The following is a 419,965-nucleotide window of genomic DNA, read 5'->3' on the forward strand; positions in this document are numbered from 1 at the left end:
TAAGAAGAAATATGGTGGAGGGAGACGGATTCGAACCATCGAAGGCAGTGCCGGCAGATTTACAGTCTGCTCCCTTTGGCCACTCGGGAACCCCTCCAGGGTGTTTTTCCTAACTCATAATGGATAGGCTAAAGAGATGTTTTTCCCAACGCATCTCTCAAGTGCGGAGCGCATCATAGCAAACACGTTAAACCTGTAAAGGGTTTTTCTTATGGTTTTGTGTTAAATGCTGCCTTTTTGGGCAAAGATGGCGAAAAGTATGCATATTGCTCGTGAAGTGAACATCTGTACTAAGGTTTACGTAGTGATAGGTAACACCTTGAGGTAATTGGCTTTCTGTATTGTGTTCAATGTGTCTAAAGCGTGATGAAACGTAAATGGAATTTAATCTAGATTTACACTTCTTGACGTTACAGCATTCATCAGTTGATAGAATACGGTTAATTTCATTTATAGAGAATAATACCAATCGTAGTAAGTAACTTGTCGTTCTAGCTTATTAAAATGCTCGACAGCAGCGTTAGGATTTTTGATTGTAGGATAACTACTTATCGAAGCTATCCTGTTGAAAAGAGCTGCCTGATTCTCAAGCCATTTTCCTACGCTATTTCTGACCACTTACTCACTGTGATTGATATAAAACTTACTTGCAGACCATAATTATGAAAAATAAATCTGTTTTAACCCTGCTGAGCTTGTCTATTCTTATGGCGTCTCCAGCCGTACTTGCTAAGCGTATGGGCCCTAGCTCTGTCACTGTTGTTACTGAGCAGGTTGATATTCACCAAGTTAGCCAATCTCTTTCTCTCGTTGGGAAGCTAGAAGCTGAGCAATCGGTGATGATCACTTCTGAGGTGGCTGGACGCGTTGACTCTATCAACATTAAAGCTAATCAAGATGTGACTAAAGGCCAGATGTTGGTTCAGTTGGATGACGATAAGGCAAAAGCTGCAGTTGCAGAAGCTCAAGCTTATCTAAAAGACGAGCAACGTAAGCTAGCGGAATTTCAACGCCTAGTTAAACGTAACGCGATCACGCAAACTGAAATTGACGCTCAGAAAACCAATGTAGAGATCGCCAATGCTCGTTTAGCAGCAGCAAATGCCAACCTAAAAGATCTTCACATTAGTGCGCCATTCTCAGGCACAGTCGGCTTTATCGATTTTAGCCGCGGCAAAATGGTGACAGCGGGTACTGAGCTGATGACTCTAGATGACCTTTCAGTCATGCAATTAGACCTTCAGATCCCTGAACGTTATCTTTCTATGCTATCAAAAGGCATGAAAGTGACGGCTCGTACCAGTGCATGGGGAGATACCGAATTTACAGGTTCAGTGGTTGGCATTGATTCTCGTATCAACGCAGAGACATTAAACCTTCGAGTTCGAATTAATTTCGATAACAACAATGATTACCTAAAGCCGGGCATGCTGGTGTCGGCAGCGATGGACTTCCCACCAATTGAAGCACCAATTATTCCTGTTCAAGCTCTAGAGTACTCAGGTACTAAACGTTTTGTTTATGTGGTTGGTGAAGATAACAAAGCGACGCGAACTGAAGTCTTCCTTGGTGCTCGTATCGACAACGAAGTTGTGATTGAAAAGGGTATCGAAATTGGTCAGAAAATAGTGGTGCAGGGCATCGTGAACATGCGTGATGGTGTTCAAGTTCAAGAACTGACCGTGAACCGCCCTGCTGAGTCAGCAACCGAGAAAGCAATACAAGAAGGCGCTAACTAATGTTGTTATCTGACGTTTCAGTAAAGAGACCAGTAGCCGCTGTCGTATTGAGTTTGCTGTTGGTTGTGTTTGGTATCGTTTCGTTCAGTAAGCTTGCTGTTCGTGAGATGCCAGATATTGAAAGCCCGGTAGTATCGATCAGTACTCGTTATGAGGGTGCTTCGGCTACCATCATAGAGAGCCAAATAACCTCCAATCTTGAAGACCAATTATCCGGTATCAGTGGTATTGATGAGATCGAATCCACCACTCGTAACGGTATGTCGCGTATTACGATTACCTTTGAATTGGGTTATGACCTGAATACTGGTGTGAGTGACGTTCGTGACGCCGTTGCTCGTGCGCAGCGCTCGTTGCCTGACGAAGCTGACGACCCAATTGTTTATAAGAACAATGGTAGTGGTGAGGCTTCGGTTTACATTAACCTAAGTTCTACTGAGATGGACCGAACGCAGCTAACCGATTACACCGAACGTGTGTTGATCGACCGCTTTAGTTTGATTTCTGGTGTGAGCTCGGTGGATATCTCAGGTGGCTTGTACAAAGTAATGTACGTCAAGCTGAAACCTGCGCAAATGGCAGGTCGTGGTGTTACCACATCTGACATCACTTCTGCGTTAAACAATGAGAATATCGAAAGCCCAGGTGGTGAAGTACGTAACGATGCGATTGTGATGTCGGTTCGTACCGCTCGTTCTTACACTGAAGCGGAAGATTTTGAATACCTAGTCGTTAAACGCGCTTCTGACAACACGCCTATTTACCTTAAAGATGTCGCTGATGTTTACATTGGCGCAGAGAACGAAAACTCGACCTTTAAGAGTGACGGTGTTGTTAACGTCAGTATGGGTATTGTGCCTCAATCAGATGCAAACCCGCTTGAAGTAGCTGACCTAGTACATAAAGAAGTCGAAGCAATTCAAAAGTTCTTGCCAGATGGCACTCGTTTGGCTGTCGACTATGACTCAACAGTCTTCATCGATCGTTCTATCTCAGAGGTTTACAGCACGCTCTTTATCACGGGCGGCTTGGTTATCCTTGTGCTTTACATCTTTATTGGTCAAGCACGTGCAACACTTATTCCAGCGGTAACCGTACCTGTATCTCTGATCTCGTCGTTTATTGCCGCGTACTACTTCGGTTTCTCTATCAACCTGATTACCTTGATGGCGCTTATCTTGTCGATTGGTTTGGTGGTCGATGATGCGATCGTGGTGGTTGAGAACATTTTCCACCATATTGAACGTGGTGAGTCACCGCTGCTTGCTGCCTATAAAGGTACTCGTGAAGTAGGCTTCGCGGTAATCGCAACAACGCTTGTATTGGTAATGGTATTCCTACCAATCTCGTTCATGGACGGCATGGTAGGTCTGCTGTTTACCGAGTTCTCGGTATTGCTTGCTATGTCGGTGATCTTCTCGTCGCTAGTTGCATTGACGCTAACGCCAGTGCTAGGCAGTAAGATCCTAAAAGCGAACGTGAAACCAAACCGCTTTAATCTGTTTGTTGAACGTGTATTTGGTAAATTAGAGTCTGGATACCGCTCGGTATTACGCCGCGCGTTAAATTGGCGTTGGGCTGCTCCAATCATCATTATCGCATGTTTGGGTGGTAGCTATGGTTTGATGCAACAAGTGCCAGCGCAGCTTACTCCGCAAGAAGACCGTGGTGTTATCTTTGCGTTTGTTCGTGGCGCTGATGCAACCAGTTACAACCGCATGTCTGCCAACATGGACATTGTTGAAGAACGTCTAATGCCATTGCTTGGTCAAGGCTTCTTGAAGTCATTCAGTATTCAATCACCAGCATTCGGCGGTAATGCCGGCGACCAAACAGGTTTCGTCATCATGATCCTAGAAGATTGGAATGAACGTGACGTTACAGCGCAAGAGGCGTTGAACGAAGTTCGTAAATCTTTGAATGGTATTCCCGATGTTCGTGTATTCCCGTTTATGCCTGGCTTTAAAGGCGGATCGAGCGAGCCTGTACAATTCGTTCTAGGTGGTTCGGATTACTCAGAACTGCAGAAGTGGGGTGAAATTCTTAAGCAAGCGGCTGAAGACTCACCAATGATGGAAGGTGCGGATATCGATTACTCTGAGAAAACGCCAGAGCTATTGGTTACTGTAGACAAGCAGCGTGCTGCAGAGCTAGGTGTGAGTGTTTCTGATATCTCAGATACCTTGGAAATCATGCTGGGCGGTCGCAGTGAAACGACCTTTGTTGAACGCGGTGAGGAGTACGACGTTTACCTGCGTGGTGACGAGAACAGCTTTAACAACGCGAACGACCTAAGCCAAATCTACATGCGAACTCAATCTGGTGAGTTGGTGACATTAGATACGCTAACGCATATTGAAGAAGTGGCATCGTCGATCCGCTTATCACACTACAACAAGCAGAAATCGGTAACGATTAAAGCCAACCTTATGGAAGGTTACACACTGGGTGATGCGTTAGATTTCCTTGATCAGCAAGCGATTGAACAATTACCGGGTGATATCTCAGTGAGCTACTCTGGTGAGTCTAAAGACTTCAAAGAGAACCAATCGAGCATCTTAGTGGTGTTTGCATTAGCGATGTTGGTGGCGTACTTGGTACTGGCGGCGCAGTTCGAGAGCTTCATTAACCCGCTAGTGGTAATGTTCACTGTACCTATGGGTATCTTTGGTGGCTTCTTGGGCTTGGTGCTGATGAGTCAAGGGCTCAACGTGTACAGCCAGATTGGTATGATCATGTTGATCGGTATGGTAACCAAAAACGGTATCTTGATCGTTGAGTTTGCTAACCAACTGCGTGACCGCGGTATTGAGTTTGAAAAGGCGATCATTGATGCTTCAGCTCGACGTTTACGTCCAATCATGATGACGGCATTTACCACACTAGCAGGTGCTATTCCATTGATTACTTCAACGGGCGCAGGCTATGAAAGCCGAGTGGCTGTGGGTACGGTTATCTTTTTCGGTATGGGCTTTGCGACTCTGGTAACTCTGTTCGTAATCCCTGCGATGTACCGACTGATTTCTGGCTCAACACGCTCTCCGGGTCACGTCGAAGCGGTGCTCAACAAAGAGCTAAGCCATGACAACATAGGTAGAACTAGCCACGGTTAATTTAGTGGTATAGATAAGTAATTGATGAAAGCCCGACAACTTACTTGTTGTCGGGCTTTTTTATTTGGTTTTCCGAATGGTGCCAGAAAAGAGTGAGACTCTATTGCTCGCTCAGGTATTGAATGGTTTCCAGCAGTTCTTCCATAGAGCGGTGGCCTCTTAGTTTCACCATATAGCGCCCATTAATAATAAAGCTCGGAATGCTGCTAATCGATGCTTGCTCGGTCTTAGTAATAGCATCTTCCATGAACTTAGCCCATTGCTGTTGTTGATCTTGAGTCATGTCTTTTTGCTTCAAAAGGTTGTGTTCTTTGAAAAAGGCATCGATATCCGTTTCTTGCAGCGGGTTTTTAGTTTGAACCAGCGAGAATAACTCACTCAAAAGTTCATGAGACAGATCAGGCTTTTGAGCCAACACGGTGTAGTAAATACCTGCAGCTTGTAAGGTCGAGTCGTTAAAAATCACGTGAGTACGATGCATTTTCAGTTCGTCAGAGCCTTCTTTACCTTTGAGTAACTCTGTCATCTGCCAACAAGGCATGCAGGTCAATGAAAAGAATTTGTCTACTTGATACTCGGTTGAATAAGGCTTTTCCAAAAGCGTGTATTGTTTTCCCTCTGATGGAGATGCAAAAGCTGTAGCGCTTATAATAAGCGAAACTAAAAGGATAAATACGTTTTGTAATCGTTTCATGGGAATTCCGGTTTATCTATGAATGTTTTGAAAAGCCTGCGTTTGCTCCTAGCGCAGTGCGGGCTTTTTTTGTATAACAATATCTGCTCAATACATTAAAAAATGAAAATTATTAAGGGACACTAAAGTGGCTGAATTTAAATACAAAGATCTTTCTCAAGAAGAACAAGACAAGCTGGATGCAGCAACCTTTCGTCGCCTATTAGCACACTTAGACAACAACAAAGATGTTCAGAATATTGATCTGATGATCTTGGCTGGCTTCTGTCGTAACTGCTTCAGTAAGTGGTACAAAGCCGAAGCTGAACAACAAGGTTTAGACCTTGATATTGATGATGCTCGTGAGCGTGTTTATGGCATGACTTACAATGAGTGGAAACAAAACCACCAACCAAAAGCAACACCAGAGCAACTGGCTGCTTTTGAAGCGAAGCAAAAACCAGAATAGTCTTAGTTTGTCCTTAACCAAAGACATATAAAAAGAGCCCATCAAGGGCTCTTTTTATTTTGGACGCTTGTGTTTTGCTTGGTGCTTAAGCTAATTCACCCGTTTGAGAGAAAGCTTCTAATTTTGCAGCGTAAGGCTGAAGGTCACCAATGTTGTTGTTTACCCACTCGTCATTGAAGTAAGTGTCTAGGTAACGCTCGCCGCTATCACAAAGTAGAGTAACGATAGAGCCTTTCTCTCCACGCGCTTTCATCTCGCTAGCCAGTTGAAGCACACCGTACATGTTGGTACCCGTAGATGCGCCAACCTTACGGCCTAGAATGTCAGACAACCAATGTGTCGTTGCGATGCTTGCTGCGTCTGGGATCTTACGCATTTCGTCAACCACACCTGGAATGAAGCTTGGTTCTGCACGAGGGCGACCAATACCTTCAATTTTGCTGAATGTGCTGCCTTTTACTTCTGTATTGCCTGTCTTGTAATACTCGTGGAAAACTGAGTTTTCAGGGTCAACGACACAAAGCTTAGTTTCATGCTGTTGGTAACGAATGAAACGGCCAATCGTTGCTGAAGTACCACCAGTACCAGGGCTCATTACAACCCAAGTTGGAACCGGATGATCTTCCATCTGCATTTGATTGAAAATCGAGTTTGCGATGTTGTTGTTACCACGCCAGTCGGTTGCGCGCTCAGCGTAAGTAAATTGGTCCATGTAATGGCCATTGAGTTCCGCTGCTAAACGACGAGACTCATCATAGATTTGGTCAGAGCGGTCAACTAGGTGTGCTTGGCCGCCGTAGAATTCAATCTGTTCGATCTTTTTCTTCGCCGTGCATTTTGGCATTACCGCGATAAACGGAAGACCAAGTAGGCGAGCGAAGTAAGCTTCAGATACTGCCGTGCTGCCAGACGACGATTCAATGATCGTGGTTTCTGGGCCAACCCAACCATTACAGATAGCGTATAAGAACAGAGAACGCGCCAAACGGTGCTTCAAAGAGCCTGTTGGGTGTGTACTTTCATCTTTAAGGTAGATATCAATGCCTTCAATGCTTGGAAGGTCTAGTTTGATAAGGTGCGTATCCGCAGAGCGTTGGTAGTCCGCTTCAATTTTACGAATCGCGTTGTTAATCCATTGATGGTCAGTGCACATAAGCGTTCTCCTGATCGAGTGTAGGAATTTTTTGTAATTGGTATGGTTTTAATTTAGCTAGATCTGGAGAGAAAAACTTTGCCATATTTGCTTTATTTTGACTAAAATGTAGAAAATTATTCTATTTAAAAGCGATTTGGTGAAAGTGTGATAGATGCCGTAGATAAAAAAATATTAGCGTTATTACAAGAAGACAGCACCCTGTCATTGAACGATATTTCTGAAGCCGTCAACCTCACCACAACGCCTTGCTGGAAACGCTTAAAGCGTCTGGAAGAGAATGGCATCATTGAAAAAAGAGTGGCGCTGCTGAACCCAGAAAAGTTAGATCTTTCTTTTACCGCATTCGTATTGGTGAAGACCAGCGATCACTCTCATGAGTGGTATGGTCGTTTTGTGAATACTGTGTCGGAATTCCCAGAAGTCATGGAATTCTATCGTATGGCTGGCGAGTACGATTATATGATGAAGGTGCAGGTTAAAGACATGAAGTGCTTTGATGAGTTCTATAAGCGCTTGGTTAACAGTGTCGATGGTATATCAAACGTTACTTCTACGTTTGCGATGGAACCATTAAAGTACACCACCGCGCTACCGCTATAACCTTGTTCAAAATTGTGTTTCGAGTTTAGATATCGCCTCTGCGATGAAGAAAAGGATTATTCATGCTTGCAAAAGTTTCTACTGCTATTCAGCTCGTGTTAGCTATCGCTATTTTTTACCTTGGCTACACCATCTATTCATTCACCAATAAAGTCGGTGAAATTGTCGATACCTATCCTCAGGTTATTGAGGACCTTTCTGTGCTCACTAAAGAGCTAAAAGTTGAAGAGTTTCTGATACTGGCGGAGCACGTCGACGAGTTGGCGCCACAGATGCTAAATACCGTTGAAGATGTAAGAAAGACGGTAGAGAAGGTGAACAAAACGGTCGCATCAGTCGACAGTAAAATTCCAGCTATATTAGACGAAGTGAAAAATGTTCGCGTTGAAGTCGAGCAGGTGAGAACCGATGTGATTCCGCCAACGCTGACCGAACTCAAGCGCTACCGTGTTGATGTGATGCCACCAATGCTGGCTGAAAGTAAGTCTTACCGCGAACAAACGATACCTGTGGTGATTGCCGAATCTGAAATGCTCAGAGCTGAAGTTCCTGGCATTTTAGCGCAGGCTAATTTGTTAGCCGATAAGAGTAAGGAGTTGGCTCAGGGCGCAGCTGAAGGTGCAGTAAAAGGAGTGGTGTTATCGCCATTTAATCTGCTGAGAGATGCGGGAGACGGCATTAAAACACGAGTACAAGGTGAGTTTGAGCCAGTAGAGCAGGGAAACTAGCGTTTAGTTCCTTTGGTTACTGAGTTGATATGGTGATTAGAAAGAGAAGAGGCTAGGTATGACACCTAGCCTCTTTTTGTTTGGATCTAGCTTGTTTACGCAACTTAGAAATAATTCTTCGCTACTTAGTAAAGCGCATCACACCTTCTTGAACTGCTGTCGCGACTAGGTCACCTTTCTGGTTATAAATCTCACCGCGCACTAGGCCGCGAGTGTTCGCCGCCGTTGGGCTTTCAATCGCGTAAAGTAACCATTCATCCATTTTGAATGGGCGGTGGAACCAGATCGAGTGGTCAATCGTCGCCACTTGGAAGTTTGGCGTCATGATAGAAACTTCATGAGGATGAAGTGCCGTGACTAAGAACCCCCAATCTGATGCGTAAGCAAGCAGGTATTGGTGAATTAAGTGGTTGTCTGGCATCGCGCCATTTGCTCTTACCCAAAGGTACTGTTTCGCATCCGCTTTCTTTGGTTTTAGTGGGTTAACCACCGTTACGGGGCGCATCTCAATGGGCTTTTCGCCGCAGAAGGTCTTGCGCAGCTTTTCTGGGAGGAACTCCGCAATATGGCTCGCAAGCTCCGTTTCAGAGGCAAAGTTTTCCGGGCCTGGAATATCAGGCATCGGGTTTTGGTGTTCAAAGCCCGGTGCGTCACCATGATAAGAAGCCGTCAGGTAGAAAATAGGGCGGCCATTTTGAATCGCTTTCACACGGCGGGTACTGAAGCTGCGTCCATCTCTGAGATTTTCCACATCGTAAATAATCGGCTTTTCAGGGTCGCCAGGGAATAGAAAATAACTGTGGAACGAGTGAACACTACGGTCCTCTTCAACGGTATAACGAGCAGCTGAAAGTGCTTGCCCTAAGACCTGACCGCCATAAACTTGTGGAAGGCCGAGGTTTTCACTTTGCCCACGGAATAAACCTTCTTCCAGCTTCTCTAGCTGAAGTAAACTTAGTAATTCTTTTAAAGGTTGACTCATCGCCAGCATTCCTCTTCGTAAAATGAGTGTCAGATTATGGTGTTAATCATTTAGCTTAGTCAGATATCTGTCAATAAATCATAGGGTTTCAAGACAGAATATGAAAGCTCTCTTATAATTAGTCCGTAGATTTGCCGAGTCCGGCAAACATGTTGAGAGAAATTGAATATGAAAAAGGCTCTAATTCTTCTAACGTCTTTAGTATCGTTTGGCCTGTTAGTCGGTTGCCAAACAACATCAGAAACGAACGCTTCTCAGGAAGTGGTTGCAGAGAATACTCAAGTGATTTCAGGAACAGTTAGCTACCGCGAAAGAATTGCATTACCAGAGAGTGCATTGGTTACTGTAACGCTAGAAGATATTTCACTAGCAGATGCTCCATCAACGGTTATCGCGACTCAAGAGTTCACAACCGATGGTAAGCAAGTGCCGTTTGCGTTCGAGTTAAGCTACGACGACAACAAGATTCAGCCTAACCACCGTTACAACATGCGTGCAACTATCCATGTTGACGGCAAACTACGTTTCACAACAGATACCATCAAGTCTGTGATTACAGATGTAGAAAACACACAGCACGCTGACCTGCGCTTGGTCGGTGTTCGCTAATTAGAAATGGATGCTACTGTTAAGGCATCTTGATTGGCTTAATCTAGCCAGTTGAATCGGCGATGATGGCAGCTTTAGGGCTGCCATTTGTATATTCTGAGTTTGACCTTTCCTGTGTCACTCACTTCAATCCCTTCTTCCACCAAATGCTTCTTTTGGCGATCAAACGAATCACCTTTCAAAGAGATTTCGCCTTTGCTGTTGATCACTCGATACCAAGGGAGTTTGCTGCCTTCAGGTAGATTACCCAATGCCTTTCCCACATGGCGCGCATAGCCCGGAAAACCTGAGAAACGTGCTATGTCTCCATAAGTTGTTACTTTTCCATATGGAATTTGGTGAATCACAGCAAAGATTTGGGCTAAAAATTGGTCCATACTAAATGTTCCTAGTTCATGAATACCACGGATCGGTAGAAGGAGAGAGCTATGGTCTTTTCAACGTTTCAATTTCTAATTACAACATTATTAGCCGTTGTTTGTGCGAGAGCAATCAGTTTAAGTGAGGGAGATATCCCAGTACTGGCGATGGTGATTCCTGCGTTATGGATCTTACCGCAGGGTGGTATCGCAGGTTTAGCTTTACTTGCTGCCATGACGACTTATGGTTTAACCCTTCCTCTACAGCCAATCACGCTCTCTGTTAGCGCGTGGGTGTTGTTCCCACTGTTAATGGTGGTTTTCTCAAGACGCAGTAGTTTGTCGGTAGTGATTATTTCGGGTTTGATCGTGACTACTTTGCAAGTCGGGATTATGGTCACGCAATCAGCAGGTAAACTTGATGGCACGCCATGGATTACGGTCTTGCAGACCTTGTCTATTATGGTTATTTGGTGGGCTGCTAATCATCTTAAGCCCGCGAGTCGACACAGCTGGTGGTCATTAGGGTTAATCTTGCCCCTTTGGATTGCCGATTTACCTTATGCAGCGCTTGTGGCCTTGTGTGTGACGGGCATTATGGCGTCAATGGAAGCGATGACCAAGCTGAAAACCTTCCGCTGGAACAAGTTATTGTGTTGGACGCTACCAACTGCAGGCTTCGCAGCACTGGTTATTACACCGAGCATTGAAGTACCAAGTCCTGTATTTGTCGTTTGGCTATGCTTGTTAGGAACGGCATGGATGACGGACTACATCATTCGCACGGAAGATAACGAAGACATCGATATCTAGTGTCTGCTCAATCTAGATGATGTTGTACGAGAACTTCAAATCGCAGGTAAATGGTGAATTTACCTGCGATTTACTGGTGGTTTGAATAAAGGATAAGCACTTAGACCACAATTGCTCAAAAAGAAAGGGTAAGGGCTTGCAATGGCTGCCGGGATGCTTAATAATCCAATCACTCTTTGAGGCAAGCCTCTTAGAAAACGAATCTATGGGGGCCTGGTCCTCCCGCAACAATAGCTCGTGAACTCGGTCAGGTCCGGAAGGAAGCAGCCGCAGCGAGTGACTTGTGTGCCGGGATGTGGCTGGGTTCCCACCCTTTTAAAAAGCCGCTCTTAACGAGCGGCTTTTTGCTATCTGAAGCTTAATTTTATCTTGTTTATGACTAGAGGTGCGAAAATATCAGTTTTTGAGGAAACGGTTATAAACAAATAGCAACACAAATGCTCCAAGCGTTGCGGTTATAATACTACCGATGTTAATGCCGTCAGCACTGCCGAGGCCGATGAAGCTCCCTAAGAAACCACCAACAAAGGCACCAGCAATACCTAGAACCATGGTGGCGATCCATCCACCACCATCGTTGCCCGGCATTAGCCACTTAGCTAGCGCTCCTGCAATTAACCCAAGAATAATCCAAGATATAAACCCCATAACTTCTCCTTACTCATTATTGTGTTAGGTAAATGTCGTCACACATCCATGGTTAAGTTTAAATCATAGACCATGCATCAAAACTCAATTTAACTAACTGATCACCATTGCGATGTAACCTAATATCAGGACTAAAACTGAAGTTAATGCGTATGGCACGGGGTAGCCAATAGCTGGCATATCACTGTGGCTTGCATCTTGGGCTCCTTTCATTGCTGGGGTACTGTTTCTCCCTCCGGCACAGGCTCCCGCTAAAATAGCAGGGTTCATTTTGCGGAAGTATAATCCGTATAACCAAGCTAGTAGAGGTGGTACGAGTGCTGCAGTCACACCCAGTAACGCTATCTTGATGACAATGATGCCTTGGAAAGACGCCAATATTTTGGGGCCGACCGTTGCGGCTAATACCGCGACAAATAGGTTTAGACCAATGTCTTGTAGAAAGCTTCTTGCCCCTTCACTCATGGGGCCGCCAAAGCTCGGGTTACGAGTTCGTAAGAATGAGAAAACAATCCCGGTTAACATGCAACCAGCTGATGTGCCTAGGGCAAAAGGGATACCTGCAACGGTGACACTTAAATGTCCAAAGACATAACCAATCAACAAAGAAAGGGAGAGGTAGAAGGTTTCGGTGACCGTACTCTCTACAATTGGAACGCTATTGAGTTTGGATGCGGTTTGCTCTACGCACCATTGGGAGCCTGCAATACGCACAACATCGCCCACTTCGACCTTAGTTTGTGGGAGTAAAGGTTGCTGGTGACCTTGTCTGAAAACTGCTTTGAAGTAGACACCAAAGCCGATCTCCGCATGCAATTGCGCCATGGTTTTCCCCGCATACTCAGATTTACCAACGTGAATATCAGCCACTTCAATGTCGACATTTCTAGCTCGTGGATCATCGACTTCATTTCCGATATCAGCTTCACCTTCCGCAATCAAGATGCGATATTCTCCGCGAATGCCAATAACATCATTTAACTCAAGCGTTGGGTTATCGGAAGCATCAATGACTTGCTCACCTCGAACCACTTTAAGCACGGCCGCATCAGGGAATTTCTGATACAACTCTTGCACTGAACGGCCAACTAACTCTTGGTGTGTGACTTTATAGGCACGAACATCAATCGGTAGGACGCCCACGTCTGAAAAACCAAAGGTGCTTGGGAGTTTCTCGTTGTCATCGCCAGTTGAGAATTCCGCCTCTGCCTCTTTACCTGCTTTGACGGGGTCAATACCAAAGAGAGAAGGGAGGTACTTAATGAACAAGATGATGAGGACGGTCGAAAGGACATAACTTATCGCGTAGCCCGCGGCAATATTCGCACTGACGTGATCAATACTCATGCCCTCTGGTGGTGTAAATGCACCAGAGCTAATTGCTGACTGCGCTACGCCCATTACGGCGGTCACTGTGTAACTGCCAGAAATGATGCCAGCGGCGTAGCCGGGCTCAAGGCCCATTAGCTTGGCGCCGATGACAACAATCGCAAAATTGCTGAACACGACAATTAAACCAATGACGACGAAGTCGATCCCTCCTCTGGCAAGACCGGAGAAAAATTGTGGCCCCACTTTCATCCCAATCGCGTACATGAACATCATTAAGAAGATATCTGAGACCAGACCCGGCTCTTCAATTTTTAGCCCATAAACCGAAAAGGAGGTCAGTGCTAGAGCAACCCCAACAACTAAAGTACCAGCGGTTGTTCCTAGGCTCACTCCCTTGAATGTGAGTCGACCAAGCGGGTAACCAATTGCGAGTGATAGAAAGAGAAATACAAACGGATTTTCTGACAAGTAACTAAATAGAAAGGACATAATGTCACCTGCTAACTTGTTGATATAAGGGCAAGGAACCATGAAGGCTCCTTGCTTTCAGTGAGATGGGACAATTAACCGTGATTAAAGTTACTCGACTCGTCAGCGTCGCTACCATTGACGACAGGGTGTTTGTCAAAGAAGTCTACGCAGTGTTGTAAATCGGAAATCAAAAGATCCGCCATGTCTCGGCTAAATCCATGTCGAACCAAAATACGCATGATCACTAGATCTTCGCGTTCGGCAGGCATCGCATAAGCCGCAATTTGCCAGCCACGAGATCGAATGCGATCAGAAAGATCGTAGAGATTGAAGCCTGGTTTTGCGCCATCTTTTATTGACCAACTCAGTGCAGGGATACCACCATGTCCATCATAGATGATGTGGAACATACCCATTTTTTCGACTTCTTTGGCAAGGTAACGAGCGGTGTCATAACAAGCGTCATGGATCTTACGATAGCCCTCTTTACCAAGACGCAAGAAGTTATAATATTGAGCAACGATTTGACCACCAGGGCGAGAAAAATTGAGTGCAAAGGTGGGCATGTTTCCACCGAGGTAGTTGACGTTAAAGATTAAGTCTTCATGTAGAGCATCGGCATCTCGCCAAACAACCCAACCAACGCCAAGTGGGGAAAGGCCAAACTTATGTCCAGAGGCATTGATGGACTTTACTCGTGGTAAACGGAAATCCCACACTAAATCTGGATCGCAGAATGGGGCAAGAAAGGCACCACTCGCACCATCAACGTGAATCGGAATATCTAGCCCGGTTTCTTCTTGTAGTTTATCTAACGCTTCATGTACTGCTTGTACTGGCTCATATTGGCAAGTAAAGGTCACGCCTAAAGTTGGGACAACACCAATCGTATTTTCGTCACAACGTTTGATTACTTCCTCTGGGGTCATGATCAGGCGGTCGCCTTGCATTGGGATTTCGCGAAGTTCAATGTCCCAGTAACGGGCAAATTTATGCCAACAAACCTGAACCGGGCCGCAGATAAGGTTAGGGCGGTCAGTTGGCTTGCCTTGCTTCTTCATTTTTTCACGCCATGCCCATTTAAGCGCCATACCGCCAAGCATTGCTGCTTCACTTGAGCCTGTTGTTGAGCACCCCATTGGATTCTCAGCGTTAGGTGCATGCCAAAGATCTGCAAGCATGTGTACACATCGAGATTCGATTTCTGCCGTTTGTGGGTATTCATCTTTATCGATCATGTTTTTGTCGATGCATTCATCCATTAATTTATGGACTTCGTCTTCGACCCATGTTTGACAGAATGTCGCAAGATTCTGACGCGAATTACCATCTAGCATTAATTCATCATGCACGACTTGGTAAGCATGATCGGGTGCATGCTCTTGCTCTGGAATTCGATACTTGGGCATAACAACAGAAAGATCTTTGGAAGAATAAACATCATCTAAGAGTGAACCACGGACAGTCGATTTTTTATGAAGAGGCATGGTAAATCCTTTATCTTATTGAATTTATGTTACTTATTACCATTGGTATATCAGTAAATAACAATGTGGGCAGCTAAGTGAACATAGCAGGATTTTATAAAAATTCCGCCTAAATAAGCGTGTTGTTGCTTATTTCACGTTGTTTTATCTTTTTTTGTGCACGGTAAAACAAATATTTCAAAAGTACACTGTGTGGTGAAAAAACGGAGTTGCCATGATGAGTTTTATATGCCGTTGATGCTTATTTTTTCGTATTTTAAGTTTGGATATATAATTTCGTTCACTGATTATAATTTGGTCATTTTACGATGTTGAATTTTTAATCCTCTTAATTCGCAGGCAACACCACTGCCGACGCTTCTTCCTCTGAATCTTCTTTGTCGTCTACTTGTTCAGCAACCCAATCAATTGTCTTGGTTAAATAAAGCTTATTGGTTTCGGTATCACACCAACGCTTTGATAGACCTCTGCGGTTAAATTCGCTGCCAATAGCGGCTAGTGTTTGATTACTCGACCTTCCGTAATACAAGGTGTCGCACAGTTGTAGGTTCGACATCGATTGTGGGTATGTATTAACCGACGATGAGTTCATGCTTAGTGCTTTGGACTGATTATGCGTGCAACCCGTAAGGCTCAAGAAAAAGATCAATGCTAAGGCTTTCTTCATCATATCTCTGAACAGTTACTAATAATTGGCGGGGATTATGAGCATGATTAAGTCGTTGATTTGTCAATTCTTCGCTAACTGCTTAAAGAGCAAGATCTTGCTCGCAATTAGAGCACGTTATTGATCCGTTTAATTCCTAGGTCAAAAAATGTATTAACCGCCAAAAGCGCAATTTTGTACAAAAGCTAAAAGAGCCTATAGAGTAGACTGATAAGTCGCTCGATAATTAACAGGCTTGGGAATTGTTATGGAGAACAAGAAACGTTCTAAAGAAAAGGCCGAATATAAAGTCGCTGAGGAGCTCGGAGGCATTGAAATCCTTAATGCTGAGTACGAAAAGCAGAACTTCTCACGTCATAGTCATGAGGGTTACACGCTTGGGGTTATAGAGCAGGGCGCTCAACGTTTCTATCGCACAGGTGGTCATCATATCGCTCCCCAAGACGCTATTATTCTAGTCAATGCCGATGAGGTACATAGCGGTCATTCGGCAACGGAAGGCGGTTGGGCTTACCGCGCCATGTATCCGCTCCCAGAGCAACTGGCCAAAATTACTCAAGAACTTAACCTTCCTAATTATGGCGCCCCTTATTTCCCTAGGGCAGTCGTTGAAGACCCTGAACTCGCCAATCAATTGAGGCTGGTGTTTAATGCGATTGATGAATCGGATAATCGACTGCTCCGCGAAACCTTGATGTACGGGATGTTGGTTAAGCTGATTAGTCGACATGGCAAGTCGAGCCTTAAACCTCAGTTGGATAGTAAAACTCAGCGCCAACTTGTTCTGGTAAAAGAGTTTTTAGATGATTTTCCGCAGGCCGATGTCTCTTTGGAAGAGTTATCTAAATTGGCGGCCTTAAGTCCATTTCATTTAGTTCGATCATTTCAGAAAGAGTTTGGCCTTCCTCCTCATGCTTATCAGATCCAGTCTCGTTTGAGGCTGTCTCGCAAACTGTTGAAGCAAGGGCATACCATTTCAGATACTGCCCAAGAGTGTGGTTTTCACGACCAAAGCCATTTTCATCGACACTTTAAAAAGGCCAATGGCTACACACCGGGGCAATACATTAAGATGCTTTGAGCGTAGGCGAAAAATACGTTCGCTTAATCGAGCAAGTTTGTACAATCGAATCCACTCACGTGTTTTTACATTGAATAGCCAATGTGAAGAGAGAAAAGAACAATATGGATAATCAAAAGATGGATAGACGCACGCAGTTGTGGAAGGGCGTTTTAGCGGGAATGCCTCTGAGTATTGCCGTGATACCGTGGGGAATTTTAGCCGGCTCATACGCGATTGATGCTGGATTGAATCAACTGCAAGCACAAGCAATGTCAGCGATTCTATTTGCAGGCTCGGCGCAACTGGTCGCCGCAGGTATGTTCAAAGCGGGCATTGGCCTTGGCACCATGTTGCTGACCACACTGTTCATCACCTCAAGGCACTTCTTATACAGTGTGTCGATGCGCGACAAAATCAGTCACCTTCCAGCACGTTGGCGTCTATTACTTGGTTTTTGGCTCACCGACGAGCTGTTTGCGATTTGTAGTGGGCAGTCTCAGCAAGAGTTTAATCGTTGGTACGCAGCGGGTGTGGGCGGCGGTTTTTATCTGGTTTGGAACATCGCGAGTTTCGTCGGCATTGTCGCAGGAAGCCAAATCCCGTCACTCAATGAAATCGGTCTCGATTTCGCGGTAGCCGCGACGTTTATCGCGTTGGTTTTTCCCTTAATACGAACATTGCCTGTTGTCGTGTGTGTGGTGGTTTCACTGGTCACTTCGGTTACCATGTCGGTTAACAATATTGAGGGTGGGCTAATGATTGCAGCAATTGCTGGTATGTTGGCCGGCTTTTTTAGTGAGTCGTTTCAAGAGCGTAATAACGGCAAAAAGCCAGTCATGGAAGGGAAATAGAGATGATCTGGTTAACGATATTACTGATGACAGCGATTGTTTTCTTTAGTCGGTATCTGTTTCTTGAACCTGCTATTCCGCTTCGACTCAACCAAACGGCGCGACGTTTATTACGCTATTCAAGTCCAGCGGTGCTTACTGCGATCTGGGGGCCGATTGTGTTTGCTCCAGAGCAGACATTTTGGCCAAGTTTTGAAAACCCGTATTTAATCGGGGCGCTTGTGACAGGTTTGCTGATATGGAAAACAGGCAACGTGCTGCTAACCATTGGTGTCAGTATGGCTGTGTTTTTGTTCTACAACCTTGTGGCGATTGATTTCTTATTCTCTTGATGGCTAATCTAAATTTGGTGTGTTATTCAGTATTTGAGGGTGGTATATGATTACTTGTTATGTTCGATATGTAATTGATCCTAAAAAGATTAAGGAGTTTGAGACCTACGCAAAAATGTGGATTCCTTTGGTGGCTAAATTTGGCGGTCAGCACAATGGCTATTTTCTACCATCTGAAGGCGCGAACAATATTGCGATGGCACTGTTTTCATTTGATAGTTTAGCGGCTTATGAAGAGTATCGAACCTTATCTTTGAAAGACCCGGAGTGTATTCGAGCCTTTGAATATGCGGATGAAGTTGATTGTATTGTCAGTTATGAGCGCAGCTTCTTTCGCCCCGTTTTTGAGTGATTGACCTTGCAACACGTGGCTCGGTGACTTCTAATGTATTGATTCACAGTTTGTGTCGTTAGGTTTGGTAAGGAGTTAATTTGGCTAAGAAATATTATGTGGTTTGGAAAGGTCGCAAACCAGGTATCTTTACCACTTGGAATGAGTGTAAAGCGCAAGTCGATGGTTTTGCGGGCGCGAGATATAAATCGTTTCCAACACTGGGAGAAGCTGAATCAGCCTTTGGTGGTAGCTCGTCTTTTGCGACTAAGTCTACCTCAGGTTCTAAGTCTGCATTTCCGAAGTCCAGTGGTGCAAACAAGTCAAAGACTCCACCTCTTTCTCAGCAGCAAATTACTGACATGCCATTTGATATTAAAATCTTTACTGATGGTGCATGCGAGCCTAACCCAGGCGAAGCGGGAACGGGTTTAGCGGTTTATTTGAATAATGATCTCACTGAGCTATGGTATGGCTTGTACCAACCGATGGGGACTAATAATACTGCTGAGCTACAAGGTTTAGAACAGGCCTTTATTCTCGCGAAAGAGAAGCTGAAAGCTGGGCTGTCGGTGGCGATTTATAGCGACTCAAAATATTCGATAGACTGCATTACTAAGTGGGCATCAGGCTGGGAGAAAAAGGGTTGGACTAAATCTGGTGGTGAGATAAAAAACCTCGATATCATTAAATCCGCTTACGCACTTTATCAAGAGCTCGCTTCTCAAATCACTATCTACCATGTGAACGGTCACGTCGGTATTGAGGGCAATGAGCTTGCTGACCGAATGTCTATTGTGGCGATCTCTTCGAAAGAGCAAGGTTTGAGCCGTTATATCGAAACGGACGATCTTGCAGAGATTTTAGCATTGCGCGCGGGTTAACAAGCACTGCTCGTGAGAGTTCGAATTATCTAGAGCGTTACCGCTTTGAGCAATGTAACGCTTTGTTTTATTTTCTATTCTACTCGACAGCCTTAGCTGGCACTAAGCGGGGTTCTCTATCCAGTTAGACAACTGCTGGGCTTGCTTGAGAGAGTTAAACATAGTTTCAACTCGTGCTCTGGCTCTCATCCCCATTTCTGCTCTCTCGTCACTGCTTAGCTGAGCCAGTCGCTCGATGGTTTCTCTTAATTCTTCTACGCTTTTCTCATTGACTAAAAAGCCAGTCTCTGGAGTGACAATCTCTTTGCAGCCCATGATGTTTGTAGTGATCACGGGTACGCCAACCGCCATGGCCTCTTTCAGAACTAAGGGGCCGGTATCGACGCAGCCTGTTTCTGAAAAACAGAACGGCGCTACTAAAGTGTCGTACTTGGGCAAATTCTTTTTCACCCATTCGTGTGTTTGAGCCCCGTGGAAAGTAACGTTGCGAGTCAGATTTTGATGATTGACCTGCATTCTCAATTGCGCCTCTAAATCCCCCGTGCCGACGATATCTAAATGGATGTTGAGTGGCCCAGCAATAGGCTCGAGTGCGTCGATTAAGTGATGCACGCCTTTTTGTTCGACAAGTCGTCCGAGGAACACTAAACGCAAGAGCCTAGTCTCACTTTTGACCTGCTGTTTGAACTGCTTGGTGTTCACACCACAGTGCAACAATTTAACGTTGCCTTTCGCCATGTTGTTGAAGTCGTTAAGCATGTCTTTGCACACAGCGACCACGAAATCACTTGAAGATATTTTGTGTTCGATGTCATAAGCAAACTCGTAAACATCATGCCCATGAGCGACAAATGAGCAGGTAATGTTAAGCAGCTTGGCAGCGACAATAGCATGTGCAGTAGTGTGTTGGCAGAAGTGCGCATGTACGTGGTCAATGTCTTTTTCTGCCAGTTGTAAAGCTAGCTTAAACCCATACCCGAAAAGAGACTTCTTGGGCATGCTGTTTTGTCTTGAGACAAATGACAGTGCTTTGACAAATCCGAGCCAATTAATGTGGGTTATTTTGCCCATACGAACATCTTGGCCGATTTTAACAATGTCGTAGTCGAACGATTTTTCGCTGCTTTCAATTTTGAATGTCATTACGCAGACGTCATGTCCACAAGCTTTCACGGATTCCACTTCCGTTTGGATAAAAGTTTCGCTAAGTACCGGGTATGTCGGCGCAACGAACGCTACTTTCTTCATTTTTCTCTCCCTTGACGAAGGTCACTACAGCTAACTAAGCAAGATGCGAACCAAGATTAAAGCCCTTTTGGGAGAGGCTTTTTGATGCTTTTCTTGATCTTATGCGACGGTTAACCCTGTTTTTCTCAAAATGGAAATCAATTTCGAATTGAGCATGCTTCAATGCTATTTGTCATTTTGCAAAAGGGCACATAGGTGGCTGATATGAAAGCGATCCAGTAGGTCATGGAATACGGCACAGAACATGCAGTACAAGCTGTACAACGTACAAATGTGAGAGCGTCATTATGGCTAAAGTAAGTGTTGTTATCCCTACCTACAACTGTTTGGACTATCTACCAAAGGCCATTGGTAGCGTGCTTAAGCAGACCCATCAAGATATCGAATTGATCATTATCGATGATAATAGCAATGATGGAACCTCGACTTATCTCGCATCGATTCAAGATCACCGGATCGTTAAGTTATCAACCTTGGGAGTAGGGGCACCACAAGCAAGAAACCTGGGTATAGAGAAAGCAATAGGGGAGTTTATCGCCTTTTTAGACGCAGATGATTTTTGGTTCCCTGAAAAAATTGAGCGCCAACTCGAGTTCCACCAACGATACCCTGAAATGGCAATGAGTTTCACTAACTACGAGCACCTAACAGAAGACTATGAAGTCATCGTTGATTGCTTTAGCTATTGGTCGCAATTTCAAAATCGAGAAGAGCAGTTCATCAACATCGATAACCCACTAGAGTTCATCATTGAAAACAATGTGATTGGTACGTCAACCGTCATGGTGAAAGCCGATGTGTTTTCGCAAACCGATAGCTTTAATGCAGACATCAAGTATGGTGAAGATTGGGAGTTGTGGCTTCGAATGAGCGAAAACCATCAGATTGGTGTTTTGAACTCTGTTGAGGTGGGTTACTTAATGAGAGCAACATCTGTGACTCAAACTGAAGACCTCAAGCTCAGAAACCTAGCTTCTATAGAGACCATTCTTCAGCGTTATCAAAACAACAGCCAGCGATGGAATTTACCTCAGTCTAGTTTTAAAGTTGCAAAGGCTAGAATATTAGAGGGCTATGCAGACTATTATCGAGGCTTACAACAGAATAGACAGGCTATTGCCTACAGTTTCCGCTCTTTGGTGATGGCTCCTCAAAAACGTACATTGCGACATTTGATAGGTGACTGTAAGAGTTTCCTAAAGCCTGCATGGTAAGGGATCGGTGACTCGTATGGGTTCGTTAAAACAGTCAGCCTATTACGCTATTGGCATATTGATGATGAAAGGGATTTCTTTGGTGATGATCCCTTACATTACTCACAAAATGACGTTGGCAGAATATGGATCATTAGAAGCGATCGTCTTACTGGCGGACATCGGTACGATCCTGTTTAGTTTCGGTATTGTTGAATCGATGTATCGTTACGTTGGCGTCGCGGAAGGCGATGAAAAGCGAAAGCTGATATCTAACTGCTTCACGCTTAGCCTAGTGGTGTGTTTACTTGGTGGCGTGCTTATTGCGCTCAGCATGCCTCTGTTGCTGCTGACGTTGCCTGTTGAATTCAAACCTTATCAGATCGTTCTTCTACTCATTCCTACGATGCTCGACGGGGCAATATCCATTCCGCTTACTTTGATGCGCATGAACGCAATGGCAAAGCGTTTTTGCCAACTCAACGTATTGAAAGCCAGTGTTCAGGCGATTATGACGTTTGTACTGCTTGAAGCGGGTTATGGCATTGATGGCGTGCTGATTTCTGCTGCTGCTTCCAGTGTACTATTGATGCTGTGTCTCGTTAGCTATCAATGGCAACAGATGGGCAGCTTAGGTTGTTTTCAATATTCAGCAAAGATCTTGAAATTTGGGTTACCAACCTTGGTTGGCGGCGCCTCTATTTATATGATCACCGGGCTAGATCGCTGGGTGATGGCAAGTTTTGTTGGGGTTGAGGAGTTAGCCGTTTATGCGGTTAGTGGTAAGTTTGCGCTAATTCTAGGCTTGCTGCTGCAACCTTATGCGCTTTGGTGGTTTCCAAATCGAGTCGCCATGCTTCAGCAACCCGGCGGCAGCAAAATGTGTGCAGACAGAGCCTTAGCCGGAGTTAACCTAGCCATAGTGTTAGGGGGCTTGATGATCTTAACTGTTCCGGGCTTCATTTCTCTTATTTTACCAAGCAGCTATCATCAGGCTGGGGTTATTGTGGTCGCACTGCTAGCGATTGCGGTTATTAAAAGTGCGGGAGACTACCTCAACTTAGGCTGTTTCAGTGGAGACTCAAGTCAATCACAGATGTGGATACAAGGCGGCTGTGCGGTATTGGCAGCAATTGGTTATTTTGCGGTAGCGCCTATTTATGGAGTGTGGGGTGTTATCACTGTTCTTTGCGTCACTTATATTGTGCGACTCATGCTTTTGTATATTGTAAGCCAAATGATGGAACCGTTGCCTTACGAGCATAGCAAGTGGGTCATGGCAGTCAGTATCGCATCAGTGGCGATAGTTAGTGATCAACTTTTGGGGTTGGTTTTGGTTGATGTTCATGACTTTATTCTGGGTACTGCTGTCGGTTTAATCACGCTGGTGGTCTTTGTGAAATACTCGGTGATCGTTATCCCCCAGGCTCTACTTGATAAGCTCACACCGGGAAAGCATTCGCACGCAAATTAAATAAAACACTGTTCATTATTGGCTGAGTTAGATAGTATTTATAAATTCAATGAATGCTAACTATGGAAAGATATATGAATAAGTGGATTGTACTTTCAGCGTTTTGCTCAACTCTATCGTATGCTTCTGCTGAGCTTGTCAGCCAAGATTTATTGTCTCACCATTTTGATGCCCCAGAGCTCACATCTCTGGAAACACAACACAGCGTTTGTAGCAGCCTTGTCTGTAGTTCAATATCCGAACCACAATTAGTTTCTTCTGCGGGGGATTTTCCTGAACGCGAATCGAACCCAACGATAGATACGATAACCAGCGCAATCTACTTCTTGGGTGAAATGGGCGTTGCTGAAAACCTATCGACTCCAGAATATGAAAAATTCTTTGAGAACTAGCTGAGAGGTTATATATACCGAGAGGCGCTTTTTTGTCCTATTACAAAGTACATAAAATACTGTTATAAAAGCTTCTATCACATTTTATGATTCAATTACGTAATACATGACGACTAGGACACCCCGATGGAAATATGGAAGTTGCTGCTGTTTATTCCAGCGTGCTTTGCGCTGAACATGACGCCTGGCCCAAACAATCTTTTGTCGATGAATAATGCCCGTTGCTATGGCTTTAAAGCCGCATTTATAGCAGGGTTAGGTAGAATCGTTGCTTTCTCAGGAATGATTGCGTTGGCGGCGTCTGGCTTGGCCGTGGTGCTTTATACTTCTGAGACCTTGTTCTTTCTTATCAAGTTGTTTGGTGCCATGTATTTGCTTTGGATTGCGTTCAACTTATGGCGTTCACAAGCCAGCCCTGTCGCGGACATCGAGCGCAATAAAAACTGGTTTGGTCTAGTTCAACAAGAGTTCGCCCTTGCAGCTGGTAATCCCAAAGCGATACTTATCTTTACCGCATTTCTGCCTCAATTCGTTGATGTTTCAGCCAATGTAAACACACAGTTCTTCATTCTAGGTGGCACATTCCTAGTGTTAGAGCTACTCGCGATATCTATCTACGCTGCCTTTGGTTTATACCTCAGAAACTGGTTCTCCAAGCCGCAAATGGCTAAGCGTTTCAACAAAGCGTGCTCGGTTTTTCTTGCTCTATCCGGTGCTAATCTGTTGGTGAGTCGTCAGTAACGAATTAGGGCTGAAAGCAATATGGTAAGCACAGATATCCTTTCTCATTGGCTAGATACTAAACCCCACATGTCGCTAGCTGAAGTTACTCTTGGGGCAAACAATTCAGTGTATAAGGTTGAATCCACACCAGCTTTCTTTTTGAGGAAGTACAGGACTCATGATGTCAGCCGTATAATTAATGAGCATAAACTGCTGTTCTTTATATCTCAAAAAGTACCCACTGTTGTTTCGCCCTGCCTCACTTCACATGGCCAAAGTTTTGTTGAGGTCAATGGTGAATACTATGCGTTGTTTCCAGAGGCTCATGGTTCCTTGATTGAGAAGCATGCTTTGACAGACAAGCATGCATTCGAAGCCGGTATTACCCTTGCAAAGCTTCATCGTCAGTTGAGTCTCTACCCTAGAAATGGAATGCAAAACGAGATATTTCCAGTTATCCAACTGTCATGGGATAGAGAGCAATGGCTACAGCGTCTTGATAAGATCATTGCTGCTATCGAAGCAAAAGGGGAGCAAAACGTGGAGGATGCCTGGGCGCGACGAAGGTCTATGCAGCAACGTTGTTTTTTAGCAAGTGATCAAAGTGTTCACTCTTATAAGACCAAAACTGATCGAGTACTGATTCACGGCGACTTTCATCACTATAATCTCTTCTTTGATAATCATTCTAAGGTGAGTGGTATTATCGATTGGGACTTAGTTCAATACATGCCACCTGCCTACGAAATAGCCCGGGCTTGCATGTACATGTTTGACATGGATGTGAAGAAGTCGGTCGAATTTGTGAGCGGTTACTTGTCCACTAATGAACTTTCAGAAGAGAGTATTATTGATGGAGCCTGTGCTTGGGGCATTTTTGCTGACCACCATATTTGGGCGTTGGAAGAGGTATATTTAAAGCAGAACTTAGCCGCACGTAAATTCATACCTCATAAGAACTTTTTGCCTTTTGCTCAGCAATGGTTATTGATAGAGTCGCGCTTGGTAAATAAGCGATAACGGTAAGGTGTTTCATTGTATTCTCAGGGATCTCTAATGAGTAACAAAGATCTATCTAAAATGGGTTCGGCTAAGGTAACTCTTGTAAATCGTAATGGCGTACCTTGTATTCGAAAGCAAGGGGCAGGTGAGGTTGAAATTTCTTTTTACCAACATGCTGCGCAACATTTATCTGGTGTACATAGCCCTACGTTGTTGGTAGTGGAAGGAGATACTCTGTTCATCGAGCACATTCCTCACTCTTTAACACTAAATGAGCTTCAAACGACTTCAGAGGTGTATCAGCAACTATCTCGTATTCATCAGTCTCAATATTCGCCGAGTTTTGCAGTGAAAGAGCATAGATGGAGTACCTGTGCCACTGAAGCTGCACTAATATCTCTGAACTTACCTCAAGTGACTCAAGACAGTTTACTGCGTATCCAGCAATTGAGTGGTGCTTTGTTCGACCAGAAAACCTTGATCTCTGGCGATGCGAACGAGGGAAATTGGGGAAGAAGAGATAACGGTCAGCTGGTGTTATTTGATTGGGAGCGTTTTGGTTATGGCAGCCCAGCTATCGATTTGGCACCGCTCGTTTCTCGTATGGGGACTTTGTCCGACTATGAGTTTATTGTTGACCAGTACTTACCTCATAACAATCTGATTTACCGAGAAGATTTAATAAAACAATTGATCATAGCGAAAAGCTGGATCGTAATCGAAGTCACGAATATATTAGTCACGCGCAACAACCCCCAAGCTTCGAAATACATCCACTGGTTTAGGGAGCAATTACCAACTTGGCTAGCTACTGTGGAAGGTCTGCTGTAACAAGGTTGGAGTCAAATCTATAAAGGTCTATCTATGAATATTGTCTGTGCGGAAAAACAGGAACTGGCTGAAATTTACCAGCTTGAACATGCTTTGTTTGGTGACCATGCCTATCCGCAATTTTTCATTCGTCAGGCATTTGATTGCTGGGGAAAAGGTTTATTAGTTGCTAAGCAAGACTCAAAGATTGCGGGCTATGCCTTAACGACATCTACGAACACGCAGAATGAGTTTTGGGTCCTATCATTAGCGGTAGACCCAAATTATCGTGGTATGGGAATTGGCCGGAAACTGATGCAACAGTCGGTTGAGCAGCTGCCCCGAGACGCTAAGCTTTTGCTCACTGTAGATCCAAATAACACATCCGCTTGCGCGCTCTACGCGTCAATGGGATTTTCTACGATCAAACAAGAAGAAAACTACTTTGGTGATGATGAGCCGAGGTTAGTGATGCAGCTCATCATCTAGATTGTTGCTAACGGTTTTTAATCGAAGGCTCACAGTTCAAAGACAGTCTCGTAGCTCTAGGTCAGCATCACGATACCGTGCATTAATACTACGCTAGAGGTGAGCCGAGTTCTCATATCAAAGTAGCCATCGGGACCTTGGCTCTGGTTCTCTTCTCTTATCGTCCTTTCAGCTCGCCAAACCGCAATATAACCAAGGATAAGAATCAGAGTTGTCGCCAGTTCTTTTTGTTCACCAAGCAATACTGCCAGCCATGCGACGAGCACAATCGCGTTACTTAGCAGTAGCGCTTTGTTACTTGATTGGCTTTCAAAGTTCTCGATGCCGTTTTCCCACAAGATCCCTGAAAGAAAGCTCAAAATAGCCACGCTGTAGGTGATGAACAGCGTTTCACCGCTTATCCCCACAAATTGGCTGTCGGTGAGCGAGAGGAGTAGACCAAATAGAAACGGGATTAACCCCAGGTACCCCAGTTTGGCCATGGTGTTACGGGTTTGAGTTGTTGCCATGTAATCTGCCTTCATAGCTGTTGCTCGATCGCGTTTTTGAGCGTAGCGCTCACTGGTGATGTGGAGCTAGGGAAGGTGGCGACGACTTTGCCTTCTTTACTGATCAAGAATTTGTAAAAGTTCCATTTAGGCGTTACGCCCGCTTGCTGTTGTATCTCCGCAAATACGGGATTGGCGTTACTACCCGACAGTGAAGCTCGTGCCATCATAGGGAAGGTCACGCCGTAGTCGAGGTAACAGACCTTTGCCGTCTTCTCTTCACTTCCTTTGTCTTGGCGAAAATCATTACTTGGGAAACCGATAACGGTGAAGTCTTGATCTTTGTAGGTTTGATGAAGTTGTTCGAGCTGCTCAAACTGCGGAGTGAAGCCACATTGGCTAGCGGTGTTTACCACCAATAGAGTTTTGCCTTTAAACTCATCGCACAAGGCGATTTCTTCGGTTGAATTTAATAAGCGCTGTTTGCCATTGAGTATCTCTGGGCAGCTCGCTGCAAAGGCGATGGAACTCGTGAGGCTTGTAATCAGTACGGTTGAGCAAAGTAGTGAACATTTCATGAGGGTTGGCTCATTTTAGTTGGCGTAATGGTTATTACTCTTGAGCACGATGAAATGATCACTTTGCGTATTATTTATTGTCTCTTTAACTCGCGTTTTTAGTTGTACATTTGTTCTATAAGATTAGATATGGAGTGACCAAACGACTGATATTCACTTTTGCACCAAGGCGAGCTGCTAATAGATACATACCCCCAATTTTTCGATGTAGGAACAGCGCATCGGCGGGTGGGGTGTGCCAATACTCTTGTTCCATGCTCAGAATGGTGCCAGCTTCACGAAGACGTTGTGCCAAACCACTTGCTTTGAAGTCGTAGTCTTCGTCTACCAACATCGGCTCGCAAGCCATCTTCACTAGGTTTAGAATCGCTTGGCGTTGATCAGGGAGAATTGTCTCGCTAAAGAATCCAATCTGCTCTAACGCTTGATTGAGCTCTTGCTCATCTTTGTTAATGACAGAGGAAAAAGCCAAGCGATAACCCTCGCTAAAGCGGTCACTGTATTCACGGGTTGCTCCAAAATCTAACAAGCCGATTTGTCGGGTGTTTTCAACATAAAGGTAGTTGGCGAAATTAGGGTCGGTTTGCACCATCTTAAAGTCGAACAACTCTCTGAATAGGAGCTCAAGCAGGCTGTGCATCACAAAGTCACGGGTGCTTTGGTCGTAGCTTTCTATCTGTTCTATTGAGACGCCCTCAATGAAGTCCATGGCGAGCACGGATTCTGAAGAGACTTGCGGATGAATCTTAGGTACGACGAAGTGCGAATGCTCTTTTAATGCGTCATGGTAACGAGTCGCGTAGTCAGCCTCGCGAGCATAGTCTGCTTCATCATGGAGCTGTTTTTTTGCTTCCTCTAACAAACCTTTGTAGTCGACCGATTTGGGTATCAAGCCAACGATGTTGAGTAGTGTGCCGACGTTATCTACATCACTGTCGATGCTTTTTCGAATGCCTGGATATTGGACTTTGACGGCGAGCTTGTCTCCAGCATCGCTGTATGCTTGATGAACTTGTCCAATGGACGCACTGGCAATCGGTTTAAAGTTGAAGGAAAGGAATTCGGTTTTCCAATGGTTTCCGAGTGAGCTTTCTAAGACTTGATTGAGCTGCTTTGTTGGCAATGGGGCAGCGTCTGAGCGCAGGCGAGAAAGAATGTCGGCTAACTCTGGCTCTAAGACATCTCCCGCATCCATTGAAAGCATTTGCCCCAATTTCATCGCAGCTCCACGCAGGTGCGCGAGCTGGTCGGTCAGGCGAGCTATGTTCTGTGGCGTTAACAGTAAATCTTTTGCCTTGGGCCTGTTGCCTTGTGCAATTTGCTTGGTGCCTTCTGTTAGCACGTTACCTGCGACTCTTGTCGCCAGCGAGGCGAACTTGCTGAATCTAGAAAGTCTATGAGTGGGAAGTTTTCTCTCTTTTGCCGACATAAAGTCTCTCTCTGGGAATCAGGGTTCACTACAAAGTTCTATCAATCGCTACACAACCTTGTGTCTTGTTGTGATAACTTGTCGCCTGAATCAGTAACTTGATTGAAAAGGACAAAGCATGAAGTTTATTTGGTTGAAAGTCGCTCTTACCGTACTAGTGTTTGCTGCACTGTTTGGCATCGTTTACTACAAAGTCTCCAGTGGTATGTCTTAACTCAATACTATTTCGTACAGCTGTTTCCGTTGCAACGTGATTTTCCGGTTAGCCAGAATGAGATTTTATATCGATTCTTGGCGAACCTCAGGTAGCACCAGTCTGCAAACGGCTTAAATGTGGTCCAACGTAATGGCGCATAAAGCCAACCTTTTCCTACTAGGTTCCATGCTTGGTAGGTCACATCTAGCCCAAGTAGTAGCTTTCCGTTCTCATCAAGAGCATGCAGCACTGTGTTGGCCGCATCCGCATCAATCTGCGGATAGTTTGCAAACGCTTCGCTGTAGATATCGATAGTCTGGATCTTCCCCTCAGTGTCGTACTTGGCGAGTGCAGCCATCTCTTTGGCACACAGTGGACACGTTCCGTCATAAAATATCGTTAATTCAGTCATTGATTTCTTTACTATTTTTGCCATTTTCAAACTATACGCGAATGTTGATTAGGTGGATCATTCTGCCTACATATCCGACACTGTCAGTGTGACGACTGTTTTACGATATCATCTCGAGGTAACATCCGTTCCATGCAATTAGAAATTAAGAGTCGAATTTACATGACAACCAAGCTAATTAATCGCTTCATCATCACCTGTATCGCGCTCATCTTGAGTGGTTGTGTGAGCTACAGCGTTACTGAACAAGAAATGACGAACTACCTGCAAGATTCGGTGATGTTAGAACAAGAAGTCGGTGTGCAAAACGTTATGTATGCGCAAGTGGCGGTTGATGACTTAGCGGTGCAAATTGGTCGAACTGATGCCGAGCGTGTGTCTGTTCTGGCGAATACCAATGCAAAGGTTCAAGTGTTTAATTTGCCAAACATGGGGCTAGATCTGGATATCGAATTCAGCGCGATTCCTGAATATGACAAGGAAAGTGGTGAAGTGTACCTAAAGTCTCTGCGTCTAGAACGCTTTGAGGAAAAGGGAAAGCAGCTTTCTCCTGAGATAGAGAAGTTACTTAAGCCTGCCGTTTCTATGATTGGTTTTGCTTTGTCCCAGTCACCGGTTTACAAATTGGACAGCAACAAGGTTCAAGAGTCATTGATCAAGTCATCGGAACCTAATCTAGTGATTAAAGACAACAAGCTGGTCATCGAGTTATTTGATTAACCCTTCCCGTTTAACTTGGACTCAGATTTAAAACACAATGGCTGCCAATTTGGTGGCCATTTTTGTTTGTGTTGAACAAGCAATACTTCTGTTTTTAGGCTGTCTACTATGCTTGTTTTCACTGGCTCATTTATTGAATTCGCCGCGTATCTCACCTTTACTTTACTCTTGTGAGCAAGTCATCGCTTCAGTCATCAAATCATAAGAAAGAAAAGGTGAACGAACTATGAAGAATCCAGTAATAGCGGATAACAAACCCGTTAAGGTCGAGCTAACCGAGGGCGAGGAGTATTACTTCTGTACCTGTGGCAAATCGAAAAACCAACCGTTTTGTGATGGTTCTCATGCAGGAACGGGTTTCAAACCAAAGAGTTTCGTGGCCGAGGAAAGCGGCGACGCTTATCTGTGTCGCTGTAAGTATTCGAACAACCTCCCTTTTTGCGATGGCACCCATAAACAGTTTACGACTGAGCAAGTGGGTCAAGAAGGCCCCGATGTTCATATCCAAGCGGCAACGCCCGATCTCTCACCTGCGGCTTCTGCAACCAAAGAAGAGCCTACCGTCGAGTTTATTCATCAACTGGCGCGTGATGGCTTGTCCAAAGTGGGTCACCATGGGCCAATGACTTCAATGGGCGTCCCAAGATATCTATTACCTCACTGGGATGATATTCAAGTGATGGTTGCACAAATGGCGACCAAGCCGTTATTGGAAAATGTGCCCGTCGGTACTGAGCTTATTATTGGGCCAAAAGCGAAAAAACCGCTCAAATTGAACATCTCCTTGTTTGTTTCTGATATGAGTTTTGGGTCGTTATCTGAAGAAGCGAAAATCTCTTTAGCGACAGGCGCGGAGCTTGCGGGAACAGGCATCTGCTCGGGTGAGGGCGGTATGTTACCCGAAGAGCAAGCGGCGAACTCTCGCTACTTTTATGAATTAGCGAGTGCACAATTTGGTTACGATGAATCTAAGCTCAAAAATGTCCAAGCCTTCCATTTTAAAGGTGGGCAGGGTGCCAAAACCGGAACAGGCGGTCACCTACCGGGTGCGAAGAACATTGGCAAGATAGCAGAGGTGCGTGGCATTGAAGCGGGTACCGCCGCGATTTCGCCACCCACCTTTGTTGATCTAAAAACCGTCGAGGATTTCAAGAATTTCGCCGACCGGGTTCGAGAAGTGACAGGCGGGATCCCAATTGGCTTCAAGTTGAGTGCCAATCATATTGAAGAGGATATTCAGTTCGCATTGGATGCCAGTGCCGATTACATCATTTTGGATGGTCGAGGCGGTGGTACTGGGGCGGCGCCAGAAATGTTCCGTGACCATATTAGTGTGCCGACCATTCCAGCGCTTGCTCGTGCCAGAGCCTATCTAGACAAGCAAGGCGTAAGTGACAGAGTCACCTTAATCATTACTGGTGGGCTTCGTGTTCCGATGGACTTCGTAAAAGCGATGGCGCTTGGCGCTGATGGAGTCGCTATCTCGAACAGTGCCATGCAGTCGATAGGTTGTGTTGCCGCACGAATGTGTAACACCAATAATTGCCCAGCGGGTATCGCGACTCAAAAAGCCGATTTACGCCAACGGTTAAATGTTGAGAAGGCATCGAATCAATTGAAGAACTTTTTCGAAGCTTCGACTGAATTGATGCAAGTGATGGCGAGAGCTTGTGGTCATGATCATCTGAATCAGTTTAACCCTCACGATTTGGCCACATGGAATCGCGAAATGGCCGAGCTATCCGGGGTCGATTACTCTGGGGTCAGTCCATTAAACCAACTTAAGTAAATAATATTTCGATAAAGCACACTCACTGTATTTTGAGTGTGCTTATTATTGCCTGTGCAATGCCAATCGATGTTTAACCCTTCGTAATTAACAGCTTTATAAGTGTTTTTAAATTATTTCCTATTTTTTGAAAATATCGCTTTACCTCAAGTTAACTTGAGGTTTTATCATCATCCCCAATCTAAAAACATAAACAATCACCTTGTCATTTTTGAGCGTTGTCAGCTTGGAAGACGTCAGTCATTAGGTGATGAAAACAAATCAGGGGTTAGGTATGGAACAGCGTAAAGTCACCGAATATTTTTCAAGAATTGGTTTATCTCAACCAAGCGAGACCACAATCGAAAGCCTAAAGGCGATCCATCAACATCAACACCGAACCATTCCGTTCGAGAATTTTGATGTGGTTCAGGGGGTGCCTATTCAACTGTCTCAAGAGGCATTGCATGAAAAGCTGGTGGTTAATCAGCGAGGGGGGTATTGCCAAGAACTTAATGGGTTGTTGCTGAATGTGTTAACCCATATGGGCTTTGAAGCGAGAGCCTTACTGGGTCGAGTACACCTAGCGGGAGAGCCTACCGGGCGTAGCCATCGAGTAACATTGGTGACGATTGAAGGCAAACAGTGGTTAGTGGATGCGGGCTTTGGCACCTTTACCCCTCGTGCTCCATTGCTGATTGAAACCAATATTGAGCAGTCTAATGACTTACAAACTTTTCGTTTTATCGAAGATGAACGATATGGCTTCTTACTGCAGATAAAGCAGGGTGAAGAGTGGATGAGCGTGTACAGCCTAGACATGACGTATGTGGGTGCCAACGACTTAGAGTCGAGCAACTTCTTCACTTCAAACAGCCCGAAATCCATTTTTACATCAAACTGTATTGCGGCACTGCCGATTGAAGGTGGGATTGTCACGCTGCTTAACCAGAAAATTAAAATTAGCAAAAATGGCTCAACAGAAGAGTGGTTACTTGAAGACGAGCCTACGTACCTTGCTGCATTACAAACGTACTTTGGTTTAGCGCCAAATGTGCCTTTTCAAGCTTTAGAGAAATGTTTCTAACCAAATTCGAGGATCAACAATGAAAGTATTAGCAATTGGCGCAACCAACAGTAAAGCATCGATTAACCAACAATTGGCAGCGTACACCGCAAGCTTAGCCGAGGGCGCGCAAGTAGAGGTGCTCGATCTTAATGATTTCGAGATGCCCATTTACAGTGAAGACAGAGAAAAAGAGTCTGGCGTTCATCAACACGCGCTGCGTTTTTTTAGCAAGATTGGCGAAGCTGATGCTGTGGTCATCTCTTTTGCAGAGTACAACGGTTCATACACCGCAGCCTTTAAGAATGTGTTTGATTGGACATCACGAATCGACATGAAAGTGTACCAAGGCAAACCTGTTGTTATGCTCTCCACGTCACCAGGCCCTGGCGGCGCAAGCTCTGTGTTGTCGTCTGCGGTAAATTCCGCACCTTATTTTGATGCTGATGTGAAGGGGTCGATGTCGGTGCCAAGTTTCTACGACAACTTTAATGTAGAAACGGGTGAGATCATCAATGCCGAAATGGCCGAGAGCCTGAAATCGATCATGAGTCAGATCTAACTGCTTTAGTGAGTGAGAGAATTATTACATCGGTGCGCAGATAGATAAATACATAGATAAATAGATACATAAATGGCCATCAAGCGATGGCCATTTAATTGCGTCATTGTCTATTGTGATAACTCTGCTGCGGTGTCAACGAAGATACCTTGAATGTCTTTCGCTTCACGCTCGGTTTGTCCGCCATGTTTTAGAAACGCACCGATAATTGCTGCGGTTTTTTGCTCTTTTGCGCGCTCTAAGAAGTAACGCAGTTCTAGCTCAGCGCCCGCTTGCTCATCTTTGATTGAGGCTGCGATGATCTCTTTGTACATCACGATATCACGTACTTCTAATTGACTGATCACACCGAGTGTCGCTGCTAAGAAATCCTCTAGCTCAGCCTTCGGTACGAACTGCGTAATGATGTTACGGTCTTCTGCCTGCTGAGCCGTAAAGTCGTTACCAAGCAGTAAAGCTTGTAGTGCTTTGTTTTTACCCATGCGTCTTGCAAACTGCACCGCGCCTTGGCCACCGGTTGGGATGTTTACATGAATTTCAGGTTGTGCGAACGCTGAGTTTTCAGTGCCGTAAGCAAGGTCACACGCCATCACAAATTCATTACCGCCCCCACGAGCTACGCCATCAACTACCGCGACAGAGACTTGTTTCATCGCTTTAATGTTCTCAATCATATGGTTGAATTCAATCGAACCGGCTTGTCCGCCTTGTGTACCGTTGATCACATTGAGATCTAGGTGAGCCAGAAAGAAGCTCTCATGTAATGATTTAAATACAACAACCTTAGTATCACGATCATCTTTCAATGAAAGTACAAAGGCATTGATCTCGTTGATCAAGTCGAAAGTCAGCACGTTCACTGGTGGGTTGTTGATTGATACCGTTGCGATGCCATTTTGGTTAGTCACAGATAGTAGTGTCATGGGATGTTCCTCTATTAGGTCGGGACTGAATGTTGTCTCCGTTATGTGCAGCTACTATAGATTTGTAATAAGATGAGAAAAATAGTCATATTGGCACTTAATTGGTGCTCTAAATGCAACAAAGGACGTTATGGATATATCGAGTCGTTTATTATTGTTACTTGAAGTGGTTGAGCTGGGTTCGTTTGTCAAAGTGGCGGAGCAAAGAAACGTCGACCGTTCCGTTATCTCTAAACAGATCAGCCGTCTTGAAGAAGATCTGGATGTTCGGTTATTAAATCGCACCACTCGTTCGTTATCTCTGACAGCTGCAGGCAATGAGATGATCAATCAAGCGCATCAGCTTCGTGCACTATTGAACGATACTCGACGCTTGGCGCAAAATTATCATGCAGAGCCTCGAGGATTATTAAGAATCACCAGCTCGACCATGTTCGGTCGACAATATGTTCAGCAGGCGATTGCGGTTTTCCAGAAGCAGTATCCAGATGTTGATTTTGAATTGAGACTCGAAGATCGAATCGTCGATATGATTAAAGAGGGGTTTGATATTGGTTTCCGTATTGGTAAGCCCAAAAACTCTAGCCTAATCAGCCGTAAGATAGCCAGAAGTCGATTATTGATTGTTGCTTCACCTGAGTTCATTGCTCAGCATGGTGAGATAAACACCATCGAAAAACTCGAGTCATTACCTGCGACTATCTATGCCGCTCCGGGTTTGTTGATTGATAAGTTTTCTTACGTTGATGAAGAAGGGCAAGCGCAGAATTTCCAGCTTAATGCCGCTTATAAAGTGAATGATGTTGAGATGATTTCCAAGAGTGCTTTAACCGGCAGTACTCTCGCGGTCGTCACGGCGCAGATGATTGAAGATGAAGTGCTCAGTGGGGAGTTGGTGCCTATAATGACTCACTTAAACTTGGATGACTTTGGCACTTTCTATGCGGTGTACCCACATCGAGATGCACCCATAAAAACCAAGCTCTTCATTGATACATTGAAAACCATTGTCGGTGAAGATAAACCCGTGTGGGAGCAAGGCATTCCCGGGTTTGACGACATGTATGGTAATCAGCGAACAAAATCATAGCCCTGAGAATCAATATGTTAGGTTGCTTTGTCGTTCGTATTTTGTAACCTAACCCAAACCTTAATTTGAGCACAAACTTCAAGTTAAAGTGAACTCTATTATACTGTTCATTATCAGGACGAAACGACTATTCAAACAGGAAGTGAAAGATCATGAGAAACATCGTATACCTCAGCATAGGCCAGTTGGCTGAGCGCAGTGGCGTGGCTCCTTCGGCCTTACGCTTTTACGAAACCAAGGGGTTGATTGCTTCGATTCGTACTAACGGAAATCAGCGCCGTTATCAGTCGGCGATGTTGAGACGAATTGCGTTGATCCAAGTCGCGCAGTCGATAGGCTTCACGCTAGAAGAGATCACTGAAGAGCTGTCTAGCTTACCGATGAACCATACCGCGACTAAGCGAGACTGGGAGCGCGTAGCTAAGAAGTGGCAGGGGCAACTCGACAGTAAAATGGCGCAGATTAAATCGCTACAAGAGAACTTAACAGGCTGTATCGGTTGTGGATGCTTGAGTATGCAAAAGTGCAACTTGTTAAATCCTGATGATATCTTGCATGACCAAGGGCAGGGCGCACAACGGATCGTTGATTAGCCCTGACTTAAGGTTCCCTATCTGAGAGCGTCGAATCCAATGCACTCAATCTGATGGTCAGCCAACCACTGTTTTAGCGCAGGGCTAGTGAGCAGTTGATGCTCTTCGACTCGTTTATCACTGTAACTTGAGAGGGACTTAAGCTGTTCACTTGCCACTGATGAAGGGTGACACATTAACTCAAGTACACCGTTAGGCATCATAGCTTGGTAACTCAGTAATAAATCTTTCAGGCCATTCAGCGATACGCCTTGGTCAAAGAAACGCATGTCGAAAGCATCCGGCGTTGGCACTCGCAGTGTATCTTGGCCACTCAAGATGTTATCGATTCGTCTAACTGGAAGACCAATGCGATTCACTGTGCGGGTAAACGCTGCTTTTAGAGGTTTAAACACACCACCAAAGTGATGACTGTCGATATGGTTGATCTCTAAACCTGCATCGAGGGCGGCTTGATATTGCGCGTTGAGTTCAAGCACCACCTCATCTTCATTCACATCTGATTTATCGAACAGAGTAACATTGCTAAAGAAGTGGCCGTATTCGTCGACTAAGCTCGGAACTAACTCTGGTGACGTCAATGGTTTGCCTGCGGTGACCGTAAAGTGCAAGCCAACTTCAGGGACTAAACCTTGATGATAGAGCTCAATCGCGTTTTGTGTACCCGGTTGATTCATCATGATGGTGGTCGACTTAACCAAACCCGCCTTAAAGCAGTCGACGATGCCGTGGTTCACGCTTTCAGTGAGGCCGAAATCATCGGCGTTGAGTATTAATTTCATCATGACCTCTGTAAAAAGATTTGGATTCAATATGTTGAATGAGCTCTCTGTCATTGAGCTCACTTGCTGTTATCACTGAGCTTATTAGCTGTTATAACCGAGCTTATTAGTTGCTAACAAAATGCCACATTAAGCGAGTCGATGAGCGAACGCAGGCATGAAGTCTAAGTTCTCGCGAATGGTTTCTTGCAAAGCCTCGTCGATATGCGAACCACTATCAACGATAGGGTTTAAGATCAGAGCGCGCTTTGCTATCGCGATGTCTCCTGTCATGGCTGCTTGAACGGTCAGGGTTTCAAACTCTTTCATCTGTTGAATTAAGCGCAGCGTGTCGCTATCAAAAGGTTCAACGTTGAGTGGCAGGATCGCACTGCTAGTGATTACCGAACTTACTTCTACAGCACAGTCATCGGGTAATCCTTGAATCGCACCATTGTTACGAGTGTTGACGTGCATGATAGAACGTTTGTTATTGTGAATACTGTTCATGAGCTCACAGGCCGCTTCAGAGTAGTAAGCACCGCCTCGTTCTTCTAACAATTTAGGCTTGGTATCGAGCATGGGATCTTTGTAGATCTCAAGCAGTTGTTTCTCAACTTGAGCCACTAAGTCGGCGCGATTCGCGTTTTTCTTAGATGCTTCAAACTCTTTATCTAAGATATCTCGAGACTGATAGTAGTAACGCAGGTATGCACATGGAATGATGTTGAGTGAGCGAATTAACTCGCCGTCCCATTCAAAGGGAGGGATATTTTTCGGCATCATTTGATCGTTGCCACCAAGAAGTTGATTGATGACCTCACCCAGTTTGTCTTGCCCTTCATGTAGCACCTTGCGAGCCCAAACTAGGTGGTTTAATCCGGCGATTTGCATCGTCATATCTTTACGTTCTGCACCAAGCATTTTCGCCGCGCCTAGCTCCATGTTGACGGGAACGTTACATAGACCAACGGTTTTAATGGTTGAGTGCTTAATCAGTGCTTCCGTTACCATGCCTGATGGGTTGGTGAAGTTGAGTAACCACGCATTTGGACACAACACTTCCATCTCTTTCGCTATCTCGAGTGCAATCGGAATGGTTCGGCAAGCATTAGAGAAACCACCTAAACCATTGGTCTCTTGGCCGATCATGCGATATTTCAGAGCAATCCTCTCGTCGCGTAGTCTGGCTTCCATTCTTCCGGCGCGAAATTGAGAGCAGACAAAATCCGCGTCTTTCAGGGCTGCTTTTCGATCTGTGGTGAGGTGAACATTAATCACACAGCCCGATTTGTTTATCATTCGCTTGGTGAGCGCCGCGATTATTTCTGCTTTTTCCATGCCTTGTTCGATATCGACTAACCACAGATCAGAGATAGGTAATTCGTGATGGCGCTTGAGCAGTCCTTCAACGAGCTCTGGGGTGTAACTTGAGCCACCACCAATCACGGTTACTTTGAGTATTTGATTCTGTTGCATGCTGTTCACCATTTAATGTTGTAGATTACTTGGTTTAATTTATATGATGGTTACATACACCGACAAACCAGTTGTGATGACTTATGAATTAGTGAGGTTAATGCATGGGGCTATTCGAAAATCGCCAACAAACGCTGTCACTGTTGCACACCTTTAGTGTTGCGGCTAAACATCTAAGTTTTACACTTGCCGCCGATGAGCTCTTCTTAACTCAGGGAGGGGTCAGCCATCGCATCAAAAAACTCGAACAACAACTGAAGTTCAATCTGTTTGTGCGCAAGACAAGAAAGCTCGAACTGACGCCAGAAGGTCAGCGCGTGTTATCCATGTTGAACGTGTCGTTTGAGTCTATCTTTTCCGAACTCATGGATATTCAAACGGGTGAGCTTAGTGGGGAGTTGTACATCGCGACATCGCCTTATTTTGCTTCCTCGTGGTTAATGCCGCGCTTGCCAGAATTCAGACGCTTGTATCCGAATTTAAGCATCAAACTGCAAACCAAACAGAGCCAGTCAGACTTCCAGTTTGAACCTTATGACGTGGCAATTTTCTATAGCGAAGGTCATTACCCAAACCATTACAGTGAGCGATTATTCAGTGGAGTAAGAACCCCAGTGTGCAGCCCTGAATACGCGAAACGCTTCAAACTAGACCAAGGCATTCAACACTTAGACGATGTTCGTTTCATTCACAGTGGCGATATCACTGCGTGGCAGCGTTGGTTGTATGAAGCTCAAAGTGATACCAATTGCGCACTTCAGTGTGACTATTACAGCGATAACCGCTTGGCGATGGATGCAGCGATATTATCGATGGGGCTAGCACTAGGGCGGTTAGAGTTCATGGCACCGCAGATTGAACAAGGCTTGTTGGTCGCACCTCTTATGAGCATTGAATCGGGCAAAGGGTATGATTTAGTGTGTCCGAAAGGCATGGAGCAACGAACTAAGTTTCAGGTGTTTGCTCAATGGGTTAAGCAACAGTTGTGACCGAATTGCGTGCCTAGACAAACACAAATTATAGGTCTAGTGTAGGTGGTTCTTTCAATAAAAGAAGAGGTTAGTTATGTTCAGCCATGTTTTTCTCGGTACCGAAGATATTGAACGCGCGAAGGCTTTTTATGACCCAATCATGAGAGTGCTTGGTTACAGTGAAGGTTCCGTTGACCCTAAAGGGCGCTGTGTTTACGTTAGCCAAACTGGTGTATTAGGTTTAACCAAACCGATTGATGGTCAGCCTGCAACGCACGGCAATGGTATGACGATCGGCTTCCTAGCGTCTTCTCCTGAACTGGTGGACGAATGGCATCGAGTTGGCGTCGAAAATGGCGGCACCAGTATTGAAAACGGCCCCGGAGCGAGAGGTTCTGACGAGCGTCGTTTGTACATGGCTTATTTGCGAGATCCTGATGGAAACAAGATCTGTGCAACTCACTTTATGCCGTAGTATATGTTATGCCATAGTGGCGTATGCTTAGATCATATTGATGGTTCGGAGTTGGCGAAGTCGCGGCTCTAAACTTGTTAGCTTCCCGAAGACTCAATATTTTGCAAAGGACTGGCTAGATGAAACCGAATGAACTGTTTTATGAAAGCTTTGAGCGCTGCCGGATTGACCAAGAATTTTTGGAGAGCTTTCTGGCGGATTTTTGCGAGCATAATCCAAGATTTTCAGAACGTTTTGAAAAGATAGGGTTAGAGCAGCAAACCAAGATGCTTAAAGCTTCGATCATCCTTATCTATAACTCTGCTGGTCTACCGAGCGTACGAAACTCGGTGAAAAAGCTTGGGAAGCGACATAAAGATTTAGGAATGGATATCTCTGAGCAAGAACTCAACGAGTGGTTCGATTCGTTGCTCAATACGGTTAAAAAATACGATCCTCACTACGATGAAAGCGTCGAACAAGCATGGACAGAAACGCTCGAGGCCGGCTTAACTATCATGAAGAAAGAGTGTGTTGTGCCAGGTCCTGTGAATCAATAGGTAAGTCACCAGCAGCTTTTCTTGAAAGGTAGACTTCGTTTGAGAGGTAAGCCATGAATCAGGCTTACCTCAATTCTCAACCTTTTGACTCCTCATTAAAAATGAGCAGCCCAACCAATCAGGAACCCTTGCGATGCGGTATCGTATTCAAAGGTGCCCTTGTTTTCGTAATCAACCCAGGTCGATTTGTAGGCAACATTTAAGTCAGACCAACTGTTTATTTGGTATCGCACGCCAGTTAGCAGAGATGAAGTAAAGTTGGTGTCACTGCCAAGCCCTGCATCAATAGTTGCGTGATACTTCCAATCCTTATTGATCTGCGTTATCCATCTCACACCTATTTGGTAGTCAACCCAATCTTCATCGAGTGATCGGTCTGTACTTAGCTTACCACCTGAACCGTAAAGCTTGGCATCAATGTCGTTATCCCACCAACGAAGCCCAAACAGATAATCAATCGAGCCAAAATCGTATTGGTAGCGCTTAAACCCCTTCACATCTAAAACACCTTGTCGGATATCAAGATTGCCTTTCAATACCTCTAGGTTGCTACCTAAAACTGAGTTCGTTTTTCCGCTTAACTTCATGAAGCTGTAGTCAATGTAATAGCCCCACTGATTGTCATAGATACCCTCTAAACGCACCATTGCGGTCATATCAAGATGATCCATGATGAATGCAGGATCCACATCGACATCAGCAGACAAATCACCAATGGTACTGTCTCCGCGGATATTGAGTGCGAGCGCGTAAATTTCGAAGCTATGTTGCCACTTTTTTGTATCCGCTTGTTCGTTTGCTTCCTGAGCATTTACGGTTGAACTGGCAGCCAATGCTGATGCGAGTAGGTAACGCCATTTAGCCATATTGATATCCCTATATTCGATGTGAAACTGCGCCTTAATGAATGAGTGGGTCTTTGATTTACTTTGCTTATATGCAACTTGTATATCCCTGATTGTAGACTATGTTTTTTTTAAAGAGCCAAATTTTGAGAGTAAGGGTATGAAGCCACAAAGTATTTTCTTGTTAGTTGCTGTTGTGGGACTAACACCTATTGCGCTGTCTTATGGCTATGCGCCAGTTGTCTCTCTTGATTACCTTTTTGAGATCGATGCTAGCCCCATTAATGTGACTCATATCTTTCGTGCAGTGATGGGGCTTTATTTGGCTCTGGCGTTGTTTTGGGTGTTTGGCGCACTGTTCAAAAAGTATCGACTGCCAGCGCTCTATAGTTTGGTGGTATTCATGTTGGGTTTGGCTGCCGGACGAGTCATCAGTTTGGTGGTGGATGGCATGCCGCATTGGCTACTTTTCGTCTATCTGATCTTGGAACTGGGCTTTGGCTTAGTCGGTTTAAAAATGATTCATAACGAGCAATCTGAAACAGTATAAGGACATTCTATGAAAAGGATTTTCCATCTTCTTATGCTGAGTGTGTTGAGTAGCGTTTCGCTATCAGCATGGTCAGCTCAAGAGCAGCCTAACATTTTTGTAATTTTTACTGATGACATTGGTATTTCAAACCTCAGTGCTTACCACAACGGAGTGATGAGTAGTGAAACACCGAACATCGACAGCATTGCCGAGAAGGGAATGCTATTGACAGATTATTATGCGCAGCCATCGTGTACGGCTGGGCGCTCTGCATTCTTAACGGGGCAGTTACCAGTGCGAACGGGTATGCACACGGTGGGCTTACCGGGTGGGCCTGTTGGGCTGCATGCGGATACGCCAACACTACCAGAAATCCTCAAAACCATGGGTTACGTGACAGGTCAGTTTGGTAAAAACCACTTAGGTGACCGTGATGAGTTCTTGCCAACAATGCACGGTTTCGATGAGTATTGGGGCTGGTTGTATCACCTGAATGCGATGGAATACACCGAAGATCCAGATTGGCCAAAAGACGGTTCGTTGGATGCTTTTGCGCCTCGCAATGTGATTTACGCGAAATCCGATGGCAAAGGCGGACAAACCATTGAAGATGATGGCGCGCTAACTATCGAGCGTATGCGCACACTAGATGATGAAGTAAATAAACACGCGATCAACTTCATCGAAAGGGCGGTTGAAGCGGATAAGCCATTCTTCACTTGGTACTGTCCATCACGTGGTCACGTTTGGACACACCTTTCACCTGAATACGAAGCCATGCTTGGTCAGAATGGGTGGGGACTTCAAGAAGTGGTGATGAAAGATCTCGATGATCATGTCGGCGAGATGATGGCGAAAATGGAGGAGCTCGGCATTGCTGACAACACCATCATAATTTTCACGGCTGATAATGGCCCTGAAATCATGACTTGGCCTGATGGTGGTATGACACCATACCACGGTGAGAAAGGCACTACGTGGGAAGGTGGCGTTCGTGCTCCAGCTCTAGTTAGTTGGCCAGGTAAGATTCCAGCGGGTAGTGTGGGTAACGGCATCTTTGATGGTATGGACTGGCTACCGACACTTGTTGCAGCTGCGGGGGGCCCTGCCGATCTGAAAGAGAAAATGCTAAAAGGTCACGATGGCTTTAAAGCACACCTCGATGGTTATAACCAGGTCGATATGTTGACGGAAAAAGGTGAGTCGAATCGTAAAGAAATTTACTACTACGAACGAGACAAGCTACAAGCCGTTCGAGTTGGAGATTGGAAAGCGCACTTCGTGGTTCAGAATCATGGTTGGAGTGGTCCGAAAGAAGAGCTTAATGCACCATTACTGTTTAACTTGCGCCGTGACCCATATGAGCGAGCGGCAGAAGAATCGGGCATGTACTTGAAGTGGATGGGACAAAAAATGTGGGCATTTGGCCCGGCTCAAGCGGCGGTACAGCAACACCTAGCGACCTTCAAAGAGTGGCCACCTAAGACGCCAGAAACTCAGCCAGACAATACCGGTGGTGTGGGCAATTAATTAAATATCCAAATAAAAATCCCGCTCTAGATGAGCGGGATTTTTTATTCGAGAGTGTCTTAGTTTTGGTTCTATTTGAGCGTCGTTTTTCTCTCAATAAACTTAACCGGAACCATGAGTTTTACTAGACTGGTGTCTTGATCTTGAATTTGATTGACTACAATCTTGACTGATTCACGAGCAAGGCGTCTGAAGTCTTGCTTGAAGGTGGTGAGCTGGTAGTTCAGCCACTGCGTTTGTGGAATGTCATCGAAGCCAATCACTTGCAGATCTTCTGGAATACGCAGGTTGAACTCTAAGCGCGCCACATCCATTACCGCCATCGCCAGGTTATCTGTCGCACAGAAAATCGCTTGAGGATGTGTGGGTTCTGAAAACAGAGTCCGAATGGTATCTAGAGCATCAAGGTAGTCATAATCAGCTTCAATAACACGAGCTTGCTTGCCCGTGAGATCTTCGAATTCTGAGCAAAAGCCCGATTCACGCTCGCCGTTGGTGTAGGTTGGTACGTTACCTGTCAGGTAAACCGCTGACTTTGTTCCTACGCTATGTAAATGCTGAGCGGCGACTTGGCCTGCGGCGTAGTTGTCACTCACCACATGGCTACTCTTAGTCCCTTCAACAACACGTGCAAACTGGACGATAGGGATGTCGAACTCTTCACACTCTTCATAAAGTGACTTATTAAAGGTCGCAGAAGCAGCAATTACGCCATCAACTCGGTATTGGAAGATATTAGGGATCGAGTGGTTGTCGTTTCCATCAACTTGCCAAGGAATCAATACCGCAGAGTAACCCTGCTTTTGTAGCTCAGTAGAGATAAGCTGCAGAGTTTTCATGTGGATAGGGTAGTCGGCATCTGGGAAAACTAAGCCAATCAATTTGGACTCATTTGTCGTCAGACTGCGGGCAAAGGCATTGGGACGATAATTCAACGATTTTGCTGCATCGAACACTTTCTGCTTGGTCTTTTCAGAAACCGAACTGCCCGGGACAAATACACGAGATACAGTTGATTGAGAAACGCCAGCAAGTTTAGCGACATCTTTAGAGGTGACGGTTGGCTTTGACGCCGTGGAGTGTTTTGGAGAGCTCATAGACCATACTTTTGAACCAAATTGATTGTGCATAGAGTAACATAATTAGGTACGTACTCAAAAATACAATATGCCATTATTATATGAAAAATAAGGGTTGATAGAGAGTGTTGAATATTATTCTGGGTATGACCCAAAAAAGCTCTGCGTTAAGAGCAGAGCTTTGTTTAAAGAATTTATTAATCGACTAACTGGGTGTTAGAAGTAGTAACGAATACCTGCAGCGAATTGGTCGTCACGGTTTTCGAATTTGTTACCAACAAGCTGATCTTTACCTAGATCGAATTGGTACTCAGTCCAAACTAGGAATTTGTTCTTCTGGAAGTGGTATTCAACACCTGGGATAAGCAGGTTACGTTCATAGCCATCTGTCTCGTCATCACGATCTTCCATGTAGTTGTAGTTCAACGTAGGGCGTAGGCCATTGTCGAAGTGGTAGTACGTGTAGATTTCACCACCTAGGGTATCGAACATTACATCCGTACCGCCTTGGCTTACTGCTTCCCAGTTTTCGCCAACATGGAAAGTGGCACCTGCGTAGAAGCCACCGTTGCTGTAGTTCGCACCCAACAACATAATACGCATGTTGTCGCCGTCTTCTACGCCGATTACGCCTGCACCTAAGTCGGTAACTTCATTTTGATGATAAGCCGCCCCAAGTGTTACACCGTCAGCAGGTTTGTAAGTGATCGACGCACCCATACCGTTTTTCAATGAAACTGTCGCATTACTCGCTAGTGCAACATCTTCACGTGTGGTTTGGTAAGTGAAGCCATAGCTTACTTGGTCGTTGATTGAGTTACGGTAAGTAATTGAGTTTTCAGCACGGCCTGTACCTGATGCAATACCCCAGTCAGAAAGGTTGTAAACACCTGAGCCGCGAGTACCGAAGACACGACCTAAGTCGGTGTACCATGCTACGTCATAAAAAGTAGACCACTGCTTAGTACCCGCAGCAATCTTGCCGTACTTGTCGTGCTCTACGCCAGCGTATAGAAGTCGGTCGTAAATATTGTCGCCGTTCGCACCAGAGTTGTAACCCCATTCGGCATGGCCAAAGCCAGTCCAACCGTTGTCTAGACCCATTTGACCTTTAAGGCCGAAACGAGAACTACCGCTGTTCCATTCACCGTTGTGGTCGCCGCCCTTATCTTGGTAACGAACGTCAAAACGACCGTCTAAAGTAAGGCTATCGCCCGCGTCATTGGTAAAAGTGTGTGCAGCAAAGGCAGAACCCGATGTAAGTGCTGTCAGAATCACTGCAGAAAGAATCGACTTGTTCATTGTTATTCTCTTTATTCAGGCCGCAGAAAGCCACCGTGCTTTCAAGCCCGTTATATTAGTAATGGTTTGGCAGGGTGTACCCCATCCGTGAGGCACGAGTTGATTCAATTATTAGTGGAGCAATAATGAATGGTGTGGAGCACTTACTAGGAGCGAGAAGGGTCTCCTAGTAAGCGTAGCAACTTAAACTAGATGTCCATTTAGGTTGCCACTATTTCGTTTCAATCTTTGGGATTAAAGCGTTTCGTTTACAGCGTTGGGTTCATGATGGTTGAAGTGCGTTCGAACACATCTAGACCTTGCTGTTGTAGCCAGTAAGGAAGGTCGATAAGAACCCAGTTTTCAGACAGTTTGTCACCGTCACGGTAGTAAACGTCAACCACTTGCATGTTTGCGCGTACTTCACCGCCAGTCATACCTAGGAAGCCGCCTGTTGGTGTGTTTGATAGGTTTGGCCAACCGAAGAAACAAGAGAAGTTACCTTCAGCGAAACGACAAACGTGGCCGTTGAACTTCTTGTCTTTCAGGTTGTTACGGAAAGGAAGTTGGTGCTGCTGTTGGTAGCGAGGAATTGTGTAAGACGCGCCGATACCACATGGGCCGTACCAAATCATGTCTTTTGACCAGCTTTTCTCTAGTACTTCTGGTGGGCAGCCCATCGCGCCGCTGTCGTTAAGAGCAGATAGGTCATCAACCATTTTGTTTACTAGAGCAAGAGTCGCAACGCCTTCTTCTGGAGCTGCATCTTCAAACAACAGACCGTCGTGGTTGCGTGGGCCAGGGTATACGAAGTGCTTACCTGTTGATGGTGGTAGTGGGTAGCAACCCGCTTGGTCCATCATGCCTAGTAGGTCTAGGAACAAGCCTGTTTTCGTGATTTTGCCGTCAGAAACACAGTTAAATTCTGCGTAACGAACGTTCATGATCTTGCCAGTAGGGCGCATGCCTAGGTACTCAGCGTCGAACAGACCCATGAAGTGACCCATGCTCATTACCCAAATCTCATCTGGGTTAACTTCGTTGTTACCGCCGATGAAGATGTCTTGACGACGCTGCATGCGAGTCATCGACTTCATCATTGGCGCCCAGAAAACGTCAGCTGCTGATTGTGCGCCTTCTTGCTCACGGAATGGGTAAACACCGCGCCACAAGTAATCTTCAGAAGTGTGTGCTTTTAAAACGTCAGCAACGTTTTCGTGAGTTGCGTTTTCCATTGCATCAAAGTATTCGCGAACAATGCGTTTAGCTTCTTGATATTTAGACATAATAATTTCTCTTTGTGTTGTCGAGTCAACATTCGGAACAGGACTCGATTCGGATTTTGATGCCGGCTGACTGATCAGCCGGCTTTAAATTTTTCGTATTTGAAATTCAGTTTACGAGTTTCGAATTAAGCTTTTGCAGCTTCCGCTTTTTTGCTTTTATCGAAGATGCCGCCTTTCAGTGTTTCTGGCAGTGTTAGCCATAGAAGACCAGCAAGGATCCATACGATTGGAGAACCCCACATCGCAGTTTGTAGGTCGGTACGCTCTTGAATGAAGATAAGTACCATTGGCGCCCACATACCCAGGATACGACCACCGTGGAACAGCGCTGCGCCGTAGCTACGTAGGTGTGCTGGGAACAGTTCAGAGAAGTAACCACCCCATACTGCTGAAGAAGACAGGCCGAAGTTGTAAACCAGACCAAGTAGAGCCAGCATGTTTAGGCCGCCAATCACCATGTCACCAGGCGCAACAAAGAAGATTGAAACCATGATGCCCGCTAGGATGAAACCAAATGCGTTCACCTTACGACCGAATTTGTCAGCCGCCCAACCCCAGAACCATGCACCAAACAATGAACCAAACGCTGAAATAGAGAAGATAAGACCGATGGTTGCACCGTCGAACATACGTACATCACGTAGGTAAGTGGTAACGAAGCCACCGAAGAATTGGAAACCGTAGAAGTTAAGGCCAGCCAGTAATAGACACGTTAATGTGATCTTACGGTAAGACTTGCTTAGCATTTCGCCCCAAGAACCTTTCTTCGCTGGTGCATTTGATGCTTCTGCTTTTGCTTGCTCTTCTTCACCGTAAGCGATCACTTTCTTGTCGCTAGGTAAAACAAAGATCATGACTGCCGCTGCTGCCAACGGTGGGATACCACCAACAAGCATTAGGCTTTCCCAAGGAGCTTCAATGCTTGAAATGAATGCTGCATACGCACCCATGACCATCAACGCAACAGAGAACATGGAAGATGCGAATGCAGTTAACTTACCGCGAACAGTCGGTGTGAATAGGCCGATCATCAGGCTCACTGCTACAGTGAAGTAACCACCTAGCGACAAACCAATGATGAAACGCATTGCAGCCCAAGTTGCGTAGTCGGTAAACATCATATTGATGATGGTAGCGCCGCCGTTTAGAGCTGTGATGGCAATAAGAGTGGGTTTTTTACCAAATTTTGTTGCTACCCAAGCACAGCTCAATGCGCCAATAAGTGCACCAACCGACTGCCAGGTATAGAACTGGGCAGTGTCTGACAGGTTAATACCATCATACGCTTCAACGATGTATGGGCGTACGTAGTCAATAATTACAAAGTTATAACAATAGAAAAAGTAACCCACTAGAATTGCTAGATATGCGGCTACCCTTTGAATCATAGGAACTTCGCTCATGTGTTTTTTAGTAGTCATGACCGATAAACCTTTATTTTATATAGGGTGGTTTTGGTTTTAATTACTGTGTGTTGATTATTTATTTTCATCACACCGTCTTCATTTCGGGAGAGATAATAGAATTTTTGTGGTTATTAGATCCGTGATCAAAGTCAATTTTAAAATGAGTGCGTACCCATATTGTGTGTTTTGGTGATCTGGATCTCATTTGATCGCGTTTTTGTGCTTTGTGGGGCGATTTGAGCGTTTAATCGTCTATCTTAGTGATAATAGTCACACTTACTGTGGGTTTTTGAGGGAAAATATCCATTTTTGAGTACTATTGGCGGCGAATGATTTGCGACATACAATAAACGGAATCTAAAAATGGTTACGTACTCAAGTTTTGTGGTTATTGCTCTTTATGTGCTAACTACTTTGTTTATCAGCTACTTAGTTAATAGGCGTTATAACGCTGGTGGCGACTTTTCGACTGGTGGAAAACAGTTTGGTTGGTTTACGGCAGGTGTGTCGATTCTTGCAACCTACATCAGCGCAATGACGTTCGTTGGTATGCCGGGCTGGGTTTATAGCTCAGGTATGGAAGCGATGAGTGTTCATCTTAATTACCCAATAGTGATCTTTTTCGCTGTGGTTTTCTTTGTTCCTGTGTTTTACAAGCTCGGCTTGACCTCTATCTATGAATACCTAGAGCACCGCTTTGGCGTTGTTGCTCGCACGATCAATTCGATTGTGTTTATTGTGGTTCAGTGCATTTCGGCTGGAGTGATTCTGTATGCGGTTGCCCTGATCTTGGTGCAAGTGCTACCGATAGGCATCTCAGAGGCGATTATCTACATCAGTTTGTTCACCGCGTTATACACCTATGCCGGTGGTATCTCGACAGTAATATGGACTGACATGCTTCAGTCAGCAGTGCTGATTATTGGCAGCATTGCGATTTTTGGTTTATTGCTGATGAAGATTGATGCGGGTGAGGCGCTGTCTCCAGAGCATCTAGAGATCATCAACCTTGATTTCGACTTGGGTGTTGATACCACATTGTGGGCAGGTTTAGTTGCTGTGAGCTTCTTACACCTGAGTGTATATGGTACTAACCAATTGATTATTCAAAGAACACTCGCGACTAAGTGTGTTAAAACCGCACAAAAATCCATGCTGCTTTGCGGCTATGGCGCGTTCTTTGTTTATCTGTTCTTTGCTGTGATGGGCGTGTTACTGAGCGTTTTTTATCAAGACAGCAGTTTTGAGAACAGCAACGAAGTGATCCTCGATTTTGTTTTCAACCACACCAACCCAATCATTGTTGGTTTGGTGATTTCGGCTCTTTCTGCTGCGGCAATGTCGACACTGGATTCGACGTATAACTCAATGGCAACCGTGGCAACGTTCGATTTTTATAAGCGCTTTTTCCGTAAATCAGCTTCCGATACACATTACGAATCGGTAGCAAGAAAAATGAGCCTGGTCGCTGCGGCTTCGGTTGTTGTGCCTGCATTACTGGCGGTCTCGAATGAATCTGTACTCAAAACGATTGCTAGCTTAACTTCGATTTTTGTCGGTATTCGCCTTGGCTCTTTCATCCTAGGTTTGTTCTTCAAGCGAGCGAATGAAAAAGGGGTGATTGCAGGCAGTATCGGTAGTGTCGTAGTGGTATTTATTGCCAAATACAGTGGCATCTCTTGGCCTTGGTTTGCCTTGATTGGCACGGTGGTTTTCTTAGTGTTAGGTGTTGTTGTGAGCCATTTCTGGGGAGAGGTGACACAACAGCAAAACGAATTTATCGCCAAGCAAAAGCACTTGTTCGCTAAGCCTACCGCGAGTCATTACGGCTTGTTGGTCTTTGCTGTTGTGACGATCGCTGCTTGTATTGTTATCCCTGATTGGCTTTATGCCGCTCTTTCTTAATTGACCGATTCTTTACTGGTATAACTATGTTATCGATCTTTGATATCTACAAAATTGGTGTGGGGCCATCGAGCTCACACACTAACGGCCCAATGATTGCGGGTTTCCATTTCACTCAATTAATCGCAGACAGAATCACAGAGGTGGTTCGTGTTCAGGTCGATCTTTATGGTTCGTTATCGTTAACCGGAATAGGTCACCATACCGATAGAGCGACCATTTTGGGTTTGCTTGGTAATAAGCCAGACACGATTAAGATCACTAGCGCTAATGAAGCGATGCGACGCGCTATCGACAGTGGTGAAATGCAATTGAGTGGCAGCCACGCGATTGGCTTTAACTACCAAACCGACATGCTCTTTCACGAAGACAATCTGCCCCTGCATGAAAACGGCATGATGATTACCGCGTTTGATCAAGCTAGAAAGGTAATTGTCGATGAAACCTACTACTCGATTGGTGGTGGTTTTATCGCAACTGCAGATGAGCTGCAAAACGGCACCAAAACTCAATCAGTCGAGGTGGCTTACCCTTTCAAGAATGCCGATGAAATGCTTAAACAAGCTGAAGACAACGGCATGAGCCTAGGTGGAATGATTCTGAAAAATGAGTCGGCCTTCCAAGATTCTGATGCGATTGCAGAAAAGGCAGACCAGATCTGGCGCGTGATGTCGCGTTGTATGGAACGTGGTTTTGAGACTGAAGGTATTCTAGATGGCGGTTTGAACGTCACTCGCCGTGCGCCAAACCTATTGAAAAAGCTAGAAGCGAATGCAGCCGTTGAAAACGACCCGATGGAAATCATGGATTGGATTAACTTGTTTGCCTTTGCCGTGAGTGAAGAAAACGCGGCTGGTGGTCAAGTAGTTACATCTCCAACCAATGGCGCGGCGGGCGTGATTCCTGCGGTATTGATGTATTACCATCGCTTTATTAAAGAGTTGGATACCAAGCAGCTCAAAGACTTCTTAGCTGTATCGGGTGCGATTGGTATTTTGTACAAAACCAACGCTTCGATTTCGGGGGCCGAAGTAGGGTGCCAAGGAGAGGTGGGCGTTTCATCTTCTATGGCGGCTGCAGGTTTAACTGCCCTGCGCGGTGGTAGTAATGAGCAGATTTGTATTGCTGCAGAGATTGCGATGGAACATTCACTCGGTATGACATGTGACCCAATTGGTGGCTTAGTACAAGTACCGTGTATTGAACGAAATGCTATGGGTGCGATGAAGGCGATTAATGCGTCTCGCATGGCATTGAAACGCAATAGCAAATCTTTGATATCGTTGGATAAGGTCATCGCGACCATGTATCAAACGGGTAAAGACATGAACAAGAAATATCGTGAAACGTCACTCGGTGGTTTAGCCTTGATCCATCTAGCTCACCCTTGTGAATAGAAAGCGTAATTAAACGATATTCGTTTCAAACAAAGCCCAGCCCCTAAGTTTCAGAAACCTAGGGAGCTGGGCTTGTGTTTTGCTGAAAGAAAAGGGCTACCAGGAGAAGTGAACTAGTCCTCAAGAGGAAGTTGATAGCTGTTTTTTAATTCTTTCACTGAGATGTTGGATTGAATGGCACTCACGCCTTTCACTCGTCTGATCGAGCTAATACGCTCAAAGTACTCTTCTAAATCTTTTGCTAATACTTGCACCATGTAGTCTGCACCGCCTGCGATACAGTGACACATAGGAATCCAATCGGTAACGGCAACAAACTCTTCGAATGGTTCTGTGTTTTCAACTTCGTGGTTACCCAGCGTGACTAAGGTAAAACCTGCCACATGAAAGCCTAATTTCTTACGATTCAGCTTGGCGGCATAACCGTCGATATAGCCTGTCTCTTCCATACGTTTCCATCGGCGCCAGCAAGGGGTTTCGCTGAGGTTTACCTTCTCGGCGAGCTTACTGTTACTCATGCGCCCGTCTTGTTGAATATGTCCTAAGATAGCGATATCTGTGTCATCTAACACTTCTTTAGTGGATTCTTTCTGTTTCATGGTTATTTTGGAAAAGTCTCGCTCAAATTTGGATTAATATTAGCCTATATAGCAATTTAATTCCTAGTCGAATCTGTAAACTCTCTCCCTATAAATACTTTACTTATTAGGAGTGAGAGGAAATGAGCTCTCAATTAATGCTGGCGTTCTTGCTATTTTCAACATCAATTGCAATTACACCTGGGGCAGGCAATATCGCATTACTTGGGATTTCAAGTCGTTATGGATTTGCTGCGACTTTACCTTTTATCTCTGGGAACGCTGTTGGCATCATCATCGTACTGGCGGGTTCCAGTGTCGGTTTGGTGAGCCTGTTCACTCTTTACCCAGAGCTATACAACATTTTGAAGTACGCAGGTGCGGCTTATTTGTTGTTCATGGCGTGGTCGATTGCCAATATGCAAATCGAAGAGAGTACTACCGATAACCGTTCGGGCTTTGTGTCAGGTGTGTTGGTTCAGGTGTTGAACCCCAAAGGTTGGATTGCTTCGTTAACTGTGTTTTCTCAGTTCATCACTCCGAACGCAGACTATCTGATTCAAGTGGTGACCATTATTGCAGGCATGGTGATCACGGGCGTACCGTGCATGTTGGTGTGGGCGTATTGCGGTACGATGCTTAAAAAGCTGCTTCAATCACCAAAACAGATGATGGTGGTAAACCGTTGTTTGGGCGGAAGCCTCGCACTAGTGGTTGCCTTTATGCTTTATCAACCAGCATAAAAATTACAACGAAAAAAACCACTCCTAAATCCATAGGAGTGGTGTCTAAATATCGACAAAGTCGTTAACAATAATGGGTAAGTTAATAATAACTAATAAGTTAACAAGAACACTTAAGGAATTTTGTTTACAAGATTAAGCGGTTTCAGCCTCTTTAACAGGAGCTGAGTTACGAATTAGGTGGTCAAATGCGCCTAGACTTGCTTTCGCACCTTCACCCATCGCAATGATGATCTGCTTGTAAGGTACTGTTGTTACATCGCCTGCTGCGAACACACCTTTCATCGATGTTGCGCCATGAGCGTTAATCTCAATCTCACCGCGTGGTGAAAGCTCAACCTTCGAACCTTTCAACCATTCGCTGTTCGGCATTAGACCGATTTGAACGAAGATACCCGCAAGCTCAATCTGTTTAAGCTCTTCAGTGTTGCGGTCTTTGTATTCCAGACCTGTTACGCGGTTTCCATCACCCAACACTTGTGTGGTTTGAGCCATTTTGATGATTTCGATGTTTGGTGTTGCGTTCGCTTTATCAATAAGTACTTGGTCAGCGCGTAGCGTGTCTGCAAATTCAAGTACGGTTACGTGTTCCACAATGCCTGCTAGGTCAATAGCGGCTTCAATACCTGAGTTACCACCGCCGATAACGGCTGTTTTCTTGCCTTTGAACAGTGGGCCGTCACAGTGTGGGCAGTAAGCCACGCCTTTGTTACGGTATTCTTGTTCACCCGGAACGTTCATTTCACGCCAGCGTGCACCTGTACTTGTGATAACAGAGCGAGCTCGTAGTGTTGCGCCACTCTCTAATTCAACGTGGATGTAGCCGTCTTTTGTGTCTTCTGCAGCAATGATGTTTGCAGCGCGCTGCTCAGTCATTACTTCAACACCGTACTCTTTTACGTGCTCTTCTAAGCTAGCCACTAGCTTAGGACCTGTTGTCGCTTTCACTGAGATAAAGTTCTCAATTGCCATGGTATCCATTACCTGACCACCAAATCGGTCAGCAACCACACCTGTACGAATGCCTTTACGTGCTGCATAAATTGCTGCTGAAGAACCTGCTGGGCCACCACCCACAACTAACACGTCAAATGGTGCTTGTTGATTTAGGTTTGCTGCTTTCTTTTCCGCTGCACCTGAGTCTACTTTATTAAGGATCTCAGCCAGTGACATACGGCCTTGACCGAATAGTTCACCATTAATGAACACGCTTGGTACTGCCATGATATCGCGAGATTTCACTTCCTCTTGGAATGCTGCGCCATCAATCATGGTGGTCTTAATCAACGGGTTAATCGCTGACATCATGTTGAATGCCTGAACCACTTCTGGACAGTTCTGGCACGATAGTGAGATGAAAATTTCTACATTCAGCTCTTGATCTAATTCTTTAATTTGCTCGATTACGTCAGCTTCAAGCTTGATTGGGTGACCGCCACTGTGAAGCAGTGCCAGTACAAGAGACGTGAACTCGTGACCCATTGGTAAACCGGCGAAACCGATCGCTGTGCCTTTTTCTTGGTTCACTACCTGCATGATAGGGCTGCGCGTGCTTGCGCTATCATCGCGTGTTACTTCAATTTTGTCCGTTAAAGACGCGATGTCGTTTGCTAGGTTTTGGAGTTTGTTTGCGGTATCGCTGTCATCTAGGCTCAGCACTAACTGAACATTGGTTTTTAGGTTTTCTAGGTATGCTTTTAGCTGCTGCTTCATTGCTTGATCTAACATAATCGTGCCTGCTCTTAAATTCTGTGTCTTGGTATTGACCAATACCTTCTTGCTGAAAAAGGAAAATAAAAAGGGGGCGCAAGTCGGCAAATATTGTGGTTTTGATGGTTTGAAAGGGTGGCGCGCAACTGCCCTTTAGGAGGGAGGCCGAAGCGCGCCTGTAGAACCGTTTTATTTGTTCTTTTTAGCTATTCTTGTTAGCTAGGCTTAGATTAAATCTTACCTACTAGGTCTAGAGATGGTGCTAGTGTCTCTTCGCCTTCTTTCCATTTAGCTGGGCAAACTTCACCTGGGTTAGCCGCTACGTATTGTGCTGCTTTAACCTTGCGTAGTAGGTCTTCAGCGTCACGACCGATACCTTCAGCAGTGATTTCCATTGCTTGGATAACGCCTTCTGGGTCGATTAGGAACGTAGCACGGTCTGCTAGGCCTTGACCTTCACGCATTACGTTGAAGTTGTTTGTGATAGTGCCTGTTTGGTCACCTACCATGAAGTATTCGATAGTGCCGATTTTGTCAGAAGTATCGTGCCATGCTTTGTGAGAGAAGTGAGTGTCAGTTGATACTGAGTAAACTTCTACACCGCGAGATTGAAGCTCTGCGTATTTTTCTTGTAGGTCAACTAGCTCAGTTGGACATACGAAAGTGAAGTCTGCTGGGTAGAAGAAGAATACTGCCCACTTGCCTTTAACGTCTTGCTCAGTGATTTCTACGAATTCGCCGTTTTTGAATGCTGTTGCGTTGAATGGTTTGATTTCTGTGTTGATCATGTTTTGACTCTCTTTCTAATTTGTAGTGTTTAACGCTATCCCGCGTCGATGGAGATATATTGCATTGGCACCGAAAATTAGTGAAATCGGACATTTCTATAGATTCAATAGGTGATTCCTATCTTCGAAAGGAGAAAGCTATCAACAAAAACGATTAACAAAAGCCATCAAACATCAGCAATACTCGATTTGAGTGGCTATGCTCTTTAGGTTGTTCTCTATATTGGGCTGACCTCCTGCTAATGTGGGCGTCTATTTATAGTGTGAGCATGTATGTAGATAGCGTTTCTTTAAGTGAGCCGAGATCCTATTTTAATCTGGGAATAACAAAAAATTATCATTAATATAAATTATGATAATTTCAGTTAATCGCAATCTCTCCCTATACTCTTTTCATCGAAACGAGATACTGAAGTTAGACTTCGAAAAGCACAGAATAAAAAACGAATTGGAGAAAGTTATGAAAATGAATCACGTAGGCATCATGGTTGGCGATATGGACCAGGCAGTAGAGTTTTACACTAAGGCTCTAGGTCTAAGAGTTGTAATGAACAACACCAAAGTGATGGAAGAACGCGAATCAGCAATTGGCCGTATGTGTATCGCTGTATTTGGTGAAGGCTTCAAAGGTTTCAACATTGCTCACCTAGTCACATCTGATGGCATCGGTGTTGAGATGTTCGAAATGGTTGACCGTGAAGAGCGTCATAAGGTTGATTTCTCTCGTCTAGGTATCTTCCATTTCTGTCTGCAGCTTCCAAAAGAGCAATTTCATTCAGCTATTAAACGCGTTGAAGAGTTTGGCGGTAAAGTACGTATGGATATTCACCGTTACCACCCAGAAGACGAGCTAAAACAAGCACAAATGGTTTACCTAGAAGACCCGTTTGGCAACCTGTTCGAATTCTACTCTCACTCATACGAAGATACGTACGCGACAGATTACGAGTAATAGACGTCATCTACCTGTCGTAAGGTAGAAAAACCGAAACACCCCCCTAAAGAGGATTGGTAGAGATACCAATCCTTTTTTTGTGCCTGCGATATTCGGGTAGAGGTTACAGATAAACCAGGTCAAAGGATTGCTTTGTGTTCTCTGTTTGCACTAAAACGAGCCGACAATGTTGCTTTACAGTGCAGCATTGGCTTAAGAATAAACTTAACTGATTGATAAACATGATGTTAAACCATTGGCATATATGTTGCTGTATTGCCCTTATGTAAATTGTATACAATAAAAAATACATAAAGGAAGTCACATGGAACAGAACAGTGAATTGATCTACGGATTAGACGATCGACCATCAGTCAGAGCAGCCAGCTACGCGGCGCTGCAGCATGTATTAGCCAGCTTTGTTGGCATTATCACACCCACGCTCATTATTGGTGGTGTCCTTGGATTGGGTGAGCACATTCCCTACCTGATCAGCATGGCACTCATGGTGTCTGGCGTCGGTACCTTCATCCAAGCCAGAAAAATAGGCCCAGTTGGTGCAGGCATGATCTGTGTTCAAGGAACCAGCTTTGCGTTTTTAGGTTCAGTATTAGGCGCGGGTTTTCTGGTTAAAGCGAATGGAGGCGGGCCGGATGAAATGCTCGCCACCATTTTCGGCGTCTGCTTCTTTGGTGCATTTGTTGAAATCGTCCTATCGCGCTTTATCGAAAAACTCAAGGTCGTTATCACGCCCGTTGTCACCGGAATCGTTATCACGACGATAGGTATCTCTTTGATTAAAGTAGGTGTTACTGATATTGCGGGTGGTGTTGGCGCGGAAGACTTTGGCTCTGGAAGTAACCTGCTTCTGGGTGCGATTGTGCTCGGAACCATAGTGGCACTTAACCTAAGCAACAACACCATGGTTAGGCTGTCGTCTATTTTGGTCGGTTTGGTTGTAGGATGGGGCGTTGCTATTTTGATGGGCAAAGCGCCCATGGTTTCTTTTGCATCTCAACCGTTATTGAGTATTCCTATCCCATTTAAATATGGTTTTGCTTTTGATTGGCAAGCCTTTTTACCTATTGCTTTTATCTACTTGATTACCGTGATTGAAACGACGGGTGACCTTACCGCTAACAGCATGTTCTCAGGGCAACCAGTTAAGGGGCCAAAATACATCAATCGACTCAAGGCTGGCGTGCTAGGTGATGGTGTGAACTCGCTTATCGCAGCAGTATTTAATACCTTTCCAAACACGACTTTCAGCCAGAACAATGGTGTGATTCATTTTACCGGAATCGCAAGTCGCTACATTGGCTACTTCATTGCGGCGATTCTTTTTCTATTGGGTCTATTTCCCATCTTAGGCGCGGTATTAATGACGATTCCAAAACCAGTATTAGGCGGGGCAACCTTGGTGATGTTCGGTACGGTTGCCGCTGCGGGTATCAAAATTATTGCCAATGAAAAGTTGGATCGCCGAAGAATCATGACGATCGCTATCTCATTAGGCTTGGGGCTTGGAGTAATGCTAGTGCCTGACTTGTTGAAAGAAGCCCCCAAGCTAGCGCAAAGTATATTTGGCTCACCAGTAACGATGTCGGGCATCGCTGCCCTTGTGATTACTGGGCTGATGTCTCTGGTACCTGAAAACAAAACTAAGCCGATGACGAATTCGGTACAAACCAGTAAAGCGTAGTGGTTTGACTAGAGTTTAAATTGGCACGTTTAAACAGAGCCACATTACTTGATATGTGGCTCTTTCTATTTACCTGTTAGTGTGGCTCGCATAGTTACATAAGCTGTTTTAAGGTTGTCATCAGTCACGTTTATTTGAAATATCAAGAGCTTGTATCACTGAAAATATGACACTAGTCACTCATAAGGTAGACGCAATTCTATATGGTGGCGTCATACTATATCCACCATGTGAACATGCAGATGAAAAGACAACTATTATCCAGTGCAATCCTACTTTCTCTTACTTTTCCTACCTTTGCCGCTGACGGTGACATACACGACGTCACGATACTTGGCACTTCAGATATCCATGGTCATTTTATGGCGTGGGACTACGCGTCAGATAAACTCAACACTCGTGGCAGCTTAAGCCAAATAGCAACGAAAGTGGGTGATATCCGCGAAGAGCAGTCGAACATTATCCTCGTTGATGCTGGTGATACCATTCAAGGTAACTTCGTAGAAACATTTAAAGATGATCCCGTTGACCCAATGATGCTTGGCTTCAACCACATGAAATATGATGTGTGGGTTTTAGGCAATCATGAATTCGACTTCGGCCTTAAAACGCTCAACAGAGCTGTTACTCAATTTAAGGGTCAGTCTTTAGGCGGCAACATCAAGAACAAAAACGGAAACCCATTCCTACCGGGTTACACCATTCTAGAACGCGGTGGAGTTAAGATCGGTGTGATTGGGATGGACACCCCAATGACAGAGGTCTTTGCACAAGGTACCAACCGTTTAGAAGGCGTCACTTTCACTAACCCGACACTGGAAGTGAAGAAAATAATCAAAGAGATCGATGACCAAGTCGATGCGATCGTATTGGTTGCACACATGGGTATTGAAAACGAAAATGACATCGCGAATACAGGTGTCACCGACATTGCGAATGCTAACCCAGAGCTTGATGCCATTGTTGCGGGTCACATGCATACTCGTATTGATAAGGCGGTTGTGAATGGGGTGATTATTACCGAACCAGACAAGTATGGCCGAGCTCTGTCTCGTATCGACCTCCAATTTGAAGAGCGCGATGGCAAATTCACACTAGTGAACAAAGACAGCTTCACCTACAAGATTAATGGCGTTGATTCCGATGAAGATATGGACGCGCTATACCAGCCGTATCACAAACAACTTCGAGAAATGGCGAACCGACCTGTGGCTCAGCTAACTGGCGTTGACTTAGTTCCTGAAAATGAAATCCGCGGTATCCCTCAAGTTCATATTCAAGACACCGGTATTAGTGCGTTATACCAAGAAGCGAGCTTCTTCTATGCACCAAAAGCTAATGTCATCGCACTCCAAATTGATAATGACAATGCAGAGCTGGATGTTGGTCCGATTAAAGCCAAAGACATCGCTTATAACTATCAATATGCTGGTGGAGAAATCACGGTTTACCAGATGACAGGTAAAGAACTTAAAACCTACATGGAATGGTCTGCTGGCTATTTCAACTCGGTACAGCCTGGTGATGTCACTTATAGTTTTAATCCAGAACGCAGAGCATCTAAATATTCGACTAATGATTTCTTTGCGGGCGTGACTTATACCATTGATCTAACTCAGCCTGCAGGTAAACGTATTACTAACCTTGAGTTCGCTGATGGCACACCTGTTACCGATGAAACTGAAATCCGAATTGGTATGAATAGCTATCGAATGGGTCACCTCACTAAAAAAGGTGGTGTTCTAGAAGGTGAATCATTCCCTGTATTGTTTGATACAGAGGCAGAGTATGGTGAGGAAGCGGGCACAATTCGTAATATGACCATCAAGTATCTAACAGAAGAAAAGAATGGTCAGTATGAAGGGAAGCCTCAACAACGTTGGACACTCTCTGGTTTGGATAGCCGTTACAGCGAACAACGTGAGATCGTGAAATCATTGATAAATGATGAAGTTATCTCAATCCCAACAAGCAACGATGGCCGCTATACGAATATCGCTTCAATCAATGTACAAGGTCTGATGTTCGACACCGATGAGGCTAAACAAGCAGCCATAACAGCACGTAAAAACAAACTGACGCAAGCGACCGAGCAAGAAGGAATGCAGATCAAACGTGAGATCACACTCATTGAAGCACTAAATTAACGTCTTATAGATACCATTAACAATCGTTCATATGATTTATGTGCCCCAAGAGCAAAAGCTCTTGGGGCACATGTTCGTTAATATAGACCTCAAGAAATAAATGATAACAATAAATTATTATTAACATAAATTATGATAATTTTAATTAATCTATTTATCTCCATATACTCTCTCCATCGAAACGAAATACAGAAGCTAAGCTTCGAAAGTACAGAATTAAAAAGAATTGGAGAAAGTTATGAAAATGAATCACGTAGGCATCATGGTTGGCGATATGGACCAAGCAGTAGAGTTTTACACGAAAGCGCTAGGTCTAAGAATCGTAATGAACAACACTAAAGTGATGGAAGAGCGTGAATCAGCAATCGGCCGTATGTGTATTGCTGTGTTTGGCGAAGGCTTCAAAGGCTTCAACATTGCTCACCTAGTAACTTCAGACGGTATCGGTGTTGAGCTATTCGAAATGGTTGACCGTGAAGAGCGCCATAACGTTGATTTCTCTCGTCTAGGTATCTTCCACTTCTGTCTACAGCTTCCAAAAGAGCAATTTGATTCAGCTATCAAACGTGTAGAAGAGTTTGGCGGTAAAGTTCGTATGGACATTCACCGTTACCACCCAGAAGACGAGCTAAAACAAGCACAAATGGTTTACCTAGAAGACCCGTTTGGCAACCTATTCGAATTCTACTCTCACTCATATGAAGATACGTACGCGACAGATTACGAGTAATCGCGTTACTGCCTTCCATAAGGTAGAAAAACCGAAACACTCCCTAAAGAGGATTGGTAGAGATACCAATCCTCTTTTGTGTTTGGATGATTGGCTGGGTGACTTATCTACATCAAGTGTTCAAGAAAGATACAGATTTAAGGTGTTGTTAAATTTGACGTTTCTAAGATAAAACCTTTCATGGATATGACGGAAGAAAGCGTACTTCATGAAAACATTGTGCATTCATACCGGATGGTAGCCTTTGCTGAGCAGTGACTATACTCAGCATTGTATGGTGAACCAAAACACAACGAAAACAGAGAAAATGCACAGATTAGCGCACCCAAGTTACATGAAAAAACTACATATCATCTTTACTGCTCTCATTCTTATGATATTAGCCGGATGTACCTCAACGTCGGCGGTCGGCAGTTCTAAAACAAAGGAATATGCCAAGTCACATGCTTTGACTGGTCAAGCCTCTTGGTATGGTGATAAGTTCCATGGCAAGCTCACAGCAAGTGGTGAGACGTATAATATGAATGCTTACACGGCAGCGCATAAAACCTTACCCTTCGGCACTATCGTGAGAGTGACTAATACAGACAATAACAAGTCTGTTGATGTGAAAATTAACGATAGAGGCCCCTACGTAAAAGGCCGAGTGATTGACCTGTCTCACAAAGCATTTGCAAAAATTGGCAACGTTAAGCAAGGCACAGTTCCTGTCAGAATCGAGATTGTTGATGACAGCAATACCTTTAGGTACAAACATTAACCCCCTCCGAATCTCCCTTTAGTCCATATCTTTGCTTCTTTATCGATTGCAGAAAGGAGTGAAAAAAATCAAAGATTAAAGGCGTAGAGACACATTGCTACTTTTTAATTAAAGGCTGCTTTTGCAGCCTTTTTTTGACGTCTCCTACTATCGTTATTGAATACTAATAGGTATGCAAAATTAGCGGTGGAGAGCTAGTATCGAGGGGGAAAATCGCGTTAGTCAAAAGCTTTAGGCTAATGTGTACTAAGTGTTGCTATGGTCATAACCCCTTTTTGCATTGTCGAATGTTATGTCGGAGTTATGCTAGTCATTGGCAATGTCAAGAATACTTTTTTTGGTTTTCTCCAATACATCTTTGTTATACGTAGTGCTTCCTTGTGAATTAGCCTCATAAGCATAGGAAAACGCATAAACCACTTTTGAACCACCGCGATATGGGAATACTGATAACGCCAAATTAGTATTCTCGTTATCAGTCATAGGTAGTTTAAAAATTTCAGCTTTTTCAATATCAAAGCCTTTAACGTCTTCTTTATGGCTAACTTTTGTCAATATTCTTGAGTAGTTAGCAAAAACATCTTCACTCTTAAATTTTGCGTTAAACTCATCTTTAACCCAATCAGACTTTTTGATTATTGGGTTAATGTTTTTGCAGATATGGTTGAGGTTTTTAACAACAGTATCTCCAGAGAGGTATTCCTTACTTATACTCACTCTAAAAGTTGCTATGTCGTGGTACATTGAAGGGCACTTAAGCGTAACCTTATAATTATCTCTTTCCTCATCTATCATAACGTTGTAGTTAGCTACTTTTTCATCAACAAGACCCTCGTAGTTGTCATAATGAATAACTGTAATTAGTTCCTCTGAAATACTAGCTCCCATCCCTCGCGATCTTGAATTACGATGATAAACATCGTGAACTATGGACTCATTTTTGATTGCTGAATGTAAAGCTGAGTAAATGTCAGCTTTACTAATGTTTCCACCGTTCTTACTAAAAACGAAATGCCTCTCTTGCTCACCATTAAACGAGACATTTTGATTTACAGACTCACCGACAACAGAAGAACACCCGCTTGCGGCTACGATTAAGGGTAAAGCAACAAAAACATTTTTCTTGTACATAAGATCTCTTAAATGGATATAAAATAAAAAAGTCTTTATACATTGATGCTCTTGGTGTTACACTAGTTTCATATTGATGAGTGTCATTATTGCTAAGCTCAGCACACATTAAAAATTCAGTTGCATACTATTCTTACAATGTGTGGAGAGAATCAGTGATAAAAGCAACTTTCAAGGAAACTTAAGCGCAATAAAGAGCATTTAATCAATATGAGCCATAACTAAATTAGATACTCTTATCACCGCAGACACTAAGAACGAAGAAGCAAATCTACTGTGGGTAGATGAAAGCGACTATAAAGCCATTAAATCAGCTTTCAATGCTGAACCAACTAGCTACATGCTGACTTTGGAAGGTGTTACTTCTCGTAAACTCCGGATTGGTCCTGCGGTGCAAAAGGCAATTGATATCTTTTAGAGAGTAAGGTTCGTTCTTTTATTAAATCACTGCTTAGTGGGGTTGGTTGATGTAGCAACCCTTCGTTTTAGGGCTCCAACTTAGGTGCGACAAGAGCGTATTCTAAATAGATTGATAGAAAGGCATCGAGTGCCTCTGTGATAACGCAATCTCTACTCCTCTTAGCCTCAGATAGCGATAGAATCCCTGCATCAGAATTACTGAGAAACTCTATGTTTATCCATCAAGTTAATGACATCGACTGGCTAGTTATTACCGCTTTTGAAGAACTGAAAACTATGTTTATCGAAGATGCAGGCAGGCTCCCTCGTTGCTTCTCTGTCGCTAGCGAATTGAGCCTGATTGATCAAGCCAAGCGCGCTTATGGATATTTACCTCCACTCCGCGGTGTAATCACCGATACCGGCACTTTTCAAAGCCCGGATAATGAAGAAGATTTGAATCCTCAGCTTGCCTGCTTAGTTGAAGGGCGTGGTCGAGTGCTTATCTATCACGGAGGCTTTGTCGCTTTTGTGGATGATGAGCAAACCTTCATTACCCGGATGGATTGAAGCTATCAAATCGGCTTTCAATGCTGAACCAACAAGCGACATGTTAACTCTGGAGAGCGTCATTTCTCGTGTAAGCGTCAGATTGATACTATGGTTCAAAAGGTAATTGAGAGCTTGTAAGTAGTAAGAGAATTTGGGGGAGGGATTGGTAGAGATACCAATCCCTTTTTGTTTTTGGGGAGAGCTAAAGCCAAACATTATTATAGTGTGAGCAATCACGTTAATTTGATAATGGAACCGTGTTGTTTAGTGCGCCTGAATATCAAACTTGATGTGTATTAAAGATTAAATGTCAGTTTGTGTTAATGTTCGGTCATCAGCATCTATATGGTATACGGTGAAGTTTTGGCTAGACGTGGTAGCGGCTTAAGAACAGCGATTAGAGTTGTTAAAGCTATAGATAAAGCAAATAAGCGTTCTATACGGGAATCTGAAAAGCGGCGTAAGGCAGCTGAACGTGAAGAATTACGAGTTGAGCGTGAAAGGATACGCCGGTTAAAAGACGTCGAGCGAACCGAGAAAAAGAGAGCCTCAGAAGTAAAAAGAGCGTTTAAAGAGTCCTTGGTTGAAGCGAAAGATGAATACAACGATCGCTGTCTTGAACGATCTTCATTAAGAAAACAATTTATCAAAGAGGTTTTAAAGTAAATGGATAAAAATTTACTAATAGTTGTCGTTTCAGCCGCGGTGTTAATTATTTTGACCTATATCCTAACTAAAAGTAGTGCCAACAAAAAAGTAGCGGAATATAAGTCAATCGATGAGGCGCTTAAGCTCATAAAAGACGAACTACACGTGGTGAAGACTGAATCTGAACAAGCCTCGAGAGAACTAGGTTCTATATTCAATGAGACTGAATCGTTGAGGGCTCTTCAGAAAAATGAGAATACAATTGCTGAGAGTTTAGCCCAAAAAACAAAAGAACTTGAAGCTGTGGAACTAGGTATCGAGGATGGTAAATCTTCATTTGAGATGAATACTAAGGCTCTTGATGAACTCATGGGCAAGCTTGACTTATATTCTCGAATTGATGAGTACACTTCATGTGGTCATTTTGAAAAGCCACAATATTTGTACGAGACGTCAGTTCGCTATGCTGAAGAAATTAAGGAAGTTAGGCTATCTCAAAAAGAGATGATCAAAGATAAAGCTGCGATTATTTATCCAAGCTACACGGTTATCTCTAATGATGCTGCTTACAATAGAAAAATCTTAGATGCACAAGTTAAGTTAATGCTGACGGCGTTTAATACAGAATGTGACTTCTTAATAGGAAAAGTGTCGCCAAGTAGCTTTGCTCGAACGTTAGAACGCATAGAGAAGCTAGCTAATAATATTGAAAAACTTTGTGCTACTTTTGAATGCGGCTTTAATTTGGACTACATCGAATTAAAATTTGAGGAGTGCAAACTCCAATATCAATATATGCTCAAGAAAGAAGAAGAGCAGATTGAACAGAAATTAATCAAAGAGCAGATTCGTGAAGAACAGCGAGCTATAAAGGAGTTCCAAAAAGCAATTGCTGATGCTGAAAAAGAAGAGAAGATGTATCGCAAGATGCTTGAAAAGGCACGTGAAGAATTAAATGATGCTTCAGATGAAGAGAAAGAGCTCATGGAGCGTCGAATAGCAGAGCTGCAAACTCGACTCGAAGAAGCTGAATCTAAAGAACAACGAGCTAAGAGTATGGCTGAACAAACTAGAAAAGGGCATGTTTACGTGATTAGTAACATCGGCTCATTTGGTGAGGATGTCTATAAAATTGGTTTGACGAGAAGACTTGAGCCAATGGATCGCGTTAAAGAACTAGGGGATGCAAGCGTACCATTCTCTTTTGATGTCCACGCTATGATTTATTCCGATGATGCTCCGGCTTTAGAGGCGGCTTTACATAGAGAGTTTCATACTCAACGTGTAAACGCGGTTAATACCCGCAAAGAGTTTTTCCAGGTTGATTTGGAATCTATACAAGAAGCTGTAGAAAAAATTGCTGGCTTTGAAGCTGAGTTTAAAATGACAGCTCTTGCTGAGGATTATTATGAAAGTTTAAGGCTCCAAGACGCGGCATAAAAAAATAGAGATTACTGTTAACGCATCACTCTTGAAGATGATCAAATAGAGCTAGGTTGAACTAGCTCTAAAACTAATCAAATCCAGTCACTTAAACCATCAAGAGTTGGTATCTCCCCCTCACAACGTATAAGCGTTATTCGATTCCAACCACTCTTTTACCGCTCGGTTAAAAGTGACCAACTTCTGCGGTGTTACTCTTCTTTGAGCATAAATAAGGCTTAGCTTTTGGGCTTTTATCGACCATTCTGGGAACACGTGAATAAGCTCACCTTGTTTGAGCTGCTCTTCAACTTGATAGAACGGCAAGCTGGCGACCCCTATTCCTTGCATCGCTAACTCTAAAATTGAACTGTAAGTATTTGAACTAACGCTTCCGGTTACTTCAACATGGTAGGTTTGCTCATCATTGATTAACTCCAGCTGATTCCAACGTTCATTTTGACTGTTAAGAATGAAGCTGCATTTATGGATGTCTTTAGTGGTGGCAAGTGGGTTAGTCGATGCGTAACCCGCACTGCAAACCAGAACATTGCGGATATGCCCAAGATCGTTGGCAATCACATCATTAGGCAGTTCATCGTAGGCTCTAAAAGCAATGTCAAAGTCGCCAGACTCTATCTTCTTTTTCATCGGCCCAAAGTCGAGAATCAAATCCACTTTTGGGTACTCTTGCTTGAAAGTAGGGATGATATGACGACAAAGCGCACGCCCAAACTCTATCGGCGCGGTAATTTTCAAATCGCCTGCCACTTCCTGAGTCATGTCTAAGACACGCATTTCCGCTTCGGTTGCTAATAGTTGAATTTGCTTCGCTTTTGAATACAACTCTTCGCCCACTTCCGTGAGGCTGATAGAACGAGTCGTTCTGTGAAACAGTTTAGAATTCAATGTTTCTTCGAGTCGTTGTACATGCCGAGACACCAAACCTTTTGACACATCCAATACTTCAGCGGCCTTGGTGAAGCTTTGCTCTTCGGCGACAGTCAAGAAAGTCTGCATATAAATCAAATTCATCATTAACACCATTTAGTAAACAGTGAAGTCATTTTGTACTGTTTTTCTCACTCCTTCAAGAAACTAAGATTCAAAACGTAAACAGAAAGGAGAAGAACAATGAACAAACTACTACTTATTACCGCTGCAATGGCTGCCTCTATGAATGTTTCAGCTGCCTCTGTTGTAGAAAGCAACCCAACATTGGTTGGTGACTCATTCGGCTTTGTTGAAGGCCCAACATGGGATGTGGAACATCAACGTTTCTTGTTTAGCGATATCCCAAATAACACAACCTATTCTTACGATCTTAACGGCAAGTTGAGCGTTTTTGATGACAATTCTGGCTATGCCAATGGTCTCGATATTGATGCGAAAGGCAACCTTTGGGCTGCTCGCCATGATAGAAAGTTGTCGTACCGTCAGGGCAACGGAGAGAAAGTGATTGTCGCTGCAACGTATAACGGCAAACTGCTTAATAGCCCGAACGATTTAACCGTTAACAGCGATGGCAGCGTGTGGTTTACCGATCCTCCGTTTGGTATCCAAGGTTACGGCCCAGCAAAGGCAGAATCAGAGCAACCGGTTAATGGCGTTTATCGTTATTTAGATGGTGATCTAAAGTTGATCACTGGAGAGTTCAAGCTACCAAACGGCATCGCATTTTCTTCTGATGAATCTTCGTTATACGTTGCCGACACATCTGATGGCTGGGTATACCGATTTGATGTTGATGGACAGTCACTCAGCAATAAGACGCAATTTGCTCAAGTGAAGGCGGAGTCTGGCTCTGAACCTATGGTTGATGGTGTCGCTGTTGATGCCGATGACAACCTATTTGTTGCAGCGCACGGTGGCGTGGGTGTGTTCGATAAAGACGGTAAGCAGATTGACTTCATTGCTATTGATGCGGGCCATATCAGCAACCTAGAAATTGGCGGGAAACAGCAAGACTTACTGATGGTAACGGCATACAACAAAGTGTTGGTATTCAAGCTTAAGTAACGCTTAACACAAGCGAAAACAAAAAGGGACGGGTAGAAATACCGGTCCCTTTTCTAGTTTGAATAAGCCGAAAGTGGGTTAGCTCTATGCGCTGTAATGATGCTGTCGACGATTAAGGCTTAGGCTGATTGGCTTCTATATCAAGGGCCGTTTGATTTGGCCAACTGAAGTACTTCTTCCATTTTATTGGCATCATAGGAATGACGATGAGGCTGATACCGACAAGAGTCAGCATATCTGGAATCTCGTCAAACCACATCACGCCAAATAATGTCACAAACACCAACCCCGAATATTCTGCGAGAGCTATTTGGTTTGCTGGCGCTTTTTTATAAGCCACCACCACAAGGGCATGGTATCCAAAAACGAATAGGTTGATAGCCATAATCCACCCAACATGACGCCATTCAATCGCCGCCCATGCAGGCAGAGCAAGAGCCAACGCCAGAGGCAGGGTCATTACACTGGTCCAAAATAGCGTCGAGATAATGTGTTGTTCTGCGTGAAGACGTTTAATCAAAATATTGCCGACACCCATAGCGAGCGCACTGCCTAAGCCTGCAATAGCGGCCCAGTGAAATTGCTCTGGACGCAAAACGATTAGCACACCCACGAAACCAATCAATGTCGCGACCACTTTTGATGATGTCGGCTTCTCTTTCAGTAAAACAATAGAAAGCGGGAGCATAAGAATGGGCCCAACATAGAACATCGCGTTTGCGGTCGCCAAGGTGAGGTGTGTGATGGCAATCATTGCGCAGCCGCTGCCCACTAGGATTAATTGAGCCCGCAAGAAGTTGATGCGACAACCACCTTGCATTCGCGTCTCTTTGGGTAGCTTTAGCCAAAAAGGAAGCAGCAACATCACGCTCAATAGTTGGCGGATAAACACATATTGAAACGTAGGCACTTCACCGTTCAGCACTTTGAGTGAAACGTCTGAAAAGGAGGCGAGCAGGTTGGCGAATACTAAGAGCAAAATCGCGTGGTTGGTGGCTTTGGTCATACAGAAACAGCGCTACATATTTGTCATACAATTATGGACAAGCATAATACATGAGAATCGAAAATATGTAAGAGCAAAAACCAAGTAAGAACAATGTCGTTCGATGCTTAGTGATATGGGGGCGAGATCTGTTGTTACGACCTGAGTTCAGTAGGAGAGTGACCAGTCCAATTCTTGAATGCTCGGCTGAATGCGCTTGAGTCTGAGAAGCCAAGCTCGTGAGCCACATAGGTAATATTACTGTTGTTTTGATTTAGCAACGTCATGCTCAGCTCAAGTCGATATTTATCGAACAAACGACGAAAACTCACCCCTTGTTGTTTAAGTTTACGATTCAGAGTTCGAGGGCTGATGTGAAGGTTACTCGCCACGCTATCTAGGTTGGTGTCTTTTACCGCAAGCACTTTGAACGTTTCATTCACTTTGTAGATCAGGTTGGTTTTTAATGTTTTTTCCATCTGCTGGTCGGCTATTCGTACTAACTCTGCATGAAAGTCAGCTTGGAATTGGCGAGGTTTCGCCTGAACAAGATCGTTAGGGAACAGTATATATCGGGCGGGGAAGCCTTCCTTCATTTCTACATTAAATACGCGCTCATATATGCTTAAAAACTCATCACCGATGGTGTTCTTATGGATATGGATGGCGACTTTTTGTTTTGGTGTATTCAGGTATTTTCGAACGAGCTTGAGGATAATACTGAAATAGAGCCCTAAGCTGATGTGTGTCATTAGGGTGGTTTCGTCAATGTACTCGGGTGTGACGCCCCAAAGCTCGACTTCACCACTCTCTGTTTCACGACTGAAAATTTTCAGTAGCGGATGTATATGAATGGAGTATCGACTCAACAGTTGGCAAAAGCTGGCGAGATCTGGCGCGGTGAGCATGGCCATTACCGGCGCGCCCATTTCAAGCTCATCGAAGTAGCAAGCGGATTCATCAAATAGGTCGATCAGTTCATGATCAAAGCGTTGGTAGATGTTGGTGATGGCGGTTTGAAGCTGATAAGCCGAGATCGATTCGGCGGAGCAAAGTTGTTGATAGACCTCTGCTCCCGACCAGATATCGCTGCTGTCTCCAATTCTAGCCTGAATGGCAGAATCTAAAGTTTTAAACCAAAATATGGGTAATTGAGTACTAAAACTTTCCACCGTAACTCCCTGTTATTACTGATGATTGAAGAGTGTTCTTCTCGGTAATATGTCCAAATTAAAGGATTTTTTTGCGGGTTACAAGCAATGAAAATCTCAGTTCAACCTTAGAATTTGTAATCAACACCGACTGAAACCACATATTGCGATGATTGGTAATACTCAATGTTTGAATTCGTTGTCTTGGCGCCGAGTAGTGACACCAAAGACCAGTTTTTAGCATCAAAGATATTGGCATATTCATAGGCAACGAAGGCGCCAAAGTCTTTGTCTTCACGTGTCTTATTAAAGATCGGGTTCTCTTTATCATAGCTGCGTTTTGCTGCATTGAGTGTTAAAGCAAGACCATGTTTTCCGTATCTTTTCGCTAGGTTGATTTCCGCACCAAGGCTCAAGAACGACAGTGCATCACCCTCAGAGTCTGAAGAGAAAATATTCATTGAAGGTGTGAGAATGCCTGACCCATCTTTCAAGAAGTACTGATAACCAGACTTGAGATAAAAGTACTTTCGTTCTCGAATCATCAGTGCGCGTTCTTCTTCGGTTAACCCAAGCCCCTTTAGACCGGTGTTTTCTTTTTTAACGTCTGACTCACCAGAAGCGACATCGAGATTAAAGTTCGAGCCCATTATTCTTGAAAGCTGCATTCGAACGACAGTACCAGTGACATCGGTCTCTTCTCTTTTCGAGTCTACAGCATAAGGGTCATCCCACACTTCGCCAGATATCAGAGTCGGCAAGATAGAAAAATCGACCACCATGCCGCTTTCCACTTGCTGTCTATATCCAATTTCAAATGCCAGCGTACCAGTGATGATGTCGTCTCTTGAGGTGCCTAAGAAAAACTGTTTGTGATTCAAAGCGCCAAAGGTGTATTGCACCGAACCCAAAACAGCGACCATTCCCTCGGCTTCCGTGTTACCCGACGACATTAAATCGGCTTGAGATTGATGGTTGCTTTGACCAACATCGAGGTTACTTGAGTTTGCGGTGAAGCCAGTTAGGAAGGTCATGTTGCCACTGAAGCCTTCGCTTGGTGCTAGAGCTGCGAATGAGTGTGGCGGAAGCGTCAGGCTTGCCAAGAATAGGAAAATAATATGTTTCATCAAAAGACTCGTACTTAAATGGTTTTCTAAATTGAACTGTTTTGAAAGTGAATTGCTTTTTAAAGCGCAATCGGGGCTTTTCTGTTTGCCCAAGGCTTGGCGTGTTCTAGTTGATAGGCCAATTCAAATAGCAGGCGGTCGTTGCCTCTTGCTGCGGAAAAGTGGCTACCAACAGGAAGGTTCTGCTTGTTCCAATACAAGGGAACCGACATCGCCGGATTGCCAGCCACGTTTTCGATTGGCGTGTAGGACATTAATTTCTCTGAACGTGCCCATATCTCTTTGCCGGAGTGTGCTTTCTGGTCGAAATATGCGATGTCCAAAGGAACATGGTTTGCACAAGGGGTGAGCCATATATCGATGTTTTTAAAGAACTCTCGGTTATGACTGGTTGCGAAGTTTCGGCATCGCTGTTGAGAGTCGATATACAAGCTAGGAGTGGCTTTTAAGCGTGCTTGCATCGTACGAGCTAAATAGGCGACGTTATCGCTGACTTTGTCTGGCATCGATTCTAGCGGCATCCCTAAGCGGTCGAATTGCTCAGCAAAGCTTGCCATCTTGTTACCAAATACGCCCATGTAGTTACGCATGAACACATCGCCATCTTGGATTGGCTGTTCAACTTCGATAACAATATGCCCAAGGCTTTCGAGCAAAGAGACCGTAGAACGAATGGCTGCGAGCGTGTCTTCATCGGGAAGCCTGCCGTGGATATCTTTGAGGGTGACACCAATCTTTATCTGACGGTTAAGAGAAGCATTAACCATTCCTATTGGAGTTCGAGGAAAAGGCGTCTCAAAGTTATTTTTTGTATGATGCTCTGTGACTGAAACTGCCAAAGCAGCGTCACGAACGGTTCTCGACATAAACGATTGATGAGTAAAACCTTCGTCTGTTGAGCCATCAGTTAGCCCTGAGATCAAAGATTCTCGACTGGGTTTAAAGCCAAAAATACCAGTTGCTGAAGCAGGCATACGAGAAGAACCGCCGCCATCTGTTGAATGCACTAAGGGTACATAACCAGCTGCAATCGCTGCTGCGCCACCGCCAGTCGATGAGTGAACACCTCGGCTTAGATCCCATGGGTTACGTGTAGCGCCGTAAAGGGAATTCTGTGTGCAGCCTAGTGTCATCATTTCAGGGATGTTCGTCATGCCAATGGTGTTCAGCCCTGCATTTTGAGTCGCACGAATAAACCAAGAGGTCGTGTTGGGTTTTCTGCCTTGGTTTAGCTTCGAACCCAGGGTGCATTCAAGCCCAGCAACATCAACGCAGTCTTTTACCAAGAAAGGGACGCCGGCAAAGGGTGAGTTCGGGTTAAATGAGTTTGCACGCTCTAGCGCTAAGTCAAAGCACTCAGAAACAACGGCATTAACCTGATCATTGGTCTGGCGTATTTTATAGATGGCTTCTTTTACGAATTCTTTTGGCGAGGCTTTTTTGTCTCTTATCAGGTTCGCCATCTCGGTTGCATCGAGTGGCGAGTCAACGCTTTGGTGATCTGAAGGCAAATTGGTTGGCGAAGTTGGCGTTGCACTGGCTAAGGTAGGCAGAGAAATAGCCGCAGCAGAAACTGCACCTTTCCCCATAACTTTGAAAAAATCTCTGCGTTTTAATTCATTGATAGTCATCGTTTCTATCCCAAGTTAGAAAGTCACTATCCTTGTTTCGAAACCTAGCTCGCTAGGCTTAGCGTCACTCCGTGTGCTGGTTTATGGGATTAGAATAAAGATTGGCGTGTTGGCTCGCAGTGCAAATACCGCCAATCTTCATACCATTTACGCCAACGGGTTTGTCGGGTGATGTATAGGGAGGGGTTATTGCTCTGCTGTTAGCCAAAACTCGGACAGATCTTCAAACAGATGATCATTATCTAAAATACTCAGATGGTTTTCGTTGTAACCACGAATTTGGTCCGCCTTCAATTGGGCAGGTCGTGATAACTGGCTTGATAAATTGATCACACCATCGTTGCTGTTGGTATTAAATAGCTCGCCCGAGTTATAACCAAAGGCTAAAAAGTGGGGAATGTGAATCTTACTGCTGTCAATGAATAAGTCAGCGATAAATTTCCCGTCTGGATTTAAATCAACCCATGCAGGCATTACTACGGGAAAGTACTCGACCCCTTGTTTAGCAGACTCGACACCACCAAACGGCGAAGAGATGGTGGTTACGCTGCTTACAAAGTCGCATAACTGTCCAATTCGGCACTGACGAATGCTGTTGGTGACGATAAGCCCGCCCATGCTGTGGGCAACAACATGTAGTTGCTGGTTCTTATATTCACTTACAACTGTATGTAATAGATTGTTCAAGCCTTTCGAATTTAAAGATAAAGATAAGCCAGAAGGGTAGTTAAACACCCATATCTGGTATTTAGATTGGTCGATTTTTTGAATGAGAGGGGCGAAATCTAAAGCGGTTGCATTGATCCCGTGCACAAATAAGATTGGGATTTTATTTGGGTCATATTCAGATAGAAAATAGAGCCCGGCGTTGTCCTCAAGTAAGAATGTGAGTGGCTGCCACATACCGAGTTTTGCATTCCCTTTCTCAAAAGGGGGATTCGATAAATCTACCACGGTGCCTATGTCGACGAGGTCTAATTCAATTTTCAATAGTGAGGATAGCGAACGATCAACAAACGCTCTTGGGGCTTCGCTCTCATTAACGGTTAATGATACTTCTATTGTCGACCTGTCTTCGTGATCACGTAGGTTGATTACACTGAAAGCTTCATCGGCTTGTAGGGTAAGATCTTGATTCTTATCTTCAAAGATAAGTAGATAGTGGATGTTATTTGATACATGTAAGTGAATACTGTCACTGTCGATGATGCCATCGTAGCCATCAACCTCGCTTTTGTTGATGTCTTTGATTTGTTCAATCACCACGGCAGAACCGGAGGCTGGTTGATTCAAGGTAATCATGTATTGATTGGTAATGGAGTCGATAGCTTCTATCTCATTAGATAGGTTTCTAAAGTTACCGCACCCTGACAGCAGCGAACTGAGTAATAGCACTGTGCTGATTAGGCGTGCAGTAAGTAATAGCTTCATTCTAATTTCATCCTTAAATAAACTCGTTCCATCATTGAATCAATAGTCTGTGCTTAATAGTAGCAATAAAACAACGCTTAACAAAAAGGCAGGCAAGCGACGAAAAAGTTCGCTTGCCTGCCTTTGAGTTTTAGGTACTCAGTGAGTGAGTATTGAACGCTAAAGCGTGTTTTTATACACTTTGCCGTCTTTCATGATCAGTTTCTGTGTATCGGTGTTAGCAACACATGCCACGCCTTCTAGTGGGTTACCGTCGATGATCAGTAGGTCGGCATACGCGCCTTCAACGATTTGGCCTAGCTTGCCTTGCTGGTAAGGGTGTTGGTAAGTCGACATCTCGAATAAACGCCCACAGTTTGATGTCGCCATGCGAAGTGCCGTGATGGTATCGAATACTTGCTCAATCGCACCCAGTTCATTCAATTGTGTCGCATGCACGTTGGTTTCACCCACACAGTCAGTACCAAAAGCAATGTTCTGAATATCGTATTTCTTAATCAGTTCTGCTGATTTGAACATGGCTTTGCCTACGCGTTCTGTCTTGCGGTATGTCTCTTCGTTTGGTAACGGGATCTTACGCTCTGCAATCAATGAAGAGGTAAAGTAAGAAGGAATCACCCAAATGCCTTTCTCTTTAATGATCTCTGCAATATCGTCGTCCATGATGGTCGCATGTTCGAAAGACATCACGCCCGCTTCTGCCGCTCGGCGCATTGCATCGGAAGTGTGAATGTGCGCAGCAACATAAGTACCGTAATCTGAAGCGGCTTGTACCGCAGCTTTCATCTCGTCAGACGTAAATTGCAATGTGTCTAGCGGGTCAAAAGTTGATGATGCACCGCCACCAGCCATGATCTTGATTTGTGACGCGCCCATAAACAGTTGTTCACGTACCGCTTTCAATACTTCTGAACGGCCATCTGCCACTTTCATTGCGCCAAGCTTCATCATTGGCGAGTCTTCGTGCCCATTAGCCAAACGTTCTTGAGCTTGGTTTTGGCGGTAATCTGAGTGACCGCTGGTTTGTGAAATTGCCGCCATTGAAGGGAGAATTCGTGGGCCAGTTGCGTAGCCGTTATCGATACTTTTCTTAAGACCAAGCGTGTTACCTGCTACGTCACGAATGGTGGTAAAGCCGCGCATCAGCATCTCTTCTGAAATCTTTGCTGAGCGAATCGCTACTTCTTCACGTGTCATAGTATCAATCACATTGAAAGGCGCAGATAGCGTGATATGAACGTGGGCATCAATCAAGCCAGGCATTACTGTGCCACCTTGAGCATCAATAATTTCATCGGCTAACGTAGCGTCAACCTCACCAATTTGAGTGATCAAGTTGTCTTCAATAAGAATAGATACGTTCTCGATTAGGTTGTTATCAACACCGTTAAATACGTTCGCGTTAGTGATTAGCTTTTTCATAGTCTGCACCTTTTGGAAATGAGTGTGTGTCGCTGATGGAGCCATCATAGGCGGTGCAGTATTTTTAAAATTGCCATTTGGTGACAAGCAGTGACGAGACTTATCTTTTCGCACTTTTCTATATTTTTGAGTTTTGCTGTATAGAGGAAAGAGAATTATTGGTACAGAAAATGATCAACCAATAAAGATTAACAATTTTGAATGGAAAGGGGATGATGTCACCAAATGGTAAGTTTTGTTCTGATTCGAACGCTAAGATGTATTTCAAATCGAGGCTACTTATCAAATTAAAGAGAGACAACATGACTAATTCAGACAAAGTTTACGGATTCAATACACCACAACGTCTATTCGTAGGTTACACGTTAGCTGTGCTGGTGGACCTAGTGGTTCTTAACTTCTTTGATGAGTACTGGGACTTTGTGAATATCGAGTCTTTCACTATCTCTTTGATAGCGGCATTGTTGCTTCAGCTACTATTGAAGCTTTCTATTGGCTTAGAACATAAGATTGCTGAGCACTTTAAAAGCAAGCCGGGTACTGCACCTAAGGTTTACCGAGCGATTACCACTTACATTATCTTGGTGGGCTCGAAGTTTGTCATGCTAGAAGCGATTAACTTATTGTTCGGTGACAAGGTGAGCTTTACAGGTCCTTGGAACGGTGTTGTTGCTTTCTTTGCTGTGGTATTTACGATTCTAATTGCTGAAGTGATTGTGTCGAAAATCTACTTTGCTCTTGATGACAAGCAAGACGCAAACTTGGATGAAAAAACAGCATAATCGAAAGTTGAATACGTATAGGGAGTTTGAAACGAACTCTCAACTTAGAAGGGTTAGCAGTTTTGCTAGCCCTTTTTAGTTTCTGTTTACCTGCATTCCATTTAACGACTTCTTACTTATTTAATCCACGAAGTTTTAAGTGTGGCAGTTCAAGGCTTTCTATATTGACTATATGAAGAGTATAGCTCTGCCGAAATTATCTTCAGAATAGCAAAATACGCTGCTTACCCATGATTCTTTTTGTGTTCAAGTCGCACACCAATTTGTACAGCGAGAGAGGTACGAATAAGTCCAGTTGAGAGCTATGTTATTGAATGTAAGCAATTGTCGTTGGTGTGAATATTTCTTTACTGAAAATATCATATGAGTTTTATGTCATATTGTTTATTAGCGCATATGTTTGTGGAGGGAACACTACAAATCGATATAGGAAATCCAATGAAAGTAATCTTATCTAACCTTGGGTTAGCGACAACATGTCTATTTTCTTCGTTCGTAAATGCGCAGCCACAATCCCTAGTTCAGCTCAATCTTACTGTTCAGCCACACTTACCCGTTATTGCCAATGAAGTTGAGTACCCATTGTCGCACCAAGCGTTGATTGAGACATCGGGAAACGTGCGCAAACAGCAAATTGAGCATGTGGGGGCATCGTTCATTAAGCTTCACTTCAAGTCGCTTGTTGTGCCGAAAGGCAGTCTATTGCGCTTGAGTTCGAGCACCAATGATGAGGTAGTTGAGTATCGTGACAGCCAGACAGATTGGTTTGCTCAGTCTATCTCAAGCGAGCGCATGCTGCTTGAGGTTATTCCAAACTCAAAGGGCCAATACGCTGAGTTCGAGATAGATTACTACATGGCGGGCAAGAGTGCTGACGAAGAGGCATTGGAAACGTTATCGACATGTGGTGTTAATGAGCGCAGAGACGTAGCCTGTTGGGAAGAGTCTCATCCAGATAAGGTGGCTTGGACAACCCCCGTTGCAAGGCTACTCATTAATGGGCGTAGTCTATGTACCGCTTGGCGGGTGGGGCCAGATAACCATATGTTCACCAACAACCACTGTGTCGCATCAGAATCAGAACTGAGAAATACAGAGGTATGGTTTAACTATCAGCGTCGTACTTGTGACGGTTCTATGGCCACCACGGTAAAAGTCATGGGGAGTAAGATACTTAGCACCGATTATGATTTGGATTACACACTTTTCACTGTTGATGATTTTTCAAAAATTGAGTCGTTTGGCTATCTAGGTTTAGATGATCAGGAGCCAATCTTTGGCGATGGTATTTATATTCCTCAACATGGAGCTGGTAAGCCGAAAGAACTAGCAATTGAAAGTGACCAAAATGGTTCTGGAATGTGTCAGATTGATGTAGCTTCAACTGGTGGGCGAGGTGCTAATACCGACACTGGTTATTTCTGTGACACCATTGGCGGCTCATCTGGTTCACCTGTTTTGCGTACTGACAACAACAAAGCGATTGCGCTGCATCATTTTGGAGGTTGTGAAAACCAAGGCGTGAAAATCAGTAAGATTTGGCCACTCGTGTCTTCATACTTTGGTGATACGTTGCCAGATGGCTCAGTCGGTGAGCCGAACAATGATATTCCTGAGGTCACTTTAGGAAGCGTGACTAGCGATCTTGCCGCGACGTCCGGACAACAGAAACTGTTTGTGCTCAAAGCTGCAAATCGCACCACGGACGTGAATATCGTTATCAAGTCTGGAGTAGGGGATGCTGATCTCTACATTCGTTCTGGCGCGCAACCAACGAAAAGTACTTACGATTGCCGACCTTATCGCTCTGGCAACTTTGAAACTTGCGAGGTGCCTAGGGCTGATGAAGATCTCTACATTATGATCAATGCGTTCCGAAGTTTCTCTGGTGTGTCGCTTTCTTTATCGAAATCTCTATCGGAAAATTGAGCTAAGCGGGTTGATAACCAAAAGGCGAGTCATGTAGGCTTTGACTCCTAGTTGATACAAAAAAGGTCAGACAATTATTTCTGACCTTTTTCTTTTTAGCAGGATCGAAAGATTACTTTGCTAGTTGAATCGTGTTTACATCAATAGCAGTGTGTTTCCACTCTTTATCCACTTCACCTTGAATTACAAGTTTTGTTTCAGGTGTTGCTTCAATACCATTCCAATCACGGTGATCAATCTCAACAACAATCTCACCGGTTGAGTCTTTAAATTGGTACTCTTCATCACCTAATGAAGAGACAATATGACCCGTTAATATTACTGGTGTATCGTCTTTTGCTTCTAAAGCCATTTCAACAGTCTTTACTTTCACTGCACTTGGACCGGTAAAGCCACCTTTATCGTTCTGAGTCTTTTGATCTGCGAACGCACTTGTTGATGACAATATCAAGGCACTTACTAATACGATTTTTTTCATTGTATTTTCCCAGCTCATTTTGTCTTTTAGATACCGATAACACTGTGTTATCGGTGATATATTAAATTAGTATAAAGGAGGTATATTATCAATTCTATTTACTGAACACTTATAGGTAAATACCACCCACGTACACGATATTCCTCATTAGAGTAATCCAGGATTGTAAAATTGATCTATTAATTAATCCATACATACCTCTTTGTAAGTGGGTACCCTTCTCGTTAATTGGTTCTACATGTCCATTTAAAAAGAATACTCAATAGTTTAGTATTTGTTAACTATAAGGCCTTTATATTAGTATGGCTAATTTATGGGATTCTTGTTCTTCCATATAAAAACCACAAATTGAAATATTCACAAAACCAATCATTGCTTCCACCAAGATCACAAATATTGATATGTATTGTGTTGCATATTGGGTTTCTGAGTTATTTTCCTGCCGCCAATCACAAAGGACAAATAACAATGAAAAAAACAATAGCTTTAGTGTCTGTAATCTCTTCCTTTAGTTCGTTTGCTTATGCTGATAATACTAACGTTATCACTGGCGAGTCACCGGAAGGGGTTTACGTTCAATATCAGTCGATTAACCAAGTTACCGAGTCGATGAAGAATGAGGGTTTCACGATGCATCGCTGTGGAATCAAGGCTCTTCGTAATAACATCCAAGCGACTCAGAGCCTAGAAGTTCCTCATAGTCAGATCCAGTGTGTCTACTCTAAGCCTGGCGCATCAACCAGTGAGAAGTCTAAGTTGATCTACTGGCATCTGAATGTGCTTTACAGCATGGCAAATGAACACTTTATTGCGGAGAGTGAGTTTACCGAGCGCTACACTAGCGAGATTTATACACATAGTCCTGAGTATCTTCTTGATATCGGTCCACATTACTACCGTCAGCGTTCTGAAGTTGAAGCGTTGGGAATGAAGGTGGGTGAATGTAACCTACAAAAGATTTATTACTTCAGCGCTCCAACAGAAGAGTCATACTTATCCGATATTGCATCATGTCCAGTGTATAAAACAGATGGAAAACTGTCTGGTAGTATTACAGTGGAAGTTAATCACACACCGGCCAACTTTGGTTATAGTGAACGACTTGTTAAATTTAATGCTATTTAATCATGTAAAGATTTGAGTGGATTTTTATATTAACAATCTTACTCCATATTTATTTGATTACTCTAAATTAGTATTAAATAAAAAAGGGTTGGTAATAAACACCAACCCTTTTGGATAATTCCCATTAAATTTTTAGCCTTTTACATTGCTTTTTTAGTGGGATGCATCGTAAACCACATCGCCACGCAGTACCGTCATCAGCACTTGAGTCTTGGCGATGCCTCTTGCTGATAAGGTGGTGATATCTTTGTCAAGAATGGCGAAGTCTGCAGACTTCCCAACTTCAATCGTCCCCGTAATATCATCAATTCCTAGGCTTTTAGCTGCGTTGAGGGTGTAAGCGTCGATGGCGGTATAGATATCGGTTAGACCGGTCTTTCCCATGATTAAGCTATTCGCGATGCCAACCAGTGGGTTGATGTCGTGAACGTTCCAGTCACTACTTAAGGTGATATTGGCGTCGGTTTTGAGGATTGCGTCGAGGTTCATCATGGCTTTCGCGCGTCTTGCACCTAAGAAGGCATTAGCCCATTCGTGATCATGTTGCGCGACGTAGTCTGATCCAACTTGGAAATCCGCGGTTACGCCGAGTTGTTTAAATCGTGGAACATCCACATCATTGATCAATTCAACGTGGGTTAGTGTGTATGGCTTTTGCGAACCTTGCTTACGTACGCTCTCGATGGCATCTAAAGATTCTCGAACTGCGCCGTCACCAATAGCATGTATGTGGGCACTAAAGCCGATTTTTTCTAGGGCCGTTAACCACTGTTTCATCTGTGCTGGTGGAATGTAGTTCAAGCCATTAGGAGAATTTGGTAAGTAAGTATCTAAGTAAGGAGCGAGCGTTTTTGCCGTGCCATTGATAAAAATACCATCGCTGTACATTTTCACCTGATCGACCAGCAATAGACGACTTTTGTCATCAGAGTACATCTTCTCAAACACTTCCAACTGAGAAGGCATCGCCATAGAAGGGTAAACCCAGGGGCGCAATGAGACGCGTGCTGTGAGGTCTTGGTTTTGCTCGGCTTCTAGCCAAACGTCATACCAACCGCGCTTCCAATACATGCGACCGTCACCTATGGTGGTGATACCGTGAGCAGCCGCTTCTTCAAGACCGTACATTAAGCCTTGGTAGCTTTGTTCGAAGAGCTCGCTTTGACTGTTCCAGGCCATTTCCATGACTTGGTCACCAGCGTTGTCCAGTAAGATGCCATTGAGCTTACCGCTTGCAGGATCTTTTAAATAGGCTCCGCCTTGTGGGTCTGGTGATTGCGGACTAATTCTGGCGATTTTTAGCGCTTTGGAGTTAACCCACATTGAATGTGAAGTCTGCTCCATGATCACGACTGGTCGATCGGGGAAGACACTGTCGATGATCTCAAGTGGCGTGTATTCGGAATCGCTATTGAGTGTCGATTCTAATGAAAATCCATACCCCATTAACCATCCTCTGCCGTTTGAATCAGCATTGATTTTGCAGGCTTCTAAGTAGGGGATTTGTTCTTCGAGTGTTGCTTCTGAATCCAGCTCGCAAGCGCCACCCAGCTCAGAGGCGGCTTCAAAAACATGGTTGTGGTTATCTATGAAACCCGGCAGAACAAAAGCATTCCCTAAGTCGATAACGTCGGTATTCTGCCCTTGAAACGTTTTTGTTTGTTCGAGGTCGCCAATAAAAATGATCTTGCCGTCATGGGTAACGATAGAATCGGACTCTCGATGCCCGTATATATCGGCATTAGTGAAAATTTGGTCAGCCGCTTGGCTTTGCACTGCTGATTCAGCTTGTGCGAGAGCTGGTGATACAGCACCTAACATTGTGACTAAAGCGGCTAATGCAGTGCGTGGCAGAGTAAGCTTGTTGTTCATTATTGTGTCTTCCATGTTCCACTGTTTAATAAGTATAGAAAGCGAGTGGTCAGTGTGAAACTTTACATGAATGACGAACAAAAGCCGGGATTACCCCGCGTATTGTGGCTTTGGTATGCCTTTCATGATGGTTATTGTTTCAAACTTTTAAGCAAATCATTCTTGTACTCGGCGTACGAGTGATAGCCATAAAGTTTCCACGTGTGATCACCTTTAATATTGTGGCTGTAGGTGATTTCTCCGATCCACTGCTGACGTGTGGCATGAATCATATCGCGTATTTTTAATAATAAAGTGTCCATAGTTGCTCTCCTGATTAAGTTCACCTGCAGTATATTTAGCGGAGAAAGTTGGATGAGTACCGTTAGCGCAATATCCAATACTTTTCAGTCAAAGTGCTCACTTAAATGGTTTGACGGGTATACTTTCAGTATTAGAGGGTCACAGAGTATCGTAATGAAAGGTTACTTAGAAAAGGTGCCGCAAAGGATTGGTGCGTCATGGCGCTACAAGAAAATCGTTGAAGGCAGCAAGAGTTATGGTTGGCATCGACATGAAGAATATGAGATTGCTATTCATCGTCACTTCTCGGGGCATAGCTTTGTCGGCCACCACCAAAGCGATGTGTTCCATAACCATATGATTTTGGTTGGCCCAGATTTGCCTCATGCCATTTATTCGGAAGAGAGCAGTGATGACTCACGTGTTTGCGAAACTCATGTGATTTGGTTTCGTAAAGATTGGATTGAGCCGTTGATGGCGTGCTGTCGTGAACTTGAACCGTTACGTGTGCTGTTAGAAGACTCAAAGAAAGGGTTGCAATTTTCTCCTAATACCGCTGAGAGGGCAACACAACTGCTAGATAAGGTGATGGAACAGCCTCCTCATCAACAGCTACTGACTCTATTCTCTCTGTTTGCTCTGCTGATTGATGACCAAGAAGTCGTGCAGTTAATTAACCCAACCTTTAACTCGGTTGAAGAAGACGAAGTCAGCGACAAACTAGATAAGGTCGAAGCCTTTCTGATGAATCATTTTATCCACGATATTTCAATAAATGACTTAGCTAGTCATTTGTATGTTAGTGAAAGCAGCGTCAGGCGTCTGTTTCAAAAGCACTACAACGAGAGCTTCAGTCAGCGGTTGAAGAAAATTAGATTAAATGTGGCGTGTGACTTACTGCTCAATACATCTCTGCCTGTGAATTTGATTATGGAAAAAGTCGGTTATGACAACCAAGCTAACTTCAATCGCCAGTTCAAATCTTATAAGCAGGTGACGCCGACTCAATATCGAGAGTCAATGAAGCGACTTTGATTGATTCACCAACGAAACGATTTCCATAAACGTCTGAATAATTTAATGTTATATGAACCATGCTAATGGGGTTCACGTATTAACAAGGACGTAAGTTAAGACTCAAATGACTTACTCGTATTACGATTAAAACAAGTCGAGGTTAGGATGAAGAAAATACTTTTGCTGCTGAGCGTGATTTTATTGGGTGGATGCGTTGGCATGCCAGAAACCGTCAAGCCAGTTCAGCAGTTTGAATTGGATAGATATTTAGGGAAATGGTACGAAGTTGCTCGTTTAGACCACTCGTTTGAGCGCGGCTTAAGTAATGTGAGCGCTGAATACAGCCTACGCGATGATGGCGGCGTGAAAGTGATTAACCGCGGCTATTCGGCTGAAGAGGGCGAATGGAATGAGGCAGAAGGCAAAGCGTATTTTGTTGAAGGTAGCGACCAAGGTTACTTAAAGGTGTCGTTCTTCGGTCCGTTTTATGGCGCCTACGTGGTGTTTGAATTGGAAGAGGAAGGATACCAATACGCGTTCGTTTCTGGGCCCGACACTGATTACTTATGGCTACTCGCAAGAACTCCTGAAGTCGCACCAGAAGTGATGGAGAAGTTTAAAGCCATGTCGAAAGAGCGTGGTTTTAATACCGATGAATTGATTTACGTCGAACACTCAAAATAACGGTATGTAGCGGTTTCTTGGTCTTTACGTAACTTTACGCAAAGACCATGTTAAGTGTAATGATAATGAGTCAAAATAACACCTAGGTCAGAGACATAGAGTGGTCATTATGAATAAATCATTATCTAAACAGACGGTTATTTTCCATTGGCTTACAGGCATTTTGTTTATCGCTGTGTTTGTTATTGGACTTCAATTCGAAGGCATGCCTAGAGGTCCCGAAAAAGGCGAGTTAATGGGGCTGCACAAATCATTGGGTTTGATTGTTTTAGCTGCAGCACTGTTGCGCTTTTTATGGCGCCTTAAAGAGGGCGCAATTAGCAGCGTGGCGGTACTATCTAGAGCACAAGAGATAGCGGCGAAAGGCGTTCATCATTTATTACTGCTTGTGACGTTGGCGATGCCAATTTCTGGCGCTGTGATGAGTGTGGCGGGGGGCCGAGGATTAGATTTATTCGGGATAGAGCTAATTGCCGCCGGTGAGAAAACGGAATGGTTACAATCTGCAGCTTCTTTCGTTCACGTTAACTCAGTTAACTTGATCATGGTGATACTTGCTCTGCATGTCTTAGGCGCATTGAAACACCAGTTTGTCGATAAAGATGGCACACTAAGCCGCATGCTTGGTCGTTCGTCGTCTGCTAGCAGATAACAAAATCAGACATCAAGATTATGTCTTATTTAGCGAGTCTAGCGTTGGTCTTGATAGGAAAAATTAATATAAAAACACTCGGCATGTACCGAGTGTTTTTTTGTTTATGTTACCTGAGAATCATACTCACTAAGCTTGCTTACGCACCTGCAACACGCTCAGTACTGATAGCGAAAGGAAGAACGCTGGGTCGCTCCAACCAAAGCCAACAAAGATGCCCGTGAAAGCGGCATACAGTGTGATGATTGCACCCAGCATATTGGTGACAACCAAGCCTTCGATGAGTTTCTTGGCACTGACTCCCGCTTCAATATCTCGCAGTAACCACGTTATCGCTGCAATACCACCAAGGAAGATACAGGTGTGTTGAGAGAGAAAATAAGCGTACTTATCATTAATTTCCACGCCGTACATAGGCCACATGACCGTTGGTAGAAAAAACAACGCGAAGGCAAAACCTGCGTAAATGATGCCGTGTAGGCTTAAAAACGTTTTATTGTTCATTTGTTATCTCTCTATCTCGTGCCTTTCACTCATTCTCTATTCATTTTATTAGCCGTTGATTGGGCCTTTGTTAATGGTAGTTAATGGTTGATTGACGTCAAAAATCACGCCGCGAACTTCATCAACGCCCATCTCTTTTAAGCGAGCGGCATGCATTGTTAGGTAATTTTCTGCGCTGAGTTGGTCTTCAAAAAGGTAGACACCACCGCCTAGCTTTTCGGCTTGGTTTTCTGTCCAGATTTTCCAGATCATACCCGGCTCGTTGTTGATGGACTTAGCTAGGTCTACGAGTGCGTTCGACATCTCTTCACCGAAAGGGCCTGAAAATTCAAAATCAACTTGTAGTAGTTTCATGGTGTTTCTCCGTTTAGCAAATTCCGTTTAACAAAATCCGCTTAAAAATAGGGGTTTAAGACAAACAAGCCATTCTCGTTTGTTGTTGAGATTTATATTACCTGTAAAAAACAGACAGAAAAGTTCATAATGTTGCCACTAACTGTCAGGATTTTAGACCGATGAGATTAAAGACTACCCTCGACCAATGGCAAACACTCTATGAGATAGACCGCGCTGGCAGCATTCAGGCGGCGGCATTGCAGCTCAACAAGAGTCATACCACGCTGATCTATGCATTGAGAAAATTGGAAGACCAGTTGGGTGTATCTTTGGTTCAGGTTGAAGGTCGAAGGGCAGTGTTATCGGAAGACGGCAAAGCGTTATTGCGCAGGGCGAGCAGTATGCTGGAACAAGCTCGGGAATTGGAGTTGATCAGTGAACAGTTAGGAAAGGGTGTGGAGTCTGAAATTGTGGTCGCCGTTGACCATTTGTGCTGCCTTGAGCGCCTTTATAAGCCGATGGCTGCGTTTATGGCCGAGAACAACACCACCTCAATCCAAGTGGTTGAAACGTCATTGTCGAAGACTACTGAAATGGTCACTCAAGAACGAGCCGATGTTGCTATCATTAACCTTCCAATTACCAACTATTCGGCCGAAGCCTTTGGGTTCACTATGATGGAGCCCGTTGTCGCAAGTTCGCACTCTTTGGCTAACGTGTCATCTATATCGCTCAACCAACTGTCGTCGCTGCCACAAATTGTGGTGAGAGATTTAGGTGCTCAAGGTAGTCAAGGCAATAAAAAGCTAGGCGAGAAAAAAGATGTCGGCTGGTTGAAGTCGAGCCAGCGTATTACGGTCGATAATTTCGATCATGCCTTTGGTGCAGTAGAGCAGGGCGTAGGTTATTGCAGGCTACCAAAACATATTGTTGATAGCCGAGGCAGTGACAAGCTTACCGTGTTGAATGTAGAAAAGGGCAGTGGTTATCAGGTTCCATTGCATCTGACTCTGCCGAAAGGTGCGAAGACGGGCCCCGCCGCGAAACATTTCTATGAACTGCTTCTTGAATCAGCCCGGAATGCGGACTAAGTGATATGAGAAACTGAGCTATGAGCTATGAGCTATGAGCGATTAACGAGGCTGGTTTCCATTCAAAAAAAGTGCAACGCATTCGCGCGTGTAGTTGAGCCTTTCCTCATCAGATTCGCCGCTATCATGGCCGAAGAACGACCAATACGCTGACTTGCCATGAAACATCAGCAGCAGTTGACGAGCTGCAATGATCGGTGAGCTAGACGTCGACAGAGTAAGGTCTCCAGAATCTATTTTCGATTGCAGGTAATCGGCGAGTAACTTGGTGGTTTTTTGAGGGCCGGTCTCTAAATAGATAGAGGCGATCTCTGGGTGCGTGTTGGATTGACTGACCGCGTTCTGAAAGGTTTGTCGTGACTGTTCATCTAGCAATAAGTCCTGAAACTTGACACCAAACTTCACCAATTCTTCTTCCAAAGTGGCGCCCATGTCAAAGGCTGAATGGCTCAGCTCACGCTCGGCACATTTGGTTTGCATGCAGGTTTCAAAAAGAACGTCTTTGCTTTTAAAGTGAGAGTAGACCGTTTGCTTGGAAACGTTCGCTGCTTTGGCTATCTGATCCATATTGATCTTGAAGCCATGTTCAGAGAAAAGTTTACTTGCTGCGGTTAAGATCTGCGATCTCTTCTGTTCACTCTTGATGATTTTCGTCACGTGCTTGCTTCTCGTTACTTGGTGTTGGGTCGCTACCTAGCTTGTCTCTTTGCTTAATGTCTATTGATATTCAGTAATAGGTATCTCATTTGGCGCTAAGCATTATGCTTTTTGTGATGGTTTTATCAATCACTAACGATGAAATTTATTTTTAACATAATCAAACTAGACAGTCTAGTTTGGTTTGGTTAGTCTAAAAAAAGAACATAATTGAGTACCGCATAGGAACAGTGAGTATGTATGAATTGATGAAGGGAAGCGCAGTAGCCGTGGCGTTGTCGACTCTTCTTGTTGGGTGTGGTGAAAACACACAAGCCGAGACACCTTCCGATGCAGCGGTCACTGCTGAATCGAACAGTACCGAATCGACAGTGTTAACGGTAGAAACTGTTGCCCTAGAACGCTCTTCATCATACGAAGTACAACGTGAATATGTCGGTGTGGTCAAAGCGGGTCAACAGGCGAATCTCGGCTTTGAATTGGCGGGGAAAGTTAACGAAATTCTGGTGGATGTCGGTGACACAGTCACAGAAGGTCAGCCGTTAATCAAGTTAGATACTCAGCTGTTGAAGACCGAATCGAGCCAACTAAAAGCACAAGCTGAAGAAGTGAAAGCCCAGTTGAGCCTTGTTGCTGCGAACTTAAAACGTCAACGTTCACTGAAAGCAAAAGGCTTTAGTGCCGAAGCAGAAATCGATTCGTTAACCAGTGAGCAGCGTGTATTACAAGCGAACTTACTGCGCATTGACGCCTCGGTAAAAGGTAACGACCTCAAATTGGTTAAATCGACGATTCTTGCTCCTTATTCAGGCACTATCGCAACGCGTTTTGTTTCGTTAGGTGATGTGGTCAATGTTGGCAATCCAACTCTTACATTACTGGCATCGGAAGGCAAAGAAGCGTTTATCGGTATTCCTGCCCATCAGATGACAAAGGTAACCTCACTCTCTTCGCCAAGCATTCGTGTTGGGCGAGATGATTATGATGTAACGTTGTTGAATCCGGGTGCCATGGTCGACACGCAATCCCGCAGTGTTGGTTTACGCTATCTTTTCCCTGAGCAAGCCACTGTTTTAGAAGGTCAACTGGCCTACCTTAAGTTTGACGAGCAAATCGACGACCAAGGTTATTGGGTGCCTTTAACTGGTTTGATTGATGGTTTGCGCGGTGTTTGGAACATCTTTGTGATTGGTGATGGCAGCAAGGTTGAACGTAGAAGTGTTCAGGTGTTGTTTGCGAACAATCAACAAGCGTATGTGAGTGGTGCGATTGAAGATGGCGAGCAGGTTATCGCGAGTGGTTTGCATCGCTTGGTTCCGGGCCAAACCGTGAAGCCAGTAACCACTGCTGCGGAATAGGGAATAGTATGAAAATCATAGAGACTATTTCCAATACCCGATTACTGATCTTAATGACCGCGCTGCTGATGGTGAGTGGCATTTCAGCCTTCATGACGCTGCCGCGCGCAGAAGATCCGGTGATCATCAACCGTTATGCAAACATCACAACCAGCTTTCCCGGTGCAAGTGCCGAACGTGTAGAAACCTTGGTTACTGAGGTGATTGAGAACAAGCTACGTGAGCTGAGTGAAGTTAAACTGGTGAGCTCAACCTCAAGGCCGAGCGTGTCTATTGTAACGCTTGAGCTTGATGACACTATCACCGAGCCCGAACCCGTTTGGTCGCAAGCACGTGACAAACTGTCTGACATCGAATCCATCTTACCTACGGGTGCCCATTCTCCCGATCTCGACAGTGACCATACCTACGCTTTTACCACCATCGCCTCTTTGACTTGGTCTGGTGCGGGCGAGCCTGACCGATTAACTCTAGGGCGATATGCCAAAGAGTTAGCCAAGCGATTACGAACCTTGTCGGGTACTGAGTTTGTTGATGAATATGGGATGCCACAAGAAGAGATTCAAATAAGTCTAAGAACTGCTGATGCCGCAGCGCTTGGGCGTTCGAGTGCTAACATCGCTGAATCTCTGGAAGGGGCAGATGCGAAGAACTCGGCGGGTGAATTGGTCAGTGCTTATTCTCGTTTTGGTTTAGAGATTGAATCGGAACTTGATTCGATTGAACGCATTAAACAAGTCCCAATTGCGACCGACAGTAATGGTCACATCATCCGTATGGAAGATATTGCATCGGTGAGACGTGGCGAGAAAACCCCACAAGATCAGATTGCCATTATTGATGGTGAACCGGGTGTGATTGTTGCAGCAAGGATGCATCCTGATCTGCGGGTTGATAACTGGACTTCACGTGCGAACGCTTTGATCGACAAGTTTCAACAAGAGCTGCCAAGTAATATCGATGTCACCGTACTGTTCAATCAGCAGGGCTATACCGAAACTCGCCTAAATGATTTAGGCAAAAGCTTGATGATCGGTTTCGGTTTGATCTTGATTGTATTGTTCGTGACCTTAGGCGTCCGCGCCGCAATATTAGTGGCTATTTCGCTGCCACTCACTTCGCTGCTTACGCTATCGATCATGAAAATGACCGGCGTGCCAATCAACCAGATGTCGGTAACAGGCTTGATTGTTGCGCTCGGGATCATGGTCGATAACGCGGTGGTGATGGTTGATACCATTCAGGCGTATCGATTGAAAGGGCAGCACAGAGCAGAAGCAACCATGAATGCGCTAAAGCACTTGTGGGTGCCGTTGTTGGGCTCAACCTTGACCACGGTATTGGCGTTTGCGCCGATCATTTTGATGCCAGGTGCATCCGGTGAATTTGTCGGTGGTATTGCGATAACCGTTTCTTTCTCATTGATCGGTTCTTACATTATCTCGCACACTTTAATTGCTGGCTTAGCGACAAGGTTACTGCCGAAACAATTGAGTGATGTGGACAAGAAGGGGCAACATCACTGGTACATGACGGGCTTAAGAATTCCTGCTCTAACACGTTGGTTCTCATCTTCTGTCCGTTTTGGTGTCACGCATCCAATCATCACGATTGCTTTGGTATTATTGGTGCCGTTTACTGGCTACTGGAGTATGTCTCAGCTGACTGAGCAGTTCTTCCCGCCATCAGACAGAGACATGTTTGAGATTCAGGTGTACATGCCGCCTCAAGCGAGCATTTATGCGACCAAGAATACCTCGGAAAAAATAGACGACATCATCCATCGCTATCCAGAAGTTGAGCGCATTGATTGGTTGGTGGGCGCAAACTTCCCGTCTTTCTATTACAACTTACAAGCAAGACAAAATAACGCGCCATACTTCTCGCAAGCCATGGTGAAAACGGAAAACTTTGCTCAAGCCAACGCGCTGATTCCTGAGTTGCAGAAGGTGTTGGATGAAGAGGTACCGGAAGCACAAATCTTGGTACGTAAGCTTAACCAAGGCCCTCCATTTACTGCGCCAGTTGAGCTACGTGTTTATGGTGAAAACCTCGATACCTTGAAAGCGATTGGTGAAGATGTTCGCTTGATCTTAGCGAGTGTTCCTCATGTGACTCACACGCGAGAAACCTTGCAGTCGGGTACACCTAAGGTGTGGCTGAAGGTCGATGAAGACACGGCAAAACTCAACGGTATTTCACTGAATCAGTTTGCTGGCATGTTGCAAACTACACTGACTGGTCGCGAAAGTGGCTCTGTGATTGAGGGCAGTGAGTCAGTACCAATCCGTGTTCGTGTTGCGGATGAAGCCCGTGAAAACCTGGCGCATTTAAGTAATATTCGTTTGCCAATCAGCTCTGAGGTGTACTCAACGGGGATTAATGTTTCGACTCTGGCTGAGCTCGAACTGACCACCAGTCGCGGTGCGATTACTCGTCGCAACGGACAGCGTGTCAACACCATAGAGGGCTACATTGAAGCGGGCGTCTTGCCGCAAACCGTGCTCAATGAGTTCCAAAAACGATTGGAAAGTTACGAAATTCCATCGGGCTACAGCATCGATTTTGGCGGCGAATCCGCAGAGCGCGATCACTCGGTAAACAGTCTTATCTCGAATGTCGCCGTTGTGGTTGTGTTGATGGTGTTAGTCGTCGTGATGTCGTTTAACTCGTTTAGGTTAAGTAGCATCATCTTTATGGTGGCGGCATTGGCTGGTGGGCTAGGGTTGTTATCGGTGTGGATCTTCGGCTATCCATTTGGCTTTACGGTGATCATAGCGATGCTCGGAATTGCGGGGCTAGCGATTAATGCAGCCATCGTTATTTTGACGGAGTTGAAACTGGATGAACAAGCCTCGTCTGGTAATGTGGATGCGGTCGTAGAGGCGGTGATGTCGTGTACTCGTCATATCAGCTCGACCACGATTACAACCGTTGGCGGTTTTATGCCATTGATCATCGCTGGTGGTGGCTTTTGGCCTCCGTTCGCGGTCGCGATTGTTGGCGGTACGGTATTAACCACACTTATCTCATTCTATTTCGTGCCTGTGGTTTATCATCTGATGACTAAAAAACAGCGCAAAACCGTGGCACCACAAGCGGCATAATTGACAAATCAGCGCCCTTATTTTCCTCGAAGTGGGAGAGTAAGGGCGTGCTTGTCTCTGTATTTTGACGGCAAAACGACTCCTTTTACTCGGCTTTGGCTTCATTGGCCTTCTATTTCGATACCCATCATCGTGATGAAATAAAGCTTATTATTCATGTTGATAATGAATACTTCGTGCTAACAATTTTATTTATGAATACCATTAAACTTGTATGTGAATTCATAAATTTGAACTGGATCACGCTTTATTTAATTCGCGATTTCTAATTTAGTTCATCGCTGTGGTCGTCGTTGGCTACCTCTCTCTCCGTCAATTGTTTCATTACCATTCCTTTCCACAATTAGCTTCGCTGGTGTAGCACGTTTATCTTGTGCATCCAGTTCTCGACTTATTTCAGCTATTCAACTTTCATAACTGGAAGGTTAGTTTCCAAGTTTGCTGGGTGAGCTTTCAATCCCAACTCCCCATAATGCGCCAAATGTAACAATGTATTTCAAAGTGTAACAATTAAGTCATAATTTTTGTGTGGTTTTAACCGTGCTGTAATGTTTTCACCAAGCAAAATCAGGCTCAATTCGGCTTCCCTTTGAGATGCAGCGTTTCACATGCTCAACACATAAATATTCTAATGACCATGATAACCAGTACTCGGACGTTCGATTTGAGACTGGATAACCATCGAGAAAGTTAATGGAAGCTTCAAGATATAAACGCATTTTATCGAGAGCAAACCTGTCGAGGATTGGTTTGGTGGCAACTGCCCTGATGCTCGAAGGATGCAACTCCGCATTGCTCGACCCTAAAGGTAGTGTTGGCGTTCAGGAAAAAGAGCTGATTATTACTGCTTTGCTTCTGATGCTGATTGTCGTTATCCCTGTGATCCTAATGACGGTCTACTTTGCTTATAGATACCGCGAAACCAATACCACGGAAGAGTATGCACCTGACTGGGCGCACTCGACCAAGATTGAAATCGTAGTATGGACGATTCCAATCATCATTATTGCGATTCTTGCGACCATCACTTGGCGTTCAACACACGAACTAGAGCCATCTAAGCCTCTAGAGAGTGATGTACAGCCAATGGTGATTGAAGTGGTATCGCTGGACTGGAAATGGCTGTTCATCTACCCGGAACAACACATTGCAACGGTTAACTACGTGGCGTTCCCGAAAGATGTACCTGTTACGTTTAGGCTGACTTCAGACAACATCATGAACGCGTTCTTTATCCCGCGTCTTGGTTCGCAGATCTACGCGATGCCGGGAATGGTGACCAAGTTGAACTTGATTGCAAACCACGAAGGTGACTTCAAAGGTTTTGCGTCGAACTACAGTGGCGAAGGTTTCTCTCAGATGAAATTCACCGCATCAGCACTGCCTGATCAAGTGGCATTTTTAAACTGGGTGGAGACGGTGAAGGCAAGCCCTGATCGCATTGAAGATTGGGAGCAGTTCCGTTCACTGGCAGCGCCAAGTGTCGCTGAACCTGTGACGCTGTTTTCTAGTGTCCCACCATTTTTGTTCACTGATGTTGTGACCCAGCACCCTGGTTCAATGAACTGTTTGCCGGAAAACCAAGGATAATCGTAATGTTTGGAAGATTAACTCTAGAGTCCATTCCCTACCACGAACCTATTATCGTCGTGACACTTGCGGTGATTGCGCTGGTTGGTTTGGCTGTTGTTGCTGCGGTAACGAAAGCTGGGAAATGGCAATACTTATGGAATGAATGGTTTACTTCAGTAGACCACAAAAAACTGGGCTTCATGTACATTGCCGTTGCAATGATCATGTTGATTCGTGGTTTTGCCGATGCGGTAATGATGCGTAGTCAGCAGTTGCTATCCGCTGCTGGCGAGAGCGGTTACTTACCACCGCATCACTATGATCAGATCTTCACCGCTCACGGTGTGATCATGATTTTCTTTGTAGCGATGCCGCTGGTTATTGGTTTGATGAACATCATCGTACCGCTGCAAATCGGTGCTCGTGATGTCGCGTTCCCTTATCTAAACAACCTGAGTTTCTGGTTGTTTGTAGTGGGCGTGATCCTAACCAATATGTCACTAGGCCTTGGTGAATTTGGCCGTACAGGTTGGCTGGCTTATCCGCCACTATCAGGTATTGAGGCAAGCCCTGGAGTCGGGGTCGATTATTGGATATGGGCGCTGCAAATATCTGGTGTCGGTACAACGCTAACGGGCGTGAACTTCTTCGCGACCATTCTGCGCATGCGTACTCCGTCTATGCCAATGATGAAGATGCCTGTGTTCACGTGGGCGTCTCTGTGTGCCAACATTCTGATCATCATCTCTTTCCCGATCCTAACGGTAACCATCGCGCTACTGACGCTGGATAGATACATCGGCACGCACTTCTTCACCAATGATCTTGGTGGCAACGTGATGATGTATGTGAACCTGATTTGGGCATGGGGACACCCAGAGGTGTACATCCTAATCTTGCCTATCTTCGGTGTGTTCTCTGAAGTGACAGCAACGTTCGCACGTAAAAAGCTATTTGGTTACACCTCACTGGTTTGGGCAACGGTTGCAATCACTATCCTTGCGTTTGTCGTTTGGCTGCACCACTTCTTCACTATGGGTTCTGGCGCGAATGTGAATGCTTTCTTTGGTATCGCAACCATGATTATCTCTATCCCGACCGGGGTTAAGATTTTCAACTGGCTGTTCACCATGTACAAAGGCCGCATCCGTTTCACAACACCTATGCTGTGGACTGTTGGTTTCCTTATCACTTTCACCGTTGGTGGTATGACGGGCGTACTAATGGCAGTACCGGGTGCAGACTTCATTCTGCATAACTCAGTATTCCTGATTGCTCACTTCCACAACGTGATCATCGGTGGCGTAGTATTCGGTTGTTTTGCGGCGATTGGCTACTGGTTCCCGAAAGCGACAGGTTTCACTCTGAACGAAGTTTGGGGTAAACGTGCGTTCTACTGCTGGATCATCGGCTTCTTGATGGCGTTCTTACCACTTTACGCTCTTGGTTTCATGGGCATGACGCGTCGTTTGAGCCAAGATATTAACCCTGAATTCTTACCTCTACTGGCTGTTGCGGCTGCAGGAACTGGTGTGATTGCTATGGGTGTTGTGTGTCAGTTTGTTCAGTTCTTCGTGAGTGTTCGTGACCGTGACCAAAACCGCGACCTTACTGGTGACCCGTGGGGCGGACGTACTTTTGAATGGGCAACGTCTTCACCACCGCCGTTCTACAACTTTGCAAAACTGCCTAAGGGCGATGAGCTAGATGCGTTCTGGTATCAAAAGCAAAGCGGCGAGTTCGATCCAACTAAGGAAGAAGAATACGAACGTATTCATATGCCGAAGAACACACCGACAGGTATTTATGTATCTGCATGGGCGTTGGTATTTGGTTTCGCAATGATCTGGTACATCTGGTGGCTAGCGGCGGCAAGCCTGGTTGGTATTGTTGTGACGTGTATTCAACACAGCTACAACGACGATGTTGACTACTACGTGGAAGTTGAAGAGATCAAAGCGATTGAAGCGGCTCGACGTGCACAGTTAGCAGAAGCGAAAAAACAGTCGGTGGGTGAAAACAGCGCTGACGGTGATAACAACACAAATAAAGATGATTTGGAGACGACGTATGCAAGCTAATACTCCGTCGCACACTTACGATCTTGCACACTCGCATGATCATCACCATGACTCAGCGGGCAACAAGCTGTTTGGCTTCTGGGTTTACTTGATGAGTGACTGTGTGCTGTTTGCCACGCTTTTCGCGACTTATGCCGTTTTAGAAAGTGGCTCTATTGCAGGACCAACGGGTAAAGACATCTTCGAACTTCCGTTCGTGTTTGTGGAAACCATGATGCTGCTGTTCAGTAGTATCACTTTCGGTTTTGGCATGATCGCAATGAAACGCCAAGATGTTGCTGGTCTGAAAAAGTGGCTAAAAGTAACGTTTCTGCTGGGTTTAGCCTTTATCTGTATGGAAGTGTATGAATTCCATCACTTGATTGCTGAAGGTTATGGCCCTCAAGAGAGTGCGTTCCTATCTGCGTTCTTTACCTTAGTTGGCACACACGGCTTGCACGTAACGTTTGGTCTTATTTGGATGGCAGTGGCGTATCACCAGCTTTCCACTAAAGGCTTGAACGACAATATGTCTATGCGCTTTCAGTGCTTGAGCTTGTTCTGGCACTTCCTAGATATCGTTTGGATTTGTGTATTTACCATCGTGTACTTAATGGGGGTGATGTAATGGAACAGCATCTAGACAGTGGCGCAAAAGATTACGTGATTGGCTTTGTTGCATCACTGATTCTGACCATTATTCCGTTCTATGTTGTGTGGGCGCATGCGCTTCCAAGTACTGAGACTTACGTAGTTCTGTTTGGCTGTGCGCTAGTGCAGATCTTCGTACACTTTAAGTACTTCCTACATATGGAAGTGAAAACAACCGATGGTCAGTGGAACTTAGTATCACTGATGTTTACAGCCATTGTTGTATTGATCCTGATCGCTGGCTCGGTGTGGATCATCTACAACATGAACGTCAACATGAAGTTGTAGGCTAGGGTATGCTGAAAAGTTATTTGTCTATTACCAAACCGGGCATCATTTTCGGCAACCTGATTTCTGTTGCGGCGGGGTTCTTCCTTGCCGCAAAGACAGAACCAGCCAGTGCGATGTTGTTACTGACAACATTGGCGGGTGTGGGGCTTGTGATTGCATCAGGTTGTGTGGTGAATAACATTTTTGATCGCGATATTGATCAAAAAATGAAACGCACTCAGAACCGAGAGTTGGTTCAGGGCAACATCAATACTGATGTCGCATTCATCTATGCGTTGGTCATGTTGCTAGCTGGTACGGCGCTACTGTTCCAATACGTTAATCCGATGTCTGCGGTAGTGGTGTTGCTAGGCTACGTGTTTTACGTCTTTTTCTACACCATGTGGTACAAGCGTAATTCGGTGTATGGCACGCTCGTAGGCAGCATCTCTGGCGCGGTTCCTCCATTGGTTGGCTACCTTGGCGTGACTAACTACCTGAGCTTAGAAGCCGTTCTATTGTTCATCATGTTCTGTTTATGGCAGATGCCGCACTCGTATGCGATTGCGATGTTCCGCATTCAAGACTACCGAGATGCAGGTATCCCTGTACTGCCGGTAAAAGAGGGTGTCGATAAGGCTCACAAACATATGAAAGCGTACGTGGTTGCTTTTGGCGCGGTTGCTCTCGGGCTGTTCTTGCTCGGAGAAGCGGGCTACGAATACCTAGCGGTGTCGGCGGCAGTATGCTTTATGTGGACCAAGGTGACATTCCGTAAGGTGGATTGCGCCAACTACATCCAATGGTCAAAGACGGTCTTTAAAGTCTCTCTGCTGGTGGTGATGAGCATCAGTGGTGTGTTGGGGCTGGAGTTGATTCCGTTACCTTTTTCGTAAGATAAATCGCGAGTATGACAAAAGCCGAGCTATATTGAATAGCTCGGTTTTTCTTTTTTTAGCTTATTGCTTATTGATCAGCGCTAATCGTTTGGCGAGCACTTAATATCTGTAATTTCTAACATGTTCTATGGAAAGGTGAGTAGCTATCGACCATGGTTAAGGAGCAATTGAACTTGCGATTTCCATTGGCAACATTGAGTAGAACTTTGTTATAGACACCATTAACGCTATTTATATCGACATAACCAAAGCTCTCATAGGTTGAGTCGTATGAGTAGTCTCGATTGTCGCCAAGAACAAATAGCTTTCCTTCTGGTACATGCCAAGTAATATTGTTTTCAAGTATGTTTGAATCTTCTTTGAGATACCTAACATTATATTGGCTATTACCTATTTGTTCTTTTATATAAACAAACCCATTTTCTTTTTTAGTTATACCATGGGATAATTTATTATCATTGATATAAAGATCACCATTGTCTAATGTGACAGTATCTCCAGGTATTCCAATCACTCTCTTTCTGAAGGTTATATTTTCACTTCGATGTTTAGGAGGGTGTCGAAAACGAATGACATCGCCATACTCTGGTGTATATCGCCCCGGTCGAACGCCACTTACCGTTGTCCAGTATTTACCTTCAAAGGTTGGCGCCATACTTAATCCTGTATTAGTATTGATTGAGCTAGAGAAAAAGTAAAATAGCACGAATATCCATAACGCAAGTGAAGTTGATATTGATAGAAGTAACTTAAAGCTCTTCATAACGGTTTCTCCTGCTGCAGTACTTCTCGGCAAGCATGGTAATACTGTAGTTTGCGGCAACAAATGAGCAGTAAAATAGCCCTAAAACGACAATGATTTCAATGATGTCATTGAAGCCACCATTGAATAGGTTTTTACAGAGTGAGTAATAGAGGAATAAGCTTAAGCTTAGAAAAATCGCAGCTATTGCCAGCAGAATCCATTCTACCTTTGATAAATTACGGTTCATTAATTTTACACCATAAAGAATAAAATAACAGGTAACGCAAGCAGTCGGCTAAATATTTTTAAAGGTCGATACCAATAAAAAGGAAGACGATGTACTAAGCTGTTTGATTTATAATTAAGGTGATAAAGCTCATCAATAAATGATCTTTTTATAGTGTCTATCACGGTTAAGCCTAATTGTATTTTTATTTGGAATAGTATTGTGGCAACAAAATCTGACATTTTCTGTCTAAAACAACAAAAATTACTAAATTTAATGTTATCGAGTAGTATTTAGAACGCTATTGTTCGTTGTTATGTATTTGTGTTTCTTATAACTTGCTGATGTTGTATTTATAATGGTGTTTTAATATTGGAGGATCCAATCTTGAACTTCATATGTGGTGGTGTTTGAACTTAATGTGCATAAACGTTCATTGCGTGTTTAATATCTTGTATTACATCAGTACGTAGCTGCTTTGGCTTTAGAATTTCAACGCAATCGGCATTGTTAATAAGCCATCTTTTGAAATCGACGCTATCCTGAGCTTGGGCTTTTACGATGTAGTGGTTTTGAGCTGTCTCTTCTATATTTTGACATTCACTGAGTTTGTACTCGTCGACAAATCGGTTTTTGCCATAAGTATCTCTTGTCATTTTTAAAAGCACTTCACAGGTTTCACCACCGTTGACCTTTTTACCATTGTTTGTTGAGAGGTAAGTTGTGAGGCAAAAATTCTCTTGATTACCCATAGAGAAGTTCTGACCTGAGTGAAGCTCAACATGGCTAATGTTATGCACAGTGTAGGTGCGATATTTACCGGGCATCGAACTGCTCTCAGCATTTTTTTTATAACGCTCTAATCCAACGAGGTAAAAGGCTTTTTGGTAAACGAAAGAGGCATAAGGGTCGACTTCGCAACGGCTTCCTTCATATTCAAATGAGACCACTTTACGATTTTCTAGCGCACTCTCGAGCTTACTTAGCACTGTGTAATCGGCCTTGGGAGCAACAACATCGTAACTGCTGACCTGTATTTTAAAAGGTGCCGAGTTTGATACGTTATTTGCTCTGGAAAGCAGTGTTAACGCTTCACTTAGTTTCGTTCCTGCGGACGGCAGTATACGTTCAAGTACTTGGCTACCTATGATACCTAGGATTGAGATAGATTCATTCAACCCTGGGTTCACATTGAACTCTGCGCCCTCTTTTACTTTATAGCGAGCCTTTGATGCGATTCCTTCTCGAACCAGAAGATCATTGTGTCCGTTTGGTCCGTCACCCTGAGCCCCATGATACTTGTATATCGAATCTAAGATGCGTTCTGCCCACTTTTGTTGGGCTTCTTTAGAGGTACCTCCACGGTAGTAAAAAGGCTCTTTTCGCACATCATCTAGGTACTCTTTTGACGTTATTCCTTGCTCTTTGGTTGAAAGTAAATTGAGGCAATGTAAGTAACAATAAAAATCACCGAACGCTTTTGCTGACACGTTATTCCTCCATCTCTAATTGATATTTATCGTATTTAATCACAAATTTATTTCACAGAATGGCAGAAAATCACACTTTTCATGTGGGATTAGATGAAACAGTTCATTTTTACGTCAGTTTTATCGCGTATTTTGTAACTGTTTGTAATGAGTGTGTTTTTTGAACGGAAATTACAAGGTTATCGGTAAAATTGAATCATTGCTCCCATAAATAAATGGTTGGTTGGATTGCCACTTTTTAATAATTGTGATTTGTTTTTTGTGGCTATTGAAGTCGGGTGCGAGAACAACTTGATTAAGAGTGCATTTTTAGAGGAAGGAGTCGATTAACTGTGTATTTTTAAAGGAGAGATATGCTGTTTCTTAGTTTGTTGAATTTTGAGAGTCATGCGCTGCTGCAATAAAAATACCCCGACGAGCGGGGTATTTTTGTTTGTCTTCTATTCAACTCTTACGCATAGCTTGTTTACCAAGCACCTAGGTAAGACTTGTAAGATTGTAGGCGAACTGTTGCTGCGCCAATCACGTCAATGAAGCCCCAGAAAGGATGCGGCTTCTCCGCTGAAATCCAAGCCGCGCCAGCGGCACCGATAGGAATGTTGTAGCCTTCTGGTTCAAAGATTTCTAGCACTACCGTACGACCTAAACCATTGCTGTTTTGAGCGACGTGCTGACCAACACTTTGTGGGCCTTGCAGTGGTGAAATACTTGATTCACCAGTACCTGCCGTAAAGCTGTGTACTTTGGCACGGAACACGTGACCCGGATATGCATCGACAAAGAATTCCGCAAAATCGCCCACTTGCACGTAACCGTAAGTCTGGTCTGAGATACGCATCTCTAAGAACTTTTTGCTGGTGTTGTACAGGTGCATGTTGCCCATGACAGAGCCTTCAGCAATGTTCACAATCGATACTTGCCCATCAAACTCTGCTCGCACTGTTTTCTTCTCTTGCGCCCAATTCACTTTCTGTAAATCGGCTTTCAGTGAAGCCAGTTCTGCGTGCATCACGCGAAGATCTGAGTGGTACTTTTCAACATCACGAGCATTGAAGATCTCAGGCGACGTTTCTGCACGCTCTAAATCACGCGTCATCTGTTTGATCTGCTCTTCTTTCTGAACGATTGAAGATTCGATCTTCGCTTTGTCTGCTGCTGAGTCGATATCGACAAGTGTGTAGATCACGTCGCCTTTCTTTACCAATTGGTTGTGGTCAACGAACACTTCATCAATTTGCTGGCCGAAGATCGGTGACATTACTGCATGCGGCGCTTTTACCGTTGATGAGTTGGTCATATCTACCGGAGCCCAGAGACGAGAAACAATCGCCAATAGGCCTAGAATCACCACGCCACCAATCGCGGCCCAAGTGTAGTTCTTAATTGTTTTCTTTAGTGCGCCAGTCGCAAACAGGGACCATACAATCAGAATGTATGGGATCATCATCTCTTTCATTATGCGGCCTCTTTTCCAGTTGCTGTCTGCTCAGACTTAGTTTCTTCTGCTTGTTCACTATCGGACTTTTGAAGCTTCGGTTGAATACCACGGCGAATGACATCACTGATCGATTGACCGATGTGTTTCCAGTTAGCGAGAGCAATGACTAGAGCGATAACCCAGAACGTCTTGTTAATGAATAAGCCACAAAGCGAGAGTGCAAATACAATCTGTACATGGGCACTTTTGTGCTCTTTCGCCTTGTGCACACCGAGCTCATGGATTTGCCACATACCGTAGATAGCAGCGAATACAACCGCGAGAGTTACGGAGAACAAGTAACCGGAGAAGTACTCGCTTTGGAAGAAGTTCATCATCATTTCGTTCGGGTGGTTATTGAACTGAGAAAGGTCGATGTCTTTGGAGTGAATTGTACCCATAGGAGCAAGCGCCCAAGCACCAGCAAACATCAGGGCCATAAATAGGCAGAATTTGACGAGAACCATCACGACGGCCCCAACTTTCTGCAGAACAATTTTAAGAATTTTCATATCTCAACCTAAATAATAAGGAGAGAGAAAGTGCAGTCTTGGTACAAGACTTTTAGATGACATCTGCAAGAGGTGTTGAATACCAGTGAGCGATACCGCCGACTGAAATCAAAAGTATTGGATGACAATTAAAAATCGCTTTGCCCAAAGAGACAACGCATTCTCGCGAAAACAGTGCTAAAAACACCGAGCGAAATCATTCTTAAACTAGAGTCAACCATTGCGAAGTTCGGTTGTTACAGTAGCTTTTTGCGCCGTCGTCCATGGTGCTTGCAACACTGTTATCTACACATTTTTAGGTTTTCTATGTCGGTCAAGAATTGATTTGTAGGGGAAATAATAGGAAGTGTGAAGGGCGCTATCTACCCAGTATGGCGATATTGAACTATCGTAATTACGATAGGTTTAAAGGGTATTAGAACGGTAAGTGGATTTATTTGAACGGGCTCAAACTCGGCTTATAAAATATGTCTACTAAATTAGCCTGGATCATAGAATCGGTTATAAAAGTATCAATAAGTCTGAAAAAAAATATTGGATACTCCGAATAGTCTAGGGTGGGGTTTGAGTAGATTAAGCTATTCTGGCACTACGAATAGCGTTGGATTCCCAATCTGACGAATGTGGCAGCTATTCGTCACAGTGAGTTGTTCTTATATTTCTGCTCTTTACCACATGCTGCTCCATTCTCAGTTTGGACTAACGAGCGATAATTGACCGTTCCATTCTATCGGTTTTACGATAAGATAATTCAATCTATCGCCTATTGAGTAAAGAATCATGAGTAATGACATTCCGAACTTTAACTTGTTAGCTGTATTTTCTGCGGTGATGGAGCAGGGCAGTTTGAGCAAAGCAGCCGATCACTTGAATACCAACCAATCGACAATAAGTACCTCCTTGGCGCGGTTGAAGAAGGAAGTTGATCAAGAGTTGTTTGTGCGCAAGGGACGGGGAGTGGTCCCAACTGCTTATTCGCAAAGCCTGTACGAGAAGATCAAAGCACCGATACAAGAACTCAACGGCGTTTTCCAAGGCATGGCATCGTTTGACGAAATGACGGCGGAGCGCAAGTTCGCGGTGTCGATTCCAGAGCACTTACAATGGTTACTGTTGAATCGGTTCTTGGAATTACCAAACCAAGGCCTTTCGTTAGAGGTGTATGATCAAGCGGATTCGGACGATCAAGTACATGAAGATCTGCTGACGCAAAAGTTTGATGCGATGATCGATATCGTATTGCCAGAACACCCGAGCACGGTGAGTGAGAAGCTATACGAGAGTGAGGTAGTGATCATCTGCCGAAACGGTCACCCTAGAATCAAAGGTGAGCTCACGCTTGATCAATACTTGAGTGAGAAGCATGCCGTGCTTGATCGAACGCGCCGACAAGTGAGAAGCCTCAATCACTACACATCACTGGATTTGTCTCAGCGGAAGATCATGATCCATGGCAGTTCTCTGTTCAGCAATTTATTACTGTGCAGTCAATCCGATTGCATTACAGTAGCCCCCCTTTCTATGGCGATTCAGTTCAAAGAGCGCCTCGATTTACAAATTTTCAAGCCTCCTTTTGATTGTGAGCCTATTCCTCATCACCTGATCTGGCTAAAAAAACAGAATAATGATCCCGCGCATAAGTGGCTCCGAGAACAGGTTATTAATACGGTAGATGAGATGTCAAAGGAGTTGAACAGCTGGAAGGCTTCATACTAGCGTTACTTGCAACTTTGATATTTTCTTCAGATTAATCCTTTATAACAAAAAATTATCATATTGAGAATTTATGATAATTTCCTTTATTTGTAGCCAACTCGTATATTGACCCCATCAGGTAAGTGGATGGTCTCCACTTCAATTATATCGGCCTGCGTCACTGGGCTAAAAAGGGCGAAATATGAAATTCCTACACACAATGATCCGAGTTACTGATTTAGACAAGTCTATCGAGTTCTACACCAAGGTATTGGGAATGAAGGAACTTGAACGTCATGAAAACAAAGACTACCGCTACACATTGGTTTTTGTTGGCTACGAGCAAGGCGGCACGACTATCGAGTTAACGCATAACTGGGATACCAATGAGTATGAAATGGGCAACGCATTTGGCCATTTAGCATTGGGTGTGGAAGATATTTACGCAGCATGTGACCAGATTAAGTCGCTAGGTGGCAACGTGACTCGTGAAGCGGGCCCAGTAAAAGGTGGTTCAACGCACATCGCATTTATTACTGACCCAGATGGCTACCAAATCGAACTGATTCAACTAGGTTAATCGAGGAAATGACAATGACAAATGCACTATTTCAACCAATTCAACTTGGTAATATCGAGCTTAAAAACCGTATTGTTATGCCTCCGATGACACGCTCTCGTGCAACGCAACCTGGTAACTCAGCAAACGATATGATGGCGACTTACTACGCTCAACGCGCGACTGCAGGTCTGATTATTGCTGAAGGTACACAAATCTCACCAATGGGTCAGGGCTATGCTTGGACACCTGGTATTTATTCTGATGAGCAGATCGCTGGCTGGAAAAAGGTAACGGACGCGGTACATGAAAAAGACGGTGTAATCTTCGCTCAGCTTTGGCACGTAGGCCGTGTTACACACCCAGACAATATTGGCGGTGAGCAGCCTATTTCATCTTCTGCATTGAAAGCAGAAAATGTAAAAGTATTCATCGATAACGGTACTGATGAACCGGGTTTTGTAGACGTTGTTGAACCTCGAGAGATGACCAAAGAAGACATCAAACAAGTGGTTGAACAGTACCGTCAAGCGGCACTTAATGCGATCGAAGCTGGCTTTGATGGTATTGAACTTCACGCGGCAAATGGCTACCTGATTAACCAGTTCATCGACTCAGAAGCAAACAACCGTACTGACGAATACGGTGGCTCTATCGAGAACCGCCTACGCTTCTTAGGTGAAGTGGTTGAAGCTATGGTTGAAGCGATTGGTGCTGAGCGTGTTGGTGTTCGTCTTGCACCGTTTACCTCATTGAACGGTACGGTTGATGCAACGCCAGTTGAAACGTACACAGCGGCAGCAGCGCTACTTAACCTATACAAGATTGTTTACTTACACATCGCAGAAGTTGACTGGGACGATGCACCAGAAACGCCAAAAGCGTTTAAAGCAGCTGTTCGTGAAGCTTATGATGGTGTACTGATTTACGCAGGTAAATATGACAGCGAGCGTGGTGAAAAAGCTGTGGCTGAAGGTGTAACGGACATGGTTGGTTTTGGTCGTCCATTCGTTGCTAACCCTGATTTACCAGCTCGTATTCAAAATGGTTACCCGCTAGCGGCGCACGATCCAAATACACTGTTTGGTGGTGCTGAAAAAGGCTTAACAGACTACCCAGCATACGCAGGCTAAAAACAGCTGCTTGAAGCAGAGTATTGAGATAGTATCTTGATCCTGTTGAATGTTTATAAAAAGCAACCTGGCAGAGTCGGGTTGCTTTTTTCGTTATTGGACCGAATAAAATGATGAACGTGAAAGCGATGCGTGGGGAATTGTATCTCCTATTTGCCACCCTGTTAGCCGGGGTCGGATGGATTGCATCTAAGCTGGTGGTATTAGAAATGCCAGGACCAGTGTTCATTGGTGTGCGGTTTGTTGTGGCAAGCCTGATTCTACTTCCGTTTTGTATTCACCATATTCGCAAGCTCTCTTTTAAGCAGATTCTATCTCTTTGCGGAGTGGGTTTACTGCTATCGGCTTCATTACAGGTGTGGGTATTTGCGGTTTCGGTGACAGAGACTTTATCTGAAGGGGCATTCATCATGAGCCTCGCGATGATCATTGCGCCATTTGTCTCTTGGGTGCTGTTTCGAGTCAAACCTAATCGCGCCTTTTGGATGTCATTTCCGATTGCGATAATTGGTATGTTGTTGCTCACTTTGACCAACGGTTGGCATGTCGAACAAAGTCAGCTCTATTTCTTATTGGCTTCTATGTTGCTGTCCATTCACTTTGTAATGAATAAGCGTGTGATCACCAACATTAAGCCCATCGCGTCAATCTGTGTGCAGCTATTTATTGTGGGTGTGAGCGGTTTAGCGTTCGCTTCAATGACGGTTCAACCTGAGTTCGAGATTACTAAAACCTTGGTTTTCTGGTTTATTGTTTCAGCGGTTGTGGCGACTTCTATTCGTTACTTATTGCAAACGGTAGGGCAGCACTCTGTGAATATGGAAGTGGCGGCGCTGATCATGATTCTAGAGCCGGTTTGGACACTATTACTCAGCGTGAGTATGTTGGGTGAAACCGTTGAGATGCAAAAGCTATTGGGTGGAGCGGTGATCATTGCGTCCCTGTTTTGCTACATTAAGTGGTCACGAAAATAAGAAAACCCTCGCCTGTGGCGAGGGTCTATTGAACTAGGGTACTGAGTGGTCGTTGCTGAGTTAGCTCCAAGCTAAATAGCCGCGACCATTTTCTTAAGCAAGCCGATCATCTGTTGCTGCTCATCAGCATCTAATGCGCTCATCAACTCTTTGTTTACGCGAGCGGGTACTGGAATGATATCTTTTTCTAGCTCCTTGCCCTTTTCTGTAAGATAAATTCGGAAAGAGCGACGGCTGTTTGGATCCGCTCTTCGTTCGACAAGATCAAGCTTTTCCAATTTATCTAATGTGCGTGTTGTTGTTGAATTTTCTACTTTTGACTTCGCGGCGATATCACGTTGTGTCAGTCCTTCTTCTTCCCAAAGGCACATCAAGGTCGGCCATAATGCGATGGTCAGTCCATACTTTTTCAATTCTACATCGAAATCTTTGCTCGCCTTATTAGCGACGACATTTACTAACCAACCAAAGCTATTTGGTCTGTCAAATTCTTCTGGCATTGCTTGTTACCTAACTCTTTATGACATAACAACTATTGTCATCGTAACTAATACCGATGCAATTAGCACCAACAATGCTTTGCTATTTGATGAAAAAGCTAATTGAGTGCCACTTTCGAAACTTTCCACTGACGGGCTGTGGTTCTGTTTGCCTGTGATCATGGCTAACACCAGTGGTTTTGAACGTAGCTTGTAAGTCATGATTGCCAATAGGTGCAGAACGACGCAGACCACTAACATACGCGCTGCAATACTGTGCACCACACCTGAAACCTCAAATACGCCATCGGTAAGAACGAGTTCCGAGCCCGGGATCGCATCAAAGAAACCTGCAATAACAAGGCCTGTAATACATTGGATGAACAAGGTGGTGATCATACCGATGACCATCCAAGCACCTAATGGATTATGCCCTGGCTTTGGCTGGATTTTCCCTCGTAAATATTGGAAAGCAGAGCGAGGAGAGCTAACAAATTGTGAGAATCGGCTCGTGTCACTTCCAATGAACCCCCAAATCAATCGCCATAAAATTAGGCTAAACAGTGCGAGCCCAAGATAAACATGTGGGCCATTGCCACTAAAACCTGATGCCGCTAAGCCAATGAATAGTAGTGCTTGTAACCAGTGATACAGTCGAGTTGGTAGATCCCAAATTTTCATAGTTCATTTCCCAGTTGTCATTTACGAAGTGAGATTAATTTACACAACAATAGTTGCGCACGCAACTATTGTTGTGTAAATTAAATGCATCCCATCGATTCGAATTGAAAGATCAGCAAATAAATCAACCAATAAACAGGAGTGACACTATGAAAAAACTGACTATCGCTTTACTTATCGCAGTGCCAATGAGCACTATTGCCGCAACTGAAGCGGTCGACAATCGCCAACAAGCTTTTAGCTCAATAGAAAAGCTCAACAAGCAAGTATCTTCAGAATTAGGGAATCGAAATACAGATTGGCAAAAGGTTGAGGGATTAAGTGATAACTTGGTAGAGCACGGACTCATTCTCACCAACAGTTTTGCTGTGAGTGATAAAGGCGGTAAAGCGAAAGACGCGGTATGGAGTAAGCCTGAGAAATTCAATCAACTGATGTTACAGATGAATCAAGGTTTTATTGAGTTACAGCAAGCCAGTCTTGAGCAGGACAAAAGCAACGCTGAGCGGGGTTTAGACTCGGCCAATAATACATGCCGAGCTTGTCACCGTACTTATCGCTCTCGTTGGTAGGTTTTATTTGAGGTTTTACAAACAGAAAGCCTGTACGGATCGAGTCGTGACAGGCTTGGGGAAATAATTGGTTAGATATAATGGCTTTAAAAAGGCCACAGCTTGGGCTAGATATTTTCACCTAAGCTAAAGTAGGCCAGTACTTCATTTTCGTTGTTATAGGTGAAATCCATTCGCACATTGATACGCTCTTGGCGCATTAAACGATAGCGTAACCCGAGACCAACCATAGTCAGAAGGTCACCATCGTCAAAGCTATGATAAGGGTCGGTTGGATTCAGCCTTTCACCAAATACCTTGCCTACACCCGTTAAACCTACCACCGCAACGTTGTTCAAAAAGTTAATGGACGAGCCGGAAATCGAGTAGCGATATTCCATCTCAAGATTGGTCATGTGCGAAGCAATGTGATCACCCGCGACGAAACCACGTTGAACATTTCGCCCTTGTCGGCCATAGGTGCTGTACGCACTGCTTGGAGCATTTTCAGCATCCAGTAGATAGCGAGTCACCCAGCGACTTGCGATGATGTGATTGTCATCGTGCGTTAAGCTGTAGAACAGTCGGTAATCAGAAAAGAGCGAAGAGTAGGCCGCATCTTTGTCATTACCAAGCCACTCGCCATGGTCTTCATAGGTCAGCTCGAATAGAAAGCCATGATAAGGGTAGTAGTAGTGCTCTCGCTCATCCCACAAGAAAGAGAACTTTGCTCCTGTGTCGGCTTGGTACTCTTCACTAAACCCGGTGAGTTTGAGTAAAAGTTTGTCACGCGGTGTATCGGCAAGATAACGGGCGGTGGAGTAGTCTAAACCCATCCCAAGATAGATGCTGTCGTAGACTTTGAAATAGAAATCACCATCGAACGTGTACTCTTGGTGGTTAGTATCGACCAAATCGACCAAGGTAATGTTGGTACTAGAGAAGCCCATTTCACCGCTAAATCGAATTGAATCCCCTTGCAATAAGAGTTCAGCATTGCCTTTGATGTAATAGCTATCATTCTGCGTATAAGTCAGCGTCGCAGATAACGTTGATGCGTTCTTTGATTCGCCGTCAGCGTAGAAGTTATAGATAGGAACGACGGAAATGCCTGTATCTACACTTGGATCGTAAAAGGGAATAGCAATGACACGAAATTGGTCATCCAGTTCAGGTTCTTGTGATTCTCGATTATCAACCTCGAAAGCTGAACTTGAGAAACTGGCAACAGAAGAAAAGAGCGCTGTTGTCCACAAAGAGAGTCGAGTCATGGTTAGAGTTACGTCCAATGTAAGTTGATCGCAATGCTGGAGAAGCTTGCAGATCAGGAGCATAACACGTCATTGAGACTGATGAATAGCGAGGATATGGTTGATTATATAAATATACCGTACACCAATAAGTACAGTTGATAGTTATAAATGGCGAGACTGAGTCTCACCATTTGTTGCAGTTTTCGGTGCGACTTATTCGTTGATCGTGACTTTTGTAATCACAATATCTTCACAAGGTACATCTTCGTGACCCCAGCGAATTGTCGTTGGCTCAGCTGCAATCTTATTTACTACATCCATACCTGCCGATACTTTACCGAATACTGCGTAACCCCAACCTGCGTTCGTAGTCGAGGTGTGATCCAGGAAGTCGTTGTCATCAAGGTTGATAAAGAACTGTGCCGTAGCAGAATGTGGTGCATCAGTACGTGCCATCGCCACAGAACCAATCACGTTCTTTAGGCCACGGTTTGCTTCATTTACGATAGGCGCACGTGTTGGTTTTTCTGTCATGTCGATAGTGTGACCACCACCTTGAATCATGAAACCTTCAATAACACGATGAAATGTCGTGCCTTCGTAGAAACCGTCTTGGCAGTATTTAAGGAAGTTATTCGACGTTACTGGTGCTTTTTCAAGGTTCAGTTCAATTTCAATGTCGCCAAAGTTGGTAGTCAGAGTGATCATAAAGGTCCCAATATTTGAGTGCTAAGGGTTTGGAGTACGAGTATTTTCAGTACAACAACATAGTCGATGACTTAATAAAGTGCAGTATATGAAAAATTGCTGCGGATGCCAGAGAACAATAGCGCGAGTCTTTAATTTACATGCGCTCTGAGCGCCGATAGAGATAAAAAAGCCAGTGATGAGTTCACTGGCTTGGAGATGAAACGTGACTTAGAGCGTTAGCAGATAGTTAACGAGCTGGTTGTACTCTTCGTAGCTTTTGATTTGGTCCGGCTTTACGATGTACTTGTTATTGACCAGTACACCAGGAACGCCGGTTAGCGTGCTCGCATCAAATTGCTGATCAAAGCGTTTCTGCATCGAGTTAACCGCAAAGCTGTTGTATGCCGCGTCAAACTTCTTAGCATCGACACCGTTATCAATGAAGACTTGGCGTAGTTCAGCCTCGTCGCGTGGTGTCTTTTGTTTCTCATGGATCTGAGCGAACATAGCAGGAACCATGCTCTCTTCAGCATCCAGCGCAATCATTGTTGCGTAAGCTTTGGCCATCGGCACAGCCATATTGTTACCCATAAAAGCGACGTGAACTTTTTGGAAGTTTGCTGTTTCCGGTAGGTCTTCTTTTAGGTACTTAATTACCCCTTCGAATTTGTAACAGTGTGGGCAGTAGAAAGAGAAAAATTCAGTCACAACTGGCTTTTCTGCTTTTGCTACATCAAGGATCTTGTAGTGAGTGCCTTCTTCAAACTGAGCGGCGTTGATTGAAGCGCTCATAATTAGAGCAGCAAAAAGGCTAAATAGTTTTTTCATGTGTTTATTTCCTAAATTTGGATGTCGTTAAGCACAGCAAAACTGCTGTTTTTGGGTGGCATGGATTGCCAATTTGGGACAAACGATTAAGAAATAGGGGGGCGATAAGGTGCTTGAGGCGCAATAATCGCTTTGTGTGAAGGCTCTTTTTCAATGAGAGCCAAAGAGGCAATTTGAGTATCGAAGGACTCAGACACAATCAATGGTGGCATTTTCAACAAGCAGACTGAGCCACAACAATGATGTTCAATGTTAGCTTGGCCGATTGGCTGTGAATGCGAGATACTGTTTGACGGCGTTGATAGATGTTGAGATGCCACGATATTGTTACCCGCAATGCTATCCACACTGATGGTGGCCATTAACATCGCAAGCAGCATAAAAACGTGTACCCAAATTTTGCTTATCAACTTTGGCATGAAATAGTGGTCTTTGTATCTGAACAACGGCTGAAATAAATCAGATTCTGCAACTGGCAAACCGCTCAGCCACGAAACGAGCAAATCATACCTCACTCGTTTGTCTATCTCTAATTAAAACCCGGCAAAACTTAGCAGGGCTCAACTTTTATTTGGCCTGATACTGTTTGAGAAACATCTCAACCGTTGAGTTCACGATGATGTGCTTGTGCTGTGTGTCGGGAGAAGGGGCATGACCAATGATCTGCGGCCAAAAAGCGAACGACTTAATGAGTGCAATGAATTGAGTTGAAGCAAACAGAGGGTCGAGCTCGACTAAGCGACCGTCGGCCTGCGCAGCTTTTATCCAAGTCGTCAGTCCACTCTCTGCTTGAGAGTATTTCTCCATTGCTTGGCTCGCAAGTTCCGCATTATGGAAGTACTCAGAGAAGAGCACGCGAGATAAGTCGATAAAGCCTTCAGACTCTAACAGCTCTAGTTCTTGATTCGCGATTGATGCGAGTTGTTGTTCAAGAGGCAGCTCAGCTTGATAAGGGAAATGGGTGGCGGCGAGCGTTTTACTCCAAATACTGTCTAGTATTTCCTCGAGAAGCAGCTCTTTACTGGCAAAGTGGTTGTAGACGGTGCGTTTAGATACTTCTGCTCGGCTCGATATTTTATCCATACTGGTGGCCTTATAACCGTGCTCAGTAAATTCTGCGATAGCAGCGGCAACGATCGATTCTCGTTTTCTTTGGCTCAGTGTTTTCTTTACAGTCATTTGGGTACTACTCAATATGTCGCGGTTAGCATTGCATACGTTAATTTTACACCACGAAGTTTACTTTTAGAACTCCCACTATGGTTTTGGTAATTGGAGTGTTAGCAACTGAATCGCTATGCAATGTAACGTGGGTGTCATAGAATCAAAGACGTATTCGAATTTTATTGATATCAACGGAAGAGAATAAACAATCAATGAGTAGTATTTTAGAGTGTATTCGTACAGTTGGACGAGGCGAAAGAGGGCGTAAGCCTTTATCGTTCGAACAAGCCTACCGCATCATGGATGAGTATTTAAGCGGACAGGTCGGTGACGACCAGATGGCTATGCTACTGATGCTAATTCGTGTGCAGAACGAAACCAATGAAGAAATTGCTGGCTTTGTTAAAGCGTTTCAATCTCGAGTGCCAGATTTAGGGGCAGATATTGATTGGCCGTGTTATGCCGGTAAGCGCAATGAAAGCGCTAGTGGTAAGCCTTGGAACTTGCTGGCGGCTAAGATCTTGGCGGATAACGGCTACAAGGTATTAATGCACGGTTACATGGATAAGCCGAGCGGTAGAACGCACGTAGAAAGCCATTTGCAAGATGTCGGTGTGCAATGTGCTGATAACCCTGAACATGCTAAGTCGATCCTTGAGCAAGATGGCATTGCTTATTTGCCGTTGGCTAATTTTGCTCCTGAAGCGCAAACCATGATTGGTTGGAAGCATCGTTATGGGTTGAGGACGCCGATCAATACGGTGGTTCGAGCACTGAACCCTGGTGGTGGCCGTTTAGGTTTACGTGGTAGCTTCCACCCTGGCTTCCCACAGCTTCATGCTGAAGTTGAGCATGTGATTGGCAACAAATCTCATTCGGTTGTCTCTTTCAAAGGAATGAACGGTGAGTCGGAATACAATCCTAAAGTGAGTCAAACGGTATGGATGAGCTCTCCTGATAAAGTTGAGTCTTTTTATTGGGAAGAGATGATGAACTCAGATCTGCCACTGCCGAGTGAATGTGTACTCGGGACGCCGGCTGAAGAGATGACGTTGATGGCAAACACAGTGGTCGATAGTATGACAGCAATTTTGTTTGCGGAGACGCATGACAAAACTGAGGCCTACCAAAAAGCCGTACGCCTATGGCATGAGTACTGTGCACGTTAGTTGAAAGACTATAGAGCTTGTAAGAGAAGGTCAGCGATTGCTGGCCTTTTTTTGTATCGGGTGTTTCGGTTAAATGCTCAGGACAGAACGACTACTTAACTCGCATCAGCCGGTGCATTTTGTCTTCGAATTGAATCTCGATAACTTGCGATATCTTCATTTTATCAACACGATCGAGCATCTTGGTTTGATAGTCGCGTTTTTTCATCCACTCTAGTGGCTCTTTAAAGCCATCCTCATTGATGACAAATGATTGGTCAGTAATCGAATTTTCAAAGATATGAACCACCCAAATGCGGGACTGAAAATCCAGCAATGCACTGAAGTAAGTTTTGATCTTGGAGGTGGCGGTGGATAAAGACATACGAGACCGAATAAAGAGGAGAACGTGTTGTTTATCAAGTATACCGTTTGTTGCTAAAGCTTGTCAGTCTGAATTCGGCAACCACTCGAACATGGCTGCCGTATAGCGAAGGGGTAGTGTGTGAGTTGTTACTTGAGGAACATGCCGAAATCGATTTCTTGCTCTTTTTGGTATTTGACGAGCTTCACTCTCAAGTTGTGTTGCGCCGCCATATCAATCGCTAAGCTCGACATGCTTTTTATCTCTTGTACACAGCGAGAAATGAGTGGCTTCTGTTGGTTATCAACCGTTGCAATCAGTGTGGTTTCTGTACCGTCGTGATGAGTATAAACATACGCGTACATGGTGTTGTCGTGTTGCATAAACGTCCTAAATCGGGCTTTTCTAATTATTAGTGTGATGAAGGTTACAGGGTTTATCTATTCAAGCCACTATGGCTGAGTAAGGTTAAGCAAGAGAAAGTAAGACTTTGTAAGGGCTCTTTTTTTACTTTTTTTGGATGTTTGAAAGTGCGCTCAACCCTTTATCTGCCTTGCTTTTTTGTCTTGTTAGGTTTTGCCTATCAATAAAATTGCTGAAATCCATTTAGTAAAATCAAGATTTTAGACAACAATTAAATGAAAGAAGCAGATAAAAACATGACGCAAAGTATTTAGGGAGAACGCTATGCATTCAATTAAAGTGAAAGATTACATGACGCAGCAGGTTGTGACATTCACTCCTGATATGCCGTTAAGTCTAGCGTTAGACAAAGTGATGAGCAGTCATCACATGGGGGGACCAGTTATTGATGACAATGAACAAGTGATTGGTTTCCTTTCTGAGCAAGATTTATTAGAGAAGCTAGTTAAGGTTAGCTATTTCTGCCAAGACACACATATTGTTGGTGATTGTATGTACCAAGAGGTGCTATCAGTCGCACCAGACTTATCCATTATCGAATTGGCAGATATGATGCAAGTAGGCAAACCGAAAGCTTACCCTGTCATCGACAATCAGAAACTGGTCGGCATTATCACTCGAACCGATGTTTTAAGAGCAATCGGCAAGAACTTAGATGAATGTTTCCAACATCCTGTATAGTAGCGTGTTAAGAACGATTATTTTTCTCAACACCCTGAAATAAAAAAGGCGCACTAGCGCCTTTTTCTTCGTGGAGTTTTTCTAATTAGACCTGTTTGTCGGTCTATAGGTTTAGCCTGTGGTGTTTCAGCTTTTGGAGGTTTCATGTCAAACCAAACTGCAAAGTTTGTAGAAGGCTCAACGATGCGCCACATCTTGGTGATGTCGGGAGCAGGCTCAGTCGGCTTGATGGCATTGTTTGTGGTCGACCTGCTCGATATGCTGTTTATCAGTATGCTAGGTCAGGTTGAACTGGCTGCTGCGGTTGGTTTTGCTGGCACACTCACTTTCTTTTCTACTTCTGTGTCGATTGGTACTTCCATTGCTATGGGGGCGTTGGTTTCAAAAGCGATAGGCTCAAAAAATAGAGACCAAGCTAGAAACCTCAGCACTAGCATTATGCTAACCGCGTTTGTCATTAGCTCAACCGTCACTGCTGTTATGTACGCTTATATCCCAGAGTTATTGGCAGCCATTGGTGCGAAAGGCTTAGCCGCTGAGCGCGCACAAGCGTATTTGCAGATTTTGTTACCGAGTGGCCCGTTTTTAGCGCTTGCGATGGCGGCCGGTGCTGGCCTAAGAGCTGCGGGTGATGCCAAACGCTCTATGTGGGCGACATTATCGGGAGGGATCGTAAATGCGATCTTAGATCCTCTGTTTATTTTTGGCTTTGGTTGGAACATTGAAGGGGCGGCTATCGCCTCTGTGGTGGCGCGTTTTTCGGTTCTGTTCTTCTCACTTTATCCTTTGATTCGCAGTCACGAGCTGGTGGCTCCACCATCATTTGTGCAGTGGCGCATCAATATCCGTCCAATCTTAGCAATCGCAATCCCTGCGATCATTACTAACACCGCGACACCTATCGGCAATGCCATTGTCACGACAGGTATTGCACAATATGGTGAAGACTTCGTTGCGGGTTTTGCGGTGATTGGTCGTTTAACGCCGGTGTGTTTTGCGGTAATTTTTGCCTTGTCTGGCGCGGTAGGGCCAATTATTGGTCAGAACTTTGGTGCCGAGAGAATGGACAGAGTAAAAGAGACGCTCAATAACTCTCTATTTGTAACCACTGTGTACACCATTGTGGTTTGTGTCCTGTTGTACTTCCTACAAGATCTCGTGATTCATGGCTTTAGTCTGCAAGGGGACGCGGCGATCATTGTTGCTGCTTTCTGTACCTATGTGGCCATTACTTTCATCTTTAACGGCGCACTGTTTGTCGCGAACACCTCGTTTAATAACCTAGGTAAGCCGCTGTATTCGACCGCTCTGAATTTAGGTAAGGCGACACTTGGTACCTTGCCTTTCGTATATTTAGGTTCTCAATGGTATGGCGCGTTAGGCGTTCTTTACGGACAAGCGCTGGGTAATATTCTGTTTGGCTTGTTGGGTGTTTTAGTACTTCGTTACCACATCTCTGAATTGATGCAGGGATCTAATGTCGAGCCAGTTGAAGATGACGTGTCTATCGTAAGTTTGAATACACAGCCTTTCTGTTCTCATGATGCAGTGCTGATTGATGATGTTTCAGCGAACAGAGAAGAGTGTGCCGAACTGAAGCCTCAATAATAGTGACTTACTTGGTCGAGACTGTTAAATAAATTGTATTAACCGAAAACTTCTTCTTGACCTTGGAGCTACCTCCAAGGTTTATACTTTCGATGAACTTGGGGTTGGTTACTTTAATGACTGAGTAGCCACTCCAAGGGTATTGGAATATTAAGGAGATACATTATGTGCGCAAAACACGCAGCGTGCCGCTCAGTAAAAGTGGACGTTCAACCACAAGCAGCCGCAACAAGCTGCTCTAGCCCTAAAATTTCAAGCATTACTGCAGCTGGTACATCATCAGCATGTTGCAGCTCTTCTTCAACGACAGTCGCGTCATCGGGTGATGGCTGTTGTAGTTCAGACAGTGGAGAAGAAGACAGTCAGTCCTCAACGATAACGAACGATGCCCAATTTTCTAAAAGTTGGTTGGTTTCCGGAATGGACTGTCCAGCTTGTGCCAGAAAAATAGAAAAAGCGATCAGTAATATCGACGGTGTAATTCAAGCGAAGGTGCTCTTTGCTACCGAAAAACTGGTTGTGAAATATAACAATGAAAGTCTTGCTGACACCATCGAACAAGTCTCTATCAACACTGGCTTCCCGTTAACGGAAGTGGGTTCTAAGAAAGAAAAGCAACAACCAGAGACATTTTGGCAAGCGCATATCCAACCTAATTTACAGATCATAGCGATAGCCGCTGCGATGCTGTTCGCGGCGTTACTGAAAAGCTCAGCGCCTCAATTAAGTGAAGGTTTATTCATCGCGACCTGTCTACTTGGACTGTATCCGGTCGCTAAGAAAGCCGTTCAGCTCGCTCGCTCGGGAACTCCTTTCGCGATAGAAACCTTAATGAGTGTGGCTGCACTGGGGGCGCTATACCTTGGCGAGACCGCAGAAGCGGCAATGGTATTACTTCTTTTCTTAATTGGTGAACGCTTAGAGGCTTTTGCTTCTTCAAGAGCAAGAAGCGGCGTTCAAGCGCTAATGGCGTTAGTGCCTGAGAATGCGACCAAGATTATTAACGGTGAACGTGTTGAAGTAGCAGTAAGCGAATTGGTACCTGGCGATGTGATTGAAGTAGCTGCGGGTTCTCGCTTACCAGCAGATGGTCAGTTGATTACCGATGCTGCGAGTTTTGACGAAAGTGCGTTGACTGGCGAGTCTGTGCCTGTCGAGCACACTCAAGGTAATAGCATCATGGCTGGTGCTGTGGTAGTCGATAAAGTGGTACGCATTACGATTACCTCGAAACAAGGTGAGAACGCTATTGACCGTATTCTTCACCTGATTGAAGAGGCGGAATCGCGTAAAGCGCCATTGGAACGTTTCCTTGATAAGTTCAGTCGTTGGTACACACCATTGATGATGGTGGTCGCTTTGCTTGTCATCATCACGCCACCATTATTATTTGCTCAACCGTGGGAAACATGGGTGTACCGTGGTCTAGCACTACTGTTAATCGCGTGCCCTTGTGCCCTTGTTATTTCAACACCTGCGGCGATCACTTCTGGTTTGGCTGCGGCAGCAAAACGCGGCGCGCTAATTAAAGGCGGTGCAGCACTTGAGCAGCTTGGTAAGATCGAAACCATTGCTTTCGATAAAACAGGCACACTGACTGAAGGTAAGCCTCAGGTGACTGATATTGAGCCACTAGCAGGTTGGCAGAAAGATGCGATGCTTCGTGTGGTTGGCGCTATTGAGGTTGGCTCTACTCACCCATTAGCAAAATCGCTGGTGGCAAAAGTTGAAGAATTAGGCATTGATATTCCAGAGTCTCACAACAAGAAAGCGCTGATTGGTAGTGGCGTGGAAGGTGACGTCGATGGTGTGAAATATCGAGTGCTTGCGCCATCTAAGCTTAATTTCGCTTTGGATGCACAGGTATCTAAGCAAATCGAATCGCTAGAAGATGAAGGTAAAACCGTCGTTGTTGCATTAGAGGTTAAAGATTCTGAGCAAGCTGCCAATGCGATTGGCTTGATTGCATGGCAAGACACATTACGCAGTGATGCGAAGTTAGCGATTGAGCGCCTTAATGGTCTCGGCATTCAATCCATTATGCTGACAGGGGACAACCCGCGCAGTGCTGCAGCGATCAGTGGCAAAGTTGGCATGCAGTACAAAGCGAGCCTGCTTCCAAGTGATAAGGTGTCTTATGTACAAGAGTTGTCTCAACAATCGCATGTAGCCATGGTTGGAGATGGCATCAACGATGCGCCCGCGATGAAAACCGCGCATGTCGGTATCGCAATGGGCGGGGGCACAGACGTTGCTCTGGAAACTGCTGATTCAGCACTGACTCATAACCGTCTAACTGAATTACCAGCAATGATTGAGCTGTCGCAAGCGACCATCAATAATATCCGTCAAAACGTCGCTCTGGCTCTTGGCTTGAAAGGTGTGTTCTTAGTGACGAGTTTGTTTGGTATTACGGGGTTATGGGTAGCGGTTCTGGCGGACAGCGGTGCAACAGCACTGGTGACATTGAACGCATTACGCTTACTACGATTCAAGTCTAAATCTGATTAAATCTAACGCTCTTATATAAAGTTGCCTACTGTATAAACGCCTTTAGCGGTAATACGTTAAAGGCGTTTTTTGTCTCATTAGTATGCAACACAGGTGCTTACATTGCTTATTTTTGTGATGCCAATCGGTTTTTCGTGAAACTTGAAATCTTGTTGCGATCATTCATGTGACGGGTGTCACTTCATTTTGTGGTGAGCTTGGTTAGAGTGTGTTCGTACCCCACGAATTTACTATGAGCTTAAATAAGGGTAAAAAGCCCAATAAGCCAAAAGGAGCGAACTATGTCTCAAGCTGTTTTCCATTTAGGTGTTACTGAAGCAGATCTTAACGGTGCTACTCTTGCGATCATTCCAGGTGATCCTGCTCGTGTACAAAAAATTGCAGAAGAGATGGAGAACCCAGTATTTCTTGCTAGCCATCGTGAATACACACTTTACCGCGCAGAACTAGACGGTAAGCCAGTGGTTGTATGTTCAACAGGTATCGGTGGTCCATCTACCTCTATCGCTGTAGAAGAGCTAGCTCAATTGGGTGTTCGCACTTTCCTACGTGTTGGTACTACTGGTGCTATCCAACCTCACGTAAATGTGGGTGACATGATTGTTTCTACTGGTTCTGTTCGTCTAGACGGCGCTAGCCTACACTTTGCTCCAATGGAGTTCCCAGCAGTTGCTGACTTCGAAGTGGCAACAGCAATGAAAGCGGCAGTTGAAGAATCAGGTGCAGCCGTTCACATGGGCGTAACTGCTTCAAGTGATACGTTCTACCCAGGTCAAGAGCGTTACGACACGTTCTCAGGTCGCGTAGTTAAGCGTTTCCAAGGTTCTATGCAAGAGTGGCAAGACATGGGCGTTCTAAACTTCGAAATGGAATCTGCAACGCTGCTAACTATGTGTGCAAGTTCTGGTCTGAAAGCGGGTTGTGTTGCTGGTGTAATCATCAACCGTACTCAAAAAGAGACGCCTGATCACGATACACTAAAAGTAACAGAAGCACGCTCAATCAAAGTGGTTGTAGAAGCTGCTCGTAAAATGCTTTAAGTAGCAAAAGTGCTTTAAGTCTTAATCTGACAGCAAATTTTGAAAATGGCCGCATCGATTGATGCGGCCATTTTTTATTTACTCGTTAAGTGACAGAGAGAAAACAGATAAGAAAAAGGCGAGTCACTAAATAGCGATTCGCCTTTGTTATATCTATTTAAGAGAAGCTTGCTCTTAAATGTTTCTTTTTAGCACTCTTGGTCTTCGTTACCGCCAGCAGCCGTAAACCAAGCAGTTAGGTGCGTTTTAAGATCTTTCAATTCATCTGGGCCGATCAGAGCAAGGCCAAGATCTTCTGCGCGTGTTATGTCGTTATGACGAAGAGGGCGGAAGCTCACTAGCATTGCACGAGCTTGTAGGCCACCCAGAAGGTCTCTTAGTGACTCCAGTTTGTATAACGTGTCATCACCGTCATCACGCATGCCTTTCGTCTTACATTCGATGATGTGCAGTTTATTGTTCACCACAGATGCCACATCTAGCTCATTTCGAACTTCACGCTCGCCGAGTTGGCGGTATACCTGAACATTCAAAGAGCGGTCTTGAATGGTTGGCATGTCATCTTGGATCTGTTTGACGGTGCTGTGAACCAGAGTTTCAAGCCATTCACCATTTGAGAAGCGTCGTGCGTCTTCATTAGCGAAAGTTAAAATACCATTGTCGTAAGTGGCAATCTTAGCTTCAACTAAATCACTCAATAGCATGTTTAGTTCACGATAGCCTTGCTGTTTTTCGGATAACTCAACATCCAGCTTCTGCTCTTTACGACAAGTGGTTGCAAGGTAGTTCAGTGTCGCTAGGCCAGGACCTAATTCAAGTGCGTTACTTGCCCAACGTTCACCTAGCTCATAAAGCTTTTGGTCTAGTTGCGGAGGCAATTGCACGTCGCTGAACTCACCACGAGCGCCAAATACCGTGAGGTAATCGTCGATAGTGATGCGGTCTTGAACTTGCGCGTCTTCTTTGCCGTTCGGGTAAAGCCAGCATAGTTTGTCACTATTTGGTTCTACAACGAAGATAGGCCAGTGGTAAGTTCGGAACACTTCGTAGACTGAAAGTAGACGGTGACGTAGACCACAACTTGCGTTGAGTTTCACTTCTTGCCCACGTGCTTTTAAATCTTCAGCGAGGTTTTGAATGGATTCTTTAATCACGGACGTGTTTACGATCGTAGGAATTTCAAAAAACTCACTGGTAATGTCGCGCTTTTGTAAAACGCTGTCTAAGCGTTGATACATATCGACTTGATTTTTGTCGCCGATGAACACGATGTGTGTGCTGACCGTACGGTTATCAAGCAGTGGGGTAAGCAAGCGAATGGGGTCTTGATCGATAATGCCAACATGAACAGCCATATAAATTCCTTAATAGCGGCTCGCTCATAAAGGTGAAAGAAAAACGGGAAGCAGCAAGCCTTAATAACCATATAATGACAAAGCTCATAAAAAACAAGGGCAACTCTTGATAAAAGTTGCCCTTGTTCAAATAGTTACCACTATTGGGTAAGAAGTCCCAACAATCTCACCAAATATCTATGGTTTCATCATTTATCTATAGCTTAAATTGATGAACCAAATCCCCTTGTTGATTTGCGAGAATCGTTAGGTTTTGGCTCGCTTCAGCTATTGATGACATCGCTTGGTAACTGGCGTCGGCGATGTGGTTAATGTCTTCAATATTACGCGCAATATCACCCGAGGTTTCACTCTGTTCAGCAGCTGCTTGAGAGATATGAGTACTCATATGGCTGATTTCTAGAATCAAGGCTTGAATCTCTTCCATTGCACTATTGGCATTCGATGCTTGTTGTACCGACATGTCCATATCACTCATACAGCTTTCGATAACGTTACTTGCGGTTTTCGAGCTGGACTGTAGGTTGCTGATCATGGTTTCGATTTCAGCTGTAGATTGCGTTGTTTTCTGCGCTAACACACGAACCTCATCGGCAACGACCGCAAAACCACGACCTTGCTCACCGGCACGCGCTGCTTCAATTGCTGCATTCAGTGCGAGTAGGTTCGTCTGTTCTGCAATGCCACGAATTACGTCTAGGATTGAGCCAATTTGGCTACTCATCTGCTGCAGTTCACCCACCGCACTTACCGACTCAGTAAGGCGAGTTTCCAGTTGGTTGATGGTGCTGATGTTGGTGTTCATGATCTGACGACCCGATTCAGAAGCCGTCTCGACTTGTTGAACCATAGTCAAAGAGCTTTGTGCGCTATTCGCCACTTCTTGTACAGAGTGAGACATCTCTGTCATCGCAGTCGCTACTGTCGCAGTTTGTTCACGCTGGCTGTTCAGTTGAGCCTGAGTTTCTGAAGAGGTCTTCTGGTTGACGCTTGCTGTTTTGGTTAGGTCATCTGACGCATCGTTAAGCTTTACAAGAATATTGTGTAGGTTATCGGCTAAGGTGTTGATGTGACCACTCACGCGGCTGAATTCGTTGTTGTAACGAATGTCGATGCGCTGTGTCATGTCACCTTCTGTTAGGCCTTCTAGTGTTTTAAGGATGCGCGTTAGTGGCTCTCTTACACTGTGAGCAATGTGGTAGCCAATCGCTGCCGCAAATAGTGTTACAACCACACCGATGGCAATCGCATTGAATAGGCCTTTGTCGTAAATGCTGCTCGCGTCTGCCAATGAAGAGTTGAGTTGTTCTTCGGCTGTCACGTTGAATGAGTCTAACACGGCCATCGCTTGGTCTACTTCAACCGCTAGATTGGCGATGTTTACATACAGGGCTTGCTTCGCTTGTAGGTAGTTGTTGTGCTTATCAAGAACACCGCCTTTTTGGCCTACGTCTTTGGTGAATTTCTGAACCGATTCATCGAATACATTCTTAAGAGCAGGTAGCTGTGTTGCCAAACCACGGTAGGCGTAGTTTAGGTGAGTAACGGCTTTCTTGTTTTGGTTTACGGCTTTTTGTACGAATGCCACATCTGAGCTCGCGAGTGCGTCTGATGTGATCACTTCTGCATCTTGCAGTTTGATGAAGTAGCTTTTCGCCATGACTTTCACAGAGATGCTCTTCTGATCGGCAACGTACTCTTTCATGCCAACGGTCAATTCTGAGTGTAGGCGTTGGAAATCACGTGATGCTTTTTGTACTTGCTCTTGCGCTTCAAACATCGCGACGTAGTTGTTCATCGCTTCATCTGCTTCAGCAAAGTAGCGTTCTTCCATGGCTCTTAGCTGAGTAATGCGTTCGATGAGTGAGGTGTTGTTTTGGCTTGCCGCTTCTAGATTACCAAGGACTTCTGAAAAAGCGTTTTGTGATGCAGCAAACTCTGTGCGCATTGCAGACATGCGTTCAGTGTTTTGTGTGGTTAAGAAATCTTTGAATGACTTATCTGCCGAAAGCAATTGGACACTTGTTTGATTGGAAAGCGCAACAAGCGGTAAAGAGGTTTCTGAGACACTCTCAAAATTGCTGTGTATCTGATTCATGCTGTTCATCATGATGGTTATCGTGACTGCGAACATGATGATGATCAGTGCGAAACCAGCGTACATACGCTTGATCACAGATCCCTTCATGGCTTTCTCCCTAAATAAAATGCAGACCTAATGTCAGGTCAAAGTAAAACTAACAAAATTGTCAGCATTCTATTGAGCTCCGCTTACGCATTTTATGACGCACACAGCAAAAATAACCCTCAGTTATAATCAACATGCCATTCTTGAGAGCTTAGGCTAGTTTTCTTTGATTTGAACGGTGTTTTTTATTAAGCTTTAAAGCAGGTTTATTGTGGTTTGTAGCGGCATAGCGCATACTCAAAGCATTAAAAAGTAAATGTTTTATCGGAGAAAAACATGGCTGAAGAAACCATCTTTAGTAAGATTATTAACAAAGAAATTCCAGCAGATCTGCTATACCAAGACGATTTAGTGACAGCGTTTCGTGACATCAACCCACGTGCGCCTAGCCACATCCTAATTATCCCTAATAAGCTTATTCCAACGACCAACGATGTTGAAGTGGAAGACGAAGCAATGATGGGGCGCATGTTTACAGTTGCTCGTAAGCTAGCAAAAGAAGAGGGTATCGCAGAGGATGGTTACCGTCTTATCGTGAACTGTAACTCTCATGGTGGCCAAGAGGTTTACCACATCCACATGCACTTAGTTGGTGGCCGTCCGCTTGGCCCTTTACTGATGAGCTAATCAAAATAAGTTAACGAATTAACAAAATAGCCAATGAACGAACTGGAAAGTTAATGAGTTAATTAACACAAACAACAAGTTGGAAAATTTGTTGTTTGTATGCCAACTTTAATTGTTATCTGTTGTCTGAATATCGGCTTTGCTTAGCCAGAGCCCGATGAAGCAAGCATTTACTTGCTTGAGATCCTTTTTACAGCACGTTTCGTTTTGATAAATGAGACTAGAGCCTGTTGAGCTTTCGAGCTGATTTAACCACGAAAGGTTAGCAGACCATAATAAAGTTGGCATTTTAAACATGCACGGAGACGATAAGTGAAGCAACAGTTTAGATTCGCTTCCATTGCCCTACTATCGGCGCTGACCGCGGGATGCGCGAGTATGTCTGCAGGTAACCTGTTCAGTCATTACAGCGCACAAAATAAAAGTATCTACCAAGCTGTTAAATCTGGAGATTATTCAGAGGCTCAACAAGAGTTACCAGATTACGCAGCAGGCGATATTCTCGATAATTTTGAGAGAGGCAGAATCAATCTGTTGGATCAAAAGTACCCAGAGAGTAAGTCTTCGTTTGAAGCGGCGGATCAGGCTGTTACCGAGCAGCAGAGAAAAGCCGTCATCTCTATCTCAGACAGTGCAACCAGTGTGGGTGCATTGGCTGTCAATGACAACATTACCGAGTATGTGCCGCCTGATTACGAGTTAGGCTTTCTTCACCTTTATCTCGGCTTAAACTATTTAAAGAAAAACGATTTAGAAGGTGCGGTGATCGAAATGCGTCGCGCCAATCAAGTTCAAGAGCAAGCGAAAAAGCAGCGTGAGGCCGAGCTAGAAAGAGCCGCCAACGATGCGAAGAAGCAGGGGCTGTCCGCCAATGTCGGCAGTATTCTCGCGAATTACCCAGATGCGGGTAAAAAGCTGCAGTCAGTGCAAAACGCTTATCTGATGTTTTTATCGGGTCTGCTTTATGAAGCTTCAAACGACCTTAACAGTGCTTATGTCGATTATCGACGCGCATTGGCGGTGATGCCTGATAACCAAGAGATTATCGACAGAACCATGGCAACGGCCGCACGCTTAGGTATGCGACAGGATTTGGCCACACTTGAGAAGCGTTACAAGCAGTCGTCTAAGCTAAGTAGCGGTCAAGGGCGCGTGATTGTTCTTCAAGAGCAGAGTGCTGTTCAAGCAATGGACAGTTGGCGATTAGATTTACCTGTTTATGACAGTCGAGATCAGGGAGCAATATACTCTCTTGCGCTGCCATATTACCCAAGTCAGAACGTAGAGCGTTTTTCTCCGTTGCGAATCAGTGGGCAACCGCTACAAGAGCATTTGATCACTGACGTCAACGCCATGGCTCAGAACGATCTGTCTGAGCGTATGACAAGCATTGTTATTCGCCAAGCGCTACGTGTGGTCGCAAAAGACCGCATTCGTAAAGAGGCAACAAAGGGTGATGATGTTGGAAACATTTTGTTCAATGTGTGGAACACACTGACAGAGCAACCAGACACTCGCAGTTGGCAATCATTACCAGCTGAGATTAAGAGCAGTACGTTTGTAGCAAACAGCGGTCAATATACTTTGGAAGCGGGTGCTAAAACCTACGATTTTGATATTCGAGAAGGGCAGACCACTCTGGTATGGATTTCTCGACAAGGAAACAACGCAACAATGTGGCATAAACAGCTAGGGAGGCTGTAATGAAAAAGTGGCTAGTGAGCTTAGCAGCGGTTATGGCTCTGGCTGGTTGTGCTGATAATACAGCTGGCGTAAGGGTTGATAGTCTGACTCAGAACGTATTCTTTGGCGACAATGTATTGGGCAGCCGTTTACAAGTTGAAGATATCCGTACCGATCAGATTGATGGTCACACTCGAGGTATTGTCCGCTTAAACAGTAACTATAAAGGTGACCAACACATCCTTTATCGTTTCTATTGGTACGACGATGCTGGACTTGAGGTCAACTTGAAACAAGGACCTTGGAAGCAAGCGATTGTACGTGGCTTTGAAAGCATTTCGTTGTCGGAAGTATCGGTAAACCCGAAAGCAACTCAGTTCCGAGTTCAGTTCCGAGAGCAGTAGTAACAGATTCCGTTAGAACTGGCGCGGTTAATATCGACTAGCGCTGAAAAGCGAATTGATTCGCACAGATAAAATTTAAGAGTGTGGGTAACCCCACTCAATGATAAGTTGAGGAAACATCATGAAAAAGAGTGTCATTGCGCTACTAGGCTTAGCGGTTATTTTAGGCGGTTGTTCGAACAAGGTAAGCTACGGTGATGCACAAGCAGTAGAAACCACGACAATCGATTTCGGTTCAACTGACCTTCAAACTATTGCTGGTGAGATGGTTGATAGCATGATGGCTTCTGGTTCAGTGTCTTACATTACTCGTGATCAGCGTCCAATCGTGTTCGTAGAGCGAATCAAGAACAAAACAAGTGAGCACATCGATACTGAGTCAATCACTGACACAATCAGTACTAAAATGCTGAACTCTGGTAAGTTCCGTTTCGTTGATATGGACCGTGTAGAGTCTGTTCGTGACCAACTAAACTTCCAAAACAACGATGAGCTAGTGAACCAAAGCTCTGCGATTCAGTTCGGTAAGATGGTTGGTGCTCAGTACATGCTGTACGGCAACCTATCAAGCATCGTTAAGCAAGCGGGTAGCGACGAAGACGTGTACTACAAAATGACCATGCGTCTGATGGACCTTGAGTCTGGCTTGATCGAGTGGGCTGACGAGACTGAAATCCGTAAGCAGCAATCTAAGAGCCTACTAGGTCTTTAATTTCGCTTAACTGCCAACTATGACACTTACTATTGAAAGTGAATAGCTTGGTCACACGCCAATTCAGTACATGATGTGCTGATATTTGAAGACACTGGCTTTTGGTCAGTGTCTTTTTTGTAGGGAAACGAAGACGTTTATAGGGAATGAGCAATGGCAATTTTTTCTTGGTCTGAGGCGAAGCTTCTTGATACCAGTTTGATTTCGCTTGATGGCTATTTTTCGCAGCCGCCAGTGAAGGCGCAGACACTTACCGGTGGTCTAACTAACCGATGTTGGAAGCTGGTTTCTGCTGATGGCGCTGAATACGTGTGGCGTCCGATTACACCGATTACTAACGCCTTCTTTATTTCCCGTCATGAAGAGTACCAAGTGTTGTCTGCCATCGAGCGTCTTGGTATTGGACCAAGCCCTATTGTCGTCAATGAACAAGGCTTATTGGTTGAATGGGTTGCCGGGGATACGCTCTATGAAGGTTTAGATATTGATGACCTATTGAAAACGCTTATCTCTGTGCATTTGGTTAACACCGCACGGTTACCACTTAAGCCGTTCAGCTTTACAGCGCGAGTAGACCATTATTGGCTTCAGCTTGATGCGGTTCATAAGACCGAAGCCTACAGCTCCATTTATAAAGAGTGGCGGACAACACCGAGTATTCCGAGTGTTGAGCTTTCCTTATGTCACTTTGATCTGGGCGGTTACAACCTAGTGAAGAACAGCGGTGGGATTAAAATCATTGATTGGGAATACGCGGCAATTGCTGACCCTAGATTAGATCTAACCTTAACCATTTCAGTCGCAGATGCCCCGGTGCAAGAAACGGTTGAAAAGTATTGTCAGCTGCGCTGCATTCACGATGTTCAGCCTTGGCTGGATGGTGTAGAAGCGTGGTTACCACGAAGTCGAATGATGGCAATGTTGTGGTATTTGCTCGCTCATCAACTGTGGGGAGATGAAAGTTATCTGCGTGAAGCAGAGGCTCTGAGTCACACTTTCTGTAGCTAGGATCACGTTTAGGAAGTGAAAAATATAATTTCGATGGTCTTCCCTTTAAAACCTTGTTTTTCGTGTTAGATTGATCCAAACGTACCAATATTCAATGGGGGAGGTACAATGATTATCTATCTTCACGGCTTCGACTCAACAAGCCCGGGCAATCACGAAAAGATACTGCAGTTGCAATTCATTGATGATGACGTTCGTTTCATCAACTACAGTACTTTGCATCCAAAACACGATATGCAGCACCTGCTAAAAGAGGTGCACAAAGTGATAGAGCAATCAGATGATCCACATCCAATTATTTGTGGTGTTGGCTTAGGTGGTTTTTGGTCTGAGCGTATTGGTTTCTTGTGTGGTATTAAGCAGGTAATTTTCAACCCGAACCTGCAACCTGAGAACAACATGGTAGGCCGAATTGATCGTCCTGAAGAGTACGAAGATATTGCGACTAAGTGTGTTGAACAGTACCGCATGAAAAACAAAGGTCGTTGTCTTGTGGTGCTTTCTCGTGAAGATGAAATTCACGACAATAGCAAAACAGCCGCAGCACTTGAAGATTACTACGATGTAATCTGGGATGAGAAAGAGAGTCACAAGTTCAAAAAAATCTCTCAACATCTCCAAGCGATGAAAGCCTTTAAAAACGCTTAATCATCCCACTATTTTTATAAAAGCAGTACTCATTGAGTGCTGCTTTTTTGTATCTGGATAGCAAAGGTTACTATTGATGATGCTGTCGTAGCGGCTATGTTGACAAGTTTACGCAAACGTTAACTATTTAGCTTCGAATCCTCATTGTGGGTAAGGATTTTAGTTGCGGTCATCTTTTTGCTATATATAATGTTCCAAAGCAAAATATTTTGATAAATATCAAAAAAAATTGAGAGCGAGTGATAAAACTTGCCCATTATTTGTGTACTACCTCTAAGGTTGTCACCTTTTTTATCCATGTGAGTAAGGCGATAAACGGATGTTTGTTGCTTGTAGCCCCTCTAACTACTCGGTGAGCTGTCGTTTTTCTTTTTCGCGGTTATCCAATATGTCACAGCCTTATTTAAAGGCCGAGTAGATACATAGAATTTATCGGTTGGAGTAATCGAGCCGAACCCTATTTATTCATTTTGTAGAGGATTGTCATTGTGACAAAAATTATCGTAGTAGGCGGCGGTGCTGGTGGTTTAGAACTAGCAACTAAGCTAGGCCGCACTTTAGGTCGTAAAAAGCGTGCCCAGATCACTCTGGTAGACCGTAAAGCAAGCCACCTATGGAAGCCATTGCTTCATGAAGTAGCAACTGGTTCTCTAGATGAAGGCGTTGATGCATTAAGCTACCGCGCACACGCAAAAAACCATTACTTCGATTTCCAAATGGGCAGCCTGAACGACATCGATCGTGAGCGTAAAGTGATTGCACTTAGCGAACTGAAAGATGAGCACGGTGAGCTGTTAATGCCAAGCCGCGAGCTTGAATACGATATTCTGGTTATGGCACTAGGTTCAACGTCTAATGATTTCAACACTCCAGGCGTTCGTGATAACTGTATTTTCCTTGATAGCCCAGAACAAGCTCACCGTTTCCGTACTGAAATGAACAACCAGTTCTTAAAGCTGCACGCTAAGAATGGTCAAGGTACGGTAGACATCGCGATTGTTGGTGCGGGTGCTACTGGTGTTGAGCTGTCGGCTGAGCTTCACAACGCTGTGAAAGAGCTTCGTACATACGGTTTTGGTGACCTAGATTCAAGCAAGCTAAACGTAAACCTAGTGGAAGCGGGCGAGCGTATTCTTCCTGCTCTTCCTCCTCGTATTTCAAGCGCTGCGCACTCTGAGCTAACTAAGCTTGGTGTGAACGTTCGTACCAATACTATGGTAACGCAAGCCGATGCTGATGGCCTAACAACGAAAGATGGCGACAAAATCCCTGCTCAAATCATGGTATGGGCAGCAGGTATTAAAGCGCCTGACTTCATGAAAGATATTGGTGGTCTTGAAACTAACCGTATCAACCAACTAGTTGTGAAAAACACGCTGCAAACGACGCTTGATGACAACATCTTTGCTATCGGTGACTTGGCGCAATGTACACAAGCGGATGGTTCTTTTGTTCCACCTCGTGCTCAAGCGGCTCACCAAATGGCAAGCTGCGCATTCAGCAACATCATTGCTAAGCTGAACGGTCGTGACCTGAAAGATTACATCTACAAAGATAAAGGCTCACTAGTATCACTAAGCCGTTTCTCTACGGTAGGTAGCTTGATGGGTAACCTGACTAAAGGTTCGATGATGGTCGAAGGTCGTATTGCTCGCGTGGTTTACATCTCTTTGTACCGCATGCACCAGATGGCGCTTCACGGAATCATCAAGACGTCACTAATGATGTTGGTTGGCCGTATCAACCGTGTTCTACGTCCAAATCTAAAGCTTCACTAATTAGCTAGCTTTTCGAAGAAGAGTTAAGCTTTCAAAATGCTTAACGCTGATAGTAAAAAAGAGCTCTTCGGAGCTCTTTTTTGATCGTGTCAGTTAAGTGGCTGCCTTGTTGATGATGGTTAAGCCACCGGTGGCAGTACTGAGTAAACGACCCCATCTTTTGGTTTACCGTTGAAGATGAATCGATTTTTGGCAATGGTTTCTCGCTCTGCGTCGCACTTCTCTATGAGCTTTTGGCTCGGTAGGTTTTCGGTATCACAGACTATCTCTAAACGCGTTAGTTTGAGCTGCGCAAAGCAAAATTCAAACAGAGCCAACATCGCTTCTTTTGCAATGCCTTTTCTCTGAAATTGGTCGCCAACCCAATACCCTAAACTCGCCATGTTAAAGGTGTGGTAAAGCTCATTGATGGCTACCATGCCGACCAGCTTATCGCTTTTTCGCTCAAAAATACCAAAGCCAAACGCATCGGCTTTCACCCAGTTTAGGCGAGTTGCCAGAATGAATTTCTCTGCCTCTACGATAGAGAACTGATCGTGACACCAATCGACCCAAGGCAGTAAGCTAGGGGAAGACTTGATCAGTTGAGAAAACTCTTGTGCGTCAGAAGGCTCAATAATTCTTAGGCTAAGGTTTTGAGTATTGATCTGGAAGTCGGGGCTCATAGGGCGTACCAATTAAATTTGTAAGTACCTGCTGAAAGTAGCCAGCACTTAATAAAACGCCCTCACAATGGAGGGCGTTTTGAGTGATTAATATGAGTATAGCGAGATCGCGAGTAGAGTAACCAGCTTAGTCGCTATATCACTAGAACCGCTTATTGAGCAACACGACGGACTTGAATCACCATGCCAAGAAGCGGGTGGTCAAGGTAGTGAGTTTCTGTACTACGCATACGACGTTTTTGGTCCATACGGTAGCTCTTAAGGAACTCTTCTACTTGAACGGTCGGTGAAATCTCGGTTAGGTTGCCGACCTGAACATTGCTCTCTGCACCGCTTACTGGAGAATCGAGTTCAATTTGCTGTTCTTGCAGCGTGACTTCACGAACGCTTGGTGCTTTCAAATCTAGAGTGGTTTCAGCGTATAGGTAGTGCTGAACATAGATTTGTAGCTTACCGTCTAGTTCATAAAGCGGTTTGTCGATGGTCTCTTCTTGGAAGCCATCAGCACTTGCGGTAACCGCGCCTTTTTCAGAGCCGTCAGCATTGAACTGTTTAGAGAAGTCTTTACCTGCTTGAATGTGGAAAACAGGTGCTGAGCTCTTGCCTTGATCGCCTTGACGCCAAGCCGTGTGCATCAGAACTTCAAAGCCTGCATGTTTACGTAGCTTATCTTTCTGAGGTGTTAATTTGTATTCCGAGTAAGGAAGCATTTTCACACCTTTGCTTGCTCGGTATTGGGTGTCCTGAAATGAGCCAACGCGCTCAAGTGAAATCTTTGGCTGGGTGTTAGGCCAAGACTCGTTCACCTTCTCTGCATCAACTGCGCGTTTGAAAATGATCACTTCTATATCAAATTGTCTCTGCGCCAAACTTGGCAGTGAGACGAACAATAGTAGCAGTGGGATCAGTCTTTTCATTTTTACTCCGTTTTCCAGCCGCACTACCGGCGGGATAAATTATATGTGCAAGTGGGTTGGGCTTTAAGCTGAAGGCAGCAAGTTCTGTCTGAATTCGCCCAATAAATCACTAACAAATTGAATTCGTTTCCGTCTGTCGACCAATGGTATCGTAAACTTGAACTTAGTTGGTCCTTCCATTGAAAACTTTTGCGGTTGAGATTGCAACAGTTTAACAAGGTAGTTCGGGTTTATGTCAGCATCCGGGTAGAATTCGATAAATCCGCCTTTATCGTGCGCTTCAATTTTCTTCGCTTTGATAGATGCAGCTGCTAACTTAAGATCGGAAACCGATAATAAGTTCTTGGTTGCATCAGGAAGAATACCGAAGCGGTCGATAAGCTCTACTTTCAGCTCCGCAAGTTCCTCGGTGTCACTCACACTCGCAATACGTTTGTATGTTGATAAGCGCGTGTTGATGTCTGGAATGTAGTCATCTGGTAATAGTGCTGGGATGCGCATCTCAATCTCAGTTTGCTCACGTAGCAGATCATCAAGTGACGGCTCTCGACCTTCTTTCAAGGCCTCAACCGCTTGCTCTAGCATCTCCATGTATAGCGTGAAGCCGACAGATTGGATTTGACCACTCTGTTCATCACCCAATAGCTCACCGGCACCACGAATCTCTAAATCATGTGTTGCGAGAGTGAAGCCTGCGCCCAAATCTTCCAAAGAGGCAATCGCGTCTAATCGCTTAATTGCGTCTTTGGTCATCGCCTTCGGATGTGGTGTCAGCAGGTACGCATAAGCTTGGTGGTGAGAACGACCCACACGACCACGCAGTTGGTGAAGCTGCGCTAGACCAAGGTTGTCGGCTCGGTCCATCAAGATGGTATTGGCTGTCGGAACATCGATACCGGTTTCGATGATGGTTGTACACACCAATAAGTTAAAGCGTTGGTGGTAGAAGTCGTTCATGATGCGTTCTAGTTCGCGCTCTCGCATTTGACCGTGAGCGACGGTTACACGCGCTTCTGGAATCAGCTTTTGCAATGATTCTGCGGTTTTCTCAATCGTATCGACTTGATTGTGCAGGAAGTAAACCTGACCACCACGCATGATTTCACGAAGTACTGCTTCTCTCACTACGGCATCGTCACTTTGACGAACAAAGGTTTTGATAGCCAAGCGTCGTGCTGGTGGCGTTGCAATGATCGATAGATCACGCATCCCACTCATCGCCATGTTGAGCGTTCTTGGGATTGGCGTTGCAGTCAGCGTTAGGATGTCGACATCGGCACGCATCGCTTTTACTTTCTCTTTCTGGCGGACACCAAAGCGATGTTCTTCATCGACGATCAGTAAGCCAAGGTCTTTGAATTTGATATCACTAGAGAGCAGTTTGTGAGTACCGACTAGGATATCCACCTTACCGTCCGCGACATCTTGCATGATCGCTTTTTGCTCTTTCGCGGACTTGAATCGAGACAGTACTTCAACACGAATCGGTAAATTCGCGAAACGGTCTCGAAAGTTTTCGAAGTGTTGCTGAGCAAGTAGGGTAGTAGGAACTAACACCGCCACTTGTTTGCTGTTATCCGTACACACGAATGCCGCGCGCATTGCGACTTCTGTTTTACCAAAACCAACATCACCACACACTAAGCGGTCCATGGCTTTTGCTTGGCACATGTCAGACATCACCGCATTGATTGCCATCGCTTGGTCATCAGTTTCTTCAAATGGGAAGCCAGATTTGAAGGTTGCGTATTGCCCGCGATCTAAAACAAATTTATAGCCAGGTTTAAGTTCGCGCTTGGCGTAAACATCCAGCAGCTCTGCAGCAACGTCACGTACTTTTTCAGCGGCACGCTTACGCGCTTTTTGCCACGCCTCACCACCTAGTTTGTGTAGCGGTGCAGACTCCTCAGCACCGCCAGAGTAACGTCCAATAAGGTTCAAAGACGCAACGGGTACGTACAGCTTGGCGTCGTTTTGGTACTCAAGCGTCACGTATTCGGTTTTCATTCCACCGGCTTCGAGGGTTTGCAAGCCGATGTAGCGACCAATACCGTGGTCAATGTGCACAACAGGTTGACCTGGTTTTAGCTCCGCAAGGTGGCGGATAACGGTGTCGCTATTAACGCTTTTCTTATCTTTCTTACGACGTTGAACAACGCGGTCGCCAAGCAAGTCGCTTTCACAGATAAGCGCGATGTTCTTCTCTTCGTGAACAAAACCGTGCTCAGCTGAACCTAGGATCAGGCTGAACTTGTCTTTGGCCTTAACGGCTGCATTGAGGTTTTCAACTTCGTTTGGTCGTACTTTTATACCGCGAAGTAGTTCGCTCAATGCTTCACGGCGACCCTCTGACTCAACCGAAAAAACAACTTTGCCATCGAAGGCTTCAGTGAATTTTCTCAGGTTAGCCAAAGGCTCTTTGTTTTGGTGCTGAACGCTGAGATCAGGCAGTGACGTAACCGGAAGGTTGATGCGTCCAGCTTTCTCTTCAATAGGTTCTAAGCTCAGGTTGACTTGTGACTTTTGCTTGAAGTGTGCGAACAGTTCGTCTTTTTTCAGCCAAAGCTGTTCTGGCGCTAATAGAGGACGTAATGGATCGACCCCACGTTGGTCGTATCGATGAGCGACATCAGCAAGGAAAGAATCAACAGCGGTTTCTACATCACCAAGAACCAAGAGTTGCGTTTCATCGGCAACATAGTCAAACAGTGTTTCTGTATGATCGAAGAATAGAGGTTGCCAGTACTCAATACCAGCGGGCCATGTCCCTTTAGATACCTGCATGTAAACCGATTCTGGTTCACGGCGGGCATCAAACTGTTGGCGCCAACGAATACGGAAATCTTCGATCGCTGTTTCCGAGGTTGGAAACTCGTGAGCTGGTAAGAGTCGAATTTCAGAGATGTCTTCAATAGAACGTTGGTTCTCTGGATCGAAGGTTCGGATGGTGTCGATCTCATCATCGAAGAAGTCGATACGGTAAGGGTCTTTGCTGCCCATCGGGAACAGGTCAAGAATAGAGCCACGGCTCGCGTACTCACCTGGGCCAAATACTTGATCAACGTAACGATAGCCAGACTTTTCAAGCTGCAAACGCAGTTTCTCTAGTGAGTAAAGATCACCAGTTTTCACCATTAGAGTGTGCTGTAGCAAGAAGTCACGCGGTGATTGGCGCTGAAGTAGGGTGCTAATCGGTACGATCGTGATGCCGTCTTTTAATGTCGGCAAGGCATAAAGACGCGCGATACGATCTGATATGATCTCTTGGTGTGGTGAGAAACTGTCGTAAGGCAGGGTTTCCCAGTCTGGGAATAGCGCTACTTCGCTCGCCGTAAACTGTTCAATTTCAGATTGCAGCTTGAGTGCGATTTGTGGATCTGGCACAGCAAGTACAGTATGACTGCTGTGTTGCTCTGCGAGTTTAGCAATGGCCAGAGCGAGAGACGAACCCACTAGGTTACCAATGTGCTTTTTGTCACCAGCTCCTTTGAGGGTAGGTAGGGTAAAAATAGATTGTTTGGTCATGTTAATTTACTTGTTATCTCGGTCTAGAGAGCGTTGACGCAAAAGTTTCTGTTGTTGATGAAGTGCCGCTTTGATCAGCAGGTCTTGGTCAGTATCGCGAAGATGAGCGTATTTGAAGTTAATTTCGAAACCTGAATCTTTAGGTTGGCTTGCAAACACTTCCGCGTAGCAGTAAATCGCTGCGGCAGGGTGTTCCAAGAATAGCTTAGCTTTTACTAAGCGACCCGGTTCGATGTCTGTCTTCGAAAAGCAGGAAAATTGGCTCGCACCGAAGGAGTAAGTGTGAGTTCGAAACTTCTCATCATCTTGCTGCGATAACATAAAGCTCAACAGCAGGTTTAATTTAGAGTTCTGTGCATCCAATAAACTGGTGACATTCTTCAAGTCGCTGTTTTTCAGTTCAGCGCGAGCACTGTCGGCTAAAAGGTCCAACTGACTAAATTCACTCGCCACAACAAAAGGGGCAGGGATCTCGGATTCGAACTGAATTTGAGAGGGTAAAGTGAAGTTACTTTCCATCGGTTCTATATTAGCGGTAAGACTGTGGTGAACAGTGAAAAACTCTTGTTCTGTCATGCGTTAGTTCCTTGAAGTGATCTATTGATTATCGCTATGTGGCGTCAGTAATCAAGGTCAGTTAATTGAAAGTATCAAATAGTTGTTTGAAATTTGGTGTTTTGACAGGGTTCTGTTTTTCAGGCCTAACTAATTGAGTTAATTCACTCTATATTTTCAATTAACCCCTACAAAGTAACAGCAATACCCGTTACATTAACCCGCATCCCTTTTTGATGGTTCAAAGTATGTTTCATCCTATTTCAATGTTTGTTGGCCTGCGTTATTTGAAAGGCCGTTCAGGTGATCGCTTTAGCCGTTTTGTTTCTTATATGTCGACAGCGGGTATCACCATTGGTGTGCTGTCTTTGATTACTGTTTTGTCGGTAATGAATGGATTCGAAGCGCAATTAAAAGACCGAATTCTCGGCGTTCTTCCTCAGGCAGTGGTTTATGAGCAAGGTGGTAAGACGCTACTCTCTGAACAGGCTCCGGATTTTGCTAAGCAAATTTCGCTTAATGGTCATGTTGAACCGATTGTTCGCAGTGAGGCGGTGATTCAGAGCCCAGCTCAGCTGTCTGCTGGCCTTTTAATTGGCATCCAACCCAATTCTGATGATCCACTTCAAGACCACCTCATTGCGGGTAGACTGTCTTCACTAAAAGCTGGGCAATATCAGCTGTTCCTTGGTCATACACTGGCGAGAAACCTAAAGGTATCGATGGGCGACAAGGTTCGTCTAATGGTGACTAGCGCAAGCCAATACACACCACTTGGCCGTATTCCTAGCCAACGTAATTTCACCGTAGCCGGTATCTTTAATACGGGCTCGGACATTGATGCTCAACTTATGGTGACGGATATCCAAGATGCAGGGCGTTTGATGCGCTACAAGTCGGACACTATTTCAGGTTGGCGACTGTTTTTTGAAGACCCATTTGAAGTCGCAGAGCTATCGAGTCAACCCTTACCAGATGGATGGTTATGGAGCGATTGGCGTGACCAACGTGGCGAGCTGTTCCAAGCAGTTCGTATGGAGAAAAACATGATGGGCCTAATGCTTGGGCTGATCATCGGGGTTGCCGCATTTAATATTATCTCTGCGCTGATTATGGTGGTGATGGAGAAGCAATCTGAGGTCGCGATACTTAAAACCCAAGGCATGACCGATGGTCAAGTGATGGGCATCTTTATGGTTCAAGGTGCAAGTAGTGGCGTTATTGGCGCACTATCCGGCGGCGCATTAGGCGTTGTTCTGGCAATGAACCTTAACCCGATTTTAGAAGCGATGGGTGTTGCTCTATTCTCGTTTGGTGGTCAGTTACCTATTTTGATTAACCCAATTCAAATCGCCGTTGTGGTGGTGCTTGCTATTGCACTTAGCTTGATTGCTACTATTTTCCCTTCTTACCGTGCATCTTCTGTGAAACCTGCTGAGGCCCTTCGTTATGAGTAATTTTCTTCAATGTAATGATATCCGTAAAACGTACCGTGAAGGCTCGTTGGATACTGAGGTCCTTAAAGGGGTGAGCTTTGAGATCGAAAAAGGTGAATTGGTTTCTATCATAGGTACTTCTGGTTCAGGTAAGAGTACGTTACTGCATATTTTAGGAGCGCTTGATGATGCTTCTGCGGGGAGCGTGAGCTTTCTTGGTCAAGACTTAGCTAAACTGAGCTCGAACAAGCAGGCTAAGCTTCGCAACCAGCACCTTGGTTTTGTTTATCAATTCCACCATCTACTGTCTGACTTTTCAGCATTAGAAAACGTCGCTATGCCGCTGCTGATAGGTGGTGAAAAGCCTGCGAAAGCCAAACAAGAAGCACAGTTGTTACTTGATAAAGTGGGACTAAGTCATCGAGTTGATCACCGTCCTTCTGAGCTTTCTGGTGGTGAAAGGCAACGTGTGGCGATCGCTCGTGCATTAGTAAACAAGCCTGCTCTTGTGCTAGCGGATGAGCCGACGGGTAACCTAGACCATAATACTGCAGTTTCCATTTATGACTTAATGCGAGAGTTGAATCGCGAATACGATACCGCTTTTTTAGTGGTGACCCATGATGGCGAACTCGCTGGCAAAATGGATCGTCAACTGCACATGCAAGATGGCTTGCTGGTTAACGTAGAAAAAGAGGAGAGCTAAGTGTTTTCTTCTTTATCCCTATTGATAGGCGGTCGCTTTAGCCGTGCTAAGCAGCGAGACAAGATGGTGTCTTTTATCTCCTTGTCTTCGACGATCGGTATTGCGGTTGGTGTGGCGGTGATCATTATCGGTCTGTCAGCCATGAATGGTTTTGAGCGTGAGCTAGAATCTCGCGTGCTGTCTGTGATTCCACATGGTGAGTTTGAAGGGGTCAATGAACCTGTAACTCGATGGGAGCATGTGGTAGAGCAGTCCGAAAAAAATGACAAAGTCGTTGCCGCTGCGCCTTATGTGAAAATCACAGCGCTCGCTGAAAAGGGCAAAGAACTTAAAGCGATTGAAGTGCGTGGTGTTGACCCACAGCTTGAGCAACAGGTATCGAGTTTATCAAGCTTTATTGATAAGCAAGTGTGGAGCGATTTCAAAGCAGGGCAGCAGCAGATCATCTTAGGCTCTGGTGTCGCCAATGTGCTTGGCGCGCAAGTGGGTGATTACTTGACTTTGATGATCCCAACAGTGAACGGCTCGGTTAAGGTTCAGGCGCCAAAGCGGGTACGAGTAAAAGTTGCCGGCTTACTGACGCTTAATGGACAAATTGACCATAGCTTAGCGCTCATTCCGATTGGTGATGCTCAGGTTTATGCGAACTTGGGGGAGGCTGTGACAGGTGTCTCTTTGAAAGTGACCGATGTACTGAACGCGAACGAGATTGTACGTGAGGTTGGCAATCAGCTTGATGTGTATGTGTACCTGCGCAGTTGGCAACAGAAGTTCGGCTTCCTATATCGAGATATTCAATTGGTTCGCACCATTATGTATTTAGTCATGGTGCTGGTGATTGGTGTTGCGTGTTTCAATATTGTTTCGACATTGATGATGGCGGTAAAAGACAGAGCTTCGGAGATCGCAATCCTAAGAACCATGGGTGCTTCAGATGGCTTAGTGAAGCGTATCTTTGTTTGGCAGGGCGTGTTCTCTGGCGTATTAGGTAGCTTAGTCGGTAGTGCGATAGGTGTTTTGGTTGCACTCAATCTGACCACTCTTATTAAAGGGCTTGAGAAGCTGATCGATCACCAATTTCTGTCAGGTGATATCTACTTTGTCGACTTCTTGCCATCACAGCTGAATATGATGGATGTCGTTGTGGTATCAGGTACTGCAATCGCTTTAAGTTTGCTGGCGACATGGTACCCAGCATCTCGAGCTGCGAAGTTAAATCCAGCTTCTGTGTTGAGCTCCAAATAACAAATCTCCTGTTTCGACAGATACAAAAAAGGATCCCATGTGGGATCCTTTTTTATTGAATTCAAACTGTATTATCTAAGACTTTCATTACATGCCTATCATCTAATGGCTTATAACTCGTCTGATTTTGATCGCTATCTCTTAAAAGTGGAGAGCGCGTCAGTATAGATTCACTATCTTGCTTGTCGTTTTTTCCAGCTTCTTACTACTGAGTAGCGCCATAAGCCACGAATACCGAAATAACCAATCATTGCTGAAATCACACCACAAATCATACAGCCCAGCAGGAATGGAGGCCCGATGGTGCTCATTTGCGCCAAGATAAAGTCCCAAGACAGTTCGAAGTGAAAGGCTTGCGGCGGAACATGCATAACGAATGCACCTACTTTATAGGCAAAGTAGAACAAGACTGGCATGGTTACGGGGTTACTGATCCAAACGAGAGCGACAGCCAGCGGTAAGTTAACACCACATACAACGGCTAGGCCTGCAGACATAATCATTTGGCTTGGTAGAGGGACAAACGCCATGAATAACCCAACAGCGAACGCGCCGGCCGCGGAGCGACGATTAAGGCACCATAAGTTGGGGTTGTACAAAACATTGCCAAAAACTTTTAATGCTTTCTGACGCTTGATGAGCTCATGGTCAGGCATAAATCGTTTGATAAACTTTCTTGGCATAGGAGGAAGCTACTCTCTTGTTTAACACTTGGTTCTTGATTTCATTTGCTGCGACAGTTGTGTCTGCCAGCTTCTGGCCTGTGATGCCACATTGGGTCTTGGCACCATTGATGCTGTTATTACTAATCGCATCAATAAAGTATAGCGTTTTCCGACGTACAAGAGGTCTAGCTACTGCGTTGACACTCGTTGCATGCCTAGGGAATACGATTGAAATCCAAACAAGTCGCTTATTTCAATCAGGGCAGAATACTACCATAAATGCCTCAGTAGTTAGTCTTTTTAGTGAAAATAGCCATGGTTTTGAAAGCGTAGTAGTAGTTAGATCAATTGACGGTGAAAAATTAGTCTTTCCTCAATTGATAAAATTGCGATTGTTTACGCCTTTCAAGCTCACTTTGGGTGATGAAGTTCATTTGTCGGTCAGTATCAAGCCTGTTTTTGGGAAGCTTAATGAAGCAGGCTTTGATTTGGAAAAGCATCTGTTTAGCACTGGGGTTACGGCAAATGCGAATTACCGAACGAATACTAAATATAGAATCCATTCTAGCAACCGTCTACGTGCTCGGTGGTTCGAGCGCAGTCTTGATAATCTTAGCCAGCTAAAAAATAACGATTTAATAGTCGCTTTGAGTTTCGGTTATCGAGATCTCATTCCTTCTTTGCGTTGGGATTTACTAAAGAGCAGTGGCTTGATTCATTTGATGGCTATTTCTGGGCTTCACATTGGTATTGCCTTTGGTATCGGTTATCAGCTGGGGAAGTTGGCGCGTTTGTTGTCTCCTCAGTTGTTATGGCTTCCGACACTATTTGGTTTAGGTTTCGCTTATTTCTATAGCTGGTTTGCTGGGTTCACCCTACCGACCCTAAGAGCGCTAGTGATGTGTGTTGTGGCGAGTTACTTTCTGTGGCGTGGACAAAGTATCGGTGTGGTTCGCTATGTTCTAGTCAGCTTGTGTATCGTTCTCGTTATTTGGCCTTTTTCTGCGTTATCCAGTAGCTTCTGGTTATCTTTTGGTACATTGGGTGCGGTTCTCTACATTGCGTTCAATAGTGATGCTTCTTCTTCAAATTCTACCTTTATTGAACGAGTACTAAAGCTCATCAAAATACAGGTCATGCTGACCTTGTTAATTGCTCCCTTTTCGATGTTGTTTTTCAAAGGCGTTAGCTTGATCTCGGTCGTCTACAATTTGTTGCTATTGCCTTGGGTGGCAATGGTGACGATACCTTTGCTGTTTTTGTCGATGTTTCTAAGTTTGGTCACTGAGTCTTTATTTTGGGGAAGTGACTCAATGGCTCGTTTTTCTGCTGAGTTATGGAAATTGGTTGATTTGTCACTTGAACCGTTGGTGTTTAGCTTGCCTTTCTCTGAACAGTTTTGGATTCAGGTAGATAATCACGTGACCGTGTTACTCGTTTTTCTTATCTTATTCTTCGGTTTTATTGGTCGATACCTTAAACATGGAGTAGCCGCTGTCATCATTTCTGTATTCCTGTTGTGGTGGGAATTTGGCAAAGTGAAACAGGACAGGTTAACTATTGATGTCTTGGACGTAGGGCATGGCTTGTCTCTCATCTTTGAAAAGAACAATCACGTGGTGGTGTACGATTTAGGTAACGCGTGGCCGGGAGGGTCGATGGTCGAGTCACTATTGATTCCTACTTTATCTCAAAGAGGTATAGATGAAATTCAAGGAGTGATCATTAGCCATTTCGATTCTGATCACGCTGGTGGTTACCCTGCATTGCTTGAGAACTATCAGCCTGAATGGATAAGAGCTAGCCAAAGTTTGAATCATCAAATGAGCTCAGTTGTTCAAGCATGTACGTTAGGTGAGGCGTGGGAATGGCAGAATGTGCAGTTCGAGGTGTTGTGGCCGCCACAACTAGTGAATAGGGCGTATAACCCACATTCTTGTGTCATACGGATAATTGAACCAGAATCGGGCTTTTCGATGTTGCTCACGGGTGATATTGAACTCGTAAGTGAGTGGTTACTTGCTCGGGAAGTTGAACAGCTTCAAAGCGACGCCATGCTAGTACCTCATCATGGTAGTGACAGCTCATCTATCGCCCCTTTCATAGAAGCGGTTTCACCAAAGTTAGCGATTGCTTCGTTGGCAAAGGGAAATCAATGGGGGATGCCAAGTGAATCAGTCGTTCAACGTTACTTACAAAGTGGAAGTGCCTGGCTTGATACAGGTGAAAGTGGACAAATAACCATCACCACCAACCAAGAAGGTTGGCATTATCATACGATTAGAGAGGAACAAGGTCGGCAGTGGTATAGGCAGATGCTTCGTAAGGGAGTAGAATAGATAGATTATTGTGAGAAAATTAAGCGATTTTATGTCAACACAAACAGATGAAACTACCTGGGTCACATTTAAACGACTTTGGACTTATATTCGACTATATAAGGCTGGCCTTGGTGTTGCGGTTATTGCGCTTATTATTAATGCCGTCTCTGATACTTACATGATTTCTTTGCTAAAGCCGTTGCTAGATGAAGGCTTTGGTAGTGCGGAATCAGATTTCCTACGCACACTTCCTCTTATTATCTTTGCCATGATGTTCATTCGTGGCGTCAGTGGTTTCGTATCCACCTATTGTTTGAGCTGGGTTTCTGGCAATGTGGTGATGGAAATCCGCCGTAAAATATTCAGTCACTTTATGCACATGCCAGTCTCTTTCTTTGATAAAGAGCAGACGGGTGCGCTGCTGTCTCGTATTACCTACGATTCGGAGCAAGTTTCTGCGGCAACCAGTAAAGCGTTGGTGAGTATTGTTCGTGAAGGCGCAAGCATCATTGGCTTGTTAACCTTGATGTTCTGGAACAGCTGGCAGTTGTCTTTGGTTCTATTCGCGGTTGCTCCACTGGTAGCTTGGGCAATCAGCATAGTATCGAAGCGATTCAGAAAGATTTCTAAAAACATGCAAACCAGCATGGGTCACGTTGCTTCGTCAGCAGAACAAATGCTGAAAGGGCACAAAGTGGTGCTTACTTATGGCGGTCAGGATTTAGAAAAACATCGCTTTGATAAAGTAAGTAACCAGATGCGTCAACAGAGCATGAAGCTAGTAACAGCACAAGCGGCCGCTAACCCAATCATTCAGATGATTGCATCGGTTGCTATTGTGGTTGTACTGGTATTGGCGAGCGTTGATTCAATTAAGGCTGAGCTAACTCCGGGTACGTTTACGGTAGTGTTCTCAGCAATGTTTGGCCTAATGCGTCCACTAAAAGCATTAACTAACGTAACCTCTGAATTCCAGCGTGGTATGGCTGCAAGTACGACACTGTTCGGCTTGATGGACTTAGACACAGAGCAGAACACAGGTACCTTGAAACCTGAAACGGTAAGTGGTGATGTTGCGGTAAAAGATGTGACCTTTACTTACGAAGGTGCCGAGAAGCCAGCATTGGATAATGTGAGTTTTAATATACCGAAAGGTAAGACGGTTGCGCTTGTTGGGCGATCGGGCTCAGGTAAGAGTACCATTGCCAACCTATTTACTCGTTTCTATGACGTAGACTCTGGCTCTATTGAACTGGATGGTCACGATATTCGTGATTACGAATTGAGAAATCTGCGTGAGCACTTTGCTCTGGTTTCTCAAAATGTGCATCTGTTTAACGATACGGTGGCTAACAACATCGCTTACGCAGCAGAAGAACAGTATTCACGCGAACAGATCGAACATGCCGCTAAACTTGCTCATGCGACTGAGTTTATTGAGGGTATGGAAAATGGTATTGATACTGTCGTGGGTGAAAACGGTGCGAGCTTGTCTGGCGGTCAAAGACAACGTATTGCGATCGCACGAGCACTATTGAGAGACGCGCCAGTTCTGATTCTTGATGAGGCGACGTCTGCACTAGATACAGAGTCAGAAAGAGCGATTCAATCAGCACTAGAAGAGTTACAAAAAGATAAAACTGTGTTGGTGATTGCTCACAGGCTATCGACGATTGAACAAGCTGATGAAATTTTGGTTGTTGATGATGGTCAGATTGTAGAGCGAGGCCCACACGCAGAGCTGATTGCTCATGATGGTGCCTATGCTCAACTGCATCGAATTCAGTTCAGCGGATAAGATTAGGTCTTTGTTGTGATCGAAAAGATTTGGTTTAACAATCACCCGTTAAAATATCTTCTTTGGCCACTATTGTGGCCATTGAGCCTGCTGTTCAAAGTGATCAGTGGGCAACGTCGTAATGCTTATCTCTCTGGAAAGAAAGAAACCTATCGACCACCTCTGCCTGTAATCGTTGTTGGTAACATTACCGCTGGTGGCAACGGTAAAACCCCTGTTGTGATTTGGTTGGTTGAAATGCTTCAAGCCAACGGCTTTAAACCAGGTGTGGTTTCTCGTGGTTACGGTGCGAAAGCGCCGAGTTATCCACTGGTTTTAGAAGAGAGCACGCCCGCTGAGCACTCGGGTGATGAACCCCGCTTGATTCGAAAGCGAACGGGCGCGCCGGTAGCGGTTGACCCAGTAAGAGCGAATGCGGTAAAGGCTTTATTGAATCAAGGCGTGGATGTCATTATCACTGATGACGGCCTGCAGCATTATGCACTTGAACGCGACATTGAGTTTTCAGTTATCGACGGTGTAAGGCGTTTTGGTAACGAGAGTCTGATTCCACTAGGCCCATTGCGAGAGCCTGTATCGCGTTTAGCTGACGTAGATTTCTTGATTAACAATGGTGGAGAGGCACAAGGGCGAGAGTTCTCAATGTCTTTGGCACCAAGTGAAGCGGTTAACCTAAAGACAGGTCAGAAAAAGCCAGTTGCAGAATTACCAAAGCTGGTGGCTTTTGCTGGAATAGGGCACCCGCCACGCTTTTTTAAAACATTAGATGATCTTGATGGTGATGTGGTTTACACACAAGGCTTCGCCGATCATCAGGATTTTGATAAAGATGAACTTCATGCCTTAGCAAAGAAAGGTATGAATATGATTATGACAGAAAAAGACGCTGTAAAATGCGAAGAATATGCTCAAGATAACTGGTGGTATCTTCCAGTTTCTGCGCAGTTCGAAGAAGAAGCGCAACAGCAAATTTTAAAAAGAATAAAAGAGGTTATGGAATACTATGGATCACCGTCTGCTTGAGATCGTTGCTTGCCCTGTATGTAAAGGTAAACTAACTTTTGACAAGGATAAGCAAGAGCTTGTTTGTAAAATCGATCGCCTAGCTTACCCAATTAAAGAGGGTATTCCTGTTCTTCTTGAACCTGAAGCTCGTACTCTTTCAATGGACGAGGGCAAGTAATGTCTTACACGGTAGTTATACCAGCAAGATACCAATCGAGCCGTTTGCCAGGTAAGCCTCTGGCTGACATTGGCGGCAAGCCGATGATTCAATGGGTATACGAACAGTCAATGAAAGCAGGGGCTGATAACGTAATTATTGCTACCGATGATGCTCGCGTTGAGAAGGCTGCGAAAGCATTTGGTGCGACTGTGTGTATGACGTCACCGAATCACGAGTCAGGTACTGAACGCCTAGCAGAAGTGATTGATGTCATGAACATCCCTGACGACCACATTATTGTCAACGTACAAGGGGATGAGCCACTTATTCCACCGGCGATTATTAATCAGGTGGCGAACAACTTAGCAAACAGCACTGCGCCAATGGCAACACTTGGTGTTGAAATCTCTCACGTTGATGAAGTTTTTAACCCTAATGCTGTAAAAGTAGTGACGGATAAAGACGGCTATGCGCTGTATTTTAGCCGTGCGACGATTCCTTGGGATCGTGATGCTTATGCTAATAACGGTACTGCTGCAGAATCTCCGTTGCTTCGTCATATTGGTATTTACGCTTACCGAGCTGGTTTCATCAATACCTACATCAACTGGGAACCAAGTACCCTAGAGCGCATCGAGTGCTTAGAGCAACTTCGCGTACTTTGGTATGGTGAAAAGATTCATGTAGATGTTGCTGTTGAAGCGCCGGCTGCGGGTGTTGATACTCCAGAAGACTTGGAAGCGGTACGCGCCATCATCGGTTAGACTTGCTTGAAGCAACAAATATATTTAGCCTCGCTCATGCGGGGCTTTTTCATGCCGATTTACTGCCAATAGAAAGCCTTATTAGCATCAGGTGATTGATATTAGGCCTGTTGCATTATCGAATGCATCATCAAGATTGAATTATCTGAGATTTACCTCGCTCGACTTCCAATTTTTCTCTATAATATGCCGCCTATAAAGTAGTGGCGACTCGCTAGTACAGAATAAAACTTACGACTAAACGTGGAGTAAAAGATGCCTTCTCAAAGCCCAGTGATTACGGTTGATGGACCAAGTGGTGCAGGTAAAGGTACCCTGTGTATGTTACTAGCAGATAAGCTAGGCTTTCATCTTCTAGACTCAGGTGCGATCTATCGCGTACTGGCTTTAGCAGCAATTCATCACGGTGTAGATACTGAATCGGAAGACGCTTTAGTTCCTCTTGCAACTCACTTAGACGTTCAGTTTATTGCTGAGGGCGATCTAGTTAAGGTTATCCTAGAAGGTGAAGATGTGTCGGGTGAGCTTCGTAAAGAAGAGACCGGCATGGCGGCTTCAAAAGTTGCTGCATTACCTCGCGTACGTGAAGCATTACTTCGTCGTCAGCGCGCATTCAGCGCCGCGCCAGGTTTGGTGGCTGATGGCCGCGATATGGGAACCGTTGTCTTCCCTGAAGCAGAAGCAAAAATATTTTTAGATGCAAGTGCAGAAGAGCGTGCGACTCGCCGCCTTAAACAGTTGCAACAGAAGGGGTTAGATGTTAAATTTGACGACCTTTTGAGCGAGATCCAAGAGCGAGACGACCGAGATCGTAATCGCCCAGTGGCGCCACTTCGCCCTGCAGAGGATGCTCTAGTGCTTGATTCCACCTCAATGAATATTGAGCAGGTAGTAGAAAAAGCACTACACTATATTGAATCGAAACTAGCTGGGTAATTCTGCCCGGCTGGCAAGAACGTTGGTCGCAAGGATGATGACCGGCGAATTTATCAACCCCATGCGGTAGGATACCCATGGACGTTTAATTATTGAAGATTAAATAATGACTGAATCTTTTGCTCAACTCTTTGAAGAGTTTCTAAACGAAACAGAATTCCAACAAGGCAGCATCGTTAAAGGTACTGTAGTAGCTATCGAGAACGGTTTCGTTCTTGTTGACGCTGGTCTTAAGTCTGAATCTGCTATCCCTGCTGAACAGTTCAAGAACGCTGCTGGCGAACTTGAAGTTGAAGTTGGCGCTGAAGTAGACGTAGCTCTAGACGCTGTTGAAGATGGTTTCGGTGAGACTCAACTTTCTCGTGAGAAAGCTAAGCGTCACGAAGCTTGGATCGTTCTTGAGAAAGCTTGCGAAGAAGCTGAAACTGTTGTTGGTATCATCAACGGTAAAGTTAAAGGCGGTTTCACTGTTGAACTAAACGGTATCCGTGCTTTCCTTCCAGGTTCTCTAGTAGACGTACGTCCTATCCGTGACACTGCTCACCTAGAAAACAAAGAGCTAGAGTTCAAAGTAATCAAGCTAGACCAGAAGCGTAACAACGTTGTTGTTTCTCGTCGTGCTGTTATCGAATCTGAAAACAGTGTTGAGCGTGACGAACTTCTTGAAACTCTACAAGAAGGTACTGAAGTTAAAGGTATCGTTAAGAACCTTACTGACTACGGTGCATTCGTTGACCTTGGCGGTGTTGACGGTCTTCTACATATCACAGATATGGCTTGGAAGCGCGTTAAGCACCCATCAGAGATCGTTAACGTTGGTGACGAAATCCTAGTTAAAGTTCTTAAGTTCGACCGTGAGCGCACTCGTGTTTCACTAGGTCTTAAGCAACTAGGCGAAGATCCATGGGTAGCAATCGCTAAGCGTTACCCAGAAGGTCACAAGCTTTCTGGTCGTGTTACTAACCTAACTGACTACGGCTGCTTCGTTGAAATCGAAGAAGGCGTTGAAGGTCTAGTACACGTTTCTGAAATGGATTGGACTAACAAGAACATCCACCCTTCTAAAGTTGTTAATGTTGGCGACGAAGTTGAGGTTATGGTTCTTGATATCGACGAAGAACGTCGTCGTATCTCTCTAGGTCTGAAACAGTGTAAAGCTAACCCATGGCAGTCATTTGCAGAAATGCAAGCTAAGGGCGACAAAGTTACTGGTAAGATCAAGTCTATCACTGACTTTGGTATCTTCATCGGTCTAGAAGGCGGTATCGACGGTCTAGTACACCTATCTGACATTTCTTGGAATGTTGCTGGCGAAGACGCTGTACGTGAGTACAAGAAAGGCGACGAAATCTCAGCAGTTGTTCTAGCAGTAGATGCAGAGCGTGAGCGTATTTCTCTTGGCGTTAAGCAAATGGAAAACGACCCGTTCAACGCATACGTTGCTGACAACAAGAAAGGTGTTCTTGTAAACGGTACTGTTACTGCAGTTGACGCGAAAGGCGCTACTATCGAGCTAATCGAAGGCGTTGAAGGTTACATCCGCGCTTCTGAAGTATCTCGCGATCGTATCGAAGATGCATCTCTAATCCTAAGCGTTGGTGACAGCGTTGAAGCTAAGTTCACAGGTGTAGACCGTAAGAACCGCGTAATCAACCTATCTATCAAAGCTAAAGATGAAGCTGATGAGCAAGAAGCAATGGCTTCACTGAACAAGTCTGAAGAAGGCGCGTTCGGTAACGCAATGGCAGACGCATTCAAAGCTGCTAAAGGCGAATAATAGCTTCTCATTAAGAGAAATATAGCTATATAGCCAAGAAAGGAGCCGTAAGGCTCCTTTTTTTTTGCTTATTTTTCCGATAGGTCTATAATTTCTAAAAAGAAAACCAACGAGGGTAACTATGACTAAGTCTGAATTGATTGAAAGACTGTGCGCTGAGCAAACGCATCTTTCTGCAAAAGAAATTGAAGACGCTGTAAAAGACATTTTAGAGCATATGGCTTCAACACTAGAAAGTGGTGATCGAATCGAAATTCGCGGTTTTGGCAGCTTTTCTCTGCATTATCGTGAGCCTCGTGTTGGACGTAACCCAAAGACTGGTGACAAGGTAGAGTTAGAAGGTAAATACGTTCCTCACTTCAAACCAGGTAAAGAGCTACGTGAACGAGTAAATACAGGAATGTAGTCTACTTATCGGAATTATGAAAAGCGGCATACTATAATGTATGCCGCTTTTTTATGACCATAATATGGTGGTCTGATTAGTAATTTTCCTGCATAATCGTACAGCTAACCAACCAATGAGTGATGAACTATGAAAATTATAAAAATAGTCGCCGTTATCGCACTTTTCCTAATTGCACTGGCTTTAGGCTCTCAAAACCAAACTATCGTGAATTTTAATTACCTGCTAGCACAAGGTGATTTCCACCTTTCAAGCCTATTAGGTATTGTCTTCATTTCAGGCTTTGCTCTTGCTTGGTTAGTCTTTGGTAACATGCATATGCGATCTCAGCTGAAAATTCATCGCTTGAAGAAGCAACTCAATAAGCAATCAAAGCAGGTAGCTGCTGATACTAAAGCTTAAAGGCTATATTTGATGTTAGAGTTACTGTTCTTACTTTTGCCGATTGCAGCCGCTTATGGTTGGTATATGGGTAATCGTAATGCTCAGCAAGAAAAACAAAAGCAATCACACCAGATCTCCCGTCAATACGTGACGGGTTTGAACCTATTACTGTCAGACCAATCTGACAAAGCGGTTGATCACTTCATTGAGCTGCTTCAAGTAGACAATGAAACCATCGATACTCACTTGGCCTTGGGTAACCTATTCCGCTCAAGAGGCGAAGTCGACCGCGCTATTCGCATTCACCAAAATCTTATCTCCCGTTCTGGGCTGACTCTCGATCAGAAAAACCTCGCACTGCAACAACTAGCGAAAGACTATATGGTCTCTGGCTTTCTTGATCGCGCTGAAAAAATCTTTGAACAGCTGGTTGATGAACCTGACCACAAAGAGGGTGCTCTGCAGCAGTTAGTTGCAATTTATCAGCAGACTCGAGAATGGAACAAGGCGATTCATTACGGCAATATTCTAGTAAAGCTTGGCAAGAAGAAGATGAAGATGCGTGCTACGGTCGCGCATTTTTGGTGTGAGCTCGCTATGCAAGAACAAGCTGATGGTAATCGTTCAAAAGCATTAGCGCATTTTAAGAAAGCGTTATCTGAAGACCCTAAATGTGTGCGTGCCAGTATCGCTTTGGGTAAATTCCACTTAGCGAACGAAGATTACCAGAAGACGATCGACTGCCTTGAGGGTGTTCTTGAGCAAGATATCGATTTTATCAGTGAAGTGTTACCAACTCTTGCTGAGTGTTATCACAAGCTCGGGCACGAAGCACAGTTGGTTGAGTTCCTTAAAGCATGTATCCAGAAGAAGGCTGGTGTGTCTGCAGAATTGATGCTGGCTCAGCTGGTTGCTCACCATGAAGATGTTGGCTCTGCGCAAGAGCTCCTGACCAAGCAACTTGTTAAAAACCCAACCATGAAAGGTTTTTATCGACTGATCGATTATCACCTAGCAGAAGCTGAAGAAGGCCGAGCAAAAGAAAGCTTAACCACGCTTCAATCTATGGTTGGTGAACAGCTTAAGGTTAAGCCTCATTACCGTTGCCGTCAGTGTGGATTCTCAACACATTCAATGTATTGGCACTGCCCTTCATGTAAGGGGTGGGGAACGATCAAGCCTATTCGTGGGTTGGATGGTGAATAGATTTGTGGTCATTACAAGACCAAATTATTAATTGCAGCTTTCGGGCTGCATTTTTATGACTGTTATATATCGCCTGCAAGGGTAGATAGATATTTTTTAAGAAAGTTAACTGCGTTAGGAGATGAAATGAACGACCAAAAAATCATTGTAGCTTTGGATTATGACAACCAAGCGGATGCGTTAGCCTTTGTTGACCGTATTGACCCAGCATCTTGCCGCCTTAAGGTGGGTAAAGAGATGTTCACCCTATTTGGTCCTGAGTTTGTTCGTGAATTACACAAGCGTGGTTTTTCAGTATTCTTGGACCTTAAGTTCCACGATATCCCGAACACATGTTCAAAAGCCGTTCGTGCAGCCGCTGAACTAGGCGTATGGATGGTAAACGTACACGCAAGTGGCGGTGAGCGCATGATGACGGCTTCTCGCGAAATATTGGAGCCTTATGGTAAAGATCGTCCATTGCTGATTGGCGTAACAGTACTGACGAGCATGGAGCAATCGGATCTAGCGGGTATCGGGTTGGATCTAGAACCACAGCAACAAGTGATGCGTTTAGCTTCTCTTACAAAAAACTCTGGTCTTGATGGTGTGGTGTGTTCAGCGCAAGAAGCTTCTTTATTGAAAGGTGCGCTTGGCCAAGAGTTCAAACTGGTGACTCCGGGTATTCGTCCTGTAGGTGCCGATGTTGGTGACCAAAAGCGTATCATGACGCCTTCTAAAGCGATTGAATCTGGTTCTGACTACTTGGTTATTGGTCGTCCAATTACTCAGGCTGTAGACCCTGCAGCTGTGCTTGCTGAAATCAACGGCACACTAGCTTAACTTTCTCTTATAGCTAGCGTGAAACAAATAAGAAGGCCAGCAGTTAGCTGGCCTTCTTTGTTTGGATTGGAGCGTGCTTTCTTAGCGGGATTATACTGGTGCGCCACTATGGAATTTAAAGTCGCTGTCGTCTGAGGTGATCAGATCTGCTTCTACTTGAGCGAAGTGGGCGATACGTTCCGAGATATCTTTACCTGCGATTTGCTCTGCTAATTCGAGGTAATCTTGGTAGTGACGAGCTTCTGAACGAAGTAGGGATACGTAAAACTTCTCCATGTCTTCTTCTAAGAAAGGGGCCAGTTTCGCAAAACGTTCACAAGAGCGTGCTTCAATAAAGGCGCCGATGATCAGTTTGTCGACCAGAGCATCAGGCTCGTATGTCTTTACTTGTTTGATCAATCCTTTCGCGTAACGACCGGCTTCGATCGGTTGGTAAGTCACGCCTTTCTTCTCCATTAATTCCATTACTTGATAGAAGTGGTGGAGTTCCTCTTTAATCAACAGCACCATCTTATCGATAAGGTCAGCGCCGTAATTACAGCCTTCTTTTGCTGTGATCTGTTTTGAAACGTTGCTCTTGCCACGAAGTGACTCTAAATCACCAATGCGACGGTAAGCAAATTGCTCGTATGGCAAGATCCATTCGTTTAATTGCTTGGCACTTTCTTTATCTACCGCGTATTTACGGATAAGGAATAAAGCACTTTGAGCAGCCTTGAGTTCACACAACATGTGGTCGCGCAAAATGATGTGGAGGTTTTCTGGCTTTTTGGCTTCATCGATCCATGAATCTGGCGTTTCAGCTTTAAGAAAAGAGTGGATTGGAGCGAGTAATTCTTGATACATGGTCGGAGCAGGTTTGTTGATAATGCGGGATTTTATCACAGCTAATGAGATCTCCCTATACGGAGGAAGGAAATTCATTAGTGACAAAAAAGGCCACTTTAGCGAACTGAGGTGGCCTTCTCGATGACTTGATTAAGTGGTTACCACTTCTTTTTCTGACCGAATAGGGCATCCATATCGTCATCGCGTTCTTTAGATTCCATTTGCTGTAAATCTTGCGCGTTTTTGTCTTGGCGTTTTTGGTCAAGCTCGTTCAGCATCTGTTGAAGCTTTTCTTTTGCTCTCATTGAGTATGCGTCATTCTTGGTTGCCAGTGCATCAATACCTTTACGAAGCAATTGAATAGCGGTACCTGGTTGGCCGCGTGAAATTGAATCGTTAGCACGTTTAATCACGTTCTCAATGTTGATTCGAATCTGAATAGTCTCTAAACGTGCGTTTTCTACCACATAAGCTTGGGTTTCAAAACGGCCTTTATTGTGTTCGTTACGTACCGTATCGCGTAGGCGCTTAACCAGTTTGAGCATCATGATTGCTTGTTTATCGCTGCTTGGAACTCTAAAGGCCGTGCTTTCGCCACCTTGGTAGTTCTCTTTAAGCTGGGTGATTTGCTGTTTTACGCTTTCAATGCGCTGGGCAAGTTGCTTATTTTTGGGGTCGAGCTGATACATGTTTTCTAATGCATCAAGAATTCGATTATTTAAGCATACAAGAAGATCTTGGCTAAACGGCATGTGGTGCGCGTTGCCAATAAGCTCTTCGGTTCCATCAATAATGGTCAAATAACGAGAAGCTTCCTGTTTCTTCGCTGTTTCTACCTTAACTTTGTACTGAAGCATGATGTTGTAACCTAATACCAACACCAAAAGAATCGCAACTAAGGCAATAATTAAACCAGGGTTATTCATATATTTATGTCTGCTTATGTTTTCTTGAGCTAACTAGAGAGGATACACGATTCCATTGTGTATCGGCACTCGTAAAATGCAATTTCTGATTATCTCTTGTTGAGCGTAATCAGCAATCAAAACTATCAACTAATTTATGGGAATGAGGGCTAGCTTGCAAAGCCATCGTGGCATTTTTATTTGTTCATCGAGAAAAACTCAATTTTTCTGTCTTTTTAGCGCTTGAAGCGTTATAACTAATAATTATATTACACGAGACTAGAATGCTCTCTTTGCAAATAAGTTAGCACAGAAATGAGTAAAGGATTACGAGGTTAGATATGAAGTTACAGCAACTGAAGTACATTGTTGAGGTTGTAAACCATAACCTAAATGTTTCTGCAACAGCAGAGAGTTTATACACATCTCAGCCAGGCATCAGTAAACAGGTTAGACTGCTTGAAGATGAATTGGGTATTCAGATCTTTGAGCGAAGCGGCAAGCATTTGACTCAAGTTACTCAAGCTGGTGAAGACATTATTCGTATCTCTCAAGAGATCCTTGCTCGTGTTGAAAGCATTAAAGCGGTCGCTGGCGAACATACTCACCCTGAGATGGGTACATTGAATATTTCAACGACTCACACGCAAGCTCGTTACGCATTGCCAGATGTCATCAAAGGCTTTACCGCGCGTTACCCTAAAGTGTCGCTTCACATGCACCAAGGTACACCGAGCCAAATGTCTGAGGCAGTAGCTAAGGGCACAGCAAACTTCGCGATTGCGACAGAAGCACTTCACCTTTACCAAGATGCGATAATGCTGCCTTGTTACCACTGGAACCGTTCTATCGTGGTAACAAAAGATCACCCGCTGGCTCAAAAGCAAAATATCACCATCGAAGATCTGGCTGCTTATTCTCTGGTGACTTACGTCTTTGGCTTTACTGGTCGATCTGAGCTGGATACCGCATTTAACAAAGTGGGCCTAACACCACGTGTTGTGTTTACTGCTACGGATGCCGATGTAATCAAAACTTACGTTCGTATGGGCATCGGTGTTGGTGTGATTGCGAGTATGGCGATTGACCATGAACAAGATACCGACTTGGTTGCTATTGATGCGAGCCATCTATTTGGTGCGAGCACAACCAGCATTGGCTTTAGAAAAGGTACGTTCCTGCGTTCTTACATGTTTGATTTCATGGAACGTTTTGCACCTCACTTAACTCGCCCAGTGGTAGAGCAAGCTATCTCTTTGAAATCGAATGAAGAGATTGAAGAGATGTTTAAAGATATCGAACTGCCTGTTCGTTAATCATAACATACAAAGCTAGATTCTTACTTCGGCCTGTATCTACAGGCCGGTTTCCTTTTTGGCGTTTAGCGTTCACCTTTGTTCCCTTTACCTCGAACCTTTTCATTTAAGCCGGTTACCCCTACAATCCACGCACCATAGGGGGAAGCATGCATTCACGATTTAAAACACTCGACTCATTTTTGCTTGAGCACCAAGTTTATTGGCGCTCTGAGCCTTTTCACCTATGCCAAACACAACAGCAGCCATGGAAAGAAGTTAACCCACCCCTTGTGGACTGGTTAAATAGCTTAACGATTGAAAATATTCAGACGCTGAAAGAACTGCCTGATCTGCTGCTTACTGAACTCAGCTATTTTATGCCTCAGCTTGCGGACGCTCACCAAAGCACTCAATTTACGAATACAAATCTCAAAGGCTTGCAGCTTCCTAGAGGAACTGAAGACGGTATCCCAGGAAGAAAGCTACAGCAAATCGTATCTATGGGGGAGGCCGCGCTTGAACATCATCACGGTGAAGAGTGGTTGGAGTGGTGTTCTGGTAAAGGATTCCTAGGACGAATTTTGTCTCAGCAATCGAGCCAAAAGGTGACCAGTTTTGAATGGCAACAATCATTGTGTGAAAGTGGCCAAAAAATTGCGGATGCACAACGTCTAGAAATGACCTTTGTGCAAGGTGATGCGTTTTCTGAAAGGGCAGATGAGGTATTTAATCCAAATCAACATGCGGTAGCACTGCATGCTTGTGGCGATCTACATGTTGAGTTAGTTAAAAAGTCCGTATCGCATGGGCTTCCTGCGGTGACTATATCCCCTTGTTGTTACCACCTTATTCGAGACGACAACTACCAGACAATGTCATCAGTGGCAAAAGCCTCTGCTTTAACATTGAGCAAGAGTGATTTACGAATCCCACTGCAAGAAACCGTCACCGGTGGCGAGAGGGTTAAACGTCATCGTCAATTGGAGATGAGTTATCGCCTAGGCTTCAGCCGGTTACTTAAGACTGAAATGGGGATTGATGAATACATCCCAGTACCGAGCATCAAAAAGTCAGAATTATCTGAAGGGTTTGAATCGTTTTGTCAGTGGGCTTCTGAAGTGAAAGAGATAACACTTGGTTCGGATATCGATTTTGAATCCTATTTTGCTCAAGGCGAGAAACTTTTCTGGGAAATGGAGAAGCTGAGTTTGGTTCAACAAGTTTTCAGACGACCATTGGAGATATGGCTAGCTTTAGATAAAGCGATTTACCTACAAGAGCAAGGCTATGAGGCGAGCATCGAAGAGTTTTGTGGACGTAGTATCACACCCAGAAACCTGTTGATTCATGGTGTTAAGAACGACCGATAGACGATGAGTCTAGTAGAAAGCATGCTCCTTACAGCTTTCGAACGTTAGTGTTACAGAGACAAAAAAGCCAGTTCGACATAATCGGACTGGCTTTTTTCATGCGTATGATTCAACTGAGCACCTCAACGAGAAAATTTGACGCTCAGTGACTCATTACATCATTAGTTGAACATCGCGATAGCTTCAGCTGGATCTACGTATTCTAGGTCAAAGCTCTCTGCAACTTCTTTACAAGTTACTTTACCGTGAATCACGTTAAGACCTTCTAGGAAGCCTTTGTCTGATAGAAGTGCTTCGCGGTAACCTTTGTTCGCTAGCTTAACAATGTAAGGAAGTGTTGCATTGTTTAGTGCGTAAGTTGAAGTGCGAGCAACAGCACCAGGCATGTTTGCAACACAGTAGTGAACTACGTCGTCAACGATGTAAGTTGGATCTGCGTGTGTCGTCGCGTGCGAAGTTTCGAAACAACCGCCTTGGTCGATAGCAACGTCAACAACCGCTGAACCTGGTTTCATCTTAGCGATGTGCTCTTTTGTAACCAGTTTAGGTGCTGCTGCACCAGGGATCAGTACTGCACCAATCACTAGGTCTGCTTCTAGAACATGCTTCTCGATAGCGTCTTCAGTAGAATAAACCACTTTTGCGCGACCTTGGAACTCTTCATCAAGGCGACGAAGCGTGTCCACGTTACGGTCAAGAATCGTTACATCAGCGCGAAGGCCAACAGCCATACGTGCTGCGTTAGCACCTACAACACCGCCGCCAACAACAACAACTTTCGCTGGTTCAACACCAGGAACGCCGCCTAGAAGAAGACCACAACCACCGTTAGATTTCTCTAATGTTTGTGCACCTGCTTGAATAGACATGCGACCAGCTACTTCAGACATTGGTGCTAATAGTGGCAAGCGACCCATATTATCTGTTACAGTCTCATAGGCTACGCAGACAGCTTTGCTCTTGATAAGCTCTTCAGTTTGTGGAAAATCTGGTGCAAGGTGTAAATAAGTAAATAATATTTGCCCTTCGCGAAGCATAGCTCGCTCGACAGCTTGAGGTTCTTTAACCTTTACAATCATCTCTGCTTTCGCGAAAACGTCAGCAGCAGTAGGAAGAATGGATGCGCCTACAGCGATGTAATCATCGTCTGAAAAACCGATACCAGTACCGGCATTGGTTTCAACAAAAACTTGGTGGCCGTGTGAGATTAGTTCTCTCACGCTAGCTGGGGTCATACCAACGCGGTATTCGTGGTTTTTGATTTCCTTAGGTACGCCAATGATCATCCTGACTCCTCATTTTATTTTGGTTGTTTTATCTATGTGTAGGGTAATTCTGTCGAATTAATATCTAGTATAGATATGTTCAGATAAAATTTGATACTGAATATTAAAAAGTTGTAGTATATTTTTTTGCAAGGAAGTAATAAGGTGGAATAAAAAATGGCAGACAATTATAAGAAGCCGTCCAAGGAACTAGATCGTATTGACCGCAACATTCTTAATGAGTTGCAAAAAGACGGTCGTATCTCGAACGTTGAACTCTCAAAACGAGTAGGACTTTCTCCGACTCCGTGTCTTGAGCGTGTTCGTCGTTTAGAACGTCAAGGTTACATTACTGGGTACACAGCGCTGCTGAACCCACAGTACCTTGATGCTTCACTTTTGGTGTTTGTTGAAATTACGTTGAACCGTGGTGCGCCAGATGTGTTCGAACAATTCAACACCGCTGTGCAGAAACTGGATGACATCCAAGAGTGTCATTTAGTGTCGGGTGACTTTGACTATCTTCTAAAAACACGTGTATCTGATATGGGTGCTTACCGTAAGCTACTGGGTGATACGTTACTGCGTCTACCGGGCGTAAACGACACTCGAACTTACGTGGTAATGGAAGAAGTGAAACAAACCAACCAACTTGTGATTAAAACTCGTTAGTCATAATTGGTGAAATGAAAGAAAGCGGACATTTGTTCCGCTTTCTTGCTTTCTGGAATTGGGTTTTTTGGTTTGATATGGTTAAATCAACAGTAGTTTCATTGAAACGGGCGGCCTGTGCCGCTCGCTATGTTTTTATCTCGTTTAATTATTAAGTTGGTTTATGTTCAAGCAGAGCAGTAATAAAGTAGAAACAATCATTAAAACGAGTGAAGAGCCCCAGTCTTCTCGTTTAAATGGTTCTCAACGCCTTAAAGAGTGCAGCCTGATACTGGGTGTTCTTTTCTCTATTCTACTTGCCGTTGCGTTATTAACCTTTAGCCCAGCCGATCCATCATGGTCGCAAACGGCGTGGGGTGGTGACATTCAAAACGCGGGTGGCTATCTAGGAGCATGGCTAGCAGATACGCTTTTCTTTGTGTTTGGCTCTCTGGCTTATCCACTGCCGATCTTAGTGACCGTTGCCGCATGGGTCTTATTCCGCAAGCGTAATGAAGATGAGCAGATCGACTTTATGTTGTGGGGTACCCGTTTACTTGGTTTGACGGTGCTCATTCTGACCAGCTGTGGTTTGGCAGACATTAACTTTGATGATATTTGGTACTTCTCGTCAGGTGGTGTGGTTGGTGACGTGTTAACGAGCCTTGCACTTCCAACGTTGAATATTTTGGGCAGTACGCTTGTGCTTCTTTTCCTTTGGGGGGCAGGTTTTACGCTTCTCACTGGTATTTCTTGGTTAAGAATTGTTGAATGGTTGGGTGAAGGCGCAATCAAACTCTTTACTTCAACGGTTAACAAAGCTCGTGGTCAAGACCAAGAATTGCTTGAGCCAGAACTGAAAGAGTCAGCAGACCGAGATCCACAGCAAGAGCTACGTCAACAGCCAACATACCGCGATGACGAAGTGAAAGAGCAATATGCTGAGCAAGAAGAAGCTCTCGATCCTGCAATGAGCTTCTCAGCGACCAATGAGCCTTCTGGTATTGCAACAAACACATCTAAGGGTGTTGCAGAGAAGCGTCATTACAATATTCATATGCCAACAGAAGCGCCGGTTAAGCAGCAAGCGCCTGCTTCTCAAGATCCAGTTTCTCGAGTGACTCAACCGCCTGTTGCTCCTCAACCAGAGCAGCCAATTGCTGTCGCTCCGGTTTATCAAGCGCCACAAGAGCCATTGGAAGAGGGCATTGAGCGTTCTAAGCAGTTGAATGCGACGATAGAGCAGCTAGAAAGTGCTGCAATGTATGAAGATGATCTTGCTGAGCAAGATCAGACAGATGCACATGAATCTCAAGCTGCTTATCAGCAATACATGCAGCAAGAACAGGAGCCAGTTCGTCCTACTGAACCTATTGTGGATGCGACTACAGAAACAGCTCTTGATGCTCAATATGCACAACCAGAGGTTGATAGTGAAGCTCACGAGTCTACAGAGTTTGATGCTGATGACGTTCAGCCTGAATCTTTGTATGCCTCACCTATGGGCGAGCTAGATGCAGATACTCAAGATGATTTCTCAGCGCACAGTGCACCATTTGATGCGCCTGAAGAGCAAGGCTACGAGCAGCCTTCTGAGTTTGATTCTGAAACAGTAGAGAGTGATATCGAAGAACAACCCGAACCATTCTCATATCAGCAAGAGCAAGCTGCACAACCTGCCGTTGTGGATGAAGAGCCTGCGATTGATCTGCCTTGGGAAGAGGTTTCGGAAGATGAAGACCTGAATCAGGATAAAGACGTTGCGGCCTTCCAGAATATTGTTTCTGAAGCTCAAGCGAATATGGCAGCTGCACAAAACCCATTCTTGGTTCAGCAGGAAGTTAATTTGCCGAAACCGGCGGAGCCACTACCGACACTTGAGCTTTTGTTCCACCCTGAGAAACGTGAAACATTTATCGACCGTGATGCACTAGAAGCGATCGCTCGTCTGGTTGAATCCAAGCTAGCGGACTACAAGATTAAAGCGGACGTTGTTGATATTTTCCCTGGTCCAGTTATCACTCGATTTGAGTTGGATTTGGCACCTGGTGTGAAAGTAAGCCGTATTTCTGGCCTATCTATGGACTTGGCTCGCTCATTGTCTGCGTTGGCGGTACGTGTTGTTGAAGTAATTCCGGGCAAACCTTATGTTGGTTTGGAGTTGCCAAACATGAGCCGTCAAACCGTATTCTTCTCAGACGTAGTGGGCAGCGAGCAGTTCCAAGAAGCGAAATCACCAACAACGGTGGTGTTAGGACAAGATATTGCAGGTGAAGCTGTGATTGCTGACCTAGCTAAGATGCCACACGTTCTCGTTGCGGGTACTACGGGTTCTGGTAAGTCGGTTGGTGTGAACGTAATGATCTTGAGTATGCTGTATAAAGCATCGCCTGAGGACGTTCGTTTCATTATGATCGACCCGAAAATGCTAGAGCTTTCAGTATATGAGGGCATTCCTCATCTACTATCTGAAGTCGTTACCGACATGAAAGATGCGTCGAATGCACTTCGTTGGTGTGTTGGCGAAATGGAACGTCGTTACAAGCTGATGTCAGCACTCGGTGTTCGTAATATCAAAGGCTACAACGACAAGCTTAAGATGGCTGCCGATGCAGGTCACCCAATCCACGATCCATTGTGGAAACCGGGCGATAGCATGGACCAAGAAGCGCCATTGCTAGAGAAGCTGCCATACATTGTGGTTATCGTCGATGAATTTGCCGACTTAATCATGGTGGTAGGTAAGAAGGTTGAAGAACTGATTGCACGCTTGGCACAAAAAGCGCGTGCAGCTGGTGTTCACTTGATTCTTGCAACTCAGCGTCCATCAGTTGACGTTATTACAGGCCTGATTAAAGCCAACATTCCGACACGTGTTGCCTTTACGGTATCAACTAAGACCGACTCTCGAACCATTCTTGACCAAGGTGGCGCAGAATCGCTGCTTGGTATGGGTGATATGCTTTATTTACCGCCAGGTTCTAGCCATACGATCCGTGTTCACGGTGCGTTTGCGTCAGATGATGATGTACACGCGGTGGTAAACAACTGGAAAGCACGCGGCAAGCCAAATTACATTGATGAAATCACTAATGGCGAGCAAACACCAGAAACCTTGCTTCCGGGTGAGAAAATGGAAGGTGATGAAGAGGTTGATCCTCTGTTTGATCAAGTAGTCGAGCATGTTGTTCATTCACGCCGTGGTTCAGTTTCTGGCGTACAGCGCCGATTCAAGATCGGTTACAACCGAGCGGCACGAATTGTGGAACAGCTTGAGGCGCAAGGCATTGTAAGTGCTCCAGGCCATAACGGTAACCGAGAAGTCTTAGCACCAGCGCCACCGAAAGAGTAATCGCTTAATTGTGTAGATAGGAACTCAACCCTTAATAATCGGTCATAGCTTTATGACCGATTTACCTTGGAACAGGATTATTAATGAAAAAAGTATTCGCACTTTTATTTATGAGCTTCTCAGTGTTTGCTTCTCCGAAAGAAGAGTTGAGTAGCCGCTTGGCATTGAACGCAGGGTTTAGCGCTGACTTTAAACAAGTGGTAACAAGCCCTGACGGCGATGTTGTAATGGAAGGTGAAGGCACGGTTGAAATTGCGCGCCCAAGCTTATTCCGCTGGGAAACCACGTTCCCGGATGAGAACCTATTAGTCTCTGATGGTCAGAGTTTGTGGTATTACAGCCCGTTCATTGAGCAAGTCAGTATTTACTGGCAAGAACAAGCGACATCGCAAACGCCTTTTGTACTGCTGACACGCAACCAAGAGAGCGATTGGGATAACTACAATGTAGCGCAATCGGGTAACCAATTTACACTAACACCAACGGCAGTTGACTCTAATCAGGGTGACTTCCAGATTAATATCAATGAAAAAGGCATTGTTCAGGGCTTTAATGTGATTGAACAAGACGGTCAAAAAGGCGAGTTTACTTTCAGTAATGTGAATTTGGGTAAACCAGCGGCAGACCGCTTTACTTTTGTGGCACCGGAAGGTGTCGAGGTCGACGACCAAAGAAACTGATCGAATCAAGTCGATCGTTTGGTAGTACGTCGATAGGCATTAATGCCATCAACGAATCAAGAGATTGCAATTGAGTAATTACAGCTTAGATTTTGCAGGGGACGAAGATTTTCGTCCCCTTGCTGCTCGTATGAGACCAGAAACTGTAGAGCAGTATATTGGTCAGCAGCACATATTAGGTCCAGGTAAACCTCTTCGTAGAGCTCTGGAAGCGGGGCATATCCACTCGATGATTTTGTGGGGGCCTCCTGGTACTGGTAAAACCACGCTCGCAGAAGTGGCCGCCAATTATGCCAATGCAGAAGTGGAGCGTGTGTCCGCCGTGACATCGGGTGTGAAAGACATTCGCATCGCTATTGAAAAAGCGCGTGAAAACAAGCAAGCAGGGCGCAGAACCATCTTGTTTGTGGATGAGGTCCATCGCTTTAATAAAAGCCAGCAAGATGCTTTTCTGCCTCATATAGAGGACGGCACGGTTACCTTCATTGGTGCAACCACAGAAAACCCTTCCTTTGAGTTAAACAACGCTCTGTTATCTCGTGCGCGAGTGTACAAGCTGACATCTCTCAATACCGATGATATTGCGACGGTAATACGTCAAGCGATTGAAGATAAGCAGCGTGGCCTTGGTGATGTACCTGCACACTTTGCTGATAATGTTTTGGATCGCTTAGCTGAGTTAGTGAACGGTGATGCACGTATGTCGCTCAACTACCTTGAGCTGCTGTACGACATGGCAGAAGACAACGACAAAGGCGAGAAAGCGATCACCTTACAACTGCTTGCTGAAGTGGCGGGTGAGAAAGTGGCTCGCTTTGATAACAAGGGTGATATTTGGTACGACCTAATATCAGCTGTTCATAAATCGATTCGTGGTTCAAAACCTGATGCCGCTTTGTACTGGTCGGCTCGAATGATTGCAGCAGGCTGTGACCCGCTTTATATCGTTAGGCGCTTATTGGCGATAGCTTCTGAAGATATTGGTAACGCGGACCCTCGTGCTATGCAGGTTGCTATGTCTGCTTGGGATTGCTTTACACGCATTGGCCCTGCAGAAGGTGAACGCGCGATCGCACAGGCGGTTGTCTATTTAGCGTGTGCACCAAAGAGTAATGCGGTTTATACAGCTTGGAAGCAAGCCTTAACCGATGCTCATAATCTTCCTGAGTATGAAGTGCCTCATCATTTACGAAATGCACCGACAACTTTGATGAAGGACATGGGCTATGGACAAGAATACCGTTATGCTCACGACGAACCAGGTGCCTACGCGGCGGGTGAAAAGTATCTGCCTCCTGAAATGGGCGAGAAACAATACTATTTCCCAACAAAACGAGGCTTAGAGACCAAAATTGGCGAGAAGCTAGATTATCTGGCGGATTTGGACGCAAAAAGCCCACAAAAACGCTATGAAAAGTAGTCTTTTTTGGATATCTTTACCTAGTCATAAAATTCAGATTAAATCGTTACAAATTGGTTGAAATAGCACCAGTTTTAGGGGTTTAGTGGTGATTCAGTAGCCAAGCTACTGAATATTCAAATAACTAAAGCATAGGATTAGCAATGCTGGATTCTAAATTACTTCGAGCTGAGCTGGATGAAACAGCGGCAAAATTAGCACGTCGAGGCTTCGCCCTTGATGTAGAGACAATTCGTGAACTTGAAGAAAAGCGTAAGTCCCTTCAGATGAAAACTGAAGAGCTACAAGCGTTACGTAACTCTCGATCGAAGTCCATTGGTCAAGCGAAAGCAAAAGGCGACCATGAAGAAGCTGAGCGTATCCTTGCTGAAGTAGGCAACTTAGGCGCAGAATTAGACCAAGCTAAAGCAGCATTGGCTGAGCTTCAATCTGATCTAGAAACGATCACTATGTCTATTCCAAACCTGCCAGACGAGTCTGTGCCAGAAGGTAAAGACGAAGATGATAACGTTGAAGTTTCTCGTTGGGGTCAACCTAAGACTTACGACTTCGAAGTGAAAGATCACGTTGATCTTGGCGAAATGTCTGGCGGTCTTGATTTTGCTAGCGCAGTAAAAATCTCAGGTTCTCGTTTCATCGTGATGAAAGGCAAATTTGCACGTCTACACCGTGCGATTGCTCAGTTCATGTTGGACCTTCACACTGATGAGCACGGCTACACAGAAATGTACGTACCGTACCTAGTAAACCACGATAGCCTATACGGCACGGGTCAACTTCCTAAGTTTGGCGAAGACTTGTTCCACACAAGCCCGCTAACTGAGCAAGTAAGTGACGTACCTCTTAAGACGCTATCACTTATCCCTACTGCGGAAGTACCGGTAACGAACATGGTTCGCGATACCATTACAGACGAAGCTGAACTGCCACTTAAGATGACAGCTCACACACCATGCTTCCGTTCTGAAGCAGGTTCTTACGGTCGTGACACTCGTGGTCTTATCCGTATGCACCAATTCGACAAAGTTGAACTAGTACAAATCACTAAGCCAGAAGACTCAATGGCAGCTCTTGAAGAGCTAACAGGTCACGCTGAGAAAGTACTTCAACTTCTAGAGCTTCCTTACCGTAAAGTGGTTCTATGTACTGGTGACATGGGCTTCGGCGCTGCGAAAACTTACGACTTAGAAGTATGGGTTCCAGCACAAGAGACTTACCGTGAAATCTCTTCTTGTTCAAACATGTGGGATTTCCAAGCTCGTCGTATGCAGGCTCGTTTCCGTCGTAAAGGCGAGAAGAAACCTGAACTTGTGCACACACTAAACGGTTCTGGTCTTGCTGTTGGTCGTACTATGGTTGCGATTCTTGAGAACAACCAAGAAGCAGATGGCCGTATTGCTATCCCAGCAGTACTTCAGCCATACATGGGCGGCGTAACGCACATCGGCTAATCGTTTTACGATTTAATGAGTCCATAAAATATTGAAAACCCAGCCTATTGGCTGGGTTTTTTATTGCCTCAATAATAGGTTGGTGCATTCCTTAGCTACTTTTATTTTAGTACTATTACCATAGTGTAATAGTGTTTTGTTATTTTTGGTCATTATTACTTAATTGATATGTAGCTATAATGTCCTCTTACCGCGGTAGGTAAAGATTTTCTCGTTTATGTATTGAGGAGGGCTTATGGCCGTAGGATGGGCTGGAGACGACAGTGTCAGCCAGCAAATACAAAACACCATCGATGATGAGATCTCTCGTGTAAGAGGGAACCTTCGAGGTGGTGAGAGTTTGCGTTATTGTGATGAGTGTGGCGACGAGATACCAGAACAAAGACGACTCGCGATAAAAGGCGTTCGTTTGTGTATCGAATGTCAGTCATTATTAGAGCATGACGCACATCGACATTCATTGTTTAACCGTCGAGCAAGTAAAGATAGTCAATTGCGTTAAACTGACGGATATCTTCAAAATAGATAAGGCCTTACTTTTATGTAAGGCCTTTTAGTTTTATTAAATGATTTATTACTGAAGATATACGGAAATAATCATCGCTCTTGTTTAGAACAATAAACGCATTATTTAATTACGATTTAAAGCAATGAGCATTTTTTAATGCAGTATCGATAGCAGCGACCAATTTCTCGATATGTTGTGGTTCGCTAATAAACGGAGGCATCATATAAATTAACCTTCCAAATGGACGAATCCAAACACCTTGCTCGACAAAGTGAGCTTGTATAGCTTCCATCTCGACAGGTGAATGGGTTTCAACTACACCAATAGCGCCCAACCAGCGAACGTCTTTAACCAGTGCATGCTCTCGCAAAGGTGGCAGCAATTCAGAGAAAAGCTGTTCAATTTGTAGGGTTTGATTTTGCCAATGGCCTTGTTCTATGAGGGATAAACTCGCTGCTCCAACGGCACAAGCTAACGGGTTACCCATAAAAGTCGGGCCGTGCATGAAGCAACCTGCCTCACCTCCACATACGGTGTCCGCGACTTCTTTGCTTGCTAGTGTTGCTGAGAGCGTCATATAACCACCAGTCAGAGCTTTGCCGACACACAAAATATCCGGTTGAATATCTGCATGCTCGCAGGCAAACAGTTTGCCTGTGCGGCCAAACCCGGTCGCAATCTCATCTAAAATCAACAGCACGTTAAACTCATCACAAAGCAAGCGAACTTGTTTCAAGAATTCAGGGTGATAAATACGCATACCGCCAGCGCCCTGAACGATTGGCTCTAAGATCACGGCGGCGACTTCTTCATGGTGTGCGGATAGCTTTTCACGAAAACTATCAATGTCACTTGGGTTCCAATCATCCCAAAAGCCAGTCTTTGGCGATTCAGCGAAAATATGCTCAGGTAAAAAGCCCTTATAGAGACTGTGCATTGAGTTATCGGGGTCTGTCACTGACATCGCAGCGAACGTGTCACCGTGATAACCATCTCTCAGCGTTAAGAATTTAGAGCGAGGTTGTCCTTTCGCATGCCAAAATTGAAGTGCCATTTTCAGGCTCACTTCTACCGCGACTGATCCTGAATCAGCCAAAAATACGTGTTCTAGATTGTCTGGTGCTAGTTTTAGAAGTTTCTTACATAAATCGATAGCCGGCTGGTGGGTGATGCCACCAAACATGACGTGTGAAACCTTATCGATTTGGCTGTGTGCGGCTTCGTTTAAGACAGGGTGATTGTATCCGTGGATCGTTGACCACCAAGAAGACATGCCATCAATAATTCGATTTCCGCCTTCTAGTTCTAGGTAAACGCCGTCTGCATTGGTAACAGGATAGCAGGTCAGAGGTGTTAACGTTGATGTGTAGGGATGCCAGATATGCTGGCGATCAAAGGCGAGATCCATAACGATTTCCGTTCTTGTTGTGATTAAAAAATAACCAGATGTAAACTTTTGTTATTATCAATGTGTTGACAGTCTAAAGCTTGTCGGTAGACTAGCCAAGCATAAATGCAATCTCTATTGATGGAGATGCGACATCAAATAATAAAAAAGGATCGACACGTGGAAGTTCGTCATGACTGGACAGTCGCTGAAGTAAAGGCACTGCTTGAAAAACCATTTATGGATTTAATGTTTGAAGCACAACTGGTTCACAGACAGTACCAAGAGCACAACCACGTGCAGGTGAGTACGCTGTTATCGATCAAAACAGGTGCCTGTCCTGAAGATTGTAAATACTGCCCTCAAAGTGCTCATTATCGAACTGATGTCGATAAAGAGCGCCTGATGGAAGTTGAACGTGTGCTGGATGCCGCACAAAAAGCGAAGAATGCGGGCTCAACACGTTTCTGTATGGGGGCAGCATGGAAGAACCCTAAAGAGCGCGATATGCCACACCTTACCGATATGATTAAAGGTGTGAAAGGTATGGGGCTAGAAACCTGTATGACACTTGGCATGCTAACGCCTGAACAAGCAGGTGAGTTAGCAGATGCAGGATTGGATTACTACAACCACAATCTTGATACCTCTCCAGAGTTTTATGGCAGCATTATCACCACTCGTACCTATCAAGATCGTCTAGACACGCTATCTCACGTTCGTGATGCAGGTATGAAGATCTGTTCGGGCGGTATTATTGGTATGGGCGAAAGCACTAATGACCGTGCGGGCTTGCTAGTTGAACTGGCTAACCTTCCGGTACACCCAGAGAGTGTACCTATCAACATGCTCGTTAAAGTGAAAGGCACACCGATGGAAAACGTCGATGATGTTGAGTCTTTCGACTTTATTAAATTGATCGCGATTGCTCGCATCATGATGCCTAAGTCTGCGGTTCGTTTATCTGCAGGTCGTGAGAACATGAACGAACAAATGCAAGCGATGTGTTTCATGGCGGGTGCAAACTCTATCTTCTATGGCTGTAAGCTACTGACTACGCCAAACCCGGATGAAGATACAGATATGCAGCTGTTCAAAAAGTTGGGTATCAACAGCCGAGAAGTGGCTCAAAAGCCAGATGAAATTCAAGAAAACGAACTGTTAGATCAAGTGGTGGAGCGCGTTGCAGCTCGCCCTACGAAAGATGACATGTTCTACGATGCCACGGTTTAAATCTCGCATTGAAGAAGCCCTTGTTCATCGCCGTGAGCAAGGGTTAACTCGTCAACTCAAGGTGCTTGAAAACAGTAATGGTCCATTGCTTAGTAGTGAAGGTTCATCCTTCATAAACTTTTCGAGTAATGACTATTTGGGACTGGCGAACGATCCTGAGTTGGTCGAAGCATGGCAAAACGGGTTGTCTCAGTATGGCGCTGGCAGTGCAGCGTCGCCATTAGTCACCGGGTTTAGCCCAGCTCATCGAAACCTAGAAGCTCAGCTGTGTGGGTGGCTTGGCTTCGAACGTGCCATTCTTTTTAGTTCTGGATTCAGCGCTAATCAAGCCCTGTTGTTTTCTTTGCTCGAGAAAGATGACGTCTTGCTACAAGACAAGCTTAATCACGCCTCTTTGATGGAAGCGGGTGTACTTTCTCCTGCCACAATGAAACGCTTTAAGCACAACGATGTGCAGCACCTTGAGTCGTTACTAAGCCGTTCTCCCCAATCGTTAGTCGTGACGGAAGGCGTTTTCAGCATGGATGGTGACCAAGCCCCTCTCGATATCATGTCTTGCTTGACCAATCGACACGACAGTTGGTTGGCGGTTGATGACGCTCATGGCATCGGTGTATTAGGCGACAGAGGGGCAGGAAGCTGCAATGCTGCGCAAATCACACCTGATATTTTGGTGGTGACCTTCGGTAAAGCATTTGGTCTCTCCGGTGCTGCGATTCTATGTTCAGCCGAGGTGGGTGATTACTTAACCCAGTTTGCACGTCATCATGTCTATTCGACGGCAATGCCGCCCTCACAGGCTGTCGCTTTGTCGCATGCTTGTCAGATGATTCAAACCCAAGAGTGGCGCAGAGAGAAACTGACAGAGTTAAGTGCTCATTATGCGGAGCAGATGAAATGCGTACCGGGCTTTGTTGATACCAAGACTCCGATTAAGCCATTGGTGATAGGCGAAGCAAAGACGACATTATCGGTCGCAGATGAGTTAAAAAATAATCAGATTTGGGTGACAGCAATCAGGCCGCCAACTGTACCAGCAGGAACAGCTCGTTTGAGAATCACATTAACTGCCAATCACACTCAAAAACAGGTTAGCCAGTTAAGCAGTTTGTTACTTAAAGCTATCGAATCCAGACCTGTATTAAAGGAAGAGGCTCAGTAAATGTCACAAGAAGCAGTAGTGCATGAATACCTAGGCCAAGACAAAAGTGCAATTGCCGAAGCGTTTGGTAAGGCAGCAACTACCTATGATAAACACGCTGAGTTTCAGCGCGATGTTGGTCACCGATTGCTGGATAAGCTACCAAACGATCTTTCTGGTGTTAAGGTGCTCGATCTTGGTTGCGGGACGGGCTATTTTTCAGAGCAATTGTTGAATCGTGGTGCAGAAGTGGTTTGTGCCGATCTCTCTATTGGAATGCTAGAGAAGGCAAAGCAGCGTTGTGGTTCTGCCGTCTCTTTATATCAGCAAGCTGATGCCGAACAATTGCCGTTTGCAAATGGAAGCTTTGACATTGTTTTTTCGAGCTTAGCTTTGCAATGGTGTGACGATTTATCGTCACCGTTGAAGGAGATGAAGCGTGTGACTGTAGCGGGTGGGCGGGTTATTTTCTCAACTTTGCTCGATGGATCACTGTTTGAGTTAGAAAAGTCATGGAGCAAAATTGACGCACATCAACACGTTAACCATTTTATTACAATCAATCAGGTAAAAATTGCGTTAGCGCAATCTAGCTGTACGGTTCATCAACTAGACTTGCCCACCATCACCGTTTGGTACGACACTTCATTTGAACTGATGCACGACCTTAAAGGTATCGGCGCTAATCACGTAAGTGGTCGCTCACAAGGTTTAACAAGTCGTCGCATGTTGCAGCTTGTTGAACGGGAATATCGAGAGTTTAAAAACCATCAAGGTTTCTTACCAGCAACATATCAAGTTTGTTTAGGGGTTATTCAATTATGATTGATGCAGTATTCATTGCAGGTACGGATACCGAAGTGGGAAAAACTGTGGTTTCAAAAGCGATTCTTCAAGCTTTGGCCGCACAAGATTTATCAACAATTGGTTATAAGCCAGTTGCTGCAGGGTGTGAAAAGTACCCTGAAGGGTTGCGTAACAGCGACGCGCTGCATCTTCAAGAAGCGGCGACGCAAGATATTGCTTACGAAGACGTTAACCCATACGCATTGTTACTACCATCATCACCTCACATCGCAGCCAAGCATGACGGTGTCGTGATTGATGAAGCGGTATTATCGGCGAAACTAGACGAGCATAAGCAAAACTCTGACATCGTTCTAGTTGAAGGTGCTGGTGGCTGGCGTGTACCGGTTTCAGATGACGAATACTTGTCTAGTTGGGTTAAAAAAGAGCAGCTTCCAGTTGTATTGACGGTTGGTATTAAGCTGGGTTGCTTGAGCCATGCGCTGCTAACTGCTGAAGCGATTCGTGCTGACGGCTTAAACCTAGTAGGTTGGGTGGCTAACCGTATTAATCCAGGCACTGAACATTACGCGGATATTATTGCGATGCTTGAAGATAAGCTAGGTACACCAAAGTTAGGTGAAATCCCTTACGTACCAAAAGCGAAGTCTAAGAATATTGGTAAGTACATTGATGTAGCACCTCTACTGAATCTTTAACAGCTGATCTTGGTTTGTAGAGAATATTTCGATTTCTAATCGTTTCTGCGTACTGATTTCATGAAAACCGAGTGGAATCTATTCACTCGGTTTTTTTGTATGCAGGGCTAAACTTTCCTATCTTCTTTTTTATCATCTGGCTTATAGCCCATGGTGCGAATATGCTCACCGTGAATGGTGTTTTTCATTAATGCCCACAAAGCCTCAAGGAATCGTTTGTGAGCAGCATGATGCCTAATGTACTTAACATGGATTAATATATAAATGGCGATGAAAAGTAAGGTCGCGATGGTGACGCCGTAGGCTTCATACAAAGTAATTATATTCATTTTTAGTCTCTTAATTTTTGTATAGGTAAATCGTGTCTATTGAGCTAAGTAGTTAAACCAACGCTTACTTCGAAATCGATAGATACAAGCGAACCACTTAAACAGAGTTTCCAAAAAGAAAAGCGCGAAAACCCACTCCGGACTCAACCCCATCAGTAAAGCGCCTATTGCGGCTAAAGGGATACCAAAACACCATTGAGTGATTAGGTCTTGGTATAAGCAAAATTTCACATCACCTCCAGCTCGTAGCACGCCAACGACCATGGTTGTTGGGAGTGAGCGCAAAATAATTCCTAAGCACAAAATCCCATAGAATTTATTTGCTAGCTCTATAGTTGTTGCTTCCAAGGAAGTGAAGAGAGCGAGAATCGTGTCTTTTAGTGCATACAGCGATAATGACACACACAAAGTAACCATGAATGCGATCACAGTGATCATAATGGCGTGGCGGTATGCCGAATCAAAGTCTTTTGCACCGATGTGGTTACCAACAATAACTGCCGAAGCATTTGCAATTCCGATTAAAAAGCTAAGAGAGAAGGCTTCAATTGGAGTAATGATCGACAAGACTATCAGCCCTTCATCGCTAGAACGCCCCATGATGGAGGTGTAAGCGAATAAGCCCCCGGCCCATAAGGCAAAGTTGATAGTGGTAGGGAGAGCCAAACGAGTAAGCTGTTTGACATGAGAAAACAGCAGTGCTTGTCTTATATCTGACAGGTTAAACAAAACTACATTTTTATTCAGTTTCAGGTAAATGATCGTTATTGCCACTTCGAGCAAGCTACTGATTAACGTGGCAACTGCAGCCCCCTTTAATCCCATCTGAGGTGCGCCGAAGTGTCCAAATATCAATACCCAGTTGAGCAATATATTGAGAATGATACCAAGACTGCTTAGATATAAACTGATTGAAGCTTGGTGTACTGAGCGTAGGTACGCGGCGATACTGCCAGTAAATGCCACGCAAAATAAGCTAAAGCTGGTAATAAATAGATATTGAGAGCCCAGAGCTTGCACTTCGACGTTATTGGAAGATAGACCCATAACTTGTGAATTTGCCAGTGCTAGAGCACCGAAAGGCATTAGTGCAAGCAGGCTTGATAGCAACCAAGTCAATGCAGTATTTCTTTTGGTTCCTTGGTCGTCCTTTTTCCCAAAATACTGAGCAATTAAGATAGCGCCAGCCGTTGTCACACCGGAGAGAATGATGGTAGCAACAAATAAGGCTCGGCTAGAGACACCTGCCGCTGCAATATCGTTCTCGCTCAATTGACCAATCATGATTAGGTCAATCACTCCTTTGCTAGAAAAAAAGATACTTTGTAGCGTTATAGGGAGTGCGAGAGCAAAAAGCTGCTTTAAGAGTGGGGCATTAAATTGCACCAGTGGGTTTGAAGTTATTGATCTTTTTTTGGGAGTCATAGCACTAACAAGTAAGAAATACTGCTAGCAATTATGCTAGGAATTTCACACTCTTAAAAATCACTTATGATGGGGTTAGGCGTTCAAAAGGTGTTTTATGCATACGTTGGAACAACTGCGAGCTTTTATTGCTGTTTACGAGAACCACTCCTTTAGCGGAGCCGGACGATCTTTAAATAAAGATCGTACAACGGTTAGGGAATTGGTGAAGTCTTACGAAGATGCTTTAGGTTACGCTCTTTTTAATATCGTAGGAAGAAAGGCAGTAGCAACATTTGCGGCAGAAAAACTGTATCCACATGCGATTCTGGTGATTAGACAGGAGAGCAAGTTGGCCGAAGTGAGTCAATTCTTATTCTCTGCGTCGAGAACACATTTTAATATTGGTTATGATGTCGATTTTCCATTTGGTTTTTTGAAGAGTGTCGAGTTATGGGCAACTAAATGCTTTCCATTAGTGAGTATTAACTGGTTGGCGAGAAATCGTGAGGTTGGCCTTGATGAGCTGAAATGTGGTGCACTCGATTTTGCTATTTTCCCGACTAGAGGCGCTATTTCCCTAGGATTTCCAGCTCACTTCCAACACCTTGGGTATATTGATTATGGTGTATATGTTGGGAGCGATACTTCGTTGGCGCATAAACCTACTTTTGATCTTGAAGATGCTCAGTTGGAAATCCAATATCTGAGTGAAAACGCATTGAAAGCAGAGGGCGTTATAAAAGCGTTTTCCTATAGCACGCGTATTGTTAGTAGTAGCGATTTAATCATACAGCTGCTTCAAGACCAAGGATGGGCACTATTGCCTAATCGAACTGCTGAAGGGGCTGTTAAGAAGGGCGATATAGAAAAGAAAGAGACGAGTTTGCTAAGCAATGATTTGAAAGTCCCCTTTAGCTTGTTTCATACCATTGAGTTAGGAAGTGACCCATTTATTAAAGCTCTTCGAAATGAGTGTGATTTGTTGGCTAAGCGATATTTCAATTAATGTTACTATGGGTAAATAGAAAAAAGGCTGCGATTGCAGCCCTTTTGCTATTTTAAGCCTGTGTAGAGTTAAGCTTGGGATCAATGTTCTTTTGTAAGTCCCATTAGTGCTTGTTGTGTCTCTGTGATGTTTGTCTGCGCAGCCTCTGGCGTAAGAATACCGATCTGTTTTTTCGCTTCTTCTTCAGTAATCCCCAGGTGACAGCACAGTAAATCGATAGCCATTTGAGTGTTAGTACCTTCAACCATGATCCTTTCCTTTTGTTACATGAACTAGCCAATCATTAATTGATTAACACTCTAAACTGAACGATAGAGGTAGACCATACTACTTAGGTCTAATGGACGAGTGCAAATTGCGCTACTCCCGTAATCAAATGTTTCAATTTAATGCTTAACCTTGTTTTCTTAATCTAAGACTATATGTATAAGTAAGTATAAGTCGTCAAGGTTGGAATCAATTGCTGTCTGCCTTGTCTATAACAATAAGTTTGATAAAAACAGCTTTCATGCGGAGATAAGTAATGAAGCGAGTAATGTTGTTCCTTGCAACCAACCTTGCGGTTGTATTGGTACTAAGTGTTGTTCTTAATATTGTATACGCAGTCACAGGTATGCAACCAGGTAGCCTCTCAGGCTTGTTGGTGATGGCTGCGGTATTCGGTTTCGGCGGCTCATTCATCTCACTAATGATGTCAAAGAAAATGGCACTTCGTTCTGTTGGCGGTATGGTGATTGAAAGCCCACGCAACGAAACAGAACACTGGTTGATGGAGACGGTAAGCCGTCAAGCCCAACAAGTTGGTATTGGTATGCCGACAGTGGCGATCTACGATTCGCCAGACATCAACGCATTTGCAACTGGCGCTAAGCGCGACGATTCATTGGTCGCAGTATCAACAGGCCTGCTACACAACATGACGCGTGATGAAGCTGAAGCGGTATTGGCTCACGAAGTTAGCCACATCGCAAACGGCGACATGGTGACAATGACGCTAATGCAAGGTGTTGTGAACACGTTCGTTATCTTCCTTTCTCGTTTCATTGCTAACATTGTGGCGTCGAACGACAACGAAGAAGAGGGTGGTAGCAACATGATGGTCTACTTCGGTGTGTCTATGGTGTTGGAGTTGGTATTTGGTTTCTTAGCGAGCTTCATCACCATGTGGTACAGCCGTCATCGTGAATTCCATGCTGATGCAGGTGCAGCGCACTTGGTAGGTAAAGAGAAGATGATTGCTGCACTAGAGCGTCTAAAGGTGAGCCACGAGCCACAACTAGAGGGTTCTATGATTGCATTTGGTATCAACGGTAAACGTTCTCTAACAGAGCTTCTAATGAGCCACCCACCGCTTGATAAGCGTATTGCTTCTCTACGTAACATGTAATCTCTAATATATTGAGAGAGTGCTAAAGGCTTCCTACGGGGAGCCTTTTTGATCGTGGTTTAAGTGGCGATAGGAAGGAATGTGGTTTGCCTATTCTGAGAGCTTAGGTCGATCAAAGTGAGGTGACAGGTAGGGTTTGTGTTCTTGTTTGGTAAGTCTGTGTCTGGGCATGTTATTGCACGTAATAAAAAGGCTTCCACATGGGAAGCCTTAGTCTATTCTGCAATTCGAAATTCGAAAATTACAGCTTGTCAGTTAGCTCGACAGCTTGACCGATGTAGTTCGCTGGAGTCATCTCTTTCAGACGAACTTTCTCGTCTTCAGGGATCTCTAGGCCGTCGATGAATGCGCGCATGCCTTCGCCATCTACACGTTTACCACGAGTTAGCTCTTTTAGCTTCTCGTATGGCTTCTCGATGCCGTAACGACGCATTACTGTTTGTACTGGTTCAGCAAGAACTTCCCAGTTCTTGTCTAATTCAGCAAGTAGTGCTTCGCGGTTAACTTCTAGCTTGCTAATACCTTTCAGAGTTGAAGTGTATGCAATGATTGCGTAGCCAACACCAACACCTAGGTTACGAAGAACCGTAGAGTCAGTTAGGTCACGTTGCCAGCGAGAAACTGGTAGTTTCTGTGCTAGGTGGCCAAATACAGCGTTAGCTAGACCAAGGTTGCCTTCTGAGTTTTCGAAGTCAATTGGGTTAACTTTGTGCGGCATGGTAGATGAGCCGATTTCACCAGCAATCGTCTTCTGCTTGAAGTGACCAAGAGCAATGTAGCCCCAAACGTCACGGTCGAAGTCTAGAAGGATCGTGTTGAAACGAGCAATCGCGTCGAATAGCTCTGCGATGTAATCGTGAGGTTCGATTTGAGTTGTGTATGGGTTCCAAGTTACGCCAAGAGATTCAGTGATGAACTCTTCTGAGAACTGGTGCCAATCTACTTCTGGGTATGCAGAAAGGTGTGCGTTGTAGTTACCAACAGCGCCGTTGATTTTCGCTAGGATTTCAACGTTTTCGATTTGCTTGTATTGACGTTCCATACGGTACGCAACGTTCGCCATCTCTTTACCCATAGTAGAAGGAGAAGCAGGCTGACCGTGTGTACGAGAAAGAAGAGGAATGTCGCGGTATTCGTTCGCAAGCGCCTTGATTGCGTCGATTACGTTGCGGATCTCTGGAAGAACAACTTCGTCACGAGCTTCTTTAAGCATAAGTGCGTGAGACGTGTTGTTGATGTCTTCAGAAGTACATGCAAAGTGAATGAATTCGTTTACAGCGTGAAGCTCAGGAACGCCTGCTACTTTCTCTTTCAAGAAGTATTCTACGGCTTTCACGTCGTGGTTTGTTGTGCGCTCGATCTCTTTGATACGTAGAGCGTCTTCTTCGCTGAAGTTAGCGGCTAGTTCATCAAGAAACTGGTTAGCTTCTGCACTGAACGCTGGTACTTCTTTGATTGCATCAGTAGCTGCAAGCTTTTGTAACCAACGAATTTCAACGATAGAGCGGTACTTTAGTAGGCCAAACTCACTAAAGATGCTGCGTAATGCAATAGTCTTACTTCCGTAACGGCCGTCTACTGGTGAAACAGCAGTCAATGCTGACAGTTCCATGGTGTTCTCCTGAATTGAGTTTTTTAAATTTTGAGAGGTTTATACCAGTAACAATCTCAATTGTCACGCACATTGCGCAAACGTTTGCGTTAGAGTTGTATTGATACAAAAAACAAGCTCGCGACGAGGCGCGAGCTAATAAGTTACATTCGAGCTAATAGGATTTGAGCCTGCTCGATCATCTTCTTGCGACCGAAGATAAGGTGACGACGTTTGCCGCCAACTTGACGCCATAGAACAGCACTTCGAATCCCTGAGAGTAGTAGGGCGCGAACCTTGTGTTGGCTCGAGGTTTGTTGAAGTACCGCTGGTGTACCAGAAACCTGAATACGAGGGCCGATTGGGCTTACAACATCAAGGTAGATGCTCGCTAGGTTGCTGATCATTTGTTCATCAAACAAGTCGAAATGTTCACTCTGGCGCTCTGCTGTTTGAATGCGGTCACCAAGCTGAGACATAGAATCGTTGCGAGATGATAGCTTACGTTCAAGCGCCATTAAGCTGATGATGTAACGAGTAATATCGCTACCAGCAGGAGTACTATCGATACCTTTTACTAGGCACTCAAGCCCAAGTTTTAGGTTAGCTTCACGCCCAAAAACACCCACAGTGTTCGCTGGGTTAGTGTTCAAAATAGCACTGAGTGAAGCTTCGAAGGCATCTTTATCACAATGGCCGTCTTTCGCTACTTGTTGAACCAAAGCCACAGCTTGGCAAATTCCGGCGAAAGCAATGGTACGGTCATAAAGTGTATTAGCCACGTAGTAACTCCTAGTTGTCTTCTATCGTTTGTCGTTCGATCAGTTAGATGCGTTTTTCGATGATACCACCACCAAGACATACGTCATCTTGGTAGAATACTGCAGACTGACCAGGGGTCACTGCGATTTGTGGCTCGTCAAAAATAACCTTAATGTTCTCGTCATCAATTGGGATGATTGTACAAGGAATATCGGTTTGACGGTAACGTGTTTTTACCGTGCATGTCATAACTTCAGTAATTGGTGTGCGATTTACCCAATGAAGCTGAGAAGCGATCAAACCTTCTGATTTTAGAAGTGGGTGATCCTTACCTTGTACGGCAATCAGAACATTACGTTTAAGGTCTTTTTCGCCAACAAACCATGGGTCTTCGTTACCGCCACCGCCTTTGGTACCACCAATGTGAAGGCCTTTACGCTGACCCAATGTGTGGTACATCAGACCGTTGTGTTTACCAATCACTTTACCTTCTGGTGTTTCGATATCACCTGGTTGTGCTGGTAGGTATTTGCCAAGGAACTCTGTGAACTTACGCTCACCGATAAAACAGATACCTGTCGAATCTTTCTTCTTCGCGGTGATTAAGTCTTGCTCTTCAGCAATGCGTCGAACTTCAGGCTTCTCTAGTTCACCAACTGGGAATAGGCTGCGCGCAACTTGATCTGAGCTTAGTGTGTAAAGGAAGTAGCTTTGGTCTTTGTTGCTGTCTAGACCGCGTAGCATTTCTGGTTTAACGCCAGCCTCTAGTTCTTCTTGAGTCGGGAAAGTACGACGAACATAGTGACCCATCGCAATGTAGTCTGCGTCTAGTACTTCATCGGCAAACTCTAAGAATGCTTTGAATTTGATTTCTTTGTTACAAAGAATATCTGGGTTAGGCGTACGGCCTGCTTTGTATTCCGCAAGGAAGTATTCAAATACGTTGTCCCAGTATTCTGCAGCAAAGTTGATAGTGTGAAGGTGGATACCTAGTTTGTCACATACCGCTTGAGCATCAGCAAGATCTTCAGCTGCTGTGCAGTATTCTTCGTTATCGTCTTCTTCCCAGTTTTTCATGAAAAGGCCTTCTACCTGATAGCCTTGTTGCTGAAGAAGATACGCCGATACTGACGAATCTACACCGCCGGACATACCGACAATTACTTTCTTTTCGCTGTTTCCAGAGCTGATATCTGACATGTCTAAACACCGTTACTATTACTTGGTCGCAGATTCTAACAGAAAGAGAAACGCCGTGACAGATCCGAGACCGGAATCACAGTTTCATTTGCACAAATAGTGCGCTGAGTTTGTTAGGAATCGCATGAGAGCGAGGTGAGTCGCTAGGATGTCAGAAGTATATGTGGCATAGTCGCTCGAAATCCAAGACCTGAGATAAAAAAATGTCTGAACAAAACGAATTTATGCAAGAAGAGCAGTTGATTGAAATTATTGAAAATCAGCTAGAAGACGGCCAGCCAATTAAGGTAAAAGAGACGTTAATGCGTCTGATGATGACAGGCACACCGCGTGAAGATGCAATTGCAGCAATGGCATGTGCACTTGCCGTTGAAGTATTTGACGTAATGAAAAATGGCGCAGAGTTTAACCAAAAGCGTTATGCCGAGCATTTAGAGATGCTGCCTGATTTAAGCTTTATGGAAGGCGAATAAAAAAATAGCTCAGCAAACGTTTGCTATAGTTTGAATGATTGCCGCGTTAAATATAGCGCGGTAGAATCCGCCACCTATTTCCCCTTGACTTAGACTAGCCCTATGAAATTCCCTGGACAACGTAAATCAAAGCACTATTTTCCGGTTCACGCTCGTGATCCATTAGTGAGCCAAGCTCAAAGCAGTAAAAGAATGTCACGTACTCATATTATCGGTATTGACCAAACTTTGGTGGATATTGAAGCAAAAGTGAGTTCTGAACTTATTGAGAAGTACGGTTTAAGTAAGGGACACTCACTGGTTATCGGTGATGAAGCGGCTGAGTCTTTATATCAAGAACTCAAAGAACAGTGCTTAATTACCAATGAATATGCTGGTGGCACTATTGGTAATACATTACACAACTATTCAGTCCTGGCGGATGACCGCTCAACACTGCTGGGCGTAATGAGCCAAGATATTAAAATCGGTAGTTATGGTTACCGCTATTTATGTAATACATCAAGCAGAATGGATTTGAACCATTTACAAGGGGTAGATGGCGCAATTGGTCGCTGCTTTGCATTAATTACTGAAGACGGTGAACGTACTTTCGCAATTAGCGAAGGTCAAATGAACCAACTAAATCCAGAAAGTATTCCTGAAAAGATTTTCAAAAGTGCTTCTGCTTTAGTATTAACTGCTTATTTAGTTCGTTGTAAACCAGGTGACCCTATGCCTGAAGCAACAATGAAAGCGATCGAATACGCGAAGAAATACGATGTGCCTGTTGTTTTAACACTGGGTACGAAATTTGTTATTCAAGACGATCCTGAATTCTGGAAAGATTTCTTAGAGCAACACGTAACTGTTGTTGCAATGAATGAAGACGAAGCTGAAGCTTTAACTGGCGAAAGCGATCCACTAGCTGCCTCTGATAAAGCGCTAGACTGGGTAGACCTAGTATTATGTACAGCAGGTCCTGTTGGCTTATTTATGGCGGGTTACACAGAAGATGCAGCGAAGCGTGAAACATCACTGCCTTTGCTTCCTGGTTCAATTGCCGAATTCAACCGTTACGAATTTAGTCGTCCGGCTCATAAAGATCTATGTGAAAACCCAACGAAAGTTTATTCACATATTGCTCCTTATATGGGCGGTCCAGAAAAGATCAAAAATACTAATGGTGCTGGTGATGCTGCTTTATCGGCTTTATTGCATGATATGGCTGCGAATAAGTACCACAAAGAAAACGTGCCAAACTCAAGCAAGCACCAACATTCATTCCTGACATATTCTTCTTTCTCACAAGTTTGTAAATACTCAAACCGTGCAAGTTACGAAGTATTAGTTCAGCACTCTCCACGTTTATCTCGCGGCCTTCCTGAAAGAGAAGACAGCCTAGAAGAAGCGTACTGGGAAAGATAAGAGATTTTGTTTATCTGGTGCGCATGAGTTTATCAAATGCGCATCTATGTTTATAAAAAACATTGAAGAGTAACAAAATATAAAAAAGGCTCCGAAAGGAGCCTTTTTTGTTTCTGAATATATTGAAGCCGTAAATAATACTTTGGTCGACTTAAATATTAATTCTATTGCTTAGTAGGTAATTGGATTACTCACTCTGCAAACTAAACGCTTAGATAGCGAAATCTTCCAGAGATTTACCAGCATCTAGTTGTTCTTGGATAGCTGAAGGCGTACGACCTTGGCCTGTCCAAGTTTTCTCGTCACCGTTTGCGTCTACGTATTTGTATTTAGCTGGGCGAGGAGCGCGTTTTGCTTTTGTTGTTTTAGATTTTGCTTCACCAGAAAGTGCAGCAATAAGATCAGCAACATCAATTCCGTCTTTTGCAATTTGCTCAGCAATAGCAGAAAGTTTAGCTTCTTGTGCTGCTTTTGCTGCACGTTCTTCAGCTTCAGACTCTTGACGCTCTTGTACAACAATAGTTAGCTTGTCTAGCGCTTCTTCTAATTGCTCAAGAGTTAATTCACGTGAGAATGCGCGAAGGCTACGGATATTTAATAGAGTTTTTGTTAATTCAGACATGATATTTTCCATCAAGGTAAACTAAATAATCCACCTAATAATAAACAGAGCTTAGGAATAAAACAAATAGTATTTCTTCTATTACATATTTAAATATAAAAGTGAGATGAATAGTTGAAAATTTCCATGCACCTTTCTATTGAATTTATAATAGATATTAAGATTATCTTAAAAACTGATATGTGACTGGTGGAGTAATTACCTTATGTTGACTACTCTTAGGTTGATTAGTTCATAAATAAAAAGCTGCTTTTTCTCGGAATGATATGTTGCATTGTTGCTCTTGATGGGTACAATTGCGGCTACCTGATGCGATGCTTTGGTTAATCATTTGTTAAACTATTGTTTGATTGGTTAATAATGTTGTCGCACGTAGAGGTGCAATTATAAAAAGTAGTTTTCGTTGGGGTGATGCCAATGAACGGGAATGAAAGGTGTAATTGCCGAAGTAAATTGTATATCTAAGCAATTTGCTGGGGTTGTGCTCAATAGGTACAACACTGCCATAGTCTTAATTTTAAACTATGGAGCGCTACTGTAGGGTTGGGTGAAGTGTTCACTTCCCTTTCGCTTAGTTCAACATGAACTTGGTCAGCCGTATCAAGTTTGTCTGCAGTAGATCTCTAGCCAAATAAAAAACTGGTTTTTGAAGATCATGAATTTAATAGATTTTGCAACATCTCCTTTATCTTTGCTTCCGCCACTTGTGGCTTTAAGCCTTGCTATTGTTACCCGCCGTGTATTGGTTTCTTTGGGTGTCGGTATCGTTATGGGTGCCATCTTGCTGGCTGACTATTCAGTAGGTAATGCCGCTAGCTACGTATTTACTAAAGCATCTGGTGTTTTCATCGAAGATGGTGGTATCAATACTTGGAACATGAGCATCATTGCTTTCCTAATTATTCTTGGAATGACAACAGCGCTATTAACGCTTTCTGGTGGTACTCGTGCATTCGCTGAGTGGGCTCAATCTCGAGTTAAGAGCAAGCGTGGTTCAAAACTGCTTGCTGCATTTTTAGGTGTATTCATCTTTGTTGATGATTACTTCAACAGCTTGGCAGTGGGTGCAATCTCTCGTCCTGTTACAGACCGTTTCTACGTATCTCGCGCTAAGCTAGCTTATATTCTTGATTCTACTGCAGCTCCTATGTGTGTGATCATGCCAGCTTCTAGTTGGGGTGCTTACATCATTACTATTATTGGTGGCATCCTAGTAACACACGGTGTGACTGAGTATTCAGCTCTCGGCGCTTACGTTCGTCTAATTCCAATGAACTTTTATGCGGTATTTGCACTTCTTATGGTGTTCGCAGTGGCGTGGTTCGGTCTAGATGTTGGTAAGATGCGCGATCACGAGATCGAAGCGTCTCAAGGCCGTGGTTTTGAAGGTGACAACGATAGCCAGCAAGCTCACGATCTAAACGAAGAGCTAGATATCGAAGAGAGCGAGAACGGTTCTGTTTCTGACCTAATCATGCCGATCGTTTCATTGATCGTAGCGACTGTAGCTGCGATGCTTTACACAGGCGGTCAGGCGTTAGCTGCTGATGGTCAAGCGTTTAACCTACTTGGTGCATTCGAAAATACAGATGTTGGTAAATCTCTTGTTTACGGTGGTGTTATCGGCTTACTAGTAGCACTAGCGACAGTATTCAAGCAAAAGCTATCTATGGCCGATATCGCAAGAACAATGTGGATTGGTGCAAGCTCTATGTTTGGCGCAATCCTAATCCTTGTGTTCGCATGGACTATCGGTTCTGTAATCGGCGACATGAAAACAGGTTCGTACCTATCATCTCTAGTAACGGGCAGCATCGATTACCACTGGCTACCAGTTATCTTGTTCCTTCTAGCGGGCGTTATGGCGTTCTCAACAGGTACTTCATGGGGTACGTTCGGTATCATGCTACCTATCGCAGGTGACATGGCAGCAGCATCGGATATCGCACTGATTCTTCCTATGTTAAGTGCGGTTCTAGCGGGTGCAGTATTTGGTGACCACTGTTCTCCAATCTCTGATACGACGATTCTGTCTTCTACTGGTGCTCGTTGTAACCACATCGACCACGTATCGACACAGCTTCCGTACGCGCTTTCAGTCGCATTTGTATCGTGTATTGGCTTTATTACCTTAGGTATGACAGCTTCTATTGGTATCGCATTCAGCGCTGCAGCACTAACGTTCGTAGCTGTATGTTTCGCTCTGGCTTATTTCTCTCGTTGCAAAATGGCGACATGTAAAAGCTAAAAACGAAAGTTAATCAGTAAACTATCAGGGAGGCGTTGGCCTCCCTTTTTTATGCCTGTTAATTTAATTTTAAGTTTCGTGAAAAAAGTTCGAATAAATGGTTGAAAAAGGATCTTACCTTAGTTAGTGTGGAGACAAGACAGCAAACAACCTAAGAGCTGATAAGTATGCGTAAATTAGTAATGAACATTCATCACCATCATCACCCTATCTAGTCTTTCGGGGAGATTTACGTATACCCGGGAGCAAGATTACTCCCGGAGGTTAAGTCAAAAGAATTTAGATTTAAACCCTCGGGATGACAGAGTCTTCCGAGGGTTTTTTAGTTTTAGCGCTTTTAAATAATCAATAAATTCAAATATTTGCAGAGGGATACAGCAATGCAGACACAACGCCTAAGAATCGCAATTCAAAAGAAAGGTCGCTTAAGTAAAGAGTGCCAAGACCTACTAAAAAAATGTGGTGTTAAATTTAACATCATGGGTGAGCGCCTAGTGGTTCATTCACTAAATATGCCAATTGACCTGCTATTAGTTCGTGATGACGACATCCCAGGTCTTATCATGGACGGTGTGGTTGACCTTGGTTTTATCGGTGAAAATGAGCTTGAAGAAGTTCGTCTAGATCGCCTTGCTCTTAAAGAGCCAGCAGAGTTCGAAACACTACGTCGTCTAGATTTCGGTGGCTGCCGTTTATCTATCGCAATTAACAAAGATGAAGAGTACAACGGCCCACAAGATCTAGCGGGCAAGCGTATTGCAACAACCTACCCACAACTACTTAAAGCCTACATGGACGAGCAGGGTGTTGATTTCAGCACTTGTATGCTAACAGGCTCGGTTGAAGTAGCTCCTCGCGCTGGCCTTGCTGACGCAATCGCGGACTTGGTTTCTACTGGTGCGACGCTAGAAGCAAACGGCCTAAAAGAAGCGGAAGTGATTTTCCAATCTAAAGCGACCTTGATTCAACGTACTGGTGAATTCGACGCAGACAAAACAGCATTGATTGAAAAACTACTGACTCGTATGCAGGGTGTTCAACAAGCGAAAGAGTCGAAGTACATCATGCTACACGCGCCAACGTCTCAGCTGGAGCAAATCAAAGCACTACTGCCTGGTGCTGAAGATCCAACGGTTCTGCCACTGTCAACGGACAAAGATAAAGTTGCTGTTCACCTAGTAAGTACAGAGAACTTGTTCTGGGAAACGATGGAACAGCTGAAAGAGTTGGGCGCTAGCTCGATTCTAGTACTACCAATCGAAAAAATGATGGGGTAATGACGATGAGAACCGTTGTTTGGCAATCTTTAAGTGAGTCACAGCAAGACTCGGTATTAGAGCGTCCCGCTATTACTGAAGGTGCAAACATCACAGCGACAGTTTCTGATGTTATTGCAAAAGTACGAAATGAGGGTGATGCCGCGCTTAAAGAACTGACTGAGAAGTTTGACCGCGTGACTCCAAAATCAATTCGAGTGAGCTCGGATGAGATTGAAGAAGCGAGCGCTCGTTTAACTCCAGAAATGAAGCAGGCGTTAGAACAAGCTTACAGCAATATTGCTAAGTTCCATGAAGCTCAGAAACCTCAGCCAATTAAGGTTGAGACGCAACCAGGTGTTGTGTGTGAGCAAGTGACACGTGCAATTAACACGGTTGGTCTGTACATCCCGGGTGGCAGTGCGCCGCTTCCGTCAACGGTTCTTATGTTAGGTGTTCCCGCTCAAATCGCAGGTTGTCGTAAGGTTGTGCTTTGTTCGCCTCCACCAATCGCTGACGAAATTTTGTACGTCGCTAAGCTTTGTAAGATCGATGAGGTTTACAACGTTGGTGGTGGTCAAGCGGTTGCTGCGATGGCTTACGGTACGGAAAGCGTTGCTAAAGTCGATAAGATTTTCGGCCCAGGTAATGCCTTCGTAACTGAAGCGAAACGCCAAGTGAGCAACGACTTCCGTGGCGCGGCGATTGATATGCCAGCAGGCCCATCAGAAGTGTTAGTGATTGCTGATGAAACGGCAGACGCAGACTTCATTGCGGCTGACTTGTTGAGCCAAGCGGAGCACGGACCTGACTCGCAAGTGGTGTTGGTAACACCATCGCCATTGATTGCAGATCAAGTAACCGAAGCCGTTCAAAAACAATTGAAAGAACTGTCTCGTGCGAGTATCGCTCAGCAAGCGTTGGCATCAAGCCTAATTATCATTGCTGAATCTATCACTCAAGCGATTGCTATTTCGAACTTCTACGGTCCTGAACACTTGATCGTTCAAACCAAGAATCCACGAGAATTGCTGCCATTGCTAGATAATGCAGGCTCTATTTTCCTTGGTGACTGGTCTCCAGAATCTGCAGGTGATTATGCCTCTGGTACTAACCACGTATTGCCGACCTACGGTTACACAAAGACGTATTCTAGCCTTGGTTTAGCCGATTTCTCTAAACGTATGACGGTGCAAGAACTGACAGCCGATGGCTTAAAAGGTCTAGCTCCGACTGTAGTAACAATGGCGGAAGCCGAAGGCTTGGATGCACACAAACGCGCTGTGACCATCCGAGTTGAAAAGTTAAACCAAGCAAAATAAGGGCAGGGCATGGAAAAGTTAGCGAGAAAACAAGTTCAGGCTCTTACACCTTACTTGTCTGCAAGACGCATTGGCGGCACGGGTGACGTTTGGTTAAACGCCAACGAATCCCCATTCGATAACGAGTACAACGTAAGCTTGTCTCGTCTTAATCGCTACAGCGAATGTCAGCCTAAAGAGTTGATTGATGCTTATGCTCAATATGCAGGTGTGAAATCAGATCAAACTCTGACAACACGTGGTGCCGATGAAGGTATTGAACTGCTGATTCGTGCTTTTTGTGAGCCGAACGAAGACGCTATTCTTTACTGCCCACCAACCTATGGTATGTACGCGATTAGCGCTGAGACGATTGGTGTTGAGCGCAAAGTTGTACCTCTAACTGCTGAATGGCAACTCGATCTTCCAGCGATTGAAGCTCAGTTAGACAACGTGAAAGTGGTGTTTGTTTGTAGCCCAAATAACCCGACTGGTAATTTGGTTGAACGTAAAGACATCATCAAGTTACTTGAGATGACTCAAGACAAAGCGATTGTGGTGATGGATGAAGCGTACATCGACTTCTGCCCAGAAGCGTCAACCGTTGATTTACTTGAGCAATACCCGAATCTAGCGATTCTGCGTACCTTGTCTAAAGCTTTTGCATTGGCTGGACTACGCTGTGGCTTTACGCTGGCGAACCAAGAGCTTATCGATGTATTGTTGAAAGTGATTGCGCCATATCCAGTGCCAATCCCTGTTGCGGATATCGCGGTTCAAGCACTTTCAGAACAAGGTCTTGCAAGAGCAAAGTTTCAGGTTTTGGACTTGAGCGCTAACCGAGCATACTTACAGGCAGGCCTAATGGGGATGCCTAACGTTACGGTATTTGATGGTTGGGGTAACTACCTTTTGGTTAAATTCCCGAACGGTGACGAATTGTTTAAAGCGGCATGGGACAGTGGCATTATCTTACGTAATTCGCCAATTGAAGACTGTGTTCGAATTAGTATTGGTAACCGCGAAGAGTGCGAAAAGACACTTGGATTCATTCGTAACTTTTATCAGTAACGAAAGGCTTGCCAGTAATAACATTTGTTAGCCTTTATTCGATGAATAATAGGCTGACAAATGAAATCAATATTTTGGGTTAGCGTTTGATTTTTGCTAGGCCACCAGATTTAAAATTAAAAGGAAGTTCAAGTGAGTAAACAACAGAAAATACTTTTTATAGACCGCGATGGCACCTTAATTGTTGAGCCGCCAGTAGATTTCCAAGTAGACCGTTTAGACAAACTAAAATTTGAACCGCTAGTGATTCCTAGCCTACTTGCATTGCAAGATGCTGGTTACCGTCTAGTGATGGTAACTAACCAAGATGGCCTTGGTACTGATAGCTACCCACAAGAAGATTTCGATGCGCCACACAATATGATGATGGATTTGTTCGAATCTCAAGGCGTAAAGTTTGATGACGTGCTTATTTGCCCTCACTTTGACGAAGACAATTGCTCTTGCCGTAAGCCTAAGCTAGGCATGGTTAAAGAATATCTACAGGGCGGTAAAGTCGACTTCCAACACTCTGTTGTGATTGGCGATCGAGTAACGGATCTTCAACTTGCAGAGAACATGGCAATCCGCGGTATTCAATATGGCCCAGATGCTGAAACGGAAGGCACGCTAAACTGGCCACAAATTGTAAAAGACCTGACGGTTAACGCTCGTGTTGCTGAAGTGGTTCGTACCACCAAAGAAACTGACATCAAGGTAGCGGTAAACCTTGATGAAACCGGTGGCAACAAGATCGATACAGGTATGGGTTTCTTTGACCACATGCTTGATCAAATCGCGACACACGGTGGTTTCCAAATGAACCTGACCGTGAAAGGCGACCTGCACATTGATGATCACCACACAGTAGAAGACACAGCACTTGCGTTAGGCCAAGCTCTGAAAGACGCGCTAGGTGACAAACGTGGCATTGGCCGCTTTGGCTTTAGCCTGCCAATGGATGAGTGTTTCGCTCAGTGTGCGCTAGACCTCTCTGGCCGTCCATACCTGAAGTTCGATGCTAAATTTAGCCGTGAGCAAGTGGGTGACCTTTCAACGGAAATGGTGGTTCACTTCTTCCGCTCATTAACTGACACGCTAGCTTGTACGCTGCACCTTTCTTCTGCTGGCAACAATGATCACCACATCATTGAAAGCCTATTCAAAGCGTTTGGTCGTACACTTCGCCAAGCAATTAAAGTTGAAGGTACTGAGTTACCGAGCAGCAAAGGCGTCCTGTAAGGAATGGGTATGAAAGAGCAGAAAGTCGTCATTATTGATACTGGTTGTGCCAATGTTTCATCGGTGAAGTTCGCCATTGAACGTTTGGGCTATGCGGTTGAAATTTCAAAAGAGCCAGAAGTGGTTCTTGCAGCTGACAAGTTATTCCTACCCGGTGTAGGCACAGCAAGTGAAGCGATGAAAAACCTACAAGAACGTGACCTTGTCGCTCTTGTAAAGCAAGTAGAGAAGCCTCTACTTGGCATTTGTTTAGGTATGCAGCTTCTTGGTAAATTGTCTCAAGAGAAAGGCCAAAAGGCTGACGAGCTAGTTGAATGTCTAGGCTTGTGCGAGGGTGAGGTTCGTTTACTGGATACGGGCGATTTACCACTGCCACACATGGGCTGGAATACCGTCACAGCAACACCGAATCACCCTCTATTTAAAGACATTGAAGAAGGCGAGTACTTTTACTTCGTTCACAGCTTCGCAATGCCAGTAGGTGACTACACCATCGCACAGTGTGATTACGGTAATCCGTTTACCGCAGCGGTGCAAAGCGGTAACTATTATGGTGTTCAGTTCCACCCAGAACGTTCATCAAAAGCTGGTTCTAAGCTGATTCAGAATTTCTTGGAATTGTAATAAGGATTAGGCAGCGGCTAACGTTGCCATATAAGGAATGTAAATGATTATTCCCGCATTAGATTTAATTGAAGGCCAAGTAGTTCGCTTATTCCAAGGGGATTACGGGCAAGTGACAGAATACAAAGTAGACCCAGCAGAGCAGTTCAATCTATATCACCAAGCTGGTGCTGGCTGGCTGCATCTTGTTGATTTAACAGGCGCAAAAGACACCACTGCTCGCCAGTTAGACCTGATCGCGAAGCTACTTGATGGTACGCCGGCTAATATTCAAATTGGTGGTGGTGTACGTAATGAGCAAGATGTGATTGACCTACTTGAAGCCGGTGCACAACGTGTTGTTGTTGGTTCAACAGCAGTGAAGCAGCCTGAGCTTGTTAAAGGTTGGATGGAAAAGTACGGAGCTGAAAAAATTGTTCTTGCTTTGGACATCAACATTGACGAAAACGGCACTCGCAAAGTGGCGATTTCAGGTTGGCAGGAAGATTCAGGCGTGACCATTGAAGCGTTGATTGAAGATTACCTAACCGTTGGTCTTAAGCACGTGCTGTGTACTGATATCTCTCGTGATGGCACGCTAGAAGGATCAAACGTAGAGCTTTACGTGGATCTTTGTAAGCAGTACCCGCAGGTTCAATTCCAATCATCAGGCGGCATTGGCAGCCTAGCGGACATCGAAGCTCTAAAAGGTAGCGGTGTGGCTGGTGTGATTGTGGGGCGTGCGCTACTTGATGGCAAGTTCACCGCAGAGGAGGCGTTTGCATGTTGGCAAAGCGAATAATCCCTTGTTTGGATGTCCGTGACGGACAAGTGGTAAAGGGCGTTCAGTTCCGTAACCACGAAATCATTGGCGACATCGTTCCGCTAGCACAGCGCTACGCAGAAGAGGGCGCGGATGAATTAGTATTTTACGATATCACGGCATCAAGTGATGGCCGTGTTGTCGACAAGAGTTGGGTAAAGCGTGTCGCTGAAGTGATCGATATTCCTTTCTGTGTAGCTGGTGGTATTAAATCAGCAGAAGATGCAGCGCGCATTCTAGAGTTTGGAGCTGATAAAGTATCCATCAACTCGCCAGCACTGGCTAATCCACAACTGATCACTGATCTTGCTGATAAGTTCGGCGTGCAGTGTATCGTTGTTGGTATCGATTCATACTTCGATAAAGAGACCGGTAAGTATCAGGTTTACCAATTCACAGGCGATGAAGCGCGTACCAAAGCAACCAAATGGGAAACCAAAGATTGGGTGCAGGAAGTACAAAAGCGTGGCGCAGGTGAAATCGTACTAAACATGATGAACCAAGATGGTGTTCGCAACGGTTACGACCTTGAGCAGCTCAACATGGTGCGTGAAGTGTGTAACGTGCCTCTGATTGCTTCGGGTGGCGCAGGTGCAATGGAGCACTTTGCTGAAGCTTATAACAAAACCAATGTGGATGGAGCGCTCGCTGCTTCAGTATTCCATAAACAAGTCATCAATATTGGTGAATTAAAGCAGTATCTAAAACAACAAAGTGTAGAGGTGCGTCTATGAGTTTTGCAGCGACAGAAGTAAATACGCTAGCTGAACGTATCAATTGGGATAAAGTCGACGGTCTCGTTCCTGCGATTGTACAAGATTTCCAATCAAGCCAAGTGCTGATGATGGGTTACATGAACCAAGATGCGCTAGCTAAGACGGGCGAAACAGGTCAAGTGACTTTCTTCTCTCGTACTAAAGAGCGCCTTTGGACCAAGGGTGAGACTTCAGGAAATGTTCTGCAACTGGTGAACATGTCACTTGATTGCGACAACGATACGTTGTTGGTTAAAGTTAATCCAATTGGCCCAACATGCCACTTGGGTACAACAACATGTTGGGATTCTGACCCACAAGAAGAGTCTCAGATGGTGTGGCTTCATCAACTTGAGCAGCTACTGGCTGCCCGCAAGGACGCAGATCCTGAGTCTTCTTACACTGCCAGTTTATATGCCCGTGGCACCAAGCGTATATCGCAAAAAGTGGGCGAAGAAGGCGTTGAAGTCGCGCTTGCGGCGACGTCGGGCGATAAGGCGGAATTAGTGTGTGAATCTGCGGATTTGATTTACCACCTAATGGTTCTTCTTCAAGACCAAGGTCTATCAATGAACGACGTAGTTAATAAACTTAAAGAGCGCCATAAGTAATCTATCTTTAGGATACATCTAGATAAGTAAAGCCCCGTAAACATTGCGTTTACGGGGCTTTTTAGTGTCAATCTATGAGTCGAGTTCTTTGTCTTTATGTCTCGTCACTCCAAGGAGCCTTAGCGACATCAGGAATCTCTTCTGTTAATCTGACTTCCTAGTTGCGCGAGTTACCCGCAGCACTTCTTGTACTTCTTACCACTACCACAAATACATGGGTCATTACGGCCGATCTTGAAGCTTTCAACCGTTTGGTTTAGGCGAGGATCTATCTCGGGCTCTGGTTGGCTTTGTTCTGGGAACTCACCATCGATATAGAACCAAAGGCCGTTTTCACGAACAAAACGAGAGCGTTCTTGCATACAGTATTGTGCGCCGTCTTCATTGAAATAAGCTTTAAACTCAACAAAGCCCTCGTTTTCGTGAGAACCTTTCGCGGTATCGATAACCTCTAGCCCCGCCCAATCACTGTCGATTGATTCAGCAATCCCTTCTCTTTGAGACTCAGCATCACAGCTAGGATGATAGGTAGCAACCACATAATCGACCAATCCTAAAACATGCGCGGAATAACGAGAGCGCATCAACTGCTCTGGCGTTTCTACTGAGCTGTGATCAAGGTGTGCTGATTCACAGCACTTTGGGTAAGTATTGTTGCTACCACATGGGCATAAAGACATGGTCAAATCCTGTAAAAATGGCCTCTGAGTAAGAGGCCATAAATGAATGCGTTGGAGTTTAACAAGAAACTAAAGCTCACCAAAGTGTAGTTTTAATTTAAGTAGATTCGTGATGTTTAGGCGGGAGCTAATAAATCTTGAGCCCAAGCCGTCGCCTCATCATAGGCAAGGCCGAGTTGAGCCTCGCTGAGTTTGAGGAGATTGCGAATACGAGTTGCTTCATCCCATCGAGCTTGCTCATAAGCGACCACCATGGCTAAGACCGCGCCTAATACACCTTTGCGTAGTATTAGTGCTTGTTTTATCTCTTCGTCAATTGGTACTGAATCCAGCACTTGCTTTAACGGTTGATCAAACAATGAATCCAATAACGAGAACATACCGGTTAAGAAAGCTTGTCCGGGCTCAACCTTCACGTTCATCTTTTCGACTAGCAGTTCGCATTGACGAGCGCGAATCACCGCTAAGCCATAAAGTGAATCTGGTTTGTCTTCTTTCGCCGATGCTATCGCTACGAGAGATACAAATTTACGCAGTTTCTGCTCGCCTAAATAAACCAGTGCTTGGCGGAACGAGCGGATGGTGGTTGCTGAACCACCTGCTGAGTTTACGTAGGTTAGTAGCTTATAGGAAAGCGTCACGTCTAACGTGATCAGTCGTTCTACTTCACCAAAATCGATAGGATCGTTGGCTATCTCTTTCAGTAGCTGGACGATGGTCAGAAAAGCGGGGTTGAGAGCGCGAGTCTGGATCATTTCAGGTTTGCTGAAGAAATACCCTTGGAAGTAACTGAAACCGGCTTTGTTTGCTTGCTGATATTCCTCGTAAGTCTCTACTTTCTCGGCAAGAAACTTGATATCCAGCCCTTGCATAGAGCTCATAAATATTGAGGCTTTTTCGATAGATATCAGACGGATGTCGAATTTGATAATCGATACGTAAGGTAAGAAGCGCTTCCACGCCTTACTTGGAACAAAGTCATCCAGAGCGATGGTGTAGCCCGCATCATAGATAGTCTTAATTGCTTCAAGTAACTCATCGGTCGGTTCGCAGTCTTCAAGAACCTCAACGACTAAACTTTCTTTGGGGAACAGAGTCGGGACTAAGTTGATCAGGCTTGCATAGGGGAAATTAACGAAACCCAGCTTATCACCCAATGTATTGTAGTGGGTCGATAAGAAATGGTCAGATAGCAAACGGCTTGTAGCGAGCTCCGGTTCTACTTCAGGGAAAGTGTTCTTAGGACCATCCCTGAATAGCAACTCGTAACCTATGGTTTTCTTATCTGCATCGAGTATGGGTTGACGCGCTACGTATGAATATTTCAACTTGGTACTGTGTTCGGTTTATTTCTGATAGAGAGATAATAGCTAATTTGCTAGAAATTACCATACACAATCGAAGAAACTCTGACCCACTATAACAATCAAACTGAAAGTTTAAGACTGTTGTTGAAAGCTGTTGCTAAACGCTCGATTCTGTAGTTCAAAACTTTGTGGAGTAAAGACCAGCACGGAACCTTGTGTATACCAATCACCAAGTACGATACGTGTTTTAGTGCAATTGTTAGCATCAAAAGTATGGACGTTCGGCCGATGTGTATGACCGTGGATCATAAGGTCGACATTATTTTTCGCCATCACGTTTTCGACCTCTTGCTGTGTCACGTCCATGATGTCCAAAGATTTGGTCTGTTTGTCATCTTTAATATCTGACTGAACCTTAGAGACGATCTTCTTTTTAATGAAGAATGGGATTCTGTTGAAGATCCACTGTAGCCAAGGTTGATGGACTTTTTCACGGAAGGCGAGGTATTTGACATCTTCAGTACATAGAGTGTCGCCATGCAGTACCACGGCTTTTTGTCCGTAGATATCGATAGTTGTCACTTCGTCTAGAAGCTGCACACCAGTCTGTTTTGCAAATCTTTTACCGACCAAAAAGTCACGGTTACCTTGCGTGAAGTAACAGGGTACGCCTGTTTTCACCAAATCGATAAAAGCTTGGCGAATAGAAGTCGCGAACTCACTCTTGTCGTCGTCACCAATCCAGAACTCGAAAAGGTCGCCTAACACGTAGAGTGCATCGGCTTCTACCGCTTCATTTTTCATGAAGGTTAGGAAGCAGTCCGTGATGTCTTGTTGTGACGGAGCAAGGTGCAGGTCTGAGATAAAATATGTTTTCATACAGTTTGAAAAAAAGGGAGCGAGTGCTCCCTTGTCCTAATTATTGATGTATCAATGCTGAATACGAATCGAAGGCTAAATTAAGCTTCGATTGTTGTACCAGTGATGATCACTTCTTCTAGTGGTACGTCTTGGTGCATACCCATAGAACCAGTGCTAACACCTTTGATCTTGTTTACTACGTCCATGCCTTCTACAACTTCTGCGAATACACAGTAACCCCAACCGTCTAGGCTTTCGCTACGGAAGTTAAGGAAAGAGTTGTCGTTTACGTTGATGAAGAACTGAGAGCTCGCTGAATGTGGTTCCATAGTACGAGCCATAGCTAGCGTACCAACTTTGTTCGCTAGGCCGTTATTTGCTTCGTTCTTGATAGTTGCGCGAGTCGCTTTTTCTTTAAGGCCAGAAGTCATACCGCCGCCTTGAATCATGAAACCATCGATAACACGGTGGAATAGTGTGTTGTCGTAGAAACCGTCACGGCAATACTGTAGGAAGTTTGCGCTTGTTTCTGGTGCTTTTTCTTCGTTTAGTTGAACTTTGATGTCACCAAAATTTGTGTGAAGGATGATCATGATTGTTACCTTACTGTATTTTTAATATGAAAGGCGATTCTAGCCTAGTTTGATTGAGTTTCAAAATACGAAATCGTCAATAGATAACAAGGAGTTTAGCCGATTTGGTGGTGAAAGGTATTACCTATTAAGGTATGACTTGTTATACTGCGGGCTTATTTTGATTAATCCATAAAATAGTTAGAGATCATGCTAAAGATATATAACACGCTCACAAGACAGAAAGAGGAATTCAAACCAATTACAGCTGGCAAAGTCGGCATGTATGTCTGTGGGGTAACCATATACGATCTCTGTCATATTGGTCATGGCCGTACGTTCGTTTCTTTCGACGTTGTGACTCGCTACCTGCGTTACTTAGGTTACGACCTAACGTTCGTTCGTAACATCACAGACATCGACGACAAAATCATTAAGCGTGCGAACGAAAACGGTGAGTCTTGCGATTCTCTGACTGAGCGCCTAATTGGTGAAATGCATGCAGACTTCGATGCGTTGAACATGAAGCGTCCAGACGTTGAGCCTCGTGCAACGGAATTCATTACTGAAATCATTGAGCTTGTAGAAAAGCTGATTGAACGTGGTTTTGCTTATGTTGCAAGCAACGGCGACGTAATGTTCGAAGTTAAGAAGTTCGAAGAATACGGCAAGCTTTCCAAGCAAGACCTCGATCAGCTTCAAGCTGGCGCTCGTGTTGACGTAGAGTCTGCAAAACGTAGCCCGCTAGATTTCGTTGTTTGGAAGATGTCTAAGCCAGGTGAACCAACATGGGAATCCCCATGGGGTCCTGGTCGTCCAGGCTGGCACATTGAATGTTCAGCAATGAACTCGTCTATTCTGGGTAACCACTTCGATATCCACGGTGGCGGCTCAGATCTACAATTCCCACACCACGAGAACGAAATCGCGCAATCTTGCTGTGCACATGGTACTGACTATGTAAACACATGGATGCACAGTGGCATGGTGATGGTAGACAGAGAAAAAATGTCTAAGTCACTAGGTAACTTCTTCACTATCCGTGATGTGCTAGCACACTACGATGCTGAAACAGTGCGTTACTTCCTAATGTCTGGTCACTACCGTAGCCAACTGAACTACAGTGAAGACAACCTAAACCAAGCTCGCGCATCGCTAGAGCGTCTATACACGTCACTTCGTGGCCTAGACCTTACTGCTGCACCTGCTGGTGGTGAAGAGTACGTAACTCGTTTCTCTACAGCAATGAACGATGACTTCAATACGCCAGAAGCATACTCAGTGCTGTTTGAAATGGCTCGTGAAATCAACCGTATCAAGACAGAAAGCATTGAAAAGGCGAGTGGACTTGGTGCGTTGATGCGTGAACTAGCGGACATCATCGGTATTCTTCACCAAGATCCAGAAGCATTCCTACAAGGTGATGCAGCGGGTAATGATGACGAAGTGGCTGAAATCGAAGCTCTGATCAAACTGCGTAACGACTCTCGTGCTTCAAAAGATTGGGCAAATGCCGATCTTGCTCGTGATAAGTTAAACGAGTTAGGCATCGTTCTGGAAGACGGCCCAGAAGGTACGACTTGGCGTCGTAAGTAATCTTATAAAAAAGGGCTGATTTTCAGCCCTTTTTTCTAGCAAAAATTCTCGAATTTCACCTTTTCTATATTCAACTTTATTAGACAGGAATATTTCTGTGGCTCAGATGTATTTTTACTACTCGGCAATGAATGCGGGTAAATCAACAACGCTTCTTCAATCTTCATTTAACTACCAAGAACGTGGCATGACGCCGGTGATCTTTACGGCAGCACTCGATGATCGCTACGGTATTGGTAAAGTGAGCTCTCGAATTGGTCTTCAATCTGAAGCACAGCTTTTTAAGAGTGACACGAATCTTTTTGAAGCGATTAACGAGCTGAACGAGCAAGAAAAGCGTCACTGTGTACTTATCGATGAGTGTCAGTTCTTGTCGAAAGAGCAGGTATATCAGCTAACAGAAGTGGTTGATAAACTGCATATCCCTGTGCTTTGTTACGGGCTAAGAACAGACTTCCTTGGTGAGCTGTTTGAAGGCAGTAAGTATCTACTGTCTTGGGCTGATAAGCTGGTGGAACTGAAAACCATCTGTCACTGTGGCCGCAAAGCAAACATGGTAATCCGTACCGATGAGCACGGTGTCGCGATCGCGGAAGGTGATCAAGTAGCAATTGGTGGCAACGATAAATACGTGTCTGTATGTCGCCTTCACTACAAAGAAGCGCTAGGTAAATAAGCGTTTTTCAATATTTCGGTGATAACTGAAATACAAAGTAATGGAATAATAAAACGGTGGCTCAGTGCCACCGTTTTTGTTTTTATTGGTTATCGCTATCTATTCAAAGCCGAGTTTCTTAATCGCTTGATAGGCGTGATCCACTTCCTCTGGGATAGGCATTTCAATCTGAAAACCTTTAGCGGGGTACGATTTGATGCGTTCAAAATCCGCCACCAATGCGCCTAACACCATATCTAATGGCAACTCTTCATTAAAGTAATCGACCCAGTCCTGCCATTTGGAGGTTACGGTTATTTCCGTTGTCTCTTCAGGCCATTGTTTACTGAAGGTGGCGTAGGTTCGTTTCTCCATAAAAGGCTTCTGCACTAAGGTCAGTTTTTTCGGGGATAAGCCACACTCAGTAAGCAATTCGAATGTGAAGCGGACATTTTCACCAGTATTAGTCGCCTGTTTTTCAATGATAATGTCAGATTCCGGTACACCACTGTCTCGCGCAATCGCCGCAAAGGTTTCGGCCTCTGAACGGTCAAAATTGCCTTCAGTGAAGCGTCCAACACCACCGGAAAAAACGATGTAGGGCGCTATTTTTTGGTGATAAAGCTCGGCCGCATATTCCGCGACTCTTGTATCGTTGCTGCATAACACAAAAATACAGTCTGAAGGCTCAACTTTATGACCCATAGACATGAAATTCCAAAGCGTATCGATCGAACGGTGCAGCTTATTTAATGGTTGTTTAGTCATGAAGAGCGTCCAATGTGGATTCAAACTTAAACGAATAACCTAAGTCGAGAATCTTTTTTGAAGAGATCAGTTTGTCTGGGTCATTAACAATAGGTGGAAGTGGCTCGTTACTATTCGCGCTCTTTAAGGCCGCAGCATAGAACTCCGCTTTGCTTACTGTGTTTGGCGTTGTTACATTCGCGACTTCGTTATGCAGGTGACTGATTGCAAAATCAACCGCACCAATCGCATCATCAAGGTGCAGCATATTCGCTGGGGCTTGGTTGCTCACTTGCTTTAGTTTACTAGCAAATCTTGATGGGTGACGATTTGGGCCAATCAATCCACTAAAACGAAGGATGGTGTAATCGATATCAGAATCTATTACCGATTGTTCAGCTTGAAGCATGATTCGTGCGTTATCGGAAAATGAGTTAGCCTGATCGCTGTCAGCGAGTGCAAGCGCAAGTGATGCGTCATCTTCATAAAGAATGCCCGGTTTAGTTGGGTATACCGTCGTTGAACTGACCATGATGAGCTTTTTAATATTGGCTTTTTGACAAGCGCTAATAAGTAACTGCCAATAGTCGGCATACTCTTTTCCTGCGCCTTTTCTAAAGCCGGGAGGGAAGCTACCAATTACTATCTCGGAGTTGTTTTCGAGCAGTAAAGAGTAGAGTTGTCCCACGGTTTGATCAGGGTTTGACGAGTCAAAGCTGAATACTTCGCAGGGAATACGTTTACTACTGAGCGTGTCTGCACCTGCTTGGGTCGTTTTAGTGACGACGACGCGATTGCCATGTCTTTCTAGGTGTTCAGATAAAGGTGCGCCTACCCATCCAGCACCAACAATAAATATAGAAGCCATCTTTTCCTCACAACGACAAGCTAGGGATTTAATAAGCCTAACAAACCTTTGGCCAAAAATGAAAAAACTCCACGGCCGAAGCGAGTGGAGTTTTTACTATAACAGTAGCGCTTTATTTAAGTACGCGAAGTAGCTTGTCTGCACGCTCTGCCATCTCAATACCTTCATCGGTTAGGTAACCACCGTCTGGTTGAGTACAAAGGTTTTTTTCGAATAGGCGCTTAACGGCGTCTTGAGTCTCTTGGCTAGCCTCTTGATGAACTTTAATGCCGGTAGCAGCGCTACTTACATCAAATTGAAGAAGGAGGTTTAAATCAGCAATATGTTCAGCGTTGTACTTCATAATTAACCTATAAATTCATAACGTTCTCTACCTTCACCTTAGTGCGCATTCTCGGCTCAAGCAACAGCAAATAAATAGATTTGATAACTGATACCAAATTGAATGATTAATCGTCGCATGGTGAAGTTATTTTGGTTGGATTGAGTGATTTGTGCCCACTTAAATGGCGAATGATGTTTATTGCTAAATGGTTGTAATATATTGTTGGACTAGAAATATATTGCATTCAGCTAATATTGTACAAAAAAGGAAATGCATCAGTGAGAGCAAACAAAGTAGCATTAGTTCTTAGCATGCTATTTGCAATCTCAGGTTGTCAAAGCACACCCTCAGAGCAGACAGACGCAAATCAAACCACAAATAACAACAATGAATCTGCAGCAGAGGTCCGTTCTTTTCATTCAGTACAGGTTGTTTACGCAGAGTGGCAATCCAAGCTTGAAAGTCATGCTCAATTGTCTCTCTATGCTCCAGAGAATTACAATGAGTTGCTAGACGCATGGGAAGACGCTGAAAGTATTTATGCCGATTTACTAAAAGACGAAACGCGTCTGACTAAAAGTTATTCTATTTTTTCGAGCTTAACTTACGCTGAAGCCTTCGACGAGAAAATCGCACTAATCAAATCAAACTATGACGCAATCCTAGTGCTTAAGAAAAAAGCGGATAGAGTACTCGCTGATTCGATCGTGCAAATGGATTACCTAAAATACCTTGGTGCTGACACCATGTTTGCTTCGAGTTATAAGCGTTTGTATTCGGAATACAGTGAACTATTTGAGTATGTATTAGTTGATGAGCTAGAAGACGCTCAAGAAGCTCAAGTTGAATTCCTCAACAATGCTCGGCTGTTGGAAGTGAAAGTCGCACATAAGAAATACATCGAACCGTTAAAAGACGAATTAGAGTATTTAGAAGATGAAGATTTTGATGACGTTGTGCCGTTGACCTTTGCTAAGGCCTCTGCACAAATCGCGTTAGCTGAGAATCAGGTCAAAGCGAGCCCTCGTGAAAAGTCTATTATTGAAGATGCTGTTAAGGCTGCGGAGTTTGAGTTAGACCACGTACGAAGTGTCGCTCATGAAGTTAAAGTACTTGCGAGCGTAAAAGGGGACAAGTTCGAGCAATCGGTGTTGAATGCTGAAAATCAGCTATTAAGCATTTCACAAGTGATCAATGATGAAGATTACCGTGACGTTGTGCTACGTCTTCAGTCTCAAAAAATTGTTGCTAGCATTAAAGCGCTTAAAAGCTCAGACATGACAGCTTTGCTGAAATCTGAAATCGAGTCTCTAACTGAACAAGTTGCGACATTAGAAAACGCAAACCAGCAGCAGGCGCAGCAGTTGTCAGAAGTAACAAAACGTAGTCAACTTCTCGACGAACAGATAACCAAGAGTGATGCACATATTAAGAGCTTAGAAGAACTAGTGGACAGCCTGAAGACGCTTGGTGGTAAAGTTGCTAACGAAAGCGATCCTGATCTAGCACTCCCTAGCCCAGAACCAGACCTTACGGATGCTGCTTTAGAATCTGTGTCTGAAGAAGTGATTGAACCGTCGGTTTAAGACAACGAATCTCTTGAACTGTGATTGAGTTAAAAGCGCCTGAGGGCGCTTTTTTACGTTCTGTTGATCTATGTCAAAATCTAGAAATAAAAGTCTTAAAAACACGGTTTTAGTGTACGCCATTTCTTAGGTTTTAACGTAACTTGTTGATATTTATAGATGTGTTGTTTTTATCATTGATAAAATTTCATTCACCAGACTTTTCTTTTTACTACTAAAGTCGTATGAAATTTCAATATCATTCCAGGTTTGGCGTGTTCTTGGTTGGTGAGGATAATTAAGGCTTAAAATAGCTCTTGAATTCAGAAATGAAAGAGAGGATTATCGCGCTCCCGACGACATGTTTCAAAATGTAAATCATCATGAATCTAAACCAATTTGACTCATTATTACCGCCACAAATGGCTGAGCGCGCTGCAGATATTGGCGTAGGTAAAGCAACCAAAGATCCAATCAAATCTTTTCTTCTAGCGATTTCTGCTGGTATCCATATCGGTATTGCGTTTGTGTTCTACACCATCGTAACGACTGGTGCTGGCGATCTGCCATGGGGTATTACTCGCTTGTTGGGCGGCCTAGCATTTAGCTTGGGCTTAATTCTTGTTGTAGTTACTGGCGGTGAACTGTTTACCAGTTCGGTACTAACCTTGGTGGCTCGTGCAAGTGGCAAAATCACTTGGCACACTTTAGTGAAAAACTGGGCGACGGTTTACATTGGAAACCTGATTGGTGCGTTATTGCTGGTGGCTTGTATGCTACTGACGAAGCAATACATGTTTGATCATGGTCAGGTTGGCTTAAACGCGATGGCGATTTCTCAACACAAAATGCACCATGATTTCATTCAAGCGGTCGCGCTTGGCATCATGTGTAATGTGCTGGTGTGTATAGCGGTATGGATGACATTCAGCGGACGCACACTCACTGATAAGATCGCAGTGATGATCCTGCCAGTGGCGATGTTTGTATCAGCAGGCTTTGAGCACTGTATTGCAAACATGTTCCAAGTTCCGCTTGCTATCGGTATTAAGACATTTGCTCCTGCTGAGTTCTGGACCATGACAGGTGCTAACCCTGCCGATTATGTCGACTTAAACATGATCGACTTTCTGATGAATAATCTATTGCCTGTGACTTTAGGTAACATCATCGGCGGTGGTATCTTTGTCGGCATGTGGTACTGGTTAATCTACCTGCGTGACTAAGACATAGCGCCACTAATTATCAGTGAGTAGCCTGAGCGTTGATGAAGCTCACTTAAACACTCAACTTACTTATGACATTAAAAAGACGGTCTGCATTGCAGGCCGTTTTTTATTTGTGGAAAACCATGTCGTTCATGCCCTCAATTAATAAGAAAAGACTCAACAACAATGATCGGCACATGTGCATATGTCGTTGAAAGTAAGCAAAGATCAATGTGAATGATCTTTTGAAAGGGCGAAGTGGACAAAAAAGGATCTATATTGATTTGGTTATCCACAGATTCTGTGGATAACCTGTCTCAAATTCAGTGAGTAACCAGATCTCAAAAGAGGTGAGAGGTTATTTCGAAGGTTGGATTTGAACGAGAACTCGCCCCTCTTTAGTAAGTGATGTCTTTAAAGATAGGTGTAATGCGAGGGCCAAAGAGCAGCTCATCATCACGAAAATAGCCAACATGATCATCAATTGATATTTAATTGCGATCATTGGCGAAGCCCCTCCAAGAATTTGTCCTGTCATCATTCCTGGTAGCGTTACTAAGCCGGTCGTAGCCATAGACGCCATAATCGGAGACATCGCTTTCTGGATCGCTGTACGTACAAAAGGTGCAGCAGCGTAGCTTGGTGCGGCTCCTAGGACGATTGCTGCTTCATATTCTGACCTTTGGGTTTCAAAAGCACCAAACAAGTTCTGCAGTGCCACGATATTACTGCTTAAGCTATTGCCTAATAACATCCCCGCAATGGGAATAAGGTACTGCGCATTAAATAGCGGCGTCGGTTTAATAATGAAAAAGCAGATGAATAGAACAATAGGTACACAGGTCACTGCAAGGCTAACGGCTACTGGGGCTAGCAGTAGCTTTCGGGGCAGTTTGGACTTTTCAACAATTGAGCTCGCACCCACTATTATCATGGCGAACAACCACAATAAGTTGACCCATAAGCTATTCAAAGTGAACAGGTACTCCAAGTAAACACCAACTAGAAATAGCTGAACAGCCATGCGAACAATGCTAATAGTGGCCTCTTTACCCAGACCTAATTTCAGCTTGTGATTAATTGCAATGGGCAGGATAAGAAGTGAGCTAAAAAACAGCAACTGCCACCAAGATATGTCTATAACGTCTTGCATAGTGCTTCCTTTTAATTGGATACACATCATATCTGAAAGTGCCAAATGATGCATTTCAGCTCTTCAACACTGAATTCAAAAAGTACTCAATAAATTAACAATGCGAGTACAAATTATTGGTCGTTTAAGGCATTTTTAGCTACTACTTAGTAGGTAAAACGTTAAAAACAGTTACAATGTAGTTGCAAAGGTGTTGGTTTTTAACATCTTTGAAATATACTTAATTCTTCACATTTGTTAATACTTTTTAATATGTTTCTTTAACTGAAAACAACTCTGGATGAGCTCAAAAAAGTATTGATTAGCAAGGGTTATAACGGGAGATTTCATTGAACCCTACTTTGCGTATGGTTTAAAATTTGTTGTTAGATACTCAAGAACTTTAGCCCCCTAGAATGGGCTACTCGAAATTACTAAATACAAAATAGGCAAAATGTATGAGTGATGTTAACAAAATTGAAACTGGCGAAAAACGCTCGCTGGAGTGGAAATCTTTCCTCTTCATTGCAGTGGTTCTCTTTCCAATATTAAGTGTTGCTTTTGTAGGTGGTTACGGCTTCCTAGTTTGGGCATTACAAGTGTTTGTATTCGGACCTCCTGGTGCTCACGGCGGCATGTAATGCCCTCTAGTAACAACAATTTTTAAAATCAATATTTAAGAGAGCTAAACATGAAATCATTTTTAGTTAAATTATGGCGCACTATGACACGCCCAGCAGTACACATCAGTTTGGGTGTACTAACTATGGGTGGCTTTATCGCCGGTGTTATTTTCTGGGGCGGTTTCAATACAGCGCTAGAACACACAAATACAGAAGAGTTCTGTGTAAGCTGTCACACCATGCGTGACAACGTGTACGTAGAGCTACAAGAAACGGTTCACTGGAAAAACACATCTGGTGTACGTGCTACTTGTCCTGACTGTCACGTTCCACATGAATGGACAGCAAAAATCGCTCGTAAGATGCAAGCATCTAAAGAAGTATTCGCTCAAGTATTTGGTGATCTAGACACGCCAGAGAAATTCGAAGCTCGTCGTATTGAATTGGCTAAACACGAATGGGACCGTTTCTCTTCGAACAAGTCTCTAGAGTGTAAAAACTGCCACAACTACGATTCAATGGATTTCGAGAACATGCGCCCAACAGCGCGTATTCAAATGAAGAACGCTGCAGAGCGTGATCAAAGCTGTGTTGACTGTCACAAAGGTATTGCTCACAACCTTCCATTAGATATGGAATCGGCTAGTGGTATCGTTGGTGAGCTTGAGCAAGTTGCTAGCAGCACTTCTTACTCTAACGGTTCAGACGTGATTTCAATTCGTCACCTTCCAATGTACACGGATGAGACTGCAACCGTTGAAGCGGGTCTACTAAGCCCTGCAAGTAAAGTTGCTGTGATCGATGAGAAAGGCGACATGATCAAGATTCAAATCGACGGTTGGCGTAAAGCGAAAGGCTTCGGACGTGTAATCCAAGAAGACTTCGGTATGAACATCTCAACGGCGATCTTGACGAAAGAAGTATCTCAAAGTGACGTAATCACTGTTGGCGAGAAGAAAGAAGATGAGCTAACTGGCCTTCCATGGGAAGAAGTTAACCTAGCACTTTGGATGAAGAAAGAGTCTATGGTTGATAACTTCGATCCAATCTGGAACGCAGCTGGTCAAGCGTACCAATCTAACTGTTCAACTTGTCACTCACAACCAGATGAAGCGCACTTCAGTGCTAACGGTTGGGTAGGCATGCTAGATGGTATGATTGCATTCGTTAACTTCGATACAGATACAGAAGCATTGGTTCTTAAGTATCTACAGAAGCACTCATCAGATTTTTCTGAAGGCCATCACTAATAAGACGTCAATTGGAGTAACACAATGGCAATTACAAGAAGAAGTTTTCTGAAAGGTGTCGCAACGACGAGTGCGGCATCGGTTATCGGTCCAAGCTTATTGGCGTCGGCTTCAGCATCTGCTGCAGAAACAGACGGCACATGGAAAGTCTCTGGTTCTCACTGGGGTGCATTCCGAGCTCGCGTTTACGCGGGTAAAGTACAAGAAATTAAACCTCTAGAAATCGATCAGCACCCAACTGAAATGCTGAAAGGTATCAAGGGTATTATCTACAGCCCATCTCGTGTGCGTTACCCAATGGTTCGCCTAGATTGGTTTAAGAAGCATAAATACAGCGCAGACACGCGTGGTAACAACCGCTTCATTCGTGTGACTTGGGATGAGGCACTAGACCTTGTTTACCGCGAACTAGAGCGCGTACAGAAAGATTACGGTCCATGGGCACTTCACACAGGTCAAACTGGTTGGAGACAAACTGGTCAGTTCCACAGCTGTACTAACCACATGCAACGTGCAATGGCGCTTCACGGATACTCTGTGAAGAAAATCGGTGACTACTCGACAGGTGCTGGTCAAACGATCATGCCTTACGTACTAGGTTCTACTGAAGTTTATGCACAAGGTACATCTTGGGAACTTATCCTAGAAAACAGTGACAACATTGTTCTTTGGGGGAACGATCCAGTTAAAAACCTTCAAGTAGGTTGGACATGTGAGACTCACGAGTCGTTCGCATACCTAGAACAGCTGAAAGAAAAAGTTGCTAAGAAAGAAATCAACGTTGTTTCTGTTGACCCTGTTAAGAACAAAACAGGTCGTTACCTAGAAAACGAGCAGTTCTACATCAACCCACAAACTGACGTGGCGTTCATGCTTGGCGTTGCTCACGTTCTTTACAACGAAGGCCTATACGACAAGAAGTTCATCGAAACTTACTGTCTAGGTTTTGAAGACTTCATCAAGTACGTTCAAGGTGAAACGAAAGATAAAGTTGAGAAGACTCCAGAGTGGGCTTCTGCTATCTGTGGCGCTAGCGCGGATTCTATCCGTGACTTCGCTAAGATGCTGGTTAACGGTCGTACACAAATTCTTGTTGGTTGGAGTATCCAGCGTCAACAACACGGTGAGCAGCCTTACTGGATGTGTGCAGTTATCGCAGCAATGGTTGGTCAAATTGGTCTACCTGGCGGTGGTATCTCTTACGGTCACCACTACTCTGGTATCGGTGTATCTTCAACTGGTTTCGCTGCTCCGGGTTCTTTCCCGCTGAACATCGACCAAGGTCAGAAACCTAAGTACACAAACACAGATTACAACGGTTACAGCCGCGTAATCCCAGTTGCTCGTTGGGTTGATAGCTTGCTAGAGCCTGGTAAGAAGATCAAAGCGAATGGCGCAACGGTAACACTGCCTGATATCAAGATGATGGTATTCAGTGGTAACAACCCGTGGCACCACCACCAAGATCGCAACAAGATGCGTAAAGCATTCAAGAGCCTACAAACTGTAGTTGCTGTTGATTTTGCTTGGACTGCAACTTGTCGTCACTCTGACATCGTGCTTCCTGCATGTACTCAGTGGGAGCGTAACGATATCGATGGTTACGGCGCATACTCTGGCCGTGGTTTGATCGCGATGCATAAACTAGTGGATCCTCTGTTCCAGTCTAAGACTGACTTCGAGATCATGTCTAGCCTAACTAAACGTTGGGGTCGTTACGACGATTACACGCGTGGTATGGACGAAATGCAGTGGGTTAAATCTCTGTACGACGAATGTCGCGCAGCAAATGAAGGCAGCTTCGAAATGCCTGAGTTCGCTGAGTTCTGGGAAAAAGGTTTCCTAGACTTCGGTAAAGGTAAGCCATGGACTCGTCACGCTTCATTCCGTGAAGATCCAGAGATCAATGCTCTAGGTACACCTTCTGGTTTCATCGAAATCACAAGCCGTACTGTTGGCAACATGGGTTACGAGCACTGTCAGGAACACCCAATGTGGTTCGAGAAATCTGAACGCTCACACGGTGGTCCAGGCTCTGACAAACACCCGTACTGGCTACAATCTTGTCACCCAGACAAGCGTCTTCACTCTCAGATGTGTGAATCTGAAGAGTGGCGTGCGACTTACGCGGTACAAGGCCGTGAGCCAATCTACATCAACCCAGTTGATGCTAAGAAGAAAGGCATCAAAGACGGTGACGTAGTACGTGTGTTCAACGACCGTGGTCAACTACTAGCAGGTGCTGTTCTAATGGATAGCTACGCTCCTGGTGTTGTACGTATCGAAGAAGGCGCTTGGTACGGTCCGATCAACGAGAAAGTGGGCGCGCTAGATACATACGGCGATCCAAACACACTGACTCAAGACATCGGTACTTCTGAGCTAGCTCAGGCGACGTCAGCAAACACATGTTTGGTAGACTTCGAGAAGTTCCAAGGCAAACTGCCTCCAGTAACTTCATTCGGTGGCCCAATCGAAGTTTCTTAAGCATCTCGCTTAAAAGCTAAGATTAAAGCTTGAATTAAAGCCCCTGTAAGCACTCTTACAGGGGCTTTTTGTATTTAATCTACTGAGCCTTGTATTTACGGTAAAGCAACGGTGTAGCGCGTTTAGAAGCGTATTGAGGGTGGAGCTAGTAACTGTATAGGTTAGAGGGCGTTTACAAATAAGAGCGGTGGAGGGTAGTGATTAGAGTGACAAAGGGTTAGAAAGCAAAAAGGTCGATACCAAGTACCGACCTAAATAGAGACCTATCGAGCTGTGAGATCTAAACCTCGAACATAAACCAATATCCGTATGCGCAGATTAATGCGGGCACACTAGAGTACAACGTAGCAACTAATGCAGCTTTAGGTGCCATTGCAATAGCAGGGAATAGGGCATCACCATCATTTGAAATTGCATTACCTATCTGTGCTGAAAGTGGAAGCGCACCTGAAAGGTAAAGGCTAGTCACCAATAATTGTGGCCCACAGCCCGGTAGCAAACCCATCAGGACTCCAGCCAGGGGGAGCATAATTCCCCAGCTTGAGAATAGCGTCGCAAAATCAACATTTGCTATCACAGAACCAAACTCAAAGAACAAAAAGGCAACCACCACCCAAGCGGTAACAAAGTTTGTGTCCTGAGCGGTCTTTTGCAGTGGGTGAGAGCCGACACACTTTTCATCTTCACTTACCGCCGATTTGTAATCTTCAATCTCGCGAGTTAGCCCCCAAAGAAACATTGAGCTAATCAACAGAATAGCGCCGACCCATTCCATAGACATCTCGGGTAAGGCGAGCAGTTCGTTGACATCAACTTGAAAAGAGCCAAGTAGGGCAACCGCTGCTCCAGGAATAATTAGAACCGACCAAAGGTAGCCTTGTAGGTTAATCGCTTTTTTAGACACCGCTTCTTTGGTCTGAGATTGAGACGAACAGTTAGCGGCAGATACATTTGTCTTAGCTTGTTTTGGACGTAAGAAATCATCGGCATGGAATAGGTTAATGATTCGGCCTGACGCAGTACCGACAATGACCCCCATCGCCATCATAGCTAATCCCGTTTTTGGTTCGCTGGCGATGAGTAGAAAGGCAGCATCACCCATAGTGGATACGAGCACGGCGACGACAGCGCCAAACCCGAGCTTACCTGAAATAAACTGAGTGGTTACTACGATTGCGCCACCACAGCCGGGTAAGGCGCCCATTAAGGCGGCAAACACAACTTGGTTAGAACGAGACTGATGAACCAGCTTGCTGAATACGTTGTCTTTGTTGATGTAAAGGCTCAACCAGTGGTAGACCGCTAGGGTTAAAGCGACATAACAAGATACCGCCCAGAAGGCGTCCGATAATGTGGTTACGGTCAATTCACGCGTTGCAGGTGCCGCGACCAAAGCTGCTAATGAAATAGGTAACAGTAGGCGCTTGAATGAGAGTGAAAACTGAGTTGTTTTCGAAGCGCGACTGCTTGGTAATAAAGAGATTAGTCGGTCCATAGGTGTTACTCAAAATAGATGTCTTAGGATTAATATATACGAATGATAATAATTATCAATTGCATCTTTGTTTTTTTATCTATTCTGGATGTGGTAGAAACCGACGAAACATGACCAATCTAAAAAAATAGGGTAAAGTATGCCTAATAAAGAGAGGCTCTATAGGTAGAGTCGTAATTGTTAGTGTAATAGGAAGAAACATGATTTTAGTTGTTGGTCACAAAAACCCTGATAGTGACAGTATTTGTAGTGCGTTAGTTGCAACTGAGCTTCTTAAAGCTCGTGGCGAGGAAGCGACACCAATTCGCCAAGGCGAGATCAACCGCGAAACTCAACACATTCTTGAAGTTGCTGGTGCAGACATGCCAGAACTTCGTACTTCTGTTGCTGGTGAGAAAATCTGGCTAGTAGACTACTCAGATCTAGCACAAGCACCAGATGATGTTGCTGATGCAGAGATCCTAGGTATTGTCGATCACCACCGTCTAGGCGACGTGATGACAGTAAACCCTATGGAAGCTTGGATCTGGCCTGTTGGTTGTACAAACACAGTACTTTTCAACATGTTCAAGATTGAAGGTCACGCTATCTCTCAACAAATCGCTAAGCTAATGATGTCTGCAATCCTTTCAGACACTGTTGGTTTCGCATCTCCAACTTGTACTCAAAAAGACAAAGACGCGGTTGCTGAACTTGCTGAAATCGCTGGCGTAGAAGACGTTGATGCGTTCATCAAAGCACTTCTAATCGCTAAAACAAACATCGAAGGCCTATCTGCTGCACAACTAGTAGAAAAAGACCTTAAAGGCTACCCATTCAATGGCCGCGATGTCGTTGTTGGTCAAGTTGAGCTTGCGACTCTTGAGCAAGTTGACGGCATGATCGAAGCGCTTGAAGCGGATCTTGAAGAGCGTTGTGAGAAAGACGGTCTAGCATTCGCAGCTGTAATGCTAACTGACATCACTACTGCTCAAACTCGCCTTCTTTACAAAGGTGAATGGGCTGAGAAATTGGTTAAGCACGAAAAAGACGGCATGCTAATGATGGAAAACACATTGAGCCGTAAGAAGCAAGGCTGGCCTTGGCTACAAGGTGAGCTTGTTTAATCAAGTCACTTAATAATAAACGCCTGCTAAATTTAGCAGGCGTTTTTCTTTGAAGTGAGCACTTTTCTTCATCGATAATATTTGCAGTTAAAAGCACTCTGCATAAAATAACTTTAAGCGTAAAGTTACTGACTAAAGTAGGAAATTAAGATGACTACACAGCTAGACGATAAAAGAATCGCAGAAATCAATAAGTATACGGGTGAGCAACGCCTAAAGTACTGTGTGAAAGAAATCGTAGCAAACCGTGAAGTATGGATCTTAACCGATGAGCACGGTTGTGTAATGCTAAACACAGAAGACGAAGATTGCGTACCTGTATGGCCAAACCAAGAGTTTGCTGAGTCATGGGCGACAGGTGACTGGGCTGAGTGTAAGGCTGAGTCTATCTCATTAAACAAATGGCACAGCCGCTGGACAAATGGCCTAGAAGACGACGAACTTGCTGTGGTTGTATTCCCTAATGAGCAAGAAGAAGGCGTTATCCTGTTCCCTGATGAATTCGACTTCGAGCTGAAGAAACAGGCTGCTAAGCGCTAGTTCTTTCGTCATACAGTAACATCGTAAGTCAGCGCTGCCTTTCTTAGGTAGCGCTATCATTCAACTATCCCATCTAAGTCGCTTCCAACTTATATTCGTCAATATCCAATCAATTGATACAAGGGTGCTTGCTGTGCGGTTTTAGAAGCTTGTTGAAGCACACCTGTTTTGCTGTATCTCCTGAGTATCTTTCGAACGATAGGTTTTACTTCAGATTTTGTCATTCCAGCTTTTAGTTCTGGTTCATACAATAGTTGCAGTAGCACTACATCTAACGGCGATAATAAGTCTTCTGGCGTGTGGTCGTTGAAAATAGAAGGGTAGGCTTTGTCTGAATCATTCGGCAGGCCTAGAACCTGTGTGATCTCTTCCACGATACAGGCGACGAGCTTGCCTCGAGATCTTGCCTGATCTACGGGAATTACAATCCCAGCGTAAACAATCTCACCTTGAGAATTGGTTCGATAACCCGCCGTACAGATGGCGCTATTTAAATGCTGAGTTGATTTGAGCTTGAGTACTGATTTCGCCTCAGACAACCACTGACTCTGCCTCGTGTATATCCACTTAACGTTCGCTTCGGACTCTTTACTGACGATTGTTATCGGATGCTGGGTAACTTCAGATAAGTGTTTGATATGAAGTTCTGTGAGCTCTTGATGAAGCTCTTTATCGCCGACACGATGGTCAATCCAAATTTTTATCGGTTGTTGCCACTTGGCGAGTGGTTTATTACCTGAGGAATATTCGTGTTGCAGTGCGACGTTGTAGAAGGCCGTTTCGACAAACGACTTGTCTAACCAAGTGAGTGGTGTACTTACGGCATTAAAAGAAACAGCAGCAAGCAAAAGGGGAAGCAGTGAAGCGGTTCTTAACATACTTTCCCTCTTACCGAATATAGCCTTGTAGCAACTTAGTGGTTTGGTGCTTTGGAGAAATGGCTCTCAACCAGTCTTTGAGTGATTTGGTGAGTTGGGTTGGTCAGCACTTCATCGGTATCCCCACTCTCAACCACATCACCTTCGTGCATCACGATGATCTTGTCAGTGATGTGCTTAACAATACCGAGATGCTGAGATACGTAAACGAATGACACGCCCATCTCTTCCTGCAGTTCCAAGAACAGATTGATTATCTGAGAACGCATTGCCATATCAAGACCATTCAGAGCTTCGTCAGCGACAATGATTGATGGCTGAAGTATCAAGGCTCGAGCGAGACAAACTCTTTGCTTCTGGCCCGCAGCAAGCATCTGAGGGTAGAAGTAAGCATGTTCTGGTAGTAGACCTACACGTAATAGTGTGTCCTTTACACGGCGCATACGGGCTTCTGGCGGCATGTTGGTGTTTCGCTTCAGTGGACCTTCCAGGATACGGCCAATCTGAATACGCGGATTAAGCGATGTGTTGGGATCTTGGAAGATCATGCGAATCAACTTACAGCGCGTCGAATAGTCTTTATGCTCTAGCTTTTCGCCGTTTACACGAATCTCACCCGCAGTCGGTTCTACCATGCCTGCTAGCATTCTTGCTAATGTCGATTTCCCAGAGCCGTTCTGACCAATAAAGCCGATCGTTTGGCCCGCTTCAAGAGTAAAGCTTACCGGCTTAACCGCTTGATGAATCTTCTTACGGAAAAGACCAGAGCGAGTCGTAAAGTCTTTAGATAATTCACTGACTTCTAATAATGCACTCATGATTTCTTTTTCTTCTCCATATTCAGAGGGAAATGACAGTTAAACTTATGGTTTTTGATTCGTTTGGTATGTGGGATTTCCACACACTGTCTTTGCGCATATGGGCAACGAGGGCCCAATCGACAACCAATAGGAAGATGCTGTAGTGGAGGGATCGACCCTGGCAGCGACTGAAGCTTCTCTTTGTGTGGGATCCAGTCGTTAAAGTCTGGCATCGCTTTCAATAGAGCTACTGTGTATGGGTGCTTTGGTGCATCCAATAGCTTTTGCGTATCCGCAGATTCAACCGACTGACCACAGTACATAACGGTAATTCGAGTTGCCCATTGAGTGATGGTGGTTAAGTCATGGCCGATCAGAATGATCGTTGTGTTATTGATCTGATTCATTCGGCTCAATAAACGCAAGATCTGGGATTGGGTAATCGGGTCTAAGTCGTTGGTTGGCTCATCAGCGATCAACACTTTCGGCTTGGCTGCGATCGCCATTGCGATCATCACCTTTTGACACTCACCATCAGTAAGCTCATATGAGTAACTGTCCATTAGGCGAGAGTGATCTTTGATGCCGACTTTGTGCAAAAGGGCAATAGCTTGCTTCTTGCGCCACTTAAATCGTTGCCACCATCGACCTTCAAAGGCGTGTGAAGGGATCGCTTCAATGAGTTGATTGCCTACTTTTTCAGAAGGGTCAAGACACGTAGAAGGCTCTTGGAAGATCATCGCGATGTCACGAGCAATCACACGTCTGCGTTCTTTTGGTGTCAGTTGAAGCAGGTCAACGTTCCCCAGTCGCATACGGTCAGCAGATACCTTCCAGTTTTCTTTACAAACACCAACGATCGCTTTAGCAACCAAGCTTTTACCAGAGCCTGATTCACCTACTAAACCACGAATTTCCCCTTCATTGAGGGTAATACTCATTCGATCTACCGCTTTAACCATCCCTTGAGGGGTCTCAATTTCAATGGTTAGATGTCGAATATCAAGTAACGGCATTATTCGATTCCTGCATTTAGCTCTTGGCGAACACCTTCACCGACGAGGTTAATCACAATCACTGTAAACATAATGGCTAGACCGGGTAGGGTTACTGTCCATGGTGCGAGATAAATCAGTTCCACTGAGTCACCGAGGATAGACCCCCATTCGGTACTTGGTGCCTGAGCGCCAAGACCAAGGAAGCCTAGGGCTGTGATATCAAGAATTGCGACTGATAACGCCAGTGTAATTTCTAGAGCCACTACAGTAAGAATATTCGGAAGAATAGAGTTCCACAGCAGATAGAAGTCGTTCGCGCCATCAAGGCGAGAAGCCAGGATATAGTCTTTCTCAACCTCTGCATGCACGGCGATGTAGACCGAGCGAATAAAGCGTGGAATCAATGCCAAACACAAGGCTAGCAAGATATTGAACTCGCCAAAGCCAAGGAAGGCCACAAAGATGATAGCCAGTAGCAGAGACGGAATCGACATTACTGTATCAAGCAGGTGGTTTAGGGTGCTTGATAGCAAACCACGCGTCATACCGGCAAGTACGCCAATGAGACAGCCGATAACCGCAGCGATAAAGGTAATCACGACCGCAGCGCCAAAAGTAAGCTGGGAGCCAATTATCAAGCGAGAAAGAATATCACGACCTAAATCATCGGTACCTAAGAAGTATTCAACAGTGCCTGCTGGATCCCAAGATGGCGGTGTTAATAGATGGCCCGTTTGCTCTTGCGCATCATGGGGCGCTAACCACGGAGAAGTGATCGTCACCAGAATGATAAGTATCAAACACCACAAGCCAAACATCGCAAGATTGTTAGAGCGGAAGCTACGCCAGAAGCGCTCAAACTGGGTAGGGATCTGTTCTTCCTGGTAGACGTTATTTGTTAGCATACCATTCCTTCCTTACCAGTGGGTTGACCATAGCGCCTAACAGATCAGACAGTATATTTGCAGTCAAAACCAGAGTTGCCACCACAATTACACCCGCTTGAATTGAAACGTAATCTTGATTCGATAAAGCGTCCAATAACCAACGACCAATGCCAGGCCAGTTAAAGATAGATTCCGTAATGATCGCAAGCGTTAACATACTTGAAAGTTGAACACCGACCTTAGGAATAATCGGTGGAATCGCATTGCGCAATACGTGCTGAGTCACGATCTCTCTTGTTGAAAGACCTTTAATACGTGCCGCGCGAATGTAGTTTTGCGTCATCACTTCAGCCACAGATGCTCGCATTAAACGGATAACCTGAGTCGTCGGTGCCAATGCTAAAACAAGACACGGCAGCGCCATGTGCTCGATGACACTTTGCAAAGCGTGTGCGCGGTAGCGACCTTCAGCAAAAAAAGCATCGATGATCGCAAAGCCAGTCACGTGTTCAATCTCGTAAAGGAGGTCGTATCGACCGCCAACAGGGAACATCTCAAAATGCAGTGAGAAGACCATGATCATCAATAGTGCGACCCAGAATATAGGTGCAGAGTAACCTGCCATCGAGGTAAACGAGATAGTGGTGTCGACAAATTTACCTTGTCTCATGCCCGCGATAGTCCCAAAAGGGATACCAATTAAGAGCGCTAATACAAAGGCAAAGAAACACAGCTCTAATGTCGCTGGGAAAACGACCACAAGCTCATCGATGATTGGTGTACCGTGCTTGCTTAAGCCAAAGTTTAGTGTTGATAGCTCTGTGATATAGCTGATCCAACCGGGCCAGAAATCTTGAATCGCCCACGGTGAGGTTTGATCGAGTCGCAGCAACGAAAAGCCGACCATCGTCAGGATCGCAAGCGTGATAACGAACAGATTAATACGTCTTAATGTATACCAAAACATCAGTGCACCTCTCTTCTGACTTGATCAAAAGGTTGGGCATTGAACGGGCTCTGTTTGAAGCCAGTTAAAGAACGATCATGTACGCGGAACTGCACTCCGTGAGCCAGAGGGATCACAGGTACCTCCTCGTTGAGAATGTTTTGGGCTTGGCGATACAAGTTGACACGGTGCCTTTGTTGGTTGATCTCTAAGGCTAAATCCAGAAGAAAATCAAAGTCTGAATTACACCACATCGATACATTTAGTCCTGCGCGCTCAGAGCTACATGAGAGTAGGGGGCGCAAGAAGTTATCAGGGTCGCCGGTATTACCTATCCAGCCAGTTAGTAGTAGATCTGTTGAGGCGATTGAAGACAGTTGTGTACGGTCGAATCGATCGTCAGTGTAAAGTTTCAATTCGATGCCGATGTCCGCTAAATTAGCTTGGATAAGTTCCGCCGTTTTACGCGGACTTGGGTTGTAAGCTCTTGGCTCTAGCGGCACCCACATTGAAAGCTCTAATCCCGGCTCTACGCCAGCTTCTTTGAGAAGGGCTATCGCATAGTTTCGGTCATAACGCACTTGAACGTTGTCTTTCTGATGAGCCCAAGATGTCGGAGGCAGCAGTGTATAAGCCTTGGTACCTGTACCGTAGTACACCGAATCAAGAATATTCTGGCGGTTGATAGCCAAGTTCAGCGCTTTACGTACGCGAGAGTCGCGTAGGGCTGGGTGCTCTGTATTAAGGGCGATGAAAGAGACATTCACCGCTGGTGTCGCGGATATCTGCAGCTCTTCATGTGCTTGAATGATTGGGATCTGGCTAGAAATCGGCGAGTTCAACACATCACATTCGTTGCGCAGCAACTTAGCGAGGGTGCCGGTTCCGCGTTGTGAGGTATCGAAAACCACTTGGTCCATTTGCACATCACCTTTCCAGTAATGCTTGTTCTTTTTAAGACGCACCAAGTCATTGATTTGATATTCATCCAGATAGAATGGACCTGTACCAACCGGCTTTGAGTCGATTTCATTCTTCTCATCAGCAGCCACGAGTTGGTTAGCGTATTCCTTAGAGTGGATCACCGCGTAACTGGTCGCGATGTTATTTAGAAAGGAATTATCTGGTCGACTTAATTGGAATTTAACCGTTAAGTCATCCACTGCTGTGATATCGACAATCAAGTTCTTGAAATCGATGCCCGCAAACCATGGATATAGACCACCGCCCACATAGTGGAAGGGGTTGGAACTATCAATGATACGTTCGAAACTAAAAACCACATCTTGCGCGTTCATAGAACGGGTTGGCGTAAACCAGTCTGTGGTCTGGAACGCTACGTTAGGGCGCAGTTTGAAAGTGTATTCAGTACCTGATTTATCGACAGACCAGCTTGTTGCTAGATTCTGCTGTGGTCGATAAGTCATAGGATCGAGTGTGAGCAGCGTGTCGAAGATTTGCGGGCTCAGCGATTCAGCTGTAATTCCGCTATCAACCAGTTGAGGGTTGAAGGTACTAGGATTGCCTTGGCCACAATAAATGAAGCCTTTTTCACGAATTTGCTCGTGATTCACACTCTCACCACATCCGGCTAAAAAGCTCAGCGTGCAGATGCTCAGTGATAGTCTTATTAGTGCTTTCATAAAAAGAAATACTTTTCGAAACGAGGCGTTAGAGGTGCCTCAAGATCCGGACAATTTAACATTTTATTTATTCGGCTCCAAATAATAATCCTATGAGTGTGGCTATTTCTCACTGCCTTGTCCGACAATCGCGTACTTCCTCACCATTCCCCTTAATTGGTTGTAGGTGAGTCCGAGTAATTCGGCGGCTTGTTTTTGGTTGTACTTGCTCTGTTTTAACGCTTGATTGAGCAGCTTGATGTCTTGCTGCTCTTGCCACGCTTTGTAATCAAGGGGCAAAGAAAATGAACCTTCAGAAGAAGTATGGCTGTTGGATGACTCATTGCCAATGTCTTGAGTTGATTCTTGATTCTTATCCCATGCTGGTTTAAACGGGTTAAATACCAAAGATTCAATAGGATATGGGTTCTTACCATGTTGATAGATGGCACGCTCAATGACGTTTTTGAGTTCTCTTACATTCCCTGGCCAAGAGTATTCCAGTAAGGATTCTATGGCCGATGGCGCAAAGCCAACAAACAACTCGAGTTCTAATTCACGGCACATCTTAATGGCGTAGTATTCAGCCAGTAATGTGATGTCTTCTTTACGTTCACGAAGCGGAGGAATAGTAATGACATCAAAGGCGAGCCTATCTAATAAATCGGCTCTAAATTCGCCTTTAGATGCCATCTCTGGTAGGTCAGCATTAGTTGCACACACCAACCTTACATTTGCGCTTAGCGCTTTTTGCCCGCCGACACGTTCGTACTGTCCGTATTCAATAACACGCAATAGCTTTTCTTGCACTGCAAGGGGAGTTGTCGCGAGTTCATCAAGAAACAGTGTTCCGCCTTCCGCTCTCTCAAATCGGCCATGGTGACGACCTTTGGAACCGGTAAAGGAGCCTGACTCATGACCAAACAGCTCTGAATCAATCAAGCCTTCGCTCAGTGTCGAACAGTTTAGCGAGATCAAGGGCTGGTCCCAACGCTTTGAGAGGTAATGCAGCCTTTGTGCAATCAGCTCTTTACCTGTGCCACGCTCGCCAATGATCAGAATAGGCCTCTCTATTGGAGCCAGTTGAGAAACTTTGTCCAAAACAGAAAGAAAGCTAGGTGATTCACCAATAAGATTCTGCTGCATAGCGGGTCCTTGTGTTAGCTGAGCGCTGGTGGAGGTCATATAAAGGCTGTAATGGTGAAAAATACCAATACTTGGCCAAATTCATCATAGCATGGTTCAGGTTAATCGCCATTACATTGTAAGTGACTGATAATTAATGACTTAAAAGTTGGCACGCTACTTGGATTACTTATGGTAGGTTTAACAACAAATGTAAATTAGCGAGCAAGTGGTGATGAGTCGCACAACGATTTAAAACGCATTTGCCTTCAATTGTAATTAAGGAGTTCCTCATGGGTATTTTTTCTCGCTTTGCAGACATCGTAAATTCAAACATCAGCGCACTATTAGATAAGGCTGAAGATCCTGAAAAGATGATTCGCCTGATTATCCAAGAGATGGAAGACACGCTAGTTGAAGTGCGCACTAACTCAGCAAAAGCGATAGCAGACAAGAAAGAGCTAGCACGTAAAGTTGAAGCAATCGAAACTCAAATTCTTGATTGGCAGAATAAAGCGACACTGGCACTGACTAAGCAACGCGAAGATTTAGCGAGAGCAGCGCTGATCGAAAAGCAAAAGCTGGAAGACATCATCAAGAGTCTACACACAGAGCAAACGTTAGTGCATGAAACGATTGAAAAACTGACCAGCGAGATTGGCAAGCTTGAAACTAAGATTGCTGAGACTCGTGCCAAGCAACAAGCACTGATGATCCGCAACAATGCAGCGAGCAACCGTCGTGATGTTCAAAAACACCTGCACTCAAGCAAAACTAATGAAGCGATGGCGAAGTTTGAGCAATTCTCGCGTAAAGTGGATGAATTAGAAGCTGAAGCGGATGTTTACGCGAAGACAGGCAATGCAAAATCGTTAGACCAAGAATTTGCAGAACTGCAGGCTCAAGATGAAATTGAAAAAGAGCTAGCGAAGCTGAAGCAACAAGTTGAAAACCGCGATAAATAATTCAGGAGTTGTCTATGTCCACATTTCTAATTGCAGGTCCACTGATTGTCTTTTTGATCTTCGTGGCACCGCTATGGTTATTCCTACATTACCGCAGCAAGAAGAAATCCAGTAATGGGCTATCGGAAACGGATCTTCAACGTCTGCATAAGCTTTCAGCACAGGCAGAATCGATGCAAGACCGCGTAACAACGCTAGAAAAAATACTGGATGCGGAGTCACCTAACTGGAGACGAAACTATGAGTAGAGATCTGTATCGCGATCCAATTAACGGTAAGTTGTCTGGCGTGTGTGCAGGGTTGGCGAACTATTTCGGCCTTGAAGTCTGGTTGGTTCGCATCATGGTTATCTCTGCTGCACTGCTTGGCGGTAGTTTTTTGGTGTTATTAGCGTATTTAGCTTTGACATTTATGCTTGAAAAACAACCACCTCAGTATGTTGACCAAATGAAGGCCAAACAAGAGCATACGCTCAAGCAGAAGCCTTGGGAAAAAGGGCAAACTGCAGAGTCTCTGTTGAACACTTTAGAGGGTGATTTCCAGAAGTTAGAGACCAGTGTCCGCAACATGGAAGCTTATGTCACCTCAGACACGTTTAAAGTGAACCGAGAATTTAAGAATATGTAGCGGTAAAACCTAAGAAAGATTAGATAACGGTTTAGGAAAATTTATTCCAAGCCGTTATTTTTTTTAATAATTTTCTCTAAATAAATCTTACGCTGACTGGTAAGTTACATGTGATTAATCTATGTTATAAAAATATTTATAGATATGGATGATCACCAATGTATAGAGCCTCCCTTGTCCTATTGACGGCCTTAGCTGGGCTGTCTGGGTGTGGTAAGGAGCTTCCTCCCGTGCCTGAACCTGAATCCAGACCCGCCAAACTCTTCACTGTCTCCGTCGGTAACAATGCTTTTGAGCGTAACTTCCCTGCCACAACCGAAGCTGGTGACAGAGCGGTACTTGCATTTCGTGTTCCTGGATTATTACAGAGCATAGATGTGACTGCCGGCCAGCATGTGTCGAAAGGGGATGAACTTGCCAAGTTAAACCCTGATGAATATCAACTGCTAGAGAAGCAAGCAAAAGCGAATTTTCAGCTAGCCGATGTTCAATATCAACGTGCGATAAAACTTCGTAAAGATCGAGTGGTATCAGAGCAAGATTTCGACCAAGCGAAAGCGAATCACAATTCAGCTCGAGCGGTGCTTAATCAAGCCAATGCGAATCTTCGTTACACCACATTGGTTGCTCCGTATGATGGCACCATTTCCATCATTCCTGCTGAAAATCATGAGTATATTGCCGCTAAAGAAGGCGTCATGAATATTCAGACCAATCAAATTCTTAAAGTCGTTTTCTTATTACCCGACCAACTTATTACGCGCTTTTCTTCTGGGTTTGAAACCGATGCGACAATGGTATTTGATGCGTTTCCTGAAAACTCCTATGTACTGACGTTCCAAGAGGTAGATACAGAAGCTGACCCTAAAACGGGTTCATATAAAGTCACCATGGTGATGGAAAGACCAACCGATATCGGCATCTTGCCAGGCATGTCTGGTACGGTGAATCTTGTGTCAGCTCAAGCGGCTGCAACCAAAATCCCGACTTCTGCCATGATGACCAATGGCGATGACGTTTCGGTATGGCGTGTGAACAGTGACGGAATCGTTGAAAAAGTCGCGATCGTGATTGATGAAAAACGTCACATTGTCTCTGGCCTGAACGATGGCGACCGCATCGTAACTTCTGGTGTGAATGGCCTTGAATCCGGCATTAAAGTTCGAGAGTGGATCAAGGAAAGGGGGCTATAACATGAGTGCATTTAAATTAGCGACAGGATTGTCATGTTTAGCTTTGCTGACCGCGTGTGGAGAGAAACCACAAGTTGAAGTCGATAATACGCCATTAGTGAAAGCGATTGAGATTTCAGTATTAGATTTCAATGACAAACTGTATTTCCCTGCCGTTGCCAACGCGGCGGAAAAAGCCCACCTGAGTTTTCGAGTGGCGGGTGAAATATTTAGGCTCGATGTCAAAGAGGGCGAACGAGTTAAAGCTGGAGATATTATTGCTGAGCTTGATCCCACAGATTATCAATTAGACGTAGACAATGCTCAAGCCAGATATACGGTAGTTAATAGCCAATACAAACGTTCTAGACCCTTGGTGAAAAAGGGCCTACTCGCGAAGTCGCAGTTTGATGAAATTGCTGCCCAACGTCAGATCGCTTATGCCGAGTTAGAACTAGCAAAACTACGCCTGTCTTTCACCATGTTAAAAGCACCCGTTGATGGGATCATTTCCCGTGTCAGTGTCGACCAATTTGAGAACATTCAAGTGGGTCAGCAAATCGTGAATATTCACAGCGTTGAGGATGTTGAGGTGGTGATTCAACTACCTGATCAAATCTACGTTAATCAACCTAGCGAAACCATCCTTGAAAATGTGACGGCCTTGGTGCGAGTTCCAAGCGGTAATGAGTATCCAGCAGGCATTAAAGAGTTCACCACAGAGCCCGATCCAAGCACCGGAACCTTTACCGTGACCTTGGCACTACCGATGCCCGAAGACGATCTGATTCTGGACGGTATGGCGGTCGACGTTACCTCACATGGTCGAGATATTGGGTTGGAACTGAAAGCTGGTGTTTTAGTACCTATAGAGGCGGTATTCAATGCTGACGGCGATGAACTTACTCGCAAGAACTCATTCGTTTGGGTCATTAATGACGACAATACAGTTTCAAAGCAGAAAGTGGTATTAGGTAAAGCCAACCAGAAAACGTTGCAAATAATCAAAGGATTAGAGATGGGGCAACATATAGTTGTAGCGGGCGTATCGCGATTGCGAGATGGGATGACAGTGGAAGTATTATCTCAGGAGGCGAACAATGAGTGAAGCAAATAACAAGCCCCAGAATGACGCTCAGCAGGGTGATGAGCAGATCACGGGTGTAGCGGCTTACTTTATTCGCAATAAAGTCATCAGTTGGATGCTCTCGTTGATCTTCCTGATTGGTGGTGTTTCTGCCTTCTTTGGTTTGGGGCGTTTAGAAGACCCGGCTTTTACCATCAAAGATGCCATGGTTGTCACCTCTTACCCAGGTGCGACACCTCAGCAAGTAGAAGAGGAAGTAACCTATCCATTAGAGAAAGCGATCCAACAACTTACCTATGTTGATGAGGTTAACTCTATTTCTAGCCGCGGCCTGTCTCAGGTAACGGTAACGATGAAGAATAACTATGGTCCAGACGATCTGCCGCAGATTTGGGATGAACTTCGTCGAAAAGTGAATGACTTGAAAGTGTCACTGCCGCCTGGTGTGAACGACCCTCAAGTTATCGATGATTTTGGTGATGTTTACGGTATTTTGCTCGCGGTAACCGGTGATGGCTACAGCTACAAAGAACTATTGGACTATATCGATTATTTAAGGCGAGAGTTGGAACTGGTTGATGGGGTCAGTAAAGTTTCTGTTTCTGGTCAGCAGCAAGAGCAAGTGTTCATTGAAATCTCGATGAAACGGATTAGCTCTTTGGGTATCTCGCCAAACACGGTATTTAATCTTTTATCGACTCAAAACATTGTTTCCAGTGCGGGTGCGGTGAGAATTGGTGACGAATACATTCGTATCCATCCTACGGGCGAGTTCCAGAATGTAGAGCAATTGGGTGATTTGATCCTAACCGAAGGGGGCGCTCAAGGCCTCATCTACTTAAAAGATGTAGCAGAGGTAACCCGTGGTTATGTTGAAGTACCGACTAACATTATCGGCTACAACGGCAAACTGGCACTTAACCTTGGTGTGTCCTTTGCGCAAGGCGTAAACGTGGTCGCGGTGGGTGAAGCGTTTGACCGAAGATTGGCAGAGCTTAAGTACCAACAGCCGGTCGGCATCGATATTTCTGAGGTGTATAACCAGCCAAAAGAAGTAGATAAATCAGTAAGCGGCTTTGTGGTGAGCTTGGGGCAGGCGGTTGCGATCGTAATCGTGGTGCTGCTGTTCTTCATGGGTCTGCGTTCCGGTCTGTTGATTGGCTTGATACTGCTACTGACCGTGTTTGGTACCTTCATTTTTATGCAGTACTTCAAAATCGATCTACAACGTATCTCACTGGGTGCATTGGTTATCGCACTGGGGATGCTGGTGGATAACGCCATAGTGGTGGTCGAGGGGATATTGATCGGCACGCAGAAGGGGCGAACCCGGATGCAGGCCGCGACTGATATCGTAACTCAGACTAAATGGCCATTGCTCGGTGCAACGGTTATCGCGGTAACGGCATTTGCGCCTATCGGTTTGTCTGAAGACTCGACGGGTGAGTACTGTGGCACCTTGTTCACGGTTCTACTTATCTCGCTAATGTTGAGCTGGTTTACGGCTATCTCAATTACGCCATTCTTTGCCGATATCTTCTTTAAAGGTCAGAAGGTCGATGCAGATAATGAGGGCAAAGATCCGTATAACGGGATGGTCTTTGTTATCTATAAGAACTTTTTAGAGTTCTGTATGAAGCGTGCATGGTTGACGATGGCTGTGTTAGTCATAGGCCTAGGGGCGAGTGTTTACGGTTTTGGTTTCGTAAAACAAGCTTTCTTCCCATCGTCGACGACACCGATGTTCCAAGTCGATGTGTGGATGCCAGAAGGGACCGATATCCGAGCAACCAACACCAAGCTTAAAGTGCTAGAAGGTTGGCTGGCTGAACAGGACGAAGTAGAACATATCACGACGACTGCAGGTAAAGGCTTGCAACGTTTCATGCTAACTTACGCACCTGAGAAAAGTTATAGCGCTTACGGCGAGATAACGGTGCGTGTGAAAAGTTACGAAGTGCTTGAAGGGCTAATGAAACGCTTCCGTGAGCACGTAGATGGTCAGTTCCCAGAGATAGATTACAAGCTTAAGCAGATTGAATTAGGTCCTGGTGGCGGTGCGAAGATTGAAGCGCGTATTGTAGGTTCTGATCCAACGGTACTTCGTTCAATTGCAGCCCAAGTGATGGATGTAATGCGTGCTGATAGCGGCGCATTTAACGTTCGCCACGACTGGCGTGAAAGAACTAAGGTACTAGAGCCTCAGTTCAATGAAAGCCAAGCTCGTCGTTACGGTATCACTAAGTCTGATGTTGATGATTTCCTCGCGATGTCTTTCTCTGGTAAGTCGATCGGTGTGTACCGTGATGGTACAACGCTGATGCCGATTGTGGCTCGTTTACCAGAAGATGAGCGTGTCGATATTCGTAACATCGAAGGTATGAAGATCTGGAGCCCTGCGTTAAGTGAATACATTCCACTGCAACAAGTGACTTTAGGCTATGAGTTGGAATGGGAAGATCCACTGATCATTCGTAAGAATCGTAAGCGTATGCTGACAGTCATGGCGGATCCTGACCTACTGGGCGAAGAAACCGCTTCTACGCTACAGAAGCGCCTACAGCCACAAATAGAAGCGATTGAGATGCCACCGGGTTATTCTCTTGAGTGGGGTGGTGAGTATGAGTCATCTGCGGATGCGCAGGCGTCACTATTCACAACCATGCCTCTTGGCTACTTGTTCATGTTCTTGATCACCGTGTTCCTGTTTAACTCAGTAAAAGAGCCGCTGATCGTATGGTTAACGGTACCACTGGCTTTAATCGGTGTAACGACTGGCTTGCTGGCCTTAAACACCCCGTTTGGCTTTATGGCTCTGTTAGGCTTCTTGAGTCTATCCGGGATGCTTTTGAAGAACGGTATCGTACTACTTGACCAAATCGAGATTGAGATGAAGTCAGGTAAGGATCCTTATGTTGCTGTTGTTGATGCTGCGCTAAGTCGTGTTCGCCCGGTATGTATGGCAGCGATTACGACGATTCTAGGTATGATTCCTTTGTTGCCTGATATTTTCTTCAAGCCAATGGCTGTTACCATTATGTTTGGTTTGGGTTTTGCGACGGTACTGACGCTTATCGTTGTACCGGTACTGTACCGCCTGTTCCATAAAATTGACGTAGCATAACTCTAATTTACTTTTGAAATAATGCCCCGACTTGGGGCATTATTTTTATGTACGATTACCAAAGTGAGATTATCGAAATGGAAGCGAATACCGTGGAAAGAACCTGTGCATGGGCACTCAAACATGAACTTGAAAGGGAATACCACGATACGGAGTGGGGCGTACCTGTCTACGATGACCAAGTGTTGTTTGAATTCATCACTTTGGAGGGCGCTCAAGCGGGACTTAGCTGGATTACTATACTGAAAAAACGAGAGAGCTATCGTGCTGCGTTTGAGAACTATGATCTCAACAAGCTCGCTGCTTTCAATGAGGACAATGTACCGAGCATTATTGAAAACTTCGATGTGGTTAAGCATAAGGGCAAGATTGCCTCGGTATATAGTAATGCTCGCGCAACGCTGGAACTTCAGAAAGAGTTTGGCTCACTATCGAATGCTTTATGGCAGTTCGTTGATAACAAAGTGGTCGATAATCAGTGGACCGAGATGTCTCAAGTACCCGCTTCAACAGAGCAATCCAAAGCGATGAGCAAGTTTTTAAAGAAGAGAGGCTTTAAGTTTGTAGGAGAAACAATCTGTTACGCATTTATGCAAGCCACCGGTATGGTGAACGACCACATCGTTGGTTGCCCTTACAAATAAAAGTGTTAATTATTGTCGCGAAATAATTGTGTGAAAATTGGAAAATTCACTAGCCATTTATAAACTATTCAATATCATATGCGACCGAATTAAAACCTAGAAGACGATAGTGAAACAACAAAGCTACCAAATTTGTGATGCTAGTTATGATCCCTTGCTTAGGCAGTTTGTGCGTGAAGATGGCCACGTAGAAACTATCGCGCCGTTAGAAGGTAAGGTGTTCCTGTTCTTACTGGAGAATGCTGGTGAATGCATTGAGCGAGGCCTGATATTTGAAAGGTGTTGGGGTAACGTCATTGTCTCAGAGCAAGCTCTAACCAATGTGATATCTAAGATCAGAAAAACGCTGTCTAGAGTCACTTGTGGTTGTGCAACAATTCGTACCGTAAGTAAAACCGGCTATTCCCTTGAAATCAATGAGTCGAAAGGAACAAGCTCAAACACCCAAGCTGCGCCTCAAGTAGACCTTGATGAAGTCCAGTCGGCGTCTGTAGCGACTATAGCAGCAAAGCCAACGATTCAAGAGGAGTCGATCGTAACAGCAGATAAAGCCTCAACGACAAGCCAAGAGCCTGTAGAGAGTTCTTCGGCTATAACTTCGGGCTTTACATCTTCAAATCAAGCGCACGGTTCGGTTGCACTTGGTTTATCAAGCATAACTAACAATAAACATGCTATCAAAGCAGGCTATATAATCGCACTTATTTGTGTTCTCGTTACTGCGTTCAATCTATTCCAAACTTACTACAAGCCAACGCCTTACTTTATCGATGAGGCGGAATATAGTGATAGTTACACAGACAATACTAACCACTATTTTTTCCATATTGTTCATGGAGATTCCTATTCGCTACCAGCGATAACTGAAAAGCTGACCAGTGTGATACCTAGCCACTGTAATGTGGATGTGTTTGTTCGTATTTATCCATCTGTCGATCAGCCAGAGAGCGATGCTTTGTACATGTTAGTTCAAAGGAAGGATGGCGAGGCTCTTAATTATGGGGCGACGATTTTCAATGTAGAGACGTCTTTTGACTCGTTTGCATCTCATATGAAAAAGAGGAGCTACTTTTGCGATTAATTGGCTTACTCATTTTATTGGTAATTGCTTCGGCAAGCTTTTTTCTCGACCAAAATGCACTGGCGGGCTCTCGATGGCACTGTAAAACGCTAAAAACGGATTTCTTATCTCAGGCATTCCGACCGTACCAATCGCTTTATGAGCGAATGAGCATTACTTTTCAGTCTGACCAAACTTTTAGCATGAGAGAGTTTGTGACGATTACAGAGAAAGACGGTACCGAAGGCACGATGGAAAACCTTTATTCGGGTTACTATGGTTTGGATGGGGATCATTTGTCGATGAGCATTATTGATGTGAGAACCGCAACTCCGTTTCATGATCCAATCATCAATCAGGAATACAGTGAGTACAAAGGAGTGACCATTGATTACTCGATTTTGGAGAAGGAGCAGTCCCTGTATCTGTTTAATGAACACCGCTCTGAAATCTTTAATTGGACATGCTACAAGGTTCACTAATCAGCTATTAGGGCTTGTGGGGCTGTACGCTGTTGATACGCAGAACTGAAAAAAGGCAGGGTAGTCCTGCCTTTTTAGTCTCGGTAAGCTTGATGCTAAAGATTAAACGAGCGCGTTGTAACGCTCCAATCCAGCCTCTAGATCTGCAATCAAATCATCAACATCTTCTAAGCCGATATGAACACGAATCAAGGTACCTTCGAAGTTAGGGTTCGCAACGGTTCTTAGGCTATCAAAACTGCTCGGTTCGTTCGCTAGGATCAAACTCTCAAAGCCGCCCCAGGAGTAACCCATACTAAAGTGCGTCATGCCATCAAGTAGCGCTGTGGTCGCTTTTGTATTTGAGTTTTTGAGCACGAAAGAGAACAAGCCATTACCACCGGTAAAGTCTCGCTTAAAGAATTCATGGCCTGGGCAAGACTCTAGAGCTGGGTGACGAACGTGGTCGACTTCTGGACGTGTTTCTAACCATTTAGCGACTTTCAAGCTACTTTCTGCGTGTTGGCGCAGTCGAACATCAAGAGTACGTATGCCGCGTAGGCCAAGGTAAGCGTCGTCTGGTGAAACACACTGACCCATCAAGTAGCTTTGCTCTCTTAGCTGATCCCAGCATTTCTCGTTCGCGACCGCTGTACCTAGCATCACATCTGAGTGGCCAACGATGTATTTGGTTGCGGCTTGAATCGAGATATCAACGCCAAACTCAAACGGAGAGAAGTTAACGCCGGCTGCCCAAGTGTTGTCTAGCATCACGATGATGTCATGTTCGTGAGCAATACGCGCAAGCGTTGGAATGTCTTGGACTTCCATGGTGACAGAGCCCGGAGACTCGGTAAACAGTACCTTGGTGTTTGGTTTGATAAGGTCTTGGATACCTTCACCAATGGTTGGCTCGTAGTAGGTGGTTTCTACACCCATTTTCTTCATGATGGTGTCACAGAAGTCACGAGTTGGCTCGTAGCACGTGTCGACCATCAAAATATGGTCGCCTGTTTCTACAAAAGAAAGGATCGCATTAGAGATAGCTGCCGTTCCACAAGGGTAGAGTGCACAGCCAGCACCGCCTTCCACTTCAACCATCGCATCTTGGAAAGCGAAATGAGTGTTGGTTCCACGACGTCCGTAAAAAAGGGTTTTGTTAGCGCGGTTAATCGTAGCCTTACGCTTTTCTTCTACTGAGTTAAATACGACAGTTGAAGCGCGTTGTACTGGTGGGTTAACAACACCATTGGTCCACTTCTTATCACGACCGGCTGTGATCAGTTTAGTGGTTTTGTTCTCGGACATGCTGTGAATTCCTTATCAATCGGTTATGTCCTATTTAAAACATGCCAAGAGTGTTCAAAGCAAGAGCGGAGCGGGGATTTTTGCGCTTTTCTTACGATTTTTAACCTTTCACTCAGTTAACAGTGAAAGGTTAAAAATGATCGATGGGGAAACAACGAGCCATAATCGACTTATTGCTGGAACTATAGGAGTGGGTTGAACAAGTAGAACAGCCTCTCAAAGAAGCGATTACTTAGGTTTCTTTGCTCCCACTGTTCTAACTCTACAGAGTGAGATGAAGCGATATAAGATTTCTGCAGTTCAGAGAGTGTTTGAGTGAAATGCACATCGTCCACAGCGAGCGTTACTTCAAAGTTGAGCCATAAACTGCGCATGTCGATATTGACCGTTCCAATTAAGCAGAACTCTTCATCGATGACTACCGATTTGGTATGAAGAAGACCACCGTAAAACTCGTAGATCTTCACACCCGCCTCGAGTAGCTCGGTATAGAATGCACGAGAGGCCCACTTAACCATCAGCGAATCATTATTGTGTGGGATGATCAGTTCGACGTTGACACCACGTTGAGCCGTCATCTTAAGGGTTTCTAACAAGTCCGCACTCGGCACAAAGTAAGGGGTCGTAATACGCACGGTATGGTTAGCCTGATTGATCGCAATAGTTAGAACTTGCAGGATCAAATACTCCGGCATACCTGGACCCGACGGCACAACTTGTACGGGGTGATGCGTCACTGCTTCTTCTACAGAGCACTCAGGTAACTCAGGTAAAATACGCTCGCCGGTTTCTACTTCCCAGTCCCAGCCGTGGATTGCAGAGAGCACGTTAACGGTTGGGCCGGTGACGCGAACCATCACATCAATCCATTGGCCAACGCCCGAGCTCTGTTTGAAGTGAGCTGGGTCGACCATATTCATCGAGCCTGTGTAGGCAATAGTCTCATCAATAACAATAATCTTACGGTGCTGCCTTAGATCAAGGCGTCGCAAGAAAATACGCCACGGGCTCACTTCCAATGCTTGTACAACATGAACACCCGCGTCTTTCATCATTGCGAGCCAATGGCTTTTGAAAAAGCGCGGGCTACCCGCTGAATCGAGCAAAACTTTAACATCTACGCCACGTTTTGCTGCGCGAATCAGCGCAGAGGCAACCGAATCGGTCAGGCCACCTGGATGCCAAATATAGAAAACCATCTTAATACTGGTTTGGGCATTTTCTATATCTTCAATAATTGCGTGTAGGATCTCGTTTGGTGAAGATTGCAGGGATAGAGTGTTTCCACTGAGCGCAGGAATGCCCATTCGATTGTTACAAAGCTCGTCAATCTTATGGATAGGGGAGCCGACTTTCCCTGGTTGGTGAAGTTGGCAATCGTTCAATTGACGGAACCAATCACCAAAGGGAGTAAACATGCGATGTGCGCGTTCAGCCCTTTTCCTGCCAAGATTTAGCTCGCCAAATAAGAAGTAACAAGCCACCCCCACAATTGGGATAATGTAGATAACCATAAGCCAGGCGAGAGAAACGCTGACAGAGCGTCGTTTTAGTACAACACGCAATGTTACACCGGCGACAAGTACCCAGTACAAAGCAACAGCGGCTAATGTTAAAAAATGGTAGAGCTTTTCCACATTGAATACTCGAAAAAAGAGATACTTAGATAGTAATGCTATTTTGTGGATATGGGAATTTAAGGAATCAACTATTTACAAAATAGAGCAAAAGCTGTAAACAGGTTATAGTTGTTAAGTTTTGGTTAACTTAAGAAGAAAACGATTGTTTTGTATGAAAAGGCGGCATTTAACCATAAAAATTTACATTGGTAACGAAATATGTACGGTTCGGACTTCCAATTTTATTCTTAAACTGGTTTACTTGCTATACAAAGAGCGTCAATCAAATCTTCTAAGTGTGTAAAGTCGTTTTTACACCTTATCTTTTAAAGACGCCACCCAAAGCAAAACACAACATCACACAACACAAATTTTGGAGTAAACGTGGCTACTAGTAATACAACCACAACACCCCGTGATACCTGGGGTTCGAAGTTAGGATTCGTAATGGCTGCAGCAGGTTCTGCTGTTGGCTTAGGTAACATTTGGAAATTCCCATACACAGCAGGCGAGAGTGGCGGTGGTGCATTCGTTGCAATTTACCTGTTTTTCGTAATTTTCATCGGTTTCAGTGTAATGCTGACTGAATTTGCTATTGGCCGTCATACGCAAAAATCAGCAGTAGGTGCATTTAAATCAACTGACCGTCGTTGGACGTTCGCTGGTGTTATTGGCGTAGTGAGTGGTCTACTTATCATGGGTTTCTACCCTGTAGTAGGTGGCTGGTCTATCGCATACATTGGTAAGATTGCTGGTGGTCTTCTAGACGCACCTGAAGCAATCGGTGACAGCTTCGGTGGTTTCATCTCTAACCCAGTTCAACCACTAATGTGGATGGGGCTATACCTACTTCTTAACGTTGTTATCGTTATGAAAGGTATCTCGGGCGGTATCGAGAAAGCGGGTAAGGTTCTAATGCCACTGCTATTCCTGATCCTTATCGTGGTATCGATCAAAGGTCTGACTCTTCCAGGTTCTATGGCTGGTCTTGAGTTCCTATTCAGCCCTGATTTCTCTAAGGTAGACAGCAACGTAATTCTAGCTGCACTTGGCCAAGCATTCTTCTCACTATCTCTTGGTATGGGTTGTATGTTGACTTATGGTTCTTACCTTAAGAAGAAAGAAAACCTAGTTCAAACTACCGCTATGGTTACAGCAATGGATACAGGTGTTGCTATCCTAGCTGGTGTTGCAATGTTCCCAGCGATGTTCGCATTCGGTATGGAGCCAGCAGCAGGTCCTGGTCTAGTGTTCGTTGTTGTTCCTCAGCTATTTGCTGAAATGGGCGGCGTGATTGGTCTTCTATTCGCACTTATGTTCTTCATCGGTCTAAGTGTTGCGGCTCTAACATCTTCAGTTTCTCTACTAGAGGTTGTGGTTTCTTACCTAATCGACGAGAAAGGCATGAAGCGTGTAACGGCAGTATTGTCTGCAAGTGTTGTAATGGCTGCGCTATGTATCTTCGCATCTCTATCTCTAGGTGGCGTTGGTCCAACACTATTCGACACAGGCGCATTTGATATCTTCGACCTACTAACAGATAAGATCTTCCTAGCTGTTGGCGGTATGTTGGTATGTATCTTCGCTGGTTGGAGACTAAACCGTGCAGACCTAGAGAAAGAAATCACTAACGACGGTGAAGTATCTTTCCCACTATTTGGTCTATGGTACGCACTAGTTAAGTACATCATCCCAGTAGCTATCGCAATCGTTGCGTTCATGGGTATCTCTTCTGGCTTCGACAGCGGTAAAGGTGCAATCATGCTACTAGGTATTGGTATTATTGCTGGCTCTGCGCTTATCTCTAAGAAGCTATAGTTTTAAGAAGCTACAATCGCGAGCTAAAGTAAGTTACAAAACGGGAGCCAATGGCTCCCGTTTTTTTGTACCTGTAACTTAATAATCGATAAAAAATAATCGTTGGTATTCACTAAAGTTATCCGTCTGGTAGACGATATGTTAAATGTTAAGGCTGTATAAGCTGTCGTTTATTTAGGTAGGTGTTGTGTGAAATTATCTGTAAGAAAAAAGCTTTATGCTGGGTTTGGCTCAATTTTGGCGGTGCTTGTTACCTTAGTTACCATCGTCTGGTTTGAAGTCATTGATGCCCATAAAAGCGCAGATGAAATTAGAATGGACGATGTTCCGGGTACTGTTACCTACCTTGTGCTGATTGATGAAGCGGGTGATGTATACCGAGATGCGCTGGGTGCAATTACACTGGTTGATAACGCACTGAATGACTATCGCACTAATAAGAGTGAGTTCGCTCAGGCTATTGAACAGGCAAAACGCTTGGAAAGCAGAGGCTCTGAAGATCATCGCCGTATTCTGCGTATTGAAGAGTTAATGGGACGCTTCACCCAAGAGTTTGAATCTAAGCTTGTGCCTAAGATCAATGATCAGTATGAGCTACTAGCCAACATTCAACAGCTGCGTTCTCTATACGAGACCAACTTGATACCCATTGAAAACTTGCTGGATCAAGCATCTGCAAGTGAGCGAGCGGATACCGAGCAGTCGCTACTGATACTCACCGATACGTTTACTACTATTGAACGCACTATCATGGTGTTGTCTGCGATTGCTATCGTCTTCGGTTGTGTGATTGCGTATGTGTTGTCTAGCTCGATTACTAATCGCCTGACTCGTGTTGAACAAGTAGCACGCCGCGTGGCAAATGGTGATTTAACAGCTGGTGATATTGTGGATGACTCTGGTGATGAGTTGGCAGATTTAGCGACGTCGATCAACCAGATGCAAAAATCATTGGTCGACCTACTGGGATCTATCTCTTCTGTAACCCATGAAGTTCAATCTGTTACTGGTGAGCTATCTTCTATTAGCCAAGACATCGTAACGGGCGCTTCTGCTCAAGCTGATAAAGCGAACTTGATTGCAACGGCTGCTGAAGAGTTAAGCTTGACCATTTCAGAAGTGGCGCAGCAGGGAACGTCTACGTATGAAGAAGCACGCCGCTCTGAAACCTCTGCTGAAGATGGCCGTAACGTGATTGTCGAAATGGTGGCGAGTATTCAACAAGTGTCGACTCAAATGAGTGATATGTCACTACAAATGAATACTTTGGGCTCTCATGGTGAGCAGATTGGTAGCGTTATCAAAGTTATCGAAGACATTGCTGAGCAAACTAACCTGTTAGCGTTGAATGCGGCGATTGAGGCGGCACGTGCGGGTGAATTCGGTCGTGGTTTTGCTGTGGTTGCCGATGAAGTACGCGCGTTAGCGGAGAGAACGACCAAAGCGACACAAGAAGTGTCTGGTATTATTCAGTCGATTCAGTCTGGCACTCAAGAGGCGGTGACTTATACCCAAGATAACTGCCGCTTGGTTGAGATTGGTGTTGAGCAAAGCTCTGGTGCGGTTTCTGCCCTAGAAGCGATTGTAAGCGGTGCAGGCAATGTACAAAGCATGGTGAACTCTATTGCGACCGCAGCAGAAGAGCAGACAGCTGTGACGAAAGAAATTGCTGCAGATATCACGGCGATCAGCGATATCTCTGAGCAATCCTTGCAACTGGCAACGCGTAGCTCAGAAAATACTTCAGGTCTGAACGAGAAGGTTGCGGAGCTAGAAGCCTTGGTCGGTAAGTTCAAGCTCGCTTAGTTTCTATTTATAGGGGGTAAAACCTACCCTTGAATGCTGACAACGAGAAACAAGCCCAACGATTCAATCTTTATTGAGCGAGTTGGGCTTTTTCGTTGCTGGAATCTGGATTCAGACACGGTATACTCCACCCTCTATAACGGAGCTAGCCTTTACATGTTCGATATTCTTCTCAATCACTCTGATTTTTTACTCATCAATAAGCACCCTGGAATCAGCGTCCACAAAGACGATGGTGATACCATGTTGCTTCAAGAAGTCGCTAAGGCAATCAATGAGCCTAAGCTGTATCTCGTTCATCGTCTTGATAAAATGACTTCAGGTATTCTGTTATTAGCCAAGAGTGCATCGGCGGCTAGTGAGCTTTCACAACTATTTGCTAAGCGCGAAGTGGAGAAGTACTACTTGGCGATTGGCTCTAAGAAGCCGAAGAAAAAACAGGGTTTAATCTCTGGGGATATGGAGCGTTCACGACGCTCTAGCTGGAAACTCTTAACAACCAAAGAAAACCCAGCGATAACTCAATTTCTATCAGCAGCGGCTGAACCTGGTGAGCGACTTCTTTTATGTAAACCCTTTACAGGGCGCACGCACCAGATCCGCGTGGCGATGAAGTCGATAGGCTCAGCCATCGTTGGTGACCCAATTTATAATCCATCGAGTGAGGCTGACAGAGGTTATCTGCATGCCTTCGCGATTCGATTTACTTATCAATCACAAGCCTACCAATTTGTCTGTGACCCAAGGAGCCTACACTCTTTAGGCGAGAAGTGGCACCAAGAAACCGTATCTAACGGTTTGAACGGTTGGCTTGAACCTTGGTCATTAAGTTGGCCAAAGCTAAATACTAAGTGAGTGAAATAATGGAAGCATCTGCTTTACCTGTATTTTTTGAACATATCGAACAACAGCTAAACGAAGTACCTAACGAGCTACGTCGTATTTTTCATGGTCGTGGTAAGTTTTGGCCAGGCCTAGAACAGATCACATGTGATTGGGTCGATGGCCAATTATTGGTGAACGTGTTTAAAGAGATTGATGACGCGTTTTTGTCATCGCTTAAAGACGGTTTGCTAGCGCTGACCAGCAAAGACATTTGGCAAACCAAGCAAGGTACAAGCATCGTGCTTCAACACCGTTACGCTGACGGCGCACCTTCGGAAGTACTGTGGGGTGAGCTTAACGACTCTCCAGTGGTTGTTGAGCATGGCCTTAAGTATCAGCTAAACATTGGTCGTAACCAGAATTTTGGTCTGTTCCTAGACATGCGCAATGGTCGTCAATGGGTGCAAGATAATGCCAAGGGTAAGAATGTTCTTAACTTGTTCGCATACACTTGTGGCTTCTCTGTGGCTGCAATTGCGGGTGGCGCTCGTCAATGTTTGAACGTTGATATGTCACGTGGCTCACTGAACAAAGGCCGTGATAACCACCGTTTGAATGAGCATGACATGCGCTCTGTGAATTTCCTTGGTTACGATATCTTTAAGTCGTGGGGAAAAATCAAGAAGGGCGGTCCTTATGAGTTGGTGATCATCGACCCACCTTCGTTCCAAAAAGGCAGTTTCGCGCTGACTAAAGACTACAAAAAGATCTTACGTCGTTTGCCAGAGCTTCTAACGGAAGGGGGGGAAGTGATCGCGTGTGTGAACTCACCAGCAGTGTCACCTAACTTCCTTATCGAGACGATGGCAGAAGAAGCGCCAAACGTTGAGTTTATTGAACGCTTAGACAACCCACCTGAGTTTGTGGATGTCGACCTTGATTCAAGCCTCAAAGTACTGAAATTTAGAATTAACACGTCTGCTGATGCTTAATTGAACCTCAGCATTAGAAAAGAAAACGCCACTCATATTGAGTGGCGTTTTTGTTCTTGTTTGTGTCGTTTGTTAGACCGCTAACTCTCTTGCTGAGTCTTAAGAGTTTGGAACCCAAAATAGATACGCATAAATGTGGTGAGCCAACATGCTGCACCAAAGGTATAGGCGATAACAGCAAAGTGTTGTGGCCAAATACAAAAGGCAATGAAACAGGCGATGGTCTCTGTCCCTTCGGTTAGGCCAGACATGTAGTAGAGAGACTTGTGCTTGTACACTGGATTCTCAATACCTCGTTTGCCCGCCATCACCGCAAACGCCAAAAAGCTACTGCCTGTACCGATAAAAGAGAAGATCAAAAATGCGCCGGCAATGGCGTTGTGTTCTGGATTGGCAATCACGAAACCAAAAGGGATCAGTGAATAGAAAAGGAAATCTAAACTGATGTCGAGGAAACCGCCCGCATCACTGATACCTTGGATTCGAGCCAAGGCGCCATCAAGCCCATCACAAACTCTGTTGAAAATGATGAAGCCCAACGCCCACTCATATTGCTCAAACGCTAACGCCGGAAACGCCAAACAACCGACCAAAAAACCGAATAGGGTGATTTGATTAGCGGTAATACCGACTCGATTCAGTACTTTTGCAGACTGGTGTAATGGCCACTTGATGACCTTTATTGAGTACTTATCCAGCATGGTTGCTTCTCCATGGCCAAGAGAGTACTTGAGCCCCTTGAGGCACATCTGCTTCGTCGTGCGTCACCATCAGGGTTGGGATATTAGCTTTGGTTAATTGCTCAAATACCCAGTCTCGAAATTGTGCTCTGAGCTCTTGGTCTAACTTACTGAATGGTTCATCAAGTAGAGCCAATTTAGGCTTCGCCAATAACATACGAGTTAAACTGATTCTCGCTCGTTGGCCACCAGAAATCTGATCGGGAAAAGACTCTGCTAAGTGTGTCAGTTCAATGTCTTTTAACGCTGCCATGGCTTGCTGTTGGCGAGCAGAGCCTTTAACCGAATTAGGTAGTGAGAATGCCAAGTTTTCCCATACTTTTAAGTGAGGGAACAATAGATCATCTTGAAAAAGAATACCGACCTTACGTTGGTGTGATGGGAGATCGTCCAGTTGAATGTCATTCAAAACAACACTTCCAGAATACGAAAACTCTTCATTCAAGTGGCCTGCGATGGCGTCCAATAAGGTGGATTTACCGCAACCGCTCGGTCCCATCAATGCCAGTATCTGGCCCGATTCTAATGTTACATTTAGCGCTGAAAACAGCGATTCGCCATCGGTTTTACGGATGGCGAGGTCGTTGAGGTACAGACTCATTACTTAAGAAACCTTTGAAAGTAAGACGGCGATATCTGAGTTGAAGTCGGCTGACTAATATCGCTAAAGAGAAAAAGAACAGAGGCAACAAGGCCTGCCAAATAGCATAAATGGCGGTCACTCTACGGTCGAAGCCGCTCGTTAGGGCGACAGATTCTGTGGTGATGGTACTAATACGCCCTGCACCTAGCATCAGTGTTGGTAAGTATTGAGCCAAACTCACGCTGATACCAACGGCCCACGCAAAGGCAATGGCAGGTAATAAGATAGGTAGCTTGATGGAGTACCAGCTTTGAAATGGCGATTTGCCCAAGCTGAGTGATGCTTTAATAAGTCCATCGTTGAAGCTTTTCCATGGTCCATCTAAAGATAAATAGACAAATGGGAAGGCGAAGAATACGTGCGCCCAAATCACCCAGAATTCATAGGCATTACTTCCTACATACAGCGTGGTGACTTGCATACCAAATAATACCGATAGCTGTGGGATCAACATCGGAATTGCGATAACAAAACCAGGCACTTGCCACTTGTATTTGATTCGGTACTCATGAGCAATCAGTGCAAGGACCAGCGCAACTGAAGCTGCGATTAGACCAATCCATAAGCTTTGACCAACGGTACTCATGATGCCATCCCATTCAAATTCCCAAAAGCGCATGCTGTAGCGACTCGGAAGTAAGTCAGGGAAGCGCCAACGTTGAGCCACGCTCCAAATCATCATCAAAGGAATGATTGCGAGTGATAGTGTTGCCAAAGCTGTGAATACGGTTTTTCCTGGTAGTTTAATGCCTGTTCGCCCCGAATATTGCCAAGCTCTAAAGAACTTCAATACAGCCCATTCAATGAAGCGGGCTAAGGCGATGATCAAGGACGCTAAGCCAAACAGAACAATAGCGCCAGCCGCTGCTCTCGGCAGTAGGTTAAGATCGGGATCGTTAAACCATTGCCATACTAAAACGGCAAAAGTAGGCGGGTTAGTTGGGCCAATGATTAGCGCAATATCGACAACCGATACGCTGTAAGCGAGCACCGCTAACATTGGGAAGCGAAGCTTGGTGAACCATTGTGGGAAAATGCACTTCCACCATATCTGTGAGCGACTATAACCCAATGAAGCACTCACCTTAGTAATACGCTCAACGTCAATTTGCTGAAGTATCGATATACTCATGAGCAATAAGAAAGGCACTTCTTTAAGTGCCAACATAATGATCAAGCCAAATGCATACGGATCTTTTACGAGTAACGCTAACTCGGAACTGGTCGCGGATTCACCAAGCAAATGATGCACAGCTCTCGCTCCGAGACCTGTCGGGCTAAATAGAAAAGCAAAGCCAATGGCGAAAGCCACATGGGGAATAGCCAGCATAGGTGAAAGGGTCAGTTCGATCTTTCTCCAAAATCGGTTTCTCCACGAAGCTTGGAGAATACAAAAGGTAAGAAAGCATGCGATGTAGCTGCTCGCAATCGCAGAACCAAGACTCAAACCAATAGAGTGCCAAGCGCCTTCCCATTGGAATACTTGGCTAAAACCGTTGAGAGAGGGCTCCATCAACCCTAAGGGCGGGATATAACTGAGTGACGAAGCCACTACTCCCGCTACCCCAGGAATTGTTGGGATAATGCATACCACTATAACGACAAAATATAGAGCACGTAGCATCGAGCTTAGTTACCGTATCGTTTTAGCCACTCTTTCTCGAGTGCGTTTTGCCAGCTTGGGTGTGGTTCATCAATCGATTTAAATTGCTGAGTATTCTTAGCGCTACCTGTTAGGTACTTGCTGCTCAATACTGAAGGGTCACCCCAAACATTGAGGTCACCTTTGCGCGATTGTGCTTCTGGGCTTAACAAGAAGTTGATGGTCACTTGTGCGCCTGCGGTAGCATTGGCATTCCAAGGGATCGCAAGGAAGTGGATATTAGATAAAGCACCGTTTTCCAACGCATAAGCTTTGGTTGTTTCTGCTAAACGACCACTTGATTGCGCTGAATACACAGAGTTTGGATTGAATGTAATTGCGAGGTCGAGTTGTCCGTCATCCAAAAGCTGAATGCTCTCTGATGTGCCTGCAGGGAATTGTTTACCACCGCGCCATGCAACTTTGTGGAATTTATCTAAGTAAGCCCATAATGGTGCAGTGATCGCTTGGAAGTTCTCTTCTGAAACAGGCTTCGCGAGTTCAGGGCTGTTGTTGGTTAGCTCAATCAGTAAAGACTTAATAAAGCTAGTACCATGAAATTCTGGTGGGCGAGGGTAGCTTAAACGGTTAGGGAATGCCTGAGCGTAGCTCAACATCTCTGAAAACGATTGTGGCGGATTGTGCAGTGTTTCTTGGTCGTGAATGAACACCAATTGCCCAACGCCCCAAGGTGCTTCTAGCCCTTCCGTTGGTTCAGAAAAGTCGACATCAATGGGTAAAGACTTATCGACGTACTTCCAGTTAGGAAGGGATTCTGTAAATGGCCCAAACAACAGTTTGTTGTCTTTCATTGAACGGAAGTTCTCACCGTTGATCCAAACGATATCGACACTGCCTTCGCTATTCTTACCTGCGGCTTTCTCCGCAAGTAGGCGAGTTGCTGTTTCAGCGATATCTGTGACTTTTACATGTTTTAACGTTACGCCATAGTCACTTTGTAACTTCTTGCCTGCCCATTGTAGGTAACGGTTGATCTCTTGGCTTCCGCCCCAAGCGTGAAAGTAGACAGTTTGTCCTTCTGCCTGCTGTTCTATTTTATTCCAGCTATCGGTGGATGTTGCTTCATCAGCATAAATGGTTGCGCTGTAGGCAATGGTTGCCATGATTCCTAACGTACTTACTATCTTGTTCATAAACTTTTCCATTTGGTAGTGAACGGGCAAGAGCATTGTGTTTTCGAACTCCCTTGGCCATGTCGACCTTTCGTGGCTAACGAAAGATCAACACGGCATAATAGTTATTCTATCTGTTTCTCAAATAAATTCTAATTCAACAGTAAATTCAATCAATTACTTGAGAAGACCTAGGGAGTTCTCAGTTGAGTTTTGTTCAATGTGTAGTTATCTATGAAACTCAACAGACTCTGGGCTTTTGCCATCCTAGCAACAGACCGTTGAAGCGTTGAATTTATTGCATCTAAATGAGCGATTTTTGAGGTTTGTTGGAGGTTGGTACGAAAAATCGGCGATGAGCGTCAATTTTGAAGAAGTAGTGAGGGCAAGCTGACAATAAAAAAGGAGCCATCGGGCTCCTTTAATCAGTATTTGGTTTCGATGACGGATTAGTTTACCCAGTCACGAATTGTGTACGTAAGCGTGTGTACATCGTTTTTCAGTACTAGCGTATCGTTTGTTAGCGTTACGTCACTCCACTCACTTAGAGTGGCAGAAACCGATTGTTCGATTTCCATCGCAGAGCCATGACACATTTTCATTGTCATGCCCATTTGCTTGATACGGAATTGACCGTCTTTCAACTCGCCTTGACCAAAGAAGTTGTTACAACCAGCCATGCCGTTTGCAGTCATCTTTTCACCGATCTCTAGACGAGGAGCTGCTTGGTCTTCGCTTTTCACAATGTCCTTGCCATCAATTTGCGCAAGTTCCCAATTATGGTGCTGTAGATCGGTTGGTGTTACTTGCATCGCGTTGTCACCTGTTGTTGTGCATGCTGCTAACATCATAGGTAAAGCGGCTACTGCTAGTAATTTTTTTGAACTAAACTTCATATTATAAGGCTCCAAAGGAAAGAACGAAGTTACCGAATAAGTGTAACTTGATGGGTTGAAAGTATAGTTTACAAAACACTATATGTGTCAGTATAAGGTCATAGTTTAGTATGGATTTCGTAGGCGTGGCGACAACTTAATCGCTTATTTTTGAGATAGTAAGCGTAATTTTGAATGTGTAAGGAGGCATGGTGGAGCAGTTAGAGTTTTTCCAAGTTCCAAGCCCTTGCGTTGGGGTTTGCTCAAGTGATGACAAAGGCTATTGCAATGGTTGTATGCGCAAAAGAGAAGAGCGCTTTAATTGGATGTCGATGACTCCCGCAGAGCAATTGCACGTGATAAAGCTGTGTCGTCAGCGCTATAGACGAAAAATAATGAAGCAAAAAAACTTGGTTGGTAAACAGGTCGACGAAGAGGGAAATACAAGTCCCCAAAGAGATCTTTTTGGCTAAAGAGGATGTATTAAGATTTTATTTAACTCCGAAGTAACTATTACTTTACATAATGGTTGGGGTGTAATATTAAGATAGGTACCTTTGTACCAGAGGAGTGGTGTCGGTATGAATAAAAAGAACGTAAAACTCAAAACAGAGCCCGTCAAAGCACTGGACCGAAAACCGATTGGGGCGAAAGATGCCCCTGAAGAGAGCCCACGAGATTGGCACTCGATGTCAGAAGAAGAGCGAATGGAAATCCTTTCTCACCTTTCAGACATGCCTTTTCAATAACACCACGGGTTCTTCAGAGCCTTGCTTTAATGGCACTTTCTCAGACAAACATATGATTTGCTTTCGTCACACCCCGATGGTAAGTGCAAAATGTATCATCGGCCTCGGTGGTTTTACTGTGGATCTTAATGTTTGTGATAACTTCTACAGCCCCTGCATCGTAGCAAGCTTGTTCTGCTTTTTTTACGATATCGAGTAATTGGTTAAGTTCACCTTTCATCGTGGTTTCCATCGCACCGACTTGGGAAGGCACATCGGCAGCTTTCACAACTTCAATAGCTTTATCAACCACTTCGAAGTTGTTGCCTTCTTTAACGCGAGGGATCACTTGGAAGGCAACCATCACTTCTTTTTCTCTTTTTAACTCAGACACTTTCTGCTTACTCAATGATTGGAAGTGGTTGCAGATGATAGGTTAATGCGGAGATTAATTCTACAGCAGCAAAGCTGGTGGGTTTTTCTTGGTTTTATTTACTACCCCAATGATCGCTAACCCAGCCACCAATGTGTTCGTCAAAATGATTACCACTGAATCTTTGGTTGCGTTCAACCGACGTATCACAATCTTCTTTGTTATCGATTAGGGTTTGAATGTAGTTTGCCATCGGGTCATTGGAACGTTGACGATCTCGGCGAGTTGCCACTTCCTTTATCAGTTGTAATCGATATGTAGAGCTAGCACGTTTCATTTCAATGACCTCCTGGTTTTAGACACTAATAGAAAAATCTAGTTGCCAGATATAGGGGCGTCAACGTGTTCAGAAAGTATTTTTTTTGAGCGACCAAGAATCAATACCTTGCCTTCGTAATTCATAAAAATGTCATCTAACGAGCAGCATTATTGTCATATTTAGGTCTAGGAAGCGGCTATTTGAAGCGCAAAAAAGCCCAGAAAATTCTGGGCTGAATTTAATTGAAATGACAGCCTCTAAGTTTGAGCACTGAGGTTGACTCGTTGCTATCGCTCTACTTTGATCTCGTTGGCTTAGCGCTGTTGGATCTAGAGCTATTCGGTTTGCTCTTAAACTGTTTGACGCTCTTCTTTTTCGCCGTTCTGCGGTTTGCCATTTTGTCTTTCGGTGGGCGCTTACGAGCCGTTGATTCTGATGCTGGTTTGTCTGTGACTGGGAAGCCTTCCAATGACTGTAGCGGCAGTGTTTTGTTGGTTAAAGTGCGAATGGCAGTGAGGTAGTCAGTTTCACTGTGGCTGACCAGCGAGATTGCACAACCAGTACTTCCTGCTCTCGCCGTTCTTCCAACGCGGTGTACATAAGTCGCTGCATGAGGCGGTAACTCAAAGTTAATGACAATAGGTAGCTGATCAATATGGATGCCACGAGCCATAACATCGGTCGCGATAAGCACACGGGTATCACCATTTTTGAAGCTGTCTAACGCCTGCGCGCGCTCTTCTTGGCTCTTGTTACCATGTAATGCACTCACGCTGATTTTGGCTTTGTTTAACCGTTTGGTTAATGCGTCTGCATTGTCTTTCGCGCCCATAAACACCAATACTTGTGGCCATGGGTTCTGATTGAGCAGTGCGATTAATGCCTGAGCTTTACTGCCTTTGTTTACTAGATACAGTGTTTCTTCAATCGTTTCGACAACGCTGTTTTCTTGATGCGTTGTGATCTTCTCTGGGTTTGATAAAAGCGTTTCAGCCTGATTAATCAACTCTGGAGGAAGTGTCGCTGAGAATAACAGTGATTGGCGTTTAGTCGGCAGAGCTGCGGTGATCGCTTGAATATCTGGCCAAAAGCCCATGTCGATCAATCGGTCAGCTTCATCTAAAACCATTGATGTGCATTGAGTTAACTCCAACTCGCCACTTTTAATGAGTGCAAGCAGGCGCCCTGGTGTAACGATAGCGAGCTGAGGTGTGGTTGATAATTGCTGCTGTTGTTCATCTGTATTCACACCGCCCGTGAGCGTTACTGTTTTGATACACAGGGCGGTTGCGATCGGTTGTAAAGACTCAGTCACTTGAGATGCTAGCTCGCGCGTTGGAACGATGATCAGTGCTTGCAGTTTATTCGAATCTTGGTCGATGTTGTTTAGCAAAGGTAAGCCAAAAGCCAATGTTTTTCCGCTGCCTGTTTGCGCTAATGCAAGTACATCTTTTCCGGAAACAATCTTAGGAATGGCCGCTTGTTGTATCTCCGTCGGCTTATCGAATTGAGATGGGATAGCAGCAACGGTTTTTACTTTAAGGCTTAGGTTATCAAATGACATAAATGAACCAAGTATCGAAAGGGAGATGAAGTCTAACAGGGCTAGAAATGTTAGAGAATCAGTTTTGTTTGCTTCACGGTGAAGGTATTTATTATATGCGCTAATTTTGTAAGTTAAACATACGAATTAATTAAGCGTTTATCATATTGTAATGGTATCAATTGGACGTACAATGTCTGCCCTAAAAACCTTCACTGTATGAGAACAAAATGAGTTGGGATAGTATCTGGCTGTTCATTGTTATTGTCTTTTTTATTGCCATTATTCCAGGACCGAATGCATTGCTTGTGTTAAGCACAGCGTTGACTCAAAGGAAGCTGTTCGCATTTGTGAATGTGTTAGGCGTGTCATGTGGTTTCTTTTTCCACGCTTTTATCTCTGCAAATGGTATCAGCCTGTTATTGTCGAAAACGCCAATGGCATTTGAGGGGCTGAAGTGGGCGGGTGTGTTGTATCTTATCTGGTTAGGTTACAACCATTTTCGTGCGGCACTGCGTGCTCAAGAGGGCGTGCTTTCTGTCGTGAGTGCATCCGGGAGCAAACTCTATAGCCAGTTTTTTAAAGGGCTACTTACGAATCTGCTTAACCCGAAAATCGTCCTGTTTTATCTATCGATCTTCCCTCAATTTGTGACTACAGATGCAATTGTCTCCGACAGCCTGATTCTTGGCGGGATTCAGGCAATGGTTGTTTCAATGTGGTTCTTAGTTGTGATTTTAATGGCAGATACCTTCAAACGCTTGTTGGTTCAAAAGCGCACCTCGCAGATGATGAATATTGTATGTGGCGTGCTATTTGTTGGGTTCAGTATTCAGCTGGCTTTATTTCAGCTTTAGGTTTTATGATCTTTTATGAGGTATTGAGGCTGAGATGATACGACTCATATCTCACTTTTTAGTGAATCATAGGGAATCCGTGACTCTCTACACAAATGCCTAAAGCAATAACGCATAATGTCGATATAATAGTCAGTTATTAGTTTGGTGAATATCTAAGTTGAGTTACAAACTGGGGGCGGAAGGCTATTCGGCTGTTCGATAGTTACGAATAGTTGAAATGAACGGCCAGTTTGCTACTGCGAATAAACAGAGACAGGGAGTCACAGATGAGTGAAAAGTCATTCATTCAGAAGCGCAAATATTACCGTTTGAAGTACCCACACAAGGCACGTCCGGTGATGCGAATTAAGGATGAGCTTTTTCACGTCAGTGAGGTTTCTGAAAAGGGTGTTCGCCTTATGATGCGTAATATCATCCCGGTATATCGTGGCTTCTCTATGGCAGGTACTTTGAGGCTGCACGGAAACAACAGTGTCACTATTAGTGGTGCCGTGTTACGCCAAGAAGGCGATGAAGTGATTGTTAAGTTATCACAAGGCCCAAGTTTTAAGGATATGGTGTCTGAGCAAAGGCACATTCGAAAGAAGTACCCAGTCTTTTTTGCAAGCCTGAGAGTCGCATAACGGCGTCTAGAGCTGGGTGGCTCAATCAATCGTTAATCATAAGCAAACATTAAAAAGCCCAGCACTTTAGCAAGTGCTGGGCTTTGTTCTATCTATAGGCCTGCTTTTGATAGCCAAGACTCTTGTTGCCAGATTTTTATAGATCTAGGCTTATGAGTAAAGCTAGGGCGCGTAGTTAGCTTTATAGCTCGTCTACTGTTGCCCAAACTGCCGCTAGCATGTCGTGACCAAACGCAACACTGCGCTCTGGAGACCAGCCGTAAAGTTCGTCAGCGTGGCTGATGTGATCTTTAAATGGCATCTCGACTGTGTAAGCCAAACACTTGAACTGCTCACCAATCCAGTTTGTGCCAACTGTCATGTTCGCTTTTCCTGGCTCGTCTTTATCGTAACCAAACTCATCTTGGAACTCTGGTGTAATCGTGAGTAGTGCTTGCTTGAAGTGGTTTTCTAGCTTCGCGATGCGCTCGTTGTAAGAAGGTGTACCTTCGCTACCTGCTACAAAGTTATATGGAATCGCTTCGTCGCCATGAATGTCTAGGCACAGGTCTACGCCCGTTTCTAGCATGCGCTCGCGAACAAGGAATACTTCTGGGCTACGTTCCATAGAAGGTGATTGCCATTCGCGGTTCAGGTTAACGCCAATCGCATTAGTACGAAGGTGACCGCGGATGCTGCCATCTGGGTTCATGTTAGGAACAACGCGGAATACTACGCTGTCTAGAAGAGAGCGACCTACCGTGTCTGTTTCGTCAAGTAGGCGCTGAAGCAGGCCTTCAATCAACCATTCAGCCATTGTCTCGCCAGGGTGTTGACGACCAATAACCCAAATGTTTTTCTTCTCTTCACTTGGCTCACCAATGGTTAGCAAAGTGATGTCATTGTTGTCTAGCGTGTGGCCCAAAGTTTCAAGCTTACAAGCTGGGTGCGTTTGCGCGCTGTGCAGAAGATCTTGGTGACGATCGTATGAGTACGGTGCAAAGTACGCGAAGTACATTGAATCGTGCTCTGGAATGATGTCGAAGCTTAATGTATCGCCATCGAACTGAGATGGGATACGAAACCACTCTTCGCGGTCATATGATGCAACCACATCGTAGTCCTTCCAGCCCTCAGGGTAAGCCGATGTTGCCAGTTGACCGATTTCAAAGTGGTGAGCTTGTTGAGTTTCACTTTCTAAACGGAAATGGAACCACTGAGAGATTTCAGTCTGGTTGTCTGCTGGGATAGTCAGTTGAATGTTTTGTGGTGAATCTGCAGAAACGACGTGAATGTTGCCGCTTTCGAAATTGCTGAAAATTTTCATTGTAGTTTTTATCTCGTAGTTGAGTTGCCGTAAGACTAGCACACTTTTTTTCGAGCAAACCACTAACTGAATCGTAATGAGATGTTATTTCAACTATCTATTTTCTAGTTCTCTATTTTGGGCTGCACTTTCCAACTATCGGCGCTGGCAAGTGGTACACCCACGACAGGCAGAACGTGTGTGGCGATCTAACTTGCTACGTTGCACCTTGCAATAAGCGTTTTTTAGCGCTCTTCGTCCAGAAAACCAATCATCAGGTTTCGCAAGAATCAGATAACCATTAAATCGCTTAACGAGTTCGATTCTGTTTTGCTCGATGAACTTGCTATCAAACCCAATTTCAAAGTAATCAAGCGCTTGTTCGATGGAGGTGAAGCTCGCTATTTTTTGCTGGAATTCTGTTTGGTTCATGGAGTGAAGAGTTTATGAAAAGAGTTAGCCGACATTGTATTAGATTTACAATTTACTTCTTTGATTTGGGAGCGAGTTTAGTGTCTTTATTGTTGGATTAATCAGTTATTGAAATCTAACGTGAGCCTTGTATTTGCATGGTAATTGGGTTGTTGGGGCGCTAATTTTTAAAAGTGACATCAAGCTCTCAGAAAGGTTCATTTTTTGTTCCTCAGGTTGCGATTGATGATCCAAATCAAACAGATCTACCCCTAAAGTACTATTCTGATCTCAATTGTAACCAATTGTTGAAGATGATTAAGAATTATGACAATAAAAAAACGTTATATCGCACTAATAGCGGCGGTTGGTATAGGCATTGGCTGGTTAACCTTAGGGGGAACTGCAGCCGTTATGCACTATACATCGAGCACTGAGTTTTGTGTTTCTTGCCACACGATGGAAGCACCTCACAAAGAATACCAAGGTTCAGTTCACTTCAGTAACGCAAAAGGCATTCGAGCTGAATGTGCCGATTGCCACATCCCAACGGATCCGATTGACTATGTGATCACCAAAGTAAGAGCGTCTAAAGACATCTACCACGAATTCATCTCAGGTAAGATCGACACTCCTGAGAAATACGAAGCACATCGTGAAGAGATGGCTGAAACAGTATGGGCTCAATTCCGTGAGAATGACTCAGCGACGTGTCGCTCTTGTCACGAATTCGATGCAATGGAAGAGTTCGAGCAATCTCGTGATGCGGCGAAAATGCACGCTTATGGCCAAGAGAACAACCAAACGTGTATCGACTGTCACAAAGGCGTCGCGCACTTTGCTCCTGAAGCTCAGCTAGACAGCAAAGCGTTCGATACCCTGATTGCCTTTACCAAAAACACGCCAGCGGATGCGAAAGTGGTTTACCCAGTAACCGACATCGCAATGGGCGAATTCGGTAGCGTAAACCCAACGGCCGAACTTGAAGTGGTTAAAGCTGAAGGCGACAACCGTACGGTGACTCTGAATGCGTTCCAAATGAAAGGCGCAGAGCAAGTGCTTTACTTCGGAGAAGGTCAACGTGCAATCGTTGCGACACTGACAGACAAAGGTCAAGAAGCACTGACTACCGGTGAATACGAAGCCGATGCTTACGGTAACGAGTGGCGTTCTGTTGCGTTAACGGGTGACATTACTGATCCAGTTGTCGATAGCCTAGACCCAATCTGGTCTTACGCAGAAGAGTTGGACAATGTTTATTGTGCAACGTGTCACGCGAAGATTCCTTCAAACCACTTCACCGTGAATGCTTGGGGACCTGTTGCGAAAAGTATGGGCGACCGTACCGACATTTCTGAGCAAAACCTTGAGCTGCTGACTAAGTACTTCCAAAACCACGCGAAAGACGTTGTTGGTCACTAAAGAGAATTAGAAGGATAAAATTATGACTAATATGACCCGTCGTGGATTTATGAAAGGCACAGGTATCACTGCTGGTGCGTTGGCATTCACATCCTTGACGCCGATGAGCGCAATGGCTTCTGACAAGCGCGGTTCTGGTGTTCTAACATCAGGCCGTATGGGACCAATGCTGTGTGAAGTGAAAGATGGCAAGTTAGTGTCAACCACGAATGCACTGGCACAAACCGTTCCAAACAGCCTACAAACTACAGGCCCTGACCAAGTACACACTAAAGCGCGTGTTAAATACCCTATGGTTCGTAAAGGCTACTTGGCCAACCCATCGGCACCTGAAGGTATACGTGGTAGCGATGAGTTTGTTCGTATATCTTGGGATGAAGTGTACAAACTGATTCACCAACAACACTCACGTATTCGTAAAGAGCACGGAGCAGAATCGGTATTTGCAGGTTCTTACGGTTGGCGTTCAAGTGGTGTGTTACATAAAGCGCAAACACTTCTACAACGTTACATGAGCATGGCTGGTGGTTACTCTGGTCACTTAGGCGATTACTCAACAGGTGCTGCGCAGGTCATCATGCCGCACGTGGTCGGTTCGATTGAAGTATACGAGCAACAAACGACTTACCCGGTAATCCTTGAGCACAGTGATGTGGTGGTACTTTGGGGTCTAAACCCAATCAATACTTTGAAGATCGCTTGGAGCTCAACAGACTGTGCAGGTCTTGAATTCTTTCACCAGTTGAAGAAATCGGGCAAGACAGTGATCGCGATTGATCCAATGCGCTCCGAAACTATCGAGTTCTTTGGCGATAACGCTGAGTGGATTGCTCCGCACCCAATGACTGACGTAGCCATGATGATGGGTATTGCGCACACATTAGTGAAGCAGGGTAAACACGACAAAGAATTCTTGGGCAAATACACAACAGGTTATGACGTATTCGAAGCTTACCTAATGGGTAAAGAAGACGGCGTTGAAAAATCTGCTGAGTGGGCGTCTGAGATCTGTGGTGTGCCAGTGAAGCAGCTTGAACTACTTGCTAATATCTTCAGTAAGAACCGTACTATGCTGATGTCTGGCTGGGGTATGCAGCGTCAACAATACGGTGAACAACGCCACTGGATGTTGGTTACGCTAGCGACAATGCTAGGTCAAGTTGGTTTACCTGGTGGTGGTTTCGGTCTTTCTTACCACTACTCAAACGGTGGTAACCCTGCTCGTGATGCTGGTGTACTTCCTGCTATTTCAGCGTCGCTTGGCGGTGGTTCATCGGCGGGTAACGACTGGGCAGTTTCAGGATCTGTGAATGCATTCCCTGTCGCGCGTATTGTTGAAGCGCTAGAAAATCCGGGTTCAAGCTACCATCACAATGGCCACAACCTAACGTTCCCAGAGATCAAAATGATCTGGTGGGCAGGCGGTGCAAACTTTACTCACCACCAAGATACCAACCGCTTGATCAAAGCGTGGCAAAAACCTGAGCTGATTGTTATCTCAGAACCTTACTGGACAGCAGCAGCTAAACACGCGGATATTGTGTTGCCAATTACTACATCGTTTGAACGTAATGATATGACGATGACAGGTGACTACAGTAACCAGCACCTAGTGCCAATGAAGAAAGTCGTTGAGCCTCAAGGTGAAGCGCGTAATGACTTCGATGTGTTTGCGGACATGTCTGAGTTGCTTGCTCCGGGCGGCCGTGATGTGTACACCGAAGGCAAGACCGAAATGGAATGGCTATACGGTTTCTACAAAACAGCACAGCAAGGCGGTCGTGGTCAGCGCATCGTAATGCCTAACTTCAGCAAGTTCTGGGATGATAACCAACTCATTGAGATGAAGTGGAACGAGAAGAACGCACAGTTTGTTCGTTACGCTGACTTCCGAGAGAATCCAATCATGAATCCACTAGGTACACCAAGTGGTAAGATTGAAATATTCTCGAAAACGATTGAAGGTTACAAGCTTGATGATTGTCCTCCACATCCAACTTGGATGGAGCCAACAGAGTACACCGGCAATGCTAAAGATGGCGAACTGCAATTGATGACAGCGCACGCGGCGCACCGTCTACATAGTCAGTTCAACTACGCGAAGATTCGTGAAGAGTACGCGATCGCAGACCGCGAGCCGATTTCAATCCACCCTGAAGACGCAAAAGTGCGTGGCATTAAAACGGGTGATTTGGTTCGTGCACACAATGGTCGCGGCCAAGTATTGGTTGGCGCACTAGTGACTGATGGCATCAAACAAGGCTCTGTATGTATCCATGAAGGCGGTTGGCCAGATTTAGATAAAGATACAGGCCTATGTAAAAACGGCGGCTGTAACGTACTTACGTTGGATATTCCGACCTCTCGTTTGGCAAATGGTTGTGCAGCGAACTCTGCACTTGTGAAAATTGAAAAATACACAGGCCCAGTATTAGAACTGACAGCATTTGATCCACCTAAAAATGGCTAATCTTTAACGAGAAATAGCTAATTGAACGAAGCCAGCCTAACCGCTGGCTTTTTTTATGATCTTTTTTGCGATGGAAAGACTATTACTGTGTGTCGAGTAGACACCTGATAATAATCAACGACATCAAAGCAAGAGAGAATCCCATGAATCGGATCAACCCAAAGAAGTTATTTCGCAGCAAATGGACAGCCGTTAGTCCTGTGAAGAAAGAAAAGCACTTTATGGTCACAGAAGTCGAATTTGATGAAGGGGAGGTCGTGCGCTGCATGATAGAGGCGGTAATGACCAAACGAGAAGAAGACATCAATTGGCGAGAGCTTACTGACAATCAAAATTGGCTTCCAGGCTGGAAGTAGGGCCGGAAGCCTGTTTGATTCGAATCTGGTGTTAATGGCGAACTGGCGTTTATCGGATATTCGACGCTCTCATTTGCCAGTACTTGAGCCCCTCTAACACACCCGCAGCGTGTGTTGCGGTGCTGGTGTATACATTGTCTCTATCGGACAGATGAGCCACCTCTGGATAATGGTTAGCGACTAAGATCGAATTTACACCCTCTATCGTTAGCATGGATGTGTCGTTCGCAGAGTCGCCCGCGACACACACTTCCTCTACGCTCAAATCATGTTGCTTGAGTAGATGATGAATCGCAGTAGCCTTATTGACCCCCTTTGGTGTGATGTCCAAATACCAGTCGTGGGAGTAGGTGAGATGCACATCCAACCCGTGCGACTCCAAACTTGATTCGATCAACTCATGTTGAGGTTCAGACAGCTTCCCTTCAAAAGTAATCTTGTAATCACCTTGATGATTTTCAAAGCGTTCGCCCATAAAGTCGAGTGGTGCGAGTGCTGTCTCGACCTTGGATTTGTTCCACGATGCTTCTAATCGGTTGTGCCAAACATGATCGGGTTTTTGGGAATGAACGTGATGAATTCTAGTGCCAACATCGCTGATAATGCTGTGTGGTTTAGGGTAGTTATCAGACGCCAACCCAACTCGAATTGACGGCAGAGTTCTTCCTGTCGCAATGATAAAACGGATATCAGGTTGCTCGGTTAGGTAGTCAAATAACTGATTAACACCATGAGAAGATCCTCCATCCAGCGTCCCGTCAAAGTCACACACCAGCATTTTTATCATTCGAATTCCTTGTCTTTTTCTCTCATTCATCGCGGGAAAATGTCTATTTCTTTTATAAAGAATGGCTCAGCAGTGAGCACTCTACAAGTTGTCTTGTGGCTTAGATAATCGATATTGAACAGTTTGCAGCAAGTATCACAGTTGGTGTGATGTTTTGAAATTCTGGGTTGAAAAACTCGATTTTGTCTCGTTGGTTTTAGTCGATTCCCCTTTGGTTTTTAGGCTAAATACGAGTGGTGTATTTGATCTTTACAACAGGTTGGATGCTTGCATCTAAAACGTCATTAAATCTTAATAAATAGTTTGTATTCGAATTATTTGTACACGAACTATTTGGTCCTATTCTTGGTCTGTTTCGCGTATTAATTGCTCAAATGTAAAATAAATATTCAATAATCTATCAGTAAGCAATACATAATGTTGCAAGCGGTCTTGTTGTTTTAATGTCTTTTGTTTTCAGTGTTTTGGGTGTTTTCTGCTTTGTTTTTAATCATTAATTTCTCTGGGGGGTTGGTGGTTTTGTGGGTGAGTTACAGTACGAGCCCCCTTGATTTACATTGATTATTTACTTAGAGTGCTAATCGTTTTTTGAGTTTAAATAAGTAATTATTTAAATTTAAATAACCGTTTTTAAGTTTAAATAACAGTTTTTAAGCTTAAGTAACTATAAGTTTAGATAACTAAGAAAGGATTAGACTACATGGATCCCATACTGGAAGTTAAGGGACTGTACAAGGTGTTTGGTGAAGACACCGACCGCGCTTTTACGATGATTAATCAAGGTGCGGACAAAGACAAAGTTTTCGAAGAAACAGGTCTAACGATCGGCGTTAACGATGTTTCTCTTAGTATTCAAGAAGGCGAGATTTTCGTCATAATGGGACTGTCAGGATCTGGCAAATCAACCCTAGTACGCCTTCTTAACCGCTTGATCGAACCTACCAAAGGCAATGTGCTTCTTCGAGGCAAAGACATTGCCCACATCTCAGAAGATGAACTCCGCGAAGTTCGCCGCAACAACATCTCGATGGTTTTCCAAAATTTCGCTTTGATGCCGCATATGACGGTTATAGAGAATGCTGCGTTTGGTCTAGAGCTTGCGGGTATTGAAGTTGAACAACGAAAGCAGTCAGCACTTGAAGCGCTAGAACGTGTAGGTCTTGGCGCATATTCAGAATCTTACCCAGATGAACTATCTGGTGGTATGAAGCAGCGTGTTGGTTTGGCTCGTGCACTAGCATGTGACCCAGATATTTTGTTGATGGATGAAGCGTTCTCGGCGCTCGATCCTTTGATTCGTACAGAAATGCAAGATGAGCTTATTCGCCTTCAAAATGACGATAAACGAACCATTGTTTTTATCTCGCATGATTTGGATGAAGCGATGCGTATCGGTGACCGAATAGCGATTATGCAAAATGGCGAAGTGGTTCAAGTAGGTACTCCAGACGATATTCTTAATAACCCAGCCAACGATTATGTCGAAGCTTTCTTCCGCGGTGTGAACGTGGCAAGCGTGCTTACTGTGAAAGACATTGCGCGTAAGAAGCCAGCCGCGGTATTTAAAAAGTCAGAACACGATGGCCCGGCGTCCGCTCTGCAAATTTTAATGGATAACGACCGCGAATACGGAATCGTAGTTGAGAAGAGCAGCCGTTACTCTGGCATTGTCTCTATTGACTCGCTTCGTAAAGCTCACAAAGAGAACAAATCACTCGTCAGCGCGCAGCTCGATGATGGATTAACGCTGAACCCTGATTTACCAATCAATGATGTGCTTGGCCTAGTTGGTGGTGTGCCTTACTCAGTGCCTGTTGTGGATGAGCAAGGTAATTACTTTGGCGTGGTAACTAAGTCACGACTGTTACAAACATTGGATAAGGGGTAGATCATGTCGTCTGAACAAACAAATAATGACCCATGGTCTCAATCGGCTCCTGCAGCTCAACCTGCAAGTGATCCTTGGGGTCAAGCAGCTGATACCTCACCATCAGCAGATTGGTTAAGCAGCGAAACAGTTGAAGCGACACCTTTTGATCCACTGAACCCTTTTGCAGAGGCAGTTTTGCCTGTCGACACTTGGGTAGAGTCTGGACTGAATTGGTTAGTTGAGCACGGACGCCCATTATTTCAAGCGATCCGTGTGCCTATCGATTTTATTCTAAGTTCATTTGAAACGGCGTTGGTGTCTACGCCAGCCCCATTCATGTTGATCATTCTGTTTTTAGTCGCATGGCAGTTTTCAAACTTGAAGCTTGGCGTTGCAACGGCCGTATCTTTGACTTTCATTGGCCTGATTGGTGCTTGGTCTGAAGCAATGACCACACTGTCACTGGTCATGACATCCGTATTCTTTTGTCTATTGATTGGCTTACCCATGGGTATATGGCTCGCCCGAAGTAACACGGCAGCCAAATTCGTGCGCCCAATTTTGGATGCTATGCAAACCACACCAGCCTTCGTTTATTTAGTACCGATCGTAATGTTGTTTGGTATCGGTAACGTTCCGGGTGTAGTAGTGACCATCATATTCGCACTTCCTCCTGTTGTGCGTTTGACCATCTTGGGTATTCAGCAAGTACCGGAAGAATTGATCGAAGCGGGTCACTCATTCGGTGCAAGCAAAAAGCAGATGCTTTACCGAATTCAACTGCCACTTGCATTGCCAACTATCATGGCGGGCGTGAACCAAACACTGATGTTGTCGCTATCTATGGTGGTTATCGCATCAATGATTGCGGTAGGCGGTTTAGGTCAAATGGTACTGAGAGGTATTGGCCGTTTAGATATGGGACTGGCCGCTGTTGGTGGCTTAGGTATCGTTATCTTAGCCATCTTATTAGACCGCATCACCCAAGTACTGGGTGTCAACGCTGGTAATACAAAATTACGCTGGTATCGCATGGGACCTGTTTCCCTTGTACTGAATGTACTTAATCGCGGTAACAAATCAGAACTTCAATTAAGGAAAAACACCAATGAATAATTCATGGAAGAGTAAACTCGCAGTAAGCATCGTTTCTACATTAGCGGTATCGACTAACGTGTGGGCAGCAAGCCTACCGGGTGAGGGCGTATCAGTTCAGCCTGTTCAATCGTCTGTAGCGGAAGAGACGTTCCAAACATTGATCGTTAACCGTGCTCTAGAAGAACTGGGTTATGACGTGAAATCAACTCAAGAAGTGGATTACAACGTAGGTTACACCTCAATTGCAAAGGGTGACGCAACCTTCCTAACAGTAGGTTGGTTCCCGCTTCATGCTGACAAATACACAATGGCTGGTGGTGATGAGAAATTCTACCGTGAAGGCCAATATGTAAGCGGCGCTGCTCAGGGTTACCTAATTGATAAGAAAACGGCTGAAAAGTACAACATCACTAACATTGGTCAATTAACAGACCCAAAAATCGCGAAGCTGTTTGATGCGGACGGTGATGGCAAAGCAGACCTAACAGGCTGTAACCCAGGTTGGGGTTGTGAGATGGTGATTGAACACCAACTTTCAGCGTTCAAACTGGACGATACGGTGACTCACAACCAAGGTAACTACGCTGCAATCATTGCAGATACTATTTCTCGTTACCAAAAAGGTGAATCAATCCTTTACTACACGTGGACACCTTACTGGGTAAGTGGCGTATTGGTGCCTAACGAAGATGTAGTTTGGTTAGAAGTTCCTTTCTCAGCACTTCCTGGCGAGCGTTCGAACGTGGATACGACGTTATCTAACGGCAAAAACTACGGCTTCGAAATGAACTCAATGCGCATTATTGCGAATAAAGAGTTTGCTAAGAACAACCCATCAGCAGCGAAGCTTTTTGAAATCATCAAACTTAACATCAATGATGTAAGTGCTCAGAACATGATGATGAGTAAAGGTAAGAACAGCTCTGCGGATATCGAAGCGCACGTAAATGGTTGGATCAAAGCGAACCAAAGCACGTTCGATGGTTGGATTACAGAAGCGAAGAAAGCTGCACTGTAACTTAGACTTGGATTTGTTCTGTCTTACCAGACATTTTGATTTGAAATGATGAGCGTGTTGAGTGATTGTGTAGAGTCACTCAATCACCTTCAAATCAAGTGAAATGGCGACAAGAGTGAACATTAAAAAGCCAGCAGTCCATTTGGATTGCTGGCTTTTTGTTTTCTGTTTCTATTTTGAGGTTTGAGCTTCTAGCCTTTAATTACAGCTCTAGCGTTCACCTTGAACTTCGAAGTCATCGCTGACAAGACGAGCTTTACCATCTTCTTGTACTGCCCAGTGTTCACGGTGTACAACACCAAATGCTTTATTCATTGTCCAACTAGCAGTAAGGATGTAGCCGCCTTCTGGGTGCTCTTCCCATTTCACGTCAGTGTAATCAACGTCTTTGAAGCCTTGGTCTATGATACCTTGCCAGAATGCTTGAATCGCTTCACGACCTTCAAAAGTACCAAATGGACGAGCTTCCATTACGCAGTTCTCTGTATATTGGTCTGCACAACCTTTCGCGTCTTGGCTGTTGAATGCTTTTTGCCATGCGTTAATGCCTTGCTTACATGCTTCTAAAATTTGGTTGTTTGACATTGTTTTCTCCATAACAGTCTTGTTTCGAGCACTGTCTTTTTGATTTGGTATCTCGATAAGTTGAATTGAGTTTAGTCTTGGAAATTGATTTGAAAAACAGAGATAATAGAAAATACTGTTTGCAAAAAGAGAACAATAAGATGAGTAAGCTAAAGCAGATGTCGATTTTCGCTCATATCGTAGAGCAGGGTTCAGTCTCGGCTGCGGCTGAAAAGCTAGAGTTGTCTAAATCTGTCGTCAGTCAACATCTCAAAATTCTAGAACAAGAGTTAGGCGCCTCTCTCCTTAAACGCACAACACGAAGACAAACTCTGACAAGCATGGGTGAGCGCTTTTATTTGAGTTGCAAAGACATCAATGTGATCGCTGAATCGGCTTGGGATATGGCAAAATCCGAGCTAGAAGAGCCACAAGGTCGGATTCGTATCACAGCTCCGAATGCGTTGATGGATTTATTGGTAGCGCCTGTTATTGCCGATCTGATGAAACAATATCCGAAGTTAAAGCCAGAACTGATAAGCGACGATCAGCATTTAGACTTCATGGAGCATGATATTGATCTCGCGGTACGAGTGGGCAGTTCTCGTGACAGTAACCTCAAGCAGAAACGCTTGGGTGAATTTAAAGATGTGTTGTGTGGCGTTGAAAGCATGCGTGAACGCGAACTTGATTCTATCCCTTATATCGCTAACTCATGGCAGGGGAAGCAGATCTCTCATTACTTTACCTCTCACACTGAAACAGACTTCGTTTACCAACAACAAGTAAGCTGCACCACCAACTCTTTCCACAGCTGCCTTGCCTTGATCAAATCTGGTGTCGGTATCGGTGTGATTCCAGATTTCTACCTATCTCAGTTATCCAATGAAGTGGTCGACATAATGCCAAGCTTCCAACTACCGACCAACACGGTTTATGCGCTAAACCCATTTGCTTCAAATACGCCTATCGCCATCAAGCTGTGTATCCAAGCATTAGAAGAGAAGCTCAAGCAAAGCTTAATTTGATGCCGACTAGTTGCTATCGGTGCAATTACTAAGATAGAAGATGACAAACCGGTCATCTTCTATCTTCCTACCTCTCATTTCTACCAGATTGCGTTCGTTTAATAGTGTGGACATTGGCAAAAAATCCAATCCTTACTTATATTTACCTAGAGTGTCTAGTTGCTTATTAACATCAAAGGGGACGTCATTGCCAGAGCGCTTTACCAAGTCGTGCCACGAATGCGGGCTGGTTAGTCAGTTTGAAGAACTGTCTGCGGGCAGTGAAGCTTCTTGCCCGAGATGTTCTCACACCTTATCGAGCCTCGGCCATCATAAAGAGCAGGGTGTGATGGCTTATGCGTCGGCTAGCCTTATTGCTTTAATCATGAGCCTGACATTTCCGTATATGTCGTTCAGCGTTCAAGGAATTAGCCAGCAAATCACCCTGTATCAAGCTGTTGATATGATGAATCGAATGGATAACAGCCTGATTGCTATATTACTTTTTCTAGCTGTGATTCTTTTGCCTGCCTATTTTTTGGTGCTTTCTCTCTGGTTTAATCTGCTCGTAGACAGAAAGAAGCACATTCATTATGCGGATAACCGATTCACCTTTTTGGCGTTGAAGTCATTAAGTTGGGCAAAGCCTTGGTTGATGGTCGATGTGTTTTTGATCGGCGTATTGGTCAGCTTAATCAAGATCGCAGCATTAGCCGATGTATCGATGGGGATATCATTCTGGGCGTTTTGTATCTATGCCATGCTGGTGGTTAAGACCATCTCTTTAGTCGATTTTGATTGGTTATGGGATCGCTTGGTACCAACCAAAGCCCCGCAAGAACCAATGATCGGGAGCATATTTCAAAATAAGCAGCATCTTGCTTGTCATATCTGTGGGCAAGTCCACCATTACAGCGACAGCCTCCACCGTTGTACCCGTTGCCACACTCACTTACATCACTTTGAGCCAGTCAAAAACTTACAAATCGCGTGGGCGCTGTTGTTCACCTCTGTCGTTTTCTATATTCCAGCAAACCTATATCCAATGATGTATACGTCTGCGTTCGGAACCAGTGAAGGTTCCACCATCATGGAAGGGGTGATCTTGCTTTGGAATATGGGTTCATACCCTGTGGCACTCATCATTCTTATCGCGAGCGTGTTTATCCCTATGGCGAAGATGGTCGCCTTGGCATATCTGTATTGGAACGCCAAAAGGGTGCATGGGCTGACCGAGCAAAAGGCAAATCGTTATCTTAAAGTTTATCGCGTGACTGAGTTCATTGGACGTTGGTCGATGATAGACATTTTCGTTGTCGCAATATTGGTGGCATTGGTTCAATTGGATGGCGTTATGGCGATTTACCCGGGGCCTGCGGCGCTGTCGTTTGCAGCTGTCGTGATATTTACGATGTTGTCAGCGATGATTTTCGATTCTCGAATTATATGGAAGTAATCTCCTCAAAGAGGTGTGAAACACATGGAAAAGCAAAGTACTTCGGATGCGAAGGTATCAAAAAAAAGTGAGTTGTCGCCCGTTTGGATTGTTCCAATCATTGCGGTTTTGGTGGGGTGTTGGATGCTGTTTCAATACTTCAATAATCGCGGGCCAGAGATCACTCTGATCTTACCGGATGCGTCTGGTATTGAAGCGGGAAAAACGGCGATAAAATCTAAGAATGTGCATGTAGGTACGATTACCGATGTCGCTCTGAGTGAGGACTATGAATACATCATTGCAAAAGCTCAAATAGACAAGAAAGCTTCACGTATGATCAATGCTGAAACCCAGTTTTGGGTAGTGGAACCGCATGTTGGTACTGACGGCATTAGCGGTCTTGAGACTATTTTGTCGGGCTCTTACATTGAGCTCAAACCGGGTAAATCGAGTGAAGCCCAATTGAGGTTTGATGTGTTGGATACACCTCCAGTAGCGGGACCAGACACCAAGGGTATCAGGGTTGTAGTTTCCCACAATAAAGCGAATCAACTCTCAGTTGGTGAACCGGTGTTGCACCATGGTTTCGTGGTAGGGCGAGTTGAGAAAACCAGCTTCGACTATCAAAAGAAAGAGGGTAAATATCAGCTGTTCATCTTTGCTCCCTATGATGGGTTAATTTTCGAAAAAACACAGTTTTGGCTCTCTTCTGGCATTGATGTCAGATTTGGTGCTAATGGCTTAGATGTCAACTTTGCCTCGATTGAGAGTATTCTGACTGGCGGCGTAAGTTTCGATGTGGCCGAGAGCATTAAACCGGGCGCCCAAATCAAAGAGAACCTAAAAGAGTACACGCTGTATGACAATTACGACGCCGTATTGCAGGGCAAATACACGACCTCGCTTGATTATGTGTTGTTGTTTGAAGAGTCGGTTCGTGGCTTGAGAAAAGGCGCACCTGTGGAATATCGTGGTGTGCGAATAGGTACGGTCGATACGGTGCCGTTGCAGATACGTATGGACAAAGATGGCAAGGTTTCGAACCGTATTCCTATCCTTATTAAACTCGAAATTGAGCGAGTTTCTGAAGTCTTCAGGCAAGTGAATGCAAAAACCTTTGCTGAACGGGTCAAATTGCAGATGGGAGAGGGGCTAAGAGCGACCTTAAAAACAGGTAACCTTCTCACCGGGGCACTGTTTGTCGATATTAACTTTTATGAAGACGAAGAGCCTTATGAACCAAGAGAATTTGATGGTTATCAAGTATTCCCTGTCGTCGCTGGTGGCTTAACGGAAATTCAAAAACAGATCACCGACTTCCTTGATAAGATCAATGAGCTTCCACTGGATGCCACTATCGCTAACCTAAATGGTTCACTGGCTTCGTTAGACAGTACCTTGAAGAGCATGGATGAACTGCTTGATAGCGAGGGCGCGAAAGCCTTGCCACAAGATATCAGTGAAACCATGAAGCAGCTTGAGGTGACGTTAGATAGCTATGATGAAGACTCAGATGCTTATAAACAGCTTATTAGTGCGTCTGAAGAGTTAGAGCATGTGCTGAAAGAACTCCGCCCGTTGATCAAAGTATTAAACGACAAACCCAATGCGTTGGTGTTTGGTAGCGATGTAGAAGAAGACCCGATTCCAGTTAAGGGAGTGGAATAATGAGAAAACTATTTATATCACTGATTGTATCGTTCGGGCTTTTTGGGTGCTCTTCTCCCACTGATGGCACTCATGCTTATCTTCTACCAGAAAGTACGCTAGATAAGCCCATATTCAAGGTAAAAACTCGAGTCGACTTACCTGATTATCTCGACACCATCGGCATTGCGTATCGCAAGTCTGAAAATGAACTGGTTTCTGCGCGTAAACATGTTTGGGCTGAGAATCTAGAAGGGTTACTTGAAGAGCGTATTGACTCTTCCGATGCATCAGGGGAGTCGGATAAAGAGTTGATTATTACTTTCGAGCAGTTCAATGGTTCTTACACTGGCAATGCAGAAGTAAAAGGAACTTGGGTCTTGAGCGAGCAAGACGTGGAATTAGCACGAGCGGAATTTGAATCTAATACGCCATTAAAAGAGTCGGGGTATGAGTCGCTTGTCGAAGCTTTAGGGGAGGGGCTGGATGAGGTGCTTGCAGATATTCAGTCGCAATTGCCGTGATTATCAGAAGGTAATATCTAGGACGTTGCCGATATTAACTTGAGAACCTCGAATCAAATTAATGAGAATATGAGAAAGCCACCGTTGATACAGTGGCTTTCTTATAATTTACGCTTGTTGAAAATTATCCATACTTATTAATAAATGCAATAACATGCTTATTGCTAAGTAGCTCTATTTTATCGATCGTTAGAATACAGTATGCGTATGATTTATTTTTAAACCTAATGTTAGAGGCTTCTTCTGTTGGCTCTGAGAATTTATAGATTTCAAATCCGAGTGTTTTCATTAGATCTAATGCATTTGGGTTTTTGACCATCATAGAGAATTTCTTGATCTTCGTATTTCTTGCAAGAAGCTTCATATCGGAAATCAGGTTCGCAATAGACTGTTCGCGCTTCTCAGAGTGACCGCTAACCACAATGTAATTTAAGTTATGATTAGAATCCAAAGAGCAGGCTTGCTTAAGATGTAGACGCTTATTTTTATATTGCTCGAATACCTCTTCGTTGAAGAAAAAGCCTAAGCTATGACTAACAATATCGCCATTAACGTCGACCAATTTTCTTCCATGGGCCTTTTTTTCACTGTAATAGAGAAACAGATCGATAGTCTCAAGAGGTGAAGAGTCCACCTTTGTATATTGCGAAATCAGCTTTATTCTATCTATTACTGTTTTGTCATTCTGATCTGTCATCAATGGCATGATCTTACAGTTGCAGCCTTCTTCAATATCCCCTTTAGTGATAGATGATATTCGGCTTTGAAATGAAAAAAACCGTTCACTCAGGAAACCTTCAAGTAGTGCAGTGTCTTCGTTATCTTCGGAATCAAAGGACTTCAACGTTGTATACAAGTCTAGACCAAGGCAGTCCAATAGCTTTAGGGCTTTGTAGTTACTTGGCTTTACTTTGCTATTTTCCCATCGATTTATCGTTACGACATCTACAGAGCTGAATTCATCATCTAAGTGATTGATGTATGCTGCAAAATCCTTTTGCGTTAACTTCAATTTCTTACGCGCTTCGCGAAGTAATTTCGGAAATTTCATCATGGTAGAGTATTCATCTTTGATTAGTGACATTACGTTCCGATTCGTCAGATAGTCTATTTTATCAGTTGTTAATATACAGTAGCTATAATGTTTATCTTTGAATGTGATATTACATTTTTTAGCAGAAGGCTCTGAAAATTTAAATACTTCAAACCCTAGTCCCTTCAAGAGTTTCATCATGTTGGGATCTTTTACTAAAACAGAATACTTTTTAATATTTTTATTCTGGGAAAGTAACTGTATATCTGAAACTATATGCTCAATAACATGATCTTTTGTCTCTGAGTGTGAGCTTATATTAAAATAATTTATGCTTTTGCCTGAATTTAAAGAGCAGGCCATTCTGAGATCTAGCTCTTGAGTTTTTAATAGCTCAAATTGATGGTCTTCAAAGAAAAAGCCTACGTTGTGACTCACAATGTCACCATCTGTATTGATGAGCTTGTGGCCATGGGCTTTTTTCTCACAGTAATAGAGATATAAATCAATTTGGTCCAGTGGCGAAATATCGACTTTTGTGAATTTAGAAAGTAGTTTGATTCTGTCGATAACGCTAGTGTCACACGGCTCGGACATTAAAGGCTGTGACTTAAAATTGCGTTGGCCTTGTTTTTTATTAAGGCCTGCTAGAGCTGAAATTCGACTTTGAAATGAGCCATGGGATTCGTTAAAAAACGTTTCGAGTAGTGTATCTTTTTGTTCGGACTTGAAGCTCTTTATTGTCTCAAACAAATCTCCACCAAGGTACTGTAAGATCTTGAGTGCTTTGTATGTATTAGGTTTTACCTTATTGTTTTCCCAACGATTTATCGTTACGACGTCAACCGCATTAAATTCATCGTCCAGCTGATTTAAGTAGGTTGCAAATTCTGTTTGTGTAAATTGAAGTTCCTTTCTGAAGTTACGTAACAACTGTGAAAACTCACTCATTAAAACATTAACCTTCTGATAATTAACTCAATGTCTCGATTCTAATTTAGACATCAGACTCTCTATTTAACATCCTTAGTAATTTGTTTTTTACGGATGTTAATTGTTTGGGTTGATTGACCTGTATGTTGCGCATGTCCCTAAAAAGGCGAAATGCCAAAATAGTGACGTCAAATCTATGGCATTTAGCCTGGAGACTTGTCAATCTACTGTGAAGTGCGCGTTAATGTTCAGATACAACCTTGCCTTTTTCTTATCTATTTTATTGATCCCATTCTCCGCCCAAGCTGACACTACAGGGCTAAAAATGGATCTGTCCGTAGATAGTGCATCTTATGACAATGGACAAGAGGTGGTTTACACGCTTGTTTTAACGAATGGGTCAGACAAAGCCATTAATGGCTTTGACGTTAAAGATGAGCTACTCAATATTCTGACGATAGATGACCAAGGCAAGAGTGTAAACGCGTTTACTCAGGCTACGATCCAAGCGCATTCGACGGTGCTTTCATCAGCGGGCACGTTTAATCGTTTTGGAAACCTAGAAGCAACTGACGTGCGTGTGGCCGCAGGTGGTTCGGTGACCTACACAATGTCTGCAACGGTTTCTGGTGAGGCTGCAGGAACGATTGATAACTTCGCGACGGCGAGTTCTGGGCTGTTGGATTCGGTGGACTCAAACACAGAGTCCATTCAACGAGGCCTATATGAACACGACATTACGGTGTCAGTTGATAAGACGAACTACCAACTGAATGATGAGCTGACCTATACCATCAAGGTATCGAATACCGGTGACACTGTTATTAAGGCGATTGACGTTCAAGATGCCATTTCAGCTATCAAGGTGCTCAATATTGAAGGAGGCTTGGAGCAAGCCTTTACTGACAACGTTAACTCAGCCACCAAGGTCGAAGGTAGCAAAAGTGATCCAGGCACCTTTGCCGAATCAGGGGACTTATCAGTAAGTGATGCGTCGATAGATATCGGCGGATCTATTACTTACACCATCGAAGCTACCGTTGCCGACAATTTAGTCGGCGATATTGTTAATGGCGATGTGACAGCTGAAACCCGTGATGCTTTGGTTTCTGCTGATGTGCTAACCACGCCGCCCACTGCGCCAAATATCGCTCTGACACACACCTTGAACCAGTCAGATAGCTACTTGGTTGATGACAAGTTTTCCTACACGGTGACGGTAAGCAACCAAGCAAATACGGGTATCGCTTATCACTACTCAGTTCAGCAGTTTCTCGCTGACCTTGAAACCGACTTAGGTAATGATATCAGCAGTAACAAGAATGCTGACGATACAATGGGCAACCCATATGAGTCTTGGACCAATCAGGTTATTACTATTGGTTCTAACAGCATTTCTGAACTGAACGATACTGGGATTGAATCCAACAAGTCGTTAAACGACACAGTTTCTATTTATCCTGGCGAACAAGTCCTGTATTCGGTGGAGGTTGATGTAAGCCCAGTCTCAATTGGCGTCATTCCTCAAGTTATTGCACGGGTAGTGGATGCAGAAGGCACAGCAGGTTCTACTGATGTGTTAACGGCTCCTCTAGATACACAACAAGTATTGAACTCTTCATCAAGCCAAATTACCCGTAATAAGAACACAACAGATACTACGTATGTACCGGGGATATCCGGTGATAACGAAGTGGTCTATGACATTGTTATTTCAAACAAGGACGCTGAATTTTTCGCGAACGATGTTGAAGTTGTCGATAAATTTGCTTGTATCGTCACACAGCAAGCTGATGGTAGCACTGCTTCTGCGTTTTCTGAATGGAAATTAGAAGTCGCTGATAGAAGTGGTGATGGCTCTAATTACGGTTCATTTAACTATGGGTCTTGGACTAAAAACGACATCGATTTAAAAGTCGACCTCGCGCCAGAGGGCTTTGTTCATTACAAGTTGACCGCAAAAGTGGCTGATACAAGTGTAGGTCAAATTGTTGATGATGGTTCAGATGCAGGCTTGTGCTTGGGAGATAACTTAGGTGAGTCGGGATCTGGCGTTCAAATGCCAAATTCGAAATTGAAAGTACAAAAGGAAGTGGATTCTCGTTATTACTCTGCAGGTGGCACGCTCAACTATGAAATCACTGTAGAAAACAATGGTGATGGCTACGCGATTGATGTGCCTGTTTATGATGATTTAGCGTCAATCATGACCACCTCAATCAATGGAGCGCCAACCAAAGCGTACTTTAGCTGGGTGATAACCGCGAAATCTTATGCCTCTGACGGCTCTATTTCGGCAAACAGTGATCCTGGCTTTACTGGCCAAATTGAAGGTGATCAAAATAATAAAGTGATCTTAGATGAGACGGCTAAGTTAGCCCCACACGATAAGATCGTTTATAGCATTGCCGCTATCGTAAACCCAATTGCTGATGATGAGATTCGAAATGAAGTGGCGGTAGATAGCGTACTTTATTCCGATAGAGGCTCATACCCGAGAGACTATTACCTTGTTTTAGATAAACGTGTTGATGGCAATAACGAACAAAACGCATACACAGATACAACAAAGACCATTACCTATACGATCAGTATTACCAACCCAGAAGGGAATGGTTTCGCATCGAATATCAATGTTAAAGATGAAATCAGTGCCATAGAAGCTGAGTTACTTCACGAGCCGGGTGAAACCAAGCCAGTGTTCTCTTCATGGACGATCAGTGCTGAAAGGGAAGCGACATCTCCTTTAGTGAAAGCCTTCACTAACCCTGGCCTTTTCAAAGATAATGACAACCTGGATGCAATAGCTCAGATCCCACCAGGTGCGACGATTACCTATACCATTGTTGGGACGCTCGATCGCAGTGTCGACAGTGAGATTCTTTGGGGAGAATTCACCAATACCGCAACAGTGACGGGACCCGATACTAATCTATCGGATACGGTACGTACCTATCCTAGCGAACCGAATCTTGTAGTCGCTAAGACCGCTCAAAATACCGACTTTGTTGTAGGTGAGCGCGCTACATTCGATATTTATATCTATAACCGCGGCATTGGCTATGCAAATGACGCAACGGTACAAGATAGCATTTCAGCGCTTAACTTCTTTAATAGCTGGACAATTGTAGGTTCGACCAATACAGATAAACCGGGTTCTCGTTACGGTGACATTGCTAACGACACTGATATCGATACCGACGTTGATATTACTCCCGGAGGCTGGGTTCACTATGAGGTGAGCGGCATTGTTAAGTCTGACTATGAAGAAGAACAAGTATCGAACCGTGTTGATGTTTACGATCCTATTACAGACCGTGACCACAGCTCTTCTGCACAAATAGACAACTCGAACAGTGCTTACGACATCAATGTGTCTCTGTCGAAAACAACCGATGCGGTTCGTTACACACCGGGTGAAGACCTTACTTACACCATCGTAATTGGTAACAACGGTGATACCGACGAAACTGACCTTATCTTCATGGATCGATTGAGTGAGATCACCACCACGCTTGCTAATGATAAAGATGGTGAAGTAGAAGATGTTCTTAATCAAAACCCGTTTGACTATTGGTCTGTTGATACTGGCTCTGGTTTTGGCCCTCAAACGACTGAAGATGTGGAGTTCCCAGTTTCAATTCCGGCCAAAGACTTTGTCACGGTGCGTATTAAGGCGCATGTCAAAGACAATGCAGTATCTAACGGTGTCGCTGACAGAGACGGCGGCATAATCCGCAACGAAGCAGTGCTGATTCATGACGATAATGCCGGCTGTACTGACGATTGTGAGTATGCGAAACGTGCCGTGGCTGAAAACCATCAGGTACATAACAGTGGCGGCGTTGTTCGCACAACTAACATTAACCGCTACTCTCCGGGCGATCAGTTGACTTATACCATCAAGTACAACTCTCAAGACGGGCACGGTTATCGAAATAACGTTGACGTAAACGAACTGATTAATGACATATCAGTGGAGCTACAAGACGGCAATTCAGGTAATCCATTTTTCGATGATTCGGTAGGTTCAAACAAGTTTACGGTGGCGGTTGCTAAGAGCGATCCTGCAAACATGGGTACAACCGATGGTACTAAAGACGGTGATGTTGCGAACGACACTGACATCGTAACCTCGATTGATATCGATGCTGGCGAAGACGTGACTTACACAGTAACAGGTACCGTAAGACCGGATGCGGTCGGTGATATTCATTACCGAGATACCGTCGTTATTCCCGATGACTACCATCTAGATTTTGATAAAACGACCGATGAAGTGGTGTACGAGCCAGCTCAAACCGTGACCTATCACTTGGTGATTGAGAATGATGGCAAAGGTAACGCTCACGATATTCCAATCGTCGATAACCTCGAAGATATTACGGTCAGCTTAGTGGACGGTAATACAGGACCAGCGTATTCAGATTGGACCATCACATCGATCGCAACTGGAACCGATTCTGAGTATGTGGATGCGGGCGCAGGTGCTGGCAATGTTTACACATCAACCAACAGTAACCTAAATGTTGAAGCCGATATCCCGATGGGCGCTAAGCTTGAGTACCAAGTTGTAGCGACCATTAATGACAAAGCCAATGGAGACGTGGTTAACGTTTTAACCGTTGATGGCGACACGATCTCTCATGATATCTCGCAAGCTGGTCGTCAAATTGATTACGAAAAAAATATTCTGGACTACTACGATGCTGATGGAAACAAGATTCAGGGTGCAACGAGCTACATACCTGGTGGTTACATCGAGTATGAAATCTATATCGAAAATATCGCAACAGCGCATGTTGATGATATCAGCCTTCGTGATGACATCGACCAGATAACAACTCAATACTACGACGGAACTCGCGGTCCGGCGTTTGATAGCTGGACTATTGAAACCTCTGCAGATAGTTCAGGGATCTCTGACCCTGATGTCGATAACTCGATCAAAGACAATCAACCGATCGATACGCACTTTGATATATCGGCGGATAACTTTGGCCGTGCAGTCTCGTCACCGTTTGTACGTTATGTCATCAAAGCCAAAATCAGTCCCAAAGCAGTAGGTTCTTTCACTAACCGAGCGTATATCGATGAAGATGATGGCAACCAGTTCATTGCTGTTTCTCCCCCGACGTCGATGTCAGAACCAGAGATAACATTCTCGAAAAAGGCGTTCTATGACGCAGGCTTCTCTTCGGCAAAGACAAAGTATTCTCAAGCTGCTGGCGAGAGTGAGGTTTACTACCGCGTTGAGATTAAGAATACGGGTGATGGTACTGAATATGGTTCTCGTCTTGAAGATGCTATTTCGGCGATTCAAACTCGTATTGCAGAAGATAGCATCACTTCTGGTGGTGATCCTGTCGGCCAACCGTTCTTAGCTGGCTGGGAAGTGAGTTTAGATAAAACAGCTGCGACGGGTTCTATTACCGACGCGATTGACTTTGTATCGGGCAACAACATCGATATAGATAACGAAATTGTTATCGCAGCTCAAGAAAGCTTAACGTTCACTATTCATGCTTTGATCCGTGAAGATGCATTGGGTGATATTAAAAACAAAGCGAGCTATGACGGTAGTGTTCGCACTGCGACTTTAATGCCGCTTGAAAATAATACCAGTGTTGAAAAACGTGTGGTGTCGATCAACGGTAACCTGTTTACCGATGGTGATACCTATCTGCCGGGCGATGAGGTTGAGTATGAATTTGTTGTGACTAACCAAGAAAACGGTTGGGCGAACGATGTTCAGATCAAAGACACAATAACGGATATTGAAGTCGAGGTTATTGGTAATAATAAGAGAATGCCAGCTTTTGTTTCCAGTGATGCTTCTCATGAGATTAGTAATGGTATTGATGCCAATATTGATACCTATGTACCAAGCTACAACACAAGTGGCAACCTTGATATTGAAACCGATATTGCCGCGAGAGAAGTGCTGACGTTTAACTTAACGGGTATTGTTCGCGATGATGCTTTAGGCACGATTGATGCCAATCGAGTGACAGCAGGAAGTGACTTAGCGACGTCGCAAGAGATTCCTCCTAAAGATGCCGAGCTCGATTACTTCAAAACCTTGGTGTATACCGATGGTGAATCGGCAGGGTGTTCTGTTCCTTCAAACGATGGTAGTGGTTGTACTTATGCACCACGAGGTGATGTTGAGTATCAAGTTACGTTAGAAAATATCGGAGACAGTATCGCCGGTGATGTACCTGTTATTGACGCTATTCACGTAATCAAAACCGAAGATGGTGACGATGCGTTCTCTGACTGGGCAACGGCTATTGCGGTTGAACCTGCTGGTACCTATGACGTGCAAGGTAGTTACAGTGGCAGCGTACCATTGGATGCAACTGTCGACCTTCGCCCTGGTGAGCGTATCGTTTTTGATGTGAGAGGTACGGTCTCGGCATCAGCGACAGGTACAATCACCAACACGGCACAAGTGAATAACGGCAACACCAACGACATCATACTTGATCCGGGTCGTTCGAATATCCTGATAGATAAATGGACAGATACGCCTGAATACGTGCCGGGCGGAATGGTTAATTACTACATCGATATAACCAATAACGATGTGGACACTGGCCTGTTTTCTATTCGTGACATCATCAGCGGCTTTGAAGTCGAAACTGTCGATGGCTCAATGAAAACCGCACTCATGGAGTGGACGGTTGATTATGATGTGCTTTATAACTCCGCGCCATCAGACCCTAACGCTAATGATTTCTCTGAGCTCGACAAGCTAGTAGGTCAAAACAGCCCAGACATCGATTTACCTGCCGAATCGATCAAGATGGCAGGGCGAGATGATGCTGGCACTGGTGGTGGTGATAAGTACACCGTTGTCCGTATTCACGTAGAAGGCAAGGTTCGTGACGACGCGATTGGGCGCTTTACCAATACGGCTTATCTGCGACATGGATTAGATAATTCGAAGATTGCTCGCTTGAGAGAAGGTTATATCACTCCGAAACCGGGTCAATTGGTGTTAACCAAAGAAACGACGCCAATTGCAGAACCTGATGCCAAATACCAACCGGGTCAACCAATCTCATACAAGATCACTGTGGCTAACACGGGTGAAGGTTACCTTGTCGATCATGTCTTAACCGATCGTATCGACACCATCATGACAGAGGTGGCTAACAGCCCAGATCAAGAACAAGCGTTGACAGGCAAATGGGTCATTAGTAACGAACAGCTTGATGGTAGTGGCGATCCAACACTGAACGCACGCAAAGATGTGATTAATACCCCGCAAGGTTATGGTGCGACTTACAGCATTCACCCGGGTGACAGTTATTCATTTGTCGTGACCAACACTGTTAATGATAAGGCCAAAGGCGAGATCACTAACGTCGTTAAAGTTGAGGGTGACGATGGTGAGCACTCTGCTGACGCGACTTACCTTCCTGAAGACGCGCAAGTTGAGATCATTAAAGAGGTTGATAAAGCAGAGTATCTTCCGGGAGAGGCGCTTCAGTATACGGTAACCGTTAAGAATAACGGTTTAGGTTGGGCTGAAGATGTTGCTATTCAAGATGCGCTGAAGTCGGTTGAAACCACGGTTGCAGGCGGCGCCACTGAGCGAGCTTTTAACCCTGCTTCAATCCAAATATCTGCGGTATCGACAACCGGTGAAACCCCAGTACCGGATGCAACCAGTGGTGAAGACCTTAATGAGACACTCGATATTGCGCCTCAAGACAGCATTGTTTTCACGATTCTAGTGACGACTAATCCGTTGGCGACAGGCGATATTACTAACATCGCGTCAGCGACCTTTGACGGTACAACATTTGACGACAGTGCTACCAGTACACCAGTGTTGGCGACGGTTTCGGTAAAGAAGACGGTTGATACGCCATCATATGAAGTAACCAACCTGATTAACTACGACATCACCGTAACCAACAGCTCTGATGCGTTTGCATCTGGTGTTCAACTTCAAGACATCATCAGTGACATTCAAGTCGACACTACCGCGGATAAACAAGAGTCGGCATTTCTATTATGGGAAGTGAGCTTTGATGCCTCGGATGATCGATCTGTTGTCACTCCAAAGACGTTCGACTTGAGTGAAGACATCGATGTGAGTATGGATGTTGCGCCACAGAGCACTGTGACTTTCCATGTTAAGGCGTTAATTCGCACGACAGCGATTGGTTATATCAGCAATACGGCAACCATCACTTACAACGGTACGCCACAAGACTCGACGGTAGTCATGACGCCGAAAGACTCTGAGTTTGTTGCGACCAAAACCAATGTCCAAACCGAGTATGAGCCGGGTGGTGAGCTGGAGTTCCTGATCACCATAGAAAACACCTCGAACAACTACATCAGTGACTTAATTGTTGTTGATGACATGGAATCTATTGAGGTGTCGTATTACGACGGTTCGACGGGTCCTGCTTTTGTGGCTGGTTCCACCTCTTTGGTGGTCGATTCAACCACAATAGGCACTACCACCGAGCAAGTTAGTCCGACGGAATACAACGTAGATATCGCACCGCACGGCACAGTTGTGTTCCGCTCAAAAGGCACCGTAGTCGATACCGCGACTGGACACATTATTAATACCGCGCAAGTAGACGGCGGTGATGTTATCAGTCCTCCAGTTCACACTGTAGCGGCTGTGGTTCAAGCCGAGCTATTTACCGATGCCCCGTATTACGTTCCGGGTGGGCAAGTTGAGTATCACTTAGTGGTGCAAAACATTGGCCGTGGTATAGCTAAGGATGTCGCGCTTTATACTCAGTTCTCTGAATCCATGGGTGACCATATTGATGGTTCACACAGCCATGCCTTTGATGACTGGACACTAACTGCATCATCAGAAGGAGCTGAAACCCAACCGGGTACTTTTGATAACGATAAAGATATCTTTACGTTGGTCGACATCGCGCCTGGCGGAAAGATTGACTACACGTTCACATTGACGGTCAACGAAGACATGCTGACTAATATCGATGTGCTTGGTTACTACCTTGATTTAACTGGTAGCCCAGCGATGCGCGCTCGTTCTAAGGGCATGTTGGCCTCTGAAACCTCGATGCAGGCAGTGGCAGACCAAGTATCCGCTTTGGATCTACCGCCAGTGGGTGCTGATCTTGTTGTTGAAAAACGTTCTGATAAACCTGAATACACCGAAGATGATGACAGCGTGACTTACTATTTAGCCGTAACTAATAACGGTTTGGGTAATGCTGCGAATGTTCGCCTAACCGATGAAATCAGCGAACTGCAAAACAGCGTTGGCAACGAAGTGTTTACCGATTGGACCATTGAAGGTGTCGAAGTCGATGACTCGGGCGCAGTTATTCAGCGTCATACTTTCCCAGTTAACAAAGATCTAGACACCACAGTTAACCTGAAATCCAACAAACGTAACGCATATGCGTTTGAAGTAGTTGGAACTCTAGGTAAAGGCTTGGATGACGACATCACTAATACTTTTACGGCTACTGAATCTGACGGTACTGAAACCAGCGACAGCGTAACCAATCACATCAAGAAGATTCCTGATAACTCTGGCGTACTTGAGCTAACGAAATCTGCGTTACAAGACACGGCGCAAGTCGGTGACGCGGTTGAATACGAGATCATCGTTGAAAACAACAACGAATCTTACTTCAAGAACGTGACTGTAGAGGACCGTTACCCAGGTGGTCTGAAATACATCGTGGATACTTCAAAAATCGTGTTGAGTGGTATTGATGGTGAGTTTGGAACACAAGATGACCAAGTGATCACTCAAGAGCCGTCAGACACCGGCAAGCTCATGTTCACCTCGTTGAATTTTGAACCGGGCGAGAAGCTGCGTATTCGTTACTTATTACGAGTATCGGTCGGTGCCACTTTTGGTGATTACATCAACACAGCGGTCGCTAAAGTGGATGGCTCGGCGGTATCCAATGAAGACACTGCCAAAGTGACGGTTGAACCTGACAAGGTATTCGATACTTCTTCGATCATCGGCAAGGTGTTTGAAGATCACAACAAAGATGGATTCCAAGCCGACGCTACAGCCTTTGATGTGGAGTTAACCGCGAACCTAGCAAAACAAGGCTATATCGCCGACTCAACACATATCATTCGGGATGGACAAGATATTGCTGTTAAAGATGGCGCAATAACCACAGCGCTTGAGCAAGGTTTGGAGCTGGGTGATCTTTGGGGTCACTCAGTAAATCGAACGCTGCCAGAAACCAGTAAAGTGGTGATTCAATTCAAGACTCGCACCCAGCAGAGCTTTGATTTCTATGTCACGACCGATGCGGGATCCCGTATCGAGTTTGATGCACAAGGTCAGATTCAGTTTAAGCATGAATCCGATAAGAGGAAGGGACTGAGCGCGGAAAACCTCAACGTAACCAGAAACCTGTATCGCGATGGAGAGAATTACCTGTGGGAAATCGTTATCGAGAACAAAGGTATCTACGAAGATGGTATTCCGGGCGTTAAGTTGATGACGGTTGAGGGAATCGTTATTTACACAGACCAGTACGGTCGTTACCACGTGCCCGACCAATGGGTACTCAATAAGAAAGGTAAGAACTTCCTCGTGAAGTTGGACACTGATTCGCTATCCACCTCCATGGAAGTGGTGAGCGAAAACCCGAAAGTGTTGCGAATTACCCCGAACAAGCTCACTAAGTTCAACTTTAGCGTGCATCGCAAAGACCAACAAAGTGAACAGCAGTAAGCCATTGGAACCGTATCTGGAAATTGTATGAAAGTATTTAGTAAGTCTCGTTTAGCGACGTGTGTGTTGACTGCCATTCCAGTGATGGCGGTAGCGAAAGACACAGGTAAGCTTGAAAAACTTGGTTCTGAGACAACGGGCATTGAAATCACTAAGCCGAACCAAGACCAAGACAGCTCGCGTATTTACTTAGAACAAGGTGCTATTTGGGCAAGTCGTGACATCACTCGCTTTGATCCGGTGCTCGATGTCAGCGTCAGCGATGAGTTGGAAGTCGAGCAGGGCACACTGCGTGACAGCGTCGGTTTCACCATCACGACTAACTATGGTTATTACATCAAGAAGTATCAGTTAGAAGTGTACCGTGTCGGCGATTTTGGTTTATCTGAGCCTATCACGGTACTTGGTGGTGATAAATTGGCAAACGACTCTGACATCAATTGGGATGGTCAAACCGATGTCGACTACCAATTTAATGTCGGTGAGCAGCTGATGTTCCGTCTAAAAGCGTGGGACAAAGATGGCAACATGGACGTGACCACGGTTGGTGTAACGGATTTAGTGAAGCCTGACTCTGAAGTGGACATCGACCGTAACGATAATGACGATGAAGAGAGTAAAGACAAAAGCTACGGTCAAGCCAAGTTAATGCGCCATAACATCCCGACCAATGCCGGCTTAGCTAAGTTCATTGGTACCGGTTTGAAAGGCGTTGATAAGGTCATCATCGGTGAAGATGAATTTGACGTCGAAGATGGCAACTTATACGCAGAACAGTATCTACCGACAGACTCTTACATTTTCCCAACCAAGGTTGTATTTGATAACGGCGATGAGCGTCGTTATAAGCTCTACGTTCGCATTCCAGATACGTACTACGCTCAAACGGGTTTGGCTGATCTTTATGTTGGGAAGAACAATGTCTCTGGTAATAACAGTGCGTTGAGCGTTGATGACCAATATCAAGATGATATCTATAACCAAGGTCGTTTAGCGTACTTTGGTCAGGGTAAATTTGGTGACAAGCTTCGCGTGACCACTCACTTTGATACTCGAGAAAGTGAGATAAAAGATATGTTCAAACATCCGTTCGCATCAGACGATTCGGATGTGTTCGATATTCTCGAAGACGATGATGAGCTTTATTACGGCAACTATGGCGACAGTTCAAACATCGAAAAAGTGGTTAACACCAAGGGTAAGGTCTACCTCAATGTTGAATACGATAAATCGCAATACTTGTGGGGTAACTACAATACAGGGTTAACCGGCACTGAGAATAACGATTACAACCGTAGCCTCTATGGTTTCAAAGCTGATTATCGTACTCGCGATACTACACAATACGGTGAAGATCGTTTGAATGTAGTCGGCTTTACGGCTGAAGCTGACTCTTTGTATGCACATGATGAGTTCTTAGGTACGGGTGGTTCTCTCTATTTCCTTCGCCACGGTGAAGCGGTGCCGGGAAGTGACAAGGTTTACGTAAAAGTAAAAGATGAATCTGGCTTAGTACAAAACGAAATTCCACTTGAGCCGGGTGTCGACTATGACTTTGACCCGTACCAAGGTCGAATCATTCTGACCAAACCACTCGACAATATCTTGTCTGACAGTTTCGGTAGCGTGATTGAAAACGGTGATGATTACGAAAACTTCCTGGTTGTCGATTATGAGTATGTCCCTCAAGGTTCAGACTCGCTGGATGCGATGTCTTACGGTGGTCGTGCCAAAGGCTGGATCAACGATTACGTTGGTGTGGGTGTGACGTATGCGACCCAAGAGAAAGACAATCAAGATTACGAGTCTTATGGCACGGACTTAACGCTGCGTGCAACAGAAGGCACCTATATTAAAGCCGAATTTGCTCACAGTGAAGGTACTCAAACCGAGTCTAACTTCGTCTCTATGGATGGTGGTTTAACCTTTACGCCCATTGGTGACACATTGGAAGACCGCGAGGGTGACAGTGTTCAAATCACCGCGGTGACCAGCCTTTATGACCTTGCCCCAACAATTTTTGGTGCAGTAGGTAATGACCTGAAGCTTTGGTATCGAGACAAAGACGCGGGATATAGCTACGCGAGCAGCAGCGATGATTTAGAGCAAGAGGCATACGGTGCTGAACTTCGTTTACAAGCGACCGATCGTTTAGCGGTACTTTCCCGTTTTTCGACCAACGAAGAGCGTGATGTTGACGGTAATCTAGAAACAGACACCGAAACTATTGAGGTAGAGACTCAAGTTAAAATCACCCAGCACATCAAGGTTTCGGTGGCAGGGCAACAAACTGAAGAGCTTAACCAAAACGACGAGCACAGCGATGCTACGTTAGCGGGTGTTCGTTTGGAATACATGTGGGACAGCGAGAATAGCGTTTACGTTAAAGGGCAAAAGACCGTGGATCAGTCGGATGACTATGACGAAAACGACAGCGCGTCGATTGGTGCTGAATTCCAAGTGTTGGAAGATTTGTCATTAGGTGGTGAATATACCGATGGTGACCGCGGGCAAGTTGCTGAAGCGACCGTGACTTACGATGTGTCGGATGACCACTCAACCTACGTAACTTATGTAGATGATAACTACGAAGGTCAAAACAACGTGATTGTTGGTCAGCGTGCAGACCTCACTAGCAGTGTCGATTTCTACCAAGAGAACCAATTCGTTGATGAAAACGATGGTCACGGTCGAATAGACTCCTATGGCTTTGGTTACGATGTGACGGAAGATGTTGAAATGGGCATCGGTTATCAACTGGGTGAAATCGAAGACGACCAGAACATCACAACAGAGCGTGAGTCCATCAGTTTCAATGCCTCGATCGATCTAGATGACATCACCTTAAATCACAAGTTTGAATACCGAGTGGATAAGAGTGAAGACGACCCAGAGATAGCACAGCGTGAGCTGCAACAAATCGTGACGACTAACCGTTACACGCACCACTTAACGGAAGAGTACACGCTGTTTGGTAAGTACAACTACTCAATCACAGAGAGTGAAACCACAGGTGAAACCATGGCTCAATTCACCGAAGCCACAGGTGGACTAGCGTATCGTCCGATCTATAACGACCGATTAAACCTACTTAGCCGTTACACCTACATTGCGGACTTCGATCAACTGGATCGTGATGTGGATTATCAAGACGAAACTAGCCAGATCATTGAAGTTGAAGCGATCTATTCGATTGACCAACACTGGGACGTCGGCACTAAATACGCGCATAAAGACAAAGAGCAAGCTTTTGAGCGTGCTTCTGGCGCGAATGAGATCGTTAAAAGCGACATCGATTTATACGGACTGAGCGCTTCTTACCGTGTGATGAAAGAGTGGGATGTAACGGGTGAATATCACTGGAAAACCGACACACTTAACGATGAGCTAGAACACGGTGCGTTAGTTTCGGTGAACAAGCACATCGGCGAGAACTTCAAAATGGGGATTGGTTATAACTTCTCTGCGTTTGATAGTGACTTAACCAATGATGATGACTACGACGCATCCGGCATGTTTATTAACTTAGTCGGTAAGATTTAAGCGAGCCCTGAGAGAGTTGAAAATTGAGAACAAACAGTAAGATGAAAACAAAAATCGGTCTAGTCAGCAGTGTACTGAGTGCTTTATTACTGGTTGGCTGTGCAACCGACACCTATGTGAGTCAGGAAAATCGCGACAAGTTTGCAGGCTTAGATGTCTCTAAGTTTTTGATTAGCGAATGTTTAGCGCCTGAACGTGAGGTGCATATTGCGATTGCAGAGCACTTTGCTTTTGATAAATACAAACTGCGCGATCTCGACAAGATCAACCTAGATAGCTTTGTCGAAGAGATCGGAGGCCTAAAAGGGCGCATCACGATCGTTGGACACACCGATTACAAAGGCTCTCTGGAATATAACGAGCGTCTTTCACAGCGACGCGCTAAGTCAGTGGCTGATTATCTGCAAGCCCATTTAGATCCTAAGCAGTATGATTGGGAAGTGAAACATCTTGGGGAAACTCAACCTTTGTTGTTGGGCAAAACCGATAAAGATCGAGCAGAGAACCGCCGTGCATTTATCGTGTTTGAAGAAGCGCAGAAGTATGAAGAGATGCCTTTCTGTGAGCCACCAAAACCTGAGCGTAAAGTGTACATGGCAATGACGCCACACTTTGATTTTGATAAATCAGTGCTTAAGCCAGAAGACTTAACTCAGTTGGATGATTTCACAGCGCAGTTAAGTGGTTTGCAAGGCAGCATCATGGTGGCAGGGCACACTGACCAAGCCGGCTCGGTTTCTTACAACGAGAAGTTAGCGGAACGCCGTGCTGAAACTGTAGTTAAATACCTCAAAACCAAACTCGACCCTAAACAGTTTATCTGGGAAGTGAAGTCGTTTGGTAAATTGCAACCAGCCATAAACGAACGTTCAGAGAAAGCCGATGCGTTGAACCGCCGAGCGTTTATCGTGTTTAAAGAATCGGATATTACGGCTGAACAGCAAACACTTACGGGTAGTGAGCAAGAGTTTCTTCGTAGTGAAAGCGAAAAGAAGCTTGGTAATGATTAAAAGCTAGCTTTTCAAATGACGATAAAAAGCCCCATGCGTTGGGGCTTTTTGATGCGTGTAACTTGGATAAAAGGGGCGCTAATTTATTCAGATGGCAAATTCTGCTTCAACTCTAAAAGCATTTGGTAAGCACTTTCTCCAGACATCTCATATGGATTGAATTGGTTGGATGTCGAAAACTGTAAATTCACCAATTCGGTCAAGCTTGATTGAGGAATATCTCCCATAGACCAATCTCCAAATTGCCTACAGTCGATTTCTTTGAAATACAGGATCATCACCTTTTTATGACGCTTGTCATTCAAGATGTGGTTATAAGTGTGATTTACGGCGCTTCTCGATCCTTCGATGCATTGGAGGAAATATTTGTCGTTGTGACTAAGAAGACCTGTTAAATGGCTTTGTTTATTGCGGTCGTGCGAGATCTGGAGAATGTCATCTAAAGCCTCAGCGTCACAACTTTCACAAAGTGTACTGACATAAATTAACCGGGTTAGGAACATAGCTATCACTTGGATTATTTGTTCGAAGGTACTAACAAATATAAGCCAAGCTCGTAGGATTGCTAATTATTGATTGCTTTGTCATTTACTTTGTTTTTTGGGAAGGGGTCAACAAGCAGGCGAGAGGCGAGTTCAGGTTTGTGCTTTATTGTGGGTAAGACTTGGTTACCATCTTCAATAGTCGAACATCTTTGCCTGCTTGTTATCGTAATTTATTATATTTAGTCATTCAAAACCGAAATGGATTCAACATTAGAAGATGCGTCGAATCTAACATTGACCAAAACGGTTTCGCGTTCAAAGGTCACATCATCAAAATCTGTCGCGGCGATCTTAAACCCATTTTTTGCAAATAAGCTTGTTACGACCGTACGTTGTTTCTGTTCCATAGCGTGCGTTAGTAGTTCGTCCATCGTCATCTCCATTAGGCAACAGTGTGTATAAAGTAACCATACAGCTCTGCCATTATGAGATCAATTGCTTAATTGATAGCTTGCACTGATATGAGTAGATGAATGATTGAGCCATTCAAATTGTTGATACCTGGCTGCTTCTATTCTGATGAATTCTATGTCAGTGAGCACTTTATGTGATGTGGCTTCAGCAAACTCTAAGCAGACTACTCTCTTGTTCAAAATGAATTGAAATAACTGGTTACAAAGTACAGATGAAGCGCGTTGGTTAATGGAAGCATTCATTATGAGTAGCGGAAAGAATCAATTGATGAATACCTTCCGCACGGTGCAAACAGCAACTAGAGTTCAAATTTATTGATTCATATTTTGAATATTTTGTTGGTGTTGTTATAAATGTTATTAATTTCATATCCTTGCTTTTTATATTCTCTTGATTTATAAAATAGGCATTCATCGATAACTTCATGATTATATTAGTTTTTACTAACCTTTAAATAACATGGAGAAAGGCGATGACTAAGAACCAAACACGCAATAGGTTAGCGAATTTATTGAGGCTGCGTAGAGCATACAAGGCATCTGACTTTCTAGTGAGTTCTGATGAACTTCGAGTGAAGAAGGATGTTTACAGCTTACGTAAAATCAAACAGCTAGAAATCCGACAGCTGGGCATCAAAGAAAACGCAATCAATGTCATTTCATTGGCCTTGATGCTATCTGCAGCAACTTGGGCGTTCGTACCTCAGTTTGGGTTACCTATGCTCGCTCTGACCTTTATTTTGGCTTTTGTTTCGTGGCGAAAATACGAGCTTCGTGCAGAGTTTAAAGGGTCAGACGAAACTGGTGATCACTGGGTATCTGTAGCTCGAGGCTGTACTCGTGAAGAGTTTAAGATCTTAAAGAGTGTCGAAGTGAATTTGCGAGAACAAGTTGTAAGCTAACTGCGACCTCGCAGTTAGCATGGTTCACCCCTAAACAAGGCTCGTCATCATTGGCGAGCTTTTTACTTTTGGAAAGGCAAGACTTATTAAAAACGATATTAAGCAAATGCGAGTAGCCTTGGGTGTCATCTTTCTTGGCTTCAGTCTTTACACTAATGCTGACACTATTGAGTTCCCTGCTTGTGTTGAAGGTGAAGTGTTGAACACCGAGGTTCACCTTTACATTGACGAGTCTATGTTGTTGGAATACTCGAAGGCGTTTATCGCTAGTAAAGTCGCCACATGGGAAAGTTACTCCAACCTAGTTTTGAAAAACTCATGTATTCCTATGAGGAGAAAGGTAACCCAAATTACTTATACATCTGCTATCGATAGCCTTTGGTTTCAAAATGTGAGTGCGGCAGAGAGGCTACTCAAATTATCGATGGAAGATCCAATTGAAGAAATCACAGAGGACGGTCGTCCAGTTTTTACAGGTGTTGTGTTTTCAAATTATCATTCTGCTTTCGAGTCTCGATATTGTGGTGTCGCATCTAAGGTCTCTCGTTTTTTCTCTTTGGCTATAAATTGCGCGGATTCGACAATGGAACATGAAATTGGTCATATGAGCGGCGCCAACCATGACTATAAAACGGTGCTAAAAGATTACGCGACTATCGAACATTTTATCGCTGACAGGTACCCCAAAGCGCCCGCACATTCATTCGGTGCTACATGTGCAGAGAGAGGCACTGTGATGTCTTATGAGCGTGATATTATTCCTGCCTACTCTAGTCCTGAAATTAGAGTTAACGGACAGCAATGTGGAGATAACGCGCATCACAATAATGCGAGAGTGCTTAGAGAGTTCGCAAATACTCATTTAAAGCTAATAGACTCCAACAAAAATTAGTCGAGCTAATACCGAGAATCGTTAAACAGTACGATGGCGTTTGAAAACAGGACAAGGAAAGCGAATGGATATAACGATAAGACCAGCAATGCCTAGCGAATTAGCTGCCATTTATGCTTTGGTTATCTCAAACGATGAGTGGACTAAGTTTAATGGCCCTTATTTTTCGTATTCTCATCCTTCATTAGAAAGCTTTGAAGCGCATTCGTTTAAACGGCTGCTCGAGGGCGATGACCTACAGCTAGTGGTTGTCGACGGTGTACCTGTTGGAACCGTGAGTTGCTACTGGGAATGCGAAGAGACACGTTGGCTCGAAGCTGGCGTGGTCATTTATAACTCTGATTATTGGGGGAAGGGGATCGCAGCATTAGCACTTCCGCTCTGGATTACTTACCTCTTCGAAAACAAACAGATTGAGCGTGTGGGGCTAACTACTTGGTCAGGTAACCCGCGCATGATGTCTCTCGCTTTGAAGCTAGGTTTCCAGCAAGAGGCGAGGCTGAGAAAGGTGCGATATTACCAAGGCGAGTATTATGACTCGTTGAAATATGGAGTGCTCCGTAGCGAGTGGCTGGAGAGAGGATAACGACAAATATCTGTTTTTTGTTTGATGATTCCTTATCGATTCAGTGGTAACACCCTGATCTAAAAAGTGAGAGTGAGCGTACTTCTACTCAAATTTTAAAGGATGAGTGGACAATGAAATTATCTAAAGAGAGTGAATCAAGAATTATTGAAATGGCGTGGGAAGACCGAACGCCATTTGAGGCAATAGAACACCAATTTGGTTTAAATGAATCACAGGTGATTCGTTTTATGCGTAGCCATATGAAGCCAGGTAGCTTCAAGTTGTGGCGTGCTCGCGTCGCAGGTCGTGCGACAAAACATGTAAAACTTCGTAGCTCTGAAGTGTCGAGAGGTTATTGTCCAACACAATATAAGCGGCAGTAGGTTTTCTACCAACCATTTACCTCTTTCTATCAGTGGCTATCGATCTAAATAGGATATTGAGATTTAGATTGAATCTTATGGCTTGGCATTTTTTAGTTCTAAATGTGGACTCTAATTCTGAGTTAAAAGACACTCATCACACCACGTTCGAGCGCACTAATTTTGTGAATCAAGCGACGTAAAACCGTTAGTGCGTGCGATATCATTACTTAAGCTTGAGTGAATTGAGTAGAGGAAAATGGAATATTTATTGGTTCTTCTTCACGTTGCGCTGATTTGGATGCTGGCGGTCGCAACGCCCGGCGCGAATGTGCTGTTGACGATTAACACAGCGCTGCACTACAACCGCAAGCTAGCAAAATATTCTGCTTTGGTGTCAGTACGTCCATATTGCTATGGTCACTGTTTGGATGCACTGGCTTGGTTATTTTGTTCTCCCATTTCCCGGCACTGTTTAGCGTTATGAAGATCGTTGGTGGCAGTTATTTGTTGTACTTGGGTATGCGCCAGATCCTTTCAACACGAAAAGCCAAACAGCTAGATGAAGGTTTGAATACTAGCGAAGCGATGCTGCCTTCAAGTAGAAAAGTCTTTATGTCGGCGTTCATCACGAGCATCTTAAACCCTAAAACGGGGTTCTTTGTCGTGAGTTTGTTTAGTGTCTCTATGCCTGAAAATATTACCATCCCGATGGTCATCGCCATTATGCTGACTATGTCTGGTATTACCTTATGCTGGCATATGTTTCTGGCGACAGCGTTTTCACATCGAGCAGCGAAAAGTGTTTATGCACGTATCTCAAGTGTCATGGATTATGTAACTGGCGGCTTGTTTACGCTGTTTGGTATTAAAGTCATGGCGTCTTAATGTGTGTTATCTGCTCATATCAATACTGTATCAAAGTGTTTTTCATAGGTCTTAGAGTTCATGATTGAATGTAAGAAGTTTATTTTTGATGTCGATGCAACATTGGTTGATACCCAAGTGGTTATCGACAATATTTGGAAAAAATGGTGCAAGACTGTTGGTGTTCGTTTTGAAACCATGAGTGAGTATATCCATGGGCGAAAAATCGAAGAGACACTGAGCTGTATTGGCATGGAATTCTCCAATGTCACTGAGGTCAATAAAGTTAAAGCTATTGCGACCCAAGAGATGAAGCGCGTCAAGGCTATACCAAATTCTCATGATTTTTTATCAAAATTAGGTCCGGATTGCTGGTCAATCGCAACGAGTGGGCCAAGAGCCGTCGCAACAACAAGCTTAGAAGCTTCCGGTTTTACGTTACCAAAGGTCATGATTTGTGCTGAAGATGTGGTACGAGGTAAGCCAGCACCGGAGCCTTTCCTCAAAGCAGCAGAAGCTTTAGGCGCAAAAACCGAAGATTGTGTTGCAGTTGAAGATTCACCATCTGGCGTACTATCTGCTAAGAAGGCAGGATGTTTCACTATCGCTCTATTAACCAGCCATACCAGAGAAGAATTGAACCAAGCGGATTTGATCGTAAATGGGTTTGATGAACTCATACTTACTCGCAGTCAAATTGGAACCTATCAGATTCATCTTGCTAATTAGAAAGATCCTTTAATTTTATCGTAAGAGGAATAGACAACAATGAAACTAGTATCGCCCTCCAAAGAATTTGAGTTCGCTTTTAAGGTGTATTACCAAGACTTCTTGGAGCACGACATCGATAACTCTGATTATTACAAAGGCGGTGTTCTTGATTTTTCTCGTTATATTGAATGCTTAAATGATGAGGCTAGAGGCGTTAACTTACCCGATGGTTATGTGCCATGTAATCATTATTGGTTGGTAAATGATGAAGGAGAGATACTCGGCGCCATTCGTGTTCGTCATCGCATCGATAATGAGTTTCTGTCACTTGAAGCGGGGCACATTGGCTACGATATTGCTCCCTCAAAGAGAGGTTCTGGTTACGGCAAGGCAATACTCAAATTCGCTATTCCAAAAGCGAGCTCTCTGGGTATTAAACAAGCTTTGATTACCGCAGACGAAGACAATATAGCTTCACGAAAAGTCATTGAGGCAAATGGCGGTAAGTTTGAAAAAATAGTTTTTGGTAAAGTCTTTCCTGGCCCAGTAGCTCGTTATTGGCTTGACTGTCAGTAACGCCATACAGTTTAGGCGACAGATAAAAAGGAATTTTGATGTTCAAACTAGAAACTGACCGATTAGTTCTTCGAGATATGACGCTTGAAGATCAAAGCGCGTTTGTGGCCATGTCACAGGACGCCAAATATCAGCGTTTCTATGATGAAACTGATTGTGAGCCTAGTAAGTACCATCAACTCACCCAATTGTTTGTTGAACAGGCTGAGGAAGATCCTCGTCAGTCCTATCAATTAGCTGTGGAAAGTAAAGAGTCAGGGAAGTTTATCGGAACCGTGTGTTTACGCCTTGAAGATAACCAGCAAGCTTCAATGGGCTGCGCTTTTGCGAGAGCAATTCAGGGGAAAGGGCTACCCGTAGAAGCGGCCAAAGCTCTGGCTGGTTTTGGGTTTTCAGAGTTAGGTGTTCATCGAATTTATGCAGAAACCATTGGTGAGAATCTAGCGGCGATAAGATTGTGTAAGTCACTCGGGATGAGACAAGAAGCTTGCTTTAAAGAGCACCGATTCTTCAAAAATAAGTGGTGGGATACCGTTGTATTAGCGATTCTTAGTGCTGAATGGGAATGATGTGGTCACCCGCAGAAGTGCGCTATGCTAATGCTAGGCGTTTACCTTCTGGAGAGTTAGACAGCACGCTGGTTTTCGCCAAAACGTGCTTGTCTTAATTTCTAGGATGGCTGAATCTTGATGCTTGGCATTCTCTAAGTTTATTTGTGTGTACCAACACGTTGAGTATTAAACTAGAGCTTAGCTGTCTGGTTCGTCATCCACGGTGACATCGCCATTCATCGAGTTGTAGTAAATAGATATCCCCGGTACGACTCGATAATGATAACGGCATTGGTCGGTGTGGATGTACTCAGCGATATAGTCAGTATTAGTCGGTGAGTTGAAACTAGAAACGCTCGGTGGATCAATCAGGAGAGCTCCCCATACCGAAATACAGTCTTCCGGATTATCCAACCTTGGAAAATCTTCTGCGTAAGGCCATTGCTGTACTGGGTATCCCCATTCATTGAAGTCAAGCTGGCCAGTGGCAGAGTCATCATAGATAGGGATGTTCGTAGATGGACCGCCACCGTTTAAGGTCAAATTTTTTGAGTAGGCAAGATCGACACCTGCTTTGAAAGCAACGCCAGTACCTTTCACGGCTGCAATATGCGAATCTGTACTCACATTCAGGAATCTGGGCGCTGCCGTAATGGCGATTATTCCAAGAATCACAATAACTACAACAAGCTCAATAATTGTAAAACCGTTCTTTTTCATTATGCACCTCTTTTGAAGGCGGCAAGTATGCACCATAAGTGACTATTGCCAAAGGAAATTTCTATATTGCAGAGGTGATTTTATTAACCAATAATGAATGTTGTGATTTACATGGCTTTATTTTATAAAACTCAATCTAGAAGTATCTTAAGAGCCGGATATCTCACTTCAATATTGAATTTAGATAGACAAGGAGTTTGTTTTAGTGAGTATGGTCGAAACGGTAAAGCAGCATCTTTCAGAAGTGGGTTATCCGAAAGTGGATATCAAAACAGCTCAGGTTCGTTCCATTTCTGCTCAGATTTTTAAGATGATTGAAGACAAAGATATTTCTCACGTGTTGCCTCTATGTACTCAATTATTGGAGCAAAGAGATTGGGCGCTAGGAGTTATCGCGTACGATTGGGCTTTTAGGGTAAGGAAACAGTATTCAAGAGACACGTTCCCTGTTTTTGAAAGTTGGTTAACAGAGTTCGTCACAGACTGGAACGATTGTGACGACTTTTGTACTCATGCTTTTGGTGAGTTGCTGTCTCAGTACAATGATTTGTTCGATCTCACAACCAAATGGGTTGAGCATTCGAATTTTGCTATTCGTAGAGCCGCTGCGGTCATCTTAATTTATCCTATCAATAAGAATCGATACGCTGCGCTGGATCCGTTTCGCGTAGCGGATCTATTGCTCGAAGATAAGCATGACTTAGTACAGAAAGGCTATGGTTGGATGCTTAAAGTACTCAGTCAAAAAGAGCCTCAACAGGTTATTGGTTATCTGAATACCAAGTATGCCGCAATACCAAGAGTGGCTTTTCGTTACGCGATTGAAAAATTGGACAATGAGATTAAGCGAGAGTTAATGTCGCTTTGATAAGCGGTGTTTGAAGTCGAATTATAAGTACAGCCCCTAACGTAGACCGCATTTAGCTATGTAGCGATTTTTGTGCCATTTTTTGTTCTTTGGAGAAGTTTGAAATGAGTGTCACTATCAGTTTGGCCCAAATTCCTGTCGTCAGAGGCAACTGGAGAGAAAACCTTAAGCAACATCTAAAAATGATAGAGCAATCGTCAAAGTACAATGCGGATGTGGTTGTTTTCCCCGAGCTATCACTAACCGGCTATGAGCTTGATTTAGCGGAAGAACTTGCATTGTCTCTTGAGCCATCAAACTTTGAAGAACTCTCCCGAGCTTCGGTTCAAAGTGAGATGACTATTGTGGCTGGTTGTCCCCTGCGAGTTCCGGACTTATTCCATCCCACCATAGGCGCCGTTATTTGTTTTCCCGACGGCAGAGTCGAGTTCTACTCTAAACAGCACCTGCATGATGGAGAGGGCAACTACTGCTCCGCTGGCGATGTTGATTATGTATTTGATGTCAACGGGCATAAAATCGCGCTAGCAATATGCGCTGACTTCATAGAGGCGGATCACTCCCAACGAGCTAAACATCTAGATGCTGATATCTATTTAGCGAGCGCTTTAATCTCTGAGAATGGCTTTGATCCGGATTCTAAAATCTTATCTGGAATTGCGTCGGAACACGGTATACCAGTATTACTGAGCAACCATATATCTGTGACGGGAGGCTGGGAAACGTGTGGTAAGAGTTCGGTTTGGAATTTGCAAGGAGAACGCGTGAACAGTGCAAAATCAAAAGAGAGTGGCATTGTTCTATGTACTATCTCGGGCTGTGAAACAGATCCTAATATAGCTGGAAAGTGGCATGCTGAATCAAACTAGAGGTCTCGACAAAGACGGGTTCATCGAAAACCTATACTCTCCTAAGAATATCGCTCCCGAATTCCAAGAGGTTGTGAGTGCCGTTATTGATTCGTTGTTAAGTGGCCTTCCGAATCAAATTGATGGTATCTACCTATACGGAAGTGTGCCGAGAGGAACGGCGGTTGTTGGTCACTCGGATTTGGATGTTTCTATCGTACTCAATACACCTATTGGTCAAAAAGAGAAGCGACTATTTCAGCACCTTTCTGACACCATTCCCAAAGCATATCCCCAAGTCAGTAAGCTTGATATCGACCCGGGCTCACTTTCAGAAGTTCTGCAGCCACAAGAAAAATTCCATTGGCAGTTTTGGCTCAAGCACTGTTGCTGTTGTATTTGGGGTAATGATTTATCTATTGATTTTCAACGTTACAAACCTAGTCGTGAAATAGCCCTAGCGCTTAATGGTGACTTGTCTACTTTTCTTGAGCAAATGGGTCTGGCCTTTAAAACAATGACCGATGCGGATGTCGCTAAGGTTATTGGCAAGAAGTTAGTGCGGGCGGCGTACTACTTTGTCGCTGAGAAAGACGGCAGTTGGTACACCAACCTGAGCCAGTGTACCGCTGTAGCCAAGCGTTATTATCCAGACCAAAGTGGCGATATTGAATTAGCACATCAATACGCTCTCGGGCAATTAACCTCTAAAGTTGAAGCCTTGGAGTTGTATGAAAGACTAAGCAAGAACTTGTCGTGAGCGTTAGTGAGCCTGAAAATCGGTGGGGTAAATCATTGGCATATGCATACCGCTTCGCATTTGTTTTATAAATCATAGCTAGTTGAATGTATTAAAAGCTGATGTGTTGTAGGGTCTGTGCTTTATTGCCAATAGAGACCAAGGAACAAAAATGTATGCCAATAAGTATTCTAATTTCTGGAGACGCTTCTTTGCTATCTGGATAGATTCAATCGTATTTTTACCTTTGGAGTGGATAGACAACTACGTACTTTCTGGCGTGATTAGCTCGGGTGGTGTTTTTGCTTGGGGAGTGGTGAATTCACTAATTGGTGTCACTTACTACGTTGGCATGCATGCTAAATTTGGGCAAACAATCGGTAAGATGGTTACTCGAGTGAAAGTAGTGGATGTATCTGAAAGTCGAAACTTAACCCTAAAACAGTCTTGTATGAGAGATATTGTCCCAATCATGCTTATCCCCTTTAGTCTCTATGCTTACGCGCAACTGTCTTTCTACGGCCAGACTTGGGAAAGTTTAGAGCAAGGCCGAGCCTTTATTTTTGTTGGGTACGCAATGATCGGTTGGGTTCTTTTAGAGTTCATCTCCATGCTATTTAATCATAAACGCAGAGCGATTCATGATTTCATTGCAGGCTCTGTTGTCGTAAAGAAGGTTTAATTATCTAAACTTCGGCCTAAGGAAAAATCGATGGATGTCCATGAGTGTGTCTCTTTTATCTTGATCAATGAATCACAAGTATTGTTAGAAAAGCGCAGCGATTCTAAGGACACTGATCCCGGCTTAATAACAATACCTGGTGGTCATATAGAGCAGGGTGAAAATCAAATTCAAGCATTGTTTCGAGAGCTTAACGAAGAGCTAAACGTTACTCCAACTGAATACACATTCTTATGTTCGCTCTACCACCCAACAAAAGAGTTACAGCTGATCCATTATTTTGTGGTAACCCAATGGGAAGGTGAAATCACAGCTCAAGAAGCAGACAGCATCGCGTGGTACCCACTGAATTCGGCGCCTGTAGGTATCAGTGCTGATGGTGTTGCTTTGAAAGAAGTCGGGCGAGTGGGGATGGTTCTCTAAAACAGTGGTGATAAGAGGCTGTATGACGTTTTTAAGAGCTCAAAAACGGTGAAACCCCGATGTTGGTAGCATCGGGGTTTCGAATTTTTAGATTTCTCGATTGGTAAGGTCGATTATCTTTTCTATGCAGAAGGCTGGATTAATCCAATCTTATTCCTTGGTAGGGAATTAGATGCGGATGAAGTCCATGTGCTCAACTTTTGGCTTGTAAGCGTGACGTTGAACGTCTTGTGGCTTAACCTTAACTTCTGCGCCGTCAATCAGTAGAGTGATTGCTTCGTAGAACTCAGGCTTGTCCATTTGGTTGATCACTTCGTCGTGATTAAGTTCGATAGATACAGCTGCTGCTTCACCACCGTAGATTACAGCTGGGAATTTACCAGCGTGACGTAGGCGGCGGCTCGCACCTTTACCTAGTTCAGTACGTACTACTGCTTCAAATTTCATAGTTTTACTCTCAAATTAGTAAAAATTAACTTCACACCTCAATGCGACCTTGAGTATGTGGTAATGCTTAGGCAGAAACGAGTTCATGCTTAAGCGAGCGCGGATACTAACATCACATTTGAATATGAGCAAGTAAGAAGCCTATCACAAAGTGAATTTCCTTCGATATTTGGCTCGTTTGTAGATAAAACGCTCGCTAACCTTAGTTTATCGCTTTCTTTGCTCTTCTGTCTTGTTCGTTTGCCCTGTTTATATTGTCGCGAAATCATCAAGTTAATGAACGGAAAATGAATGTTCGCCTAAGGCTTGGTTAATGCTTGGTTAGGTAACCTTAGCGTTAATTAATCAGCAGAATGAATAGGTGAAAACATGGAACCAGTAAGTATTGTCGTTATTACGTTAAACGAAGAGAAACGCATTAGCCGCTTAATGGAAGAGTTGAGCGTGCAAACCCATCAAGAGTTCGAAGTGATCGTTGTCGACTCAAACAGTGAAGATAACACCCGAGAAGTCGCACAAGCCTATGAAAGTGCATTGCCAAAACTGACAGTCCACCATATGCAAGAACGCGGTGTTAGCCTTGGTCGAAACACCGGTGCTGCTTTGGCGCAATACAACAGAATCCTTTTCTTGGATGCCGACGTAAGCCTGCCTCGTAACTTCCTTGCAAAGGCGCTTTATGAGTTAGAAGAAAACAAGCTTGAAGTTGCTGGCGTATACATGAGTTCAAAAGGGCTGCCACTGGTTCATAAATTCGGTTATGGGCTGTTTAATGCGGGCTTATTTGCGACTCAGTTCTTTTTCCCGACCGCGATTGGCGCGTGTATTTTCTCAACCAAACGAGCGCATGAAGAGATCGGTGGTTTCGATGAAGAGATTGTCCTGTGTGAGGACTGTGATTACGTAAAACGAGCGAGCAAAACATGGCGATTTAGATTCCTAAATATGACTTTCGGTTTTGACCCACGTCGATTAGACCAAGATGGTGTTGTGAAGACGGGGTCAACTTACCTTAAAGCCAATGTAAGACGCTTCTTTAAAGGCGAAATGCGTAACAACGAAATGAACTACAAGTTTGGTCACTACAAAGAACAGTAAGCATTGAGGTTGTTATGTTTGATGGACTAGGGCTGTTTCTGGGAGCATTAGGTGATGCTCTCATTGGCCCAAACCTATTTGTACCGGGAGAGCCGTTTTTTATCGCTGCGGGCTTTCAACTGTATTCAGGTGCATGGATGGCGTTGGTGTTTGTAATGTTAGGTGGTTTCGTTGGGGATCAACTGAGTTACTTCATTGGCTTAAAGTGGGGCAGAACAGCCCAAAAGAAGCTAATTCAATTCCGGCCAAAAACCAAAAGGCTGATCGCACGGTGTCGTTATCTCATTGCGAAAAAGGGCACATTCATCATAGTCGCGGCACGCCTTTTGGGTCCTATTGCTTGGGTTGTTCCTGTTATTGCTGGTTCTCATCGCGTTAAGTGGCGCAGTTTTACGCTGTTTTCTTCGGTAGGTTTATTGCTTGGCGGTGGTCAATTTATTGCTTGGGGTATGTTGTTAGCACATGGTGTCGAACAGTTTCCTTTATTAGGGGCGGTTAAGGTTTTCCTAAGCGAGCACCAAAGCTTGCTGATTGGCTTAGTCGCGGTGACCATTTTTGTTGTTGTGGGTAACAAATTTAAATGGCGTAAGTTGACCTTGAAAACCAGCGCGTTTTTAGTGGCTTGGCTGTGTTACGCAAATTATGCCCATTTCTTCTGGAAAGCTGATGACTTTCAAAATCAACAAACATCGGCACCGATGAACTCTGTTGACTTACAACACGTGACTTACAAAGCGTTTCCTGGGCTTTCTCCTATCTATGATGCGCAAGCGATCAATGTTGTTTATGTCGGAGAATCGCCTCGTGAACTCATGAACCAGTTGGGCTGGATAGAAAATCAAACGTTCTCTCGAAATGATATTGAGTGGTCGAATTACCTTACTCTCCTAAAAGATAAAACACCGCCTGTATCTGACTTATATTGGCGAAATCAACCACAAAATATGGCCTTTCAATTGCCTGGAAACCTGATGAAGAGAAGCCATATTCGCTGGTGGAATGCGGGGTTAGACAGAAACAGCAATCAAACAAAGTGGTTAGGAGCGATCAGTTACGACGACGGTTTAAAAGTGACACCGTATTCTGGCATTGTCACCATACTCCATAAAATAGATCCGAATGTTGATGAAGAGCGCGATCGGTTGGCGCAGCAAATTAAATCCACTTACCCAAGTATCGAACTGGTCAACTTGCCTCTCGCGAATGCTGAAGTAATGAATGATCAACATGACTACTACACAGACGGAAAGATCTTAGTTATTGGTTCAACGACATACGGTGATGATCCACAAACCTTAGATGTTGCGGTGAATGATATATAAAGTGAGGCTTTAAGATGCTCTCCACCTCACCCCCGATAAATACGAACCTTGTTTGAATATCAATCAAACAAGGTTTTGTTATTTCTGCTTGTTAAAACCGACCCTATCTTGAGTGATTCTATCGTTCTAATAGTGTCAACCTTGTCTATTCTAATTAAGGGTGAACAAGGGCGAAAGCTAAGGACAAAGTATGCAAATGAATCCGGTTGGTTGGTTTGAAATCTATGTCGACGATATGGTGAGAGCCAAATCGTTTTACGAAGCCGTGTTTAAAGTGGCGCTAGAGAAGTTAGATAATGAAACGGGCATCGATATTGAAATGTGGGTGTTTCCTAGTGATATGGACAAATACGGGGCCACAGGGGCTTTGTGTTCGATGCCTGATGTTAAGGCTGGGGGCAACAGCACTATGGTGTATTTTTCTTGTGAGGACTGTGCCACAGAAGCAAGCTTAGCGGCTGCGAATGGTGGTGTTCTACAAGTACCTAAAATGGCGATTGGGCAGCATGGCTTCATCAGCGTGGTTATTGATACCGAAGGCAATGTCATTGGTTTACATTCGATGGCTTAAATTTGCAGAGTAAAAAAGGCACAGGATCAAAAAGGAGTTTATGCGTGATGCGTAAACTCCTTATTTTTATTAAAGGTATAGCGGCTGTTCGAAAGTGGTCGTCTTAAGAGGCCTGAGATACCTTTAGAACAAGAGAGGCTTTCAAGCCGCCCATTGAGCTTTTGCTTAGCGTTAAGTTCCCGCGGTAACTGTGTGCCATTTCATTCACAATATTCAGGCCTAGACCGGTACCAGGAGTCGTTTCATCCAACCTTACGCCTCGTTTGGTCACCTGTTCGAGCTTTTCTTCAGGGATACCTTGTCCGTCGTCTTCAATAATCAACTCGACATTGCCATCGGCCAGTTCATTAGCGTGAACGCGAATAATACTGCCCGCCCACTTATAACTATTTTCGAGTAGGTTACCGACCATCTCATCTAGGTCAGTTTTTTCTACAGCGACCTCAAGTTCAGAGTCCAGCTCATTGATCATAGTGACTTCATTGGCGGCATAAACTTTATCAAACGCCATCGAGATCGCTTCAACACGTTCACAAGGCGACGACTTCACCGAAAGGATGTTCATTGCACCTGCCATACGAGCACGACCAAGGTGGTAATCTATCTGGCTTTGGATCTGCTGAATGGGTTGCTGTAACAGTTTCTTCTCGTTGTCAGGCAGCATCTCTATTTCATTTTTCATCACCGACAGCGGCGTTTTTAATGCATGAGATAGGTTACCGGCGTGGTTACGAGCGCGCTCCAGTAATTCTTGGTAATGAAAGAGTAGGGCATTGAGGTCAGATACCAATGGAGAAACTTCTTTCGGGTAGTTATCGCTTAGCCCTTGCTGTTCACCCTTTCTCAGCATTACCAACTCACGCTGCATCTTACTAAGAGGTAATAGAGACCAGCTCACTTGAATACCAATTAACATCAGAACGCCGACAAACAACAACATCAGGATCAACCATACTTGGCCTGTTAGTTCTGCCAGCGTCGACTCTAAAGGATCTTCATCAATACCGATTGTGATGGTGATAGGATCGCTGAGTGAAGGAAGGTAGATATCTTGCTCGATATAAATCAGTTTCTCTTTTTCAGGCCCTTTCACGGAAGTGTGAATAGGAGAACGCTTGATGGTGAGGTCTTTGTCCCATAGAGAGCGAGAACGAATGATTTGATCTTGAGTCGAAGCACGCCAATAAATACCGCTGTAAGGTTGGTTAAACCTAGGGTCAGAAAGGCGTTCTGCCATGATTAGGTTACCATTGTCATTGGTTTCAATATTGGCGGTGAGCTCGTCCATGGTTAGGGCAAGTTGCTGCTTCATGTCGTCGACAAGGTAATCGTTAACCAGTTTTGGTATACCAACACCGGCCGCTAATATCATCGCACCGAGCCAAAAAGCCGCAGCGAGGAGCAAGCGGCTTTTTAGACTGATGTTTTTAAGTGTTCGTTTCTTTAGGTTCATGCATTTCCAGCCTGCCTTTGCTCATCGTTATCGACTTGTATTTCGATGATCAGTACAGGCTGTCCACTTAGTGGGTGAGTGTGCTTGATTTCTCTTAGCTTAATTGACGTTTGTTGATCTAACTAAATAGAGACTTATTCAGCATTCAGTTGGTAGCCAAGGCCACGCACGGTTTTGATGATCTTAGGTGCGATTTTTTTACGAATACGACCAATAAAGACCTCAACCGTGTTTGAGTCGCGGTCGAAGTCTTGTTTGTAGATGTGCTCAACCAGCTCGGTGCGCGAGATAACCTTATTTTGGTTGTGCATGAAATACGCGACGACCTTATATTCTAGTGCCGTTAGGCTAACTGCTTGGCCCTGCCACAACACTTTTGAACTGCGAGTGTCTAAGCTTAAATCACCAATTTGAAGAACAGGTGCAGCGCTGCCGGACGCACGACGAAGTTGCGCACGAATACGGGCAATGAGCTCAACCATTTCGAATGGCTTAGTGAGGTAATCGTCAGCGCCTGCGTTTAAGCCTTCAACACGTTGGGTTAGGGTGTCACGAGCACTCAAGATAATCACTGGCGTGTTGATGTTTTCGTCTCGGATGCCTTTTAAAACGGTTAGGCCATCAAGCTTAGGTAGACCTAAGTCGAGAACAATCGCGTCCCACTCTTCTGATGTCGCGCGATAAAGAGCGTCGATACCATCTTGAGAAAGCTCTGGAACCCAGTCGGCTCCCTCAAGTGTTTCAATAATTTGTTGGCCCAAACGAGGTTCGTCTTCAACGACTAAAATTTTCATAATTGTTCTTCTTAATTTTTGTAATGACTGTTCGTCGTACTTAACTATTCGTCGTACTTAACTATTCGTCGCGCTTAATTAGTCGCCGTGTTTAATTGCGTTTTTAAAGTTGCGGCCTTCAATTTTTAGCATGTCCAGCGTCTCGGCGTTGTATTCAACTTTGATGATGTTGTTTTGGTAGTTAATTTTTAACTCATACACCCAAATATCATCGTCTTCTTCAAGTTCGACTTTAATGATTCGGCCATGAAGATCGTTTTCTACCGCGGCATACATTTCAGAGAAAGGGCGAATGTAACCTTCTCGAACCGCTTCGTAGACCTCGTCTTGGTCTTCTTCAAATTCAATGCGGGTTCCTGCTTTATGAACGTCTTGCACTAATTCATGACCATTATGATGCGAGTCAGCCCATGCGCCAGCAGAAACAAATAAGCCTAAGCTTATAGAAAACAAAGAAATCATAGCTTTACTAAACATAGCGAATCCTAGAGAAGGTTGATAGCGTTCAGTATAAAAAAGTAATTCTGAACAGAAAGTGAACCTGATTAATAATGAGAAATTGATACCTAAAAATTTGATGATGAAGAGCGCCAATACATCACGGAGACTAACCGCCAAGTGTTAAGGTAGTAATAATTAACGTTGTTGAAGTTCGTCTTCGAATATCTTGTCTCTCATTTTCCAAAAGCGCCCAACTTTACGTGCAATAACGAATTGTGGTGGCCGGAATCTATGTTGGTGAGCAACCACTTTCGATGGCGACGCTTCCTCAAAAGGTCTGTGTCTATCTGCAAGGTGAGGGCGAACAAACTGATCTTTAAAGTTCTGCTTTTGCTTCTTGGTGGTCAGTGACCAAAACTCATGGACTTGCGCTTGGTTTTCACCTCGGTAGGTGACTTTAAGTTGCGATTTGCCTTTGTCGTCCTTAAGTACATTAAGGTCCATCTCTAAACACTCAAACACCAAAGCATCTTTTAGATTGAGTGCCTCTTTTAACTTTTTGTCAGGGTCTACCAAGGTAGCGTCACACTCATGACAAATACGGGCCGCGATGTCGTTATCGGCGCCACACTCTCCGCAGTATTTGGCGCGGAAGCGATAGTTGCAGTGTTCTCTCTCACCTGTGTCTTCATCGGTAAAGTAGCCTTGGCATTTACGGCCAAAGTGTTCAAGCAAGAAGCCGTTGCTGTCTAGCTTGCCCCAGAAATTGTTATTGAAGCCGCAAGCCGGGCAGGGGATGGTAATGATTTCACTGTCTGAGTCTGGCTTAGGGTCGCCGACTTCTGGTTGGTAAAGATCATAGCTGTTACCCGCGTAATCGAGCACCAAACACTCTTTTTTGCCTGGAGACAAACGTAAGCCACGGCCAACGATTTGTTGGTACAAACTGATGGATTCTGTTGGGCGAAGAATTGCAATTAAATCCACATGAGGGGCGTCAAACCCGGTGGTTAAAACCGACACGTTGACCAAGAATTTGATTTTTCGTTCTTTGAAATCGTTGATGATTTGGTCACGCTCGAGTGTTGGCGTGTCACCAATGACAATCGCGGCTTCACCTTCGGGTAGTAAGCCTAGGATCTCTTGAGCGTGTCGAACGGTGGCTGCAAACACCATGATGCCCAGTTTGTCTTGGGCGAGGTGAATGATTTGATCGACAATCTGTGGTGTCGCTCGTTTTGATTGTTCGATCACCATATCAAGTTCGGCTTCTTTGTATCGACCCGTGCTTGCGGGTTTTAATTGTGAGAAGTCATAACTCAATACTGGCGCATCTATCATGCGAGCTGGTGTTAAGAAGCCTTCGTCGAGCAGGTAGCGAATCGGTAACTCGAAAATACAATCTCTGAAGAATCTTGGTTCTTCCGAGCGCACTTGCCCACGAGTGTGGTATTGGTAAATCCAACCCATGCCTAAGCGATAAGGGGTTGCCGTTAAGCCAAGTACCTTGATACCAGAATTATTTTCACGCAAGTGAGTGATCACTTTCTGATAGCTACTGTTCTTTTCGTCGGGTACTCGGTGGCATTCATCGATAACCAAAAGTGAAAATTGGTTAGAGAATGAATCGAGGTTGCGTACCACAGATTGAACCGACGCGAATACCACTTGTTGGTCGGTCTCTTTACGGCCTAAACCAGCGGAGAAAATAGAGCCTTTTAACCCATAACCTTCATACTTTTCATGGTTTTGTTCAACCAGCTCTTTCACGTGAGCCAGTACCAATACACGCCCTTTGGCAAGCCTTGCCAGCTCAGCGATGACCAAACTTTTCCCAGCCCCTGTTGGTAGCACGAGAACAGCCGGTGTTTGGTGTTTTCTGAAGTAGTGAATGACTGATTTTACTGAGTCTGCTTGGTATGGGCGGAGTGTATACATATCGCGTCTTGTAAAATGGAGAACAAATAGTGTGAAATAGCTCAACTAATTGAGCAAAGGTGACTATAATACCCGACTTAGATTAGTTGAGGTATTCATGCGTTTAGATAAATTTCTGTGCGATGCACTAGGCATTACTCGAAAAGAAGCAACACACTTATTAAAAACAAAGACTGTGACAGTGAATGATGTCATGCAAAAAAGCGGTTCAGTTAAAGTAACTGAGCAGTGTGTCGTGGAGTGGCAAGGTAATGAACTGAATGTTCATGGCCCACGTTACATCATGTTGTACAAGCCAGAAGGGTTTGTTTGTTCGCATGAAGATGGCTCAAATCGCACCGCATTTGAATTGCTTGATGAAATCAAAATGGACAAGCTGCACTTTGCAGGTCGTCTAGATGTTGATACTACAGGTCTTGTTCTGATTACGGATGACGGCAAATGGTCTCACCGTATTACAGCGCCAAAACACAAGTGTGAAAAAATGTACCGCGTGTGGTTGGTTGATCCAGTAGAACCAGACTACGTTGAAAAATTCAAAGAAGGCATCCAGCTGAAAAGCGAAGATGGCCTAACACTTCCTGCACACCTTGAAGTACGTGCAGAACGCGAAGTGCTACTAACAATTCACGAAGGAAAATACCACCAAGTAAAACGCATGTTTGCAGCACTTGGTAACAAGGTAGAAGCGCTACATCGTGAACGTATTGGTGAAATCGAGATGGACGAATCTTTAGAGTTAGGTGAGTACCGTTACCTGACACAAGAAGAAGTCGACTCTATCTGGAAGTAACCCTTAGCTATTAATTTATAGCGCTCTCGTTGCAAAGCCGACCAAGGATAGCGTCGGCTGATGATGTTGACTGGTACTAGGAAAGTCTCAGCCAATCTTTTGACTTGCGTGTTCACGCTGGTCCTAGTTTTATCAGTTAAACATTCGGAGAACCATGCAGACATCTACCCCACAGAGTCCAAGCTCTCAACCAGAAACCCCACAATTAGGCTTAGTGCTGTTTTTGATTCTCGGTGCAATTGGTGCACTAACGCCACTTGCTATCGATATGTACTTGCCTGCAATGCCGACCATTGCCAAAGATCTTGGTGTAACGGCGGGCGAAGTACAGATAACGCTAACAGCTTATACCGCAGGTTTTGCGTTGGGTCAGCTGCTGCATGGCCCATTAGCTGATAGCTATGGACGTAAGCCAGTACTATTGATTGGTGTGTTCTTGTTTGCGATTGCTTCTGTGGTGAGTGCGACAACTCATGGCATTGAAGCACTGACTTACGTTCGTACTGCACAAGGTTTTGCAGGCGCAGCGGCAGCTGTAATCATCCAAGCGGTTGTTCGTGACATGTTTGATCGTGAAGATTTTGCGAGAACCATGTCTTTCGTAACCTTGGTTATGACGGTTGCACCACTTATCGCACCAATGATCGGTGGTTACTTGGCATTGTGGTTTGGTTGGCGCTCAATCTTCTGGGTACTGGCTATCTTTGCTGTGATCGTAATCTTAGCTGTATCGATGAAGATCCCTGAGACGTTACCGGTAGAAAATCGACAGCCTTTGCGTTTCAAAACGACGATTCGTAACTACGCTCGTTTATGTAAGAACCCAACGGCAATGGGACTGATTTTTTCAGGTGCATTTTCATTTTCGGGAATGTTCGCATTCTTAACCGCTGGTTCGTTTGTTTACATCGACATCTATGGCGTTCGCCCAGACCTATTTGGTTACCTGTTTGGCTTGAACATCGTTGCAATGATCTTGATGACGAGCATTAATGGCCGAATTGTGAAGAAAGTCGGCTCTCACGCGATGCTTCGAGTGGGTTTAACCATTCAGCTGTTCGCTGGTTTAGGTTTGTTGGTAGGCTGGTCATTAGATATCGGCCTGTGGGGCATTGTGCCATTCGTGATGCTGTTTATCGGCACACTGTCTACCATTGGTAGTAACTCAATGGCGCTGCTACTCAGTGGGTACCCGAATATGGCTGGTACGGCATCATCACTCGCGGGCACATTAAGATTTGGTACTGGTTCTGTGGTTGGGGCAATTGTCGCAATGCTACCAAGTGATACTGCGGGACCAATGGCTATGGTGATGGCAGCATGTGCAATACTGTCAGCATTACTATATTGGACATTAGGAAAGAAGGCATAATGTCAAAATACTATATTGAAATTCAGAAGCTTGTGAACACCGCACTTGGTGAGCTTTACGCGCTACACAAGTCAGGCAAAGCGATTGACGCACCTATCGCAAACAACCTATACCTTGTTCGCTGGGTAACTAAAGCAATCAAAGCACAAGCGTATGATCGTGTTGTTGTGCCTGATTTGGTTCGCTGGCAAAAGCAGGGGCGTTCAAAGGGCAACAACTCTGATTTAACCTTTACGTTTAAGCGAATCTCAGCGTTTTACGCTCAGTTCTTCCCTGAAGGCGAAGAGCCTAAAGCACTCAAAGACAGTGACGTTGAAGCCTTTATGGACAAAATGTATGAGATGGGCTGGAGTGTATCGAGCGAAGATGAGCTAACCACGGGTGGCAAAATTCAGTTCTTTACCGATGGTGAGCACTCATTCGCGCTATGTGGTAAGCAGTGTGATGACTCTTTCGACGGTGAGTTGATGGTTAAGCCGATGAACTGGTTTGTTCGTGGTAACCACGCTGAGTTTATCCAAGCGGCGATGGAAGCAGGCTTCATGCTTCATAAAGTGACTGACTACAAGTCTGCCGTGAAGTATCACGGTGAATACATCGTATACCCTGCTAACCAAGGCAACCAATTGGCTGAGATCCCAATTAGCTTTGTTGGTTAATGGATAGATACGAGATGCGAGATTAGAGATACGAAGAGCGGAATTATCCGCTCTTTTTGTTTGCTTCTCATAGCGCCAGTCGCCACTAGAATCCCACATCTGCTTTTAATCTTTTCGTATCTCGTTACCCGAATCCCGCATCTGCTTTTAATGTTTTCGCATCCCGTTACCCGAATCCCGTATCTGCTTTTAATCTTTTCGCATCCCGTTACTCGAATCTCGTACCCGCTTTTAATCTCTTCGCATCCCGTTACTCGAATCCCGCATTTGCTTTTAATCTCTCCGCATCCCGTTACCCGGAACTCGAATCTGCTTTTAATCTTTTCGCATCTCGTTACTCGCATCTCTCATCTATTTTTTAGCTTGCTTCTCTATTGCTTTTACCATGCCTTTAAAGATAAATAGATGAGCTGGCATCATTGCGAACCAATATAGTAGCCCCAGAAAGCCTTTAGGGTGCCACCAAGCGGTAATGTTTAATTCGCGTGTGTCTCCGTTATCAGAAACCGTGATTTCCAATCGCCCTAAGCCCGGACCTTTCATCCCAAATAGCAGCGATAGGAATTGGTTCTCTTCACAGCGAATTACTTTCCATGAGTCAATTTTGTCGCCTACTTTTAGTTTTGGCCCTTCTGGCATTTGTCGCACGGGTACTCCTCCACCAAAGAGGAGATCTAACCACTCTCTTGTGCGCCATAAAGCGTTAGCGAAGAAGTAACCCTGTTTAGGGCTTCCAATCTGTTGAGCTACGTGCCAAAGCGATTCTAGTGAGGCAGTCGACGTGATACTTGCACCTGTCTTCTTCGGGTAGTAACCGTATCCCGCTTGCCAGCGTTTAAAGGCGGTTTTATCAAAGCCCCACACATTACTTTTTACGAAGTTACCCTCAGCATGAATCGCTTGTTCAACCATGCTCTCGAACGACACGAGTTTTTGCGGATATTTTTCTTGGATGGTAGTCGAGTTAGCTATGAAGTCATGCTTTAAACCCGCGAGTAATGCTCTCCCTATGTTAGAAGGGACAGAGGTCACCACGCCAAGCCAATAAGAGGCGATTTTAGGCGTGAGTAGGGAAGTCGCCCACAACCTAAGTGGACGATCGGCAGTTTTGGCGATATGCGCGAATTGATTGCGATAAGAGACGATATCTGGACCACCAACCTCAAAGGTCTGATTGTCGCTTGGGGTATCTTGTGCGAGCTTTAACAAGTAGTGATTGAGGTTTTTCAATGCGATAGGGTTAGCTTTTGAGTCGACCCATTTCGGCGCAATCATGATTGGTAGGTTGTAAACGAAGTCTCGCATTATCTCAAAGGCAGCTGAACCAGGGCCAATGATGACGCCAGCTCGAAGCTCAGTAACGGGAACCGATCCTTTTCGAAGGAGCTCACCGGTTTTCTTTCTCGCTTTAAGGTGCTCAGAATCGCCGGTTTGAGGCTGAAGTGAGCTCAGGTAGATAACGTGCTGGTTTTTAGGACCAAGTGCAGAGACAAAGTTGCGAGCAAGGTTTAACTCGTAATCAATGAAGTCGTGGCCTTCAGCCATCCCGTGGACAAGGAAGAAAATAAGATCAAAGTCGGGAACCAAAGCTTGTGTTGCCGCTTGGTCTGCCAGATCGAGATATTCGAGTGACAAATTCTCATGAGGCTCAGTTCTCGCTTTTAAGTAGTCGATGTGCCTTGCTGCTGCGGTTACTTGATAACCTTGCTCTAGCAGTTGAGGAAGTAGCTGTGAACCAACATATCCAGAAGCGCCTAAAACCAGTACTTTCTTCATCGTTACTCCATGTATTGCGTATCAAACCGTCCTTTACTCATACTACGCGAACTTTTCTGCAAAACCAATCGAGCTATAGGCAATGAAAAAGCCAATAGAAAGAATCCATTGGCTTAAGTTTATCGGTAGTATTTAGTCACTTCGATTGACGTTAGTTAGCTCTGCTGCTGAGCTTTAGGGCTAAGGTTGTTTCCTTTATATTCGCCAGTCAGCGTCTTGAGGAATGCCTTGATAGCATCCACTTCATCATCACTCATCTCGACACCAACTTGATACTTACCCATATCAAAGATCGCTTGCTCTAAGGTCTCTGCATGGCCATCGTGGAAGTAGGGTGCAGTGAGTTCAATGTTTCTAAGCGTTGGTACTTTGAACTTGTGCTTGTCGGATTCAATCGCAGTGACGTTGTACCTTCCCAAGTCTTCTGGGGTGATATCCGTTCCTCTATCTGCGAAGTAGTCCGCTTTCATACCCATGGTTTCAAAGGTTTCACCGCCCATGGCCTCACCCGTATGGCAAGTATCGCAGCTGTATTGTTTAAATAGCTTTAACCCGTGCTTTTCATGAGCGTTAATCGCATCCGAATTGCCAGTCAGGTATTGGTCGAATCGACTGTTGGGTGTTACCAAGGTTTTTTCAAACTCAGCGATCGCATGAGTGATGGTGTCACCCGTGATTTCGCCATCATAGGTTTTGTTGAATTTAGCAACCAAGTCAGGATCACGACTCAGCTTATCGATGATTTGTTGCCAACCTTCAGAGCCCATTTCGATTGGATTGAAAGGAGGACCACCGGCTTGGTCCTGCAAGTCATTCGCTCTGCCATCCCAAAACTGTAATTTGTTATACGCTGAGTTGAAAACTGTTGGCGCATTGATTCCGCCAACTTGACCATGAATACCAACAGAACCGACTAAGTTGTCGACACCGCCTGTGTCTAAGCCATGGCAAGTCGCACAAGAAACCGTGTCGTCACCGGATAGGCGAGTGTCGTGGTAGAGCGCTTTGCCTAGCTTAACTCTGTCTTCGTCCACCTCAAACTGAGTGTAGATTGGCTGAAGTGTGCCTTCTCTGCGGCTGTCATCTACCGGAGAATCTTGGTGAATGTCCGCTCTTGTTTGGCGTATCCACTTTAACAAGGTGTGCTTTTCTTCATTTGAAATCCCAGCAGACCAGTGCATCGATTGATAGATCTTAGGTGGCATCGAACCGTCGTAAAGTACCTTTTCAATACGCGCAAGTGCTACTTCGGATACTGGTTCATTATTCTGAATACCATTGAAAAGTTGAGTAATTTCAAAGTGTTTCATACCTGTTTGTATGTCGGCATTCATGAGTGGTTTTGCAATCGGCCATTCAGAGTAGAAAGGCATTTCGCTGTCGTTCGTGTGGCAATATGCACACCCTTTATCGCTGAGTACTTTCATCGCTTGGTAGTCTAAAGAGGACTTATCCAAAGATGAAAACTGCGCCAGGCTTTCAGCGGCAAGACGTTGATCGTTTTTATCAACCGTATAAACCATGCCCAGATAAGCCAAGATGCCAACACCCGCCAAACTCATTATTAGTTTTTTATTATTCATTTTAACTCCCTATTGAAACTGGGGTGGAAGTTATTGAATTAATGGCAGTTTATGAAATGACAAAAAGGAATGAATATTAATCGAATAACTAGATGGTTAAAAATTTAACGAAATAAAGCCATTTAAATCATGCGGTTAATTTGATTTGTGAAAATTGTTAACAAATTCAATAAAATAAACATCAGGACTAACTTTGATTTCCATCAATTTAGCTGTAATACAGATTAAGTTAGGCGTTTTATATATGATGCGTGTTTGATATTCATGTTTTATGGTTTGTTTGATAAACGATTCGATTTTCAAGTCGGGAGTGGCACGTTTATTTTGCTTAGGTTTGATGAGTGAAACGGCCAAAGACGTTATACGGAATTTTATGCATTCAGTATGATTTATGTATGGTTGAATTTCGAACATTGATATACTGAAAGAATATTCCTTTTGCCTTCAATACGTTCCGTTCAGGTGTGCCTATGCTGCTCTCTTCAATTATCCATCATACACGCGGCGATTTTGTTCGCAGGCTGATTGCCATTGCTTTGCCAATCACCTTGCAGAGCATTATGTTTTCAAGCCGAGGCTTGGTGGATGTGCTGATGTTAGGCCAACTTGGGGAAGCTGATATTGCGGCGGTTGGTGTCGCAAGCCGTGCGATGTTTGTGACGACTATTATGCTGGTGGGTGTGACCACTGGTGGTGCTCTACTTACTGCTCAGTATTGGGGAGCCGGTGATAGGCAAGGGGTAAGGGAAAGTACCGCATTAACCTGGTTGGTTTCGACCTTGTTTGCTCTTCTGACTATTGTCTTCTTTGTCTCTTTCCCTGCTCAAATCATGGGTGTGACGACTGATTCTCAAGAAGTGATCAGTTTAGGTGTTGAATACATCGTCATTACCTCTTTTAGTATGTTGGCGGTGTCGTGCGTTAGCAGCATGGCCGTTGGCTTACGAGCGATGCACAAACCTGGGCTAAGTACCTTCTTCAGTGGTATCGGTATCTTGTCCAACGTGTTTTTAAACTGGGTGCTGATCTTCGGTAACCTAGGGTTTCCCGCACTAGGTATCAAAGGTGCCGCGATAGCCACAGTATTAAGTGGCGCTATTGAGGTTGCGACCTTGTTTGGGTATCTCTATTTCTCTAGACACTTACTCGCTTTCAAGTTCAGTGACATAAAAGCTGCGGCAACAGTAGATAAAGTCGTTCGCTTCTTGAAACTGTCTCTGCCGACAACCTTTAATTTCTTAGCTTGGGCTGGTGGCTTGTTTGCTTATCACGCCATCATGGGTCAGTCAGGCGTGCAAGGCTTGGCGGCTTTATCGGTGATGACGCCTGTTGAGTCGATCTCATTGAGTTTATTGATAGGTATGTCGAATGCAGCTGCAGTGTTAGTGGGGAACCAGCTCGGCGCTAAAAACAATGAAGTGGTTTATTACCAAGCGCTTGGCATTACTATCTTGTGTTTCTTAACCAGTATTGTAGTCGCGATTTTCCTCTACTTTGTACAAACGCCAATCTTGAATGCCTTTAGTGCTTTAACGGAAGAAACGCGTGCACTCTCTGAGAAGTTTATTTTAATACTCAGCGTCGGCATTGTTATCCGCTCTATTCCGATGACTGTAATTGTTGGCGTATTGAGAGCGGGCGGTGATGTTAAGTTCTGTCTGTATCAAGATTTGATTGCACAGTGGGTGATTGGTATTCCATTGGCTGCTATCGCGGCTATCTACCTCAAGTTTCCACCTGAGTGGGTGTATTTACTTTTCCTTACTGAAGAGGTGATTAAGTGGAGTGGGTCGCTCTATCGCATGAAAACAAGAAAATGGATTAAAAACTTGATAGGAAGTTGAAGTAGGGCGCATCAATCGCATCACTTTATCATTGGTGTGTGATCTATCTTTCAAAATACTTCCTCCTAACAGGGAATTAGTGTAGATTCTCCTTCCAAATTCTAACTAATGCGAGCTGTTTAATGTTAAAGCTGTCAGACCTATGTAAAGGCTATGTCGATGGGGGGGAGTTCCACCCTGTTTTGCAAGGTGCTGAACTGACATTGAACCAAGGTGACCAGCTAGCATTAATGGGAGAAAGTGGTTCAGGTAAAAGTACTTTATTGAACCTGATTGCCGGTTTGGATTTGGCTGACTCTGGCGAAGTCGTTTTTCCTCACTTCAATATGCACGATTCTACTGAGCGAGAACGCACAGCTTATCGTCGCAACAATATTGGTCATATTTTTCAGCAATTCAATTTATTACCAACGCTGAATATCGCTGATAACATCCGCTTTTGCCGTCAGTTAAAAGGCTTGCCTGAAGATAAAGGCCTTTGGAGACAGATTCTCTCTGCCTTAGATCTTATGCCTTTACTTGGTCGCTACCCTGAGGAAGCATCGGGTGGACAACAGCAACGTGCCGCGATTGCTCGTGCGTTGTACATGGAACCAAAGATCTTATTAGCGGATGAACCTACGGGTAGCTTAGATGAGCGTAATGCGGAAGCGGTAATGCGCTTGCTGACTTCTTTGGCTCGTCAATTAGAATGTACATTACTGTTGGTCACACACAGTGAGAAAGTCGCACTGCATATGGACGGCCGGATCCGCCTACAAGGAGGGCAACTGCATGTTATGGCCCGTAGTTAAGGCGCTACTCGGTCATTATCGACGTTACCCACTGCAGATTATCTTGGTATGGCTTGGCTTAACGCTAGGCGTATCACTTTTGGTTGGTGTTACTGCTATCAACCAACACGCCAAGCAAAGCTATGCTCATGGCGAAAAACTCTTTTCGAATCCTCTTCCTTATCGTATTCGACCAAAACACAACGCTAATAAAATCCCGCAAGGTTTTTATATCCAGCTTCGCCGTGAAGGCTTTCAACAGTGTTCTCCTTTTGACCACCATCGTATCACTGATGAAAATGGCGCGAACTTTATGTTGATTGGTATCGACCCTGTTTCGATGCTTCAACTGCAACCGGGCGTGGCGTTAAAAGATCTTAATACGTTGAACCTGATGAAACCGCCGTACCCAATCCTTGTGAGCGATGACCTTGCTGAACACATGGAGTGGAAGAACGGTGACTATATCCACCTTATGGATGGTTCAGAGCTTGGCCCATTAATGGTTGATCAAAACAACATCATTGATGGTACTAGGCTGATAGCTGATATCTCGCTACTTAGAATGCTGAAACGCAGCGCTGGTTTGTCGGTCATTGCCTGTTCAGATATGTCCACTGAGAAGTTTGAACGCCTTAAAAATATTCTACCGAATGGATTGACGATTTCGCGCAGTTCTAAAGCAGAGCTTGAATCTCTTACTAGCGCTTTCCATTTAAACCTAAAAGCGATGGGGATGCTGTCGTTTGTCGTGGGCTTATTTATTTTCTATCAAGCGATGTCATTGTCTTTTATTCAGCGTCAGCCGCTGGTGGGGATATTAAGACAAACAGGTGTGTCGGGGTGGCAGCTCACTAAAGCTCTATGTTTAGAGCTATTGATTCTGGTTTTATTGAGTTGGATCTGCGGTAATGTCTTTGGTTTGATGCTTGCGAACCAACTGTTGCCAGCGGTGTCTTCTAGCCTTGGTGATTTATATGACGCCAATGTTGGCTTAACGATTGACTGGAATTGGCGTTGGAGCGGTTATAGCTTAATGATGGCATTGATTGGTGCTTTCTTGGCGTGCGCATGGCCGTTGGTTCGTTTACTTAAATCTCAGCCGATTCGTTTGTCTTCTCGCCTATCGTTGATGCGTTTTGCGGGTACAGAGTTTACATGGCAAGCGTTGATTGGTTGTGGCTTCCTTGTTGCTGCTGTTGCAGTTTATCAAGCACCCCAAACTCAAGAGTCTGGTTTTGCCATCATTGCTTTAATGCTGGTGAGTGTGGCTCTCTTTACACCATTCCTTATGTGGAAGTTGTTCAACAGTCTCTCTTACTCATTGCGTTGGGTTCGTGCTCGCTGGTTCTTCGCGGACGCAGCATCAAGCATGAGCTACCGTGGTGTTGCGACTATGGCCTTTATGTTGGCGTTAACTGCGAACATTGGCGTTGAAACCATGGTCGGTAGTTTCAGAGACACCACGGATAAGTGGTTAACACAGCGATTAGCCGCGGACCTCTATATATACCCAACCAACAATGCGGCGGCTCGCATGAGTAACTGGTTGTCGGAACAACCTGAAGTAGATTCTGTATGGTGGCGCTGGGAAAAAGATGTCGCTTCTCCAATGGGCAGTATTCAAGTGGTGAGTACTGGACCTTCAGAAGGCGAACTTGCAGCACTGACGATTAAACTTGGTATACCGAATTACTGGTATCACTTACACCATTCTAAAGGTGTGTTGATCAGCGAATCCATGTCACTCAAGCTAGGGATTCGTCCTGGTGATTATATTGATCTCTACGATAACCTTGGCTCTGGCTGGCAGGTCGTTGGTGTGTATTACGATTATGGTAACCCTTATCACCAAGTGATGATGTCACATCGAAACTGGTTATACGGTTTTGCAGGTCGAGGTAATGTTGGGCTTGGCGTCATACTGAAAGATGATGTGAATGCAGTAGGGCTTAGAAGCCGATTGGAAAGTGTATTCAGGCTTGGTTCTGAACGCATATTCGATAACAACAATATTCATAGCCAAGCGATGCGCGTGTTTGATAGAACCTTCGCCATTGCAGATACTTTGGGTAACATTACCTTGGTAATCGCCGTGTTCGGTATTTTCTTTGCGACTGTCGCTGGTGAGGTTTCAAGACAAAGGCATATATCGTTGCAACGATGTTTAGGCGTATCAGCGAAAGAGTTGATTCTTACCGGTAGTTTACAGCTGTTTGTGTTTGGGCTTATCTCTTCTTTAATCGCGGTTCCTCTTGGCTTAGCGTTGGCGAGTTTGATTGTGGATATCGTCATTAAGCAGTCTTTTGGGTGGTCACTCGAATTACAAGTTCTCCCCTGGGACTATTTCGGGACATTTGCTTGGGCAATGGCAGCATTGATGATAGCTGGTGCTTTACCTGTGATGAGAATGATTCGGAACACACCGATGAAGTCACTGAGGGATGCCCTTTAATATGTTTCTACGCAACAGCTCAACTAAGTTCAGACATCGTTTTTTGTCTTCGCTACTGTTAATCAGTTTCTTCGGCATCTTTTTAAGTGTTTGGGGTTACTACTCCTATTTCATCGACCCAGGTGAGAAAGGGGTTAACGAGGTTAACTCTGTGCTAGTCAGCGAGCACTTCAATGTGTTTGAGCCTGTGTTGCCGGATCGAAGCGTTTCCCTGCCGCGCGATTTTAAGTTCCATCCAGAATTTCAACATGAGTGGTGGCACTATTTTGCGTCTTTAAAAGGCGACGATGGCAAAGACTATTCGGTTCAGTGGAGCTTTTTCCGTATTGCGACCGACGAACGTGAGACTCCTGGGTGGCAGAGCCCGCAAGTCTATATTTCTAACGTGGTCGTTTCTTCTAAATCTAAAGTGTGGAAAGAGCAACGTATGGCTCGTGGTGGCATTGGCCAAGCGGGAATGACCAGTCGTCCATTTAGAATTTGGATTGATAATTGGAATTGGCGTTCGCTGGGTAACACGCCGTTTCCTGGCCGCCTTCAAGTGCAAACGGATACGTTCGGTCTTCAATTAGATACAGTGGCGAAAGGGCCATATGTACTTAATGGGGAAAACGGCTATCAGAAAAAGCACGATTTATTACCTGTTGCATCTTATAACTTCAGCGCGCCGTTCTTATCACTGAGTGGTGTACTGAACCTTGATGGCGTAGCTAAGGAAGTAGAAGGCACAGCGTGGGTCCACAAAGAGTGGGGCAGTGGCTTACTTGGAGTCGGTCAGCAAGGCTGGGATTGGTTTGTGTTTAACCTTGATGACGGTACAGCACTGAGCATCAACCGCTATCGCCATAATCAGCAGTTACCCTATGTATTCGGAACGTTAGCCACTCGTTCTGGCAAGGTTTACCAGCTAACGGAGTCGGATATTTCGATTCAGCCTTTGCAGAATACAACGCTAATGAACGGTAGGCGAATGCCGCTTCAGTGGATCATTAACGTCCCTGAGCACGATATCAACCTGACTACACGTATCATACGCCGAGATATGTGGCTGCCATTTGTCATACCTTATTGGGAAGGACCAATAATGGCCAGCGGCAGCCATGAAGCGACCGGCTTTATGCAGCTCACCGGCTACTAAAAAACACCTAAGGCTATCATTTGATAGCCTTTTTTTATGTTTCCTAGTTTTGTTAGCACTCAATGAATTGTGCATACAGGTGTGATGTTCTCATCTATACTTAATTTATGGTGCATAACAACATTATGGAATATACGACGTATTGTTTAGTATTTGTAGGAAAAACCGAAGTTAAACATCCAAAGAAGTGATTATCTATCGATAAAGCTTGGATATAAACTCATGGTTATTCTTTGTTATTCGTTTATTTAAATAATAAATATAAGGGCGAAATCATGACCGACGTCATCCGTGACTTCTTTAAAATGGAATCTGCTGGCGGCATCATCCTAGTTATCGCTGCGGCGATCGCAATGTTTGTAGCAAACTCACCACTGAACGAAATGTACCAGGGCGTCCTGCACAGTTACGTTCTCGGTATGTCTGTGTCTCACTGGATCAACGATGGCTTAATGGCTGTCTTCTTCCTTCTAATTGGCTTAGAAGTTAAACGTGAGCTTTTAGAAGGCGCATTGAAGTCTAAAGAGACTGCTATCTTCCCAGCTATCGCTGCGGTAGGTGGTATGTTGGCTCCTGCACTTATTTACGTGCTATTTAACTCTAGTAATCCTGAAGCGCTTCAAGGTTGGGCTATCCCGGCTGCAACTGATATCGCATTCGCGTTAGGTATCATGGCGCTTCTAGGCAACCGAGTACCAGTAAGCTTGAAAGTGTTCCTGCTGGCTCTAGCAATTATCGATGACCTAGGTGTTGTTGTTATCATTGCATTGTTCTACTCAGGTGACTTATCAACGCTTGCGCTTACCGTTGGTTTCATCGCAACGGGTGTGCTGTTCATGTTAAACAACAAGCATGTGACTAAACTGAGCGCTTACCTGATTGTTGGTGCCATTCTGTGGTTCGCAGTATTGAAATCTGGTGTTCATGCAACATTGGCGGGTGTAGTAATTGGCTTTGCTATCCCACTGAAAGGCAATAAAGGAGAGCACTCTCCACTGAAACACCTAGAGCACGCACTGCACCCATACGTAGCCTTTGCAATTCTGCCAATCTTCGCATTTGCAAACGCAGGTATCTCACTGGAAGGTATCTCAATTTCAAACCTTACGGGCATGCTACCTCTTGGTATCGCTATGGGTCTATTGGTTGGTAAGCCGCTGGGTATCTTCCTATTCAGCTGGGGCGCTGTGAAAACGGGTGTCGCTAAGCTACCTGAAGGTGTCAACTTCATGAACATCTTCGCGGTATCTGTGCTGTGTGGTATTGGCTTTACGATGTCTATCTTTATTTCATCATTGGCATTTGGTCCAACGAACGCAGATTTTGATACGCTAGCTCGACTAGGTATCCTGATGGGTTCAACAACAGCCGCTATCTTAGGTTACTTCCTGCTAAGCATTTCTTTACCGAAAACCAAGCACCAAGAAGTAAAACTTTAATCGGTGATTAGCTCGGTTAACCATCGAGCTAGTTCCTGAATAACAAGCTAATGCTTGAGTAGCAATAAAAATTACAGAGTCATTCCCGAGACTCAGTAGTTTCAAAGAACAAAAAGCCGCGATGGGTATTCCTATCGCGGCTTTTCTCTTTTTGATTAATGCTCTTCCTTTACGTACTGTAACTGCGGAGCGTCTGTCTATTTTTCAAGTGTGGTGAAGATGGTCCACTCTTCTACGATTTGTTCGCTTAATCCAACCACGGTTGCGGTTACTTTACGGTTCAAAGCATGGGAAGTGGGATCATCGCCATCACTCTCTAAGCGTTCTTCACCATAACCCACAATTCTCACACGTTCCGGCTCGATACCATTTGCAAGTAACTCATCTTGAACGTTATTTGCTCTCTTTTTGGAGAGCTCTAAGTTGTATTCGTTTGAACCAAGCTTACTTGCGTAACCTTGAATTTCGATGGATGCACTTTTGTAGGTTTCAAGAAACTCTGCCATGGTGCTTATTTGGTCCGAGAATATTGGATTAACCTCATAGGAGTCGTGAGCAAAGAGTATTTTAAGTTGTCTCACTTCTTCTGATTTAATTGTTTCCCCACAGCCTTCATTGTCGACTTGCGAACTTTCTGGTGTACCGGGGCACGTATCACGCGCGTTTACGACACCATCCTTATCATCGTCTTGGAGGTCCGATATTTGTTCTGCCTTAGGTGTCTCAATATACTCTTCTTCCTGTTGGCTAGAACAAGCGAGCAATGTCATGGTTAATGCGGGAAGTAGTAAGTAAGTGATCTTCATAATTAATACTCCACTGCCGTTGTCCACTCATCTGGAATATCAACCAGTAGAGCGTTCAATAAAGAGCCCGTTGCGTTCATTACTCGATACTTAGCGTATTGTTCAGCGTAATGGGCATCTAAATAATCTTTTCGAGCTTCAAACAGCTCATTCTCAGTGTTGAGCAAATCTAACAGAGTTCGTTTGCCAATTCGGTATTGTTTGCCATAAGCGATAACCGTCTCCGATGCTGAATCAACATGGTCAGATAAGAAGTTCTTTTGTTGCAGTGTTAAATCCAAGGCACTCCATGATAGGCGAAGCCCTTCTTCGACTTGACGATATGCTCTATCCCTCAAGTCTTTGGCTTTATTTAGTTGATAGGCGGCTGCTTCCGAGTTCGCGCTGTCTGTGCCACCGTTGTATAGGTTGTATCGCATTCTCAGCATCGCCAAAGTTTCTTGGCTAGAACCTTCGTCACCGCCTGCATCATCTCGCCATGATTGTGATGCTTCAATGGAGAATGTCGGGTAATTCACGCCTTTCGATTGTTTGTATTGGAAGTGCGCTGAATCGACATCCGCATTTGCGACTTTGATGACTGGGTGTTTGTCTAATGCATCAACGAGGGCATCCGTTAATGACAACGGAATCATTGATATATCGGCTCTTGGGTAGATTAAACCAAGTGGTTCTTGACCAACCACTCTTCGAAATTGGGTATGTGTATCCACTAGATTATTCTGAGCTGCTAGTAAGTTACCGTGAGCTTTTGCAATCCTAGCTTCTACTTGTGATACATCTGCTGTGGAGCCGATACCTGAGCTTGCTCGCTTTTTGATGTCCTTATAGATTTTTTTATGGATAGCAAGGTTACTTTCTGACAGTGCCAAGACTTCGGTTGCCTTTACCGCGTCTAGATATATTTGTGTTACCTCCAATGCTTTGTCTTCGGCATCAGCGATCAATTGCAAGCGAACCGACTCAGCTTCAGCAGCCGTCCGATCCATGTCGTATAACGTCGCAGAGCCATCCCACAGCAACTGAGTGAGGGAAATCGTCGCTTCCTTTCTGGTTAAGTCAGTATCGGGCCCATTGTTTGGTGCAGGGTTTATACCTTCATAACCAATACCAGCGTCAAGGTCGATACTGGGTCTGTATGCACCACTAGAAGCATCGTTACGCTTTCTCACACTCTCAAATTCATTAAAGATACTTTTTATCTCAGGGTTGGTTGCCAAAGTGATAGCGACAGCCTGTTCCAGAGTTTGAGCGGCGAGTGGTGTTGCTGCAAATACGCAGCATATTATGGGCAATTTAAACAATTTCAAAGTAGCTCTCCTTCTACTTTCAATGTTTTTCCGTTTCCCAACCTGCGTTTACCGCAGAATTAAGAGAGGGCTGTTAAACGAAGCTTAGGACATTTGCCAAAAAATGCGAAGTTTGTTGAGTTATTTTTGCTTGTAAGTGGTTATTGCTATTGACTAATTTGAAAACTTGATTAACACACGCGCTTTAATGAGTTGATTATCAATAGTATGACTACTAAATTTATTGTAAGAAATTGCCATTGAACACAATGGGAGTGGGCCCGTGTTTTGGCGTATTCTGGTAGAAGTGGGAACGTGGATATGGGAAACATAAACCTAAATATACTAGGCTTGGCTAGTGGAAGCGTCGTGCTCGATGCTCAAGGTCAAGTCAGACGTTTGTCTCCTGGTGAGCAACCCGCCGCCGGTGATGTCATCATCAATCTTGGTACAAACCAGAACAGCGTGCCAGACGTCTCAGCACGATTTGTAGGTAGCCAAAACCAACAAGTAGACCTTGATATTGACGATGCGGTCGCTCAAGTCCAGCAAGCTATCGAGCAAGGCTTCGATCCAACGGAACTGGGAGAAGAGTTCAATACTGCTGCAGGTGAGGAGGGATCGAGCCTTACCAACAGCGGTAGGATTGAACGAACGGGCGCAGAAACGTTAGCAGAAACTAATTTTGAAACTGACGGTTTTGAATCTCAGGGATTGTCTGAGACTCAGAGTGTCGCTCTTTTTGATATTATCGCGTTAGTGCTCGTATCCGGTGAGACCGACGTTATCGAGTTTGAGCAGGATGAGCCTATTGAAACTGGGGGAGCGATAACCAGCGATAATCCAGACGTTACCTTTGTGGGCAAAGAGGTTGACGGGGATAATGGGCTTGGAACTTTCATTATTAATGAAGACGGGACTTGGACTTTTACTGCTAACAGTCCCTTCGATGAGCTCGCTGACGGTGAGCAGATTCAAGACACAACGACTGTGCAAACCTCTGATGGTCAAGAACAAGTCATTACAGTCACCATCATCGGTACTGATGATGCGGCTGTGGCAACTGATGATTCTGGAAGTGTAACCGAAGATATCAATGTAGATGAAGTCACAAACCAATTGGTCACTTCTGGGCAAGTGGTGGTGACGGATATAGATAGTGATATTCCTACCTTTTTGCCTGACGGCGATTTCAACCTTGAAGGCTCAACAAACGACTCACAGATTGGCGTTTTAACTATTGACCCTGATGGTGCTTGGACCTACGTCGTTAATAACGATGACGTGCAATACCTAGATGACGGCGAATCTGTTACTGAGGTTTATACCGTTACGGCCAGCGATGGCACCACAGGTGAAGTGACCATTACAATAAATGGTGCGGATGACCCATCTGAAATAACGGTAGGTGAAGGGGATTCGGACACCGGAGAGGTGACTGAGGATGTTGAGGTTGATCTAGAGAGCAATAATCTGACGACTTCTGGCACACTGACTATCACCGATGTTGATGCCAATGATGTCGCAGCTTTCCAACCAAACGGAATTTTTACCCCAGAAGGTTCAACGAATGAAACCGCATTGGGGATGTTGACCATCACTGACGATGGTGAATGGACCTACGTTGTTAACAATGATGATGTTCAGTACTTAGATGACGACGAGTTTGTTACTGAGGTTTACACCGTAACAGCAATAGACGGTACAACCAGTGAAGTGACCATCACTATAAACGGTGCGGATGACCCATCGGAAATCACTGTAGGTGAAGGGGATTCGGATACCGGAGAGGTAACAGAGGATCTTAATGTAAACACCGAAACTAATGAGTTAATGGCATCTGGTACATTGACTATTACTGATGTCGATACCAGCGATAACCCGGCGTTTAAGCCAAACGGAGTGTTTACACCAGTAGGGTCAACGTATTCACTTGCTCTAGGCATGTTGACTATCACACCAGAGGGAGCCTGGAGTTATGTTGTCGATAACAATGCTGTCCAATACTTAGGGGACGATGACACCGTAATCGAAAGGTATGTTGTTACCGCGACCGATGGTGTTGAACATGTTATTGAAATTACAATTAATGGTGTGAACGATGCGCCTGAAGCAACCAGTTTTACTGTCGTCAATGATGATGACGCCGTGATACCAATTCTGTTCGATTCTGAAGATGGTGGTATACCTGACTACATTTCAGATGTGGAAGATGATCATAATGACATAGCTTTACATGTTCGTATTCAGACACTGCCAACCAGTGGCACATTGCTATATACCGATGAAAATGGCGTTACTAGAGAGATTGTGCAGTCTGATGTGGATAATGAAGTATTGTTTATTCCAAACAACATTAGCTTCGTTGCCGGGCCTGGTCAGCCATTTGAAATGGGCTTTAGTGGCGAGCCGGAGGATATGCCAGCGCTCGTTGATGGATTTTACAATTGGGGGGTAGAGGTTTCCCCGACAGAGAGGCTGATTACATTAGAAAATGGCAACACGATTACTCTATCGATTGAGGACAACAACGATAAACCTCTGAAGCAATACCAAGGAGAGCAGCCTCATGTTGGCTTTGGTATTGGTGATACCGATGGTAGAGGTATGAACAAACAGGAAACCTTGATCCTCGATTTTTCAAATAACCCACTAGAGGTCGTTGACTTTGGTTTAGACGGTTTGGGTGGTGCGTTTAACACCAATAGTAACGTTTATGTGGAAGTTCTTTATACTTTCGCTGACGGTACAACACACACAGAGCAGTATCAAAAAGACCCTGGCGACACTGGGAACAGTCAAATTCTTTATGAGTTTAGTTACTCCTCACCAAGTAACCCCATCGTGGGCATGGAGCTTTCGTCGACAGGGGGAAGTTGGGAGCTACGCTATGTACAAGGTAATGAAGCGGTTACCGATGACCCACAATTTGACTATGTTGCTGTTGATTCAACGGGTACCGAAAGTAGCGTAGAAACAGTGACCGTTGATATTGAAGAGCCACAACAATATAACGTGATAAGTGCAGCGAGTAACGAGCCCTTATTCGCGGGTTCTGGTAATGACTTACTGATTGGTGACAGTGACGATAACATTTTCACCTGGTTAGATTCAGCGCTTGATAATGGTACGGATATCATCAAAGATTTTGAGCTGTATACGAATGGTTCAGGTGATTTGATAGATCTCAATGATCTGCTAGAAGACCCACAAGATGAAACTCAAATGGCTGAGCTACTGGGTATGATTGAGGTTAATGTTGATGGGGATGATATTGCGTTGTCAATCCCAATCAATGATGGAGGTGATTCTCAAACTATTGTTGTAGAGGGGATTGCAACAGAAGTGGCCGCATCGGTTGACTTAGGTAATGATCTCGCAGTGCTGGGAGAGCTCATTAAAAATGATGCGGCCTGATATGTCGGGCCATGGTGCCAGCGTTTAGTCTAATCATAGCCCCCAATATTGGGGGCTTTTTTGTGGGAGAACACTGCCGGTAAAGAGTGAATCCCAGGCAAAAAAAAGCCCAAACCAACGTGGTTTGGGCGGATACAAGTATAGGAGTTAATAAGGAAAATGCAGTAATTAAGAAAGCAGGGAGAACAACAAGTTTGACGGCCTGTTAAACTTCTAAATACTCTGTTTTCTACGTAATTTATGACTCCCCATTTCTAATTCAGTTCCCAGAAAATTCATTAAATTTTACTTTTTTCTTAAACATCCCGCGATTCAATCGGTTAGTGGCGATATTTTTTAACTGGTACGACCAATTTGTGAAAATGTGATGTTGCTTGCTTGTTAAATAAATGTTCTCGTCGTATATTTCAAACAGTTGTTTAATACGAGTGATTGAAATGGCACCAAGAAGTACAACCAAAGACAAAATCTTAGACGTAGCTGAAGGCTTGTTTGCTGAGCATGGCTTTAATGACACCTCTTTACGCACCATTACGGGCAAAGCGAACGTCAACCTAGCTTCGGTGAACTACCACTTTGGCGACAAGAAAACTCTGGTTCGTGCGGTACTCAATCGCTACCTAGAAGCATTCATGCCTGCGCTGCAAGATGCACTAGTGAACTTAAACTTGAACGAAACGTATTCTATGAGTGACGTGTTTGAGTCTTTGAGACAGCCATTAAGAGCACTGAATGATGTAAGGCCAAATGGTACTAGCAGATTCATGTTACTTATCGGCAGAGGCTACACGGACGTACAGGGGCATTTACGTTGGTTCATTACGACTCGTTACAGCGAAGTACTCACTTTGTTTACTAGCTCAGTAATGAAGGCTAACCCGAACCTCACCAAAGAACAGTTATTTTGGCGATTGCACTTCACCCTAGGAACTTGTGTATTCACCATGGCTTCCAGTCAAGCTCTCGTAGAAATTGCAGAGAATGATTACGGGAAGAAAATAGATGCCAAAGCAGTGGTCGATATTTTAATTCCATACTTGGCCGCTGGCATGTCAGCAGAAGAATAAAACAATAAAAAGCGAATAAATTCACAACCAATATAGTGAACAAAAGGATCTGAACTATGAGCTCTCTAAGACAAAAATGGGTAAGTGACCCAGCTTTTAAACTCTTTAAAAAAGTACTACCACCACTATCTAGCACCGAAAAAGAAGCGATGGAAGCGGGTAGCGTGTGGTGGGACGGAGAGCTGTTTTCTGGTAAGCCAGACTTCACTAAGCTGCACCAATACCCGAAACCTCAACTTTCATCAGAAGAGCAGTCTTTTATGGACAATGAGCTAGAAACCTTGCTTTCTATGCTTGATGACCATCAGATTGTGAAAGAAGATCGAGATCTTCCGAAAGAAGTTTGGAATTTCTTACGCAAAGAACGCTTCTTTTCTTTGATTATTTCTAAAGAGTACGGCGGTCGTGAATTTTCAGCACACGCAAACTCAACGATTGTTACTAAGATCGCAACTCGTAGTATCAGTGCCGCGGTTTCTGTAATGGTTCCTAACTCTCTTGGCCCTGGTGAGCTTTTATCTCACTATGGTACTCAAGAACAGAAAGATTACTGGCTACCACGTCTTGCTGACGGTACAGATATCCCATGTTTCGCACTAACTGGCCCAGAAGCGGGTTCTGATGCAGGCGGTATTCCTGATGTTGGTACTGTATGTATGGGGATGCACGAAGGTAAAGAGACACTGGGTATCAAGCTTAACTGGAACAAGCGTTACATCACGCTAGCACCAGTCGCAACAGTACTTGGCCTAGCATTCAAACTGCACGATCCAGAAAAGCTATTGGGTGATAAAGAAGATATCGGCATCACGTGTGCGCTTATTCCAGCAGATCATGAAGGTGTTGTGATTGGTGAGCGTCATGACCCACTAGGCCTGGCGTTTATGAACGGTCCAACACGCGGCCACGACGTATTCATTCCTATGGAATGGCTAATCGGTGGCGCAGATTACGCAGGTAAAGGCTGGCGTATGCTGGTGGAGTGTCTATCTGCGGGTCGTGGTATCTCATTACCAGCATTAGGTACGGCAATGGGCCACCTAACGGCAAGAACAACAGGTGCATACGCATACGTTCGTAAGCAGTTTGGCATGTCGATTGGTAAGTTTGAGGGTGTTGCAGAGAGCTTAGGTCGCATTGGTGGTTTAACGTATCTACTAGAAGCGACACGAACTCTAACGACGACATCGCTTGATATGAAAGAGAAACCGGGCATCGTAACGGCTATCGCGAAATACCACATGACAGAGATGGCACGTACCATTCTGAATGATTCAATGGATATTCACTCTGGTCGTGCAATTCAAGATGGTCCGATGAACTACTTGGCTGCGCCTTACCTAGGTATCCCAGTTGCAATCACAGTAGAAGGTGCAAACATCCTGACTCGTAACCTGATGATCTTTGGTCAAGGTGCGACACGTTGTCATCCATACGTATTGAGCGAGATGGAAGCGGCAGCTAATCCAGATGAGAAGCAAGGCGCGAAAGACTTCGATGACTTGTTATTCAAGCATATTGGTCACGCAACTAAGAACACATTTGGCGCGTTCGGTGCAGCATTGACTGGCTCTAAGTTTATTAAAGCGGACATGAGTGGTCCAACTAAGCCTTACTACCAAGACCTGACTCGTCTGAGCCGTGCATTAGCGGTAAGTGCAGACTTCGCGATGCTAACTCTAGGTGGTGAACTGAAACGTAAAGAGCTTATCTCTGCACGTTTAGGTGATGGTCTGAGTTACCTATACATGGCTTCAGCTGCGCTTAAGAAGTATGAAGACGAAGGTCGTCAACAAGCAGACTTAGACTATGTACACTACGCGGTTCAGCACTGTTTCCACCATGCTGCAAAGGCACTACAAGAGGCGTACCGTAACTTCCCGAATAAGGTGGTTGGTAAGGTACTTAAAGGTCTAATATTCCCTGTGGGCAACCACTTCGAGAAACCAAGCGATGATCTGACAGTCCAGTTGGCTGAAAGCTTGATGACGCCGGGTGCACACCGTGAACGCCTGACTCACCTTTGCTACATCGGTCAGGAAGAAGACGATAGCGTTGGCTTGATGGAAAATGCGTTCAATGCGATGTACAGCATCAAACCACTTGAACGTAAGATCTTTAAAGCGGTTAAAGAGGGCAAAGTAGCACGTAAAGGTCTACTGCAAGACAAACTTGCTCAAGCACTGGCAGCAGACGTACTGACTCAAGACGAAGTTGACCAAATCATTGCAGCAGACAAACTACGCTACGCTGCAATCCAAGTTGACCACTTCAGTCACGATTACAGTGAAACTTTGACGCGAAAAGAGTTAAAACCTAAGCTAAATAGCGTTGCTTAGATTAAGAAATGATAAAAGGCACCTTAAAAGGTGCCTTTTTTTGTTTTTGTCGTAGAAGTCGCAATAGACGCGTTAACAAATGGTGACTTAGTCAGCAAATATTTACTGAGTGCTCCAACCACTTGCATTTTCACCACATTTTTACAGAAATTAGATGCCATTTGCGTACGAAACTTTTATCCTTAACCTGATTTTTTAAGGAAGTTGAATATGATCATCAAACCTCGAATTCGCGGATTCATCTGTACTACAACACATCCAGTCGGTTGTGAAGCTAATGTAAAAGAACAAATTGCTTACACAAAAGCTCAAGGCCCAATCGCAAACGCACCTAAACGTGTACTAGTTGTTGGCTCTTCAAGTGGCTACGGCTTGTCTTCACGTATTGCGGCTGCATTTGGTGGCGGCGCTTCAACTATCGGTGTTTTCTTTGAGAAAGCCGGTACTGAGAAAAAGCCTGGCACAGCTGGTTTCTACAACTCAGCAGCGTTCGACAAGTTTGCTAAAGAAGAAGGCCTATATTCAAAAAGCCTGAATGGCGATGCTTTCTCTAACGAAGCGAAACAAAAAACAATTGACCTGATCAAAGAAGATCTAGGCCAAATCGATATGGTTGTATACTCACTGGCGTCTCCAGTACGTAAAATGCCAGAGACTGGCGAAGTAATTCGTTCATCTCTAAAGCCTATCGGTGAAACGTACACGTCAACTGCGGTTGATACGAACAAAGACACAATCATCGAAGCAAGCGTAGAGCCTGCAACTGAAGAAGAGATCAAAGACACTGTAACTGTAATGGGCGGTGAAGATTGGGAACTTTGGATCAACGCTCTTTCTGAAGCTGGTGTACTAGCTGACGGTTGTAAGACGGTAGCTTACAGCTACATCGGTACTGAACTAACGTGGCCAATCTACTGGGATGGCGCACTAGGTAAAGCTAAGATGGATCTAGACCGTGCAGCGACAGCGCTGAATGAGAAGCTAGGCCAAACTGGCGGTACTGCAAACGTTGCTGTTCTTAAGTCTGTTGTGACTCAAGCAAGCTCTGCAATCCCTGTTATGCCTCTTTACATCGCTATGGTGTTCAAGAAGATGCGTGAAGAAGGTATTCACGAAGGTTGTATGGAACAGATCTTCCGTATGTTCAGCCAGCGTCTATACAAAGAAGATGGTAGCGCTCCAGAAGTTGATGACGTAAACCGTCTACGTCTGGATGATCTAGAACTGCGTGACGACATTCAAGAACACTGTCGTAACCTATGGCCTCAAATCACAACTGAAAACCTAAAAGAACTGACTGACTACGTTGAGTACAAAGAAGAGTTCTTGAAGCTATTCGGTTTCGGTGTTGAAGGTGTTGATTACGAAGCTGACGTTAACCCAGCTGTTGAATTTGATGTAGCTGACATCTAATTCAAATTATCGAATCTAAACGAATAGGCGCTCATTGAGCGCCTATTTTTTTGTCTGCTATTTGATTAAAGAGATTAAGAGCAGATACGGGATACGAAAAGATTAAGAGCGGATTCGGGATGCGAGTGGCGGGATGAGAAGAGATTAAATAGCAGATGTGGGATTCGAGTGGCGGGATGTGAAGAGGTTAAGAGCAGATACGGGATGCGAGTGGCGAGATACGAAAAGATTTAAGAGCAGAGACGAGTGGCGAGATTCGAGATGCGAAGAGAGCTAAGAGTAGGAGCGGGGAAGGAGGCTTGAAGTGCTAAAAACAAGCAATAAAAAATGCACTAACCCAGATGAATTAGTGCATTAGAAATGAATCGTTTAGCGATGTGTCGCTAGCTGATAATGATGATGAAGGTACCAGCTAAGGTCATCAAGATGTTTGCTATTGCGTAAGTGCCCGCGTAACCCAGTGCTGGAATTGTTGAACGAGCGTGGTCATTTACGATGTCCATTGCAGGAGCACAGGTTCGTGCACCGATGATGGCACCAAACAACAGTGCACGGTTCATTTTCAATATGTACGCGCCCACTAAGTAAGCGAAGAATACCGGGATTACACTGACGATCAGAGCAATACCAATGACCTGAGGGCCAACTTGGGTCAGGTGCTCGAATATTTTTCCACCAGCGCTTAAGCCGATACCGACCATAAAGAACATCAAACCGAGGTCTTTGACCATGTTCAATGCCCCCTGAGGTACATAACCAAAGGTAGGGTGGTTCGCTCGTAAGAAGCCAAGCATGATACCGGATAGCAGTAGGCCAACCGCGTTACCTAAACCAAATGAAACCTGGCCAAATGTCATCGTGATCAAACCAAATAGAATGCCCAAGATAAAGAAGCTACAGAACGCCATTAGATCCGCCATTTGGCTGTGGATCGAGATGAAACCAATTTTCTCTGCTAGGCCGTGAACACGACTCTTTTCACCACTTACCTGCAGTACATCACCTTTAGAAAGCACGATGTTTAAGTCCATCGGCATTTCAATCTGAGCTCTTACTACGCGGTTTAGGAAACAACCATATTCAGACAGGTTTAAGTCTGATAAGCGTTTACCTGCGATACTGTCACTTTTAACGACGATCTCTTCTTCCACGATACGTAGGTCAAGAAGGTTACGGTCGAAAACCTCTTTGCCATTACGGAAACTTGGGTCTAGGCGCGCGTGGCTATCCGGGAAACCAACCAATGCGATCTCGTCGCCTTCTTGCAAAATGGCATCACCATCTGGGTGTGCAAGAATGCCATTACGGCGAATACGTTCGATGTAACAGCCTGTTTGGCGATAGATACCCAACTCACGCAGGTTTTTACCGTCTGTCCAAGAGATAAGTTCTGGTCCCACACGATAAGCACGAATAATCGGCAGGTAAACCTTGCGCTGGCCCGAAGCGCCTAAGCCTCGTTCTTGAGCAATTTGCTCTGCTGAGTCGTGCAGGTTGACTTTCTGAAGTTTTGGAATCAGACGAGCAAACATAATCATACTGATTAAGCCAACTAGGTAAGCCATCGCGTAGCCGACCGATAGGTTTTCGATAATCAGGCTTAAATCCATGTTCCTAGGCACTTCAGCAAGCCCTGAGTTGAGTGCGTCCTGGGCACCTACCAAGATTGGCGTTGCGGTCAGTGCACCAGCCATCATGCCGGCAGAAAGTCCGAAACTAAGGCCTAAGTACTCGCTGCAGAAGTAAGTAAGCGCAATAGCTGTGGAGAGCACCACTAAGCTTAAAATAAGGTAGTGTTTGCCATCTCGGAAAAAGATACCAAAGAAGTTCGGTCCCGCTTCAATACCCACACAGTAGATGAATAGCATAAAGCCAATAGTTAGGGCATCTGCGTTAAATGAGAAACCTAGATGACCCATCACAAGAGAAGTAATCAGGACACCTATTGAGTTGCCAAGCTGGAGGCTACCAAAGCGAATTTTACCAATGGCTAAACCAATCGATAAAACAACAAAGATGAGGAGAATGGGGTTTTGTTCTAGCAGAAAAACAACGTCGATATTCACAGTGGTCGCTCAATAATAGGCGTGAAAAACAGGGTAAGTTTGAAATGTGGATTGTATCTAAATATAAATAAATTATAAGTGATATTTTCCCTTTTTACTTGATTTTGACCAGATTCTTATATCGCATGAAAACTGGCTATAAAAAAAGCCCGCTTTAATAAGCGGGCTTAATAGAAATCTTACAGTCTGACACTAAAAATGTTCAGCTGATTATGGGCTTAGCCCAAGGTTTGAAATCTAAATTAGTCGAAAAGACCTAGGTTTTCTTTTGCGTATGCTTCAAATTCTGTGCAGCCGCCGATGTGGTCTTGGTCGATGAAGATTTGTGGCACAGTTTCAACTGGCTTACCAACAGTCTTCTCTAGGTCTGCTTTGCTGATGCCTTCAGCGTGAATGTCAACATAACGGTAGTTGAAGTCATCACGTTTTGCTTTAAGAGTTTCTGCGTGCTCTTTTGCACGAACACAGAATGGGCAAGCTGGGCGACCAAAAATAACTACAAACATTTCATTTCTCCTAAATACGGGATGAGGCTCGTTAACCGAAAATACGTCAACTATTCTTAATTGAACAAGACTCAAAAATTCTTGAATCCAACTATGCCCTAATGCCCTAGGGAAATAAAGATGGAATTACCTCTTAATACAATAGGTTTTGCCTATCAGAACAAATAATCGTCATAATAAGGATCCATGCTGGTTTTTGATAGGTATCTAGATTGAGTACCCTTAGAAGTAGAGTGTGAATTACCCCTAAGAAACCGACTTTTATCTATCTTTAGCGCGACAAGTTGCACCGCGTCAAAAAAATTGCGATTAGAACGAGGCATCTTATTACAGATACGCGGAAATAAAGAGTTCGAGTGACACGCGGGTCAATAGTACTTGTTCGCTCTCTTTTTCCCTATTCGACGCTTGTAAGCATAAGCGTCTTACGAATCGATTTTAAATCAAGCTTGAGATACAAAGATACATTCCAACAACCAAGAGTTCGCAGTTTTGTTTGGTCATAGGCGCAGGAGGCACCATGTTTCAATTTATGACATCTACAAAGATCATCTTTGGTGATGGAGCACTTTCCGCTTCATTGTCTCTCTTCAACCAATACGGTTACAGCGTACTGTTGGTGACAGGTAGCACATTAGAGCGCACATCCATTGTCACCGATTATCTAGATGCTCAAAGCATGCGCTATCAACACATCGCAGTTACTGGCGAGCCTAATATCAAAATGGTCGAAGAGGCGGCGATATCTGCACGACGATTTAAGCCAGATATGGTGATTGCTATGGGCGGCGGCAGTGCGATAGATATGGGGAAAGCGTTAGCAGCCGTACTACCTAACCAAGGCAACCTCTATGACTATGTTGAAGTGGTTGGACGTAATGTGCCTCTCAAAACCAAGCCACTGCCTTTTGTTGCCATTCCCACCACTGCGAGTACTGGTGCTGAAGTCACCAAGAACGCAGTGCTTAAATCAGGGCAAGACCAAGTAAAGATAAGCTTAAGAAGCCCAGACATGCTGGCTGACGTAGCGATTGTCGACCCAACTTTGACTTATGGTACTAACCTATACTTGTCAGGGCGCGGTGCAATGGATGCCTTTACTCACTTGATGGAAGCCTATGTATGCGGAGACCCAAACCCATTGACGGATATGATCTGTGAAGAAGGGTTGCGTAAGCTCAGCGGTTCCGTGGTGCAAGCGTGTGTTTGTGATGAACCGCAAGCACGCTCTGATCTGGCATTCGCTTCCATGCTTGGTGGTATGGCAATCACCAACGCCAAGCTAGGTGCAGCGCATGGTTTAGCGTCTGCATTGGGCGGAAAGATATCGGCTCCACACAGCGTGATTACTGCTCGGTTAGCCCCATTTGTGATGCTAGAGAATATTGAGGTCGCGAGGGAGCATCAAAGAAGCGATATTTTAGAGCGCTATCAAAGGATTGCTCAAATAGTCACGGGCAAAGCACAAGCCTCGGCAGAGGATGCCATTCAGTGGTTATCAGAAGTACTCGATACGCTTAAGTTACCAAGTCTATTAGAGTTTGGTGTTTGTGAAGCGCAATTCGAAGAGGTATCGGCTGATGCACTTAAGTCGGTTGCTATTAAAGGGAATCCATTGCCATTGAATCAAGAGCGTTTAATTCATATTCTGCAGCAGGTTTGCGAGAAGTGCGATTGTGGCGAGCGCAGAGGTTCCGAGGCGTTGAAGCACCAAGATGAAGAGTCTTCAATGGTGGAGTCGAGTTTCACGATCATCAACTCTTATGCCTCAGAGAATAGTGTGGTGGAGAAGGGGAACAGCTGGACCATTTAATAGTATTGGTAAAAGGCCATGACACTATTGAAGACGTAGATAAATAAAAACGGAGCACTTGGCTCCGTTTTTTAATTCTAATCTTTGGGGTTAGAACTGAGAGTATTTCTCGTAGCGTGAATCACGAAGTGACTCTTTGACACGCTTTAGATTCTCTCTGAAACCTGAACCACGACGAAGTGTAAAGCCAGTTGCTAATACATCGATAACCGTCATTTGCACAACGCGGCTTGCCATTGGCATGTATACGTCAGTGTCTTCTGGCACATCCAGTGAAATAGACAGTGAACTTGCCTTATCAAGTGGAGAGTCTTTCGCTGTGATAGCGATAACTGTCGCGCCGTTTTCACGAGCTAGGTTCGCAATCTCAACTTGGCTCTTCGTGCGGCCTGTGTGAGAGATAAGAACGATAACGTCGTTATCGCTGCAGTTAATGCAGCTCATGCGTTGCATCACGATGTCTTCAAAACACGTGATTGGGATATTAAAACGAATAAACTTGTTTTGAGCGTCTTTCGCTACGGCAGAAGAGGCACCTAGTCCGAAGAACGAAATGCGTTTTGCTTGAGTCAACAAGTCAACCGCACGGTTCACTTGCATCGCATCTAGACTGTTTTTAGCAACGTCTAGACATGCCATAGTTGATTCAAAGATTTTGTGCGTATAAGCATCTGGACCATCATCTTCTTCAACATTACGGTTCACATAAGGTGTACCGTTCGCCAAGCTTTGAGCTAGGTGAAGTTTAAAGTCAGGAAAGCCCTTTGTGTCTAAACGACGACAGAAGCGGTTAACTGTAGGCTCACTTACGTCAGCCATTTTAGCTAAGGTAGCAATGCTAGAATGGATTGCAGTTTGAGGGGAAGCCATAATTACTTCGGCTACTTTACGCTCAGACTTGCTGAAATTTTCCAGGTTTTTTTGTATTTTTTCTAATGTATTCATAGTGTTCACAAGGGTATAGAGAACAACTTGCTAGTTAATATCTTTTTACCAGGGGGTATGGCTGAAACAAATTTCAGTAAACACAGTACCAACGCAGTGTTGGGTGTTGTAATTACTGCTGTATCAAATAGATATCAAGCTAACTAGCACCATAGAGTCAGTATAAACCCAACATACTATTTACTAATACAAAAACACGGGATGAATGCTTAAGAATATGACAGGCCTCAACAAAATTTTAGAAAAGTACAGAATTGGAAGAGGCTTTGAGCAAAAAGAATGCGATTTGAGTATGAACTGACAGCTAAGTTACATCAAAAAGAAATAAATTTTCAATTTGATGCAACTAAAATTGAATGGCTATGCGTTTATTTGCGTAACCAGTTTGGTGATCTTACCCATCAAGTTAGGAGCAAGTTTAGAGATTTCACGCTGCTCTTCAAGTACAGAAGAAAGAATCTCGTTGCCCGTTAAGGGGTTAGCAAGTACTACGCGGAAAACGATGATTGGCTGATGAGCCCACGCTTCAGGGTTTAGGCGAGTACGAGATACAAACGATTTGCCTGTTTCACGCTGTTTCTTCTGGATAAACTTAGTCAGTTCGTTCAGAAGTTCGTTCAACTCTACACGCTGTTCAGGAGCTGCTTTAAGCAGGGCTGCTTTTACCACTTCAGGAATGTAGCGGTAGGTCAGTAAGCAAAGTTCTGGTTCAGATACCAGTTCGAAATCACTTTGTTCTTTGATTAGGTCGGCAAAGTAGCGTGCTTTGTTGATGCTTTGATCGATCAGCAGTTCATAGCCTGGACGGCTGATGATGTGCATTGCAGCATAAACCAGCATCGCCATACCTGAACGAGAACCTTCTAAAGTATGGCTACCTAAGTCTTTCGATCCTTTACGCAGAATGTATTGCGCGTGGTGTTCAATGGCTGTCATCGCATCTGGTTTCTTAAACAGAACCATGCCAGCACCCATAGGGATGTAAAGCTGCTTGTGAGCATCGATAGTGACCGAATCAGCCAGCTCAATACCATCTAAAAGGTGACGGTGATTATTCGACATTAAGGTCGCACCACCCCAAGCTGCATCGACGTGGAAATGACAGTCAGACTCGGCACATACCTCTGCAATATCTCTTAGTGGATCGATATTACCGGTTTCAGTTGTACCAGCGACACCGATAACGGCGAAAGGCTTAATCTTGTTCTGCTTGAGCTGCTCGATCTTCAGTCGTAGGTCGTCAGTACAAATGCGATTGTCGTTATCTGTTTTAACTGATACAAGACCTTCCTGACCAATACCCAGTACGTCAGCGGCTTTTTTCAGGGAGTAGTGACCACGTTCAGAGACTAAGATGGCTAGGCCTTCGTAGTCGTAGTGTTTCATGGCTTTGAATAAGCCTTCTTTCTCTACACCTTTGAACGAGCCCTGTGCTTTTAGCGCATTGTTACGTGCGACCCAAAGCGCAGTAATGTTCGCGATAGTACCACCAGAACAAAACGCCCCTAATGAGTGATTTGCACTGTGCATCCAACGAGAATAGAACGCGTCATCATCTTGATAGATTAAGCGATGAAGCATACCTAGAACCTGACGTTCTAAAGGAGTGAAAGCTTTTGAAGTCTCGATTTTTACTAGGTTCTGATTCAGCGCAATCATGATTTTAGAAAGCGGCATCAAGAAGTAAGGCAGGGCAGACGTCATGTGACCAATGAAGCTTGGTGAAGACGTATGAACCGAGTGCGATACAAGAGAATCGAGGAGATGCTCAGTATGTTCAGAAACAAACTCAGGCTGCTCTGGGATATGAGCATTTGAAAAATCTTTCTCAATTTCACGCAGTGGCTTTTCTTCAGCCACGATATGTTCACGTAAGAACTGATTCAGGTTTCGTGAAAGTTTGTCTTCAATTTGAGTGAGTGTTGAATCTGGGCCTTCAGGTACCGTGAAGATACGTAGAAGACTGTCGAAGCTAACATCTGCTGTTTTTTGTTCCGTAACCATAGCAAGCGAGTTATTTTTCTAATATTGACGCGAGCGGGACAATCTAAACGAAAACGGGAACAATGTCCCGTCTTAATTATGAAATCCAACTTCTCATAAAAGCCTATTAAATGAGGGGTTACTTACATTTAATCGCTTCAAGTTCAGCAATAGACGTGTTGTAACGCTGCAGTGCTGTATCGATCTGTTTAGGGTGGCTAAGTAGCTCTGCAAACGCAGAACGCAGCTCGTAGTTTTGAGCGTGAGGCTTTGATTGACGGTCGTCGAACGTCGTTTTTGCTACCTTGCCTAGTTCATCATCGCGCTGTGATAGCGTTTTAATGTCATGTTGCTCAAGTTGCAGCCAACCTTCAACAGGTTGCTCTGTAGCTACTTTGCTTGAGTCGTTTACCAAGTAGTAGTGTACCGCTGCACGATTTAGCTCGAAGTGGTCCTTACGGCCTTCAAGGAACCATTCGCTGACTTCTGTTAGCTCTGGGTATTGTTCAGAGGTGAGTTCAGCAAGATCGGCGTACCAATTTAGAGAAGCGTCGATGTAAGCATCGTATTTTTTCGCTTGGCACTGGTTTGTTTCAGATATTGAATCTGCTGCAAAAGAGAAAGTAGAAGTTGAAGCTAGCAGTAATGCGACGCAAAGGCGTTTCATAGCGGGTCCTTTTGTAAGTTTATTCTTGTTATTACTTTGTCGTTACAGGTTACCGTGATCATTCTTTGTTGAGCAATGACACTTAGTGTCTTTTTATTTGGGTAACTGTATCGGTATCTTGGGCGTTGGTATTCGAGATGCATTCTAATCTAAATCGATCGCTATTCCTGCGATCTAGTTAGCAAGAGATACAAAGAACAACATCAAAATGGGCACGAGTAGACTCAATATAAATCCACTAACAATCGCGATCGGCACACAGCGGACGCCGCCTGTTGTTTGAATAACAGGCAAAGTGAAGTCCATGGCGGTAGCTCCTGCATAACCAATAGACGTACATGGATAGCTACGAATGAGCACTGGAATCAGGACTAAGGCAACAAGCTCTCTCAGTAGCTCAAGCATGAATGACGCTCCGCCGTAAACCGGACCAAATGCATCGCCCATTAGGATTCCAGCCAAAGAGTACCAACCAAAACCAGAAGACATGGCTAGCGCTTTAAACAGAGGGATATCCAACAAGTAAGCCGCTATCACGCCGCCTAACATAGAGGTGATAATTATCGTGACAGCGATGACCATGCCATGCTTGTTGAGCAAGATTTGTCTAAGGGTTAAACCACTGTTACGCAGTTGGATGCCGATGAAGAACAGAAGAACGAATAGGATCCATTCGCTGGCAGTGTCAACCCAATCAAGGCCGATAGGCAGAACGAGTCCTGCGATAAGACCAGAGCCGACAACCAAAATGAGCTTGGCAGATTCCATTGCCATGGAAGACAGAGGGAGCTTCTTTTGGCTGCTGTCTGTTTTAAGCGGCAGCATTTTATCTATTGCAGGTAGCGCCATCAGGTTACATACACTCAAGCAGACAAAGAAAGTGACCGTATAAAGAAGGATTGTCTGTAGGTTGCTACCAAGATTATCAAGCGCGGCAAGGCTTAATCCCATCAGCGCTAGAATTACATAGATCAAGCGCGATGTAGAGCGGTTGATGAATTCTAGCGTTTGGGTGTTTGAAATTGAAAATAGATACCCCACAACAAGTGGAGCAAATATGAAGATCATCCCTGTAAACATGCTTTCCTCTATTGCAATTACTTCAACTTTTTCTATGACTTAGAAGCCACTAGCGTTGATCACGTCGTTTAGCTTTGCATTAAAATCATGTTTACTCAAGTTGCTTAGATTATAAAGCACTTCTGCACCTGTCACGTTGAGCTCAACTTCGTGATCATCGATGTTTTCATCCTTGTTTCTGAACATCAGTAGGTGGTTAGCAATGCGTGCGATATCTAAGTAAGAAACTTCACGTTTTTCTTGTTTATTGATGGTGTTGCTGCACACGTCAATGAAGTCGCTGTCGAAGCCCCAACGCTTGAGTACTAGCTTGCTGGTAGCTGAACATTGACCTTGGAAAATCTGCAGAGCAATATCGTGGTCGAGGTAGTTACCGTTCTCAAGGTATAGGTGGTATTCGCTTACTAGGCAGAACAGCCCGATATCGGCTAATAACCCAACCAGCAAAGACTTCTCATGTTCAAGGTAGCGGTATTCAGCAGGGGCGATCTCTTTAAAGCCATTGGTCACAAGTACCATGGTTGCGCCTAACTCTTTTGATACAGAAGCGCTTTGAATCAATAGCTGGTTACACTCTTTACTTAAATCAACAGAGTGCTTGAGTTGCTCGATCGCTTGTGCTGTCACGATGTCACGAACTCGCAATATGCCCAGGCGTGAAACGGCCGTCATAATGTCGACACAGGTAATGTTGCGCCTGTTAAAGACGACAGAGTTAGCCACTCGAATGACGATGGCTGTAAGGCCTGGATCTTCAAGTAAGCACTCGGCAACCTCGGCTATCCCAGTCGATTCAAGGGTACAAAGTTTTTGGATTTTAAGTACAACGTTAGGGATAGGAGGAAGGGTTATTTTTCCCGCTGAGATGGAATGTCCAACAAGTTGGGCAAATTCTGATTCTAGGCCCTTAAGAAGAAGTGCCTTGTTTTGTGGTAGCCAGAAAAACGATAAATGATTCATATAAAAAGTAAAAACATGTATGTCCTACCATTTTACAAGCCACAATGCTGCGAGGCAATACTGATCGGTCCACACGAGCTTTTAAATATTGAACCGGTGTATCATCAAGCGTCAAAATTCAATCACGGAATGATAGCTTTGTGTGATGTTAATCATGAAAAAGCGTAATACACAATTGATTGATGTGAACTAAGTCCAGACTTATTTTTCTTTTCGAAGTATCATTTATTTAAAGGTGAAAAACGCAACTATAATATTCACCTAAACAATAAAAATAGATTTAAAAAATTTTTCGCATAAAAAGCTGCTTGTCTGGTGATCAACCTAATCGGGGTAATTTGATTAAGGATCAACGGATATGACCGAGACAGCATTTATTAATTACGTGAATCAATTTGGTGAGCATCAAAAACGTTCTATGTTCGGAGGTATTGGCCTCTTTCAAAATGACGCTATGTTTGCCTTATTGAGTGAAGGTTGTTTATTCATTAGAGGTGGCAAGTCATTAGATAAAAAACTGGCAGATCTTGATTGTGAAAAGTATCGCCATGTGAAAAAACAGACAACAGCAACCGTAAACTACTACGACATTACTGATCTGTTCACATGCGAACATCCTGAATTGGATAGCATTATTCGTACTTCTATCGATAATTCAATTCAGCAGCGCAGCTTCAAGAAGTCATCTGCTAGCCGTAGATTAAGAGATCTTCCTAACATGCAGCTTACGTTAGAGCGCATGGTGAAAAAGGCGGGTGTCGACGATGTTTCTATGTTTATGCAGTTAGGCGCACCAGAAGTATTTAACAAGGTTCGCAAAGCGTACGGAAACGATGTTGACCTAAAACTACTTTGGAAATTTGCGGGTGCGATTGATGGTATCCATTGGAAACTATTACAAGAACCACGCAAGCAGCAATTACTAAAGAGCTGCCACTAAAGAAGTCGTCCTTATATGCTTGAAATTACAGTTTATAAATAAAAACCGAGGAATAAATCCTCGGTTTTTTTGTTTGTGTCTCGACTAAAGAGACTGAGTATTCTCTTAGAACCCGAAGGTTCGAACTCGTCAGCTAAGTATTAGTACTTGAAGCGAGCTGTGAACATTAGCTGATCACCGTAGAAGTCGTTGATACGAGCTTCAGCGCCGATAGAGAATAGCTCTGTAGAGTGGAAACGTGCGTAAACAGAACCGATCCAATCATCGTTGTCATCGATAGAAACGTAACCACCTTTACCACCAACTTCTAGTTGTGGACCAAGCCATTGGCGAACACCAATGTTCACTTCCATGCCGATATCAGTAGAGCTTGTGTGTTCAGGTTGAACGATGCGCGCTAGCATTTCACCTGTTAAGTCAGCCCAGTTGTTGATTGGAGCGTGGAAGCCAAGACCAACAGCAGAGTCGAAATCACTTTCAAATTCTGAATCAATGCGCGCAATCGCGTGAGCATTCGGGTGGATAGACTTACTGAACGCGCCACCAAATGTAACAGGGCTAGCACCGATACGTGCTTCAAAGTAATCGTAGCTGAAGTTGCTCATTACTTGTGGTTGTTCTTCGACAGCTAGCGCTTGGCTCGAAGCCAACAGCATAGCGGTAGTAAGTAGTATTTTGCGCATAACGACCGTAAACCTTTATTAGTGTTAATTCCTTTGGCTTGAGAGAAATCGACAAACCATAAACATCGAGACAGTTTAATCTAACTCACGGAAAAGTAATCCATTAAAATGTAAATCCTTAATCATTTAGTTAAAAAATAAACAAATTAAGGGTCAGTCTGCTACGGAGATCTCATGTTTTAGAGCAAATAAGAAAACGAGATGAGTAAATCATCCAAATTTTATATGTATCCCTTGGCGTCTTATATTGACTGCTGTTTATCTCATAGCCCTTCAAACGTTAATCGTGAACGTTATTCTCCAAAGCTTGTGCGCTTGTCTGCCATCGAGGTAAGGATGCGCTCTGTATCAAGAATGGAAGTCCAATTCAGTAGCTGTTTATCGTTGGCAATTACGTAATCGGTTAGCTGCTGAGTAATGGTATCTCTGAGCTGATCACCTTGCCAAGGTTTCGAAATATAGAAATCGAGTGCCGCGTTATTGATTGCGGTTACCGTATCTTCCAGTCCGGCTTGCCCAGTGAGTAGCAGCTTGCGTGTTGGCTTTGTAGATTCGTGCTGGTTAAGTTCGATAAGAAAATCGATCCCTGTTTTTTCAGGCATGATGTGGTCGCACAAGATCAGAGCGAGCTGAATACCATCTTGTCCCATCTCTTTAATCACTTGCTTGGCTTCATCCACTGACTCTGCACCCTCGACGATGAAGTTATCTTCGAATGTGGCCAAGTCTTGAAGCACACTGTTGAGCACTTCTGGTTCATCATCAACGCATAAAATTAGGTACTTATTCATGAGGTGCTCCTTCTTGTTTGAATGGAAGCCACACTTGCATGTGCGTATGGCTGCCTACCTCAGACTCAACCAAAATAAACCCTTGATGAGCCGAAACAATTTGTTGAGAAATGGACAACCCAATCCCTAAGCCGAAGTTGCCCTCTTTTTTAGTCGTAAAGTTTGGGTTGAAAATAGAGTTGATGTCTTCCTGCGCGATTCCAATGCCGGTGTCTGATATCTGTACTACTAGAAACGTTTGATTGTCTTTAGTTTGTTGGGAGGTGGTAATAGACACCTCGCCACGCTCTGATAGGGCATCAAGTGCATTGGAGAGAAGGTTGGTCCACACTTGTTGCAATGCAAGCGGCTGGCAAAGTAAAGCGGGTAAAGTGGTGTCATAGTGCTTTTCAAGTTGGTGGTGCTTCAACCTATTTTCAAAGATCACCAAGGTATCTTCTAGCCCTTCATGGATATCGGCATAGTGACGAACCTCTTCATCTTCACGAGCATAGCTCTTTAGGCTCTTCACCATATCGGCAATGCGTTTGCTACACACTTGAATGGAACGGATAGAATTTCCAACATAGTGGTAATGCTCTAAGTCATTGAGTAGCTCTCTACCAGCGATAGGTGAGTCTTTCAGGGTCTCTAAAACCTTAGCATCTTGGCTTAAATTCAATCTAACCGCTTTTTTGGCGAGAGCACGGTCATCGATCGTTGATGTAAGGTGTTTTACCAGTTGCCTTTCTTGTGAAGTCGAAAGCGGTTTGGCTAATTTTGAACACGCTAACACCTCTGTTCCTTTATTAGATTCGGGAACAGCGAGGTTCTCGAGTATTTGGTCTAGATGCTCTGATAGCGTTTCAATACTTCTCATAATTGCCGCTATGGGGTTATTAAGCTCATGCGCGACACCAGCGACAAGTTGCCCAAGCATAGCCATCTTCTCTTTTTCAATTAATTGCTGGTGTGCGGACTCCAATGATTCGAGCGTTTGTTGCAACTTGATTTTATTGGTGATGCTGCGCTGTAAGCGTCGATTGAAATGCCGGAGTAATAGATTAGTGAACAGAGGAAGTAGGGTATTGTTGGAATGCATCACCTGAGCAAAACTCTCTTTGTCGAGCTTGATCACTCGTGTCTGGGTAAGGGTGAGGCCAGTAGAGAACGAAGGTTCGCCTGTCACAAATGACATCCCGCCGACTATGTTGCCTTTAGAGTGACGCACGACCTCTCGCTGCTGTCCTAATTCATCTTTCTTGTAGAGAGCGACTTCACCCTCAATGATCAACCACAAGAAGCGATTATCTTCTCCTTCAACCGTTAACAAATGCTCTGGTGAGTAATCGCGAATCGCTCTGGTCTTGTCATCTTTAGAGAAGACCTCTTGCAAGGCATTGAAGACACGTTCAGCGAGCGCATTGTCTGAGAGCTGGTGGTAATCGTGAATAAAACCTGATTGAAAAGATTGAATCTTTTGTTCTATGTGTGCTCTTAATAAGCGCTGTTGATCTAACGCATCACTATAAGACAACAGGTTTTCAGAGTCGTATTGGATAACAAAAGACGTCAGCTCCTTTTGAGCCGACTTGAAGAGAACCTTATCCTGAACCGGTTTCGTTAGGCAGTGATTCAGCCTGCCTTCGTTTACCGCTGTTAGAATGGATTGAATGTCTGACGACGCGCTGACCAAAATGGTTCTAGCAGTATTACTATGAGGAAGCTGTTCAAGTTCAATAAGAAACTGCACGCCATTAAATTCAGAGTGATGGTGAGTTATCACCAAAGCGACCGTTTGGTGGTTGTCATGGATGTCTTCCAATGCGTGGTGTGCATCTTCGATGTTCTCGGCAGTATAGATATCGAAAACACCAGACAACGGAGCCAACTCCGTACGTATCCTCTCAATGCTGATCGGATTATTGTCCAAACAGATAACAGCGTATTGATTCACAGTTTACCCTTAGTAGTAGCGACGCTTCTAGCCTAGCAAGAACTGTCGAATAAGGATGAGAGCTAGCCGTTAATTTGCTGAGTGAATTGCAGTATCGAGCAATAGACTGATTTAACTCAATGTTTCTTGTTTGCGACTGATGGGTTAGACTGAAAAAAACAAACACATGTAGAAAGAGAACTCATGGAACAGTTAAGAAAAATTGGCGCAATTGGCGGCGCAATCTCATTGGCTCTTTGCTGGCCTTTAGCGGTTGGGCAAATTGGACAAAATGCGATTACTGATGGCGTTGCAAAACTTAACAATTCGAGCATTCAAGCTGAGATCGTTGAGTACGATAGGGGTTATCTTTCTTCTAATGTAACCACTCGCATCACTGTGACGGATGAAGATCTTAAAGAGCAGCTTGCGATAGATGGCTTACCAAGTGAGTTTGTCATTAACAGTGCGGTTAGCCATGGTTTGGTTAGTCTTAATGCTGTTTCGACGTTCGATAATACTGACATTCTGCCACTGACATTAACGACAAGCACAGAGCTAAACGGTAATACGGACTTCGACTTCGAGTTGAGCCAGTTTAATCATCAAGGCACTGATGAGAATGGTACCTCGGTGTCTATCACTAAGTCGAACCTGACAGGCCATGCGACAGTGTTAGGCCAAGTGGATTACGAGCTTTCTATCCCTTCTGTTCAGATCGATTTTGAAACGGGTGAAGAGGTGACGTTATCGAACCTGAAAGGCATCGGTTCAGGTCAGCAAGCCAAAGGTTACTGGCTTGGTACACAAAACTTCACTATTGATAGTTTCTTGATTTCAGATTCGGCAATGCAGCCATTCATGACTATCGAGAACTCAATGTATGATTTTGAGTCGCACCTGGATGATGCAACCAAGCGTCTGCGTAGCAACCTTAAACTGGATATCGCAAACATCGAGACGAGTGAAGGACAAGTGAACAACTTAAATGTTGATTTCGAAATGTCGAAACTCGATAGCGAGTCGTTCGAGAATATCTTTGAGATTTACCAGTCTAATCCTGTTCTAACACAAGAAGACGTTGCTGAGATCATCCCATTCATCGACATTCTATTTGCTAAGGGCTTCGACCTTTCAATGAACAACATGTCACTAGAGTTAGGCAAAGGCCAGTTTGAATCGAAGTGGTTGGTGAGTGTTCCTGAAGGTACAGAAAACATCAGCAGTAACCCTTCAATGATTATGCCTGCACTAACGGGTAATCTTCACTCGAGTTTCTCAAACGGACTGGTAGAAGAGTACCCGTTTATTCGCGAAGGTATCGATGAGTTGATCGTGATGGAAATGATCAAAGAAACGGACAAGGGTTACGAAATCAGCGCTGACCTAAAAAATGGAAACCTAGTGTTTGAAAATGGACAAGAAATTCCATTAATTGCACTACTTATGCCGGCTTTTGTTCAATAAAGCTGAGTAGGCAAGAATTACTCATAGGGCAATTTAGCGCATTAAGATAGAGATTTTGTACTGTACGAAACAAAAGAGGTCATAAGACCTCTTTTGTTGTTTTTATGTTGAGTAAAACATGGTATTACTTGCATAGTTATTATTTAGCAGGAGCAATCATCCCCATGGAACTTACATTAGATAACGTATTCAATTTTAGTGCTGGCCCAGCGGCTCTGCCTAAGCCAGTAATGAAACAAGCACAAGCTGATTTCATTGATTGGAACGGTTTAGGCACTTCCGTTATGGAAATCAGTCATCGCAGCAAAGAGTTTATTCAAGTTGCTGATGAGTCTGAGCAAGACCTACGTGATCTTCTGAACATCCCTGACAACTACAAAGTTCTGTTCTGTCAGGGGGGCGCTCGTGCTCAATTCGCTGCTGTTCCTCTAAACCTGTTAGGTGATGCGACGAAAGCGACTTACATTGATGCGGGCTACTGGGCTGAAAGCGCAGTTACGGAAGCGAGCAAGTACTGTGAAATCGACGTGTTCAATGCAAAAACGACAGTCGATGGTAAAGCCGCTGTAGTTCCAGCTAAAGATTGGAAAATCGACCCAGAAGCGGCGTATGTTCACTTTTGCCCGAATGAAACCATCGATGGTATTGAGATCAGTGAGCTACCACAAACAGACAAGCCTATTGTTGCTGATATGTCATCTAACATCTTGTCTCGTAAGATCGATGTGTCTCAATATGGTGTTATCTATGCTGGTGCGCAGAAGAACATTGGCCCAGCGGGTATCTGTATCGCTATCGTGCGTGATGATCTGCTAGATCTTGCAAACGACGTATTGCCAAGCATTCTTAACTACAAAGTACTTGCTGAAAAAGACTCTATGTTCAACACGCCACCAACGTACGCTTGGTACTTGTCTGGTCTTGTCTTCAAATGGTTGAAAGCTCAAGGTGGTGTTGAAGCGATGGAGCGTGTGAACCAAGAAAAAGCAGCACTACTGTACAACGCGATTGATGATTCTGATTTCTACAAGAACGAAGTGCACGCAGCAAACCGTTCAAGAATGAACGTACCATTCCAACTTGCGAAACCTGAGCTAGATGCGAAGTTCTTAGAGTTGGCTGACGCTGCTGGTCTTAAGTCGCTGAAAGGTCACCGAGCAGTCGGTGGTATGAGAGCATCGCTTTACAATGCGATGTCTCTAGAGGGTGTACAAGCGCTTGTAAGCTTCATGAAAGATTTCGAAGAGAAATACGCTTAATCAATGACAGGTTAGTGAACGATACAGCGCTGATTTGCTTTTTGTTGTGTCGATTGTACTAAACGAGATGAATGCCGCTTTTGCGGCATTTTTTTTTGCCTAGAAATGTGTAAAGGGTATGATATGTTGCAGTTGTAGACAGAAGTGTTATGCATAGATAGCACTAATGTTTCTCGGGCGAAAAGATCAACCGCAAGCGTCACTTTTTCTGTTTATTCATGAATGTTTGCTATATAACGTCTCGCCCGACGTGTAGTCAGCACTACCGATTACTTGAGTTTTGTTATTTGTCAGCGTGGGTGCAACTTGAATTAACGATACGTTTTTACCATGAGGAAATAGTGTGAGGTTTTTGAGTACATTAGCGGCATTATTCCCGGTATTGACCAGCGCTGCTACGCTCGAAGTTTGGGTGGGCATCAATTACGAAACGGCAGGTTACGTCAAAGAGCATATTGAATCTATGACTGATCATAGCGTCGAAATTCGCCCGTTTAATGTCAACAGTATTCGTTCGGAACTCCTTGTTGCCGATCCTCGTGATAAGACTTTTCCAGATGCGATCTGGGTACCCTCCGATTTTTTAGGTCTGACTGAATATATTGATTTAGCAACATTACCCTCCAATTGGGTTGATACTTCACGCTATGAGAAAAAAGCGTTGGGTTCAGTGGTGCTAAACGGTGAACTTAAGGCGTTACCTGTCGGTATCGGCAACCAGTTAGTGCTTTATTCTAACGAACCTCAAACTCAAGCCATCACTTGGGAGGAACTAATGAAGCGTTCGTCTCAATCGATGCAAGCCAGTGTGCTTTTCCCCAATCCAAACATGTATTTCTTTTTGGCATTCTACCAGTTGTTTTCACAAGAGAAGCTCTCATCGAAAACCATCAATGGTGAGGACTTAGTGTCTGTTTTTGAGTTTATCGACATGCTCGAGAAGAAGAATGTTATTAAATCGTCTTGTGATGAAGTCTGTGCAAGGCAACGTTTTATCGATGGTGAGGTTGAGTTTTTAATTGATGGAGATTGGGCTTTTAGTGAATTAGAGCAAGCCTACGGCCGCCAGTTGCAAGTGAACTCTTTACCAACCTATCGAGGTCAGGCTATGTCTTCATTTAGCGGCGCTAAGATTTTTGCAGTGACCAAGAAAGGTATGCAAGACCCTGGAACCAAAGAAGTTTTAAAAGAGGTGGTTGAGTATTTGCAGTCGAACCGTTTCACCTACTTAGCGCATTCAAATGCAATGATCTCTCCATTCCATGAAGTGAATCAGCGCCGTGTTGATGAGGGAAATGTCACCTTTTCAAACATGTACGATGAATTTCAATCATCACAAATGATGTCAAGCGACTACAAAATGGCGATTGTTTGGGAAGCAACTGCCAGAGCTTATGAGCGATATAAATCGGGAATGCCAAAGCAGAAGCTACATAAATTTTACGATGACTTTGTCGCGTATTACTCAGCGACCATGAGGTCTGCACAATGAAGTTCTCATTGAAGTACTCGACGGGTTTAGTGCTATTTGCTTGCTCTTTGCTGCCTGTTTATTTAGCGGGTCAACTCATACTGAATATGCAGAATGAGAGCTCTTTGGAACAGAAAGAGATCAAACTGGCCAATTCTAAAGCTGGTATACAACAAACGGTGCAGGAGCAGATCGACCTTACTGCCAGCCTCACCCAATGGTATTCACAAGATCGTTCCCTGATTAAAGCGGGCGGGAATATCTTTTTCTCTAGCGTTGTGTGGGACAAGATGGACAGCTTTAACACACTCGCGGATAGTGTGTCGGCGACATACATATTAGATCGCAACTGGAAACCCATTTATGACAGTAATGGCAGCTTGTACCACTTTGAACAAAGTCAGTTATTAGAGGAACTCAAGCATCCTCAGCCTGCATATACACAAGGCAAGATGTACCATATTGAATTCACTGAGTCAGAACTTGCTGATGATGCGAAGTCAGGCATTGCTTTTGTCGCACCAATACTGCCATATCGACTCATCGAGGGTTCCAACTACACACCACAAGGTTATCTTGTCGTGTTGATGGGGTACGATAGATTAGAGTCGAAAGTCGCGCCATTCTTATATGAAAACGAATCTGTTGGATTTAAATATCTAACTTCTGATGCGCAAGACAGCACTTGGGCGCACAGTAAAATTGTATCCAACAACAACACTTTGTTTTCGAAAAATCTTGTCCTAGGAGTAAGACACCAGGTGTCTGATGAGGCTCGTTTGTTGGAGATGCAGCAATCTCAAGTTGTGTTTATTCGAATATTCTTCGCGACATTATTTGCTGCCATCGTTATTGCTTTAGTGCTTAATCGTTGGTTCTCTAAACAATTGAATCTACTGACAGAATCTGTTGAATCCTATTCAAACAATCGACCGCCTAGTCACGGTGCAAATGAACATCATTTTACAGAGTTCATTACATTTAGTCGTTTGCTGGAAAAAATGTGGGGACGAATACAGCATCAATTAAGTGAGGCACGAGTTCGTAATGACCAGTTAAGAAGTGCTTACCACCAAATCCAAGAGAGTAATCACAAGCTGGAGAATTTCAACCTTCAGTTAGAGCAAACCGTAGAAGAGAAGACGAGTAGGTTAACGCATTCATTGGCTCGTGAAGAGTCTCAGAAAAACCGTATTCTTAAGATCGTCAAGTTTGCTTCCACGAGGCAAAATGTTGAATACCGACTGATTCCAGAACATGTTAATCGACAACTCGAGTCACTCCTTCCGAATTGCCTAATTGGGTTCAGCTTTAGTTGTATTGCTGACGGAGAAATCGTGGACAACGACTTTTCTGATCGTTACAAGGTTTTAAAAGACTCGAAAGAGATAACGATTGGTCACTTTTTCTCTCAAAGTTTTGCTTTGCTGAATGAAGAAGACCTGCTGATTTTTGACTTATACCAAAAGCAGTTAGCAGGTTGGGTTGAGCTAGAAAATATGAATCGTATCAACATGCCTACGGGGTGTTATAACCGTAAAGCCTTCGATGAAGATCTGGAGTTTTATAAACAATGCGCGACCGAGAATAAAGATATCTTATCTTTGCTGATCATTGATATTAATGGGTTAAAGGCCGCCAACGACCAGTATGGTCATGCCGTGGGTGATGAGCTGATAAAAGGTTGTACAAACGTCATTCGTAATCGGTTAAGCGGGGCGAGCAACCTGTATCGATTAGGCGGTGATGAATTTGCCATTCTTACTTTGGCACCAGCCGATCAACAAGCACAAGATCCTCAGCAATTAGCTCAACGACTATATGCAGATCAATTTGAGCAGGTTGTCGAAACGCAAGCCGGCGGTAGCATTCCGGTTAGGTTCTCTATTGGGGTCGCTTCAACAGAGTCGAGCGGTATAGAAGACTTGTTCTCTCAAGCCGATGAAGATATGTATCTTCAAAAGCGTCGTTATTACCAAGGTTTGTCTGAGGCAGTAAAGTTGCGCGAATCAAACATCAGTTAGAATTAGAGTTGGAATTAAGGATTAAAGGTGGGCGTTCTTAGCTTCGATGACCATTAAAGCGAAACTGCTGTGGCGTAACATCAAAAGTCGCTTTGAAGGCTTTGATATAAGAGGAGTCGTTTTGATATCCCACTTGATCAGCAATACTTTGTATCGAGTTATCTTCGTCTAGCAGGGACAATGAGTAAATCAGTCGTATTTGTTGACGCCACAGCTGAAACGAGGTGTTGAACTCTTTCGAGAATAATCGTGATAACGTTCGCTCGGATGCGCCTACTTTTTCTCCCCACGCTTTGAGCGACAAATCTAAATTTGGCTCATCAGTGAGGGCTTCAAATATCAACTTCAAACGCCTGTCTTGTGGCAATAACAACTGAAATGTCTGTACGTTGTCTTTCATTATTTGGTCGTGCAATACGGACAGTAGGCGAGACACTTCTTCATCGCTCACCAATCCCTCACACTGTCTGCGAATTTCTTGTAATAGCTCGTTTAGAAAAGGAGTCAGTGTAATGGTTCTAACTTCGGGCTCATACTTTGTTCCAAAGGCTGGGTTAAGGTAAATGCCAACAAACGTGGTATGGCTCAATGCGATAGATTCATGTGAAATACCGGCAGGTACAAACAAAGCCGATGTGTGCGGCACAAGGTGTTGATAGTGTTCTGTTTGAGTTTGTAGCAAACCTTTGAGTGGAAAGATCACTTGATGCCATGTGTGTTGGTGCATCGCATCGATGTAACCTTTCGGCATGTCGATAGTCTTAACGAGCGCGGGCGAGTTCGGATTGGCGACCATCATCTTGTTGGAGGTGACCACTCCGGTACGAGAATCGATTTGGCGGGTTAGCATGGTTAAGTGTCCTTATGTCCCTATTCTGACGGGGCGACCCTAGGCTATCATGCTCGACAAATAGAATGAAGCCGAGAGGATACGAGCATGCGCTTTCAAGTAGAGATATCCAAACAAAACCAGCTTTTGTTTAAAGTTGGTATTGAGAATATCGACTGCAGAAAGTGTGAAACATCACTCGATACTGTATTAGCTAAGTTTCCAATCGAAGAGGGCTATCAGCGTCATGTGTTGGCTTCTGATAGTGAGACTCGCTACCTCAAAAGCACCGACCAGAGTATTGAAGTGTTGGCGGCGATTCCGATATTTAGATCATTAGGCGAGCGATAGTACTGCTCGTAGAAGACAATATTCTCGCAGAAAGAACAATAAGATTGAGACAAAAAGGGAGAGATATGAAGAAGTTAGGCGTGGTAAACAATGTATTGGCAGGCAAAACGGTCGCTTTCGCACATGGTGCCAAAAGTGCCATCAACAAACAAGTATTGTTGGAGCGTCAACACGCAACGGAGCTGGGTTTTACCAATGATGAGCAAGGTGATCCGCGTTTTCATGGCGGCATTCAAAAAGCCCTTCATATCTACCCAAGCGAACATTACCCAGTTTGGCAACAGGAGTTGGGCGACAAAGGTGTTTTTCAATCAGCTGGCGCTTTTGGGGAGAACATCAGCTCAAGCGGCGTGACCGAACAATCGATTTGCTTAAAAGATAAAATCCGTATTGGGTCTACTTTGTTGGAAGTATCGCAAGGGCGTATGCCTTGTTGGAAGCTCAATGTGCGTTTTGACCAACACGATATGGCAAAAAGGCTGCAAGACACACTCAGAACCGGTTGGTATTTCCGAGTGTTAGAAGAGGGCGAGATCGGTGCAGGTGATGAGATCATACTGTGCGAGCGTCCTTATCCTGATTGGTCGCTTGCTCGTATCATGGGGGCAGTTTTTACAGGAAGTTTAGATAAAGACTTATTAAGTCAAATGACGGCATTGCCATTGGTTGAGTCTTGGGGAGCGCTTGTTGCACGTCGCCTCGAAACGGGTAAAGTCGAAGATTGGGAAATGCGCTTGGTTGGGCCTACAGCGGTATAAACCAGTCGTTAGATAGAGAAAGCCCGCTATTGAGATATAGCGGGATTTTTAAGTCTAATGAGCTTCGTAATTGCCGTTATAGCCAGAAACTCTTCAGCGGCATATCAGGCGAAAAGTGATGAGCAACTTGTGCTTGAAGCAACTCTGCGGTTGCAATTGCATCAGTAAGCGCATGATGTGGCGTGTAGTCGGGCAGGTGGTATCGACGACGGCTTTGCCCTAGTCGAACCGAACCAGGCTTCTTACCTTTTAATTTATTCCACAGGCCGCCAGCTAGCTTGTTCTGGATCTGAGACTCAATCTCTAGCGTGTCCAGCACCGGAAACTCTATGCCTTCATTCAATCGCACTTTCAATGCGTTGTTTAAGAAATCTCGCTCGATACGACGGTAGTGAACAACTGGAATATGACCAGCCATCGCTTGCAATACTTCATCCAACACTTCATCAAGATCCGGTGCATCGATGATGTCATTGTGGGTAATGCCGTGGATTACCACTGACTCCTCTTCTAGCTTCTGACTTGGGCGTAATGTCCAGTGCCTTGCTTGTCGCAGGTAGATTCGGTTAAGGGTGAATGGCACCAAACCTATGGTTATGATCCCATCTTTAGAAGGGTTCAGGCCAGTCGTTTCGAAATCCAACGCTAAGAACATCACCTCTGAAAGTGGTGTGTCAGGCGCAGGAAGCGGTTGGTTGTAGAACTGTTTTAAGCGTTCATCCTGGGCACGTTCAAGCTTTTGAGCAAACTTAAATGGCCAATCGACCGCTGGTGATCTGAATAGTTTGTTCATAGGCCCTACTTAAACTTGTTACTGGCTTGGTAACGGAACTTAAGGAAGTTTTGCGCATTACTTAAGATTTGGAACGCATCCTTAAGGTTACGACGTTCAAAATCAGACAGGTTTTCCGGTTCGATGTTGTTATCCGGCTCAACATTGTTATCAACATCGTGCGCTTGGTGGCGAATGCGCACCAGAGAGATAAATTCCATCGCATCTTTAAGATCTTGTGCTCTGCCTTTTGGCAAAATACCTGCGTCGATAATGTCGTCTAAGCGCTCAAATGAGTTTTTAGAGCGAGAGCCCACCGCAAGAGAGTGAACTCGAATCAAATCGGCGAGAGGAGCCGTACCACGTCGTTTGAGGTTGATGGAGTTGTTATGACGACCATCTTTCTCCATTACGAAGTCTTTAAAGAAACCAAGTGGCGGAGTACGGTTGAGCGCATTACGTGCCAGACATGCCAGGAAGCGGTTGTTCTTACGTGCACGTCTTACGATAAAGCTGTTTAGTTGCTCTGCCCATTTCAGGCGGCCATAAACACCATCTAGGTCGAAGAAGATCGATGCGTTCAATAGCGCTTTCGGGTTAGGATCATCAATCCAGTCGGCGAAGCACTCTTCCCATTCTCTGCGTGTCATGCGCCAAGTTGGGTTAGTCGCCATGATGTCACCCGTACAATACACGTAACCACATTGGTCTAAGCCGTCACAAATGAATTTTGAGAGTGCTTCAAAGTACTTGCCGTGCTTTGCTTCGTCGTAGGTGTCATCAAGAATGATGGCGTTATCTTGGTCTGTCACCAGCAGTTGTTCATCACGCCCCATAGAGCCTAATGCTAGGAAACAATATGGAATTGGTGATTTGCCTAACTGCTCTTCGGCGAGTTCGATAATACGCTGCTTAAAGCTACGACCAATTACCGACATTGCGGTGCCAACCATATGAGCATTGGCATCTTCGTTAACGAGACGGACAAAGCTGTCTTTCACTTGCTCAGAGAGCACTTTGAGATCTTCGATGCTTTGTTGCTGGAAGATACTACTTACTAAGAGCAGCGAGTTTTGAGATTCGTAACGGACGATGTCGGTCGCTTCGATAATACCGATTGGCTTCTTATCTTTCAGGACAGGTAAGTGGTGCACGTTGTAGCGAAGCATGGTCATCATGGCTTCGTATACATAGGCATTGTGGTCAAGAGAGATAACCTCAGGTGTCATCACGCTAGAGACTTCATCGGATGGATCTAGACCTTCTGCCAGTACGCGAGTGCACAAATCTCGGTCTGTAATAATACCGATAACGGGCGTTGAGTCGTCTTCATCATCTTCAACGATGTCAGGGTCGATGATCAGCAAGGAAGAGACATTCTCTTCCGCCATCATGGTGGCCGCTTGTTGAATGGTGCGCGTTTTCTCAATCATCGGTGCTTCACTGGTCAGCAGCGTTTTCACTTTAGATGTCGTGAGGTCGTTGGCATCGTTATTACTTGAGTTTGCCTGACGTAAGCGCGCGTTATCCTCAACCTCTACGAAATCCGCAAAAGAGTCGTAGTTATCGTAGAGCTCTTGGAAAATAGGCTCAGGAATGCAGTAGAGCAGGGTATCTTCGGTCGCTTTTACTGGGAAGCGCACCTTGTTGTTGGTAAGCAGGCCCATTTGACCAAACAGATGGCCTTCATCAAGGCGGTTATACAGTTCCCCTTTACGACGATAGACTTCGACTTCGCCGCTTCGAACCATATACAGATCATGAATTTGATCACCAAAGTGAATGATAGGTGTGTCTTGGCGGTAATAAGAAATTTCCACGCTACTGGTCACTTTCGTCAACATCTCCTCAGGGAGCTCATTGAAAGGGGGGTATTGTGCCAGAAAGTTTTGAATCTCTAATAACTCAGCATCCATAGTAATCATCCATTGGTTTGTATGATTTCATGGTACAACATTTGATAATAATTTGCCGTCACAAATCAATCTGTGAGCTAAAACCTTTTTAAAGTCTTAGGGATAGACTAACCTTTCAAATAATGGAGTGACAGTTTAAGGATGATGGGAATGTCGAAGTGGAAGCTTAGTTTTGTATCTGCAGTTTTTATGTTTTCTCCAAGTTTGTGGGCAGACACTCACAGTGTGGATATTCTTGATTACGACCACGTTTATGCAACGGCGCATTCAGGCAGTTTAAACGAAGATGCTGGGGGCAATAATAATGCATCGGCGTTTGGATTAGGGGTTAGCTACACCATGACCGATGATTGGTTACTGCTTGGTGATTATAGCGCGCGCTTCATCCACCCTGACGAGAGTACTACTCGTATTGATACACTAATGGCTGGTGCGGGTTATCGTTATAGCATCAAGAAAGACTTGGATATTGTCGCTTCTTATTTGCTTGGCGTGACTAAAGGGGAAGTTGAGCTGAATGGCACCAATGAGACCTTAGAGTCGGACACGGAATTTGTCCAAGGTGTTAAAGCCGAGCTTAACTATGGCTTTGCTAAACGTTGGATTGCGAACGGTAGCGTGCAACTTAACCGCAGCGATTTATTCGATGAAGAGATTTACCACCTAGGTTTACGTTATTTAGTGACCAACAAGTTTGCGATTGGTGGCTCATACCAACATAGAGATGGTGAGGGGAGCACAGGCGTAAGTGAGAGGACGAATGAGTTAGGTGTCGAGTTCTTCCTCGAGTACTAATAGAATTAAATCTAATGCGTTACGACAGCTACAAAAAAGCCAGCTTAATCGCTGGCTTTTGCATATCTAAGTGTCTGCAAGAGCAGACTTGGTATTGTTACGATTAAAGAACCGCAGCGATACCTTTACATAGAGGGCCCATGTTTGACTTAGTCATGCCCGCTACGCTGATGCGGCCAGAGCCAACAATGTAGATTGCGAATTCGTCTTTTAAGCGGTTTACTTGCTCTTTGCTCAAACCAGAGAAAGAGAACATGCCATTTTGGCGCTCGATGAACGTGAAGTCTGCATCAACACCTTCAGATTTCAGTGTTGCAACGAACAATTCGCGCATCTCTTGAATACGGTCACGCATCTCAGCGACTTCCGCTTCCCATTCAGCACGTAGACCAGCATCGCCAAGGATGTGAGTTACGACAGCACTACCGTGCGCTGGTGGGTTAGAGTAGATAGAGCGGATGATGCTCTTAACTTGAGAGAATGCTGTTGTTGCTACGTCTGCAGACTCAGCAACCAAAGTGAATGCACCAACACGCTCATTGTACAGACCGAAGTTCTTAGAGAACGAGCTCGCGACTAGAATCTCTTTGTTGTATTTAGCGAAAGTGCGAAGGCCAGCAGCATCTTCTTCAACGCCTTTTGCAAAACCTTGGTAAGCAAAGTCGAATAGTGGAAGAAGCTTCTTCTCAGCAACGAGCTTAGCCAGTACTTCCCACTCTTCAGCTGTTGGGTCAATACCTGTTGGGTTGTGACAGCAGCCGTGAAGAAGAACGATATCACCTTCAGATGCTTTCTCTAGGTCAGCAATCATACCAGCGAAGTCTTTGTCTTTTGTTTCAGCGTTGTAGTAGCTGTACTGAGCTGTTTCGATACCCGCAGCAGCGAATACACCGTTGTGGTTAGCCCAAGTTGGGTTGCTGATCCAGATCTTCACATCGCCAAGTTGGCGCTTAATGAATTCACCTGCAACACGTAGAGCACCAGTACCACCCGGAGCTTGTGCTGTTTTAGCACGTTGAGAATTTACGATTTCTGCATCTGAACCGAAAAGTAGCTTCTGTACTGCTAGGCCGTATTCAGCTGTACCTTCAATCGTTAGGTAAGATTTGGTTTTTTCGTTTTCAAGAAGTGCAGCTTCTGCTTTCTTTACTGTTTTAAGTACTGGCGTTTGACCATCTTCATTTTTGTAGATGCCAACACCAAGGTTGATTTTCTCTGCACGAGAGTCGTTTTTAAACTCTTCAGTAAGGCCGAGGATAGGGTCGGCAGGCGCAGCTAACACTTTTTCAAACATAATCTTCATCCATGTCAATTGAGAGGGGATAGTATCTATGGGTAGTTATACCTGTATGGAATTTTTAAGACAATACGAAGTGAACAGAAAGACCAAAAAAAATCCATTTCAATCAGATTTATTGACTAAAGAGGGTATTTGATAACAAAACACCCTACGGATTAACCTATAGGGTGCAAGAAGTTAGTGGTTTTTGAAAAGATTATGCGGTGGAAGTAATAAGGCTTTCTCTCTCCAGTTCGTTTTCTTCGTTTTTTCCATCTTTGTAAGTGGCCGCTATTTCAACAAAAAGGTCTTCGACGGCTAAAAAGGCTTGAACAACTTGCGGATCGAAATGAGAAGCTTCACCTTCTAAAATGATCGCTTTGGCTTGTTGATGTGTAAATGCTGGCTTATAGACGCGTTTAGAGATTAATGCGTCATAAACATCGGCTAATGCCATTAAACGACCAGATAAAGGGATGTCTTCGCCAGACAATTGATTTGGATAGCCGCTGCCATTCCATTTCTCGTGGTGAGTCAGGGAAATCTCTTTCGCCACTCTTAAGAAAGAACTGCTCCCGAGCTGCTTTTCAGCGATAGATAAGGCTTCAGCGCCAATAGCAGGGTGCCCCTTCATTATTTCAAACTCTTCGTCAGTCAATTTTCCCGGTTTCAACAGCACGCTATCAGGAACGCCTACCTTGCCAACATCATGCAGTGGCGCAGACTTATAAAGCAGTTCGATATAGTTTGGAGTTAACAAGGCTGAATGGGTTTCAGACTTACTAAGCTCTTGTGCGAGTACCTTAACGTATTCTTGAGTTCTAAGGATATGCGCGCCTGTCTCATTATCTCTCGATTCGGCAAGTGCAGATAGACTGACAATCGCGACATCGCGTGTGGTTTTCACTTCGTTTTGCGCTGTTTCCAAGCTATCGAGCATGGTGTTGGTCATGGATGCCATTGAGCCAAGTTCGTTATAGCCGAAAATAGGCAGGCGGACACCTTGCTCTCCATTTGTCACCTTGTTTAATGCGCACTCTTGGCTAAGCAAAATACGCTTAATCAGCTTGCTCCACAGTGTCATGATGACAATAGCGTAGCCGCCTAATACAAGTGCTAAATAGATGAATTCTTTGATTACGCTGATCTTGCCTGTGCCATCGAGTAAGCGGGCTGGATTGTGTTCCAGCCAAAATATGTCTTTGACTGCAATCATGGTTAGCATGGTCGTCAGTGTGACAAGAAGTACCATCACCAAGCCAATCATCTGTTTAACTAGCGAGCTTCTTTCACCGACCAGCTGAAAATCATACGTCCCTGTGGCTTCCATATCGTCCATTTGCTTTAGTTTGGCGCTTAGCTGGAGAATGGTGCCGGTAAAGAAGCCAAATAAGCTCATTCCAAATAAGACTTTTAGATTACTGTCTACGGTGAACTCGTAGCTAAGGTTGTAATACAGTGCGAATGGGATACTCGCTGCAAAGAACAGAAAGGTATCAAGCTGAGCAAACCTGCCTTGCTTAACCAAAGCGTGATTGGCGAATAAAAAGTGACGAACAAGCCAAACCAAGACAAAAACGATGCTGACGTGAGTGAAAATCTCAAGTGTGGATAGGCTCTCAAGCATCGGACACACTCGGCTACCATAAGTGCCAAAGAGCACCCCGGCGATAGCGTATAACTGGGTCGTTAGCGATTTATTATAGTTAGAAGTATCCATCGATAAGCCTTTGTTCTTGTTGATTTACATGAGCCTTAGATTGATTGACGGATAAAGACGCACGCACGATTAACATAGATGACATGAATGAGACCGGAAATTCTATCGATAGCTTTCGCGGATTGATACAAGAAAGTGGTTAGTGTTGGATTTTTGTTAGCTAGGTGGGGAATATTACAGCGTTATTATGAAGAGGTTTGAATAGCCTCGGTTGAGTCTCGAGGCTATTACGTCGATGAGGTTGCGATGAGAGCTGAGAAGATTTGCTACAACGCGACCTAACGATTATTAAAAGGCGGTTACTTTTTCAGATTGATTTCTGCTTCAATTGAACCAGTTTCAATCTCTGGGTGTGACGCCAGTTTGTCTGCTGCCCATTGGTTGATGTGCTTAAGAATTGCAGATACCGCGTGCTTTTCAGTAGGTGCTTGATCTTGCTCTACATCTAGCTTCTGCTTTGGATGTGAGCCTGTCGCATCTTCAGCAATATGGAGCCAATCTGGGTGCCAGTAGTATGGCTGGCCACTCGGTGTTGTCCAACTGTGAACACCGTTTGACTCTCCTTTATAACTTAACTGATCTGCTTCTATTTTTTTCATTGTTATCTCGCATGTTTTTGGGTTACATCAAATTATTGAGGCGTAAAGCGAATTTAGCTCTTACCTTGGGTACAAACTTAGCAAAGCTTACAAAGTTATCTGTGAACCAATTCACACAATTATAGAAATTAGGTGCAATCATATGGATAGAAGCAATAGTTGATCACGTTAATGATAAGATCACCCGTCCACAGGAATTTATCTAGGTAGTACAATTAGATGGCGCGTTATGAAGAGCTTGCAAAGGATATTCGGACTCAGATCGCTAATAACACGTGGCGTTCAGGGGAGAAGATCCCTTCTGTACGCATGAGTTGTCGTAACTATAACGTCAGTAATAGTACTGTTTTACAAGCCTATCAGTTGTTAGAAAGTGAAGGTTGGATCATTGCCAAGCCTCAGTCTGGCTACTTTGTCGCCCCTAAGGTCGACGGCGTTGACTACGAAGCGCCAGTAGCACGAGAGAAGAAGGCGATTAATGATCGCTTGTTCGATTTCTTAAAGTCCAGCTCAGCAGAAGGCGTCATTCCTTTTGGCTCCGCTTTTCCTGACCCAGACCTTTTTCCTTTACCTACCTTAACTCGTAATCTAGCCAGCGCCGGCAGGAAGATGACGGGTGCTAGTGTCATTAACAATCTACCACCTGGAAGTGAATCTTTAAGAAGGCAGATAGCACAGCGTTATCTACAGCAAGGAATTACGGTTAACCATCAAGATATTGTGATTACTTCGGGTGCGATGGAAGCTCTGAACTTGAGCCTGCAAACCGTGACTCAATCTGGCGACTATGTTGTGATTGAATCGCCGGCATTTTATGGCGCTTTGCAAGCGGTAGAGAGGTTAGGGCTCAAACCGATAGAAGTGGATGTTTGCCCAGTCAACGGATTGGATATTGAACAGTTTGAAAGCGTACTGAAGAACCATAATGTGAAAGCATGTTGGCTGATGACGACTTTTCAAAATCCGACAGGCACAAGTCTATCAGACGAAGCTAAACGCCGCGTTGTAGAGATAGCAGAGCAGCACAATACCTACATTATTGAAGATGACGTTTATGGTGATCTTTACTATGAAGGACACAAACCTAAGCCTCTGAAGGCGTTTGATAAAACGGATTCGGTTTTGCTGTGTGGTTCTTATTCAAAAAGTCTTTGCCCTGGCTACCGCGTGGGTTGGGTGGTCAACACTCGCTTCAACGATGCGATTCAGAAGTTGCAACTGCTATCCACGCTCTCTAGTAGTGCGCCAGTTCAGCTTGGTGTCGCACATTTTCTAACTCATGAAAGCTACGATAATCATCTGCGTAAATTACGTAAGAATCTCTTGCAGAGAAAAGCACGCTTTTTAGAGGTCATCAAACAATATTTCCCACACTCTATTCAGCTTGAAGAACCCGCTGGTGGCTATTTTATTTGGATACGTTTCACTGCTGGTTTCGATAGCCAGCAGTTTCATCAACTAGCGATCGCACAGGGGATAAGTGTCGCATCGGGTGATTTGTTTAGTGAGCAGGGTAGTGTAGATAACGCTATTCGACTGAACTTCTCTTATGAACTGACTCAAGAAAGAGAGCAAGCCTTGAAACTGCTTGGAAAAGTCGCACATCAGTTAGCGAATTAAGTGCCGACCTAAACGCTAACTGACTCATAAAAAACGACATAATGCTAACTGTACGGTTTTAATGTGGCGAAACTGTACGCCTTATTGGCTACAGAGTTGTGATTCAATAACGGTAGACCGAATATTGGAGAGACTGTTATGTTGAAGATGACTATGGGAAATGAATTGAAGCTGATTGTTGTCGCGATTGTGTGTGCGCTTCTACTTATTCTTGGCCATGTATTATTGGCAAAAGCATTCGCTGATATGGCTTGGGCGGAGTACACCACCGCTGCGATTCCATTCGTGATGATGGCGATCTGTGGCTTGGCAATAAAGTACGCTAGTAATCAAGATGTTGATTAGCACACCTATCAGGAGCTTGGTGTAGCATGACTCCTAATAACTTTTTCGTTTGTATTCTGAATATAAAAAAACCTCCGCTATTGCGGAGGTTTTTATTTTCTTTCTTTTAATTCGAGCTTAATGCGGAATTAGAAGTTTGCAGAGCGAGGAGTACGTGGGAATGGGATAACGTCACGTACGTTGCCCATGCCTGTTACGTAAGATACTAGACGCTCGAAGCCTAGGCCGAAACCAGCGTGAGGCACTGTGCCGTATTTACGTAGATCGCGGTACCAGTTCATGTGCTCAGGGTCGATGCCTACTTCGCGCATACGCTCGTCTAGGATGTCTAAACGCTCTTCACGTTGAGAACCACCGATGATTTCGCCGATGCCTGGTGCTAGTACGTCCATTGCCGCTACCGTCTTACCATCATCGTTCGCACGCATGTAGAATGCTTTGATGTCTTTCGGGTAGTTCTTAACGATTACTGGCGCTTTGAAGTGTTCTTCAGCTAGGAAACGTTCGTGTTCAGAAGACATATCGATACCCCATTCAACCGGGAACTCGAACTCACGACCTGAATCTAGAAGAATCTGGATTGCGTCAGTGTAGTCTACTTGTGCGAAATCAGAAGTTACAAACTGCTCTAGGCGAGTGATTGCTTCTTTGTCGATACGTTGAGCGAAGAACTCAAGGTCGTCACGACACTCTTCTAGTACGGCTTTGAATACAAACTTAAGCATGTCTTCAGATAGCTTAGCGATATCTTCTAGATCCGCGAAAGCAACTTCAGGTTCAACCATCCAGAACTCAGCTAGGTGGCGGCTTGTGTTTGAGTTTTCAGCACGGAACGTAGGACCGAACGTGTAAACTTTGCTTAGTGCACAAGCGTAAGCTTCACCGTTTAGTTGGCCAGATACTGTTAGGAATGTCTCTTTACCGAAGAAATCTTCGTTGTAGTCAACATCGCCTTTTTCTGTGCGAGGTAGGTTTTCCATGTCTAGCGTAGAAACGCGGAACATTTCACCTGCACCTTCAGCATCAGAAGCAGTGATCAGCGGAGCAGATACCCAGAAGTAACCTTGCTCGTGGTAGAAGCGGTGGATCGCTTGAGATAGGCAGTTACGAACACGCGCTACTGCACCGATTACGTTTGTACGTGGACGTAGGTGAGCTACTTCACGAAGGTATTCGATAGAGTGACGAGTTTTCGCCATTGGGTATGTTTCTGCGTCTTCAACCCAACCAACAACTTTAACGTCAGTTGCAGCAAGCTCAAAATCTTGGCCTTTCGCTGGAGACTCAACAATCTTACCTGTTACTTCAACAGAGCAGCCAGTCGTTAGCTTTAGTACTTCGTTTTCGTAATTATTAAGATTATTAGGGACCACGGCCTGAATCGGGTCGAAACAAGAGCCGTCATAAATGGCAAGGAAAGAGATTCCAGCTTTGGAATCACGACGTGAACGGATCCAGCCGCGAACAGTTACTTCACTGTCTACCGCTAGCTTGCCGCCAAGTACGTCTTTTACAGGCGCGTAAGTCATGTTGGTTTCATTCTCCATTGAGGGACAAATTCAACGCAATGTTTGCAATTGATTGTTTATAGTTCGCTACATTTTGAACAAAAAACAATCGAAACATTAAGTTGTATAAACTTTTTAAATCAATGGAACATATTACCTGTCATACGGAGAGCTTCAACCTTTATTCTTGCTTGTAGAAAGAAATATTGTGTATGTCAGCCATAAAACCCAATAAGGGTTGGTTTTTTGTTCGATCTCTTAGTCTGTTTCCACTTCTTGCATGTTGTCACGTGCCACGCCTGTGATGAATTGGTCGCTGCTCCATTGTAATCTTTGTTTCCAATAATGATTGTGTGATTGCATTGAACCTCACACTATATTGTCGCGGTTTCTCCTATCTAGGAGACCATTCACCCTCTTTGTTTGTCGCGAATTCACTTTGCTGCGAATTAAAGAATCACCAGAGGAGTTTAATATTCACGTGTTAATTACGCCGCCTTAGTCCCTGCATTCTCTCTACACCCGCACTTTTCGAGCGCTCGCTCATTCATGAAAAACAGTCGAATACAATATGTCTGAACAAGGCAGGATAGGCTGTACAAGTAAAAGAGAATTACATGCTTAATTATTTAAAAACACACTGGTTATCAAATATTAAAGGAGATTCATTATCTGGGATTGTCGTTGCACTTGCATTGATCCCTGAAGCTATCGCATTTTCCATTATCGCAGGCGTCGACCCTAAGGTGGGTTTATACGCTTCATTCTGTATCTGTGTTGTCACCGCTTTAGTGGGTAGCCGTCCGGGGATGATATCCGGTGCGACAGGAGCAATGGCGCTATTGATGGTGACTTTAGTCAAAGAGCACGGACTCGACTATCTACTGGCAGCTTCATTTCTTGCAGGTGTCATTCAGATTGTTGCAGGCTATTTGAAGCTGGGTAATTTGATGAATTTCGTGTCTAAATCTGTGATTACCGGATTTGTGAACGCGCTTGCTATTCTTATATTTATGGCTCAATTGCCGGAGCTTACCAACGTACCTTCAAGCGTATATTTGTTGGTCGTATTAGGATTAGCGATCATCTACTTACTGCCTTACTTACCGAAATTGGGCAGCGCAATTCCATCACCCTTGGTGGCGATTATTGTGCTCACCATCATCAGTTTGATGTTTGGCCTAGAAGTGAGAACTATTGGTGACATGGGCAAACTTCCTGATTCGTTACCCGTGTTTTTAATTCCGAATATTCCATTCACACTTAATACCTTCGAAATCATACTTCCATATTCCATCGCTTTGTCAGTCGTTGGCATACTGGAATCCTTGATGACTGCGACCATTGTTGACGATCTGACGGATACCGAAAGTAATAAGAACAACGAGTGCAAAGGGCAAGGTGTCGCGAACATTGTTGCGTCACTGTTTGGCGGTATGGCGGGCTGCGCGATGATAGGTCAGTCGATCATTAACATTAAGTCTGGCGGCCTTACTAGACTATCCAGCATGATTGCAGGTGTGGTTCTATTGCTCATGGTGGTGTTCGCTGCAGACTGGTTAAAGCTGATACCGATGGCGGCACTTGTCTCTGTGATGATCATGGTATCGATCGGTACCTTCTCTTGGCGATCGATTGTCGAACTTAAAGATCATACCTTACCGACCAATGTCACCATGCTGGCAACGGTTGTGGTGGTTGTCTTTACTCATAACCTAGCGATTGGTGTCGCGGTTGGCGTGGTGCTTTCGGCCCTATTTTATGCTCACACGAGCAAGTCTATGGTCTTTATCTCCGATGAAGTCGTGACCAATCAAATGCATACCACTCATAAAGTTAAGGGGCATGTGTTCTTTGCTTCTTCTGATGCCTTTGTTGATTTGTTCGATTACGACAAGGCGACGTCGTTGGTCACAATCGACATTTCTGAGGCGTCATTTTTAGATAACACCTCGGTTGAAGCGCTCGATAAGGTGGTCTTCAAGTTTCGTAAGAAAGGGGCTTATGTCGATGTATCTGGCATGGATGAGGTCAGTGCTAAGCTAATCTTCAAACATGCGATGTACCACAAGCATAAAGATTTATCAGCGGTGTCGATTACGCACTAGCGGCTGTTTAAACATAGAGTTCATAGCCTAAGTAATGGCTACGTAGAAAGGTGAAGCGCTCGTGGTTGAGCGCTTTTTTGTTGGGTGACAGTTAGGTACTGTTCTCGGTTTAGGCTTTGTCTTTGGTACAAGATAACGTGAACTGATTAATCAGGGATTCTAGGTGGTCAGACAGCTCTTCTAGATCAGTACTGATATTACGCGTCTCACCTGCTGATAGTGATGTGTCGTTAGCGTGCGATGTGATGGTTTCGACTTTCTGCTGAACATCTTTGGTTGCCTGGGTAGTAGATTGCGTCTGTTGTTGAATGTTCTGCGCATGGGCGAGCACCTGTTTCATCTCTTCGACAACACTATTCATTTCAATAGAGAGTGCATCAATGTCGGTAGAGCTTTGGTGTGCTTGTTCGCACACGCGATCGGCAGAGGTTAATGACTCTTCGCTGCCTTGTTGGAATTGGTGAATAATTGATTCAATACTGCCCGTGGCCTCTGCTGTTCGAGAGGCGAGGTGGCGAACCTCGTCCGCAACGACTGCAAATCCTCGGCCTTGTTCACCTGCTCTCGCAGCTTCTATTGCAGCATTGAGTGCCAAAAGGTTGGTTTGATCGGCAATGCCACGGATCACACTCAATATCGAAGACACTTCGCCTGTCTGTTCGTTGAGTGTGGTGATCTTATGTTTCACCTCTTCAATACTAGTAACAAGGTTCTTTATCTCGCTACTTGCATCATGGGCTTGGTTCGCACTTTTACATGCCACATCCGAAGTGTGATTGATGAGGTCAGATGCGGTTAATGTCGCTTGTTCTACATTGACCTGCTGAGCTTGTATTCCTTCAACATTACTTTGTACTTCAGCGGTCTCATTCTGCTGGTCGCTGGCGGCTTGCTCAGTAATTTGTGCGACGCTCGTCAGTTGATTGGCAGACGCGTTCAGCTTATGAGAGGTATCTTGTACTTGTTCCAAACTGCTTGATACTGTGCCCATAAACGAGTTAATTGATTTCGCCAGAGTGCCAATTTCATCTTGGCTCTGTTCCGGTAGGCGAGTGGAAAGGTCCTTATCGCTGCTGACTTGAGTCATAAAGCGAGAGGTTTGCTGAAGCGGGCGTACAATGATTTTACGAATCAGCCCCATCGTCAGCACAAAGCCAGCGAAGGAGATCACTGCCATGATACCGATCGCAGCCATAGTTTGAGTCTTAATCAGCGAATTAACATGACTCAGATTGTACTCTAGTCGAATTGCTCCCAATACTTCACCTTCTGGTGCCATATGACACGCGACACAATTGGTACCACGATAATTCTCACTCGACTTCATTGGTAGAGCTATCACCAAGCCTTTACCCCAGTAAGCAGAAAATGGCTCGATGACGGTTTCGCCTGACAAGGCTCTTTTATCAATCTCGTCAACAGGTGTTTGGTTGTCATTGCCTGGACCATACAACTTACTTACGGCTTCGGCACGTAATACTCGAACGTCTTCAATGCCTTCTTGCGCTAACGCTTTCTGACGCAGCGTTTCTTTCTGTGCCATGGTGCCTGTCAGCATCATCATATTAAGGCTATCGAAATAGTTGCTCGCTTTATCGTGAAGTTGTTCACTTAGAACGGAATTAACCAGTTGTTTTTGTTGGGAGTATTGAAAGTAGGTGGATATTGCCAGTAAAAAGGTAAATACAATGGCAAGAGCAACCAAAATCTTGAAGGTTATTGTTGAGCGCATAGGTGTTTTTATTAATTCTGATGACGCGGATACTGTACTGGCAAGAGTCCTTACCACCTATGGGGTATATCGAATAATGTGACCACACTCCGGTTGTGGTTTTGTTTCTGTGATGTAGCGAGTTTGTATAATCACTGAGGTCTAATTGGAACATCTAAAGAGTAAGGAGCCGATTTTGATAGTTTCGCCTAGCAAGTGAGTCGAAGCTGGTGCGAATAAAAGTACTATTTTGGATGGTTGAGTTTTATTAGTTAACAAGTCTTCTATTAATAATGATTATTGTTTTTTGATGTTTGGTGGTTAATTAATATCCAAATGCTTATTTTGTTCAATTTAATAGCAAAAAATGTGGTTATAGCGTTGTGTTTCAGAGTTCATTCGATAATATGAAGTCACCTCTAATGATAGAGGAAGGGCAGCAACGGATACGCTGCTTTAAATAATATGGAATGTGACTTATTGATATTGGACACATACATGAAATTCAAGATTACATCACCGATCATCGAACCCACAGAAGGGTCACCACATCAGAACATGGCTTCTTCACCTGATCACACCTCTCTATACTCTCGCTTGTACTACTCGTTTTCTACTGCCTTTTCGCGATTTAACTCCGCTTATCGCTCCTATCGATATTCGTTTTAAAGCTTAACTTCTTTCGAATTTTCTTTGCATCTTGGTTGATGACAGAGAACTACACCTATTAAAAACTAAATAAATAAGTTAAAGACAATGAATATTAAAATGATGGGTAGCTCCCTAATTATCGCTGGTACCGCTCTTGGTGCTGGTATGCTTGCAATCCCAATGGTATTAGCTCAATTCGGATTGCTTTACGGCACACTGCTAATGGTTCTGATCTGTTTCGGTACCACTTATGCCGCATTACTACTTCTTGAAGCAACCATCAAAGCGGGTGGTGGCTTAGGATTAAACTCTATCGCTAGAAAGACACTAGGCAAACAAGGGCAGCTGATCACCAATGGTCTGCTTTACGCCTTACTGATTTGCTTGCTAATGGCTTACATCTTAGGTGCAGGTGACTTGCTGAGTAAGCTGCTGTCTAACCTCGGTGTCGATATTACTGCAACAACGAGTCAAATTACTTTTACCTTGATTGCCGGTGCTGTTGTGGCGAGTGGAACAGGCGTGATTGATAAGCTCAACCGTGCACTGTTCTTCGTGATGCTAGCAAGTTTGTTTGCAACGATGGCGTTTTTAGCGCCAAGCATGACGCAAGATAACTTAATGCAGGTAACGAGTAACAATCATGTAGACCTAATTAAAACGAGTGCAATCTTGTTCACTAGCTTTGGTTTCATGGTGGTGATTCCAACATTGGTTTCTTACAACCATGAAGCGACCGATAAGCAGCTTCGTAATATGGTGATTGTAGGCTCGCTTATTCCTTTAGTGTGCTACCTATGTTGGTTGTTTGCCGTGGTAGGTAACTTGAGTGAAGAGCAGTTTAGAAGCTTCCACAATGTATCTGACTTGATGGCTGCATTTGAAGCTCAGTCGCCATGGGTTGGTACCGTGCTATCTATCTTCACTGGTTTGGCTCTGCTGACTTCGTTCTTTGGTGTGGCTATGTCGCTATTCAACCAAAACCGAGATATGTTCAACCAGAACACGGCGGTGACTTACTGCATTAGCTTTATCCTACCGTTAGCGGGTTCACTGCTGGCTGCGGATAAGTTTCTACAAGTGCTGAACTACGCTGGCATCATTCTGGTGTTCTTGGCGGTATTCGTACCTCTGGTCATGGTTCACAAGCAACGCTTTATGAAAGTAGCAGAAGACAGGTACAGCGCAGAAGGTGGCAAACCAATGATGCTTTTCTCATTGTTGTTTGGTTGCTTCTTACTTATCTCTCAAGTGATTTAACCATTGCTGTGCTGAACAGCAGCTGATATTGAGACATAAAAAAAGGAACGCATATGCGTTCCTTTTTTTGCTTGTTTGTTAGCGAGAGTCGATTAACAAACAACCTTAACAGCCAAACCACCTTGAGATGTCTCACGGTATTTAGCGTTCATGTCTTTACCGGTTTCTAGCATTGTTTCGATAACTTTATCTAGAGAAACAGTAGGAGCTGAAGAACGACGAAGTGCCATACGAGTTGAGTTGATTGCTTTTACAGCAGCAATACCGTTACGCTCGATACATGGTACTTGTACTTGGCCAGCAACTGGGTCACATGTTAGACCTAGGTTGTGCTCCATTGCGATTTCCGCAGCCATACATACTTGCTCAGGGCTACCACCCATAAGCTCAGCAAGACCAGCAGCAGCCATAGAACATGCCACGCCAACTTCACCCTGACAGCCAACTTCTGCACCAGAGATAGAAGCATTACGCTTGTAAAGACCACCGATAGCGCCAGAAGCCGCGAAGTAACGGATGTAGTCTTTCTCAGTCACAGTTTGGATGAACTTATCGTAGTAAGCCAGAACAGCAGGGATGATGCCACATGCGCCGTTTGTTGGTGCAGTAACTACACGACCGCCAGCTGCGTTCTCTTCGTTTACTGCGAATGCGAACATGTTTACCCAGTCAACAACAGACATTGGATCGTTTGTTGTTTTTTCTGAAGTCATTAGCTGTTGGCGTAGTGCAGCAGCACGGCGAGGAACACGCAGTGGACCAGGCAGGATACCTTCAGTATTCATACCGCGATCCATACACTCACGCATTGTTTTCCAGATGTTTGCGAAGTAAGTACGAGACTCTTCGTCAGAGTGGAAAGCTGCTTGGTTTTTCATAACCAAAGTGCTGATAGAAAGACCGCTGTCTTTACACTGATTAACTAGCTCTTCAGCTGTTGTGAATTCGTAAGGTGCTTTGATTGGGTTCTCTTCTTCTTTGCCGAAGTTCTCTTCGTCAACGATGAAACCACCACCAATTGAGTAGTAAGTTTTTGAGTATGCAACTTCGTCGTCAATCCACGCGTGGATGCTCATGCCGTTCTCGTGTAGAGAAAGGTTGCTAGTATGGAAGTTCATACCACCATCGCGAGGGAACGAAACTGTGTGACAGTGCATGCCAACAGGAAGGCGTTCAGTTTCTTCTACGCGAGCAATAAAGCCCGGGATAGAATCGATATCAACACGCTCAGGAGTATTGCCAGCAAGACCCATGATGATTGCGATATCTGTGTGGTGACCTTTCCCTGTCAGTGATAGTGATCCATATACGTCCACGGTGATTTTAGTGATGTCGCGCAATTTTCCCATTGAACGTAGGTCATCAATAAATTCTTTACCCGCTTTCATTGGTCCAACTGTGTGCGAGCTCGATGGACCAACACCGATTTTATAGATATCAAATACACTAATCATAGCGATTACCTCAAAAAGAGAGCCTCCCAAGGGGAGTAGGGAGGCTCATTTATTATCATTATATTTTGTGTCTAATCTCGCGATATAAGATGAAAGGCATCTTATAAAAGCTGCTTATAGATTAAAGAGCGCCGTAGATTACAGAACTAATAGCCGCTAGACCACATAAAGCTGTAAAGATTTGTACAGGTGCTGAAGTTTTGTACTTAGCCATTGCTGGTACTTTGTTCATCGCGAATACAGGCATTAGGAACAGGATAGCTGCAATCATTGGAGCACCCATTGTTTCAATCATGCCTAGGATGCTTGGGTTAACTACCGCAACAATCCAAGTAGTCACAACGATGAACGCTAGAGATACTTTTTCGATAGTGCTTACTGAAGAACCAGAGCGAGACTTGATTAGACCAACAAGACCTTCGTGAGCACCTAGGAAGTGACCGAAGTAGCTAGAAGTGATTGCTGCGAACGCTACTAGAGGGCCCATGTAAGAGATAAGTGGAGACTCGTGAACGTTAGCTAGGTAAGAAAGTACAGAGATGTTTTGTGCTTGCGCTGTTGCTAGTTGCTCTGGAGATAGAGAAAGTACAACAGAGAATACGAAGAACATAACGAAACCCATTAGCATCATTGCCGCACCGCCAGTGATAGCGTCAGTTTTCTTAACTGCGTTTTCACCGTATACACGACGTTGCTCTTTAGAGAACTGAGAGATGATTGGGCTGTGGTTGAAAGAGAACACGATGATTGGAATTGCAAGCCAGATAACAGAAGGCATTGTTGACCATTCAGGCGTTACTTCCATCATTGAAGTGTTCCAATCTGGAACTAGGTAGAAAGACAGTGCTAGTAGGATGAATACTAGTGGGTAAACCATTGCTGAAGTTGCTTTCAACATTAGATCTTTACCGAATACAACGCCCGCTGTCATAGCAAGAATAAGTGCACCAGAAAGAAGAGGACGAGGAATAGACTCCATGCCCATTTGGTTTACTAGGAAAGAATCAACAGTGTTTGTGATACCAACACCGTAAATCAGAACGATTGGGTAGATAGCGAAAAAGTAAGCGAAAGTAATAAGGTTTGCGCCGGTCTTACCGAAGTGTTCTTCTACTGTATCTGTAATGTCAGCTTCAGGGTTTTTTGCAGACAGTACGAAACGTGCTAGAGATTTGTGTGCGAACCAAGTCATTGGTGCAGCAATAAGAGCTAGGATAACTAATGGCCAAAAACCACCCGCACCAGCTTTAATTGGAAGGAATAGTACGCCAGCACCAACTGCTGTACCGAATAGTGATAAACACCAGGTAAAATCTTTATAGTTAAACTTGCTTGAATCTTTAACGGCATTTGCCGAAGAAGTTGTTGTGTTCATGTTAAATTACTCATTTTTTGGGAACAGGAAATAAGTCGGGGCTAATTCTGCAGAATTTTCTTCGGCAAAAAATAGATCTAAATCATGTAATGAAACGGCGTGTCACATGATATGCGAAAAACGGATTTTTGATCACGAAAATGCCGTGCTACATGTGATTTATGTTCATGTCTGGCATTAGTTTTTTTTATCCGAAAGGGGTGGCTGTACAGATTTATACCAAGTAAACGTTTGCGTAAAATTGCATTAATAAATCTGTTCCATAGAAAGGCTAGCGTTTGTTAACAGAGATTAAACAAAACGTAGTTGCTATGTAATTTGTTGCACTACATGCTGCTGCAATGATTGGATGATTTGTGCCGTGACGCCCCATATAAGGTGCTCTTCGAAGGGCATCGCGAAAACACGATGTTTGATTTGCTTAAAGTTTACTGTGTGGCTATGCAGCTTCGCTTGGTCTAAAACATAGGTAGCTGGGACTTCAAAAATGGACGCAACCTCGTTCTCATCAATGATGGGTTTATAGTCAGGATCGACTAATGCGACAATCGGCGTAACAGAAAATTTACTAATAGTACTCAAGGTGGGTAACTGCCCAACAATTTTAACCTGATCCGATCGAATTCCTACCTCTTCATGAAGCTCTCTAAGTGCAGTGAATTGCATAGATGGGTCGGAAAGCTCATGTTTACCGCCAGGAAAGCTAACTTGCCCCGGGTGATGTTTTAAATGAGCCGCTCTTTTAGTAAAAATGACATGTAAACCATCTTCCCTTTCAACTAAACCGACCACAACGGCCGCTTTGCGCAATTCATCATCACTAATATGAGAAACGCGCTCTACTGATTCAGGGTGATAACCAGCAGGAGGGTTAAGCTGAAACTGCTGAAGGAAATTATCTCGGTTCATAACATGCCAATATATTGATTATTATGCCTTTAAGTATAGGCACAACCGACAGTGGAACGCCAACCTAACCATCATCGGAGCTGTTAACCTTTAGAACTGCCTGTGATTGCTTTGGCTACTTACTGTTTCTCGGTTTTTGCTATATTCAATATGAGCATATGGGAGAGTCAACTTGGGCGAGGTCATAAAATTAACCAAGAAAACGTACTTTTTTTGATCAAGAATTTGATAACAACAACTTAGTGGCTCATTCTAAAAAGAAATAGATCAAAAGGTATGAGATGAAAGGAATCATATTCACCGAATTTTTAGAGCTTGTTGAAGATAAGTTCGGTTTAGAGCTTTTGGAAGAAGTGCTAGAAATGTCGGAAGATGAGGGGATCTACACATCGGTTGGTAGTTATGACCATAAAGATCTAGTGAAGCTCATCATTAACCTAAGTAAAAAAACGGATATTGACGCCGCCAGCTTGCAACGAGTGTTTGGCCAATCGGTGTTTAAGAATCTATTGGCTTCAATTCCTAATAAAGCGAGTCTCAAACACAGCAACACGACGTTCCAATTTATTCAGCACGTTGAGCGTTACATTCACGTTGAAGTGAAAAAGCTCTACCCAGACGCTGAGCCACCGGAGTTTAGCTTTATCACGACAACAGAAGCCCAGCTTGTTTTCGATTATAAAAGCGCACGATGCATGTCTCATGTTTGTTTAGGGCTAATCGAGGGATGTGCCGAGTACCATGGCGAATCGATTGCAGTGGACATGACACCTCAAAATGATGACCAAAGTGTGGTTAGGTTTAATCTCAAAGTAGAAAAGTAATATGAGTTTGGTAACCGCGCTAGAGAGCAAACTAAAGCGCCAAATAGCCGCCCGCAAAGTGGCTGAAGCTCTGTTGGAGCAAAAAAGTCTTGAATTGTTCGAAGCCAACCAACAGCTGGAGCTTGCCCTGCGGCAGTTGGAAAAACGTTCCAACGCGAACATTCGTCGTATCGAGTTTCAAGAGCAAATTGATAATCTGTTGATAGATTTTGGTCGCGCGTTTCTTCGAAGCGACTTAGATGATGTGATGCTGTCTCAACTGACCACAAACGTGACAAACAGTTACCTTATTGAAGCTAGCCGCTTAATATTGCCATCGAAGCTGCTTCCACAACTTCAAACCTACGATTATGGTGATGCATCGGTTGGTGATTTCGACCCAAAAATCGGAGAAACACAATGGGAAGGTGATCTACTCACTGTACCGCTTGAGGTTGAGAAGGTTATCGTTGGAGCATTGATCGTAAAGGTCAACCTATCTGAACAAGATGTCGATTTTATCGAGAGCCAACTCTTATTGGTTACAGATCTTATCTGCAGTGCCATTACTCACCAATTAGCTATCAATCGAAATATTGAGTCTCGTAAGCGAGCAGAGGAATCTGAACGGGCGACGCGCGATTTTGTGGCGATGATTAACCATGAGCTAAGAACGCCGCTCAACGGTTTATTGGGAAGTGCTGAATTAATCAGTGATACCGAGCTCAACAGTTCCCAACGTGAAATTGTGAATAACCTAAGTCAATCAGGTGAGTTTTTAAGGACCATCATCAATGACTTATTGGACTACAGCAAAATCAATGCGGGCATGTTGGAGCTGATTCCAAAGAAGTTTGCACTACTTGATTTAAGAAACACCATTGAAAGCATCTTTACGAATCGAGCCAAAGAGAAGCAGCTTGAATTTAATATCAGCGTGGCACCAAATGTTCCATCTCACTTCAAAGGCGATTTAGATCGCATTACTCAGCTCTTTGTAAACCTCATCGGTAATGCGATTAAGTTTACCGAAGAGGGGCATGTGAACGTCGATATTGAATGGGACAACGAGCATTTCGTTTTCTCTGTGGAAGATACTGGGGTTGGGATTGCTAAATCCGCCCACAAAACACTCTTCGAACCTTTTACACAGGCGGATAATTCGAGTAGCCGAAATTATGAAGGTACAGGCCTTGGTTTAGCTATTTGCCGTAAGTTAGTGGCGTTGATGCGTGGCGACATTGGGGTGACCAGTGTTGTAGGTACTGGCACCACCTTTACTATTTCGGTTCCGCTTCAAGTGGTCGATATGCCAACAGAAAGCGACCAAGTATCGAAAGGCTTTGAAACTGAGGTCGAACTGTCATTACTTAAAGTGTTGGTGGTTGATGATATTAAGATGAACCAGATCATCATCCAACAGATGTTACGTAAGCATGATATAGAGCCAGCCATCGCCAGTAATGGTATTGAGGGGCTGGAATTGGCATCTCATAATGAGTATGACATTGTATTTATGGATTGCCGTATGCCAGTGATGGATGGTTTTGAAGCAACAGAGAAACTCAGAGAGAAAGGCTATGAAAGATCTATTGTTGCATTGACTGCGGGAACGACCTTAGAAGAGCGTGAACGCTGCATTCAGTGTGGTATGGATGACATTCTGAGTAAGCCATACACTGCCAACGACCTTAAAGATATGCTCAAGAAGTGGGGTGTTGGACCTATCACTACGTCATAGTTGATGACTGCATACTAGCGATAGCAAAAAAGTTTAGAAAGAAAAAGCCGAAGTGATCATCGCGATGACTTCGGCTTTTTTATACTTTTCGTTTGGCTTCGAACTCGTACTACGCAGTTAGCAAATAGCGTTCACTTAGCACTCTTCCAGTACAGGGAGGATTCGACTAAGTTTATCCAGCGTTTCTTGGTATTCAGAAGCACAATCACTATCGAATACCACACCACCGCCAGCCCAAGCATAAAGCGTATTGTTCTCCGCCACTAAAGTGCGGATGGTAATGCTGGTGTCCATTCTGCCATTTCGGCTGATGTAACCGATACTGCCACAATATGCTGAGCGTCTATGCGGCTCCAGTTCCTCGATGATCTGCATTGCACGAACTTTAGGAGCACCAGTAATAGAACCACCGGGGAAGCAAGCCCTCAGTAGATCTGTCGCTGAGTATTGATAATCAAGGTCGGCCCTTATTGTACTCACTAAGTGATGCACAGCAGGGAAGCTTTCAATATCGAACAATTTAGGGACATGAACCGTTCCTGGTTTTGCCACTCTACCGATATCATTACGAAGCAGGTCGACAATCATCAGGTTTTCAGCCTGGTCTTTATCCGCGCTCGCTAGGTCTTGTGCATTCGAGTCATCGATCACATGGTCATCAGAACGGGGGCGAGTACCTTTGATCGGTTTCGTTTCAATAACGTTATCTTTTAGCTCTAGGAAGCGTTCTGGTGAGACACTAATAATGGCACTGTTCGCCAAACGGATGAAACCAGAAAACGGAGCTGAGTTGTACTGCTCAAGTTTTTCGTAGGCCAACCATTCGCTGCCTTGGTATTTTGCATTGAAGCGCTGAGCCAAGTTGATTTGATAGCAGTCGCCAGACAGTAGGTATTCTTGAACGCTATCAAACTTCTCTGCGTAGCTCTGCTCGCTCATGTTCGATTGCCACGGTGTCGTCAGGCTAAATTGCTCTGCTTGAGGTTGAGCTTGTTGTTGAGATAACCAATCCCAGTGAGCTTCGATGTTTTGCCCAACCACACAAGCTGTCTTTAACTTGTGGTCAACCACAATCGCCCATTCATAAAGACCCACCGCCATATCTGGTGCATCAATATCACGCGTTGAGGTAGCAGGAAGTGTTTCCACTCGTCGACCTAAATCGTAGCTAAAGTAGCCTAAGGCACCACCGATGAACGGTAACTCAGAGTGCTCATTCGTAGCAGGTAACAACTGTTGTTGATATTGGTCGAGTAGCTCAAAAGGATCGGAATCTGAAACCTCGCACGTCTCTTTAACATTAATGGTGGTTTTTGCACCGATTGTTTCGAAGGTGGCGATGGGTTGAGCAACTAAAATGTCGTATCGACTATCAACGTGGCTTTCTGAAGCGGAGCGTAATAGCATTGCCCACGGCAGGTTTTCGATATGAGAAAACAGCTGTTTAGCTAAAGTTGATTGATATTCAAGCGGCTTGATTTGGATAGCGCGAAATTCGTTGTTATTCATTTGTTTAATTTGTGACAAAGAGTTCGATCACTGCATGGCTTGTGAGAGGAAGCAAGAGTATCATAAATTGAAAATAAAATGGGTTCTTGATTAGGGCGTGTTGATCTTTCGAGCTGATTTTTGCAGCGAGTTGCTGGGCCTTTATACAAGGCAGAGGCGTCGACGTGTAGCTAGCCTACATGAGAGGCCGATAACGTAGTAGAAATGACCAGCAAACGCTGCCCGAAGGGTTCGGCTAAAAGCGTTTTACTCTTTGTTGAGGGAGATTTGCTTAGAGTGACTAGGCTACTTCCCCCTCGCCGCGATTAAAACGCTTTTATCTCGAACAAAATTGAACCACGAAAGGTCTACACGCCCTAGAACATTGTAATCCAAGTGGTTTAGTTTAAAGCTATGCAAGCGATTGCTAAAGCAACTAAATACAGCTCAACATTATAAAAAGCTAAACCTACTGATCTCATTTAGCGTTATTCGTTAAATAGTGAACCCACATGGAACTAGAACAATAAAGAGGCATGCAATGACGGTTATTCGTAAGCAAGATGTGATCAGCAGTGTCGCTGACGCACTTCAGTACATTTCTTATTATCACCCTTTAGACTTTGTCCAAGCCCTAGAAAAAGCGTACGAGAAAGAAGAGAGCCAAGCAGCTAAAGATGCGATCGCTCAGATTCTGATTAACTCACGTATGTCTGCGGAAGGTCACCGTCCTATCTGTCAGGATACTGGTATCGTTACTTGTTTCGTGAACATCGGTATGGATGTGAAGTGGGAAACGGATCTAACAGTACAACAAATGGTTGATGAAGGCGTTCGTCAAGCTTACAACAACCCAGATAACCCACTGCGTGCATCTGTCCTAATGGACCCAGCAGGTAAGCGTATTAATACTAAAGACAACACACCTGCGGTTGTTCACATTAATATGGTTCCGGGCAACAAAGTTGAAATTCAAATCGCGGCGAAAGGCGGCGGTTCAGAGAACAAAACTAAAATGGTTATGCTAAACCCTTCTGATGATATTGCAGAATGGGTAGAGAAGACGCTACCAACGATGGGCGCAGGTTGGTGTCCACCGGGTATGCTTGGCATAGGCATCGGCGGTACCGCTGAGAAAGCCGCGGTACTTGCGAAAGAGTCTCTGATGGAGCACATCGATATCCAAGAGCTTATCGAGAAAGGTCCTGAGAACGCAGAAGAAGAGCTTCGTCTAGACATCTTCAACCGCGTAAACAAACTGGGCATTGGTGCACAAGGCTTGGGTGGTCTAACTACCGTTGTTGATGTGAAGATCAAAACTGCACCAACACACGCAGCGTCTAAGCCAGTATGTTTAATCCCTAACTGTGCAGCAACGCGTCACGTGCACTTCACATTAGATGGCAGCGGCCCAGCAGAGCTTACGCCACCTAAACTAGAAGAGTGGCCAGACATCACTTGGGAAGCGGGCGCAAACACACGCCGTGTGAACCTTGATGAAGTGACTAAAGAAGACGTTCAAGAGTGGAAGACGGGTGAAACGGTTCTTCTATCAGGCAAAATCCTAACGGGCCGTGATGCAGCGCATAAGCGTATTCAAGGTATGCTTGAAAGCGGTGAAGGTCTACCAGCTGGCGTTGATTTCAAAGGCAAGTTCATTTACTACGTGGGTCCTGTTGATGCTGTGGGTGATGAAGCGGTAGGTCCTGCGGGTCCAACAACGTCGACACGTATGGATAAGTTCACAGACATGATGCTAAACGAAACGGGCATCATGGGCATGATCGGTAAAGCGGAACGTGGTCCTGCTACGGTTGAATCAATCAAAGAGCATAAAGCGGTTTACTTGATGGCTGTAGGTGGCGCTGCTTACCTAGTAGCAAAAGCAATCAAGAAAGCACGTGTTGTTGCGTTTGAAGATCTTGGTATGGAAGCGATTTACGAGTTTGAAGTTGAAGACATGCCAGTAACGGTTGCGGTTGACTCAACGGGCGCAAACGCTCATCAGATCGGCCCTGACACGTGGAAAGTGAAAATTGCCGAAGCTGAAAAAGCTTAATCAACCGAAGTCAAAAAGTCGTAATTGATGCTGACCTCAGCGTTTGAATTGCAAGTTTTGACAGAAAGTTAAAGACAAAAGTGCAGCATTATCTGCACTTTTGTCTTATTATCAATGATATAGTGATAAACACATCGTTTGATATAAGAACATAGGAGAGAGGAATGCCTCGTTTTATTCAGATCCTACAAATTATCTTGGCAGTGGTGATTGGTAGTTTCATTGGTTACGATTTGATCTTGCACGGAATCAGCATCTTTAACGAAAAATACGTAACCATTACATGTGTATTGTGGTTGATTGCTGAGATAGCACTGTTTGTTATCTACAAGCTCATAGAAGACGATTAGTCTGCTATTCATTAAAGAATTTCAAAGCCCCTGATTATGAATGTAGTCAGGGGCTTTTATTCATCTAGCATTAAGAATGGGTATTGCATACTCACCACTATTAGCAAAAGAACAAGCAACAGCATACAAACTATCCCAATAGGGAAAGAACATAGGCTTGCCTCTCTATCATTATACCCAGCTTGCCTAAATATCACGGAGTCGTTCAAATGAAACACCTAACTCAAGAAATGAGTGACTTTATAAGCAGAGGAACGGATTCTCATATTAGAGTAGCGGTCACGGGGCTGTCTCGTGCAGGTAAAACAGCATTCATTACCTCGTTGGTTAACCAACTTCTTCATACCTCTACTCATAAGAATTTACCGCTTCTTGCATCAGCGAGAGATGGAAGAATTATTGGTGCAAAGCGCATCCCACAACACAACATGATGATTCCGCGTTTTTCTTATGACGAAGCGATGGAATCATTAAATGGTCAGCCACCAGAGTGGCCAGTACCAACACGTGATGTCAGTGAAATTCGCTTAGCCATCAAATATAAGCCGGCAAAAGGCGCGAAGAAGTTACTGAGTAAAAACAGTACCCTTTATCTCGATATTGTTGACTATCCGGGTGAATGGTTACTTGATTTACCGTTACTGGACATGGATTTTGAAACGTGGAGTCAATCTCAGTTTGCCGCATTAAAAGGTGACCGAGAAACTTACTCGCAAGAGTGGAGTGCAATGCTTGGCGACATTGACCTATTGGCTGAAGCTGATGAAAAGAAACTGGTCGCCATTGCCGATAGCTACACTCAGTACCTTCATACTTGTAAGAGCAATGGACTACATTGGGTGCAACCGGGGCGATTTGTATTACCGGGTGAGTTAGAAGGCGCGCCTGTGTTGCAGTTTTTCCCATGCGCAGCACCACAAGGTAAATTCTCGAAAACAAGTAACTATGCGGTGCTGAAAGCGCGCTATGAAGAGTACCAACAGAAGGTAGTTAAAGCGTTCTACAAGAATCATTTCTCAACCTTCGACAGACAAATTGTGCTGGTGGATTGCTTGCAGCCACTCAATGCCGGCTATGACTCTTTCATGGATATGCGTGGTGCACTTGAACAGTTATTGAAGAGCTTTAAATATGGTCGAAGCAATATCTTGAGACGTTTGTTTGCTCCGAAGATCGATAAGATCCTGTTTGCTGCGACCAAGGCAGACCATGTGACACCAGATCAGCATCCAAACTTAGTGTCACTGCTGCAACAGATGGTACACCCTGCTTGGCAACAGGCGGCGTTTGAGCATATCGATATGAGTTGCATGAGTATCGCATCTATTCAAGCGACCAGCGCAGGTTATATCTCGTCGGGCTCGGACAATGTGCCAGCGCTGCAAGGTGTTACTTTGGATAACGTTCCTCAGACTATGTATCCGGGTGAGGTGCCACGCAAACTGCCGAACAAGCAGTATTGGGAAACCAACCAGTTTGATTTCACCAGCTTTAGGCCAATGGAACAACACTCTGATGAGCCTTGTCAGCACCTAAGGATTGATAAGGTTTTAGAGTATCTCATTGGCGATAAGTTGAAGTAATTGAGGTAATAAAAGATGAGTGAATTAAAAACAAAGCAGGTCTTTAATGAGCCGCTAAAGACCTCTTTTGATGACAATGATAATGCTTTTGGTCAACAAGGGGCGGGGGAAGCGACTCCAGAATTAGGCGCCCAGCAGTTGTTTACGGAACAAGAGAAATTTGTACCCGTAGCACCACAGGTTGAGAGCGAGCTAGATGGCAAAGCCGAGCAACAACTGGAACAGATCATTCGTCCAAGTAAAAAGAGAAAGTGGTTAGGTTCTGGCTTACTGGTTGCTTTCGCGGGCTTAGTGGGCTGGCAGGCGATTGATTCTGTCATCACTGCGATTCAATCAGCAGATTGGCTCGCGCTCGGTTGGGCAGGTTTCATTGCGGCAATCGCTTCATTGGGCTTAGGCGCAATCGGCAAAGAGCTGTGGAAGCTACGCTCATTGAAAGATCACTTTAGCGTACAAGAGCAGAGTGAAGAGTTATTGCAAAGCCAAAGTGTCGGCAAAGGCAAAGCGTTCTGTGAAAACATCGCTAAGCAAGGCGGCATTATTGCTGAGTCTCCGGCGTTCGATAAGTGGAGAAACAGCATCAACCCAGCACACAGTGATGCCGAAGTGTTGGATATGTACGATGCGTTGGTTGTTGCACAGCAAGATAAAGTGGCAACTCAAATCGTGACTAAGTTCTCGACTGAATCGGCGGCTTTGGTGGCGGTGAGCCCATTGGCAGCGGCAGACATGCTGCTGGTGGCGTGGCGTAATTTCACCATGATCGACAAGTTAGCTGATGTGTATGGCATTGAACTTGGCTACTGGTCTCGCATCAAACTGTTCAAGTTGGTGTTAATCAACATGGCAGCAGCAGGCGCAAGTGAACTCGCGATTGATGCAAGCATGGACTTAGTTTCCATGGATCTGGCTGGTAAAGTCTCAGCGAGAGCGGGACAGGGCTTAGGTGTTGGTATCCTGACTGCTCGATTGGGTCTAAAAGCCATGACACTTCTTCGCCCTATGCCTTGGCACAATGAACGCAAAGTAAAACTGGCCGACATGCGCAAAGCCGTCCTTTCTGAAATAAAGCGTATTACCCTTAAATAAGACGTACGTCTTTGAAACAAAATGTATGACATTGAGTGGTTTGCGAGCGAAGAGTAAACATATGTTTACTCTTCTTCTTGACTGAACTCAGACCTTAATTCACACTACTGTCAACTTATCCTGACACCTATAATAGGACTATTTGTGCGTCTTGAAGTATTGTGTGAAGACCGACTCGGCTTAACGCGTGAGTTGCTCGATATCTTGGCCTCAAAAAGCATTGATTTACGAGGAATCGAAATCGATGTTAAAGGCATTATTTACCTGAACTGCCCTGATATTGATTTTGATGCTTTTAGTGAACTTATGGCTGAAATTCGTCGAATTTCAGGTGTAAAGGATGTACGAAAAATACAATTCATGCCAAGCGAAAGGCACAACACTGAGCTGATCGCTTTGCTTGCTAACCTACCTGATCCCGTTATTGCGATTGACCTTAAAGGTTCAGTCGATATGGCAAACCACGCTGCACTCAACCTATTTGGCAAGCAAGAAGACGAAGTCATTGGCGAACCGCTCGCGTCCTTCGTACCTAGCTTTAACTTTGGTCGTTGGATCGAAGGTGAAGTTACACGCCACCGTGAAGTTGTTGTGTTGGACGGTTTAGACTTCTCTATTGAAATCCTACCTATCTATCTGGGTGGAGACGTCAACGAACCTGTGCTTGCGAGCGCGGTGATGACGATTCGTTCTTGCAACCAAGAGATGAATACGCCCGATGCGATTCCGGAACAGAACAACTTAGGCTTTGAGCATTTTGTTGGTGTCTCTAATCGCCATAAAGCGTTAATCAGCCAAGCTAAGAAACTGGCGATGCTTGATCAGCCTCTGCTGATTGAAGGCGATACAGGTACAGGTAAAGAGATGTTGGCGAAAGCGTGTCATAACCGCTCAAACCGCTCGTCTTTCCCATTCTTGATTCTGAGCTGTGCATCGATGCCTGATGACGTAGCAGAAACCGAGCTGTTTGGTCACGCCCCAGGTTCATTCAATCATGAACAAGGTCATAAAGGCATTTTCGAACAAGCCAATGGCGGTACCGTATTTTTAGATGAGATTGGCGAAATGAGCCCACATCTACAAATCAAACTGCTTCGCTTCCTACAAGATGGTTCATTCCGTCGTGTGGGCGAAGAAGAAGAGATGCACGCTGACGTTCGTATTATTGCGTCAACGCGTCACCGTCTTTCTGAACTTGCTGATTCTGGCTCGTTCCGTGAAGACTTGTTCTACCGTTTGAATGTACTGACTCTCTCTATTCCAGCATTGCGTGAACGTTCTAACGACGTAGCACCATTACTGGAACTGTTCGTAGCTAAATACGCGCAGCAGCTTGGTATGTTAAAGCCTAAGCTTACTCAAGAGTTAATAGACCAACTTGGTAATTACCAATGGCCGGGTAACATTCGTCAGTTAGACAACATGGTATTACGTGCGCTTACTGAGCTCGATTCAGACACGCTATCGGTTGAGCAGTTCCACTTGCCTCAGTTAGAAACCATGACAACAGGCATGGCGAACTTGAGCTTAGATGGTTCTCTGGATGAGATCATGAAAGACTATGAGTCTCAGATCTTGGAGAAGCTTTACCAGTCATTCCCATCAAGTCGTAAGTTAGCTAAGCGTTTGAACGTGTCTCATACCTCTATTGCGAATAAGCTTCGTGATTACGGTATCAGAAAGAACTGATCGAATAAGACCTAAATTATGGAAGATTTGAGCACACCAGAACGCATTTACAAGCGAGATGGAAATCTGATTCTACGTACCGCTGAGATAGACGATGCGACGATGATCAGTGAGTACTTTCAGGTGAATCGAGAGTATCTCAAACCTTGGGAACCGATTCGTGAAGATGCATTTTTTGAGAGAACAGGCTGGGCACAGCGCCTAATTAAGCTAAACGAGCTTCATAAAATGGGGCTCGGCTACTACTGTTTACTGATTAATGCCGATACTAACGAAATGTTAGGGACTATCTCGTTCAGTAATTTGTCTCGTTTCCCGTTCTATGCATGTAACGTAGGCTATTCACTTGCAGAGCAAGCTCAGGGCCATGGTTACATGCGCAGAGGTCTCAGTATGGCGAAAGACTACATGTTTGACGTGCAGAACATGCATCGCCTAATGGCGGGTTATATGCCTCACAATGAACGAAGTGCGGGCGTACTTGAGCATCTCGGTTTTGTACGTGAAGGTTTCGCTAAAGATTACCTACAAATTAACGGTAAATGGGAAGACCACATACTGACAGCGCTCGTGAATCCTAATTGGGAAGATAGACGCAACATATAGATAACGCAGTCTATAAGCTCACAAACGAGTAGTGATTTAAAAAGGCAGCGAATAGTAAGCGATGTAGCGTTGCTGCCTGTATTAAAAGAACATTGAGCCATGGTTGAGCCATTGGCCTGAGAAGATATTTGAGGAATTTTGATGTCATACACAACTTTGGACGAATACCAAAGAAAATGGATTTTTACTCACCAATCGATGCCACTTCCGGCTGAGGATTTGGAAAAGATTAAGCCAATGACACAGGCAAGAGCGTCTCAGTTTTGGAAAGAGAACGTGAGCCCTCAAAGTCCAGACGCTGAGCGACTAAGCTCGCAAGATTGGCCTAGCAAGGCATCGAACTGGAAAGAAGAGATCAGCTGGATGGCACATTGGGAAGCCGATGAGCCGGAAATGCCAGAAGAGATCCTTAACTTTATTGACTGGCAAGATGACGTAACTGTTTATTTTTGTTATGAAAAATATAATGTTCTTGAAACCAAATGGGCCGTTTTCAAGAAGCATTGGAAGAACTTTTTGTTCTACGATGATGGTCCAATTCTGTTAGGCCGTCGTCGCTCTGAAGCGCTTTGGTTTGCGACGAATGGTACTGTGAAAATCGGTAACCGAGCATAAGCTGAAAACGAATTTTAAACGGTAGAAAAGCGAGCATAGTGCTCGCTTTTTTTATTTTAGTTGGGCGTAACGTTTACTCATTTTGTTTTCGTACATTTGCTCATCTGTTAGTCGAATTAACTCTTCGATAGGTGGAATATTTGACGAGTAAATAAGTGAACCATGGCTAAAAGTTGTGTGGCAATCTATCCCCAGTTTTTGGGAATGTTTGTTAAAGTCGGATTGAACTCGGCTTATTATCTTATTTAGGGAGTCTTCGGTGATGTCTCTACACAATAAGAGAAACTCATCTCCTCCAAGTCTTCCACAAATATCATCCTTACGAGTGTTACGTTGAAGTGAATGAGAGAAGGACTTTATATATTGGTCGCCAATATTATGTCCGAAGTTATCATTAACATACTTAAGTCCGTCGATATCAAAATAAACAGTTCCAATACTCACGCCATTTTCTATAGTGCTATCGATGAATTTGGGTGACTCGCTTAATATCGCTCTACGATTAAATACTTGAGTCAATTCGTCGTGATTAGACGTATACTTCAATTTGCGTACTCGTTCCGCAGTATGTACTTCTCTTTCTAATAGCGCGCGAATGCTCTCCATTAAATTTATTTGTATTGGTTTATAAGAGGTCTCTTTAGTATCTAGCGCACAAAGTGTTGCAAACATGCTGCCGTCCGATTGGAAGATCGGCAAGCCTAGGTAAGAGACGTAGCCCATCTGCGTGAGTTCGGGATTGTCGCTCCATTCCTCTTTACCAGACGCATTTTTTACATAAAGCATTGCTCTGGTTTCCATCACTGTCTTGCAGTATAAATTGATGTCTCTGGGGATGATTTTGCCAGGGTTCGCTTTAACTCCTGGTGAAGAAGACATCGCAATATTTTGGAATCCAACTTCAGACGTAAGAATAAGCCCAACAGCGGGAGCATTAAGCACTTCTGCTATGTTATTGAGCATGCTTTTCCATAAAGAGAGGTCCATTTCTTTCACTAGATCATTGATGGCATATTTAGAGCTGGATTGATAGATATTGGTAAATGGCATGAATGATCACCTTTTGGAATGTCATACTGTTGACTCTAATGTCAAACTTCTGCCTTTGCAATCTGAAATAATGTATTTCCTTCCGTTTGTATTTTTAATAAGACAAAGGCATAACCCATAGGTGGTGTGTTTATAAAAACTATATAAAAAACGCTACGACCATATTTATTTCTTAATAAAAATAAGTGAACTCTATTTGTTTAAATAATGTGCTTATAAGGCAGTTTTCGATATGTAAATCACAATTTCACTATGGTTTAACCGGAAAGTATTGAATCAATAGGGGAGAGTCCTATATTGGGAAGTGTAGCCTTAGTGGAGGTGAAGTATTATGATTTGGGATACTCTCGAACGTGTAAATAAACTTCGCAAGGAAGCAATGGAGGATCCAGAATTCTTGGATTCAGCAAAAATGCATGAGGAATGGCTTTTGAGCGAAACTCATAATCAATCCAATAAAGGAGCAAAAGAAAAGAAACCAAAAAAACTGTCTGACATCTATGAGAATACAGACTTTACTATCAACCCAAACGGAACGAAACATTAAACAATGATTAACTGTAACACGGCTGAGGCTCTTAACCCGAAAGCTAAGTACCAACGACACACACCAGCCTTTAGCCACCAATAAAAAAGCCACTTTCAATGTATCGAAAGTGGCTTTTTCTTTTCTAGCTGCTTAGAAGCGATATCTGCATTCAGTCCTAGCTGTTGATTAGGCTCAAGCCGCTTGGTAAAGCATCACCAAACACACGCTTAGATTCGCTCTCGGACAGCTCAGTTACTTCACTAACCAGCGTTAACCAAGACTCTGGAACCTTGCTCTGCTTCAGCTTCTCAATCACTTGATTACGGTAATCGTCAGAGATATCGAACTGTCGGTCGCCAGTCTTGCGACAAATCATCACTGCGGCAAAGGCAATCATCTGCTCTTTCTGCCAGTTCTGCTCAAGTAATTTTGGTAACCACTGCTCAGCTTGCTCTCTAGGAATCACACTGTGCTGGCTGCCATACAAAGGGGTTCTTGAAGCCAGTCGACCTAGCGCCCACCAATGCGCTTGTTCAAACTGGTTTTGATTGATCGCTTTGCTTAGGAACCAAGACGCAAGAAGCACTTTGTCTTCCACTTCGAGTTGCTCAAGGGATGCCGCCAATCTAACCATGGCTTCATAACCATTGTCTTGGGCATCTTTAGCACTCTTAGGGTTCTTCATTGCACCTGGGTGAAGGTATTTAGCAATGTCGGCCAAGATTGTCTCTTGCTGCTCTTGGTTTAAACCACCGGCAACACGACGCCAGAAGACCCACCAGTCCGTCCAACCTTGGTGATTCTTAAACTGGATGTTTTGTTGATAAAGACCCCAAATTTGCTCGATACGCCATGAGTCCGTTGGATCACCAAAGCCCGGGCGCAGCGAGTAACCCGCTAAACGCAGCCAGTTCTTCTCGTGTGCCTCTGAGCGACGACGACGTTTGCGACCTAACGAGAAGCTATCGAATAGATGACGGAGGGTGGTGAAATCCCACTCATCGCGTTTACCGAGTCGTTTCTCAAGATCTTTAGACAGAGTCTTGATCTCTTTCGATTCTGCACTCTTCTTATTGCCGCTGTAGAGGCGAGAAATCAGCTCTTTACACTCATCCAATCTTGGATGAAGTTTAGAGTTATCGGATTCTTCACCTTGCTTGTTTCTGACTTCAAATTCTAACAACCAACGTTTCGAGTCATCTTCAGTACTCACGCACTCCATTTTCAGTGTGCCGACTTCGGTTAACTGACAAGCGAGCAGCACTTCAACACGCTCTTTTTGGTTAGCTTGAAGCTCTGCTGTACCTGAGCCTTCCAGCGTCGAGATGTAAGGTGGAAGAGGGGAGAATAGATCGGCATCCACATCGACCATTACACCGTTTTGGATCGCAGTATCGTGAGCGATTTGATCGTGTGTTGAAGTCAGTAGGTTAAAACGAACCGGTTCGCCCAGCGTCAAAGAGAAACGACGACTGTTCAAACGGATTTCTTGGCCTTCTTCGGTACCTTTAGCAAGTAGACACAGTGCTTTACCCATCTTGTTCTTTTCTTGTAGATGTAAGAAGTAAGAGCGAGCAGCACCACCCCCGATTTTAAGTTGGGCACCGCGGCGTGCCTTACCAAATGCTACCGCGCCAAGGGCAACAGACCAATCTGGGTGAGGGTTATCTAATACTGTGATTGGAGCGCCGTTCCAGTTGCCTAGGAGCTGAGTAATACGCTCTGTAACAAGCTCACTGTTGAACACACCGCCGTTAAGCAGCACACCGACAGGGATAGCAGGTTTCGTGTCATCGAACTCAATAGAGTCAGAGTTTTCCAGTGCAGCTTTAGACACTTGTTGGTGTGTCGTCAGGAATTCTGCAACGTGTTTACTGACTGCAGGATCGGCAACGTAAGGCAGGCCGAATTCGACTACGGCGCTGCGACGCTTGTCTGGCGTTTCGGTAAACTCAGAGAGTGGGAAGAAGCCTTCCAGTGCGATTTGATGAACTTCTTGCTTGGTTAAGCCAATACTCTTAGTGCCGCCTAATAGCTTCGAACCGCTACCAAGCATTGTGATTTTGACATCGTCAGGTGCATCAGCAGAAAGCAGGCTCTCTTTTGCGGCGCGGGTCTGTTGAATCAGTTTGGTGAGGCTGGAGGCATTCAGTTTTTTGTTTTGATTGAAGCGCTGCTCTGCAAGATGAGCGAGGGCTAAATCTAGGTTATCACCACCCAGCATTAAGTGTTCGCCAACGCCGATACGGTCGAGTGCTAGCTCGTTATGACCAGCATTATCTGTATCGAATTTGGCTTCAATTAAGCTTAAGTCGGTAGTACCACCGCCGACATCACACACTAAGATCAATGGGATCTGTTGAAGCTCATCCGCCGCCGTTTGTTGGTGGCGCGCATACCAGTCGTAACAAACCGCTTGAGGCTCTTCGAGCAATAGAATCTTACCTAAGCCTGCAAGTTCTGCGGCTTCAAGTGTCAGCTTACGAGCTGTCTCATCGAATGATGCAGGAACCGTTACAACAACATCTTGGTCTTCAAGTTTGTTGCTTGGATTACGGTAGTTCCATGCTTGGCGAATGTGATTCAAGTAGCTCGCACTCGCGACAACTGGCGATACTTTATCGACATCTGCTGCGCCAGCCCAAGGGAGAATGTCTGAGCTACGATCCACCGCTTGGTGCGATAACCAACTCTTCGCACTCGATACTTGTCGACCTTCAACCTTAGCACCCAATTCACGCGCCCACTCACCGACGATAACATTCTTTATATCGCCTTCAACTGGGTTTGGTTCCCACGGCATAGTTAGGTCTGAAGGGGAGATTTGACCTTGTGCAGGGTGGTAACGAAACGATGGGAGTAGAGGCTTACGAACCACTTCACCAGGGCCGATAAGCTGATCGATTTCGAAAAGGGAAACGGGAGCGTGTTGTAGGTCGTCGTTAATTTCACAGTAGGCAACCACAGTGTTGGTTGTGCCTAAGTCAATGCCGACTAAAAAACGAGGAGTTGCCATACAAAACCTTATTCTTCCAGAGTGATGACCAGTGTGTTGATAGTTTTGGTCTTATTGTTGTTATTCGTATACGTCGTTCCTGAGAAACAGGTAGGACTGAATTGGGAGCGGTATTGATAAAATAACGGCACCCGCTAAGGTGCCGTTGATTCATTATGCTTCGTCGTTTGAGTCGTTGTTCGAATCTTCACGAACGTCGAACTCAACGTGCCATTTCTGACCATTATCAGTGGCAATCGCTTCTAGGTATAAAGTACCAAGCTCAGTAACGCGAGAAGCCAAAGTAACCGGAACTACTTCACCTTCGCGTCGGCCTTCAGAAACTGGCAGTGTTACTTGGATTTCAGGAAGCTCATCGAGCTCTTCTGGCGCCCAGTGATCAAGATGAGTACCAGCTTGATCTTCACGGCGAGTTGTTGAGCCGAAGAACTGGAAGTGAACTGGCTGACCAATCACTAGACCAAATTCTTGGCTAGGCACTTGAACGCTTGAGCCCTCTTCCATACCAAACGGTGCAACACACAGAGCTTCCATAGGAGGAGCCATACCTGGGATTGCAGGCATCGCGCTTTCAATACCTACATAGTAAGCAGAAGCGATACCACCGCGGATACGAACGCCTTGACCACGACGTACCGCGCCGTAGTAAGAAGCACCACTTGCAACCGCAAGGTCTAGGTCTAGGCCTGAAAGTTGTTTAGCAAATTCAGCGTCAGCATTGATCAACCACTCGTTGATTGTGTCTGAAAGACGATCAGCAAGTAGGTTCGATTTTAGAACACCACCATTGAACAGGATTGCTGTTGGTTTGATGAAGTCAGCCGCTGGCGCTTCTGACCCTGGCATACCAGGCATGTTTGCAAACGGGTTGAAATCTTGCTGAGCCGCTTCGTTATTTCCAGAAAGCGCGTTCGCTTGCTTAGAAAGGAATGCGGCAATGTGACGAGTAATACCTGCGTCTTGAGCGTAAGGCAGACCCATTTGAGTCAGTGCACCACGCGTTTTTTGTACTGGGTGCTCAGTCACGGCCACTTTCGGGAAGAAGCCATCAACCAATGTTTGTTGTACTTCTTGCTGAGTCAGTTCTGTTTTCAGTGTTGCGCCAAGTAGTTTAGAACCACGGCTTGGAACAACGATAGGCACAGATTGCAGTTCAGCATCGTTTAGTAGTGCTTCTTTCGCATCACGACATGCGTGAGTCATAGCTTGAACCTGCCAAGGAGCCAGCTCTTTGCCTTCTTGTGCCAGTTTCATTTTCAGGCGGTAAGCCAGTGCTAAGTCCATGTTGTCGCCGCCAAGTAGGATATGTTCACCTACTGCGATACGGTTCAGGCTTAGGTTGCCGTCATCTTGTGTTACTTCAACTAACGAAAGGTCGGTTGTACCACCACCGATATCGACAACAAGAACGATGTCGCCAACGTTTACTTCATCACGCCATGTGTCGTTGCTGTTATCAATCCAACTATAAAGCGCTGCTTGAGGCTCTTCTAAAAGCGTTAGATGAGTGAAACCAACATTACGTGCAGCTTCAGCTGTTAAATCACGAGCGGCAGGGTCAAACGAAGCAGGAACCGTGATTGTTACGTCTTGGTCTGCCAGTTTGTGTTCTGGGTTCGCGTGGTTCCAAGCGTCTTTAAGATGCTCAAGATAAAGCTCAGTTGTCTTAAGCGGAGATACTTTTTCTACTTCTTCTGGGCTACCTGCAGGAAGGAAAGCATCACGACGGTTTACACCACCGTGGCATAGCCAAGATTTCGCACTAGCGACCAAACGGATAGGGGTTTTAGAACCAAGGTTACGAGCAATCGCACCAACCAGTGCTTTTGGCTCAGAAGACCAAGGTAGAACACGTGATGCTTCGTTCATTTCGTGCTCGTGCGGTTGGTATAGGAACGAGCCAAGTTGGCTGCGAGTTTCTACTGTACCAGGAGCAGTAAGCTGAGGAATTGGCATTACCTCAACACGTGCATCTTCATTCGTTGTGTCGATGTAAGACAAAACGCAGTGTGTAGTACCTAAATCGATACCAACGCTGAATTTAGGTGCTTGCTGTTCTTGTGAATGTTCTTGGTGTTCCATTATAGCTCTACCTCTGCCGGTGCAATTACAGATGCATCGTAGTTTTCAGCAAGCTTAGGTAGGTTCATGTCAGTTGCTTTCCAGCCTTTGTGAACAAGTGTACCGTTGAATGGTGCGTTACCTGTTACGTTGCCTGTTAGGCGGATTTCTTGAGGGTTGAAACCTTCAGCTACTGTGATGCGAGTCTCTTCATCTTCGCTGCGGATATGAGCAAGCGTTACGTAGTCTGCTAGTACTTTTTGACCGCCCGTGTGAATAACACGTGCAGCTGCGCCAACTTCTTCGTCAGAGAACGAAGTCAGGTCTTCTTTTAGGAAGTCGATTAGTCGCGCTTCTTGTTGCATGATAGACAGTAGCTGCATTGCAGAATCTGTTGGTGCTGTTGCCAGCTTAGATTCAACTTCTACTACTTTTTCGATGACTTTCTCTACTTCAACAACTTTTTCTACTTCGACAATCTTTTCAACTGGCTTTTCAACTTCAACGATCTTTTCTACTGGTTTTTCTACGACTTTCTCAACCACTTTGGTTTTACGAGAAACGGCAATTAGCAGTAGTAAAACGCTTGATGCAGTAAGGCCTGCGTGAAGCATATCAAACGTCTGTGGGATTAGGTTCAAATCAACGATCATAGTGATTTTTCTCTTTAAATTGATTTAACGGTATATTCGTCGGTTTCATGGAATATACAGGTTGGAAAGAAACGCATTGGCACAAAACCAAAATGGTCGCTTTCAAGCTATAAATATGAATGGATACTAGCATATTCAAGGCTTAAGAGTGGTAATTTATGTTTTCAAACAAGTGGTTTTTGAGTGTGTTAGCTTGAAATTTAGTCGAGATTTGGTCGATTGTTAACCTGTGATGTAAGGGCGAAGTAAACTGTGCACGATTTATGTCATTTTTAGGACGAAAACTTAAATGGAGCATCATTCCCTTCCGTTATATACTTTTAGCTCATCGAAGCCTAATTGGAACCTTTATGCCACACACTACCGACCCACTAACAGGGTTGAAGAGACGGACGCTCCCACTGGTCGTATTTTCGGTCAGTTTTTTGATAACAGTGTTGTGTTTTATACTCGTCGCACTTAACCAAAATCGTGCTTTAAACATGAATTTGGACAGTTTTGCTAAACACCAAACACTGAGCTTGGAAGCGTTTATCGACAATGATGTGGCCTACATAGGTTCGGGTGCAAACTTCTTCTATTCGAATGATCCTGAAAATTGGGACAAGTTCGATCGATTCGCACAGCAAACCATTAACGGTTCAAAGAGCTTGATTGGCTTGCAGTGGATGCAGAAAGTTGCGGCAGATGAAATTGCCGAACATACCGCGAAAATGGAAGCAAAGTATCCGGCTTACCAGTTGTTCACTATCCCTAAACATGAAGAGAAAGCTTATGGCTACATTCTAAATGGAGAGCCAGCTTATATCGCGACTGATATTTACCCAAATACCGAAGCCAATGACAAAGTGATTGGTTTCTACTCTTCTCGTGAACGTTTTAGACTGATCATCGAAAATATTAAACAGACGCGCCAAGCGAATATCTCGGACAAAGTACGCCTTATTCAAGATGGTCTAACTCAAGATACGCCTAAGGCAGGCATGCTGGTTTATCACCCTGTGTTTGAAGGCGAAAGTGATAACCTACTTGGTGTTGTGATTGGCGTGGTTCGCACAACTTACTACTTTGAGAACCTGTTAGCCTCTGCCGTCGGTGATATGGACGTGTACATTCGCGTTACGGATACCGGGTTTGAAGCTGAAGACTCCCCAATTCTATTTGAAACTCAAGGTTATGAGGGAGTAACAGGGCACCATATAACTAAGACAATCGAGTTGACCAACCGAAATTGGAAGATCGATTACAAGATAGATGCCTGCATCTCTTTTTATGGCTACCTAGTACTAACTGGAATTGCCTTAGTCGGAACAACCATCTCATTGTTGTTAGCGTACATCGTGAATATGCAGATCAGAGAAAAAGAGCGCCTGTACCGCATGCTAGACAAAAGAACGGAAGAGCTCCGATTCCTTGCGAACCACGATAGCTTAACTGAAATCTATAACCGACGAGCTTTCAATAAGATGTTTGATAGGGCGGTTAAGCGAAGTGAGTCATTTAGCTTGATTGGGTTTGATGTCGATAAGTTTAAAAGCATCAATGACAAGTTTGGTCACCCTGCTGGCGATGCTTTGCTTGTGCATGTCATCAAGTTGATTTCGGTAAACCTGAAAGAAGGGGATAACCTTTTCCGTTTGGGCGGAGATGAATTCTGTATTATTTCGAGCATCTCAAATCATGAAGCGCTAGACCGCTACTTACAATGCATACTAAATACAGTAAGTCACTCTCATTGTGAGTATAAAGGGCAACAGTTAAGCTGCACATTGAGTATTGGTGCCGCGATTCATACCAGTGAAGACACAGAAGAATTGCTGCAAAAAACAGACAGTATGCTTTATCAAAGTAAGTCAAATGGCCGAAATCGAGTCACAATTGCAGGCTAAGTGAGCACTTGATGCAACTGGGGTCGAGTTCTGTATTGGGCTCATGTACAATTTCACAAAATTTTTTACGAGAGAATTAGGCGACGTATGAATCACAATCGAGTGGTGTGTTTCGATTTGGAAATGTGCTGTTGGAGCGAAAATGGTGTAGGAACAACAGGCGAGATCATTGAAGTGGGTCTTGCTGAGATTGATCTAGCATCTGGAACCATCGTGAAACGAGCGCAATACTACGTTAAGCCAGAAAAAGACGAAGTCTCTCAGTTCTGTGCCGAGCTAACCGGCATTACTCCACGCAAAATCGAAAAGCAGGGTCGTCCGCTAGAGTCAGTCATCAAATCGATGATCAAGAACTTTGGTGGTCCAAACAAGATCTATGCTGCGTGGGGACGCGATGACCTGATTTTACACAAAGAGTGTCAAGAGAAAGGCATCGAGCCACCATTTAGCGAGTTCATCAACATTGCGACGCTTTATCGCGTGCAGAACCGTTTGAAAGACAAACGCATCGGCCATCGAGCGGCTCAAGAAGCAAAAGACATCGAGTGGGAAGGTCGCCAGCATTCTGGTTATGTTGATGCTTACAACCTTGCGAAGCTTGCTCTGACGATGCTTTAGCTATAAGCGAATATTAATATTTACTTCGAAATATAAGAAAGCCACCTGGATAAGGTGGCTTTCTTACATCTTCCTGTGGGCTGTTATTACCATAGTGACTAAATAAATCATCATCGTTCGCGTATTAAGGTATTTATTTCCCTAGCATTACCTTGAGCTTATCGCCTTTATCAAAGAAATGATGCTTCAATGCCCCCAATATATGTAATGTCACTAACGACATAAAAACTTTAATCGCAGTAGCGTGAATCAAAAACAGTAAAGAAAATACTTCTCTAGAGGTTGCACTATCGCCAAATGCCCATGAGTACAAACTGAATACTGGCGTATCAATCAGTGCCATGCTTAAACCTGATATAGCGATAAAGGTCAATGTAACTGCTTGAACAAATTGAACTACTTTAGGCAAGGTGAACTTGCGTTTCTCTGGCTCTGGTTTAACTAACATTCTTGCAATTAATATATTGATGAGAATAAGGACAATTGAGCCGAGTATCTGATGAATTAAAATCGTTGGATACTTGTCTGAGAAAGGCAGAAGTCGGCTTGATATAAAACCGAGTGTTAACGTTAGCATTACCCCACTAAACATCCCCCAGTGAAGAAAATCGACTTTATTAGCGAGGTTATTATTTACTCTATTGTTTGACTGTTTTTTGAACATTATGAGTTCCATTATTAGCGTGTGAAAAATCTATTATATTTCTCAAGGCTTTGTTATGGATGTGTTTGTCGAATGTTTAATATTAATAATCGGATAGCCATTTAATTAATATTAAATCGTTAGCTTGGCTCTTGATGACTCTTTTATCTCTGTTAGCGTGTGCAACATCTAACCAACGGAGGTCCTATGAAGCGGTTTATTAAAAGTTCCATCGCATTGAGCTTATTAAGTATAAGTTCATTAGCGTTTGCACAGCCCGTTGTGCTTATCAACACATTTTCGGTAGATGCGAGTAAGCATGAAGAAACCTTAGCCTATTGGGAAAGTGCTAGGGACGTGCTAGTCCAACAACCCGGTTATATCTCTACTACGTTACATCGAGCGTTAAGTACAGACGCCACTTACCTTTACGTAAACGTCGCAAACTGGGAAAGCCAAAAACACTTCATAGATGCTATCTCTGTAATGAGAGAGGAGCTACCTGCTCTTAATCTTGAAGGCGTTACTGCAAACCCTAACCTTTACGAAGTTATCCGAAATTAATAGAGAGTGTCCTGAATGAAATATGTACCACGACTGTTTTTAGTTATTTTTAGCTTTTTGTTCTCGGTTAATAGCTATTCAGCTGCCTATGGCGTATCGATTGCTTGGAAAACACAAGATGCTCAAGCTGTATTTGATCTGATGCCTCAACAGAAGAAAGCATTTGCTAACTTAATTGATGCTGGCTTAATTCACGATATGTTTGTTTCTGAAAGCTTTATTGGCGAAAAGCAGTTTCCAATAATTAAATTTGTAATGGAAGCCGATAGTGAAGAGGAAGTAAGACGTGTTATTGGAAATCTTCCTTTTCAATTTAAAGAGCTAGCTGAAATAACAGAAGTAAGAGACATCGGAAGTAAATGGTTAGATACTCAAGTTGCTTTTAAAAACTATGCGATTGAGTTGACTTGGAAAGAGCCTGAAGATCAAATGCTGGTAGATAAAATTATTAGTGTTGATTTACAAAAAGTGGTCGATTGGAGCACTCAAGGCGTGATTACTTCGGCTTATATAAAAAATCAATCTATTGCCGAGCCGAAGCCAAATCAGACAGCGATGATTCGACCAATATATTCTATCGCGGTATTGGCAAAGGATGAGCAACATGCTCTTGATATTGCTAATGAACTTAACACGGTTAAATTAGGCTTCGCTAGCGTCAATGTCAGTGAATTGGGCTTTAAATTATCCCTGTGATTTTGAATTAATGTAAACCCTCGTGTTATTCTAAGGTGAGATTATTAACAGTGTTAGCTCACCTTATGAATAATAATAAATTACAAGAGTATGATTTGGTTATTGAATTTGATGACCGTACATTGATTAACCCGTCATTGAATAAAGTCGTGACATTGTCGCCATCAGAGTGTCTGCTTTTAAAGCATTTAATGGACAACTGCTCACAAACTTTAGGTCGTGAATTCCTTTTAACGCATTGTTGGCCGGGGCGCATTGTTACTAATAGCTCTCTGAATGTCGCAATCAAAAATGTTCGCAGTGCGCTCAAAGAAGTAGGGTCCGACTGCAAAGTGATTACGGTACAAAAGGAAGGCTATTGCTTTGTTGCTCCTGAGAATAGTACCGTACCTGATAGCTTTGTTGCACCTGATAGCTTTGTCGCATCTGATAGCAGTGTCGTATCTGAAGGCTTTATAGGATCAGAAAAATCAGCAGCATCAGAACACTTTGCCGAACAAGACAAAGACATATCGAAATCTGCCAGTTTGGGAGACAAGGAGGATTCTACTCGCTCGGAATTCACTGTGTTGGAGTCAAAATCAGCTTCTGATTTAAATGAATCAGCTGACACTCACGGGCTATCAGAGAATACTCAAGCACAAGGCAAGCATGCATCTTCTAAGTTTATGCCGCTTGTTAGCGGACTCGCGGTAAGTCTGTTTATAGTCATTATCCTGTCTTATCTTGGGTTGTTTATGGAAAGAGCTTCCATCAAGGGTGTCGATGTATACCACGACAATGTCGAGTTAGAACCAGCGTTGGTGGAAGACTTAACCTCACTTGCTAAGCCTGGCGTAGAGGCGATCTATCTCCACCGTATGGGTATAGAGTGTGGTGGCATGCAAGTGGTGGTGTTAGACGAAAGTGGTTGGCACGACATTAGCGCAGATTTCAAATCTAGGCGCTGCTCACAAGGTCAGAAAGAGGCTGAAAAGGTAGAAGGAACTGCAGATGAAGCGTAACTTTTGGCTGCCGATTGTTGTAACCGTATTTGTGATCTTAGCGTTTGGCTTGGTCTCCGGAGTAGCGACCAAAGGTTCGTATCAGTTTGAAAGCCAGTACGATAATTATGGCCGGGAGGTTTTGACCCTTGAGCTAAAAAACGGACGCTCAAAAATGCGCTATGTTGGCTACGACCGAAACGGACGGGTCGTGCAAACCAAACAGTTGTTTGGTGTGTTTTTGCGTTGGGGGAATCACTACTATTTCTATCAGCTTGAACAGCACCAAGCCCACGGGAATCAAACCTTCAACGTTAAAAATCTGTTTATCAAGCACCATGATAACAAGCGTAGTGTTTTGATATCCGATCAGCGAGGTGCGTACATTACGAAAGACGGTACTATCTTAGAGCTCAATGGCATTCTTTATGGGAAGGCAATGCGTTGATTGTGATGCAGCACACTGAGGTGATTAGTGAGATCTGGTTGGTTGGAATGGGGTGTTACTAATAATCTAGAGCAGCGTTGGGTTCATTGCCTAACGCTGCTTATTTGCATGATTGGCTTAGTCTTCGCCAAGTACGTCAAGTTTGCTCTTGATGAAATCTTTGTGGTCAACGTAGAGCAGTTCAGCGGTTTTTCTGATCACTGAATCTTCAAGTGGATCAATCTCTCCATCGGCATGAGCCACTTCCCACATTGCCTTAATCAGGTCGATTCGCACTGTCTGTGATAGCTCACGCAGTTGGGAGGTGAAATCATACAAAGAAACAGATTGTTCAACTTGCGGCTCAGCTTGTTGTAACAAGGCTTTCGACTCTTCTTCCGTAATGCCCAACAGACGTTGCAGTAAGTTCAACTTCGCTTCTTGTTCTGATTCGTTGATCTCATGGTCTGCGCCTGCGACTTCGCATAACAAACTGGCGATAGCTAAGTTTGGTGAGGCAGTAGGCGTTTTGCCTAAATCAGAGCCTTCGACCAACTGTTTAAATAACGATGTAAGTGAATTAAACATAAGAGCGTTCCAGTAATGGTGAATAATATAACTATTGGGCCTACAGAGTGTGATCGCAAGCCCCTTTACTTAAAACTGACATTACGTATAAGCCAGTAATAAGGAACATATTAGGTTGGCTCTGGAAAACGCGTTACTTTGCCATCGCCGCTCAGGGTGGTGATGGATTGTGGTTTGCCTTCTCTATCTAGCCTTAATTCACCAATCGCGCTGCGGTTCGAAAGGCGATAGAAGGCTTGGTTGTCTGGGCTTCGCTTTTCTATTTTTAAACGCTTACGTTTGGTGAAATAGTTAAGCACCGAGCGTGGGCTATACAACATCCGGTCACATACGTCGCAGAATTTTAGCAATGGCGCAGGGAACTGGTTTTTAATACCGCTGCAGGTAATCTGGTAAATGTTCGGACTGTTGCGGCGATATCTAAGCTTAATGTCGTAAGCAAAGGAGTAGTGTACATCACCAGAAAGTACCACGAAGTTCGTTGGTGTTTTGGTATGAGTAAAGATACTAATCAGCGTGTTGGCACTACCAGGGTGCGCCATCCAGTTCTCAGCATCAATCACCAGTGGCTTACCTACTGTGGTAGCCATCTTTTGCAGCGTTTCAATAAACTTCACGCCAAACATCGGAGCGGCGGAGATAATCACCACTTTATCTTGATGAAGTAACTGATGTTGGAGTTCAACCAATGCTTCCCAGTCCATCAAGCCGGACGGTTTGTTCATCCGAGACTCGGAGCGCCAGCGGCGGGTACGAGTATCCAACACAATCACTTTCGGCGAAGTGTTGATGGTGTAGTGCCACTCTTCAAAGCGATCGAGCATTTCAAGATACTGTTTGTGTCTTGCAGGTTCGAGTTGCCCAATAGGCGCTTCAATAGCTTTTTCGCTCTGATTGGTATTCACCAACTCCGAGAACAGCTCTTTCGTTTGCTCCATAAAATCGTGGTTGAAGTTCTCCGGTGCATTACCCCAACCTTGGCACATCCAATAAGCCGCAAGGCCGTTACCAATGACTTGTGTCGCAAACTGGTTTTGATCCACCGCATGCTCCCAACCAACGGTGAGGTTCCAGTCGTCAGTGACATCATGATCATCGAAGATCATGTACGTTGGAATATGAGCAAATAGACGCTGTACTTGCGGCAGACCGGCGATGAAATCATCGATGATGACACTTTCATCACGCCATTGTTGCTGCTCGGCTGGTGTGAGCTGGCGGCCAGCCTGCATGAAATTATTCTCGATCAACCGTTCGCGGTTAATGCACTGCCACAAGGTCGGTGACCAAACCAGCAGATACATGGCAATAAATTCAGACAATGTCACCAAGTGATTTTCACAATCAGTGGAGCTGAAGATGGGTATTCCGCGTTTAGGGAACAACTTATCGAGCAATGAGTGTGATGTGTTATGGTGTGGTAGTAAATGATCACGTTGATAGAGGTGATAGTCGCTGTTAAACAGAGCTTCACTGCTATCGATTTTTCCGTCTAATGAATCGGTCGGTAGTGCTTCGCTCACTAATCCAAGTAGCTGAATCACTTGATGAATCGCATCGAGTGTTGGACCGGCAACGTGATCAGCGTAGATCTGGTCGCCGCTCATCATCAGCATATCTGGACGCTCTAATACGGCTTGCTGCTCAACTTTATTATCGGCTGCGACTAGGCTGTCTTTGCTTGGATGATGAGGGTTACGACAGGAACCATGCAAGATGTAGTCGGCGCTGGTTGAGATCTTAAAGGTTATTCTTGGCGCACCAGTGGTGTCTTGTTGCTCTTGGTACACTAAATGCGGAGCCAACTTGGTTAACGCACCTTGATCAGTCTCTATCTGATATTCCAAAGGCGTGTTGGTTGGAAACTCACCTTTTAGTTGAATCAGGCTTACCCAAGCATGTGTACCGATTTGAATCGATTCATGTTCGCTCAGTGGTGAGGTATAGAAAGGGGCTTCTTGGCCTTGGTTATATAGCTCAGCATTACCATTGAGTGGTGTGCTCGTAACAACCCAAAGCACAACCTCAGTTGCGGTCGTCTTTCTTAAAATAGGGCCAGCGAGTAAGAAGGGGAGAGAAGATGTCATCGGGCGTTTCAAGTCGATTCCTAAATCTTTGGTGGTTAGTCGTTCAGCGCTTGGGCGTTGTATTCTGGAGCGGCCATTTCATGTTCATTGGGTTCAATGTCTGGCTCTGTTGATTCCAGGATTTCGATAACTTCTGAGCTAGAAAGTTCATGTCCCATCAGAAATATTGCTAATAGGGCGTCGGCTTTCGTTTTGGTATCAGAAGGCTCATCCAACACTTGCTCGAGTTTTTCTCGAATCATTGCGATCTCGTGCTCAACAAAGCCACGGCCTTCGCTGTCCCCTTGGTTTTCTTCAGGGGCGTTATCGAATTCAAGAAAGAGCATCTCACCGTCTAATTTTGTGTTGATCAGTCGCTCTGGCAACCATTCCTCACCCATAACGATATCTGGGTCGGAATCATTGGGTAAGTGGTCTATAATGTTTTGTAATTCTGAGACTTTCACAATACTTTCATTTAACCGAGAATATTCTTCATTGTAACGGTCTATTCCGATCAAACCTAAAATTTGTTGGCTACAATGGTCAATAAATGTCTAACCAGTACCACAAAATTTATTACAAAGAGTAATTAAACAAGAATGAAGCGCAAAATTTCACCGAAGCTCATCTCGTATGGGACGATTCTATTAAGTAACGCTTTCTTAGCGAATAGCGTGGCGTGGGCTGCTGAAGAGCAAGAGTGGGGCATTGCGGCAATGTTCCGTACTGCCAGTATCCCGTATGACACGTCTGGTGGTGATAAGACAGTAAGTTCGTTTGTTCCGATGTTGTTCTTTAAAAACGACTACGTGTTCATTGATGGCACGGAAATGGGCGCTTACCTATATCAAACTGAAGATGAAAAATGGTCTTTCAATGCCATATCTCGAATGCGCTTTATTGATATCCCAGCCTCTGAACAGAACGCAATTGAAGGTGATACCGCTGACTTTGGTGGACAACTGACATACCAGTTGGACGAACAGTGGGCGGTTGAAACGGAAATCATGAGTGATAGTGAATTCAACCTTCACAGCAATTTGCGTGCGAAAGCGAAGTACGAAACTGGCGATTGGGAGTTCTACCCAAGTGCAACACTGCGCTATAAGAGTGCGGATTTTAACAGTGAATACTACTCAGCTGCGGGTCAGTCGATCGGTGCAGGTGTAGATTTAAATCTTGGCGTTGAAGCGCGTTACCATGTTATCTCCAACCTTTATCTATTGGGTTCAACCAGTGTGACTCGATTGGATGATAACGCCTACGACTCTTCCATTATCGAAGATCGTTATCAGGGCGAACTTTACCTTGGTTTTGGTTTCTTTAATGACAAAGAGAAAGCGCCTAAGCCTAAGTTAAGCAACGCACCTTATTTACGTGTGGCGCATGGTTGGGCAACGCCGTCGAATATCGGCGACATCATGAAATTCAACACCGAGAAAGACGAGTACAATAACCAACTCACATCATTCTTTTATGGCCACCCTTTGACTGATGAGATCTTTGGTTTGCCGTTGGATATCTACTTAACGCCAGGTATCGCTCACCATTGGAGTTCAGAGGTTCAATCCAGTAGCACGGAATACATCATTGCAATTAAAGCGTACTACACCTTCAACTGGCCAACTCAGTGGCGATTCGGTGTCGCAGAGGGTATGTCTTACATAGATTCGATTACTTATATCGAAGGTTCTGAAATGGATCGTAAGGGCTACACGGCAAGCCACCTGTTAAACTACTTGGACTTCTCATTTGATGTGAACGTCGGTGACCTTACCGGTAAGAATGACCTCAACAATTTATGGTTTGGTTACTCACTGCATCACCGCTCGGCGATCTTTGAAAATGCGTCCCAGTTTGGACGTATCAAAGGTGGCAGTAACTACAACACGGTTTACTTCCAATACGAGTTCTAAAGTATTACATCTACTAAAAATGCCGCTCCAAATAGAGCGGCATTTTTTATCATTAAAGAAAAGAGCTAATCACTATTGGTCACTGATAATTAACTATTCGAAAGCCACTTCAACTGAAACCTAATATATGAGTTTATTCTGACTATCTAATATTTCCTGTCTCCTTTTCGGATTTTACTACTATTTGATTATTTAACCTTCTTTCATTATTTGTTAACTTTTTTATATTATTTACAATGACTTATATTATACCGACATCCTGGGTATTTATGGTGTTCTAACTGTGTTTGTTATCTGTTAATCGATTGTTAATCGCTGTGCTGGTCACGTTAATTATTTAATTGCGTCTATATGATGAGCTCGAATTTATATAACAACAACGTCAGCTAGGAAGAATAATGAAAGCATATGTATTTGATGGAAAAGACAGCGCGAAATTGGAAGAACGTCCAATCCCTACAATTGAGAAGCAAAGCGATGTCATCGTAAGAATCGAGAAAACCACAATTTGTGGTACGGATTTACATATATTAAGAAATAACGTTGCGACATTTAAGCCAGGCACAATCATGGGCCATGAAGGGGTTGGTATCGTCGAAGAATGCGGTGAGTTGGTGAGTAAGTTTAAGCCAGGCGATCGCGTGATCGTGTCATGTATTACTTCATGTGGTAGCTGCAAAATGTGTCAAGTGTCTAAATTTGGTCAATGTTTAGATGGTGGCTGGCTACTTGGTAATGAAATTGATGGCTGCCAAGCGGAATACGTTCGAGTTCCTTATGGCGATACAAGCCTGCATCTTGTCCCTGACGACATCGATACAGACTCTCTGGTTTTATTGAGCGATATTTTCCCAACGGGTTACGAAGTGGGTGTATTAGATGGTCAGGTTCAGCCAGGTTGCTCTGTTGCCGTTATTGGTTGTGGCCCCGTTGGCCTTGCAGCTCTGATGACCTCTAAGTTCTTCACTCCAAGTGAAATCTATGCAATCGATACTAACCCTCATCGACTGCAAGTGGCTAAAGAGCTAGGTGCAACCCATGCGATCGATAACTCAGATGGCAGCGCCGTACAGCAAATTCTTGACATGACAGATGATGTGGGTGTCGACGTGGTGATTGAGGCTATTGGCATTCCTGCTGGTTGGGATATGTCTCAGAAGTTGGTGTGCCCAGGAGGCAACATTGCAGTGCTTGGTGTTCATGGTAAATCTGCAACGATTAACCTAGAAGACATGTGGAAACGAAACTTCACTATGACAGCTGGCATGGTTCATACCAATACAACGCCAATGTTAATCAAGCAAATTAGAGCGGGTTATCTGGAACCTCAAAAACTGATTAGTCACCAGTTCAATTTAACAGAGTCAGAAGAAGCTTATTCAACATTTATCCATGCTTCAGACCACAAGTCGTTGAAAGTCATCATTTCTAACGATTGTTCATAAACAGCGAATTGTTGAGGTTAGCTTGATTAGTAAACCATTTAAAATACTAGTGATAGGTTTAATCGTGAACCTATCGATCGGTATCCTATATGTATGGGGCGTTTTCAGTGAACCTTTGGCTGAGGCGCTAGGTGTTGATCCTAAGGACGTAGATGGGCCTTACCAGACTTCCGTGTTCGCATTTTCGGTAAGTCTGTTTTTGGCTGGGGTATGGCAAGACAAAATAGGGCCAAGGAAGGTCACAATACTTGGTGTGTTTCTTGTCGGGGCGGGGCTTTTAGCGTCTGGTTATGCCTCAACATTAGCGGAATTGCAGGTTACCTTCGGGTGTATGGTCGGTGCTGGGATGGGCTTTGCCTATGCCTGTATTGGCCCATGTACCATGAAGTGGTGGCCAGAGAACAGAAAGGGGCTGGTTAGTGGTTTAACCGCTGGTGGGTTTGCGATGGCGGCACTGTATTTGGCTCCGTTATCGACCGTTCTCATCGAACACTATGGCATCTTAGATACGTTCAAGATCCTTGGTGTCGGCTTGCTCTTTATGATCCCGATGGCTTCTCTTCTGGTCAATCCACCCAAAGGGTATGTTTCAGAAGTTCCCGGAGGAAAGGCTGCGGAATATGGATCAGACGTAAACATCCAGTGGCTAGATATGCTGAAAACCCCTCAATTTTACCAGATCTGGTTAATGTTCATGGTGTCATCAGCAGCAGGCATCATGCTTATCGGCTCTATTGGCAACGTTAGTAAATCGATAGGATTAACCGCTGAAGAAATTGCGTTAGGTATCATTTTATTAGCGATTTTTAATACCGCAGGGCGAGTTATTGGCGGCGTTGTATTCGACAGGATAGGGCGTGTTCATACACTGGGCTTAATATTTATGTTGCAAGCGGTCAATATGGTCTTTTTTACAACCATTGAAACGACCATTCCTCTCATGGTCGGTATCTCCGCAGGCGCCATGTCTTATGGTGCGTTATTTGGTGTTTTCCCTCCAGTAACAGCGGTCGATTATGGTCTGAAGACGTATGGAACCAACTTTGGAATACTCTATTCAGCATGGGGTGTGTCAGGGTTCTTCGGAGGAATACTCGCTTCCGTAGCGGGGACGGCTGAAAATACCTATTTGGCTTACTCTGCTCTGCTGGTTTCGATCACCGTAATGAATTACCTAATGAAGCCGGTCGATAAGTCTGTGCTATTAGGAGACGAAGTTAATCTGGAATATTAAACGCGAGAACTGTGAGGCTCTTATTAAATTCAGAGTCTCTACCGATAACGTGTTCCCACCTAATGTTGGCTTGGGCAATCTAAGCCAACATTTTTTAATCGAATCATCGATTGCCTACCAATAATCAGCTTCAGTTTTTAGTATAACAATTGAACACGTTGGTTTGCATTATCCCTTGTTTCAGCAGGCGCTTAGGCAGCTAATATTCCTTGCTTTGTGTTAACTCGTTCCTTTCCTTTATGCTACAATCGCGCGAGTATATATAAGAGAAAGAATAGGACACGCTGTGACTTCGTCTCCGGAAAAAGCAGATAAAAATAACCATGTAGCGAATACCAACGCGACATCGGACTCTGCTGCTGATCAAGCTAATCAAAAAAAGCAAAACAACAAACCACAAGCACCTAAAGCTAGCGCATCTCAAAATAGCCCAGCCTCTCTTCGTAAGGCCTTAAATGAGTGCATGATGCGCGACCGCTTCCGTCTAAGTAAGCGTATTTCTGGTGCAAGCCGTATTAAGAACGAAAAATCCAAGCATGCTGTTTTCGATGAAATCGCATTAGACATTGCCCAATCGATGATGACGGCAACCCAGCGTGCTGCGCAAAAACCAACCATTGAATACCCAGAAATTCTCCCTGTTAGCCAAAAGCGCGATGATATTGCGAAAGCCATTGAAGAAAACCAAGTGGTTATCGTGGCGGGTGAAACGGGCTCGGGTAAAACCACTCAGCTTCCTAAGATCTGTTCTGAGCTTGGCCGTGGTCGCTTTGGCCTAATTGGTCATACTCAGCCGCGTCGTCTGGCTGCGCGTTCGGTTGCGAACCGTATTGCCGAAGAGATGGAAACCCAGTTGGGTGAATTTGTTGGTTATAAGGTTCGATTCAACGACCAGATTTCTGACAACACACAAATCAAACTGATGACCGACGGTATTCTACTGGCGGAGATTCAACACGACCGTTTCTTAAACCAGTACGACACCATCATTATCGATGAAGCGCACGAACGTAGCCTGAACATCGATTTCATCATGGGTTACCTGAAAGAGTTGCTACCAAAGCGTCCTGATCTAAAAGTGATCATCACGTCGGCAACCATCGACCCAGAGCGTTTCTCTAAGCACTTCGACAATGCACCAATCATTGAAGTGTCGGGCCGTACTTACCCTGTAGATACGCGCTACCGTCCATTAGGTGGTGACGACAGCGATTCTGATCGTGACCAAATGGAAGGTATCTTCGAAGCGGTTGATGAGCTATGTGATGAAGGCTTAGGCGACATCCTGATCTTCATGAATGGTGAGCGTGAAATTCGTGATACTGCGGACGCACTAAGCAAGCGTAATCTGCGTGATACCGAGATTGTACCGTTGTACGCGCGCCTTTCGGCAGGTGAGCAGAACCGTATCTTCCAATCTCATACTGGTCGACGCATCGTGCTGGCAACCAACGTGGCAGAAACTTCGCTAACCGTTCCGGGCATCAAGTACGTAATCGACCCAGGTACAGCGCGCATTAGCCGCTATAGCTACCGCACCAAAGTACAACGTCTACCGATTGAGCCGATTTCTCAAGCGAGTGCGAACCAGCGTAAAGGTCGTTGTGGTCGTGTTGCTGAAGGTATCTGTATTCGCTTGTACTCTGAAGAAGATTTCGAGTCACGCCCAGAGTTTACCGATCCTGAAATCCTGCGTACCAACCTAGCGTCTGTAATCCTTCAGATGACAGCACTAGGCTTGGGCGATATTCAAGCCTTCCCATTCGTTGAAGCGCCAGATAAGCGCAACATTCAAGATGGTGTAAGACTGCTCGAAGAGCTAGGTGCGATTGCATCGGGCAAGCCAAACAGCAAGAACAAGAACCAAGGCGACGATACTAAGAAGCTAACGGCAATTGGTCGTAAGCTGTCTAAGCTACCGATTGACCCGCGTTTAGCGCGCATGGTTATCGAAGCGCCAAACAACCGCTGTCTACACGAAGTGATGGTTATTGCGTCTGCACTTTCAATCCAAGACCCACGTGAGCGCCCATCAGACAAACAGCAATCGTCTGACGACAAGCACAAGCGTTTCTTCGACAAAGACTCAGACTTCATCACCTTTGTGAACCTGTGGGACTACATCAAGAAACAGCAAAAAGCGCTGTCGAGTAACCAGTTCCGTAAACAGTGTAAGCAAGATTACCTGAACTACCTGCGTATTCGTGAGTGGCAAGATGTGTACTTCCAAATTCACCAAGCAATGCGTGAATTGGACACCAAGCTCAACGATGAGCCGGGCAGTTACGATGGCATTCACCAGTCGCTACTATCAGGATTGCTTTCTCACATTGGTATGAAAGACCAAGAGAAGAATGAATACCAAGGTGCGCGTAATGCACGCTTCCATATCTTCCCTGCGTCTGGCCTATTTAAGAAGCAGCCTAAATGGATCATGTCTGCTGAGCTGGTGGAAACCTCAAAGCTTTGGGGTCGTGTGATTGCTAAGATTCAGCCTGAATGGATTGAACCGTTAGCGAAGCACCTAATTAAGCGCAGTTACAGCGAACCACACTGGTCGAAGAAACAAGCGGCGGTAATGGCGCACGAAAAAGTGATGCTTTACGGAATCCCGATTGTTCCGAAACGCCTAGTGAACTATGGCGCGATTGACCCAACGATTAGCCGTGAGTTATTCGTACGTAGTGCACTGGTTGAAGGCGAGTGGGAAACCAAGCACGCGTTCTTCAAACAAAACCGTAAACTTCTGCAAGAAGTGGAAGAGCTAGAGCATAAATCCCGTCGTCGTGACATCTTGATCGATGATGATGAACTGTTTGAATTCTACGATCAGCGCGTAGGCGAAGAGGTGGTTTCAGGCCGTCACTTTGATACTTGGTGGAAGAAAACCAGCAAAGAGACTCCAGAGCTACTTAATTTCGAAAAATCGATGCTGTTCCGCGGTGATGCAAGCCATGTTACCGATTTAGATTACCCGAACTTCTGGCACCAAAATGGCCTGAAGTTAAAGCTGAGCTACCAGTTTGAGCCGGGCGATGACAACGATGGTGTAACGGTACACATTCCGCTGCCTATCTTGAACCAAATCGACCAGAACGGTTTTGATTGGCAGATCCCAGGCCTACGTCAAGAATTGGTGGTTAGCTTAATCAAGTCACTACCAAAGACGTTACGACGTAACTTTGTACCTGCGCCAAATTACGCTGATGCGTTCTTGGCTCGTGTGACACCACTTGAAGCGCCGCTACTGGATTCTCTTGAGAAAGAGCTGCGCCGCATGACGGGTGTAGAAGTGGTACGAGATGATTGGAAGTTAGACCAGATTCCAGAGCACTTAAAGGTAACATTCCGTGCGGTGGATCATCGCAAACGTAAGTTGAAAGAACACAAAGACTTACATGAACTGAAAGAGAGCCTGAAAGACAAAGTTCAAGAGACGCTTTCTAAAGTTGCGGATGACGATATCGAGCAGCAAAACCTGCATACGTGGAGCTTTGGTGAGTTACCAAAAGTTTACCAACAGAAGCGCGGTGGCTACGATGTAAAAGCCTTCCCAGCGTTGGTGGATACCAAAGACAGCGTAGAGATCAAACTGTTCGAGACGGAACAAGAGCAGATCTCAGCAATGAAATCGGGTCAGCGTCGTTTGATCTTGTTGAACGTGCCGTCGCCAATCAAATACTTGCACTCGAACTTACCGAACAAATCGAAACTTGGCTTGTACTTCAACCCATACGGCAAGGTTCTCGATCTTATCGATGACTGTATCGCTTGTGGTATTGATAAGCTGATCGAAGAGAAGGGTGGTTTGGTTTGGGAACCAGAGCAGTTCGAAGCACTGAAAGAACACGTACGCGCAGAATTGGGTGATACCGTGGTTGAGATTGCTCAGCAGGTAGAAACCATTCTTACGACGGCATTCAGCATCAGCAAGAAGCTGAAAGGGCGTGTTGATCTTTCTATGGCATTTGCACTTTCTGACATAAAAGCTCAGGTAGAAGGTTTGATTTTTAAGGGTTTTGCCACAGAATGTGGATGGAAACGCTTGCCAGATATCCTACGCTATATGAAGGCAATCGAACGCCGCATGGAGAAGCTGCCAATTGACCCTAACAAAGATCGTTTGCATATGATCAAAGTTGAGTCAGTAATGAATGATTACAAAGAGCTGCTGAATAAAATTCCAAAAGGGATCGCGGTTCCAGAAAACGTAAAAGAGGTGCGTTGGATGATAGAAGAGCTTCGTGTAAGCTTCTTCGCACAGCAACTCGGTACGCCTTATCCAGTGTCAGATAAGCGTGTTAAAAACGCAATCGATGCTTGCTAAAGGAATAATGCTAGACGCAATGGCAAGGTTTGGGTATAAATCTTGCTTATTGCATTACTAATTGAATAGTTATTACATACAGGGCGACTTGGTGGCAATTTATTACCACTCAAGGCCTGCCACTAGGACGAAAAAGGTCGAATATGAAAAAAACGTTATTGGCACTAGCACTGCTAGGTGCATCTTCAACAGCAATGGCTGATTCTTGGTTGTACGGCGGTGTAATGGGTGGTCAAAACTCATTAGGTAACGAAGAAGAAACAGCAATGGGTATCCACGTGGGTACAGGTATCCTGCCACTTATCGGTGTTGAAGCGGGTTACTGGGATCTAGGCTCTTTCGACAGCGTTAAGTACGGTAACCGTAATCTTACAAACCTAGATGCGAGCACTGCTTACCTAGCAATCAAACCAAGCATCGACTTCGGTCCTCTTCACGTATACGCGAAAGGTGGTCTTCACTCATACGAGCTGAAAGGCGACAACTTCAAGCAAGATGACGTTGATATCATGTACGGCGTAGGCGCAGAATACTTCATCTTTGGTCCTCTATCTGTAGGCGCTAGCTACCAAAACTTCAAAATGAAAGATGACGACTCTGGCGTATTCACGCTAAACGCAACTATCCACCTACTGTAACTACTCAGTAAGGCGATCGTAAATAACGGTTGTTTAGTCGCTAAAGAGTTCGTAAGAATTCATAAAAAATGCCAGCTTAATTGCTGGCATTTTTGTATCTGTTCACTGTGTTTTTCACACTAGAAAGCGAGTGGCTATTTCTTGCTGTTGAGAATCTGTTGGATTCTTGGATTCAGCGCTTTACCGTGTTTGCTTTCGTACTCTTCACGCTTCAAATCGTTCAAGTTCTTCACTGAGTTAGCGGCAAGTAGGAATTGTGGTAATTCCGTTTCAAGCATGCCTTTCTCGTCTAAACGCTTCGCTTCCAAGTAGTACTTTTTAAACAGGCCATCTAGCTTGTTTTCTGCTGTTCGCTTCAAGTCATATAGCTTGTTTTGAATCAGCCATTTCTCAATCTTGTTCGCAGCGGTGCGAGACAATACTCGAATGCGGCTATCCAACAGCTCTTCTTCTGTTAGAGAGTCTTTCAGAATCCAAAGCTCACCCATTTGTGGTGGCCAGCTGTTGCCAAGCTGAATACGCTCATGACAGTGCATTAGCACGCGGTTAAGGCCGTCAGAATCGACAGAGTTAGCAAACTCAATGAACTTACCGCTTGGTTCACTACCGTATTGGTATTCCCACTGAGTCTCGTACACGCTCAAGAAAGAGCCGAACACATGGATACACCAATCCGTCAGTTCGAGATCTGCAGGATCTTGGTCAACGACAGGTACTTGTTGATTTGAGCCAGTGTCTGATTCAACAACAGGTACCGATGGCGACGAAGCTGCCGGTAAAACTTCTGGAACGACTGCAGGTGCAGGATCAGAAGGTTGGCTTTTTGCCTTTTTGAATGAGCTGCTGCCTGAAGCGTTCAGATGGGCTAAGCTTTTGTCGATACCCATTTCCTTGAGCTTGTCCTGCATTTCCTGAATATTGAGAGGTCTTCTGCTGTTGTTGTCTTTCATTTTGCTTCTCGTTAACTAACCAGTACTGCAACTTAGATTCGATGCGAGAGATTGGCATGAGTTCATTGGCTTTGGCTTTATACCAGAGGACAAATTTTTTCCATATTAAGCTATGGTCACCAGCAAGGCCGGAGAATTTAAAGGCACGTTCTGCCCATGTTGGAATGATCTCTTCATCCAAATCATGAGTGGAAACCGTGTTGCTGGTCATTGAGCCTCGGCTTTGTGGGCGAGGGGCATGCTGCATGTTTTGCATCGGTGCCGGAGCAGGCTGAAACTTAGGTGCAGGTGCAGGTGCAGGTGCAGGTGCAGGTGCAGTAGAGTAGACCGGAATACTATTGACCGGTTGAGCCTCAACGGGCGCCGCAGCTTGCTCTTGTTCAATGAGCAGTTTGAATACGTGGATCTCTTTTTGATCTCGATAGTCTACTTTTACCTTATCGAGAATACCTTGGTCGACTAGGCACTTAAGGCAGTCGGCTAAACCAAACGTAGAGAGAGCACAAAGCTGACTTGCCGATTGCAGGCACACATTGGTGTAACCGGATTCATCCGCACCGTCTGCAAGCATCAATAAAACAAGCTTTTCTGCTGGGCTAGAAGTATTCACTTGCCAAGCTAAATAAGAATATTTGGCGCTCAATATCGTGTTCTCAAAAAAGGTAGGTCGTTGACCCTATTGTAAGTCACCCCATACTGAATTTATAGCAACTTAGCAGAAAACCACATCAGTGAGACAAATATTAACCATAAGGAGAGGTTTGCCCCATAAAGGCAGCATGACTCGCCAATTTTTTCGTAGCGCGCTCGCACAATTGCTATGTTCAAATGAGTACGTTTAGGGATTCTTGTTAAAACAACACACCCAGTTTGCTCAGCCATTTTGCTTAACCGCCAAGCTAGCCTACAAACGAACAATCAACTCAAGGATGGACAAGACAGAAGGAGACTGTATGCCAACCAGTGTGGAATTCACCATGATGCCGGAAAACGGCACCTCGTTTACCAAAACAGAGTGGGAATTGAAGAAAGAAGAAATCAAAAAGCGAAAGCCAGAAGTTCTCAAACATATTGATAAATCGACTCATATGTCTCAAGGCTTTCGTTTGGTCAACAACAAAGCCTATCAACAAGCCTTAGCGGAATTGAAAGCGAGCCTACAAGGCCAATCCTTTCGTAATACAGAGCAGGGTAAAGTCGCCCAGTTGATGTATTCGATTTTAACCGATGACAATGCCTTCAAAACTTACCTTAGCGAAGAGATGCAGGTCAATGTAGTTACCTCACCCAATGGCACCTCTAAGATCATGTCGAAAGGGGCGAGCTTTAAAGCCAAAAACCAGCTGGCGAATGCACACCTTAAACGCAAACAACTGTTTATGATGTATCGCGAGATAATCCAAGCACAAGAAGAGCTGAAAGAGTTCTCTAAACACGTTGTTTCTCTGTTCAATGGCAAGCTCTCGGTTCCACCAGGCGCGTATGGCGGGATCAAAAGCTTCAATGGTGCACTGGATAAAATTACCAACCGTAATCCGCTAGATGATATCGGAGACCTAAAAGACTGCGCGCGCATGACGATAGAGTTCGAGAGTGTGCGAGCGATGTCGGCGGCAAAGGTATTCATATCGAGAACCAAGGAGTTTAAAGATCTCCAGCACTATCAGTCAGCCTTGAAAGATCGTTATGGCCTCGGTTCGAAATTATCTGGGCTAAGCCAGTTCAATAAAAAAGCGCAAGGCTCGGGTTATAAGGACATCAAATTCTTCTTAAAGATGAAAAATGGCATCATCGGAGAGTTACAACTCAACATCTCAGGCATGTTGGTCGCCAAAGAGAAAGAACATGTTATTTATGACATTTTGCGCGACGCTAAAGAGGGGGCAAAAACCTTCACCATCGTTAACAAAGATGTGTTGGACAAAGTAAAGCACCACATGAACCCGGATTGGTTTCAGTTTATCGACACTCGCATTCCGAGCGTGAGACCACAGTTGATGATAGTTAGACAGATGTTGAGCCGTTTGAATGGCAGTAGCGTGTCGTCGTTAACCGTCAGTGAAACTGAAACCGAAGCGTTGAAGACCATTAGTTTGGCGCTGTACGCCCAGGGCGAAAATGGTAAAGCCCTGTTGTAAAAAGAGTGAGTAATCAGAGTTGGTAAAAGTCTGATTGCTAGGTCCGATTGTTGAGTGACATTCAATCAGAATGAAACCCGCAAGCCAGTGACTTGGACAGTCGCTGGCTTTTTAATGTCACCAAGCCGGCTATTGATAACTTACCTATCTATTCATAAATCATATTTAATTTATAAAACATCTTGATATGATCAATAAATGAGCTATTATGACGATAAGTCAGAAATGACGAAGCGTCACAAAATGGTTAACTACATGAATTTACTATTCGTGTTAATATATTGGATAGGAGTGTTTTTAATACTGGCTAAGCTTAGATAATGGCTAAGCTCAAATACGGACTGAGAAATTATGTTTGGCTTTGGTTGTAAAGGCGATAAACAAGGTATCTTTGGATGCAAAGGCGTGTTGTCTAAAAAGCAGCAGTCTATTGCAGATCGAGAAGTAGAGTTGATGTTGTTGGCGAAAGATCTGGTTCGAGAACAAGGGTTCGGAAACCTAACGATGGACAAGCTAACGGCAGCGAGCTCTTATTCTAAAGGGACAATCTACAATCACTTTTGCAGCAAAGAAGACGTCGTTTTAGCGTTGTGTATTCACTCTCTTAAAACAGAAGCAATGATGTTTGCTCGTTCTGGAGAGTTTGAAGGCAACACGCGTGAAAAGATCGTCGCACTGCACGTTGCTTACCGAATCTATGCTCGCATGGAACCGGTACTATCAACCTGTGCGATCATGGCTAAAAGCCCGTGGGTACTAGAGAAAGCGTCTAGTGCACGCGTCGCCGAGATGAATGAACTGGAAGAGTTGGTGATTGAACAATGCGACTCTATGGTTAACCAAGCGGTAGAAGCGGGTGACCTAAAGTTCTCTTCTGGCGTTGGTTCAGATGCCATCGTTTTTGCTAACTGGTCAATTGCATTTGGTTCAAATGCCTTGTCACAGAATGCATCAAACAGTCATTGTATTAAGCGGTTACAAGACCCGTATTCAGTATTACACAACGCGAACATGATTCTAGACGGCCTCAATTGGCAGCCCCTTTCTAGCGATTGGGATTACCGTAAAACTTGGCGTCGTGTAGAACAAGAACTGTTCAGTGAAGAGATCGCTTACTTAGAGTCTGTAGGTCGATAGCTTCCATTAAGCCCACACGTGTGGGTTTATTAATAACCATTTTTGACGATTCGTCACAAACTTGAGACTAACCGACTGTGGTTGCTGTTTTCTTGAGTATTTGACTAAGCATTGTGTCTTTTGTCAGCTTCGGCTGGCTTTTTATGACACATATATGACGAATCGTCACAAATGGAGACTGTGATGAAACATGACAGCCAGAAGCCCACGTTCGATCAGCAAAACCGAAATAACCCTAATGCCGATAGCGCAAACGCCGATCTAAATAACAGTTGGCACTCAATACCGACCAAGCGTTCGTTTATCGTTCTGCTGGTGGTGTTTTCAATCATCATTCTCTCTGCATTAGGGGCTAAGAACCTCTACTTTAGAGGGGACTACAACATCTTCTTCGAAGGCACCAACAAGCAGTTGATGGCGTTCGATGAAATCCAAACTACCTTTGCAAAAACCGACAACCTTGCGATTGTTGTCGCCCCTGAAGATGGCAATGTCTTCACCCCTGAAACCCTCACCCTGATTCAAAACCTCACGGTCGATGCGTGGCAGATCCCGTATTCAAGCCGTGTCGATTCCCTAGCTAATTATCAGCACACCGAAGCCATTGAAGATGATCTTTTGGTAGAAGACTTGCTGTATGAAGAGTACGAACACACACCAGAGCGCATCGCCAAAGTAAAACAGATCGCCCTAAACGAACCGTTGCTTAAGAATGCTTTGGTGTCGGCCTCTGGTGATGTGACGATTGTTAACGTGACCGTACAACTGCCAGAAGTGGATAAGACGGCGGAAGTGCAAGAGGTGATTGCGGCGATCAATGCCATGATCGGCAAGTACCAAGCTCAGTACCCTAATGTCGAGTTCCATAAAGCGGGCATCATCGCCATGAACAACGCCTTTATGACTTCGGCTCAAGAGGACAGCTCAACGCTCGTGCCGTTAATGCTGCTAGTGGTACTGGTATTCCTGACCTTTATGCTGCGCTCGTTCTTTAGTGTGGTGGCGACACTTATTGTGATCATCTCTTCAATTGTTGCCACCATGGGCTTATCTGGTTGGGCAGGGATGTTCTTGAGCACCGCAACCGTGAATGTTCCAACTTTGGTTTTAACTTTGGCGGTGGCTGATTGTGTTCACGTGATTGTGACCATGAGACAAGCGATGCAACGCGGGATGGAGAAAGCACAAGCCATTCAATATAGCATCAAGCTCAATGCGATGCCGATTCTGATCACCTCAGTGACCACTGCGATCGGTTTCTTGATGATGAACATGTCGGACTCTCCGGTGCTACGTGATTTCGGTAACTTGTCGGCACTAGGCGTACTTATCGCGTGCTTCCTGTCTGTGACTATGTTGCCTGCACTGCTAAAACTGCTGCCAGTTAAACGTCTTTCTGCCAATCCTGAAGCGGCAGACAAAATCACCTTCATGGATAAGCTGGGGGATTTTGTCGTCACCAACCGTAAAGCACTGCTGCCGATTTCAACTCTGGTGATTGTTGGCGCTGCGGCGTTAATTCCACTCAACAAAGTGAACGATGAATCGGTGAAGTATTTCGATACCTCAAGCGAATTCAGACAAGCCGCCGACTTTATGGAAGAGACCGTAAGTGGCATGACCACCATCAGTATTGCTGTGAAGACTAACGAGTCTCAAGCGATTGCTGATCCTGTGTTTTTGCAAGCGATTGGTGACTTTACTGAGTGGCTACGCGTTCAACCAGAAACCGACCACGTGGCAACGCTTTCTGATGTTTACATGCGTTTGAACAAGAACATGCATGGCGACGATGACAGCTACTACAAGCTTCCGCTTAACCGTGAACTTGCCGCGCAATATCTGCTGCTTTACGAAATGTCTTTGCCGTATGGCTTGGACTTGAACAACCAGATCAACGTCGATAAGTCATCGATCAAAATGGTACTTACCGTCGATAACCTCGGCAGCGTGGAATTGGTGGAACTCGAAGAGCGCATTTACTCATGGTTTGCAGCCAATGCACCTCAGTATGAAGTGGTCGCGTCGAGCCCATCATTGATGTTTGCTCACATTGGCGAAACCAACATGGCGAGCATGTTATCGACTTTGCCTATCACCTTAGTACTTATCTCTGGCTTGATGATCTTTGCGTTGCGCTCAGTTCGCTTGGGCATGATCAGCCTAGTGCCAAACATTGCACCTGCAATTATTGGCTTTGGTTTATGGGCGCTTATCTCTGGTGAAATCAACCTTGGTTTGTCAGTGGTGGTGACGCTCACTCTGGGTATCGTGGTTGATGATGCGGTGCACTTCTTAAGCAAATACCAGCGCGCAAGAATCGAAGGCAAATCAGCAGAAGAAGCGGTTCGATACGCCTTTCACACGGTGGGACGCGCATTGTGGATCACCACAGTGGTACTTGTAGCTGGTTTCTCTGTACTGGCGATGTCGAGCTTCAGACTCAACTCGGACATGGGCTTACTCAGCGCGATTGTGATTTTCATTGCGCTGGTGGTCGACTTCATCTTGTTACCAAGCTTACTGATGATCTTCGACAAGCAGACCCATTATTCAGTTAACACTCAGCACGAATCAAAGCCTGACACCAAGTCGCAGCTTAGCTCGACAGCCGAACTGACTACATCGACCAAATAAGGAAACGTCAGCCTGCCGCGGTGGGCTGACTCAAGGAGATATTTATGAAAAGCGTTAAACAATCATTCGTTACTACATTATTTGCTGTGAGCACGTTAAGCATCAGCACATTCGCCGCTTTCCCAGCATTAGCAGACCCAGCGAAAGGCTTAGAAATTGCCGAGCAACGTAAAGCGGTCGATGTCGGGTGGGGCGACTCTGTCGCAACCATGGAAATGCTACTTCGCAACAAACAAGGTGAAAGCAGTACACGTTTGATGCGATTGAAATCATTAGAAGTCGATAACGATGGCGATAAAGGCTTAACCATTTTTGATGAACCGCGCGACGTAAAAGGCACGGCTTTCCTAAACCATTCACACATCACCAAATCCGATGACCAGTGGTTGTATCTGCCTGCATTAAAACGTGTAAAACGCATCTCTTCACGCAACAAATCGGGCCCGTTTATGGGCAGTGAATTTGCTTACGAAGACTTAAGCTCGTTCGAGCTAGAAAAGTACACCTTTAACTACATTGAAGACGCAAAACTGGAAGGCGTAGACACCTTTGTTTTGGAGCAAGTGCCGACCGATAAAAACTCAGGCTACACCATGCAGAAAGTATGGCTAGACCAACAACATTACCGCCCAATGAAAGTCGAATTTTACGACCGCAAAGGCGCACTGCTTAAGACCCTATCGTTCCAAGATTACAAACAATACCTGAACCAATACTGGCGCGCACACACCATGGCGATGCAAAACCATCAAACAGGTAAAAGTACCGTATTAACCACGACAGATTTAGCCTTCCAGACCGGTCTTAAAGACAAGGATTTCCAAAAGAACACACTAAAACGTGCGAAATAAGGCAGGAATATGAAAAGGATTGTGGCAACAGGAACCCAATTATCCTTAACCTTGGCGGCGACCATCGGGCTTATGCAGGTGTCGTTGCCTTGTGTGGCAGCTGGCTTTAGCCCAGAGCTAGCAGGGCAGGTTAACCTTGAACACAGGCAGTTCTTTAGCGACGGCTTACAAGGGCAAGACAAAGGACAAAGCTCACTGGTGTTGCAGCCAGAGTTTTACTGGGAGCAATCAGAGGGTAATGGCAGCTTTACCTTCACCCCGTTTTATCGCCTAGACAGCGAAGACGATGAACGAACTCATGGTGATATTCGTGAAGCCTTGTATCTCACTTACTGGGACGACTACGAACTGCGAGCGGGTGTCGGCAAAGTGTTTTGGGGTGTGACTGAATCGGCGCATCTGGTGGATGTGGTAAACCAAACCGATGCAATAGAGTCGGTCGATGGTGAATCAAAACTGGGTCAGCCAATGGTGCACTTCACCTCGATAAAAGAGTGGGGAACCATAGACGCTATGTTACTGCCGTATTTTCGTGAGCGTACCTTTGCAGGCGAAGACGGGCGCTTAAGGCCAACTGTTCCTGTTTCGGACGATGCGCTTTACGAATCTTCGAGAGAAGAAAAGCATGTAGACGTAGCACTGCGTTATAGCCAAATGTACGGCGATTGGGACGTCGGTTTAAGTTATTTAAGTGGCACAAACCGCGACCCTTACTACCGTGTTGAAGGCAATCAGCTAAAGCCGTATTACGCACAAATGCAGCACTTCGGGCTAGATGTGCAAGGCATTATTGGTGATTGGTTATGGAAGCTGGAAAGCATTTATCGCGACAGTTACGACAACCACACAGGCGTAGCAACAGGCTTTGAATACACTTGGATTGGGGCACTTGAATCATACTGGGACATCGGCTTCATTGCTGAATATCTGTATGACAGCCGAGGCAACAATGCGCAAACCATCGGCCAAAACGATCTGTTCCTTGGGGCACGTTTCGCTTTGAACGATGAAGACGGCACCGAAGTGCTTACAGGCATTACTCAAGACTTAGATAACAGTGATGTCTACAGCGCCAAGCTAGAAGCTTCTAGTCGCATCAACAACAACCTCAAGTGGCGATTGAACGCATGGCTGTTTGAGAACGAAACCCCAGAAGACTTGCTGTTCTTCGCGCGTAAGGATGATTTTGTTGAGGTGGCGTTGGAATATTATTTCTAGTGTTAGCTTCATGAGGCGTTCTTGTTAAGAGGGGCGTCTCAAATTTAAGATGAGTTATATTTAGAGTGTTCAATATCTTCTTTTTATAAAATGAATCAAACAATCTAATAGACCCACAGGTAAGATGGTTATATTTTTCGAATATCTATAACCTCCGAATATGCATGTAAATCATGCTGGTGGTATCGGCCTTAAGGGATTTATGAATTCATTTAATTGGGATAAAAACTTTGAAACAGGCATTGGTGTTGTAGATGAACAGCATCAATATCTTGTTGGTTTTATCAACCACTACGGAAACCTGTTGTCAGAGAACACTATCTCTATCGACGACATTAACGTCGCTTTACTCGATCTCACACGCTATGCCGAATTTCACTTTAAAGAAGAAGAATCTTTGATGAGAGATTGCGGTGTGTATGAGCGACACATTGAAGAGCACATCAAAGTGCATCGTGTATTTATGCAAGATATCTACAGTATGCAAGCTTTCATCATGGAAGAAGATCAGTCGTCAGCACGGCAGTTACTTGATTTCTTGATCCACTGGCTTGCTTACCACATCCTCGGTATCGACCAAAACATGGCGCGACAAATGACCGCCATAGAAGAGGGGGCGACACCTCTGCAAGCCTTTGAAGCGGAAGAAAAGCAGCAAGACACTTCGACTGTTCCTTTGTTAGCAGCGCTTAACGGCCTGTTTGAACAAGTCTCTGAACGCAACAAGCAGTTGTTACGCTTCAATCAGGTACTCGAAGATAAAGTCGAGGAACGTACGGCAGAATTAAAACGAGCGAACAAGAGACTTGAAGAGCTGGCATTAACCGACTCGCTTACTAATTTGCATAACCGTCGTAGTGCTTTTAAACAGTTAGCGCTGCATTGGCAAGACTCCAAAGAACTGGGCATACCTTTAGTGTGCATTATGATTGATGCCGACCACTTCAAGCGCATTAATGACACCTGGGGCCATGATGCAGGCGACTTGGTGCTAAAAACCCTCTCCCGTGAACTGAAAAATACGTTCCGTAATGATGATATTGTTTGCCGGTTGGGTGGCGATGAGTTCTTGGTTATTTGCCCTGACACCGACCTTAAAGGTGGGATGTACATCGCGGAAACCGCTCGACAGAAAGTGTCTGAATTAGAGGTTGAAACCAGTCATCAAGTTTGGATTGGCAGTATTAGTGTCGGTGTCGCTGAAATAACCGAAGAATTCGGCTCAATGAACGATTTGATTAAAGCCGCCGATGACTCCGTCTATTTAGCGAAAAACGCAGGCAAAAACAGCGTTTGTTCGATTCAGATTTAGAGCTCGGTTTACTTTAGAACGAGAGCACCTTTCGCTTTAGTCTTTGATCGCTACTCACTTCAAGTCTGGAACCTAGCAGCTTTAAATCTAAAACCTAGCTCGCTTTAGTTTTTAAGCGCTATCCACTTCAAAATAAACAAGTGGCACCCGTATTTGTGCCACTTCTTCTTCCTCCTCATTAATATCCTGTTAAATTTGCCGTGTTTTTAGGCAATAACTTGTTCTTTTGGCGATTCAATTTGGCATTGGTTGCGTGTTTGATTACTATGTGTAGCTATCTAAAAAAACTAATCATCCGATACGGACACTACCAACTGGTAGATGAGGAAATGATGCAACATCTAGAAGAGATCATTGCTAATGCAACGACTGCTATTGATACAGCAGATTCGTTAGTCGCACTTGATGAAGTGCGAGTTCAGTATTTAGGTAAGAAGGGTGAACTAACTCTTCAACTACAAAGCCTAGGTAAACTTCCACCTGAAGAGCGTCGCACTGCTGGTCAAGAGATCAACAAAGCGAAAGGTGCTGTTCAACAAGCGATCGCAGCTCGCAAAGACGCACTACAACGTGCAGAGCTTGAAGCGAAACTAGCTGAAGAAACTATCGATGTGAGCCTACCAGGTCGTCGCATTGAGAACGGTGGTCTTCACCCAGTTACTCGCACAGTTGAGCGTATCGAACAGTTCTTTGGTGAGCTTGGTTTTAACACTGAGTCTGGCCCTGAGATCGAAGATGCATTCCACAACTTTGATGCACTAAACATCGCAGACGATCACCCAGCTCGTACTGATCACGATACTTTCTTCTTCAACCCTGATCTAATGCTACGTACGCACACTTCTGGTGTTCAAATCCGTACGATGGAAAACGGCAAACCGCCATTCCGCTTCATTGCTCCGGGTCGTGTTTACCGTAACGACTACGATCAAACTCACACGCCAATGTTCCACCAAGTGGAAGGTATGTTAGTTGATGAGAACGTAAACTTCGCACAACTTAAAGGCATTCTTAACGATTTCCTTTGTAACTTCTTTGAAGAAGAAGTTGAAGTGCGTTTCCGTCCTTCATTCTTCCCGTTCACAGAGCCTTCAGCTGAAGTTGACGTGAAACGTAAAGATGGCAAATGGCTAGAAGTTCTAGGCTGTGGCATGGTTCACCCTAACGTACTTCGCTCTGTTGGCATCGACCCTGAGAAATACTCTGGTTTTGCATTCGGTATGGGTGTAGAGCGTCTAACGATGCTTCGTTACGGCGTAAATGACCTTCGTGCGTTCTTCGAGAACGACCTTCGTTTCCTTAAACAATTCAAGTAATCCGGGGCAGTCAAAACTATGAAATTCAGTGAATCTTGGCTACGCGAGTGGGTTAAACCTGCAATTAACAGCGAAGAGCTAGCTCACCAAATCACTATGGCTGGTTTGGAAGTTGACGATGTAGAACCTGTTGCTGGTGAATTCACCGGCGTTAAAGTAGGTAAAGTGGTTGAGTGCGGTCAGCACCCAGACGCAGACAAACTACAAGTTACAAAAATTGATATCGGCGAAGAAGAGCTGTTAGACATCGTATGTGGTGCATCTAACTGTCGTCTTGGCCTAACTGTAGCAGTAGCAACAGTTGGCGCAGTACTTCCTGGTGACTTCAAAATCAAGAAAGCAAAACTACGTGGCGTTCCATCGCACGGCATGCTTTGTTCTTTCTCTGAGCTAGGTATCGACGTAGAGTCTGACGGCATCCTTGAGCTGCCAGAAGGCACAACGCTAGGTATGGACGTACGTGAGCTTCTAGAGCTTAACGACGTAACTATCGACGTAGACCTAACAGCAAACCGCGCAGACTGCTTCAGCATCCGTGGCCTTGCTCGTGAAGTTGGCGTACTAAACCGCGCAGACGTTAAAGAGCCAACAGTTGAAGCTGTTGCAACAAGCATTGAAGACACAGTATCTGTTGAAATCAAAGCAACTGATGCTTGTCCACGTTACCTTGGCCGTGTGGTTAAGAACGTAAACGTGAAAGCGGAATCTCCAATCTGGATGCAAGAAAAACTGCGCCGTTGTGGTATCCGTTCAATCGACCCAGTTGTAGACATCACAAACTACGTGATGCTAGAGCAAGGCCAACCAATGCACGCATTCGATCTAGCTAAGATCGAAGGTGGCATCGTGGTTCGTCTAGCAGAGCAGGGCGAAAAACTAACACTTCTAGATGGCAACGAAGCTGAACTAAACAGCAACACGCTTGTTATCGCTGACCACAACAAAGCACTAGCAATCGCTGGTATCTTTGGTGGTGAAGAGTCTGGTGTAACTACTGAAACTACAGACGTACTTCTAGAAGCAGCATTCTTCGCACCTGATCACATCCGTGGTCGCGCACGTGCTTACGGCCTACACACAGATTCTTCTCTACGTTTCGAGCGTGGTGTTGATTCAACACTTCAAGCAGCAGCAATGGAGCGTGCAACACAGCTTCTAGTTGATATCTGTGGTGGTGAAGTGGCGCCAGTAAACGGCAGCGAATCTGAAGCTGATCTACCTAAAGCAAACGTAGTTTCTCTGCGTCGCGTTAAGCTAGACAGCCTACTAGGTCACGAAATCCCATCTGAAGACGTGGTAGAAATCCTAACTCGTCTAGGTTGTGAAGTGGAAACTACGGACGCAGGTTGGACGGCAACGTCTCCATCTTGGCGTTTTGATATCGCAATCGAGCAAGACCTAATTGAAGAAGTAGGTCGTATCTACGGTTACGATAACATTCCAAACCAAGCGCCTAAAGCGGCACTTAAAATGAATGACCACAAAGAAGCTGACCAACCGCTTAAGCGCGTTCGTGACCTTCTTGTAGACCGTGGCTACCACGAAGCAATCACATACAGCTTCGTAGAACCAGAACAGCAAAAACTTGTTGTACCTGGTGTTGAGCCGCTAATCCTGCCATTCCCAATCTCTGCGGACATGTCAGCAATGCGTCTTGGCCTAATCCAAGGTCTTCTAAACACAGTTGTTCACAACCAGAAGCGTCAACAGTCTCGCGTTCGTCTATTCGAATCAGGCCTACGTTTCATCCCAGAAGAAACAGCTGAAAACGGCATGCGCCAAGAAATGATGCTTGCGGGCGTTATCTCTGGTACTCGCGGCGAAGAGCACTGGGACGTTGCAACTAACACTGTTGACTTCTTCGACCTGAAGGGCGACCTAGAAGCAGTTCTAGAGCTAACAGCGAACGAAAAAGCTTACAGCTTCAAAGCAGCTAAGCACCCAGCACTTCACCCAGGTCAAACTGCGGCTATCGTAGTAGACGGTAAAGAAGTGGGTATCATTGGTACTGTTCACCCAGAACTAGAGCGTAAGTTTGGTCTAAACGGCCGTACTATCGTATTCGAAATCGAATGGGCAGCTATCAACACTCGCGTGCTTCCAGAAGCAGTAGCAGTATCTAAGTTCCCTGCAAACCGTCGTGATATCGCGGTTGTTGTTGACGAAGCAGTAGCTTCTGGCGACATCGTAGAAGCGTGTATCGTAGCTGGTGGCGAATTCCTAACAGACGCTAAACTGTTCGACGTTTACGTAGGTAAGGGCGTAGAAGAAGGCAAGAAGAGCCTAGCTATCGCATTGACTCTACAGTCTGTAGAGCGCACACTAGAAGATGCAGACATCGCTGGTTCAGTAGATGCTATCGTAGCTTCAATCTCAGAGAAATTCGGCGCAGCACTTCGCGACTAATCTCTTCTGATAGATAGAAAAACCAAAGGCCTCGCATTGCGAGGCCTTTTTTGACTAAATAACCAATAATGTTAAGAGTTAAAGAACCACAATAACAAAGTCACAGTTGAAATAGGAATGAGTGTAGGCATTAGCGTGATTAGTGTATTTTTTATTGCTGTGCTTATTTTCACCTTTCCTCTATAATCAGCTTGTGCGATTTCGGATCGTTCGAACAGATCAAACCATTCCAAAAACTGATCTGTTGATAAACACGCACTATGACCTCCTTTGTAAAACCTGTTGGCCATTATACCTGCTAAACTTCCTTTGAAGCCTTCTCTGCCAGCCATACCTAAGCCAACTGCCAATACTTGACTAGCTAAAAGAGCTTTGTCGTTTAATGCACAATTGTTAACGATTTTAGTAATACCATGCTTTGTAACTATATCAGACCAATTGTAACCACTTTTGAGAACAGAACCATTTAAAACGACTTTATCAAAAGTGGGAGCGTGTTCATTCGGGATTTTTTTTAATGCTTCTGCGATTAAATATGTGCCGAAGCTATGACCAACTAATTGTACTTTTGCATTTGGGTATGTACGTGCAATAAGTTGAAATTCTCTTGTTAACCGTTCTACTTCTATGTGTCTTCTAGGAGGGTATAGGAAGCTAGTTACAGGAAAATACTGATAATCATATAAGAGGTGAGTATATTCACTCTGATTAGTTTTGATGTATTCATCAAAGTTATCTTGCCACTCTCCATGTGTATTAATACCATGTACAGAGAATACTATTTTAGTGTCATTTTTAGGAAGCGTTTTATCTGATGTTGTTAGCTGATATTCTTCTACATAGTCAGTAATTTTTGTTTTCCATGTTAAATCTGATGAACTATATAGATACGTGAAGACCCGATAATCTTGATTTTCTTCAGTATACTTATCTTTCAAATTAGGATATTCAGTTAAAACAATAATATTCCTTGGTGGAGATATTTTTTTTCTTTTCTGCTTATGCTTTATCCAACGTAAAATCTCTACGCCACCCTCTGGATTTTTTACATTATCTTTTTCGGTATTGGGTATTTGAATATCTAGAATTACGAAGGCATAACGCCGTTTTAGCATTTCTTGCATAGCATCGTAACAATTTCCAACATGTTTAATATGGAAGTTTGAATTAATTGATAGTATTAAGTCTCTAATCTTTATAAATTTTTCATTAGAATCTTCAACAATTAAAAAATCAATCATTAATGATTTTCTCCAAGACGTTACGTAGCTTTTCTTCCCATGATTCATCAGACTTATCCCAAAAGATTACATCATGAAGGTTTTTTGAAAACTTGTGCAATAGTTCATCTTTAAGCGTATTAAGAGCTACTGTGTCATCATGGTGACCAAATACATCCCATTGTGTAATTATCACGGTAGGGACTAAAATTCTTTTATGCTTCATTGTTTGAAGAATCTGTTTACCTGATAATGAACCAATTGAATTTTTTTCTTCTTCATAGCTAGGTAAACTCATATCAAGTATAAAAAAATCATAGCTATTTTCACGTAAGTTTTCTATTGCATCTGCAGGTGTTACTACAGTATTGATATCGAAACAATAACAGTCTATCGCATCGATTATGGAACCCAGCTTAACAGGGTTGTCTTCTACTATAAGAACTTTTTGTTTACTCATACTATGATCCTGAACAAATACTGAGAGTGTCAATATCAATATTGAATATAAATTCATCTCCTGAGCTTTGAATATAAATATTATTCTGAGCAGAAATGTCTATCTCTAGATGTTTTTTTACTTTGTATATCCCACTATTGATTTCTTTATTTGCATTGTCTAATTTATTCACATCGTTTATATCGCTATTAATTTTATTAATTATCTCTTTGTCAATGGTAGAGGATTTGTTGGATATCTCGATATTAATAGTTTCGCCAATGATTGAAGTAGTGATTACTATTTTAATATGGTCTTTGTGCTTCCTTCTCTTACAAGCATTTTCAAAAATCAATATGAAAATATTAATAAATGACATTAAGTATTTACCGTTGATTTTTTTATTAAATGTATTGTTTATTTCAATTTCTACATTAACATTACAAAATATAGTCTCTATAAAGCTGTTAGCCTCGTATAAAGCAACTTCTATTAGGAAGTCATCAGCGCTATATTCAGAGAAGTTTAACCATTCAGATATACTTTCCAATCTACTATCTAGATCATTTCTAGTTATAGATATGGCGTCTATAAACTTCTTAGAAAATGTGCCTTTTAGAGATGTCTCCAAATTTTTCAACTCTTTTTTGAATAGTTCACCTAACCCCATTTTTATTAGGGCTCGACCTAACTTTAGACAGCCTTCGGACTTGGCGGTCATAATTCCTAGGCAGTAACTTATACAAGAATTAATATTGTTGTTATCGTTCATAAAAACGAGTAACTTAAATACATCAGACTCATCAATTATGATCTTAAATAGCTTTTCTTTATCATCCTTGTCATTAGTAGCAACATGCATATAAACAGATTTTAGTTTATTTAAACGAGTATCTACATTTTTTGAAAAAATTTTTATTTTATTTTGAAGTTCTTCATACTTATATCGAACGAGGAGGCTACGACACTCTGTTTCAAAGATAATGTTATCTTTGTATTGGTTGTTTTCATGGTCGCAGATAATCCCCTCACTCTCAAATATTGATCTCAGAGATGGTACGATACCATTATGTCTAATATTTGTATTTAACTGATAATCTAATCCGTACTTCTGATCAAGTGTGTAGATATCTCTTATAGCCATAAAAAACTCATACGCACTAACAAATAAATTAGTATTAATTTGGCTAGATATTTTGCTAAATTCAAATTCAAAACTGTTTTTTTCATTTGAATAGGCTATTTGCAAGTTTGATATTACGTTTTTTTTCTCAGATTTAAATATCTGAGCTATCATTTCATTATTAATGTTTATTTTACCAGGAGCAACATCTGATACACAGAGATTCCTAGAAAACTGATGTTGGAGAAACTCTAGTTCTTTAGATATTTCTTCTTCTTTATATGATAATTCATTTTTTAGTTTAGATAAGATAAGTGTCCTATCTAACATTCTATCGTTGGATGTTGGATATATTTTCCTAATAATGTGTAAGGACTCCAAAACATCTAAATTACATACTTTGTGAAGCATGAATTTATGTTTCTCATCAGACGTTTTTATATCACTCGGCTTTTTTAGACCCTTAAAATCTAAGTAGTCGTCTAAGTGTAATGCAACTATATGAGAGTCTTTTTTGGTAGTTAAAAGAAATAAGCTTATTGGAATTTCAACCATCGGTTCATCTACAGGGTCGCAGTCTTCGAGAATGTCTATAATTTGCTTTTTATCAAGCCTCTCAATACTTAGGTTTCCTGAGAAATACATATCTGAAATATATTTGCAGGCTAAGTCAACTTGGTTATTACTGAAGTAAGATAAAATTATTTTATTGCTGATCTCATTGATCATGTGGTTGGGAGTGTTGTTTATTCCCATATAAGTTTCAATTGCAAGCGAAAACTGCCTTTCATGAAAATACTTGTCAGCTAATCTCTTTCTTTTCCTGTATTCAGGTATTTCATTGAGATATTCTTCAGAGTTGCTGGTGATGGTTGAGCTTATAGAATTTTTAATTTCTAATTTAGGGTTGAATGGATTACTTGGTACTACTGTACACTCAAAAAAATGGTAGATATTTTCTATAGATTTAAGTTTTTCTTCTGAAAAAGAAATTATCTTTTTGTTATTTCTAAGTGAAATGAACTGAATTGAGTCAAGATTGTTGAATCTAAGGAATATTTTATTTATTTTTGCTTCATTAATATTATTATAGTCTAGATTCAGTTCAATTATTTCTTTTAGTAAACCTTTGTTATCCAATACTGAAACCCAGTTTTCATTGAATAGAGAATTACAATAAAACTCATATATTGATGCAGCGTAAGGGTGATCTTTAAGAAAATCTTCACATAGACTTATACAATATTTATAATCCCCTGTAATGTATGTATCACATATAGTTACAAACTCGGTTTTAATATTTTTGTCTAGGTCAATTTCAAAGTCATGATAAAAGAAGTTTTTCAATTTTAAAGAGTTCGTAGACTCGGCTAGGTCTATGAACATGTTCTTTAGTTTTAAAATAGAGTTATTATTAATAGAGTTACTAAACAACAGTCGGGATATAATGTTATAAATGTCTACAATATTACTTTGCCAGAAATAGGAAAGGATCGTTTCCGCATCATATTGTTTTGATGCATCAAATCGGTGTAGAAAATCTACGATGTGTGCATCATATGCTTTTTCTTGTACGAGACCTTCTTTTAGGGAATCTAATGAAAATTCCACTCTTTCTGCGATACTATTAGGCGAAGTTCGTTCAAAAATAAGGTCGATATCTCTTTTCTCAAGATCAGACTTAATGTTTTTCGTGAGCATATTATAGAAATTTTCAAACTCATCGTATCGCTCTAACGATGCCAATAGTGCAAACTTACACTCAACAAACCAGCAAGATAAACCCGAAATATCTTTTACGGTTTCAATTGTGTCCAAAGCCTCTTCAAACTGACCTTTTAATACTTGATGTTCATACTGAGACTTCAATGTATTAAAGAAAGCTAGTAGTTTTTTTTCCTTTTGTAGCTTAATGAGAATTATCGCCAGTACATGATCAAAATCACCATCAGGAAGCATACTTTCATCACCACCAAACGGAGTTTTTAAAAACTTGGATTTACTGAATAATAGCGATGCTTGAAAAATGGGGTTGCTTAACTTTTTCCTGAGAGTTGTAATGAACGTTATAGTATCTTTAATTTTCAAACTCTGGGTCAATTCTTTCCTGAAGTTATATTGTCTTCTCATTGTACTGACTTTTCTATCAATAATTGGTCTTTAACTGCATGAATTATATATACTTTTTTCTATGATGCCTAATTGTTTGGCTCTTCACTTGTAATACAAATATTCTAAGCGTGATTCCATGGGCTAAGATTTGTAAGGTGCGGTATCACGTTAAGCTAAAATATGGCCTGAAATACAGTTTCTTCTATTTTTATCGCGGTTGCTTGACCTGTCTACAACTTCACACTTTATAGTGGCTATATTGATTGAGAGGGGCGCTTTCTGTGTTCCCTCCAAAGTAAGTAGAGAGACACTATGAAACGTTTAATTCTAAACATCACACTCTTGGTATTCATGGCGCTTGGTAGCTTTAATGCCATGGCTCATGATTCAAAAGTTAATTATGGTATTGCGATATCTCACGATGGTGAGCAAATTGCGTATGGCAAAAGTGGGAGTGGGGATACGGCGCTGATCTTCATCACGGCTGAAGCTTAGACAGCAGGCTTTGACAAAACCAAGTGAGTTCTCAAAGCAGTACCAAGTGATCACTATGGTTGCATTAGCCGAAGACGTGAAATCGGCAATCTCTTCTGATAGATAGAAAACCCAAGGCCTCGCATTGCGAGGCTTTTTAGATCAGGAAACGGGTGCTAACTCATTATTGGACAAAAATGCGTTTCGGAAAATAGAACATTAGCAAAACATGAATAACTAAAAGTATGGAAAGTCACTTAACTTGGTATCCAGTGTTGATGGAGCAGGTCATTTTGACAATGAACGTGATTAAAACTGCTCGATAAGTACTTGCAATTCTTGTTCTTGGTTCATGCTCGCTTACGATTCATTCTGCCTATCATCACTCCTTATGTTGCCATTAAAATTCCTTATTATTCAGTGAGTTAATTTGTCCGTATTCTTTGGTATCTATTTGAAATATTAGGGGAAACAAAAATGAAAAATGGGTTAGTCTGCACATTAGCAGTGATGTTAATTGTGGGGTGCAAAGAATCGAATGAGCCAAACGCTGCTGTAGTGGAGCAACCGAGTGCCATATCTCACATAGAGAAAACACCTGAGCTAGTCGCGGAATTAAAGGCACAAGAGACAATTGATGATCAACTTAGGCTTCTATATGAGCGTTTTGAATCCATGCTTGACCGCAGCGACTCTCTCGCTGGTACTGATGCAAACAATGATGGTATCCGCGATGACATTGAGGCGTTTATCGATGCGTTAGAAGTGACCGAGCCAGCCCGAAAAGCCTTAAAACAAAACGCTCGCTACTCACAAGAAAACCTGTACCACGACTTCTCGAAAAAGACTAAAACCAATATCGACAAGGCAATGGCGATGGGTAATAGATATAATAAAGTTATCGCCTGTAAGAAGTTTGTTGGCATTCCAGTCAGAGATAGAACAAATACAGGAAAAACCATTAGAGCTCTCACCTACAACACCAAAGCACGCGCCATGGCCTACCTTGCTTATAGCCATTTACAAGACGGCGCGATAAGTGCCTCCCTGAAAGCAGAGGCTAAGTACTGTGAATAAGCTAGTCACCCCGTTCAAATCTCCCCCTTAATTGATATTTCCCCCCTTTTTTGAAACACAGAAAAGGCGGAGGGTAAGAACAT

At 44.3% G+C, this 419,965-nt stretch carries 367 protein-coding genes, 1 tRNA gene, 1 other RNA gene, 5 pseudogenes, 1 riboswitch and 1 other annotated feature; of the genes and pseudogenes, 226 read left to right on the top strand and 148 right to left on the bottom strand.

Annotation, left to right across the window (positions count from 1 at the left end; translation table 11 throughout):
* Positions 1-12: 12 nt before the first annotated feature.
* Positions 13-97, bottom strand: a tRNA-Tyr gene (locus F0251_RS00500).
* 565 nt (positions 98-662) lie between these two features.
* On the opposite strand from F0251_RS00500, the gene F0251_RS00505 reads away from it, so the two are divergent.
* Positions 663-1,739: an efflux RND transporter periplasmic adaptor subunit gene (locus F0251_RS00505; RefSeq protein WP_171730097.1), complete on the top strand. Its 1,077-nt coding sequence runs from the start codon at positions 663-665 to the stop codon at positions 1,737-1,739.
* Entirely contained in the window at positions 1,739-4,852 is a 3,114-nt protein-coding gene (gene vexH / locus F0251_RS00510; RefSeq protein ID WP_061031886.1) for a vibriobactin export RND transporter permease subunit VexH, read from the top strand. The genes F0251_RS00505 and vexH overlap by 1 nt, the downstream gene beginning before the upstream one ends.
* Positions 4,853-4,952: 100 nt before the next feature.
* On the opposite strand, the gene F0251_RS00515 is transcribed toward vexH, so the two are convergent.
* Positions 4,953-5,546: a thioredoxin domain-containing protein gene (locus F0251_RS00515; RefSeq protein WP_171730098.1), complete on the bottom strand. Its 594-nt coding sequence runs from the start codon at positions 5,544-5,546 to the stop codon at positions 4,953-4,955.
* A gap of 127 nt (positions 5,547-5,673) precedes the next feature.
* Between F0251_RS00515 and F0251_RS00520 the strand changes: the two genes are divergently transcribed.
* Entirely contained in the window at positions 5,674-5,994 is a 321-nt protein-coding gene (locus tag F0251_RS00520; protein WP_171730099.1) for a DUF1244 domain-containing protein, read from the top strand.
* 85 nt (positions 5,995-6,079) lie between these two features.
* Here the strand turns inward: F0251_RS00520 and F0251_RS00525 are convergent, their stop codons facing one another.
* Complete coding sequence (locus F0251_RS00525) at positions 6,080-7,147, bottom strand: PLP-dependent cysteine synthase family protein (protein WP_061031884.1); 1,068 nt, start codon at positions 7,145-7,147, stop codon at positions 6,080-6,082.
* Positions 7,148-7,294: 147 nt separating this feature from the next.
* On the opposite strand from F0251_RS00525, the gene F0251_RS00530 reads away from it, so the two are divergent.
* On the top strand, positions 7,295-7,750 hold the full coding sequence (locus tag F0251_RS00530) for an Lrp/AsnC family transcriptional regulator (RefSeq protein ID WP_004739953.1): 456 nt from the start codon (positions 7,295-7,297) through the stop codon (positions 7,748-7,750).
* A 62-nt stretch (positions 7,751-7,812) separates the two neighbouring features.
* Complete coding sequence (locus tag F0251_RS00535) at positions 7,813-8,478, top strand: hypothetical protein (RefSeq protein WP_061031883.1); 666 nt, start codon at positions 7,813-7,815, stop codon at positions 8,476-8,478.
* A 121-nt stretch (positions 8,479-8,599) separates the two neighbouring features.
* On the opposite strand, the gene tesB is transcribed toward F0251_RS00535, so the two are convergent.
* Positions 8,600-9,460, bottom strand: a complete 861-nt coding sequence (gene tesB, locus F0251_RS00540; RefSeq protein ID WP_061031918.1) for an acyl-CoA thioesterase II — start codon at positions 9,458-9,460, stop codon at positions 8,600-8,602.
* Between the two features lie 168 nt (positions 9,461-9,628).
* Between tesB and F0251_RS00545 the strand changes: the two genes are divergently transcribed.
* The gene (locus F0251_RS00545) at positions 9,629-10,069 is read left to right on the top strand and encodes a YbaY family lipoprotein (RefSeq protein ID WP_116870218.1); all 441 of its coding nucleotides are present in this window, start codon (positions 9,629-9,631) and stop codon (positions 10,067-10,069) included.
* 74 nt (positions 10,070-10,143) lie between these two features.
* Here the strand turns inward: F0251_RS00545 and F0251_RS00550 are convergent, their stop codons facing one another.
* Positions 10,144-10,446: an MGMT family protein gene (locus F0251_RS00550; RefSeq protein WP_171730100.1), complete on the bottom strand. Its 303-nt coding sequence runs from the start codon at positions 10,444-10,446 to the stop codon at positions 10,144-10,146.
* A 51-nt stretch (positions 10,447-10,497) separates the two neighbouring features.
* Between F0251_RS00550 and F0251_RS00555 the strand changes: the two genes are divergently transcribed.
* Positions 10,498-11,241: a hypothetical protein gene (locus F0251_RS00555; protein ID WP_061031880.1), complete on the top strand. Its 744-nt coding sequence runs from the start codon at positions 10,498-10,500 to the stop codon at positions 11,239-11,241.
* Between the two features lie 211 nt (positions 11,242-11,452).
* An RNA gene (ffs, locus tag F0251_RS00560) (signal recognition particle sRNA small type) lies at positions 11,453-11,549 on the top strand.
* A gap of 88 nt (positions 11,550-11,637) precedes the next feature.
* Here ffs and F0251_RS00565 read toward each other — a convergent pair.
* From F0251_RS00565 to F0251_RS00580, 4 genes are all read right to left on the bottom strand, one after another.
* Positions 11,638-11,889, bottom strand: a complete 252-nt coding sequence (locus F0251_RS00565) for a GlsB/YeaQ/YmgE family stress response membrane protein (protein WP_017105442.1) — start codon at positions 11,887-11,889, stop codon at positions 11,638-11,640.
* A 93-nt stretch (positions 11,890-11,982) separates the two neighbouring features.
* Positions 11,983-13,710: an aspartate:alanine exchanger family transporter gene (locus F0251_RS00570; RefSeq protein ID WP_061031917.1), complete on the bottom strand. Its 1,728-nt coding sequence runs from the start codon at positions 13,708-13,710 to the stop codon at positions 11,983-11,985.
* 74 nt (positions 13,711-13,784) lie between these two features.
* On the bottom strand, positions 13,785-15,179 hold the full coding sequence (locus F0251_RS00575; RefSeq protein ID WP_061031879.1) for a glutamate decarboxylase: 1,395 nt from the start codon (positions 15,177-15,179) through the stop codon (positions 13,785-13,787).
* 328 nt (positions 15,180-15,507) lie between these two features.
* Complete coding sequence (locus F0251_RS00580; RefSeq protein ID WP_171730101.1) at positions 15,508-15,846, bottom strand: hypothetical protein; 339 nt, start codon at positions 15,844-15,846, stop codon at positions 15,508-15,510.
* 247 nt (positions 15,847-16,093) lie between these two features.
* Here F0251_RS00580 and F0251_RS00585 point away from each other — a divergent pair, with 247 nt between their 5' ends.
* From F0251_RS00585 to F0251_RS00605, 5 genes are all read left to right on the top strand, one after another.
* A complete protein-coding gene (locus F0251_RS00585; RefSeq protein WP_004739967.1) occupies positions 16,094-16,927 on the top strand; it encodes an AraC family transcriptional regulator in 834 nt (277 codons plus the stop codon).
* A gap of 104 nt (positions 16,928-17,031) precedes the next feature.
* Positions 17,032-17,760 (top strand): AzlC family ABC transporter permease, encoded by a 729-nt coding sequence (locus F0251_RS00590; protein ID WP_171730102.1) that lies wholly within the window; start codon positions 17,032-17,034, stop codon positions 17,758-17,760.
* 2 nt (positions 17,761-17,762) lie between these two features.
* The gene (locus F0251_RS00595; RefSeq protein ID WP_171368837.1) at positions 17,763-18,092 is read left to right on the top strand and encodes an AzlD domain-containing protein; all 330 of its coding nucleotides are present in this window, start codon (positions 17,763-17,765) and stop codon (positions 18,090-18,092) included.
* Positions 18,093-18,138: 46 nt separating this feature from the next.
* Complete coding sequence (locus F0251_RS00600) at positions 18,139-18,444, top strand: NIPSNAP family protein (protein ID WP_116870221.1); 306 nt, start codon at positions 18,139-18,141, stop codon at positions 18,442-18,444.
* Positions 18,445-18,524: 80 nt separating this feature from the next.
* Positions 18,525-19,307, top strand: coding sequence for a viroplasmin family protein (locus F0251_RS00605; RefSeq protein WP_171730103.1), 783 nt, complete (start codon positions 18,525-18,527; stop codon positions 19,305-19,307).
* 102 nt (positions 19,308-19,409) lie between these two features.
* Here the strand turns inward: F0251_RS00605 and F0251_RS00610 are convergent, their stop codons facing one another.
* Positions 19,410-20,555 carry a glycosyltransferase family 4 protein gene (locus F0251_RS00610; RefSeq protein WP_171730104.1) on the bottom strand — a complete coding sequence of 382 codons (1,146 nt, stop codon included), beginning with the start codon at positions 20,553-20,555 and terminating at the stop codon, positions 19,410-19,412.
* 287 nt (positions 20,556-20,842) lie between these two features.
* Between F0251_RS00610 and F0251_RS00615 the strand changes: the two genes are divergently transcribed.
* From F0251_RS00615 to F0251_RS00645, 7 genes are all read left to right on the top strand, one after another.
* Complete coding sequence (locus F0251_RS00615) at positions 20,843-21,769, top strand: glycosyltransferase family 2 protein (RefSeq protein ID WP_171730105.1); 927 nt, start codon at positions 20,843-20,845, stop codon at positions 21,767-21,769.
* A 16-nt stretch (positions 21,770-21,785) separates the two neighbouring features.
* Positions 21,786-23,222, top strand: coding sequence for a lipopolysaccharide biosynthesis protein (locus F0251_RS00620; RefSeq protein WP_171730106.1), 1,437 nt, complete (start codon positions 21,786-21,788; stop codon positions 23,220-23,222).
* Positions 23,223-23,296: 74 nt separating this feature from the next.
* Positions 23,297-23,614, top strand: a complete 318-nt coding sequence (locus tag F0251_RS00625; protein WP_171730107.1) for a hypothetical protein — start codon at positions 23,297-23,299, stop codon at positions 23,612-23,614.
* A gap of 126 nt (positions 23,615-23,740) precedes the next feature.
* Positions 23,741-24,355: a LysE family translocator gene (locus F0251_RS00630; RefSeq protein ID WP_171730108.1), complete on the top strand. Its 615-nt coding sequence runs from the start codon at positions 23,741-23,743 to the stop codon at positions 24,353-24,355.
* Between the two features lie 21 nt (positions 24,356-24,376).
* Positions 24,377-25,357, top strand: a complete 981-nt coding sequence (locus tag F0251_RS00635; RefSeq protein WP_171730109.1) for a phosphotransferase enzyme family protein — start codon at positions 24,377-24,379, stop codon at positions 25,355-25,357.
* A gap of 36 nt (positions 25,358-25,393) precedes the next feature.
* Positions 25,394-26,170, top strand: a complete 777-nt coding sequence (locus F0251_RS00640; protein WP_171730110.1) for a phosphotransferase family protein — start codon at positions 25,394-25,396, stop codon at positions 26,168-26,170.
* Positions 26,171-26,203: 33 nt separating this feature from the next.
* Positions 26,204-26,638 (top strand): N-acetyltransferase, encoded by a 435-nt coding sequence (locus tag F0251_RS00645; RefSeq protein WP_116870228.1) that lies wholly within the window; start codon positions 26,204-26,206, stop codon positions 26,636-26,638.
* A 56-nt stretch (positions 26,639-26,694) separates the two neighbouring features.
* Here the strand turns inward: F0251_RS00645 and F0251_RS00650 are convergent, their stop codons facing one another.
* From F0251_RS00650 to F0251_RS00665, 4 genes are all read right to left on the bottom strand, one after another.
* Complete coding sequence (locus F0251_RS00650) at positions 26,695-27,162, bottom strand: DUF3429 domain-containing protein (protein WP_171730111.1); 468 nt, start codon at positions 27,160-27,162, stop codon at positions 26,695-26,697.
* Entirely contained in the window at positions 27,159-27,704 is a 546-nt protein-coding gene (locus F0251_RS00655; RefSeq protein ID WP_017065245.1) for a glutathione peroxidase, read from the bottom strand. The genes F0251_RS00650 and F0251_RS00655 overlap by 4 nt, the downstream gene beginning before the upstream one ends.
* Before the next feature lie 115 nt (positions 27,705-27,819).
* On the bottom strand, positions 27,820-29,133 hold the full coding sequence (locus tag F0251_RS00660) for an AarF/ABC1/UbiB kinase family protein (protein WP_171730112.1): 1,314 nt from the start codon (positions 29,131-29,133) through the stop codon (positions 27,820-27,822).
* A gap of 221 nt (positions 29,134-29,354) precedes the next feature.
* Entirely contained in the window at positions 29,355-29,741 is a 387-nt protein-coding gene (locus F0251_RS00665) for a thiol-disulfide oxidoreductase DCC family protein (RefSeq protein ID WP_116870231.1), read from the bottom strand.
* Positions 29,742-29,903: 162 nt separating this feature from the next.
* On the opposite strand from F0251_RS00665, the gene F0251_RS00670 reads away from it, so the two are divergent.
* From F0251_RS00670 to F0251_RS00685, 4 genes are all read left to right on the top strand, one after another.
* Positions 29,904-30,461, top strand: a complete 558-nt coding sequence (locus tag F0251_RS00670) for a DUF1439 domain-containing protein (protein WP_171730113.1) — start codon at positions 29,904-29,906, stop codon at positions 30,459-30,461.
* Between the two features lie 226 nt (positions 30,462-30,687).
* A complete protein-coding gene (locus F0251_RS00675; protein WP_171730114.1) occupies positions 30,688-32,250 on the top strand; it encodes a glutamate synthase-related protein in 1,563 nt (520 codons plus the stop codon).
* Positions 32,251-32,524: 274 nt separating this feature from the next.
* Positions 32,525-33,316, top strand: a complete 792-nt coding sequence (locus F0251_RS00680; protein WP_171730115.1) for an arylamine N-acetyltransferase — start codon at positions 32,525-32,527, stop codon at positions 33,314-33,316.
* Positions 33,317-33,335: 19 nt separating this feature from the next.
* The gene (locus F0251_RS00685) at positions 33,336-33,857 is read left to right on the top strand and encodes an NADPH-dependent FMN reductase (protein WP_048658220.1); all 522 of its coding nucleotides are present in this window, start codon (positions 33,336-33,338) and stop codon (positions 33,855-33,857) included.
* Positions 33,858-33,967: 110 nt separating this feature from the next.
* On the opposite strand, the gene F0251_RS00690 is transcribed toward F0251_RS00685, so the two are convergent.
* On the bottom strand, positions 33,968-34,780 hold the full coding sequence (locus F0251_RS00690) for an enoyl-CoA hydratase/isomerase family protein (protein ID WP_050644619.1): 813 nt from the start codon (positions 34,778-34,780) through the stop codon (positions 33,968-33,970).
* Positions 34,781-34,910: 130 nt separating this feature from the next.
* Between F0251_RS00690 and F0251_RS00695 the strand changes: the two genes are divergently transcribed.
* Complete coding sequence (locus tag F0251_RS00695) at positions 34,911-35,870, top strand: LysR family transcriptional regulator (RefSeq protein ID WP_171730116.1); 960 nt, start codon at positions 34,911-34,913, stop codon at positions 35,868-35,870.
* Positions 35,871-36,022: 152 nt separating this feature from the next.
* Entirely contained in the window at positions 36,023-36,463 is a 441-nt protein-coding gene (soxR, locus tag F0251_RS00700) for a redox-sensitive transcriptional activator SoxR (RefSeq protein ID WP_116870236.1), read from the top strand.
* Between the two features lie 17 nt (positions 36,464-36,480).
* Here the strand turns inward: soxR and F0251_RS00705 are convergent, their stop codons facing one another.
* Together F0251_RS00705 and F0251_RS00710 are read right to left on the bottom strand one after the other, a co-directional pair.
* Positions 36,481-37,245: a carbohydrate deacetylase gene (locus F0251_RS00705; protein ID WP_116870237.1), complete on the bottom strand. Its 765-nt coding sequence runs from the start codon at positions 37,243-37,245 to the stop codon at positions 36,481-36,483.
* A 129-nt stretch (positions 37,246-37,374) separates the two neighbouring features.
* Positions 37,375-38,703, bottom strand: a complete 1,329-nt coding sequence (locus F0251_RS00710; protein ID WP_171730117.1) for a 6-phospho-beta-glucosidase — start codon at positions 38,701-38,703, stop codon at positions 37,375-37,377.
* A gap of 104 nt (positions 38,704-38,807) precedes the next feature.
* Between F0251_RS00710 and F0251_RS00715 the strand changes: the two genes are divergently transcribed.
* The 3 genes from F0251_RS00715 to F0251_RS00725 all read left to right on the top strand — a co-directional run bounded on the left by F0251_RS00715 (position 38,808) and on the right by F0251_RS00725 (position 40,688).
* The gene (locus tag F0251_RS00715; protein WP_105059216.1) at positions 38,808-39,692 is read left to right on the top strand and encodes a LysR substrate-binding domain-containing protein; all 885 of its coding nucleotides are present in this window, start codon (positions 38,808-38,810) and stop codon (positions 39,690-39,692) included.
* A 76-nt stretch (positions 39,693-39,768) separates the two neighbouring features.
* Positions 39,769-40,149: a VOC family protein gene (locus F0251_RS00720; RefSeq protein ID WP_171730118.1), complete on the top strand. Its 381-nt coding sequence runs from the start codon at positions 39,769-39,771 to the stop codon at positions 40,147-40,149.
* A 119-nt stretch (positions 40,150-40,268) separates the two neighbouring features.
* Positions 40,269-40,688, top strand: coding sequence for a globin (locus F0251_RS00725; protein ID WP_171730119.1), 420 nt, complete (start codon positions 40,269-40,271; stop codon positions 40,686-40,688).
* Positions 40,689-40,783: 95 nt separating this feature from the next.
* Here F0251_RS00725 and F0251_RS00730 read toward each other — a convergent pair whose 3' ends face one another.
* The gene (locus tag F0251_RS00730) at positions 40,784-41,554 is read right to left on the bottom strand and encodes a hypothetical protein (protein ID WP_061031851.1); all 771 of its coding nucleotides are present in this window, start codon (positions 41,552-41,554) and stop codon (positions 40,784-40,786) included.
* Between the two features lie 139 nt (positions 41,555-41,693).
* Here F0251_RS00730 and F0251_RS00735 point away from each other — a divergent pair, with 139 nt between their 5' ends.
* Entirely contained in the window at positions 41,694-42,083 is a 390-nt protein-coding gene (locus tag F0251_RS00735; RefSeq protein WP_171730120.1) for a DUF4345 domain-containing protein, read from the top strand.
* Between the two features lie 9 nt (positions 42,084-42,092).
* Positions 42,093-43,595 (top strand): arylsulfatase, encoded by a 1,503-nt coding sequence (locus F0251_RS00740; protein ID WP_116870242.1) that lies wholly within the window; start codon positions 42,093-42,095, stop codon positions 43,593-43,595.
* A gap of 71 nt (positions 43,596-43,666) precedes the next feature.
* On the opposite strand, the gene F0251_RS00745 is transcribed toward F0251_RS00740, so the two are convergent.
* The 4 genes from F0251_RS00745 to F0251_RS00760 form a co-directional block, all read right to left on the bottom strand.
* A complete protein-coding gene (locus F0251_RS00745; RefSeq protein WP_061031849.1) occupies positions 43,667-44,692 on the bottom strand; it encodes a LacI family DNA-binding transcriptional regulator in 1,026 nt (341 codons plus the stop codon).
* 198 nt (positions 44,693-44,890) lie between these two features.
* Positions 44,891-45,976, bottom strand: a complete 1,086-nt coding sequence (locus tag F0251_RS00750; protein ID WP_171730121.1) for a porin — start codon at positions 45,974-45,976, stop codon at positions 44,891-44,893.
* 248 nt (positions 45,977-46,224) lie between these two features.
* Positions 46,225-47,241: a nuclear transport factor 2 family protein gene (locus F0251_RS00755; protein ID WP_116870244.1), complete on the bottom strand. Its 1,017-nt coding sequence runs from the start codon at positions 47,239-47,241 to the stop codon at positions 46,225-46,227.
* Between the two features lie 125 nt (positions 47,242-47,366).
* On the bottom strand, positions 47,367-48,662 hold the full coding sequence (locus F0251_RS00760; RefSeq protein ID WP_116870245.1) for an MFS transporter: 1,296 nt from the start codon (positions 48,660-48,662) through the stop codon (positions 47,367-47,369).
* A 348-nt stretch (positions 48,663-49,010) separates the two neighbouring features.
* Here F0251_RS00760 and F0251_RS00765 point away from each other — a divergent pair, with 348 nt between their 5' ends.
* Positions 49,011-50,552, top strand: a complete 1,542-nt coding sequence (locus tag F0251_RS00765) for a sodium/solute symporter (RefSeq protein WP_171730122.1) — start codon at positions 49,011-49,013, stop codon at positions 50,550-50,552.
* Positions 50,553-50,578: 26 nt separating this feature from the next.
* Entirely contained in the window at positions 50,579-51,949 is a 1,371-nt protein-coding gene (locus F0251_RS00770; RefSeq protein WP_171730123.1) for an L-serine ammonia-lyase, read from the top strand.
* A 113-nt stretch (positions 51,950-52,062) separates the two neighbouring features.
* Here the strand turns inward: F0251_RS00770 and F0251_RS00775 are convergent, their stop codons facing one another.
* Entirely contained in the window at positions 52,063-52,548 is a 486-nt protein-coding gene (locus tag F0251_RS00775) for an Lrp/AsnC family transcriptional regulator (RefSeq protein WP_019825927.1), read from the bottom strand.
* Positions 52,549-52,670: 122 nt separating this feature from the next.
* Between F0251_RS00775 and F0251_RS00780 the strand changes: the two genes are divergently transcribed.
* On the top strand, positions 52,671-53,270 hold the full coding sequence (locus F0251_RS00780) for a LysE family translocator (RefSeq protein WP_116870247.1): 600 nt from the start codon (positions 52,671-52,673) through the stop codon (positions 53,268-53,270).
* 135 nt (positions 53,271-53,405) lie between these two features.
* Here F0251_RS00780 and ahpF read toward each other — a convergent pair whose 3' ends face one another.
* Both ahpF and ahpC read right to left on the bottom strand, forming a co-directional pair.
* The gene (gene ahpF / locus F0251_RS00785; RefSeq protein WP_116870248.1) at positions 53,406-54,998 is read right to left on the bottom strand and encodes an alkyl hydroperoxide reductase subunit F; all 1,593 of its coding nucleotides are present in this window, start codon (positions 54,996-54,998) and stop codon (positions 53,406-53,408) included.
* Positions 54,999-55,210: 212 nt separating this feature from the next.
* Complete coding sequence (gene ahpC / locus F0251_RS00790) at positions 55,211-55,768, bottom strand: alkyl hydroperoxide reductase subunit C (protein WP_008220943.1); 558 nt, start codon at positions 55,766-55,768, stop codon at positions 55,211-55,213.
* Between the two features lie 460 nt (positions 55,769-56,228).
* On the opposite strand from ahpC, the gene F0251_RS00795 reads away from it, so the two are divergent.
* The 5 genes from F0251_RS00795 to F0251_RS00815 all read left to right on the top strand — a co-directional run bounded on the left by F0251_RS00795 (position 56,229) and on the right by F0251_RS00815 (position 62,041).
* Positions 56,229-56,720: a VOC family protein gene (locus F0251_RS00795; protein ID WP_059021055.1), complete on the top strand. Its 492-nt coding sequence runs from the start codon at positions 56,229-56,231 to the stop codon at positions 56,718-56,720.
* 307 nt (positions 56,721-57,027) lie between these two features.
* Entirely contained in the window at positions 57,028-58,404 is a 1,377-nt protein-coding gene (locus tag F0251_RS00800) for a uracil-xanthine permease family protein (RefSeq protein ID WP_116870250.1), read from the top strand.
* Between the two features lie 242 nt (positions 58,405-58,646).
* Positions 58,647-60,551 carry a bifunctional UDP-sugar hydrolase/5'-nucleotidase gene (locus tag F0251_RS00805; RefSeq protein WP_171730124.1) on the top strand — a complete coding sequence of 635 codons (1,905 nt, stop codon included), beginning with the start codon at positions 58,647-58,649 and terminating at the stop codon, positions 60,549-60,551.
* Between the two features lie 238 nt (positions 60,552-60,789).
* Positions 60,790-61,281 (top strand): VOC family protein, encoded by a 492-nt coding sequence (locus tag F0251_RS00810; protein WP_086712273.1) that lies wholly within the window; start codon positions 60,790-60,792, stop codon positions 61,279-61,281.
* A 307-nt stretch (positions 61,282-61,588) separates the two neighbouring features.
* Positions 61,589-62,041 (top strand): septal ring lytic transglycosylase RlpA family protein, encoded by a 453-nt coding sequence (locus F0251_RS00815; RefSeq protein ID WP_116870605.1) that lies wholly within the window; start codon positions 61,589-61,591, stop codon positions 62,039-62,041.
* A gap of 306 nt (positions 62,042-62,347) precedes the next feature.
* Here the strand turns inward: F0251_RS00815 and F0251_RS00820 are convergent, their stop codons facing one another.
* Complete coding sequence (locus F0251_RS00820) at positions 62,348-63,172, bottom strand: hypothetical protein (RefSeq protein WP_116870251.1); 825 nt, start codon at positions 63,170-63,172, stop codon at positions 62,348-62,350.
* 238 nt (positions 63,173-63,410) lie between these two features.
* On the opposite strand from F0251_RS00820, the pseudogene F0251_RS00825 reads away from it, so the two are divergent.
* From F0251_RS00825 to F0251_RS00845, 5 genes and pseudogenes are all read left to right on the top strand, one after another.
* Positions 63,411-63,590, top strand: a pseudogene (locus F0251_RS00825) (manganese-dependent inorganic pyrophosphatase); the annotation flags it as partial.
* Between the two features lie 212 nt (positions 63,591-63,802).
* Positions 63,803-64,141, top strand: coding sequence for a cytosolic protein (locus tag F0251_RS00830; RefSeq protein ID WP_171730125.1), 339 nt, complete (start codon positions 63,803-63,805; stop codon positions 64,139-64,141).
* Positions 64,140-64,261: pseudogene (locus tag F0251_RS00835) on the top strand (manganese-dependent inorganic pyrophosphatase); the annotation flags it as partial. The gene F0251_RS00830 and the pseudogene F0251_RS00835, both read left to right, overlap by 2 nt.
* A 225-nt stretch (positions 64,262-64,486) precedes the next feature.
* Complete coding sequence (locus tag F0251_RS00840) at positions 64,487-64,789, top strand: hypothetical protein (protein WP_099166422.1); 303 nt, start codon at positions 64,487-64,489, stop codon at positions 64,787-64,789.
* Entirely contained in the window at positions 64,790-66,211 is a 1,422-nt protein-coding gene (locus F0251_RS00845) for a DUF4041 domain-containing protein (RefSeq protein WP_116870253.1), read from the top strand.
* Positions 66,212-66,331: 120 nt separating this feature from the next.
* On the opposite strand, the gene F0251_RS00850 is transcribed toward F0251_RS00845, so the two are convergent.
* Positions 66,332-67,228: a LysR family transcriptional regulator gene (locus F0251_RS00850; protein ID WP_171730224.1), complete on the bottom strand. Its 897-nt coding sequence runs from the start codon at positions 67,226-67,228 to the stop codon at positions 66,332-66,334.
* Positions 67,229-67,327: 99 nt separating this feature from the next.
* On the opposite strand from F0251_RS00850, the gene F0251_RS00855 reads away from it, so the two are divergent.
* Entirely contained in the window at positions 67,328-68,212 is an 885-nt protein-coding gene (locus tag F0251_RS00855; RefSeq protein ID WP_108166253.1) for an SMP-30/gluconolactonase/LRE family protein, read from the top strand.
* A gap of 112 nt (positions 68,213-68,324) precedes the next feature.
* On the opposite strand, the gene F0251_RS00860 is transcribed toward F0251_RS00855, so the two are convergent.
* The 6 genes from F0251_RS00860 to F0251_RS00885 all read right to left on the bottom strand — a co-directional run bounded on the left by F0251_RS00860 (position 68,325) and on the right by F0251_RS00885 (position 75,959).
* Positions 68,325-69,218, bottom strand: coding sequence for a DMT family transporter (locus tag F0251_RS00860; protein WP_171730126.1), 894 nt, complete (start codon positions 69,216-69,218; stop codon positions 68,325-68,327).
* A gap of 134 nt (positions 69,219-69,352) precedes the next feature.
* The gene (locus F0251_RS00865) at positions 69,353-70,369 is read right to left on the bottom strand and encodes an AraC family transcriptional regulator (RefSeq protein ID WP_061031834.1); all 1,017 of its coding nucleotides are present in this window, start codon (positions 70,367-70,369) and stop codon (positions 69,353-69,355) included.
* A 107-nt stretch (positions 70,370-70,476) separates the two neighbouring features.
* Positions 70,477-71,475 (bottom strand): DUF2860 family protein, encoded by a 999-nt coding sequence (locus F0251_RS00870; protein WP_171730127.1) that lies wholly within the window; start codon positions 71,473-71,475, stop codon positions 70,477-70,479.
* A 59-nt stretch (positions 71,476-71,534) separates the two neighbouring features.
* Positions 71,535-73,106, bottom strand: coding sequence for an amidase (locus F0251_RS00875; RefSeq protein WP_061031832.1), 1,572 nt, complete (start codon positions 73,104-73,106; stop codon positions 71,535-71,537).
* A 186-nt stretch (positions 73,107-73,292) separates the two neighbouring features.
* Positions 73,293-74,537 carry an alpha/beta fold hydrolase gene (locus F0251_RS00880; protein ID WP_171730128.1) on the bottom strand — a complete coding sequence of 415 codons (1,245 nt, stop codon included), beginning with the start codon at positions 74,535-74,537 and terminating at the stop codon, positions 73,293-73,295.
* 159 nt (positions 74,538-74,696) lie between these two features.
* The gene (locus F0251_RS00885; protein WP_171730129.1) at positions 74,697-75,959 is read right to left on the bottom strand and encodes an amidohydrolase family protein; all 1,263 of its coding nucleotides are present in this window, start codon (positions 75,957-75,959) and stop codon (positions 74,697-74,699) included.
* A gap of 302 nt (positions 75,960-76,261) precedes the next feature.
* On the opposite strand from F0251_RS00885, the gene F0251_RS00890 reads away from it, so the two are divergent.
* A complete protein-coding gene (locus tag F0251_RS00890; RefSeq protein ID WP_116870606.1) occupies positions 76,262-76,741 on the top strand; it encodes a hypothetical protein in 480 nt (159 codons plus the stop codon).
* Between the two features lie 438 nt (positions 76,742-77,179).
* Complete coding sequence (locus F0251_RS00895) at positions 77,180-78,670, top strand: serine protease (protein WP_171730130.1); 1,491 nt, start codon at positions 77,180-77,182, stop codon at positions 78,668-78,670.
* Between the two features lie 112 nt (positions 78,671-78,782).
* Here the strand turns inward: F0251_RS00895 and F0251_RS00900 are convergent, their stop codons facing one another.
* Entirely contained in the window at positions 78,783-79,148 is a 366-nt protein-coding gene (locus F0251_RS00900) for a YgiW/YdeI family stress tolerance OB fold protein (protein ID WP_061031829.1), read from the bottom strand.
* 468 nt (positions 79,149-79,616) lie between these two features.
* Between F0251_RS00900 and F0251_RS00905 the strand changes: the two genes are divergently transcribed.
* Positions 79,617-80,273 (top strand): hypothetical protein, encoded by a 657-nt coding sequence (locus F0251_RS00905; protein ID WP_171730131.1) that lies wholly within the window; start codon positions 79,617-79,619, stop codon positions 80,271-80,273.
* Positions 80,274-80,426: 153 nt separating this feature from the next.
* Here F0251_RS00905 and F0251_RS00910 read toward each other — a convergent pair whose 3' ends face one another.
* Positions 80,427-82,145, bottom strand: coding sequence for an amidohydrolase (locus F0251_RS00910; RefSeq protein ID WP_171730132.1), 1,719 nt, complete (start codon positions 82,143-82,145; stop codon positions 80,427-80,429).
* Between the two features lie 354 nt (positions 82,146-82,499).
* Here F0251_RS00910 and F0251_RS00915 point away from each other — a divergent pair, with 354 nt between their 5' ends.
* The 3 genes from F0251_RS00915 (at position 82,500) to F0251_RS00925 (ending at position 84,780) form a co-directional block, all read left to right on the top strand.
* The gene (locus F0251_RS00915) at positions 82,500-83,462 is read left to right on the top strand and encodes an AraC family transcriptional regulator (RefSeq protein ID WP_061031826.1); all 963 of its coding nucleotides are present in this window, start codon (positions 82,500-82,502) and stop codon (positions 83,460-83,462) included.
* Between the two features lie 147 nt (positions 83,463-83,609).
* Positions 83,610-84,128 (top strand): lipocalin family protein, encoded by a 519-nt coding sequence (locus F0251_RS00920; RefSeq protein ID WP_032498609.1) that lies wholly within the window; start codon positions 83,610-83,612, stop codon positions 84,126-84,128.
* A gap of 109 nt (positions 84,129-84,237) precedes the next feature.
* Positions 84,238-84,780, top strand: coding sequence for a cytochrome b (locus tag F0251_RS00925; protein ID WP_105059236.1), 543 nt, complete (start codon positions 84,238-84,240; stop codon positions 84,778-84,780).
* A gap of 129 nt (positions 84,781-84,909) precedes the next feature.
* Here the strand turns inward: F0251_RS00925 and F0251_RS00930 are convergent, their stop codons facing one another.
* Positions 84,910-85,284 carry a hypothetical protein gene (locus F0251_RS00930; protein WP_105059237.1) on the bottom strand — a complete coding sequence of 125 codons (375 nt, stop codon included), beginning with the start codon at positions 85,282-85,284 and terminating at the stop codon, positions 84,910-84,912.
* A gap of 48 nt (positions 85,285-85,332) precedes the next feature.
* Positions 85,333-85,638: a monooxygenase gene (locus F0251_RS00935; RefSeq protein WP_105059238.1), complete on the bottom strand. Its 306-nt coding sequence runs from the start codon at positions 85,636-85,638 to the stop codon at positions 85,333-85,335.
* A 161-nt stretch (positions 85,639-85,799) separates the two neighbouring features.
* On the opposite strand from F0251_RS00935, the gene F0251_RS00940 reads away from it, so the two are divergent.
* Positions 85,800-86,711, top strand: coding sequence for a LysR family transcriptional regulator (locus F0251_RS00940; protein ID WP_105059239.1), 912 nt, complete (start codon positions 85,800-85,802; stop codon positions 86,709-86,711).
* A 42-nt stretch (positions 86,712-86,753) separates the two neighbouring features.
* Here F0251_RS00940 and F0251_RS00945 read toward each other — a convergent pair whose 3' ends face one another.
* Positions 86,754-87,368, bottom strand: coding sequence for a TetR/AcrR family transcriptional regulator (locus tag F0251_RS00945; protein ID WP_061031821.1), 615 nt, complete (start codon positions 87,366-87,368; stop codon positions 86,754-86,756).
* A gap of 236 nt (positions 87,369-87,604) precedes the next feature.
* On the opposite strand from F0251_RS00945, the gene F0251_RS00950 reads away from it, so the two are divergent.
* The 7 genes from F0251_RS00950 to cyoE all read left to right on the top strand — a co-directional run bounded on the left by F0251_RS00950 (position 87,605) and on the right by cyoE (position 97,282).
* Entirely contained in the window at positions 87,605-88,726 is a 1,122-nt protein-coding gene (locus tag F0251_RS00950; protein ID WP_105059240.1) for an efflux RND transporter periplasmic adaptor subunit, read from the top strand.
* Positions 88,727-88,734: 8 nt separating this feature from the next.
* A complete protein-coding gene (locus F0251_RS00955) occupies positions 88,735-91,833 on the top strand; it encodes an efflux RND transporter permease subunit (RefSeq protein WP_171730133.1) in 3,099 nt (1,032 codons plus the stop codon).
* Between the two features lie 693 nt (positions 91,834-92,526).
* Positions 92,527-93,423: a ubiquinol oxidase subunit II gene (cyoA, locus tag F0251_RS00960; protein ID WP_008221709.1), complete on the top strand. Its 897-nt coding sequence runs from the start codon at positions 92,527-92,529 to the stop codon at positions 93,421-93,423.
* 5 nt (positions 93,424-93,428) lie between these two features.
* Positions 93,429-95,486, top strand: a complete 2,058-nt coding sequence (gene cyoB / locus F0251_RS00965; protein WP_171730134.1) for a cytochrome o ubiquinol oxidase subunit I — start codon at positions 93,429-93,431, stop codon at positions 95,484-95,486.
* Entirely contained in the window at positions 95,476-96,093 is a 618-nt protein-coding gene (gene cyoC / locus F0251_RS00970) for a cytochrome o ubiquinol oxidase subunit III (protein ID WP_008221707.1), read from the top strand. Before cyoB ends, cyoC begins: the two co-directional genes overlap by 11 nt.
* Positions 96,093-96,404, top strand: coding sequence for a cytochrome o ubiquinol oxidase subunit IV (gene cyoD, locus F0251_RS00975; protein ID WP_004740018.1), 312 nt, complete (start codon positions 96,093-96,095; stop codon positions 96,402-96,404). Before cyoC ends, cyoD begins: the two co-directional genes overlap by 1 nt.
* Before the next feature lie 8 nt (positions 96,405-96,412).
* On the top strand, positions 96,413-97,282 hold the full coding sequence (gene cyoE / locus F0251_RS00980) for a heme o synthase (protein WP_116870266.1): 870 nt from the start codon (positions 96,413-96,415) through the stop codon (positions 97,280-97,282).
* Between the two features lie 118 nt (positions 97,283-97,400).
* On the opposite strand, the gene lepB is transcribed toward cyoE, so the two are convergent.
* From lepB to F0251_RS01005, 5 genes are all read right to left on the bottom strand, one after another.
* Positions 97,401-98,048, bottom strand: coding sequence for a signal peptidase I (gene lepB / locus F0251_RS00985; RefSeq protein ID WP_105059244.1), 648 nt, complete (start codon positions 98,046-98,048; stop codon positions 97,401-97,403).
* Positions 98,035-98,277, bottom strand: a complete 243-nt coding sequence (locus F0251_RS00990) for a hypothetical protein (RefSeq protein ID WP_102278326.1) — start codon at positions 98,275-98,277, stop codon at positions 98,035-98,037. The genes lepB and F0251_RS00990 overlap by 14 nt, the downstream gene beginning before the upstream one ends.
* Before the next feature lie 395 nt (positions 98,278-98,672).
* Positions 98,673-99,746, bottom strand: a complete 1,074-nt coding sequence (locus F0251_RS00995) for a YafY family protein (protein WP_105059245.1) — start codon at positions 99,744-99,746, stop codon at positions 98,673-98,675.
* A 466-nt stretch (positions 99,747-100,212) separates the two neighbouring features.
* The gene (locus tag F0251_RS01000) at positions 100,213-101,202 is read right to left on the bottom strand and encodes an efflux RND transporter periplasmic adaptor subunit (RefSeq protein WP_105059246.1); all 990 of its coding nucleotides are present in this window, start codon (positions 101,200-101,202) and stop codon (positions 100,213-100,215) included.
* Positions 101,202-101,735, bottom strand: a complete 534-nt coding sequence (locus F0251_RS01005) for a magnesium transporter (protein WP_105059247.1) — start codon at positions 101,733-101,735, stop codon at positions 101,202-101,204. Before F0251_RS01005 ends, F0251_RS01000 begins: the two co-directional genes overlap by 1 nt.
* Positions 101,736-102,515: 780 nt before the next feature.
* Here F0251_RS01005 and F0251_RS01010 point away from each other — a divergent pair.
* The 4 genes from F0251_RS01010 (at position 102,516) to F0251_RS01025 (ending at position 106,096) form a co-directional block, all read left to right on the top strand.
* Positions 102,516-103,451: a LysR family transcriptional regulator gene (locus F0251_RS01010; protein WP_105059248.1), complete on the top strand. Its 936-nt coding sequence runs from the start codon at positions 102,516-102,518 to the stop codon at positions 103,449-103,451.
* 181 nt (positions 103,452-103,632) lie between these two features.
* A complete protein-coding gene (gloA, locus tag F0251_RS01015) occupies positions 103,633-104,010 on the top strand; it encodes a lactoylglutathione lyase (RefSeq protein ID WP_171730135.1) in 378 nt (125 codons plus the stop codon).
* A gap of 14 nt (positions 104,011-104,024) precedes the next feature.
* Positions 104,025-105,122 (top strand): alkene reductase, encoded by a 1,098-nt coding sequence (locus F0251_RS01020; RefSeq protein WP_171730136.1) that lies wholly within the window; start codon positions 104,025-104,027, stop codon positions 105,120-105,122.
* Positions 105,123-105,232: 110 nt separating this feature from the next.
* Complete coding sequence (locus F0251_RS01025; RefSeq protein WP_008221696.1) at positions 105,233-106,096, top strand: DMT family transporter; 864 nt, start codon at positions 105,233-105,235, stop codon at positions 106,094-106,096.
* Positions 106,097-106,167: 71 nt separating this feature from the next.
* Here F0251_RS01025 and F0251_RS01030 read toward each other — a convergent pair whose 3' ends face one another.
* Together F0251_RS01030 and F0251_RS01035 are read right to left on the bottom strand one after the other, a co-directional pair.
* On the bottom strand, positions 106,168-106,596 hold the full coding sequence (locus tag F0251_RS01030; RefSeq protein WP_004741927.1) for a MarR family winged helix-turn-helix transcriptional regulator: 429 nt from the start codon (positions 106,594-106,596) through the stop codon (positions 106,168-106,170).
* Positions 106,597-106,614: 18 nt separating this feature from the next.
* Positions 106,615-107,256, bottom strand: coding sequence for a cytochrome b/b6 domain-containing protein (locus tag F0251_RS01035; protein ID WP_171730137.1), 642 nt, complete (start codon positions 107,254-107,256; stop codon positions 106,615-106,617).
* A 149-nt stretch (positions 107,257-107,405) separates the two neighbouring features.
* Here F0251_RS01035 and F0251_RS01040 point away from each other — a divergent pair, with 149 nt between their 5' ends.
* The gene (locus tag F0251_RS01040; RefSeq protein WP_171730138.1) at positions 107,406-107,828 is read left to right on the top strand and encodes a cytochrome c; all 423 of its coding nucleotides are present in this window, start codon (positions 107,406-107,408) and stop codon (positions 107,826-107,828) included.
* A 107-nt stretch (positions 107,829-107,935) separates the two neighbouring features.
* Here the strand turns inward: F0251_RS01040 and F0251_RS01045 are convergent, their stop codons facing one another.
* The 5 genes from F0251_RS01045 to F0251_RS01065 form a co-directional block, all read right to left on the bottom strand.
* Positions 107,936-109,078: a BamA/TamA family outer membrane protein gene (locus tag F0251_RS01045; protein WP_171730139.1), complete on the bottom strand. Its 1,143-nt coding sequence runs from the start codon at positions 109,076-109,078 to the stop codon at positions 107,936-107,938.
* 195 nt (positions 109,079-109,273) lie between these two features.
* Complete coding sequence (locus tag F0251_RS01050) at positions 109,274-109,768, bottom strand: peptidylprolyl isomerase (RefSeq protein ID WP_171730140.1); 495 nt, start codon at positions 109,766-109,768, stop codon at positions 109,274-109,276.
* A 210-nt stretch (positions 109,769-109,978) separates the two neighbouring features.
* On the bottom strand, positions 109,979-110,578 hold the full coding sequence (locus F0251_RS01055) for a thiol:disulfide interchange protein DsbA/DsbL (RefSeq protein WP_061031804.1): 600 nt from the start codon (positions 110,576-110,578) through the stop codon (positions 109,979-109,981).
* A gap of 86 nt (positions 110,579-110,664) precedes the next feature.
* Positions 110,665-110,997, bottom strand: a complete 333-nt coding sequence (locus F0251_RS01060; RefSeq protein ID WP_171730141.1) for a hypothetical protein — start codon at positions 110,995-110,997, stop codon at positions 110,665-110,667.
* 148 nt (positions 110,998-111,145) lie between these two features.
* The gene (locus F0251_RS01065) at positions 111,146-111,757 is read right to left on the bottom strand and encodes a TetR/AcrR family transcriptional regulator (protein ID WP_061031803.1); all 612 of its coding nucleotides are present in this window, start codon (positions 111,755-111,757) and stop codon (positions 111,146-111,148) included.
* Between the two features lie 167 nt (positions 111,758-111,924).
* Here F0251_RS01065 and F0251_RS01070 point away from each other — a divergent pair, with 167 nt between their 5' ends.
* Entirely contained in the window at positions 111,925-112,911 is a 987-nt protein-coding gene (locus F0251_RS01070; protein ID WP_171730142.1) for a glycosyl transferase family protein, read from the top strand.
* A gap of 91 nt (positions 112,912-113,002) precedes the next feature.
* On the opposite strand, the gene F0251_RS01075 is transcribed toward F0251_RS01070, so the two are convergent.
* Both F0251_RS01075 and F0251_RS01080 read right to left on the bottom strand, forming a co-directional pair.
* On the bottom strand, positions 113,003-113,275 hold the full coding sequence (locus F0251_RS01075) for a hypothetical protein (protein WP_061031801.1): 273 nt from the start codon (positions 113,273-113,275) through the stop codon (positions 113,003-113,005).
* A gap of 128 nt (positions 113,276-113,403) precedes the next feature.
* Positions 113,404-113,637 carry a hypothetical protein gene (locus F0251_RS01080; RefSeq protein ID WP_061031800.1) on the bottom strand — a complete coding sequence of 78 codons (234 nt, stop codon included), beginning with the start codon at positions 113,635-113,637 and terminating at the stop codon, positions 113,404-113,406.
* 304 nt (positions 113,638-113,941) lie between these two features.
* On the opposite strand from F0251_RS01080, the gene F0251_RS01085 reads away from it, so the two are divergent.
* From F0251_RS01085 to udp, 4 genes are all read left to right on the top strand, one after another.
* Positions 113,942-114,358: a CBS domain-containing protein gene (locus tag F0251_RS01085; protein ID WP_008221675.1), complete on the top strand. Its 417-nt coding sequence runs from the start codon at positions 113,942-113,944 to the stop codon at positions 114,356-114,358.
* 144 nt (positions 114,359-114,502) lie between these two features.
* A complete protein-coding gene (locus F0251_RS01090) occupies positions 114,503-115,966 on the top strand; it encodes an MATE family efflux transporter (RefSeq protein ID WP_008221673.1) in 1,464 nt (487 codons plus the stop codon).
* A 165-nt stretch (positions 115,967-116,131) separates the two neighbouring features.
* Complete coding sequence (locus tag F0251_RS01095; protein ID WP_171730143.1) at positions 116,132-118,477, top strand: zinc/cadmium/mercury/lead-transporting ATPase; 2,346 nt, start codon at positions 116,132-116,134, stop codon at positions 118,475-118,477.
* Positions 118,478-118,758: 281 nt separating this feature from the next.
* A complete protein-coding gene (udp, locus tag F0251_RS01100) occupies positions 118,759-119,517 on the top strand; it encodes a uridine phosphorylase (RefSeq protein ID WP_017632176.1) in 759 nt (252 codons plus the stop codon).
* A gap of 188 nt (positions 119,518-119,705) precedes the next feature.
* Here the strand turns inward: udp and F0251_RS01105 are convergent, their stop codons facing one another.
* Positions 119,706-120,872 (bottom strand): DUF1887 family protein, encoded by a 1,167-nt coding sequence (locus F0251_RS01105; protein WP_061031798.1) that lies wholly within the window; start codon positions 120,870-120,872, stop codon positions 119,706-119,708.
* 196 nt (positions 120,873-121,068) lie between these two features.
* Positions 121,069-123,060: a methyl-accepting chemotaxis protein gene (locus F0251_RS01110; protein ID WP_061031797.1), complete on the bottom strand. Its 1,992-nt coding sequence runs from the start codon at positions 123,058-123,060 to the stop codon at positions 121,069-121,071.
* A 276-nt stretch (positions 123,061-123,336) separates the two neighbouring features.
* Here F0251_RS01110 and hinT point away from each other — a divergent pair, with 276 nt between their 5' ends.
* The 7 genes from hinT to F0251_RS01145 all read left to right on the top strand — a co-directional run bounded on the left by hinT (position 123,337) and on the right by F0251_RS01145 (position 129,920).
* Complete coding sequence (hinT, locus tag F0251_RS01115) at positions 123,337-123,687, top strand: purine nucleoside phosphoramidase (RefSeq protein ID WP_004736268.1); 351 nt, start codon at positions 123,337-123,339, stop codon at positions 123,685-123,687.
* A 312-nt stretch (positions 123,688-123,999) separates the two neighbouring features.
* Positions 124,000-125,391 carry a COG3014 family protein gene (locus tag F0251_RS01120; RefSeq protein WP_032498773.1) on the top strand — a complete coding sequence of 464 codons (1,392 nt, stop codon included), beginning with the start codon at positions 124,000-124,002 and terminating at the stop codon, positions 125,389-125,391.
* Complete coding sequence (locus F0251_RS01125; protein WP_004741950.1) at positions 125,391-125,774, top strand: YcfL family protein; 384 nt, start codon at positions 125,391-125,393, stop codon at positions 125,772-125,774. Before F0251_RS01120 ends, F0251_RS01125 begins: the two co-directional genes overlap by 1 nt.
* 121 nt (positions 125,775-125,895) lie before the next feature.
* Positions 125,896-126,486 carry a penicillin-binding protein activator LpoB gene (gene lpoB / locus F0251_RS01130; protein WP_171730144.1) on the top strand — a complete coding sequence of 197 codons (591 nt, stop codon included), beginning with the start codon at positions 125,896-125,898 and terminating at the stop codon, positions 126,484-126,486.
* Between the two features lie 153 nt (positions 126,487-126,639).
* A complete protein-coding gene (locus F0251_RS01135; protein WP_171730145.1) occupies positions 126,640-127,494 on the top strand; it encodes a phosphotransferase in 855 nt (284 codons plus the stop codon).
* 108 nt (positions 127,495-127,602) lie between these two features.
* Complete coding sequence (gene ycfP / locus F0251_RS01140) at positions 127,603-128,142, top strand: alpha/beta hydrolase YcfP (protein WP_048658279.1); 540 nt, start codon at positions 127,603-127,605, stop codon at positions 128,140-128,142.
* Between the two features lie 488 nt (positions 128,143-128,630).
* Positions 128,631-129,920, top strand: coding sequence for an NAD(P)/FAD-dependent oxidoreductase (locus F0251_RS01145; RefSeq protein WP_061031794.1), 1,290 nt, complete (start codon positions 128,631-128,633; stop codon positions 129,918-129,920).
* 119 nt (positions 129,921-130,039) lie between these two features.
* Here F0251_RS01145 and F0251_RS01150 read toward each other — a convergent pair whose 3' ends face one another.
* From F0251_RS01150 to F0251_RS01165, 4 genes are all read right to left on the bottom strand, one after another.
* Positions 130,040-130,585 (bottom strand): GNAT family N-acetyltransferase, encoded by a 546-nt coding sequence (locus F0251_RS01150; RefSeq protein WP_105059252.1) that lies wholly within the window; start codon positions 130,583-130,585, stop codon positions 130,040-130,042.
* Positions 130,586-130,737: 152 nt separating this feature from the next.
* Entirely contained in the window at positions 130,738-131,502 is a 765-nt protein-coding gene (locus tag F0251_RS01155; protein ID WP_105059253.1) for a peptidoglycan binding protein CsiV, read from the bottom strand.
* A gap of 63 nt (positions 131,503-131,565) precedes the next feature.
* Positions 131,566-135,027 carry a transcription-repair coupling factor gene (gene mfd, locus F0251_RS01160; RefSeq protein ID WP_171730146.1) on the bottom strand — a complete coding sequence of 1,154 codons (3,462 nt, stop codon included), beginning with the start codon at positions 135,025-135,027 and terminating at the stop codon, positions 131,566-131,568.
* Between the two features lie 6 nt (positions 135,028-135,033).
* The gene (locus F0251_RS01165; RefSeq protein WP_008223874.1) at positions 135,034-135,603 is read right to left on the bottom strand and encodes a hypothetical protein; all 570 of its coding nucleotides are present in this window, start codon (positions 135,601-135,603) and stop codon (positions 135,034-135,036) included.
* 227 nt (positions 135,604-135,830) lie between these two features.
* On the opposite strand from F0251_RS01165, the gene lolC reads away from it, so the two are divergent.
* Genes lolC through lolE form a run of 3 tightly spaced genes read left to right on the top strand, consistent with a single transcriptional unit; the run spans position 135,831 to position 138,969 of the window.
* Positions 135,831-137,039: a lipoprotein-releasing ABC transporter permease subunit LolC gene (gene lolC / locus F0251_RS01170; protein ID WP_162884287.1), complete on the top strand. Its 1,209-nt coding sequence runs from the start codon at positions 135,831-135,833 to the stop codon at positions 137,037-137,039.
* A complete protein-coding gene (lolD, locus tag F0251_RS01175; protein ID WP_116870281.1) occupies positions 137,032-137,724 on the top strand; it encodes a lipoprotein-releasing ABC transporter ATP-binding protein LolD in 693 nt (230 codons plus the stop codon). Before lolC ends, lolD begins: the two co-directional genes overlap by 8 nt.
* Entirely contained in the window at positions 137,725-138,969 is a 1,245-nt protein-coding gene (gene lolE, locus F0251_RS01180; protein WP_061031788.1) for a lipoprotein-releasing ABC transporter permease subunit LolE, read from the top strand. It begins immediately after the preceding gene.
* A gap of 173 nt (positions 138,970-139,142) precedes the next feature.
* Here lolE and F0251_RS01185 read toward each other — a convergent pair whose 3' ends face one another.
* Positions 139,143-139,652 carry a DUF2062 domain-containing protein gene (locus tag F0251_RS01185; RefSeq protein WP_008223866.1) on the bottom strand — a complete coding sequence of 170 codons (510 nt, stop codon included), beginning with the start codon at positions 139,650-139,652 and terminating at the stop codon, positions 139,143-139,145.
* A 17-nt stretch (positions 139,653-139,669) separates the two neighbouring features.
* Between F0251_RS01185 and F0251_RS01190 the strand changes: the two genes are divergently transcribed.
* The 11 genes from F0251_RS01190 to pyrF all read left to right on the top strand — a co-directional run bounded on the left by F0251_RS01190 (position 139,670) and on the right by pyrF (position 151,213).
* Positions 139,670-141,973 (top strand): DNA internalization-related competence protein ComEC/Rec2, encoded by a 2,304-nt coding sequence (locus tag F0251_RS01190; RefSeq protein WP_171730147.1) that lies wholly within the window; start codon positions 139,670-139,672, stop codon positions 141,971-141,973.
* 31 nt (positions 141,974-142,004) lie between these two features.
* Entirely contained in the window at positions 142,005-143,753 is a 1,749-nt protein-coding gene (msbA, locus tag F0251_RS01195; RefSeq protein WP_061031786.1) for a lipid A ABC transporter ATP-binding protein/permease MsbA, read from the top strand.
* Positions 143,754-143,768: 15 nt separating this feature from the next.
* Positions 143,769-144,776: a tetraacyldisaccharide 4'-kinase gene (gene lpxK, locus F0251_RS01200; protein WP_171730148.1), complete on the top strand. Its 1,008-nt coding sequence runs from the start codon at positions 143,769-143,771 to the stop codon at positions 144,774-144,776.
* Positions 144,757-144,936: a Trm112 family protein gene (locus F0251_RS01205; protein ID WP_004741973.1), complete on the top strand. Its 180-nt coding sequence runs from the start codon at positions 144,757-144,759 to the stop codon at positions 144,934-144,936. Before lpxK ends, F0251_RS01205 begins: the two co-directional genes overlap by 20 nt.
* Positions 144,936-145,682 (top strand): 3-deoxy-manno-octulosonate cytidylyltransferase, encoded by a 747-nt coding sequence (gene kdsB / locus F0251_RS01210; RefSeq protein ID WP_008224749.1) that lies wholly within the window; start codon positions 144,936-144,938, stop codon positions 145,680-145,682. Before F0251_RS01205 ends, kdsB begins: the two co-directional genes overlap by 1 nt.
* Before the next feature lie 255 nt (positions 145,683-145,937).
* A complete protein-coding gene (gene cmk / locus F0251_RS01215; RefSeq protein WP_004741977.1) occupies positions 145,938-146,618 on the top strand; it encodes a (d)CMP kinase in 681 nt (226 codons plus the stop codon).
* A 106-nt stretch (positions 146,619-146,724) separates the two neighbouring features.
* Positions 146,725-148,395, top strand: a complete 1,671-nt coding sequence (gene rpsA / locus F0251_RS01220) for a 30S ribosomal protein S1 (RefSeq protein WP_061031784.1) — start codon at positions 146,725-146,727, stop codon at positions 148,393-148,395.
* Positions 148,396-148,516: 121 nt separating this feature from the next.
* Entirely contained in the window at positions 148,517-148,801 is a 285-nt protein-coding gene (gene ihfB / locus F0251_RS01225; protein ID WP_004741980.1) for an integration host factor subunit beta, read from the top strand.
* Between the two features lie 129 nt (positions 148,802-148,930).
* A complete protein-coding gene (locus F0251_RS01230; RefSeq protein ID WP_004741981.1) occupies positions 148,931-149,203 on the top strand; it encodes a LapA family protein in 273 nt (90 codons plus the stop codon).
* A 12-nt stretch (positions 149,204-149,215) separates the two neighbouring features.
* Positions 149,216-150,391 (top strand): lipopolysaccharide assembly protein LapB, encoded by a 1,176-nt coding sequence (gene lapB, locus F0251_RS01235; protein ID WP_102425557.1) that lies wholly within the window; start codon positions 149,216-149,218, stop codon positions 150,389-150,391.
* Positions 150,392-150,517: 126 nt separating this feature from the next.
* Complete coding sequence (pyrF, locus tag F0251_RS01240) at positions 150,518-151,213, top strand: orotidine-5'-phosphate decarboxylase (RefSeq protein WP_061031782.1); 696 nt, start codon at positions 150,518-150,520, stop codon at positions 151,211-151,213.
* A 90-nt stretch (positions 151,214-151,303) separates the two neighbouring features.
* Here pyrF and F0251_RS01245 read toward each other — a convergent pair whose 3' ends face one another.
* Positions 151,304-152,098 carry a tRNA-(ms[2]io[6]A)-hydroxylase gene (locus tag F0251_RS01245; protein WP_275245645.1) on the bottom strand — a complete coding sequence of 265 codons (795 nt, stop codon included), beginning with the start codon at positions 152,096-152,098 and terminating at the stop codon, positions 151,304-151,306.
* Between the two features lie 101 nt (positions 152,099-152,199).
* The gene (locus F0251_RS01250) at positions 152,200-152,967 is read right to left on the bottom strand and encodes a hypothetical protein (protein ID WP_008224295.1); all 768 of its coding nucleotides are present in this window, start codon (positions 152,965-152,967) and stop codon (positions 152,200-152,202) included.
* A gap of 320 nt (positions 152,968-153,287) precedes the next feature.
* Here F0251_RS01250 and cysB point away from each other — a divergent pair, with 320 nt between their 5' ends.
* Complete coding sequence (cysB, locus tag F0251_RS01255) at positions 153,288-154,262, top strand: HTH-type transcriptional regulator CysB (RefSeq protein WP_004741986.1); 975 nt, start codon at positions 153,288-153,290, stop codon at positions 154,260-154,262.
* A gap of 149 nt (positions 154,263-154,411) precedes the next feature.
* Positions 154,412-155,614, top strand: coding sequence for a methyltransferase (locus F0251_RS01260; RefSeq protein ID WP_116870284.1), 1,203 nt, complete (start codon positions 154,412-154,414; stop codon positions 155,612-155,614).
* A gap of 161 nt (positions 155,615-155,775) precedes the next feature.
* On the opposite strand, the gene ald is transcribed toward F0251_RS01260, so the two are convergent.
* Positions 155,776-156,900 (bottom strand): alanine dehydrogenase, encoded by a 1,125-nt coding sequence (gene ald / locus F0251_RS01265; protein ID WP_008224299.1) that lies wholly within the window; start codon positions 156,898-156,900, stop codon positions 155,776-155,778.
* Between the two features lie 156 nt (positions 156,901-157,056).
* On the opposite strand from ald, the gene lrp reads away from it, so the two are divergent.
* The 6 genes from lrp to F0251_RS01295 all read left to right on the top strand — a co-directional run bounded on the left by lrp (position 157,057) and on the right by F0251_RS01295 (position 164,935).
* Positions 157,057-157,551: a leucine-responsive transcriptional regulator Lrp gene (gene lrp / locus F0251_RS01270; protein WP_004734558.1), complete on the top strand. Its 495-nt coding sequence runs from the start codon at positions 157,057-157,059 to the stop codon at positions 157,549-157,551.
* 163 nt (positions 157,552-157,714) lie between these two features.
* Complete coding sequence (locus tag F0251_RS01275; protein WP_171730149.1) at positions 157,715-160,882, top strand: DNA translocase FtsK 4TM domain-containing protein; 3,168 nt, start codon at positions 157,715-157,717, stop codon at positions 160,880-160,882.
* An 83-nt stretch (positions 160,883-160,965) separates the two neighbouring features.
* Entirely contained in the window at positions 160,966-161,562 is a 597-nt protein-coding gene (gene lolA / locus F0251_RS01280; RefSeq protein WP_004741992.1) for an outer membrane lipoprotein chaperone LolA, read from the top strand.
* A 70-nt stretch (positions 161,563-161,632) separates the two neighbouring features.
* Positions 161,633-162,982, top strand: coding sequence for a replication-associated recombination protein A (locus F0251_RS01285; protein ID WP_061031777.1), 1,350 nt, complete (start codon positions 161,633-161,635; stop codon positions 162,980-162,982).
* 143 nt (positions 162,983-163,125) lie between these two features.
* Positions 163,126-164,433, top strand: coding sequence for a serine--tRNA ligase (gene serS, locus F0251_RS01290; RefSeq protein WP_004741995.1), 1,308 nt, complete (start codon positions 163,126-163,128; stop codon positions 164,431-164,433).
* Between the two features lie 235 nt (positions 164,434-164,668).
* Complete coding sequence (locus F0251_RS01295) at positions 164,669-164,935, top strand: DksA/TraR family C4-type zinc finger protein (protein WP_061031776.1); 267 nt, start codon at positions 164,669-164,671, stop codon at positions 164,933-164,935.
* Between the two features lie 133 nt (positions 164,936-165,068).
* Here F0251_RS01295 and bioA read toward each other — a convergent pair whose 3' ends face one another.
* On the bottom strand, positions 165,069-166,349 hold the full coding sequence (gene bioA / locus F0251_RS01300; RefSeq protein WP_061031775.1) for an adenosylmethionine--8-amino-7-oxononanoate transaminase: 1,281 nt from the start codon (positions 166,347-166,349) through the stop codon (positions 165,069-165,071).
* 159 nt (positions 166,350-166,508) lie between these two features.
* Between bioA and bioB the strand changes: the two genes are divergently transcribed.
* The 4 genes from bioB to bioD are packed head-to-tail and all read left to right on the top strand — an operon-like array spanning position 166,509 to position 170,207.
* On the top strand, positions 166,509-167,561 hold the full coding sequence (gene bioB / locus F0251_RS01305) for a biotin synthase BioB (RefSeq protein WP_061031774.1): 1,053 nt from the start codon (positions 166,509-166,511) through the stop codon (positions 167,559-167,561).
* A complete protein-coding gene (gene bioF / locus F0251_RS01310; protein ID WP_171730150.1) occupies positions 167,548-168,723 on the top strand; it encodes an 8-amino-7-oxononanoate synthase in 1,176 nt (391 codons plus the stop codon). Before bioB ends, bioF begins: the two co-directional genes overlap by 14 nt.
* Positions 168,724-169,527 (top strand): malonyl-ACP O-methyltransferase BioC, encoded by an 804-nt coding sequence (gene bioC, locus F0251_RS01315; protein WP_171730151.1) that lies wholly within the window; start codon positions 168,724-168,726, stop codon positions 169,525-169,527. It abuts the gene before it with no gap.
* Positions 169,524-170,207 carry a dethiobiotin synthase gene (gene bioD / locus F0251_RS01320; protein WP_171730152.1) on the top strand — a complete coding sequence of 228 codons (684 nt, stop codon included), beginning with the start codon at positions 169,524-169,526 and terminating at the stop codon, positions 170,205-170,207. Before bioC ends, bioD begins: the two co-directional genes overlap by 4 nt.
* Before the next feature lie 107 nt (positions 170,208-170,314).
* On the opposite strand, the gene F0251_RS01325 is transcribed toward bioD, so the two are convergent.
* Both F0251_RS01325 and F0251_RS01330 read right to left on the bottom strand, forming a co-directional pair.
* On the bottom strand, positions 170,315-170,536 hold the full coding sequence (locus F0251_RS01325) for a hypothetical protein (protein ID WP_171730153.1): 222 nt from the start codon (positions 170,534-170,536) through the stop codon (positions 170,315-170,317).
* A gap of 36 nt (positions 170,537-170,572) precedes the next feature.
* Positions 170,573-171,961: an MATE family efflux transporter gene (locus F0251_RS01330; RefSeq protein ID WP_253821607.1), complete on the bottom strand. Its 1,389-nt coding sequence runs from the start codon at positions 171,959-171,961 to the stop codon at positions 170,573-170,575.
* A 97-nt stretch (positions 171,962-172,058) separates the two neighbouring features.
* On the opposite strand from F0251_RS01330, the gene F0251_RS01335 reads away from it, so the two are divergent.
* Complete coding sequence (locus F0251_RS01335) at positions 172,059-172,949, top strand: LysR family transcriptional regulator (RefSeq protein WP_171730154.1); 891 nt, start codon at positions 172,059-172,061, stop codon at positions 172,947-172,949.
* Between the two features lie 80 nt (positions 172,950-173,029).
* Here the strand turns inward: F0251_RS01335 and F0251_RS01340 are convergent, their stop codons facing one another.
* Entirely contained in the window at positions 173,030-173,197 is a 168-nt protein-coding gene (locus F0251_RS01340) for a hypothetical protein (protein WP_162884288.1), read from the bottom strand.
* Positions 173,198-173,472: 275 nt separating this feature from the next.
* On the opposite strand from F0251_RS01340, the gene htpX reads away from it, so the two are divergent.
* On the top strand, positions 173,473-174,336 hold the full coding sequence (gene htpX / locus F0251_RS01345) for a protease HtpX (protein WP_171730155.1): 864 nt from the start codon (positions 173,473-173,475) through the stop codon (positions 174,334-174,336).
* A gap of 241 nt (positions 174,337-174,577) precedes the next feature.
* Here htpX and purB read toward each other — a convergent pair whose 3' ends face one another.
* From purB to mnmA, 3 genes are all read right to left on the bottom strand, one after another.
* Complete coding sequence (gene purB / locus F0251_RS01350) at positions 174,578-175,948, bottom strand: adenylosuccinate lyase (RefSeq protein ID WP_061031767.1); 1,371 nt, start codon at positions 175,946-175,948, stop codon at positions 174,578-174,580.
* Positions 175,949-176,091: 143 nt separating this feature from the next.
* A complete protein-coding gene (gene hflD, locus F0251_RS01355) occupies positions 176,092-176,709 on the bottom strand; it encodes a high frequency lysogenization protein HflD (RefSeq protein ID WP_061031766.1) in 618 nt (205 codons plus the stop codon).
* A gap of 43 nt (positions 176,710-176,752) precedes the next feature.
* Positions 176,753-177,889: a tRNA 2-thiouridine(34) synthase MnmA gene (gene mnmA, locus F0251_RS01360; protein ID WP_061031765.1), complete on the bottom strand. Its 1,137-nt coding sequence runs from the start codon at positions 177,887-177,889 to the stop codon at positions 176,753-176,755.
* Positions 177,890-178,092: 203 nt separating this feature from the next.
* Between mnmA and F0251_RS01365 the strand changes: the two genes are divergently transcribed.
* Both F0251_RS01365 and F0251_RS01370 read left to right on the top strand, forming a co-directional pair.
* Positions 178,093-178,362, top strand: coding sequence for a hypothetical protein (locus tag F0251_RS01365; RefSeq protein ID WP_008223525.1), 270 nt, complete (start codon positions 178,093-178,095; stop codon positions 178,360-178,362).
* Between the two features lie 102 nt (positions 178,363-178,464).
* On the top strand, positions 178,465-179,769 hold the full coding sequence (locus tag F0251_RS01370) for an inosine/guanosine kinase (protein WP_061031764.1): 1,305 nt from the start codon (positions 178,465-178,467) through the stop codon (positions 179,767-179,769).
* A 211-nt stretch (positions 179,770-179,980) separates the two neighbouring features.
* On the opposite strand, the gene F0251_RS01375 is transcribed toward F0251_RS01370, so the two are convergent.
* A complete protein-coding gene (locus F0251_RS01375) occupies positions 179,981-180,391 on the bottom strand; it encodes an H-NS family nucleoid-associated regulatory protein (RefSeq protein WP_061031763.1) in 411 nt (136 codons plus the stop codon).
* 365 nt (positions 180,392-180,756) lie between these two features.
* A riboswitch (Lysine riboswitch) is annotated at positions 180,757-180,934 on the top strand.
* 112 nt (positions 180,935-181,046) lie between these two features.
* On the opposite strand from F0251_RS01375, the gene F0251_RS01380 reads away from it, so the two are divergent.
* From F0251_RS01380 to hisIE, 9 genes are all read left to right on the top strand, one after another.
* Entirely contained in the window at positions 181,047-182,639 is a 1,593-nt protein-coding gene (locus F0251_RS01380; protein WP_061031762.1) for a Na+/H+ antiporter NhaC family protein, read from the top strand.
* A 190-nt stretch (positions 182,640-182,829) separates the two neighbouring features.
* Positions 182,830-182,966, top strand: a sequence feature (His leader region).
* A gap of 53 nt (positions 182,967-183,019) precedes the next feature.
* Positions 183,020-183,916 carry an ATP phosphoribosyltransferase gene (hisG, locus tag F0251_RS01385; protein WP_061031761.1) on the top strand — a complete coding sequence of 299 codons (897 nt, stop codon included), beginning with the start codon at positions 183,020-183,022 and terminating at the stop codon, positions 183,914-183,916.
* Entirely contained in the window at positions 183,916-185,217 is a 1,302-nt protein-coding gene (gene hisD, locus F0251_RS01390) for a histidinol dehydrogenase (RefSeq protein WP_105059270.1), read from the top strand. Before hisG ends, hisD begins: the two co-directional genes overlap by 1 nt.
* Positions 185,218-185,226: 9 nt before the next feature.
* Positions 185,227-186,267 carry a histidinol-phosphate transaminase gene (hisC, locus tag F0251_RS01395; RefSeq protein WP_061031759.1) on the top strand — a complete coding sequence of 347 codons (1,041 nt, stop codon included), beginning with the start codon at positions 185,227-185,229 and terminating at the stop codon, positions 186,265-186,267.
* A 132-nt stretch (positions 186,268-186,399) separates the two neighbouring features.
* Positions 186,400-187,488: a bifunctional histidinol-phosphatase/imidazoleglycerol-phosphate dehydratase HisB gene (gene hisB / locus F0251_RS01400; RefSeq protein ID WP_105059271.1), complete on the top strand. Its 1,089-nt coding sequence runs from the start codon at positions 186,400-186,402 to the stop codon at positions 187,486-187,488.
* A gap of 9 nt (positions 187,489-187,497) precedes the next feature.
* Positions 187,498-188,112, top strand: coding sequence for an imidazole glycerol phosphate synthase subunit HisH (gene hisH / locus F0251_RS01405; RefSeq protein ID WP_105059272.1), 615 nt, complete (start codon positions 187,498-187,500; stop codon positions 188,110-188,112).
* A 43-nt stretch (positions 188,113-188,155) separates the two neighbouring features.
* The gene (gene hisA / locus F0251_RS01410; protein WP_171730156.1) at positions 188,156-188,893 is read left to right on the top strand and encodes a 1-(5-phosphoribosyl)-5-[(5-phosphoribosylamino)methylideneamino]imidazole-4-carboxamide isomerase; all 738 of its coding nucleotides are present in this window, start codon (positions 188,156-188,158) and stop codon (positions 188,891-188,893) included.
* A complete protein-coding gene (hisF, locus tag F0251_RS01415) occupies positions 188,875-189,648 on the top strand; it encodes an imidazole glycerol phosphate synthase subunit HisF (RefSeq protein ID WP_105059273.1) in 774 nt (257 codons plus the stop codon). Before hisA ends, hisF begins: the two co-directional genes overlap by 19 nt.
* A complete protein-coding gene (gene hisIE / locus F0251_RS01420; RefSeq protein ID WP_008223543.1) occupies positions 189,645-190,280 on the top strand; it encodes a bifunctional phosphoribosyl-AMP cyclohydrolase/phosphoribosyl-ATP diphosphatase HisIE in 636 nt (211 codons plus the stop codon). Before hisF ends, hisIE begins: the two co-directional genes overlap by 4 nt.
* 170 nt (positions 190,281-190,450) lie before the next feature.
* Here the strand turns inward: hisIE and F0251_RS01425 are convergent, their stop codons facing one another.
* The 4 genes from F0251_RS01425 to F0251_RS01440 form a co-directional block, all read right to left on the bottom strand.
* Positions 190,451-190,960 (bottom strand): YchJ family protein, encoded by a 510-nt coding sequence (locus F0251_RS01425; protein WP_105059274.1) that lies wholly within the window; start codon positions 190,958-190,960, stop codon positions 190,451-190,453.
* 116 nt (positions 190,961-191,076) lie between these two features.
* A complete protein-coding gene (locus F0251_RS01430; protein ID WP_061031754.1) occupies positions 191,077-192,288 on the bottom strand; it encodes an EAL and HDOD domain-containing protein in 1,212 nt (403 codons plus the stop codon).
* Between the two features lie 111 nt (positions 192,289-192,399).
* On the bottom strand, positions 192,400-193,146 hold the full coding sequence (gene lpxH / locus F0251_RS01435; RefSeq protein ID WP_171730157.1) for a UDP-2,3-diacylglucosamine diphosphatase: 747 nt from the start codon (positions 193,144-193,146) through the stop codon (positions 192,400-192,402).
* An 80-nt stretch (positions 193,147-193,226) separates the two neighbouring features.
* Entirely contained in the window at positions 193,227-193,721 is a 495-nt protein-coding gene (locus F0251_RS01440) for a peptidylprolyl isomerase (RefSeq protein ID WP_004742032.1), read from the bottom strand.
* 189 nt (positions 193,722-193,910) lie between these two features.
* Here F0251_RS01440 and cysS point away from each other — a divergent pair, with 189 nt between their 5' ends.
* Together cysS and F0251_RS01450 are read left to right on the top strand one after the other, a co-directional pair.
* Positions 193,911-195,296, top strand: coding sequence for a cysteine--tRNA ligase (gene cysS, locus F0251_RS01445; RefSeq protein ID WP_105059276.1), 1,386 nt, complete (start codon positions 193,911-193,913; stop codon positions 195,294-195,296).
* Positions 195,297-195,393: 97 nt separating this feature from the next.
* Positions 195,394-195,972, top strand: a complete 579-nt coding sequence (locus F0251_RS01450; RefSeq protein WP_008223554.1) for a thymidine kinase — start codon at positions 195,394-195,396, stop codon at positions 195,970-195,972.
* A 99-nt stretch (positions 195,973-196,071) separates the two neighbouring features.
* Here F0251_RS01450 and F0251_RS01455 read toward each other — a convergent pair whose 3' ends face one another.
* The 3 genes from F0251_RS01455 to F0251_RS01465 all read right to left on the bottom strand — a co-directional run bounded on the left by F0251_RS01455 (position 196,072) and on the right by F0251_RS01465 (position 197,909).
* Complete coding sequence (locus tag F0251_RS01455) at positions 196,072-196,719, bottom strand: YdcF family protein (protein ID WP_171730158.1); 648 nt, start codon at positions 196,717-196,719, stop codon at positions 196,072-196,074.
* Complete coding sequence (locus tag F0251_RS01460; protein WP_105059277.1) at positions 196,712-197,566, bottom strand: NAD(P)H-binding protein; 855 nt, start codon at positions 197,564-197,566, stop codon at positions 196,712-196,714. Before F0251_RS01460 ends, F0251_RS01455 begins: the two co-directional genes overlap by 8 nt.
* 112 nt (positions 197,567-197,678) lie before the next feature.
* A complete protein-coding gene (locus F0251_RS01465; protein ID WP_008223560.1) occupies positions 197,679-197,909 on the bottom strand; it encodes a TIGR02647 family protein in 231 nt (76 codons plus the stop codon).
* 260 nt (positions 197,910-198,169) lie between these two features.
* Here F0251_RS01465 and F0251_RS01470 point away from each other — a divergent pair, with 260 nt between their 5' ends.
* Positions 198,170-199,477 (top strand): ATPase, encoded by a 1,308-nt coding sequence (locus F0251_RS01470; RefSeq protein WP_171730159.1) that lies wholly within the window; start codon positions 198,170-198,172, stop codon positions 199,475-199,477.
* A 362-nt stretch (positions 199,478-199,839) separates the two neighbouring features.
* Positions 199,840-200,682 (top strand): formate transporter FocA, encoded by an 843-nt coding sequence (gene focA / locus F0251_RS01475; RefSeq protein ID WP_008222626.1) that lies wholly within the window; start codon positions 199,840-199,842, stop codon positions 200,680-200,682.
* A gap of 340 nt (positions 200,683-201,022) precedes the next feature.
* Here the strand turns inward: focA and F0251_RS01480 are convergent, their stop codons facing one another.
* Positions 201,023-201,817 carry an ABC transporter permease gene (locus tag F0251_RS01480; RefSeq protein ID WP_171730160.1) on the bottom strand — a complete coding sequence of 265 codons (795 nt, stop codon included), beginning with the start codon at positions 201,815-201,817 and terminating at the stop codon, positions 201,023-201,025.
* Positions 201,818-202,254: 437 nt separating this feature from the next.
* Here F0251_RS01480 and torE point away from each other — a divergent pair, with 437 nt between their 5' ends.
* Genes torE through torA form a run of 3 tightly spaced genes read left to right on the top strand, consistent with a single transcriptional unit; the run spans position 202,255 to position 206,156 of the window.
* Positions 202,255-202,437 carry a trimethylamine N-oxide reductase system protein TorE gene (gene torE / locus F0251_RS01485; RefSeq protein ID WP_008222628.1) on the top strand — a complete coding sequence of 61 codons (183 nt, stop codon included), beginning with the start codon at positions 202,255-202,257 and terminating at the stop codon, positions 202,435-202,437.
* Between the two features lie 50 nt (positions 202,438-202,487).
* Entirely contained in the window at positions 202,488-203,669 is a 1,182-nt protein-coding gene (torC, locus tag F0251_RS01490) for a pentaheme c-type cytochrome TorC (protein WP_061031748.1), read from the top strand.
* Positions 203,670-203,693: 24 nt separating this feature from the next.
* On the top strand, positions 203,694-206,156 hold the full coding sequence (gene torA, locus F0251_RS01495) for a trimethylamine-N-oxide reductase TorA (RefSeq protein ID WP_116870293.1): 2,463 nt from the start codon (positions 203,694-203,696) through the stop codon (positions 206,154-206,156).
* Positions 206,157-206,436: 280 nt separating this feature from the next.
* Here the strand turns inward: torA and F0251_RS01500 are convergent, their stop codons facing one another.
* Complete coding sequence (locus F0251_RS01500) at positions 206,437-207,651, bottom strand: putative manganese transporter (RefSeq protein ID WP_171730161.1); 1,215 nt, start codon at positions 207,649-207,651, stop codon at positions 206,437-206,439.
* 200 nt (positions 207,652-207,851) lie between these two features.
* Between F0251_RS01500 and F0251_RS01505 the strand changes: the two genes are divergently transcribed.
* Both F0251_RS01505 and F0251_RS01510 read left to right on the top strand, forming a co-directional pair.
* Positions 207,852-208,757 carry a manganese-dependent inorganic pyrophosphatase gene (locus F0251_RS01505; protein WP_061031745.1) on the top strand — a complete coding sequence of 302 codons (906 nt, stop codon included), beginning with the start codon at positions 207,852-207,854 and terminating at the stop codon, positions 208,755-208,757.
* A 150-nt stretch (positions 208,758-208,907) separates the two neighbouring features.
* The gene (locus F0251_RS01510; protein WP_004742050.1) at positions 208,908-209,297 is read left to right on the top strand and encodes a DUF2750 domain-containing protein; all 390 of its coding nucleotides are present in this window, start codon (positions 208,908-208,910) and stop codon (positions 209,295-209,297) included.
* A 98-nt stretch (positions 209,298-209,395) separates the two neighbouring features.
* Here F0251_RS01510 and F0251_RS01515 read toward each other — a convergent pair whose 3' ends face one another.
* From F0251_RS01515 to pspF, 7 genes are all read right to left on the bottom strand, one after another.
* On the bottom strand, positions 209,396-210,175 hold the full coding sequence (locus F0251_RS01515) for a DUF2927 domain-containing protein (protein WP_171730162.1): 780 nt from the start codon (positions 210,173-210,175) through the stop codon (positions 209,396-209,398).
* Positions 210,176-210,210: 35 nt separating this feature from the next.
* Positions 210,211-210,993 carry an ATP-binding cassette domain-containing protein gene (locus F0251_RS01520; RefSeq protein ID WP_008222635.1) on the bottom strand — a complete coding sequence of 261 codons (783 nt, stop codon included), beginning with the start codon at positions 210,991-210,993 and terminating at the stop codon, positions 210,211-210,213.
* Positions 210,990-211,991 carry an oligopeptide/dipeptide ABC transporter ATP-binding protein gene (locus tag F0251_RS01525; RefSeq protein WP_061031743.1) on the bottom strand — a complete coding sequence of 334 codons (1,002 nt, stop codon included), beginning with the start codon at positions 211,989-211,991 and terminating at the stop codon, positions 210,990-210,992. The genes F0251_RS01520 and F0251_RS01525 overlap by 4 nt, the downstream gene beginning before the upstream one ends.
* On the bottom strand, positions 211,991-212,878 hold the full coding sequence (locus F0251_RS01530) for an ABC transporter permease subunit (protein WP_171730163.1): 888 nt from the start codon (positions 212,876-212,878) through the stop codon (positions 211,991-211,993). Before F0251_RS01530 ends, F0251_RS01525 begins: the two co-directional genes overlap by 1 nt.
* A complete protein-coding gene (locus F0251_RS01535) occupies positions 212,865-213,827 on the bottom strand; it encodes an ABC transporter permease subunit (protein ID WP_061031741.1) in 963 nt (320 codons plus the stop codon). The genes F0251_RS01530 and F0251_RS01535 overlap by 14 nt, the downstream gene beginning before the upstream one ends.
* Positions 213,827-215,449 (bottom strand): ABC transporter substrate-binding protein SapA, encoded by a 1,623-nt coding sequence (gene sapA, locus F0251_RS01540; RefSeq protein ID WP_004742060.1) that lies wholly within the window; start codon positions 215,447-215,449, stop codon positions 213,827-213,829. The genes F0251_RS01535 and sapA overlap by 1 nt, the downstream gene beginning before the upstream one ends.
* Before the next feature lie 102 nt (positions 215,450-215,551).
* Positions 215,552-216,574 carry a phage shock protein operon transcriptional activator gene (gene pspF / locus F0251_RS01545; RefSeq protein ID WP_171730164.1) on the bottom strand — a complete coding sequence of 341 codons (1,023 nt, stop codon included), beginning with the start codon at positions 216,572-216,574 and terminating at the stop codon, positions 215,552-215,554.
* A gap of 272 nt (positions 216,575-216,846) precedes the next feature.
* Here pspF and pspA point away from each other — a divergent pair, with 272 nt between their 5' ends.
* From pspA to F0251_RS01590, 9 genes are all read left to right on the top strand, one after another.
* Complete coding sequence (pspA, locus tag F0251_RS01550) at positions 216,847-217,518, top strand: phage shock protein PspA (RefSeq protein ID WP_010440091.1); 672 nt, start codon at positions 216,847-216,849, stop codon at positions 217,516-217,518.
* 14 nt (positions 217,519-217,532) lie between these two features.
* On the top strand, positions 217,533-217,766 hold the full coding sequence (gene pspB, locus F0251_RS01555; protein ID WP_004742066.1) for an envelope stress response membrane protein PspB: 234 nt from the start codon (positions 217,533-217,535) through the stop codon (positions 217,764-217,766).
* Positions 217,759-218,145, top strand: coding sequence for an envelope stress response membrane protein PspC (gene pspC, locus F0251_RS01560; RefSeq protein WP_061031739.1), 387 nt, complete (start codon positions 217,759-217,761; stop codon positions 218,143-218,145). Before pspB ends, pspC begins: the two co-directional genes overlap by 8 nt.
* A gap of 158 nt (positions 218,146-218,303) precedes the next feature.
* Positions 218,304-219,338 (top strand): efflux RND transporter periplasmic adaptor subunit, encoded by a 1,035-nt coding sequence (locus F0251_RS01565; RefSeq protein ID WP_171730165.1) that lies wholly within the window; start codon positions 218,304-218,306, stop codon positions 219,336-219,338.
* A gap of 1 nt (position 219,339) precedes the next feature.
* Positions 219,340-220,425 carry an efflux RND transporter periplasmic adaptor subunit gene (locus F0251_RS01570; RefSeq protein WP_171730166.1) on the top strand — a complete coding sequence of 362 codons (1,086 nt, stop codon included), beginning with the start codon at positions 219,340-219,342 and terminating at the stop codon, positions 220,423-220,425.
* On the top strand, positions 220,418-223,528 hold the full coding sequence (locus F0251_RS01575; RefSeq protein ID WP_061031736.1) for an efflux RND transporter permease subunit: 3,111 nt from the start codon (positions 220,418-220,420) through the stop codon (positions 223,526-223,528). Before F0251_RS01570 ends, F0251_RS01575 begins: the two co-directional genes overlap by 8 nt.
* A gap of 77 nt (positions 223,529-223,605) precedes the next feature.
* Positions 223,606-224,172, top strand: a complete 567-nt coding sequence (locus F0251_RS01580) for a DNA-3-methyladenine glycosylase I (protein ID WP_171730226.1) — start codon at positions 223,606-223,608, stop codon at positions 224,170-224,172.
* A 109-nt stretch (positions 224,173-224,281) separates the two neighbouring features.
* Complete coding sequence (locus F0251_RS01585; RefSeq protein WP_061031735.1) at positions 224,282-225,253, top strand: winged helix-turn-helix domain-containing protein; 972 nt, start codon at positions 224,282-224,284, stop codon at positions 225,251-225,253.
* Positions 225,244-225,714, top strand: coding sequence for a hypothetical protein (locus F0251_RS01590; protein WP_017108384.1), 471 nt, complete (start codon positions 225,244-225,246; stop codon positions 225,712-225,714). The genes F0251_RS01585 and F0251_RS01590 overlap by 10 nt, the downstream gene beginning before the upstream one ends.
* 102 nt (positions 225,715-225,816) lie before the next feature.
* On the opposite strand, the gene F0251_RS01595 is transcribed toward F0251_RS01590, so the two are convergent.
* Positions 225,817-227,001, bottom strand: coding sequence for a cystathionine beta-lyase (locus F0251_RS01595; RefSeq protein WP_017108370.1), 1,185 nt, complete (start codon positions 226,999-227,001; stop codon positions 225,817-225,819).
* A 182-nt stretch (positions 227,002-227,183) separates the two neighbouring features.
* On the bottom strand, positions 227,184-228,638 hold the full coding sequence (gene cls / locus F0251_RS01600) for a cardiolipin synthase (RefSeq protein ID WP_061031734.1): 1,455 nt from the start codon (positions 228,636-228,638) through the stop codon (positions 227,184-227,186).
* 366 nt (positions 228,639-229,004) lie between these two features.
* Between cls and F0251_RS01605 the strand changes: the two genes are divergently transcribed.
* The 4 genes from F0251_RS01605 (at position 229,005) to F0251_RS01620 (ending at position 234,061) form a co-directional block, all read left to right on the top strand.
* Positions 229,005-230,438 (top strand): sodium-dependent transporter, encoded by a 1,434-nt coding sequence (locus F0251_RS01605; protein WP_080566587.1) that lies wholly within the window; start codon positions 229,005-229,007, stop codon positions 230,436-230,438.
* Positions 230,439-230,627: 189 nt separating this feature from the next.
* A complete protein-coding gene (locus F0251_RS01610) occupies positions 230,628-232,244 on the top strand; it encodes a methyl-accepting chemotaxis protein (RefSeq protein WP_061031733.1) in 1,617 nt (538 codons plus the stop codon).
* A gap of 156 nt (positions 232,245-232,400) precedes the next feature.
* A complete protein-coding gene (locus F0251_RS01615) occupies positions 232,401-233,099 on the top strand; it encodes a TIGR01621 family pseudouridine synthase (protein WP_061031732.1) in 699 nt (232 codons plus the stop codon).
* Between the two features lie 8 nt (positions 233,100-233,107).
* A complete protein-coding gene (locus tag F0251_RS01620; protein WP_061031731.1) occupies positions 233,108-234,061 on the top strand; it encodes a class I SAM-dependent methyltransferase in 954 nt (317 codons plus the stop codon).
* A gap of 80 nt (positions 234,062-234,141) precedes the next feature.
* Here F0251_RS01620 and F0251_RS01625 read toward each other — a convergent pair whose 3' ends face one another.
* The 5 genes from F0251_RS01625 to F0251_RS01645 form a co-directional block, all read right to left on the bottom strand.
* The gene (locus F0251_RS01625) at positions 234,142-234,762 is read right to left on the bottom strand and encodes a CDP-alcohol phosphatidyltransferase family protein (RefSeq protein WP_061031730.1); all 621 of its coding nucleotides are present in this window, start codon (positions 234,760-234,762) and stop codon (positions 234,142-234,144) included.
* On the bottom strand, positions 234,752-235,402 hold the full coding sequence (locus F0251_RS01630) for an ATP-binding cassette domain-containing protein (protein ID WP_061031729.1): 651 nt from the start codon (positions 235,400-235,402) through the stop codon (positions 234,752-234,754). The genes F0251_RS01625 and F0251_RS01630 overlap by 11 nt, the downstream gene beginning before the upstream one ends.
* Positions 235,368-237,068, bottom strand: coding sequence for an ABC transporter permease (locus tag F0251_RS01635; protein WP_061031728.1), 1,701 nt, complete (start codon positions 237,066-237,068; stop codon positions 235,368-235,370). The genes F0251_RS01630 and F0251_RS01635 overlap by 35 nt, the downstream gene beginning before the upstream one ends.
* 5 nt (positions 237,069-237,073) lie before the next feature.
* On the bottom strand, positions 237,074-238,240 hold the full coding sequence (locus tag F0251_RS01640; protein WP_171730167.1) for an ABC transporter substrate-binding protein: 1,167 nt from the start codon (positions 238,238-238,240) through the stop codon (positions 237,074-237,076).
* A 428-nt stretch (positions 238,241-238,668) separates the two neighbouring features.
* Positions 238,669-239,115, bottom strand: a complete 447-nt coding sequence (locus tag F0251_RS01645; RefSeq protein ID WP_004734625.1) for an META domain-containing protein — start codon at positions 239,113-239,115, stop codon at positions 238,669-238,671.
* Positions 239,116-239,303: 188 nt separating this feature from the next.
* On the opposite strand from F0251_RS01645, the gene F0251_RS01650 reads away from it, so the two are divergent.
* Positions 239,304-239,567 (top strand): DUF1289 domain-containing protein, encoded by a 264-nt coding sequence (locus F0251_RS01650; RefSeq protein WP_081090307.1) that lies wholly within the window; start codon positions 239,304-239,306, stop codon positions 239,565-239,567.
* 108 nt (positions 239,568-239,675) lie between these two features.
* A complete protein-coding gene (locus tag F0251_RS01655; RefSeq protein WP_171730168.1) occupies positions 239,676-239,843 on the top strand; it encodes a hypothetical protein in 168 nt (55 codons plus the stop codon).
* 40 nt (positions 239,844-239,883) lie between these two features.
* Here F0251_RS01655 and F0251_RS01660 read toward each other — a convergent pair whose 3' ends face one another.
* The 3 genes from F0251_RS01660 to F0251_RS01670 all read right to left on the bottom strand — a co-directional run bounded on the left by F0251_RS01660 (position 239,884) and on the right by F0251_RS01670 (position 242,078).
* Positions 239,884-240,186 (bottom strand): thiamine-binding protein, encoded by a 303-nt coding sequence (locus tag F0251_RS01660; RefSeq protein ID WP_171730227.1) that lies wholly within the window; start codon positions 240,184-240,186, stop codon positions 239,884-239,886.
* A 124-nt stretch (positions 240,187-240,310) separates the two neighbouring features.
* Entirely contained in the window at positions 240,311-240,532 is a 222-nt protein-coding gene (locus F0251_RS01665; RefSeq protein WP_008222442.1) for a hypothetical protein, read from the bottom strand.
* A 277-nt stretch (positions 240,533-240,809) separates the two neighbouring features.
* Positions 240,810-242,078, bottom strand: coding sequence for a DEAD/DEAH box helicase (locus tag F0251_RS01670; RefSeq protein WP_061031725.1), 1,269 nt, complete (start codon positions 242,076-242,078; stop codon positions 240,810-240,812).
* Positions 242,079-242,287: 209 nt separating this feature from the next.
* Between F0251_RS01670 and F0251_RS01675 the strand changes: the two genes are divergently transcribed.
* Both F0251_RS01675 and F0251_RS01680 read left to right on the top strand, forming a co-directional pair.
* Entirely contained in the window at positions 242,288-242,914 is a 627-nt protein-coding gene (locus F0251_RS01675; protein WP_171730169.1) for a LysE family translocator, read from the top strand.
* Between the two features lie 269 nt (positions 242,915-243,183).
* Positions 243,184-243,540 (top strand): PilZ domain-containing protein, encoded by a 357-nt coding sequence (locus F0251_RS01680; protein WP_105059290.1) that lies wholly within the window; start codon positions 243,184-243,186, stop codon positions 243,538-243,540.
* A gap of 181 nt (positions 243,541-243,721) precedes the next feature.
* Here F0251_RS01680 and F0251_RS01685 read toward each other — a convergent pair whose 3' ends face one another.
* A complete protein-coding gene (locus tag F0251_RS01685) occupies positions 243,722-244,846 on the bottom strand; it encodes a carboxypeptidase family protein (protein WP_171730170.1) in 1,125 nt (374 codons plus the stop codon).
* Between the two features lie 135 nt (positions 244,847-244,981).
* Positions 244,982-245,257, bottom strand: coding sequence for a nitrogenase-stabilizing/protective protein NifW (locus F0251_RS01690; RefSeq protein ID WP_019824239.1), 276 nt, complete (start codon positions 245,255-245,257; stop codon positions 244,982-244,984).
* Between the two features lie 306 nt (positions 245,258-245,563).
* Between F0251_RS01690 and F0251_RS01695 the strand changes: the two genes are divergently transcribed.
* The 3 genes from F0251_RS01695 (at position 245,564) to F0251_RS01705 (ending at position 249,484) form a co-directional block, all read left to right on the top strand.
* Positions 245,564-246,658, top strand: coding sequence for a NapC/NirT family cytochrome c (locus F0251_RS01695; protein ID WP_061031721.1), 1,095 nt, complete (start codon positions 245,564-245,566; stop codon positions 246,656-246,658).
* A 22-nt stretch (positions 246,659-246,680) separates the two neighbouring features.
* Positions 246,681-249,128: a molybdopterin guanine dinucleotide-containing S/N-oxide reductase gene (locus F0251_RS01700; RefSeq protein ID WP_171730171.1), complete on the top strand. Its 2,448-nt coding sequence runs from the start codon at positions 246,681-246,683 to the stop codon at positions 249,126-249,128.
* Positions 249,129-249,271: 143 nt separating this feature from the next.
* Positions 249,272-249,484 carry a TIGR02450 family Trp-rich protein gene (locus F0251_RS01705; RefSeq protein WP_026084164.1) on the top strand — a complete coding sequence of 71 codons (213 nt, stop codon included), beginning with the start codon at positions 249,272-249,274 and terminating at the stop codon, positions 249,482-249,484.
* Between the two features lie 49 nt (positions 249,485-249,533).
* Here F0251_RS01705 and F0251_RS01710 read toward each other — a convergent pair whose 3' ends face one another.
* Positions 249,534-250,271 (bottom strand): HAD-IIB family hydrolase, encoded by a 738-nt coding sequence (locus F0251_RS01710; protein ID WP_061031719.1) that lies wholly within the window; start codon positions 250,269-250,271, stop codon positions 249,534-249,536.
* 700 nt (positions 250,272-250,971) lie between these two features.
* On the opposite strand from F0251_RS01710, the gene proV reads away from it, so the two are divergent.
* The 3 genes from proV to proX are packed head-to-tail and all read left to right on the top strand — an operon-like array spanning position 250,972 to position 254,257.
* A complete protein-coding gene (proV, locus tag F0251_RS01715; protein ID WP_061031718.1) occupies positions 250,972-252,159 on the top strand; it encodes a glycine betaine/L-proline ABC transporter ATP-binding protein ProV in 1,188 nt (395 codons plus the stop codon).
* A 3-nt stretch (positions 252,160-252,162) separates the two neighbouring features.
* Positions 252,163-253,257 (top strand): glycine betaine/L-proline ABC transporter permease ProW, encoded by a 1,095-nt coding sequence (proW, locus tag F0251_RS01720; protein WP_105059296.1) that lies wholly within the window; start codon positions 252,163-252,165, stop codon positions 253,255-253,257.
* Positions 253,250-254,257, top strand: coding sequence for a glycine betaine/L-proline ABC transporter substrate-binding protein ProX (gene proX / locus F0251_RS01725; RefSeq protein WP_017065372.1), 1,008 nt, complete (start codon positions 253,250-253,252; stop codon positions 254,255-254,257). The genes proW and proX overlap by 8 nt, the downstream gene beginning before the upstream one ends.
* 210 nt (positions 254,258-254,467) lie before the next feature.
* Here proX and F0251_RS01730 read toward each other — a convergent pair whose 3' ends face one another.
* A complete protein-coding gene (locus F0251_RS01730; RefSeq protein ID WP_061031716.1) occupies positions 254,468-254,842 on the bottom strand; it encodes a nuclear transport factor 2 family protein in 375 nt (124 codons plus the stop codon).
* Between the two features lie 140 nt (positions 254,843-254,982).
* On the opposite strand from F0251_RS01730, the gene F0251_RS01735 reads away from it, so the two are divergent.
* The 4 genes from F0251_RS01735 (at position 254,983) to F0251_RS01750 (ending at position 259,437) form a co-directional block, all read left to right on the top strand.
* On the top strand, positions 254,983-255,849 hold the full coding sequence (locus F0251_RS01735) for a LysR family transcriptional regulator (protein WP_171730172.1): 867 nt from the start codon (positions 254,983-254,985) through the stop codon (positions 255,847-255,849).
* A 187-nt stretch (positions 255,850-256,036) separates the two neighbouring features.
* Positions 256,037-257,284 carry a paraquat-inducible protein A gene (locus tag F0251_RS01740; protein WP_061031714.1) on the top strand — a complete coding sequence of 416 codons (1,248 nt, stop codon included), beginning with the start codon at positions 256,037-256,039 and terminating at the stop codon, positions 257,282-257,284.
* A 24-nt stretch (positions 257,285-257,308) separates the two neighbouring features.
* The gene (pqiB, locus tag F0251_RS01745; RefSeq protein ID WP_061031713.1) at positions 257,309-258,934 is read left to right on the top strand and encodes an intermembrane transport protein PqiB; all 1,626 of its coding nucleotides are present in this window, start codon (positions 257,309-257,311) and stop codon (positions 258,932-258,934) included.
* Positions 258,934-259,437, top strand: coding sequence for a membrane integrity-associated transporter subunit PqiC (locus tag F0251_RS01750; RefSeq protein ID WP_061031712.1), 504 nt, complete (start codon positions 258,934-258,936; stop codon positions 259,435-259,437). Before pqiB ends, F0251_RS01750 begins: the two co-directional genes overlap by 1 nt.
* Positions 259,438-259,561: 124 nt before the next feature.
* Here F0251_RS01750 and F0251_RS01755 read toward each other — a convergent pair whose 3' ends face one another.
* Positions 259,562-261,421: a helix-turn-helix transcriptional regulator gene (locus F0251_RS01755; protein WP_171730173.1), complete on the bottom strand. Its 1,860-nt coding sequence runs from the start codon at positions 261,419-261,421 to the stop codon at positions 259,562-259,564.
* 307 nt (positions 261,422-261,728) lie between these two features.
* On the opposite strand from F0251_RS01755, the gene F0251_RS01760 reads away from it, so the two are divergent.
* Genes F0251_RS01760 through F0251_RS01770 form a run of 3 tightly spaced genes read left to right on the top strand, consistent with a single transcriptional unit; the run spans position 261,729 to position 276,679 of the window.
* The gene (locus F0251_RS01760; protein WP_171730228.1) at positions 261,729-272,126 is read left to right on the top strand and encodes a DUF11 domain-containing protein; all 10,398 of its coding nucleotides are present in this window, start codon (positions 261,729-261,731) and stop codon (positions 272,124-272,126) included.
* Between the two features lie 27 nt (positions 272,127-272,153).
* Positions 272,154-275,669: a hypothetical protein gene (locus tag F0251_RS01765; RefSeq protein WP_105059300.1), complete on the top strand. Its 3,516-nt coding sequence runs from the start codon at positions 272,154-272,156 to the stop codon at positions 275,667-275,669.
* A gap of 41 nt (positions 275,670-275,710) precedes the next feature.
* Positions 275,711-276,679: an OmpA family protein gene (locus F0251_RS01770; protein WP_171730174.1), complete on the top strand. Its 969-nt coding sequence runs from the start codon at positions 275,711-275,713 to the stop codon at positions 276,677-276,679.
* An 83-nt stretch (positions 276,680-276,762) separates the two neighbouring features.
* Here the strand turns inward: F0251_RS01770 and F0251_RS01775 are convergent, their stop codons facing one another.
* Both F0251_RS01775 and F0251_RS01780 read right to left on the bottom strand, forming a co-directional pair.
* Positions 276,763-277,182 carry a BLUF domain-containing protein gene (locus F0251_RS01775; RefSeq protein WP_061031708.1) on the bottom strand — a complete coding sequence of 140 codons (420 nt, stop codon included), beginning with the start codon at positions 277,180-277,182 and terminating at the stop codon, positions 276,763-276,765.
* A 221-nt stretch (positions 277,183-277,403) separates the two neighbouring features.
* Positions 277,404-277,595 (bottom strand): hypothetical protein, encoded by a 192-nt coding sequence (locus F0251_RS01780; RefSeq protein WP_061031707.1) that lies wholly within the window; start codon positions 277,593-277,595, stop codon positions 277,404-277,406.
* 515 nt (positions 277,596-278,110) lie between these two features.
* On the opposite strand from F0251_RS01780, the gene F0251_RS01785 reads away from it, so the two are divergent.
* From F0251_RS01785 to F0251_RS01820, 8 genes and pseudogenes are all read left to right on the top strand, one after another.
* On the top strand, positions 278,111-278,539 hold the full coding sequence (locus F0251_RS01785; protein WP_105059302.1) for a hypothetical protein: 429 nt from the start codon (positions 278,111-278,113) through the stop codon (positions 278,537-278,539).
* 106 nt (positions 278,540-278,645) lie between these two features.
* Positions 278,646-279,431 (top strand): hypothetical protein, encoded by a 786-nt coding sequence (locus tag F0251_RS01790; RefSeq protein WP_105059303.1) that lies wholly within the window; start codon positions 278,646-278,648, stop codon positions 279,429-279,431.
* Between the two features lie 64 nt (positions 279,432-279,495).
* Positions 279,496-280,017 (top strand): GNAT family N-acetyltransferase, encoded by a 522-nt coding sequence (locus tag F0251_RS01795; RefSeq protein ID WP_061031706.1) that lies wholly within the window; start codon positions 279,496-279,498, stop codon positions 280,015-280,017.
* A gap of 113 nt (positions 280,018-280,130) precedes the next feature.
* A complete protein-coding gene (locus F0251_RS01800; protein WP_008222468.1) occupies positions 280,131-280,382 on the top strand; it encodes a TIGR03643 family protein in 252 nt (83 codons plus the stop codon).
* Positions 280,383-280,620: 238 nt separating this feature from the next.
* Positions 280,621-281,249: pseudogene (locus F0251_RS01805) on the top strand (LysE family transporter).
* Between the two features lie 60 nt (positions 281,250-281,309).
* A complete protein-coding gene (locus F0251_RS01810) occupies positions 281,310-281,957 on the top strand; it encodes an HAD-IA family hydrolase (RefSeq protein WP_171730175.1) in 648 nt (215 codons plus the stop codon).
* Between the two features lie 39 nt (positions 281,958-281,996).
* The gene (locus F0251_RS01815) at positions 281,997-282,515 is read left to right on the top strand and encodes a GNAT family N-acetyltransferase (RefSeq protein WP_105059307.1); all 519 of its coding nucleotides are present in this window, start codon (positions 281,997-281,999) and stop codon (positions 282,513-282,515) included.
* 38 nt (positions 282,516-282,553) lie between these two features.
* Positions 282,554-283,084 (top strand): GNAT family N-acetyltransferase, encoded by a 531-nt coding sequence (locus tag F0251_RS01820; RefSeq protein WP_171730176.1) that lies wholly within the window; start codon positions 282,554-282,556, stop codon positions 283,082-283,084.
* 180 nt (positions 283,085-283,264) lie between these two features.
* Here F0251_RS01820 and F0251_RS01825 read toward each other — a convergent pair whose 3' ends face one another.
* On the bottom strand, positions 283,265-283,786 hold the full coding sequence (locus tag F0251_RS01825; protein WP_171730177.1) for a prepilin-type N-terminal cleavage/methylation domain-containing protein: 522 nt from the start codon (positions 283,784-283,786) through the stop codon (positions 283,265-283,267).
* A 205-nt stretch (positions 283,787-283,991) separates the two neighbouring features.
* Here F0251_RS01825 and F0251_RS01830 point away from each other — a divergent pair, with 205 nt between their 5' ends.
* The 5 genes from F0251_RS01830 to F0251_RS01850 all read left to right on the top strand — a co-directional run bounded on the left by F0251_RS01830 (position 283,992) and on the right by F0251_RS01850 (position 287,346).
* Positions 283,992-284,654 (top strand): DNA alkylation repair protein, encoded by a 663-nt coding sequence (locus F0251_RS01830; protein WP_171730178.1) that lies wholly within the window; start codon positions 283,992-283,994, stop codon positions 284,652-284,654.
* A 104-nt stretch (positions 284,655-284,758) separates the two neighbouring features.
* A complete protein-coding gene (locus F0251_RS01835; RefSeq protein ID WP_171730179.1) occupies positions 284,759-285,523 on the top strand; it encodes a carbon-nitrogen hydrolase family protein in 765 nt (254 codons plus the stop codon).
* A complete protein-coding gene (locus tag F0251_RS01840) occupies positions 285,507-286,262 on the top strand; it encodes a nucleotidyltransferase domain-containing protein (protein ID WP_171730180.1) in 756 nt (251 codons plus the stop codon). The genes F0251_RS01835 and F0251_RS01840 overlap by 17 nt, the downstream gene beginning before the upstream one ends.
* Before the next feature lie 151 nt (positions 286,263-286,413).
* Positions 286,414-286,923 (top strand): RDD family protein, encoded by a 510-nt coding sequence (locus tag F0251_RS01845; protein ID WP_061031696.1) that lies wholly within the window; start codon positions 286,414-286,416, stop codon positions 286,921-286,923.
* Between the two features lie 30 nt (positions 286,924-286,953).
* Complete coding sequence (locus tag F0251_RS01850; protein ID WP_171730181.1) at positions 286,954-287,346, top strand: NUDIX hydrolase; 393 nt, start codon at positions 286,954-286,956, stop codon at positions 287,344-287,346.
* Positions 287,347-287,514: 168 nt separating this feature from the next.
* On the opposite strand, the gene rplY is transcribed toward F0251_RS01850, so the two are convergent.
* Entirely contained in the window at positions 287,515-287,793 is a 279-nt protein-coding gene (gene rplY, locus F0251_RS01855) for a 50S ribosomal protein L25 (protein ID WP_008222501.1), read from the bottom strand.
* A gap of 369 nt (positions 287,794-288,162) precedes the next feature.
* Between rplY and F0251_RS01860 the strand changes: the two genes are divergently transcribed.
* The 3 genes from F0251_RS01860 to F0251_RS01870 all read left to right on the top strand — a co-directional run bounded on the left by F0251_RS01860 (position 288,163) and on the right by F0251_RS01870 (position 290,784).
* Positions 288,163-288,891, top strand: a complete 729-nt coding sequence (locus tag F0251_RS01860) for a glycosyltransferase (RefSeq protein WP_061031671.1) — start codon at positions 288,163-288,165, stop codon at positions 288,889-288,891.
* A 14-nt stretch (positions 288,892-288,905) separates the two neighbouring features.
* A complete protein-coding gene (locus F0251_RS01865) occupies positions 288,906-290,213 on the top strand; it encodes an LssY C-terminal domain-containing protein (protein ID WP_171730182.1) in 1,308 nt (435 codons plus the stop codon).
* Positions 290,214-290,403: 190 nt separating this feature from the next.
* A complete protein-coding gene (locus F0251_RS01870) occupies positions 290,404-290,784 on the top strand; it encodes a VOC family protein (protein ID WP_061031669.1) in 381 nt (126 codons plus the stop codon).
* A 103-nt stretch (positions 290,785-290,887) separates the two neighbouring features.
* Here the strand turns inward: F0251_RS01870 and F0251_RS01875 are convergent, their stop codons facing one another.
* The 4 genes from F0251_RS01875 to F0251_RS01890 form a co-directional block, all read right to left on the bottom strand.
* Positions 290,888-292,237 (bottom strand): ATP-binding protein, encoded by a 1,350-nt coding sequence (locus tag F0251_RS01875; RefSeq protein WP_061031668.1) that lies wholly within the window; start codon positions 292,235-292,237, stop codon positions 290,888-290,890.
* A 134-nt stretch (positions 292,238-292,371) separates the two neighbouring features.
* Positions 292,372-293,031: a response regulator transcription factor gene (locus F0251_RS01880; RefSeq protein WP_004741316.1), complete on the bottom strand. Its 660-nt coding sequence runs from the start codon at positions 293,029-293,031 to the stop codon at positions 292,372-292,374.
* Positions 293,032-293,109: 78 nt separating this feature from the next.
* On the bottom strand, positions 293,110-293,508 hold the full coding sequence (locus tag F0251_RS01885; protein ID WP_061031667.1) for a PepSY domain-containing protein: 399 nt from the start codon (positions 293,506-293,508) through the stop codon (positions 293,110-293,112).
* A gap of 159 nt (positions 293,509-293,667) precedes the next feature.
* Positions 293,668-295,410, bottom strand: coding sequence for a DEAD/DEAH box helicase (locus F0251_RS01890; protein ID WP_004741314.1), 1,743 nt, complete (start codon positions 295,408-295,410; stop codon positions 293,668-293,670).
* Positions 295,411-295,507: 97 nt separating this feature from the next.
* Here F0251_RS01890 and rsuA point away from each other — a divergent pair, with 97 nt between their 5' ends.
* From rsuA to F0251_RS01905, 3 genes are all read left to right on the top strand, one after another.
* Positions 295,508-296,203 carry a 16S rRNA pseudouridine(516) synthase RsuA gene (gene rsuA / locus F0251_RS01895; RefSeq protein ID WP_008222807.1) on the top strand — a complete coding sequence of 232 codons (696 nt, stop codon included), beginning with the start codon at positions 295,508-295,510 and terminating at the stop codon, positions 296,201-296,203.
* Positions 296,204-296,357: 154 nt separating this feature from the next.
* Complete coding sequence (locus F0251_RS01900) at positions 296,358-297,575, top strand: Bcr/CflA family multidrug efflux MFS transporter (RefSeq protein WP_008222808.1); 1,218 nt, start codon at positions 296,358-296,360, stop codon at positions 297,573-297,575.
* Positions 297,575-298,234, top strand: coding sequence for a DUF2913 family protein (locus F0251_RS01905; RefSeq protein ID WP_008222810.1), 660 nt, complete (start codon positions 297,575-297,577; stop codon positions 298,232-298,234). Before F0251_RS01900 ends, F0251_RS01905 begins: the two co-directional genes overlap by 1 nt.
* Positions 298,235-298,585: 351 nt before the next feature.
* Here the strand turns inward: F0251_RS01905 and F0251_RS01910 are convergent, their stop codons facing one another.
* Positions 298,586-300,010 (bottom strand): DUF2867 domain-containing protein, encoded by a 1,425-nt coding sequence (locus tag F0251_RS01910; protein WP_171730183.1) that lies wholly within the window; start codon positions 300,008-300,010, stop codon positions 298,586-298,588.
* 155 nt (positions 300,011-300,165) lie between these two features.
* A complete protein-coding gene (locus F0251_RS01915) occupies positions 300,166-301,593 on the bottom strand; it encodes a cytochrome c peroxidase (protein ID WP_171730184.1) in 1,428 nt (475 codons plus the stop codon).
* A gap of 470 nt (positions 301,594-302,063) precedes the next feature.
* On the opposite strand from F0251_RS01915, the gene F0251_RS01920 reads away from it, so the two are divergent.
* The 5 genes from F0251_RS01920 to nhaA all read left to right on the top strand — a co-directional run bounded on the left by F0251_RS01920 (position 302,064) and on the right by nhaA (position 309,242).
* Complete coding sequence (locus F0251_RS01920; RefSeq protein WP_105059326.1) at positions 302,064-303,437, top strand: MATE family efflux transporter; 1,374 nt, start codon at positions 302,064-302,066, stop codon at positions 303,435-303,437.
* A gap of 122 nt (positions 303,438-303,559) precedes the next feature.
* Positions 303,560-304,231 (top strand): ABC transporter ATP-binding protein, encoded by a 672-nt coding sequence (locus F0251_RS01925; protein WP_116870338.1) that lies wholly within the window; start codon positions 303,560-303,562, stop codon positions 304,229-304,231.
* Entirely contained in the window at positions 304,212-306,665 is a 2,454-nt protein-coding gene (locus F0251_RS01930) for an FtsX-like permease family protein (protein WP_061031660.1), read from the top strand. The genes F0251_RS01925 and F0251_RS01930 overlap by 20 nt, the downstream gene beginning before the upstream one ends.
* The gene (locus F0251_RS01935) at positions 306,655-307,803 is read left to right on the top strand and encodes a lipocalin-like domain-containing protein (protein ID WP_061031659.1); all 1,149 of its coding nucleotides are present in this window, start codon (positions 306,655-306,657) and stop codon (positions 307,801-307,803) included. The genes F0251_RS01930 and F0251_RS01935 overlap by 11 nt, the downstream gene beginning before the upstream one ends.
* A 275-nt stretch (positions 307,804-308,078) precedes the next feature.
* Positions 308,079-309,242 (top strand): Na+/H+ antiporter NhaA, encoded by a 1,164-nt coding sequence (gene nhaA / locus F0251_RS01940; RefSeq protein ID WP_008222837.1) that lies wholly within the window; start codon positions 308,079-308,081, stop codon positions 309,240-309,242.
* A gap of 197 nt (positions 309,243-309,439) precedes the next feature.
* Here the strand turns inward: nhaA and F0251_RS01945 are convergent, their stop codons facing one another.
* Together F0251_RS01945 and F0251_RS01950 are read right to left on the bottom strand one after the other, a co-directional pair.
* Positions 309,440-310,051 carry an OmpA family protein gene (locus F0251_RS01945; protein WP_105059381.1) on the bottom strand — a complete coding sequence of 204 codons (612 nt, stop codon included), beginning with the start codon at positions 310,049-310,051 and terminating at the stop codon, positions 309,440-309,442.
* Positions 310,051-311,358 carry a TolC family outer membrane protein gene (locus F0251_RS01950; RefSeq protein ID WP_061031658.1) on the bottom strand — a complete coding sequence of 436 codons (1,308 nt, stop codon included), beginning with the start codon at positions 311,356-311,358 and terminating at the stop codon, positions 310,051-310,053. Before F0251_RS01950 ends, F0251_RS01945 begins: the two co-directional genes overlap by 1 nt.
* Positions 311,359-311,658: 300 nt before the next feature.
* Here F0251_RS01950 and F0251_RS01955 point away from each other — a divergent pair, with 300 nt between their 5' ends.
* The 4 genes from F0251_RS01955 to fabV all read left to right on the top strand — a co-directional run bounded on the left by F0251_RS01955 (position 311,659) and on the right by fabV (position 319,573).
* Positions 311,659-314,754, top strand: coding sequence for a VCBS domain-containing protein (locus F0251_RS01955; protein ID WP_171730185.1), 3,096 nt, complete (start codon positions 311,659-311,661; stop codon positions 314,752-314,754).
* Between the two features lie 437 nt (positions 314,755-315,191).
* Positions 315,192-315,821, top strand: a complete 630-nt coding sequence (locus F0251_RS01960) for a TetR/AcrR family transcriptional regulator (RefSeq protein WP_061031656.1) — start codon at positions 315,192-315,194, stop codon at positions 315,819-315,821.
* Between the two features lie 56 nt (positions 315,822-315,877).
* On the top strand, positions 315,878-318,160 hold the full coding sequence (locus tag F0251_RS01965; RefSeq protein ID WP_061031655.1) for an acyl-CoA dehydrogenase: 2,283 nt from the start codon (positions 315,878-315,880) through the stop codon (positions 318,158-318,160).
* 210 nt (positions 318,161-318,370) lie between these two features.
* Positions 318,371-319,573: an enoyl-ACP reductase FabV gene (gene fabV, locus F0251_RS01970; protein WP_061031654.1), complete on the top strand. Its 1,203-nt coding sequence runs from the start codon at positions 318,371-318,373 to the stop codon at positions 319,571-319,573.
* A 383-nt stretch (positions 319,574-319,956) separates the two neighbouring features.
* Here the strand turns inward: fabV and F0251_RS01975 are convergent, their stop codons facing one another.
* Positions 319,957-321,639: an aspartate:alanine antiporter gene (locus tag F0251_RS01975; protein WP_008222852.1), complete on the bottom strand. Its 1,683-nt coding sequence runs from the start codon at positions 321,637-321,639 to the stop codon at positions 319,957-319,959.
* A 242-nt stretch (positions 321,640-321,881) separates the two neighbouring features.
* A complete protein-coding gene (locus F0251_RS01980; protein WP_004741562.1) occupies positions 321,882-322,145 on the bottom strand; it encodes a GrxA family glutaredoxin in 264 nt (87 codons plus the stop codon).
* 520 nt (positions 322,146-322,665) lie between these two features.
* On the opposite strand from F0251_RS01980, the pseudogene F0251_RS01985 reads away from it, so the two are divergent.
* Positions 322,666-323,811, top strand: a pseudogene (locus tag F0251_RS01985) (iron-containing alcohol dehydrogenase); the annotation flags it as partial.
* Between the two features lie 237 nt (positions 323,812-324,048).
* Here the strand turns inward: F0251_RS01985 and F0251_RS01990 are convergent.
* From F0251_RS01990 to F0251_RS02010, 5 genes are all read right to left on the bottom strand, one after another.
* Positions 324,049-324,903: a MurR/RpiR family transcriptional regulator gene (locus F0251_RS01990; protein WP_004734686.1), complete on the bottom strand. Its 855-nt coding sequence runs from the start codon at positions 324,901-324,903 to the stop codon at positions 324,049-324,051.
* 360 nt (positions 324,904-325,263) lie between these two features.
* On the bottom strand, positions 325,264-326,907 hold the full coding sequence (gene panP / locus F0251_RS01995; RefSeq protein WP_171730186.1) for a pyridoxal-dependent aspartate 1-decarboxylase PanP: 1,644 nt from the start codon (positions 326,905-326,907) through the stop codon (positions 325,264-325,266).
* A gap of 118 nt (positions 326,908-327,025) precedes the next feature.
* Positions 327,026-327,553 (bottom strand): hypothetical protein, encoded by a 528-nt coding sequence (locus F0251_RS02000; RefSeq protein ID WP_171730187.1) that lies wholly within the window; start codon positions 327,551-327,553, stop codon positions 327,026-327,028.
* Between the two features lie 174 nt (positions 327,554-327,727).
* Complete coding sequence (locus tag F0251_RS02005; RefSeq protein ID WP_116870344.1) at positions 327,728-328,633, bottom strand: lysine exporter LysO family protein; 906 nt, start codon at positions 328,631-328,633, stop codon at positions 327,728-327,730.
* A 39-nt stretch (positions 328,634-328,672) separates the two neighbouring features.
* Positions 328,673-329,593 carry an HDOD domain-containing protein gene (locus F0251_RS02010; protein ID WP_171730188.1) on the bottom strand — a complete coding sequence of 307 codons (921 nt, stop codon included), beginning with the start codon at positions 329,591-329,593 and terminating at the stop codon, positions 328,673-328,675.
* 358 nt (positions 329,594-329,951) lie between these two features.
* Between F0251_RS02010 and F0251_RS02015 the strand changes: the two genes are divergently transcribed.
* A complete protein-coding gene (locus F0251_RS02015; RefSeq protein ID WP_004741568.1) occupies positions 329,952-330,533 on the top strand; it encodes a TfoX/Sxy family DNA transformation protein in 582 nt (193 codons plus the stop codon).
* Positions 330,534-330,673: 140 nt separating this feature from the next.
* Here the strand turns inward: F0251_RS02015 and F0251_RS02020 are convergent, their stop codons facing one another.
* The 3 genes from F0251_RS02020 to F0251_RS02030 form a co-directional block, all read right to left on the bottom strand.
* Entirely contained in the window at positions 330,674-331,216 is a 543-nt protein-coding gene (locus F0251_RS02020; protein ID WP_004741569.1) for a hypothetical protein, read from the bottom strand.
* Positions 331,217-331,509: 293 nt separating this feature from the next.
* Positions 331,510-332,007, bottom strand: a complete 498-nt coding sequence (locus F0251_RS02025) for a response regulator (RefSeq protein ID WP_061031648.1) — start codon at positions 332,005-332,007, stop codon at positions 331,510-331,512.
* Complete coding sequence (locus F0251_RS02030) at positions 332,000-333,943, bottom strand: ATP-binding protein (protein ID WP_116870345.1); 1,944 nt, start codon at positions 333,941-333,943, stop codon at positions 332,000-332,002. The genes F0251_RS02025 and F0251_RS02030 overlap by 8 nt, the downstream gene beginning before the upstream one ends.
* Positions 333,944-334,126: 183 nt before the next feature.
* On the opposite strand from F0251_RS02030, the gene F0251_RS02035 reads away from it, so the two are divergent.
* The 4 genes from F0251_RS02035 to F0251_RS02050 all read left to right on the top strand — a co-directional run bounded on the left by F0251_RS02035 (position 334,127) and on the right by F0251_RS02050 (position 340,143).
* A complete protein-coding gene (locus tag F0251_RS02035; protein WP_171730189.1) occupies positions 334,127-335,389 on the top strand; it encodes a DUF945 family protein in 1,263 nt (420 codons plus the stop codon).
* Positions 335,390-335,553: 164 nt separating this feature from the next.
* Positions 335,554-336,648 carry a 3-phosphoserine/phosphohydroxythreonine transaminase gene (serC, locus tag F0251_RS02040; protein ID WP_061031645.1) on the top strand — a complete coding sequence of 365 codons (1,095 nt, stop codon included), beginning with the start codon at positions 335,554-335,556 and terminating at the stop codon, positions 336,646-336,648.
* A 343-nt stretch (positions 336,649-336,991) separates the two neighbouring features.
* Entirely contained in the window at positions 336,992-338,140 is a 1,149-nt protein-coding gene (locus F0251_RS02045; protein ID WP_171730190.1) for an extracellular solute-binding protein, read from the top strand.
* Positions 338,137-340,143, top strand: coding sequence for a GGDEF domain-containing protein (locus tag F0251_RS02050; protein ID WP_171730191.1), 2,007 nt, complete (start codon positions 338,137-338,139; stop codon positions 340,141-340,143). The genes F0251_RS02045 and F0251_RS02050 overlap by 4 nt, the downstream gene beginning before the upstream one ends.
* A gap of 37 nt (positions 340,144-340,180) precedes the next feature.
* On the opposite strand, the gene F0251_RS02055 is transcribed toward F0251_RS02050, so the two are convergent.
* Positions 340,181-340,993 (bottom strand): helix-turn-helix transcriptional regulator, encoded by an 813-nt coding sequence (locus F0251_RS02055; RefSeq protein WP_171730192.1) that lies wholly within the window; start codon positions 340,991-340,993, stop codon positions 340,181-340,183.
* A gap of 87 nt (positions 340,994-341,080) precedes the next feature.
* Here F0251_RS02055 and F0251_RS02060 point away from each other — a divergent pair, with 87 nt between their 5' ends.
* Together F0251_RS02060 and F0251_RS02065 are read left to right on the top strand one after the other, a co-directional pair.
* Positions 341,081-341,323: a hypothetical protein gene (locus F0251_RS02060; protein WP_171730193.1), complete on the top strand. Its 243-nt coding sequence runs from the start codon at positions 341,081-341,083 to the stop codon at positions 341,321-341,323.
* A gap of 65 nt (positions 341,324-341,388) precedes the next feature.
* Positions 341,389-342,081 carry an MOSC domain-containing protein gene (locus F0251_RS02065; RefSeq protein ID WP_171730194.1) on the top strand — a complete coding sequence of 231 codons (693 nt, stop codon included), beginning with the start codon at positions 341,389-341,391 and terminating at the stop codon, positions 342,079-342,081.
* 76 nt (positions 342,082-342,157) lie between these two features.
* On the opposite strand, the gene F0251_RS02070 is transcribed toward F0251_RS02065, so the two are convergent.
* Both F0251_RS02070 and F0251_RS02075 read right to left on the bottom strand, forming a co-directional pair.
* Complete coding sequence (locus F0251_RS02070; RefSeq protein ID WP_061031639.1) at positions 342,158-342,874, bottom strand: 3'-5' exonuclease; 717 nt, start codon at positions 342,872-342,874, stop codon at positions 342,158-342,160.
* 5 nt (positions 342,875-342,879) lie between these two features.
* Positions 342,880-344,769, bottom strand: coding sequence for a DUF294 nucleotidyltransferase-like domain-containing protein (locus tag F0251_RS02075; RefSeq protein WP_061031638.1), 1,890 nt, complete (start codon positions 344,767-344,769; stop codon positions 342,880-342,882).
* A 150-nt stretch (positions 344,770-344,919) separates the two neighbouring features.
* Between F0251_RS02075 and F0251_RS02080 the strand changes: the two genes are divergently transcribed.
* A complete protein-coding gene (locus tag F0251_RS02080; protein WP_061031637.1) occupies positions 344,920-345,564 on the top strand; it encodes an outer membrane beta-barrel protein in 645 nt (214 codons plus the stop codon).
* Positions 345,565-345,667: 103 nt separating this feature from the next.
* On the opposite strand, the gene F0251_RS02085 is transcribed toward F0251_RS02080, so the two are convergent.
* The 3 genes from F0251_RS02085 to F0251_RS02095 all read right to left on the bottom strand — a co-directional run bounded on the left by F0251_RS02085 (position 345,668) and on the right by F0251_RS02095 (position 349,162).
* Complete coding sequence (locus tag F0251_RS02085; RefSeq protein WP_171730195.1) at positions 345,668-346,858, bottom strand: amino acid aminotransferase; 1,191 nt, start codon at positions 346,856-346,858, stop codon at positions 345,668-345,670.
* A 202-nt stretch (positions 346,859-347,060) separates the two neighbouring features.
* A complete protein-coding gene (locus tag F0251_RS02090; protein ID WP_116870350.1) occupies positions 347,061-348,563 on the bottom strand; it encodes an HD-GYP domain-containing protein in 1,503 nt (500 codons plus the stop codon).
* A gap of 299 nt (positions 348,564-348,862) precedes the next feature.
* Entirely contained in the window at positions 348,863-349,162 is a 300-nt protein-coding gene (locus F0251_RS02095; protein ID WP_063522463.1) for a hypothetical protein, read from the bottom strand.
* A 219-nt stretch (positions 349,163-349,381) separates the two neighbouring features.
* Here F0251_RS02095 and F0251_RS02100 point away from each other — a divergent pair, with 219 nt between their 5' ends.
* On the top strand, positions 349,382-350,782 hold the full coding sequence (locus F0251_RS02100; protein WP_171730196.1) for a PLP-dependent aminotransferase family protein: 1,401 nt from the start codon (positions 349,382-349,384) through the stop codon (positions 350,780-350,782).
* A gap of 138 nt (positions 350,783-350,920) precedes the next feature.
* Positions 350,921-351,127 carry a hypothetical protein gene (locus tag F0251_RS02105; RefSeq protein ID WP_061031632.1) on the top strand — a complete coding sequence of 69 codons (207 nt, stop codon included), beginning with the start codon at positions 350,921-350,923 and terminating at the stop codon, positions 351,125-351,127.
* 128 nt (positions 351,128-351,255) lie between these two features.
* Here F0251_RS02105 and asnS read toward each other — a convergent pair whose 3' ends face one another.
* Complete coding sequence (gene asnS / locus F0251_RS02110) at positions 351,256-352,656, bottom strand: asparagine--tRNA ligase (RefSeq protein WP_116870352.1); 1,401 nt, start codon at positions 352,654-352,656, stop codon at positions 351,256-351,258.
* 596 nt (positions 352,657-353,252) lie between these two features.
* On the opposite strand from asnS, the gene F0251_RS02115 reads away from it, so the two are divergent.
* Positions 353,253-354,743 (top strand): SulP family inorganic anion transporter, encoded by a 1,491-nt coding sequence (locus F0251_RS02115; RefSeq protein ID WP_171730197.1) that lies wholly within the window; start codon positions 353,253-353,255, stop codon positions 354,741-354,743.
* 109 nt (positions 354,744-354,852) lie between these two features.
* Here F0251_RS02115 and F0251_RS02120 read toward each other — a convergent pair whose 3' ends face one another.
* The gene (locus F0251_RS02120; protein WP_171730198.1) at positions 354,853-356,475 is read right to left on the bottom strand and encodes a methyl-accepting chemotaxis protein; all 1,623 of its coding nucleotides are present in this window, start codon (positions 356,473-356,475) and stop codon (positions 354,853-354,855) included.
* A 747-nt stretch (positions 356,476-357,222) separates the two neighbouring features.
* Between F0251_RS02120 and F0251_RS02125 the strand changes: the two genes are divergently transcribed.
* Complete coding sequence (locus F0251_RS02125; RefSeq protein WP_102423477.1) at positions 357,223-358,365, top strand: amino acid permease; 1,143 nt, start codon at positions 357,223-357,225, stop codon at positions 358,363-358,365.
* 92 nt (positions 358,366-358,457) lie between these two features.
* Here the strand turns inward: F0251_RS02125 and F0251_RS02130 are convergent, their stop codons facing one another.
* The 3 genes from F0251_RS02130 to F0251_RS02140 form a co-directional block, all read right to left on the bottom strand.
* Positions 358,458-359,819 carry an L-serine ammonia-lyase gene (locus tag F0251_RS02130; protein WP_061031627.1) on the bottom strand — a complete coding sequence of 454 codons (1,362 nt, stop codon included), beginning with the start codon at positions 359,817-359,819 and terminating at the stop codon, positions 358,458-358,460.
* A gap of 121 nt (positions 359,820-359,940) precedes the next feature.
* Positions 359,941-361,194 carry an aromatic amino acid transport family protein gene (locus F0251_RS02135; protein ID WP_102423478.1) on the bottom strand — a complete coding sequence of 418 codons (1,254 nt, stop codon included), beginning with the start codon at positions 361,192-361,194 and terminating at the stop codon, positions 359,941-359,943.
* A gap of 309 nt (positions 361,195-361,503) precedes the next feature.
* A complete protein-coding gene (locus F0251_RS02140; RefSeq protein WP_061031625.1) occupies positions 361,504-362,103 on the bottom strand; it encodes a CoA pyrophosphatase in 600 nt (199 codons plus the stop codon).
* A gap of 281 nt (positions 362,104-362,384) precedes the next feature.
* On the opposite strand from F0251_RS02140, the gene F0251_RS02145 reads away from it, so the two are divergent.
* Both F0251_RS02145 and F0251_RS02150 read left to right on the top strand, forming a co-directional pair.
* Positions 362,385-362,927, top strand: coding sequence for a heme NO-binding domain-containing protein (locus F0251_RS02145; protein ID WP_061031624.1), 543 nt, complete (start codon positions 362,385-362,387; stop codon positions 362,925-362,927).
* A gap of 1 nt (position 362,928) precedes the next feature.
* Positions 362,929-364,647 carry an ATP-binding protein gene (locus F0251_RS02150; RefSeq protein WP_171730199.1) on the top strand — a complete coding sequence of 573 codons (1,719 nt, stop codon included), beginning with the start codon at positions 362,929-362,931 and terminating at the stop codon, positions 364,645-364,647.
* Positions 364,648-364,782: 135 nt separating this feature from the next.
* On the opposite strand, the gene pabB is transcribed toward F0251_RS02150, so the two are convergent.
* A complete protein-coding gene (pabB, locus tag F0251_RS02155; protein WP_171730200.1) occupies positions 364,783-366,156 on the bottom strand; it encodes an aminodeoxychorismate synthase component I in 1,374 nt (457 codons plus the stop codon).
* A gap of 520 nt (positions 366,157-366,676) precedes the next feature.
* On the opposite strand from pabB, the gene F0251_RS02160 reads away from it, so the two are divergent.
* The 7 genes from F0251_RS02160 to F0251_RS02190 all read left to right on the top strand — a co-directional run bounded on the left by F0251_RS02160 (position 366,677) and on the right by F0251_RS02190 (position 374,126).
* Complete coding sequence (locus tag F0251_RS02160) at positions 366,677-368,194, top strand: fumarate hydratase (protein WP_171730201.1); 1,518 nt, start codon at positions 366,677-366,679, stop codon at positions 368,192-368,194.
* Between the two features lie 164 nt (positions 368,195-368,358).
* The gene (locus F0251_RS02165) at positions 368,359-368,544 is read left to right on the top strand and encodes a hypothetical protein (RefSeq protein ID WP_008222261.1); all 186 of its coding nucleotides are present in this window, start codon (positions 368,359-368,361) and stop codon (positions 368,542-368,544) included.
* A 209-nt stretch (positions 368,545-368,753) separates the two neighbouring features.
* Positions 368,754-370,127 carry a YcjX family protein gene (locus tag F0251_RS02170; RefSeq protein WP_102425568.1) on the top strand — a complete coding sequence of 458 codons (1,374 nt, stop codon included), beginning with the start codon at positions 368,754-368,756 and terminating at the stop codon, positions 370,125-370,127.
* 15 nt (positions 370,128-370,142) lie between these two features.
* A complete protein-coding gene (locus tag F0251_RS02175) occupies positions 370,143-371,216 on the top strand; it encodes a YcjF family protein (RefSeq protein WP_171730202.1) in 1,074 nt (357 codons plus the stop codon).
* A gap of 144 nt (positions 371,217-371,360) precedes the next feature.
* Positions 371,361-372,905, top strand: a complete 1,545-nt coding sequence (tyrR, locus tag F0251_RS02180) for a transcriptional regulator TyrR (RefSeq protein WP_102425570.1) — start codon at positions 371,361-371,363, stop codon at positions 372,903-372,905.
* A gap of 18 nt (positions 372,906-372,923) precedes the next feature.
* Positions 372,924-373,511 (top strand): ribosomal protein S5-alanine N-acetyltransferase, encoded by a 588-nt coding sequence (gene rimJ / locus F0251_RS02185; protein ID WP_004741545.1) that lies wholly within the window; start codon positions 372,924-372,926, stop codon positions 373,509-373,511.
* A gap of 141 nt (positions 373,512-373,652) precedes the next feature.
* Positions 373,653-374,126: a DUF2947 domain-containing protein gene (locus tag F0251_RS02190; RefSeq protein WP_004741544.1), complete on the top strand. Its 474-nt coding sequence runs from the start codon at positions 373,653-373,655 to the stop codon at positions 374,124-374,126.
* Positions 374,127-374,177: 51 nt separating this feature from the next.
* On the opposite strand, the gene F0251_RS02195 is transcribed toward F0251_RS02190, so the two are convergent.
* Positions 374,178-375,176, bottom strand: coding sequence for a sensor domain-containing diguanylate cyclase (locus F0251_RS02195; protein ID WP_171730203.1), 999 nt, complete (start codon positions 375,174-375,176; stop codon positions 374,178-374,180).
* A gap of 331 nt (positions 375,177-375,507) precedes the next feature.
* Here F0251_RS02195 and F0251_RS02200 point away from each other — a divergent pair, with 331 nt between their 5' ends.
* A complete protein-coding gene (locus F0251_RS02200; protein ID WP_105059341.1) occupies positions 375,508-375,723 on the top strand; it encodes a hypothetical protein in 216 nt (71 codons plus the stop codon).
* A gap of 157 nt (positions 375,724-375,880) precedes the next feature.
* Here the strand turns inward: F0251_RS02200 and F0251_RS02205 are convergent, their stop codons facing one another.
* The 3 genes from F0251_RS02205 to F0251_RS02215 form a co-directional block, all read right to left on the bottom strand.
* Entirely contained in the window at positions 375,881-378,721 is a 2,841-nt protein-coding gene (locus tag F0251_RS02205) for an Hsp70 family protein (RefSeq protein WP_171730204.1), read from the bottom strand.
* A 153-nt stretch (positions 378,722-378,874) separates the two neighbouring features.
* Positions 378,875-380,803: an Hsp70 family protein gene (locus tag F0251_RS02210; RefSeq protein WP_171730205.1), complete on the bottom strand. Its 1,929-nt coding sequence runs from the start codon at positions 380,801-380,803 to the stop codon at positions 378,875-378,877.
* Positions 380,803-381,435, bottom strand: a complete 633-nt coding sequence (locus F0251_RS02215; protein WP_019822547.1) for a DUF2760 domain-containing protein — start codon at positions 381,433-381,435, stop codon at positions 380,803-380,805. Before F0251_RS02215 ends, F0251_RS02210 begins: the two co-directional genes overlap by 1 nt.
* Positions 381,436-381,785: 350 nt before the next feature.
* On the opposite strand from F0251_RS02215, the gene F0251_RS02220 reads away from it, so the two are divergent.
* Positions 381,786-383,324 (top strand): sensor domain-containing diguanylate cyclase, encoded by a 1,539-nt coding sequence (locus tag F0251_RS02220; RefSeq protein ID WP_171730206.1) that lies wholly within the window; start codon positions 381,786-381,788, stop codon positions 383,322-383,324.
* A gap of 87 nt (positions 383,325-383,411) precedes the next feature.
* A complete protein-coding gene (locus F0251_RS02225; RefSeq protein WP_061031613.1) occupies positions 383,412-383,942 on the top strand; it encodes a 3'-5' exonuclease in 531 nt (176 codons plus the stop codon).
* A gap of 133 nt (positions 383,943-384,075) precedes the next feature.
* Here the strand turns inward: F0251_RS02225 and F0251_RS02230 are convergent, their stop codons facing one another.
* Complete coding sequence (locus F0251_RS02230; protein WP_171730207.1) at positions 384,076-384,606, bottom strand: cytochrome b/b6 domain-containing protein; 531 nt, start codon at positions 384,604-384,606, stop codon at positions 384,076-384,078.
* Positions 384,607-384,792: 186 nt separating this feature from the next.
* Here F0251_RS02230 and F0251_RS02235 point away from each other — a divergent pair, with 186 nt between their 5' ends.
* From F0251_RS02235 to F0251_RS02250, 4 genes are all read left to right on the top strand, one after another.
* Positions 384,793-385,149 (top strand): antibiotic biosynthesis monooxygenase, encoded by a 357-nt coding sequence (locus F0251_RS02235; protein ID WP_061031611.1) that lies wholly within the window; start codon positions 384,793-384,795, stop codon positions 385,147-385,149.
* Between the two features lie 15 nt (positions 385,150-385,164).
* A complete protein-coding gene (locus F0251_RS02240; RefSeq protein ID WP_171730208.1) occupies positions 385,165-385,845 on the top strand; it encodes a hypothetical protein in 681 nt (226 codons plus the stop codon).
* A gap of 65 nt (positions 385,846-385,910) precedes the next feature.
* Complete coding sequence (locus F0251_RS02245) at positions 385,911-386,849, top strand: winged helix-turn-helix domain-containing protein (RefSeq protein ID WP_171730209.1); 939 nt, start codon at positions 385,911-385,913, stop codon at positions 386,847-386,849.
* Positions 386,839-387,276, top strand: coding sequence for a hypothetical protein (locus tag F0251_RS02250; protein ID WP_061031608.1), 438 nt, complete (start codon positions 386,839-386,841; stop codon positions 387,274-387,276). The genes F0251_RS02245 and F0251_RS02250 overlap by 11 nt, the downstream gene beginning before the upstream one ends.
* 117 nt (positions 387,277-387,393) lie before the next feature.
* On the opposite strand, the gene F0251_RS02255 is transcribed toward F0251_RS02250, so the two are convergent.
* The 3 genes and pseudogenes from F0251_RS02255 to F0251_RS02265 form a co-directional block, all read right to left on the bottom strand.
* The gene (locus tag F0251_RS02255; protein WP_116870365.1) at positions 387,394-387,843 is read right to left on the bottom strand and encodes a TerB family tellurite resistance protein; all 450 of its coding nucleotides are present in this window, start codon (positions 387,841-387,843) and stop codon (positions 387,394-387,396) included.
* A 110-nt stretch (positions 387,844-387,953) separates the two neighbouring features.
* Positions 387,954-389,942 (bottom strand): alkaline phosphatase D family protein, encoded by a 1,989-nt coding sequence (locus F0251_RS02260; RefSeq protein WP_171730210.1) that lies wholly within the window; start codon positions 389,940-389,942, stop codon positions 387,954-387,956.
* 92 nt (positions 389,943-390,034) lie between these two features.
* Positions 390,035-390,430: pseudogene (locus tag F0251_RS02265) on the bottom strand (hypothetical protein); the annotation flags it as partial.
* Between the two features lie 81 nt (positions 390,431-390,511).
* On the opposite strand from F0251_RS02265, the gene F0251_RS02270 reads away from it, so the two are divergent.
* The 5 genes from F0251_RS02270 to F0251_RS02290 all read left to right on the top strand — a co-directional run bounded on the left by F0251_RS02270 (position 390,512) and on the right by F0251_RS02290 (position 399,472).
* The gene (locus tag F0251_RS02270; RefSeq protein WP_171730211.1) at positions 390,512-391,828 is read left to right on the top strand and encodes a MipA/OmpV family protein; all 1,317 of its coding nucleotides are present in this window, start codon (positions 390,512-390,514) and stop codon (positions 391,826-391,828) included.
* A 398-nt stretch (positions 391,829-392,226) separates the two neighbouring features.
* A complete protein-coding gene (locus tag F0251_RS02275) occupies positions 392,227-393,273 on the top strand; it encodes an alcohol dehydrogenase catalytic domain-containing protein (RefSeq protein ID WP_008222112.1) in 1,047 nt (348 codons plus the stop codon).
* Between the two features lie 22 nt (positions 393,274-393,295).
* A complete protein-coding gene (locus F0251_RS02280) occupies positions 393,296-394,507 on the top strand; it encodes an OFA family MFS transporter (protein WP_171730212.1) in 1,212 nt (403 codons plus the stop codon).
* A 286-nt stretch (positions 394,508-394,793) separates the two neighbouring features.
* A complete protein-coding gene (gene hrpA / locus F0251_RS02285) occupies positions 394,794-398,834 on the top strand; it encodes an ATP-dependent RNA helicase HrpA (RefSeq protein WP_171730213.1) in 4,041 nt (1,346 codons plus the stop codon).
* A gap of 143 nt (positions 398,835-398,977) precedes the next feature.
* The gene (locus F0251_RS02290) at positions 398,978-399,472 is read left to right on the top strand and encodes an outer membrane beta-barrel protein (protein WP_004741598.1); all 495 of its coding nucleotides are present in this window, start codon (positions 398,978-398,980) and stop codon (positions 399,470-399,472) included.
* A gap of 134 nt (positions 399,473-399,606) precedes the next feature.
* On the opposite strand, the gene F0251_RS02295 is transcribed toward F0251_RS02290, so the two are convergent.
* Positions 399,607-400,359, bottom strand: coding sequence for a hypothetical protein (locus tag F0251_RS02295; RefSeq protein ID WP_171730229.1), 753 nt, complete (start codon positions 400,357-400,359; stop codon positions 399,607-399,609).
* Positions 400,280-401,065, bottom strand: a complete 786-nt coding sequence (locus tag F0251_RS02300) for a hypothetical protein (RefSeq protein WP_061031601.1) — start codon at positions 401,063-401,065, stop codon at positions 400,280-400,282. The genes F0251_RS02295 and F0251_RS02300 overlap by 80 nt, the downstream gene beginning before the upstream one ends.
* A gap of 310 nt (positions 401,066-401,375) precedes the next feature.
* Here F0251_RS02300 and F0251_RS02305 point away from each other — a divergent pair, with 310 nt between their 5' ends.
* From F0251_RS02305 to pheT, 8 genes are all read left to right on the top strand, one after another.
* A complete protein-coding gene (locus tag F0251_RS02305) occupies positions 401,376-402,560 on the top strand; it encodes a hypothetical protein (RefSeq protein WP_253821608.1) in 1,185 nt (394 codons plus the stop codon).
* Between the two features lie 351 nt (positions 402,561-402,911).
* Positions 402,912-403,697, top strand: a complete 786-nt coding sequence (locus F0251_RS02310) for a TetR/AcrR family transcriptional regulator (protein ID WP_004741595.1) — start codon at positions 402,912-402,914, stop codon at positions 403,695-403,697.
* A gap of 171 nt (positions 403,698-403,868) precedes the next feature.
* The gene (locus F0251_RS02315) at positions 403,869-406,334 is read left to right on the top strand and encodes an RND family transporter (protein WP_253821609.1); all 2,466 of its coding nucleotides are present in this window, start codon (positions 403,869-403,871) and stop codon (positions 406,332-406,334) included.
* 44 nt (positions 406,335-406,378) lie between these two features.
* The gene (locus F0251_RS02320) at positions 406,379-407,185 is read left to right on the top strand and encodes an outer membrane lipoprotein-sorting protein (protein ID WP_171730215.1); all 807 of its coding nucleotides are present in this window, start codon (positions 406,379-406,381) and stop codon (positions 407,183-407,185) included.
* Between the two features lie 9 nt (positions 407,186-407,194).
* The gene (locus F0251_RS02325; protein ID WP_171730216.1) at positions 407,195-408,403 is read left to right on the top strand and encodes a hypothetical protein; all 1,209 of its coding nucleotides are present in this window, start codon (positions 407,195-407,197) and stop codon (positions 408,401-408,403) included.
* 202 nt (positions 408,404-408,605) lie between these two features.
* Positions 408,606-409,715: a GGDEF domain-containing protein gene (locus F0251_RS02330; protein ID WP_171730217.1), complete on the top strand. Its 1,110-nt coding sequence runs from the start codon at positions 408,606-408,608 to the stop codon at positions 409,713-409,715.
* A gap of 332 nt (positions 409,716-410,047) precedes the next feature.
* Positions 410,048-411,031 carry a phenylalanine--tRNA ligase subunit alpha gene (pheS, locus tag F0251_RS02335; RefSeq protein ID WP_004741591.1) on the top strand — a complete coding sequence of 328 codons (984 nt, stop codon included), beginning with the start codon at positions 410,048-410,050 and terminating at the stop codon, positions 411,029-411,031.
* 18 nt (positions 411,032-411,049) lie between these two features.
* Complete coding sequence (gene pheT, locus F0251_RS02340) at positions 411,050-413,437, top strand: phenylalanine--tRNA ligase subunit beta (RefSeq protein ID WP_171730218.1); 2,388 nt, start codon at positions 411,050-411,052, stop codon at positions 413,435-413,437.
* Positions 413,438-413,508: 71 nt separating this feature from the next.
* On the opposite strand, the gene F0251_RS02345 is transcribed toward pheT, so the two are convergent.
* Genes F0251_RS02345 through F0251_RS02355 form a run of 3 tightly spaced genes read right to left on the bottom strand, consistent with a single transcriptional unit; the run spans position 413,509 to position 418,349 of the window.
* A complete protein-coding gene (locus F0251_RS02345) occupies positions 413,509-414,678 on the bottom strand; it encodes an alpha/beta hydrolase (protein ID WP_171730219.1) in 1,170 nt (389 codons plus the stop codon).
* Complete coding sequence (locus tag F0251_RS02350) at positions 414,671-415,117, bottom strand: response regulator (RefSeq protein ID WP_171730220.1); 447 nt, start codon at positions 415,115-415,117, stop codon at positions 414,671-414,673. The genes F0251_RS02345 and F0251_RS02350 overlap by 8 nt, the downstream gene beginning before the upstream one ends.
* Before the next feature lies 1 nt (position 415,118).
* Entirely contained in the window at positions 415,119-418,349 is a 3,231-nt protein-coding gene (locus F0251_RS02355; protein ID WP_171730221.1) for a hypothetical protein, read from the bottom strand.
* 294 nt (positions 418,350-418,643) lie between these two features.
* Here F0251_RS02355 and F0251_RS02360 point away from each other — a divergent pair, with 294 nt between their 5' ends.
* Together F0251_RS02360 and F0251_RS02365 are read left to right on the top strand one after the other, a co-directional pair.
* Positions 418,644-418,826 (top strand): hypothetical protein, encoded by a 183-nt coding sequence (locus F0251_RS02360; RefSeq protein WP_171730067.1) that lies wholly within the window; start codon positions 418,644-418,646, stop codon positions 418,824-418,826.
* Between the two features lie 456 nt (positions 418,827-419,282).
* Entirely contained in the window at positions 419,283-419,882 is a 600-nt protein-coding gene (locus F0251_RS02365) for a chromosome partitioning protein ParA (RefSeq protein ID WP_171730222.1), read from the top strand.
* Positions 419,883-419,965: the final 83 nt, after the last annotated feature.

The sequence above is a fragment of the Vibrio sp. 070316B genome (assembly GCF_013114115.1).
In the GTDB taxonomy this organism is placed as follows: domain Bacteria; phylum Pseudomonadota; class Gammaproteobacteria; order Enterobacterales; family Vibrionaceae; genus Vibrio; species Vibrio chagasii_B.

Excerpts from the sequence above, each read along its gene's own strand:
- serC (WP_061031645.1), top strand. The coding sequence starts at position 335,554 with ATGGAACTTACATTAGATAACGTATTCAATTTTAGTGCTGGCCCAGCG.
- F0251_RS01845 (WP_061031696.1), top strand. The coding sequence starts at position 286,414 with ATGTATGCCAATAAGTATTCTAATTTCTGGAGACGCTTCTTTGCTATC.
- F0251_RS01625 (WP_061031730.1), bottom strand. The coding sequence starts at position 234,762 with ATGCTGGATAAGTACTCAATAAAGGTCATCAAGTGGCCATTACACCAG.
- F0251_RS02105 (WP_061031632.1), top strand. The coding sequence starts at position 350,921 with ATGTTGAAGATGACTATGGGAAATGAATTGAAGCTGATTGTTGTCGCG.
- F0251_RS01030 (WP_004741927.1), bottom strand. The coding sequence starts at position 106,596 with ATGCCAGAAGAATTTGACAGACCAAATAGCTTTGGTTGGTTAGTAAAT.
- lpoB (WP_171730144.1), top strand. The coding sequence starts at position 125,896 with ATGAAAAAGAGTGTCATTGCGCTACTAGGCTTAGCGGTTATTTTAGGC.
- hinT (WP_004736268.1), top strand. The coding sequence starts at position 123,337 with ATGGCTGAAGAAACCATCTTTAGTAAGATTATTAACAAAGAAATTCCA.
- F0251_RS02145 (WP_061031624.1), top strand. The coding sequence starts at position 362,385 with ATGAAAGGAATCATATTCACCGAATTTTTAGAGCTTGTTGAAGATAAG.
- lolD (WP_116870281.1), top strand. The coding sequence starts at position 137,032 with ATGAGTAATTTTCTTCAATGTAATGATATCCGTAAAACGTACCGTGAA.
- F0251_RS01150 (WP_105059252.1), bottom strand. The coding sequence starts at position 130,585 with ATGAGCCCCGACTTCCAGATCAATACTCAAAACCTTAGCCTAAGAATT.
- kdsB (WP_008224749.1), top strand. The coding sequence starts at position 144,936 with ATGTCTTACACGGTAGTTATACCAGCAAGATACCAATCGAGCCGTTTG.
- F0251_RS00850 (WP_171730224.1), bottom strand. The coding sequence starts at position 67,228 with ATGAATTTGATTTATATGCAGACTTTCTTGACTGTCGCCGAAGAGCAA.
- F0251_RS00990 (WP_102278326.1), bottom strand. The coding sequence starts at position 98,277 with ATGAACCGTAATTTATCAAAGGTAGAATGGATTCTGCTGGCAATAGCT.
- F0251_RS00580 (WP_171730101.1), bottom strand. The coding sequence starts at position 15,846 with ATGAAGAAAGCCTTAGCATTGATCTTTTTCTTGAGCCTTACGGGTTGC.
- F0251_RS01060 (WP_171730141.1), bottom strand. The coding sequence starts at position 110,997 with ATGCCAAAGTTGATAAGCAAAATTTGGGTACACGTTTTTATGCTGCTT.
- F0251_RS00800 (WP_116870250.1), top strand. The coding sequence starts at position 57,028 with ATGGAACAGAACAGTGAATTGATCTACGGATTAGACGATCGACCATCA.
- F0251_RS01125 (WP_004741950.1), top strand. The coding sequence starts at position 125,391 with ATGAAAAAGTGGCTAGTGAGCTTAGCAGCGGTTATGGCTCTGGCTGGT.
- F0251_RS01295 (WP_061031776.1), top strand. The coding sequence starts at position 164,669 with ATGGCCGTAGGATGGGCTGGAGACGACAGTGTCAGCCAGCAAATACAA.
- F0251_RS01735 (WP_171730172.1), top strand. The coding sequence starts at position 254,983 with ATGAGTAAGCTAAAGCAGATGTCGATTTTCGCTCATATCGTAGAGCAG.
- F0251_RS02325 (WP_171730216.1), top strand. The coding sequence starts at position 407,195 with ATGAAAAGGATTGTGGCAACAGGAACCCAATTATCCTTAACCTTGGCG.
- lapB (WP_102425557.1), top strand. The coding sequence starts at position 149,216 with ATGTTAGAGTTACTGTTCTTACTTTTGCCGATTGCAGCCGCTTATGGT.
- F0251_RS00735 (WP_171730120.1), top strand. The coding sequence starts at position 41,694 with ATGAAGCCACAAAGTATTTTCTTGTTAGTTGCTGTTGTGGGACTAACA.
- F0251_RS00570 (WP_061031917.1), bottom strand. The coding sequence starts at position 13,710 with ATGTCCTTTCTATTTAGTTACTTGTCAGAAAATCCGTTTGTATTTCTC.
- F0251_RS02190 (WP_004741544.1), top strand. The coding sequence starts at position 373,653 with ATGTCATACACAACTTTGGACGAATACCAAAGAAAATGGATTTTTACT.
- F0251_RS01075 (WP_061031801.1), bottom strand. The coding sequence starts at position 113,275 with ATGTCTTTATCCACCGCCACCTCCAAGATCAAAACTTACTTCAGTGCA.
- F0251_RS01780 (WP_061031707.1), bottom strand. The coding sequence starts at position 277,595 with ATGGACGAACTACTAACGCACGCTATGGAACAGAAACAACGTACGGTC.
- panP (WP_171730186.1), bottom strand. The coding sequence starts at position 326,907 with ATGGTTACGGAACAAAAAACAGCAGATGTTAGCTTCGACAGTCTTCTA.
- F0251_RS00610 (WP_171730104.1), bottom strand. The coding sequence starts at position 20,555 with ATGAAGAAAGTAGCGTTCGTTGCGCCGACATACCCGGTACTTAGCGAA.
- F0251_RS01275 (WP_171730149.1), top strand. The coding sequence starts at position 157,715 with ATGTTCAAGCAGAGCAGTAATAAAGTAGAAACAATCATTAAAACGAGT.
- F0251_RS01055 (WP_061031804.1), bottom strand. The coding sequence starts at position 110,578 with ATGAAAAAACTATTTAGCCTTTTTGCTGCTCTAATTATGAGCGCTTCA.
- F0251_RS02050 (WP_171730191.1), top strand. The coding sequence starts at position 338,137 with ATGAAGTTCTCATTGAAGTACTCGACGGGTTTAGTGCTATTTGCTTGC.
- F0251_RS01750 (WP_061031712.1), top strand. The coding sequence starts at position 258,934 with ATGAGAAAACTATTTATATCACTGATTGTATCGTTCGGGCTTTTTGGG.
- F0251_RS01955 (WP_171730185.1), top strand. The coding sequence starts at position 311,659 with ATGGGAAACATAAACCTAAATATACTAGGCTTGGCTAGTGGAAGCGTC.
- F0251_RS02160 (WP_171730201.1), top strand. The coding sequence starts at position 366,677 with ATGACGGTTATTCGTAAGCAAGATGTGATCAGCAGTGTCGCTGACGCA.
- cyoB (WP_171730134.1), top strand. The coding sequence starts at position 93,429 with ATGTTTGGAAGATTAACTCTAGAGTCCATTCCCTACCACGAACCTATT.
- F0251_RS00525 (WP_061031884.1), bottom strand. The coding sequence starts at position 7,147 with ATGTGCACTGACCATCAATGGATTAACAACGCGATTCGTAAAATTGAA.
- F0251_RS01095 (WP_171730143.1), top strand. The coding sequence starts at position 116,132 with ATGTGCGCAAAACACGCAGCGTGCCGCTCAGTAAAAGTGGACGTTCAA.
- F0251_RS00710 (WP_171730117.1), bottom strand. The coding sequence starts at position 38,703 with ATGCAACAGAATCAAATACTCAAAGTAACCGTGATTGGTGGTGGCTCA.
- bioC (WP_171730151.1), top strand. The coding sequence starts at position 168,724 with ATGTCACAAGAAGCAGTAGTGCATGAATACCTAGGCCAAGACAAAAGT.
- F0251_RS01840 (WP_171730180.1), top strand. The coding sequence starts at position 285,507 with ATGCTGAATCAAACTAGAGGTCTCGACAAAGACGGGTTCATCGAAAAC.
- F0251_RS01900 (WP_008222808.1), top strand. The coding sequence starts at position 296,358 with ATGCAGACATCTACCCCACAGAGTCCAAGCTCTCAACCAGAAACCCCA.
- F0251_RS00600 (WP_116870221.1), top strand. The coding sequence starts at position 18,139 with ATGATTACTTGTTATGTTCGATATGTAATTGATCCTAAAAAGATTAAG.
- F0251_RS00575 (WP_061031879.1), bottom strand. The coding sequence starts at position 15,179 with ATGCCTCTTCATAAAAAATCGACTGTCCGTGGTTCACTCTTAGATGAT.
- F0251_RS00885 (WP_171730129.1), bottom strand. The coding sequence starts at position 75,959 with ATGAAAAAGCTAATCACTAACGCGAACGTATTTAACGGTGTTGATAAC.
- F0251_RS01710 (WP_061031719.1), bottom strand. The coding sequence starts at position 250,271 with ATGATAAAAATGCTGGTGTGTGACTTTGACGGGACGCTGGATGGAGGA.
- F0251_RS01920 (WP_105059326.1), top strand. The coding sequence starts at position 302,064 with ATGCTGCTCTCTTCAATTATCCATCATACACGCGGCGATTTTGTTCGC.
- F0251_RS00620 (WP_171730106.1), top strand. The coding sequence starts at position 21,786 with ATGGGTTCGTTAAAACAGTCAGCCTATTACGCTATTGGCATATTGATG.
- F0251_RS00505 (WP_171730097.1), top strand. The coding sequence starts at position 663 with ATGAAAAATAAATCTGTTTTAACCCTGCTGAGCTTGTCTATTCTTATG.
- F0251_RS01615 (WP_061031732.1), top strand. The coding sequence starts at position 232,401 with ATGTTCGATATTCTTCTCAATCACTCTGATTTTTTACTCATCAATAAG.
- torC (WP_061031748.1), top strand. The coding sequence starts at position 202,488 with ATGAAATCATTTTTAGTTAAATTATGGCGCACTATGACACGCCCAGCA.
- F0251_RS01885 (WP_061031667.1), bottom strand. The coding sequence starts at position 293,508 with ATGTTTAGTAAAGCTATGATTTCTTTGTTTTCTATAAGCTTAGGCTTA.
- F0251_RS01260 (WP_116870284.1), top strand. The coding sequence starts at position 154,412 with ATGCATTCACGATTTAAAACACTCGACTCATTTTTGCTTGAGCACCAA.
- F0251_RS00875 (WP_061031832.1), bottom strand. The coding sequence starts at position 73,106 with ATGACTATCAATGAATTAAAACGCAGAGATTTTTTCAAAGTTATGGGG.
- F0251_RS02090 (WP_116870350.1), bottom strand. The coding sequence starts at position 348,563 with ATGGATACTTCTAACTATAATAAATCGCTAACGACCCAGTTATACGCT.
- cyoE (WP_116870266.1), top strand. The coding sequence starts at position 96,413 with ATGCTGAAAAGTTATTTGTCTATTACCAAACCGGGCATCATTTTCGGC.
- ihfB (WP_004741980.1), top strand. The coding sequence starts at position 148,517 with ATGACTAAGTCTGAATTGATTGAAAGACTGTGCGCTGAGCAAACGCAT.
- bioD (WP_171730152.1), top strand. The coding sequence starts at position 169,524 with ATGATTGATGCAGTATTCATTGCAGGTACGGATACCGAAGTGGGAAAA.
- F0251_RS02055 (WP_171730192.1), bottom strand. The coding sequence starts at position 340,993 with ATGCTAACCCGCCAAATCGATTCTCGTACCGGAGTGGTCACCTCCAAC.
- F0251_RS01980 (WP_004741562.1), bottom strand. The coding sequence starts at position 322,145 with ATGTTTGTAGTTATTTTTGGTCGCCCAGCTTGCCCATTCTGTGTTCGT.
- F0251_RS01375 (WP_061031763.1), bottom strand. The coding sequence starts at position 180,391 with ATGTCTGAATTAACAAAAACTCTATTAAATATCCGTAGCCTTCGCGCA.
- F0251_RS02070 (WP_061031639.1), bottom strand. The coding sequence starts at position 342,874 with ATGAACAAACTATTCAGATCACCAGCGGTCGATTGGCCATTTAAGTTT.
- F0251_RS00795 (WP_059021055.1), top strand. The coding sequence starts at position 56,229 with ATGAAAATGAATCACGTAGGCATCATGGTTGGCGATATGGACCAGGCA.
- mnmA (WP_061031765.1), bottom strand. The coding sequence starts at position 177,889 with ATGTCAGATATCAGCTCTGGAAACAGCGAAAAGAAAGTAATTGTCGGT.
- F0251_RS00940 (WP_105059239.1), top strand. The coding sequence starts at position 85,800 with ATGAGATTAAAGACTACCCTCGACCAATGGCAAACACTCTATGAGATA.
- F0251_RS00860 (WP_171730126.1), bottom strand. The coding sequence starts at position 69,218 with ATGACCAAAGCCACCAACCACGCGATTTTGCTCTTAGTATTCGCCAAC.
- F0251_RS01690 (WP_019824239.1), bottom strand. The coding sequence starts at position 245,257 with ATGAACCAAACAGAATTCCAGCAAAAAATAGCGAGCTTCACCTCCATC.
- F0251_RS02095 (WP_063522463.1), bottom strand. The coding sequence starts at position 349,162 with ATGAAAAAAATAGAAGCAGATCAGTTAAGTTATAAAGGAGAGTCAAAC.
- F0251_RS01565 (WP_171730165.1), top strand. The coding sequence starts at position 218,304 with ATGTATAGAGCCTCCCTTGTCCTATTGACGGCCTTAGCTGGGCTGTCT.
- mfd (WP_171730146.1), bottom strand. The coding sequence starts at position 135,027 with ATGACCAAACAATCTATTTTTACCCTACCTACCCTCAAAGGAGCTGGT.
- F0251_RS01960 (WP_061031656.1), top strand. The coding sequence starts at position 315,192 with ATGGCACCAAGAAGTACAACCAAAGACAAAATCTTAGACGTAGCTGAA.
- F0251_RS01825 (WP_171730177.1), bottom strand. The coding sequence starts at position 283,786 with ATGAAAAAGAACGGTTTTACAATTATTGAGCTTGTTGTAGTTATTGTG.
- F0251_RS01665 (WP_008222442.1), bottom strand. The coding sequence starts at position 240,532 with ATGAAACGTGCTAGCTCTACATATCGATTACAACTGATAAAGGAAGTG.
- F0251_RS01080 (WP_061031800.1), bottom strand. The coding sequence starts at position 113,637 with ATGCAACACGACAACACCATGTACGCGTATGTTTATACTCATCACGAC.
- F0251_RS01785 (WP_105059302.1), top strand. The coding sequence starts at position 278,111 with ATGACTAAGAACCAAACACGCAATAGGTTAGCGAATTTATTGAGGCTG.
- F0251_RS02015 (WP_004741568.1), top strand. The coding sequence starts at position 329,952 with ATGACCGAGACAGCATTTATTAATTACGTGAATCAATTTGGTGAGCAT.
- F0251_RS01620 (WP_061031731.1), top strand. The coding sequence starts at position 233,108 with ATGGAAGCATCTGCTTTACCTGTATTTTTTGAACATATCGAACAACAG.
- F0251_RS00555 (WP_061031880.1), top strand. The coding sequence starts at position 10,498 with ATGGTCTTTTCAACGTTTCAATTTCTAATTACAACATTATTAGCCGTT.
- F0251_RS02120 (WP_171730198.1), bottom strand. The coding sequence starts at position 356,475 with ATGCGCTCAACAATAACCTTCAAGATTTTGGTTGCTCTTGCCATTGTA.
- F0251_RS01500 (WP_171730161.1), bottom strand. The coding sequence starts at position 207,651 with ATGGACCGACTAATCTCTTTATTACCAAGCAGTCGCGCTTCGAAAACA.
- F0251_RS01535 (WP_061031741.1), bottom strand. The coding sequence starts at position 213,827 with ATGTTTTGGTATACATTAAGACGTATTAATCTGTTCGTTATCACGCTT.
- F0251_RS01165 (WP_008223874.1), bottom strand. The coding sequence starts at position 135,603 with ATGACAGAACAAGAGTTTTTCACTGTTCACCACAGTCTTACCGCTAAT.
- F0251_RS01455 (WP_171730158.1), bottom strand. The coding sequence starts at position 196,719 with ATGACTAAACAACCATTAAATAAGCTGCACCGTTCGATCGATACGCTT.
- lepB (WP_105059244.1), bottom strand. The coding sequence starts at position 98,048 with ATGAAGAGCTTTAAGTTACTTCTATCAATATCAACTTCACTTGCGTTA.
- F0251_RS00930 (WP_105059237.1), bottom strand. The coding sequence starts at position 85,284 with ATGAACAATAAAACGTTTTTAAGCCTACACGGCATCATTTACGCAGGT.
- F0251_RS00745 (WP_061031849.1), bottom strand. The coding sequence starts at position 44,692 with ATGAGCTCTCCAAAACACTCCACGGCGTCAAAGCCAACCGTCACCTCT.
- F0251_RS01660 (WP_171730227.1), bottom strand. The coding sequence starts at position 240,186 with ATGGTTGCCTTCCAAGTGATCCCTCGCGTTAAAGAAGGCAACAACTTC.
- F0251_RS01765 (WP_105059300.1), top strand. The coding sequence starts at position 272,154 with ATGAAAGTATTTAGTAAGTCTCGTTTAGCGACGTGTGTGTTGACTGCC.
- F0251_RS01795 (WP_061031706.1), top strand. The coding sequence starts at position 279,496 with ATGGATATAACGATAAGACCAGCAATGCCTAGCGAATTAGCTGCCATT.
- F0251_RS01090 (WP_008221673.1), top strand. The coding sequence starts at position 114,503 with ATGTCAAACCAAACTGCAAAGTTTGTAGAAGGCTCAACGATGCGCCAC.
- F0251_RS00895 (WP_171730130.1), top strand. The coding sequence starts at position 77,180 with ATGAAAGTAATCTTATCTAACCTTGGGTTAGCGACAACATGTCTATTT.
- proV (WP_061031718.1), top strand. The coding sequence starts at position 250,972 with ATGGATCCCATACTGGAAGTTAAGGGACTGTACAAGGTGTTTGGTGAA.
- lolC (WP_162884287.1), top strand. The coding sequence starts at position 135,831 with ATGTTTCATCCTATTTCAATGTTTGTTGGCCTGCGTTATTTGAAAGGC.
- F0251_RS01230 (WP_004741981.1), top strand. The coding sequence starts at position 148,931 with ATGAAAATTATAAAAATAGTCGCCGTTATCGCACTTTTCCTAATTGCA.
- F0251_RS02290 (WP_004741598.1), top strand. The coding sequence starts at position 398,978 with ATGAAAAAAACGTTATTGGCACTAGCACTGCTAGGTGCATCTTCAACA.
- F0251_RS01035 (WP_171730137.1), bottom strand. The coding sequence starts at position 107,256 with ATGAAAATTTGGGATCTACCAACTCGACTGTATCACTGGTTACAAGCA.
- F0251_RS00615 (WP_171730105.1), top strand. The coding sequence starts at position 20,843 with ATGGCTAAAGTAAGTGTTGTTATCCCTACCTACAACTGTTTGGACTAT.
- F0251_RS02080 (WP_061031637.1), top strand. The coding sequence starts at position 344,920 with ATGTCGAAGTGGAAGCTTAGTTTTGTATCTGCAGTTTTTATGTTTTCT.
- F0251_RS00545 (WP_116870218.1), top strand. The coding sequence starts at position 9,629 with ATGAAAAAGGCTCTAATTCTTCTAACGTCTTTAGTATCGTTTGGCCTG.
- F0251_RS01790 (WP_105059303.1), top strand. The coding sequence starts at position 278,646 with ATGCGAGTAGCCTTGGGTGTCATCTTTCTTGGCTTCAGTCTTTACACT.
- F0251_RS01465 (WP_008223560.1), bottom strand. The coding sequence starts at position 197,909 with ATGAAGTACAACGCTGAACATATTGCTGATTTAAACCTCCTTCTTCAA.
- torE (WP_008222628.1), top strand. The coding sequence starts at position 202,255 with ATGAGTGATGTTAACAAAATTGAAACTGGCGAAAAACGCTCGCTGGAG.
- serS (WP_004741995.1), top strand. The coding sequence starts at position 163,126 with ATGCTGGATTCTAAATTACTTCGAGCTGAGCTGGATGAAACAGCGGCA.
- F0251_RS00690 (WP_050644619.1), bottom strand. The coding sequence starts at position 34,780 with ATGACACTACTATCTGTGACTAACCAAAATGGCATCGCAACGGTATCA.
- F0251_RS00655 (WP_017065245.1), bottom strand. The coding sequence starts at position 27,704 with ATGAAATGTTCACTACTTTGCTCAACCGTACTGATTACAAGCCTCACG.
- F0251_RS01635 (WP_061031728.1), bottom strand. The coding sequence starts at position 237,068 with ATGCTACGTGCTCTATATTTTGTCGTTATAGTGGTATGCATTATCCCA.
- ycfP (WP_048658279.1), top strand. The coding sequence starts at position 127,603 with ATGATTATCTATCTTCACGGCTTCGACTCAACAAGCCCGGGCAATCAC.
- F0251_RS01050 (WP_171730140.1), bottom strand. The coding sequence starts at position 109,768 with ATGATCACTCTGACTACCAACTTTGGCGACATTGAAATTGAACTGAAC.
- F0251_RS01105 (WP_061031798.1), bottom strand. The coding sequence starts at position 120,872 with ATGGCTGTTCATGTTGGCATTATCGATCAAGACCCCATTCGCTTGCTT.
- F0251_RS00715 (WP_105059216.1), top strand. The coding sequence starts at position 38,808 with ATGGGGCTATTCGAAAATCGCCAACAAACGCTGTCACTGTTGCACACC.
- F0251_RS01865 (WP_171730182.1), top strand. The coding sequence starts at position 288,906 with ATGTTTGATGGACTAGGGCTGTTTCTGGGAGCATTAGGTGATGCTCTC.
- F0251_RS02005 (WP_116870344.1), bottom strand. The coding sequence starts at position 328,633 with ATGTTTACAGGGATGATCTTCATATTTGCTCCACTTGTTGTGGGGTAT.
- F0251_RS00845 (WP_116870253.1), top strand. The coding sequence starts at position 64,790 with ATGGATAAAAATTTACTAATAGTTGTCGTTTCAGCCGCGGTGTTAATT.
- F0251_RS01510 (WP_004742050.1), top strand. The coding sequence starts at position 208,908 with ATGACTACACAGCTAGACGATAAAAGAATCGCAGAAATCAATAAGTAT.
- F0251_RS00730 (WP_061031851.1), bottom strand. The coding sequence starts at position 41,554 with ATGGCTAAATGGCGTTACCTACTCGCATCAGCATTGGCTGCCAGTTCA.
- bioA (WP_061031775.1), bottom strand. The coding sequence starts at position 166,349 with ATGGATCTCGCCTTTGATCGCCAGCATATCTGGCATCCCTACACATCA.
- F0251_RS00915 (WP_061031826.1), top strand. The coding sequence starts at position 82,500 with ATGAGTACCGTTAGCGCAATATCCAATACTTTTCAGTCAAAGTGCTCA.
- F0251_RS01820 (WP_171730176.1), top strand. The coding sequence starts at position 282,554 with ATGTTCAAACTAGAAACTGACCGATTAGTTCTTCGAGATATGACGCTT.
- cyoC (WP_008221707.1), top strand. The coding sequence starts at position 95,476 with ATGCAAGCTAATACTCCGTCGCACACTTACGATCTTGCACACTCGCAT.
- F0251_RS01670 (WP_061031725.1), bottom strand. The coding sequence starts at position 242,078 with ATGTCATTTGATAACCTAAGCCTTAAAGTAAAAACCGTTGCTGCTATC.
- F0251_RS02065 (WP_171730194.1), top strand. The coding sequence starts at position 341,389 with ATGAAGAAGTTAGGCGTGGTAAACAATGTATTGGCAGGCAAAACGGTC.
- F0251_RS01530 (WP_171730163.1), bottom strand. The coding sequence starts at position 212,878 with ATGCTAACAAATAACGTCTACCAGGAAGAACAGATCCCTACCCAGTTT.
- F0251_RS00890 (WP_116870606.1), top strand. The coding sequence starts at position 76,262 with ATGACTAATTCAGACAAAGTTTACGGATTCAATACACCACAACGTCTA.
- F0251_RS00810 (WP_086712273.1), top strand. The coding sequence starts at position 60,790 with ATGAAAATGAATCACGTAGGCATCATGGTTGGCGATATGGACCAAGCA.
- F0251_RS01810 (WP_171730175.1), top strand. The coding sequence starts at position 281,310 with ATGATTGAATGTAAGAAGTTTATTTTTGATGTCGATGCAACATTGGTT.
- F0251_RS01890 (WP_004741314.1), bottom strand. The coding sequence starts at position 295,410 with ATGTATACACTCCGCCCATACCAAGCAGACTCAGTAAAATCAGTCATT.
- F0251_RS00565 (WP_017105442.1), bottom strand. The coding sequence starts at position 11,889 with ATGGGGTTTATATCTTGGATTATTCTTGGGTTAATTGCAGGAGCGCTA.
- F0251_RS01990 (WP_004734686.1), bottom strand. The coding sequence starts at position 324,903 with ATGAATACATTAGAAAAAATACAAAAAAACCTGGAAAATTTCAGCAAG.
- F0251_RS02230 (WP_171730207.1), bottom strand. The coding sequence starts at position 384,606 with ATGTTCAAAAAACAGTCAAACAATAGAGTAAATAATAACCTCGCTAAT.
- F0251_RS00685 (WP_048658220.1), top strand. The coding sequence starts at position 33,336 with ATGAAAGTATTAGCAATTGGCGCAACCAACAGTAAAGCATCGATTAAC.
- F0251_RS02000 (WP_171730187.1), bottom strand. The coding sequence starts at position 327,553 with ATGAAACGCCTTTGCGTCGCATTACTGCTAGCTTCAACTTCTACTTTC.
- pheS (WP_004741591.1), top strand. The coding sequence starts at position 410,048 with ATGCAACATCTAGAAGAGATCATTGCTAATGCAACGACTGCTATTGAT.
- focA (WP_008222626.1), top strand. The coding sequence starts at position 199,840 with ATGAATCTAAACCAATTTGACTCATTATTACCGCCACAAATGGCTGAG.
- F0251_RS01800 (WP_008222468.1), top strand. The coding sequence starts at position 280,131 with ATGAAATTATCTAAAGAGAGTGAATCAAGAATTATTGAAATGGCGTGG.
- F0251_RS00870 (WP_171730127.1), bottom strand. The coding sequence starts at position 71,475 with ATGAAACATATTATTTTCCTATTCTTGGCAAGCCTGACGCTTCCGCCA.
- F0251_RS01045 (WP_171730139.1), bottom strand. The coding sequence starts at position 109,078 with ATGACTCGACTCTCTTTGTGGACAACAGCGCTCTTTTCTTCTGTTGCC.
- F0251_RS01640 (WP_171730167.1), bottom strand. The coding sequence starts at position 238,240 with ATGAACAAGATAGTAAGTACGTTAGGAATCATGGCAACCATTGCCTAC.
- F0251_RS02210 (WP_171730205.1), bottom strand. The coding sequence starts at position 380,803 with ATGGAACACCAAGAACATTCACAAGAACAGCAAGCACCTAAATTCAGC.
- hisC (WP_061031759.1), top strand. The coding sequence starts at position 185,227 with ATGGAAAAGTTAGCGAGAAAACAAGTTCAGGCTCTTACACCTTACTTG.
- F0251_RS01040 (WP_171730138.1), top strand. The coding sequence starts at position 107,406 with ATGAAAAAACTGACTATCGCTTTACTTATCGCAGTGCCAATGAGCACT.
- F0251_RS00780 (WP_116870247.1), top strand. The coding sequence starts at position 52,671 with ATGAGCTCTCAATTAATGCTGGCGTTCTTGCTATTTTCAACATCAATT.
- F0251_RS00855 (WP_108166253.1), top strand. The coding sequence starts at position 67,328 with ATGAACAAACTACTACTTATTACCGCTGCAATGGCTGCCTCTATGAAT.
- F0251_RS00665 (WP_116870231.1), bottom strand. The coding sequence starts at position 29,741 with ATGACTGAATTAACGATATTTTATGACGGAACGTGTCCACTGTGTGCC.
- F0251_RS02170 (WP_102425568.1), top strand. The coding sequence starts at position 368,754 with ATGAAACACCTAACTCAAGAAATGAGTGACTTTATAAGCAGAGGAACG.
- F0251_RS02245 (WP_171730209.1), top strand. The coding sequence starts at position 385,911 with ATGAATAATAATAAATTACAAGAGTATGATTTGGTTATTGAATTTGAT.
- cyoD (WP_004740018.1), top strand. The coding sequence starts at position 96,093 with ATGGAACAGCATCTAGACAGTGGCGCAAAAGATTACGTGATTGGCTTT.
- F0251_RS02020 (WP_004741569.1), bottom strand. The coding sequence starts at position 331,216 with ATGCGCAAAATACTACTTACTACCGCTATGCTGTTGGCTTCGAGCCAA.
- F0251_RS01850 (WP_171730181.1), top strand. The coding sequence starts at position 286,954 with ATGGATGTCCATGAGTGTGTCTCTTTTATCTTGATCAATGAATCACAA.
- F0251_RS01630 (WP_061031729.1), bottom strand. The coding sequence starts at position 235,402 with ATGAGTCTGTACCTCAACGACCTCGCCATCCGTAAAACCGATGGCGAA.
- F0251_RS01935 (WP_061031659.1), top strand. The coding sequence starts at position 306,655 with ATGCCCTTTAATATGTTTCTACGCAACAGCTCAACTAAGTTCAGACAT.
- F0251_RS02305 (WP_253821608.1), top strand. The coding sequence starts at position 401,376 with ATGCCAACCAGTGTGGAATTCACCATGATGCCGGAAAACGGCACCTCG.
- F0251_RS01775 (WP_061031708.1), bottom strand. The coding sequence starts at position 277,182 with ATGTTCCTAACCCGGTTAATTTATGTCAGTACACTTTGTGAAAGTTGT.
- hisH (WP_105059272.1), top strand. The coding sequence starts at position 187,498 with ATGAAAGAGCAGAAAGTCGTCATTATTGATACTGGTTGTGCCAATGTT.
- F0251_RS00820 (WP_116870251.1), bottom strand. The coding sequence starts at position 63,172 with ATGTACAAGAAAAATGTTTTTGTTGCTTTACCCTTAATCGTAGCCGCA.
- F0251_RS01365 (WP_008223525.1), top strand. The coding sequence starts at position 178,093 with ATGTCTGAACAAAACGAATTTATGCAAGAAGAGCAGTTGATTGAAATT.
- F0251_RS00550 (WP_171730100.1), bottom strand. The coding sequence starts at position 10,446 with ATGGACCAATTTTTAGCCCAAATCTTTGCTGTGATTCACCAAATTCCA.
- soxR (WP_116870236.1), top strand. The coding sequence starts at position 36,023 with ATGAGAAACATCGTATACCTCAGCATAGGCCAGTTGGCTGAGCGCAGT.
- F0251_RS00935 (WP_105059238.1), bottom strand. The coding sequence starts at position 85,638 with ATGAAACTACTACAAGTTGATTTTGAATTTTCAGGCCCTTTCGGTGAA.
- vexH (WP_061031886.1), top strand. The coding sequence starts at position 1,739 with ATGTTGTTATCTGACGTTTCAGTAAAGAGACCAGTAGCCGCTGTCGTA.
- pqiB (WP_061031713.1), top strand. The coding sequence starts at position 257,309 with ATGGAAAAGCAAAGTACTTCGGATGCGAAGGTATCAAAAAAAAGTGAG.
- F0251_RS02060 (WP_171730193.1), top strand. The coding sequence starts at position 341,081 with ATGCGCTTTCAAGTAGAGATATCCAAACAAAACCAGCTTTTGTTTAAA.
- F0251_RS02320 (WP_171730215.1), top strand. The coding sequence starts at position 406,379 with ATGAAAAGCGTTAAACAATCATTCGTTACTACATTATTTGCTGTGAGC.
- F0251_RS00585 (WP_004739967.1), top strand. The coding sequence starts at position 16,094 with ATGGAGAACAAGAAACGTTCTAAAGAAAAGGCCGAATATAAAGTCGCT.
- cysB (WP_004741986.1), top strand. The coding sequence starts at position 153,288 with ATGAAGTTACAGCAACTGAAGTACATTGTTGAGGTTGTAAACCATAAC.
- F0251_RS01815 (WP_105059307.1), top strand. The coding sequence starts at position 281,997 with ATGAAACTAGTATCGCCCTCCAAAGAATTTGAGTTCGCTTTTAAGGTG.
- F0251_RS01705 (WP_026084164.1), top strand. The coding sequence starts at position 249,272 with ATGAATCGGATCAACCCAAAGAAGTTATTTCGCAGCAAATGGACAGCC.
- F0251_RS01910 (WP_171730183.1), bottom strand. The coding sequence starts at position 300,010 with ATGAAGAAAGTACTGGTTTTAGGCGCTTCTGGATATGTTGGTTCACAG.
- F0251_RS02275 (WP_008222112.1), top strand. The coding sequence starts at position 392,227 with ATGAAAGCATATGTATTTGATGGAAAAGACAGCGCGAAATTGGAAGAA.
- F0251_RS02010 (WP_171730188.1), bottom strand. The coding sequence starts at position 329,593 with ATGAATCATTTATCGTTTTTCTGGCTACCACAAAACAAGGCACTTCTT.
- pspB (WP_004742066.1), top strand. The coding sequence starts at position 217,533 with ATGTCCACATTTCTAATTGCAGGTCCACTGATTGTCTTTTTGATCTTC.
- pspA (WP_010440091.1), top strand. The coding sequence starts at position 216,847 with ATGGGTATTTTTTCTCGCTTTGCAGACATCGTAAATTCAAACATCAGC.
- ahpF (WP_116870248.1), bottom strand. The coding sequence starts at position 54,998 with ATGTTAGATCAAGCAATGAAGCAGCAGCTAAAAGCATACCTAGAAAAC.
- cyoA (WP_008221709.1), top strand. The coding sequence starts at position 92,527 with ATGGAAGCTTCAAGATATAAACGCATTTTATCGAGAGCAAACCTGTCG.
- gloA (WP_171730135.1), top strand. The coding sequence starts at position 103,633 with ATGAAATTCCTACACACAATGATCCGAGTTACTGATTTAGACAAGTCT.
- F0251_RS02135 (WP_102423478.1), bottom strand. The coding sequence starts at position 361,194 with ATGAACACAACAACTTCTTCGGCAAATGCCGTTAAAGATTCAAGCAAG.
- F0251_RS02350 (WP_171730220.1), bottom strand. The coding sequence starts at position 415,117 with ATGAGTAAACAAAAAGTTCTTATAGTAGAAGACAACCCTGTTAAGCTG.
- F0251_RS00910 (WP_171730132.1), bottom strand. The coding sequence starts at position 82,145 with ATGAACAACAAGCTTACTCTGCCACGCACTGCATTAGCCGCTTTAGTC.
- F0251_RS01880 (WP_004741316.1), bottom strand. The coding sequence starts at position 293,031 with ATGAAAATTTTAGTCGTTGAAGACGAACCTCGTTTGGGCCAACAAATT.
- F0251_RS00535 (WP_061031883.1), top strand. The coding sequence starts at position 7,813 with ATGCTTGCAAAAGTTTCTACTGCTATTCAGCTCGTGTTAGCTATCGCT.
- cmk (WP_004741977.1), top strand. The coding sequence starts at position 145,938 with ATGCCTTCTCAAAGCCCAGTGATTACGGTTGATGGACCAAGTGGTGCA.
- F0251_RS00765 (WP_171730122.1), top strand. The coding sequence starts at position 49,011 with ATGGTTACGTACTCAAGTTTTGTGGTTATTGCTCTTTATGTGCTAACT.
- F0251_RS00680 (WP_171730115.1), top strand. The coding sequence starts at position 32,525 with ATGGAACAGCGTAAAGTCACCGAATATTTTTCAAGAATTGGTTTATCT.
- pyrF (WP_061031782.1), top strand. The coding sequence starts at position 150,518 with ATGAACGACCAAAAAATCATTGTAGCTTTGGATTATGACAACCAAGCG.
- F0251_RS02195 (WP_171730203.1), bottom strand. The coding sequence starts at position 375,176 with ATGCCATTTACCAATATCTATCAATCCAGCTCTAAATATGCCATCAAT.
- F0251_RS01870 (WP_061031669.1), top strand. The coding sequence starts at position 290,404 with ATGCAAATGAATCCGGTTGGTTGGTTTGAAATCTATGTCGACGATATG.
- htpX (WP_171730155.1), top strand. The coding sequence starts at position 173,473 with ATGAAGCGAGTAATGTTGTTCCTTGCAACCAACCTTGCGGTTGTATTG.
- F0251_RS01325 (WP_171730153.1), bottom strand. The coding sequence starts at position 170,536 with ATGAATATAATTACTTTGTATGAAGCCTACGGCGTCACCATCGCGACC.
- F0251_RS00645 (WP_116870228.1), top strand. The coding sequence starts at position 26,204 with ATGAATATTGTCTGTGCGGAAAAACAGGAACTGGCTGAAATTTACCAG.
- F0251_RS00880 (WP_171730128.1), bottom strand. The coding sequence starts at position 74,537 with ATGAAGCTATTACTTACTGCACGCCTAATCAGCACAGTGCTATTACTC.
- F0251_RS00590 (WP_171730102.1), top strand. The coding sequence starts at position 17,032 with ATGGATAATCAAAAGATGGATAGACGCACGCAGTTGTGGAAGGGCGTT.
- F0251_RS02315 (WP_253821609.1), top strand. The coding sequence starts at position 403,869 with ATGGAGACTGTGATGAAACATGACAGCCAGAAGCCCACGTTCGATCAG.
- F0251_RS02200 (WP_105059341.1), top strand. The coding sequence starts at position 375,508 with ATGATTTGGGATACTCTCGAACGTGTAAATAAACTTCGCAAGGAAGCA.
- F0251_RS00830 (WP_171730125.1), top strand. The coding sequence starts at position 63,803 with ATGTTTATCCATCAAGTTAATGACATCGACTGGCTAGTTATTACCGCT.
- F0251_RS01755 (WP_171730173.1), bottom strand. The coding sequence starts at position 261,421 with ATGAGTGAGTTTTCACAGTTGTTACGTAACTTCAGAAAGGAACTTCAA.
- F0251_RS00775 (WP_019825927.1), bottom strand. The coding sequence starts at position 52,548 with ATGAAACAGAAAGAATCCACTAAAGAAGTGTTAGATGACACAGATATC.
- hisD (WP_105059270.1), top strand. The coding sequence starts at position 183,916 with ATGACGATGAGAACCGTTGTTTGGCAATCTTTAAGTGAGTCACAGCAA.
- hisIE (WP_008223543.1), top strand. The coding sequence starts at position 189,645 with ATGAGTTTTGCAGCGACAGAAGTAAATACGCTAGCTGAACGTATCAAT.
- F0251_RS00695 (WP_171730116.1), top strand. The coding sequence starts at position 34,911 with ATGGATATATCGAGTCGTTTATTATTGTTACTTGAAGTGGTTGAGCTG.
- F0251_RS00760 (WP_116870245.1), bottom strand. The coding sequence starts at position 48,662 with ATGACTACTAAAAAACACATGAGCGAAGTTCCTATGATTCAAAGGGTA.
- F0251_RS01025 (WP_008221696.1), top strand. The coding sequence starts at position 105,233 with ATGATGAACGTGAAAGCGATGCGTGGGGAATTGTATCTCCTATTTGCC.
- F0251_RS01480 (WP_171730160.1), bottom strand. The coding sequence starts at position 201,817 with ATGCAAGACGTTATAGACATATCTTGGTGGCAGTTGCTGTTTTTTAGC.
- F0251_RS01730 (WP_061031716.1), bottom strand. The coding sequence starts at position 254,842 with ATGTCAAACAACCAAATTTTAGAAGCATGTAAGCAAGGCATTAACGCA.
- F0251_RS00925 (WP_105059236.1), top strand. The coding sequence starts at position 84,238 with ATGAATAAATCATTATCTAAACAGACGGTTATTTTCCATTGGCTTACA.
- F0251_RS02365 (WP_171730222.1), top strand. The coding sequence starts at position 419,283 with ATGAAAAATGGGTTAGTCTGCACATTAGCAGTGATGTTAATTGTGGGG.
- F0251_RS01440 (WP_004742032.1), bottom strand. The coding sequence starts at position 193,721 with ATGATCATCCTTCACACAAATTTTGGTGACATCAAAGTTCAACTAAAC.
- bioF (WP_171730150.1), top strand. The coding sequence starts at position 167,548 with ATGCCACGGTTTAAATCTCGCATTGAAGAAGCCCTTGTTCATCGCCGT.
- F0251_RS01860 (WP_061031671.1), top strand. The coding sequence starts at position 288,163 with ATGGAACCAGTAAGTATTGTCGTTATTACGTTAAACGAAGAGAAACGC.
- F0251_RS01155 (WP_105059253.1), bottom strand. The coding sequence starts at position 131,502 with ATGAAAAGACTGATCCCACTGCTACTATTGTTCGTCTCACTGCCAAGT.
- F0251_RS01370 (WP_061031764.1), top strand. The coding sequence starts at position 178,465 with ATGAAATTCCCTGGACAACGTAAATCAAAGCACTATTTTCCGGTTCAC.
- cysS (WP_105059276.1), top strand. The coding sequence starts at position 193,911 with ATGCTAAAGATATATAACACGCTCACAAGACAGAAAGAGGAATTCAAA.
- F0251_RS02075 (WP_061031638.1), bottom strand. The coding sequence starts at position 344,769 with ATGGATGCTGAGTTATTAGAGATTCAAAACTTTCTGGCACAATACCCC.
- F0251_RS00720 (WP_171730118.1), top strand. The coding sequence starts at position 39,769 with ATGTTCAGCCATGTTTTTCTCGGTACCGAAGATATTGAACGCGCGAAG.
- F0251_RS00625 (WP_171730107.1), top strand. The coding sequence starts at position 23,297 with ATGAATAAGTGGATTGTACTTTCAGCGTTTTGCTCAACTCTATCGTAT.
- F0251_RS01085 (WP_008221675.1), top strand. The coding sequence starts at position 113,942 with ATGCATTCAATTAAAGTGAAAGATTACATGACGCAGCAGGTTGTGACA.
- F0251_RS02085 (WP_171730195.1), bottom strand. The coding sequence starts at position 346,858 with ATGTTTGAAAAAGTGTTAGCTGCGCCTGCCGACCCTATCCTCGGCCTT.
- hisG (WP_061031761.1), top strand. The coding sequence starts at position 183,020 with ATGCAGACACAACGCCTAAGAATCGCAATTCAAAAGAAAGGTCGCTTA.
- F0251_RS00950 (WP_105059240.1), top strand. The coding sequence starts at position 87,605 with ATGTATGAATTGATGAAGGGAAGCGCAGTAGCCGTGGCGTTGTCGACT.
- F0251_RS00630 (WP_171730108.1), top strand. The coding sequence starts at position 23,741 with ATGGAAATATGGAAGTTGCTGCTGTTTATTCCAGCGTGCTTTGCGCTG.
- F0251_RS01875 (WP_061031668.1), bottom strand. The coding sequence starts at position 292,237 with ATGAACCTAAAGAAACGAACACTTAAAAACATCAGTCTAAAAAGCCGC.
- F0251_RS00705 (WP_116870237.1), bottom strand. The coding sequence starts at position 37,245 with ATGAAATTAATACTCAACGCCGATGATTTCGGCCTCACTGAAAGCGTG.
- F0251_RS01340 (WP_162884288.1), bottom strand. The coding sequence starts at position 173,197 with ATGGTTGAAGGTACTAACACTCAAATGGCTATCGATTTACTGTGCTGT.
- udp (WP_017632176.1), top strand. The coding sequence starts at position 118,759 with ATGTCTCAAGCTGTTTTCCATTTAGGTGTTACTGAAGCAGATCTTAAC.
- msbA (WP_061031786.1), top strand. The coding sequence starts at position 142,005 with ATGTCAACACAAACAGATGAAACTACCTGGGTCACATTTAAACGACTT.
- F0251_RS02355 (WP_171730221.1), bottom strand. The coding sequence starts at position 418,349 with ATGAGAAGACAATATAACTTCAGGAAAGAATTGACCCAGAGTTTGAAA.
- F0251_RS00905 (WP_171730131.1), top strand. The coding sequence starts at position 79,617 with ATGAAAAAAACAATAGCTTTAGTGTCTGTAATCTCTTCCTTTAGTTCG.
- F0251_RS02100 (WP_171730196.1), top strand. The coding sequence starts at position 349,382 with ATGGCGCGTTATGAAGAGCTTGCAAAGGATATTCGGACTCAGATCGCT.
- F0251_RS02255 (WP_116870365.1), bottom strand. The coding sequence starts at position 387,843 with ATGTTTAATTCACTTACATCGTTATTTAAACAGTTGGTCGAAGGCTCT.
- torA (WP_116870293.1), top strand. The coding sequence starts at position 203,694 with ATGGCAATTACAAGAAGAAGTTTTCTGAAAGGTGTCGCAACGACGAGT.
- ald (WP_008224299.1), bottom strand. The coding sequence starts at position 156,900 with ATGATCATTGGCGTACCTAAGGAAATCAAAAACCACGAATACCGCGTT.
- F0251_RS00640 (WP_171730110.1), top strand. The coding sequence starts at position 25,394 with ATGAGTAACAAAGATCTATCTAAAATGGGTTCGGCTAAGGTAACTCTT.
- F0251_RS01835 (WP_171730179.1), top strand. The coding sequence starts at position 284,759 with ATGAGTGTCACTATCAGTTTGGCCCAAATTCCTGTCGTCAGAGGCAAC.
- F0251_RS00675 (WP_171730114.1), top strand. The coding sequence starts at position 30,688 with ATGAAGAATCCAGTAATAGCGGATAACAAACCCGTTAAGGTCGAGCTA.
- proX (WP_017065372.1), top strand. The coding sequence starts at position 253,250 with ATGAATAATTCATGGAAGAGTAAACTCGCAGTAAGCATCGTTTCTACA.
- F0251_RS02215 (WP_019822547.1), bottom strand. The coding sequence starts at position 381,435 with ATGATCGTTGATTTGAACCTAATCCCACAGACGTTTGATATGCTTCAC.
- F0251_RS00650 (WP_171730111.1), bottom strand. The coding sequence starts at position 27,162 with ATGAAGGCAGATTACATGGCAACAACTCAAACCCGTAACACCATGGCC.
- F0251_RS01570 (WP_171730166.1), top strand. The coding sequence starts at position 219,340 with ATGAGTGCATTTAAATTAGCGACAGGATTGTCATGTTTAGCTTTGCTG.
- F0251_RS02165 (WP_008222261.1), top strand. The coding sequence starts at position 368,359 with ATGCCTCGTTTTATTCAGATCCTACAAATTATCTTGGCAGTGGTGATT.
- F0251_RS01680 (WP_105059290.1), top strand. The coding sequence starts at position 243,184 with ATGAGTGAAAAGTCATTCATTCAGAAGCGCAAATATTACCGTTTGAAG.
- F0251_RS01515 (WP_171730162.1), bottom strand. The coding sequence starts at position 210,175 with ATGTTAAGAACCGCTTCACTGCTTCCCCTTTTGCTTGCTGCTGTTTCT.
- F0251_RS02205 (WP_171730204.1), bottom strand. The coding sequence starts at position 378,721 with ATGGCAACTCCTCGTTTTTTAGTCGGCATTGACTTAGGCACAACCAAC.
- F0251_RS00955 (WP_171730133.1), top strand. The coding sequence starts at position 88,735 with ATGAAAATCATAGAGACTATTTCCAATACCCGATTACTGATCTTAATG.
- F0251_RS01925 (WP_116870338.1), top strand. The coding sequence starts at position 303,560 with ATGTTAAAGCTGTCAGACCTATGTAAAGGCTATGTCGATGGGGGGGAG.
- F0251_RS02345 (WP_171730219.1), bottom strand. The coding sequence starts at position 414,678 with ATGATTGATTTTTTAATTGTTGAAGATTCTAATGAAAAATTTATAAAG.
- F0251_RS01650 (WP_081090307.1), top strand. The coding sequence starts at position 239,304 with ATGGTGGAGCAGTTAGAGTTTTTCCAAGTTCCAAGCCCTTGCGTTGGG.
- rimJ (WP_004741545.1), top strand. The coding sequence starts at position 372,924 with ATGGAAGATTTGAGCACACCAGAACGCATTTACAAGCGAGATGGAAAT.
- F0251_RS00725 (WP_171730119.1), top strand. The coding sequence starts at position 40,269 with ATGAAACCGAATGAACTGTTTTATGAAAGCTTTGAGCGCTGCCGGATT.
- F0251_RS02025 (WP_061031648.1), bottom strand. The coding sequence starts at position 332,007 with ATGAATAAGTACCTAATTTTATGCGTTGATGATGAACCAGAAGTGCTC.
- F0251_RS01205 (WP_004741973.1), top strand. The coding sequence starts at position 144,757 with ATGGATCACCGTCTGCTTGAGATCGTTGCTTGCCCTGTATGTAAAGGT.
- F0251_RS00740 (WP_116870242.1), top strand. The coding sequence starts at position 42,093 with ATGAAAAGGATTTTCCATCTTCTTATGCTGAGTGTGTTGAGTAGCGTT.
- F0251_RS00750 (WP_171730121.1), bottom strand. The coding sequence starts at position 45,976 with ATGAACAAGTCGATTCTTTCTGCAGTGATTCTGACAGCACTTACATCG.
- F0251_RS01700 (WP_171730171.1), top strand. The coding sequence starts at position 246,681 with ATGACTAATATGACCCGTCGTGGATTTATGAAAGGCACAGGTATCACT.
- F0251_RS02115 (WP_171730197.1), top strand. The coding sequence starts at position 353,253 with ATGCTTAATTATTTAAAAACACACTGGTTATCAAATATTAAAGGAGAT.
- F0251_RS00815 (WP_116870605.1), top strand. The coding sequence starts at position 61,589 with ATGCACAGATTAGCGCACCCAAGTTACATGAAAAAACTACATATCATC.
- F0251_RS00805 (WP_171730124.1), top strand. The coding sequence starts at position 58,647 with ATGAAAAGACAACTATTATCCAGTGCAATCCTACTTTCTCTTACTTTT.
- F0251_RS01675 (WP_171730169.1), top strand. The coding sequence starts at position 242,288 with ATGAGTTGGGATAGTATCTGGCTGTTCATTGTTATTGTCTTTTTTATT.
- F0251_RS01000 (WP_105059246.1), bottom strand. The coding sequence starts at position 101,202 with ATGAAAGAGATGATGATCCCATACATTCTGATTGTATGGTCCCTGTTT.
- purB (WP_061031767.1), bottom strand. The coding sequence starts at position 175,948 with ATGGAACTGTCAGCATTGACTGCTGTTTCACCAGTAGACGGCCGTTAC.
- F0251_RS02125 (WP_102423477.1), top strand. The coding sequence starts at position 357,223 with ATGATGGGTAGCTCCCTAATTATCGCTGGTACCGCTCTTGGTGCTGGT.
- rplY (WP_008222501.1), bottom strand. The coding sequence starts at position 287,793 with ATGAAATTTGAAGCAGTAGTACGTACTGAACTAGGTAAAGGTGCGAGC.
- F0251_RS01250 (WP_008224295.1), bottom strand. The coding sequence starts at position 152,967 with ATGAATAACCCTGGTTTAATTATTGCCTTAGTTGCGATTCTTTTGGTG.
- hisA (WP_171730156.1), top strand. The coding sequence starts at position 188,156 with ATGATTATTCCCGCATTAGATTTAATTGAAGGCCAAGTAGTTCGCTTA.
- asnS (WP_116870352.1), bottom strand. The coding sequence starts at position 352,656 with ATGACTTACGCGCCTGTAAAAGACGTACTTGGCGGCAAGCTAGCGGTA.
- hisF (WP_105059273.1), top strand. The coding sequence starts at position 188,875 with ATGTTGGCAAAGCGAATAATCCCTTGTTTGGATGTCCGTGACGGACAA.
- F0251_RS02240 (WP_171730208.1), top strand. The coding sequence starts at position 385,165 with ATGAAATATGTACCACGACTGTTTTTAGTTATTTTTAGCTTTTTGTTC.
- F0251_RS00660 (WP_171730112.1), bottom strand. The coding sequence starts at position 29,133 with ATGTCGGCAAAAGAGAGAAAACTTCCCACTCATAGACTTTCTAGATTC.
- F0251_RS01525 (WP_061031743.1), bottom strand. The coding sequence starts at position 211,991 with ATGCCGTTACTTGATATTCGACATCTAACCATTGAAATTGAGACCCCT.
- pheT (WP_171730218.1), top strand. The coding sequence starts at position 411,050 with ATGAAATTCAGTGAATCTTGGCTACGCGAGTGGGTTAAACCTGCAATT.
- F0251_RS01915 (WP_171730184.1), bottom strand. The coding sequence starts at position 301,593 with ATGAATAATAAAAAACTAATAATGAGTTTGGCGGGTGTTGGCATCTTG.
- pabB (WP_171730200.1), bottom strand. The coding sequence starts at position 366,156 with ATGAATAACAACGAATTTCGCGCTATCCAAATCAAGCCGCTTGAATAT.
- tesB (WP_061031918.1), bottom strand. The coding sequence starts at position 9,460 with ATGAGTCAACCTTTAAAAGAATTACTAAGTTTACTTCAGCTAGAGAAG.
- F0251_RS01580 (WP_171730226.1), top strand. The coding sequence starts at position 223,606 with ATGGAAGCGAATACCGTGGAAAGAACCTGTGCATGGGCACTCAAACAT.
- F0251_RS00670 (WP_171730113.1), top strand. The coding sequence starts at position 29,904 with ATGACAACCAAGCTAATTAATCGCTTCATCATCACCTGTATCGCGCTC.
- F0251_RS00515 (WP_171730098.1), bottom strand. The coding sequence starts at position 5,546 with ATGAAACGATTACAAAACGTATTTATCCTTTTAGTTTCGCTTATTATA.
- F0251_RS01330 (WP_253821607.1), bottom strand. The coding sequence starts at position 171,961 with ATGACTCCCAAAAAAAGATCAATAACTTCAAACCCACTGGTGCAATTT.
- F0251_RS01760 (WP_171730228.1), top strand. The coding sequence starts at position 261,729 with ATGGATCTGTCCGTAGATAGTGCATCTTATGACAATGGACAAGAGGTG.
- F0251_RS02130 (WP_061031627.1), bottom strand. The coding sequence starts at position 359,819 with ATGATTAGTGTATTTGATATCTATAAAATCGGTGTTGGTCCATCGAGC.
- F0251_RS00920 (WP_032498609.1), top strand. The coding sequence starts at position 83,610 with ATGAAGAAAATACTTTTGCTGCTGAGCGTGATTTTATTGGGTGGATGC.
- F0251_RS02150 (WP_171730199.1), top strand. The coding sequence starts at position 362,929 with ATGAGTTTGGTAACCGCGCTAGAGAGCAAACTAAAGCGCCAAATAGCC.
- rpsA (WP_061031784.1), top strand. The coding sequence starts at position 146,725 with ATGACTGAATCTTTTGCTCAACTCTTTGAAGAGTTTCTAAACGAAACA.
- F0251_RS01425 (WP_105059274.1), bottom strand. The coding sequence starts at position 190,960 with ATGTCTTTATGCCCATGTGGTAGCAACAATACTTACCCAAAGTGCTGT.
- F0251_RS01185 (WP_008223866.1), bottom strand. The coding sequence starts at position 139,652 with ATGCCAAGAAAGTTTATCAAACGATTTATGCCTGACCATGAGCTCATC.
- pspC (WP_061031739.1), top strand. The coding sequence starts at position 217,759 with ATGAGTAGAGATCTGTATCGCGATCCAATTAACGGTAAGTTGTCTGGC.
- F0251_RS02360 (WP_171730067.1), top strand. The coding sequence starts at position 418,644 with ATGAAACGTTTAATTCTAAACATCACACTCTTGGTATTCATGGCGCTT.
- F0251_RS01770 (WP_171730174.1), top strand. The coding sequence starts at position 275,711 with ATGAAAACAAAAATCGGTCTAGTCAGCAGTGTACTGAGTGCTTTATTA.
- F0251_RS01695 (WP_061031721.1), top strand. The coding sequence starts at position 245,564 with ATGACAATAAAAAAACGTTATATCGCACTAATAGCGGCGGTTGGTATA.
- pspF (WP_171730164.1), bottom strand. The coding sequence starts at position 216,574 with ATGCAGCAGAATCTTATTGGTGAATCACCTAGCTTTCTTTCTGTTTTG.
- F0251_RS00755 (WP_116870244.1), bottom strand. The coding sequence starts at position 47,241 with ATGTCTAAATATCAAGAAGCTAAACGCATTGTTCGCGAATACTTTGAT.
- F0251_RS01905 (WP_008222810.1), top strand. The coding sequence starts at position 297,575 with ATGTCAAAATACTATATTGAAATTCAGAAGCTTGTGAACACCGCACTT.
- F0251_RS00635 (WP_171730109.1), top strand. The coding sequence starts at position 24,377 with ATGGTAAGCACAGATATCCTTTCTCATTGGCTAGATACTAAACCCCAC.
- F0251_RS02220 (WP_171730206.1), top strand. The coding sequence starts at position 381,786 with ATGCCACACACTACCGACCCACTAACAGGGTTGAAGAGACGGACGCTC.
- F0251_RS01965 (WP_061031655.1), top strand. The coding sequence starts at position 315,878 with ATGAGCTCTCTAAGACAAAAATGGGTAAGTGACCCAGCTTTTAAACTC.
- F0251_RS01460 (WP_105059277.1), bottom strand. The coding sequence starts at position 197,566 with ATGGCTTCTATATTTATTGTTGGTGCTGGATGGGTAGGCGCACCTTTA.
- F0251_RS02140 (WP_061031625.1), bottom strand. The coding sequence starts at position 362,103 with ATGAACCGAGATAATTTCCTTCAGCAGTTTCAGCTTAACCCTCCTGCT.
- F0251_RS00900 (WP_061031829.1), bottom strand. The coding sequence starts at position 79,148 with ATGAAAAAAATCGTATTAGTAAGTGCCTTGATATTGTCATCAACAAGT.
- F0251_RS00770 (WP_171730123.1), top strand. The coding sequence starts at position 50,579 with ATGTTATCGATCTTTGATATCTACAAAATTGGTGTGGGGCCATCGAGC.
- F0251_RS01135 (WP_171730145.1), top strand. The coding sequence starts at position 126,640 with ATGGCAATTTTTTCTTGGTCTGAGGCGAAGCTTCTTGATACCAGTTTG.
- sapA (WP_004742060.1), bottom strand. The coding sequence starts at position 215,449 with ATGAAAGCACTAATAAGACTATCACTGAGCATCTGCACGCTGAGCTTT.
- F0251_RS02270 (WP_171730211.1), top strand. The coding sequence starts at position 390,512 with ATGAAGCGCAAAATTTCACCGAAGCTCATCTCGTATGGGACGATTCTA.
- F0251_RS01655 (WP_171730168.1), top strand. The coding sequence starts at position 239,676 with ATGAATAAAAAGAACGTAAAACTCAAAACAGAGCCCGTCAAAGCACTG.
- F0251_RS00595 (WP_171368837.1), top strand. The coding sequence starts at position 17,763 with ATGATCTGGTTAACGATATTACTGATGACAGCGATTGTTTTCTTTAGT.
- F0251_RS01575 (WP_061031736.1), top strand. The coding sequence starts at position 220,418 with ATGAGTGAAGCAAATAACAAGCCCCAGAATGACGCTCAGCAGGGTGAT.
- F0251_RS01065 (WP_061031803.1), bottom strand. The coding sequence starts at position 111,757 with ATGACTGTAAAGAAAACACTGAGCCAAAGAAAACGAGAATCGATCGTT.
- fabV (WP_061031654.1), top strand. The coding sequence starts at position 318,371 with ATGATCATCAAACCTCGAATTCGCGGATTCATCTGTACTACAACACAT.
- F0251_RS01380 (WP_061031762.1), top strand. The coding sequence starts at position 181,047 with ATGAATTTAATAGATTTTGCAACATCTCCTTTATCTTTGCTTCCGCCA.
- F0251_RS01010 (WP_105059248.1), top strand. The coding sequence starts at position 102,516 with ATGAGTAATGACATTCCGAACTTTAACTTGTTAGCTGTATTTTCTGCG.
- F0251_RS01930 (WP_061031660.1), top strand. The coding sequence starts at position 304,212 with ATGTTATGGCCCGTAGTTAAGGCGCTACTCGGTCATTATCGACGTTAC.
- F0251_RS01685 (WP_171730170.1), bottom strand. The coding sequence starts at position 244,846 with ATGAAAATTTTCAGCAATTTCGAAAGCGGCAACATTCACGTCGTTTCT.
- F0251_RS02175 (WP_171730202.1), top strand. The coding sequence starts at position 370,143 with ATGAGTGAATTAAAAACAAAGCAGGTCTTTAATGAGCCGCTAAAGACC.
- F0251_RS01020 (WP_171730136.1), top strand. The coding sequence starts at position 104,025 with ATGACAAATGCACTATTTCAACCAATTCAACTTGGTAATATCGAGCTT.
- lolA (WP_004741992.1), top strand. The coding sequence starts at position 160,966 with ATGAAAAAAGTATTCGCACTTTTATTTATGAGCTTCTCAGTGTTTGCT.
- F0251_RS02225 (WP_061031613.1), top strand. The coding sequence starts at position 383,412 with ATGAATCACAATCGAGTGGTGTGTTTCGATTTGGAAATGTGCTGTTGG.
- lrp (WP_004734558.1), top strand. The coding sequence starts at position 157,057 with ATGGCAGACAATTATAAGAAGCCGTCCAAGGAACTAGATCGTATTGAC.
- F0251_RS02310 (WP_004741595.1), top strand. The coding sequence starts at position 402,912 with ATGTTTGGCTTTGGTTGTAAAGGCGATAAACAAGGTATCTTTGGATGC.
- F0251_RS01505 (WP_061031745.1), top strand. The coding sequence starts at position 207,852 with ATGATTTTAGTTGTTGGTCACAAAAACCCTGATAGTGACAGTATTTGT.
- rsuA (WP_008222807.1), top strand. The coding sequence starts at position 295,508 with ATGCGTTTAGATAAATTTCTGTGCGATGCACTAGGCATTACTCGAAAA.
- F0251_RS01110 (WP_061031797.1), bottom strand. The coding sequence starts at position 123,060 with ATGAAGGGATCTGTGATCAAGCGTATGTACGCTGGTTTCGCACTGATC.
- nhaA (WP_008222837.1), top strand. The coding sequence starts at position 308,079 with ATGACCGACGTCATCCGTGACTTCTTTAAAATGGAATCTGCTGGCGGC.
- F0251_RS02235 (WP_061031611.1), top strand. The coding sequence starts at position 384,793 with ATGAAGCGGTTTATTAAAAGTTCCATCGCATTGAGCTTATTAAGTATA.
- F0251_RS01645 (WP_004734625.1), bottom strand. The coding sequence starts at position 239,115 with ATGAAGTTTAGTTCAAAAAAATTACTAGCAGTAGCCGCTTTACCTATG.
- F0251_RS01520 (WP_008222635.1), bottom strand. The coding sequence starts at position 210,993 with ATGAGTGCATTATTAGAAGTCAGTGAATTATCTAAAGACTTTACGACT.
- F0251_RS02250 (WP_061031608.1), top strand. The coding sequence starts at position 386,839 with ATGAAGCGTAACTTTTGGCTGCCGATTGTTGTAACCGTATTTGTGATC.
- F0251_RS01335 (WP_171730154.1), top strand. The coding sequence starts at position 172,059 with ATGCATACGTTGGAACAACTGCGAGCTTTTATTGCTGTTTACGAGAAC.
- F0251_RS01595 (WP_017108370.1), bottom strand. The coding sequence starts at position 227,001 with ATGTCCGAGAACAAAACCACTAAACTGATCACAGCCGGTCGTGATAAG.
- F0251_RS02330 (WP_171730217.1), top strand. The coding sequence starts at position 408,606 with ATGAATTCATTTAATTGGGATAAAAACTTTGAAACAGGCATTGGTGTT.
- lpxH (WP_171730157.1), bottom strand. The coding sequence starts at position 193,146 with ATGAAAACATATTTTATCTCAGACCTGCACCTTGCTCCGTCACAACAA.
- F0251_RS02295 (WP_171730229.1), bottom strand. The coding sequence starts at position 400,359 with ATGGGTATCGACAAAAGCTTAGCCCATCTGAACGCTTCAGGCAGCAGC.
- ahpC (WP_008220943.1), bottom strand. The coding sequence starts at position 55,768 with ATGATCAACACAGAAATCAAACCATTCAACGCAACAGCATTCAAAAAC.
- proW (WP_105059296.1), top strand. The coding sequence starts at position 252,163 with ATGTCGTCTGAACAAACAAATAATGACCCATGGTCTCAATCGGCTCCT.
- F0251_RS02035 (WP_171730189.1), top strand. The coding sequence starts at position 334,127 with ATGGAACAGTTAAGAAAAATTGGCGCAATTGGCGGCGCAATCTCATTG.
- F0251_RS01005 (WP_105059247.1), bottom strand. The coding sequence starts at position 101,735 with ATGAAAATTCTTAAAATTGTTCTGCAGAAAGTTGGGGCCGTCGTGATG.